Origin of the sequence: Vreelandella aquamarina (assembly GCF_044805175.1) — a bacterium.
In the GTDB taxonomy this organism is placed as follows: Bacteria; Pseudomonadota; Gammaproteobacteria; order Pseudomonadales; family Halomonadaceae; genus Vreelandella; species Vreelandella aquamarina_B.
This window is the reverse complement of sequence record NZ_CP085232.1, coordinates 862,961-1,324,333: the sequence shown is the minus strand read 5'-3', so window position 1 is coordinate 1,324,333 and position 461,373 is coordinate 862,961. Positions and strand designations below refer to the sequence as shown.

Sequence of the window (461,373 nt, the reverse complement as noted above, 5' to 3'; positions counted from 1 at the left end):
AAGCCCCAGAATCTTGTTGGTCTCGACGCTACCCTTCCACTCTTCGCGGCTCTGGCCGCTATCGAGTTTGGTGTCGATCCACGGCAGCAGGCTGCCCGCCAGCGGTGCGGCGAAGTTATCGGTGGGGAAGTCGCTACCGCGCATGGCAGCGGTCACTTTGCGGTCGATCTCCAGAATCGCGCTAGCCGGATCGGCTAGTTCGCTGGAAACGCTGTCGCGCAGTTGGCCCATCTGGTTCAGCAGCTCGCGCATATGCTTAGCACCGGAGCCGGACGCTGCCTGGTAGGTCATGGAGGTCATCCACTCAACCATATCGGCTTCAAACAGGCCACCTAAGCCCATCAGCATCAAGCTAACGGTGCAGTTGCCGCCCACGAAGGTTTTAGCCCCTTTGGCGAGCTGGGCATCGATTACCTTGCGGTTAACTGGGTCTAGAACGATGGTTGCTTCATCTTCCATACGCAGCGTGCTGGCGGCGTCAATCCAGTAGCCTTTCCAACCGTCGTTACGCAGGTCGCCGTAGACTTTCTTGGTGTAGTCACCACCCTGGCAGGTGATGATCACATCTAGGGCTTTGAGATCATCTAGTGCAAACGCATCTTTCAGCGGAGGCACGTCCACGCCGATGTCGGGACCAGGCTGGCCAACTTGAGAAGTGGTGAAAAAGATCGGCTCAATGCCGTTAAAATCACCATCTTCCTGCATGCGCTGCATCAGCACCGAGCCAACCATACCACGCCATCCCACGAAACCGACTTTCAACATGTGAAGTCCTCCAGCTAAGAATGAGATAAGTATTATACACAAATATTAGACGCGACGTCGGCCACCCCTTAGGGCAGCCGACAAGTGTTGCTTAACCAAGCGCTGAATCGAAACAACTAGTTAGCAATCTTTCTTTAAGATTGATAGTTATTAAACGCCGCCAGAACCGCATCGCCCATCTCAACCGTCGAGACACGGCGCGTGCCTTCAGAAGCGATATCCGCAGTACGCAGGCCGTCATCCAGCACGCGGCCCACAGCGGCTTCGATACGCTCGGCCATCGCCGTTTCATTAAGCGAATAGCGTAGCATCATGGCAACGGAGAGCATCATGGCCAGCGGGTTAGCGATGTTTTGGCCAGCGATATCCGGCGCGCTGCCGTGGCAAGGTTCATACATGCCCTGCCCGCTCTCGTTGAGCGATGCAGAAGGCAGCATACCGATAGAGCCAGTGAGCATGGCGGCGGCATCAGAGAGAATGTCGCCAAACATGTTGCCGGTCACCACCACATCGAACTGCTTCGGTGCACGCACTAACTGCATGGCGGCGTTATCCACGTACATGTGAGAAAGCTCAACGTCTGGATACTCCGGCGCTAGGCGCTCCATCACTTCACGCCACAGAATGGTGACTTCCAGCACGTTGGCTTTATCCACTGAGCAGAGCTTTTTGCCCCGCTTCTGGGCCATCTCAAAGGCGACGCGGCCGATGCGCTCGATTTCGCTCTCGGAGTAGACGTAGGTGTTAAAACCGACGCGCTCACCGTTGCGCTCTTCGATACCGCGCGGCTGACCGAAGTAAATGCCGCCGGTGAGTTCACGCACGATCATGATATCCAGGCCAGCCACTAGTTCAGGCTTCAGACTGGAAGCGCTAGCCAGCTGCGGGTAGAGCATGGCGGGGCGCAAGTTGCCGAACAGGCCGAGATTCTTACGCAGCCCCAGCAGGCCTTTTTCCGGGCGCTTGGAGAGGTCTTCGAGTTTATCCCACTTGGGGCCACCCACCGCGCCCAGCAGAATGGCGCTGGCGGCTTTGGCTTTTTCCAGGGTTTCAGCGGGCAGCGGCTCGCCGTGAACATCGTAGGCGGAGCCGCCCACCAAGCCCTCTTCTACTTCGATATCCAAGCCCGCCTCTTGGCAGGCTTTTAACAAACGCGCCGCCTGGGCCGCGATTTCCGGGCCAATACCATCGCCGGGCAGCAGTAACACTTTATGAGTCATGCTCAATCCTTAGCATTGATAACTGAATACTTACGCGGGCTGGCGGAACAGCCACGGGCGCTGCTGACGGTGCTTCTCTTCAAAGCTGCGAATGGCATCCTCGTCTTGCAGGGTGATGCCGATATCGTCCAGGCCGTTGAGCAGGCAGTGCTTGCGGAACTCGTCTACCTCAAACTCCAGGATCTCGCCGCTGGGAGTAATTACCCGCTGATGCTCAAGATCCACATCAAGCTGGTAGCCTTCGTTGGCGTCCACTTCCGCAAACAGGCGGTCTACTTCCTCTTCCGCCAAGGTGATCAGCAGAATGCCGTTTTTAAACGCGTTGTTGTAGAAAATATCGGCAAAGCTGGGGGCAATCACCACCTTAAAGCCGAAATCCTCCAGCGCCCAGGGGGCGTGCTCACGGGAACTACCGCAGCCGAAGTTACGGCGCGCCAGCAGCACCTCGGCACCCTGGTAGCGCGGTTGGTTCAACACGAAATCAGGGTTCAGCGGGCGCTGGGAGCAGTCCTGGCCCGGCTGGCCTTCATCCAAGTAGCGCAGCTCGTCAAACAGGTTGACGCCAAAGCCAGTGCGCTTGATGGACTTCAAAAACTGTTTCGGAATGATCAAGTCGGTGTCGACGTTAGCACGATCCAACGGCGCGACCACGCCTTCAAAACGTTCGAACTTTTTCATGGCTTAGGCCTCCTGCGCGTGGGTGGCGTCGTTAGCGGGTAAGGTGCGTACATCAACAAAGTGGCCGGCAATAGCTGCTGCTGCCGCCATAGCGGGGCTTACCAAGTGGGTACGACCGCCGTAGCCTTGGCGGCCCTCGAAGTTCCGGTTAGAGGTAGAGGCACAATGCTCGCCTGCGCCCAGCTTATCGGCGTTCATGGCCAAACACATGGAGCAGCCCGGCTCGCGCCACTCGAAGCCTGCTTCGATGAAAATTTTATCCAGGCCTTCCGCCTCGGCTTGACGTTTCACCAAGCCGGAGCCAGGCACCACCATGGCCAGCTTGATAGAATCGGCCACCTTGTTGCCCTTCGCTACTTTCGCCGCTTCACGCAGGTCTTCGATACGCGAGTTGGTGCAGGAGCCGATAAAGACTTTATCCAGTTTGATATCGGTGATCTTCTGATTCGCCTGCAGGCCCATGTACTCCAACGCGCGGGCGTGGCTACGCTGAACGGTTTCATCCAGGGCCGCTTTCGGGTCGGGCACTTGGCCTGAAATGCCGGTGACCATTTCAGGGCTGGTACCCCAGCTCACCTGTGGCTCGATCTCTTCCGCTTTTAGCGTGACCACTTTATCGAAGTGGGCATCCGCATCCGATACCAGGTTGCGCCAATCCGCCACCGCGGCTTCCCACTGCGCTTCTGTTGGCGCAAAGGGGCGCTTGGCGAGGTAATCGATAGTGGTGTCGTCCACCGCGATCAGGCCCACGCGAGCGCCCGCTTCAATGGCCATGTTGCACACCGTCATGCGGCCTTCCATAGAGAGCGACTCAATGGCGCTACCCGCGAATTCGATGGCGTAACCCGTGCCGCCTGCGGTGCCGATCTTACCGATGATCGCCAAGACTACGTCTTTTGCGGTGACGCCCAGGCCCAGCTCGCCTTCGACGCGCACCTGCATGTTCTTCATTTTCTGCGCCAGCAGGCACTGGGTGGCCAATACGTGTTCCACTTCGGAGGTGCCGATACCGTGAGCCAGCGCACCAAACGCGCCGTGGGTGGCGGTGTGGGAGTCGCCGCATACCACGGTCATGCCTGGCAGGGTAGCGCCTTGCTCAGGGCCCACCACGTGCACGATACCCTGGCGCGGGTCGTTGATCTTGAACTCTTCGATGCCGTACTCGACGCAGTTATCGTCAAGGGTTTGCACCTGGATGAGCGACACCGGATCTTTAATACCACTATTGCCCTCGGCACGTTCTTTCACCGTGGTGGGTACGTTGTGGTCAGGCGTGGCCAGGTTGGCATCTAAACGCCAGGGCTTACGGTTCGCCAAACGCAGGCCTTCAAACGCCTGGGGCGAGGTTACTTCGTGGAGCAGTTGGCGGTCGATGTAAATAAGCGCCGTGCCGTCATCGCGCTGCTTCACCAAGTGCTGGTTCCAGAGTTTGTCGTAAAGCGTTTGACCTGACATATGGCTCTCCCGGGCGGTGCCCTGCTAGTTCGTTATCGCAGCCTCTATGTGCTGCTTAAATTGCTATGCAAAAGAGTGTTACGCGACTCGCGCATAAAAGCAATTCATGTTATTCATACTTTAGATTCCAAATAGGAATAGCTACCCAGGGAGCCTCTGTGGATACCCAAAGCCTGCAAGCCTTTCTCGCCGTAGCGGAAACCAAAAGCTTCTCCCGCGCCGCCGAGCAGCTCCACCTTACCCAACCTGCCGTCAGTAAACGGATTGCCACGCTGGAGGATTTGCTTGGCACACGGCTGTTTGACCGTATTGGAAGGCGCATCGCGCTAACTGAGGCAGGCAACGTGCTGCTGCCCAAAGCTCAGCGCATTCTACTTACCGTGGAAGACAGCCGCCGGGCGCTGGCCAATCTCTCTGGCCAAGTGGGCGGCACACTAACCCTGGCCACCAGCCACCATATTGGTTTGCACCGGCTGCCGCCGCTATTGAAGCAGTACACCCAGCGCCATCCAGAAGTCGCGCTCGACCTGCACTTTTTAGATTCCGAATTGGCTTATCAGGGCGTAATGGATGGCACTCTGGAAATGGCCATCGTAACGCTCGCCCCCCACCCCGTTGAGCAGCTGCAGGTAGTGGAACTATGGCAGGACCGGCTCTGCTTTGTCTGCGCTACCGATCACCCGCTGGCCAAGCGCACCCGCCGCCACCGCGCACCGCTCAGCCTGGCCGAGCTGTGCGATTTCAACTGCGTCTTGCCGGGGGCGAAAACCTTTACCCGCACGCTGATTGGCCAGCGCTTTGAGGAAGCGGGCCTTACCTTGCCCGTGAGTATGTCAACTAACTACCTGGAAACGCTCAAGATGATGTGCAGCGTTGGGCTAGGCTGGAGCCTGCTACCCGAAAAAATGATAGATAGCGAACTTGTCGAGCTACCGGTGGACACCGCACCTATCCACCGGCCATTGGGCTATTTGGTACACCACAACCGCACCCTCTCTAATGCTGCCCGCAAAATGATTGAGCAATTAGAAGCAGACCGCGAAACATAAAGTTACAAAAACAGCTGATTTTAAATTTAATTACCTCATTATTTCTCATCAAAACGGCTGAAAAAAAGCCGCCCTCCCACGCAGATCTAGCAAAGCCCGTGGCTTTACTCGCTCAGACAAAAACCCATTTAACTTTTTTATTCAGAAACATAAGCACTTCCAGGGCAGCCGGCGGATGATCCCCCTAAGCCCTTTTGTTGAAGATATTCCTCTTCAAGATCATCTTTTATTCCAATTTTTACTTAAAGATACTTCTATACACTAGGAAGATACATTTTATTACAAATCTACTTTCATTAGCTTCCAGGGTAGGAGTATCACCATGCAGAGTCGCCCTAGCTCCTTACTGCCGATTTGCCTGCTCGCCTGCCTAACCACTAGCGCGGCCTACGGGCAAACTACCACCGATGCGCAGCGCGAAGCACTGGTTATCCAGGCACGCCAAGGAGCTTTGGAAACATCCATCAACGGCTTAAAGACACTGTACCACCAAACACGCGACAACCGCGTGCGTGAAGACTTAGTCGCCCTGCTCGTGCGTGCCTCCCGGAATCAGGAAGCGCTGGCCGTTTGCACCTGGTGCCAAATTGAGGATTACAGCGATTCTGAGCTTACCAACCTGGCCGGGGCCGCCCGTAGCGCGGGTGACTTTAATACATCGCTGGAGATGTTTCGGGCGCTTACCTACCGTGACCCCTCCAACGCACAAGGCTGGCTAGGCCAAGCACTGGTCCATACCGATATGGGCAGCTACACCCTAGCCCAGATTGCCTTGGAGCAGTATAACCAAGTAGCTGGCACCACAACCGCCGGCCTTGAAGCTAAAGGCTACCTTGCCGCACGCACCACTAACGCCATTCAAGAGCTAGATGCCCGACAATCCCTGGTTGCCCAGGACCCCAGCAATACAGGAGAACTTCAAGCACTGTATCGGCTGGCGGTAGGCCTTGGCGCCAGCACCGCGGCACGGCGCATTATGCAGTCCAACCCGGATGTGTTTAGCGAAAGCGACCGCCTCTGGCTCACTTATTATGAAGGGGTTACCGATATTCGCTTGGGCATTCATACAGATGAGCCCTCCAGAACGGCCAACGGTTTGGAGCAACTGAATGTCGTACTGCGTGACCCGCAAACCCCTCAAGAGCTGATGACCGTTGCCGAATATGACAAGGTAGTTGCCCTGGCTGAATTAAGACGCTTTTCCGAAGCGGAGGCCCTGGCAGTTCGGCTTGAAAACCAGCACGGCCAATTGCCAAGTTACGTCATCCGCGCACGCGCCCATGCGCTCAATGGCATGGGCCGCCCACATGAAGCCATCGCGCTCTATGAAAGCCTGATTCGACAGTACCCGGAACAGGCCACCAACCCAGATGACCCGCTTAATGAGGGCCTGTTCTATAGCTACGCCGATGCCCAGCGCTTCCGTGATGCCGACAAGCTATTGCAGGCATGGCGCGCCAAAGAGCCCGAACAGCGGTTGGATTTCACCCGCACCTTACGCATCGAAAACCCCAACTACCAAAAAGTACTGCTGCTGGAAGTATTGCTAGAGGCTTGGCGAGGTCGCCCGGAAGATGCCATTGAGCAGTTATCGACCTATCAGGCACAAGCGCCCGGCGAACCTTATTTGTGGATTGTACAAGGCGATATCGAACGCGATAGAGGCCTGCCAAGAAAGGCCGAGGAGTCATTCTTACAGGCCATTCCGCTGCTGCCCCCAGACCGTCAAGAAGTGGCTGAACACGGCATTCTGCTCTCCCGCTTACAGCGTGGCCAATGGCGCGGCACTACGAATGAAGTTGTTCGGGAATTAGTGGAAGCTCGGCCAAGTGCTTCGCGGGATGATATGGCAAGGGAGTGGCAGGAAATGCGTGCCCCCCAGCTAAGCAGCCGGTTCGAGCGTAGCAAGGGCCAGGGGAGTGGCACCCAAGCCTCGCGCGAGTGGCGCTATGAAGTGCTTCTGGAAGGGCCACGTAACAGCAGCGGCTCCCGCCCTTTCGCACAGCGTATCGGCCAGTTCGGAGAGTTTGAGGATGACAACCTCTATGCCTCGTACAACATAGCGGGCTACGAATGGAACCTGTATCCCGCCACGGTCACCCTGGCAGCGGGCCACGGCTCACAGCTGAACGAAGATTTTCTCGCGCTGGCCGAGCTCAAGTACGCCCACAACGACCACGCCACAACGACGCTGGGTGTCGAAATGAACACCACCGACACTCCTCTGCGCGCCTTGCAGGATGGCGTTAACGCCGACCGTTACCGGGCCGAGTTTGCTTATCGCCGCGATGAGCGCGGCGCGGGGGCTATCGGTCTCATGGCGACCGACTTCGACGACAGCAACCTGCGGCAATCCATTTACGGCTACTGGAACCAAAGTTTTTATCACTTCGACCGCTGGCAAGTTATCGGCGGACTTCAAGCATCCGCATCACGTAACGACGACGTAGAAGCCAGTTACTTCAACCCCAAGCAGGATGCCAGCCTTGCCGGTGTACTAAGCATCGATTATGAGATCCCGCTTGATTACCGCCAGTCTTTTATCCAGTCCTTCTCACTCGGATCAGGACGCTACTGGCAGGAAGATTTCGATAGTGAAAACACCTGGTCGATTGGTTACCAACATCGCTGGGAGTTAGCTCCCACTGTGAATTTCGAGTATGGCATCACCCGCGAGCGAGCCGTTTACGACGGCGTTCCTGAGTATGACAACGTAATTTCAGCTGGCTTTGTATGGAGATTCCTATGACACCCTGGCGCGTCATTGTAATAAGCGCGGTTTTGCTGATGACCTTTATCCAGCAGGCTCAAGCCGCCCGCGCACCGGATGACTACGTGGTGATCAGTTACCACGACGTTGTGGATTCCAGCATCACTCCCGAGTTGGATATCTATTCACAAACCATCACCCGCAGCCGCTTAATTGAGCACTTCAACCTGATTGCCACAAGCGGGTACCACCCCGTCAGCCTGCAGCAGATCATCGACGCCAAAGCAGGCAAAGCACCGCTGCCCGAAAAAGCGGTGCTGCTCACTTTCGATGATGGCTATCGCAGTTTTTACGATATCGTCTTTCCACTGCTCAAGCTTTACAACTTCCCTGCCTTACAAGCCGTGGTGGGTAGCTGGCTGGATACGCCTGCGGGTGGGCGGGTTCCTTACGGCAGTATCACACTCCCCCGGGAACGCTTTCTCAGCTGGGAGCAGGTCAAAGCCCTTGATGAGTCCCCGCTGGTGGAAATTGCCTCCCACTCCTACAACCTGCACTACGGGGTACTAGGCAACCCGATGGGGAACGAGCAAGCCGCTGCCGTTACTAGTATATGGAACCCTCGCAGCGGTTATGAAACCGAGGCAGGCTACCTAGAACGAATACGCAATGATATGGCGCTTACCCAGCAGCGCTTCCAAGAAGAAATTGGAAAAAGCCCGCGTGTCATCGTTTGGCCCTACGGTGCCTACAGTGAAGCAACGCTGAACATTGCCGCCGAATACGGCATGGAATACACCTTCAGCCTGCTCAGCGCCCCTAACCGTCTGGGCGATTCCATGCGTAGTATAAACCGCTACCTGATCGACCAGGAAACCACCCTGGAAACCATTGAAGAGATTCTCTCCAACCGGCTATGGGAGCGCGAAGAGCAACGCATTGTTCACGTTGACCTGGACTACGTGTATGACCCCGACCCCATTCAGCAAGAGCAAAACCTCGACAGGCTGATTGAGCGCATTTCCCGCTACGGCGTCAGTACGGTTTACCTTCAAGCCTATGCCGACCCGGACGGCGACGGCACGACCGATGCTCTCTACTTCCCCAACCGCTACTTGCCGGTTAGGGCAGACCTGTTCAATCGGGTTGCCTGGCAATTAAAGAAACGCGCCAATGTGAAGGTCTACGCCTGGATGCCGGTGCTGGCGTTTGATTTAGGGGATGGGTATCAATATGTCACCGATGTGAGAACCGGCCAAGAAGCGCCAAACCAGTATCGCCGGCTCTCCCCCTATGTTGAAGAGAATCGCCGCATCATTATTGAGATTTACCAGGACCTTGGCCGCCTAACCAAGTTCGATGGGCTGCTGTTCCATGACGACGCCTTCTACACCGACTTTGAGGATGCCAACCCCGCAGCATTAGACGCCTATGCCAGCGCCGACCTGCCTAGGGATATCAACGCTATCCGTAACGACGACAACTTGATGGCAGCCTGGACCCGTTTCAAAGGGGAACACCTAACCGACTTCACCCAAGAGCTGGCCCAAGCGGCTAACTACTACCGTCAGGCAGATAACAAGGTTTTCACCACCTCGCGCAACCTCTATGCCGTGACGGTGATGGAGCCACTCAGCCAGCGTTGGTTTGCTCAGGACATGCAAAACTTTGCCACGGGCTATGACTACGTAGCGGTAATGGCCATGCCCTACATGGAAGAAGCCGACAACCCTAATGAGTGGCTAAGAAGTCTCGCCCGCCGCTCGTTAGCCCAGGTAAGCGCCGACCAATTGGTATTCGAGCTGCAGGCGCAGAACTGGCACACCCAAACCCCCATCCCCAGCAAGGAAATGGCCCAGTGGGTTCGCATACTTCGCGAAGAAGGCATCAAACACATTGGCTACTACCCGGATGATTTCCACAACAACCATCCAGATATCAATGTGATGAGGCCGGTTTTTTCCATCGGACGTCGGTTTAGGGACATCCCATGAACATACTCGACCACCTTGCCATCTTCACGCTTGGCTACCCAAGCCTTATGGCAACGATCTGGATATGCGGCGGTATCTACTTCTACCTGCACTGGGAACGCAAGCAAGCCTGGCCCGCCACCTTCGTCTGGGACGAAAGCGCCCCCAAGGTAACGGTGCTGCTGCCCTGCTACAACGAAGAGGCCAACGTGAATGAAACGGTGCACCACCTCTTCAAGCAGAACTACCCCAACATGGAGGTGATCGCCATTAACGATGGCAGCAAAGATAACACCGCAGAGCGGCTGGCAGCCCTGGTGCAGCAGTACCCCACTCTCAAGGTGCTGAACCAAACCAACCAGGGCAAAGCCAGCGCGATGAACCATGGGCTGAGCCACGCCACCGGCGAGATCATCGTCGGGATTGATGGCGATGCCATCCTTGACTACGACGCCATTGGCTACATGGTTAACCACTTTCTGAGCAGCCCCAAGGTCAGCGGCGTTACCGGCAACCCACGGGTAAGAACCCGTTCGACTGCCATTGGCAAAATCCAGACCGGCGAGTTCTCCGCCATTATCGGCCTGATCAAGCGTGCCCAGCGCATTTACGGGATGGTATTTACCATCTCCGGCGTTATCTGCGCGTTTCGCCGCCATGCGCTGGAGGAGATTGGCGGTTGGAATACCGACATGATCACCGAAGATATTGATGTGAGCTGGCGTCTACAGCTCAAAGGCGGGCAAGTGCGCTACGAACCCAGGGCCATGTGCTGGGTGCTGATGCCGGAAACCCTACGCGGGCTGTTCAAGCAGCGGCTGCGTTGGGCGCAAGGGGGCGGCGAGGTCTTTCTGCGCTACTTCCCACAAACCATCCGCTGGAAAAACAGACGCTTTTGGCTGCTGATGCTGGAGTACATCGTTAGCGTGTTGTGGTGCTACTCAGTAGTCACTCTGCTCATTGCTTGGTTGATCTCGCAATTTACCATGCCAATGGCCTGGCCCATTACCGGCAAGCTGCTCTCCTATTTCGGCAGCATCCTCATCGCCATTAGCTTTATACAGTTTACTGTCAGTTTCTATATCGATAGCCGTTACGACAAAGAGATCTACCGCTGCGTTTATTGGAGCATCTGGTACCCATTCGCCTACTGGATTCTCAATATGGCCACGGTTGTTATCGCCTTCCCTAAAGCCATGCTACGGCAAAAAGGAAGGCACGCCACCTGGACTAGTCCTGACCGAGGGGAGCAATTTAATGAACAATAAACTGGTGTCTGTCATCATCGACAACCCTTACCAGAAAAGCTGGGGGTATCGATCAAGGGATATGCTTATTACCATGATCACGCTAATACTGTGGGGGCTGGTAATGGCAAAGGTATACATGTTCTTCATAGTAGAAGAAGCATTCCTGGAACAACTTTACGGCTCCGTGATGATCAAACTCTTATTGGTGGGTTTCGTCATCACCTTCCTAACCTTTCACTGCTGGGCGGTTTACAACCAATACCTCTATACCAGCTACTTAAAACGCCAGCTGCGCCACTTTCAACAACCAACGCTTGAGCTTGAAAGCGACGATTACACCCAACTCGACCGGGTACTGGCAACCGAGCACACAATCCGCGAACACGAACTCATCGGCACCCCCAGCCAAGCAACTAACTAACCTACCACTCCCCCTTCAAGCCACCACCGCTTGAAGGGGGAACATCCCATCAAGCACCTAACAGCTCCCGAGAAAGGCCGCGGAGAAAGGTCGTAGGAGGGCGCTTCAGCGCGCGATGATCCCGGCACAAAACCCACTACATATCAAACGGTAACAAGCAATCAGCAAAGCATCACCACCTGATCTAAAAGCCAGCCCTATCACTCCCCAAACCGATGCATCTCCGCATTCGACAACACAAAAGAAGAACCCCTTCCCACACCACCCAACGCTGCATCAATCATCGCCTCCGCCACACACCGCACCTCAATCGGCCGTACCGAGCGCGGTAACCAACGCACCGCCGGGGCCAACAGCAAGCTCGCACACTTCAACGATGGCGGTAGGCATGGGTTACCGTTTCCTCATACAATTAATGCCATGTTTCGATACCCACAAACCGCGATTTCACCTCTGCTGAAGGCACCATACAAACATCCCGCTTACCAAAAAGCTTATAACGATTCCGAGCAAATAACTTATAAGCCGCGTCTCTGATCGGCCTGGGCACAATCTTGAGTGCGTAACAGAGCCGCCATGGCCCTTTCAGGTCTTTCGCTATCTCAAGGGCCGCATCTGAGAGAACGTAACACTCATCATTTTTGATAAGCACCAAGGTGTCCATTCCCACATCGTGCACGTTAAAGCGCTGCGTAAGCTCACGCGCCAACTCGCTCTGCATCGGGGTAAATGCAAAGACGCCCTCAGGGTCTCGCTGGATGATGAAATTCACAGCGCCATTGCAGAAGTTGCAAACACCATCGAATATGACGATATGGGGGTTGTTCATAGGCTTCTGAGAGAACTTAGCGTGGAGTGTTGTAAGTTTTTGGAACCGCGAAACGATGAAAACATGGTCCGGCCACAGCGACTGGTGGTACGTTACTCGTAGTGACTCCAGAGCCTGAGAACTTTTACCACTCGCACGTCTTCAAGCACTTGGTAGACCAGACGATGCTGAATGTTGATGCGGCGTGAATAGGCTCCTGCAAGATCACCAACGAGCTTCTCAAACGGAGGCGGCTTGCGCAATGGATCTTCTGCTATCAGCGCTAATAGTTCCTGGGTGTTGGATTTGAGGCCGTTGGCGGCCAACTTCTTGGCATCTTTCTGGGCTTGCTGGGTGTCAACCAACTTCAATGCCTCAGTCAGCCGATTGACTGACTTGTTAAATTTGATTATTCAGCTTGGCCGCTCGCTTTGCTCGTTACGCAGCGCTACGGGGGAATATTATTGGTCGGGTGGCTTTATCATTGCGCGCTGAAGCGCCCTCCCACTCCTGCCATCTCTCACACCTGTCATCTCACTTACCCCGTCACTTCTTACTACTGGCCTTCTCTTGCAAACCCGATTAGCCTGCTAACTCAACCAGTAAGGGATTGAGATGCAAGAGACGACGACGCGGCAGCGCTTGGCGGGGGTGTTGGTGCTGCTGGGGCTTTTGACGCAGATGTTGAGCTTTACCGGGGCGGTGCCGACCGCGCAGGCGGTGAGCTATTTGCTGTGGGCGGCGGTGGCGCTGCTGTGGCGGGATATTCCCAAGCGTTCGCGCATTCAGGCGGGGGTGTTGATTGCCCTTGGCGTGGTGATGCTGGTGGTGGCGCAAACGGTGTATGGCGCGGCAGTAAACTGGCCTGCCATGCTGCAAGGCAACGTGTTTGTGGCGACGATGCTGGTGGGCGTGAGCTTTATTTCGCTGATTGGCACCCAGGGCAATAAGCGCCCGCCGGGTAAGCGGGTCACGGGGGCGGATGGCGTGCTGCGTACTTGGCTGGGAGTGCATTTTCTCGGCACGATTTTGAACCTTTCTACGGTGTTTATGGTGGGCGACCGTTTGGCTCGCCGTGCGCCGTTGACCACGCCGCAATTATTAGCGCTGAACCGTGGGCTGAGCAGCGCCGCCCTCTGGTCGCCTTTCTTTGCTTCCATGGCGGTGGTGATTGCCCTGGTACCGTCGGTGCAGTACGTCCAGATTGCCGTGGTGGGTTTTCCTATCGCCATGCTCTCAGGGCTTTTAACCACTCTAGAGTTGCGGCGGCGGTTTGATTTAAACGAGGTGGATGGCTTTTCGCTGTCGCCCCGCAGCCTGCTCATGCCTGCGGGCATGGCGACATTGGTGATGCTGTTTCACTTCTGGATCACGCCATCGCTTACCATTGTCAGCATTATTACCTTTTTACTGCCAGGGGTGGCGCTGTTAAGCAACCTGCGGGAAGGCCCACGCTTTACCCTGCGGCGCATTCGCCAGCACACCGTTACCCGCCTGCCCGCCATGCGTGGGGAAATTTCGCTGTTTTTAGCGGCGGGGTTATTAACATTAGGGCTTTCGACGCTGGTGGCCGCCGCCGCTGGCGATGAGTGGACGCTGTTTGCCCGCTTTGGCACGTGGCAGGCCATGGCCAGCTTTGCTGCCATTACGCTGAGCGCGCTGGTGGGGCTGCACCCAATTATTGGCGTTTCCGTGCTGGCGTCTATTTTGGATTTAAGCGGTGGCGAGCAAACGCTATTCGCCTTTGTGGCGTTAAGCGCCTGGGCGGTGGGCACCAGCGTTGGGCCGCTTTCCGGTATTAACCTTTCCTTGCAGGGGCGTTATGGGGTGAGCGGTTATCGCATGATGAAAGATAACCTGCCCTACGCGGCGATAATGAGCCTGCTCTCGCTGGGGGCGATCGCAGGCTTGAGCGCTTGGCTAGGTTAAAAATTAGGTTTCGACAATTTTATTGGGGAAGCGGTAGAAGTAGCGGTGGCCGCACTGGTGGCAGGGTTCCAACCGCGAGACTTCGTTCAGCATTACCTGGGCATCGCAGTGTGTGCAGGCCATTAACCCCGGGGCGGCGATTTCGCCTTCGCAGTAGTCGGCGCGGGCGGCTTCTAGGTCGTCCTCGAAGCGTTCGCGGTCTACCACGCTGCGGTCGGCAATGGAGAGCAGTGATTCCGCCACCCGGCGGGAGAGCTGGTCGATATCGACCCCCAGCCAGCTCGCCACCTGCTTGCCGGTATCCGCCATGTAGTAACGCATGTCTTTTAAGTCACGCTCTACCCAGGCGCGCAGCAGCGCCAGCTCGTCTTTGGTGTACTCCTCAAGCTCGGCCTCAAAGGCAACGGCGTCGTCCAAATCCTTTTGCAGATTGTCCCAGGTGAGCTCGTTGGCGCCGCCCTGCATGCGTTCCAACAGGCGCTCGTAGCCTTCGCGGAGGCGGTGATCGTTATGTTTTTCCATGGGTCCTCTCCTTTTATTGCCACAGGTGATGCCTATGATCGGCTAGCCGTTCAAGGATACACCCGCATAGGATACAATCGACGCTACTTATCTGACAGTCGTCATCTATTATTCACTTTGCGCCCTTTTTGGGCGAATGACCCCAAGGCATTGAAAACACCGATGGACGCACATTACAGCCCCCGCGATATTGAACGTGATGCTCAACAGTACTGGGAAAAGCACCAGTGCTTTAAAGCCGTAGAAGACGCCAACCGCGAAAAGTTCTACTGCCTATCCATGTTCCCCTACCCCAGCGGCAAGCTGCATATGGGTCATGTGCGTAATTACACTATCGGCGACGTTGTCTCACGTTTCCAGCGCATGCAGGGTAAAAACGTGATGCAGCCCATGGGCTGGGATGCGTTCGGCATGCCGGCGGAGAATGCCGCGATCCAAAACCAGGTGCCACCCGCCAAGTGGACCTACCAAAACATTGACTACATGCGTAACCAGTTGAAGGCATTGGGCTTTGCCTATGACTGGAGCCGCGAATTCGCCACCTGCGATACCAGCTACTACCGCTGGGAGCAGTGGTTCTTCACTAAGCTGGTTGAAAAGGGCTTGGTGTACAAGAAAATGTCCACGGTGAACTGGGACCCGGTCGACCAAACCGTTCTCGCCAACGAGCAGGTCATCGACGGCTGCGGCTGGCGTTCCGGCGCGCCGGTAGAGCGCAAAGAGATCCCGCTGTGGTTCTTGAAGATTACCGACTACGCCGATGAGCTGCTGGCGGATCTGGATAACGTTGAGTGGCCCGAGCAGGTCAAAACCATGCAGCGCAACTGGATTGGTAAATCCCGTGGCGTCGAGCTGAGCTTTGATATTAAAGCCGCCGACGGCAGCGCCTGCGAGCCGCTCTCGGTCTACACCACCCGCCCGGATACGCTGATGGGCGTGACCTACGTGGCCGTGGCCGCTGGCCACCCGCTGGCCAAACAAGCCGCCGAGCAGAGCAGCGAGCTAGCGGCGTTCTGTGAAGAGTGCGCCAAAGGCGGCACCTCTGAAGCGGAAATGGCCACCAAAGAGAAGCTGGGCATGGCCACGGGCCATAAAGCCATTCATCCGCTCACCGGCGATGAAGTACCGGTATATGTCGCCAACTTCGTACTGATGGAGTTCGGCACCGGGGCGGTGATGGCCGTACCCGCCCACGACCAGCGCGATTGGGAGTTTGCTACCAAGTACGGCATCGAACTGAAGCCTGTGGTGGCAGACGAAAACGGCAACACGCCGGATATCTCCGAAAGCGCTTATGTCGAGCACGGCACGCTGATTAATTCCGGCGAATTTGATGGCCTGGAATTCCAAGCGGCATTCGATGCCATTGCCGCCAAGCTGGCCGAACTTGGCCGTGGCGAAGTGAAAACCAACTACCGCCTGCGCGATTGGGGGATTGCCCGCCAACGCTACTGGGGCGCGCCGATTCCGGTGAAGTACGGCCCGGAAGGTCAAACCGTACCGCTTTCCGATGACGAGCTGCCCGTCGCGCTGCCCATGGAAGTCACCGTAGATGCTTCCGGCTCGCCGCTGAAGAAGATGCCGGAGTTCTCCGAACTGGGCGATGGCTGGGTGCGTGAAACCGATACCTTCGACACCTTTATGGAGTCCTCCTGGTACTTCGCCCGCTTCTGCTGTGCGGATAACCACGAAGCCATGCTGGATGAGCGCGCCAACTACTGGCTGCCGGTGGACCTCTACATTGGCGGTATTGAGCACGCCATTCTGCATCTGCTCTACGCCCGCTTCTTCCACAAGCTGCTACGCGATTTCGGCATGGTCGATTCCGACGAGCCGTTCCAGCAGCTGCTCACCCAAGGCATGGTGATCGCGGAAACTTTCTACCGCATTAAAGAGAACGGCGGTAAAGAGTGGTTTAACCCCGCCGATGTGGAAGTGAAGCGCGACGAGAAAGGCCGCCCGCTGAGCGCCGTACTGATGAGCGACGGCCAGCCCGTTGAGATGGGCGGCATCGAGAAGATGTCCAAGTCGAAGAACAACGGCGTGGACCCGCAGTCGATGATCGACAAGTTCGGTGCCGACACCGTGCGCCTATTCATGATGTTTGCAGCCCCCCCCGAGCAGTCGCTGGAGTGGTCCGATTCCGGCGTCGAGGGCGCGCACCGTTTCCTGAAGCGCATCTGGCGTCAGGTGAGCGAGCACCTGGAAGCGGGCACTCCTGGCACGCTGAACATCGATGCACTCAACGACGACCAGAAATCGCTGCGCCGCAAAACCCACGAAACCATCAAGAAAGCCAGCGACGACATTGGCCGCCGTACCACCTTCAACACCGCCATTGCCGCCGTGATGGAGCTTTCTAACGCGGTCGCCAAGTTCGACGATACCTCTGAACTGGGCCTGGCGGTCAGCCGTGAAGCGCTGGAAGCCTGCGTTCTGCTACTGGCCCCGATTACCCCGCACCTTTGCCACACCCTGTGGCAGCAGCTGGGCCATGAGCAGCCCGCCATTGAAGCCCAGTGGCCGACAGTAGACGAAGCCGCCCTGACCCGCGACAGCATCGAGCTGGTGGTGCAGGTGAACGGTAAACTGCGCGCCCGTCTGGAAGCCCCGGCCAGCGCCGACAAAGCCGCCATCGAGCAACTGGCGATGGAGAACGAAAACGTCCAGCGCCATTTGGAAGGCAAAACGGTCCGTAAAGTGATCGTGGTGCCCGGCAAGCTGGTGAACATTGTGGTGAGTGGATGAAGCCAGCCCAACCCATAACGCGCCGTCGTTTCCTCGCGCTTAGCACCGCCGCCTCAGCGGCGGTGCTGCTCAGCGGCTGTGGATTCCACCTGCGCGGCACGGAATCCATGCCGCGCCTGCCCGCCCTTGCCTTGGAGGGCGACGATAATAGCGCCCTTGCCCAGCAGCTTCGCACCCGCCTGCAGCAGTTAGGCACCGAGGTAGAAAGCGGCGCGCCCTGGCGCGTCACTCTGGGCACGCCTTCGCTACAAGAGCGGCGCATTGGCACCGATGGCCGCGCCAGCCGCGAACACGAGCTAACGCTGAGCACTACGCTCTCTGTTCAGCAACGGGAAACTAACGCTTACGCGCTGAATAACGCAACGCTGGCCACCAGCACGCGGATTCGGGTAAGCGATGATGACCTACTAAACCGCGAGACGCTGTTCCAAGAGGCCGAGCAGACGCTCACCCGTCAGCTTGCCCAGCGTATTGTAGAGCGCCTAGCCAATCTTGAGGCGCTGCGGTGAAGGTATTTGCCGACCAATTGCCTGCCGCCCTAGCCAAAAAGTTGCCCAAAGCGGTAATTGTGGCAGGCGATGAACCACTGCAGCACCGTGATGCTTGCGACGCGGTGCGCGCCGCCGCTCGCCAAGCGGGTATCGAAGAGCGAGAAGTGCTGGATGTGGAGCCTAACTTTGCCTGGGGGCGGCTCTTGGAAACCGCCAGCAACCTTTCGCTGTTTGCCTCCAACAAGCTATTGGAGCTGCGCTTGGGCAATCAGAAGCTGGGGCAGGAAGGCACCAAAGCGCTGGCCCAATATGCAGAAATGATGGATGGCAGCGACGACTTGCTGCTAATCAGCATGGGCAAGCTGGATGCCAAGCAACAAAAAAGCGCCTGGTTTAAAGCGCTGGATAAGCACGGGCTGTTTGTACCCGTGTGGCCCGTGGATGCCTCGCGCCTGGGTTACTGGCTTCGGGACAGGGCCTCCCTTCACGGCCTGCAGATTGACCTGGAAGCGGCACGGCTGCTGGGTGAGCGCACCGAGGGCAACCTGCTTGCCGCCGACCAGGAACTTCAAAAGCTGGCGCTGATCCACCCAGCCAATACCCGGCTCGGCGTGGAGAGCATTGCTCAGGGCGTTGAGGATAGCACCCGCTTCGACGTGTTCAACCTAGCGGATGCCTGCTTGAAAGGCGAACCTAGCCGCGCCTCGCGGATTGTGAATGGCCTGAAAAGCGAAGGCGTCGAAGCGCCGATTGTACTGTGGGCGCTTACCCGCGAGCTGCGCACCCTGCTCTCGCTGCATCAGCATTTGGACCAGGGCCAGAGCTTTGAGCACGCCTGTAAAACACAAAAGCCGATGATTTTTGATAAACGCCGTCCAGCCTATCAAAAAGCCATTAGTCGCCTCTCGATGAAACGGTTACACAAACTGCTGCTGATGGCGCAACGCCTGGACTTAGCGGTTAAAGGAGCATCCCCCGTGCCGCTGTGGCCAGGGCTACACGACCTCGCTATGACCATGGCCGGTGGCAAGGGCATTCTTGCAGAGACTCCCTGGACCTATCGCATTAGTGCAAATAATTAGCACTTTGCATTTTCATCTTAAAACCACTTCTGTTTGTTTCTATACTGAATCACTAGGCTATGATTGGCCTGCCACCCCACAAAAAGTCTAAGGATGAAGACGATGAAAACAACAGTGCGTGCTTACCTCTCGGCCCTTTTGATTGCTGTATTAGTGGTGTCCAGCCTGCCCGTTGTAGCAGCACCTACCGCCCCGCAAAACATGGACTTGGTATCGACGCAGTCTGTTTTAGCAGGCGACCGTGCCGGGGCCGACCGCGAGCGAATCTATGAAATTCTCGCCCGTGCCGATGTGCAGGATCAGTTGCTAAAGCAGGGTGTTAGCCCTGCTGATGTTGAAGCGCGTGTCGCAGCTCTTAGCGATGCCGAAGCGCGACAAATGGCCGAACAGCTTGAGCAGCTTCCCGCCGGTGCCGGTGTGGTAGGTGCGCTGTTCGCGGTCTTTGTGATTCTGCTGGTAACGGATATTCTCGGTCTGACCGATGTTTACCCGTTCACTCGCTAACTCGTCGGCAGTGATGAACCGCTCCGTCAACGCCAGCTCTGCGGGCGTTTTAGTGTTGAGCCTACTGCTCTTGCTACTCACCGGCTGCGCCCGCAGCCCGGTGCTGCTTGAGAGCACCAAAGCCAGCCTAACACCACAAATCGAGCTGACCGAGGTACCATTTTTCGCCCAAACTGAGTACCAGTGCGGCCCCGCTACTCTAGCGATGGTGCTGAACCACCAAGGCGTGGATGCCAGCCTGGACGAGCTGATTCCTCAGGTATTTTTACCAGGGCGTGACGGCAGCGTTCAGCCGGAAATGCTGGCCACCGTGCGCCGCTACGAGCAGTTGGCGATTCCTATTCGCGGCACTATGGATGCGCTGCTCACTCACCTGGAAGCTGGCGACCCGGTGGTGGTGATGCAAAACCTTGCCCTGCCCGCTTTCCCCATGTGGCACTACGCGGTGGCGATTGGCTTTGATCTGCCCAACGAGACACTGATACTGCGTAGCGGTGAAATCGAGCGGCATACTATGTCGTTTAGCCGATTCGATGCCACTTGGGCACGCACTGAGCGCTGGGGGTTTGTGGTCAGCGACCCAGGCAGCTTGCCGGAGGGCGTGACCGCTCGCAACGCCTTGGAAGCCATTAGCGCCTTTGAGGAGCAGTACGGACCCAGCGCAACCCTGAGTAGCTGGCAGGCATTTGCCGAGCACTTCCCGCAGAGCCCTTTGGGGCAGTTTGCACTGGGCAATGCGCTCTATGCTACGGAGCAGCCCCAAGCGGCTCTAGCTGCCTTCGAGTCCGCTACGCAGCTTAACCCGCAAATGGGCGCCGCGTGGCTTAACCTAGCCATTTTGCAGCTTCAGCAAGAGGATAGCGCTGCCGCCAGGGAGTCCCTCACCCAAGCCGCCTCACTGGAAGGTGAATGGCAGCCCCGCGCTCAGCAACTTTTGGAGTCGCTGTGAAGCAGGCCTAAAGAGCATTGCGGTAAAACAGCAACAGGGGCTGCTGAAAATACTATTCAAAATACTTATTCGGTGAAGCTTGGCAAGCGCTAGTGGAAGGGAGCTTCAGCTCGCGACGGGGCTTGGCCAGGGCGCCTGACGGCACCATTCGCCCGCTAAAGCGGCCTCCCACCGATACTTACCAAGCGGGCAGGCACATCCTTTAAATGACAAGCATTAGGACGGCCCGCCGTGGCCGCTTAAAAAACGCGGTTCAGACCATTTTGCGCCGCGACACGGTAGGCTTCGGCCATGGTCGGGTAGTTGAAGGTGGTGTTAACGAAGTACTTCAGCGTGTTCGCCTCCCCCTTCTGCTGCATAATCGCTTGACCGATATGCAAAATTTCGGAGGCCTGGTCACCAAAGCAGTGGATACCGAGAATCTCCAGGGTTTCCTGGTGGAACAGAATCTTGAGCATCCCGACCGTATCGCCGGTAATCTGCGCGCGGGCGGTATCCTTGAAAAACGCCTTCCCCACCTCGTAAGGCACTTTAGCCTCGGTAAGCTCGCGTTCGTTGGGGCCAAAGGAGCTGATCTCGGGAATGGTATAAATCCCGGTCGGGACATCGCTGACAAAGCGATACTCTTTTTCCAGCAGCTCGTTGCAGGAGTTTAGGCCCTGGTCATAGGCAGCGCTGGCAAGGCTGGGCCAGCCAATCACGTCGCCTGCGGCGTAGATATGCGGAATCGCCGTGCGGTAGTGCTCATCTACGCTTAGCTGGCCGCGGCCATTGGCTTCCAAACCGATGTTCTCCAACCCTAAGCTGTCGGTGTTGCCGGTACGGCCGTTGGCCCAGAGGAATGCATCGGCGCGGATCTTCTTACCGGATTTCAGGCGTACCACCACGCCAGATTCATCCCCTTCCACGCTTTCATACTCTTCATTATGGCGAATAAGCACACCATGCTTACGCAGGTGGTAAGAGAGCGCGTCGCTGATTTCATCGTCAAGAAACGACAGCAAACTATCACGATTGTTGATCAGGTCGACTTTTACGCCCAACCCCGAGAAGATAGAAGCGTATTCACAGCCAATAACACCGGCACCAAAGATAATTAATGTACGCGGCGTATGGGAAAGGCTCAGAATGGTGTCGGAGCAGTAGATACGCGGGTGGCGGAAGTTAATATCCGCCGGACGATAGGGGCGCGAGCCGGTGGCAATCACCACTTTCTTGGCGACCAGCTCCTCCATTCCTTCCTGGCGATCACGGACAACAACGGTATGCTCGTCCTTAAAGCGGGCTACGCCGTGGAACAAGTCAATACGGTTACGCGCATAGAAAGTAGTGCGCATTTCGACCTGTTTATCAATCGTGCCGCGGGAGCGCTCCATTACTTTCGGGAACGAGAACCAGCGCGGCTCACCGATATCGCGGAACATGCGGTTAGTATTGAACGCCATGATCTGCTTCACCTGATGGCGCAGCGCTTTTGAAGGAATGGTGCCCCAGTGGGTGCAATTACCGCCTACCTGGACCTGCTTCTCAATAATTGCCACCCGCATACCGTGCTTGGCAGCATTGATGGCAGCGCTTTCTCCGGCTGGGCCGGTACCGATAACCACGACATCATAATTGTGAACCGCCATACGGTTTGGATCTCCTTGTTCCCTTTACGTCATCAATTTAACAGCACATACGCAAACGCCCGCTGTGTAGAGCGAGCGTTTAAGGTGATTGAATACGAGTAAGCAACGCCCGTTAGCGGCGTGTCGCGTCGTAACCTAAGTCAGCACCGCGACTTTCATCACTACGGCGGCGTACACTGCCGCGCTTGCGGTTCTCTTCTTCACAGACTTCGTCTTTGCCGCCGCAGATATCGCAGCCATCTTTCATACCAATTTGATTCAGCCCGCCGCAAGAGCCTGCGATGGGTTTACGACCCATTAGCACGCCCACGGCCATAGCGCCCATAATCAGCGCCATAAACCCGAATACCAATAGCCAAATGCCCATGTTGTCCTCCCAGCATTGCGTTAAGTGCCACACCTGCCGACAAGGATCATGCCGATAAGTGCCTTAAAATTTATCGTCTATTGTACCTCAGCCGCTACAAAATGATCAGGCATAACCTACTTTTTAACGGCTGCCGGTTTTAAACATTAATAAATCGGCCTGATAGCCAGCGGAGCAAAAAACAAACGGGGCTAGCCCAAAGGCTAGCCCCGTCCGCATTGCGCGTTAGTACACGCTTAGCCGCCGAAGTCATCCAGCAGGATGTTTTCCGGCTCAACGCCCATATCAAGCAGCAGCTTGATAACAGAGGCGTTCATCATGGGCGGCCCACACATGTAGTATTCACAGTCTTCAGGAGCCGGATGGTCCTTCAGATAGTTTTCATACAGTACGTTGTGGATGAAGCCCGTTGGGCCTTCCCAGTTGTCTTCCGGCTGAGGGTCGGAAAGGGCCAGGTGCCACTCGAAGTTCGGGAACTCTTCCGCCAGCTGGTCGTACTCTTCGTTGTAGAAGGTTTCACGCCAAGAGCGCGCACCGTACCAGAACGAAATCTTACGCGTCGATTTCAGACGCTTGAGCTGGTCGAAGATATGGCTACGCATCGGCGCCATACCTGCACCACCACCGATGAAGACCATTTCGGCATCGGTATCTTTGGCGAAGAACTCACCGAACGGCCCCATTACGGTCACCTTGTCACCCGGCTTCAGGTTGAAGACGTAGGTGGACATCAGGCCCGGCGGATGGCTGGTGCCGGGAGGCGGCGTCGCGATACGGATGTTGAACTTGAGGAGGCCTTTCTCTTCCGGATAGTTCGCCATTGAGTAGGCGCGGATAACTTCCTCGTTGTTCTTATGGGAAATGTCGAACAGGCCAAACTTTTCCCAGTCGCCACGGTACTCTTCTTCGATATCGAAATCGGAGAACTTGATATCGTAGGGCGGTGCTACCAGCTGAACATAGCCACCGGCGCGGAAGGCAACTTCCTCGCCTTCAGGCAGTTTCAGGTTCAGCTCTTTGATGAAGGTAGCTACGTTGGGGTTGGCCGTTACTTCAGTTTCCCACTTCTTCACGCCGAAGACTTCTTCCGGCACTTCAATTTTCATGTCCTGCTTAACAGGAACCTGGCAAGAGAGGCGCCAGCCCTCTTTCTTCTCGCGCATGGTGAAGTGCGACTCTTCGGTCGGCAGGATAGAACCGCCGCCCTCTTCTACCCGGCATTTGCACTGGGCACAAGAACCACCGCCACCACAGGCGGAAGAGAGGAAAATACCGTTGGCCGCCAGGGTGTTCAAAAGCTTGCCGCCGGCCTGGGTCTTCAGGGTGTGCTCGGGGTCGCCGTTGACTTCAATCGTCACGTCCCCGCTACTCACTAGCTTGCTGCGCGCTGCCAGAATGATCGCCGTTAAGCTAATAACGATGACCGTGAACATGACAACACCGAGCAAGATGACAGTTGTATCAACCATGTCGGTTTCCTATTGCTGAAGGTTTTCTATACCTCGGCAGCCAAGGCTGCCGAGAAAACCGGCTCCGATTAAAGCTGAATGCCAGAGAAGGACATGAAGCCCAGTGACATTAAGCCAACGGTGATAAACGTGATGCCAAGGCCTTGTAGGCCGCTAGGCACGTCGCTGTACTTCAGCTTCTCGCGGATACCTGCCAGGGCGGCAATTGCCAGCGCCCAGCCGGTACCAGCACCAAAGCCGTAAACGACGGCTTCGCCAAAGTTGTAGCTACGCTCAACCATGAACAGTACGCCACCCAAGATGGCACAGTTTACGGTGATCAGCGGCAGGAAGACGCCCAGCGCGTTGTATAGCGACGGTACGTACTTATCAAGGAACATCTCCATGATTTGTACCAGCGCCGCAATAACACCGATGTACGAGAGCAGGCCAAGGAACGACAGATCGATGTTCTCGGCACCGCTGATGCCGGTCCAGGTCAACGCACCCTCTTGCAGCAAGTAGGTGTATACAAGGTTGTTAACCGGAACAGTGACGGTGAGCACCACGATAACGGCGATCCCGAGACCAATGGCAGAAGATACCTTCTTAGACACTGCCAGGAAGGTACACATCCCCAGGAAGAAGGCCAGTGCCATGTTCTCGACAAACACTGAAGCAACGAAAAGGCTTAGATAGTGTTCCATGTTACACGGCCTCCTTCGGCTTGGTGTTGTGCTTCATCTTGAACTCGTTCTCTTCTACCTGCTCGGGGTTGACAGAGCGCAGTACCCAGATCAACAAGCCGATGATAAAGAAGGCGGAAGGCGGCAGCAGCAGCAGGCCGTTCGGTACATACCAGCCACCGTTCTGGATAGTCGGCAGTACGGTGAAACCAAACACGCTACCAGCACCCAGTAGCTCGCGAACGAAGCCTACTACCATCAGTACAAAACCGTAGCCCAAGCCGTTACCAATACCGTCCAAGAACGACAAGCCCGGCGTATTGGACATCGCGAAACCTTCCGCGCGACCCATTACAATACAGTTAGTGATAATCAGACCCACGAAAACCGACAGCTGCTTAGACATTTCGTAAGCATAGGCTTTGAGGATCTGGTCAACCACGATAACCAGCGAAGCAATGATGGTCATCTGAACAATGATACGGATCGAGGACGGAATATGATTCCGAATCAGCGATACGAACAGGTTCGAGAAAGAGGTTACGAAGATAACCGCCAGAGCCATTACCAGCGACACGCTCATGCTGGTGGTTACCGCTAGCGCAGAACAAATCCCCAAAATCTGCAGTGCGATGGGGTTGTTCTTGAAAATCGGCGCCGTTAAAACGCCTTTTGCATTTACATCCGCCATGATCAGGCCCCCTCAACGTCGTCGAAGTCAGTCTCGGTGTCTTCGGCGTCTGATGGCTCGGTACCGCTGCGGAATTTAGCCAGGTAAGGAGCAAAGCCCTCTTCACTTAGCCAGAACTGCAGCATGTTGGTCACGCCGTTACTGGTCAGCGTTGCACCGGAGAGCGCATCGACTTCGTGCTCGTTACTCGCGCCGCCCTTGGTCAGGTGGATCTCCGGTGAGAGGTCGCCCTCTTCACTGTAAATCTCTTTACCTTCCCACTGGGCTTGCCAGCGCGGGTTGTTCACTTCAGCACCTAGACCGGGCGTTTCGCTATGGTCGTAGTAGGTGATACTGACAATGGTGTTGCCATCCCCTTCAACAGAGAGGAAGCCCATCATGCTGCCCCACAAACCCTGCCCACGAATCGGCAGCACGATCTGGTCGGGGTTTTCAGCATCGCCTACGAGATAAACAGTGGCGTAGTTCTCTACTTGAGACAAACCAGCGATATCACGGTCACCTGACAGCGTGCGGCCGGTAGCCGGGTCGCGAGCTGCCTCAAAGCCACTGAAGGTTTCTGGATCGAACTGATCAGTGTACTCACCGGTTTCCAGCTCTACCACACGAGCAGTGATCTGGTTGCTAAACGTCTCTTCTACATCCATGCCCGACTCATAAAGACGGGCCACGTTCAGGATGTTGGTTTTGCGGTCAAGCTCCTGATTGAGCTGCTGTGCGGGACGCAGTGCCACGGCCGCCGTCGAAACGATGACCGAGCACACGATGCACAGCGAGAACGCTACGATCAGGACTTTTTTGATGGAGTTGTTACCTTGTGCCATTAGGCAGTCTCCTCGGCCGGTACGCCAGTACGCTTGAGACGGCGCTTCACATTGGCCTGGACGAAGAAGTGGTCAATCAGCGGCGCAAACAGGTTGGCGAACAGAATGGCCAGCATGATGCCTTCCGGGAAGGCCGGGTTCACCACGCGGATCAGCACGGTCATCACACCGATCAGCGCACCGAATACTAAGCGGCCTTGGTTAGTCATTGCGGCTGACACAGGGTCGGTCGCCATGAATACCATACCGAAAGCAAAACCACCGATGACGAGGTGCCAGTACCACGGCATCGCAAACATGGGGTTGGAGTCGGAACCGATTAAATTGAACAGCGTGCTGGTAATCACCATGCCTAAGAAGACGCCCAGCATGATGCGCCAGTTGGCAATCTTGGTCCACAGCAGTACAGCAGCACCGATCAGGATGGCCAGCGTTGATACTTCACCCACGGAGCCAGGAATAAAGCCTAAGAAGGCATCCCACCAACTGTAGGTGCTCGTCAGCGCGCTCATGCCGTCTTGGAACGCCATTGAGAGTGCCGTGGCGCCAGTATAGCCATCAGCAGCAACCCACACAGCATCACCAGAAATTTGTGCCGGATACGCAAAGTAGAGGAATGCGCGGCCCGTCAATGCTGGGTTGAGGAAGTTCTTACCCGTGCCGCCGAAGATCTCTTTACCGATCACGACACCAAAGGTAATACCTAAAGCCACCTGCCATAGTGGAATAGTAGCCGGCAGGATCAGCGCAAACAGCACGGAGGTCACGAAGAAGCCTTCGTTGACTTCGTGGCCGCGTTTGATCGCGAACAACACTTCCCAGAAACCACCCACGATGAAGGTCACGAGGTAGATAGGCAGGAAGTAAGTGGCGCCTAGAACGAAGTTCGCCCAGAGGCTGCTCGGGTCATGACCGCCCGCTAAGGTCATCATGATCGCTTCGCGCCAGCCATTCATAGAAGCGTAACCCGCCTCAATAGCGGTGTTAGCCTGCCAGCCTGCGTTCCACATGCCGAAGAACATGGCTGGGAAAGTACAAAGCCATACCGTGATCATGATGCGTTTAAGGTCAACACCATCACGAACGTGGGCTGTCGTTTTCGCCACGCTGGGGGGCGAGTAGAAGATTGTATCTACCGCTTCATAGAGCGGATAGAACTTCTCGTACTTACCACCTTTATGGAAGTGCGGCTCGAGATTATCGAGTGTTTGTCGAATACCCATCATCAGGCCTCTTTCTCGATCATGGTGAGATTGTCACGCAGGATGGGGCCGTACTCATATTTGCCGGGGCAAACGTAGGTACATAGCGCCAGATCCTCTTCGTCCAGCTCAAGACACCCAAGCTGCATGGCAACCTCAATGTCGCCCACAATCAGCGAACGCAGCAGCTGCGTCGGCATGATATCCAACGGCATCACGCGCTCGTAGTTGCCCACCGGTACCATGGCCCGCTCGGAGCCGTTGGTTGAGGTGGTCGGCGCGTAATTGCTCAGGCCTTTGAATTTGGAGATATAGATACCCATTACCGAGTGACGATTGGCACCCAGCGAGAGCCACCCCATAAAGGTGCGCTTATTGCCTTCTTCCAGCAAGCTGACTTGGTTATGGAAGCGGCCCAAATAGGTCAGTTTGCCTTCAGCTGCAGCGCCAGAGAATACCGAGCCGGAAATAACGCGGGTGTCGTCCGGTTGGATGACTTCACCAGCCAAGAGTTCATCAGTGCTTGCGCCAATACGCGTACGTAGCAAGCGTGGCTTTTCAGCACGCGGACCACCGACGGCAATGATTCGGCTCATGTCCAGCTTGCCTTCAACAAACAGCTTACCGAAGGCAATCACATCCTGGTAACCGATGTGCCACACTTTTTTGTGTAACGCTACCGGCGACAAGTAGTGAATATGCGTGCCTACCAGGCCAGCCGGGTGTGGCCCGGCAAAGCTTTCGATTTTTACACCGCTGATATTGCCACCTGGAACGGAAGCATTCGCGCCTGTGCATAGAAAAACGTTGCCCTCGGTCAGGCGGGTTAGCACCTTGAGGCCGTCTTCAAATGCCTGGGCATTCTCATTAATAATGAAGGCAGGGTCAGCGCTGAGCGGATGGGTATCCACTGCAGTGACAAAGATATCAGCAGGAACGCTATCAATAGCCGGCGTGCGCGAGAAAGGACGGGTGCGCAGGGCAGTCCAGAGTCCTGACTCAACAAGTTGGTCGACAACTGTCTGGCGGTCTAATTGCTCTAAAGTGCCACGATCATGAGAGGCGAATGTCATCGCTTCTTCATTTTCATCGACTTTAATGACTACAGACAGCAAGCGACGCTTTTCGCCACGGTTAATAGCTACTACTTCACCACTGGCTGGCGCGGTAAAGCGCACACCCTCAATTTTCTTATCGGTAAAGAGCAGTTGGCCTAGTTTGACCTTGTCCCCTTCCTGAACTTCCATTGTTGGTTTCATACCAACATAGTCAGTGCCCAGGATTGCCACGTGGCGCACGGGCTGCGCATCTTCAATACGCTGCTCGGGCGCTCCCGTGATGGGGAGATCCAGGCCTTTTTTGACTTCGATCATAGTCTCGCCCAGTTGATGGATCGGATATACGAAGGTAAGGGGTTCGAATGCTTATTTTCTGTTCAGCGAATTCTTGTTTTCTGTTCAGATTGTTACCAATCAGGCCCAAGCAAGCTTGAACCACCCCGAAAAATCTATCGCATTATAAAGACAAGCGTGGCCAATGACCACATCCCTGACAGCCTCCAAAAGTGCTATATGCATTTGTAGGGCTTTTAATTCTGGTACAAAAAACGCCACCCGAAGGCGGCGTTAACACAACGTTTTATTGACAAATCCCTAAATCAACACATTACCGCCTGCGCTTTTAGCTAGCTTGACGCGGCAGCTTTAAAAACTGCACGTTCGACATATGCTGAAGGATGCGAATAACCTGGCAGCTGTAGCCAAACTCGTTATCGTACCAAACATACACAACCGCGTGATTGCCGTTAGCGATAGTGGCTTTGGCGTCTACAATCCCAGCATGACGGTTGCCAACAAAGTCTGAAGAGACTACCTCTGCAGAGTCAACAAAATCGATCTGCTTCTGATATGCCGAGTCAATGGACATACGGCGCAGGTAGTCATTCAGCGCTTCCGCATCGGTGCCCTTCTCCAGCGTTAGATTCAGAATCGCCATGGAAACATTCGGAGTCGGCACACGGATAGCGTTACCCGTCAGCTTACCCTCTAATTCTGGCAGCGCCTTGGCAACGGCCTTGGCCGCACCAGTTTCGGTCAATACCATGTTGAGCGCCGCGCTACGTCCACGACGGTCACCTTTATGATAGTTATCAATCAGGTTTTGGTCGTTGGTGTAGGCATGAACAGTTTCCACATGGCCCGTTACCACGCCATACTCATCGTTGAGCACTTTTAGCACCGGCACAATGGCGTTAGTGGTACAGGAAGCCGCTGAAACAATGCGATCACTGTCGCTAATTGTTTCATGGTTAATACCGAACACGATATTTTTGATATCGCCTTTACCCGGCGCGGTCAACAACGCTTTTGCTGCTCCTTTACACTCAAGGTGCTGCCCCAGGCCCGCCTCATCACGCCAGATACCGGTGTTATCCACGATCACTGCGTTATGAATATCGTAGGCAGTGTAATCAATCTCGCTGGGGGAATCGGCATAAATCACCTGCACCACGTTGCCGTTAATGGTCAGCGTGCGCGCTTCAGCATCGACAGTAATGGTGCCGTCAAACGGGCCGTGGACAGAATCACGACGCAGCAGGCTGGCACGCTTTTCCAAATCCTTCGCTACATCACCCCGGCCACGTACCACAATGGCACGCAAGCGCAGTAAATTACCGCCACCGGCTTTCTCAACCATCACCCGCGCCAGCAGGCGACCAATGCGGCCAAAACCATACAAAACCACGTCCTGGGGTTCGCCTTTACTGCCATTCGGCTGGTAGCCATCGACGATTTCGCTTAGTTCACCGCGCAAAAACGCATCCAGGTCACCACCACCCTGATGCTTGAAGCTGACCGCCAGCTTGCCGACATCAACATGGGCAGGACCCAGATTCATTTCGCTCATCGCTTTGATGATGGGGAACGTATCCGCTACTGATAGCTCCGTACCCTCAATTTTGCGCACAAAACGGTGATCTTTAAGAATACGAATGACCGACCGCTTGATCAGGGAACGTCCGAACATGGTGGCAACAACATTATTCTGGCGATAGAGCTGACCCACCAGCGGGATCATCTGCTCGGCCAGAGCTTCGTTGTTCTGCCATTCGTGAAAAACGTTTTCGAGAGCTTGCTGACTCACGTGCGGCCTCATTGAGTAGTGAACGGGGGTTTCAATAAGCATTATCCTGGGCTTATTAGAGAGCCGCAATGAATGGATGGTCGCACAAGATGTAGGGGTATTACAGAAAATGGGCATTGACTACAAGCGCTAGCGATGCATGGTTCAGTCCCGCTTCACCTCAAGGCCTCTGCGTAAAAGGGTGGATCGTGTATGATCCAGATTCCGTTTCAGCGCAAAACGATACCTTTATTATGCCTTCTTTCTCTCTGCTCGAACCGCCCCAGCCGCAAGGGATTCGCGACACGCTCTATTTGCAAGCGCCGCCGGGCAGTGCGACTGCTTTAGCGCTAGCCCAGGTCGCAACGAGCGGGCCGCTGCTGGTGATCACCCCCAACACGGCCAGCGCCCAGCGCCTGGAGCAGGACCTTGCCTTTTATAGCAGCGTGCCGGTTCTCCCCTTCCCCGACTGGGAAACCCTGCCCTACGATAGCTTCTCGCCCCATCAGGATATTATTTCTGCCCGACTGAGAACACTACGTCTGCTGCAGGATGGCGTGCGCGGCATTGTGCTCGTACCGGTTAACACGCTGATGCAGCGCCTGCCGCCAGTTTCCTACATCGCGGGCCGAGTGATGACGCTAAAGGCGGGTGCCACGCTGAACCGCGAAGCCTTCCGCGAATCGCTCTCCAGGGCAGGCTACCGCGCGGTCGAAACCGTTTACGAGCCCGGCGAGTACGCTATGCGCGGCGCGATTATCGACCTGTTCGCCATGGGCATGGACGAGCCGATCCGCATTGACCTATTCGATGACGAAATTGACACGCTGCGCCATTTCGACCCTGGCAGCCAGCGCTCCACGGATAAAGTCGATGCTATCGAGCTGCTGCCTGCCCACGAGTACTCGCTTAGCCGCAGCGCCATTGCCTGTTTCCGCGAGCAGTTTGAAACCCTATTTGACGTAGACCCACGCCAGTGCCCGCTCTATAACGATGCGCTGAAAGCGATCCCCTCGCCTGGGCTAGAGCAGTACTTACCGCTGTTTTTCGATGAAACCGCGTCTCTCTTTGAACACGTTACCGACGATACCCGTATCGCACTGCTGCCTGGGGTGTTTCAAGCCGCCGAACAGCATTGGCAGTCGATTGAGTCGCGCTACGTCAATCTCGGCGTTGACCCCACGCGCCCTTTGCTGCCGCCCCACCGGGCATTTTTCCCGGTCAACGAGGTATTTTCCGCCATCAAGGCGCGCCCCCGCCTGGAGTTCACCGACGATGACAGCCAGCGCCACGCCCAAACCCCGCTGGCACAAACACTACCGAGCCTAGCGATTAATGCCCGCGCCAAGCAGCCGCTAAGCGAGCTGGCAGGCTTTATGGATCATCACCCCCAAACCCGCGTGCTGTTTGTTGCCGAGTCCCGCGGGCGGCGGGAGGCGCTGGAGGAGGTACTCTCCCCGCTGAAGCTATCGCTGCCCCACAGCGATAGCTTCCAGGCCTTTTTAGCAGGCAACGAGCGTATCGCCATAACGGAAAGCCTAGTGGGTAGTGGTCTCTGGCTCACCGAGCCTGATATCGCAGTGATTAGCGAAACCGAGCTGTTTGGCGACGTCGTGCGGCAAAGCCGTCGGCGGGAAAAAGCCACCGACGATAACGAGCTAGCGGTTCGCCACCTTTCCGAGCTGCGCGAAGGGGCGCCGGTGGTTCACCAAGCCCACGGCGTAGGCCGCTACCTGGGCCTGGAAACCCTGGAAGCAGGCGGCCAGGCCAACGAGTTTCTCGCCCTCTCCTATGCCGACGGCGCCAAGCTGTATGTGCCAGTAGACAGCCTGCACCTTATCTCGCGCTATAGCGGTGCCGACGACGAACTTGCCCCGCTGCACAAACTCGGTTCTGACCAGTGGGAGAAAGCACGCCGCAAGGCCGCCGAGAAGATCCACGATACCGCTGCCGAATTGCTAGATATTTATGCCCGCCGAGAAGCCCAGCAAGGCACAGTGTACGACCCGCCCGGCGATGAGTATGTGCGTTTTGCGGCCAGCTTCCCGTTTGAGGAAACACCGGATCAGAAGGCGGCTATCGAAGCAGTGATCAGTGACATGGTCTCTCCTCAGCCAATGGATCGCGTGGTGTGTGGCGATGTGGGCTTTGGTAAAACCGAGGTAGCCATGCGCGCGGCTTTCTTAGCGGTGCAATCAGGCAGGCAGGTGGTGGTCTTGGTCCCCACAACGCTACTGGCGCGCCAGCACTTTGAGAACTTCCGCGACCGTTTTGCCGACACTGCCGTGAATATCAGCCTCATCTCGCGCTTTACCGGCGGCAAAGAGATGACCCAGACCCTTGAGAGCATCAAGAGCGGCCAAACCGATATTGTCATCGGCACCCATAAGCTGCTATCGAAGAGCGTCGAACTGCCCAAAATGGGCTTGCTGATTATCGACGAGGAGCACCGCTTCGGCGTCGCCCAGAAAGAGAAGCTGAAGACCTTGCGCGCGGAAATCGATATTCTCACGCTCACCGCCACGCCTATTCCACGCACGCTCAATATGGCCATGAGCGGCATCCGCGATCTTTCCATCATCGCCACTCCGCCAGCACGGCGGCTATCGGTAAAAACCTTTGTACAGCAGCGCGACAACAGCATTATTAAGGAAGCACTGCTGCGGGAGATCCTGCGTGGCGGCCAGGTTTACTTCCTGCATAATGAAGTTAAGACCATTGAAAACGCCGCCGAGCAGATCCGTGAGCTAGTACCGGAAGCCCGGGTGGCAGTGGCCCACGGCCAATTACCGGAACGCAGCCTTGAGCGGGTGATGTCTGACTTCTACCACCGCCGCTTTAACGTGCTGGTGTGTTCCACCATTATTGAAACCGGTATTGACGTGCCTAGCGCCAATACCATTTTGATCGAGCGCGCGGATAAATTCGGCCTAGCACAGCTACACCAGCTGCGCGGCCGCGTGGGGCGCAGCCACCACCAGGCGTATGCCTACCTACTGACACCGCCGCCTAAGGCGATGACACGGGACGCCGTGAAGCGCCTAGAAGCCATTAGCGCCTCGGACGACCTGGGAGCAGGCTTTACCCTGGCCAGCCACGATATGGAGATTCGCGGCGCCGGGGAGCTTTTGGGCGACGAGCAGAGCGGCCAGATGGAAACCATCGGTTATACGCTCTATATGGAGATGCTAGACCGGGCGGTAAAAGCGATCCGCGCAGGCAAAACCCCCAATATCGACGCGCCCTTCAACACTGGCGTCGAAATCAGCCTGAACCTGCCTGCCCTCATCCCCGATGATTATATCCACGATGTGCAGCAGCGCCTGGTAATGTATAAACGCATCGCCAACACGCAATCAGACGCTGAGCTCAAAGAGCTGCAGGTCGAGCTGATTGACCGCTTTGGCCTACTGCCCCAACCGCTTAAAAACTTGATTCGGCAGACGAAGCTGCGCCACCGGGCAGAGCTGCTGGGCGTTGCCCGCATCGAGGCCGGCGACCAACGGGGCCGCATTCTGTTTAACACCACAACGCAGGTAGACCCGCTCACGCTGGTCACGCTGATCCAGAAATCGCCTCAGCACTACCGTTTAGACGGTTCAGACACCTTACGATTTGAATTTCCAATGGAAAAAATCGAACAGCGTTTCGAAAAAATAGAAACCCTGTTAACAACCCTTAATCAAAAAGTAGCGGTGGAGTGAACCTTGGGGCAAACTTGCCGCTAAGCAGCGCATACCGGGGCAGCACACATCGGCAACGCATTGCTGCCCATTTCCATGAGTACCAGCAGTGCATACATTGATTAGGAAATACCATGAATACTCGTAATAACATCACCCGTTGGGGCCCCACCAGCCTAGCAATTCTGCTAGCAGCGGGCCTTGCGGGACCAGTCTATGCACAGCCATCGGCCGAGCAGGCTGAGAGCACCGTGGCGATTACTGGCGATGCCGCTGCCAGCGCAGAGCAGGTTGCCGAGGCGCGGGAGCTACCCCGCGGCCACTTTCGCCTGCCCGAACAGGGCGATATTATCGGTGAGTACTACACCGTTACCGTCGATGACCCTGAAGATACCCTGATTGATATCGCCCGCCGCCATAATATTGGCTACGAAGAGATCCGCATGGCTAACCCAGATGTTAGCCTTTGGGTACCGGGTGAAGGCACCGAGGTGGTGATTCCGGCGCGCTACATCCTGCCGCCAGCGCCCCGCGAAGGCGTGGTGGTTAACCTTTCCGAACTGCGCCTCTACTACTACCCCGCCGACAATCCAGGCATTGTAGAAACCTATCCAGTCAGTGTGGGGCGTGAAGAGTTTGCCACTCCAGTAGGCATCACTCGAACCACCGTTAAGGTAAAAGACCCTGCCTGGGCACCGCCTGCCTCTATGCGTCGTGAAGCTGCTGAGCGCGGCGAGCCAGCCCCCGCCATTGTACCGCCGGGGCCAGACAATCCCCTTGGCCGCCATGCCATCTTACTAGCAATGCCAAGCTACCTAATCCACGGCACCAACCGCCCTGATGGGGTGGGTATGCGCGTTAGCCGCGGCTGTATCCGCATGTATCCAGAAGACATTGAATCACTTTATGAGCGTCTACCCAGCGGCACTCAAGTAAACCTAATGGATGCCCCCTTTAAAGCCGGTTATGCGGCAGACGGTACGCTGTTTATGCAGTCTTACCCCCAGTTAGAGGAGAACGTCGGTAACTTTGAGCCGCTGCTAAACGCTATTGAGCGCGTTAGCGAGCTTGCAGAGAATCAGGCCGAGATCGACTACGAGCAGGTAAAACGCGCTGTTGAGTCGCCCGATGGCCGCTTCGTAGCACTTTACGGCCCACAGGCACCAGCAGCTCCAGAGCCCGAACCCGAGCCGCAACCTACCCAGCAGCTTGAGGGCATTCTCAAAGGTGTAGAGCTCTCTACCTCTGTCCGTATTGAAGGCGATGCTTAAAACGGGCATCAAGTAAACAGGTATCAGGCAACAAAAAACCCCGCCGAGGCGGGGTTTTTCACATCTACAGCAGCCACTAGGCACGTAGCCATCCCAGTGGCCCAAGCAGAATTACTTCTGCATGGAACGCTGGAACATGCGGTTCATTTCTTCACGGTTCTGCTCAGACATTTGCAGAGCAGCTTGCGCGTCGCGCTGAGCTTGGTTTGCAGTGTTCAGAGCTTGTGAAGCCATGCTGCGAGCTTCTGCGGCGTCAGCCTGTGCAGATTCAGCAGTCATGCGAACTTCTTCCAGAGCGCTAGTAGAAGCACAGCCAGCCAGGATTGCCAGAGAAGCGGCAGCGGCAGTCATCTTCAGAGCAGTCTTCAGAGTCATAGTGTTCTCCTTGAGTCTTCCTTGGGTACTACGTTAAGGGTATGACAAAAAGTAAGGCTAAGAGGTTAGCTTAAATTTGTCTACCTGCGGTGCAGGTTCTTCACAGCGACTTGTACCAGGGTTACGCACCAGGGCACGTAAGTCAAACGCTGTTTTATAATAGACCACAGCGGTTGTCTATAGCCACTTGTTTAAAACCTAGAACTTCCTTCAACAACACAAGCCTAGCGGATCACCACGCGAGTGCCAACCTCAACTAGCTCAGCTACTCGTTCGATTTCTTCATTGGTAACAGCCACACACCCTTGGGTCCAGTGGAAGCTACCGTGGATCTCTGGATCACCACCGCCAATTCCGTGAATCCCGATAGCTCCGCCCAGCGCAGTATTCTGCGGGGGCGAGCCGTAGCGCCGATAATGATCGAAGTAGGCTTCATAATCCGTTTGGGAGTATATGCCTTTTTCGAGCGCCATACGCGCGTGAGGTGGCGTAGGATAATCGATACCGATGAAGATATGCCACTGACTTTCGAAATTAAATCGATTAACCCTGAACTCTCCCAGCGGCGTCACGCTGTCACCGCTAACACGCTGGGTTTTGGCCCCGCCGCGACCCAGCGAGACAGGTGAAAAACGCTCGACTATCGCATTGCCGCGAAAGATGCTCAGTGTCGCCTCTTTATCGTCAATCAGCACCCACAGCTCGTTGCTGTGGCGTGGTGTGGCAGCACGGGAAAGCAGCGTCGCAACCAAGTCGGTTGGCTCATAATCGTTCACAGCGCTTGTGGCCGTTGCGCTGGCGACTGCTGGCCAGCTCAGTGCCAACGCTAGAAATCGGCGACGGTCTACAGACATCATTATTGCTCTCAAAAAACGGGCCAGCAGAGCTGGCCAACGACGCATTGATGACGGCTGTTATACCCTATTCAAGCGCCCCTTGTCAGTGCTCTAGCCGCCTAATTTATGCTCCGAGCGTGACTAGTGCTGAGCTAAACTGCTGATTCAATAATAATTAGATATCATCGAACTCTTGCATGCTCGCAACCAGCTTACGTGCTTCTGCATTATGCCCTTCCGCCAAAGCGTTAAAGAAGATCTCCTCCGGCTCCACCTTAGCCCGGGAAGCACGGTGCTCATAGAGGCTTTGCAGCTTGCGGTGGGATTCAACCGCCGTTTCAGTAAGCTCATCGATAGAGCCAACGACAGTCTGCTCAGCTAGCGCTTCAAGCTCAGGGGGTTGAGGGAAATCACTAGAGTCGTCGAACCATATCTCTAGCACTTCGCGGTGGTCCGAGCCGTCATGAAACAGGCCCTCCAGCCCTGTTTTCATTTTGAGCTCACTATTGGCCAAGTAGGTTAACGCCATGGCTAGCCGTTCATGTTCGGCGCCTTCGGCGGCTTCGCTGTATTGGCGGGCCATGCGGCCATGGTAACCCGCGGCCCACTCGACTAGATCCTTAACTTGGTTGTAGCGCATCCGTGTCTCCTATGTCGTTGCTTCCCTATACAGCATGGTGGCAAGCACGCACATTTCAACACCTAGTTTCTTAACATCTAGTTTCTTAGCATCTGGCTATACACGTTTCTCAGCACACGTTTCTCAGCAGAGTGCTGCTTCGTCACCACTCCTGGCTTGTTTCCCGCAGCGAAGCAATATCGCGCTTCGCGGCTTGAAGGTTCTCTAATAGCTGTTCAGCCAGCGTCAGTTGGCTCCCTACGGCAATCATGGCAGGGTTTTGCACAGCGCGGCGGGCGGCGCCATCGTCGCTATGCAGCTTATCCAATTGGCCCACCAGCCAGTAGAGCCAGCTTTCCGGCCGCTGCGCGGCATCGCGCAGGCGCTGTAGCTCCGCCACATCGGGGCCATTACTGGCGAGCAGCGCGCGCCAATCGTGGTTCTCCAGCCGCGCGTGCTCTGTGACCTCTTTCAACAGCGAGCCGAGCGCCAGCTCAAACAGTGCCAGCGCGCTCTCTTCAATGGCCATTTGCCGAGCTGGCGTATGCTCGTCATCGCCAACTGGCAGGCCGACCAGCAGCTCAGCCTGGTATAGCAGTTGATTGGTACGCGAACGGGGGCTCACTTGCGCTTATCCTCCACATGCCATTTGCCGCCTTCAAAGGTCGCCTTCCAGCCGGTCGCTTTGCCCTCTTCATCGGTCATTACGTATTGCTCTTTGTTTTTACGTGAGAAGCGGATCTGCGCGGGGCGGCCATCGGGGTCTTCGCTTGGCGCATCAAGAATAAAGTGATACTTCTCCGGCAACTCATCGGCGTGGGCTTTCAGCTCTTTGACCAGAGGCGGGCGGGTTTCACGGTTTTTAGGGAACTTGCTAGCCGCCAGGAACAGGCCACTCGCGCCATCCCGTAGAACATAGTGGTCATCTACCTTTTGGCAAGCCAGCTCTGGCATGGGGATCGGGTCCATCTTCGGCGGCGCGACTTCGCCACTGCGTAGCAGCTTGCGGGTGTTTTTACACTCGCTGTTGGTGCAGCCAAAGTACTTGCCAAAGCGGCCTGATTTAAGCTGCATCTCCGAGCCGCACTTATCACACTCAATCACCGGCCCATCATAGCCTTTGATCTTGAACTTGCCGCTTTCGATTTCGTAGCCGTCACAGTCAGGGCTATTACCGCAGATATGCAGCTTACGGGTTTCATCAATCAGGTAGTTATCCATGGCCGTGCCGCATTTCGGGCAGCGGCGCTTGGCGCGCAGCGCATCGGTTTCCGCCTCTTCGCCGGCGTCTTCTGCCACGGCCTCTTCACCGGGAATCAGATCGATGGTGGTTTTGCAGCGCTCTTTAGGCGGCAGGTTATAGCCACTACAGCCCAAAAACACCCCGGTGGAAGCGGTGCGAATCTGCATTTTGCGACCACAGCTCGGGCAATCGATATCGGTAGGCACCGGCTGGTTGGGGCGCATTCCCTCCTCGCTTTCGGCCTTCATCAGCTCCATGCGGAACTCTTCATAGAAAGCATCTAGCAACGCCTGCCAGTTGCGCTCTCCCTCGGCCACTTCATCCAGGCTGTCTTCCATACGCGCGGTGAAGGAGTAGTCCATCAAATCGGGGAAGGACTCCTTCAAACGCTCAGTGACAATATCGCCCAACTTTTCGGCATAGAAGCGGCGGTTTTCCAGCTTGACGTAACCTCGGTCCTGGATGGTCGAAATAATCGATGCGTAGGTGGAGGGGCGGCCAATACCCTGCTTCTCTAGTTCTTTGACCAAGCTGGCTTCAGTGTAGCGCGCAGGTGGCTTGGTAAAGTGCTGCTGCGGGTCGAGTTTTTCCAGCTGCATTGCCGTGCCGGTGGGCAGGTCAGGCAGGCTCTGATCTTCGTTTTTGCCCGTAGGCTTCATTACCCGGGTGTAACCGTCAAACTTCAGCACGCGCCCTTTGGCACGCAGGTCGTAGCCATCCACTTCCACGCTGAGCGTACTGGAAAGGTATTCGGCCGGGGTCATCTGACACGCCACGAATTGGCGCCAAATCAGTTCGTAGAGGCGTTCAGCGTCGCGCTCCATCCCTACCAGATCGGTGGCTTTACGCTCAACGCTGGAGGGCCGGATAGCTTCGTGGGCCTCCTGGGCGCTCTCTTTGCTGCTGTAGCGATTGGGTGATTCCGGCAAGTAGCGTGCGCCATACTCATCACCAATAAACGAACGGACACTCTCCACGGCGTCTTTCGACAGGTTGGTAGAGTCGGTACGCATATAGGTGATGTAGCCCGCTTCGTAGAGGCGCTGGGCCATGGTCATGGTCTTCTTCACCGAGAACCCTAACCGGCCACTGGCGGCCTGTTGAAGCGTCGAGGTGATAAACGGCGCAGTCGGCTTTGATCTGGTGGGTTTATCTTCCCGCGAGGTAATCGAGAGCTTGGCTTTGCGCAGCTGCTCAATACGCGCCAGGGTATCCTTTTCAGAGGTGGGGCGGAACGGCTTGCCATCCTGACGAACAAGGGCAAAACGCACCAGTTCTCCATCCGGAGAGACGAGATCCGCATGAACGTCCCAAAACTCTTCGGGAATAAAAGCGCGAATCTCCCGCTCACGCTCCACAATCAGACGCACCGCCACAGATTGTACGCGCCCGGCGGAAAGCCCGCGGGCAATCTTGGCCCACAATAGCGGCGAGAGCATAAAGCCCACTACGCGGTCCAAGAAGCGGCGTGCCTGCTGAGCTTCAACCCGGGGGATGTTCAAGACACCGGGGGCTTTAAACGCATCCTGAATGGCGTTTTTAGTAATTTCGTTGAACACCACGCGCTTGTAGCGGCTATCGTCGCCACCGATGGTTTCGCGAAGGTGCCAGGCAATCGCCTCCCCTTCACGGTCCAAATCCGTAGCGAGATAAACAGCGTCGGCCTTCTCAGCCAGTTTCTTTAGCTCAGCGACTACCTTCTCTTTCCCTGGAAGCACTTCGTAGTGCGCTTCCCAGCCGTTATCCGGGTCAATCCCCATGCGTCGAATGAGCTGGTCGTGAGCTTTACGCTTTTTATACTCCGCCTTCTCTTCCGCCGACATCTTACGCGTTGCCGCGGCCTGGCGTGCACGCTCCTTTGGGTCGGAGGCTGCCTTACCTGAGCCGCTGGTCGGCAGGTCACGGATATGACCTACGCTCGACTTTACGATGAAATCGTTGCCGAGATATTTATTAATCGTCTTCGCTTTCGCTGGCGATTCGACGATGACCAGTGACTTGCCCATAGTGCTCCACTTTTCTATTGCCCAGGCGCTATCGCCCATGCTTTGAATACGTTGCCGCCTTAATATGTATTTAGCGACCATGAGAAAAATGCGCCTACCCTACCCCAGCCCTTCATTAAGCGCTAGTAGCAACCGTTTCTTAGGGAGCAAAGCAAATCCTAGCAACAGCGCATTAGCAGTACTATGCGTTTAACGGTGCTTTTTTTGCCGTAGGGTAGCTAGACACTAGACTGCCGCTAGACACTCGGCAACCCAAATAACGGGATGACAATAAAATGCCCCCGCTCAAAAGCGGGGGCAAGACCAGATAGACAAGCAGTCTTAACGCTTGCGGGGAGGGCTACGCCGCTGGGCGTTTGAGTGCGAGGCCGACTGTTTCTTCGCAGGCGCTTCTAACGGAGTGTCCAATGTTTTTTCGTCAGGCACTTGGTTCGTCGCAGGAGACGGCAGTGCAGCCGGACGCGCTTTATCAAACAGTGCCTTTATCTGTTCAAACCGGTTAGCGGCATGTTCCGTTAACTCGCCGCTAGCGGCAAAGACGTGCTCTAAATGACGAATATAGTCATCTATCGCTTCGCTGCTTTGGCCTTTCAGCAATACCGGCAACGTATTAAGCGCCTGCTCTCGGTCAAGCTTCAGAATAAAGAACTGCTCACGCACTAAGCGCTTAAATTCACTTAACGAGGTGCCGGGTTCCAGCTCCGCTCGGGAAGCGCGCAGTCGCTTGAAGTTACGCTCATCGGTGGCCGGCGCACCGCCCAACACATAGATCACCGAGCGCATCACCGCTTCGTGGGGGCCGCCTTGGGCAATTTTATGACGCAGTTCATTTTGGCGACTTTCAATGAAGCGCCGGTGCTCAGGCTCTGCCCCTGGACGACGACGGTGCACGTGAGCATCGCCATATAGCCCAACGGCGGCTTGGAGCAGCGGTTGACCGTAAATATCCATAAACAGGCGCTCTGTTGAGCTATCCCGTAGGTCGCGCCATGCGTTTAGGATGGACACAATGTGGTCAGACGCCATGGTTTCTAACGCTTTGTACATATTGTCCTGTTCAACCGGCTGACGATGGCGGCGCACATAGTCAGCCATAACCGGCAATGGTACGGTAAGCGGGTTACGATCGGACAGCAGCTTATAGCCCAGGCGAATGGGATGCATGCGGCGAATCCAGCGCGCGGCTTCCGGTGTCATGACCGCTTGCACCCAGGGTTGAACATACAGGCGGTACAGACCCAGGTTGATTTCGGAGATGCGGGCAACGGTTGCAAACCGACGATCATCTTCCGGCTTATGCATCACATCCCGATCCAGCTCTTCAAAGTTCCGAGGTGTAAACTCCAGCAGGTAGTCGCGCTCCATCAACTCGGCATCCGAGCGCTCATCGGCGTGCGACACAGTCGTTTCGTACAGCCCCGGCGGCATAACATCAATGTAATCCATGTTCGCCGTAAATTCGGAGTGCTCTTTACGGGAAACACTGCCGGATACAAAAATTCCCAGATGGCCAGTGGTGTCGTGCAAGCAGTAGATAATCGTCTGCTCGTTGGCAATAATATCCTCTTCGCCCTCGTAGAGATCACGAATCCAGCCCAACGCCTGGGGCGGTGGCGTAATATCATCCCCCCGTGAGCAGAACACTACCACCGGAGAGCGCACATTGCGTAGATCAATCCGCCGTCCGTCACGGGTTATCAGTTGGGCAGTTGAGAGGCGATTGCCGACAAACAAGTTATCGACAATGTACTGAATCTCATTGCCGCCAAGCACTACATGGCCACCCCACCAGCGTTCAAACTCCAAGTAGCGTTTGGTCTCGGTATCAATATTGGCGTAGAGATGGTACTGCTTTTTCCAGTAAGTGTTGGCTGGGTTGAGGCGCTCAAAGTTCTGCACCAGCCATGCCCCATCAAATAGGCCGTTACCGATATCACTGGTCAGCGCGGTAATCCAGCTACCGCCTGTCATGCCACCGGTATATCGCATGGGTGCCTTGCCATGCTCACCCGCCCAATAGGAGAGCGGCGCTCCGGCTATCAGAATTGGCCCGAAAACCTCAGGCTCAAGCGCAGCGGCCATCATCAGCTGCCAACCCGCCTGGCAGTTGCCAACGACCATCGGTTTTTCGGTAGTTTCTGGATGAAGCTCAATGACATGGCGGAGAAAAGCAATTTCTGCTTCCACCACATCTTCCACCGTTTGGCCTGGCTCAGGAAAAGGTAAAAAGCCGATGAAGTAGCAAGGATGCCCTGCTTTGAGCGCCACGCCCAGCTCGCTATCCGGCTTGAAACCACCGATACCAGGGCCATGCCCAGCCCGCGGGTCGACCACCACAAACGGGCGCTTCTGCGGGTCAATTTGAATATGCTCGGGCGGCAATACCCGAAGCAGCTCATAGTTAGTCGGCCGAGGTAGCGTGCGGCCATCCAACAGCACTTCGGTTTCAAATCCGAGCACATTGGGCTTTGTCTGCTCCATATGTTCGAGATATTGGTTACCGCGCTCGCGCATAACATCCCAATACAAAATGTTGCGTTCTACGCTATCACGCCAGTAGCGCATAGCAGCACGCCCAAATCCAAAAGGATCGAGCATGCTTGCAACAGCTTCGCCGCCTGATAACGTCGCGGAATCATTCGATGAGCCAAACCAAGGAGCGGCAAGCGCATTGGTAAGCAAAGGATTAGCGAGAAAGTTCATAAATTCTCCCGTTGGGTTGATGCATAGCACCAATCCCGAAGCAATGATGCTGCAATGCAATATAGTTTAGGCCACTCCTTGCCTAACGTCGATGATTACCACACGCTCGCCTAGAGCGTTTTGCTCCTGTGCTGCTCTTTCATGCTTATACACCGCTCAGCTTTAAAAGCGATAGCCTTCAAACGGTGATAGCATCTCTGCCCTGACGCTGATACTGCTTTCTTGTTTAAGAGCGTCTTGTTACTGAGAAAGTTTACCCTGAGGTGGTTATGTCATCCCCCACGTTGCTCAACCGCTTAACGTTTCGACAGCTGCAGGTCTTTCAGGCAGTGCATCGACAACGCTCCTACTCGCGGGCCGCCGAACAGCTCGGGCTAACCCAGCCAGCTGTGAGCGCACAGATTCGCCAGCTTGAGCAAGCGCTGGGGCAACCGCTATTTAAGTACGCAGGCAAAACTCTTCATATCCTGCCAGCGGCTGACACATTGGCACTCTCAACTCGGGAAATCTTTGGCCAGCTCTCACGGCTGCAGATGAATCTTTCAGACATTAACGGCAAAATCAGCGGTAAGTTGAGCATCGCTGCGGTGTCGTCAGCTCAATACGTGGTGCCCTACCTGTTAGCAAAGTTTCGTGCGCGCTACCCGGATGTTCAGCTGCGCTTAAAAGTATGCAACCGCAGCCAAGCACTTGAGCGGCTTGCTGAGCAGCAGGACGACGTCGTCATCATGGCCATGGTGCCCGAGGACGATGGTTTAGTCGTCATGCCGATTCTCGAGAACGAACTGGTGGCGGTGGTATGGCCTGAGCATTCGCTCTTGCGCATGTCCAACCCAACACTTGCCGACTTTGCGCGTCATTATGTGCTGATGCGAGAACCCGGCTCTGGGGTGCGCAGCGCCTTTGAGCAGCTCGCTATCGACCAAGAGGTTGGCCTCCCCCACCGCATTGAGCTCGGCACAAACGAAGCGATTAAACAGGGGGTGATGGCCCATCTAGGCGTAGCAGTGCTACCACGGTTAGCAGTACAGCTTGAGTTAGAGCAGGGGTTACTGGCAACGCTGTCACTACCCAATTTCCCTATTCGGCGCGCTTGGTGCACGGTATACCGCCGCGACCACTTTCCAACCCCGGTTGCTGAGCTTTTCTTGCGCTTTATACGGGAGCACTTACCTGAGTTCCAGCGCCACTTTCAAGCACCCTCTAGCCCACTGCCAAGTCATGGGGTTTCTTGCTTGCCTGCGCTATCGCTAGAGTACGAGCACTAGCCGTTTACGGTGTCTTGTTGATTGCCAATTATGTTACATTATCTACAACCTACGTATCAGTCAGCGTTACTCAGGGCCTAGTCAGCAGCCGTATCGCAACCACACTTCCCACGTTTATGCTGTGTGATGTGTCGCTCGAATGGTCTAATGGCTAGCCGCAAAGTAGAGAGGCTCTCTCCTATGAGCAACACCCCTTCCCAGCGCGTGCCCAGCGGTGAAAAATTCCGTAACGAACATGGCATGACGGTGATAAAGGATGGCATGAAACAGCGCAAAGCGCAGACAGATGCCCCTTCACTTGAGCGCAAACCCAAATGGCTACGCGCGCAAATTCCTGGTGGCGAGCGTTTTGAGGCCGTTAAGAAAAACGTAGCTAAACATCGGCTAAGTACTGTTTGTGCTGAATCCCACTGCCCCAACATGGGCGAGTGCTGGAGCAACGGTACCGCCACTATCATGTTGATGGGGTCGGTATGTACCCGAGCCTGTCGTTTTTGCGCGGTGGATACGGGCAATCCTAAAGGCTGGCTGGACCACGAAGAACCTGAAAATACCGCCAAGTCTGTTGAGCTAATGGGTCTGCGCTATATCGTGTTGACCTCGGTAGACCGCGATGATCTGGATGATGGCGGTGCGACCCACTACGCCAACTGCATCCAAGCTATTAAAGCGCGCACGCCAGAGGTAGTGGTGGAAGCGCTAACGCCAGACTTTGATGGCGACAAAGCTGCCATTGAGCGCGTTGTTGATTCCGGACTTGAGGTGTTTGCCCAGAACGTCGAGACCGTTGAGCGGCTCACCAGCAAAGTACGTGACCCGCGCGCAGGCTATCGCAAAACGCTCGATGTACTCGCCCACGCCAAACAGCACCGCCCCAATGTGCTCACCAAAACCAGTTTAATGCTGGGGCTAGGCGAGACTGACGAAGAGATACTGCAAACGTTTGATGACCTGCGCGAGATTGGCGTAGATATCGTCACGCTGGGCCAATATTTGCGCCCTACCAAGAACCACTTGGCGGTTGAGCGTTGGGTAAGCCCGGAAGAGTTTGAGCGCTACCGTTTGCTGGGCCTTGAGAAAGGCTTTATGGAGGTAGCATCTGGCCCGCTCGTCCGTTCCAGCTACCGGGCAGACCGCGTTTTCGAGAAAAACAACCTTGGCCTCGCCGCGCCAGCGGCCATTCCAGGGCAGGAAGAGCAGGACAACAACCGTATTCCTGCCTTTAACGTCGGTTAGCGTATCTGCCTGCATGGTGTGGCTCTGGCCACCATGCAGGCGTTTTGCCCCGATTCTACCGTTCTCCGCCTTTCCTGATCAGCTACTTATTCAGGCCTGACCAAGCGACGATGTAACTGGGCAGCTAACGCCGCTGCAAGTTGCTCGCCCACATCGCACTCTGTTGACAGCTCTGCCACATCGGCAAGCCGTGTGACCTGCATACCCGCATAGCCGCAGGGGTTAATCCGCGCAAACGGTGTCAGATCCCCATCCACATTCAACGCCACACCATGGTAGCTCGCCCCGCGGCGAATGCGGAGTCCTAGTGAGGCTATCTTGGCCTCGCCCTGGGCGATCTCCACATAGACACCCGGCGCATCCGGCTTAGCCCAGGCGTCAACCCCGTACCCAGCCAGTACAGTAATCACGGCATTCTCAAGCGCGCTAACCAGGTCGCGCACGCCAACTTTACCGCGCCGCACATCCAACAGAGGATAGAGCACCACCTGCCCAGGGCCGTGGTAAGTAACCTGTCCGCCTCGGTCGGTATTAACCACTGGAATGTCCCCAGGCATCAGCAGGTGCTCGGGCTTGCCCGCCTGCCCCTGGGTAAATACCGGATCGTGCTCAACGAGCCAGAACTGGTCGGGCGTTGTCTCATCACGGGTGTCGGTTAGCTCCCGCATAGCTTCCCAAACAGGTAAGTAGGCGCGATGGCCTAGGCGGTGCAGCTCTATAGGGAGATCATGGGACATGGCTACACCACCATATGCACACGGCCCGTCGCTTTCAGCTCTTCAAACAGTCGGCTAAGCTGCTGCTCGCCGGTGGCGATAATCGTCACCCGCACCGATTGAAAGCGCCCGTTGCGGCTATCTACCACTTGCAGCGTGGTTTCGTCGAAGTCGGGGGCATGTTTAACGATTACCTGGCATACAGCCGCAGGAAAATCCTCGGCGGCATCTCCAACGACTTTTAAGGAGTAATCGCAGGGGAAAGTAATTTTGGGTGGCTCTTTCACTGTTGGCTGCCGCAAATCTCGCAACCCCTTATTAGCGCCTTTTTTCATATTTCGCCTTTGTAAATAGGTGAATCGCTCCGTTGCAAATAAGGCCGAACCCTCAGCAATACAAGACGCGGGGTCGGCCTGCCAAAATTAGCTGGTGAAGTTGCTAATCAGGTTGCTAAAGAAGCGGTGGACTTGATCGAACAGGCGCTTGAATAAACCGCCCTCTTCGATATTCTCCAGGGCTACCAGCTGGCGCTCGCCGACCACTTCTTCACCCAGATAGACTTCCAGCGTACCAACTTCATCGCCTACCGAAACGGGGGCCTGCAGGTCAGCGTCAAGGTTCAGGCGTGCGCGTAGCTCTTCATTACGGTTGCGGGGCAGCGTCATAAAGACTTCCTGATCAACACCCACGCGCAGTTCGTTGGTTTCACCTCCCCATACGCGCGGTGTCGCTAACACAGCGCCACGCTCATAAAGCTTCATGGTTTCATAGAAGCGGAAACCGTAGCTCAGCAGCTTTTGAGACTCCTGGGCACGCGCTTCATCCGATGCGGTACCCATAACAACCGAGATCAGGCGCATCCCATCGCGCTGGGCAGAGGAAACAAGGCAGTACCCCGCTTCCGTTGTCCAGCCGGTTTTCAAGCCATCCACTGTCGGGTCGCGCCACAGCAGGCGGTTACGGTTCGGCTGGTCGATACCGCCATAGGAGAAATTACGCTGGGAGTAAATGGCGTAATGCTCGGGGTAGTCGTTGATGATATGCCGCGATAGGCGCGCCATGTCATGGGCTGTCGAGTAGTGGTTCTCGTGGGGCAGGCCAGTGGCGTTCATAAAGTTGGTGTCGTTCATTCCCAGACGCGTCGCGTGCTGGTTCATTAGATCGGCAAACGGCGCTTCGCCACCTGCCAAGTGCTCGGCCATTGCTACACTGGCATCGTTACCCGATACGATGATAATGCCGTGCAGGAGGTTATCCACCGACACTTGGTCCCCGACTTCGATAAACATCTTGGAACCGCCAGTGCGCCAGGCGTTCTCGCTGATGTTGACCATATCGGTCAGGTTAATCGTGCCGCGGTCAAGCTCACGCTCTACCAGGTAGGCGGTCATCAACTTGGTCAAGCTCGCCGGGGGCAGGCGCTCATCAGAGTTATGCTCGGCAAGGATTCGCCCGCTGTTGGCGTCCATCAGAATCCACGAACTGGCTGCCAACTGCGGCGGCGCGGGGATAATCGTCTGGGGCTGAGGAATCACCTGCGCCATGGCAGGAGAAATTACAACGGTCATAGCCGCTAATAAGCAGAGCTTGGCGGTACGGCGAATCGACATCAATACGGTCATCACTAACTTCTCACTAACAAAGAAAATGGCGGCGTCGCAAAACGCCACTTAAGTGCACCTACAGAAAGGCATTATCTTACGACAAATACTTGGGGAAAGCCTGCACGGCGCAGTTCTTCACGGGCTTGTGTTTCTTGGCCAGGACTCACCGGCCCCACCTGGACACGGTGGATATCCGAGTCGCTCTTAATGCGTACCCCGTGCGGCAGCTCCCCTGCTAAACGCTGCTGAAGCTGCTGCGCCCCTTCAGCACTCCCCAGCGCGGCGATTTGCAGATAAATCGCATCGTTAGCACTGGGTTCGCGGGAAGCTGGCGCTTGTTCTGGAGACGCCGGAACGGCGGCAGTGGCGGCGGAAGGCGCAGCAGACACCGCTGGCGAAGACGCTGTACTGCCGCCCCTACCGCGCTCTGCCAGCCACTGACCCGGGTCGATAGCTTCTACCCGCACCGGCCCCGTGCCGTTATCCAAGATACCGAGACGAGCTGCAGCCGCATAGGAGAGATCAATTTCACGGTCGCTATGGAATGGGCCGCGGTCGTTTACGCGGACAATCACGGAGCGCCCGTTGCTCAAGCTAGTCACTCTTGCAAAGGTCGGCAGCGGGAGCGAGCGGTGAGCCGCCGACATTTTATACATGTCGTAGATTTCGCCGTTCGAGGTAGCGTAGCCGTGGAATTTTTCGCCATACCAGGAGGCGGTGCCCTGCTTGGCGTAACCCCGCGCATCGGGGAGGACATGGTAGGTCTCCCCCCAGACCTCGTAAGTAGGCCGGTTGCCCGCCCTGGAGGGCGGTTCAATACGCGGCTCCGCGTCAGGTACGGTAGTGACGTCCGGCGGCGCTACTGGGTAGGCATCACCGGTCATGGCATAGCGCTCACCGCTGGCGGCAGCCGTAGAGGACTGCGGAGTGCTTGGGGCCGTAGCCCCGGCCTCGCGTTGGGGCGTTTGGCTGGCACACCCACTGACCAAAGCCGCCAGTAGCAGCGAGCCGCTTACAGCACGTAGATTGATGCGCGATTTAGTCATGCGTAGCCCCAGCTTGCTGCTTAATAGCCTCTGCCAGCTCTGCGACAGCCATGGCATAGAGGTGGCTGTGGTTGTAACGGGTGATGACATAGAAGTTGTACTCACCCAGCCGGTAGCCTTGACGACCATCTTCATACTCTAAAACAAGCGGCACTACCGGCGTATCGGGCGCAAGCGAACCCTCCGTGACAACGCCTTGCTCGGCCGCCTCGGCCGCCGTGGTCGTTGGCTGTTTCGTTTGGTTAAACGTTAGCCCATCAGGAAGCGTCTCCGGCCCTTCCGCTTCATGGTAGATCGCTCCACCCCGTTGCCAGCCGTGTTCGGCAAAATAGTTGGCCACGCTGCCAATGGCATCCACCGGGTTATTCCATAGATCCCGCTTGCCGTCATTATCGAAGTCAACGGCATACGCCTGGTAGCTGGTGGGAATGAACTGCGGGTAGCCCATGGCCCCCGCATAGGAGCCATAAAGTGTATCCGCCGCGACTTCTTGCTGATAGGCAATGGTCAAAAATGCCGCCAACTCCCCTCGGAAGAAGGCGCCACGGGCGGGGTGGTGAAAGGCCAGCGTTGCTAGCGAATCCAGCACTTTATGGCGCCCCTTGCGGCGCCCATAGTAGGTTTCCACCCCAATAATGGCAGTCATCACTTCCGGAGGAACACCGTAAACCGATTGCGCCCGCGCCAGCGTATCCCCATGCTCTTGCATAAATGCAGCGCCCTCTTCAATGCGCTGCTCGGTCAGGAAGATTTCGCGGTACTCAAACCAGCTTAGCCGACGTTCTGCCGCACCTGCCATGGCATCCAGCACTTCCTGGCGATAATTTGCCTTGGCTAACGCTCGCTCCAGCCACTCAATAGGCACGCCCTGCTGGGCGACTTCATCGGCCAGTTGCTGCGTCTGGGCATTGCGCTGAGGATCAAAAGTTACCTCTTCCTCTGCCCATACGACAGAGGTCGAACACGCTACTAGCATGGCAATTGCGTAACCGCCCGCTCTACTTCGCGCCCTGTTCATTCGTTCACCACTCCTGTGAATACGCATTACCGCTGATTAAACGATCAACGTGGCAGTAATCGCCGATGGGCATGAATAGACATGAGAATACCGAACCCAGCCAACAACGTCACGCTAGAGGTTCCCCCGAAACTGACCAGCGGCAGGGGGACACCTACCACCGGCAAAATTCCGCTCACCATGCCCACGTTGACAAACACATAGATAAAAAATGTCAGAATGATACTGCCTGCAAACAGGCGGCCAAAAGTATCCTGCGAAGAGGCCGCAAGCCATAAGCCACGGCCAACGATCATGACATAGAGCGCCAAGAGCATCAGCATTCCCACCAAACCAAACTCTTCACCCAGTACGGCAATAATGAAATCGGTGTGCCGTTCAGGCAGAAACTCCAGCTGGGACTGGGTGCCTTCCAACCACCCTTTGCCCCATAGACCACCACTGCCAATGGCGGTCGTGGACTGGATGATGTTCCACCCCGAGCCAAGCGGGTCGCTATCGGGGTCTAGAAACGTCAGCACCCGCTGGCGCTGGTAGTTATGCATGTTCATCCATAGCAGGGGCAAACCCGCCGCACCTAGAGAGGCCACCAAACCAATTAAACGCCAAGAGAGCCCTGCCAATAGCACGACAATAATAGCCGCACTGGCTACCAGCAGCGATGTACCCAAATCTGGCTGAATCGCAGTCAGCACAACTGGCACGCCAATAATGACCGCACACACCACAATATCGCGTAGCCTGGGGGGCAGTTGGCAACGATTTAAGTAAGCCGCCACCATTAACGGCACCGCTAGCTTCATCATTTCAGAGGGCTGGAAACGGATCACCCCCGGAATTTCAAGCCAGCGCTTGGCCCCCATCCCTACATCACCCACAACCTCCACCGCCACAAGCATGGCTAAACCTGCACCATAGGCCAACGGTGCCCAGCGCAAAAACGTAGAGGGGGAAAATTGGGCAATAATCACCATGCCCGAGAGGGCAATGCCAAAACGAATGGCCTGGGCAATCACCGTATCAATACGCTGCCCGGAGGCGCTGTAAAGTACCAGCAAGCCGCCTCCCATCAGTAGCAACAGCATACCCAACAGCCAGGGGTCGAGGTGGATACGCTCCCAAATACTTTTACGGCGGGCAATGCCACTATCAGGTGGGCGCACGGGGTAACGGCGCAGCGAACGGGACAGTAGCCGCCAAGGCATGATCAGTTACCCTCCACGTTTGCGTTGTCTGCTTCTAATACTTCTTTGACATCGTCTACTGCGGGCGCATCGTCATCCAGTAGCCAGGCATCCGTCATTGCCCGCGCCAAGTGGGCAGCGTGGGTACTGCCTCCTCCAGCATTTTCAACAATCACCGATACCGCAATTTGCGGATCTTCAATCGGTGCGAACGCCATAAACAGCGCGTGGTCACGCAGCCGCTCTTCTAACTCTTCTGCGTTGTAGCGCTGGTCCTGACCGAGTGAAAACACCTGGGCCGTGCCCGACTTGCCCCCCATACGATACTCCAAGCCCACTCCGGTGCGCCGGGCGGTACCTTCGCTACCACTAATGACTTTCTCCATACCGCTATATACGCGGTCCCACCAGTTATCGTTGGCTAGCTGGATATCCGGGAGGGTATTGGGTAACTCTTGGGGAACAGGCTCTTCGCCTATACGCAGGGCAAGCCGCGGCTTCACCCAATCCCCCCGATTAGCAAGCGCCGCCGTGGCGCTTGCCAGCTGTAGCGGCGTTACCTGCCAATAGCCTTGGCCAATCCCGACCGATAGCGTTTCCCCCGGATACCAGGGCTGGTTGAAGCGAGCACGTTTCCAATCCCGGGAGGGCATTAGGCCGGAGCTCTCCCCCTGAACGTCATGCGCCACGCGCTGGCCGAAACCAAAATTAGTCATCCGCTCATGGAGCTTATCGATGCCAAGGTCGTGGGCGAGCGAGTAGTAGTAGGTGTTGTTGGAGACCGCTATGGAGCGCTCCATATCGACACGCCCATGCCCCCACCGTAGCCAGTTACGGTAGCGGCGGGAGTCGTTGGGCAGCTGGTAGTAGCCAGGGTCGTTAATTGTACTATCAGGGGTAATCACCCCCTCTACCAGCCCTGCAAGGGCCAAAAACGGTTTGATGGTTGACCCCGGTGGGTAATGGCCGCGAATAGCACGGTTGAACAGCGGCAGGTCGATATCTTCCTGCAACGCACGGTAGGAGGCGACATCAATACCGGTCACGAACTGGTTACTGTCAAAGCCTGGGGTTGAGACCATAGCTAGGATCTCACCCGTCTTCGGCACGATAGCCACAATCGAACCGCGCCGACCATCCAACAGCTCATAGGCCAGCATCTGCAGCGAGCGGTCAAGGGTCAATGTTAGGTTAGCACCAGGCACTGGGTCGGTGCGGCCCAGCTCTCTCAGCACACGGCCACGGGCATTGGTTTCCACCTTACGCAGCCCTGCTTCACCGTGCAGCTCAGTTTCGTAAAAACGCTCTACGCCGGTTTTGCCAATAAAGTGAGTGCCCGCATAGCGGCCTGCATCGAGGTCTTGTAGCTCGTCCGCATTGATACGCCCGACATATCCTAGCGCATGAGCCATTACCTCGGCGTCGGGATAGTAGCGCAACAGTTGGGCTTCCACTTCGACGCCAGGCAGCCGATGACGGTTGACGGCTAGCCTTGCAATCTGCTCCTCGCTGAGATCACTCATCAGCAACGCTGGCTGAAAAGGGCGCTGGCGCTGGCGCGAACGCACGTGAAACGCTTCGATCTCCTCTTCGGGGAGCTCTAACAGCTCCACCAATAAGGCTAGCGTCTCGTCAAGATTATCAACACGCTCGCGCACCAGGGTCAGGTTATAGGTAGGACGGTTTTCCGCCAGCAGTGCGCCGTTACGGTCATAGATTAACCCACGGTTAGGCGGTAGAGGCTCAACGCGAACGCGATTCTTCTCGGAGCGTGTGCTGTAAAGGTCGTGCTGAACGATCTGCAGGTAGCCAAGGCGGCTAACCAGCAAACTGGTCAAAATGATGACTACCAGTACGGCAAGCAGCGCCCTGACACGGAAAATACGCAGCTCTTGCTCGGGATTTTTTAGCGTGTCACGGCGCTGGGGCATGGCAACAGATGACTCTCAAATCAAACGATGAACGCGGCGGCCCCGTTGGGGTGGGTAGCGTAACACTCAGTAGCTTTAGCGGTAGTCGCGCGATACCTAGCGGTGATAAGGGTGGCCGACCAACAGTGTCCAGGCACGGTACAGCTGTTCCGCCAGCATAATCCTCACCAGCGGATGCGGCAGCGTTAGTGGCGAGAGCGACCATGCTTTATCGGCCGTCGCCGAGAGCGTGGGTTCTAGGCCGTCTGGCCCGCCTACCAATAACACAACGTCGCGCCCTTCCATACGCCAAGCATCCGCTTCTTGGGCCAACTGCTCGGTGGTCCAGGGCTTACCTTTCACTTCAAGCGCCACGACGATTTCATCCCCACGCAGCTTTTCGCGGATACGCTGCGCCTCTTGTGCGCGCGCCTTGGCTATATCCGCGTTTTTGCCGCGCTGGCCTAACGGAATCTCTTCAATTTCCAGCGTGAAGTCCCGAGGAAGCCGCTTGCGGTAGGTTTCAACACCTTGCTCTACCCACGCAGGCATTTTTGTACCCACCGCCAACAGCCGAATCCTCATGACATGGTGGCTCGCTCTTCAAACTGTTTCAGCGATTCACTCATCGCACCAGCGTCGCTAGGCAGATCCGCCCAGAGGCGCTCCAGATCGTACAGCGCACGGGCTTCGGGTAGCATGATGTGAATAACGATATCGCCTAGGTCCACCAACACCCAGTCGGCATTATCGCCACCCTCTACACCCCTAGGGTGCATACCGGCTGCCTTGGCTTTTTCGACAACGTTCTGGGCCAGTGCGGCCACATGGCGGGTAGAAGTACCGCTCGCAATGATCATGAGGTCGGTAACTTCGGTTAATTTCGCAACGTCGAGTTGCGTAATATCACGTGCTTTAAGCTCTTCTAGCGCGTCAATCGCTAGATTTTTCAATGTATCGATGTGCATGACTCCTGAAGGCAACCCCTTGTAGTAATAGATTGTGGCAATAAGTCGTGGTTATAACTGATGCCCCCGCTGATAGGCGGGCCATTGTAACGGCTTCTTTGGCGACTGCCAGCGCTATTCGCCGGATTGGTAAAGCCCTTGTTGAAAAATAGCCTGTTCGACCGCTTCCGGCAGCAAGTAGCGCACGCTTTTACCTGCTTGCAGCCGCTCCCGAATATAGGTGGCGGATATAGCCATTAAAGATGGCAGTTCCAGCATCAACATACCGCCGTAGGGGCGCTGCATTAATATATCCACACTATCGACTTCACGATCGCCCACCAGTTCCTTCAATGCTGAAGGCCAGGGGGAGTAATAGCCAGGCCGGGCAATCACAACGAGGTGTGAAAGCTCAAAAAGCTGTGCGGCTCGATCCCACTTGGCTAATCGTAAGAAAGCATCAAAACCGATAATCATCGCTAGCGGAACATCGTTGCCGTACTGCTGGCGCAGCTCCGCCAGCGTATCCACGCTATAGGAGGGGCCAGCGCGCTGCAGCTCGCGGTCATCCGCCAATAGCCCTAGCGTATCGCCAATACCTGCTTTTAACAGGGCCAAACGCTGGGTAGCCGACACCTGCGGGGTATCCCGCAGGGGTGGTTTGGGCGCAAGCACTAGATGCAACCGGTCTAGCCCTAGCGCCTCGCGCACTTCTACGGCACTGCGTAGATGGCCATTATGGACGGGGTCAAACGTCCCCCCGAGCATACCTATCCGCATTGGACGATCTATTTGTTTCGGCACATTTTGCTTCGGCACACTGCTCATTGCCTAACCTGACCATCACCGAATACGATATATTTTTGTGTCGTTAACCCTTCCAGCCCCACCGGGCCTCGGGCGTGTAGCTTGTCGGTGGAGATACCGATCTCTGCTCCCAAACCATATTCGAAACCGTCCGCAAAGCGAGTCGAGGCGTTTACCATCACCGAGCTTGAATCCACTTCGGCCATAAAGCGCCGCGCCAACGAGTAGTCTTGGGTCACAATCGCATCGGTATGGTGGGAGCCGTAGCGCTCAATATGTCCGATTGCTTCATCCATGCCATCGACCACTTTAATGGCAAGAATGGGCGCCAAGTATTCGGCGTGCCAATCCTCCTCGGTAGCCAAGGCTGCCTGGGGAAGTAACGCCCGAGTACGCTCGCAGCCACGCAGCTCAACTTGGTGTTCGGCATAGGCTCGTGCCAACTCCGGTAGCAAAATATCGGCAATCGGCGCATCGATGAGCAGTGTTTCCATGGTATTACAGGTGCCATAACGGTGGGTCTTGGCATTCACGGCAATGGCCAGCGCTTTGGCAGGGTCGGCGGTGGTGTCGATATAGACGTGGCATACACCGTCTAGGTGTTTGATCACCGGCACTTTAGCTTCACGAGAAATACGCTCGATGAGCGACTTGCCGCCACGGGGAATAATCACGTCAATATACGCGGGCATACTAATCATCTCGCCCACCGCCGCCCGGTCGGTGGTGGCAACCACCTGCACGCTGCCCGCTGGCAGACCCGCGTCGGCCAACCCCGCTTGAAGGCAGCGGCTAAGCGCAGCGTTAGAGGCACTGGCTTCGGAACCACCGCGCAACACGCAAGCGTTGCCGGATTTCAAACACAGGCTAGCCGCTTCAAGCGTTACGTTGGGGCGCGATTCGTAGATGATACCAATCACGCCTAGGGGAACGCGCATTTTGCCCACCTGAATCCCGCTAGGGCGGTAGGTCATGCCGTCAATTTCCCCCACTGGGTCGGGTAGCGCCGCCACTTGGCGGAGCCCCTCAATCATCGCATCAATACGTTGATCGTTCAGCGCCAGGCGGTCTAACAGCGCGCTATCCAGGCCATTATCACGCCCGCGCTGCATATCTTCAGCGTTGGCTTGTAAAATATCGCTGCGCGCCGCCGCAATCCGCTGAGCCATTGCCTCAAGCGCACGATTCTTCATTTGAGTATCGGCACGACGTAATGCACTTGCCGCAGCCCGGGCTGCTTGTCCTAGGGCTTGCATATACGCGGGCACATCCCCGGTAGCCAAATGGTGTTGGGCGTCTTCTTGGAATGCATCAGAACCGCGCATGCTATCTCCCTATGTGGTCAGCGTTGTTAAATGAGTGGGCTTATATTACGCCATTTGGGCATTATACTGAGTGATTCAAAGGACTGGTCCAAGCAATGCGTTATGCTACGGCTAAATAGGCCAATCGCTATCAGGTAAATAGTAAGCCACCATGCAAAGCAAATACAAAATCAGCCTGCTAAGAGCCAACCTACTCGCTGCTGCCGTAGCGTTGGCCTTATGGACGCCCACAGCCCCTCCTGCAGCGACCTTGTTGCTCTGGCTGTCGGTGGGCTGGCTATTTGTCACCGCTTTGGCCTTGGACTTTAGCCATCGCCGCTCTCCTGGACTGCCTTGGCAGATGCTTGCTGGCACCCTGCTACTCGGATTAATTGCTGCCGCGCCCGAACGCCATTCGCTGCTTGTTTGGGCTTGGGGGGCTGTATTTATGCTGCCCCAACACCGCTGGACAGCCATATTTAACATAGGAGCGGCCACGCTTAGCTGCCTATTCATCGCGTCGGTGATGAGCCTCCCAGAGTGGCTGCTGATGGCTTTATCACTGGCAACACTTAGCGTACTGGCCCTTTCCCGCACCCACCAGTTAATTAATATGAATGGCGATATCCGACAGCGTCTAAGATTGGTGCCAGGCGTCAATCTATGGGCAGGTGAACAGCTATTACGCGATTTAATGAGAGAGCAAACCCGCTCAGAGCGGGAAGCTATCCATGCGGAGGTGTTGGTTATTCAGGTCAAACGACACCAGCTATGGCCAGTCGCCCAGAAACTGTGTGAACTAACCTATGAGTTTGAAAATGTCTACCGACTAAATAACACAACCCTTGCCACACTCATGCTATCCAGGTCCCCCAAAGAGGCCGCTAAACGGCTCACAACCCTATGCGCTGCCCTACCCGACAGCGCTACCTTCTATCATCAACCGCTTATGGAAATCGAATTAGACGCTCTCTCTATCGACGCCCTAAGCCGCTATCCAAAACAACGGCTAAGCGAGGCCGCATGAGAGTACCACCGCCCCCAAAGCGCCTAATGACGGTGGTTTATAGCGCCAGTATGGTCATTATGGTGGGGTACACGCTGTGGTTGTACGCGATGGGCAGCTACCGTGATCTGCTCATACCGCTTTTTTTGTCCATGCTTCTATTAGTTAGCCTACTCATGCATTTAGGTCGGGGGATTCGTCCCTGTGTGCCGCGTATACTGCTATTGGTAAGTGTCTATATTGTGGTACTCACCTCGGCCTATACACAGCCAAACACATCCTCTATGTGGCTCGGCTTACCCATTGGAGCTACCTTTTTACTACTGCCGCTTTGGAGCGCACTGAGTCTCAACGTAGTTTTCCTTTCCGCCTGGTGGTGGCTATCCACTTTCGAAACAACCCCTTTTTCACTTAGCTATGTGGCCTTAGCACTCCTGCTCGCCCTCCCCCCCTGGGAACATGCACGCCGTCAGGCACTGCTGAGGGCAACGGACCCTAACGATAGCGATTGTGACGCCTACCATATTGATACGCTTAAAGAGCGACTTAATAATGAGTTTCAACGGGCAGCCATGCTTAATAAGCGGCTGGCAGTGCTCGTGATTCACCTGCCACAACTGGATATGGCGGAAGAGCAGTTTGGCCACCGCGCACAAACTGCCCTGTTGGGCGCGCTATGCAGCGAGGTGAATAGCCGCTGCCGTGATCACGATATACTGGGGCGCGCAGGTAATGCGACGTTCTGGCTGGTACTGCCCGACACCAGTGAGAGTGGCGCGTTGCTGGTCAGGGAGCGCCTACAGCGGGCGCTTTCCCGTCGAGTGCTAGTGGAAACCGGCCAGCTAGAGGCACGCATTGCCACCTGCCTGCCTCTCCGCAAAGAGAGTTTTGAACGATACGTGCAGCGCTTGGAAGCGCGCGCCAACGCCATTGCCAACGTGTAACCCACTTGCGGATTAAATCGCCCTTGTCTATTAACGATACGCTGCTATCCCTGTCGTTATCACCTGCACTGCTGCTTTTGCTGGTACTAGGCATTGCTCTGGTAGAGTCCCTGGCACTGGTGGGGTTACTCGTGCCAGGCGTCGTGCTTATTACTGCTGCCGCGTCTATCGCAGGGCACCAAGCAATTGCACTGCCCTGGATAATCAGCGCTGCCTTTATTGGCGCGGTACTCGGAGATAGTGCCAGTTACTTACTGGGTTACCGCCATAGCGATACCGTCACCACCCGCTGGCCACTATCGCTTCACCCTGAATGGCTAGGGCGTGGAGCACGCTTTTTTGAACGCTATGGGATCTACTCGGTATTTATCGGCCGGTTTATCGGGCCTGTGCGCCCTATTATTCCCTTAGTAGCAGGCATGATGCGAATGCCTGGACGTACTTTTGCCTGGGCTAATATTATATCTGCGGCTCTCTGGGCACCCGCTTATGTACTGCCTGGCTATCTACTCGGCCACACATGGCAACAGCGGCTCAACTTACCCGCTAATGTGGAAATGGCCATCATCATGCTGGCAGCCAGCGTTATTATATTAGCGGTCATGTTTTCCTGGGGGCGCGCCCAAGTAGGCCGCCACGGGCGGATATATTTCGCCATTGCCCATCTGGCCCGTCGCGTACCCGCCATGCGTCGCCCATGGCTTGCGATGAGCCGTAACGGCGAAGTGCCGCTAGCCTCGCTCTTTTTATGCCTCATAGCGCTCACTGCGGCATCCGCCTGGACGCTTCTTATTATGCAGCACGACGGCCCCTTGCTGATTGACCTGCAGGCGAAACAGCTGTTTGCCTGGCTGCGCTCCCCCTGGTTAGTGGACGCCAGCCTGCTACTCGCCAAAGTGGGTGACAAAGCCGGGATCATCATGCTCGCCGCTCCATGGGCACTTTGGCTGCTGCTCGTTAAGCGATTTGACCTACTCACCCACGGTGCCCTAGCCCTTGGCGGTATCGGCGTGCTGAATACGCTGGGTAAAGCCGTGTTTGGTAGGGCGAGGCCTGATACACCAGACTATTTGGTCGGTTCGTTTTCTTACCCTAGTGCCCACACTTCCACCTGGGTAGTGGTTACAGGCGTGATGGCAGTTTTGATCGCCTCAAGGCAGCCACGGCAGCGGCGCATGTGGGTATATTGGCTTGCTATCGGCATCACGCTTCCCATGGCGCTTTCACGTCTAGTGCTGGACGTTCATTGGCTGAGTGACCTAGTTGGCGGCGCGCTACTAGGGCTGGTGGTATGTGCACTGATTCAACTTAACTGGCAACGGCGCTATCGCAGGCCGCTGCCATCCATTCCCTGGGCAAGGCTCCTACTTGGGTCGCTACTCCTCGTTGGCGTGCGAGTGGCTTTTTTTCCGCCGGTGTGATCCCATCCGCCCACCGCTTCTCCACCTAGACCAGCAGGGCAGCCAAATTGCCCCGCTTAACCTAACGCTAGCCAAACACCCACGCCGATCATCAGTGTGCCCGCGATACGGTTAAGCAGCCGCACATTACCGCTTTTACCCAGCAGCTTACGCAGTGTTTTACCGCCCGTGGCGTATACCAACATGCTAGCAAACTCGATGGTTAAGATGACAGCAATCAACATACTCAGCTGTGGAGCAAGCGGTTTGCTGCCATCTAGAAAAGGGGGCAGCAGTACCATGAAGAACGCCCATCCTTTGGGGTTAGCCACGGCCGTCACCAAACCCTGCATCGCTAGCTGGAGGCGCCCAGCTGCCGGGCCGCTATCCAGCTCGCTAGGAATCGCCATTCTCCCCCGCGAGCGCCACATCATAATGCCCAGGTAGGCCAGATACGCACCACCCACCCATTTAAAGGCAATAAACAGCTCTGGCTGGCGAAGCATCAATGCCGCTACGCCCGCCCCAGCTGCGGCAGCTACAAAACCAACGCCAATTAGCTCGCCCACCATCATCCACAGCGTGCGTTTCACCCCTTGGGTCATGCCCAACACCATGGCAAGTGTCATACACATGCCGGGAGTTAATGAAACAAACAGAAACGTGGGTACAAACACCGAGAGCGTCGCCCATGACATCATGATTATTCTTCCCTGTTCTCCGCATCGCTGGATGCATGTGTTGAATTCTGCTCTTCCCCCCAGCGGGGCATTAGACAGTGGGCAATACCCAACTGATTGAGTATACGAGCAACAATAAAGTCGATCAGATCGTCCATGCTTTGAGGGCGGTGATAAAACCCCGGCGCGGCGGGCAGAATCACGACACCTAGACGGCTAAGTGCCAGCATGTGTTCTAAATGGATCGGCGAAAATGGGCTTTCGCGGGGCACCATCACCAGCGTGCGGCGCTCTTTAATCGCTACGTCTGCTGCGCGTTCAATCAGGTTATTGCTGGCACCGGTTGCTACTGCCGACAGCGTTCCTGTTGAGCAGGGGCAGATCACCATGGCCGAAGGCGCACCAGACCCCGATGCTACCGGTGCCATCCAGTCTTCTCGTCCAAAGCAGCGAATCTGCCCGGGCCGGGCGCCGCTTTTTTCGGTAAGCGCGCCCACCAGGCGCTGCGGTTGGGCAGGCAGCGAGACATCGGTTTCCGTGGCAATCACCATATGGGCCGCCTTGGAAATCATCACCCACACTTCATGTCCGGCTTCTACCAGCACGTCAATCAGCCGCAGGCCATACTGTGCGCCCGATGCGCCTGTCAGCGCCACGGTCACTGGGGGCTTAAAGTGAGTCACGCTGTTTCTCCCGCTCCGTTAGTGCGGCGAGTAACCGCTCATGCACGCCTTCAAAGGCGCCGTTAGACATCACCACGATGCGGTCTAGAGGTGCCGCTTGAGTGACCACCGCCTTTACCAGCGCGTCAATATCGCTGTATAGCGACGCCCGTTCGCCTTGCGCCGCCACTAGAGACTCCATCGACCAAGCCACGCCGCTTGGCTGAAACCAGAACACCGCATCCGCCTCGGCCACACTGTCATTCAACCGCTCACGCAATGCCCCTAGGCGCATGGTATTGGAACGTGGCTCGATCACCGCCAGCAGGCGGCCTTTAGTGGTCGCTGCGCGCAAGCCCTGAAGGGTGGCGGCGATGGCCGTTGGGTGATGGGCGAAGTCGTCGATGACCTGAATACCGTTCACTTCGCCCCTTACCTCCTGCCGCCGGCGAGGCGTTTGAAAGCGGGCCAGCGCCGCGCAAGACCGCGCCAAATTCACCCCGCATAGCCGCGCGGCGGCCAGCGCTGCCAGTGCATTACGGGCGTTATGCTCGCCGGTGAGCGTCCACTCTACGACGCTATCCTCTTCCCCTTCACCCTCTAGGTGAAGCACCTGAAAACGGCTACCGTCAGCTCGCTCCAGGCGCAGTTGCCACTGGCTCGCGGCGTCGGTGCCAAAGAAAGCCACCGGTGACCAAGCCCCCATGGCAAGGACACGCTCAAGCGCAGGCTGCCGGTCGGCTACCAGCAAGTGCCCCTGGCTGGGCACCGTGCGGACAAGATGATGGAATTGGCGCTCGATAGCGGCAAGGTCAGGGAAAATATCCGCATGATCAAACTCAAGATTGTTCATGACCACAATATCAGGCCGGTAGTGCACAAACTTGGAGCGCTTATCGAAAAAGGCCGTGTCATACTCATCGGCTTCTACTACAAAGGGAGCCTTTGGGTCGCCCAAGCGCGCGGACACACCGAAATTACGCGGCACGCCACCAATCAGAAAGCCAGGCTTCAGCCCTGCGCTCTCCAGTAGCCAAGCCAGTAAACTGGCTGTGGTCGTTTTTCCATGGGTGCCTGCCACGGCAATCACTTTGCGCTTGGGCAGCACATAATCGGCTAGCCACTGCGCCCCAGAGGTATAGCGCTTGCCGCTATTCAGCAGCGCCTCCACCTCGGGGTTGCCCCTTGAGAGTGCATTACCTACCACAACTAAATCGATGGCGTTGGACAGGTTTTCTTCCCGATACCCCTCCATCAAGGTGATCCCCGCTTCGGCTAGCTGCGTGCTCATCGGCGGATAAACATTGGCATCCGAGCCGCTCACCTCATGGCCAAGCTCCCGCGCAAGTAGTGCGAGGCTCCCCATAAAGGTGCCACAGATACCGATAATATGCAGACGCATGGGCTAAGCGCTCCTTCCCTAACCGTTTCAACAGGCTGTACTAAGTAAAGAATTCATCAATAACTGTTGAGATTATCACGCTAGGCAGTGTTGCTCATCTCGTTCTCTGTCAGCGTCACCATTGAGAGCAGTCTCAGAAGCCAGAAAGTGACAATGCCGGCAATTTGTTGCAGGATGCGCCCACCTTTTCTTTCTTAATTCCAATCCCGACCACCGCAGCCAATCCATCATTGGCATGGCGAGAGGAGCCAATTATGCGAATTCTAGTTCGTTACTTTTTCAGGGGCGTTCGCGTTCTGCTAGCCCCTGTCATGCTGATATCTGAAAAGCTTTCCACACCCAAAGCCGTTGAGCGCACGCCGGAAGAACAAGCCCAAGTCGATGCAGCCTGCCAGCATCTCGCGCTTTACCAGTTCAGAACCTGCCCGTTCTGTATCAAAGTGCGTAAAGAGATTGCCCGCCTTGGCCTGAATATTGAGCTGCGCGATGCCCAGTTAGATCCAGCGCATAAACAGGCGCTGCAGGAAGGGGGCGGCAAAGTGAAGGTGCCCTGCCTAAAAATCAAGCATGACGACGGCCAGGTAGAGTGGCTATATGAGTCTGACGACATTAACCGCTGGCTGCACCAGCGTTTTGGGGCGTAGTAACGGCCAATGCCAGCCTGCTAGAAGGCTACTTTCTGTGCAGTAATATCGAAGCGCACGCTAAGTGCCACCCCTTCATCGGCCACAGGTGGCGAGTCTAGCGTGTGCTGCAGCGCCAGCTGCCCCTCTACCTGCCCTGCCACATGAAGCAAACGCCCCTCTCGCTCTATGTAGCTAAGAACGACCGAGATATCGCCACCCTCGGACGTGTAGAGGGGCGGCATCGCTGTCTCTCCAATAAGCTGTAAAACGCTTGCCTCAACAAGCTCGCCCTGCTCCAGCGTTAAGCGCATCATCAACGCTTCCTGAGCATCCCACTCTACCGGGTCGGTAAAGCCAGTCACCTCAATGTGTACCTGGTCACCCACTTCCATAAACGATGCATTGGAATCATCGCCTTGGCGCAATACAAACCAGGCATACTCTTTATCACCCAGTGTACCCACCATATCGGCGGTTTCATCAGCGCTCACCAGTAGCGAGCTGCCCGCCATGATGCTGGCAACTAACCACATAATATTCTGTTTTAGCATGATCTGTTACGCTCTGTAGTGGGATAAGCACCACTCGCCTACGGGTGCCGACATATTCAACTTTTGTCTATTACTATGCCAAACAATCACCGCTTTTATCCCCATCATTCAGCAGATGAATGATGCCTGTCATTATTTCGATTGTATGACGTATACGCCTCTCTCTATGTTGTCAGCATAGCTTACGAGCTGGCCGCGTCTGTTTTACTGACCATCAACACCGCTTCAGTAAAGCGAACAACAAACAACACGAAAGGGATCCTTTATGACGCTTAAGAAAACACTACTGGCCTCAGTCATTGGTGCTGCCGTCTTTGGCACCGCGCTACTCCCCATGACGGCAAGTGCAGAAACTCTGCGCATTGGTTACTCTGCCGACCCGGAAACCCTGGACCTTCACGAGCAGCTGTCAGGCGGCGTACTGCGCTTTTCGCACCTCGCCTTTGACCCGCTGGTTCGCTGGACCAAGGATTTTCAGTTTGAGCCGCGTCTGGCCACTGAATGGGAGCAGGTAGACGAGACCACCATGCGGATGACGCTGCGTGAAGGCGTTACCTTCCACTCAGGCAACCCCTTCACCGCCAAAGATGTCGTGTGGACTATCGAGCGTTTGAAAGAGAGCCCGGACTACCGCGCTATTTTTGAGCCAGTAGCCAGCGCCGAAGCTATTGACGATTACACTGTTGAAATTACTACTGCTGAGCCCTACCCGCTGCTGCTCAACCTTGCTACCTATATCTTCCCGATGGATAGCGAGTTTTACACTGGCGAGACCGAAGACGGCAAAGACAAAGCAGAAATTGTCAAAGCAGGCAACTCCTTCGCCTCTCGCAACGTATCCGGCACCGGCCCGTTTATCGTCACCGACCGCCGCCAGGGCGTGCGCGTTGACTTCAAGCGCTTCGAAGATTACTGGGACACCGAAACCGAAGGCAACGTCTCTGAAATCGTGTTAACGCCAATTGCTGAAAACGCCTCACGCGTCGCGGCTCTGCTATCAGGCGGTGTCGATTTTATTGATGCCGTTCCACCTAACGACCTTGACCGTGTTCGCGAAGCCGATGGTGTCAACCTAGTTGAAGTGCCCGGCACCCGTATTATTGGCTTCCAGTTGAATGAAGAGCGCGTCGAAGCCTTCCAAGATGCCCGTGTTCGTCAGGCCGTTGACCTGGCCATTAACCAGGAAGGCATTGCCGACCGCCTAATGCGTGGTTTCGCAACGCCCGCTGGCCAGTTCTCACCGGAAGGCTACTCTGGCCACAACCCGGATCTCGTGCCTCGTTACGATCTTGAGCGTGCCCAAGCGCTGATGGCCGAAGCAGGCTACGAAGAGGGCTTCAGCGTTGACATGATTGCGCCGAACAACCGCTACGTGAACGATGCCCAAATCGCCCAGGCAGTTGCCAACATGCTGGCCCGTATCAACATTACGGTTAACCTGCGCACCATGCCGCTGGCTCAATACTGGCCCGAGTATGACACTCGCCAGTCTGATATCGCCATGATTGGTTGGCACGCGGATACCGAAGATACCGCCAACTTCTTCCAGTACCTCTCTTTCTGTATCGATGAAGAGACCGGCGCTGGCCAATACAACTACGGCAGCTACTGCAACGAAGAGATCGATGCTCTGGTCACTGAGGCAGATAGCGAAACCGATCTGGAAAAACGCAACGAGATGCTGCGTGAAGCCGAGGCGATGCTGTATGAAGACGTTGGCTTCATCACGCTGCACTGGCAAAACCTGGCCTATGCAGCTGCCGAAGGCGTTGACGTTGAGCCGGTGGTCAGCGCACTGGACTTCCCCTACCTAGGCGACTTGGTGATTAACCGCTAATCCCTACGCTTAACTGAAACTCCGCGCAAGGATGCTTCGCTCTCCAGCCCCGCTGGAGGGCGAAGCGTTTTATATGCCAATTGCCCTGTGCTTGGCAGTTTCTTGCAACCGTTCCTCCGTGAAACCTATAACATAGGTGGCGTACGCCATGATTGCTTTTTTAATCAAGCGGCTGATGCACGCAATATTGGTGATGTTTGTCATCAGTGTACTGGCCTTCGCCATCCAGGATAACCTGGGTGACCCTGTACAACAGATGGTCGGACAGTCGGTCCCCGAAAGTGAGCGCGAGGCAATCCGCGAACGGTTAGGTTTAAACGACCCGTTCCTGGTGCAGTATGTACGCTTTGCTAAAAACGCCGTGCAGGGTGACTTTGGCTACTCTTACTTCTACCGTGAACCCGCGCTGGAAGTGATTGCCCGGCACCTACCAGCCACCCTTGAGCTAGTGTTTGGCGCTACGCTCATTATTGTGCTGTTCTCAGTACCGATTGGTGTGTATAGCGCCATTAAGCCCCGCTCGCCCATATCGCGATTTTTTATGGGTGCCTCCATTATTGGTATCTCTATCCCGGTCTTTCTAACCGCGATTGTATTGATCCAGATTTTCTCGATCGGCGTGACAGTCTCCCTCTTCCCAGAAAGCACCGCCTGGGGCGCTTGGTTGAACGGGCTACTCTCGACCGAAGGCAACATGCCATCGTTTGGCCGTGGCTACGACTTGGTGCATGTCGTGGGCCATTGGGATACCAACCTGGTCACCTGGGATGGCTTAAAGCACCTCATCCTGCCTGCGGTGTCGTTGGCTTCTATTATGCTCCCCCTCTTCATCCGCTTAATCCGTGCAGAAATGATGGAAGTGCTGCAGTCCGAGTACGTCAAGTACGCCCGTGCTAAAGGTATCTCCATGCGCCGTGTCTATTTCGTTCACGCGCTGAAAAACACCATGCTGCCGGTGATTACCGTGGGCGGCGTACAGATCGGCACCATGGTGGCCTACACCATTTTGACCGAAACCGTTTTCCAATGGCCGGGCATGGGACTGATGTTCCTTGATGCCATTAACCGCGCCGATATTCCGCTGATTGTTACCTATTTGATGATTGTCGGCGTCATTTTCGTGGTCACGAACACCATCGTGGATTTGATCTACGGCTTCGTGAACCCCACTGTAAAACTGACTGGTAAGCCCGCATGACAACGTCCACTCCCTCTACTGCTCCAAGCCGCTGGGAGCGCCTGCGCGACTCCTACCTGTGGTACAGCTTCAAACGCGACCGCACAGCACAGCTATGCTTAGCGGTCTTTATCTGCCTGGTCATCGCAGCGTTCTCGGCACCGCTACTAGCGCCTACCGACCCTTATGACCTGGCCCAAATCGACATTCTCGCCTCCGAATTGCCGCCCTTCTGGATTGACGGCGCCGATGAGATGTACACCCTGGGCACCGACGCCCAAGGGCGCGACCTTTTGTCGATCATTCTCTACGGCACGCGGGTTTCACTACTGATTGGCTTTGGCGCGGTGGCGCTGCAAGCCCTGCTAGGGGTGACCTTCGGCCTGATGGCAGGCTATCTGGGCGGCCGTGTCGACGCGTTTCTGATGCGCTTGGCGGATATCCAGCTCTCGTTCTCTACGCTGATGGTGGCCATCGTCGTAGGTGCGGTGGTGAAAGCCACGCTGGGCAGCGCGTTTTACAGCCAATACGCCGTGCTAATGCTGATTTTGATTATCGGGCTTGCCGAGTGGCCGCAGTACGCCCGCACGGTGCGCGCCTCGGTGCTCGCCGAGAAAAACAAGGAGTATGTAGATGCCGCCCGTGTGATGGGTCTGCGGAGCAAACGCATTATGTTCCGCCATGTGCTGCCGAACACGCTGTCACCGATCTTCGTTATCTCAACGGTGCAAATTGCCAACGCGATTATCTCTGAAGCGGCGCTATCGTTTTTGGGGCTGGGTATGCCGGAAACCCACCCATCGCTGGGTTCGCTCATTAAAGCAGGCTTTGACTATATTCAGTCAGGCTCTTGGTGGATCACGCTAATCCCCGGTGCGGTACTGGTGGTGCTGGTGCTGTCAATCAATCTTCTGGGCGACTGGCTGCGCGATGTCATGAACCCACGACTCTACAAAGGCTGAGGACACCATGGCACTTCTTGAAGTCTCTCATCTCGATGTCCGCTTTGCCCTACGCCAGGGCGAAGTGCGCGCCCTGCGCGACGTCAACTTCACCCTGGAGCGCGGTGAGCGCCTGGGGATCGTGGGCGAATCCGGTGCGGGCAAATCCGTGGCGGCTTTCTCGCTGCTGAACCTGATTGCCAAACCCGGCTTTATTGCCGGTGGCAGCATCACATTTGATGGTCAAACGCTCAACACCATGTCGGAACGCGGCCTTCGCAAAGTACGCGGCAACCGCATTTCGATGATCTTTCAAGACCCGATGATGACCCTGAACCCAGTGCTCTCCATTGGAGAGCAGATGGTGGAGTGTTTAAAGGCGCATCGCCGTATTTCCACTAAAGAGGCACGGGCTATCGCCCTGGATAAGCTGCGCCAGGTGCAGATCCCCTCGCCGGAAAAGCGCTTGGATCAGTATCCCCACGAGCTCTCCGGCGGCATGCGCCAACGCATTATCATTGCCATCGCCCTGCTGCTCGACCCGGATATTATTATCGCCGACGAGCCTACCACAGCGCTGGACGTGACGATTCAAGCCGAGATCATGGCACTGCTGCTGGAGCTGTGCGAGCAGCACAACGTGGGCTTGATTCTGATCACCCACGACCTGGGCGTGGTGAGCCAAGTGACTCAGCGAATGCTGGTCATGTACGCAGGTCGAGTGATTGAGCAAGGCCCCACGCGGGAAATTATCAACGACCCGCAGCATCCCTACACCCAAGGCTTGATTAACGCGCTGCCGCAGATGGCAACGCCAGGTGAAAAGCTTAACCAGATTCGCGGCAGTATGCCGTCGCTCTCTAACCTACCCAGCGGCTGTGCGTTCCACCCCCGCTGCGATTTTATCAACCGTGCCGACGGCCAGCCCCGTCCCGCATGTACCCAGCAAGTACCCGACTTTGTTGAATCCGGTAACTGTCGCGTTGCCTGCCATATGGTGGCGGAAATGCTGGAAGACCGCCGCCAGAAGGAGGAGAGCCTATGAGCGCCCAGGCTGACATCATCCCCACTACCCCTACTCAAAATGAAGAGAGCAGCGAATCGCTGCTGCAAATTCGCGGCCTGAAAAAGCGCTTCTCCCTCTCTGGTGACTTTTTGGAGCAGCTACGTTTCAAGGGCGGAAAGCTGGTTCGCCACCAGGAGTATGTCCACGCCATCAACGGTGTAAACCTGGATATCAAACGCGGCGAAGCGCTCTGCGTAGTCGGTGAGTCCGGCTGCGGTAAATCTACCGTCGCACGTACCGTTATGGGGCTTATCACGCCATCAGAGGGTGAGATCCGCTACGACGGCCAGCGTATCGATAACCTAAGCACCAAACAGCTGCTGCCTTATCGCAAGCGCATGCAGATGATCTTCCAGAACCCCTACGCGTCGCTTAACCCGCGTATGACAATTCAGCAAACCCTGGAAGAGCCGCTGCGCCTGCACCACCCAGACTGGAACCGCCAGCAGATCCTCGACAAGGTTGAGGAAGTGATGCGCTCGGTGGGCATCGACCCGGATTGGGGCAAACGCTTTGGCCATGAATTCTCCGGCGGCCAGCGCCAACGGATCGCCATTGCCCGTGCCCTCGCCGTCGACCCTGAATTTATCGTCGCCGATGAGCCCATCTCGGCGTTAGATGTATCGATTCAGGCCCAGGTGCTTAACCTGCTGATGGATGCCCAACGGGACCGCCACCTCACCTATCTGTTTATCACCCACGACTTAGCGGTGGTGGAACACTTTGGAACGCGGGTAGCGGTGATGTATCTAGGCACAGTCTGTGAAGTCGCCACCACCGCCACGCTATTTGCCAAACCCCGGCACCCCTATACCCAAGCGCTGCTATCGGCCATTCCCCGTTTAGAGGATGACCGCCCCCAACATATTCGCCTCTCGGGTGAGGTGCCTACGCCGGTGAACCTACCCAGTGGCTGTGTGTTCCATGGCCGTTGCCCCCATGCCAACGCCCGCTGCAAACAGGAGATCCCTGCGCTACAAACCCAGGATGACGGCACTCGCGTTGCGTGTCACGCTGTTGAAGAAGGCCGCCTATGAGTGCGGCCCTACTCTCAGACACACGCTTAGCCGCTTTACGAGGTAAGGCATGGAAATTCGCTGGCTAGAAGACTTTATTGCCCTGGCCAGAACGCGACACTTCTCCCGCGCTGCCGACGAACAGCATGTGACACAGCCCACCTTCTCTCGACGTATTAAACTGCTGGAAGAGGAGATGGGCGTTACGCTGATTAATCGGCAAACGTTGCCGCTGTCGTTAACGCCCGCGGGGGAAGAGTTTCTCACCCTCTGCGAACAGGTCACCGAGCGGGTTCGCCTAACCCGCGATCGTGTCCGTGAAATCAGTGCCGGCCAACAGCGGCGCATTATGGTGGCGGCACCGCAGAGTTTACTGGGGCATTTTTTACCGGAGTGGCTTGCCCGCACCGGCTGGCAGGAGCGTGTGCAGCCTTATTTAAGGGCGACGGGCTGGGTGGCCAGCGACTACTTCCAGGCGCTTGCCCGTGCAGAGTGCGACTTGGCGATTTGCTACTGGCCGATTGGGCGCTGCGACCTGGATATTGATACCAGCGCCTGCACCTACCGAGTGATTGGCCATGAGCGGTTGATACCTGTGACAGGCTTAAAAGCCGACGGCACACCCTGCGCACTGCTACCTGGTTCTCGCCAGCAGCCAATCCCTTGGTTAGCCTACCCTAAGCGGGGGCTTCTAGGTTCTGCGGTAAAAGCGCACTTAGCGCGTCTACCGCAAAGTACGCACCTCACCGCGCAAAGCGAAAATCTCTATGCAGCGGGCATTAAAGAGCTGGTGCTACTGGGCTATGGTATGAGCTGGCTGCCTGAACGCAATGTGGCTGAAGAGCTGGCAAAAGGCACGCTTGTCAGGGCGGGCGATAGCCGTTGGGACGTTCCGATGGAACTGCGGCTTTATCGTCACCAAAGCCAGCACCATGCCGAGCTGGACAGTCTATGGAGCGAGCTTACCCCGCCCCGACTTTGAAAGGATATACGCATGTCAGCAACGCTTTACCAACACCAGCGTGAACATATCGCGTCACTTCAACGCGCCTATCATGAGTGCATGGCTGCCCACCAGCTGGATAGCCTGGCGATTTATAGCGGCCACGCGCGTAATCACTTCGCGGATGACCACGCCACCAGCTTCCAATCCTATGGTCACTTTATTCACTGGGTAGGCATGTCAGATATCCAGCATAGCTGGCTGGTGATCCAACCCAACCAACGGCCGCAGCTCTACCTCTATGCACCGGCGGATTTCTGGCATTTGCCTGTCCAGCTGCCGGAAGAGCCCTGGGTAGCTGAATTTGATATTCATCTCTGCAGCAATAAGATCACGCCACCGCTAACCGGCCACGCCGCGATTATTGGTGATGTGGCGGCGCTTGAGAGTGCCCCCCAGCTAGCCAAGAGTGCCACGCTACAGCCCGAGACGCTGATACGCGAGCTGGACGAGCTGCGGATGGTCAAAACCGCCTACGAAATCGCCTGCTTGCGGGAAGCCAACCGCCTGGCTATTGCGGGTCACCAAGCCGCCAATGCTGCTTTTATCGGTGCGTCCAGCGAGCTGGATATTCAGCTTGCTTATCTAGGTGCCAGCCGCCAGCGCGAATCTGAAGTGCCCTATCAAAATATCATCGGGTTAAATGAGCACGCGGGGGTTTTACACTACCAACGCTACGACCTGATGCCGCCCAAACACCGCTATAGCCTGCTGGTGGACGCAGGCAGGCGCTTTCGCGGCTACTGCGCCGATATTACCCGCACCTACGCAGGCCCGGACGCCCCAAGTGAGTTTGGCGACTTGGTGACCGCCATGCATGGCCTGAAAGATTCGCTGATCGCCCATATCGCCCCTGGCGTTGATTTCATTGCGCTTCACGAGCAGATGCATCAAGGCTTAGCGGAAATATTGATCTCACACGGGCTTTACGACGGCAGCGCAGAAAGCGCTGTGGAAACCGGAGTGACACGAGCCTTCTGCCCCCATGGTTTGGGCCACTCGCTAGGCATTCAGGTACACGATGTGGCGGGACTGAGACAGCCAGACGGAACGCTTTCGCCTGCCCCTAAGTCCCACCCTGCCCTACGCCTTACCCGCACGCTGCAACCCGGCATGGTAGTGACCATTGAGCCAGGACTCTACTTTATTCCTATGCTGCTGGCTCCATTACGCAACAAAGCGCTGCCGATTAACTGGTCGCTAATCGATGCCCTGACCGTGTGCGGCGGCATCCGTGTCGAAGATAATATTTTAGTCACCGACAGCGGTGCGCAGAATCTGACGCAATAGCCATAGCCGCTTGGTAAATAAAAACGCCCGGCTCACATGGTTGTGGCCGGGCGTTGGTCTATAGAGCCTTGATTAGAAACGGTAAGTGATACCACCACCAATAGTGACAGGCTCAATATCGACTTCGCCAATCGTTGCGCCAGCAGCGTTGATGTCCGCATTGACGTCAGCATAGCTAACGTAGCCATTCAGCATGATGTTGTCGGTCACTGCCAGATCAACACCTGCTTGGCCAATCGCGCCGTAGCTCTCATCAATACTCAAGCCACTCGGCTCACTGGAAAAGCTAGTGTAGTTTAAGCCAACCCCCACATAGGGCTGTACTCTGGACTCCAAACCACCCATCGGGTAGTAGTTCACCAGCAGGTTCACTGGCAAGCGATCAACACTGCCTGCACTTGCACCCGCTGCGCTTAAATCGTGTTCAAACTTCTCAGAGCTGTTTAATTCAACGCCGATCTTATCGCTGAACAGATAACCCGCACCATAGGTAAAACCACGCGCATTATCTACGTCTAGCTCTGCTGTACCCACATTTCCATTTTCAGAACCCGTGTCCGTTTGGGCAACACCACCGCGAACAAAGATATCACCAGCTTCATATGCCAGCGCCGCTTGGCTTACCAAAGCGCTAGCAGAAAAAATCGCCGCGGTGATCAATTTCATATTGCTCATCAGGGTCATCCTCTTGCTTGAGATTGATGCCAGTTACCACCAGCCTTCCTGTACAACATATACTATACGAACACTGTTTTAAAATTTCCTGTGAAATTTTAATATAGGTTTTATTAATCTGATAGCTTTCTTCAACTACCCTTGCACAGACAAATCCTAGAAACACAAACCCTAGAAACAAAAAAAGTCCCCCGAAGGGGACCCAGGTGGAGCACGCCAGCTCACTCGTTGTACCGCACGGCTAAACCGCAGCGATATAGCAAAGAAGGGAAAGCACCCGTTTACTCGTAGGTAGCTTTATTCATTTGCTGCTTACTTTTATATAGCGAGCAGCGTGCCACTATATTTTTTACCCATTAAAAATAATAGCTTATAAAATAAAGTAGCCAGGCCGTAGCTTCAGCAACACCATCACTCCCTTTAAAGTGCACCAAGGGTGCGCATGTTATTGGCCAATTGCCTCAAAAGTGGTCATTGGTTTAATGACAAACTTGGTTGCGCCCACGGCGCTTAGCGCGGTATAGCGCCTCGTCTGCTACCACCAGAAGCCTATCCTGATCATCATGTATCGCGTCAGCACTGCACACCATACCTGCAGACAAGGTACAGGCAAACTCCTGATCACCATGATTGAAACGCAGCCGAGAAAAGTATTCCCGGATATCTTCCAATCGTCTCCGGCCATCTTCTGCACAGCAGTGTGGCATAACTAATAAAAACTCTTCCCCGCCATAACGCCCAATCATATCGGTTTGGCGTAGCCGCTGGCGTAGCAGGGTCGCCACCGAAGCAATCACAACATCACCGACAGCATGGCCGTAGGTATCATTAATCGATTTAAAGTTATCGATATCGATCATAGCGACTACTACGGGATAGCCCTGACGAAAGCCACGGGTAACTTCATTCATCGCGGCACTTTTGATACTGGCATGCTTCAACAGCCCTGTTAGGCTATCCCTATTCAGTAGTGCCGATAGCGTGCGTGAGCGCGCTACCCGCACGCGGATAGACGCTATTAACTGTGCTGCAAGAATTGGCTTGGTCAAAAAGTCATCCGCTCCATGGCTTAGCGCATCCACCTGCTTACTTAAATCCATTTCTGCGGATAAAAACACAATCGGCAGGCTGCTCCACTCATCATACTGCCTGACAACTGAGGCCAAATCTGGGCCATCGTAGTCTGGCATGTGTACATCCATTAACAGCAAATCCGGCCTAAACGAATTAAGCTGCTCAATGATGTAGCGCGGCTTATCAAGAATACGTACTTCCATACCAGCCGACTCCAGCACCAGCTGATAATACGCAGCCAGCTGCTGGTCATCGTCCACCACTAAAATACGTGCCGGTGGTGATTTGTACTCTTGCAACAGCTGTTCTAGCCGGTTAACCAACTGCGGTATATTTAGCGGCTTTAAAAAATAGCCCTGGGCATTCAGCTGGGCTGCTTGCATACGTGCATCAAATGTATCGCTGTTGCTAATAAATAGCAGTGGACACGATAGCGCATGAAGTGGAGAACAGTGTTCAACGCTTGTCTTGACATCGACAATCACAATGTCAGGAGTCTCTTTATTAATTTCCTTACACGCAGCAGGAACAGAAGAAAAAAGGCGTACTGCATAGCTGAAGTTCGTTAACTGCTCCAGGATAAGCTGACCAAGCTCTGCATCTTCTTCAATCAACCATATATTTGCAGCCATGGAGCCTTTACCAGGTTTTGCTTTTACTGGTGAGACTTTCTTTAGGCTTGGCACCAACTCTACCTGCATGGATTGTAGCTGGCTGCTGACCACATCTATTAGCTGTAAATCAATGGCAGCCTTCCCCTCTTCTAGGCAGCGCTTTAACACTCCTTCTAATAGGCGTGCCTGATGGCCAATCGCATCAAAACCAAATGTGCCTGCAGATCCGGCTAGCTTATGCAAGCGCCGATAGACATCTTCAAGCATGGCACGCGGTGAGGTATCCACCACGGTATTAACAACACCTGCTGATGCCATCAGCTGAGATCGAATACATTTCTGCAGTTTGCTTAGCTCTTGGCATAAAGACGCAAGTTCTGTCTGCAAATTTTGCTGGTAAGTCTTTTTTAATAGCGCCAGCTTATGCTCAAGCGAGTTAGGTTCACCGTTTACCACACGCATGCTCCCAAAGAGTGCGGACTTGATGTGCTAGGGTCATCGGGTCAAACGGTTTGGCAATAACATTCTCAGCCCCCAGCGCAATAAGTTGATTGACCTCATGCGGCTGAACTTTTGCTGTCATAAATGCCACAGGCACTTTTTCTAAGTGTGGCAGCCGACGTAGCGCAGCCAACGTTGAAGGCCCATCCATTCCTGGCATCATGACGTCCAGCAAAATCATGTCGGGAGAAAACAGCTCGGCTTCTTCCAGCGCTTGCTCACCAGAGGAGCATACCTTTACTGTGAAACCACCCACGACCTCCAACGCGAGCGTTGCCACCGTTTGAATATCAGGGTCATCTTCCACGTATAAAACGCGTTCCAAACTATTCATCCACTCTTTACCATCTGCGCCAGTAGGGTTCGTTGTTGTATAGCCTCTAGCAGCTGCGCCGGGCTAATGCGCGATTTTAGGAAAACTTTTTCGACACGATGTTGATCTAGCTCATGAACTGATTGCCCAGAAAGGATGACAATCCGAGCTTGTGGCTGTATATCGCGAATTTCCTCCAGAAGCTCCCAGCCCTCTCCATCAGGTAACCCAATATCTAAAAGAACGGCATCGTAACGGCGCTTTAATAAAGCACGGCGGGCCATTGCCAAACTCGACGCATGGTCACAATGAGCATGCTCGCGAAGCATCGTACGAATGACGGCGCGCAGATCAGGATCATCTTCTATATGCAGGAGCGCTAGGCGCTCTTGGCTTGCCTGTATTTGCTCGCTTAACAAGCCCAGCAAGTGTTGGGGCTGGACCGGTTTTGCTAACCACGCCACATCCTCCAAATGGCCCTCTAATGCCACTTGGCCACGCTCTACGCTTCCAGTGACCACTAAGACAGGCGTATGCTTTGTTGCCCGCTGCTCGCGCAGGGAATGTATTACGTCAAAACCGCTCATATCAGGCAAGCCAATATCAACCGTCACCGCGTCATACTGGTGGCTAGCCAGCTTTTTGAGCGCCATGGCACCATTGTAAGCAATATCCACCTGATACCCCCCTGTCACGAGTATCTCTTGCAGCACGTGAAGTACAGAAGGGTCATCTTCAATGACTAACACATTACCCATGCTATCCTGGTCTTCTCCATGATCACTGCTCAATTCCGGCGGATGCATGGGTAGCGTAAACCAGAAACAGCTTCCTTGCCCCTCTGCGGAGGAAAAACCCATCTCTCCTTCCATATGTTCGACTAGCTCTTTGGTAATTGCCAAACCTAGCCCCGTACCGCCCTTGGCACGAGAGTCAGAAGCATCTACCTGGGCAAATTTATTAAAAATACGCGGCTTAAACGCCTCAGGGATACCTGCCCCCTCATCTTTAACATTAACGACAATACTATTTGATTGTCGCTGCACAAAGACGTGGACATCCCCGCCTTCCGGTGAGAACTTCACTGCATTGGAGAGCAAGTTAGCCATCACTTGCTGCAAACGCTGCCCATCCACTCTAACCAAACAGTCAGGATAAGGATTATCTAGCCTTAAAGTAACGTTACGCTCATGGTGGTAATGGTAATTTTCCTCAATAGCACTTTCTAATAAACGTTGCAGAGGCTGGCACTGCATATCGAACACTAGCTTACCAGCAGCGATTTTTTCAATATCTAATAAATCATTAATTAAGTGTGTTAAACGCTGACTGTTTTTATGGGCAATGGTGACCATTTGCATCACTGGAGCCGGCACGCTACCAAGCGCCCCCGCTGACACCATTCCTAGCGCTCCTGAAATAGAAGTAAGCGGAGTCCGTAGCTCATGACTGACCGTAGAGACAAACTCATTTTTCATCTGCTCTATACGCTTGGATTCTGAAATATCCTCCGCAATACCTAAATAGCCAGTAATACCACCTTGCTGATCCTTAATCGCTGTCACCACTAATTTAATGGGTAAGCGCTCGCCTAATCGGGTAATATATACCCACTCATTTGCTTCACGCTTATCTAACGCGGCTTGGTAAGTTAGCACTTCAAACGGAGTCAGCATGTTACTCGCGCTTTGATTCAGTTCAACAAGTCGTGCAGCGACCTCGTCAGCATCATGAAAAAGCATTGGTGTGTGTAAACCAATGATTTCACTAGCTTCGTAGCCAAGCATATTTTCAGCACCTTTATTAAAGAGCTTGACAACTCCTTGAGTATCAGTAGCAATAATCGCAAAGTCAGCTGCGGCATCCAATACTGAGCTAAGCAAATCATTACTACTTGCAAGCGCCTGTGTGCGCTGCTCTACTTGGTGCTCAAGATTACTTTGTGTGTACCTAAGGCGCTTAAAAGCACAACTAAGTTCTGCGGCCATTTCACCAAGCAAATTAGAAAGCTGCTGAAACTCAATAATACGGCTTTTAGGTAATGCAGGCGTTTCGCCGTTGGCAATGGCATGCGTTAAGGCCTGACCATTCCTCCCCAGCCGAATTAACGGCTGAGTAATCATTCGGCTCAACAGCCCCGCTACCACAATCCCAAACCCCAGCACCCCGGCTAACATAAAAAATAGCACCGTGCGATAAGATTCCATGGCACGCACAGTCGCTAATGCTGGGGTTTCCAATATAATTTGTTCGACTCCTGCAACGCCTTGGATAGGCATATGCAAGACATACCGCCCTTGAGAAAAACGAACGGCAGGGTTTTCAAGGCCGCCAGGGAGCCACATCAAGGTTTGTTCGCTTACTGAAATTAATTCATCTCCAGGCGCTAACGCCAATGAATTCAAGCTACCTACTTGGCTAACGGTATCGCCTTGGGCATCCAGCAAACCAATACTGATGTCATTGCTGCCGCGTACACGCCCAATGTGATACATATAGCGCTGCTCGGCTTCAGGTTCTGATAAACGCTCTGCTAACTCGTGACCAAGCGCCTCTAAGGATTGGCCAATAAAGTTCTCCTGACCCTGCCTCATAGCGTGCCCTTCATAGAGAATCAGAGGAATACCTGTCATCAGGGTGACAGAAAGCAGCGCACAGAAAAGCAAATGACGCAGCCTCATTAACGACACTGCGGCAGGCAGCCAAGCACGTTTAGTCAACCCACATAAAATAATAATAGCGGTAGCAATCACCGCATTTAGCACCCCGTTCACGGCTTGCTTTAAATACACCAGCAGCGTTAACTCCTGACTCCAATCAAGCACGTACGGAAAAAGAATAAAGTCCACTGGCGCTGCGATAGCTACCCAGTAGATAAGGCTTGCGATAATCAGATTTTTAATTTTATGGTGGTAGAGCCACGAAACCACAGCGGCTTCCAGCACAAATACCGTCACCGTGATGGGATTTTCCCAAAAAATATAGGTGTAAACCCCTGAAGTAAGACCAACGAGGATGGCTGGCAATGTACCTAACCAGACAACCGCTAACATGACAGCAACAGAGCCAAACACGAAATAGACGTTGAACAGCACCGACAGCTGCAGCATATTGCCGACGATGCCTAACCCTAGCAAAGCCGCTATCGACCATAGGCCAGAATTAAGAGAGGAGCCACCCAGCCAAGCTGGGTATTTAAGGTATCGCAAAATCTTTTTCCTCGACTCAAGGAAACTTAACAAAAACGTGCTGCCTTTACCTTTACAGTAAAGTCAATCGTACCGCCCACCCGTCCATTGATTACTTTACTGCTACACAGCCTCAAACTCGCTCCCTTGACGCCACGATCACCAACGTCCGCTTGCAAGATTTTTTGAACAATACTTAACCTAAATGGCTTGAGAACACCATCAACAAAACTGCACACATTGGTGCGGATACTTTTACCATACTCATCAAAAAAAATAACGACCTCACCTTTCAGTTGAGTAAATTTTGCAGTATTTGAAAGTGAGCGCTCCATGATTTGCTGAAAATTCGGCTAAACCAAGCCATCTACGATTATTAAACGGTTTAAATTAGCCACTCTTTAACCACTATGGAAAATGACGCATGAACCAACCTCAATCCTATTACATCACGGGTGGCGCTCAGGGCATTGGTCTCGGCATCGCCTACATGCTATTAGCCGAGGGGCATCACGTTGCCATCACCGATATCGATGAAGAAGCCCTTAACGCGGCCGAGAAAAGGCTGACAAACCGAGAGCGGCTGTTAACCTTAACCTCAGACGCCAGCGACGAGACACAGGTAGCAGCTAGCCTCGAAAAAACGGTTAGCCACTTTGGCCGCCTGGACGGCATTGTGCATAATGCAGGCATTGCCGACCCTTTTCATGGCCCTATAGAGCGGCTTTCACTGGATACGTGGCAAGCTTACTTAAACACCAACCTCACCGGCGCATTCTTATGCGCCAAACATGGGGCACCCTATTTACGCCCTCACGGCGGCAGCATCATGCTGATGGCGTCTTCTCGCGCCCTTCAATCCGAGCCGGATACCGAAGCCTACGCCGCCAGTAAAGGCGGCATTGTCGCCCTTACCCACGCGTTGGCGGTCAGCCTTGGCCCGGATATTCGCGTTAACGCCGTCAGCCCTGGCTGGATCGAAGTCGGTGACTGGCAAAAACCCAGCCGCCAGCAGACGGTTGAACACCGTGATATCGACCGCGAACAGCACCCGGTCGGGCGCGTTGGTACCCCTAAAGATATTGCCGCGCTGACACGCTTTCTGCTTTCCGAAGAGGCTGGCTTTATTACCGGGCAGAACTTTGTCGCCGACGGCGGTATGACGCGCAAAATGATTTACGCTGAGTAGCCGATAAATAACAGTGAACAAAGAACGCTTAACGACGTAGCCTTTCCTCTCCCTTGGCCTAGGCGGTCAGCCTCACGTACACTTGTTTGAATCTAACTTTTATCACGCTTTCGACAAGCCGAGGTCCACTATGGCGTTTGACTCCACCTCATCGTATATCGCAACCGATGCGCTTAAGCAGGCGGTGAATGCTGCCGTGGTGCTTGAGCGCCCGCTACTTATCAAAGGTGAGCCGGGTACCGGCAAGACGCTACTGGCGGAAGAGCTGGCCGACTCCCTCGGCACTCAGCTAATCACCTGGCACATCAAATCCAGCACCAAAGCGGCCCAGGGGCTGTATGAGTACGATGCGGTGAGTCGTCTGCGGGATTCCCAATTGGGCGTAGAAGGTGTCGAGAATGTCGCTAACTACATCAAGCCCGGCAAACTGTGGGAGGCGTTTACCGCCGATGAGCGAGTGGTGCTGCTGATTGATGAGATCGACAAGGCGGATATCGAATTCCCCAACGACCTGCTCCAAGAGCTGGACCGTATGGAGTTCCATGTCTACGAAACCGGCGAAACCATCCGCGCCGAGAAGCGCCCCATCATTGTTATTACCTCCAATAACGAAAAAGAGCTGCCGGATGCCTTTTTGCGCCGCTGCTTTTTCCACTACATCGAGTTCCCCGACCGCGAGACCATGCAGGCAATTGTTGATGTTCACTTCCCAAACATTGCCCCGAAACTGGTCAGCGAAGCATTGGAAGTCTTCTTTGACCTGCGCAGCGCCCCAGGGCTGAAGAAAAAACCCTCTACCTCCGAACTGGTCGATTGGCTTAAGCTGCTGATGGCCGACGAGCTGGCGCAAGAAGCGCTCTACCATCGCGACCCCGCCAAGGCGCTGCCACCCATGGCCGGTGCACTGGTCAAAAACGAGCAGGATACCCACCTGCTCGAACGTTTGGCCTTTATGATGCGTCGCCAGAAAAACAGCGGGCGCTAAGCCATGTTTATTGGCTTGTTTGAGACCCTAAAACGTGCGGGCGTGCCTGTCTCCCTGCGGGAGCTGTTGGACCTTCATGCCGTGGTCGAGCGGGGCGTGGTGTTTGCGGATATGGAGGCGTTTTACCAAGTCGCGCGCACCGTGCTGGTCAAAGATGAGCGCCACTTTGACCGCTTCGATCGCGCCTTTGCCGCTTGGTTTAAAGGCCTTGAGGACATGGACGCCGCGATTGAAGCGCTGATTCCCGATGAGTGGCTGCGCCGCGAGTTTGAAAAACAGCTCACCGATGAAGAGAAGGCCAAGATTGAGTCTTTGGGTGGTTTAGAGGAACTCATTGAGACGTTCAAAAAACGCCTGGAGGAGCAGAAAGAGCGCCACGCAGGCGGCAATAAGTGGATTGGTACCGGTGGCACCAGCCCCTTTGGGGCTTATGGCTATAACCCGGAAGGCATTCGTATTGGGCAGGATGGCTCCCGCCACCGCCGCGCCACCAAGGTGTGGGACGAGCGACGCTTTCGGGATTACGATGACTCGCTGGAGCTGGGTACCCGCAATATCAAAATGGCCCTGCGGCGGCTGCGTAAGTTCGCCCGCCAGGGGGCGCGGGAAGAGTTTGATGTGGACAGCACCATCCGCGAAACCGCCCGCGATGCCGGACTGCTCAATATCCAGATGCGCCCAGAACGCCACAATGCCGTCAAAGTGCTGCTCTTTCTGGACGTAGGCGGCTCCATGGATGACCACATCCGCGTATGTGAAGAGCTATTCTCGGCGGCCCGCTCTGAGTTTAAGCATCTGGAGCACTTCTACTTCCACAACTGCCTGTATGAAGGCGTTTGGAAGAACAACTTGCGCCGTGGCAACGAGCGCATTCCAACGATGGATGTGCTGCACACCTACGGCGCAGATTACCAGGTGGTGATAGTAGGCGACGCCGCGATGTCGCCTTACGAGGTAACGCACTGCGGCGGCAGTGTCGAGCACTTTAACGACGAAGCGGGCGGCGTGTGGCTCCAGCGCTTGGTCGAGAAATTTCCCCGTTTGGCTTGGCTCAACCCAATGCCGCCCCGCGCCTGGGAATACACCTATTCCACTCAACTGATCCGTGAGTTAATCGATGACCGTATGTACCCAATGACGCTAGAAGGGCTGGAAACTGCCATGCGCGAATTGGCCAAATAGCGTTGACCCACCCAACCCGTTGCTTGGGTGGGATATTCCGCACCTTGCGATAAACGATAGCGCTCTATTCTCTGGCCACACTCCCTAGCCACGCTGTTAAGAACATGACAACAGCGTGCAAGTTGGTTGCGGAAAATGAAACGCCACGTTTTCCTAAAGTGTCTCAGGGAAGTTATTTAGCCCGGATAAAAACGCCTCTTTGGCTTGCGTAAAAGCGGCAGCGTCATGCTTAAAGCGACGCAAAATCAGCGCCTCATCCAGCGCTAACGTGGGCGATAGTGCCTCGATACTTTTGGCAGGATGCCGGGCAGACAAACCAATATATGGGCCGTTATCTGTCTCTAACCAGCGCTTAAAACCGCACTGCTGATAGAACGTTTTCTCTTTCTCATCGTTAGCATCTACGCGTAGCGGTGCTTTCAGGCTTAGCTCGCTGAGCAAGCGCGCTTTTGCGCCTTGGGTAAACTCGCAGGCGTGGGTCACCGTCATCCCCTGCCCTGCTTCATCCAGCACTAACAGCGCCAGTGCCAACGGTTTGCCCGCGCCATCGACGCCTGCCAGCAAACGCGCTCCTTCCTGGGTAAACAACACATTTTGGGTACCGGCAAATATCACCAGCGGCATCAAGCCTGCCTGCTGACCATACACCTCGGCACATAGCCTAGCCAAACACGCATCACGCGGGGAGCTCTGACTTACATGGACTACCTTCATAACGCTCTCTCGTTGCGTTCATTCATCCCGCCATTTGCATACGCCGACAACGCTGGCGGGCTATAAAAGCCCGCCAGCGTAGAACAAAGTACAGGATGACACCAGCCGTTTATTAATTGAACCCTGCGGCACAGGCATAGTCGCACTAGGGGCAAGGCATTTACTTACTGCCAAGGAGAGCAAATGACACAGTTCATCAACGACCCTACCCTGCCCAAACCGGGTTTTCCGGGTAGCCATATGGTAGTTGACGACCACTATATGTTTATTTCCGGCCTAACGGTGGCTGACCTTTCCAATGGCAGCGCCTCCCGTGGGGATGTTAAAGAGGAGACTCGCCTAGTGATGCGCGAACTGGGGCGCATGCTGGAACAAGAAGGCGGCAGCCTGGCGGATGTTGTCCGGGTGGATGTGCACTTAGCTGATTTAAAACAGATCAATGCCCTGGACAGTATCTACGCCGAGTTTTTCGAGCCAGGCCGCTACCCAGCGCGCACCTGTACCGAATCCCCCCATATTTGCGGCGGCGGCTCGGTGGAGATCACCCTGATGGCGAAGCGCCCTCCGAAAGAGACCGCAGCGGAATAATCTCGGTTATACGTTGATCAGCGCCAACCCCGCCTGAATATCCAGGTGTGCTTCCAGCGTATCGGCCAAGCACTCCAGGGCTTGTTGCGGTGGGCGTTGTAATCAGCGGCCTCGGCTAATCTACGCTTTATGGGGAGCATCTGACAGGCTGTTAGGTGGTTGAATAGGCCATTTAGGCACCCATCGACCTGGCTATCCTCGTTCACCGTGCTATGCAGCGTTATATTCTTTGGCTTTAAAGCCCGAGGGTTTCTGCCCATAGGGCGATACGCTGGGCAACGGTGGTATTCATTACAATATCCAGATGCGACACACCGGCAATAAATTCAAACTCCGCCTGGGGCGCGTGGGGATGTATGGTGGGCTCAAACTGCTTGGCATAAAACGCCTCATCCCTATCCCCCACCAGCACCAGAATCGGCGCGCGGATGTTGGCAAGATCAGCTTTGTAATGTGCGGTGCCAAAGCTCTCCATCATTCGATAGGTGTAGCTCAGGGTGTCCGAGCCGGTGCGGTACGCCAGCGGCAGGTTAAACCGCAGTACTGGCCAGTGATTAAATCGGGTGACGTTCATCTGATTGAGCAGCGCCAGCGGCACGATGCGCCAAAGGTTCGGCGTGGCCCATCCCGCCTTTTTACGCACCGTGGCGGCGTTATAGGCTAGAAACGGTGCCAACAGCACCACACCAGCAAGCTTGCCCGCCTGACTACCCGCCGCAACACGCAGCGCCAGCCCACCGCCGGAGGAGTGCCCGCCAATAGCCACCCTATCGTGTGGGGCGTGCTCTTGTTTAGCGTGCTCAATCAGGTCGGCCAAGTCATCTTCTAACTGGCCGATATAATCCACATCGCCACGCTGCGCAGGGTTTGGCCCATGGCCGCGTAAATCGGGAGTAATCACGTCGAAACCGGCAAACTCCGCCAGATATTCCGCCATCGGGGCCAAATAGTGGCTGCTGGCCGATGAGCCGTGCAACAGCACTAACAGCGTGGGCGGTGCGGCCCGCCCGGCAACGTCGGCACTTGGGTAGTAGCGGTAACCCAAGGTGCTACCATCCCGCGCGGTGTAGGATTGCAGCGGCGGGATATCCTCTGCGGAGGGCAGAATATTCACCAGCACATCGACGTTTAAGCCGTTGGAAGCTTGCGCTTTTGGCATCGCGTTGTCTCCTTCTAAGCCGTGGTGGCACTGTTTGGCTGGAGGTGCTCCCGCCGAAACCGTAAGTGGAACGGACTAAGCAAGCTCGGCATGGGAACTTGGCCGTTGAGTTTCTCCGGTGGCTGCAGCGTCCAGCGGGCACGCCGTTGAAGTGCAGCAAGCAATCGGCTGGTGACGAGCAGCACAATATGCCTGCCGGGGCAGATCCCTGGCCCGCCGCTAAACGGCACCAGCGGCCATCGGCCTGGGCCATCGGGGGTTAGCCACCTCTCTGGCGTAAACTGGTGAGCGGCGTGTAAATAGCGCTCATCACGGTGAAAATAGGGCGTATGAATCAACAGCGATGTATGGGCTGGCAGGGTGCCCTGCTTCCACTGGGTAAGCCTGGTCGACTGCCTTAAAATCAGCGGGGTGGTGGGCCATAAACGCAGGGACTCTAAAACGCTGGCTGTTAACCGATCCACGGCGGGCGGCAGCGTGTCATCAGCCTCTGCCATCGCCCGTGCCGCGAACTCGGGGTGCGCGCACAGTAGCGCTAACGCACGAAACGCCGCCATGCCTGCGGGTTCAAACGCGAACAGCCACTGGGGCACCTGCTGCAGTGGCGCTTGTTCGCTTTCCGCGCCTTGCGCCGAGAGCATCACCATTAGGCTGTTCGGTTCCGCCCGCTGGTAGTAAAACGCCAGGTGCCGTTCAAAACGCTGCTGCAACCGCTTGCGTTTAGGGTGCATAAAGCCCCAGTTGGCGGCTTTACGTAGGGTAGCAAGCTCTTTGGTGAGCGTGCGGTCGTAGCGGGCGATATCCCCCAGCACGATGCGCCGCACAATACGGTCCCAGGTCACGTGAAAGGTTGCCCAATCCAGCTCGTTGAAGCGCGTCCCTACCCGCGCCACTAGCTGTTCGGCCTCCTCCTCCACAATCCTGGTAAACGCCTCGGCAAAGGTATGGCGGGGGCAGCTACTCTGTAGAACCCGCTCGTTCAGGGCGCGGCGTTTTTCACGGGCCTCGCCGCTGGAAACCAGCGCCATTTCCGGTTCAAAGTGGCCCAGGGCGCTGCGCTTTAACCGCTCATCGGTCGCAAACGGCTCGGGGGTGTGCTCCAACACGTCGTTGGCATCGGCGGGGTCCAGCACCACCGCCATCGGTTTGCCAGGCACTTTCAGCATCAGCGGCCCACGGCCATACTTTTTGCTTAACGCTTGAAGCTGCTGCACACCTTGGGCATCCAGGGCGAAGCGCTCTACTACCCCTACGATTTTCGGGCGGCGGCTTATCACCCCTTTCGCCACATTAGGCGCTATCACACGGCAAACAATGGCAATAGTTTCGCTCAGCGTGGCCGTCGGTAACGGCGCTGGGTTGGATCTCCTATCCATTCCTGCTCCTTGAAATACACGGCTAACGCTTCAGTCTAGAATTCGCCGCCCCATACGCAAGGGAATAGCCCGCAACCCGCGTCAACCAGCACTTAAATCAAGCGAAGGGTTAATGAAGGTGGGTTTCTCCACGGCAGACAGGCCCGTCAAATTCCGCTAGGGTAGCGGCTCCCGCTGCCAAACGACGACGCCCGAGATGCAAGAGTTACTCAACGATATTGCCGCCGAGTTGGCCCAGGAAACCGAGCGCGGCAAAGTGGCCGACTATATTCCGCAGCTTGCCCACGTAGACCCCAGCCAGTTTGCCATTAGCCTAGCCACGGTAGAGGGCGAGCGCTTTTCGGCGGGCTGCGCCACCACGCCTTTCTCGATTCAGAGTATTTCCAAGGTGTTTACCTTGACCATTGCGCTGGGCAAATGGGGCGATGGACTGTGGTCAAAAGTAGGTCGTGAGCCTTCCGGCGACCCATTTAACTCCATTGTTCAGCTAGAGCATGAGAGCGGTAAGCCACGTAACCCGTTCATCAATGCCGGGGCCATTGCGGTGGTGGATGCCATTATGATGGGCCACGAACCCAAAGAGACCCTGGCGGAAATTTTGAGCTTTGTGCGCTACATCGCCGACGACAACAGCATCTGCTTTGATCATCAGGTCGCCGCGTCGGAAATGGAGCACAAAGACCGCAACGCTTCGCTGGCCCACTTTATGAAAGCCTTTGGGCGGCTGCGCCACGATGTTGATAAAGTGCTCGGCACCTACTTTCACCAGTGCGCCATCGCCATGAGCAGCGAACAGTTGGCCCACGCCGGGCTGTTTCTGGCCTCCGATGGAGTCAACCGCCCTAGCAACCTACGGGTGGTATCGCCCCAGCGGGCACGGCGGATCAACTCGCTGATGATGCTGTGCGGCCACTACGACGCCTCGGGGGAGTTCGCCTTTCGCGTGGGCCTGCCAGGCAAAAGCGGCGTGGGCGGCGGCATTTTAGCCATCGCGCCGGGGCGCGGTTCGCTGGCGGTATGGTCGCCAGGGTTAGATCACTACGGCAACAGCCTGCTCGGCGCACGGGCGCTAGAGATGTTCGTGCAGCGCACCGGCTGGTCGGTGTTTGGGCACTAGCCGTGGGCGCTTTCCAACTGTTCAGCGTGCTGGGCAGCTTCCCAGGCCTGCACTTTGCGTTTCACATCTAGCCCCCAACGGTAGCCACCTAGCGCGCCGCTTTGCTGAATCACCCGGTGGCAGGGAATCCACAGCGCCACCGGGTTAGCCCCCACCGCGTTACCCACCGCCCGCGACGATTTCGGCGCCCCCAGCGCCTGGGCAATATGGGAGTAACTGGCAAGCTGCCCGTCCGGAATCATCAGCAGTGCTCGCCAAACGTTCATCTGGAAGTTGGAGCCGCTCACATGCAGCGGCAATTTCTTTGGCGTACCGTCATTTTGCTTGGCTTCAAACAGCGCCTCTACCGCGTAGCGGGTGGCATCTGGCTGGTGGCGCAATGTGCTGCGGGGCCAATCGGCGGCTAGCTGGGTGAGGATCTCCTCCTTCGGTGTAGCAGCGATAAATCCCATGCGGCAAATTCCTCTGGGGGTGGTAGCCACCAACACCTCGCCAAACGGCGTGGGGTGAATGCCGTAAGCAATCTCCACGCCCTCCCCTTGGCGCTTAAACTCGCCAGGCGTGACCGCCTCCAGTGTCACAAAATGATCGTAAAGCCGCGAGCCACCGCTTAGCCCCAGCGCCTGGGCGGTATCGGTCAGGCTTTGCGCCGAGGCAATCAGCTGCTTACCCCGCGCTAGTGTCAGCGCCTGTAAAAAGCGCTTCGGGCTAACGCCTGCGTAGCGGCAAAACAGCCGCTGGAAATGGAACGCGCTTAAATGCACCTGCGCCGCCACCGTTTCCAAACTCGGCTGATGGGCGGCATTCGCCACCATAAAGGCCATGGCTTTTTCGATACGGGCGTAGTCGTTCATTGCTTCCATCTCACGGGCAAGGTTAAGGAGTAACACTCACGTTAGTTCAAGCTTAACCAGCCAAGGCCCCAAGGCCCACCCGAATCTTGCTCAGTTTGCGCCCCTTTTATCGCCAAATGCCCAATAAGCGCTACGCTGGACATTATCCCCCGACACCCACAGTATGGGCCGCTGGAAGGATCGCCATTGCCATTTACGTCAGGAGGACATCATGGCCAGTAACCCCCCAAACCAAAGGGATGCGGTAAAATTGCTCGCCCGCTTAGGCTACGCATCGCGGGGCGTGGTGTATCTGCTAGTAGGCGGCTTAGCGGCGCTGGCCGCCGTGGGCCAAGGCGGCCAAACTGAAGGCAGCCGCGGCGCGCTTGAAAGCGTGTTAACCGCTCCTTTCGGCAAAGTGCTGCTGGGCGTTATCGCGCTGGGGTTAGTGGGCTATGCCGTATGGCGCACACTGCAAGCCCTGCAAGATACCGACCACCACGGCAACAGTGCCAAAGGACTCGCAATCCGTGGCGGCTTGCTGGTCAGTGCCGTTACGCACACATTTTTGGCCTTCTTTGCTGTCAGGCTTGTTATCCATATCGGCGGCTCTAGCGGTTCCGGCGGTGGCTCCGAAAACGCCGCTAGCTGGCTGATGCAGCAGCCCCTGGGGCGCTGGCTGGTGGCGGCGGTAGGCGCTGCGCTGATTGGCGCGGGCATCGCCCATGCCATTAAAGGCTGGAAAGCAAAATTCGACCGCCACTTCTCAATGCCCACCCAGTTGCAGCGCTGGGCTTATCCGGTCTGCCGTTTTGGGTTAGCGGTGCGCGGATTGGTCTTTGTGATGGTCGGCAGCTTCTTTGTGATGGCGGCGTATCAGTTCGACCCCAACCAAGCGGGGGGCACGGCCGAAGTGTTCAGCACATTAAGAGGTCAAGCCTTTGGCCAGTGGCTACTTGCGTTTGTGGCGGTTGGGCTATTTGCATTTGGTGTATATAGCCTCTTAACCGCTGTTTACCGCCGTATTAACCCTTCTCTATAGCGACCCTATGGTCTGTACGTCCGTCTGCCCTAAGCGGTGGTTCGAACGTATTAACGGCTCGAAAAATATGCTGGGGCTGATTGTTTAACAACCAAGCCGTCAGCGCCTTGGTGTAGCCGGCGGACGTGGCGCAACAGCGTGCTTACTGCACGCACTTATTACATGTACTTATTGCATGTACTTATTGCACGTAGTACCCACTGACCCGCCAGATGCCCTCTTCCAAATGCGGTGTTACCACCTCAACCACTCGCTGGTTATCCGAGAAACGGGTTTGAAAAGCGAACTCTTTGTAATCGTTACGGGGCGCGCCGGGCATAGAAGTGTACTGGGACATACGAATACGCCGCCGGGACGCTACGCTGCCCACATCGCCACGGGCCAGCGACACTACTCGCTGCAGCATACTTGGCGAAAGCGGCGTTTTCAGCAGTGGCGACGACTTTTCCCAAGCCTGCTCATACTCACCGTTATCAACCGCTTCCAACCATGCCAGCGCTGCCGCCTCTGCGGCCTCGGTAGTTGCGTACACATGCGGGGTTAACGCAAGCAGTATCACGGAGAGAAAAAGGGCCAGTGGTTTGGGCATAACAGTCTCTTGTTGCGAGAAGGAGTTTAGTTCGACTTAAGTAGTTATCGGATAGCCGCGCTATTTCTTTAGGAGCGATAGCCACAAAGTCGGCGCAGAAATGTTAAAGAATGCAAACTCGCCAGCTGGGCGCACTCCCATAAAGCAACTTCTCAAACCCCTGCTGCTCGTTTACCATGCGCCACCCCTTTCTTTCAGACCTCACCATTAGGCCGCTATGTCCGTCAACGCACTCTACACCGACCTTTCTGGCTATTACGATTTGATGTGCGTCGACATCGACTACCACGCCCAAAGTAATGCCATCCATCGCCTGCATCGGATATTTGGTAACGGAGGCAAGCAGCACCTGGATTTAGCCTGCGGCACCGGCCCCCACGTGCGCCACTTTCTTGATGTTGGCTACACCAGCAGCGGATTGGACATCAACCAGCCGATGCTGGATATCGCCGCCCAGCGCTGCCCAGAGGCACACTTCTCACTGCAAGATATGTGCAGCTTTGAAGCCAACGAACCGCTGGATCTCATCACCTGCTTTCTTTACTCCATCCACTATAACGATGGCCTGGAAAAGCTTAGCGCCTGCATCGCCAGCGCCCACCGCGCCTTAAGCGAAGGCGGCGTGTTCTACTTCAACGTAGTGGATAAACAGCGGATCGATAACGAGCTGTTCGTTAGGCACACGGCCAAGCAGGCGGAGGATTCATTCACCTTCCGCTCGGGGTGGCACTACAGCGGCCAAGGGGAGCGCCAGTCGTTACGGCTAAGCATCGAAAAAACCAGTGCCGGTGCCACCCAGGTATGGCACGACGAGCACCCCATGGTAGCGGTCAGCTTTAGCGAACTTATCGCCCTGCTAGAACCCACCTTCGAGGTGCACGTATTCGAGCATGATTACCAGACCATCACGCCCTGGGATACCGTCTCGGGCAATGCGATCTTCGTGTGCGTGAAGCGCGAGCGCCCTGCTTAGCCGTTATCGCCGGGGCGCAGCTGGCGCTGAACGCCCAGCAGGAAATTACGCAGCATTTGGTCTTTGCACTCGCGGTAGTTCTTGTGGCTGGGCTTGCGGAAAAATGCGCTGAGTTCGTGGGGGCTAAGCGGCAAGCCCACCTGCTCAAACACTTCTAAAATATCCTCTGCCTTCATGTTCAACGCGATGCGCAGTTTCTGGAACACCATATTGTTGTTCAACTGCGATTCTGGCGCAGGCTGGGGGCCTTCGCGCTTGCCCCGCTTGAAGCTGATAAACCCGTTCAAAAACGACGCCAACTCTTTATTCTTCATGGTCACGAAGGCGTCATCTTCGTCTTTTTTCAGCCACGCCGTGACCTGCTCCTGGGTCACGCTCACCTCCGCCAGGGCGAAGATCTTGACGATGGTGTTGTCTTTTAAATCGAAGGTGTAGCGAATACGGCGAAAAATATCGTTATTGGTCAAAATAGGGTCCTAGGCGTGGGTTAGCGTGACAAGCAGGTCATCGATTTCTGCTTTCAGCTCGTTATCTTCGATCGTTTGGGCGCTGGCCTGGGCCTGCTGCAAGCGCTCAATGGCCGCCTGGGTATCGCCCAGTTCCACTTGCAGCGACGCCATGGAAAACCCAATCGAGGCGATATGGTCGTTCGACTGCTTGGCCACCGCCTTATCCAGTGCTTTTTGGTAGATCGGCAGTGCGTCTTCTAGCTCTTCGGTGAAGTCGGCCAGGGTTTCCCACTGCTCCGGGTGGTCTTTCTCGGTGTTCTCGTGCTCGGTGCAGATCGCCTGCAGCTCAGCGTACAGCGCTTCAAAGGTGGCGCGGTCATCTTTGGCAGCGGCCTTCATCAGCTTTTCGGCGAGTTCGTACACCGCCTTGTAAATTTTGGTGTTAATCATGGACCACTACCCCTATTGCTCAGAAACAGATGACGCAAAACAGACTCATAACAAACCCGGCAAGCGTGAGCTTCTGGGTGAATGGGGGGATTATACCTTGTGGGGATGGGGGTACGGGGGAAAGGTTGGATGGAAATAAACGCGTATTCGAGCAACGAACGGTTGATTTTACGCTATGCTGCACCACTTTTTATTTTCGACACCCCTTACGACACTCTGTCAGAGCTTCTCATGCCCTTTTCAAAACTAGGCTTATCCAGCCCTCTCGTTCAGGCGATTACCGAACTCGGTTACCAAACGCCAACGCCCATCCAAGAACAAGCGATTCCTGCCATTCTGTCGGGCAAAGATTTAATCGCCACCGCACAAACCGGCACGGGCAAAACCGCTGCCTTTGTGCTGCCGCTGCTGGAACAGTTCAGTAAAGCCGCAGAACCGCTGCGCGGTAAACGCATCCGTGCGCTGATCCTTGTGCCCACCCGCGAGCTGGCGGTTCAGGTGGAAGCCAGTGTGGCGCAATACGCCAAGCATACCCAGCTCACCTCGATGGCCGCGTATGGGGGTGTGGATACCGCGCCGCAAAAAGAGCGCTTGATCGAAGGGGTGGATATTCTGGTCGCCACACCGGGCAGGCTGCTAGATTTGGCGCATCAGCGCGCGCTGCACTTTGATGAACTGCAAGCCATGGTGCTGGACGAAGCAGACAGAATGGTCGATATGGGCTTTGTCGATGATATCCACAAAATCATCGTGCGCCTGCCAGAGAACCGTCAGAACCTGCTGTTCACAGCCACCATGACCAACGACGTGCGCGCCATCGCCCACGCATTTTCAGACAGCAAAATGACCGACATGGCGGCGAACATCTCCATTACGCCCAACGTGCGCGCCGCCGCCACCATCAAACAGTGGCTAATCACGGTCGACAAAGACACCAAGTCCGCCCTGTTAAGCCACTTGATCACCGAGCAAGCGTGGGATCAGGCGCTGATTTTTGTCGAGAAAAAACACAGCGCAGCCAAGCTGGTGGCTCAGCTGGAAAAGCGCGGCATCCAGGCGGACTCCATCCATGGCGGCAGAAGCCAAGCCATGCGTGAAAAAGTGTTGGATCAGTTCAAATCGGGCGAGCTGAAGTACCTGGTAGCTACGGGCGTCGCCGCGCGGGGGTTGGATATTGGGGAACTCAGCCGCGTGGTGAATTACGATTTACCTTTCCAGCCAGAAGAGTACATCCACCGCATTGGCCGCACCGGCCGCGCGGGTGCCTCCGGTGAAGCTATCTCGCTGGTCGATATCAGCGACTTTAAAAACCTGTGTGCGATTGAAAGGCGCTTGAAAAACACGATTGAGCGCAAAGAAGTGGAAGGCTTCCCGGTCAAAAAAGCCGTGCCCGCGTCTAACTTGAATCACGTTAAAAAAAGCAGCCGTTAAGCGTTCACCAAGAAGCTCACCTTTAAGAATACAAGGGTGAGCTTCACCCCTGCTCAGCGGGCGAAAAAGCCTCCAACAGCTCGGCATTCGTGGGGTATTTCTCCAGCAGCGCAAGCAACTTCTGCGCACCTTCTATGGGCTTAAGCGGTGTTAACGCTCTGCGCAGCGTGCGTACTTTTTCAAACTCCTTCGCATCCATCAACAGCTCTTCTCGGCGGGTACTGCTTTTGGCAATATCAATCGCTGGAAAAATTCGTTGATTGGCCACGTCCCGTGATAGCACCAGCTCCATATTGCCCGTGCCCTTAAACTCCTCAAAAATCACCTGATCCATACGGCTTCCCGTATCCACCAACACGGTGGCCAGAATGGTGAGCGAGCCGCCGTTTTCGATCTTCCGCGCCGCGCCAAACAGCTTGCGGGGAATTTCCATCGCCCGGGCATCCAACCCACCCGACATCGTGCGCCCATTGCCCCGCTGCTCGGCATTGTGAACCCGCGAAAGCCGGGTAAGCGAGTCAATCACGATCATCACATCGTGCCCCTCGCCTGCCTGCTTACGCGCTTTATCCAGCAGCTGATCGGCCATCCGCACATGGTGCGCGTAGCTTTCATCGGACGACGAAGCATGCACTTCAGCCGACACGCTGCGCTTAAAATCGGTGACTTCTTCCGGGCGCTCATTGATCAGCAAAGCATACAGTTTTATATCCGGGTAAGCCTCCGCCACCGCTTGGCAGATATGCTTCAACAGCGTCGTTTTGCCAGAGCCGGGCGGTGCCACAATCAACCCCCGCTGCCCCATGCCAATGGGCGTGATCAAATCCATCGCCCGCACGGTGCACGGCTGATCACTGGGCGCTAAATACAGGCGTGGGGAAGGATGGATGGCGGTGCCGTTGAGGAAGCGTGTTATGGGGTCGTTGGTGGTTGGGTCTTCGGCTTCGGTGGTGGGTTTAGGCTGTGGTGGTCTTTTCGTTTTGAGGGTTAGGGTTTTGCGGGTCATGGTAGGGTGGATTGCCTTTGAAATTTGGGTGTTAACTATTAACCCACGTGCTAACCCATGTTGAGGCCTAGCGTGAAGTTACGAATAATTTTTTCATCTAAACAGCTTCGTAGGAATGTATTCATCGCTCGCATATCGTTCGATGAATAAAAATCGAGCATCAAGGTGTTAAATTCCTGCTGCCGCTTCGCTTGCACGTTGATCACCGGGAAGCCGTTGGCCAACAAAATCCCGTTCATCATGAAACGGCCAGTGCGCTTGTTGACATCCCAAAAAAACTGAGCGCGAGCCATTTGTAAAAATGCCGTGATGCCCTGATCGTAAACATCAGCCTCACTGTAGACTTGTTGCTCAACTTCTCGCCATGTTGCATCCAACTCATCGGGAGCAGGCGGCTCATACTCAGAGCCAGCGATAGTGACATAACCTGAACGGAACTTACCCCACTCTAACGCTTCTTCTTTTCCGGCGATCTCGTGAATACTCAGAGCCGTTTTTTTGTCGAATGTAAACTCACCCTGCTCGACCAAATCAAAAATGAACGCCCAAGCTTTGGCTTGGTTGATCGCCATGTTTTGATCGCTGATGCGATGCCCACCCACGGTAATGCCATCAAGAATGGTCTGCACCTCGGGGAGCGTCATGGCAACGCCTTCCAGATTCACCGCATCGTAAACCAGAGCAGGCACATCTCTTTTAGCCAGCTGTACGGCCAGAGGTAAATTGGGTTTCATGTCCCACATATTAGCTCCTGATGGGTGCATAGGGTGATAGGTTACGCTAACGGCCTGTGATTCTTTGGTCACCATAGACGAAAATTTCACTACTGCGCGTTTTGATAACGCCTCCACGCCTAGCTGACGTGCCGGTTTGGTGCAGCAACACGGATGAAAACGAGTCGCGGTGAAGCCAATGGTGAAACCTCTACACGCACGCTATTCTGATCGTGTCCAATATTCTGTACAGGATAAATTTTATGGATGCCATTAGCTATACCGCCGCTCGAACCAATCTAGCCAAAACCATGGAGCGGGTCTGTGAGGACCATTCCCCGGTGATTATCACCCGGAGCAAGTCGCCATCAGTGGTTATGATCTCCCTGGAGGACTACGAGGCACTGCAAGAAACGGCATACCTTCTTCGCGCACCCAAAAACACACGGCGCTTGCTGGAATCCGTTGCCGAGCTGGAGCAAGGCGGTGGTCAAGAAAAGGAACTTCTTGAATGAAACTCATCTTCTCTGAGAACGCCTGAGAAGACTATTTACACTGGCAGAAAACCGACAAAAAGGTGCTTCACCGCATCAACAAGCTTATCAAAGAAACTCAACGAGAACCGTTTGAAGGCGTCGGTACACCTGAGTCTCTCAAGCACAGTCTTGCCGGTTACTGGTCCAGGCGCATCAACGAAGAACATCGGATGGTTTATAAGGTCACGGATGATGCTTTGCTTATTGCTCAGCTTTGGTATTGTTATTCCGACTATTTTCCATTTAACTAACTCTCCGTTAAGCTTTTCAAGCTAACGTCGCGCTCTGCGTTAAATTTGGAGCGCCGCGTAAAATTTATCCAACAGCAGTGCCTTGTTAGGGGTAGCCTGCATCTTTTTCCAATGCCTGCGATACGTAATTAACTAGAGATATTGCTTTTAAGCTATTAACCTTGCTTCCGTAATCTAGTGACTCTCCATGCAATACCATATGCCTATTAAGCAGATTAAATCCTTCTTCTCGCTCATGCTCTGAGGCACCTATTGGAGCACTAGCTGCCAAAGGGCTTAATAGTGCGGCTTTGTATGTGTCCGCAGCTATTTGTTCAACATATATTGCTGTTCGAGGCTTTTTGTCTTTTTTCATAAACAAGTATTGATCAACCACTTCTTTACATATTCCATCTGTTTGAGCGAGCAAAACTGGGATTGATAAGAAGTACTCACCGTTGCGATGCGCCTTGAATGCCGAGGCTATGATATGTGACCTATGAGGGAACTGAGCACTAAAAGAATTTTCTATTTCGTCCAATTGGCTTTCAAAATACTCTACAAGGGCCTCTTCAACCTCATCGATTTCGCCACTTGACATTGCCTCTTTTATGTCCCATAGGCTCGGAAGCGGCATATTGAAATCTAAATACCAACCATGTTGAGCCAGCAATAGTAGCGCTTCTTGGATTTTTGGTGGAAGCTCTCGAAAAGAATGCTGCAATTCTTCAAAAGCGGGCGTGATAATACCACTGAGAGAATTCTGGTATTGTTGTATTTGCTTTGTAAAAGGACTTAAATCAGGTATTTGATAGCTGGGTATATTTATACCTTCTAATACTTTCTGTAATTTCCTTTGTTGCTCTAGGAAAGGTCGCAATTGGGTCTTAAGCACTTTCTGGAACTCAAGAGTTGGGCGCCAAGTCTCTTCTATTACTTTCTGAGCCTCCATAACTGGCCCTAACTGCACATGGAGCCGTTCTGATATTTTCTTCCATTGCTTGAAGTGCTTTTCTAGCCTATCCATATCGTTCCCATTCATTGCTACGAAACCTTTTAACCTCTAACGCCCGCAACACGCGCGAGCTTGCGAGTCGCTGTGCTTGCGATTATTATAAGCTAGCTTAACCAACCTCGGATCTCTGCTATCCATGAAGGCTCATCATAATCGCCACTTAGTGATTCAGCATATTTTTGAGAGAACAGAAACTTATTATTATCCATATCAAAAAACTGCTCAATCTTACTCCACTGACTAGCCTTTAAATCTAATGCAACTTTCGAGCTTTCTTGAGATACTTCACCATCTATTTCATGCAAGAAACCAAGCTGTTCGCGGTAATCTTCAATAAAGTGACATAGGGTTTCATAGAATAACTTACCATTCAAAGCATCTTCAATTTCTGTTGCTGGAGAAACCGGATTAGCTTGAATATTTACAAGTTTCGTAGAACGAGATTGTATGCAATTAACCATTCTCTTACAAAAAAGGTTTGGATAATTTTTTACATCATAATTCACTAGTTGTGCGTCAGTGTCAGAAATTAAAATGATTTTTCCTGAAATCTCTTCCTAAAAATCTTCATACGATGTCGATAAGTGATTATATAACCTCTTAATTTCCTTCGCCCCTCCAACTGGGACAATCCTCAACCTCTTTGAATCAATCAAATCTTTAAAGTAAGAACTTAAATAAACTTTTTCAGACGAACCTTCACAAATAATCCAGCTAAATGGAGTGTCGCCGATTGCACTGGTAATTACTGACTGCACAAAGTCATTTATGCTCTTTAACCTTATATCATAGGGTAGCCTGCCTCTAGACGAAGCAGCCAATTGCTTTATTTGCTCTCTATAATTAGCCAAGTTAATCATGTCGAAAACGTGCGTTGAATCATTCTTGGATATTACGGTTGCACTACCTGCCTCTATTGTTGGTAAGAAACCATACCAACGGTGATTTTCAACCCAGTTGTCCAAATGGCTGCGCTTAAGCAGCCTGTTGATTACGCTCGATTTCGTGCATTTTTCCCGGGTTAAGCGAGACTGGGCCGGTGACTTCCCAGTTTCGAGTGTGGCCCGACCAGCGTTGCGGATGTCGCTGCTTCGCACGTTGGTATACCGCGTTCCGGCGTTCCAGGCGCTCTTGGTCTACGCCGCGATGACGGTCCGCTGGCGTGACATACTGGATGCCACTGTGCAGGTGCTGTTCGTTGTAAGCCCGCTCGAACGCTAGCATCCATTCTCGTACCGCGCCCAGCGATGCGAAGCCCTTGGTGGGCCACGCTGGACAGTATTTGACGGTACGGAACAGCGCTTCCGAGTAAGGGTTATCATTGCTTACTCTCGGCCGACTGTAAGACATCAACATGCCCAGCTCTGTTAGCCTCGCTTTGAGCGTATAGGAGGTCATCGGTGCTCCGTTATCAGAGTGCAGTACTGGCGGCTGATGCCAGCAACCTTCTCGCAGCAAGGCACGTTCCAAAAGCTGTTTAGCCAACTCGCCCGATTCCGTGTCGTGGACTTCCCAAGCAATGATTTTGCGGCTGTAGATATCCATGATCAGGTAAAGATACCAGTGCTGACCTCGCACAACGGAGGCACAATAACTGATGTCCCAGCTCCAGACCTGGTTTGGCCCTGTAGCCGTAAAGCTAGTCGGCTCGGGGACTGAACGACGTGGTTTCATACGGCCACGATGGTGCTGCTGATGATGCTTTTTCAAGACCCGATAAAACGACGATTCGGAGGCCAGATAGACGCCTTCGTCGGCCAATAAAGGAACGATTTGAGACGGCGGCAAGCTCTGATACTCGGGGCGATGGCACGTGTTCAAAATGGCTTGCTCTTCCTCATGCGTCAGCTGATGCGGCTGCCTGTGTTGCCCTGCATGTGGACGCTGATCCTCGACAATAGCGCCGCGCTCAGATCGCCACCGCTTCAGTGTGCGTTCGCTTATGCCGATCACGGCAGCCGCTTGATAACGGGACGCGCCACCCATAACCGCTTCGTCAAATAGCGCGATGAGCCTTGCACGTTCCTTGAGAGGCGTTAGTCGTCCTCGCCGCTGTCCGGATCCTCGCCGTACAAGGCTTCGAGCTTTTTTGAAAGCACTAGCAACGACGTTGTTTCTGCCAGCACCTTGTCTTTGCGCCGTACTTCCGCTTTGAGCTGCTTGATGGTCTTTCGGTCTTCTTTGCGCTGTTTCTGCGCTGCTTTTGCCTGCTCTTCTTGCCGACCAGCTCCTTCGAGACAAGCGGCTTTCCATTGCTGGATTTGCTCGGGATAAAGGCCTTTTTCACGACAGTAAGCGCCAAGCTCTGTTTCTGACATCGTCGCGGTTTCGATGACAACGGCTAGCTTGGCGTCAGGTGACCATTCGTTGTCGCCTTGGGTGTAACCCGGCACAGGGACTCCTTTTTCTCGACACTGTTTTAACCAACTATACAGCGTCGCGTTGGAGATGCCTTCTTCCGTTGCTACCGACGCCACACTGCGATTGTGGGGCGGCAATAACTTTTTCAGGATGGCGGCTTTACGCTCTTCAGAATAACGTGGCACATGAATTCCATACCGCTCCCTCTGGACTGAGTTTAGGCGATATCGCCAACCGGACAACTAGGCTGACAGAGGGGGCCAATGTGATGAAAAGACAACTTGCATAGCGTCACGACTAATCTCATATAATGAATCAAATTGATCGAAGCATGCGGACATGTGCAAAGATGATTCTGGCTCGTCTATTCCTATTATTAAATTTGCACCAGTATCTCTATGCTTATTAAGCAAGCTATGTGCAACATCAATTATGGCTTTTTGCTTTTCACCTGAACTTAATGAACTAATCTCTAGCCAGTTTTCACCCTGTTTTTTGTGCAGTTTCCTGGTACTAAAGAATGATTGAATTATTAGATTATAAACGTCATTTTTTCTAAGATATTGCTGCCTGTCCGTTGGCGTCCTATAAGAGTATATTTCCAGTTCTTGCGTCAGTGTATCAATGAAGGAGTTGAGACTCTGGTTGATTTCAGCAATTTGTTTTTGCGGCACGCGCTCACTAAGTATTTGTATTAAAGTCTCACCCATAAGAACCTGAATCTCGTCAGTCTCGAGCTTTGTAAACAACTCTGGCTCTATTTCTCTAGGGATATAGATGTAATCAACAATCTCCTTTATTTTGTTCAGCAAAGGTAAAAAAGATTCAAGCTCATTGTCAGATAGCGAATTTTTCTCTGCTTCTACGTCATCACCTAGTAGTCTATCGACTGTTAATCGATTGTTAAATATAGATAGTGACGCGCCTCCCTTATAATCAAACCCTAATGGAATAATTAGCAGGCAAGATAAATCTACTCTTTCATTCAACCTATCTCTGTGTTCAATGAAAGCTTTAGCATGGCTTTTAAGCGAAGGAGGCACATCGGTTTCGCTAATATTAATAGCGACATCATTTAATAACTCTGCTTTTTCAAGTTCAACCCCATCAAAGTAACTCCGATCAAGGAGAAAGACCGGAACTATATGAGGTTTTGTCGATAATTTTCCACTCTTTTTAGTAACAGTGTTGAAATTCCATGGCTTGGCATTAAAAAATGTGTCAAGCGATTCCAAAACTGAGCTTTTCCCGATCCCATTATCGCCAACTAATCCACAAAACTTATCTTCATCAGTAATAGGTATATAGTTAATCCCTTGATAAGTTTTGTAATATCTTAAAAATGTTCCAATTATCATGGTTATCCTTGAAATTAACTGGAGAGCTGTTGAGTATTTAGCGTTTACACTCGAAATAGACAGGCTTATAACAGTGGTTATACAGCATTCCACATAACAAAATTGAACGCGCCAGCATGATTATTGATCTTCTATAGCCACCTCAACCCTCATAAACCACTGCTTCAATTAAACTATTTTTAATGCATCGAAGCATATCCAAAATTCGCGTGCCCGCTGATTTTTAAGATTCAATCATACTCTATTCATAAATTTTGCTTAGGTCACGCAGATTTTTTGGGGGAATTGTGTTGGGTTAAGGGACGGATGGTTTAGTGCGTGCGGCACTTGAGGTGGGTGGTTGCTTATGGCGTGGTGGATGGGCGGCTAGCGCCGCCTTCGCGCCGGGCCGCCGCTGCGGGTGCCTTCTTCGCTCGTTGCTCTCGCTTAGTCGTTACGCTGCGCTACAGGGGGGGTTGGGCTATGTGGCTTTGTCATTGCAAGCTAAAATTCCCTCCCACAGGTGGCGACATTTAGTTTTGAGGGAGTGTTGAGTGTTGTGGCTTGATCGTCGCGAGCTGAAGCTCCCTCCTACAACTTCAGGCCGCCAAAGCTCAGGGTAATGAGGGTTCGATTAGCGTCCCCTCATCATTCACCACCCTTCTCCCCCTTAAAGCTCAATCCCTTTCTGAGCTTTGATGCCTTGGTCTTTGAATGCGTGTTTGACGACTTTCATTTCGGTGACGGTGTCGGCGAGGTCGATGAGGGGTTGGGGGCGTAGCGGCCGGTGACGATGGCGTGTTGCATTTCGGGGCGAGCTTGTAGGTCGTCGAGGACTTGGTCTAGGTCGAGGTACTCGTAGCGTAGGGCGATGTTGAGTTCGTCGAGCAGTACCATGTGGTAGCGGTCGTCTTGGAGCATGCGCTTGGCTTGTTCCCAGGCGGCGTTGGCGGCGGCGAGGTCGCGTTCTCGGTTTGGGTGTCCCAGGTGTAGCCTTCGCCCATCACGTGGTAGTCCACGTTGGGCAGGTTGCGAAAGAAGGCTTCTTCGCCGGTGCTGAACGCGCCCTTGATGAACTGCACCACGCCGACCTTCATGCCGTGGCCAAGGGCGCGGGCGAGCATGCCAAAACCGGAACTGCTTTTGCCTTTGCCGGGGCCGGTAAGCACCAGCAAGATGACCTGCTCTTTATCGGCGCGGGCAATGCGCTCGTTCATGATTTTCTGCTTGGCCCGCCATGCGTTGGGCATGGCGGGCCGGAAGGGGTTGGCAGTGTCGTGTGGGGTTATGGAGAGTGCTTACGCTTTCAGCACGTAGCGCAGGGTTTCCACTACTTGATCAGTAGTGGTGCACCAGGCTTGCGCTTGGGCGTCGACTTCTTTCAGCGGGTGAACGATCTCTTCGCTGTGCAGCGTGATGTAGGGCTTGGCGAGTGCCGCGCAGTAGCCTGCGTCAAAGGCGGCGTTCCACTGCTTGTACTTGTCGCCAAAGCGCACCACCACTAAATCCGCCTGTTCGATCATGGTGCGGGTGCGGATGGCGTTTACTTTGGAAGATTGATGGTCGCGCCAGAAGCTGTTTTCCGGTTTGCCCAGGTGGTCGCCTGCAGCATCAGAGGCGTCATGGTCGGTCACGGGGGCGGTAAACACCACATCCAGGCCCGCCGCTTCTGCGCCGCGCTGGATCTCTTCACGCCAGTCGGTGTGAATCTCGCCGGAAAGGTATACATAAAAGCTCATGTTGGCTCCTTTAGAATTGGGGAGTATCTCGCCGCTCTATGATAGCTCACTGCCGCTTTTTGGAAAAACCTTCCATATTTTTATCTTGTGGCTGCGGCTGCAATCATTAACGCCTCGTGTGTGTCGCCTTGCAGCATGTTGGGGCCATGTGCTAATCGGGCTGTTCGCTGCACTGCGCTTGAACGGGCACGAACACCGCCGCGCCATCCACGACTACCGTGGCAAGCCGCTGTTGGTAGAGCCGCTCTAGGGCGCTGGGCACTAGCATGGTGTCCCGTGGGCCCCAGCAGGCTTCGCCGCTGGGGTAGAGCAGTAGAATGTGGTCGCACCAGCGGGCGGCTAAATTCAAATCGTGCAGGCACATCATCACCGCGCTGCCCTGGGCGGCCTGCTCGGCCATTAGCGCCATAACCGCGCTTTGGTGGTGTAAATCCAGGTGGTTGGTGGGTTCGTCCGCCAGCCAAATGTTAGGCGCTTGGGTAAGCACCGTCGCCATCGCCACCCGCTGGCGTTCACCGCCAGAAAGCGTGCTGACCAAGCGGTGGCGAAGATGCGCCACATCCAGCGCTTCCAGGGCAGCCTCGGCGCGGGCGTAGTCATCGGCGCCTTCCATCTGCCACAGGGAAAGATAGGGGTGGCGGCCAATCAGCGCAGTCTCCAGCACCGTGGCGGGGAAGCCGTCTAGCCGCTCTTGAAACACCAACCCCAGCCTCTGGGCCACTTGCCGTCTGCGTAGTTGACTAAGCGGTTTGTTGCCCAACAACACTTGCCCCGAACGGGGGGCGTTCAGCCCGGCGAGCGTATGCAGCAGCGTGGTTTTACCCGCGCCGTTGGGGCCAAGTACGCCCCACACCTGTCCTGGCTCGATGGTTAAGTTCAGCGCCGTGCCTGCACTGCGCCCCGGCACATTGATGATCAAGTCTTGGGTCTCCAAGCGGGTCATCAGCGGCTCCGGTAGAGCAAAAAGAGGAACGTGGGCACGCCCAGCAGCGCGGTAATCACCCCAACGGGGAGCTGCTCGGGGGCAATCATGGTGCGCGCCAGGGTATCCGCCAATACAAGCAGCGTGCCGCCTGCCAGGGCGCAGGCGGGCAAAATCAACCGCTGGTCGTTGCCCAGCAGCAGGCGCAGCATGTGGGGCACCACTAATCCAACAAACCCGATGCTGCCTGCGGTGGTCACGGCGGCGGCGGTTAATAGGCTGGCGGCAATGTAGATGCCCCACTCCAGCGGGCGGACATCCACACCAAGTGCAGCCGCCTGCTGGGGGCCACGGGCCAGCACGTTGAGGCTGCGCCCCAGCGGTATCAGCAGCACGCAGGTGGCGACCAAAAGCAGCAGCGGCGGCCATGGCGTGCGGGCGTAGGATAAGTCCCCCATCAGCCAGTACAGCATACCCGGCAGGCGCTCGGCAGGGCTAAGCGCTAGCATCAGGGTAATCACCGCGCCCCAGCCCGCCGCCACCACCACGCCGGTGAGCAACAGCCGGGACGGTGTCCAGCCGCCGCTGCCGTGGGCTAAGCCAAACACTAAAAACGTGGAAAGCAGCGCACCGAAAAACGCCGAGCCGGAAATCAGCACGCCGCCTACGCCTGCCAGCATAGCCGCCAGCGCACCAATGGCGGCCCCGCCGGAAAGCCCCAGCACGTAGGGGTCGGCCAGGGGGTTACGCAGCAGTATCTGCATCAGCGCTCCGGCGACCGCCAACAGCCCGCCCACCGCAAAGGCGGAAAGCGCCCGTGGCAGGCGCAGCTCTACCACCATAGTGTGCGCCAGCGCATCGCCTTGCCCCTGCACCACCGCCCAAAGCTGCGCCACCGAGAGCTGCGCGCTGCCCACCGCCAGGGAACACAGCATGGCGGCCAAGGCAGCCAGCGCTAGCAGGCCAAGAGGTTGCCACAGGCGCGCTACCATCAAGAGGCCCTGCGCTTTTGGCGGGTGTGTTCAAGCTTTTCGCAAAGAATTTGCGCGCCCTCCAACAGGCGCGGCGTGGGCCGCTGAATTAACGAAGGAGGCACAAAATAGAGGTTGCCTTCCGCCACGGCGGCGAGGTTGGGGTACTGCTCCCAATGGGTGAGCCAGCTGCGGTTCTCCTCCCCCATGCCTCCGGCAATAATGGCCTCGGGGTTGGCCGCCAGCACGGCTTCGACATCCAGCCGTGGCACTAACCGGTGCTGCTCGCCAAACACGTTCTCACCGCCGCAAAGCTCCATCACCTGGCCAATCAGGTGCTCGTTATTGACGCTCATTAGCGGCTCATCCCACACCTGATAAAAGGTCGGCACCGGGGCACGGTCGCTGTAGCGGGCGGTGAGCGCGGCCATGCCCTCCCGAAACTGCGCAGCGGCCTGCCGCCCAACGGCTTCGGTGCCGGCTAGGCGGGCCAGGCGCTCAATGGTATGGGATATATCCTCAATACTGCGCGGTTCGATGTAGAAAACTGGCATGCCCAACGCTTCAAGGGTTTCCATCTGCTCAGTAGGGTTACCCGTTACCCAGCCAATCACTAAATCCGGGGCAAGCCTGACCAGGGCTTCTAAATCAATTCGTGTATGGTTGCCCACCGAGGCCACTTCCTGGGCTTGTGGCGGATAGTCGCTGTAGCTGACCACAGCCACAACCTGATCACCCGCGCCTGCAGCGTAGGTAAGCTCAGTAGCGCCGGGTGAAAGCGCGGCAATACGATTGGCCGAAGCGTGCAGGCACACTTCTCGCCCACGGTCGTCTACCGCGCAGCGGCTTGGGCTGTCTGCGTGCAGCGGGTTGATAAGCCCGCTACCCAGCCATAACACAGCGGCGCCAAGGGCGCCGCCGAACTGCGTCAGCTTACTGGCCAAAGTGAACACTTAAAAATCCTGCCCGGCCTGCGTTGATATAGTCGGCACCATCAAACGAGCGCGTGGTGACATAATCTTGGTCCAGCACGTTCTCTAGCGTTACACGGGCGCTCCACAGCGGCGCAAACTGCCAGCCCGCACGCAGGTTCACCAAGCCGTAGCCGCTTAAGCGGTCTTCATTGGCGGCATCACGGTAGCGGTGATTCTGTGCTACCCAAGAACCACCCACCGACCAATCGCCCAGCTCGCGGTCGATGTCTAAACGCAGGCTTTGCGAAGCGCGGTTTTGCAGGCGCTTGCCGGTTAGGCGGTTTTCAGGGTCGGTGTAGGTCAGCGCAGCGGCCAACGTCCAAGCGTCTACTTCAACGCCTGCTGCTAGCTCGGCCCCACGGATACGGGTTTTCGGCACGTTAAACGGCAGCCCCTGGCCGGCAATCAGGTTATCAATATCGGTTTGATATAGCGCCGCGTCCCAGAACCAGCGGGCATACTGGCCGCGCGCCCCTACTTCCACCGTTTCGGAGGTTTCTGATTCTAAATCAGGATTGCTATAGCCTGGGTAGTAAAGCTGATTATAGTTAGGAGCGTTAAACGCCGTACCATAGTTGGCACGCAGCGTGTGGTGGCGGTCTAACTCATAACCCACGCCCAGGCTGCCGGTCACTTCTTCCCCGTAGGCTTCATTATCATCAAATCGTAAGCTGCCTTGCAGCGTAAAGGGCGAGAAATCCAGCAGTGCTTGAGTAAATACGGCTGCATTGCTGCGGCTGGTTTCATCATAGGCCGTGGTGCTATCCACGCGGTCTTCGCTGTATTCTGCTCCGGCGATCAGCTCATGGGCGCCCACGGCAAGCGTATTTTCCCAGCGAGCGGTGCGGATTTTCGTATTAAATGCTGATTCACCATACTCGTCGACGTTATCACTCTCATCACGAGATTCACTCAACGTTAAGCGGCTGCGCCAGTTATCTGTCAGTGGCAGTTCACCGTACACACCTGCCACTTGCTGTACAAAATCGTTTTCACCGCCGTCGTACTCATTATGCCCACGAGCTCGCAGGGCGAGTACGCCTGCTTCGGCACCATTATCGAAAGTATGCGATACCCGCGCCAGTGCTGATGTGTTGTCGTAGCCTTTGTCGTCGCCATCGCGGCGAATCGGCTGGCCATCAGTGGTGAAGTGGCTACCAGAGAAGCTGTAGCGTGTGCCACCCTCTTTCCCGCTCACCCCCGCGCTTAACCGCTGGGTATTGAACGAGCCGCCGCCTGCAGAGATACGTGGCTGGGGGCCGTTCTCTTCACTTTGGGGGGTGAATAACTGGATAACGCCACCCATAGCATCGGCACCATAGAGGCTGCCTCGGGGGCCACGGACAATTTCCGCACGCTCGAACATCCGCGGTTCTAAATAATTCCAAGCTGCGCTGCCGCTGGTGACAGAGTTCAGGCGTATGCCGTCAATCAGCAGGACGTTTTGGGTACTACCCGTGCCACGCACATACACACTGCTATTTTTGCCAAAGCTGCCATTGCTTGAAACATCCACCCCCGGCTGGCCACGCAACAAATCGGTCATAGAAACCGGGTCTTGGCGGCGCAGGGCGGCTTCGTCAATCACGGTGACCGATGAAAGACTTTCATTAGCGGTACGCGGTGCCAAAGCGGCCGTCACCACAACGGGGTTCAGTGAGCTGATTGTTTCAGCCGGTTGGGCCTGGGTTTGGGCTTGCGTCTGTGTTTGCGCTTGAACTGCCATCGGCAAAGCAGCTATGGCAAAGGTAGCCAGCGTCGCAGTAGTGTGAAAACGATTTAACATGGTGGGGTCCCTTGCTCGCTGTGCTCACCCGCACAGCGTGTTTTTAGTGACCGGGCAGGGGCACCTACAAGGGAAGAAAGCAGCTGAACGCCACCGATACTCGCCCTGCGCATGCCCTCCGCATGCCGGTAATCTGTGGCTCGATGCCGAGCCGATACTCTGAGGCCGGTCTCCGGGCTGACGAGCGAAAGGGGCGATTAACGTAAGCGCCGTGCCTTTCCGAACGACCACCTTCCCATGCGTAAGCACAGTGGCGTTTCTAGTCGCTCTTATCTCGATCACCGTTGCGGGGGCAGCGTTGGGTTCACACAACTTATGTACATAACTACTGTACACAGCTATGTTCACCAACTTCCCGTTTAACTGGTGGCATTGTTGGCCACCAGCACCTGAGAGTGCGCGTAAACTAGCAACTTGTGAGGGGTGGGTCAATTTCCCCCAATGGGATACCCCACCTGGCAGGGAGCATATCACCTGGCCAAGCATCTAGAAGATTGACCACCGTTAGCTTCCGGCCAGCTAGCGTTGCGGGCTTGAATGGCGCGGCGATTCCCGGCAAGTAGCAAAAACAGGGCTGCTATACTTGCGCTTTAGCCACCGAACATACGCTGGCGCACCGTTTTTTTCTTGCCTTCATTAAAGCATCACACTCTACGACGATAGTCGTTATCCATTAGGGTAATAAAACTACAAATTAAGCTACAAATAGCGTTTTTATTGCCGTAAAGTCTCTTATATCGACGCAAAAAAATGTAAAATAACTACAATACTATCTCACCGTCTCTACACATGCAGAGGTCTCTATGCCTGGTTCAACACCCGCTACACTCAATACTACGGTTGCCGAGGTTACCCAACGCATCCGTGAACGCTCTGCCGAACGACGCGCCCTTTACGAGCGCCGCATGGCGGACCAGCATAAGCGCGGCGTACATCGCTCCGAGCTCTCCTGCGGTAACCTGGCCCACGGCTTTGCCGCCTGTAGTGTGCAGGAGAAAGACTCCCTGAAGCTGATGAACAGCGCCAACCTGGGGATTATTTCCGCCTACAACGACATGCTCTCGGCCCACCAGCCGTTTGAAACCTTCCCGGAAACCATTAAAGCGGCCGCCCGCGCCATGGGCTCTACCGCGCAGTTTGCCGGTGGCGTGCCCGCCATGTGCGATGGCGTGACCCAAGGCCAACCGGGCATGGAACTCTCGCTGTTCTCCCGCGATGTGATTGCCATGGCCACCGCCGTGGGCCTATCGCACAACATGTTCGATGCTGCGCTTTACCTCGGCGTGTGTGACAAAATCGTGCCGGGCCTATTTATCGGCGCGGCGCGCTTTGGCCATCTGCCCGCCATGTTCGTACCCGCTGGCCCGATGCCCAGCGGCCTGCCGAACAAAGAGAAAGCGCGCATTCGCCAGCTCTACGCCGAAGGCAAAGTGGGCCGCGAGGAGCTGCTGCAGGCGGAGTCCGACTCCTACCACAGCCCCGGCACCTGCACCTTCTACGGCACCGCCAACTCCAACCAGCTAATGATGGAAGTAATGGGCCTGCACCTGCCGGGCACCTCGTTCGTTAACCCTGGCACCGAGATGCGCGAAGCGCTGACCCGCTACGCCACCGAGCAGGCGATCCGTAACACCGAGCCCGGCGGCGAGTATCGCCCGTTCTACAAACAGATCGACGAGCGCGCCATCGTCAACGCCGTGGTTGGCCTGCTGGCCTCCGGCGGTTCCACCAACCACACCATGCACCTGATTGCCATGGCGGCAGCAGCGGGCATTACCCTGAACTGGGACGACTTCACCGACCTGTCAGCGGTCACTCCCAGCCTGATGCAGGTGTATCCGAACGGCCAGGCGGACATCAACCACTTCCAAGCGGCGGGCGGCATGAGCTACCTGTTCCGCGAGCTGCTGGGCGCGGGCCTGCTCCACGGCGATATTCCCACGGTGTTTGGCACCGACCTGACCGCTTACACCCAAGAGCCCTTCCTGGAAGATGGCAAAGTGGTATGGCGCGAAGGCCCGGAAAAGAGCCTGGACGAAGCAGTGCTGCGCCCGGTGGCCACGCCCTTCGCTCCCACCGGCGGCCTGACCGTGATGAAAGGCAACCTGGGCCGCGGCGTGATCAAAGTCTCGGCGGTAGCCGAAGAGCACCGTGTAGTAGAAGCGCCGGTGAAGATCTTCGAGGATCAGAACGAAATGAAAGCGGCGTTTGAGTCTGGCGACCTGGACCGCGACGTGATCGTCGTGGTGCGCTTCCAAGGCCCCAAAGCCAACGGTATGCCCGAACTGCACAAACTCACCCCCTTCCTCGGCGTACTCCAGGACCGTGGCTTCAAGGTCGCTCTCGTTACCGATGGCCGCATGTCCGGCGCGTCGGGCAAAGTGCCCGCCTCCATCCACATGAGCCCGGAAGCACTCGACGGCGGCCCGCTGGCCAAACTGCGCGATGGCGACGTGGTGCGCCTGGATGCCAATGCCGGCACCCTGGAAGCCAAAGTAGACCCCGCCACCTGGGCCAAGCGTGAATTGGCCGTTGCCAACCTAGAGCACTACCACGTTGGCCTGGGCCGCGAGCTGTTCTCGGGCTTCCGCCACTTGGCCATGCGCGGCGAAGAGGGCGCAGGCTCGTTGGGTGGCTTCGAAGCCGACGATCTCGCTCGTCAAGAAGGTCAGATTTTTCAAGAGGACGCCTAATGCGACCGGCATTAATCGGGGACATTGGCGGCACGAATGCTCGCCTGGCGTTGGTAACGCCAGGTGAGGTCACGCCCCACGACATTCTTAACCTGCCCTGCGCCGACTACCCCGGCGTGATTGAAGCGATCCAGGACTACCTGGCCCGCGTAGGCGCCACCGGCGACAATGCGCCCAAGGAAGCCTGCTTGGCGTTCGCCTGTCCGGTGCACGCCGAGCGGGTGAAAATGACCAACAACCATTGGGACTTTATGAAAAGCGACGTTCAGCAGGCGCTGAATCTGTCTCTGTTTAAAGTCATCAATGACTTCACCGCCCAAGCGCTGGGCGTTCCCCACGTGGGGAAAGATAACTTGGTGGAAGTGCAGCCTGGCGTCGCCCAGTCGCACTCGACCCGCTTGGTCATCGGCCCCGGCACGGGGCTAGGCGTGGCCGGGGTGTTCCCCGGCCAGCACGCCTGGATTCCGCTGCCCACCGAGGGCGGCCACGTGACGTTTGCGCCTACCGACACCACCGAGCGCGCGCTGCTGGACGTATTCTTACAGCGCCACCAGCGGGTGAGCGTCGAGCGCATTCTTTGCGGCCAGGGGCTATTAGAGCTTTACCAAGCGCACTGCACACTGGAAGGCCAAGCGCCGCGCTGCGAGACCCCCGCTGACGTGACCCAAGCGGCCAACCAGGGCGATGCCCTGGCAACGGCTACCCTGCTGCGCTTTTTGAAAATTCTCGGCGACGTGTGCGGCGATGCCACCCTGACCATGGGCGCCCGCGGCGGCGTCTACCTCTGCGGCGGCATTCTGCCCCGCCTGTTGGAGTGGCTGCCCAAGTGCGAGCTACGCGCAAGCTTCGTCAACAAAGGGCGCATGGGCGCTTACAACGCCGATATTCCAGTGTGGATCGTGACGCACCCGTGGACCGGCCTGCTAGGGGCCGCCGAAGCGCTGCATAACGAAGAAGTCTTTTAATTGATGGGAAACGCCATGGCTGCTGTTACCTTCAACGTGCCGTTTGTACTCGGCATGATGCGCCTGCATGAAGCGCAAGAGATGCACCAAGCGAGCCATTTGGCCGACTGGATCGAAGCTCGCTTAGAGCAGGGTTTGCACTGGTTCGACCATGCCGACATTTATGGCAACGGAGCTTGCGAAACGCTCTTCGGCCAAGCGCTGCGCGCCCGCCCGGCGCTGGCCAAGCGGCTGAATGTGGTGACCAAAGCCAGCATCGCCAACGACAATCCGGCCCCTGGTTCCGGCAAGGTGAAGCACTACAATGCCAGCCCGGACTACCTAAGCCGCGCCATTGACGATGCCTTGGGCCGCCTGGGTGTTGAACGAATCGACCACTTCCTGATTCACCGCCCGGACCTGCTAATGGATGCCGCCGCCACCGGCCGCGCACTGGATGACGCCATCGAGGCAGGCAAAATTGGCGCGGCGGGTATCTCCAACCACCTGCCCAGCCAGTGGCGCAGGCTGCAACGCCAGATGCACCACCCGCTACGGGCCAACCAGATCGAACTCTCCATTGCCCATAGCGCGCCACTTTTCGACGGTAGCTTCGATGAGCTGGGTGCTGATGGTCATTCGCCCATTGCGTGGTCCCCGCTGGCGGGCGGCCAACTGATGCAGGGCGAGGTGAGCCGTGTGTTGAACCGTTTGGCAGGCGAGCTGAACAGCACGCCCGGCGCGCTGGCGCTGGCATGGCTGCGCACCCTGCCCAGCCGCCCCGCGCCGGTGGTGGGCAGCGTGAAGCCCAAGCGCATTGCCGAGATGCTGAACGGCCCGGAGACGCTGCCCAGAGAAGCCTGGTACGAGCTGTTGGAAGCCGCACGGGGCCACTGCGTCGCCTAGCGCTTTTCTCCAATTTTGATGCCAATAATGACAAGGAATGATCTATGACGCCGGTGATTGCTTTCGGTGAAGCCTTGATTGATATGCTCTCTAGCCGATTGGGCGATAGCACGGGGCCGGAAACCTTTACCCCCTACGCTGGCGGCGCGCCCGCCAATGTGGCGGTGGCCTGTGCACGGCTCAATGTGCCCAGCCAATTTTTGGGGATGGTAGGTGACGATACCTTTGGGCACTTTCTGATCCGTGAGCTGGCAAGCCACGGCGTGGACACCCAGGGCGTGGTGCTCACCAAAGAGGCGCGTACGGCACTGGCGTTTGTCTCCCGGGACAGCAGCGGCGAGCGCACCTTCGATTTCTATCGCCCACCGGCGGCAGACCTGCTCTACCGCCTGGAGCATCTGCCCCACGGCGTATTCGAGCTGCCCGCCATCGTTCACCTGTGTAGCAACAGCCTGACCGACCCCGAGATTGCCGAGACCACTCTCGCCATCGCTGCCATGGCCAAGCGTGCAGGCTGCCTTGTGAGCGTGGATGCCAACCTGCGCCACAATCTATGGGCAGAGGGCGCTGCGGATACCTGGCTGGTCACCGAGCTGATCGACAGCGCCGAGCTGGTCAAAGTCTCACTGGAAGAGCTGGACTACCTGCGCGGCGACCACCCCAAAGAGGCATGGCTAGCCGAGCGCATGGCTGCAGGCGTGAAGGTAATCGTGATTACCGACGGCCCCAATAACGTGGTGCTCAAAGGCATTGGCATTGACCAAACCGTGACGCCGCCCAGCGTGACCGCGGTGGACACTACAGCCGGTGGCGATGCCTTTATTGGCGGCCTGCTGGCGGAGCTCTCCCGCTACAGCATTAGCGAGAGCTGGCACCAGGACAGCGCGTTTCTCACCCGCGCGGTGGATATCGCCTGCCGCTGCGGCGCCCACGCGGTCACCCGCCCCGGCGCTTATGCCGCACTGCCCACCCACGCCGATATCGAAGCCCTGCGCAGTTCGGCAAGCTAACTCTCAGCGTCGTCGAGGTCGCTACTCGACGACGCTTTGGGTGACCCCTTCCGCCACATCCACCCGCCCGCTGACGACTTCCAACGTAAGCGGTTGACGGCGATGATCGACAAAGCTCACCTGGGTGATGCTGCGCTGCTCGGTGGCTCCTTCGATCAACATTTCCAGCGTACCGTGATCGCACCACCACCGCACCGTCACCGTTAACCCATCGACGCTGCCCGCCGCGTGATCACAGGCAAAGTGCTCATCGAACGCGGCCTGACCGTTACTCCCTTGACGCTCATAGTGTAGCGACGTTGTTGCTTCACCTGCGGCCAGCCATAGCCGCTGCTGATAGCCCTGCTGCAGCGATAGCGCCAGCTTCGTACCTGCCTTGAGCACCAGCGTCAGTTGACCGTGAATGACCTCCCCGTCGGGCAAGGCAATGCAGTGCTCCCCTGCCGTTTGCAGCGAGCGAGGCGATATGCGGCTAGAGGTGCTGAGCATTTGACCTGCTTCGCGAGTAAAGCGCTGTTGTAAATGCACCCCACGAGAAGTCGCGCGCAGCGTCAGTTCTCGAGGCAGGCTCATGATGCCCCGCCAGCCCGCTTCAGGGGCATGGTTGGCGTACTGCCAGTTGTTCAACCACGCCAGCGCCAGCTGACGCCCTGGGGTATGCGACCAGCTCTGCACCGCATAGAAATCCCGACCTTCATCCATCATCAGTACAGTGTCGGGTGTGTTCGCATTGCTAAAACGCTGGCCGTCAAAGTCGCCGATAAAATACTGGGTGAACGAGCCAAACGGGTTATCCGGCGTGGCGCCAATGCCTACCACCAGCACCCAGCGCGTGGCAGGCTCATCCGGGCCAGCGCCCTCCACCGGCAGCTCAAAGAGATCCGGGCACTCCCACGGGTGCTGGGTATGCGCGCCCTCGCCGTCGCCAAAGGCGCTGGCAAACTGCCACTCCAGCAGGTTGTGGGAGGTATAGAAGTGAATCTCTTGCCCACAGGCCAGCGCCATTACCCAGCGCTGGCTAGGGCCATGCCAAACGACTTTAGGGTCGCGGAAATCTTTAAACCCAGGCGGCGGCAGAATCGGGTTTTGCCCATAACGCTGCCAGGTGCGCCCCTTATCACGGCTATACGCCAAGCACTGGGACTGCTCGTAATCCTCCGGGTCATCGGAAAGCATCCGGTGGCAGGTATAAAACGCCAGCAGCCCCGGCTGGCCGTCAAACAGCCCCGTCACATCATGCTCATCCACGATGGCACTACCGGAAAAGCAGGCGCCCTCTTCGTTAGGCGCCAACGCGATGGGCAAGTGCCGCCAATGGCACAGGTCACGGCTAACCGCATGCCCCCAATGCATCGGCCCCCAAACGGTGCTGAACGGATGGAACTGATAAAACAGATGGTACTCGCCCTCAAAAAACACCAGCCCATTCGGGTCGTTCATCCACCCCATCGGCGGCGCAAAATGTAACGCGGGGCGTTTAGGCTCAAAATCCGCTAACGTCATGCTTAAACCCTATCTTAATCGTTTAAGTTAGCGTATCACGACTGCTCACGAGCCGAACCACCCCCTTTAGGCGTAGTTATAAAAGTAGTTATAAAAAAAGCCCGAGCATGTCGCCATGCTCGGGCAAACGTCTTGCTCACACGACCCAATATCAGTGAGGCAAGTAACGAGAGTGCTCAGTAAGGTGTTACCTATTAGTGGTGGAAACGCTTAGTGATGGAAACGCTCGGCGGCTTGGCGGGCGAGTTCGCGGATGCCGTCCCAATCTTCGGCATCGACCATTGCTTTCGGAGTCAGCCAGGAGCCGCCTACACACATCACGTTCGGCAGTGAGAGGTAGGTTTCGGCGTTATCCACGGTGATACCGCCAGTGGGGCAGAAGCGCGCTTCCGGGATCGGTGCGCCGAATGCTTTGATCGCTTTAGCACCGCCGCTGGATTCTGCGGGGAAGAACTTGAAGCGGCGGTAGCCGTACTGCCAGCCGGTCATTAGCTCGGAGATAGTGGAGACCCCCGGCAGCATTGGCACCGGGCTCTCTACGCCGTAGCGGTAAAGCGCTTCGGTAGCACCGGGCGTAACGACGAAATCAGCGCCGACCTGCTCTGCCTGGCGGTACTGGGCAGGCGTGAGTACGGTGCCGACCCCAATGCTGGCTCCCGGCAGTGCTTCTTTCATGCGCTTGATGGCTTCTAGGGCGCAGTCGGTACGCAGAGTAATTTCCAGCACGGTAAGGCCACCCTCGACCAGAGCGCGGCCCAGCGGTACGGCGTCTTCCAGGCGCTCGATGGTGATCACCGGGATCACTTCGGCTTTCAGGCAAATACTGTCCAGCTCGGCGGTGCGCGTTGAGGGTAACTGTTTATCGATGGTCATCAGTGAGTCTCCAAGCAATTTGTTATTGGCGAAGGCGTAGCGTTAGGGCGCCCAGTAAATCGCCAACGGGCAGGATAGGAACGCGCGGATTGGCAGCGTGCGAACGTCGTCGCCACCCATGGCGTTGGCCAATACGGCACGCTTATCATCGCCGGTGATATGCAGAATATGGCGTTTCGCCTGGTGTAGGCGGTCTGCCGAGAAGGTAATACGCGGCTGCGGCTGGCTGGGGGTGCGTACCGCCACCAGTGGCTCATCGGTAGAAAGCGCCAGGCCCAGCTCTTGGCTATCGGGGAACAGCGAGGCCGTGTGGCCATCGCCACCCATGCCCAAAATGACGACGCTGGCGGGCCAGGCAAGTCCTGCCGTCGCTTCTGCCACCGCTGCCACGCCTTCTTCCGGCGTGCCCGCCTCAGATGTCAGCGGCACAAAGTTAGCCGCCGCCGCCGGACCTTGCAGCAGGTGGTCGCGCACCAGCTTGGCGTTGCTGTCGCTGCTCTGCTCGTCGACCCAGCGCTCGTCGGCCAGGGTGATATCTACCCGCGCCCACTCTAGCGGCTTTTGCGCCAGCGCCTTGAAAAACGGCACGGGCGTGGAGCCACCGGAGACCACCAGCAGCGCACGCTCCTGGTGTAAAAGGTCATCGGCTAGCGCCTGATAGACGGCTTCCGCTAGCTGCTCGGCTAGCGCTTGACGTGCTTCGCTCATATTAATAATCCTCGTACCAGCTGCGGCCATCCTGGGTAATCATGGCAATAGAGGCGACCGGCCCCCAAGAGCCAGCCGGGTAGCGGCGCGGCGGGGTTTCGCGTGCTTTCCAGCCGTCAATTAACTGATCGCACCAGCGCCACGCGTGCTCCACTTCGTCCCGACGGACAAACAGGTACTGCTGGCCTTTCATAACTTCCAGCAGCAGACGCTCGTAGGCATCGGGGATACGCGATTTCGGGAAGGCGCTGTTGAAATCCAGGTGCAGCGGGCCAGGACGCAGGCGCATGCCTTTATCCAGGCCGCTATCCTTGGTGAGTACCTGAAGGGCAATGCCCTCTTCCGGCTGCAGGCGGATAATCAGCTTGTTGGAGGCGATGCCACGCTGGTCCGGGTCGAAGATGTAGTGCGGCTGCTGGCGGAAGTGAATGACGATTTGCGACAGTTTCTCCGGCATCCGTTTACCGGTACGCAGATAGAACGGCACGCCCGCCCAACGCCAGTTGGCCACTTCGGTTTTCATGGCCACAAAGGTTTCGGTCTGGCTCTGGGTGTTAGCGCCCTCTTCTTCCAGGTAGCCCGGCACGGTCTGGCCATCGCTGGTACCAGCAATGTACTGGCCGCGCACCACGTCGCGCCCAAGCGCTTCACCGGTAAACGGCTTCAGCGCCTTGAGCACTTTTACCTTCTCATCGCGGATGGCATCGGCATCCAGGTTGGAGGGCGGGTCCATGGCGATTAGGCACAACAGCTGCAGCAGGTGGTTCTGTACCATATCGCGCAGCTGGCCCGCATCATCGAAGTAGCCCCAGCGGCCTTCGATGCCGACTTTTTCGGCGACGGTAATCTCTACGTGGGAGATATGGTTCTGGTTCCACTGGGTGCCGAACAGCGGGTTGGCAAAGCGCAGGGCAATCAGGTTTTGAACCGTCTCTTTACCCAGGTAGTGGTCGATGCGGTAAATGCGTGATTCGGGGAACACGGCACCAATCGCGTCGTTGATCTCTTCGGAAGAGGCCAAATCGTAGCCAATCGGCTTTTCCACTACCACGCGGGTATCGTCATTCAGGCTGTTGCTGGCCTGGAGATTGCGGCAAATGTCGCCATAAATACGCGCGGCGACGGAGAGGTAGACCACCATTGGGCGCTTGCTGCCTTCGCGCCACTGGCGAATAGCGTCGTAGCCATCGGCGGTGGCGAAGTCGAGCTTGAGGTACTCCAAGCGGTTCAGGAAGCGCTCCAGGCTCGCCTTGTCCTGCTCCTCTTTCTTCAGGCGCTTCTGCAGCGCGCCGCTGACCAGCTGACGGAACGCGGCAGTGTCGTGCTCCTGACGCGCCAGCCCCATGATCCGCGTGCTTTCGGGCATTAAGCCTTCGCGGTCAAGATGATACAGCGCAGGAAACAGCTTGCGCATGGCAAGGTCGCCAAGCGCCCCAAAAAGCGCTAAATCAATAGCGTGATTCGGATCGCCCAGCGGGGCATGTGACTGGCTCATCTCAGCTCCTATTTATAATTAGGTCATCTAATGTAGTTAGATTACCTAAAATCTATCTTATATGAGGCATTATACGCAATAATTCGTGTAATTTTACTACAAAATATTGTTCATTGCTGCCCTTTCCAGCTGCACTTCACCGATACGCTCGGCAGGCGCTTCTACCTTTACTCTACGCCCCTCGGATACGCCACCCCTCCTTCCCCTGAGGAGGAGGTGGCCTTGCGCTGAATTAGCGACGCTGGCAGTGAACAAAGCACGTCTAACAACGAACGTGCCCGACAACAACAACGTCAAAACGAGGTATGCACATCATGGCAATGGTTCGTCCATTTTTCACGCCGCTGCTCGCCGCTACGTTAGCGGCCACCGCCACCCTTCCCGCGTTTGCTTTCGAAGATGACCGCTTGACCATCTGGATGGGTGACAATAAAGGCCAGGAAGGCATCCGTGCGGTGGCTGAACAGTTTCTCGAAGACACCGGCATTGAAGTAGAGGTTGTGTTCCCTGACAACCTGACCGACCGCTTCCAACAGGCAGCGGGCAGCGGCCAAGGGCCGGATATTGTCATCTGGGCCCACGACCGCATGGGTGAATGGGCGCAGAGCGGCCTGCTCAAGCCGCTCGCCCCCAGCGACAGCTTCCGCGAAGCGTTCTACGACTTCACCTGGGAGGCCGCGCTGTGGAATGGCGAGACCTACGGCTACCCGATTTCGGTGGAATCCCTTGGGCTGATTTACAACAAGGCGCTAGTGGAAACGCCGCCCGAGAGCTTTGCCGAACTGATGGAGCTGGACGCCACGCTGGCCCAAGAAGGCAAAAAAGCCATCCTGTTCGATTACAGCGAACCCTACTACGGCTGGACGCTGCTGGCGGCCAACGGCGGCTACCCGTTCAAACAGACCGACAACGGCTATGACGTCAGCGATATTGGCGTCAACAATGAGGGTGCCGTTCAAGGCGCGGAGCTGCTGGTCGAGCTGATCGAGAGCGGCGTGCTCCCCCGGGGTACCGACTACAATCTGATGGATACCCGCTTCAACCAGGGCGAAGTGGCCACCATGATCAGCGGCCCCTGGGCATGGCCCAACCTAGAGCGTAGCGGTATCGATTACGGCGTCGCCCTGCTGCCCAAAGTAGGCGATGAGCGGGCAAAGCCGATGTTTGGCGTGATGACCGCAATGATCAATTCCGCCACGCCCAATGACTTCCTGGCGGTGGAGTTTTTAGAGAACTACCTGCTCAGCGAAGAGGGTATGCGCACCTTCAACAGCGATGGTTCGCTGGGTGCGGTGGCCCATATTGATTACCAAGCAGAGCTGGCGGACAACCCCAACATTGCCGCTACGCTGGAAAACGCCGAAGTAGGCATGCCGATGCCCAACATTCCTGAAATGGGCGCGTTCTGGGCCGCCATGGAGCCTGCACTGCAGAACATCGGCAGTGGCCGTCAATCGCCCCAAGAAGCGCTGGATGCTGCTGCCCGCCGTATGCGCCAGTAGCCTCTGTTTTTTGCCCTTACTGCCCAGCGGCAAACGCCGCTGGGCAGCCTTCAGGAAGTCATCATGTATACCACTAACGCGTCTCGTGGCCTGCCCCGCCACCGCTCTCGCCATCTTACCGAACGCTACACACGCTGGGCCATGCGTGGCGTGATTGCTGTTTTGGTGATCGCACTGCTCTGGCTGGTGCTGGCGTTCCACCTTAACGGCCAGTGGATGTTTGCACTGCTGTTTTTGGTACTTGGCGGCTCGCTGGGCGTGGTGTTTACCAAGCGCACGCTGATGAGCCACCGCTATATTTTTCCTGCCATCGCCGGGCTTGGCGTGTTCGTTATTTTCCCGCTGCTGTACACCATCGGGATCAGCTTCAGCAACTACAGCTCCACCAACCTGCTCTCAGAAGAGCGGGTGCGCGACCAGCTGATGAGCCAAACCTATCAAGCCGAAGGTAACGCCTTTGACCTAGCGCTCTACCCCGAAGGCGAGCTGGTGCGGCTCTATTTGGAAAGCCCTCAGGGCCAGCGGTTCGTTTCGTCTCCGCTCAATGTTGCTAATCAGGAAAACCGCCAGATTGGCGTGCAGGCCACCGATGCCCCACCCGCCCAGGCAGCGCTGGGCATGCGGGCCGTTATTCAGGCGCGGGATGCCCTGCAAGGCTTGCGGCTGGTCACGCCAGACGGCAGCGAGCTGCGTATGGCGGGCTTGCGTCAGTTTGCGCCGATGGTGAACCGCTACGAGGCCCGCGAGGATGGCGCGCTGTATGACCGGCGTGATGAGCGGCTGCTCACCCCCGACCCTAGCATTGGTTTTTTCGTGGCGGATAACGGCGAACGCATCACCCCTGGCTGGCCGGTGAACGTAGGCTTAGCCAACTACACCCAGATTTTTACCGACCCGGACATTCGCGGCCCGTTCATGCAGATTTTTGTGTGGACCTTCGTGTTTGCCGCCCTCACCGTGGTGTTTACCCTGGCTGTCGGGTTCGTGCTGGCCTCGCTGCTGCAGTGGGATCAACTCAAAGGCAAGGCCGTTTACCGCACGCTACTGATTCTGCCCTACGCGGTACCGGCGTTTATTTCGATTCTGATTTTTAAAGGCATGTTCAACCAGCACTTTGGCGAGGTGAACATGATTCTGGACACCTTGTTTGGGGTGCGCCCCGAGTGGTTTACCGACCCGTGGATGGCACGCAGCATGCTGCTGATCGTCAATACCTGGTTAGGCTACCCCTATATGCTGCTGCTCTGCATGGGCTTGATTCAGGCCATTCCCCAGGATTTATACGAAGCTTCGGCGGTAGACGGCGGCGGCCCGCTCACCAACCTGTTCAAAATCACCCTACCGCTGATTATCAAGCCGCTCACGCCGCTGCTGATTGCCGCCTTTGCGTTCAACTTCAACAACTTCGTGCTGATCGCGCTGTTAACCGGCGGCAGCCCGGATATTTTGGGGGCCAGCACCCCGGCGGGCACCACCGACCTGCTGGTGAGCTACACCTACCGCATCGCCTTCCAGGATGCGGGGCAGAACTTCGGCCTCGCGGCGGCTATTGCCACGCTGATTTTCCTGCTGGTGGCGGGCATGTCGCTGCTCAATTTGCGCCTTTCCAAAGTGAAGGTTTAGGAGGTTACTCATGGCGATGGTTCAACCCCGCTCCGTTGGCGCGCGCCGCCTGGGGGCGCACTTAGCGCTGATCTGTTTTGTATCGCTGATTGTCTTTCCGCTACTGCTGGTCATCTCGATCTCGTTTCGGGAGGGCAACTTTGCCACCGGCAGCCTGATTCCTGAGAATTTCTCATTGGAGCACTGGTCGCTGGCGCTGGGCATCCCCTGGGAGCGGCCAGACGGTACCGTTGTGCAACCGCCCTTCCCGGTGCTGCTGTGGCTGTGGAACTCCATCAAGGTGGCCGTGGTGTCGTCGGTGCTGATTCTGATGCTCGCCACCACCAGCGCCTACGCCTTTGCCCGCATGCGCTTCAAAGGCAAAGAGCCGCTGCTTAAAGGTATGCTGATTTTTCAAATGTTCCCGGCGGTACTTTCGCTGGTGGCGCTCTATGCGCTATTTGACCGGCTGGGGCAGTTTGTTGGCTGGCTGGGCATCAATACCCACGGCGCGCTGATTGTGGCCTCACTGGGTGCGGTAGCGCTGCATATATGGACGATCAAGGGCTATTTCGAATCCATCGACGGCTCGCTGGAAGAAGCCGCCATGGTGGATGGCGCCAGCACTTGGCAGGCGTTTCGCTATATCTTGCTGCCGCTCTCTATCCCGATCTTGATGGTGGTGTTCATCCTGGCGTTTGTGATGAGCATTATGGAGTACCCCATGGCCTCGGTGCTGCTGGTGGATGAGCACAAACTGACGCTCGCCGTGGGCGCACAGCAGTACCTCGCCGACCATAACCAGCGCTGGGGTAACTTCGCCGCCGCCGCCGTGCTCTCCGGTCTGCCGATTACCGTGGCGTTTCTGATCTGCCAGCGCTGGATTATTGGCGGTTTAACCGCCGGGGGTGTGAAGGGCTAGAGGTACTTAGCTAACTGTTTCTTCGCTTGGGCGGTTTGCTCAAACCCGGTGCACGATGTTGCACCGGGTTTATTTTTTACGGACTTTTTATGCAAGTGCATGATGTTATACGCCATGCTTCAGGCAATTGAATAACGAGCATGGCCATGCACAGCTTTCATCGCAGCAAAGAACTCTACCGACACTGGGCACCCGTATTTAAAATATTAGCGGTGCTATGGTTGGTCTTAGCGCTATTTATGTTGGTCCCCTGGGCTGTTCTACTGGTAGAGCAAGACCCAGACGCCCACGCTTTCAGCTTATCAATCTTGATGGTGCTGGCGTCGGTGGCTACGACGCTGCTGCTAACATACCGTGCGCCCCTCGAGCTAAAACCCTGGCAGATGTTTATCCTAACGGCTGGAAGTTGGATCAGCATTAGCGGGTTTGCCAGCTTGCCGCTAATTTTAGGCGCCCCGCAGCTCAGTTTTACCAACGCCGTGTTTGAATCGGTTTCCGCCATTACCACCACCGGCTCTACCGTGCTGGTCGGGATTGAAAACCTATCGGACGGACTAAAGCTGTGGCGTGGACTCATGCAGTGGCTAGGCGGGATCGGCATTATTGTGATGGGCATCGCCATTTTGCCGTTTCTGAAAGTAGGCGGTATGCGTCTGTTCCATACCGAGTCTTCTGACTGGTCCGACAAAGTACTGCCCCGCACCGGTGGTATCGCTAAAGCCACGCTGATTATTTATGTGGTGCTAACCCTATCGGCGGTTGTGAGTTACTGGTTGGGCGGTATGCTGCCGCTAGATGCTATCGTGCACGGCATGACCTCCCTAGCGACCGGCGGATTTGCTAACTCCGATGCCTCTTTTGGAGCGTATACCGAACAGCCATGGTTGCTCTGGATTGCGAGCTTCTTCATGTTGACCGGCGCGCTGCCGTTTGTGCTGTATATCCGTTTTATCCGCTCATCTAAAAGCGCATTCTGGAGAGACCAGCAGGTACGCGGGCTGCTCAAACTGTTGCTGATCGCCATTGTGGCCTTAAGCGCCTGGCGGGTATTTCAAGGCGACAATTGGTTTGTATCGCTCACCCACGTGACCTTCAATGTTATCTCCGTGGTCACCACTACCGGCTACGCCTCCGATGACTATACGCTGTGGGGCTCCCTGCCGATTGCAGCGTTTTTCTACCTGACCTTTATGGGCGGCTGCAGCGGCTCCACCAGCGGCGGGATGAAGATTTTCCGTTTTCAGATCGCCATGCTGATGCTCCGCAACCAGCTACGCTATTTAATTCATGCGAATGGCGTGTTTACCACTCGCTACAACGAGCAGCCGGTCACCAGCGAGATTTCACGCAGCGTCGTGGCATTTTCGTTCTTCTTTTTTATCACCATTGCGGTGCTGGCGTTAGGGCTCGCCGCGCTGGGTTTGGATTTGGTGACGGCTCTCACCGGTGCCGCCACGGCAGTCGCTAACGTGGGTCCTGGCCTTGGCGACACCATTGGCCCGGCAGGCAACTTTGCCACCCTGCCAGACGCGGCAAAGTGGTTGTTATGCGTCGGTATGTTAATGGGCCGTTTAGAGATTTTAACCGTGGTGGTTTTGTTGACTACTATGTTTTGGCGGCGTTAAGGGGTAAGGGAATGAAGCACTCGCTACGCCTTCCTAACCGCAAAGAGTTAGCCCTGGTAATAGGCACTAGCCTCGCGGCACTGCTAGCCGCCTGGTGGCTATACACATGGCTCGCCTTGGCTAATCTGTCGTTGATCTTCTTAACAGCGGTGCTGGCTTGTGCCGTGCTAGCCAGTAGCTATGCCGCCTTTATGAGCGCCCTGGTCAACTTTGTTATCTTTAACGTTGGCTTTACCGAGCCCTACCTCTCTCTGGCGGTTTACGAGCGGGAGCAGTTAGTCACGCTGCTGTTCTTTTTATTAGTGGCACTCGTTGTTAGCAAAATTGCAGGTGACAGCCGCGAGCGTATGTTGGCACTCAATGCTTCCCGGCTAGCAGAAGAGCAGGAGCGCCTGCGCTCTGCCCTGCTGGCATCGGTTTCCCACGATTTACGTACACCGCTTGCGTCGATTATCGGCTCGGCAAGCTCGCTCCGCGCCCTGGATGCCCAACTCACTCCAAAAGATCGCTATGAACTCCTGGACGGTATATTGAATGAGAGCGAACGCTTAAATCGCTACATTCAAAACCTGTTAGATATGACGCGGTTGGGCCATGGCGAGCTGGCCATCGAAAGAGACTGGATCAGTGTTGATGATTTGGTGGCATCAGCCCGTAAGCGCTTAGCGGGTTCGCTGGCGGGTGTCACCGTGCATCAAGCGTGGGATAGTGAGCTACCGCTGCTGTATGTTCATCCGGCATTGATTGAGCAAGCGCTGGTCAATGTGCTCGAAAATGCCGCCCGCTTTTCCCCACCAGGTGGCCATATCACCATTGCAGCGGCCACCAATACCGATGCCACTTTGCTCACCCTTACTGTTACTGACCAAGGGCCGGGCATTGCTCCCGCCTTGCGCGAGCAGGTATTTGAGATGTTCTTCACCGGTAACGAAGGCGACCGAAGCCCGCACGGCACCGGGCTTGGCCTCGCCATTTGCCGAGGTATGCTGGGTGCCCACGGCGGTACTGTTCGCGCTATGGCGGGGCCAAGCGACACAGGTACTCAAATCATAATGACGCTGCCCTTAACCCCACCGCAGCGGGAGCCACGCCATGCCTCATGACTCCCCTCGGATACTGGTTGTCGATGATGAACCGGCCATTCGGCGCTTTTTGCGTATCAGCCTAAGCTCACAAGGATTTCAAATTATTGAAGCTAGCACAGGGCAAGCAGCCATTTGCGCCGTGAACGAAGCCATGGCAAGCCACCCCATCAGTTTAGTTTTACTCGATTTGGGCTTGCCCGACATGGACGGTCAACAGGTACTCAGCACACTGCGCCGTCAGGTCAACATACCGATCATCATTGTCTCGGTTCGCGGCCAGGAAGCCGAAAAAGTTCGGGCGCTGGATAATGGAGCCAATGACTATGTCACTAAGCCCTTTGGCATCCAGGAGCTGCTGGCACGTATTCGCGCGGTGCTGCGCCATTACCAGCCCACCAGTGAGCCGTTACGCTATCAATACGGTGCGCTAACGCTCGATGTTGCCGCGCACCTTGTGACATTGAACGGTGTGACGGTCCACTTAACACCCAAAGAGTTTGCCGTGCTGAAGCTACTGATCAGCCAAGCGGGCCGCATCGTGACACAAACCCACCTATTGAAAGCCATTTGGGGGCCTACGCATCAGGCAGATACCCACTATTTACGCATCGTGGTGAGCAAACTGCGCCAAAAACTAGGCGATGACCCACAGGCCCCCAGCTTGTTACAGACCGAGCCGGGGATTGGTTACAGGCTCTGCGTCGAGTTCGACCGCGAGGAAACCAACCAATGAAAATTATTATTCTAGGCGCAGGCCAAGTGGGTGCAACGCTTGCTGAGCACCTCGCCCGCGAAGAGAACGACATCACCGTCGTCGATACCGACGGCGCAAAACTACGCGAACTGCACACCAAGCTGGATATCCGCACGGTGACCGGCGCAGGCTCCTACCCCATCGTGCTGCGTCAGGCGGGCTGCGAAGACGCCGATATGCTGATCGCGGTGACCAACACCGACGAGATCAATATGATCGCCTGTCAGGTGGCCCATACGCTGTTTCGCACCCCCACCAAAATTGCTCGGGTGCGCTCCACCGCCTACCTCACCCGTAAGGGCCTATTCGCCCACGAAGCGATTCCCATCGACGTGCTGATCAGCCCTGAGCAGGTAGTCACTGACCACGTGCGCCGCTTGATCGAGCACCCCGGCGCGCTGCAGGTACTGGAGTTTGCCGGAGGCCTGGTGCAGCTGGTGGCAGTGAAGGCCTTCTACGGCGGCCCGCTGGTGGGCCAGGATTTGGCGTTTTTGGGCAAGCACATGCCCAACGTGGAAACCCGCGTGGCGGCGATTTACCGCCGCAATCGGCCGATCATTCCCCGGGGCGACACGGTGATCGAAGCCGACGACGAGGTGTTCTTCCTGGCGGCCCGCCGGGATATCCGCGCGGTGATGAGCGAGCTGCGCAAGGTGGAGCGCGACTTCCGCCGGGTGGTGATTGCCGGGGGCGGCAATATCGGCGAGCGGCTGGCGGAGCACCTAGAGCACAGCCATCAGGTGAAGATTATCGAGCACAGCCTGGAGCGCTGCACCACGCTCTCCGAGCGGCTGGATCGTACCGTGGTGCTCCACGGCAGCGCCACCAGCAAGCGGCTGCTGGAAGAGGAGAACATCGAAGACTGCGATATCTTCTGCGCGCTGACCAACGACGACGAGGTCAACATTATGTCGTCGCTACTCGCCAAGCGGCTGGGGGCAAAGAAGGTCCTCACGCTAATCAACAACGCCGCCTATGTGGATTTGGTCCAGGGCGGCGATATTGACATCGCCATCTCCCCCCAGCAGGCCACCATCGGCAGCCTGCTGACCCACGTGCGCCGGGGCGATATCGTCAACGTACACTCGCTGCGCCGCGGGGCGGCGGAGGCCATCGAAGCCATCGCCCACGGCGATAAGCAGTCGTCCAAGGTGGTGGGCCGTACCATCGCCGAGATCGACCTGCCGGAAGGCACCACCATCGGTGCCATTGTGCGGGGTAAGGAGGTCATCATCGCCCACGGCGACGTGCTGGTGGAGAGTGGCGACCACGTCATCCTGTTTGTGATCGACAAGCGGCGAATCCGCGACGTTGAACGCCTATTCCAGGTCGGATTAAGCTTCTTTTAACAAGCACTCTTTTTAATAAGGACTCGCCCCCCCTCGAGCCTCTCTACTGGCTCACCCCATCCACCGTGACTTGGCGCGGGCAGGCGTTGCCGTTGGCATCAAACAGATGGCAGCGCTGGCCAGCGATTCCCAAGCGCGAGACCTGGCCCTCCTCCAGCCGCGTCAGGCCATCCAGGCGCTGGGTTAAAGGGGTATCGATACCCGCCACCTGCCAGTGGGCCAGAGTTTCATAGCCCAGCTTTTCGGCCACCATCAGCGTGGCGCTCAGCGTTGCATCCGCTTGCTCAGCCGCCACGAAGTCTTCGGCCCGCAGCCCTAGCGTGGCGTGTTCACCGGCCTGAAGCTGCTGACCGTTTACCGCCACCGCCAGCGTTTCACCGCTATGCAGGCGCACCACCGTTTGGCGCTCGCCGGGGTCAACCACCGTCACCGGCAGCGTATTGATACGCGGCGAGCCGATGAACTCAGCGACTTCCAACGTGGTGGGAAAGTGATACAGCGACAGCGGCGCGCCCACCTGGGCAATACGCCCTTTCGAGAGCAGCACGATGCGGTCGGCCAAGGTCATCGCCTCCACCTGATCATGGGTGACGTAGATCATGGTGGCGTTCAGGCGTTTATGCAGCGCGGCGATCTGTACCCGCATATCCACGCGCAGCGCGGCATCCAAGTTGGAGAGCGGCTCGTCGAACAGAAACACTGCAGGCTCTTTGACCAGGGTGCGGCCAATAGCGACCCGCTGGCGCTGGCCGCCGGAGAGGTCTTTGGGCTTGCGCTCCAGAAGCTCGGTGAGGTGCAGCATCTCGGCAGCGTGCTCCACGCGGCGGCGAATTTCCGCTTTGTCGGTGCGCGCCAGCTTCAAGCCAAAGGCCATGTTCTCGGCCACGCTCATATGCGGGTAGAGGGCATAGGATTGGAACACCATGCCGATGTCCCGCTCCTGGGGCGGAATCTCGTTGATCCGCTGACCATCGAGCTGCATATCCCCAGTGGTGATGTCCTCCAAGCCCGCGATCATGCGTAGCAGCGTGGATTTTCCGCAGCCGGAGGGGCCCACGAAAACCACGAACTCGCCGTCTTCGATGGTGAGGTCGATATCCCGTGAGATTTCGACACCATCGAAGGATTTACCGATGCCGCTAAGGGTTAAACGTCCCATGGCGCATCCTCCTGAGTTTGCGGGCAGCGGGCAATTGCCACCCCAAACGGCGGCAGCGTCAGCGTACCTGCCTGCCACTCACCGTTTAGCCACTTAGGCGCATCCTCCAAGGCTTCAGCACTCTCGGGAACTGCGCGAGTAACGGTCTGATTGCTAAAGTTCAGCGCTACCAGCAGACGGGTTTGCTGATAGGTGCGCTCTAAGCAAAGCACCTCGTCGCGTACCGGGAGATAGCGCACCTCGCCTTTGACCAGCGCGGGCTGGGTACGGCGGAAGGCTAAAAACGCGCGGTAGGCATTGAGCAGAGAATCAGCATCCTGCTCTTGTTGATCCACTGCCAAGCTCGCGTGTGATTCGGGCACCGGCAGCCAAGGGGTGGCACTGCTAAAGCCCGCATAGCGGGCATCTGCCTGCCAGGGGTGCGGGGTGCGGCAGCCATCGCGACCTTTATAGGCAGGCCAAAAAGTAATGCCTGCCGGATCAACGAGCTGCTCAAAGGTCAGCTCCGCCTCGGGCAGACCCAGCTCTTCGCCCTGATAGAGGCATACGCTGCCCCGCTGGCTGAACAGGAACACCAAATAGAGGCGCAGCTTCTCCAGCTGCCCTTCCGCCTGCCAGCGGGTTGCCAGCCGCGTTACGTCGTGGTTTCCCAACGCCCAGCAGGGCCAGCCATCGCCAATGCGCGCTTCCATTTCGGTAAGCGTTTCGTGCAAATAGCCGGGGTCGGCTTTATCGGTCAGCAGGTTGAACGAGTAGCACATATGCAGGCGCTTGCCGCCCTGGGAGTACTCCGCCATCACGCCCAGGGCGTCGTCGTCGCCCACTTCGCCCACGCTGGTGGTGCCGGGGTACTCATCCAGCAGCGCCCGCAGTCGCTCCAGAAACACCAGGTTTTCCGGCTGGGTTTTGTCGTATTGGTGGAGCTGATAGCCGTAGGGGTTGTCGGGGCGAACGCCCAGGAAGCTTTCGGTGATCTCCTGGCGCGGCGGGTTATCTTTTAGCTCGCCGTGGGTGCAGAAGTTCACCGCATCCAGCCGGAAGCCATCCACGCCGCGCTCTAACCAGAAGCGCACTTCTTCCAGCATGGCGTCGACCACGGCGGGGGTGCGGAAGTTAAGGTCCGGCTGGCTGGCCAGGAAGTTATGCAGATAATACTGGCAGCGGCGGGTATCCCACTGCCAGGCGCTGCCGCCGAATACCGACTGCCAGTTGGTGGGCGGCGCGCCATCGGGCTTGGGGTCAGCCCAAACATACCAATCAGCTTTGGGATTGTCGCGGCTTTGGCGGCTCTCTTCAAACCACGCGTGCTGGTCGGAGGTGTGGGACATCACCTGATCGATCGTCACCTTCAGCCCCCGCGCGTGGGCCGCTTCGACCAGGCGGTCGAAGTCTTCCAGCGTGCCGAACATCGGGTCAACATCGCGGTAGTTGCTGATGTCGTAGCCGAAATCTTTCATCGGCGAAGTAAAAAACGGCGACAGCCAAATCGCATCGACGTTTAATGAAGCGATGTAGTCGAGCTTGTCGATCACCCCTTTCAAATCGCCAATGCCGTCGCCGTTACTATCCATAAAGCTGCGCGGGTAGATTTGGTAAATCACCGCGCCGCGCCACCAGTCGGGCCCCTGGCTGCCAACGTAGTGAGAAGTAGAAGGTGTCTGCATCATGGTGAGTCCTTATCCTTGTTATTGCCGACGGTTTTATTAACAACCGAGTAATTACCCATAGTCGGCATGATGCAGGCTACGCCACGGGATAAAATCCTCCCCCAGAGGGAGTGCCAGGCGTAGGCGCGGGGAGGAGTGGTAACGCGGCGCCTTACTCCCCCTGGATATGCGCCAAGAGCTGTCCGGCCAGGGCAATGGCCTCGTCCCGGCGGCGGATATTCTGCTTTTGGTAGAGGCTGCGGATATGGGTTTTGATGGTGGTCGGTGCTACCGAGAGCTGCTCGGCAATCTGTTCGTTGGAGAGCCCGGCGTGAATCAGCCCCAGGATTTGCCATTCGCGGCGGGTCAGCGGCGAGGTGCGGATCAGCTCTGGCACGTCGGGCCTCGCGACAATATCCGCGATGACCGTTTCATCTAGCATTAAGCGTCGGGCGCAGCCGAAATCCTTCTGTTGGCCCGCCAGCGCCAGCAGCCGCTCTGCCCTCGCCTGCTCTAAAGCCGCTAGCGTGCCGCCGGCGAGTAAGCCGTTGAGCAGCTCCCCAAGCGGTTTACCCAGGCGCAGAAAGCTGCCTACCAGCGCGGTGCGAGAAGCCAAGCTGAGCGCTTGATGCATGTGGTGGCGGGCTTGCTCCTCGCTGCCTGCATACCACGCCGCGGCCGCGAGGCAGAGCTGGTTGCGGTTGGCATCGGTGACTAGCCCTAACCTTTGGGTGTGCGCTTCTAGCGCCTCTAACAGCGTGCGGGCCTCATCAAAGCGGCCCAGCAGCGTAAGTGCCCGGGCGTGATTACGTACGTTGCATTGGGCAAAGTGGTTGGTGGCCCCTTCGGTAACGGGAGCGGGCGCTTCTTGGCGCCAGCGCTCCACCGCGTCGAGATCTTGCGTGGAGTGCCACCAGGCCAGCAGCGTGGCGTGGGCGTTAGCCACCCAATCGATATGGTAATCGCCTTCGGCCAGGATTTTACGCAGCCGCCGAATGTGGTCGGCGCACTGGGCCTGATCGCCACGGCTCTGGGCGATTTTGGCCAGTTGAATGTGGCACTGCAGCGTCCAGCGCTCGCCTTGGTTATCCAGCACGGCAATGCCTTTTAGCGCGGCCTGCTCGGCCTCGTCCAGACGGTGCCACTCCCAAAGCACCTGACTGCGAATGCGGTAGAGAAACTCCGCCACGGGCAGATGTTCGAGCTCTGCCCGCTCCAGGTGGGCAAAGGCGCGCTCTTGAATATCGTAAGCGGCCTGCAAGCGCCCCTGGGCCACCAGCGTTTCCGACTGATGGCAAAACGACCACAGCAGCAGCTGGTGATCCTCACGTTGACGTGCCAAGCGCTCTACCTCGCGCACCCGCTGCAGTGACTCATCCAGATAGCCCAGCACAAAGCGCGCCTCGCTCAAAATGGCGGTCGCGGTCAGCGGGGTGGAGGCTAAATAGCGGGCGGGCACGGCCAGCGCCTGTTCGGCCAGTGGGGCGGCACGCTCGGCGTTGCCTTGATTGATCGCCAGCTGGGCACGCAGGGTGGCGAACTCCGCGCTCAACACCTGCCAATCGGGCACCTCCAGCTGCGCTTCGATCCAGCTAATCACCCGTGCGGTGATATCAAACTGAAACTGGGCGTGGGATACCCAGCCGTAAAGCAGCGCCAGCTCTGGGCGTGTCGAGATTTGCGGCTCCCCCAGCAACCCAAGCCCTTGAGCCAGCAGCGCGTAGGCCCCGCTGGCAAGCAGTGCAGGCCCTTGAGAAACCAGTAGGCTGGCCACATCATCGGGCGCTTCCGCCAGAATGGCTTGGCGCAGCGCCATTATTGGGTCGTTGAGTGCCAACCAGGCCTGGCTGGCCCGCTGGTGCAGGGTGCGCTGGGTGGCAAGGCTTAACTCGTGGCGGCGGTGGCGCAGGTACTCACCAAACAGCCGTTGAAAGCGGTACCACTGGGCATGAGGGTCGGGACGCTCGATAAACAGCCCCGCCTGCTCGAAGGCATCTAGCCGCTGAGTGAGCCGCTCGCCCTCCAACAAACGCGCCATCAATTCGGGGGAGAAACGCTCCAGCACCCCAAGCTGCAGCAGGAGTTCACGCTCTTCAGGGGGCAGTGCCTCGGCCAGCAGCTCATCAAACCAAGCCACAAAATCAGGATGCCCGCCGTTTAAGCGCTCAACCAGCGCATCGAACCCGGCGCGGGTAGTGGTGCGCTCCACCAGCCAATTCAGTGCCATCACCCAACCGCCGCTTCTGCGTAGCGCTCGCTCAAGACTCACCCGCGTAGGGGGAAAGCTGAGCTGCTCCGCGCAGAGGGTTTGCGCCTCTTCGCTATCGAAGGCCAGGGCGCTAAGGTCGATCTCTTCGAGCTCGCCGCGTAACCGCAGGCTGGCAAGGCCCAACGCAGGGCGGGAGCGGCTGGCCAGCGTTAAGGTCAGCCAGGGTGGCTGGTGGCGTAGCCAGTGGGCCAGCCCGGCTAAAATATCGGGATGGGTAAGGTGTTCAAACTCATCCACCACCAACCGGCAGGCTGCGCGCTGTTCAGGCAGCTCGGCCAGCCAGCGCTCCAACTGCTCAACACACTCTTGCTCATCGCACTCTGCCCCTTCGGCCAAAGGCGACAGCGGCGTATGGTCGCCTAGCAGCGACTGGATGGCCGCATGCCAGTAGCTCAAAAAGCGCTCGGGCTGGTTATCGCGCTGATCCAAACGAAGCCAGGCCGCCTCTTGTTCCAGAGCCGGTAGCCGTTCCGCAAGCAGCGTGGTTTTGCCATACCCCGAAGGAGCCTGCACGACCAACAGACGCACCCGTTCGTGCAACGCGAAGAAGTCATTGAGTCGCGGCCTTGCCACCACGCCCAGCGGTAGCGACGGTGCTTTCAGCTTTTCCTGCAGCAGCGGCATGGCACTCTCCTTTCATTACCCAAAACCTAGCCTAGTAAGCCTCGGCTAATAAAAAGCCCGCGACAAGTCGCGGGCAAATCAGCATTGGTGAAACAGACGTATCAAAAACAGCCTTGCTAGTGAGCGGCTCGCCCTTAGAACCATACCTCGGTTTGTACGCCGAAGGTGAACTCACCGCCAGTAAAGCCATCGCTGCCCAGAGAGCTGGCACCGTAGCTGTTCAGGTTCTCATCCCAATCGCTGTAGGTAGTGAACAGACGGATTTCAGGACGTTTCCAGAAGCCACCCACTTCCGGCTTGAAGGTTGGCGCAATGGTGAACTTCATGTAGTCGCCATCCACCGCATTGCGGCCGCTGTAACCCTGTGGTTCGAAATCCATCCACTGGTAGCTGGCTTCGTACTGCATTTCAAAGTTCTGGTTGATCTCATTAGCCAGGCGAACGTTCAGGGTCGCCCAGTCGTAGCTGTCGCCGCTGGCAAAACGGTCGTCGCTAGTTTCCGCCAGAATGGCGGGGGCGATGCGCCACTTCGGAGCAACATAGGTTGTACCGTAAACGGCCAGACGCGTCGTGGAGGCATCGTCGGTTAGATCACCGTTGCTACCGAGCCCCTTCACTTCGGCACCCAAGCCTTGGCCGTGAAGCACAGCAGCTTTGAAGTTACCTTCACCCATGCCGAAGAAGCTGTCGCCGTGGTAGGCCACCATGGTGTGCCAGCCGGTATCAGCAGCGGTTTGGCCCACGCCAATATCGCGCTCGTCGTTATCCGCGGCAGACATGCCGTTGACCATGACCTGCCAGTTACCGAAGTAGTTGTTGGAGGTCAGGATCAAGTTATCAGTATCGCTACTTTCACCGTCTAGGCCGGGGTTTTCGCGATTGACGACCGGAAATTCGCTAAAGCTGCGGCCATACAGCGAGAAGTTGGTTTTCCAGTTCTCCGCCAGCTGTACATCGTATACACCGCCACCGGTACCGGCGAGGAAGACTACATCGCTATCGAGCCAGTGGATGTCGAAGTTATTGCGGTCAAAGCGCTTACCGGCCCAAATAGAGGCGTTCTCAAACGCGCCGGTGAAGCTAGGCAGGTCGCTAAATTCAGCATAAGCCTGACGCACGTTTAGGTTGGTATCATCCCCCACCCAATCGTTACTGGAGTTAGTGCCATGAGCCAGCATGGTGGTATAACGAGCTTTAGCGCCGTTATCGAACTGCATGCGGTAGTTCAGGATGGCTTCAGAGTAAGTGTCTGGCTCGTTACCCAAACGCCCCACCGCGCCGCCGTTGCCACCGGCTGGCGTCAGGTAGGGGCCGCCTGGGGCGCTTTTGCCATCTTCGCCAATCAGCAGGCCAGAGCGGGCATAAACGTTAAACGAGAACCCCTCTTCGCCGCTGGCTTGACGCTCAACGCGGGCCAGGCGCTCTTCAATGTCAACAGCCGCTGGAGCACTGGAGGAAGTCGCGCCACCCGCCTGCTCCGCCAACTCAGCACGGCGCTCGGCGGCCTCAGCCCGCTGCTCAGCAGCAGCGATACGCGCTTCAAGCTCAGCAAAGCGCTCTTCCAAGGTCATGTCAGCGCTGGCAGCACCGCACAGGCCGAGGCTGGCAGTAGCAACGGCAATGGCTAATGGTGTCTTGAATGTCATTTTGTGCATTGTTTTAAAACCCTAGTGTTAAGTCCTATTGTTTTTTATCCCGAACGTCTGAACCGTGTTCCTGCTTCCCGCCTTTAACCGCCTAACCATGTGGTTCCTAACTTGTTTCTAACTAGGTGCATCGCTGCCATGGCGTTAAAAGCTGGTGTTAAAAGCCGGCGTTTCAGAACTGCCACCCGTTTTAGTGCCCACCATTCGCTTGGCAACACTTCTACGAGATTACTAAACTCGCTTACTAAACCCGCAATGTTGCAAAGCAACCAGCATTTCGCTTTTAGGAAGAGTGACAGACAGAACTTAATCGATTAAGAGCTAGTAAACCAACAAGGTTTTGCTAATTATCGACCAATGTCTAAAGGTTTTTTTATCTTAGAAAAATTTAATTGAAACAGATTAGACAAAAGTCGCTATTGAACTTCATGCCAACAGACGGCTAACTGGCACCGTACTCGAACTTAATCGTTTAAGAAAGCACAGCAAGCGCTTTGCTACCACAACCCCCACAACAATAAACGCCGAGGAACGCCGTTATGAAAAAGACACTACTCACTTCTGCTATTGCTTTGGCCAGTATTGCCAGCGCCACTGGGTCTGCCCAGGCGGCTGAATTAACGATCTCCTGTGGCGCGGTTGGTGCAGAGCTAACCCTTTGCCAAGAGGGCGTGCGCGCCTGGGAAGAGAAAACCGGCCATAGCGTTGATGTGGTTTCAACGCCCAACTCATCCACTGAGCGCCTGTCACTCTACCAGCAGATTCTGTCTGCCAACTCCAGCGACATCGATGTGATGCAGATTGACGTGGTATGGCCAGGCCTGCTTGCCAACCACCTGCTTGACCTACGCGAAGTGCTGGGCGAAGACGCCGCTGCAGGCCACTTTGACACCATCGTGACCAACAACACCATCGACGACCGCTTAGTGGCGATGCCGTGGTTTACCGATGCGGGCGTGCTCTACTACCGCGAAGACCTGCTGGAGAAGCACGGCCACGAGGTGCCCACCACTTGGCAGGAGCTGACCGAGACTGCCCGCGATATTCAAAACGCCGAGCGCGAAGCGGGCAACGACCGCATGCAGGGTTTTGTGTTCCAGGGCCGCGCCTATGAAGGCTTGACGGTCAACGCCCTTGAGTGGGTTGCCAGCTTTGGCGGCGGCACCGTGGTGGATAACGAAGGCGAAGTAACCATCAACAACGAACGCGCCGCGCAAGCGCTGGATCTCGCCGCCTCCTGGATTGGCGATATTTCCCCTGAAGGCGTTCTGAACTACACCGAAGAGGAAGCGCGAGGCGTATTCCAGGGCGGTAACGCCGTATTTATGCGCAACTGGCCCTATGCTTGGTCGCTAGCGCAGAGCGACGACAGCGACGTGCGTGGCAAAGTCGGCGTCGTGCAGCTGCCCGCAGGTGGCGAGGAAGGCCAAAGCGCTGCTGGCCTGGGCGGCTGGAACTTAGCAGTGTCCCGCTATAGCGAGAATCCAGAGCTGGCCGCCGACCTGGTCGCCTTCCTGACCAGTGAAGAAGAGCAGAAGCGCCGCGCAATACAAGCCTCTTACAACCCGACTATTGCAGCACTGTACCAGGACCAGGAAGTGCTGGATGCCGTGCCCTTCTTCGGTACGCTTTACGACACCTTCACGAATGCGGTTGCCCGCCCCTCTGCCCCCACGGGCGATGCCTACGGCCGAGTTAGTAACGCCTTCTTCAGCACCTCCCATGACGTGCTGTCTGGCACCAAAGATGGCGCTCAAGCCGTCGCTGACCTTGAAGGCGAACTGCTACGCCTGAAGCGTCGTAACTGGTAATCGCGGAGACACCTATGTCGAGCTCTTCTCACCACTCTCACCAAGACGCGCCCCTCGGGGCGCGTTCTGCCACGCCCGCGCGTCGGCAGCGTGGCACCAAGGTACGCCGCCAGCGGGTAAAGGCGGCGTGGCTGTTTTTAGCACCGATGCTAATTGCCTTAACGCTGGTGGCGGGCTGGCCGTTACTGCGCACCTTCTTTCTCAGCTTTACCGATGCGTCGCTGTCCGATTTAGGCGCCGCAAACCTGATTGGCTTTGAAAACTACTTGGTTTACGACAATGGCCGCTGGTATGGCGTGCTAGCCGACCCGGTATGGTGGCAGTCCGTGTGGAACACGGTCTACTTCTCAGTCGTTTCCGTTTCGCTGGAAGTAGTGTTTGGCGTCATCGTGGCGCTGATTTTGAACGCAGAATTCAAAGGCCGCGTGATTGTTCGTGCGGCAGTCCTTATTCCTTGGGCCATTCCCACCATTGTCTCGGCCCAGATGTGGGCATGGATGCTGAATGACCAGTTCGGCATCATCAACCACCTGCTGATGATGATCGGCATTATTGATAATCCCATCGCTTGGACGGCCAGTGCCACCTACTCCATGTGGGCGGTCATTATGGTCGACGTTTGGAAGACCATTCCCTTCGTGGCCCTGCTGGTATTAGCCGCGCTGCAGATGCTGCCCAAAGATTGCTATGAAGCTGCCGAGGTGGATGGCATTCACCCCGTGCGCGTGTTCTTCAAGGTCACGCTACCGCTGATCACCCCGGCGCTGATGGTGGCGGTCATCTTCCGCCTGCTGGATGCCCTGCGAGTCTTCGACGTGATCTATGTATTGACCTCCAACTCCACCAGCACGATGTCGATGTCGGTGTATGCGCGCCAGCAGCTCGTCGAATTCCAGGATGTCGGCTATGGCAGTGCGGCCTCTACGCTGCTGTTCCTGATCATCGCGCTGGCCACCATTGCCTACCTCTATATCGGCCGCAAACAGATCCAATTGGGAGGTGACTGATGAACAGCCGCCAGTTCGCCAAAATTGCTAAACGCGTTGGTTTTTGGGCACTGATTGCCGTCATTATGGTGTATGCAGTGTTCCCGTTTTACTACGCGGTGATCACCTCAGTAAAACCCTCCAGCGACCTGTTCCGCGTGGAGCTATGGCCGTCGACCTGGAACCTGGATAACTACGCACAAATCTTTAGCCAATCGAGCTTTGTGCGAGCGATTTTCAACTCGATTATTGTGGCGTTTAGCGTGGTGTTTATCGCCCTGTTGCTGGGCATTACCGCCTCTTACGCCCTTGGGCGGGTACGCTTTCGCGGCCGTTCTACCGTGCTGCTGGTTATCCTGGGCGTTTCGATGTTCCCTCAGGTGGCGGTGCTGTCCGGGCTGTTCGAGGTGATTCGCGCGCTGAACCTTTACAACAACCCCGCAGGCCTGATTCTCAGCTACACCATCTTCACGCTGCCCTTCACGGTGTGGGTGCTGACCACCTTTATGAAGCAGCTGCCTATAGAGCTGGAAGAGGCCGCAATCATGGATGGCGCCACGCCCTGGGTCACCATTACCAAGGTGTTTCTGCCGCTGATGTGGCCGGCCATGGCCACCACCGGGCTGCTGGCGTTTATCGCCGCCTGGAACGAATTCCTGTTCGCCCTGACATTTACCCTCACCGATGACCAGCGCACGGTGCCGGTAGCTATCGCGCTACTGTCCGGCGGCAGCGCTTACGAACTGCCCTGGGGGCCGATTATGGCCGCCTCCGTTGTGGTAACCGTGCCGCTGGTGATTTTGGTCATTATTTTCCAGCGCCGCATTGTTTCCGGCCTAACGGCGGGTGCCGTGAAGGGCTAAGCCCCTGCGCAATAACGCCTCTATGAATTCGCTGATAAACCTCAGCAACCGTTTTTAAGGAACTAAGTAATGCAAGACAACATGATGTGGTGGCGCGGCGGTGTGATCTATCAAATTTACCCGCGCAGCTTTTTAGATAGCCGTGGCGACGGCGTGGGCGACCTAAACGGTATCACCGAAAAACTGGATTACGTGGCGTCGCTTAACGTCGATGGTATTTGGCTATCGCCCTTCTTTACCTCGCCGATGCTCGACTTTGGCTACGACGTGAGCGACTACCGCGACGTAGACCCGATGTTCGGCACGCTGGAGGATTTCAAGGCGCTGCTGGAAAAAGCCCATTCGCTGGGCTTGAAGGTAATGATTGACCAGGTGATTAGCCACACCTCCGATCAGCACCCGTGGTTCCAGGAGAGCCGCCAGGACCGCACCAACCCGAAAGCCGACTGGTTTGTGTGGGCCGACCCGAAACCCGACGGCACGCCGCCCAACAACTGGCTGTCGATTTTTGGCGGCTCGGCGTGGACCTTCGACTCCCGCCGCCAGCAGTACTATCTGCACAACTTCCTGACCAGCCAGCCGGACGTGAACTTCCATAACCCCGAAGCGCGCCAAGCGCAGCTCGACAACATGCGTTTCTGGCTGGATTTGGGCGTCGACGGCTTCCGTTTGGATACGGTCAACTTCTACTTCCACGATGCCGAGCTGCGGGACAACCCACCGGTACCGAAAGGCGAAGCCAAAACCCTGGGTGCACCGGAAGCGAACCCCTACACCTGGCAGCGTCACGTTTACGATCTTAGCCGCCCGGAAAACCTGGACTTCCTAAAAGACCTCCGCGCGCTGATGGATGAGTACCCCGGCACCACCACCGTGGGAGAAATTGGCGACGACAACCCGCTGGAGCGCATGGCTGAGTACACCGCCGGTGGCGATAAGCTGCACATGGCGTACACCTTCGACCTGCTCAACATGCCCCACTCCGCCAGCTACCTGCGGGAAGTGATCGAGCGTTTCCAGCGCTTGGCGGGCGACGCCTGGCCTTGCTGGGCAACCTCCAACCACGATGTGGTACGCAGTGCGACCCGCTGGGGCGCTGACGAAGACCCCAACGCCTACCCGAAAGTCATGCTGGCGATGCTGTTCTCGCTACGCGGCAGCGTGTGTCTGTACCAAGGTGAAGAGCTGGGCCTGCCGGAAGCGGACGTGCCCTTCGAGCGCATTCAAGACCCCTACGGCAAGGTGCTGTGGCCCGAATTCAAAGGCCGCGATGGCTGCCGCACGCCCATGCCGTGGACCGACGGCGAACAGGGCGGCTTCTCTCCAGTAGAGCCGTGGCTGCCGATGGAAGCCCGCCACCTGGATCTGGCGGTGAGCCGCCAGCAGGATGACCCCAACGCCACGCTCAACAGCGTGCGCGCCCTGCTAGCGTTCCGCCGCAGCCACCCAGCGCTGTTTGATGGCGACTTGGCACTGGTAGAAGTAGGCGAGGAGCTACTTGGCTTCACCCGTCAAAAAGGCGACGAGACCCTTCTGTGCGTCTTCAACCTAACCGGGCAAGAGCAGCAAACCACCCTGCCCGTGGACGTTGCCTGCGACCTGTCGGTCGCCAACTTCACCGCCACGCGAAACGGCAGCACGCTCACCCTGCCTGCGTATCAAGCCGCCTTTATGCAGGTCGCCTAAACGCCGCCTATAACAGTTAATAACGATAGCCGACCCGCCCTGGTCGAGGTCGGCAAGGAGTTACCATGGCAAGTGTTACGCTTGAAAAGGTCAATAAAGTATTTGGCCGCGATCACATCATCAAAGACGTTGATCTTTCCATTGGCGACGGTGAATTTGTCGTATTTGTTGGCCCCTCCGGCTGCGGTAAATCCACGCTGCTGCGCTTAATCGCCGGTCTTGAATCGATCACCGATGGCGACCTGAACATTGGCGGTACCGTGGTGAACGACCTGCCGCCTCGGGAGCGCGGCGTAGGCATGGTGTTTCAATCCTACGCGCTTTACCCGCACATGACCGTCTACGACAACATGGCGTTCGGCCTGAAACTGGCCAACACCGCCAAAGAGACCGTTCATGAGCGGGTGATGAGCACGGCCAAAATTCTGCAGCTGGAAGAGCTTCTACACCGCAAGCCCAAAGCACTTTCCGGCGGCCAGCGTCAGCGGGTGGCGATGGGCCGTGCCATGGCGCGGGAGCCGCGCATCCTGCTGTTTGACGAGCCGCTCTCCAACCTGGATGCCTCGCTGCGGGTGCAGATGCGTAACGAAATCGCCCGCCTGCACAACCGTCTAGGCTCTACCATGATCTACGTCACCCATGATCAGGTGGAAGCCATGACCCTGGCGGATAAAATCGTGGTGCTCAACCGCGGCCATGTGGAGCAAGTGGGCAGCCCCCACGAGCTTTACCAGCGCCCGGCCACCAAGTTCGTCGCCGGCTTTATTGGCTCGCCCACCATGAACTTTATGCCCGCCGAGCTACTGAGCGGCACCGCCGACGGCTGCCGAGTGAAAGCGGCGGGTGTGGGAGAAGTATCATTACCCCAAGCCGGCGACGCTTACTCGAAAGGCACCTCGCTCACACTCGGTGTGCGCCCCGAGCACCTGCGCCTGGAAGCGCCCCAAGGCGATAACTGCTTTGATATCGTCAACGTTGAGTACCTGGGTAACGAAGTCTACGTGTATCTGGAGCCGAAAGAGGGCACTACCCTGCTGATCCACCGCAGCGAAGCGCCCAGCCAGTGGCAAGAGGGCCAGCAGGTATCACTGGTACCGGATACCGAGCATGTACACCTGTTCGACGAAAGCGGTGCTGCGTTAACGCTCTCTGCTACACGCACAGCAGCTTAAATACTGCTAGACAGCCCCATCACGGCCTTGGCTGAGTGAAACGTCTTCCTAAAGAGGGTAGTCGTCACACCATCAAGGCCGTTATTCTGTGCGCGACAATCAAATAATTAGCCTGCGCTATAAATGTGTCAGGCATGCACCCTCTCCGCTAACGTTCTTCACCTGTTTAGGAAGCACCGTGACCGCCCCTCGCCGAATGACCTTAAAGGACCTTGCGCTCGAACTCGGCGTCTCAACCGCGACGATTTCCAACGCCTTTAACCGACCCGACCAGCTCTCCCCTTTGCTACGGGACCGTATTCTCAAGGAAGCCAAACGGCTGGGTTACAACGGGCCTGACGCTAAAGCCCGCAGCCTACGCACCGGGCGCTCCAGCATCGTGGCAGTGATACTGGCCGAAAGCCTCACCTACAGCTTGAACGATGCCGTTGCTAGCGAGTTTCTTTCCGGCGTGGCGGAAGTATTGGATGCCCACGGCCACACCATGCTGTTGCTACCGGGCCGGGGCCACGCTTCGCAGCCGCCTGGCTCGGCCAATATTGCCGATGGCTTTATTGTCTACGGGCTGATGCCCAACAATCAGCTGCTCAATGAGCTACCTCGCCAGCGCCCGCTGGTGTCGGTGGATTTCGATATCGACGGCTGCCCCACCGTCCATATCGACGACCGCGACGCCAGCTACAGCATGGCGATGCATGCCCTGAAGCAACGCCCCAAGCGCCCAGCCATTATCAACCTGCGCTTGACCAAAGAGCACTGCAATGGCCGGGTCACCAAGGCGCATACCCTGCTACCGGATAGCAGCACCATCAGCCGCGCCCGCTTGGCCGGTTTTCACGCAGCGCTGGCAGAGCATGGCTTCGACACTGAACAAGTGCCACTGTGGAATATTGAAGAGAATGTGTTTGAAGTGTGCTCGCCGGTGATCACCGACATCATCGACCTACCCGCCGAGCAGCGCCCTGACCTGCTGCTATGCATGTCGGACCGGATTGCGCTGACCGCGCTCACCCTGGCCGAACAGCGGGGCATCCATGTACCAGGAGAGTTAAGAATTACCGGCTTTGACGGCATTGCGGAAGGGCAGTATCGCGCGCCACGCCTAACCACCGTACGCCAGGACAGTACAGGCAAAGGGCGCATGGCAGCAAAAATGATTTTAGGGCGAATGCCAAAAACCCAGCAGCTGCTCAAAACCGAGCTGCTGCTGGGCGACACCTGCCCTTAACGATTACTTGGCGGCTTTCTGCATGGCGATGGCGGTATCCAACATGCGGTTGGAGAAGCCCCACTCGTTGTCGTACCACGCCATGATTTTCACCAGACGACCATTTACGCGGGTGTGGTTCGCGTCAAAAGTGGAGGAGTGCGCGTCGTGGTTGAAATCGATAGAGACCAACGGCTGGGCGTTAACGGCCAATACCGGAGAACTGGCGGCGGCTTTCTCAACAATCGCGTTGATCTCTTCTTTGGTGGTATCGCGGCCAGCGGTGAAGGTCAGGTCCACCAGCGACACGTTGATGACCGGCACGCGCACCGCCAAACCGTCGAACTTGCCCGCCAGTTCCGGCAATACCAGGCCTACCGCTGCAGCAGCGCCGGTTTTGGTCGGAATCATGGAGTGGGTGGCGCTACGCGCGCGGTACGGGTCGGAGTGGTAAACATCCGACAGGTTCTGGTCGTTGGTGTAGGCATGAACGGTGGTCATTAAACCGTTTTCAATCCCTACCGCATCGTTGAGCGCTTTAGCGACCGGGGCTAAACAGTTGGTGGTGCAAGAGGCGTTCGATACCACTTTATGCTCGGCGGTCAAGATATCGTCATTCACACCGTACACAATGGTAGCGTCCGCGTCCGGGCTGGGCGCAGAGATCAGCACGCGCTTAGCGCCCGCCGCAATATGCTTGGCCGCTGCCTCACGCTTGGTAAACAAGCCGGTACACTCCATGACCAAATCAATGTTCATAGAGGCCCAAGGCAGGTTGGCCGGATCGCGCTCGGACGAGATCGCAATACGATCCCCATCCACGCTGATGCTCTCGGCGTCATGCTCAACCGCAAACGGGAAGTGGCCGTGAACGGTATCGTGGCGCAGCAGATGGGAGTTTAGGGAAGGGTCGCCCAGATCGTTAATCGCAACTACCTGAACGCGATCACGGTAGCCGTTCTCGTACAGCGCACGCAGTACGTTACGGCCAATCCGTCCAAATCCGTTAATGGCAACTCTTATTGTCATGGTGGCACCTCAATCAAGCAGTGGTCGTAGATGGCGTATCCAGTAAAAAAATTACTAAAAATACGTATTTAGTCACCTATAGGCCGATTAAAACCTGCCATAACCGCCCCTAAAGGCTAATAACTATCCAATATGTAGTAAAATTACTATATAAAGGCTATCGTAGTCCAATACTTAATCAACGTTTCATCAGCCCTTTTTGCGGGCTATGTTCAGCCAACGCTGCTCATCAGGAGTATCACTATGACACGCGCAACATCCTCTACCCCCCTTCGCCGTACCAAAATCGTCGCCACGCTTGGCCCAGCCAGTGACCGCCCCGGGGTATTGGAAGCCATGCTAAAAGCGGGCGTTGATGTGGTGCGCCTGAACTTCTCCCACGGCTCTGCCGATGACCACCGCCGCCGCCTCACCGCTGTCCGCGAGATAGCCCAGCGTCTAGGCCGCAGCGTGGCTGCACTTGGTGATCTGCAAGGCCCGAAAATTCGCATTTCACGCTTTGCAGAAGGCGCCGTTCACCTAGAGGTTGGTCAACCCTTCGTGCTGGATATGGCGTTAGACGCTAACAGCGGCACCGTAGAGCGCGTAGGCTGCGACTACAAAGCGCTGATTGATGACGTCGCCCCTGGCGACCGTTTACTGCTGGATGATGGCCGCGTGGTGCTAGATGTCACCTCTATTGTTGGGCAGGAAGTCCACACTCAAGTTCACGTGGGCGGCAAGCTTTCCAACAATAAGGGTATCAACAAGCAAGGCGGCGGTCTTTCCGCCCCGGCGCTGACCGACAAGGATAAAGAAGATCTCAAAACCGCCATCGATATCGGCGTGGACTACCTCGCCGTCTCGTTCCCGCGCAGCGCCGCCGATATGCAGGAAGCCCGTGCTCTGCTGGGCGAAGAGGGTAAAGAGATCGGCCTGGTGGCTAAACTAGAGCGCGCTGAAGCCGTCGCCAACGATGAAACCCTGGACGCGATTATCGAGGCTTCAGAAGCGGTGATGGTTGCCCGTGGCGATTTGGGCGTAGAGATTGGCGATGAGGCGCTGATCGGCACGCAAAAGCGCATTATCAAACATGCCCGCACACTGAATCGCGCGGTAATTACCGCCACGCAGATGATGGAGTCGATGATCGAGTCGCCGCTGCCGACCCGCGCCGAAGTATTCGACGTGGCCAACGCCGTGCTCGACGCTACCGATGCGGTGATGCTCTCGGCGGAAACGGCGGCTGGCGATTATCCGGTGGAAACCGTTGAAGCCATGGACCGTGTTTGCCTGGGCGCCGAGCGCGAACGTGTTGCCCAGGCTTCCGGCCACCGCATCCATGAAGGATTCGAGCGGATTGACGAAACCATCGCGCTTTCTGCCATGTATGCCGCCAACCACCTGACCGGCGTGCGCGCCATTGCCTGCATGACCTCCACCGGCTACACGCCGCTGATTGCCTCGCGCATCCGCTCTGGCTTGCCGATTGTCGGCCTGGCCCACAGCCCAATTGCTCAGCGCCGTATGGCCCTCTATCGCGGCGTGGTTTCCATCCCGTTTGACACCACCCACATGGATGCCACCGAGGTGAATAAAGAGGCCATCAAATTGCTGAAGGAGCACGGATTGGCACGCCCAGGCGAGCATGTCATTCTTACCCGTGGCGACCATATGAACGCTCACGGCGGCACCAACACCATGAAAGTACTGGCCGTTGACGCCGAGTAAATAACCGCCTCTGCACTACCAATAACAAGCGTAATGACCAGGAGAGCCATGCCATGAACGATGCCCGCCCACCCCACCAAGCCGTGCGTACGTTGCAAGCCCGCAAGCGCATCGCGCTGATTGCCCACGATGGCAAAAAAGTTGAAATGCTGGAGTGGGCAACACGCTGGCAGGATACATTGAGCCAGCACACGCTGATTGGCACGGGAACCACCGCAGGGCGGCTGAAAACCGCCCTAGGGCTAGAGGTAGAAGTCTTAATGAGCGGGCCACTGGGCGGCGACCAACAAATTGGGGCGCGAATTGCCGAGCAGCAGCTCGACGTGCTGATCTTCTTCTGGGACCCCTTTGCCCCGCAGCCCCACGACCCGGATGTGAAAGCACTGCTGCGCCTTGCCGCGCTTTGGAACGTGCCGGTGGCGTGTAATGCGGCTAGCGCCGACTTTCTGCTCTCCTCGCCGTATCTTAGCGAACGCTACGATATGTCTATCCCAGACGCGAACGCCTGGGCACAGGCGCGCACGGTGTAGGCCGGGGCGCATTACGTTTAGCGGGTACGCAGGTGGCGAGCCACCACCTGCTGCCCACACTGGTAGCTGCCATTCATCGCGCCCAGCGCGCACTGCAGCGTCAGCTCCGCGATGCGATCGTAATCCTGCAGCGCAGAATTCACCGGCTGGGGAAGAAAATCCAGCAAGCGGTGGTCGCCAAAGGTAGCTAACCGCAGCGTCTCCGGCAGCCCACCCTGGGCAAGCAGCTCATCAAACACCCCTTCCATCAGCGCGTAGGAGGCCGTTACCAGCGCATCCACATTACCAGCGGCAAAAAGCTGCCGTGCAAGTTCAACGCCCACATCCCGCTCGTAGCGTTCGCCGCTGAACGTCACCGCCTCAATCCCCTTCCCTTCCAACGCGGCAAAAAATCCCCCACGGCGCTCTCGGCTAACCGAGAGTTCAGGCATGGCATCCAACCACGCGATGCGTCGCGTTGAGCTATCCATCACCGAGCACGTCAGCGCGTAGGCCGCCTCTCGATCATTGCTCACCACGCTAGCAAAGCGCTCCGGCGTCAGGCCGCGGTCCATACCCACGACGCTCCACCCTTCGTTTGCCAAATCAACGTAGAAAGTATCGTTTTCCGGCAGGCAGCTGGCGGTGATCAGCACCTCGCAGCGCTGGGCGCGCAGCGCTAAGGCCAGCGTGCGCTCACTATCTGCGCAGTCGTCCGAACTTGCCACTAACAGCTGATAGCCGCGCTCGCGGGCACCGCGCTCCAAACGCTTAGCTAAACGTGCATAGCTGATATTTTCTAAATCCGGCACGATCAAACCGATTAAACGGCTAGCGCCACGGCGCAGTGCAGCCGCTTGAGGGTCAATGTGATAACGGTGCTGACGCACCACGGCCATCACTTTATCGATGGTGGCCGGGCTAATGCGCCGCTGCTCGGCTTGGCCGTTAATTACATAGCTTGCCGTGGTGCGCGAAACCCCGGCGAGCCGGGCAATATCGGCAAGTGTCATGCTGGTTTCTCCCTAGATGAAGACGGCAGTTTAGCAGCCGTTTTACCCTTTTCAGACCAAAGTCTAAAAAGACAACCCTTGTGTCAAAAAGTGAATCGATTCAGCATAGCCAACTATACACAGGTGACACGATTCATCCAGCTAACCACAACGATCTACGACTAACGTTTTATGCGCGCACTTTCGCCGCCAATCGCAGACGTTGCCGTTGCCTGACCGCGTTTACAGGAGACCCCTATGTTGACACTCGGCCCCGATGACATCTTGCTCGACCGCCACGCGGACAACTGGCAAGCTGCGCTCGACAGCGCCGCCAACGCCCTGGCAGAGGCTGGCTTGGTTGCGGCCGAGTACCGCGATGGCCTCCACGCTCGCGAAGCACAGTCCTCGACGTACCTAGGCAACGCGATTGCGATTCCCCACGGCACCCCGGAAAGCCGCCATCACGTTAAGCGCACCGGCGTGCGGGTGCTGCAGTTCCCTGAGGGGGTTCAGTGGCACGACGGCAACACCGTTCATGTGCTGGTCACCATTGCGGCACAAAACGACGAACACTTGGATATTCTGCGCCAGCTTACCCACGTACTCGACCGCGACGGGGTGGCTAATGAACTGGCCCGCGCCAGCTCCGCCGCCGATGTCGCACGGCTACTGTCGAAGCCTTCACTAGCTCCGCGTCTGGATGCCGATACGCTATGTGTTAACTTCCCCGCCCGCGACCCGCAGGAGCTGGCTCTGGCCGCCGCAGCGCGGCTACGCCAAAGCGGCTGTGTGGATAACGGTTTTATTAGTGCCGTGGCGAGCGCCCAGCCCCAGTGGTTGGGCAAAGGCTTATGGCTTTCAAGCCACGCCCAAGGAGTGAGCCAGCCCGCACTAGGCGTGGCGACCCCCGCCGATAGCACCATCGAGCACGGCGGCCATCCGGTTCATGCACTGTTCTGCCTGGCCGCCAGCGGCGATGCCCACCGGCCGCTGCTTGAACAGCTCATAGCGGTACTGGAAAACGGCGAAAGCGACAGCTTCGTGGGCAAAAACAGCGCTCAGCTGCTGGCAGCGCTGGCAGGCGAAACCGCCAGCACCCAAACCCGCCGCGTGCGGGTTCTGAACCCCCACGGCCTGCACGCCCGCCCAGCCAAGCAGCTGGTACAGATCGCCCGCGCCCAGCCAATGCCCATCAACGTGCGCCTTGAAGAAGGCAGCGCCACCACGGTATCTGCGGCGAGCTTAACCAAAGTGATTGGCCTGGGTGCGCGCCGTGGCCAATGGCTGATTTTCTCTGCCGAGGGCGAACAGGCAAGCGCTGCGCTGGATGCGGTTGCCGCCGCCGTTGAGAATGGCCTGGGTGAAAAGGTGACCCCGTTTGACGGTGGCCGCGAACTCGGCCCAGCCACTAGCGCCAGCAAGCCCGCCGTTGAGCCGCTGGCCGCTGACACGCCACATACCGGCGTGGCCGCTTCGCCTGGTTTAGCGATTGCGCCGGTGTTCGTCATTCGTCCGATGCAGTTCGACTACCCAGAGTACGCCAGCCAGCCCGACGAAGAGATCGCTCGCTTGGAAGCGGCTCTGAAAGAGGGCGCCGCCCAGCTGCAGGCGCTGGTACATAAAGCGCCCGGCGGCGAAGTGGCCGACATTCTCTCCATGCACGAAGAGATGCTCGACGACCCCGAACTGCACCAAGCGGCGATTGACGCCATCCGCGAAGGCCGCTCGGCGGAAGCGGGCTGGTGGGAAGCTATCGACACCGCCGCCCACGCCCAAGAGATGCTGGCCGACCGGCTGCTGGCCGAACGCGCCGCCGACCTGCGCGATGTCGGCCGCCGCGTGCTCGGCGTGCTTTGCGACGTTACCCTGCCCGAGCCACCCGACCATCCCTATATTTTGGTGATGGACGATATCGGCCCCTCCGATGTGGCCCGCTTGGACACCTCCCGCGTGCGCGGCCTGCTGACCGTTCGCGGCGGTGCCACGGCGCACAGCGCTATTTTAGCCCGCGCGCTGGGCATTCCTGCCGTGGTCGGCGCCGGTGAAGCGGTCATGGCACTACATAACGGCAGCATGATGATTCTGGATGGCGAGCGCGGCCGCGTGACTTCGCAGCCTTCCGAGGAGCGCCTGCGCCGCGCCGAGCAGCAGCTACTTGACCAGCAGCAGCGTGAAGCGGACGCCTGGGAGTTGCGTTTCGAGCAGGCGCAAACCCGCGACGGCCACCGGGTTGAGGTTGCCGCCAACCTGGGCAATACCGCTCACGCCGCCGATGCGGTAGAGCGCGGCGCGGAAGGGGTCGGCCTGCTTCGCACCGAGTTCCTGTTCATGGCCTACTCCAGCGCTCCCGATCTCGCTACACAAATCGCTGAATACCGTGAAGCCACCGATGCGCTTAATGGCCGCCCGCTCGTTGCCCGCACCCTGGACGTCGGCGGCGACAAGCCGCTGCCCTACTGGCCAGTACCCCAGGAGGACAACCCCTTCCTCGGCCTGCGCGGTATTCGCTTAGCGCTGACCCAACCGGACGTGCTGGAAACCCAGATTCGCTCGCTGCTAATGGCCGCCGTTGGCAAACCGTTACGCATCATGCTGCCGATGGTCAAAGACGTGGCCGAGTTCCGCACCGCCAAAGCCATTTACGACCGCCTGCTCAACGAGATCTCCCCGCAGCAGCGCGCCACCGACGTACAGCTTGGCGTGATGATTGAGGTGCCTTCCAGCGCCTTGTTAGCACCCACGTTGGCCGCCGAGGTCGACTTCTTCTCAGTGGGCACCAACGATTTAACCCAGTACACCCTCGCGATTGATCGCGGCCACCCAGAGCTATCCGCTCAAGCCGATGGCCTGCACCCAGCGGTACTGCGGTTGATCCAAATGACCGTCGAAGCCGCCCACGCTCACGGCAAATGGGTCGGTGTTTGCGGCGAGCTGGCTTCTGATGCCATGGCCGTGCCGGTTCTGGTGGGCTTGGGTGTTGATGAACTATCGGTGAGCGCACGCCAAATCCCGCTGGTCAAAGCCCGCCTGCGCGAGTTTGATCTTGCCCAAGCCCAGGCCAGCGCCCAGTTAGCGCTGAGCAAAGCCACTAGCGATGAAGTCCGCGACGCCCTGGAGGCCAGCTAATGGCAAGAGTTGTCTGTATTACGCTCAACCCAGCGCTGGACCTTGCCTTCAACCTAGATGCGCTGATACTGGGGCACGTCAACCGCCCCACTAGCGCGCAGCTAGAAGCGGCAGGTAAAGGGGTGAACGTCGCGCGGGTATTGGCCAGCCTGGGTCACGAGGTCATCGTGAGCGGCTTTTTGGGCGAAGAGAACGACGCGCCCTTCAGCCTCGCTTTCCCCCGTTACGGCGTGAAAGATGCCTTCGTGCGGGTGCCGGGCAACACGCGCATCAACGCCAAACTGGCCGAGCAGAGCGGCCGCGTGACCGATATCAACGGCCCCGGCATGCCCATCGAAGCCGCCCATCTGGAGGCTTTACGCACCAAACTAAACGGCCTGTTTGAAAGTAGCGCGCCGCCTCAAGCCGTGGTGGTTGCGGGCAGCCTGCCTCCCGGCATCGACCAGCCCACGTTTGGCGAGCTGCTTGCCTTCCTGAAAGGTTTCGGGGTGCCGCTGTGGGTGGATACCAGCGGCCCGGCGCTGCTCACGGCCATTGCCGCGCAGCCTGCCGCCGTAAAACCCAACGAAACCGAGCTGGCCGACTGGGCGGGTAGCGCGCTTGATTCTGACCAACAGCGCCAATCTGCCGCCGAGCGGCTGCACGCCAGCGGCATCGAACACGCGCTGATTTCAGCAGGTGCCGAAGGCGTTCTATGGGTGAGCCAGCACGGCACTTGGCAATCCACGCCACCCACCGTCACCGCCACCAATACCGTTTGCGCAGGCGACACCTTTGTGGCCGGCATGCTCCACGGGCTGCTGAGCCAGCACTCGCCCGACGATACGCTTCGTTTCGCCACGGCGCTTTCTGCCGAAGCGGTACGCCACGTTGGTGTGGGCACTTCCCACGCCGATGATTTTGACTCACTCCAACAACAGACCCGGGTACGGCGTCTTGACGACACCCACACCGAGGGAGCCACGCGATGAACCTAATCCTGATTACCGCCTGCCCCAGCGGCATGGCGACCACTTTTCTGGCCGCCAAGCGCCTAGAGCAAGCCGCCACGCGGCTGGGCTGGAACGTTCATGTAGAGATGCACGGCGAGATTGCGCCACTGCAAGCCGCCAGCGCCGAGCAGATTGCTAACGCCGATTTGATCGTCGTGGCTGCCGACCACGTGCCCGCCCCGGAGCGGTTCGAAGGCAAGCGGCTATTCCAGGCTCCTATTGCCAGCGCCCTGCCCGACCCCAGCGCCTTTTTAAGCCAGGCCAAGCGGGAAGCACCGATTTACAGTGCCCCGGCAGCCACAGCGGCTGCCCCGGCCAGCAGCGCGAATGGCAAAAAAATCGTTGCCGTCACCGCCTGCCCCACCGGTGTTGCCCACACCTTTATGGCCGCCGAAGCGCTAGCCGAAGCGGGTAAGGCCATGGGTCACCAGATTCGTGTGGAAACCCAAGGCTCGGTGGGCGCGCAAAACAAACTCACGGAAGCGGAAATCGCCGACGCTGACGTGGTCGTATTGGCCTGCGATATCGAAGTGGACCCATCGCGCTTTGCGGGCAAGCGGATTTACCGCACCTCTACCGGCAACGCGCTGAAAAAGCCGCGCCCGACGCTGGAGGCTGCCTTTACCGATGCCGCTGTGGAAGACGGCTCCAGCGCCGCCAGCAGCAGCGCCACCGCCAAAAAGAGCATCAAAGAGAAAGGCGTCTACAAACACCTGCTGACCGGTGTTTCCTTTATGCTGCCCATGGTGGTGGCGGGTGGCTTGTTAATAGCCCTCTCGTTCGTGTTTGGTATCGAAGCGTTCAAGGAAGAGGGCACCCTGGCCGCTGCGCTAATGCAGATTGGTGGCGGTACGGCCTTCGCGCTGATGATTCCCGTTCTGGCGGGCTACATCGCCTACTCCATCGCCGACCGCCCCGGTATTGCCCCCGGCATGATTGGCGGTATGTTGGCCGCCGAGATTGGCTCCGGGTTTATCGGCGGTATTCTGGCCGGTTTCCTGGCGGGCTACGTGGCCCTCGCCGTCACGCGCTACGTAAAACTGCCCTCCAGCGTTGAATCGCTCAAACCGATTCTGATCATCCCGCTGATTGCCAGCTTGGTCACCGGCCTGACGATGATCTACGTGATTGGCGAGCCAGTGGCTGCCGTGCTGAGCGCGCTCACCAGCTTCTTGGAGTCCATGGGCTCGACCAATGCCGTGCTGCTGGGCATTCTGCTCGGAGCCATGATGTGCTTTGACCTGGGTGGCCCGGTCAACAAAGCGGCCTACACCTTTGGCGTCGGCTTGTTGGCCTCTGAAACCTACGGCCCAATGGCCGCGATCATGGCCGCCGGCATGGTGCCCGCGATTGGTATGGGTATTGCCAGCTTCGTGGCGCGTAACAAGTTCTCTGCCCCCGAGCGGGAAGCGGGTAAAGCCTCGTTCGTGCTGGGCCTGTGCTTTATCAGTGAAGGCGCGATTCCCTTTGCGGCGAAAGACCCGCTGCGTGTGATTCCCGCCTGTATCGCCGGTGGCGCGGTCACGGGTGCGCTTTCTATGCTGGTGGGTGCCAAGCTGATGGCCCCCCATGGCGGTATCTTCGTGCTGCTGATTCCTAACGCCATTACTCCCGCTCTGCTTTACCTGGGCGCGATTGTGGTGGGCTCATTGATCACCGGCCTGGGCTACGCGTTTATCAAACGCGGCGCTGCCCAAGTAGCCGTTGCCAGCTAAAAGCGGCACACTAAGGGCGAGGCAATCTCGCCCTTTTGCTGTTTAGTCAGCCGTTCAAGACGTCCACCACCCCGCTGTTTTATTAACCATTTTTCTTACCATTTATCGCTAACTGTTGTTCTCAAGCGCGCAATATGTAGTATTTTTACATAAATAACAGCGACGCCAGGGGTCGGACACGCCCCGTTAGCGATAACGATGTAAAACAGATGTAAAAACAACAGGACCGCCCGTTATGTTTCAACTCACTCGCAGCGTTACTTGGCAGGCCCTAGAGCGCCTGCGCGATAAAACCGCCAATGATCGCATTCGTGACTACTTTACGAATGACCCGCAGCGCTTCGAAAAAATGAGCCTGCGCGTCGGCGGCCTCTTTCTAGATTACTCCAAACATCAGGTGTCGGATGAAGTACTGGCCAAACTGATTGAGCTAGCCGACCACTCCGCCCTGGTACAGCGCCGCGCCCAAATGTTCTCTGGCGACATTATCAACGTGACCGAGAACCGTCCAGTACTCCACACCGCCCTACGCCATCTTGGCGATGAACCGGTGTATGTGGACGGCGAAGACGTGATGCCAGAAATCACCCGCACCCGCGAGCAGATCAAACTGTTCTCGGAAGCGGTGCGTAGCGGCGAGTGGAAGGGTTATAACGGCCAGCGCATTAAAGACGTGGTCAATATCGGCATTGGCGGCTCGGACCTCGGCCCCAATATGGCGGTGCGTGCGCTGTTGAAGTATCGCCACCCGGAGCTGCACTTCCACTTCGTTTCCAATGTGGACGGCACCCATATCCAGAAAGTGCTGTCGCGGCTAGACCCCGCCACCACGCTGTTTATCGTCTCTACCAAAACCTTCTCCACCCAGGAAACCCTGCTCAACGCCAAGACGGCGCGGCGCTGGTTCCTGGAAAACGCTGGCGAAGACGCGGATGTGGGCGCGCATTTCATTGCCGCCTCCACCAACCGTAAAGCGGCGATGGAGTTCGGTATTCGCGAAGAGAACGTGTTTGAGTTTTGGGCCTGGGTGGGCGGCCGCTACTCCATGTGGTCTTCCATCGGTTTGCCCATTGCGCTCTCGATTGGCTTTGAAGGTTTTATCGAGCTGCTGGAAGGCGCCCATGAGATGGACCGCCACTTTATCGAAGCGCCTTTCGCTCAAAACATGCCGGTACTGATGGCGCTGATCGGCATCTGGTACATCAACTTTATCGGCGCGGAAACCCAGGCCATCGTGCCCTACGACCAGGCGCTGAACCAGTTGCCCTCCTTCCTGCAGCAGTTGGATATGGAGTCTAACGGCAAGTCGGTGGATATTTTCGGCCACCCGGTGAACTACAAAACCGGCCCGATTGTGTGGGGCCAAACCGGCTCCAACGGCCAGCACGCCTTCTTCCAGCTGCTTCACCAGGGCACCCGCTATGTGCCCATCGATTTTATCGCCTCGCTCAAGCCGGAACCGGGCGTGGAAGACCACCACTTCGCGCTGCTCACCAACATGCTGGCCCAAGCCAACGCCTTTATGGAAGGCAGCCAAGGCGACAGCAAAGAGCTTAGCCAGCTAGACCCCTATAGCTGCCCCGGCAACCGCCCCTCCAGCACCCTACTGCTCGACGAGCTAACGCCGAAAAACCTGGGCGCGCTGATTGCGCTCTACGAGCACAAGGTGTTCGTGCAGGGCGTGATTTGGAACATCAACTCGTTCGACCAGTGGGGCGTGCAACTCGGTAAGCGCATCGCCGGTGAAATCAGCGAGCGCATCGACGCCAACGCCGCCGACTTCGACGCTTCTACGCAGGGCCTGCTGGAGCTGGTGCGCGCCCACTTTCCGAGCAGCGCACGCAAAGCCGATAGCGCCGAGCCCGTGAGCAGTGATAAAAAACCGGTGCGGAAGAAGCGATAAAGCAACTATGGCTCACCAGTGCCCCTACTGCTGTGGGGGCACTTTTTTGAGCCTTGGCTTACCTAGCTTCATTTCAAAACTCGGCGGATGAGTAGCAAACATCTGCCTGCTCTTTATTTCCCTATAGGGATAAAGGCCTCTCTTTTCGATCATCCTACGCATTATTTTCCCTATAGGGAAAGATCAGCTAGTATATCTGTTTTCATCCAGAAATTTTCCTTATCGGGAAAATGGAGCATGTATGCGTACCCTGCCAGCAACGACGGAAACGCCCCTTCACTCAATTGAATCCGCCAAGAGTCTCGGCCTGTTAATTCGACAAGCCCGCAAACGCCAACATCTGACACTAGAGACGGTGGCAGGACTATGCGGCGTCAGCATTCGTTTTTTAAGTGAACTCGAAAATGGCCGTGATACATGTGGCATAGGAAGAGTATTACGCGTGTTAGAAACACTTGGCATAGAGCTTCTCGCCCAGCCCATGGATAGTGATCTATGACCCCAGACCAGCTTATCGTTTGGCAAAACCATCAGCGAGTAGGTACCCTCTGGCGTGGTTTAGATGGCCGTCTCATGGGCTTTGAATATGACGAAGAGTGGCAAGCTAGCGGACAAGCAATTTCCAATAGCCTTCCTTTAAACCAACGAACATGGCCGCCCGAAACGCTGACCGCCCACCACTGGTTTGGCAACTTGCTGCCAGAAGAGCAGGCGCGCGCTGCTCTTATTCGCCAACTGGGCATTCCTGATGACGACTTCTCACTGCTTGCCGCTATTGGTGGGGATTGCGCCGGAGCACTATCGATTCTGCCGCCTCATCAAACACCAGAACCTTCTAATCGCCATGATTGCGATACGCCCCTTTCACAAGAAAGGCTTAATGAGTGGGCTGCTTTTAAGCAACGCTATGCGCTATTTGCAGAGTCACAACAAGCACCCAAGCCACGTCTTTCACTGGCGGGCGCACAGGACAAAATACCCGTCATCTGGCGTGATGAAACTTTTTATTTGCCTCAAGGCACTGCTCCTTCCTCACATATCGTTAAGTTTGCGGTAGATGGGCGCGACCACGTTATTTTTAACGAACTCTACCTCAATACGCTGGCAGCGCTTGTCGATATTGATTGCCCCTCCACCTCAGTACGTTATGCAGGGCGGTATCCCCTACTGGTTGTAGAGCGTTACGATAGAGCATGGGTAAACGGCTCACTACAGCGCATCCACCAGGAAGATTTATGCCAAGCAATGGGCATGTCACGTACGCAAAAGTATCAAGAGTACGGTGGACCGACACTGGCCGACTGTTTTCACCTTTTACGTGATGTATGTAAGCCTCCTGCACAATCATTACAACAGCTGCTCCGCTGGCAAATTTTTAACGTGCTGGTGGGTAATAGCGATGGCCACGCAAAAAATGTATCACTGCTACAAGATGCAAAAGGCAAATGGCGTATTGCTCCCGCTTACGATTTGGTAGGTACCGTTGTTTTAGGGTATGACTCGAGGCTGGCATTCTCTATTGGCAACCAAAACAACGCCATGCAGCTTTTATCTCGTGACTGGCAACTGCTAGCTGAGCAGAGCCAGCTTAGCTATCCGTTTATCAAGCGAGAGATTAAACGTCTACGAGAGTTACTGCTTCGATTTACCGACTCAAAAGAGATGCAGCAAGCACTGATAGAGGCAGGATTACCCGGTCATGCTTGGTTACGTTTACAACAACAGCGCCACCACATTGTAAAACAGTGCAAGAAAGCGGCGCTCTGGTAACGACACCCTTTTGCAAGACACTCGATCATCAAGATGAGCAACCCAATGAATTACCTTCACCAAGCCATCCAGCACTGCCCACGAGTAGCGGTATACGGCACGTTAAAGCACGGCCATCGCAATCATCATTGGTTAAACGGCGCTGACATGCTGGGCCAAGACCGTTTAACAGAGATTACGCTTTACGACCTTGGCCCCTACCCAGGCGCTAAGCTCACGCCATCCACAGGCGTTGCGGTGGAGGTGTATGCCATTAACGCTGAACAGCTAGCGCGGCTCGACCAGTTAGAGGGCTACTTTCACCACGCGCCAAGCCAAGGCCTCTATAACCGCACGACACTACCTACCCAGTACGGTGACGCATGGTGCTACATCTACAACCCAGCCGTTGAGCAAAGGTCGCTGATGGTCAGTGGCGAGTGGTAGTCATCACTACGTTATGGTGTCGGCAACGCCTAAAGCTAACGATTGCCCCCGAGCCGCTGCGCGAACTGCTGAAAGCCGTTCTACCCGAACGCGACCACCGCCGTTTAGCCACCATTCCCGCCAACCACCTAGCCCAGCGCCGCCTAACCCCCGGCAACGTGCGTACAGCGCTAGACCAACTGGACTTACGAGGGCTGCCCATCCGCTTGAATACGCTACTGGATGCGCTAACGCTGGAAGAGCGCGAACAGCAAGGGCAGCGCCAGCCGATGGGGTTTGTGTAGAGTAATGAACGCCAAGAAAAGCCGCCTACTGCTGGCTGATACGCAGTATAGGGCACTTGGTCATCAGGCGATTCCATTGATCAACGTTGAACGCCTGCACATCAAAGGATTTGCGCCAACCGCTATAACGCGGCCCAGACACCCATTCTGTTCGCCAGAGCCTGTCTCGTAAACCTGCTAACTGAGCAGGCTCTAAGTCACTCAAACCTATTAAGGTAATATAGCGCAGCGGCTTATTGACAACGCCATACTCCAGCCCCAAAAAGATAAGGCTGTCACGCAGTTTCGGGAATAAATGCCGCTCGATAAGCGATTGGCTGACGATATCCGCAAGAAAGCGTTGCCTCTGCTTTTCTCGATGCTGTTCAGGAATAGCACCGCTCTCTGGGTCTTTAATTTCCAGCAGCCATAATTGCGTGTCCCACTCCACAACAAAATCAACGCCACCCTTTAATAGATGCGTTAAACCAGCGGCTGCCACTTGGTCGTCTAGCTTAATTACTTGACGAGCTTGAGAAAAATCAAAGTATAAATCAGACTCGCACCACTCCGGCTTTGCCTCCCAGGGTTTCACGAAAAGTCCCCCAGCGAGTGACGAACTTCCAAGTCATAAAGACGCTGAAACTCGTCCGCAATTTTATTAGGCCGAATGTCCCGGTAGCGGCTGAAACTATGTGCAATAACGCCATCCTCCTGCGTCAGCTCAAGAGAGAAGTAGCGTGTAGGCGTCTCCTGACGCGCAAAATCCAATTCCCGCAGAAAGGCGTAATCGTGGGTTGCTACAAATACTTGCACACCACGCTCTGCAAGCATAAGCAGAATTTTAGCCACCTCTGGCATGAGCGCAGGGTTAAGGTTCGCTTCTGGCTCATCCCAAAATAGTGTGTTGTTGGCAAATAGCGAGCCATTATGGATCAACTGCCAAATCAGAGCCAATTTGCGGTACCCTTCTGCCACCAGCGACATTTCCAACTTCTTACTTCCTGCGCTAAGGTGAAATTCATCCCCCTCTAATGTCACCTTTCCACCTACCGTCTTGCGGATGAGCTCTAATAGTGGCTTTTCATCATTGAGTGGCATTCCCTTGCGGGCAGGCAAGTAAGCTTGTTTGATAATATCGTAATAGACTTCCTCGAACGCGAGCTCATATTTATCATAGAGCGAGATAAAGCCGGGAGCGAAAGAGAGCACCTCTTTAACGGGAATGAATACGGGGGAACGCTCGACAGCCCACTCACCCTGGAGTTCAAACGTGTGATGCCTAGTGGTATCAAAGGTAAGCGATAACGACTGGGCCGCACTGTTGGACAAGCTAATGCGCGCCGTATTGCTGCCTTTTTTGCGGTTAACCAAGCGTGATACTTTATCGCCGCTAGGGCGAAAAACCGCCGCCAGCTTCTTTTTCAGTTCAGCCGCATCGTGACCCTGCATCTGCAAGGCATACATTAATTTCATGATATGCGTTTTACCGGTGCCATTGGCACCGATAAGCACGTTCACGCCCGGCGACCACTCGAAAGAGGTTTCCTTAAAGGCGGTAAAATTCTCCAACGCCAGGGTTTGGAACATACGCTTTCCTTCAGTGGTTTACTGAGAGATCAGTGCATTAAATGTTGATATTCTATAAACGTCACGCCACCGGCCAGTGGAAAGTGCTTAGAGAGCTATCTCCATCCAAGAGTTATGCTGCCAAAAGCAAGCCTAGCCACCTGAGCGACACTTAATGTCGCACTGCTGTGGGAAGCTGATTACTTACCACGGTAGGAGACCGCGCATGGGTAGCATAACGCATTACGATATCATCGGGGATGTTCACGGTCAGCTCGACACATTGGTGGAGCTGCTAATGCGCTTAGGGTATCGCGAAGAGAGCCAGGGTTGGAGCCAGCCGGGGCACTTGGCGGTGTTTGTCGGCGATCTTATTGATAAGGGGCCGGCCCCAGGTGCGGTGCTTCGCTTAGTGCGCCGAATGGTCGATGCGGGGCAGGCACTAATGGTTGTAGGAAACCATGAGCTGAACTGGGTACGCGATGCCTACCAGCATCAAGACAACCCCCGCGCCTTTATTCAAGCGCGTTCTTTTGGCCCACTCTGATTCATTGGCTATACTTGGCCTTCATATCTAACGCTTACCAAGCTCCGTCCTGGCTAAGATAGAGTACCCATCACCGTGGCTTATTAAAGTGGCCCACTGGGTATCTACGCGTAGACCACCTACCACCCCACCATATTTTCCAGCTCAGTAGCACGCTGGGCGGTTTCCCGTAAAAAGCATTCATTACTCACTACTTGCGCCAGCGTACCGCCCGCCGTGGCGTAGAAATTGCAGTTGGCGTCTCGGTAGGAGATCCATAAGCGCTGGGCGGCGAGTAAAGCTTCGCGGCGCTCTTCGGAAAGCTCGCTACGGGCATCGCTATACGCTGTGTTCAACCGTGCATCCTGGGCGGCTATTTCATCGGCAATACAGTTCAGCATGTTCACCGTGACGCCACCGGAGGCATCCATGCACTTGTTATAACGGGCGCTATATTCATCATCGGTGCTGCTTTGTGCAGTAGCTGCTAGCGGTAAAAGCAAGCAAAATGCAAACGCTACTATTTGATAAACTTTTTGCATTACCATCTCTTATCAGATTTACGAAGCAGCCCAGCAGTGCTGGGCTGGTAGAGCGTGGTTTAATCTAAGTATCGTACTGCTTCTAGCTGAGCTTTGCCTTGGCACCATGTAAAAAGGGTAATATCCTTTTCTTCTTCAGACTTTACAATGATGGTATTACTCAACAAAGCTTAAAGCTATTTACTCTGCTCTTACAAAAATGGCACTTTCGATTCTCTCAAATGCATTTTGGTATACATCAGAATTTAAAATGGGTGTATCACTTCTATCGCTACGACCATAAACAGAAGAAGATTCACTCTTTTCGACAAAATTTAGTCTAACTGTTGAAGTGTCCCTAATCTCCTCAACAAAAGCCGTTGCCCTTGTTTGGTTAACTTGAGTCATACCAGTAAGAAAAGTCAGCATTGGACTATTCTCTGCAGAACTTTCAGCAGCAATTAAACCTGTCTGCATATCTGCTGAAACAATAGAATACCCAAGATCTTGAAATACTGACATTACACTTGGAAATACTACATCTTTCGAGTTTTCATAACTCCTAGTCTGCATAGACTGAATTTCAAGGGGTGTCATACTTGGCTTCTGTGCGGTTTGAGCACAACCACTGACAAAAATAGCAATTGCAAAAAAGATGGCATATTTCATAACGATCCTCATCATTAGTAATGGTTAAAAATTAGACGTTCGGCTACGAAAATCGTGAACAATATCATCGCTATCAAATTTGATAATCAGTGTTGTCATTCTCGATGAAGACTCAAAGCCAGAAGACCTTGATGAGCTACCTGCAAGCAAAATCGTCCAATAGCCACTTTGGCTGGAAGATTGAGCTACCTGTGCTTGGCGCTGATATGTCCATACCTCTCTACCGGCACCGTCTCTTGTAGTAATATTGGGTGAACCAAAGTTCTCCAATACGTCCGCTTTCGTCGTTTGTCCAACCCGCAAATTCATTTGCACGTTGCCTTGTGTCAAAACGCTGTTTCGGTTGTCAACTGGCTGGTAAGGGGTGGCACAGCCAGCTAAAACCACTATTGATAACAGCAAGACAGCTATTACTTTCAGCACTTTCATTTTGTAATCCATGTCTACCTGCATTCACTAGCGACTCTTCGCCGCCGACTCGTTACGCAGCCATCATGGCCACGCATTTGGCTTTACACCAAATTCCGTTGATACCCCAATGCTCCGACATATTATGTCGCACTATGTTTTGCATGTTATGCAATGGTGATTATTAATGATAGTGAGGTTACCATTATGGCTTTTGGCGGGCTAGTGTTTCAGATTACGACTTTCTCCTACTGTTTCTTTCCTAGAGCAAGGCCTAAGTGTAGATAACCAGCGATAACGCGACATTAGTTGTCGCATCACCACCATAACGTATGCCTCTAACATCAAAAAGAGTAAAAGCGATGGTGATGATGCCCGATTGTTTACTTACTGATGATTGCGCTCGGCAGGAGCTTGTGAAGTGGCAGGCAGATCGCGAGACATGGGCTGAAACGCTGCCTGTTATGGGCTTTTTAAGCCAATTTTTAACGCTCTTTCCCGTTACTGAACAGCACTTTGGCAGCGCTAGCACCGATGGCAAGTTTCTCTACTTTTGCCCACGCTATAGCGCCACGCTAACGGAGGAAGCGCGCCTCTATTTGCAGGCGCATCTGATTTGGCACTGTGTGGCAGGCCACCTTATCGCCCCTTTGGTGGCTAGCCGGCATCGTTGGCACCTGGCGTGCGACCATGAAGTGAACACGCTGCTGCTGGCGCTGGGTATTGCACTACCGGTTGATGCACCGCTGTTCCCGGTGTGCGTGGGCCGCAACGCAATGGAGGTGTATCGCTGGCTGGCGGGGCACCCTGGCACGTCACTCGAAGTCACGGCAGATATTCACCCTGCCGAGCTTTGGTGGCACTTGCCCAATGCGCAACCCGATGTGCGAGTTGCCATGCTCTGGCGTCATCGCGCTCACCTCATCGCCAAAGAGACCAATGGGTTACCTGAGAGAGTCGCTAAGTTTTGTGAGGCGCGGTAGACTGTTAACTTTTATCTCAGCGGCCAAGGTTGGCGTTATTATGTCTGATGCACGCGACACGCTCTTTCGTTATTTAACCATGCTGCAGCTGATTCCCCGCTTTCCTGGGCGTATCGCGACCCCTGTGCTAAAGGAGAAGCTTGCCGAGCGTGGTTTTAAGATCGACACTCGCTCCCTACAGCGTGACCTTAGTCAGAAGCTCTCCACTCAGTTTCCGATTGGCTGCGACGATAGCCAGAAGCCTTACCGCTGGTATTTTGATCGTGATTTTCAGTGCCAGCTACCGGCACTGGATGTACCCAGCGCCTTAACGCTGGTGCTAGCGGAAGAGTATTTAAAAGGGCTCTTGCCCCCGGTGGTGGTCGGGCAATTATCGCCCCACTTTACCGATGCTCGGCGGTTATTGGATGAAATGAACGCCAACGGGCTTAGCCAATGGGCGCGAAAAGTACGCGCCATTCCCAACGGTAAAGCGCTGATTCCGGCTGAAATAGATGAGTCCACTTGGCAAACTATTTCTGAAGCCTTGCTTGAGCAGAAGGCAGTTGATGTCGTCTACCTGTCGCGCTCTAGCGAAACAGAAAAGCCGTTCACGCTTCATCCGCAAGGCATCGTCAGCCGCCATAGCGCGACCTATTTACTGGCCCATGTAAACGGGTTTGAGGATTTGCGCCAGTTTGCCCTGCATCGCATTAAACAAGCCGCACTCAGCCAGCACCCCTGGCAGGCACAGCCTGATTTTGATATTGACCACTATATTCAGAGCGGCGCGTTTGGTTATCGGCAAGGGCCGAGCGATGTGACGCTGGAAGCGGAGATCGCGAAACCTGTGGCGTGGTTGCTGCAGGAAACACCGCTTTCTGAGACGCAAACCATTGAAGTCCTCCCCGGCAGTGACTGGTACCGGTTAACCGCCCAAGTACCGGATGACCAGCAAACCCTCTGGTGGCTGATGGGCATGGGCGCCAATGTGAAAGTCACCGCCCCTGCCGCGTGGCGTGAGGCATTAAAAAAGAGTGCTGAGCAGGTACTAGCGCATTACCAGGACACACCGCTTACCTGCGAGACACACTGAGGCTTTGTACGAAAACTGCCTGCGCTCGGATTGGCGCCGCATGGCCACGCTGAAACGTTAATGGGGAGACATAATGGAAAACGATACCCGCTTACTCGCGTTTTATCGCGGTGAATCCCCCGATCATAAAGGGCGTTTACTTGAAGATATCTGGGCGCTCTCGCCTTTTTGGCTAGAGCATACCCACGACTATATTCAGTGGCTGTTTCCTATTCCAGAAGCGAGCCGTTTTAATAGCTTTGCGCCGCTCTTAACGCCTGCGGTGCAAGCAGCTTTTGCGAATGACGAGCGCTTACGCCACCACCAGCAACGCTCACTGGATGTAATGTTAAATTTTTTGGGGCTAACACGGGATGGCAACGTCATCACCGCTCAGCCAACGCTATCGATACAAACCCATATCTGGTTGAAAGCCGGGGGCCATAACCACCTGCGTATTACGCGCATGATTCGGTCGTTAGCGTTATGCCACCAACCAACTTTGGCCCGCGCACTCCAGCAAGCGGTTATTGAGATTGGTAAGCAGCATGGCGTTGTGAGTGAAACATCCGTTCGGTATTGGCAAGAGGCGTTTTAATCGAAGTTAAACTATTTGTTACGCTGCCACATAATTAATATAGGAATAATTAACAATATGAAGAAAATTGCATATATCGAAGATAACATCGTTCCGCAGATGTTCACTACCGCTATTGAAGCATACAAATTTAGCCATAGAAGCACTCTGCGCTCAAAAGGGTTTGACCAACTGGAAACTTTTGGGCTGCTATGGGGCTACTCTATTCCGGCCAAGGGTACATTACCTGCCAAAGTTATCGCCACAATGGCCACCGTTGAAACTTCCGCAGTTCGCCATAACGAGTGGGTAGCCCCCAACTTTGACTCATTACGTAGCAAAAAAGAGTTTTTTGAACACTACTGGCCCAATATAGAGCTAGTTGGAACCTTTCATTCACATCCTTATAAAAACCTCTCAGAGGTTAACGACAATAAGGGATGGAAAGCCTCCGAAGGTGATCAAGAGTTCTGGCCCCATTTCCATGAAGAGGTAGCCCCAGAACAACCATTACTCGCGCATCTCATCGTGACGGTGGCTAATTTGGAAAAAACAGGCTGGGCACTACCAGACCGGCTGAAAGGAAGTGAAAGCTCAAAAGGCTATGTACTTTCAGCTAAAAGTATAAAATTGTGGCTTAGATCTTATGCATCCAGCATATTAGAGCAGGAAAATGGAATAACCTACGAGTACTCCGATGATATGGGGCTTGAAATTCCTTCCTTAGAGCGGCGCTTCTTGTGAGCCGACCGACACCCTAATGTATAATAGTGAAAATATCAAATAAAATCAGCAGCCTATAATACTTACCAGAGTATTCATGGCTGCCTTTGGTACAGCTCTATCAGCAATAAGGCTCTATTAGATAGGGCTAAGTATCTTATCGTTTTTCAGGCTCGTCTGGTATTAAGGCCAGCAGGTCTGTGACGCCAATATCGATACCTACCTGGAAGAGCAAGGTGCTCACTTGCCCGCGATGGTGGGTTTGGTGGTTGAAGAAGTGATAGATAAGCTGTGAGAAGCGTTTACTTGAGGCTACGCCTTTCGTGTTGTGGTAACTCAGAGCGGCGTTTAACTGAACCGTACCGGTTTTCTCGGAGACCCGTTAGTTTGAGTCAAGCAGCCTTATTTGCCTGACTCTGTTGCTCATAATACATGGCTTCTCGCTCTGCTGGTGGGATGTGGCCAATCGGCTCCAGTAACCGCCGGTGATTGAACCAGTCGACCCACTCCAACGTTGCAAACTCAACCGCTTCTAGTTGCCGCCATGGTCCGCGTCGGCGAATCACTTCGGTCTTGAAAAGCCCTATCACGGTTTCAGCCATTGCGTTGTCGTACGAATCGCCCACGCTTCCGACAGAGGGCTCAATGCCGGCATCTGCTAAACGTTCCGTGTAGCGAATTGAGACGTATTGAACGCCTCGGTCGCTGTGGTGAATAAGATCACCTTTAGGTCGCTGAGGGCGCTCATGAAGCGCCTGTTCAAGCGCATCCAACACCATATCGGTTCGAGGTGTACTGGAAACTCGCCAGCCGATGATTCGGCGAGCAAACGCATCAATGACGAAGGCGACATAAACAAAGCCCTTCCATGTGGCAACGTAGGTAAAATCTGATACCCACAGTGCGTTCGGCTGAGCTGGCTGAAACTGCCGCTTGACCAAATCCGCCGGACAGGCCTTGTTAGGGTCAGATACAGTCGTACGCACCGGCTTACCACGTATCACACCGCGCAGCCCCATTTGGCGCATCAGGCGAGCGACGGTGCAGCGAGCCACCGGAGTGCCTTCTCGGTGTAGTTGACGCCAGACTTTGCGGATGCCGTAGACACCGAAGTTCTCTTCCCAGACGCGCTGAATTTCGGCCCTCAGCCAGCGCTCACGTTTATTGCGGGGAGGCGCTCGGTTGGGCTCGCGTGCGCGGGCACGATGCTCATAGTACGTCGACGGGGCGATCGGCAGGACACGGCAGATCGGCTCGACCCCGTATAACGCTCGGTAATCTTCGATAAAGTTGATCATCACTTCCCGCGGCGGTCGAGCTCCGCCTGGGCAAAATACGCAGAGGCCTTTCGTAGGATCTCGTTGGCTTGCTTCAACTCTCGGTTTTCACGCTCTAGCGCTTTGATCCGTTCACGCTCGGAGGTCGTAGCGCCTTCCCGACGCCCTGTGTCACGCTCGGCCTGTCGGACCCAACTGCGCAGTGTTTCAGGCGTACAGCCGATTTTTGGGGCGATGGCACCGAGGGCTGCCCACTGGGAGGAATAATCGGCCTCGTGGTCGAAGACCATACGTACCGCCCGCTGGCGAACTTCAGGGGAATATCGATTTGATTTACTCATGGCTCCATCCTCTCAAGGTTTGGAGCCTCCGGGAATCCCGGTACGGTTCAAACTCATCATCTGTTAGCGCGACGATCCAGTTGATAATGACGTCATCTAGCCATTTACGATGTGCTGTTAAACCTTCCAAATCATCAAACATCGGCTGATCAAGCCGGCCTGGAATAGGCAGCGGCTCCATAACGGCCAAAGTGGTTGAGGAGGAATGGTGGGCCGCAAACCGCTTTAGCCAAAGCGTATCGGCAACGACTAAATGGTTCAGCGTACCTAGAATAGAGCCAAAAAAAGCCCCTCGCTCTTCGGCCAGTTCAGCTGCGCTCAACCTGCTGGCTGCGTCATATACCTTTGCATTCATCCACTGGTTATACCGTGCCATCAGTACAAAATGCGCTTGCAGGCTCATAAGGCAAATTCCCTCTTTCCATGCAAACCATCACGCACTCATCAGTATGGGCTAGCAGTGTCTTTTATTCCTGCTTGAGTGAAGCCAATCGCTTGGTACTTGCACCTTCTTTCATACGCCATATACTGTATTTTTGAACATATATAGCGACATATCTTACGAGGTGGCAGATGGCGGCGTTTGACCCTTCCCGCGCTACCGTGCATAAAGGGCGCGGTGCAACCTACGACCCACATAACCGCTTTGCCCCTACCCGCAGCGTGGCAGAGGATGACGGCTGGTGGCAGGAAGAAGCCTCTATCTCACTGGCAACAGAAGTGCGCGAGGAAGCCAGTAAAAGCGCACTCTCTTGGAACAAATCGCCAGATTTACCTTTTGATCGTTCGCTTAACCCGTATCGCGGCTGTGAGCATGGCTGTGTCTACTGCTATGCGCGCCCCTCCCACGCCTATTGGGATTTATCGCCGGGGCTGGATTTTGAAACCAAACTGATCGCCCGCCGCGGGCTGGTGGAGCATTTAAAAGAGGAGCTTTGCCACCCCCAATACGTTTGTCGCCCCATTAACCTCTCTGGCAATACCGACTGTTACCAGCCGCTAGAAGCCACCTACCAAACCACCCGCCGCTTGCTGGAATTACTGCTGGCTTGCCGCCACCCGGTGACGCTAGTAACTAAAAGCACGCTGATTTTGCGGGATATCGATCTACTAGCAGAAATGGCGGAGCATCGCTTGGTGCGGGTGTTCGTGAGCTTGACCAGCCTGGACGCTAACCTAAAGCGCACGCTAGAACCCCGCGCGGCATCGCCCCAGGCACGCCTGAAAGTGATTCGTGAGCTAAACACGGCGGGAATACCGGTGGGCACGCTGGTATCGCCGATTATTCCCGGCCTGACCGACCATGAAATTGAACGTATTCTGGAAGCCGCCAGCCGCGCTGGGGCGCGTACCGCCACCTGGATGCTGCTAAGGCTACCCCACGAGGTCGCGCCGCTGTTTGAAGCGTGGCTAGAAGCCCACTACCCCGAGCGCGCCGCTAAGGTAATGAGCTTGATGCGCCAGTGTCGGGGCGGTAAAACCTACGATGCGGCCTTTGGTAAGCGCTTTCGCGGCGAAGGGGTATTTGCCGACTTAATCGCCCAGCGGTTTCAGCGTGCTAGCCGCCAGTGGAACATGCAGCCACGCACCGAGCAGGGGCTGAATACCCGTGATTTTCGCCCGCCCCGGGCACAGGGGGATTTATTTGATTAGACTGCTGGAATACCCATCACTAAGAAGATGCCCTCTCCATGTCGCTCAGCAAAACAAAATCCAGCTTTTACCGCCGCCTTTACGTGGCCCACTTGATTGAGCAAGGCGTTGCCAGCGTGCCCGCGTTGATGGAAGCCACCGGCATGCCGAGGCGCACCGCCCAGGACACCATCGCGTCGCTCGGCGAGCTAGATATTGAGTGTGTGTTTAAAAAAGGCGACGGCGAGCGCCACAACATTGGCCACTACACCATTAAGCAGTGGGGCGCGATTGACCCGCAGTGGGTGGCATCGAACGCTGAGCGGCTGGGGCAGGCATTGGGCTATCGCTAGCCTCGTTAGGCTCTGCCCACGCAAGGCGCGCTGAATTTAAAGTCACGCTGATCGAGCTTGCTGCCATCGCCAGCACGGCGGCCAAGGGCGGCACCGCCATCATGGTCACCAGCCCAAGCGCCAGCGTGTTGTAAAGCGCCGAAAACACCAAGTTTTGCACCATCACTCGGCGGGTGCGCTTAGCCAATGCCAATAGCCTCACCACACCGCTCACCCCAGGCCGAAGCAGCTGTGCGGCGGCTCCTTCGCGGGCGGCTTCGCTGGCTTGCATGGGGGCGACGCCTACCCCGGCTTCGGCAAGGCTCAAGGTATCGTTCACCCCGTCGCCCACATAGAGCGTGGGCGACGGCAAGGCTTTGAGCAGTGCCGCTTTGGCTTCCGGCGAACGCTGGGCGTAGCACGCGCTTTTTACTAACCCCACCTGCTGGCCAAGCCAGCTCACCGGCCCTTGGCGGTCGCCGCTGATCAGCGCCACGATGTACCCTAAGCGCTGTAGTTCGGCAAGGCTCGCTTTCGCATCGCTCACCGGCTGGTCGGCACAGTAGAGCGTGGCGAGCCAACCGCGGCTGTTGGCCACTACCACCTGTGAAGCAAAGGCGTAGTCAGGGTGTTGGGCGTTATCTGGCAAGGGTGTGCCAAGCTGCTGCTCTATCCATACGGCGCTACCTAACCACCACTGCTCTCCGTTTTGAAACGTTACTTGCTGGCCTTTGCCGGGATGATCTTCAATATGAAGTACGTTATGAAGTGCTTTATGAAGTGCTTTGGGCGGCGCCGCTGTTTCAGCCTTGTTCGCCCAATCCAACAAACCGCTGGCTAGCGGGTGCTCGCTTTGGCTAACGGCGCTGTGCAGCATCGCCTGAAACATCGCGAGGTCGTCACCTTGGCGCAGCGCGGCGTGCACTACCTGATGCTGCCCCCGGGTGAGCGTACCGGTTTTATCGAAAGCAATGCCGCGTACGTTCGCCAGGGTTTCAAAAGCGGCTGGGTCGCGCAGGGCAATGCCCTGCTGTAACGCTTGGTTGCTACCGGCAAGGCTTGCCAGCGGGATTGCCAGCCCCACCGCGCAGGGGCAGGCCACGACGAGTACAGAGAGCGCCCGCACGGCGGCTTCTTCCCACCCGATGCCCAGCAATAGCCCAATGGGTAGCGTGGCTAGCGCAAGCAGCAGCGCCACGGGGCTTAGCCATGAGGCAAAGCGGTCGGCCAGCTTGTGCAATTCGCCCTTTTTTGCCTGGGCGCGGCGCATTTGCTCGCACAGTTTATCCACCCGCCGCTGGCCGGCGGTGGCCGTCACAGTCACCTTCAAGGGCGCAGCGTTTAACCCCGCCGCATAGCGGCAGCCCGCGTATACACGCTGCCCAGCATGCAGGTAGCGCGGCACGCTCTCCCCGGTTAGCGTGGCGGTATCCAGCCAGCCGGGCGTGTCCAGCAGGCCATCTAAGGGCACCTGCTCACCGGGAGGCACTTCAATCAAGGTGCCCGTAGCGACTTCCCCAACGGGCTGCGTGTCGCGCTGCTCCTTTTGGCAAACCGTCACGTCTGCGTCCGGCAGCCGGAGTGAATCGAAGGCTTTAAGCCCACGCTGCCTGCACAGAGTTTCGACCAATCGGCCCACTAGAAGCAGCACAATCAGCATCACCGCAGTATCGAAATACACCTCAGAAGAGCCGCGCAGCAGCAGCCCTACTGATACCCCCACGGCGCCTATCACCCCCAGGCTTACCAGCACATCCATACCAGGGCGCTTGGCCAAGAGCGTGCGCCACCCCGCTCGGTAAAACGGCAGGCCGGAATAGAGCACGACGGGCACTGCAAAGGCGCCAGCCACCCAAGCAACGACCAGCTCTATGGTGGCATTGGGCAGCGCGCCCGCGTAAATCAGCAGCGATGCCAGCATGGTCCACATGCCCAACACCGCACCTACAATCAGGCGCAGCGTGAGGTAGCGGCTCTCTTGGGCGAGGCGCTGCTGGGCATCTTGCACTGGCTCTAGCTCGCTAAGCCGATAGCCCAGCCGTTTCACCACAGGCGCTAGCCTCGTTAGCTGCGTTGCCTGCTCGGTGCCTTTTACCCACACGGTGGCCGTGGGGTAGTGAACGCTTGCCTGCGCGACGCCTGGCAAACGGGCAAGCGCGCCCTCCACCGCCAGGGCACAGCTGGTACACCACATGCCATGTAGGGTATAGAGCGGCGCTTCGTCATTCGTCGGTGTGCCGCTAGAGACGTTTACAGACACGGCGGTACGCCAACAATCGGCAGCCCCGCAAATACCACCCCAAAGGCGGAAAACAGGTAAAGCCCACCGGATACCACCGCATGAAAGCGCTGCCGCCCCTGGTACTGCTTCGCCGTATGGCAACTCCCCCACGCCAGCATCGCCAGCCCCACCGCGCTGATGAAGGTAAAGCCGCCCAGGACGGCGTTGAGTAGCGTGAGTGATCCCGCCTCTGGCGGCGGCGGAGCCACCGCACAGGCCACCGAGAGGCCGCTATACATGGCCACAAACCAAACGCTCCAAAGCGTTAGACCCACTACCAAATGGATAGGATGGGTAAAGTTAAATCGTTCCATCGCCCTACCCTCCTAACACGCGGGGCAACACCGCTAGCGCCCCAATCAGCAGCCCAAAGGTGACCACGTTATAGCGCCATAGCAGGGCCACCACACCCGGTTCAAAGGGGGCGTGGGCGCCCACAAAACCGTAGCCCACCCGTAGCCCTTGTAGCACGGTCAAGATAACCGCTAAACCGCCGTGGAACAGGGCGTAGACAAGGCCGACCAGCATCACCGCATCGTGGGAGGTTTGCGTGGGGGCAAGTTTGGCCTGCCACAGCTCCCAGCCCGTTAGCCCCACCTGAAGTGCGCCTAACGCAGCGGCTAAATAGAAGCCTGCGCCTAACCCGGCATCACGCTGCTGGCGAAGCCCGCGCACCAGCCGCTCCATCACCACACATCCGGCCAACACCGCCACGCCCGCTGCCAACATAAGCATGAGCGATAGCGGCGGCGTCTCCGGCATCTGCCATTCCGGTGAAACGGTCCAGAGATAGAACCAGCCAAACAGGTAAGAGAGATAAAACGACCCATTAGCGATCAGAAAAACACCCATCGCCCAAAGGCCCGGACCATCCATGGTGCGCGAATGGAGCGGTGGGTCGCCCGGTTTTACGCCCGCATCCGGTGCCGCTTTAGGATGCGCCCCGTTCTCCCAAGACCAGCGCAGCAGAAAGATACCGGCAATCATCACGAACACGCCTGCCAACGCGTACACCTTGGTCAGCAGGCTCAGGCACACCACCGCCAGCGCGGCAGCGGCAAACAGCGGCCACCAGGAGTTACCGGGCAGGTGGATAATCTCGCGCACCTTGCCGGTAATCGGGTCGGTGCCCCACATTTCTCGCCTGCCGTGGGAGGCCACCGCCAGCGAGTGCTTACCCTCGGCCATGGTATGCGGTAGGTTCGGGTCATCCCACAGCGGGTGCCGGGTTTCGACATTGGGAAGGCTGACAAAGTTATAGGCGCTGGGCGGCATGGTGTTGGCCCACTCCAGCGTATCGGCATTCCAGGGGTTATGCTTGGCGGGCTTGCCAAACCGGAAGTGCAGCGCGATATCCAGCAGCACCATGGCAATTCCTGCCGAGAGCACAAAGCTACTGATCGACGAGAGCAGGTTGAAAATCTCCCAGCCCGACCCCGCTTCATAGGTGTAAATTCGCCGGGGCATACCGAGTAGCCCGGTCCAGTGCATGATCAAGAAGGTGCCGTTAAAGCCGAGGAAGGTCAGCCAGAAGCCCCAGCGCCCCAGGTTCTCGGAGGGCATCCGCCCGGAGAAGAGCGGCAGCCAGTAGTAAAGCCCAGCGATCAGCGGAAAGAACATGCCGCCCACCAGCACATAGTGCATGTGCGCCACCACGAAGTGGGTGTCGTGCACCTGCCAATTAAAAGGCACCAGCGCCAGCATGACGCCGGTTAACCCGCCGCACACAAAGATGATCAAAAAGCCCATCACCCACAGCATGGGCAGCTTCATTTTGGGTTTGCCTAGCCAGAGCGTGGCGAGCCAGACAAACACCTGAATCGCCGTGGGCACGGCCACCAGCATACTGGCTGCCGAGAAAAACGCCTGGGCCAGCTGCGGAATGCCAATGGTGAACATGTGGTGAACCCACAGCCCAAAGCTGATAAAACCCATAATGGTGATCGCTGCCACTACCCAGCCGTACCCCACAATGGGCCGCCCGGCAAACACCGGAATCAAAGTGGAGACAATACCAGCGGCGGGCAGGAAGATGATGTACACCTCGGGGTGCCCAAACAGCCAGAACAGGTGCTGCCATAGCACCGGGTCGCCGCCGCCCGCAATTTGGAAAAACGGCATGCCTACCGCCCGCTCAAGCTCCAGCAGCACGCTGCCGAGTATCAGCGGCGGGAAGCCCACCACGATCATTAGCGCCATAGCAAGGATATACCAGGCAAACAGCGGCATTTTGTGCAGCGCCATCCCTTGGGTGCGGGTGCGTAAGATAGACACCACCAGCTCTACCCCCGCCGAGAGCGCGGAGATCTCCACAAAGGTAATGCCCAGCAGCCAGAAATCGGAGCCCAAGTCCGGGGCAAACTCCTTGCTGCTCAGTGGCGTGTACATAAACCAGCCGCTGGAAGGGGCCATTTCAATGACCAGGCTGGAGGTGAGGATGATCCCGCCAAACAGGTAGCAGAAATAGCCCAATGAGGTTAGCCGCGGGCACACCAGGTCGCGGGCGCCGAGCATTTTCGGGATTAGATAAATCGCCAGTCCCTCCAGCATGGGAATAGCGAACAGGAACATCATCACCGTGCCGTGCATGGTGGTGACTTGGTTATAGATCTCCGGCGACATAAAGTCCTGGCCGGGCATCGCCAGTTGGGTACGCACCAGCATGGCGAGAATGCCGCCAATCAGGAAAAACGCCATTCCGGTGATCATAAAACGCAGGCCAAGCGTTGTATGGTTCACGATGGTGAGGGCTTTTAGCCCTTTCGGGTTGCCCCAAATGGTGTGCAGGTCTTCGTGTAGTTGCTGCGGGTCCTGCTCTACCGCCTCTTGATTCACGCTCTTCATGGGGTCAAGGTCTCCAGCCAAGCACCCAGGGCATCCAAGGTGTCCGTATCAATATCGTCGTGGGCAGGCATTTTGTTGCCCGGCTTCAGCGTTTGGTGCTGCTGCAGCCACTGGCTCACCGCGCCCTCTTCCATGGCGATGACACCCGCGCCCAGCATCGTGCGGCTCCCCACATCCGAGAGGTTCGGCCCTACGCCGCCTTGGCTAACGCCAGCCACTTGATGGCAGCTCGCGCAGTGGGTCGCAAAGGCCTCTCTTGCGCTATCGTGGGCTGAATCTTGGGTCGCTAATTCGCTTAGCTCTGCGTCCTGCCGGGCCGCTAGCCACGCATCGAATGCTTCACGGGGCATGGCTTCGACGTATAACTGCATATGCGCGTGGCCCACCCCGCACAGCTCGGCACACTGGGCACCAAACACAGCGGGTGCATCAGCTTCCAGGCGGATTTTATTCACCCTTCCTGGCAGCATGTCGATTTTGCCGCCCAGGCGCGGCACCCAAAACGCGTGAATGACATCTGCGCCGCTCACATGGAAATCCACCGGCTCCCCTGCGGGCATGACAAGCTGGTTAGCGGTGACGACTTCGCCGCCCTCAGCGCCGGGGTAGCGCACTTCCCACCACCATTGATGGCCAATCACCTCGATCACTTCGGGTGGCTCGCTTAGCGGCAGCGGTAGCATGCGCTGCCCGGCGGGCACGCCAAACATCAGCAGTGCGGTAATGCTGGCGATGGGCAGCACAAGGCCGCCGCCAATGATCCAGCGACGGGCAATGCGGCGCTCTTGGGCGGCGGTGCGATTCACGCTGCGCGGTTTGAAGGCGTACAGCCAAACCACCGTGACACCGATCAGCACGATGGTGGCAAAGCCCAGCATTACCCACCAAATTAACCGAACGTCTCGCGCGGCGGGCCCTGCAGGGTCTAAGATAGATCTATCGCCAGTACAGCCCGCGACACTGAGCAGCAGGCTAAGCCCTAGCCAGCAGGCGGCTTGACGGGCTCGTCGCGATGCTAAACACGACATGATGGTGGACGTAGCGCTATTGCGTTCCCTCATTAGCGTTTTCCCTAAAGTGCAGTGGTTCCAACCAGCTGTTTCGCTTTGTCTAACCACAGGAAGTGACCATGACACCTACCCCCCAACGCTCGATAAGAAGCCGCGCGTCGCTGGCTGGCCACCCACTCCACCCGGTGATGATCCACTTCCCGGTGGCGGCGCTGATGGCGCTGGTCGCTTGCGATATTGCCTACTGGTATACCCAGGATGCATTCTGGCTGCGCGGCGGGCTGTGGCTGGCGGGGGTCGGCGCGTTTGGCGGTTGGGTGGCCTCGGTGGCAGGCATCATTGATTTGGTCACGGTCGCGCGCATTCGCCGCCTGATTACTGGCTGGAGCCACGCGATGGTGGCCGTGGTGATGCTTTCCTTGGCGTCGCTGAACTGGCTTTTGCGCTTCACCGAGCCCAGCGCCGTGCTGCCCTGGGGGTTGGCGATTTCGCTGGTAACGGCCGGTTTGATTGCCCTGGCCGGGTGGTTGGGTGGCCAACTGGTGTATGAACACGCTGTTGGCGTGGAAGTCGAGTCGTAACCCGAATGGCTTAGTGGCAGCCTGTAATGGGGTATTGGCCATCGGGCTAGCTCCACTCCAACGGCTTAGAAAGTACAAGCCCCAGCACGCCGAAGATACCCACCAGCGCCAACAGCAGCGCGCATAGGCTGGCGGTTTTCACCCCGTTAAAAATCCCCATCTCAAGGCGCAGAATCAGCCAGCCAAAGCAGCCGTGGGCGGCAACCATCAACACTACCGCCCCAAGTTTTAGGATCAGCCAGCCGCCTAATAGGCCATGGAATAGAAACAGCAGCGTACCGGAAGCAATCGCCGCCAGCGCCGCGGGCGTGGCAATGGAGTTATAGAAAAACCGCGGCATAGGCGGCGTGCCTTGTGCAAAGCCAGCATCTTTACGAAGCTGGAGCGTTTGCAAAAGCAGCGCGGGCAGGTAGAGAAGTGCGCCGCACCAGATGACCAGTGCGGCAATGTGCAGCAGTTTTAGCCATGGCATCGAAGCTTCCTTGCGTTGCATAAGGCAGAGTCTGTAATGACCCTAATAACCTTAGTCAACGGGTGCCACTCTGGCTAGGCGAGCTACCGGGGTTAGGCAAATTGCCGAGGTTTAATCTACCGAAATTTCGTAACCCGTGAATTTACGTAGATTAATCACCCCTGTATCGAACATGAGGTACTGCCCTTTAATGCCCTGCAGAGTGCCTTCGACCAGCGGCTGCTTATCAAAGTTATGCGACACCACTTTGCGGGGAAATGCAGCCACCGGATAATCGAACTGCTGGGGCGCCTCGTCCAGCGTGCGAATGGCATCCTCGCCATGAACGCTGCGTAGCTGGCTCAAGCCGTCTGCCAGCGTGCTCAACAAGCGGTCTCGCTCAGCGCGCAGGTCCAGTGGTGCTACTTCACCTTTTAGCATGGCGCGCCAGTTGGTGCGGTCGGCCACCTGCTCTTTGAACAGCATCTCTACAAATCCAGACTGCTGGCGGGTATTCACTTCCAGAATCGGCAGGGCCTGAATAGCGCCTTGATCCAGCCAACGGGTGGGCATTTGGGTTTTGCGGGTAATGCCTACCTTCAAACCAGAAGAGTTGGCGAGATACACGATGTGGGGCTGAAAGCAGTGGGCCTCGCCCCACTCCGGCTCGCGGCAGGTGCCCTGGTGGTAGTGACAGGTTTCCGGTTTCATAATGCAGGTATCGCACTGCGCCAACCGCTTAAAGCAGGGGTAGCAGTAGCCCTGGGCAAAACTCTTTTTGGTCGCTCTGCCGCAGTGGGTGCAGGCGATGGCACCGCTCCATGCAAGGCGCATTGGTGAACCGATACGCTCGTTCAGGGCCACCCGATGCTCACCGGCGCGCAGGTGGTAAACCACTTGTTCGCCTTGGCGGCCGGGCAGCGCCGCCGCCATTTTTTGCAAGCATCCTTTAACCGGAGACACCTCTGGAATTAACAGATCAGCCACGCGTGGCATCCCGGGCAAGGCCCGCCATTTCTGGGCTAACGCCTGCGCCCGTTGCCCCTGCCCCACAGGTACGCCGCTCTAGGTAACCTACGCGGCTCTCTTCCGGCACGTTATTTTCAACTTCATAACGCATGACGGCTTCCAAACACAGTTCGGTCTGCTCCGGCGTTAAGCGGCGGCCATCGGGCCATTTGCGTAGCGAGACCGCCTGTTTCAGACTTTCATAAATCGCAGGCGTCATCTGGTTGATCATTTTATCGAAGGTCATATCGCTCATGGTCAGCACCTCTCATAGTGACTGCTTTCATAGTGACTGCTTTCATAGTGACTGCTTTTGCATTGGCGGCGTTAGGCGTTGCGGCGTTTAGCGGAATAATACCAGCCCGTGGCTAGCCCCACGAGCAGCCCGCCCAGGTGGGCTTCATTGGCCACGTTGCCAAAGCCAACGGTGCCAGCAATATCGGTCATGGTGAACACCATCCAGCCGAGCATAAAGACCACCAGCATTTGTGGCACAAAGAAGCCGCTTTGCGGGGCGCGGCGGGACATTAGCCACACATGGGCGAGCAGCGCGTAAACCACGCCGGACATGCCGCCGAACAGTACCGTTCCGGTAACATACTGAGCGACGTTGGCGCCAATGCCCGCCACTAAAAGCAGGAGCAGCATCATTTTACTGCCTTGGCGCAGCTCGATTTGCCGCCCGAAGTACCACACCCACATCAGGTTGAAGATCAGATGCATCCAGCCAAAATGCAGAAATGCGGGAGACAGCAGCCGCCATACCTGCCCGCCCATCACGGTATCCGCCAGCGAGCCATACACCAGCTGCCCACCGGCGACCCCCACCGGCACAATGGTCAAGGCCACAATCAATAGGTCGCCAAAAACACCCGTCAAGGCAAAAATAAGCAGGCTCAAGCCAATCATCAGGCCGGTCACCGGCACTTGGCGTAGCGTGGCAGCAAGGCTGTGGGCCGCAGGCGGGCGTTTGGGCCGGGTAGCTTCAAGAATCAGCGGTTCGCCTCGCTCCCAGCGGCTAACCAGGGTACGTAACTCTTCATGTTGGCGGGGGTCGGCCACCCAGAGCAGCTGGCCGTCCGCTTCGTCGGTGATCCGGTGGCCAATATGGTAGTGCCATAACGCTTTACGCAGTGCCTGTGTATCTGCGCCCGTGGGTAAGAGCATGACTGGATGCATGGCATCTCCCTTCTATCCAAGTGGTAGCGCGCTTATGCGCCGTTTTGCCAGCGGATAAACAAAAAAATCCGGCGGAGGGGGCCGCCGGATAAAAGCAAGGGATCATTCAAGGGAACACCTACTCTGATAACCGGCAACGGGGTTAGTTCAGCAGTTTTGCAAAAATTATGTAACCATATGTAAATCATCCGCAGCGCGCTTAATCAAAATCGATTTCCCACGGCTTGGGCAGCGCACGCTCCTCTTTAGGTACTTGAATCCACACGAAATGATCCGCGTTAAGCTGGGTTTCACCACTCCAGCGATAAGCTACCAAGCGGCCGAACTTGACGGCGCTGTAGTCCAAACAGGCGATATTGGGCGCAGGCAGTGCAGGAATGCCTTCACACCAGTAGTGGCCTATAAAGAGGGGCGGCTGTTCCGGGCCGTAGTAGCTTAGCCGCTGCCGCTCGTTGGTGGAGAGCGCCCGCGCCTCTAAATCATCAGGCAGGTTGTCGGGTTGAAAGACAACATCGCCCCACTGCTGGGGGTTGGCTGCCCAGAAGTGGGCGCGAAAACTTTGCCGGGTAAAACCGTCCCCCGAATGAATCGCTACCCCTTTGGGTAACGGTATATGGGGGCCACGGGTTAAACGATCAAGGATGCGATACGCCTGGGAGCTGGGCTCAGTGGACTCTACCAAAAACTGGTCATCCATGCGGGCGGTCGGTAAGCGCTGTTTGAGCTCGTCGATCAGCGCGTCATCCCAGCAGGCGTGTACCACGCGAATGCCGTCCAGCTCTAGAAACAGCGGAATGGTTTTAAACCAGGCCAGCGTGTCTTCCCACTCGTTGGTATGGTGGCGGTATTGGTCTAGGGTATCTTGAATAATCCGGTTATGGCGCGGGGTATGCTCGCGCAGCCAGCGCTTGTTGCTGCCAGGGGGCGCAGGATGGGTATAGGCCAACGCATTATACTCGTGGTTACCCATCACTATGTACGCTTCGCCCGCTTCTACCATGCGCCGTGCAATGGTCACCGCTAGGCGAATGCGTGGCCCGCGGTCAATCAGGTCACCTAAGAAAACCACTTTGCGCCGTGGGTGACGATAAACACCGCCCCGCTGGTGATAACCAAGCTTTTCCAGCAGTGCCGCTAGCGTGGCACCGCAGCCGTGAATATCACCAATTAAATCGTAACCCTCCATATCAATCCCCTAGCCGGTGGCTCCAGCCGAGTTTACTACGCAGTACGTCGTAGAAGTTGTGCCCAATGGGGTGCACCAGCTGAACGCGCTCGGGCTTACGGGTAATCACCAGTACGTCGTCCGGCTTGGCCACCGCGCGGGTTTGCCCATCGCAGCTAATATGGGGGTAGGATTGGTTGGTTTCACCAATATGAATGCGTATTTCGCTGCCCGCATCAATCACAATGGGTCGGCTGGAGAGCGTGTGCGGAAACATCGGCACCAGGGTAACTACATCCAGCTTCGGGTGCATAATCGGCCCGCCGCCGGAGAGTGCGTAGGCGGTAGAACCTGTCGGGGTAGCCACAATCAGCCCATCGCTGCGCTGGCTGTAAACAAATTGCCCGTCAATAAACAGCTCGAACTCAATCATGCGCACCGCTTTGCCGGGATGCACCACGACCTCATTGAGCGCATCGCCATTTCCTACGGCGACTCCGTTGCGGTAGAGCACGGCATCCAGCAAGAAGCGCTCTTCAATCTCGAACTCACCCGCCAGCACTTCACCCACCCGGGTCTCTAGCTCGTCGGGGGAAATATCGGTTAAGAAGCCCAGCCGCCCGCGATTGACGCCTAGAATCAGCGTACCGCTGCGGCATAGGGTGCGCGCAGCACCTAACAGGCTGCCATCGCCGCCTACCACAATCACTAAATCGCACAGCTCGCCTAGCATACGGCGGCTGGCTTCAGGCTGGCCATGCTCAGGCAGCACGGTAGCTGTTCGGTCTTCAATCAGGACTTTATAGTCGTGCCCAACGAGATAGTTGACCAACCGCTGGAGGGAATCGACGACTTTGTCACTGCCTAAACGGCCAATTAAGCCAATCGTTTTGAAGGGCTTCACGGGGTTACTTAGGCTGCCGGAGGCTGAACCTGACGATGGGGTGTTAGACATGGGCCACTCTCGCTAGCATCAGCCCACATTATGGAGAGGAAGGCGGTGTCGGGCAAATCACCCGACGCAGCGGCGGCAAGCCTGCCACGCCGGGCAAAATCAGCGGGTTAACTTAGGCAACCGCTACCTTGCGGCGCTGTAACCACCAGTGGTTGAGCCACAGCGAAGCGCCCATGATAGCCGCCCCCAGCAGCAGCTTGCCCAAATCGGCATCGCGGTTCCAGATCACGAGGTTCACTACTAAGCCTGCCGGTACCAACGCGTTGTTCATAATCGCCAGAGTGCCAGCGTCTACCTTGGTCGCCCCTTGGTTCCAGGCGAAGTAGCCCACGCCCGACGCCACTAACCCCAGCCACGCCAACACGCCCCACTGCAGAGATGTGGACGGCAGCGCACTACTGTTGCCGAACAGCAAGAAGGCAGGCAGTGCCACCAGCATAGCCCCGATAAAGAACCAGCCAAACACGCTGTGCCATGCCAGGGTGGGCGGTAGGTCTGCCGCTAGGCGGCGGTAGCCGACCTGGCCAATGGCAAAGCACAAGTTAGCGCCCTGCACCACTAAAAAGCCGAGCCAGAAGCCGCTATCAATACCGTCGTAACGGATCACCCCGGCACCTAGCACCGCCAAAATGGCTGTTACCAAGTAAATCGGCGTGAAGCGTTTGAACATCAGATCGTCCAGCAGCGCGATATATACCGGCGTAAAGATGGTGAATAACAGCACTTCAGGCACGGAGAGCAGTAGGAAAGAGTGGTAGAAGAAGGCGTACATCACCCCTAGCTGGATCGCCCCCAACGCCATCAGTGCCAAGCGCTGCTTACCGCGCAGCAGGCTTGGGCGCAAAAAAGGCAGAAATACCAGCATCGCTAAGGACACCCGTACCAGCACGGCAAAGTAGCTGTCCACCTGCCCTGCTAGGTACACCCCAATTAAAGAGAACGAAAACGCCCAAAGCGCCGTTACGCCAACCAAATAGCCCATCGGTAAACCTCAACACAGAAGATAGTTGACGGGGATTATACGCCATTCGCGCCCCCTGCCAATGGGCCAAAAGCGTAAGGTAGCTTTTAGCGTTTATTCAGCCAAACGAGCGCGTAAATAACCCCTGGCAACCAGCCTAGCAGCGTGAGCACGGCACTGATTAGCACGCGCAAGGCTCCTCCTTCCGTTAAGCCAACCGCCAGGGGCGGAAAGAGCACGGCCAGGGCACGGTAAGCCCACTGCAGGCTAGCAGGCTCTGCCACGGGAGCTGCTGCGGGAGCAGGCACGACCTTTGGTGCCTGTGCCTCAGGTACGGCAGGCTTCGCGGGAGGGGTAAAGTGGCCAACGGCTTCCCGCGCTTTTGCGGCCTGCTCCTTTTCGTGGGCAAGCGCTTTACGGTGTGCTTCTTTATCTATTTTTTGCTCCAGGGTTTCCGCGCCCTCTGCTAGGTCGTCGTGGTAGCGCTCCCAATCTTCCCAGTCGTAGGGTGTCCCCGACTTGGGCCGGTGGCTACCTGCGCCACGGGCACGCTCCCAGGCTTTCTCTTCTAGGGTGTTGGGCTTGTCTGGATCTCGATCTAGGCCAACGCCTTTACGGTTCAGATATTCACGAGCATCCATAACGACTCCTCACCGCGTTTGAAGCGGGCTTGAAAAATTGGCAAAGCGTTGAATAGTGACAGTATGGGGGCAGCGCAGGGTGAGTTAAATCACCTACAGTAAGAGAATCGGCCATGGCCTGTCGATGACGTTAACGACGTTAAAGGAGTGCCCCAATGAACAAGAACATTCCAGATACCGTGCGCGATATCATGTCCCGCGACTGCTACCGTGTGACGGGAGAGACATCGATCACAACGTTAGCCCAGGGGCTGGCCCTACACCGCTTGCCGGGTGCTCCCGTGGTGGATATGGCAGATCGTTTGATCGGCTTTATCTCTGAGCAGGATGTCTTGGGCCGCGTACTGGATAGCATCTATCACGACGATGAAGCGCCCCTGGTGCGCGAACTCATGCGCCAGGACGTACTTAGCACAACCCCTAACAAGAGCATTACCGACTTGGCACAAGAGATGTTAGGGGCAAAGCCTAAAATCTATCCGGTAGTGGAACAGCACCGCTTGGTGGGCATTGTGACACGGCGTGATATCCTGATGGCACTACTGACCATTCGCCGCCACTAGCCATGGCGTTTACACCACTCATTAGCTCGCAGACAAAAAAACCGCTGCTTGAAAAAGCAGCGGAAGCAAGGGATCGAAAACAATAGCCAGAACAACACTATTAGCGACTGCCATCGCGGTGCTGCCTGTACACTCTCAGACACTCTGCAGAGAAAAAGTTCGCAAAAGGTTAAAATTTTCGTCTCAGCGGGCGCGGGCGTATACTAGCCAACTACCCTTTGATTGGCGCACAAGCTGGCGATCATCCTGACATGGCTGGGAGCTATACATGGCACTTTATTTACTGGTATTTGGCGTTTGTTTGCTGGTAATGGGTGCTGTGCTCTTGGTATTGATGAATGCAGGGACACCGCGCTACCGCACAGAGCCCAAGGATCTGATTGCGCTGTTTGATAAAGCGTTGGAGAGCCAAGTGAGCGAAACAGAGTGGAACGCCCTGATTGGCTACCCCATTCGCCACGATGAGTATTTAGACAGCGTTCGCCGCCGCGCCTCTCACCTGATGGATACCCACGGTCGGCGTTGGCAGATTGCTCAAGGCAAGCCGCTACTTAACCAGGAGGGCTACGCAGAGCTAAAAGCACTGCGTGACCATTTAGCGGCACACACAGCGCTTCGTGAGCGCTAGTAGAGCAACAGCGCCGAGGAGAACCGTATGCCGAGCACCATTCGTCAAATCCCACTGGAAACCGCAACCAAGCATCACTCCCACGATTTTCATCAAATCGTGATTACGCTATGCGGCTCTTCAGAGTTTGAAATTGAGGGGCTGGGTGGCCGGGTGAATGCGTTTTCTGGCTGCATCGTGCCAGCCAACCACGAGCACTACTACTCGGGCAATGGCCATAACCGACAGCTGATTCTGGATTTGCCAGAAGATGCGCCAGCACTCACCGGTGAACACCGGGAATTGGTCGCGCTATTTGATGCGCCGCGCTTTTTTGCCTTAGACAGCCCGCTACGCCACTACCTCACCTTTGTGGAAAGCGAGCTGGCCCGAGGATTAGACAACTCAGCCACCTCGTTCCAGCAAGATCGCCTGGCAGCCACGCTATTAGGCTCGCTAAAAGCTCGTCTAGGCACTGCAGGTAGCGCTGCCCAGCGGCGTATTGATCTTAACCAAATTGACCGGTTTATCCGCCGTCACTTGGCCGATGAGCTACGGGTGGCCGACTTGGCTAAACTGGCCTGCCTGAGTGAGGCGCACTTTTCTGAACGTTTTCGCGCCCAAACCGGTCTTTCCCCCTGGCAGTATGTACGCAGGCAACGGCTTCACGCGGCGCGCCAGCTGGTCATGCAAAGCCGTTTGCCGCTTACCGATATCGCCATCCAAACCGGTTTTGCTAACCAGAGCGCGCTGTCCCATGCTTTTCGCCGCAGTTACGGTGCCTCGCCGCGTCAGTTACGCCAAGGCTTTTCCAGCTCCTCTTTAGAGGCCAACGGCCGTTCAACGGCTCATTCAACGGCGTTATCACCCTCAGCCTCCCCCGCAGGGGCCGGTGTGCTCTCGTCTCGCTGATAGTATGTTGGTGGATATAGCAGTTGGGTATAGCAAAAAAGTGGCGATGTTTGCCGCTAGCGAGCCGCACCCAACTCTACTAAAGTCGTAAATAGGCGCAGCTTGCCGTGAAATTGACACGTTTTGCCATGAAAACGACATACACCTAACGTCAGCGCGCTCTACATTCGAACGTCAGCCTGGGCACCTGCCCTGCCACCACTTTTTAAACGTTAGCTGACATAGCTATTCGTTCACGCTGTTCGTTTCAGACCTGTCTTACGGGGGCCTCAATGCTCAATGCTAAAAAAATGCGTGACCCTGCCACCTGGCAAACCGACCTTGACACGCTAATGCAGCGTATCAGCGAACACTACATTGTCGATGAAGATGCCTACGTTAGCGAACTGATCAAACTGCTGAATGCCGACCAGGACGATTTCGCGCGCATTGAGGCCAACACGGCAGCGCTGGTGCGCGACGTACGCAACATGGATACCGCCGTTGATACCATCGACGAGCTGCTGCAGCAGTACAGCCTGGATACCCATGAGGGCCTGATGCTGATGTGTTTGGCAGAGGCGATGCTGCGTATCCCGGACAAAGCCACCGCAGACGCGCTGATCGAAGACAAACTGGGGCCGGCGGATTGGCAGTCCCACGTGGGCAAAAGCGAGTCGTGGATGGTCAACGCCTCGACCTGGGGCCTGTTGATGACCGGCCGCGTGCTGAAGCTGGACCACCCCAAAGAGGGCCAGCCCGCCCACTTTATTAACCGTATGGTTAATCGCATGGGTGAGCCGGTGATTCGCCGGGCGATGACTGAAGCGATGAAAATCATGGGCAAGCAGTTCGTGCTTGGCCGTGATATTAACGAAGCGCTAAAACGCTCTAAGCCGCTATTCAATAAAGGCTATACCTACTCCTACGACATGCTGGGTGAGGCCGCGCGCACTCGCGCCGATGCCAAGCGCTACTTCGACGACTACGCCCGCGCCATCGAGCAGGTAGGTAAAGCGTGCCAGACCCTGGGCGACAAAACCCCGGCACCGTCGGTCTCCATCAAGCTCTCCGCCCTGCACCCCCGCTACGAGTTTGGCCGCCGCGAGCAGGTGCTGACCGAGCTGGTGGATACCGTCATTCAGCTGGTCACCAAAGCGCGCGAGCTGGATGTGGCGGTGACCATTGACGCTGAAGAAGTCGACCGCCTAGAGCTTTCCCTGGAAGTCTTCCGCGCGATTTATCAGAGCGATGCGGTGAAAGGCTGGGGCCACTTTGGCCTAGTGGTTCAGGCATACTCCAAGCGCGCACTGCCGGTACTGCACTACATCAACCGTTTGGCCGATGAGCAGGGCGATGAAATTCCGCTGCGCTTGGTGAAAGGTGCGTATTGGGACAGCGAAATCAAAGAGTCCCAGCAGCTTGGTATCGATGGTTATCCGGTGTATACCCGCAAGGCGTGTACCGATGTGGCCTACCTGGCCTGCGCGCAGTTCCTGCTATCGGACGACACCCGTGGCCGGATTTTCCCCCAGTTCGCGACGCATAACGCTCACACCGTGACCACTATTCTGGAGCTGGCGCATCACGATAGCCGCCCGTTTGAATTCCAGCGCCTGCACGGTATGGGCGAAGCCCTTTACGATGCAGCCCTTGAGCGCGCGCCTAAAGGCACCTATTGCCGCATTTACGCGCCGGTCGGTGCCCATAAAGACCTGCTGCCCTACCTGGTACGCCGCCTATTGGAGAACGGTGCCAACTCGTCGTTCGTTCACCAAATTGTTGACCCAGACGTGCCGGTGGAGTCGCTGTGCCAGCACCCTATCGAAACACTGCGCCAGCAAAAAACCTTCTACAACAAGCGCATCCCGCTGCCGAAAGATATCTACGGGCCGAAGCGTCGCAACTCCCGTGGGGTCAACTTAAACATCCGTAGCCACTACTACCCGCTGATGGAGAAAATGGCCACGTTTATGGATAAGCAGTACCCCACCAAGCCGCTGCTGGCATTTGATGTAGCCGACGACAGCGCCAACACCCATAGCGTCACTTCGCCTTTCGACCGTCGCCAAACCGTCGGCAGCGTGCAGTGGACCAGCAAAGAGCAGGCGGCTAAAGCCCTTGATGCCGCCTGGGAAGCCTTCCCCCGCTGGGACGCCACCCCGGTTGCCGAACGCGCAGCGATTCTGCGCCGGTTAGGCGACCTAATGGAAGAGCACATGGCGGAGCTGATGACACTCTGCTCCCGTGAAGGCGGTAAGCTGCTGACCGATGGTGTAGACGAAATCAAAGAAGCGGTCGATTTCTGCCGCTACTACGCCATGCGTGCCGAGGAGTCGTTTGGCGAGCCCATCGAACTGCCTGGCCCCACCGGTGAATCCAACCGGTTGATGATGGGTGGTAAAGGCGTGTTTGCCGCCATCAGCCCCTGGAATTTCCCGGTTGCTATCTTCTGCGGGCAAATCGTCGCTGCCGCCGTGGCAGGCAACACCGTGCTGGCGAAGCCCGCTGAGCAAACCTCGATTGTCGCTCACCGCGTCATCGAGCTGCTGTACGAAGCCGGCATGCCCCGCGATGTGGTACAGCTTTTGCCGGGTGACGGCCCCACCGTGGGCAGCGTATTGACCTCTGACCCGCGCATTACCGGTGTAGTTTTCACCGGCGGCACCGACACAGCACAGATTATCAACCGCGCGTTGGCTGCTCGTGAAAATGCACCGCTGCCCACGCTGATCGCTGAAACCGGCGGCATGAACGCGATGATCGTGGACTCCACTGCCCTGCCTGAGCAGGTCGTGGTGGATGTGATTCAGTCTGCCTTCCAGAGTGCTGGCCAGCGCTGCTCGGCGCTGCGGGTGCTGTACCTACAGGAAGATGTTGCCGACCGTGTTATCGAGATTCTCAAGGGCGCAATGAGCGAATTGCGCATTGGCGACCCCCGCGACCTGGGTACTGATGTAGGCCCCGTCATCGATGAGGATGCTCGTAAAGGCTTGATGGAGCATATCGAGAAACTCAAGGGTGAGAACCGCTTAGTCGCTGAAACGCCGATGGAAGATGAGCATACCCAGCACGGCACCTTTGTACCGCCGGTAGCCTTTACGATTGATAGTATTGACGCCCTCACCCGCGAGCAGTTTGGCCCGGTGCTGCACATTGTGCGCTATAAAGCCCGCGAGCTAGACAAGGTGATTAACGATATTAACGGCCGGGGTTATGGCCTGACGTTTGGGGTACATAGCCGCAACGAATCCTTTGCCGCTGAAATAGCGCAGAAAATTCGGGTAGGCAATGTGTATATCAACCGTAATATCATCGGTGCTGTTGTTGGCGTTCAGCCGTTCGGCGGCCAAGGGCTTTCAGGCACCGGCCCCAAAGCGGGCGGGCCGCACTATTTGCAGCGCTTTGTGACCGAAAAAACGATTACTAACAACACCGCCGCCCTGGGTGGCAACGCGTCGCTTCTGGCGCTAGGCGATGAGTAAATGGCTCATCAACATTACTAACCTGAACTCCTGAAAAGGAACCGTCTCATGGTTGACAATAATAGAGCGATAGCCCTCACCTTCGCGGCCCCTCCAGGCCGCGTGTTGGGGAGCATAGGGAACATTGCACATAAATGTAGCCATCACCTCTCTAACGCCGCCCCTAGCAGTGACTCGCTAGTGTCAGCGACTTGAAAGAGAAAAGGGGTTAACAACAACAAGACTGCGCAATGGCCGACGTTATTCGGTCGGCGCAGGCACCTGTCGGAGCTAGCTCCGTCCTGATGAATTGGAGATATTTTATGGATATTGGCGTTTGGATCAGCCTTTTTGCCTACTTTGCACTTATGATTGCCATCGGCGTTTACGCTATGCGCAAATCAACCTCTACGTCTGAGGATTACATGCTGGGTGGCCGTACCCTCAGCCCGAAAGTGGCGGCCCTTTCGGCTGGCGCGTCGGACATGAGCGGTTGGTTGCTGTTAGGTTTGCCTGGGGCGATGTTCGTATCGGGCTTGGGTTCAGCCTGGATCGGGATTGGCCTATTTGTGGGCGCTCTCTTTAACTGGATTCTGGTCGCACCGCGCCTTCGTGAGCAGACAGTTCACTATGGCAACGCGATCACTATCCCAGCCTTCCTAGCTAACCGCTTCCCCACTCGGGCGCTGTCGCTGAGAACGGTATCTGCTATCGTCATCGTGATTTTCTTCGCTGTTTACACCGCATCAGGCTTGGTAGCAGGCGGCAAGCTGTTTGAAAGCGCCTTTGCCGGTGTTATCAATATCGGCGGCATGAGCGACTACTCGGTGGGTGTGGTGATCACGCTGGGCGTGGTACTAGCCTACACCGTAGTTGGCGGCTTTTTGGCCGTGAGCATGACGGACTTTGTTCAAGGCTGCATCATGATGCTGGCTCTGGTCATCATGCCAGCTGTGGTACTGTTTGGTGAAGGTGGTGGTGGCTTCACACAAGCCTCACAGACCCTTAATGAAGTCGATCCCACGCTGCTATCGTGGACCGAAGGGTTAACGTTCATTGGCTGGCTTTCTGCGGTTACCTGGGGCCTGGGCTATTTCGGTCAGCCACACATCATCGTGCGCTTTATGGCTATCCGAACGCTGAAAGATGTTCCGATTGCCCGCAACATCGGCATGAGCTGGATGGCCATTTCCCTCATCGGTGCGGTTTCTCTCGGTATCTTTGGTCGCGCCTATGCGATCCGTAACGGAATGGATGTGCAAGACCCGGAAACGATCTTTATCATCCTTGCTGAGCTGCTGTTCCACCCGCTGATCACCGGCTTCCTCTATGCAGCCCTGCTTGCTGCCGTCATGAGTACTATTTCTAGCCAGCTGCTGGTGTCTTCGTCATCACTAACCGAGGACTTCTATCGCCTGTTCCTGCGTAAAGAAGCCACTGACAAAGAGTGTGTTGCCGTTGGCCGTTTCAGCGTTGTACTGGTGGGCCTGATCGCAGCTGTTATTGCCTCTGACCCGAACTCGCAGGTACTGGGCCTGGTAAGTAACGCTTGGGCAGGCTTTGGTGCCGCCTTCGGCCCGCTGATTATCCTGTCGCTGATGTGGTCGCGCACAAACGGTGCAGGTGCTATCGCCGGTATGGTGGTGGGTGCTGCCACGGTCATGATCTGGATTGCGCTGGGCTGGAACGGCTCTTTCATGGGCGGTCCTGGCGTTTACGAGATCATTCCTGGCTTTATCGCCTCCTTCATTGCCATCCTGGTAGTCAGCAACATGACCGCCGATGCTGGCGAGTATCAGCATATCGAGCGCTAAACGAGCGTAACGTCGCTTAATTAGCCTAAGGCTTAACGGGTTGAAGCTAACCCGTTAAGCCTTCTCTTTTTTAGCCTCTTCTGTTTAGCCCCTTCTGTTTTTAGCCCCCTTCTGCTATTCATTTTGATAAGCCTCAGCGTGTCAGCTTACTGCTCTTTGCCCTAGGTCAATAACGCTCTCTCTTTGACTCGATATAGTGATTGCATGGTTTGCAACCACTTAACCCCCCCACCAGAATCACGTTATCGGTCAGGAGCGACGCTATGCGCTATCTATCTCTGCCTACCCTACTAGCTACCGGGCTTGCCGCTGCCACTTTGGCAGTTAGCAGCCAAGCCGTTGCCTACGGCGCTGGCGACTTTTTCACCCGCGTTGGCGTCGCCAAGGTTGCACCGAAAAGCGACAACGGCTCGCTAGCAGGCGGTGCCTTCGCGGTCGACGTACAGGATAAAACTGACTTCGCTTTTACCCTGGGCTACCGTTTCCACGACAAAATGGGCGTTGAGCTGCTAGCCGCTCTGCCCTTCGAGCACGACATTGAATTAAATGATCAAAATCTGGCGTCAACAAAGCACCTGCCGCCTACCCTAACGCTGCAGTACTACCCGCTGGGTGGCACCGACTCTCGGGTACAGCCCTACGTGGGCGCGGGCATTAACTACACGCGTTTCTCCGATGAGAGCCTAGCCATTGGGGAGCTTGAGCTAGACGATTCCTGGGGCGCTGCTGCCCAAGTGGGTATTGATCTGCTGATTGATGAAAACTGGGCACTCAACGCTGCTGCTTGGTATTTAGATATCGACACTGATGCCTCCATTGATGGCACAGCTGCCGGTACCGTCGAGATTGACCCGATGGTGGTCATGGCAGGTTTAAGCTACCGCTTCTAGCCTCTAGCTTCGCCAATATGTACAACAATGCCCAGGGCTTACGCTCTGGGCATTGCTATTCTAAGTACTAATAACTTTGACACTACTATGTGGCTTGCCTTGCAGCGATTAGTTAATTCTCCGTGACGATCTGGTCAACGCGTTCGACCGCCTTAACCACCAGCAGTTGATCGCTGGCGCGGGCTTTCTCCTGCATTAGGTAGGCCGCAACGGCGGGCGCGACGTCACATTTGGCAGGCATAGCCGCTTTGGCATCGATCAACGCCTTCAAGCGGGCGATAAACACATAGCGCACCCACTGGGGCAGCGACATGGTATCGATACAAAAGGGCTGCTGGCTGGCAAACGCCGCCGCATCCGGTGTGGGGGTTCGCCAAAGGTTGGCGGCCTTCATGGCGGCTTCAAGCTCAAGAAGCGCGGTTTGAAGCTGTTGATGGACGCTCATAAACACCTTGTTGGTTGGTTATGGTTAGCGTTCATTATCCCAACTCTGTGAGTAAGTTGCCACTCACAGGCCAGTTTGATTAGTTTATTCACAGATTCACAGAAAACCTGCAAGAGACTGTGGATAAACTATGGAAAGGTGTCGCTACCGCTACTCTCATGCGGGTTACGCAAAGTTGTTCAATTTTTAACCACTTAGCCGATAAAGCGCGGATTAATCAACGGTTGCGGCTGACAGTGGCAGAACAGCAAGGTAGAGTGCAGGCTTGAAATGCGGAAGGATGTCATGCAGCCAATTAACACCCTTGATGAGTTTTTTACGCGTAGCGGCGCAGAAGTATCGCTTTACCACATGGGACGCCGGGTAACGGCGTGCCCCAGGGAAACGTTACGCGCCTTTGAAAACGCCGAGCAGGCTTGGCCAGAGCCGTGGCAGGGCCAAGCACGCCTAGGCATCGTCTTTCGCCTTGGGGCGATGGAGGAGCCTGCCATCTGGTTTTTAGCGCTGCCGCTGGATGAGCAGGGCATGCTCTCGCCAGCTCAGCGCGATGGTTTTATTAACCGCCTGCTGGAAACCCTGGGTCGCAACGCCGCTGCTTCCGATGCGGATGCACTTAATCCGCAAGAAACAGCGGACGTAGACCATCTAATGAAGGATAATCCGCTGGCCTTTACGCCCGATATTACCTTTCAGGCCATGCTCAATGCCCGGGCCACCCATGCCAGGGGGCTACCGGCGAGCCAGCATCTAGAGCCTGTAGAGGCGTATCTCAGCGGCCAGCAAGCTATCGACTGGCAAGCATTGGGGCTACAGGGTATCGCTGATTATGTGGTGCGCCTAGACACGCCAACTGCCGATGCGTTAGCGCTGCGTATTCCCCACCTGCCGGTGAGCGTTATTCACTCGCTCTGCTATTGCCTTGAACACCAGCCGCTTCCTGAAGCGCTGGTGGAGGCGTTGTGGGCACGCGGCGAACAAGCTGCTAGCAGCGGCGATTTAGAGACGCTCTGCGCTTGCGTACGCGGCGTGGGCAGCTCGTTATCCACCTCCGCCGGCCACTGGTATACCAGTTTGCTGAACGACAGCGCAGCCTGCGGCCCTGACCTTATTGCGGCCATCGCCGGTCGTGGCTGGCCGCTACTGGAAGATGCCGAGCGCTTACCGCTTTTCCTGCAGCGCCTGGCTGAAGATGAGCGTAGCCACTTTGCCGCCGTTGTGCGGGATATAGCGTTGATCCCTCGGCTGCGCCTGCCTGTTATGCTGACCCTGCGCGATGCACCGGAAGGCTCTGCTATCCAGGCTCGTTTAGCCGCCATGGCGCCGCGCTAACAAGGTTAGCACCACCCGTTTTGGAGCCGTCATCAACATGTCTTGTTTCTCTGATATTGTCAGGAGTGCGCTGTGAAGGAATTACCCTATCAGGCCAAAGCGGTCATCGGCCGCCGTGAAATGGTGACGTTACCTGAGCTAGGGCTTCACCTTTGCTGCAAAGCCGACACCGGTGCGCGCACATCATCACTGCATGCCGAAGAGATCGAAACCCATGAGGATGCGGATGGGCAGCTGTGGGTAAGTTTTATTACTCATAGCGGTGGCCCTGAAACACCCGCCCACCGCTACCGGCTGCATCTGCATGATCGTCGCCGTGTGACTAGCTCAAATGGCCACAGTGAGTGGCGCTACGTGATTCGCACCCTAATGCAACTGGGCGAACTGAATTTCCCGGTTGAACTCACCCTGACTGACCGTAGCAATATGCGCCACCCTATGCTCCTAGGCAGGCGCGCCATGCGCCGCTTACTGGTAGCCCCCGGGGCTGCATTTTTACACGGCGAGCCTTAAACTATATTTAGACGCTTACACTTTTGGCCCGGAGCCTTGAATGCACATTGCCCTGCTTTCCCGTAACCGTAACCTCTACTCAACGCGCCGACTGGTGGAAGCCGCCGAGCAGCGCGGCCATACGGCCCGGGTGGTAGATACCTTGCGTTGCTACATGAGCATCGCTTCGCACCACCCATCAATCCACTATAAAGGCGCAGAGATTGAGCCTTTCGATGCGGTGATTCCGCGTATCGGCGCGTCGGTGACCTTCTATGGCTGCGCGGTACTGCGCCAGTTTGAGATGATGGGCACCTACGTGATCAACGACTCGGTCGCGATTACCCGCTCCCGGGACAAGCTGCGCTCGCTGCAGTTACTATCGCGCAAAGGACTCGGCCTGCCGATTACCGGCTTTGCTCACTCCCCGGATGATATTCCAGACCTGATCACCATGGTGAAAGGCGCACCGCTGGTCATCAAGCTTCTGGAAGGTACCCAGGGTATCGGCGTGGTATTGGCAGAAACCAACCAAGCCGCCGAGTCGGTTATCCAAGCCTTTATGGGCATGAAAGCCAACATTATGGTGCAGGAGTACATCAAGGAAGCCCGCGGCGCCGATATCCGCTGTTTCGTGATTGGCGATAAAGTCGTGGCCTCCATGAAACGTCAGGCTGCTGATGGCGAATTCCGCTCGAACCTTCACCGTGGCGGCACCGCCAGCGTGATCCGAATTACCCCGGAAGAGCGCTCAACGGCTATCCGTGCAGCCAAAGCCATGGGGTTACGGGTAGCTGGGGTCGACTTGCTGCGCTCTAACCACGGCCCGGTGATTATGGAGGTCAACTCTTCACCCGGTTTGCAGGGCATTGAGAGCGCTACGGGTAAGGATATTGCCGGTATGATCATTGAGCATATTGAAAAGAACGCCGTGCCTGCACGCAAAGCGCCGCCCAAGCCTAAAGGCTAACGTACAAAGGCAAAATAATCCGCATTAGGGGTGGCAAATCAACGCTGCCACCCCCACAATTTGCGTCACCGAAGGAGGTAGACGCTCATGTTTCTCGACAATCGCCAAGTGGCGATGGACAGCGTGCTGGAAGCGCTGGCCGATAGCATTGATTATTTCCAGGACAATATCGAACGCCTGCGCCCTTCCCTGCGCGACGCTTTAAAGCCGCACTATACTGAGCGACTCAAACAGATGCGTAAGCTGCAAGAGCTTGCCCGCACGCATTTAAAAATGCTGCCCCGGGACGCTGACGTTGAGCGTGACGACTTTTTATGGCTGTGGAGCCGGTTAAAGAGTTTCGTTGGCAACGATAGTCAGGTGTTGATCAATGAACTGTTGGAACAAGAGCGCGTACTGATGCAGGCCCTCTCAACCCTGTTCACCCACCCACTGCCCGACCCTATCGAGCCGGTAGTGGATGAGTGCATGAAAGGGTGCCGCAAGTTGATCCGCGAACTGTATGGCCTGCAAAAGCGTAAGGCTCGGCGCTAGCTACTCGTTTGCGCTACCGTTAAAGCGTCTATTTAACGTTCAAGCGACTTCTCAGGCTGCGTGTCAGCCTGCTGCGTCTGCAAGAAGAGTAAGGCAGCGTCACTATCCACACTCTCCACGGTCGAATCTACGGTCGTGGCCGACACTCCCTCGCTGCGCGACCCTTCACTCTCATCGCCCTCTTCTTGGCGATGGAGTTCGATGGGTTCGGCGGGGCCAAGAAAATATGGTTCCCTTCGCCATAGGTAAAGGTCTCCTAGCGTGGCAATTCGCGCGACCCATTCACGCATTTTTAACCGCCATACATCTGCGGCTGGCTGCTCTTCGGCAATGCAGCCCGTAACATCCATCCCCAGGGCTCGCCCGATAAAAATCGCCCGTGGCAAGTGCCAGCTTTGGGTAACCAGCAGTGCCTCTTCAAGCTGAAAAACATCCCGCGCCCGCACCATAGTGTCGTAGGTGCTAAAGCCTGCGAAATCCATCGTAAGCTGTTCAGCAGGCACGCCCCGACGATACAAGTCGCGCCACATGGCACGCGGCTCGTTATAGGCCTGGGTGCGGTTATCACCCGAAAGCAACAAATGCTGCACACGCTGGTCAGCGATGAGGCGCGCGGAAGTGCGCATACGAGCATGGAAATGTGGGTTGCGTAGGCCACCGCGGGTCCAGTGGGAAGTACCGAAGACAATCGCCACGTCGGTAACGCGACACTGCTCAAAAGGGCCGTTGATATAGCGCGCTGTGCTTGCAAGCACCCAAAAATTACCGGCTATAAACAGCAATGTCGCCAGCAGCAACAAGGCTCCTAGCGACATTAGAAAACGCTTCATCCAACGTAATAGCAGGCTGTACATCCAGCTCCCCAGCAGGGGTTAGAACATGCCGAGCTCTAGCTTGGCTTCGTCGCTCATCATGTCACGGCTCCAGGGCGGGCTAAAGACAATTTCAGTATGCACCTTGTTGATTTGCGGTGCGCCCAAAATTTTATTGCGCGCATCGGCCGCAATCACATCGCCCATGCCACAGCCTGGCGCGGTCAGCGTCATGCGGATAGTGACCATACGCTCGCCGCTAATCAAGCGCTCGATACGACAGCCGTAAACCAGCCCTAAATCAACGATATTGACCGGGATTTCCGGGTCAAAGCAGGTGCGCAGCTGATCCCAGACAAACTGCTCGATCTCTTCATCACTGGCGCTCTCGGGGAGCGTTGGACGCGGCAAGGGTGCCAGCCCCAGCGCGTCCAGGTTACTCCCTTCGATCAAGTACAGCCGCCCTTCAAACCCGACACTTACCGAGCTACCTTTGGCTTGCATCACGCTTACCACGCTATCCTCCGCCAAGGTTTCCGTTTTACCGAACGGAATGGCGATGGCGTCTACATCGCGCTGTAGCGGGAGTTGTTGGCCTCGTTCGAGGCTGGCCACTTGCTCGATATCCATAGCTATCCTTAACGTACCATCCCAATCACACGGTTGAGCGCCGCCACGAAAGTATCCACCTCATCGAGGGTATTATACGCGGCGAACGATGCGCGGCAGGTCGCCTCGACACCAAAATGGTGAAGCAGCGGCTGGGCGCAGTGGTGCCCTGTACGAATGGCAACGCCAAGCTGGTCAATCAGCAAGCCGATATCCTGGGCGTGTGCGCCATCCACCACAAAGGAGAGTACACCGGCTTTATGGGGAGCCGTACCCAGGATACGCAGCCCGTCAATCTGGCTGACGGCCTGGGTCGCATGATGGAGCAGTACCGCTTCCCAAGCACCAATCGCTTCAACGCCGACCCCTTCTATCCACTCAAGTGCGCGGCCAAGCGCAATCACTTCTGCAATAGCCGGCGTACCCGCTTCGAACTTATGCGGAATAGCAGCAAAGGTGGTGCCTGCATCGAAGGAGACGGTCTTGATCATCTCGCCACCACCCTGCCAGGGCGGCATGGCTTCTAACAGCGCCTGCTTGCCGTATAGCACGCCCACGCCGGTTGGGCCGTATACTTTATGGCCTGAAAATGCATAGAAGTCGGCATCAATCGCTTGAACATCAACCTGCTGGTGCGGCGTCGCCTGGGCACCATCGACTAATATCAGCGCGCCATGCTGGTGGGCCAGCTCCGCCATCTCTTTGACCGGATTCACCGTACCCAGCGCGTTAGAGACGTGGTTGACGGCTACCAGCTTAGTGCGTTCGCTTAGCAGCTCACGATAAGCGGCCATATCGAGGGCGCCATGCGCATCCACCGGAATTACTTTGATGGCCACATCACGCTCGGCCGCCAGCAGTTGCCAAGGCACGATGTTGGAGTGGTGCTCCAGCATCGAAATCAGCACCTCATCGCCTGCTTTTAGCTCGCTGCGCCCCCAGCTTTGGGCCACGAGATTGATCGCCTCAGTGGTGCCCCGCGTGAAGATGATTTGGCGGGCATCTTCGGCATTGAGAAACGCTTTGACACGATGACGCGTGGCCTCAAAGGCGGCCGTCGCTTCATCTGCCAGCGTATGCAGCCCCCGATGAATGTTGGCGTTATAGCGCGCGTAGTAATCGCTAAATACGTCAATGACCTGCTGCGGCGTTTGGCTGGTCGCCGCGTTGTCGAGGTATACTAGCGGCTTACCGTGGACCTGCCGATTTAAAATCGGGAAGTCGCCGCGCAGCGCTTCAACATCATAAGCCGCGACGCTACGCTCGGTGGGCTTCTCAATCACGCTATGGGGCATCGATGACTCCTTGATTAGTCGTTGAGCGCAACCGCCGCTTCTACCAGCCCGGCTAGGTTAAACCGCTCAGGCAGCTTGCCGGCAACCGCCAATTCGACGCGCTCGGCAATGGCATCCAGCGCCACTTGCTCAAGCACTTCACCGGCGAAGGCCAGCGTCAACAGACCGCGGGCCGTTGCTTCGTCGATGCCGCGCGTACGCAGGGCGTAAACGGCTTCTTCGTCCAACTGCCCGGTGGTGGTGCCGTGGGAGCACTTGACGTCGTCGGCATAGATTTCCAGCTCCGGCTTCGCATTGATCTGGGCACGATCCGAGAGCAGCAGGTTCTGGTTGCTCTGGTAGCCTTCGATCTTTTGGCTGTCGCGCTTCACGTAGACCTTGCCGTTGAATACGCCGTGGGCGCGATCATCCAGAATGCCTTTGTAGTTCTCGTTGGAGAACGTCAGCGGCGCATTGTGGTTCACCTTGGTGTGGTTATCCACGTGCTGGCGACCCTGGCCAAAGAACAGGCCGTAGAAATTCGCTTCGGCGCCCTGGCCATTCAGATCACTGATCAGGTCGTTGCGCACCAGGGCTCCGCCCAGATTCAGGTTGTACGAGGTGTAGCGGCTGTCGCGGTTCTGCTCGACGTGGATGCTCGCCACGTGCAGGTCGCCAAGCGGCGCTTCCTGAAGCTTGTAGTGGTTCAGAATGGCGCCACGGTCCAGCATTAACTCTGCCACCACGTTGGTGAAGTTGGCGGCGTCCGCCTCACCCACGTAATGCTCGATCAGGGTCGCTTCGCTACGTCCGGCAGCTTCCACCAGAATGCGCGGATGGCTCATCACCGGCGTGCCCGCACGGGAAAGGAATTGCAGCAGGATGGGCTTTTCGACCACCGTGCCCGGCGCAATGCGCACCACCGCTCCCTCTTCCATAAAGGCAGTGTTTAGCGCAGCAAAGGGGGAGAAATCAACGCCGGTCAAACGGCCCAGCGGGCCGCCCACGGCTTCATGGTTCTCCGCCAGCGCTTTGGAGAGCGGCATGACCTGGACGCTGCCTGGTAGCGCGTCGAGATCTGACAGCGCTGCCGAGAACACACCATCCACGAACGTTAGCCGGTAGGCATCCAACGGAAGTGTGATGGCAGCTGCCTGGGCCTGGGAGAATTCTGCGTTATCGGCCAAGGCAAAGTTGCCCTGAGCAATGGTACGCACGTCGGTGTATTTCCACTCTTCATCGCGACGGGTCGGGAACCCCATCGCTTCAAAGCGGGCTGCCCCCGCCTGGCGGCGCGCGGCAATCCAGGTGGGCTCTTCGCCGCGCTGTTGGCTACGCGCGGCTAGCGTGTCCAAAAACGTTTGCGTATCGCTCATGCCACGGACTCCTCAATGCCTTCGTAACCGTTGGCCTCAAGCTCTTTGGCAAGCTCGGCATCGCCGGTTTTCACAATGCGACCATCAACCAATACGTGGACTTTGTCCGGCACGATGTAGTCCAGCAGGCGCTGGTAGTGGGTAACCAGCAGAATGGCGCGCTCTTCAGCACGCAGGCTGTTCACACCGTCGGCAACGACTTTCATGGCGTCGATATCGAGACCGGAGTCGATTTCATCAAGCATGGCCAGCTTCGGCTGAAGCACCAGCATCTGGAGAATTTCGTTACGCTTTTTCTCACCGCCGGAGAAGCCTTCGTTCACCGCGCGCTGCAGGAAGCTGGCGTCCATTTTCATAAAGCCGAGCTTCTCTTTCACCAGCTTCATAAACTCCGGCGCCGGCATTTCGCCTTCTCCGCGAGCGGCACGCTGGGCGTTAAGCGCAGACTTCAGCAGGTAGATGTTCTTCACCCCCGGGATTTCCACCGGGTACTGGAAGCCAAGCAGCAGGCCCGCCTGCGCACGCTCTTCGATTTCCATCTCGAGTACGTCCTGGCCTTCAAAGGTGATGCTGCCCTGGGTCACTTCGTAACCATCTTTACCGGCAATAACCGCCGACAAAGTGGATTTACCCGCGCCGTTGGGGCCCATGATGGCGTGAACTTCACCGGCGTTGATGGTGAGCGTCAGGCCTTTCAGAATCTCTTTGCCTTCGACGGTGACGTGTAAATCGTTAACTTGCAACATAGTGATCGCCTTTTAAATGCTTGCGGGTCGCGAGCGCGACGCCCTAAAAATAAAGTTGGGTGCCAGAGAGGTTAGCCCACCGCGCCTTCCAGAGTGACATTGAGCAGCGCTTCCGCTTCTACCGCGAACTCCATCGGCAGCTCTTGGAAAACGTCTTTACAGAAGCCGTTTACGATCATGCTGACCGCGTCCTCCTCCGAGATACCACGGCTCTGGCAGTAGAAGAGCTGGTCTTCACCGATTTTAGAGGTCGTTGCTTCGTGCTCGATGGTCGCGGTGCTGTTACCGATCTCCTGATACGGGAAGGTGTGCGCCCCGCACTTATCGCCAATCAGCAGTGAGTCGCACTGGGTAAAGTTACGCGCACCCTTGGCACGGGGGCCGATCTTCACGAGTCCACGATAGGACTGGTCACTCTGACCGGCCGAAATACCCTTGGCCACAATATAAGAGCGCGTGCCCTCACCAATGTGGATCATCTTGGTGCCGGTATCCGCCTGCTGGCGACCGTTGGTAACGGCGACGGAGTAGAACTCACCGATGCTGTCTTTACCGCGCAGTACGCAGGAGGGGTACTTCCAGGTGATCGCAGAGCCGGTTTCTACCTGTGTCCAGCTAATGCGAGAACGCTCGCCACGGCAGTCGCCGCGCTTGGTCACGAAGTTGTAGATGCCGCCCTTACCCTCTTCATCACCGGGGTACCAGTTCTGAACAGTGGAGTATTTGATGTAGGCATCATCCAGCGCCACCAGCTCAACCACCGCCGCGTGCAGCTGATTTTCATCGCGCATGGGAGCCGTACAGCCTTCCAGGTAAGAGACCTGGGCGCGGTCTTCGCAGATAATCAGCGTGCGCTCGAACTGGCCAGTGTTAGCCGCATTAATACGGAAATAGGTGGACAGCTCCATTGGGCACTTCACGCCCTCCGGCACAAACACGAACGAGCCATCGGTAAATACGGCGGAGTTCAGTGCGGCGAAGTAGTTATCGGCGACGGGTACCACGGTGCCTAGGTACTGTTTGATCAGGTCGGGATAGTCATGGATCGCTTCGGAAATCGAGCAGAAAATCACACCTGCTTCCGCCAGCTCTTTTTTGAAGGTGGTGGCGACAGAAACAGAGTCGAATACCGCATCAACCGCAACCCCCGCCAAGGCAGCACGCTCATGCAGCGGAATACCCAGCTTTTCGTAGGTTTCCAGCAGCTTGGGGTCGACTTCATCCAGGCTTTGGGGACGATCTTCCGGGCGCTTGGGCGCACTGAAGTAGGAAATCGCTTGGTAGTCGATGGGCGGATAGTTTAAGTGTGCCCAGGACGGCTCTTCCATCTGCAACCACTGACGGTAAGCGTCCAGACGCCACTCCAGCATCCACTCCGGTTCGCCTTTCTTTTTAGAGATAAAGGCAATGGTGTTTTCATCCAGGCCAGGTGGCAGTGTGTCGCTTTCAATATCGGTTACAAAGCCATCTTTGTACTCGCGACGAACCAACTGTTCCATTTCTTCGCTTGCCATGGTGATACCCTCCGGGCAGTTGGGTGGCGAGGTTAGCTCGCCGTGAATAGGGTTACATTGCCTAGCGGTTAAGCTGATGCCGCCGATAGGCTGATACTTTGAATCGGTAACTGTACGGGTAGCTTGATAGGCGTCGTATCCGCTAAGTGGGCGAGCGTGACGCTCTCAAGCAGCGTGCGAATGGCCAACGATACCCGCTGCCAGTTATCCGCTACGCCGCAGGTGGCCACCAGCTCGCACTCACCTTCCGCTTGGCTGCACTCGGTCATCGCTACCGGCCCTTCTATGGCGCTAATAATGTCGGCAGCGGTGATCTGAGAAGCTGGCCGCGCTAGGCGATAACCACCCTGTGCACCGCGCTGCGACTCCAAAAGCCCCGCCTTCACCAGCATTTTCAGCGTTTTACTCACCGTGGGGTGGGGCAATTGAACCGCCTCCGCTAAGTCAGCCGCCGCATGCGACGCCTGGGGATGGCGGGCAATTTGCGCCATCACCACAGCGGCATAATCTGTCAGCCGAGAAAGCTTGAGCATAGTCACTCCGTTTACCATCGCATTGGGCTGAGCCGTTGGGCCTACCCGTTAATTGGGTACCATTTTAGTCCTGTATAAATTTGATGTGAAGCCCTTCCGCAAAATCCTTATCAAATAGCGCGATTTCTTAGCACGTTCGCCGCCGTTAACATCAAAAAAGCCAATCATTATCATTTAGGTTAACTATTAAACACGATAATAACTAGGTAAAAGAAAAGCCTGCATGCGAGCTGCAGGCTTTAACTTTAAAGAGGTGACGCCTTGGGTAGGCGAGGCGCTACGCTTTTTTAACGAAGATGGACTTCAGCTTCATCGGGCCAATGCCATCGACTTTGCAGTCGATATCGTGATCGCCGTCCACTAAGCGGATATTTTTCACTTTGGTGCCCACCTTGACAACCGAGGAGCTGCCTTTGACCTTGAGGTCTTTGATCACGGTGACGGTGTCACCATCGGCCAGCATGTTGCCGTTTGCATCGCGAATACCTGATTCCGACGTCGCATCGCTGGTATCTACCTCCTTGGACCACTCGTTTCCACATTCAGGGCAGACGTATTGAAGGCCATCGTCGTAAGTAAACTCAGAGGTACAGGCAGGACAATTAGGCAGGTCGCTCATCAAAGGCTCCATCGCAGCAGACTAATATACAGGGCGTAGAAAGCGATGGAGCCTACACGGCTTGAGCGGAATGCTCTAGCCTAAAGCGTGAATCAGGAGCGTTGGTAAGTGCCCACTAAGCGATTCATGCCCAGAAGGTGCGGCTCCACGGCTTTAAGTAACTCCGGCAGTGATAGTCCTTCAGGAAGCGATGTCTGCTCATCCAGCGCCAGCACCCAGAAGTAGTAAAGGTGGCTACCGTGACCTTCAGGCGGCATAGGGCCTCCATAGCCTAGCGTGCCGAAATCGTTGTAGCCTTGGGTACACAGCGCTGTCCCCTCTTCCAATGCAGTCAGGTCGCCCGGTAGGTTATATAGCACCCAGTGAACAAACCCATAGCTGCCCTCTTTGACCAGCGGTGCATCGGGGTCGTGGCATATCACCGCGTACCCTTTGGTGCCTTCTGGCGCGCCTTGCCATGCCAGGGCCGGGGAGACATCCTCCCCCTCACCTGTGTGCTTGGCAGGGATCGATTGATGATTGCCAAAGGCTGTGCTGGTGACTTGCATCGAAGATAGTGCAAAGGCCATAAAGCTCTCCTAACGACTTGGTGGATTGCAAAGAGTTACTGTAGCGAACGGGCTAGCGAATCTCCAACTGGGCAGAATAGCGTTCCCACCACTGCTGAGCGATGCGTCGATTCTCTGCATTAGCGCTAGGCTCTAGAACTGTTGGCAGCTGTACGGCTTCCCCTCCCGTTTGGAAGGTGACTAGCGGGTCTTGCGTGGCCAAGTGCAGTGCATACAGCACTAACATCAGCTCGTATTGGTCATCGGTATTGAGCCGGGCAAACAGCAGTGGTACTGCGGGAAGACCCAATTCACCCAAGCGTTCAGCGGCGATATACCAAGGGCGCGGGTTGTCGGGGCCGCCATACTCGCCGACAAACCGGCGGTCGGCTAGGCGGCTCACATAGTAAGCGGCTTCCTCTTCAGGGCTTGCCAGCAGGGGCGGCACCCAATCCTTTGCCTGGCTCATTTCAGCGGGCAGATACGCCGTAGAAGGAGCTGACCCTGCGTTGCTCGCCTCAGGGGTCGAACGGCTGCCATTTTCGGAAGGTGTGCTTGATGGGCCGGCACACCCGGCCAACAGCAGTGTTAATGTGCAAAGCGTGGCGATCCCTATCGTTTTGGCCTGCTGACGCATGACGCGCTTCCCTTTTTGATCATTGAACGCCCCCCTCTACCCAATACGCTTTTAAAAGCGTTTGATTGGTTAGGCACAGGGCCGCTAGGCTGTGTCAGTAAGTGCTTACAGTGTGGCACCTCTTAACGCCACCGCCAATTGCCTGAAGATTTCCTTATGAAACGCCTATTAATCGTCGCGCACTCTCCATCCGTCAATACCCGTGCACTGTGCCATGCCGTGCAGCATGGCGCCGAGCACGAGGACATCGAGGCGGTGGAGTGCATCGTCAAAACACCTTTCGAGGCGGGGCCAGCGGATATTCTCGCCTGCGACGGCATCGTGCTGGGCACCACCGAAAACCTGGGGTACATGAGCGGCGCTCTTAAGGACTTTTTCGACCGGAGCTATTACAGCGTACTGGAAGAGAAGCAGGGCTTGCCCTGCGCACTCTATATTCGCGCGGGCCACGACGGCACGGGCACCCGGCGGGCAGTGGAGAGCATTATCACAGGGCTACGCTGGCGCTGGGTACAGGACCCGCTTATTTTTCGCGGCGAGTGGCAAGAGGCGTTTACCCGCCAAGCGGAAGAGCTAGGCATGATCATGGCCGCTGGACTGGATAACGGGTTGTTTTAAAGCCCTTCAAAACGAAAAACGGCACCGCGAAGGTGCCGTTTTGAAGGGTGAGTGATCGCTTACTTTAAGCGCTCAAACACGGTGGCAACGCCCTGCCCCATACCGATACACATGGTGGCTAAACCTAGCGTGGTATCACGCTGCTGCATCACGTTCAGCAGCGTGGTGCAAATACGCGAACCGGAGCAGCCCAACGGATGCCCCAGGGCAATCGCGCCGCCGTTCAGGTTCACTTTTTCATCCATGGCGTCCAGGAAGCCGAGGTCTTTAAGCACCGGCAGGCCTTGAGCAGCAAACGCCTCGTTCAGTTCGACGGTTTGAATATCCGCCGCAGAGAGGCCAGCCGCTTTCAGCGCTTTCTTCGACGCAGGCACCGGACCATAGCCCATAATAGAAGCATCACAACCCGCCACACCGGTAGAGAGCACTTTAGCAATCGGCTCTAGCCCCAGTGCTTGGGCACGCTCGTAGCTCATGACGGCCATGGCGGACGCACCCACGGAGAGCGCTGACGAGGTGCCTGCCGTCACGGTACCATTACGGGGGTCAAAGACCGGCTTTAGGTTCGCCATAGATTCCAGGCTGGCATCGGCGCGAATCACTTCGTCGTTTTTCACCAGCACTTTGAAGCCGCGCTGGTCATGGCCTTCAACGCCGATAATTTCGTTATCGAAGTAGCCTTTCTCCATCGCCGCCTGAGCACGCTGATGCGAACGCACGCCAAACTTATCCTGGTCTTCACGGGAGATGCCGTGCATTTTGCCCAACAGCTCCGCCGTCAGGCCCATCATCATGGCAGCCTTAGCCGCATATTTGCTTGCGGCCGGGTTCACATCGACCCCGTGCGCCATGGGAACGTGCTCCATGTGCTCAACACCACCGATCACGTAGAAGTCACCCATACCGGCTTTGATGTTCGCGGCGGCAATATGCAGCGCGGTCATCGAAGAGCCGCACAGGCGGTTCACCGTTTGCGCGGGCACCGAACGTGGAATGCCGGTCATGATCGCCGCGTTGCGGGCGATGTTCATGGACTGTTCTAGCGTCTGGTTAACGCAGCCCCAGATCACATCGTCTACTTCTGACGGGTCCAGGTTGGGATTACGGGTAAACAGCGCCTGCATCACGGCGGCGGAGAGGTTTTCGGCGCGCACGTTGCGGAAGGCGCCATTTTTCGCTTTCGCCATGGCGGTACGAACACCGTCAACCACCACGATATCTCTCGGATTCAAACTCATCTTATTTCTCCTGTGGGTGGTGACTTAGGCCTGGGCGCTTGCCGTGGTGCCAGCGTAGAACTGCTCGTTATTCTGTGCCATGGCACGCAGCTTCTCGGTGGGTGCATAAAGCGGCCCCAGCTCTTCTGCCAAACGATCCGCCAGCGCAACAAACTCGGCCACGCCCAGCGCGTCGATGTAGCGCAGCGCACCGCCACGGAAGGGAGGGAAGCCAATGCCGTAAATCAGCGCCATGTCAGCTTCTGCTGGCGTATCGACAATGCCATCTTCCAGGCAGCGCACCGTTTCCAGGCACAGCGGCACCATCATGCGAGCAATGATGTCTTCATCCGAAAACTCTTTTTGCTCTTTCACCACTTCTTTTACTAGCGCGTAAGCCTGCTCGTCGCTGACTTTCTTCGGCTTACCCTTCTTATCTTCTTCGTAGGCGTAGAAGCCTTTGTCGTTCTTCTGCCCCAAACGCTTGTTGTCGTACATCACTTGAATGGCGGTTTTGCCTTCACGTGCCATACGATCTGGGAAGCCTTCGGCCATTACTTCGTTGGCGTGAACAGCGGTATCCATGCCGACGACATCCAGCAGGTACGCCGGGCCCATGGGCCAGCCAAACTTCTCCATGACTTTATCAACGCGCTGGAAATCAGCGCCCTGCTCGACCAGGAAGCTAAAGCCACCGAAATAAGGGAAAAGCACGCGGTTGACCAAAAATCCTGGGCAATCATTCACCACGATGGGGGTTTTACCCATAGCGCGAGCGTAGGCCACCGTGGCCGCTACGGCAGCATCGGAGGTCTTCTCGCCACGAATGACTTCCACCAGCGGCATGCGGTGAACCGGGTTGAAGAAGTGCATACCGCAAAAGTTTTCAGGGCGTTTTAAGTTCTTAGCCAGACGGTTGATCGAAATGGTCGAGGTGTTGGAGGTCAGAATCGTGTTCTCACCCACCATGCCTTCCACTTCGGTCAACACGGCGTCTTTGACGTTGGGGTTCTCGACCACCGCTTCCACGACCAAATCGACGTTACCGAAATCGCCGTAGGAGAGTGTCGGGCGGATGTTGGAGAGTTTCTCGGCCATCTGCTCGGTGGTGAGCTTTTTACGCTCTACCTGCTTGGCAAACAGCTTGCGCGCCTCTTTCAGGCCAAGCTCAATGGCGTCATCCTTGATGTCTTTCATCAGAATGGGCGTGCCTTTGCTGGCACTTTGGTAAGCGATACCGCCACCCATGATGCCCGCGCCCAACACAGCGGTCTGTTTGACCGGCTGGGCCTGCTTTTCGTACTTGCTGCCTTTCTTTTTAACGACTTGGTCGTTCAGGAACAGCCCCACCAAGTTGAAGGCAACGCTGCTCAGCGCCAGCTTGGCAAAGGATTTAGCTTCAATCGCCTGGGCGCGGGCGCGGGTTTCACCGGCACCTTTTTGAATCACTTTGATCGCTTCAACGGGCGCTGGGTAGTGCGGACCCGCTTTACCGGCCACATAGCCTTTGGCTGTTTCAAACGCCATCATCTGCTCAATAGCGTTGAGCTTCAGCGGCGATGTTTTTTCTTCCCGACGGGCTTGATAATCCAGCTCGCCTGCGTTGGCACGGTCGAGGATATCCAGTGCGGCCTCTTCCAGCAGCTCATGGGCGACGACAGCATCCACAGCGCCCACTTTTAGCGCGGCATCCGCACGGTTTTCAGTGCCACCAGCAATCCACTCCACGGCGTTATCCGCACCAATCAGGCGCGGCAAACGCACGCAACCACCCCAGCCCGGCAGAATGCCCAGTTTGGTTTCCGGTAGGCCAATCTTGGCCTTTTCGCTCATCACGCGGAAATCGGTAGTCAGCAGCACTTCGCAACCGCCGCCCAGCGCCAGGCCGTTGATCGCCGTGACGGTAGGGAAAGGCAGGTCTTCAATGGCGTTGAAAATATCGTGAACCTTCAGGTTCATCTCTACCAAATATTCTTCGCCCTTATCAAACAGGCTGTGAAACTCGGTGATATCGGCACCGACAATAAAAGCGTCTTTTCCACTGCGAATCATCAGCCCTTTCAAACCGCTTTCGGCCTGAAGGGTTTTGACAGCGTCGCCGAGTTCTGCCACGACGGCGCTGGATAGCTTGTTGACGGACTCATCTTTCAAATTGAAAGTGAGTATTGCGATGTCATTGCCACCCTGGGTGTCACGACGTTCCACCGTGATGGCATTGCCTTGATAGATCATCCGCGCTCTCTCCACAAGTTCGGGCCGGCACGGTAATGGTGTGCCCGCCGCGCTTTCATACGGTCGTTTGATTGCCTTAGCTTGGTTGAGTTACTCGAGTACGTCAAGCCCTGACTTTTGGCTAACTCGGCCAAGTATTATAGAACCCACCATACACCCACATTTCTTGCGCTTTTTTCAGGCATGTTGGCTATTCACATCGACTTTATTGCTTAATCCACTGATCATATGTCTTTCAATAATGAGTCTTAACCCTATGGGCACACTATTCACTGCTGCGCGTATTACGGCACTACAGGCGCGTATCGAGCAGCTTGTGGAACGCCTTAAACCCTGGAGCTGGCTATGGCCTCCTATTGCATTCACGGCAGGTTTGGGGAGTTTTTTCCTTGTTGATCGCCAGCAGTGGCTAGGGGCCGCTTTAGCGCTGGGGTTGCTATTAGCCTGGCTGCTACTGCTTTCCGAGAGTTTGATAGGCCGTTGGCTGGCCCGCCGAGGCCACCCCACCCTGCCTAAAGGCATCACCGCATTTATCGCCCAGATGATTCACCAGGAGACACTGTTTTTTACCCTGCCGTTTATCTTGGCCACCACCGTGTGGAACAGCGGCCAGGCACTGTTCGCGCTCTTAGTGATCGGCATGGCCATGTGGTCGATTATCGACCCGCTCTATTACAAGCTCGCCGGACATTGGCGTAGCCTCTACTTTATTTTCCACGCACAGTGCGTCTTTTTAGTCTTGCTGGTGATTCTGCCGATTATGCTGCACCTCACCACCGGACAAAGCTTGCTGCTGGCGCTGGCGTTAACTGTTGTGGTGGCTCTGCCCAGCTTTAGTCATTTCTTGAAAAAGCGTTCGCTGTCTCGTTGGCTAGGATTCTTCGCGCTCACATTGGCATTGGCGTATACCGCTTGGCTAGGCCGAGTGTGGGTGCCCCCTGCCAACCTATGGATGACGAGCAGCGCTCTATCTCCAGCATTTGATACGCAACAGCGAGTGCCTCAGGGTTCTATGGCTCTAACACCTGAGGCGCTACGCACGAATGGTGTGTATGTCTATACCGCTATTCGTGCGCCCCGTGGGTTAAGTGAAACTATTTATCATGCTTGGCATCACAATGGGGAGCCGCTAGATAATGTCGAGCTCGCCATCAACGGAGGACGCGAGCAGGGCTATCGGGCCTGGAGCCATAAACAGAACTTCCCCCAAGACCCTTCAGGCGAATGGCGAGTTGATATTATGACCGCTAGCGGCCAGCGGCTCGGGCTTATCCGCTTTACCGTTTCAGACCACTCTGGCCAAGCCACTATCGCTGACAGCACGATTAAGCCTAGCGGGTTGAGTGCTCTCAACTTGCGCCGCTTTATTCCTGGCAAAAGCGGAACCCACAGCGAATCGTCCGAAGCAGGGTAACAGAACGTCTTGCATTCAGCGGCACAGCTTATGACAATTCGCCCACTTACATTTTTTGGTAGTTAGTTAGCTATGGCTTCAACAACAATTGGTTTTCGTATTGCCCGCCTGCCTCACCTGTGGCGCTCGATTCTAGACCGCAGGTTAGCACCTTTGGGCTTAACCCAAACCCGTTGGGTAACGCTGTACCACCTTTGGAAACTAGGTGAAGGCAACCCTCAATGCGATTTAGCGCGGGCTATCGGCGTCGAAGCGCCCTCACTGGTACGCACGTTGGGCCAGCTAGAGCAGCAGGGGCTGGTGGAGCGGCGCGCCTGTGATAACGACCGCCGCAGCAAGCGTATTTATCTTACGCCAGCGGCTATGCCGCTACTTGAGAAAATCGACAGCGTGGTACTCGCTGCGCGCCAGGAGATGCTGGCAGGCCTTAGCGATAGCGACCTGGACCAGCTAGATAAGTGGTTAGCACTTATCGAATCAAATGGCTTGGCTATTCAAGCCAGAGACCAAGAAGGCCCTTCGGCGTAAGCCGCTACTTCTCTTCTACCACCTTACTATCAGTCTCAAACGGCTTGCCGGGTGGACGATCCGATAAACCGCTGAGCGCTTCTTTTACCTTTTGCATATCAGTTAGATAGGTAGTGAACCGCTCGGCGGTTTGGGATTCCCACCACCAAAGCGTCAAGGCGTGCGGGTCAGATTCAATAACCAGCGCATCCTGGGGCAGACGCTCCAGCAGCGATTGCAGCGGCACACGGGCGGCTTCAGGCAGTGGCCGTAGCGGCGCAATGCGCCAGCGCCAGCCTGCATGGAAGGGCTCCAAAGCATCGCTAGCATTAGAGTCACGCACCAGCACAAAGTCAGGCCCAGGTGCCTGCTGGGGATAGGGCCAGCGATACGCGGGCATCGTGCCTCTAAAATGGTGCAGGGGCGGCTTGGCTACTTTAACAACCACGCCATGCTTAGCCGCACTGGCACGTAGCGCCATTTGACGCTTCTGACGCGGGCTAGGCTTCAGCCACATAACCGGTGCGATCACAAACATCAGTATTGAGACGATAATTAACCATTCCATTGCACTATCCACCCTATTTCGCCAAACTGAATTTTTGCCAAACTGAATCGGCGATGTAAAAAACCATGATCCAGGTCGTTGTTAAGATAAAGCACCCAGCCTAAAGTAAAGGGTATCTAACAAAGCCTTTCTTTGTTACACACCATCAAGGAGATACGCCATGAGCTATCGCCACATCCTGGTTGCCGTTGACTTAACCAAAGACTCTCACAAGATTCTTGAACGTGCCGTTGCCATTGCCGAGCGCAACAACGACGCCAAGATCTCTATTATGCACACGCTTGAGCCACTGGGCTTCGCTTACGGTGGCGATATCCCCATGGATCTTACCAGCATCCAGGATCAGCTGGACGAACATGCCAAGAAACGCTTGGCAGAGATTGCCTCCCCCCACGTTGAGGCCGCTGATCAGCATGTGGTAGTCGGTATGCCGGACACCGAAATCCACCGCTTCGCCGAGGAGCATGACGTTGACCTCATTGTGGTCGGTTCCCATGGTCGTCACGGTTTTGCTCTGCTGCTTGGTTCCACCTCTACTGGCGTACTACATGGCGCTCAGTGCGACGTCTTGGCCGTTCGCGTGGGTAAGAAAGGTGAAAAAAGCGACGAATAATACGTAACGCCAAAGGCCCCTCTCGGGGCCTTTGGCGTATTCAGCAAGAACACTACTCGCCGTTAGCCATTGCCTCTAGCTCCATCCAACGCTCCATAGCAGCTTCCAGCGTTTGCTGAACCTTCTCTAACGCCTGCAGTTTCGCCGTCACGGCGGTGGCTTCCTGCTGATAAAACGCGGGGTCACCAACCTCCTGTTCAAGCGACGCTACCTCGTTCTCTAAGCGTTCAATCTCGGCGGGCAAAGCATCCAGCTCACGCTGCAGCTTGTAGGAGAGCTTAACGGCTTTTTTGGCCGGCTCCACTGCCGGAGCGGGTGGGGCCTTTTCAACAGCCGCGCTGGTGGGTTCTGTTTGCTGGCGTGCAGCACCTTCCCACGGTGCGGGGGGCAGTTTACCACCCTGACGAATCCAGTCGGTGTAGCCACCCACGTATTCACGCACGCGTCCCTCACCTTCAAACGCCAACATGCTAGTCACCACATTATCCATAAAGGTTCGGTCGTGGGAGACTAGCAGCAGCGTGCCGTCGAAATCGAGCAGCAGCTCTTCCAACAGTTCCAGGGTTTCCATATCCAGGTCGTTGGTGGGCTCATCCAGCACCAGTACGTTGGCGGGTTGGGTAAACAACTTGGCCAGCAAGAGGCGATTCGACTCGCCCCCGGAGAGCGCTTTTACTGGCTGGCGTACCCGGTCTGGGGTAAACAAGAAATCTTGCAGGTAGCTCATCACATGGCGATCTTTACCGCCCACGCTAACCCGGTCGCTACCTTGGGCCACGTTGTCATAAACCGTTTTTTCCAGCTCTAGCCCGGCACGCAGCTGGTCAAAGTAAGCAACCTTTAGGTTCGTGCCTAGCTGCACGCTGCCTTCGGTGGGTGCCAACTCTCCGAGCAGGATTTTTAGCAGCGTGGTTTTTCCGGCACCGTTGCGCCCCAGGAAACCGATCCTGTCGCCACGCATCACCTCCAAATTAACGTTGCGTAGTATGACATCGTCGCCAAAACGCTGGGTAACGCCTTTCAGCTCTACCACGCGCTTACCGGTTCGCTCCCCGCTATCCACGGTAAGGTTGGCCGTCCCCTGCCGCTCGCGGCGCTGACTACGCTCATTACGCATGGCCTCTAGCGCGCGGACCCGGCCTTCATTACGGGTGCGGCGCGCTTTAATACCTTGGCGTATCCAAGCTTCTTCTTGGGCGAGTTTTTTATCGAACTCGGCGTTCTCACGAGCTTCCACTTCCAGCTCATGCTGTTTGCGCGCCTGATATTCAGCGTAGTTTCCGGGGTAGCGCCCGAGTTTGCCGCGATCCAGCTCAAGGATGTTCGTAGCGAGTTTCGACAAAAACGCCCGATCGTGGGTAATGAGCAGTACAGCACCGTTAAAGGCAAGTAGCTGTTCTTCCAACCACGCAATGGTATCAAGATCCAGGTGGTTGGTGGGCTCATCAAGAAGTAACAGGTCAGGCTCTGACACTAGCGCGCGGGCCAGCGCTACACGACGACGCCAGCCACCGGACAGCGCGCTCATCTCGGCCTCTGGCGGTAGTCCCAAGCGGGTGAGCACCACATCGATACGCTGATGGAACGACCAGCCGTCAATGGCCTCAAGGCGCGTTTGCAGCGTTGCCATGCGGTTCATGTCTGGGTCTGGGTCGTTGATTAAGTGGTGATATTCAGAGAGTAGCTCACCCGCTTCCGGCAGGCCTTGGGCGACCATATCAAAAATGGTCATACCCGACGATTCAGGGAGCTCCTGAGCCAGCACACCGATTTTCAAGCCCGGTGCACGCCAGATAGAGCCGTCATCCGCCTGAATGTCGCCCGCCACTAGCTTCAGCAGCGTGGATTTACCGGTGCCGTTGCGCCCGACCAGCGCTAGCCGCTCGCCTCTTTCAACCGTTAGGTCGGCGCGGTTAAGCAGTACTTGGGTGCCGTAAGCGAGTTGCAGCTGTTCGAGTCGTAACAGGGTCACGCAGTGTCCTCCTTCGTCGTGAGGCGCACAGTGTAACGCATGCACCCACATTGCGAAGCACCCTTATAGAGCTAGGCGCTACAACGTGCTAACGTCATAAGCCTCTTGACGACAAGCAAACAGTGTTTAAAGACGCTGATAAGGTGGTTCCAGCGTGACAGTGACCGTCTCTATGCATTTTGTGAACGAGCTGTTTCGTGGCATAACCGCTGCGGGACAGCCCCCAACACGCTATTTAGAACTAGCGGGCATTTCGCCTTTTCTATTGAGCGCGCCTAACGGGAGAGTCACTGTAGAGCAATTTGCAGAGCTGTACCGACTGATTGCCGTTGAGTTGGATGATGAAACACCACGCTTTTTCTCACGGCCGTTACGCTGTGGGACACTCAAGCTACTTTGCTTAAGTATGTTGGAGGCACCTACCTTACATATAGCACTTCACCGCTATACCCAGTTTTTTCGCATCCTTCTCGATGATTTTAGCTATACCTTTACGATTGAAAATCACCTAGCGCGGATGGCGCTTGAGGAGCATGCCCCGCTTCAGGGCAGCCGCATTTTAATCCATGAGTTGATGCTGAAACTTTTTCACGGAATTGCCTCCTGGATGATTGCACGAAAAATTCCGCCAGTATTGATGGAGTGCGGCTACCCACAGCCTGCTCACAGTGCAGATTATCTCTACTTTTATCCTGGCAAAGTGAAATTTGATCAGCCACAAACCGCTGTGTACTTCGACAAATCGCTTCTAGCGCATCCTATTCGGCAAACAAAGCAGCACCTTGGCGCTTTTTTACAACGCGCACCCGCTGATTGGTTTTATGTATCTTTTGAAGACCGATTAGCTACTCATCGGGTGAGGGAGCATTTAAGCCGTTATTTACCTGAATCTTGCACCGTACAAGAGGTAGCCGAGGCACTGCACGTCTCCGTACGTACCCTATCTCGACACTTGCAGTTAGAAGGTACGCATTTTCAGGCGGTAAAAGATGAGTATCGCCGCGACTATGCTATTCAGGCATTAACCCGAAGTCAGCAAACGCTATCATGCATAGCAGAAAAACTTGGCTTTGAGAACTTAGCCTGCTTTAGCCGTGCTTTCAAACAGTGGACAGGCAACTCACCCGCCGCCTATCGTAAAGCAAAGGCGGCGGGGATAAAGCGCTAGCGTTTATATCTCGGTACGAATGCGCTTTTTATCCAGCTTGCCCACGCTGGTTTTGGGGATTTCGTCGACGATATGAATGAGTGAGGGCACCCCCCAGCGGTTGAGCTTGCCTTGCGCGACGAACTGCTCCATAAAGCCTTGGATTGCCTCTACGGTAGGCGGTTGATTGAGATCACTCGGCACCACCAGCGCCGCTGGCCGCTCCCCCCATTTATCATCAGCGACACCGATGACCGCTACCTCAGCGACACCAGGGCACTGGCTGATATAGCTCTCAAGTTCCAGCGATGAGAGCCATTCGCCGCCGGTCTTAATCACATCCTTGATACGGTCGCTGATCGCTAAGAAGCCATGCTCATCCAGTGAGCCAACGTCCCCTGTATGTAGCCAGCCATCCCGCCATAACTCTTCGCTACGCTTGTCCTCCTTATAGTAAGCCTGGGTGAGCCACGGCGCCTGGACACGCACTTCACCGACACTTTTGCCGTCGTTGGGAAGCGGCTGACCGTCAGTATCTACCACCTGCAGTTTCACTAATGGCACCGGAAGCCCTGCCTTACAGCGCCATGGTAGCTGGCTCTCAAACTCGGCGTCGGCTACCTCTTTAGGTAAAATATCTGCGGTGAGCAACGGGCATGTTTCCGACATACCGTAAGCACTGCGCGTATCAATCCCCAAAGCCCATGCACGACTTGCTAATGCCTGGGTGAGCGCACTGCCACCCACCAACACCTTCCAGCCGCTTAAGTCGACTTTCTTCGATGCAATGGCTTCCGCACTTACTACCATATTCAGCAACGTAGGAACGCAGTGAGAGAAGTCGACCTTTTCACTGACCAACAGTTTCACCAGCATCTCTGGCTCATACTTACCTGGATATACTTGCGTTGCTCCCAGCAGCGTTGCCGTATAGGGCACACCCCAGGCATGCACATGGAACATCGGCGTAATGGGCATATACACCTTATCCCGATTCAGCAACTCAAACCCTGGCACCTGAAAGGTACTGGCCTCGCCTAGCGTGTGTAGAACAAGCTGACGGTGGGTAAAAAACACCCCTTTAGGGTTACCCGTGGTGCCCGTGGTGTAAAATAGCGTTGCCACGGCGTTTTCATCAAAGGTAGGAAAGTCGTAATGGCCAGGCTGCTCACGGAGCAGCGCTTCAAATTCACCCACCAGAGGTAACGTTGTTTGGACGCTATGTTCAGCCTCTTGGCAGAGCAGGTAGCCACGAATATTTGGTAGCTGTTTTGCGAGCGGCTCCATCAGCGGAACGAAGTCCTCATGCACGAGCACAAAAACGTCTTCAGCGTGCTCCATGGTGTAGAGAATCTGTTCCGGTGCCAAGCGTACATTGACCGTGTGGAGCACCGCGCCAATCATGGGTATGGCAAAAAAGCACTCCAAATAGCGATGACTATCCCAGTCGAGCACGGCCACGACATCTCCTGCCTGTACGCCTTGCGCGGTCAGCGCATGGGCCAGCTGATGCACCCGCTCTTGAAATCTACGATACCCGTGACGGCTTTGATCGCGATAAACGATCTGATTATTGCCCGCCATGCGAACGCCGGACTCCAACAGATCCTTGATCAACATGGGCGGGTTGGTGGCAGAAGAGGTCGAAGGGAGTAGTTTTGGCGTTATCGTCGACATAAAACATACCTTTGATTGTTATTAGACACGCAGCTTGGCTAGCAGCGCTCTATGATCAGCGCGATACCCTGCCCGCCGCCAATACAGAGTGTAATCAAGCCGTAACGCCCTTGAATACGCTCCAATTCATGCAGCGCTTTCAATATCAGGATAGCTCCCGTCGCCCCCACAGGGTGGCCAAGGGCAACCGCTCCGCCATTGGGGTTTAGCTTGTCCACGGGGAAGCCCAGGGTCTCTGCTACAGCCATTGCCTGAGCAGCGAAGGCTTCATTAGACTCAATCACATCCATATCGTTAATCGACAACCCTGCCTGTTGAAGGCAGCGCTTGACCGCAGGAATGGGACCTAGCCCCATCAGCGATGGTTCAACGCCTGCCGTAGTGGCCACCCGCAGTCGGGCGCGCACCGTGAGGCCGCGGGTCTGTGCTTCTTCGGCGTGGGCCAACACAAGGGTTGCCGCACCATCATTAATGCCGGACGCATTTCCTGCGGTCACCACTCCTTCTCGTTTAAACGCAGGCTTTAGACGCGCTAAATCACTGAGCTCAACACTGCTACGCACGTGCTCATCGCGAGTGAAGGTCGTTGTTTGCTTACCTTTAGCCACCTCTACCGGCACGATTTGCTCGTCAAAACGCCCTTCTGCTATGGCCTGCGCCGCTTTTTGATGGCTATCAAGCGCGAACTGATCTAGCTGCTCGCGACTTAAGCCGTACTGTTGGGCGATGTTCTCAGCCGTGATACCCATATGGCCGCTGCCAAAGGGGTCGCTGAGTACACCGAGGGTTAGATCCTGAATATCCACATTTCCCATGCGGATACCATTACGTGCTTGGGGCGGTAGCAGATAGGCTCCTCGCGACATGGACTCAGCGCCGCCCGCTAACGCTAAGCGACTATCCCCCAAAGCAATTTGCTGGGCGGCGGATAACACCGCTTGAACACCGGAGCCACACAGCCGATTGACATTGAAGGCACCTGCTTCTTTCGGCGCCCCCGCACCTAGTGCAATATGCCGTGCAAGATAAGCATCTTCCGGGCCTGTGGTAATAATATGCCCGTATACTGCGTGGTCGATATCCGCGCCAGCCACCCCTGCACGGCGCAGTGCTTCTACAGCTGTAATGGTGCCTAACTCATGCGGAGCAAAGGATGAAAGCGTCCCGCCAAATCCGCCTATTGCCGTGCGCGCACCGCCCACAATGACTACGCTATCCAGCTGCATACATTCTCCTTGTTAAGAATACTCACAACACGGTGTCATGAGGTTTTGCCTAGCAATGAACGAGCGATCACCTCTTTCATGATCTCGGAACTGCCGGCGTAAATAGTTTGTACCCGCGCATCTAAATAAAAACGTGAAATGGGGTACTCGTGGGTGTAGCCGTATCCGCCAAACAACTGCAAACAACGGTCAACGGCACGACATTGCAACTCGCTTAATTGCAACTTGAGTATAGCGGCCTCTGTGCTGGACATTTCCCCCTGGCGGTATTGCTCAACACAGTGGTTAAAGTAAGCCCGCGCCACCTCTAATTGCGCTTTAACCTCAGCCAATGTAAAGCGCGTATTTTGAAAGTCGGCAACCCGCTGGCCAAAGGCGTGCCGCTGAGTGACATAATCCAACGTGAGCGCTAATGCACCCTCAATGGCACCCAGGGCTTGTGCGCCAACGCCCAAACGCTCGCGGGGTAGCTCTTGCATTAAGTATCGGAACCCTGCGCCTTCTTCCCCGAGCAACGCATGATCAGGGAGCAGTAGCTGGTCAAAGGCCAGCTCTGCGGTATCGCTGGCATGCTGACCTATCTTTTTAATCGGTTTGCCTCGGGAAAAGCCTGGCAAAGACGTATCTACCAAAAATAGCGAAACCCCTTTTGCTCCTGCGCTGGGGTCTGTTTTAGCACACACAATAACGAGATCAGCCACTTGTCCATTGGTAATAAACAGCTTGCTGCCGTTGAGCAACCAACCATTATCTGTTTTGGTGGCACGCGTTCTCATTGCTGCTAAATCACTTCCGGCGTGGGGCTCACTCATAGCAATCGCCCCTAAGCACTCCCCTCGCGCCATGCTGGGTAGCCAACTTTCTCGCTGTGCTTCACTCCCTAGGTTTTGTATGTAGGGCATCACAATGTTGGCGTGAATATTGTAAGCGCTAGCGAGACCTCCAAACCCCTGGCGTGACATCTCTTCTAGCGCCAACTGGGTAATTGCAATATCCGCCCCAGCGCCGCCATGCGTCTCATCAAGATCAATCCCTAATAGTCCGGCGTCACCCAGCGCCGTCCACAACGACCGAGGAATCTCACCAGCCTCTTCCCACTGCTGGTAATACGGTGCCACTTCTTGTGCTAAGCAGCGGGTGATCATGGCATGAAAAAGCGCCTCTGTTTGCTCGTCCATCATGACTCCTTGAGGTCTTGGCGCAGGTGACGCTTCAAAATTTTCCCCGCAGTGCTTTTGGGCAGCGCGTCGGTAAATACAACGCGTTTAGGCACTTTATAGGGTGCGATAACGCTTTTAGCGTGCAGAATCAGCTCCTCCTCACTCACTGCCTGCCCCTCTTTCAGCACCACCACGGCCGTAATCGCCTCAATCCACTTCTCATCGGGTAGCCCAACAACCGCCACCTCAGAAATGGCTGGGTGCTTAAAAACCGCTTCTTCTACTTCACGGCTGGCAACCAACACGCCGCCGGTATTAATCACATCCTTGATACGATCTACGATATATAGATAACCCGCCTCATCGACATAACCTACATCTCCCGAGTGAAACCAGTCGCCTTGGAAAGCCTCTGCCGTCATATCGGGCTTATCCCAATAGCCCACCATGAGCTGCGGCGAGCGGTGAACAATCTCACCGTGCTCGCCTGGCGCAACATCGTTCCCCTCTAAATCGACGATACGCGTTTCTACGGTAAGGATTGGCCTACCCGCTGAGGCGGGCCGCTCAGCATGCTCTTCCGGCCGTAAAACGGTCGCTAACGGGGCAATTTCGCTCTGCCCATAGCAGTTGTACAAACCCACGCCAGTAAATCGCTGTTGCATCTCTTCTAGAACCGGCACCGGCATAATTGAAGCGCCGTAATAGGCTTTTTTAAGTGAGGTTAGATCGAATTTTTCAAAATCTGCATGCCGTAACAGGCTTATCCATACGGTGGGTGGGGCAAAGAAAGATGTAATGCGATGTTCGGCGATGGCAGATAGACAGCTTTCTGGCAACGGTGCTTCGAGTAGAATAACGGGCGCGCCGAGTAGTAGCGCGGGCATCAAAAAAACATGCATTTGCGCTGAGTGGTAAAGTGGCAACGCTGCCAACATCGCCTCACTGCCTTTAATATCTAGCTCTACCATGCACGCCATGTATTCTGCCATTAACGCCTGATGGCTCATCATTGCGGCCTTGGGCGCTGCCGTCGTGCCGGAGGTGTACAGCAGCTGCGCAAGGCTGCTGCCTTCTAGTGCTACGTCGGGTTCTTCGGTTGGGCAAGACGACCGGACGCAATCCAGCACATCGAATCCGTTGGCCTCAGTGGACTGCTTAGTGGCATGCAACGTGCCATTCACGGTAAGTGTTATCGCTTGAGTCGCCTCACGCACTTTATCGGCGAGAGAAACGTCGCTCAGTACTCCCTTAGCGCCCGACTGCTCCAGAATATAGCGTAGCTCATCGCTACTCAGGGCGAAGTTGACAGGCACATGCACCAGACCTGCCTTCAATGCTGCAAGCCAAGCAATAACATAGGCGTCTGAGTTTTTACCGTATACAGCCAGGCGGTCTCCTGGGGTAAGCCCAGCCTTCAAAAGAGCGTTAGCCACTTGGTTAGCAGCAGTGTTGAGGGCTTGATAGCTCCATGAACGATCACCAAAACGAAGTGCAAGCTGCTGAGAATATTTACGGGCGCTGCGGTTAAGCGCAGCACCAATCGTATTACGATGGATAATGCCTACGGAAGTCATGCCAAGTCCTTATTGTTGTATTTAAAAGGCCTCAAGCCGTTGATTAACCGGTTACAAGCGGGCAAACACTCTCTGAGAGGGGGCGAAAAGCCTCTTCTGCGGGGATGGTGCGAACAACACGAAACAGATCATCTTCATCGGCAGATTCTTCCGGTGTTTTCACTTCCACAAGATACATATCATGCACCATGCGGCCGTCTTCACGGATATAGCCGTTCTTGGCGAAAATATCGTTGATCGGTGTATCTGCCATCTGCTGACGAACTGTGTGGGTATCGTCTGTTCCTACCGCCTCAATGGCTTCTAAGTAGTGGCGAGTACTGGAGTAAAGCCCAGCATGAACCATGGTGGGCATACTGCCTGTGCGTTCACGAAAGCGCTCCGCCCACGCACGCGTCTCTTCATTTAGGTCGTAATACCATGCTTTGGTAAACTGCAAGCCTTGGGCATTTTCAAGCCCAATACTGCGTATATCGGTACTGAATAGCACCATGCCGGCCAACACCTGCCCTGCTTGCGTAATGCCAAACTCTCCCGCTGTTTGCACTGCATTAATGGTGTCTCCCCCTGCATTGTTTAATGCAATGACATCAGCGCCCGAGGCTTGGGCTTGCAGCATAAAAGAGGAGAAATCGTTATTTGGGAATGGGTGGCGTGCGCGCCCCACAATGGTACCGCCATTTTCAGTGACCACGCGCTCTACGTCTGCTTCCAGTGCGTGCCCAAATGAGTAGTCAGCGCTTAACAGGTACCAATTTTTATAGCCCTCTTCGGTGATAGCTTTAGCTGTGCCATTTGACATTGCCCAGGTATCGTAGACCCAGTGAATATGATTAGGTGAACAATGCTCATTTGTGACACCCGATGAAACGGCGCCATTCACCAACCCCAGTTTATCCGCCTCTTGTAATAGGCTGACTGCCGCCAATGTAACTGATGACGCCACTAAGCCGGTGACCATATCGACATTGCGTTCATCAATCCATTCACGAACCACACTCGATCCCACATCAGGGCTATTTCGATCATCCGCACTGAAAACAACAATGTTGGCACCTTGTACGCTACCGCCAACATCTTCTACTGCCATGTTGATGGCTTCTTCACCAAGCGGCCCAATCGGATCACGGTAAACACCTAACATATCAGCAAGATAGCCGATACGAATCTCGTTATCTGAAATTCCTTCATTAGCAGCTAACTGAGGCGTATAGATAACTGTCATAACCGCTGCAGATAGAACAGTCATAGCAAAGCGACGTGATAATTGCATGTTGTATACCTACCTATTGTTGTTATTCGGTCAGTATTTACTGTGCATTTTTTGTTGAAGCACTTGCATAGTAAAAGTAAAAACCTATTTTCTGTTCACCTAATGAGCCAGTTTTTTTGCAATTCGTGCCATTCGTACCGCGCTCTTGTGGAGAGAGCATTAGTGGTTACAGGCGGCTAACGTTACAATAGCGTTCATCGTAGGTAGCGGAGGTGGATGCTTTGACAAGCAGAGAAGACGATAGCTTTTTGCCCGAGGCGCTGCGGTTTCGCCCCACAACGCCGCTTGTGGATATTGGCGCGAACTTGACCCATGAGAGCTTTCAGCGCGACCTTGGCGAAGTAATTACCAGGGCCAAATCCGCAAATGTGACGACTCTTATCGTCACTGGCACGGACGTCTCCCATGCTAAGCAGGCGGTGCGGATGGCCCAGGAGTTCGAGGGGCTTTATGCAACGGCGGGGGTTCATCCTCATGATGCCAGCGGGTGGGATGAAACGATTGCTCAGGAGATGCGCGCACTCTACCATTTGCCTGAAGTAGTCGCCGTTGGTGAGTGTGGACTCGATTTTAATCGCAACTTTTCGACGCCCCGTGAGCAAGAGCACGCCTTTGAAGCGCAGCTAGCGCTGGCAGCCGAAAGCGGCTTGCCGCTGTTTCTACATGAGCGGGACGCGGGCTCGCGGATGCGCGATATACTGCGTCGCTGGCGAGATGATATTAGCGATGCGGTGATACATTGCTTTACCGCAGACCAAGAGACGCTGCATGGCTATCTGGATTTAGACCTGCATATCGGCTTAACCGGCTGGATTTGCGATGAGCGCCGGGGCCACCATTTGCGCGACATGGTGCGCGATATTCCGCTGGAGCGATTAATGGTAGAAACCGATTGCCCTTACCTGCTGCCACGCAATTTGCCTGCCAAGTTGAAAGGCCGCCGCCATGAGCCAGCGCTGCTTCCCTGGATTGTAAAAGAAATAGCCCGCTGGCATAGCGTAAGTGAGACTGAACTGGGTGCGACAACAACGCGTACCGCCCAACGTTTTTTCCGTATTGAAGCGGACACTTAAAAGGAGCAATTACGTGGCTGACTATCCTGGATTTATTGCTATTGAGACAGGCGAAGATAATGGTTTGCCGCTCTCTATTGCATGGTCGCTACCCGACGGGCGCATTAAACAAACGCTGATCCAACCCGATGACAGCTGGATCAGCGAAGATAGTAATGTGATGGGTGCCTACAGCATTGAGGAGTTGGAGAGCCTAGGCGTTAGCCCTCTGGACGTGATCCGTGAGCTAGAGAATGATCACTTCTCTGCCACGCTATATACCAGCGATAACAGTAGCGATGAAGAGGCACTCACTCGCCTATTTGATACCTACGGCTTGGACCCATTTGTGGAACTGGCCCCCGCACAGGTGCTGTATGAGCACTTAAGCCCAGGCGAGTGGCACCGCCTGCGTAGCGATGCGTTTAATGACCTAGGACTAGAGCCTATGCGCCCCGAGCATGAAATTGAGGTCATGCTCGTCCTGCATCGGCAGCTTAGTGAAAAGGATTAAGCGCTGATAGCGGCGGCTTCAAGTAACGCCCTTCCCCTTGCGGTAGCCTGTTCAAGCGTATCGTTATGTTGATAGTAACGCGTCAATGCCACATAAAAGGCATGGGCGCGCTGCGGTAGCCCTTCCTCTAAGTAGCGCTGCGCCCTGTCGGCCACTTTCTTCGCAAAGGCACCGCGATCTACCTCCGCCTCGCCACCTAAATTATCAACGCTAACGTGAAACGTGCGCCCGCAGGCCTGTGTGAATAGCTGCTCTAGCGCCTGGGGGGCAATTTCGGCTTTTTCAAACGCTTGCTGCTGTTCAGCGTTGCGACCATCGGGTAGATACCAATAGCCGTAATCCTCCAACTGCCTGCGTTTTTCACCTGCAATACACCAATGGCTAATTTCGTGCAGCGCGCTCGCAAAAAAACCGCGCGCAAAAATCACTTGGTGGTAAGGCGTTTGGGCAGTTGCCGGACGATATAGCGGCTCATCTCCCCCTTTCACCAAGCGGGTCTGAAAGCGCTCTGAAAAAACGCCATCAAACAGCGCCATAATATCATCAAGCGTCCAACGCTCTTGCTCTTGCGTTATCATATTGCCACTTTTTCCATTCATTTTGCGCAGTATACCTGCCGTGCTTCAGTAAGCTAAAGAGGGGACAGCAAAGCACAGAGACTCCTGCTACTCTAACGGCTTTTCTTAAGTCTTTTGGCTAGCGAGGAGCCATACTTTGGGCGGCTTTACCAGCGATATTAAAACGATCTATTGGCCGGAAACACGCACTCTCGTCGCATTAGCGCTGCCTATTTGCGGTGCACAGCTAGCACAGGCAGGCATGAGCGTGGTCGATGTCATGATGACAGGTCGACACAATGCTACCGACCTGGCAGCTGTATCGGTAGGCTCCAGCTTATGGATGCCACTCATGCTATTTATGACTGGCACGCTTATGGGGTTAACACCGATTGTGGCTCACCTGTTGGGAGGCCAGCGTAATGACGACATTCGCCCTGCGGTGCATCAAGCCCTTTGGGTCGCCTTGGCGTTAGGAGTGGTTGCTGCCGTTCTATTGTGGAAAACAGTAGCACCTATTTTTGAACTCATGAACGTGCCGCCCAGCGTTGCCCAAGAGTCTGCTGCCTATCTCAGCGCGGTTGCCTTTGGCATGCCAGGCGTCGCCCTCTTTCAAGCATTGCGGGCCTTTTCGGATGGCATGAACCACACGCGCCCCGCTCTCTGGATTAGCCTTGTAGGGCTTGCCGTTAATATTCCCTGTAACTATTTGCTTATTTACGGCGGCGAGGGGCTAGTAGCCCTGTTTGGCACAGGCACTCCCGAGCGTTTGCAACAGCTACCGGCCTTGGGTGCCTTTGGCTGCGGCATCGCTACTGCTATTTCCATGTGGACGATGGCCATTACCATGGCACTCTATACTCGTCGGGGGGATGTTTATCGTAGCGTTTCGCTTTGGCAACGGTTTACACCTCCGCAACTGGCAGGCATTCGTGAATTAGCAGTGGTGGGCGTGCCCATTGGAGTCGCCATTTTTGTCGAAGTGACGCTATTTACACTCATCGCGCTATTTATTGCCAGTTTCGGAGAAGTCACCGTGGGCGCCCACCAAATCGCCCTTAGTTACACCACCATTCTATTTATGCTGCCAATGTCGTTAAGCATGGCACTGACAGTTAGGGTGGGTAATACCTTGGGCCAAAAACGGTTAGCCATGGCGCGTAAAGTGGCCTGGAATGGCATTACCATTAGCGTCATTGTGGCGGCTATCAACAGCACGCTTTTATGGTTTACTGCAGCACCCGTGATCTCGCTTTATACATCGAATGCGGATATCCAGGCATTAGCGCTGACGATTATTGCCTTAGCCGTTATTTTCCAGCTGTCTGACTCACTGCAGGTCAATTTAGCCGGCGCGTTACGGGGCTATAAAGATACGCGTATTGTGATGGTCATTACCGTGCTCTCATATTGGGTTGTCGGCTTGGGGGGCGGACATTGGCTAGGCACCTACGGCATTAGCGGCATGGCTGAGCCGCTAGGTGTACACGGTTACTGGATTGGGCTCATTGCGGGCCTTAGCACTGCCGCTGTTTTACTAGCTTGGCGATTGAAAAAGATCAGTCAACAGGAGTAATCCATGCCTTCCCAACGATTTTTCCGTATCGGGTTAGCCGCAGCGGCTAGCCTAATGCTGGTCGGATGCGGTGATAACAGCGCTGACCAGGCTTGGGCAAACTATCACAGGCAGCTCGCTGATGCGCTCAATACCACTCCCCCTGAACGCCTGGAGCCACGTAATATTGGCGATTTTCCTGAACGCCAGCAGCGTTTGATCGACATCCCAGACACCCGGGATGGCATTCTCAATATCTATGCCCTACGTGAGTGTCAAATTACCTCTCTTATTGCGGCGCGCAATAACCAGCTTGGCCGCGTCGCGCCACCTAGCCAGCACTGGCTGTATGAACGTACACTTTGGCAGCGGCTAGATGCATGTTGGAATAGTGAAGTACCGGATAGCCTCAATGAAGATGACAGGGCGCGCTTGGCATATTTGACCCAGCTAAAAACGGAACAACTTCCTGCCGTCAGTTGGAATGCAATCTTCGACTCTGAAGAGTGGGAAAAGAGCTTCTCCAGAGCCAGCAGCCCGCTCCCTCTCCAGCAAGAGATTGATTTTCGCGATCAGCTTGAAGCAATTAACTACCTTGAGCAGATGGTAGCCCAGCAGTTTAGCAGCACCTGGGAGCAAGACTCCTCAACGCTTGAAGGCCACCTCAAAGCGCTACAAGAGCGCCCCTTAACCGCCGAGGTGCTACGCGCCCTACTGCTCGCCGAGCAGCGGCTCAGCGAAGCTAACCAACTGTTGGCACACCCAGCTAGCTCCCATCACTGCTTATCCGTAGATGAGCCGACATGGCTCGCCGCCTTGGTTCAACGCTCACAGCAGTGGCTCACTAGTGTGAACCGGCTAATTGATGCCCACCCTATCGACCCGCCCAAAGCGGTTAACGAATATCAAAAGGCTTGGCTCTCTATGGATAACCCCGATGCGCCTTGGCAACAATTTCAGGACACTTGGGAAGAGCATCAAGAGCTAAAGGCCTCGTTTCATCACTGCGCTTCTGATTAAAAATCATGTTTGCGCTTAACCTTGCGGTCAAGCTGTGCTATTGGTGAAGGTAGCGGCAGGCGGTAACCGCTGTCTGCCAATGTCGTGACCACGCAGTACAAGGAGGGACACTATGGGCGCATCCCTGTCAACTCGCTCTGCCCAGGTCATCGACCTGGAAACCGTGCGTCAGCGTCAGCAGGCGCGAAAGTGTTTAGTCCGTTTAGCACCGGAGCTAGATGGACTAGAGATGGTCTACCAGCTCGCTGCGAGTCCCGACACCTACTACGGCCTTCCTATTCTTGCCTGGGGGTTGCGAGAGGACGGCAATGTTGTGGGCTTGGTCCCCTGGATGGAGACATTAGCAGCTTGCCATGAGTTGGATAGCCCCGAAAGCGGCTTCTTCGTCGGTTACCGCGACCCGGAAACAGACGAGATCTTCGATACTCCTCCCGAGCATAAGTACGACGAACTCACTGCCGCAGCGAGCTATTTTGAGTATGAAGCGTCTCATGATGTAACGCTGATTCAGCAGCTACCCGATACCCTGGGCACCCACGCACTCTGCATGAACCACCCCGGTGCTCCCTGGCACATGAAGCCGGTGTATGGCTGGCGTCTGTATAGCGATGGTGGTGTAGAAGCGCTGCTGGCAGATGAGCAAAAAGCTACGATGACGCCCATTCTACTTGGCGATAAATGCCTCTACGACGCCCACTCCCAGCATCAAACCGTTTACTTTTTCCAGCGGCATATTGCCAACCGCATTCTGGAAGAGGACCCTGCAACGTTAGAAGCGCTAGCCATGATGGTGGTGCCAAGCGCTGAGAGCGTATAGTTCCCTGCTAGGCAAGGCTCTCCACCATTAGTCGGTGAGCGCCTTGCCCAGACTCCACAGAATCACGCTAAGCGGATAAAGTAGGTGTACTGATCATCCGCACTATGCTGATTGAGCAGCTCGTGCCCTAAAAATTGACAAAACTTTGGCACATCACGCGTGGTAGCGGGGTCAGTCGCCACTACTTTCAGCACTTGGCCTGATGCCATATCACGCACTTTGTTATGCATCAGCATAATGGGCTCGGGGCAGTAGAGCCCAGTGGTATCTAACGCCGCATCAAAAGCGTTGGGGTCATCCGTATTATCAGTCATCGACTCTCTCGGTTAGGAAAAGACACTATGATAAAAGTCATCATTGAACGACGCATTATGCCTGGTTTAGAAGACGAATATGAGCAAGCAGCGCGCGAGGCTATGCGTGTCTCACTAGGCGTCAGAGGCTTCGTTGGTGGTGAAACTCTGGTTGAACTTGGCCACACCGACCGCCGTTTAATGATCACCAAATGGCGCGATTTGCGCGCCTGGAAAGAGTGGCACGCCAGTGAAGAGCGTGCCATGGCGATGCAGCGTATTTTACCGCTATTGACAGAAGATGAAACAATTCGCGTTTATGAGCCGGGCTACTAACTTAGTGGATCGCAAATGCTGCTCCAAGCATTAGTGGGCCAGCCTAACATGCACCGTCACCTCTTCCCTGTCATGATAGAGGTGGCGGCAGCTAATCGTAGCCCTTACGCCCGCCGCTGCTAATGCTTCCTCTAACGTTACCAAACAACGCGTCACCTCGTCCCAGCGTTTTTTCATGGGTAGCTTAAGGTTAAAAATAGCCTCCCGACACCACTTGCGCGTTAGCCAACGTTCGATCATCGCCAAGACACGAACCGGCTTATCGACAATATCGCATACCAGCCAATCCAGACGCTGGGGCGGCTCCCAGGTAAATCCATCTTCCCGAAGATGGTCAATCTGCCCCGTCGCCATTAACTGCTTGTCCATCGGGCCATTATCAATGGCGTAAACATACATACCACGCTGTACAAGCTGCCACGTCCAACCGCCAGGCGCTGCGCCTAAGTCTGCCGCCTGCATATGCGCTGATAGGCGGTCATCCCACTCATCCCGGGGTATGAACTCATGCCAGGCTTCTTCAAGCTTCAATGTCGAACGGCTAGGCGCTCGAGAAGGAAAGCGCAGCCGACGGATACCGTTGATTAACTCGCTGCGATTATCCGGAAAGCTCATCCCTAGCTGCACACGGTCGCCATCGGTCCAAAAGATATGCAAACGCCGCCCGCCTGCTTTACCCCTTAACGCGCCACGCTTTTTCAGCATGCTCTGAAGCGGTTTTGTTAGCGCTTTAATCAAACCGGCTAACGCTTTGCCATCATTGGTATCGGGCGTTTCGTGCCAGATCTCTTCAAAGCTCCACCGGCTCGTTTTGATTTGCTCCAACATAGCCGTGAGGCGGTCATCGCGTGACAGTGTCAACGCAGGCAGTGCCGCTAGGCTTTGCCTTGCAAATATAAGTTGTTTAAAAGCCGCTTGGCGGTGCAGGTCATTAATTGGTTCGCCATCCTGGCGCTTCAGACTTACCCAGCCTTCTCCTAGCGTAGGCTCACAGGGAATCTCCTGTCGCTTCGCATGGTGCTGCATCTCTGCCAACGCGTCGCTCTCAAAGCCTGGTCGGCAGTAAACCAGCCATGACGTGGGTACCGTGTCGCTCACCTTTCACCTCGAACATAATATGCAACCAATAAACGCGACACGAGAAGCCCTGGTCGCGTGGTGGCGTGCATCATAGCACTTTCTATATGGCTGGCTCTAAGCGCGTCGTCTTTTAACAGACCTGGTGGATTGGTAAACCCCGAAGAGATACCGGATAAACAACAAAAAGCCCCGAGCACGCTATGCTCGGGGCTTTTTGGGTATCAACAAACCACCCAGCCGGTTGGCTGGGTGGTTTGTGGAATAGGTGCCTGACGATGACCTACTCTCGCATGGGGAGACCCCACACTACCATCGGCGCTAAGCGGTTTCACTGCTGAGTTCGGCATGGGATCAGGTGGTTCACGCGTGCTATGGTCGTCAGGCGTAACAGGTAATGCATATCATGCTGTGTTAAGTGACGTCTCTTTGGCAAGCCTTGGCTTGCGCGTGCGTATCCGGTGTTCTGAGTGGCTGTCCACTCGTCGTTATCATCGCGACCAGACCCCTTGGGTGTTATAGGGTCAAGCCTCACGGGCCATTAGTACACGTTAGCTCAACGCCTTGCAGCGCTTCCACACCGTGCCTATCAACCAGCTGGTCTCGCTGGGCCCTTTAGGAGGCTCAAGGCCTCGGGGATGTCTCATCTTGAAGGGGGCTTCCCGCTTAGATGCCTTCAGCGGTTATCCCGTCCGACCATAGCTACCCGGCAATGCCACTGGCGTGACAACCGGAACACCAGAGGGTCGTCCACTCCGGTCCTCTCGTACTAGGAGCAGCTCTTCTCAAACATCCAACGCCCACGGCAGATAGGGACCGAACTGTCTCACGACGTTCTAAACCCAGCTCGCGTACCACTTTAAATGGCGAACAGCCATACCCTTGGGACCGACTTCAGCCCCAGGATGTGATGAGCCGACATCGAGGTGCCAAACACCGCCGTCGATGTGAACTCTTGGGCGGTATCAGCCTGTTATCCCCGGAGTACCTTTTATCCGTTGAGCGATGGCCCTTCCATACAGAACCACCGGATCACTAGAACCTGCTTTCGCACCTGCTCGACGTGTCTGTCTCGCAGTCAAGCACCCTTATGCTCTTGCACTCATTGCACGATGTCCGACCGTGCTGAGGGTACCTTCGTGCTCCTCCGTTACGCTTTGGGAGGAGACCGCCCCAGTCAAACTACCCACCACACACTGTCCTCGATCCGGATCACGGACCTGAGTGAGAACGCCAATGATGCCAGGCTGGTATTTCAAGGTTGGCTCCACCCGAACTGGCGTCCGGGTTTCCAAGCCTCCCAGCTATCCTACACAGGCAACATCAGCGTCCAGTGTGAAGCTATAGTAAAGGTTCACGGGGTCTTTCCGTCTAGCCGCGGGTACACCGCATCTTCACGGCGATTTCAATTTCACTGAGTCTCGGGTGGAGACAGCGTGGCCATCATTACGCCATTCGTGCAGGTCGGAACTTACCCGACAAGGAATTTCGCTACCTTAGGACCGTTATAGTTACGGCCGCCGTTTACCGGGGCTTCGATCAAGAGCTTCGGCCGAGGCCTAACACCATCACTTAACCTTCCGGCACCGGGCAGGCGTCACACCCTATACGTCCGCTTGCGCGTTAGCAGAGTGCTGTGTTTTTACTAAACAGTTGCAGCCACCTGGTATCTTCGACCGGTTCGGGCTGAGGAAGCAAGTTCCCTTACCCTACGCCGGCGTGCCTTCTCCCGAAGTTACGGCACCATTTTGCCTAGTTCCTTCACCCGAGTTCTCTCAAGCGCCTTGGGATTCTCACCCTGACCACCTGTGTCGGTTTGGGGTACGGTCGCACATGATCTGAAGCTTAGAGGCTTTTCCTGGAAGCGTGGCATCAATGACTTCGACACCGGGGTGTCTTCGTCTCGTCTCTCGGCCTTGGCGTCCCGGATTTACCTAAGACACCAGCCTACTGACTTTCACCAGGACAACCAACGCCTGGCTCACCTAGCCTTCTCCGTCCCCCCATCGCAATCATGTCCGGTACGGGAATATTGACCCGTTTCCCATCGACTACGCCTTTCGGCCTCGCCTTAGGGGCCGACTCACTCTGCTCCGATTAGCGTCGAACAGAAACCCTTGGTCTTCCGGCGAGGGAGTTTTTCACTCCCTTTATCGTTACTCATGTCAGCATTCGCACTCGTGATACCTCCAGCATGCTTCTCAACACACCTTCATTGGCTTACACGACGCTCCTCTACCGCTCATCCAGAGGATGAACCCGTAGCTTCGGTACCTGGTTTAGCCCCGTTACATCTTCCGCGCAGGCCGACTCGACTAGTGAGCTATTACGCTTTCTTTAAAGGATGGCTGCTTCTAAGCCAACCTCCTAGCTGTCTGAGCCTTCCCACATCGTTTCCCACTTAACCAGGATTTGGGGACCTTAGCTGACGGTCTGGGTTGTTTCCCTTTTCACGACGGACGTTAGCACCCGCCGTGTGTCTCCCACGCTGGCACTCACCGGTATTCGGAGTTTGCCTCGGGTTGGTAAGTCGGGATGACCCCCTAGCCGAAACAGTGCTCTACCCCCGGTGGTGATACGTGAGGCGCTACCTAAATAGCTTTCGAGGAGAACCAGCTATCTCCGAGCTTGATTAGCCTTTCACTCCGATCCACAAGTCATCCAAATCTTTTTCAACAGATCCTGGTTCGGGCCTCCAGTTGATGTTACTCAACCTTCACCCTGCTCATGGATAGATCGCTCGGTTTCGGGTCTATATCCAGCGACTGTGTCGCCCAGTTAAGACTCGGTTTCCCTACGGCTCCCCTATACGGTTAACCTCGCCACTGAATATAAGTCGCTGACCCATTATACAAAAGGTACGCAGTCACGGAACAAAGTCCGCTCCTACTGCTTGTACGCACACGGTTTCAGGATCTATTTCACTCCCCTCTCCGGGGTTCTTTTCGCCTTTCCCTCACGGTACTGGTTCACTATCGGTCAGCCAGGAGTATTTAGCCTTGGAGGATGGTCCCCCCGTCTTCAGTCAAGGTTTCTCGTGCCCCGACCTACTCGATTTCACGTGATCAGATTTTCGGCTACGGGGCTATCACCCGCTATGGCCGTGCTTCCCAGCACGTTCGCCTAATCCGTCACACGCTTAAGGGCTGGTCCCCGTTCGCTCGCCGCTACTAGGGGAATCTCGGTTGATTTCTTTTCCTCAGGGTACTTAGATGTTTCAGTTCCCCTGGTTCGCCTCCTACGCCTATATATTCAGCGTAGGATACTCAGCTGGTGCTGAGTGGGTTTCCCCATTCAGAGATGTCCGGGTCACAGGTTGTTTGCCACCTCACCGAACCTTATCGCAGGCTACCACGTCTTTCATCGCCTCTGGCTGCCTAGGCATCCACCGTGTGCGCTTCATTGCTTGACCCTATAACCCGAAGGGGTCTGGATTTCGCAATGATAACGATTGCCGGATACGCTTGAGACGTATCACTTAACAATTTACGTAAGAACGTTCGAAAACGTTCTTGTCAGCATGATATACATTGTTAAAGAGCGACTGCTATAAGCAGTGATAAACGAATCGTATTGTCAACATCAAAAGAAAAAGAAAGGGCTTTAAAAAGTCTTTTCTCTTTTTTTAATATGAAGAAAACGCTTATCACTGCGTACCAACAGCATTCTGATCAGGTAATTCATTGTGAGCGCTTACCGCGAGGATGAGTCATCGATTAAGGAGGTGATCCAGCCGCAGGTTCCCCTACGGCTACCTTGTTACGACTTCACCCCAGTCATGAACCACACCGTGGTGATCGCCCTCTTGCGTTAGGCTAACCACTTCTGGTGCAGTCCACTCCCATGGTGTGACGGGCGGTGTGTACAAGGCCCGGGAACGTATTCACCGTAGCATTCTGATCTACGATTACTAGCGATTCCGACTTCACGGAGTCGAGTTGCAGACTCCGATCCGGACTGAGATCGGCTTTTCGGGATTGGCTGACTCTCGCGAGCTCGCAACCCTTTGTACCGACCATTGTAGCACGTGTGTAGCCCTACTCGTAAGGGCCATGATGACTTGACGTCGTCCCCACCTTCCTCCGGTTTGTCACCGGCAGTCTCCTTAGAGTTCCCGCCATTACGCGCTGGCAAATAAGGACAAGGGTTGCGCTCGTTACGGGACTTAACCCAACATTTCACAACACGAGCTGACGACAGCCATGCAGCACCTGTCTCTGCGTTCCCGAAGGCACTAAGGTATCTCTACCGAATTCGCAGGATGTCAAGAGTAGGTAAGGTTCTTCGCGTTGCATCGAATTAAACCACATGCTCCACCGCTTGTGCGGGCCCCCGTCAATTCATTTGAGTTTTAACCTTGCGGCCGTACTCCCCAGGCGGTCGACTTATCGCGTTAACTTCGCCACAAAGTGCGCTAGGCACCCAACGGCTGGTCGACATCGTTTACGGCGTGGACTACCAGGGTATCTAATCCTGTTTGCTACCCACGCTTTCGCACCTCAGTGTCAGTGTCAGTCCAGAAGGCCGCCTTCGCCACTGGTATTCCTCCCGATCTCTACGCATTTCACCGCTACACCGGGAATTCTACCTTCCTCTCCTGCACTCTAGCTTGACAGTTCCGGATGCCGTTCCCAGGTTGAGCCCGGGGCTTTCACAACCGGCTTATCAAGCCACCTACGCGCGCTTTACGCCCAGTAATTCCGATTAACGCTCGCACCCTCCGTATTACCGCGGCTGCTGGCACGGAGTTAGCCGGTGCTTCTTCTGCGAGTGATGTCTTTCCTAGCGGGTATTAACCGCTAGGCGTTCTTCCTCGCTGAAAGTGCTTTACAACCCGAGGGCCTTCTTCACACACGCGGCATGGCTGGATCAGGCTTGCGCCCATTGTCCAATATTCCCCACTGCTGCCTCCCGTAGGAGTTCGGGCCGTGTCTCAGTCCCGATGTGGCTGATCATCCTCTCAGACCAGCTACGGATCGTCGCCTTGGTGAGCCGTTACCTCACCAACTAGCTAATCCGACATAGGCTCATCCGATAGCGGGAGCCAAAGCCCCCTTTCTCCCGTAGGACGTATGCGGTATTAGCCTGGGTTTCCCCAGGTTATCCCCCACTATCGGGCAGATTCCTATGCATTACTCACCCGTCCGCCGCTCGTCAGCATCCAGCAAGCTGGATCTGTTACCGCTCGACTTGCATGTGTTAGGCCTGCCGCCAGCGTTCAATCTGAGCCATGATCAAACTCTTCAGTTTAAGATCTATGCGGTTCTTGCCTGTCGCCAAAGCGACAGAAGCGAACCAAACTTGGCTCAAGGGTCAAACGAATTCCTTCATTAGGCCGAAGCCTGTTTGACGAGTCGCTTGCCTTGATGTTTTGGTGATTTATCACCCTCATCGGCAAGCGCCCACATGAATTACCTGATCAAATTGTTAAAGAGCTGTGTCGCGAGGTGGGCTCGATGACCTGAACCGTGTTGCCTCAGCGAGGAAGGCGTATTCTACGCATTCCGTGGTGTTTGTCAACCGCTGTTTTTAGCGAGGGAAGCGAGCAATCTCATCTCTAACAAGACGGCGCTAACTTCCTGAAAAACCAGAGGTTTTTCACCTCTTTCACCGCTGGTGACGCTAGGCGTCCCCGGCAGCGGATGCGTACTTTACGGATTCGCGACCGGGTTGGCAAGAGGTTTTTGCAAAAAAAAGCGGCAGACAATGCCGAAGGCAAGTCTGCCGCAAACCACCGATCAGTACCCTGACCAGAGAGTGCTAGGTTAGCGCCTAGGTTTAAATCTCAAAACCTAGACCAAAATCTTCACTTGAAATGGCCATTAGGCTACCAGCGCCGGCTTGCATCATTGCCGCGTGCGCCTTGGTGCGTGGCAGCAAACGCTGGTAATAGAAGCGCGCAGTATTCAATTTTGCTTTATAAAAAGCGGTATCTTCACTATCTAGCGAGGCAGCGGCCTGCTTAGCAGCCCGAGCGAATAGGTAAGCGACGGCGACGTAACCCGAGTACATCAGGTAATCGACGCTGGCTGCACCCACCTCTTCACGATCCTGCATCGCTTTCATTCCAATGCCCATAGTGAGCTCGCCCCACTCGGCATTCAGCTTCGCCAGTGGCTCGATAAACTCTTTGAGTGCTGGGTTATCTGCTTCTGCTTTGCAGAACTTGTGAATCTCTTTGGTGAATGCTTTGAGCGATTCACCCTGACTCATCAGCACCTTGCGCCCCAACAGGTCAAGCGCTTGAATACCGGTCGTACCCTCATAGAGGCGCGTGATGCGCGAATCGCGCACCAGCTGCTCCATGCCCCACTCTTTAATGAAGCCGTGGCCGCCAAAAATCTGCACGCCTTCGTTGGTTGCTTCAAAACCCACCTCCGTCAGGAAAGCTTTCACAATGGGCGTTAGCAAACCTAGCAGAGTTTCTGCACGCTCCTTCTCTTCACCAGGCGCGCCATGCTCAACAATATCGAGCATCTGGGCGGTATACAGCACTAGCATACGACCGCCTTCGGCGAAGGCTTTTTGAGTAAGCAGCATACGACGCACATCAGGGTGTACGATGATAGGGTCAGCGACTTGATCAGGTGCCTGGGTACCGGATAGTGCTCGCATTTGTAAACGGTCACGCGCATAGCTCAAGGAGTTTTGGAAGCTGGCTTCCATTAAGCCTAGCCCCTGGATACCCACACCCAGGCGAGCAGCGTTCATCATGGTAAACATGCACGCCAGACCTCTATTCGGCGCGCCGACCAAGTAGCCGGTCGCCCCGTCGAAGTTCATGACGCAGGTCGCGTTACCATGAATGCCCATTTTGTGCTCAAGGGAGCCACAGCTGACACCGTTACGCTCACCGGGGTTGCCCTCGGCGTCTGGCAAAAACTTGGGCACGACAAACAGCGAAATACCTTTAGAGCCTTCGGGAGCATCCGGCAGTTTCGCCAGAACGAGATGCACAATGTTTTCTGCCAAATTGTGCTCGCCCGCAGAAATAAAGATTTTGGTGCCCGTGATGTGGTAAACATCACCTTCAGCGGGTACTGCACGGGTTTTGATCAGCCCAAGGTCGGTACCACAGTGCGGCTCAGTCAGACACATAGTGCCTGTCCATACGCCCTCTACCAGCTTGGTGAGGTAAGTAGCCTTCTGCTCCTCGGTGCCGTGGTGGCGAAGCGCATCCGCTGCCCCATGTGACAATCCAGGGTACATGCCCCATGCCAGGTTAGTAGAGCAAATCATCTCAGAGAGTAGCATTGCTAGCGAGTGCGGAAGCCCTTGACCACCCTGCTCGGGGTCGGCCGCCAAACTCGGCCAGCCACCTTCAACATACTGCTGATAGGCTTCTTTAAATCCTTTCGGCGCTTTTACCTCGCCACCCTCTAGCAAGCACCCCTCTTCGTCACCGCTTTGATTAAGTGGCAACAGTACCTCACGGGCAAAGCGAGCCCCCTCCTCCAAAATCGCGCTGACCACATCGGGAGATGCTTCCTCACCATTGGGCAAAGCTGCGTAGTGGCTTGGATAGTCAAACATTTCCTCCATCACGAAACGCATGTCACGCAGAGGGGCTTGATAGCTGGGCATGTCACTTCTCCTAAATAGGGGGCTGAAAGCCATTTGGAATCCAATACGACTTTCAAACACATGTTTGAAAACTAGCGCGCCCACCCAACTCAGTCAAGCAGTCGTTTGAATTAAACCACAAAAACGGCTACAACTTTGGTCGTGATCGCTATACTCCCTTGTTTTTTCATAATAAAAAAGCCTGCCTGAGAAACTCAGACAGGCTTTAAGCCGCTCTGTTTTTCAGCGTGGCTTATTGCATACGAATACCGCCATCCAAACGGATAACCTCACCATTGAGCATGGGGTTAGTAATAATTTGCTCAGCCAATAAGGCAAACTCTTCGGGTTTACCCAAGCGCTTCGGGAACGGTACCGCTGCCGCTAACGCCTGAGCTGCCTCATCGGGGATTTCGCTCATCATCGGTGTTTCAAAAACGCCTGGAGCAATCGCCATCACTCGGATGGCATGACGGGACAGCTCTCTGGCCGCAGGGAGGCTCATCCCCACCACCCCTGCTTTAGAGGCGCTATAAGCACACTGGCCAACTTGCCCATCAAATGCAGCAATAGAGGCTGTATTAATGATCACGCCTCGCTCGCCACTGTCGCTGGGCTGATTTTTGGCCATCGCAGCAGCAGCTAGCCGCATCACATTAAAAGTGCCTACCAGGTTGATATTAATAGTACGCGCATAGCTATCAAGATCAGCTGGCGCACCTTCCCGATCCACCAGCTTGGCAACACTCACTACCCCCGCACAGTGAACCACGCCCGAAAGCCCATGCTTGCCACCCATCGCGACCGCAGTATCAACCGCCTGCTGCATGTCGTCGGCAGAGGTGATATCAGCAATACAGGCTTTGGCCTGCTCGCCAAGTCGCTCTGCTAAACTCGCTACTCGGTCACTCATGTCGCATAGCACCACGTTGGCGCCAGCCGCAACCAGGCGCTCTGCTGTGGCAGCACCGAGTCCTGAAGCGGCACCGGTAATCAAAAACGTATGATCCTTCACCTGCATGGCACTGTTCCTATGAATTATGGGTTGTCGCGCACTTGCTCAGCAGCCTGGGCGCGTAGTTTGAAGCGCTGGATTTTGCCGCTAGGTGTTTTGGGTAGCTCATCAACAAACTCAATCACCCGAGGGAACGCATGGGTTGAGAGCCGCTCACGCACCTGTTGCCGAATCTCCTCCGCCAGCGCATCGCTCGGCTCGTAGCCGTCGCGCAGAACGATATAGGATTTAATGATCTCACCGCGTATTTCATCCGGCTGCCCTACCGCTGCAGATTCAGCAACCGCTGGGTGTGTCATCACACTATTTTCAACATCTGTAGGCCCAACGCGATAACCGGCAGTGGTAATAATGTCATCATCGCGACCCGCAAACTGAAACGAACCATCTTCATTACGAATGACCACATCGCCGGTCAGATAATAACCATTAACGAAGGGATCTTTCTCCTGCCAGGTATAACCCTGGAAAAAGTGTGCTGGCGAGTTTTTAATATCTACCGCTAACACGCCTGGCTCCCCAGGTGGGAGTTCATTGTACTCAGTATCTAAAATTGCTAGTCGGTAGCCTGGCATCGGCACTCCCATAGCACCAACGTGCTTAGGGTGCTCAAGAGAGTGGTGGTTATTACAGGTCATACCTGTCTCAGTTTGTCCGTAATGATCCATCACCGGACAACCCAGTGATTTTTCAACCCAAGTAACGACCTCCGTATTCAGCGGCTCGCCGGCAGAACTGGCTGCTCGCAGTGTTAACGTTTGGTAAGCGTCGTCAAATAAGCCGGAGGCTTTCATAAGCCGGTAGGCAGTAGGTGCCGCTGCAAAATTGGTAATACGATGACGCTTCATGAACGCCAGTGCACCTTCAGCACTGAAGCCCGCTTCACAAAAATGAGTTGTTACGCCCAAAAGCAGCGGTCCAGCAATGGCGTAATAGAGACCGTAGGCCCAGCCTGGATCAGCCATATTCCAGAAGCGATCGTCCTCCCGGAGGTCAACCGCCAGTTCCATATAGAGCGCAAATGCGGTCATACCCGATAGCGGAACCGCTACCCCTTTGGGCTTACCAACAGTCCCTGAGGTAAACATCTGTAGAAACGGCTTTTCTGGAGAAAGCCTAGGAGGCTTTTCGCTCATTGACGTATACGTCAACGCTGCCTGCCAGTCATAGTCATTAGCATGTTCACTCGTAGCGCCACCCACGGTTAACACTGGTGGGCACTGGCTTAAACCGTCAAACTTATAGCGGTTAGCATGATCTGTGATCACTAGCTTGGTATCTGCACGTCCCAACCGGTAATCCACCGCATCAGGGCCAAAAGCAGTAAATAGCGGTTGATATACGGCACCAATTCGCCACGTTGCTAACACGGCTACCAGCAGAGACGTAGAGCGCGGCAGCATACAAGCAATACGATCGCCTTCTCCCAACCCCTGGCTCTTAAACCAGCCCGCCAATTTCCCACTCTGGTCGTCAAGCTCAGCATACGTTAGGGTATGCGTTTGCCCCTGAGTGTCTTCATGCACGAGTGCCAGCACATCGCCACGCCCCTGGCGTACATGCCGGCCGCAGCAAGCTTCAAAAGCATTGAGAAAACCATCCTGATGGTCATCCAACTTTGCGACTACGCTATCAACGGAAAAACTTTCTAGGAAGGTTGAATACTGAGGTAATGAGGCTGATGTTGCTGTCATGACGGCTCTCTTATGTTGTTGGTCGTGAGCACTCGGACAAGCAGGATTCCACGTATTGTTGGCGCTATTCTCCGTTTACGTTAACGGAAGCCTGCCGATAGACCAACGCTAAAAGCATTTACTCAAGAGCGCAAGCCACAAGCGTAGTAAAGGGGTTAGACGTTGGTCGATTAAAGAGAGTTACCGCCAGCAGCTTAGCGCGACATAATCATCGCCACTAGCTCATCAGCGAGGTCATCTGGAGTACGTGGGCCATTGGGATCATACCAACGTACAGTCCAGTTCAACGCACCTAAAATAAAGCGGGATACCAAAAAACGATCTCCATGGATCAATCCTTCCGCCAAGGCATCATCAATCACCTCTACCCACATGGCTTCATAGGCATCGCGTAGATGACTCAGATGAGCGCTGGCCGCAGGATCGAGTCGGCGCCACTCAAAGAGCGCCACAACGTGAGCATTGCGGTCCGCAAACAGCGTTTCCAGATGAGCTCTTGCCATTGCATGCAAACGCGCTTCTGCATTATCTGGGCACGTTTGTAGTGCTGCTTTGGCGATATTTAGTGCATTTTGCGTACCCTCTTCAATCACGGCTGCCAAGATTTCCTGTTTATCTTTGAAGTGATGAAACAGGCTCCCAGACTTGATACCCATTTCCTGGGCCAACATACGTACCGTGGTGCGGTCAAAGCCCTCTTGGACGAATAGCTGAGCTGCTAAGCGCGTCAATTCCTTGCGGCGAGGAGATGCATTCATTACATTCATATTATTTACACTAGCGCTTGCTTGGTTAACTAGGAGAAAACCACAGCACCGCTAGCGGGTCAACGCATCGCGAATGCCTCAGCAAGATAATCACAATAAACCTATCAGGAGATAAGCAATGAGCAGCGCTACCGAGATCGTCTTTTTATCCGCCACCCGCACGCCTATGGGCGGCATGATGGGCAGCCTTTCCAGCATGAGCGCCCCTGAGCTGGCCGCCGTTGCCATTCGCGCGGCTATTGAGCGCGCGGGCATCGAAGCCGCGGCCATCGAAGAGGGCATTATGGGTTGTGTATTGCCCGCCGGAGTCAAGCAAGGCCCAGCTCGCCAGGCCATGCGTCAGGCTGGCATTCCCGATGCCAACGGGGCCACCACCATTAACAAGCTTTGCGGCTCTGGCATGAAAGCAACCATGCTGGCTCATGACTTGATCAAAGCTGGTACGGGAGAAGTTTTATTGGCGGGCGGTATGGAGTCTATGTCCAATGCGCCTCATGTACTCACCAAGGCACGTGGTGGCTATAGACTGGGGCATGGCGAGCTAAAAGACCACATGTTCCTAGATGGTCTTGAAGACGCCGAAACCGGAAAATTGATGGGCGTCTTTGCTCAAGATGTGGCTACTGAGCGCGGCTATACCCGTGAGCGGCTGGACGATTTCGCTATTGCCTCTCTAGAGCGCGCAATGGCGGCGACGAATAACGGCCATTTAGATGCTGAAATGGCCCCTGTAACGGTGACTACACGCCAAGGTGAAACCGTTGTCTCCCACGATGAACAGCCTTTCCAGGCAAAGCTGGATAAGATACGTCAGCTGCGTCCTGCATTTGCTAAAGATGGCACCATTACAGCCGCTAACTCTAGCTCCATCTCCGATGGTGCATCAGCGCTCATCTTAGCAAGCCACGAAGCCGCGCAGCGCCATGGTGTTAAACCACTGGCAAAAATGTTGGGCCACGCTACCCACTCACGCCACCCCAGCGAATTTACGATTGCCCCGGTCGGAGCGATTGAAAAGCTGATGAAAAAAATTGGCTGGGGGGTGAACGATGTGGATCTATTTGAGATTAATGAGGCCTTCGCCGTCGTCACGCTCATGGCCATGGATGACCTTGGTTTACCCCATGAAAAGGTAAATGTGTTTGGTGGCGCTTGCGCTCAAGGGCACCCCATTGGTTCCACTGGCTCGCGCATTATCGCTACGCTGATTCATGCGTTGCGTACTAAAGGCGGCAAACGTGGTATTGCAAGCCTGTGCATTGGCGGTGGCGAGGCCACCGCCGTAGCAGTTGAGCTAATCGATTAATCCACCAAACGACTTATCCTGTGTCGCGCTTTAGCGTTTAAGCTAGGGCGCGCATATCGCTCTGGTGGCCACTAATCTCAACGTTTGCCATAGCTTCCCAATCCAACTGCTTTAACGACTGGTTAGCCCACTCGGGTTCCTCAGTTTGAGTCGCCGAGGAGGTTTCAGCGATACGGAATTGGCCAGCGTACTCACGCATCTGCAGCGCTTCCTGGGTCAAGCCTTCTGCACTGTGCGCGGTTTGGTTAACAAGCTGCATTGCATCTTGAGTGGTGGCGTCAATTTGGGTCACAGCAATGTTGACCTCTTCAATACCGCGACGCTGCTCTTCCGATGCCTTGGCCATTTGCGCCATCAGGTGCTCCACCTGGGTCGCGGCCTGCATAATGGCGCGAGTATGCTCCCCTGCCTGCTGGGAGAGTTCACTTCCTCGCTCAACACTTTTCCGTGACGCCTCAATGCGTGCACGAATATCATGAGCAGCCTCGGCGCTACGTGTTGCTAGTGCACGCACCTCACTAGCCACCACCGCAAATCCGCGCCCATGTTCACCGGCACGGGCAGCCTCAACCGATGCATTCAGAGCCAGAATATTCGTTTGGAATGCAATGCTCTCGATCACGTTGATAATAGTTTGAATCTCTTCAGAGTGTTCATTGATCGACTGCATCGTAGCAATAAACTGAGCAATCACTTGATCACCCTGCTGCGCTTTATAGGCGACATCAGTAGTAGAACGGTTAACATGCGCTGCGCTTTCAGCATTCTGATTCACCGTGGCAGTCAACTGCTCAAGGCTCGCAGCCATTTGCTGAAGCGCCGACACTTGAGAGTCGGTTTGCCCCGCTAGCTGCTGGCTCTGTGTCGCCATGGCTTGGCTATCGCTATACACCTGTTGGCTACTGTTATTGAGGCGATTCACAGTCGTCGTCAACGAGCGCTGCATATGAGCCAACTCGCTAAACAGCATACCAATTTCATTGTTGGCATGCGCTTCTATTGGGGATGATAAATCGCCATTGGCGATACGCTTAAAGTGTTGAGTAATAACCCGTAGTGGCTGAAGCACATTACGGCGCACGCCCCAAACAACAAACGCAACAACCAATAGTGCTATTACAACAACGCTAAGCACCCCCAAAAAAAGCCATGACGAGACTCGCTGAAAGCGTTCAAGCAAGCCAGCACCACGAGCTAATGAGTAGCCGTAGAATGCCTCTGCGGTGTTAACAAATTGCTGACTACTACTATCTACACGGGATTCACCGGAGAGGAAGCCGCGCACATCTCGCTCCTCTAGCAACATCATTTGCAGGCTAAGGTTGTTACTGACTAACGATTGAAAATCACTGGCTAACTGGTCGACTAACTCAGGCCGCTCACCTTCAGGAAAACTCGCCTGAAAAGCATCAAACTGAGCCGTTGATGATTGCAATAACCGCTCGGCCTCTTCTAAGAGCGGTTCAGGGCGGTCAAAAGAGGGCGTGCGTATCAGCTCAGCAGCACGATTCATCTGCACTCTGGCACGCAGTAGCTGCGTATAAGCACCGTTCAACTCTCGTACTTGGGCCATATCCCTCTGCTGTAATGAGGTAAAGGCATCACGTCCAAAGTGATTTGCAAAAAGACCTAAGCCGCCAATCGTCAACACAAGGCAGGTGAAGGTCACTAATACCAGCGTCCAGCTTGCCTTAACACTCAGGTTATTGATCAATTTCATAGTGCGTCCCGTCAAAATGTGAATGATCAGTTTTTTTGCAGCGGCAGCCATAGCTGTAAGCGGTGGCGGATTTCGAATAGTGCTTGTTCATAGGCGTCTAACTTGCTCATCAGACGAGGGTCGCGAATGTCCCAGAAGAGAATCTCCACAGCGCTGCCCTTCCATTCACGACACGCCTGCTGGGCTTTGTCACATAGCACAATCACCACATCAAACTCTTCATTCTCAAACTGCTCTAACGACTTGCTATGCAACCCTTCTGTCGGCAGCTTTTGTTTGCGCAAGGCTTCCAAAGTCAACGCATGAGGTTCGTCGGGCTCCGCCCCCGCACTGAAAGATTCAAAGCGGTCACCCGCCATATGGCGAAGCAGCACTTCCCCCATGAGAGAACGTGCAGAGTTGGCATTGCAGAGAAATAGCACGCGACGCTTCGACATAAATAAACAACCTCTTATGTAATTTCATAGCGTCAAGATACACTTGGATAATGACGGCAATATTGCAGGTTGCGTGACTCGCTAGAAATATATGAAAAAACATATATCATAAGCATTATCGATTGCTGTGATTCTCCAAAGGGAACTATCGCACTGAAGCTAACGCGACTGATCCGCGAGCGCAGCGACCTGCAGTCGTACTCAGAACGCAAAGAGAGTACTGAAGAACTCTCCCAGCGTGTTAACCAGCGCGCCATCTAGCCAAGGAGTGACCATGCCCACCCAGGAAAACACCACGCCCAGTAGCGCCGACATGGGGCTCTTTGAGCGCTACCTCTCTATATGGGTCGCCGCTGCGATTATGGCAGGTATTACCCTCGGACAAGTGGCCCCGGCAGTGCCCGAAACGCTTTCACGCTTTGAGTACGCCCAAGTCTCGATCCCTATTGCCGTGCTCATTTGGGCAATGATCTTTCCTATGATGGCGCAAATTGATTTCAGCGCCATTGCCGGCGTCCGCCGCCAACCCAAAGGGCTAACCATCACCACCACGGTCAATTGGCTTATCAAGCCGTTCACTATGTTTGCCCTGGCGTGGCTATTTTTCATGGTTATTTTTAAGCCCTGGATGCCTACCGAGCTTGCCCATCAATACCTAGCGGGGGCAATTTTATTAGGCGCCGCACCCTGTACCGCCATGGTATTCGTATGGAGCTACCTCACCCGAGGCGATGCGGCCTACACCCTGGTACAAGTCGCGCTCAATGACTTAATTATGCTGTTTGCCTTTGCGCCAATTGTCGTTCTGCTACTGGGTATTTCCAATATTCAGGTTCCCTGGGATACGGTGCTGCTCTCGGTAGTGCTCTATATTGTCATTCCACTGCTGGCTGGCTATTTCACCCGCCGCGTGTTGATCACCAAACATGGTGCCGAGTGGTACGACAACGTGTTTATGAAGCGTATTGGCCCCGTCACGCCTATAGGCCTGATTATTACGTTAGTGCTGCTTTTCGCTTTTCAGGGTGATGTCATTCTGAATAACCCGCTGCATATCGTGCTTATTGCCGTACCGCTGATTCTGCAGACCTGTTTGATTTTCTTTATTGCCTACGGCTGGGCTAAAGCGTGGCACGTGCCTCACAACATTGCCGCGCCAGGTGCGATGATCGGTGCCAGTAACTTTTTTGAACTTGCCGTTGCCGCCGCCATTGCGCTGTTTGGTTTACAGTCGGGTGCCGCCCTGGCCACTGTTGTGGGCGTGCTGGTGGAAGTACCGCTGATGCTGGCGCTAGTGCGTATTGCGAACAGTACACGCCAGCACTTCCCTGCTACGTAACGCCACCCTATGACAACTATCATAATAACTATCTATGACAACTATCATTGAGATAGATCGTGCCGCCATAGCTTTTATAAAGCAGCATGGCGGCCACGTTACTGTTAGACGATCACCTCGCCACGGCTGTTGCGGAGGCGCCGCTTATATTGCCGTTGCCGAGGCGCAGACGCCTAACGATACAGCAGCCTTTCAGCGCCATGAGTATCAAAGCATTATCTTATGGATCGACCCTTTGCTCGCCTACCAAGGGCTACGCATTGGCATCGAGGGGTGGTGGAAGCTGCGCCATCTTTATATAGATGGCGCAGCATTATCGGGAGGAGCGGCAACGGGAGAAAAAGTGCCAGTATCAAGCCGTTTGTCGTGGTAGTGCCAGCGCCATCAAGGAGCTTGCCGCCACCAAGGCTGCAGCGACCCAAAGGCAGGCGCTCAAGCCATATGCCATATAGAGCCATCCGGAGAGCAACGTTCCCACCAAACGCCCCATGGCATTGGCCATATAGTAAAACCCAACGTCCATAGAGACGCCATCGGCCCGCGCATAGTGAACAATCAGATAACTGTGCCAGCTAGAGTTCACGGCAAACAGTACGCCAAACGCCAGCAGCCCCACCACCAGCCACCCCACCTGGGCAAGGGGGAGGAGCGCCAGCAGAATGGCCAGAATGACAAGCACTGCTGCCCAACCCGCGGTAAGCGCCCGAGCATCCCCCTTCACTAGCGCGGTGAGCTTTGGCGCTTGGGTTTGTACGCCGCCGTAGCCGATAATCCAGGCCGCCAATAGCCCGCCGACGGTCCAGTGACTCCAGCCGTGCTGGTCATACAGAAAGACCGGCAGCGCCACGACAAACCACACATCCCGCGAGGCAAACAGGCAAAAGCGCGCGGCAGAGAGCACGTTGATCGCGCGAGACTTGGAAAAAATCTCGGAGAACTTGGGTTTTACTTTCTGTTTGCCTAAATCCGCTTTTAAACGCCATAGCGATAACAGCAACACCGCGCACAGCATCACCGCCATGACGATGACCGCTCCGCGAAAGCCAATCAGCGTGAGCAGTACACCACCCACAAAAAAACCCAGCCCCTTCAGCGCATTTTTAGAGCCAGTCAGCATCGCCACCCAGCGGTACAGGGCACTATTGGCATTGGCGCTATCGGCAGGCACCAGCACCTTCACCGCGCTTTTAGCGCTCATTTTATTCAGGTCTTTGGCAATGCCCGACAGCGCCTGGGCGGCCATCACCCAAACAACGGTCAGCATGCCAGCCGGCACCATCAGCATGGCGAGCGCCACAATTTGCAGCCCAAGCCCCACGTTCATGGTGCGGTTCAAGCCCAGTCGCGCCCCTAGCCAGCCGCCCACCAAGTTCGTCACTACGCCAAACGCTTCGTAAAAGAGAAACAGCATGGCGATTTCCAGCGGCGAGTAGCCGAGCTGGTGGAAGTACATCACCACCAGCATTCGCAGCGCGCCATCGGTAATAGTAAACGCCCAGTAGTTACCGGTAATCAGCATGTACTGACGCACTTCAAATGGCAGTGCCCTTAACTTACCCAGCAGTGACTCAGCCACGGCTAACCGGCTCCCCTCCAACCATGCGGGCCAACTCGGCGGTACGGTTTGCATAGCCCCACTCATTGTCATACCAAGCGTAGAGCTTTAACTGGGTGCCGTTGACCACCATGGTGGAGAGCGCATCAATAATCGAACTGCGTGGATCGGTACGGTAATCAATCGATACCAGCGGGCGCTCTTCATAGCCAAGAATGCCTTTCAAGGGGCCACCGGCAGCGGCTTTAAGCGCTTGATTCACTTCTTCAACCGTCACTTCCCGCTCAAGCTCGAACACCATATCGGTGAGCGAAGCGTTGGCCAGCGGCACGCGAATCGCATGGCCGTTCAGCTTGCCTTCCAACTCAGGGAAAATAGCGGTAATGGCTTTCGCGGAGCCTGTAGTAGTGGGGATCAGGCTCATGCCACAGGCCCGCGCACGACGTAGGTCTTTATGCGGCGCATCGAGAATGGTTTGGGTGTTGGTAATATCATGCACGGTGGTCATGGAGCCGTGCCGTATACCGAAGTTTTCCAGAATAACCTTCACTACTGGGGCTAGGCAGTTAGTTGTACAGCTAGCCGCCGTCACAATGCGGTGCTTGGTTGGCTCATAGAGATGGTCATTCACCCCAACGACCACATTCAGCACGCCCTCCTCTTTCACCGGCGCACTCACCACTACGCGCCCGACGCCTTGATCCAGATAGGCCCGCAGCTTATCAGTACTTTTCATTTTGCCAGAGCACTCGATAACCACATCGCAGCCGGACCAGTCACTCTCTGCAATGGTTTTATGGGCGCTAAAGGCCACCTCATGACCATCAATGACAATAGCATCCTGACGAGCCGTCATACCCTGCCCTGGCGCCCATTGGCCGTGAACGGAATCAAACTCCAATAAATGGGCAAAGGTGGCTGCATCACCACCGGGGTCATTGATGCGCACCAGCGTCACCTCGCCTGCCGCTACCTGTGGCCAAAGGCTGCGCAGCGCTAAACGTCCAATACGGCCAAATCCGTTAATACCGATGCGAAGTGACATAGGTCGACCCTCTAAATGTGCAATAAAGCCAAAGCCTACCGCTTATATACGAAAAATCATATATTGGTAGATAAAAAAACGCTGCTTGAAGGCCCGCTACGGTAGCGGGCCCAAAAGCAGCGATCTATTTAGCCGTAACGGCCAGAAATATAGTCTTCGGTTTTCTTCTGTGCCGGGGTCGAGAACATCACTTTCGTGTCGTTGTACTCGATGATTTCCCCCAGGTGGAAGAACGCCGTGTAATCCGCCACGCGCGCCGCTTGCTGCATGTTGTGCGTTACGGTCACGATGGTGAACTTCTCTTTCAGCTTATCCATCAAGTCTTCGATAGTGGCCGTGGAGATGGGGTCAAGAGCTGAGGTGGGCTCGTCCATCAAGATCACATCGGGCTGCACTGCGATCGCCCGAGCGATACACAAACGCTGCTGCTGACCACCGGAGAGCGATGTACCTGGCTCCTGCAGCTTGTCTTTTACCTCGTTCCACAAGCCCGCATCACGCAGCGCCTTCTCAACTAGCTCGTCCTGATCGGCTTTACGGCTTACCAAGTCGTGCATACGCGGCGCGTAGGCGATATTTTCATAAATAGACTTGGGGAACGGGTTAGGCTTCTGGAACACCATCCCCACTCGACGACGAAGGGCTACTTCGTCCATTTTCGCCGCGTTCACATCCTGACCGTCCATTTCCACCAGGCCTTCGATATGCACACTGGGGATGAGGTCATTCATACGATTCAAGCAGCGTAGAAAGGTCGACTTACCGCACCCCGAAGGGCCAATCAGTGCGGTCACGTTCTTTTGGAATAGGTCGATATTTAAACCTTTCAGCGCCTGGGTTTTGCCATACCACAGGTTTAGGTCACGAACGCGGATGCTGAGATCGTGGCACGCCTGCTCGTTACGCGTATAAGGCTGACCCACATCCGGTGCATTCTGCTGATTCATTACGGGTGCTTGGCTATTCATAACATGTCCTCTTGGGCGCCGGCTTACCAGCGACGCTCGAATTTCTTACGCAGCACAACGGCAAAGGCGTTGAGCGAAATCAGCACAGTCAGCAGCACAAGAATGCCACCAGCGGTTTTTTCTACGAAAGCTTGTTCAGGCTCTCCTGCCCAGGTAAAGATCTGTGCGGGCATCACGGTTGCTGCCTGAGTGAAAGAGGCGCCTACATCAGGGATAAAGGCCACCATGCCCACTATAATCAACGGCGCGGTTTCGCCCATTGCCTGGGCCAGGCCAATGATAGAGCCTGTCATAATGCCGGGCATCGCAAGCGGCAATACATGGTCACGCACCACTTGCCAACGTGAGCAACCCACACCAAACGCCGCATGACGAATAGAGTCTGGCACGCTACGAAGTGCGGTACGGGTGGCAATGATAATCACGGGTAGCGTCATTAGTGCTAACGTCATACCACCTGCCAACGGTGACGAACGCGGCACGCCGAAGAAGTTGATGAAGATCGCCAGACCCAGCAAACCAAACAGAATCGATGGAATCGCTGCCAGGTTGTTGATGTTAATCTCAATGATCTGAGTAAAGCGATTATCCGGCGCAAACTCTTCCAAATAGATGGCCGTCATCACGCCAATGGGGAAAGAGATCAGCAGCGTCACGATCATGGTCATGACCGTGCCGACCACCGCCGACAAGATACCGGCATTCTCGGCGATTTTCGAATCTCCCGACCCGAAGAACGTTTTGTTAAAACGCAGATCTACTTGCCCTGCTGCAACGCGCTCATCAATTTCGGCCTTTTCTTCATCGCTCAGGCGGTTACGGTGCCCTTTCAGGTACTGGTCCACCTCACTGGTAGCCAGCATCCAACGCTGCTCAGAGGTACCTATCATTTCTGGGTTATTACGCAGCTGCAACGGAATAACGCGCACAACGGTGCGGCTAATCAGTGGCAGTAGCTCCTCATCAAAGGCCTTGCGGCCATCGCGGCTAGCTTCTTCAGTGTAGCGAACTTCGGTATTGATATAGGCCTGCTGAAAAGCGGGCAATCCTTTACTTAACATATCAGCAAAGAACAGCACTAAGAACAGGCCTGCTAAGCCCAGCGCGCCCATGGAAACCCATTTCAGGCGTGCCGACTTACGGTGACGCCGCTTTAGCTGCTGGCTGATCTCGTCAAAAGAGTGGCTCATCGAATCAGTTCCTCGGCGTTACAGGTTATTCACGCGGTATTTTTCACGGAAGCGGCGAATCATTAAGACAGACACAAGGTTGAGGGTTAACGTAACCACAAACAGCACGAGGCCTAGCGCAAACGCTGAAAGCGTTTCAGCGCTTTCAAACTCTTGGTCACCCGTCAGCGCTGCAACAATGCGTACTGTTACCGTGGTCATATCTTCAAGTGGATTAGCCGTTAAGTTGGGGCGCATACCCGCCGCCATCACCACGATCATGGTTTCACCCAGCGCTCGGGACATACCCAACAGAGCCGCAGAGATAATGCCGGGGAGCGCTGCAGGTACTACCACATCACGAATGGTCTCGCCTTTGGTCATACCTAGCGCTAATGACCCCTGACGCATACTGTCAGGCACGGAATTAATCACGTCATCAGAGAGCGAGGAGATAAACGGGATGATCATGATGCCCATCACAATACCTGGGGCAACAGCGTTGTTATAAGACGCATCCAGACCAAAAAAGCCTGCGATATTAACGATAATGGGAGCAACGGTAATGGCAGCAAAGAAGCCATATACCACGGTAGGAATCCCTGCCAGTACCTCAAGCACCGGTTTAGCGATGGTACGCACCCGCTGGGGGGCATATTCCGACATATAGATGGCCGAAAGCAGGCCAACAGGTACCGCCACTAACAGCGCAATAGCGGTAATCATGAAGGTACCAGCAAATAGCGGCACCGAACCAAACTGTGCACTGCTACCATCGCCTCGACCGGCAGCAGCTAGAAAGCTAGCACCAGGGTTCCAGGTCGTTCCGGTAATAAACTCCCAAAAGCTGTGCATTTGGAAGAAGCGCAGCGCTTCAGAGACTATCGAGAACAGGATACCGAACGTGGTAAAAATCGAGATCAGCGCAGCACCGGACAACACCCAGCGGATAACACGCTCAATGGCCTGGCGCGCGTGGAAGTGTGGTTTAACCTGGGATACTCCCACTGCCAAGCCGGCAGCGGCCACCACTAGGCTGGCCGCCAGCAAGTACATGGGCGGTATCTCAGCACCTAATAGCAACAGCAGCAAAGAGCCTAATGCCCCGACCAGTACCGCAGGCCCAGCCGTTGAGAGAACAGCAAACCACGCATACTGGTCAGGCTGAGCGAACATTGCCGCGCCAGAAGCACGCACCCGTGCTGCCTTCGCTCGCCCCATAAAGAAGGCCACTAGCCCGAGCAGCAAGAGCACTGTGCAAAAGAGTAAAAGTAGCTGGTTAGTTTGCATCGAATTTCTCTCGCATCACCTAATGAAATCGTGTTGGCTGCTACTTTGGAGTAAAAACATGACAGCAATATGACAAAGACAGCGCCACCCAAAAACAAGTAGCCGGCAGCAGAAGCTACCGGCTACTTAGTAACTATATTGTTACTAGGCGCTATTGATTATTTCAGATCAGAAGCAACCAGCTTAACGCGGTCAGCTACTTTCTGGCGCGCCTGCTCACGCTCACCTTCCGGCAAAGGAATCAGGCCGATATCAACCAGGTAACCATCTTCACCGATCATCTGATCTTCCATGAACATGTTGGCGTATTCATACATCGGCGGCACTTCTTCGGCGTGTTGGTTCTTCAGATAGAACCACAGTGAACGCGCTACCGGGTACTCGCCAGAGCTGATGGCTTCAACTTCAGGCTCAACACCATTGATGCTGGCGCCCATGATGGTGTCTGGGTTCTCGACCAAGAAGGAGTAGCCGAAGATACCGAACGCACCCGTGTCTTCTGCCAGACGCTGAACGATTAGGTTATCGTTCTCGCCAGCGTCGATGTAAACACCGTCAGTACGGATATCGGTATAGCCTTCTTCACCGTAGATCTCCATCTCGGCAGAGGCGGCTTCCATGACCAGCTCTTCGAACGCATCACGGGTACCAGAGGTGCTGGGCGGCCCATAGATAGAGATCTCGCGATCCGGCAGAGAAGCGTCGATGTCGCTCCAGTTGGTGTAGGGGTTGTCAACCAGCTCGCCATCCACCGGCACCTGGGCGGCAACCGCTAGGAAAATCTGCTCAAGGGTCAGGTCGATCGGCTCGTTGGTAGCCGCCAGGCCCAAAACGATACCGTCAGAACCGATTTTCGCTTCGGTAATATCGGTTACGCCGTTCTCTTCACAACGCTCAAGCTCGGAGGGCTTCATACGACGAGAAGCGTTGGTGATATCTGGCGTACCTTCGCCCACACCGTTACAGAACAGACGAATACCACCGCCAGAACCCGTAGACTCGATAACCGGCGTCGGGTAGTTAGTCAGCGCACCGAACTCTTCAGTGACGTAGCTGGCGAACGGGTAAACAGTACTGGAGCCGACGATACGAATCTGGTCACGTGCTTGTGCAACACCGGCAACGCTCATTACAGCCGCCGCGATGACGGTGGTTTTTAGAATACGGTTCATGCGAAATACTCCTGTCGATGTAGGGTTCTGGCCTTCGCACGACGTACTTTGCACTGCTTCGATGACATCTTTATGACATCAAAAAAAACAGCCAAATTTTTTGTTCGGCTACTTCGCCTATAACAACAACCCAAGCGCCGCGAGAGTACATAACCCTAGCGACAGCCGCTGCAGCAGCGGTTTATCCAACCGATGAGCAATCGCATCAGCCAGCGTATTATGTTCGGCTACTTCGCCTATAACAACAACCCAAGCGCCGCGAGAGTACATAACCCTAGCGACAGCCGCTGCAGCAGCGGTTTATCCAACCGATGAGCAATCGCATCAGCCAGCGTATTACCCATTAAGACAGCGGGCAGGAAAGTGATCGCTAGCTTGAAGTGCCAAACGCTGATTTGCCCTGCAAGTGCCAACGTCAGTAAGGTCAACAACGAAGTCAGTACAAAAAAAGCAGCCAAATTACCGCGCATACGGTCTGGAGAGAAACCATGCATTAGCAGCACAATGGGCGGCCCTCCTATCGCGGCCACCGTGCCAAAAATGCCAGAGAGAATACCTGCTACAAAGAGCGTCAAGCGATTAACCGGAAGCTCAAAACGACACAGCGTTACCAGCACAGCAAACAACACAATGGCAGCAATTAACTTTTCCAACACTACCATCGGCGCTGCCAGCAGTAGCCAAATACCTAGCCCGTTACCCGGTAAGCGGCCAAGCAAAGCAACGCCTATTTCCCTTAACCTCACCTCATGCCAATAACGACGTACCATCATTAAAGAGACGGTGAAGCCAAACAGCACCAGAATGACCGGGACCAGCCGTGGCTCTATCATCAATAGCAGCGGCGCCCCAACCACCGCCAAGCCAAAGCCCGTGGCCCGCTGCACAAAGGCACCTAGCAGCAGCACTGCCGCACAGGCTAGCCAGCTATCCAAGGGCATCTCTAACCACTGCAGCAGGCTATCCATCACAGTGTTCCATCAACCACCGGGGCCTGGGTAAGCTTTCTCACGCCGATATTGCCCAGCAGCGCTGCGCCTAGCATGGTCAGCACCATAGGCCATAAGTGCTCTACCTGGAATAGCCCCACCAGCACACCTGCCAAGGCCCCACAGCTAAACTGGATTCCCCCCAGTAGCGCCGTAGCAGTGGCACTGATATGACCAAAATGGTCCAATAAGGAAGAGATCGCGTTCGGTGTAATCAAACCAATCATACCGGTGAACATCATCACCAACGGTACTACGACATAAAGCGATGCCACGTTAAGCGCCGTAGCCAATACAAGCCCCAGCGCGGCAATGAGTTGAACGGCCAACCCTAGGCGCAGGTTTTGCTGCGGAGTGCGTTTGCGCAATAGGTGGATATTGACGCGGTTGGAGAGTGCAATCACCACTACATTCACCCCGAATACCATGGGGTAAATGCTGGGCGAGAGCGAGAAATAGTCCAAATATAAAAATGGCGATGCCGTTACAAAGGCAAACAGCCCAGCAAATGAAGCCGCCACCGCGCAGATATAGCCCATGCCCTCTTTATGGCAGAGCACGCTAGCGTAGTTACGTACTACTTGGCGGGGTGACGCAGCGGGTAAGCTGGTATCTCGGGTTTCCGGCAAGCGGGTGCTTAACAGCCAGATCAAAAACCCTGCATAGGCTGCAAGAAACACGAAAATCAGCCACCAGCCAGCCACATACAGCAGCAAGCTGCCCACCGCAGGCGCTACCAATGGAGCTAGCATCATAATCATTGCCATGGTAGACATCACTTTCGCTGCCTCACGGCCGCTAAAGCAGTCACGCACAATAGCCGCTGAGTTAACCACGCAAGCCCCGCCACCCAATGCTTGAATAAAGCGCCAAATTAATAACGTTGTTAGGCTGTCGGCGGTAGTAATCATCAAGCTAGCCAGCATAAATACCACTAGCCCGCTTAGCAGAACCGGCTTGCGCCCTACACGATCGGACAGCGGCCCAAAACAGAGCTGGCCCAGCGCAAACCCAAACAAAAACATACTAATCGAAAGTTCCGTATGGTGAATGCTGGCGTTAATACTCTCTGCCAGTATGCCGATGGCGGGCAGATAGGCATCAATCGCGAAAGGTGCAAGCGCCGTGTTGGCGGCTACCAACCACGCCACCCGACGAGGATTAAGTTCCATAAGCATCCTTGAAATGGGCTGAAAACGGCAGGAGGCCCCACCGAATAGATAGGCCGCTAATCATAATCGATTTCAATTCATTTGTCGGTCTCTGTTCGTCACGCGGCACCCTTGCTAAAGTAACCCAAGGACAACCAAGGAGCACTGCATGGCCACTAGCCTATTAAGCCAATTAAAAGAGATGACCACCGTGGTTGCTGATACGGGCGACCTTGAGGCTATCCGCCGTTTTCAGCCCCAGGATGCAACGACCAACCCATCATTGATTCTGCAGGCCGCCCAGCAGGAAGAGCGTCGCGCTCGCATAGCGAGTATTGCCAAAGAGAGCACCGATTTAGACGACGCCGTTGATCGTATTGCGGTCGATATCGGTAGCGAGATCAGCAAGCTGGTACCGGGTTATGTATCCACCGAAGTGAGTGCTCGCCTGTCGTTTGACCGTGATGCCACAATTGCCAAAGCGCACTCGCTGATTGAGCGTTATGCCGAATATGGTGTTGGCCCGGAGCGCATTTTGATCAAAATGGCCTCTACCTGGGAAGGCATTCAGGCAGCCCGGCAGCTTGAACGGGACGGTATTCGTACCAATCTCACACTGCTGTTCGGATTTGCCCAGGCTCAAGCCTGTGCCGACGCTGGTGCCACACTGATTTCACCGTTTGTAGGGCGCATCCTCGATTGGCATAAAGCACGCTCACCAGAAGCCGATTTCAGTGGCACTAACGACCCAGGCGTACAGTCAGTTAAACGCATTTATGACTACTACAAAGGGCACGGCTACCCCACAATTGTCATGGGAGCTAGCTTCCGCAACGTAGGCGAAATTCAGGCCCTGGCAGGCTGTGACCGGCTGACCATCTCCCCTGCGCTGCTTAATGAACTAGATGAATTACAAGGGAAACTACCGCGCCAGCTAACGCCTATGGGGGCGAGCAGCTCAGCCGAGCAGCCGATAGACCAAGCAGATTTCCGCTGGGCAATGAATGAAGATGAGATGGCCACTGATAAGTTGGCAGAGGGAATTCGCAAATTTATGGCCGACCAGCGCAAGCTTGAAGAGCTACTCAGCACATTGCGCAAAGGCTAATCACATCGCCGCACTTAAGTCACATTAAGTGACCGTCAAACACGTTTGCCCCCTAGCGATGCAGTACGCCCAGGGGGCTCCTTATTTTTGGGCAACGTTATTTTGTGCTTCAAGCATCTCAACCAGTGGCTGAAATTGCTCCCGATTATGCTCGTTCATATGCATTAAAATACGGTGCGCTTCTAAAATACGGCTGCGCAACCCCTCTTCATCAGCGGGGACTTCTGGCAACTCTTCTAGCGCAGAATTGAATGCCTCTTCCTGCTGCAACGGTGCTTCCATTAACGTAAAGAAGCGTGCAAAACCCATTACATCCAGCATCTGCCGTACATCGGGGTTATCCGCGATAATTGTCGGGGGATGCTCTAACCGCCCTTTTACCGCCATTGCCACTTTGGCAAGAAAACCCAGTGCCGTAGAGTCGACATTGGTTGCTTCACGCAGGTCAATCATCACCGCCTGCAGCCCAGGGGTTTCAGCAAGGCGCTGCGCCTGGGTATCAAGGGTGGCACAAAGCGTTAACCGCACATCGCCACACAGTTTTAGGATAAAAACACCAGAATCGAACGCCGCCTTAATGCGGCCCTCTTCAATCAGCATGACCAAATCCGCTCACCATCATGATTGTCAGGTCATCGGGTAAAGCATCGCGGTCTTGGTTCGCCTCATCCTCAACGTCGCCCTCTATCAACAGCGAGTTAGTTTTGGCTAGCCGGTCGCGCAGCTGCTCAAGCGTGACACTTTCGCTAACGAGTTGCTCAAGTTCCGTGAGCCGCATGTCGAGCGTTTTACCCGGCAAGCATTCCAATACACCGTCTGAACACAGCCATAGTCGAAAGTTGGCCGGTAAAGCACAGCTAAGCGAAGGATACTCCACATCTGGGAAAAGACCTACAGGCATTCCTTCCCCGGATAAGCGCTCCAGCTTTCCATCAGCCGCCAACAAGGGCATGGGAAGCTGTGCACCGAGCGAATAGTGCAGAGTCTGTGCCTCATGGTCAATAACGCCAACAAATAATGTGGCGTGTTTACCAATATCGGTATCTTGAAGCTCGCGATTCATCGCCGCCAGCCAATTGGGGGGCAGCTTTTCAGGCGCCTGGCCATCCCACTCACTTAACCATCGGTTACACAGGTACTTCAACAGCACCGTCACAAACGCCGAAGATGCCCCGTGGCCCGATACATCGGCAAAATAGAACGCACTAAAACGGTCGTTGTAGCGCTGGTAGTCGAGGAAGTCACCCGACAAATAGAGCGATGGTGCAAACCAGTAGTCGTAGTAAACACCATTGATCACTTTAGGGTGTACTGGCAACAAGCGGCGTTGAATAAGTCCACCACTTTGCTGATCCATGCGCAGTAGCGCTAAGTGGGTTTCTAGACTTTCATTGAGTTCCGCTAGCCGCTCACGATCACGATCACGCTCTAGGGCTAAGAGATGCAGTTCAATGGCTTTACGAATCATACGGCGCAATAGCTCCGCATGGCGCAGGGGATGCACAATGTAATCGACTAAACCAATATCGATTGCTTTGATTAAATCTGCATCCTGGCGCGAATCACTCACCACCAGCGTGGGTAAACGGCGGGTGAGTTGTGTCCACTGCTGGCGTGGCACTGCCCGGGCGTGGGCAACAATAAGCGCCGTGCCTTCCGGCAAGTGTTCGATATCATCTGTCGCAAACACCGACATGCCATCGCATGTGATTGCCTCAGCGAGCGCATCACGCTCGGGGCCGGGTTCGTCGATGACCGCGATCAACTGCTTAGCGTGATCCATGTTAGGCCTCAATCGGCGAAATCGTCGTCACCGAAGTCGGTATCGTCGAAGTCAAAATCATCCGTGGCAAACGGGTCTTCACCAAGCACGCCGTCATTGACCTCAAACTGGCGGCGCTGCAAATAAGCATCTCGAACAAACCGGTAGCGATCACCAGAAATCAACGACTCCTGGTCTAACAACCCTGCCCGAAGATGAATAATATCAAGTGCCGTCAGACCCGCACGTAGCTGATGATCATCCATGTACGTGATGGGGTGCGCTGCAATATCAACCGGCAGACCCGAGGCATCCCTGAGCGTGCGGGGGCCAAGCAGGGGCAATACTAAATAACGCGAGTCGTCCCAGCCCCAGACGGCCAAGGTCTGGCCAAAATCTTCTTTATCTGCGGTAATTTCCATCAATGTGGCGTAGTCCAGCAAGCCACCAATCCCCACCGTGGAGTTGATCAAAAATCGTGAGGTTGCAAGCCCCGCATTGGCCGGCTTGCCCTGTAACAGGCTATTTAGCGCTGTACGCACTTCGCTTAGGTTAGAGAAGAAGTTACTTACCCCAGTTTGTACCGGCTCAGGGGTGACAGTTTTATACCCTTGTGCCACTGGCTTGAGCGCATAGCGGTCTAGCACATCGTTAAAGGCAAACACGCGGCGATTAAAACTCTCCCAAGGGTCTTCGGGGTGCGCCGAGACTACCTCCTGAGGAACGGTATTGTCTTGCGAAACCGTACTGGCACACCCACTCATGCCTAGCGAGGCTAGCAGCAATACGGGCAGCAGCTTCTGCCGTGCACGTTGGGTATTTGCCTGCTTGGCTAACAACTTCAGCATGCGCTTTCCTCTTTCAGCATAAAACGCTATTCCTAACAACCGACGGCAAGATCAGCTAACTATTGGCGTTGTAATACCACACTGCCCGCGCTGTAACCTGCACCAAACGAGCAGATAACGCCAATATCTCCTTCCGCCAACGCTTCTCGATGAAGATGGAAAGCGATAATTGATCCCGCTGAGCTAGTATTGGCGTAGCGGTCTAGAATAATCGGTGCCTGGGCTTCGCTGGGTTCTTCCCCCAGGACTTTACGTGCGATCAGGTCATTCATATGGCGGTTAGCCTGGTGCAACCACATCCGTTTCAGGTCAGCCCCCGTTAGCTCTAGCGAGGCGAGATGGTCGGTAATGAGCTTGGCGACCATCGGGCACACTTCTTTAAACACACGGCGCCCTTCCTGCACAAACAGCTTGTCTACTGCTAACGGGTCGCTATCGGTCACGCGGTTTAAAAAGCCCGCATTATTGCGAATCGCATTGGAAAATTTAGTGACAAGCCGCGTTCCCAGCATTTCATAACGCTCATTGGCCACGGCAACATCGCTATTTTCCAGTACCATAGCCGTACAAGCATCGCCGAAAATAAAGTGGCTGTCACGGTCTCTAAAGTTCAAATGCGCCGAACAAATTTCAGGATTCACAATCAGTGCACGCTTAACGCTGCCTGACGCAATCGCATTCGCCGCCGTTTCCAGGGCAAAGGTGGCAGAGCTGCATGCCACGTTCATATCAAAGCCATAGCCGGAGGTTCCCAGCGCGTGCTGCACCTCTACCGCAACGGCTGGGTAGGCGCGTTCCAAGTTTGAACAAGCCACAATCACTAGCTCAATATCGGCTGCGTCCACCTGAGCCGTTTCAAGCGCCTGGCGCGCTGCCTGTGTCGCCATGTCGCACTGAATAGAGGGCTCATCATTCTGGCGTTGGTGCAGTTTAGGCCGCATACGCTCGGGGTCAAGAATCCCCTGGGCATCCAGCACATAGCGGCTCTTAATCCCCGAAGCTTTCTCAATAAACTCACTGCTAGAGTAAGCAAGCGCTTCTTGCTCTCCACGCGCGATGGCATCCGCATGCTGGGCATTATGTTGATCAACCCACGCGTTAAAAGCAGCGACCAACGCCGCGTTATCAATGGCGTTTTCCGGTGTATAAAGTCCTGTACCGGTGATCACTACATTGGTCATGCCTGTCTCCTTATCGCGGCCTCAGGGCATTTAGCCGAAACCGTTGGTAAAATGGCGTGTTGCAAGGAGGTCCACCCCACCATTGCCTTAGTGTCAGTGCTGTTGGCTAGGCGCCGGTAATCTCTTCCCAACGCTTTTCCAAACGTTTCACGGATACCGGCATCTGCGTGCCAAGCTGCTGGGCGAACAGCGATACCCGCAGCTCCTGTATCCACCAGCCGAACGCGACGAGTTCGGGGTCTTCGGCATCTCCCCTGCGCTCACTTTTACGCCGCGCATCGAAACGCGCTTCTAAGGCTTGGACCTCTTGCATCATCATTTGGTCACGGCCGCGCTCGCGGGCCGCCTTTTCAAGTCGAATCAGTGCCGCTTCTGTATAGCGTGGATATTCACTAAGCCACTCCCCAGCGTCACGAATAAAGCCAGGATAAACCAAGCGCTGCATCTGTGCGCTAACATCGCTGTAGACCAGTGCCAAAGCAAAATTGAGCTTACCTTTCAGCACTTTGGTTACTGCCAGATGCCCTTTCAGTGCTTCTTCGATGCGAGCCAGCAGCGACGTTGCATAGGGAACCAGCTCACTTTCGGTTGCCTTCAACCGCTCGGCGAGTTCATTGGCAGAGCGTGGCAGTGGCTGTGTTGCCACTACCTGGGTAAAGACCGCCAGCAGTAAATCATCCACTAGCGCCTGCTTACTACCCACTTTAGCAAAGAGTAACGCGCACTTTTCTACGCCCGGTAAGCGCTTAATCGCTTTTACTTGTTCAGGCTGCTTGGCAATAGCTAAACGAGCGACCCCATCTTGGTGGGCAGCGGCTGCTTTCGCCGGATGGTCGAAAAGCGCTACCTTGAAGCTGTTGGCTTCGGCCACCAGCGCTGGATAGGCTTCCACCCGAATACCTGCCTGGGTGGTGACACGGGACTCCGGCAGCGGGGACTCTGGCAGCTCATCCAGTATTGGGGCTTGGCTTGCCTGGTCGGCCAACGCCTGGGCACCTGCGCTGGCCGCCTCTTCAAAGCGCCGCTCCAATGCACGCACATCGCGTCCTTGCCCTAACGGCTTGCCTGCGTGGTCCACCACCTTCACATTCATGGTTAAGTGCGGCGGTAACAGGTCAAAACGCCAGTCATCAGGGTGAACACGGGTGCCAGTACGACGGCGGATAAACTCTCCCAGCGCCTCGGTGAGCGGGCGATCATCGGGCACGAGGGTTTCCAGCGCAGCATCGACCCAGTCAGGAATAGGCACCACCTGGCGGCGGATACTTTTGGGCAACGATTTCAGCAGCGCAATGCACTTTTCACGCAGTAGCCCAGGCACCAACCACTCCAAGGCATGGACAGGCAACTGCGGCAGCATGGCGGCAGGCACCGTGAGCGTCACGCCGTCGTCGTCAGCATCCGGGTCGAAATGGTAGCTTACCGGATAAGCGACACCAGCGAGCGTAAGGTGATCAGGATACTGCGCCTGAGTAACGTCGCGGGCATCCCGGGCTTTCAGCGCGTCAATATCAAACTTTAGCAGCGCAGGGTCTCGACGCTCTGCCTGTTTCCGCCAGTGCTCAAAGCCTTTACCATTGACGATATCAGTGGGGATTCGCTCATCGTAAAAGGCAAACAGCGTCTCTTCATCCACCAGAATATCCCGCCGACGGGCGCGATCCTCTAGCGCCTCCACCTCTTCGATCAGCGCACGGTTATGGGCGAAGAACTCCCCTTTTGTCTGAAACTCACCCTCCACCAGCGCCCGTCGAATAAACAGCTCCCGCGACTCCTGGGGGGCAATCGGCCCGTAATGAACGCGGCGGCGCGCGACAATCGGTAGGCCAAACAGGGTCACCTGCTCGAACGCCACCACCTGGGCACGCTTCATTTCCCAGTGGGGTTCGCTATAGCTACGTTTCACCAAATGCTGCGCTTGGGGCTCAATCCACTGCGGGTCGATTTTGGCCACGGTGCGCGCAAATAGTTTAGTGGTTTCAATTAGCTCAAACGCCATCACCCATTTAGGCGTTTTCTTAGCCAGCCCCGAGCCTGGGTGAATCATAAATTTGCGGTTACGCGCGCCAAGATACTCTCGGTTCTCCAGCAGCGTACCCAAATTGGAGAGCAGGCCTGATAACAGCGCCTGATGCAGCTTGCCCGACGTTTTTCGCCTTGCTTGCTTGGCCTGCTCTTCGCTCTCACTCTCATCACGGGGCGGCGGCGCAGGCACGTCAATATCCATATCTCGCAGCAGCTGGCGCAGTTGACGGAACGTATCGTGCCATTCACGCATACGCAGGTAGTTAATATAGTGCTCACGACACCAGCGGCGCAGCTGGTTACCCGACAGCGTCTCGCGGGCATTCTCGATGCCGTGCCACAGGTTGAGCAGGGCGACAAAGTCGGAATCTGGATCGTGCCAGCGCTGGTGCGCTTGGTCAGCGGCCTGGCGCTTATCGGCGGGCCGGTCACGCGGGTCTTGGATCGCCAGTGCAGAGACGACAATCAGCACGTCTCGGAGGCTGCCCCGCTCTGCACCTGCCAATACCATGCGTGCCAAACGGGGGTCGATGGGCAGTTTCGCCAACTTGCGACCCAGCGGGGTGAGCTGGTGCTTCTCATTGACTGCACCGAGTTCGAACAGCAGTCGGAAGCCATCTTTGACAAAGCGACTGTCGGGCGGGTCGACGAAGGGAAACTCTTCGATACTGCCGAGCCTGAGCGCCAGCATCGACAAAATGACCGATGCTAAGTTGGTGCGCTGGATTTCCGGATCGGTGAACGCGGGGCGTGACAGGAAATCCTCTTCATCGTAAAGACGAATACACACGCCTTCCGCAATACGACCGCAACGGCCCTTACGCTGGTTGGCGCTTGCCTGGCTGACCGGCTCAATGGGCAGCCGCTGGATCTTCGCCCGGTAGCTGTAGCGGCTGATGCGCACTAGGCCAGGGTCAATGACGTAGCGAATCCCCGGCACGGTGAGCGAGGTCTCGGCCACGTTGGTAGCTAACACAATGCGCCGCCCGCGGTGGGGGGCAAACACACGGTTTTGCTCCTCATTGGAGAGCCGTGCATAGAGCGGTAGAATCTCGGTGCCTTTTAAATCAGCGCGGCGCAGGGTATCGGCAGTTTCGCGAATTTCCCGTTCACCGGGTAGAAACACCAGCACATCACGAGGCCCATGCAGCCAGCCTTTTTCCCGCTCAATTGTTTCGACCTCACGCACGGCATGCAAAATCCCCTCTTGCAGCGTGCGGTCCTCCTCATCCTCTTCACTGCGCACCAGCGGGCGGTAGTGAACCTCCACCGGGAACGTGCGGCCAGAGACTTCGACCACGGGCGCTGGGGCTTTAGGCGTGCCGAAATGGGCTGCAAAGCGCTCGACATCGATCGTCGCGGAGGTAATGATGACTTTTAAATCAGGGCGCTTGGGTAACAAGCGCTTTAGATAGCCCAGCAAAAAATCAATGTTAAGACTGCGCTCGTGGGCTTCGTCGATAATCAGCGTGTCGTAACGCAGCAGCAGCGGGTCGTGCTGAGTCTCAGCCAGCAGGATACCGTCGGTCATCAGTTTGACCAGCGTGCTGGGCGAGCTTTGGTCATTAAAGCGCACCTGATAGCCCACCTGTTCGCCAAGCGGCACGCTCAACTCTTCCGCCAGCCGCCCGGCGACGCTACGCGCCGCCAGCCGCCGTGGCTGCGTATGACCAATCACCCCTTTCCGGCCACGGCCAAGCTCTAGGCATATTTTAGGTAGCTGGGTGGTTTTACCCGAACCGGTTTCCCCCGCCACCACCACCACTTGATGGTCACGAATCGCGGCGAGAATATCCTCACGGCGCTCTACCACCGGCAGCTCTGCCGGGTAATCCAACATCACGCGCAGCGCTTCCCGCTGGGCCAGCAGCTGCTTGGCTTTATCAACTTCCCGCTGCACCTCGCTCAAGCCACGGTCGATCGGCTTATTTTCTCGCTGCCGACGCCGCAGGCCCGCCACTCGACGCGAGAGACGCTCCTGATCACGCAGCATGACGTGGCTCAGCGACTCGGTGAGCGCTGTCAGTGAAAGGGCGTTGTCTTGTGGGGTATCGATGCGGGATGAGTGCGTGTCGGTGGTCACGTTAGGCTCGGTTTCCATCTCAGAATAAACGTCGGCCCACTTTAGCAGTGGGCCGACCATTGTAACGCTTTCGCGAACGAGACGCCTAACGCCAGGTTGACCGAGTGTTTAAGCCTTATTGGGCCTTATCCACTTCTTGGTCACGCAGTTGGCGTCTTAGCACTTTGCCTACATTAGTCTTGGGTAGCTCGTCACGAAATTCAATGTATTTAGGCACTTTATAGCCCGTCAGCTCTTTTTTACACCATGCCCGCAGAGTTTCCGCTTCTAACTGGCTGTTTTTAGAAACAACGAATAGCTTGATTGCTTCACCGGCATTCTCATCGGCCACCCCCACGGCGGCGGCTTCCAGCACGTCGGGATGGGCAGCTACCACGTCTTCGACCTCATTGGGGTAGACGTTAAAACCCGACACTAGAATCATGTCTTTCTTACGGTCGACGATTCTGATGTAGCCGTCATCCTGCAGTACGGCAATGTCACCGGTATGGAACCAGCCGTCTTCATCGATAGCATTGCGTGTTTCCTCATCACGCTGCCAGTACCCTTTCATCACCTGCGGGCCCTGCACACACAGCTCACCCGCCTCGCCAAACGGCACGTCGTTACCATCAGCATCGACTACTTTTACCGCAGTACCCGCGACCGGCTTGCCAATCGTACCTAGCTGAATGGCGTCGTTGGGGTTAAAGCTGACAATGGGCGACGTTTCGGTGAGACCGTAACCTTCGGCAACCGGGCAGCCGGTGGTTTCCTCCCAACGCTGGGCAGCCGCTTTGGTCAACGCCATGCCGCCTGAGATAGTCAACTTCAGCTTAGAGAAATCGAGCTGCTTGAAATCGTCCCGGTTACACAGTGCGTTAAACAGCGTGTTGAGGCCGATAAAGCCAGTGAACGGCAGCCCTTTGAGCTCTTTCACAAAATTGGGCAGGTCACGGGGGTTGGTGATTAGCAGTGAGTGGTTGCCGGTCTCCATCAGGAATAGGCAGTTAACGGTAAAGGTGTAGATGTGATACACGGGCAGCGGTGCAATCACCAGCTCTTCGCCATCCGTGAGATGCTCGCCAATCGCCGAGCGCGCCTGAAGCATATTGGCCACCAGGTTGCGATGGGTCAGCATCGCCCCCTTGGGCATACCGGTAGTGCCGCCGGTGTACTGCAGCGCTGCCAAGTCGTCCATGTTGCGTTCGGCAGGCGTGTGTGTCAGAGCGGCGCCTTTGTTCAGCGCATCCCGAAAGCCTACTGCGCCGGGTAGTGAGTAGGCGGGCACCATTTTTTTGACGTGTTTGACCACGGCATTGATTAGCCACCGCTTGGGCACATCGTGCAGGTCGCCTAGCTGGGTCACCAGTACGTGTTTGATATCCGTTTTATCGAGCACTTTTTCCAGTTTGTCGGCCATATTGGCCAGAATCACGATGGCCTTGGCATTGGCGTCCTTAAACTGATGGGCCATCTCCCGCTCGGTATAAAGTGGGTTGGTATTCACGACGACCAACCCCGCACGCAGCGCACCAAACACCGCCACGGGGAACTGCAGCACGTTAGGTAGTTGAATCGCAATACGGTCGCCGGGCACTAGGTCGGTTTCATGCTGTAGCCAAGCAGCAAAGTCAGCAGACAAGCGGTCAAGATCGGCAAAGGTGAGCGTTTTGCCCATGCAGGTAAACGCAGGCTTATTAGTGAAGCGCGTAACCGCGGAATGAAAAACATCCGTAATAGAGTTGTACTGATCCAACCCTTCAAGCGCTGGGCCGCGTAAAATTGAGGTGCTGGCATTGTCGCTCATGGGCAATCTCCGCTATCCGTGTCGATGTTAGACCGACCTTGTTATTGTGGCGAGGCTAAAGAAAGAGACTAAAACGTCAACGATATACGACGATTAGCGGGCTGTAAAACGGTCGATTGAAACCTACGTTTCAACTTTAGCTTATATCAGCCCTTTACATCATGGCATTTTGCGGTGGACCCCACGTAAAAGCATAGCTGACGTTACGGGCAGTAACGGGCCTTAATTTCACCCTCCCGCCACACCAGTAGCTCACCGGGTACCATACGCTGCCACGCCTCATTATGGGTTAGCGGCTCGGTGGCAATTACAGAGACAATATCGTTGGGAGTGGTGTGCTCAACAAAATTAACGGTCATTTCCGCATCGGATAGCTCTGCTTCTCCAAAAGGTGCGCGCCGGGTAATGTGCGCCAGCTTGGTCGAGCAGTAGCTGTAAAGGTAAATACCATCCGACAGCAATAAATTAAAAACGCCTAGCCCCCTTAGCTGCTCACAAAGGCCATGCAGCTTTTGCCATAGCGGCTCTGGGGCAGCAGGAGGAGTAGGAAAGGCCCGCCTCAGTTCGCCCATTAACCAGCAAAAAGCGTGTTCACTGTCGGTGCTGCCAACCGGGGTGTAAACTCCCAAGGGCAGCTCCTGCCAGTTACTCAGCTGGCCATTATGGGCATAGCACCAGGGCCGCCCCCACATTTCACGGGTAAACGGGTGGGTATTGGCCAGCCGCACGCCGCCTACGTTGGCTTGGCGAATATGGCTAATCACCACGTTGGATTTAATGGGGTAATCACATATTAAGCGGGCAATCGGCGAATCCACTGAGGGGTGTGGGTCTCGAAATTCGCGATAGCCGCCCTCTTCATAAAAGGCAATGCCCCAGCCATCGCGGTGAGGGCCGGTGCCCCCACCGCGATGTAAAAAGCCTGAAAAGCTAAAACAGATATCAGTGGGTACATTGGCACTCATACCCAGTAACTCACACATTGGCCCACTCCCTAACAGCCTGCCACATTATTAACGGATTACCGGCTCGCGGCGGCGAGTGGGCTGCGGGTCATCCTCCACTTGACGGCGGGAAGGTGCTTCCTCAATAGGCGCAGGGCGACGCCACCACCACAGTGCAACACTAACTCCCGCACCTAGTACTACCCCTAAGACTACCCAAAGCAGACCATTGCGCAGAGCGCTGGCACTATGCTCAAGAACCCCCACTGCCGCTACCATGGCAGATGGGGCCCAGCCGCTGTAGAACTCCCCCTCTTCTACTAGCGGCAGCCGATAGCTAGCGGGCATCCACATCGCGCCAGCCACACACCATGTGATGACCAAGCGCGGCAGGCGTGGCAATAACGCCAGTGCAAAATAAACAGCTAGCAGTACCAGCAGTGAAAGGCCGTAATAACTTAACCACAGCAGTGACATTGAGTCTGCAAACAGCATAATACCCCTCATGTGGGTGGAAGCACCCAACGTTGATTTCCCGTTATGGTACCTATCAATTTATGAAAGCACAGCCTGGTATGCACGAAGGCTCGCCCGTGGCGCGCTATTATCGCGCCGATGATCCTGAATGGCACTGGTTAGAAGCCCGTGATAGCGCTGACGTCGGCAATTTTCTTTCAGCAGCCAACCAGCAGCATGCCGACTGGTTTGCACCGCTCTCACCGCTGGCAGAGTCGCTCTACCGCTCGCACTTAGCGCGCCGTGAGCTTGCCGTGAAAAGCCTAGAGACAACATTGGACCACTTCACGTTCTGGAGCGAGACCGGTGCCGAGGATGACTACCCCTGCTGGTGGCGCTATCCCAACGGCCAACCTGAGCAAAAAACCTGCTTTTTAGACGTTCGCGAGCGCGCTGCCGGGCAGCCGTTCTACGACATGGGAGATATGGCGCTCTCGCCGGATGAGCAGTGGCTCGCCTGGACCGAGGATACCCAAGGCGACGAGCGCTTCACGCTCTGGCTAAAAGCACTACCCAACGGCACGCCACGCCAACTGCTTAGCGATATCGGCCCTGGCGTTTGCTGGGCGGAAGACCAAAACGCGGACGGCGCCACCCTGCTCTTTACCCGCTTTGACGATACCCAGCGCCCTGATAGCTTATGGCGGCTATGGGTGGCATTTGCTGAGAATGCGGCCCAGCCAGCTCCCGAACTGATCTATCGTGAAGCCGACCCTGAATTTTGGGTCGGCGTGGGCAAAGCGCGCTCGAAAGCATGGTTAATGATCGAGACCGGCTCGAAAGAGACCACGGAAGTGCTCGTCCTGCCCGCCGACCAACCTGCCGCCCACCCCACGTGCCTGCATGCTCGCCAACCGGGTATCGAGGTGAGTATCGACCATCGCCCCGGCACCTTCTACCGCCTGCATAACCAAGCGGGGCCACACTTTCAGCTAGACATCCGCAGCGATTCACTGAGCGAGCCACACGGGGAGTGGCAGCCGCTGATCGCTCACCGTGATGATGCCACGCTAGAAGGCGTTGATGCCTTTACATGGGGGCTGATACTGGCCGAGCGCAGCCACCGAGACGCGCAGGTAGTGCTTCGACGCTTGGAACTGGATGATCACCATCATGTGCTCTTCGATGGCTACATAGATCTACCGGAAACGCCCTGCTCACAGCTATTGGAAGATTCGCCCCACTTCGATGCGCGCACGCTGCATTTACGCGAAGAGTCCTTTACCCGCCCACCAAGCTGGTATGCCCTAGATCTGGATAGCGGTGAGCGCAGGCTGCTCAAGGAAGTGCCCGTTCACGGCAGCCTCGCGCCCGACCAGTTAATCAGCCGCCGAGTGTGGGCCACCAGCCACGATGGCGAACAGGTGCCAGTATCTGTGGTGATGCGGGCAGACCTGGCAGGCCAGCCGCTGCCAACAGTGCTTTATGGCTATGGCGCTTACGGCGAAGCGCTAGACCCCTGGTTTTCCATTGCCCGCCTGGAGCTTTTGGAGCGCGGCGTAGCCTTTGCCGTGGCCCATGTGCGCGGAGGCGGCGAGCGCGGCGAACCGTGGTACTTAGATGGCAAGATGGCCAATAAAGAGAACAGCTTTCACGACTTTTTAGCTGCCCGTGACGCCCTAGTGGCCGCCAACATCAGCCAGCCGGAGCGAATGGTTGCCTGTGGCGCCAGCGCGGGTGGGCTACTGGTCGGTACCTGCCTTAACCGAGCACCGGAGGCTTTCTGTGCGGCGGTGCTGGATGTGCCATTCTTGGATGTGCTGCGCACTATGCAGAATCCTGACCTACCGTTAACCACTGCCGAGTATACCGAGTGGGGCAATCCTGAATCACCTGAGGTGGCCAAGCGTATTGCCGGCTACTCCCCCATCGACAACATTCGCCCGCAGCGTTACCCCGCCCTTTGGATTGAGGGTAGCTGGTTCGATACCCGGGTCAGCTACTGGGAACCAGCCAAATTTTATGCCCGGGTAAGCCAGGCACAGCAGGGGGAGGCCCCCATTCTGCTACATACCGATATGAGTAGCGGCCATGGCGGTGCGTCAGGGAGGTTTAAAGCGTGGCGCGATACCGCTCGTCAAGATGCCTTTATTCTGTGGGCGCTGGGGCTAGCAGCGCCAGAGCGCTGTACTCACTAACGTGATTCGCCCACCTCTCCATACGGTTTTAGCCAGAAACCACTGACGCATTCTACTATTTATGGCGGCCACAAAGCCGTAAATAGTAGAAAAAGCAAACGATAACTGTAAGTAGTACAGCTTAGAAAGGTATCTCAACATTTCGTACTACTCACTTACAGCAAAAAAGCATTATATGCGCATGCTTACTAACCTTTATTTATAACTTGCCACTGCTCACATTCGCTGAGACTATTGCCTATGGGCATTACAGCGCTTCTCCCTCCCACCTCGCCTTAGATGACTCTCCTACAATGGATGCACATAACCGTGAGTTAGCACTTCAGACAGGTTCACTGATGCTGCTGACAACCACTGTGATTATCGGTGGGGCTAGCCTTATCTTTGGCGTTACACCCAGCCTGCCGCAACCTCAAGCATTGGCTGTATTGCCCGATAGCTCACTGGTTATCCTTTTATGTGGCTTAGGCCTCAGTGCGGTAATGGCAAATTTGCCTAAGTGGCGCCGAGTGTCCGGCGTTTGCTTAGCCATCCTGGCGTTTTACACCTTAGCGCACAATATAGCGGACGCAGGTACCGGCAGCTCCTGGCTAACCGCTCAGCCTCGGCTACCTTCCCAGGCAGTACCCACACTCATTCTTGCTGCATTTTGTTTATGGGTTGGCCCCCAAGGCACGTGGCAACGGCGTGTATGGCAGCTCGGAGGGGGCGTTTTATGGCTAATTGGCAGTATTACACTGGCCTATCAAGCAGGATTGCCATTACCACCCTGGCTACCTAGGGCAAGCGCACTCATCCCGGGATTACTCTGTTTCTCGTTTGGATTAGCAATGGGAATGGTTAGCCGTCAAGTGCCACATCTTGCCACCTCACTTAGCAAATCGGCCGTAGCGACAGGCATAGCCGGCGTTAGTTTAAGTATGGGTGCTTGGTTTTTAATTAGCTGGAACCAGTATGAAACCACACGCCTAGAGGCTCAAAATACACTGGATAGCGTTACAACCAGTATTGAGCGCACACTCAGCTCACGGGCAGTTGTGCTTGAACGCTTAGCAGTGCGCTGGCAAGAAGTGTTTGAAGATGACGCGTCACGCCAACGTGAAATAGCACGTTACTGGAGTGATTATCCCAGCATCTTGGCACTCGCCTACTTAAACCCCAACACCAGGGATACTTGGCGTCGTGCCCAGCAAGGGCGAGATCTATTATGGCTGGATGATCAGTTAATTAGCTTACCCGTACTACGCTGGCTTAACCACCAACAACAGCCTATTCAGTGGCTGCTACCTGACTCATCACGTCCTGAATTAGCCCTACTCGCTATCAAGCCCACAAATGCAGAGCGTTATCAACTCATTGCCGTCATTGATATTGCTAGCCTAGTTACGCGTGAAGCCAACATGGCAGAACAGGCGTTTAATTTATACATCCGTCATCATGGCGGCTACTTAGCCTCTACGGACGGCCAGCTAACCCCACTTAGCACACAGCCAGAAGTTCTCCCGTTAATTGAACAGCAGCTTGCGCTTCCTGGAGAGGCCACCCTGCACGTGAGCCTTATGCCTCGTGCGGATTCAACGTTTGATCTCGCCAACTTTATTGCGGCAGGAGTAGGGCTTTCTGGCCTACTACTGACCTACCAGCTCGTACTTAGCCTCGCCCTGATGGCCGCACGCACACAGCGCACGCTGGAGCTTGCGAAAGCAAAGGAGGCGCTCGAAGACCAGCACCGCATTCAAGCGATGATCGCTCGGAACGAACCCTGCAGCGCCACCCTACTCCAGATTTGTCGACTACTTGAACAGCAAGGCAAACATCTACATGTCGCTATTTGGCGCTTGGACAGTACAGCCACCTATCGGGTCGAACTACTCTCCTGCACCCTTCCTTTTGCCCTACAGGAGTCGGTGTCGTTTAACGAAAGCGCTATCTCTCTAGCAACCGAACTGCATCAGCAAGGTTTACTGAAAACAACACTGCCACTAACGGACAGCTGCGACGCGACTGCCTTTGAACAGCTCGCCTACCAACATGGTTATACCCAAGCGACTCTCCATGTACTCAATAGCAGCGAAACGCTACCGCTTGGCACCTTAGCACTACTAACTAAAGAAGCCCCTAGCCAACTACATACCGCCGACAATATTGAACCCACGCTATTACCAAGCGCGCTAAGATTGATGCGCCTTGCTATAGAGCGCCATAACCACCAGCAGACACTACAAGATAGCGAACAGCGCTTCAGGTCTTTATTCACACAAAACCCTGACGGCGTGTTCTCGTTGGATGTGGATGGTTATTTTCAAAGCGTCAACCAATCTTTGCTGACGCTACTAGCCATTAACGAAGCCGATATCATTGGCAGTCACCTCTACGCGATGGTGTCGATCGAGCAGCATGAAACGGTCAATCATGCCTTTAACCAAGCACTAACCGGCATTGCCCAACGCTTTGAAATTGAAATAACTAGTCGTTCAGACGTCGTTCATTATGTCAATATTTCATTTTTACCCACTGTGGTGATGGAGAGTGTTGTAGGGGTATATGGCGTAGTGAAGGAGATGACAGCGCTGCGCCATCATGAGGAACAGCTGCGTATTTTTCAGCGCAGCCTAGAAGCGAGCAGCAACGGCGTACTGATTTGTGAAGCGCGTGCAGATGATTTTCCCATTATCTACGTTAACCCTGCCTTTGTAGAGATTACGGGCTATGAACTAGAAGAAGTACAAAATCGTAACTGTCGATTTTTACAAGGGCCAGATACCGACCCCAATCAAATTCATGAGATAACCCAAGCCCTGATTCAGCAGCGAGATATCAGCTTAACGATTCGCAACTATCATAAAGATGGCCGCGCATTCTGGAACAATATATTTATTTCACCCGTGCGAGACAGCAACGGCCAAGCTACCCACTTTGTCGGCATTATTAATGATATTTCCGAGCGCAAAGACCATGAAAATGCACTGGCGTTCCACGCTACCCACGATGCCCTAACCGGACTTGGCAACCGCGCACTTTTTGAAGACCGCCTCCAACATGATGTTGATTTAGCAAGACGTCATCATCAGAAATTAGCAGTGCTTTTTATTGACCTTGACGAATTCAAACCAATCAACGACACCCTTGGCCATACCGTCGGCGATCAAGTATTGATCCATGTCGCTAGGCGCTTAGAAGAAGTTATCCGCCCTACCGATACACTGTGCCGCTTTGGAGGCGATGAGTTTGTTCTTTTATTACCCGACTTAAATGACTCGAACCACGCGCAAGAAATTGCCGAACGCCTACTCCTTGAACTAGCCAAGCCGTACCGAATTGACCGGCATGAACTCTATCTCTCTGCCAGTATTGGGATCGCGCTCAGCGATGAAACACTGGATAACCCTGCGACTCTGCTACAACAGGCCGATATGGCCATGTATAAAGCTAAGCAGCAAGGCCGCAACACCCTGCAAACGTTTACCTACGATATTAACCACAAACTTACCCAACGGGTAACACTGCGTAACGACTTGCAAGAAGCCATCGCCCAGGAGCAGTTTGAGCTGCACTATCAGCCACTATTCACCCGTGATGGCAATGTGCATGGCTTTGAAGCATTAGTCCGCTGGAATCACCCTATCAAGGGCCCCATCCCACCAGGGCTATTCATTCCTATTGCCGAAGAGACAGGGCAGATCATCGGGTTAAGCCAGTGGGTAATGGAGTGCGCCGCTAAGGATTTCTTGAAGCTTCAGCCTCTATTACCTAGCCATTGCCGAATCGCAGTGAACCTATCTCCCCTGCAGTTCCATCGCCCTAGCTTTTTAAGCTCACTGCGCAAAACCCTAGAAACCACTGGCCTGCCAGCTACCGCGCTAGAGCTTGAGCTGACAGAAGGCATTTTGATGAATGATACCGAGGCAGCGATTGATACGCTCCATGCGCTGCGAGGTATGGGGATTAGCATCGCCATTGATGACTTTGGCACCGGCTTTTCCAGCCTGAGCTATCTGCGCCACTTGCCTATCGACAAGATAAAAATTGACCGCAGTTTTATCATAGACATTGTGGATAGCACTAAAGATGCCGCTGTTGTCCAGGGAATTATCGCCCTTGCCCATCACTTAGACTTGAATGTAGTGGCTGAGGGGGTAGAGAGCAGCGCGCAGCAGCAGCACCTTCTGACACTGAATTGCGATGTACTGCAAGGCTATTTATTTGCCAAGCCGATGCCATTTGAGGCACTGACCCGCTGGCTAGCAGTACAGCATCAAACTGCTCTTTAATCCCACCATCAATACGGCTACCTGCAGCGCCGAGGCGCTGCTTTTTTTACGCCATCTATTTTATGAAAATACTTTCCATAAAATATTTTTTGCGGCATACTAGCCATAAGTTTCTTATACCAATGTCTATATAGCCTACGGCTAGGAGTGATACGATGAAAAATCAGGAACAGTTTCCAACCATCTGGGATACCCCTCTGAAGGCTGCCAAAGTACATGCAACCAGGGAAAAGGCCATCAAGCCACAAGCCTCAGCATTTAAAGAGATGTTTCTAACGATTTGGGATAGCAGCAAAATAAAAACCGCCAGCTAAAGCGTGTTAGCCAGCGGTTGAAGCGCACGCCATGGAAGGCTGCGATAGAATTGATAGAATTGGACGCCAACGTTACGACATCGGCAGCACCGCAATAATATGCTCTTCAAGATGGCGTTCTGGCACTTCATCTTGTGATACAGCAAATCCTCTAACGCTTACACCTTTACGGTGAACACGCTCAGCATCGTTACTCAGCAATGGGTGCCAGCCGGCTAATTTACGCCCTTCCGCTACCCGTCGATAGCCGCAGGTTTGCGGTAGCCAAGTAAACTCTTTTACTAATGCCGGGGTCAGCTGGGTGCAGTCGGGCACGCTATCAAAGCGGTGTTCATAGTCGCTACACTGGCAGCTATGAATATCCAGAAGGCGGCACGCCACATTAAGAATAGCCAGCTCCTGCGTCTCATCATCGTGCAGTTTTAGCAAACAGCACTGGCCGCAGCCGTCACACAGCGCTTCCCACTCCAAGGGCGTTAGCTCTTCAAGCGTATAACGTTCCCAGAAACGCTCGCGCAACGCGGTTTCCATCGTTAATTGCCTCGGTTAAACATTTCGATACAGGCTAAGCCTGGCGGTTCAGCCCACCGCACCATCGCTGGTCAGCGCCTCACGGCACTCGCTCCATAACACGCTAAAATCCGCTTCTAACGCAGTGTAGTCTTCGTGCAGCCAGGGCACTAATTCCGCCAGTCGATTGGGGCCGGAAAGGCGTTGCCCGATACCTGATATCGCACGGCAAGTAAAATCAAAATCGGCGTAACGGCGTAACCAGTCCTGCTTCACCAGCACGGGCATCATCGTCGCCAGACGTTGCGGTGCGGGCCATGCATCAAGCAACCGGTAGCAGCGCTCTATCAGTTGGTGCTGGGCCGCCCCCTCCTGCTGCCGAGAAATAAAATGATCCCACACAATATCCAACGCAATGCCTGCATAACGCCTTTGTGCCTGAGGGGCGCGCTGCTTGGCCATTACGACGTTGGGGTGCTGATCCACCCACGCATCGACCCGTCGGTGGTGGCGAATGCCTCGGGCAACGTTTGACGACCAAGCGGAAAGATCGCTGCCTTTCACTCCATCGGCAATTAAATTACCGTACAGAAAGCCGTCGTCACCTGGCTGGGCCAACCATGCATGGGCTAGAAAGTTCATTGGGCACTCACCGCCAACGCGTCTGCACGCCTCACGAACGCTCCGCCGCCTGTGCACGATGAATATCTAATAGGTAGGCCTCTTTGGCCGGAGGCATCTGCAGGTAGAACCCTTGCTCCTCAATAGCAGCCATGACATCGGCGGCCTTAACACGAGCAAGCGGCTTATCTTCGGTTAGGATCATGGTAAGCACGGGGATAGGTTTGCCGAATGTTTCCATCAGCACCTCGGGAACCGGCTCCACACCTCGACGCTTATCCACGTAGAGGTACATTTCGTCTTTGCGCGAGCTTTTAAAAATCTCGCATAGCAATTTTTCGCTCATTCAGATAACTCCTCAAGCGCTTGGTGAATAGCGTGCGTTAAGCAGCTATCGCGCCAGCCACTCAACTCCGCTAACGGCTTACCGGCAAGCTGCTGCATCACCAACGCCTCAATATCTCGTCGACGCAGCAGCATCTCAGGGGCAATATGTAGCTCGGCAGCTTTGTCGGTTACTACCTTTTTTACGGCTTTGAAGCGCCGCTTAAACGCTGGATGCATCGGGTCCGGCCAACGCGCTGGCAAGTCGCTTTCAGGGCAGTGCAAGGCTTGCTTCACCCACGCTAACAGGGTGTCACCCTCTTTTTTAACCAGCGTTGGCTTCACGCCTTCAACCTCTGCTAGCTCGTAGCGGTTTTTAGGCATTTTTTCAGCAATTGCAAACAGTAGCTTATCGCTTACCAGCCAATTACGCGGCAGATCACGGCGGCGGGTTTCCCCTTCACGCCACTTAGTCAGTAAGCGGTAGGCTTCCAACTGGCGAGGGGCCAGGCGCCATAGCTGACGCTGGCGGGTATACCACTGTCCGTCGTTTTCGACGCTGCGCCCTGCCTGCTCAATTAAACCAGCGCACTCGCTGTCTACCCACTCTCGCCGTCCTAACGCTTCTAGCTTTTCCGCTTGAAGCGCCCACACTTTTAACAAATAAATAACGTCTAGCGCGGCATACTCACACTGCGACGGCGTTAGTGGGCGTTCCAGCCAGTTGGAGCGCGTTTCCTCTTTCGGTAGCGTTTCACCTACCCACTGCTCTACCAGCTTTTGATATCCCATGCCCGGATTTTCACCCAAAAAAGCCTGGGCAACCTGGGTATCCACCAAAGGCGTGGGCAGCACACCTGCCCAATGCTGGAAAACCTCAAGGTCTTCACTACAGGCGTGCAGCAGCTTCACCGCACTATTTTGTAGCAGCGCCTTGAAAGACTCAGTGCAGGGTGTGGTTAGCGGGTCAATTAAGTACGCTACCTCATCACTGGCGAACTGAATCAGCGCCGGTACGGGGAAAAACGTATTCTCGCGGAAAAATTCCGTATCCAGGGCGATAACGTCGGCATCGGCAACCTGCTGACAGGCGGCGTCTAATGCCTCGGCACTATCAATCCATTGATACAAAGAAGAGGATGAAGAGGACAAAGCAGTCTTCCGGGTTGGCACAACCGCATCAGCGCTTGCGTTTATTATCAGTGTCAGTCGCTAGTAAAGGGCTGGCGACCGTTAAAAGCGCGGCTTAGGGTGCCGCCATCCACGTACTCCAGCTCACCGCCCATCGGTACGCCATAAGCAAGACGTGAGAAGGCAACACCGTAATGCGCCAGTTGGGCAGCGATGTAGTGAGCAGTCGCCTCGCCTTCTACCGTGGGGTTGGTAGCGAGCACGACTTCACGGATGGCACCTTCCGCCACACGGCTTTCGAGCAAGTCCAGTCCAATGGCTTCCGGGCCAATACCGTCTAACGGCGAAAGATGACCATGCAGCACAAAGTAGCGCCCTTGAAAGCCACCGGCTTCTTCAATGGCTAGCTGATCCGCAGGCGACTCAACCACGCATAACAGCGCATCATCACGGCGCGGGCTTTCGCAGAGCGCACAGATGTTGGCTTCGGTAAGCGTCCGGCAGCGCTGGCAATAACCGACTTCCTCTATCGCCTGCTGGATAACCGCGGCTAACCGCTGGCCTCCTGGGCGTTCTCGCTCAAGCAAATGCATAGCCATGCGCTGGGCCGTTTTTGGCCCAACGCCTGGCAGCACGCGAAACGCCTCCATCAACTGCTCAACAAGCGGGGAAAAACGCATGGTTTAGAACGGCATCTTAAAGCCGGGCGGCAGATTCAACCCAGCCGTCGCTTCTTCCATTTTCGCTTTGGAGTTCGCTTCTACTTTACGCACCGCATCGTTGACCGCGGCTGCCAGTAAATCTTCCAGCAGCTCTTTATCCTCTTCCAAAACGCTTGGGTCGATCGTGACATTGCTAACATCATGGCGGCCGTTCATGGTGACTTTTACCATGCCAGCACCCGCTTCGCCGTGCACTTCGGCTTTGGCCACTTCTTCTTGCACGCGCTGCATTTTTTCCTGCATTTCTTGGGCTTGCTTCATGATGTTGCCCATTCCGCCTTTAAACATGCGGTGTTCTCCTAAAGTATTCAAACGAGTAGAGGGGCCATCGGCCGCTAGGAACGTGGCTCTGGCGTTGGTTTTACGGTTGACTCAATTAGCGTAGCCCCAAACGCCTGCTGTAACTTCTGAATATTGGGGTCGTGATGCAATAGATCAACAGCCTGGGCATGACGCTCCTGCTGTAAGCGCTCTTCCTGCTGGCGAGGGGTTTCCAGCGTAGCATCCAGCGCCGCCACGCTGAACCGCACTCGTCTTGGCCAGCCCATCTCTTTAAGCGCCCGTTCAATGCGGCCATTATGTACATCCGCCTGCATAGCAGATTGGCTAGGATCTAGCCGCAGCACCACGACATCACCATTATCGCTTTCCAACTGGCAGTGCGCTGCCAGATTGCGTGTCAGGCCACCCAAACCCAAGGCGTCGAAACAGGCTAACCATGCAGCGTGGGTTAGGCGATCATCGGCAGCCAATGATTCAGGCTGCCTAATTGCAGCGGCTGCAGGAGAAGCTGGCTCTGGCTCTGGCGAGAGCGTAGCGGCACTCTCCACTTCTTCAAGCGACCAGGGGGGCGGCGCTTCCTGTTGCGGCGCTGGCACATCCGCCTGCCTAGGTATCTCGGTAGATGCATCCGTTGGTGCTGCCGCCTGCACCGCTGTGGGCGCAGGCTCAGGCTTTTTTTCAGCTGGCCCGCTTGGAGGGGCAGAAGGTGCCGGCACGTCCTCACTCGCAGCAGGCGCTGGCTCACGGCGGAGCGGCAAAGGCGTTGCTGGCGGCTTGGGCACCCCCTGGGGGCGGAAAGCCAGCATTCGCAGCAGCGTCATTTCCAAGGCGCTGCGTAGGTCGGGGGCGTGCACCATATCGCCACGCCCCTGAATGCCAATCTGATAGTAGAGCTGGATATCTTCAGCGGTAAACCGGCTGGCCAACTGTTGGATCTCTGCCCGGTCACCATGGCTATTATCCACCGCGTCGGGCACCATTTGCGCCACTGCCAGGCGGTGGAGAATAGCCGTTAGCTCATCCAACACGGCGGCAAAATCAGGCCCCTGCTCGGCCAGCTGGGCGACTTCCGCCAACAGCCTTTGAACATCCACCTCCGCTAGCGCCTCAACCAACGCAAGCACATGACGATGATCCAGCGTACCCAACATTGCTGCCACATCGGCATGTCGAACAGCACCTTGGCCAAAGGCAATGGCCTGGTCTGTCAAGCTCATCGCATCGCGCATGGAGCCTTCGGCAGCCTTGCCTAACAGCCACAGCGCGCTTTCATCATACTCAACCCCCTCCTCGCCCAACACGTAGGTTAAGTGCTCGACCACCCGCTCGGGAGGCATATGCTTCAGGGTAAACTGCAGGCAGCGGGAGAGTACCGTGGCGGGGAGTTTTTGGGGATCGGTGGTCGCCAACAGGAATTTTACGTGCGGGGGCGGCTCTTCCAGGGTTTTCAGCAGCGCGTTAAAACTGCTGGTGGAGAGCATATGCACCTCATCGATGAGGTAGACCTTGTAGCGCCCCTGAGTTGGCGCGTACTGAACGTTATCGAGCAGCTCGCGGGTATCTTCCACCTTGGTGCGGGACGCAGCGTCCACTTCGATTAAATCGACAAACCGGCCTTCATCGATAGCTTGGCAGCTGTCGCACTGGCCGCAGGGTGTTGAGGTAATTCCCTCATCCCCACGCCCATTGGCGGTGCAGTTAAGACATTTTGCCAAAATGCGTGCCAGCGTGGTTTTGCCGACACCTCGGGTACCGGTAAACAGGTAGGCGTGATGCAGACGGCCCTGGTCAAGGGCATTGACCAGGGCGCGCTGAACATGGGCCTGGCCCACGAGCTCGTGGAATGTACGTGGCCGCCATTTGCGGGCCAGAACCTGATAGCTCATTGAGCAAAACTTCCTTAGGCGGGCTAACTATCGATGCTAAGCGGGCATATCACCGTAGATGCCGAGTATTGGTGCTAAATTAAGCACCATTCTAGCGGCTGCACCGCAGCCCGCCAACCGCCCGGCACCAACCGGACGGTTTAAGGCGTCACGCTTAGGCGTTGTCACTGCCTTCAGCGGCACTGGCACGCTGGGCGGCTTCTTTAATCAGCTTTTCCAGTTCGCCGTTTTGATGCATCTCCATCACGATATCGCAACCGCCTACTAGCTCGCCCTCTACCCAAAGCTGGGGAAAGGTCGGCCAGTTGGCAATTTTTGGCAGCTCGGCGCGAATATCCGGGTTATCCAGCACGTTAACAAAGGCAAAACGCTCGCCGCAGCTCATCAGCGCCTGCACGGTTTGCGCAGAGAAACCGCACTGGGGCAGCTGAGGAGTACCTTTCATATAGATCAAAATCGGGTTTTCGCTGATTTGACGCTGAATATTTTCGGCAGTGGTGCTCATGATGTGCTCCTAAACAAGTGATGTGATCCAAGCTAGTTTACGCAATTCGCTAACCGGCTTTAACCCCACGACCCAGCAATGCCTTGGTTTGGCGGTGTGCACCAATACCTGAGCAAACTACTCGGCCTTACCGCGTGTCGCCATTCTACGCATGCTATCCGCGTTGCGCATCCCCCGCCGCATCGCTAGGATGGTGTTTTTGCGCGGAGAGAGTCATCATGGCGACACGCCATTTCCTTACCCTATTGGATTTGACCCCGGATGAGCTGGCGTATTTGATTCAGCGTGCCATCAAGATTAAAACCGACCTGAAAGCCAACGGGCCCGTGTACACACCGCTGCCCAACCGCACGCTGGCGATGATTTTCGAGAAATCCTCCACCCGCACCCGTGTCTCCTTTGAAACCGGCATGGCCCAATTTGGCGGCCATGCGCTATTCCTCTCTCCCCGCGACACCCAGCTTGGACGCGGCGAGCCGATTGAGGACACCGCACGCGTACTGTCCGAAATGGTCGATGCGGTCATGATTCGCACCTTCTCCCATCAGGGCCTGGAAGCCTATGCCAGCGCCAGCAGCGTGCCGGTTATTAATGCATTAAGCGACGACTATCACCCCTGCCAGCTCTTGGCAGACGTGATGACATGGACGGAGCTGCGCGGCAGCGTTAAAGGCCGCACCGCCGTATGGATTGGCGATGGCAACAATATGTGCCACTCCTGGATTAACGCCGCCCGCCAATTCGGCTTCCACCTGCGGGTCTGCTGCCCGAAAGGTTATGAACCCCGCGAAGACATCATGGCGGCTGCGGGAGAGTGCGTCACTCTACTCCACGACCCGCAGGAAGCGGCCAAGGGCGCTGACTTAATCACTACCGACGTATGGGCCTCCATGGGGCAGGAGGAGGAGCAAGCGAAGCGGGAAGCCGACTTTGCGGGCTTCCAGGTGACCGAAGCCCTGCTCGACACCGCTCAACCCGATGCCCTGTTCCTGCACTGCCTACCCGCCCACCGGGGAGAAGAGATCAGCCACACGCTGCTGGATGACCCGCGGGCAGTGGTATGGCAGGAAGCAGGTAACCGCCTACACGCCCAAAAGGCGCTTATTGAGTTTCTGCTGCTCGGCAAGATTGAAGAATAGCCATTCTGCCAGCCCTGCCCGTATGACGGGGCTGGCTTTATACTTTCTCTTGCTCGCTTTATACGCTCTTTACTCGCCTATACACCGAGCACCGAAGGCGCTCACAGACAAGGGTGATATAAGTAGAGACGCTAACAAGTAGGGACACTGACAAATAGCAAAACGCCACGTTATAAATAACGTGGCGTTTATAGAATAATGGTGGAGCCTAGCGGGATCGAACCGCTGACCTCAACACTGCCAGTGTTGCGCTCTCCCAGCTGAGCTAAGGCCCCACAAGCTGCCTGTCGTGTGCAGCGGGGCGAATACTAAGCCACAGCCTTTCAGGAGTCAAGCACTAAAGCAAACCAATATCGACTAATTCTCCTTTGCTAAAAGCTGTGGCACTCTATAGGTTCGCAGCGTGTGTATCGCCCGAGTCCACGATGATTACCTGCAGGAGCCAGACCTTTGATCAACGTTTTAATTGCCGATGATCACCACCTGGTGAGAACCAGCATCGCCCACCTGCTAAACGAAGAGTCCGATATTAAAATTGTGGGCGAAGTAGATGACGGCGAGAGCGCCGTCGCTCAGTGCCGACAGCTAAAGCCCGATATTGTCCTTATGGATATTCGTATGCCTGGCATTGGAGGATTAGAGGCCACACGCCGTATTCATCGCACGCTAGCAGATATCAAAGTCATTATTCTTACCGCTCACCTAGAAGACAGCGTGCTGCGGCGCATGCTTGAAGCAGGGGCATCGGGTTTTTTAAGCAAAGGGGCTGATGCTGCAGAGATGACTGACGCTATCCGCCAGGTCTTCCGCAACGGGCGTTACATCAGCCAAGAAATTGCGCAACGCCTCGCCCTTGCCCACTTTACCGACGAAGATAGCCCGTTTAACCAACTATCAGATCGTGAGTTACAGATTGCGCTGATGATTGTTAATTGTCAGCGAGTACAAGATATCTCTGACCGGCTACACCTTAGCCCTAAAACCGTCAACACTTACCGTTATCGCCTGTTTGATAAGCTGCGCGTCACTAGCGATGTCGAACTCACCCACCTTGCCTTGCGTCACGGACTAGTCGAAGGTTTTGACGCCACTATAGGATAGACCTACCATCGCTGCTTCTGTCGTTTAAGAGCTCCGTTGCCCAGCCATGACTTTTGATGCCAAGCAGTTTTTAAGCTCTGTCAGCACCTCTCCCGGGGTTTATCGTATGCTGGATGAGGAGCAAAATACGCTCTACGTTGGTAAAGCGAAGCGTTTGAAAGCACGGCTGGCAAGCTACTTCCGCGGCCAGCTCAATGCCAAAACCCAGGCGATGGTGGCACGCATTGCGGATGTCCAAATCACCGTCACCCGTAGCGAAACCGAAGCACTGCTGCTTGAACAAACATTAATCAAGGAGCTTCGTCCACCTTACAATATTCTGCTACGGGATGATAAATCCTACCCGTTTGTGTTTGTCACCGATCGCCACCCTTACCCGGCACTTGAGTATAAACGGGCACGCCAGCGCCGTGGCGACGGCCGCTACCTTGGCCCCTACCCCAGTAGCGGCGCAGTAAAAGAGAGCCTGACGCTGATGCAGAAAATATTCCGCATCCGCAACTGCGAAGACAGCGTTTTCGCCCACCGCTCCCGCCCCTGCTTGCAGTATCAGATAGAGCGCTGCAGCGCCCCTTGTGTCGGCTATATTTCCGAAGAGGAGTATCGCCGGGATGTCGAGCATGCGGTGATGTGCCTTGAAGGCAAAAGCGAGCACGTGACCCAGCTCTTAACCCAAGAGATGGAAGCCGCCAGCCAAGCGCTTAATTTCGAGGAAGCCGCCCGCCTACGCGACCAAATCCAGCAGCTACGCCAGCTACAGCAGCGCCAATTTGTGGATAATGAGAGCGGTGATGCCGACGTTTTCGCCTTGGCTCAGCGCCCTGGTGCAATAGGCATTTCAATTCTAAGCGTGCGCGATGGCCGCCTACTAGGCGCTCGACACCATACCCCCAAAAACGACCTAGACTTATCGCCGGAAATGCTGTTGACCGAAGTGGTCAGCCAGTACTACTTCGGCCAGCCGCACAACGTGCCTGGGGAAGTCATCACCAGCCACCCGTTGGAAGATAGCTCCCTGATTGCCGATGCCCTTTCACAACAAGCGGGCAAAAAAGTCAGAGTGGCAAGCCAAGTGCGTGGGCACCGCGCCCAATGGCAGCACCTCGCCATGACCAATGCTGAGCAGCAACTTGCCTCCCAACTGGCGAACAAAACCCAGCTCACCGCACGCTTTGAGGCGCTACAGCAAGCGCTAGGGCTGGACAAACTGCCTGAACGCCTTGAGTGCTTTGATATTAGCCATAGTCAAGGTGAGGCAACCGTGGCTTCCTGCGTGGTCTTCGACCACCAAGGCCCACGCAAAAGCGACTACCGCCACTTTCGCATTGAAGGCGTTGCAGCAGGTGATGACTACGCCGCCATGCAGCAAGCCCTGACCCGTCGCCTCAAGCGGGTTAAAAGCGGTGAGGCGGTGGCTCCCGATATCCTAATCGTGGATGGCGGTAAGGGTCAGCTCAACATGGCACGGAGCGTATTAAACGACCTAGCGGTCACCGGTATTCTGCTGCTGGGCGTTGCCAAAGGCACCACCCGCAAAGCAGGGCTGGAAACGCTCTTCCTGGAGAGCAGCGACAACCCACTACCACTGGACCCCGCCTCTCCGGCACTGCACCTAATCCAGCATATCCGCGACGAGTCCCACCGATTTGCTATTGCCGGCCATCGGGCCGCACGGGACAAGGCAAGGCGCACCTCCACCCTACAGGATATTCCCGGCATCGGCCCAAAGCGCCGCCGCGAACTGCTGCGTTTCTTTGGTGGCCTACAGGGTGTACAAAAGGCCAGCCGTGAAGAGCTTGTTAGGGTGCCAGGCATTAATGCCGCCCTGGCAGAAGCCATTTATACGGCGCTCAATGGATAAACCTGTTCTTAACATGGATGCAATGCGCTAAGGGGGATAGAATGACCTGGCACATTACACTCCGTCTTTCAGATTCTCCGGCAAGGATCGCGCCCTGCGATGAACATACCTAACATACTCACACTGGCAAGAATTGTCTTTATCCCGCTACTGGTAGTGCTTTTTTACTTACCATTTAGCTGGAGTATGCCGGTTGCCGCCGGTCTATTTGCCCTGGCATCGGTCACCGACTGGCTTGACGGCTATCTTGCCCGCCGCTGGAACCAATCGACGCCCTTTGGTGCTTTTTTGGACCCTGTGGCCGACAAACTCATGGTCGCCGTCGCACTGGCGCTATTGATTGAGCGTTTCGATACGCTGGTGCTTACCCTTCCCGCACTGGTGATTATTGGCCGCGAGATCGTCATTTCAGCCCTACGGGAGTGGATGGCGGAGATGGGTAAACGCGGTATGGTGGCGGTCTCCTGGATCGGCAAACTAAAAACCACGCTGCAGATGATCGCCATCCTCGTGCTGCTGGCTTTTCCGCCCGCGCATGAAATTGCATTTGTGGGGGTCGTTATCCTCTATGCCGCCGCTGCCCTAACGCTGTGGTCAATGGCACAGTATCTAAAAGCCGCCTGGCCGCACCTCAGCCGCTCCATGTAAGCAGTACTTACGTAAACAGCACAGTAGCTCTTTGAACCCGTTAGAAAATTGATTATTTGACAAGTGCGCAGCGATGCGTATAATTCGCCCTCGAGTCGAGCGGGAATAGCTCAGTGGTAGAGCATCGCCTTGCCAAGGCGAGGGTCGGGAGTTCGAATCTCCTTTCCCGCTCCAATTTGGTTAACGCCAATGACTTGTTAGGCTGGATGGCAGAGTGGTTATGCAGCGGACTGCAACTCCGTGTACGCCGGTTCGATTCCGACTCCAGCCTCCATTTCCAGTGTAGCGATGGCCCTTAAAGCCGCGATACACTGCCCGGATGGCGAAATTGGTAGACGCAAGAGACTTAAAATCTCTCGGAGGTAACTCCGTGCCGGTTCAAGTCCGGCTCCGGGCACCATTAATTGCAAGTTAGAATATAACGCTGCGAGATCTCTGATCTACGCGGCTTTTTTGTGTGCTTAACTTACTCTTAACGGGTACCTTTCGATTTTTTGCTGGCACACATCGCTAAGCGCCAGTGGTCACGCTATGATGCCAGCCTTACTGTGACAGCGTGTAGCGCGTACAGCTTTCCATAGCAAAAAGAAGGAGCGGCCCCCTTATGAGCGCGCCAACATCCGACATACTTATCATTGGTGGCGGCGTCGCCGGCCTTACCCTTGCATTGGAAGTTGCCGACCACTTGTCTGTCACCCTGGTACGCCCAGCAATGGATGATCAAGGGGCCAGCCGCTGGGCGCAGGGGGGCATTGCGGCCGTGCTCTCTCCAGATGATAATCTCGACGACCATATACGCGACACCCTCATTGCTGGTGACGGCCTGTGCGATGAAGAAGCTGTTCGCTTTACCGTGACTCACGGCCCCGACGCTATTCAGTGGCTCATTGATAACGGCGTGCCGTTTACTCCCGACCCAGACCCAAGCGCCCGCTACCCCTACCATCTCACCCGGGAAGGTGGACACAATGCACGGCGCATTATTCATGCCGACGATGCAACCGGCCGCGCAGTGGTTGAAACACTGGTCAGCAAAGTCGCCGCTCACCCACGCATCACCCAGCGTAGCGACCTGACTATCTCGACCCTGTTAAGCGACGCCGAGGGCCGCTGCATTGGCGCCCAGGGCATAGATAGCGAGCAGCGCCCGCAAGCGCTTTATGCCCATCACACCGTTCTCGCCACCGGCGGCGCCAGCGGGCTATACCGGCATACCACTACCCCTTCACCCAGCAGCGGTGAAGGCATGATGATGGCGGCTAAGCTTGGGGCCACACTCGCCAACCTGGAATTTCAGCAGTTTCACCCCACCTGCTTATTCGACCCGGATGGCCCAGCTTTTCTAATTAGCGAGGCGGTGCGCGGCGAAGGTGGCTACCTACTCAACGAGGCAGGTCACCGTTTTATGCCCGACCTGGACCCACGTGCCGAGCTTGCACCAAGAGATGTGGTTGCCAGGGCCATTGATGCGCAAATCCAACAAGGCACCCAGGGGCACGTATGGCTGGATATACGCCATTTGGGTGAAGCATCTATCCATCATCACTTCCCGACCATTCTGGCTCACTGCGCCTCACGGGGCATTGATATCACGCGCCATCCTATCCCCGTTGTGCCTGCCGCCCATTACAGCTGCGGCGGCGTTGCCACCAACCACGTCGGCGCTACCGGCGTTGCCAACCTCTACGCTATTGGCGAAGTAGCCTATACAGGGCTTCACGGTGCCAACCGGATGGCTAGCAATTCGCTGCTGGAGTGTTTGGTATACGCACGAAGCTGCGCGCAACACCTGCTCTCCCAGCCGCAACTCCCTACTGAGATACTGGAATCGACAAGCTACCCAACACCCACGATTCAGCCTAACTTTAAGGCCGATAAGAAAGCACTCAACGTGCTGCGTCGCGATATGCGCAGCGTAATGAGCCAATATGTCTCTATTGTGCGCAGCAACCAAGGACTCGCCAAAGCTGGCGATGCGCTCGCAGACATCAAGGCCGAGCTAGAGAGAATTGATAAAGAGATGTCGCACCCTGACAGCGTGCAACTACAGCAGGCCATTACTCTTGCTCAACTTACCGTCATGGCCGCTGTGCAACGCCACGAGTCTCGTGGCTTACACTACTCAATTGACTGGCCAGGTCACCAGGCCAACTCTCGCCCATCAAAACTCACGCTAAACAGTTTACGCACGACAAAACTGTCCCACTAACACCTTGTGCTCCTACTAACGCCCTGGCCGATGGAAACATCGGCGTAGGGCACGCTGGCTAGCGCGGGGCAGGCTATCCGGCCAGAGCCACAAACGCTGCGGCCCTAAACGCAACCCCGCTAACCAGGGGCCAAGGTAGTCACAGCTAACACTTTGCTCAGCGCCAACCTCTCCCGTTGCCAACAGCCAGCGGCCGACTAGCTGGTTGCCGCGTTCAGCAAGCTGCAACATGCCGCATGGCTGGGCACGATAAGAGCGATACACTAACCCCAAACCAGTTCCTAACGCTATTAGCCCTACCCAGCTACCTGTTGTCCAACTTGCCAAGAAGGCCAACCCAAGCACCAGCAGGGTTTGCAAACAGGCCGCTAATTTAGAGCGTGCGATAGGCAGAATTATCGGTGGTTTCGGCATGTTCAACGATCATTTGAACGATATGCCGCAAGGCAGGGTCTTCGGGCCACTCACGGTGCATGAGCCAAACGAACAAATCTTGATCTTCTTCTTCGATCAAACGCTGATACGTTAGCTGCTCCTCTTCAGTCAACGAGTCAAAGCGTTGTTCCAAAAAAGGAATTAATAGCAAATCCAGCTCCCACATACCGCGCCGGGAATGCCAATAAAGCCGCTTACGTAGCACAGCGGCGGGGGAAGTATCGTCGCTCAACGTCAGCCTCTCCGAGTCGATGAAATGAAAAGCTAGTATACCGAAGCTGCGGGGTCGCGCCAGGGCCTAGCATCGCCTATGCTGTTAATCAGCTTCGAACCAACTTGCCTAGTACCTTGTTTTATCTGAATTGTTTTATACCTGTATGCGCAGTATGCTGATTTTGATGTTATCAAGGTCGCGTGCGCGTTACGGCCTTTAAGCTTGCAGGGAGCCAACCGATGACCAAATCTGAACTAATCGAACAAATTGCGATGCGTCAACCGGAGCTATCCGCCAAAGAAGTCGAAACGGCGGTGCGTATTATCTTAGATGATATGACTGACGCTCTGGCCAATGGCGGGCGGGTAGAGATCCGCGGCTTTGGCAGTTTCTCGCTCCATTACCGTGAGCCACGCACCGGACGCAACCCTAAAACTGGCGAGCCGGTAGATTTAGACGGTAAATACGTACCGCACTTCAAACCGGGCAAAGAACTGCGGGAGCAGGTCGACGCTAGCCGAGCGTTAGGATATTAAAGCGAGTTAATCGCGCCATCCGACCTTCTGCGGGATGACGCCGCGCCCAGACTCAGACACAATAGCGTTACCGTGAACGTCACTGACTAGGAAACTCTCATGCGTTGGATCAAAGGGCTGATTCTGGCCGTTATTTTATTAGTTGTATTGCTAGTGGGCATTCTGTTTGCTGTCAATAATCAGCAGGCCATTGGCTTAAATCTGATTTGGGCCGAACTGCCTGCTGTATCGCTCTCCGTATGGCTTCTAGCCACACTCGCGGTAGGTGTTATCGTCGGTATGCTAGCCATGCTCGGCGTTTATATTCGCCTGAAAGCAAGGCTCGCTCGCAGTGAGCGCCATAATAAACAGCAGCGTAAAGAGCTGGATCGCTTACGCACCCAGGGGTTTAAGGAACTGGCGTAAATGCATGATGCAGTGCTGCTAGGCATACTCTTGGCAGCCATTGCCATCGGCTTTGGCCTGGGCATTCGCTATGCCTATCGCCGCCAGCAGCACACTCACACCTCGCGTACTCCCGGCCTATCCCGGGAGTACTTCGTCGGGCTGAACTACCTGTTAAACGAGCAGCCCAATGAAGCTATCAATACCTTTATCCACGCGCTCGATGTTAACAGCGATACTGTTGATACGCATATCGCGCTAGGCAAGCTGTTCCGAACACGCGGAGAAGCGGACAAAGCCGTGAGCATTCACCAAAACCTGCTCGCCCGTCCGGCCCTTTCCACCGCCACCAATGAAGCCATCCAGCTTGAGCTAGCCCGTGATTTTATCGCCCTGGGTGTACACGACCGCGCTCAAAGGTTGCTACGTAGCCTGCTTGAGCACTCAGCGAATATGCCGCTACGCTTAGAAGTGAAACGGCTATTAATTGACTTACTTGAGCGAGAAAAAGAGTGGCAAGATGCGCTAGAGATCGTTCAGCCGCTATTGAAACAGCAGCCCGCCATGTGCCGCCCCGCCTCACACTGGCACTGCGAGCTTGCACAGCAGGAGATTGATCAATCCAGCCGTGCGCTGGCACGCAAACATCTCAAAAAAGCGCTTCAATTGGATGAGCGCTGCATACGCGCCACCCTCATGCTGGCCGAACTGGAGATGGAGAAGGGCCACTACGCGAAAGCAATCGAGCGGCTTGACCATATCCCCCAGCAGGATATCGCTCATGTGCCCACCATGCTTCCAGCGCTGCACCGTGCCTACACCCGCAACGACGACTTACCCGGCCTGGAAAGCCATCTCTACAAACTGCTGGGGCAAGCCCCCTACACGAGCGTTATTGTCGCGCTTGGCACGCTGGTGCATCAGAGAGACGGCGTAGATAGCGCGATTGAACGTACCGGTGAATGGCTACGTGAAGCCCCTAGCCTGGGAGGGCTTGATTACTTAGTCGATCTTTACCTAGAAAGCGAACGGCTAAGCGGCAAAACGACACCGGATACCCGTTTGCTACTACTCAAACACCATACAGATGCTCTGCTAAAAGGGCGCCACCGCCATCGCTGCCGTCGCTGCGGCTTCAGCAGCGACAGCCTAGCTTGGCAGTGCCCCAGCTGCCGCCGCTGGGGCACGATTAAACCGATCACAGGTATCGAGGGGGAATAACGATTACCCCCCTATCAGCTCAGCCTCAATAGCTGCCAATGCGGCCATAGGGTCCTCTGCTTGAGTAACCGGCCGCCCCACCACTAGATGAGTACTGCCTGCCTGCATTGCGTCAGCAGGCGTCATGATGCGCTGCTGATCGTTCGCCGCCGCAAAGCTAGGACGAATACCGGGCGTTACTTTCAAGAATGTGCCTCCGCACTGCGCTTTAATCTGTGCAGCTTCTTGTGCCGAACACACTACGCCGTCCAATCCACTCTGCTGGGTCAACGCCGCTAAACGCATTACCTGCTCAGCGGGACTTGCGGTAATGCCTACTTCTTGCAGGTCTTGTGCTTGCATACTGGTCAGCACTGTCACCGCGATTAAATGTGTTTTTAGGTGATGGTCCGAAAGGCGCTTAGCCGCTGCCTCCATCATGTTGCGCCCGCCTGATGCGTGCACATTTACCATCCAAACACCCTGCTCCGCCGCAGCCTGCACGGCACTGGCCACCGTATTGGGGATATCGTGAAATTTGAGATCAAGAAACACGTCGAAACCACGGCCATGAAGCGCTTCCAAGACAGCCGGGCCGCTACGGGTAAATAGCTCTTTACCTACTTTGACGCGACAACGTGCCGGGTCGAGCTGGTCAGCCATGCATAAGGCCGCATCCAGGGAGGGATAGTCCAGAGCAATAATCAGTGGGGAATCGGTGGACACGCGCTTACTCCGTGTTCGTGAACGCATAGAGAGGGTCGTTTAGAGAGGGTCATGCAGGCTAATAGACAAGGCACAAGGTTAAACCGCTGATACTGAGCCGGGCCGATGACACCGTACTCATAGTGTAACAGCCCCACCACACTTACTGTGTAGGAGATTCACTACTGCTTTATAGCAAAATACTTACAAAAAACATCGTTAATGGCTTACAGCATACACTGACCGAAAAGGCTAATTTCACTAAGGCGGCGAGTAACTTTCACCCGCTGCGCTCACCACCCATTTCGCTGGGTAAACGATTGGGTCAATAGAAAAATTAGAAAGGAAGTTAACGATGCAGACAACGCTAAAACGTTTCGCCACCGCACTGCTTATTAGCCTGAGTTTAGGCCTCTCTGGAACAGCGCTAGCCCAGGCCATTGAACCCATTAATGTGAACAGCGCCGATGAGGAGCTGCTTGCTGAGCTACCAGGCATCGGCCCAAGCCGTGCAGCCGCCATTATTGAAGAGCGCGAAGCTAATGGCGCCTTTGAGAACGCCGACGACCTCACCCGTGTGAACGGTATTGGGCCGGCTACCGTTGACCGTATGCGTGATCAGATCACCTTTGACGAGTAAGTTTGAACAGCAACCTATATATGCCACCGCACGAGCATGCACCGGCGGTGGCAGGTTGCTGGCAAGCCGCTTAGATTGTATCGCCAGGCACTCGCACATGCCCTTCCATTAAGACTCGTGCGCTGCGGCTCATCACTGCCTGATCAATCTGCCAACGCCCCTCTATCAAGCTGGCTTTGGCTCCCACCCGTAGCGACCCAGACGGATGGCCAAACGTGACCGCCTCACGCTCAACGCCCCCCGCCGCTAAGTTCACTAACGTACCTTGAATCGCCGCCGCTGCGCCAATGGCAACGGCCGCCGTGCCCATCATTGCGTGGTGCAGCTTGCCCATTGAGAGCGCCCGCACCACTAGGTCAATATCTTCCGCATGGACGGCTTTACCACTCGACGCCGTATAGCTGGCCGCCGGGCCTACAAATGCTACCTTGGGGGTGTGCTGACGGCTGGCGGCCTCCTCCACATGGTTAATCAATCCCATGCGGACAGCACCGTGGGCGCGAATCGTTTCGAACATCTCCAGCGCCTTGGCATCCCCATTAATCGCTTCTTGCAGCTCACACCCGGTGTAGCCCAGCGCCTCAGCATTGACGAACACCGTTGGAATGCCTGCATTAATCAGCGTTGCTTTCAGCACACCAACCCCCGGCACCTCTAGGTCATCAACCACGTTGCCGGTTGGAAAAATAGCGCCCTCGCCATCGGCAGGGTCCATAAACGCGACGGGGATCTCCGCTGCCGGAAAGGTCACGCCATCCAGCTCAAAATCACCGGTTTCTTGCACCTGGCCATCAGTAATGGGCACTTGGGCAACAATGGTTTTCTGAATATTGACCTGCCAAATACGCACTTCCGCGACACCGTTTTGCGGCACCTTGGCAGGGTCAACTAAACCGTTGGCAATGGCATACGGCCCCACCGCCGCGGATAGGTTGCCGCAGTTACCGCTCCAATCCACAAAGGGCTTATCAATTGAGACTTGGCCGAACAGATAGTCAACATCGTGGTCGGGAGAGTCACTCTTCGAGAGAATCACCGTTTTGCTGGTGCTGGAGGTTGCACCGCCCATTCCATCAATCTGCTTTTCATAAGGGTCGGGGCTACCAATCACCCGCATGAGCAGCTTATCGCGCGCCTCACCTGGCACCTGAGCGGCGGGGGGTAGATTGCTCAGGGTAAAAAACACGCCCTTACTGGTACCGCCCCGCATATACGTGGCGGGAATACTGATTTGTGCCCTATGAGCCATGATTCACCTCCTAAAAAATAGCCTGGCAACCGCCAGGCTATTCGCTATCAATCACACCCTTACCATTGCGCCAGTACCACTAGGCAACGGAGGATTCCAAAAAGTCTTGGGCAAACCGCTGCAGTACGCCACCGGCTGAATAGATGGTGACCTCTTCGGCGGTATCCAATCGACAAACCACCGGCACGCGCTCGGTGCTGCCACTCTTACGATGAATGACTAGCGTGAGCATGGCGCGCGGCTCGGGGGTGCCCTCCACATCGAAGATTTCCGTGCCGTCCAGCTCAAGGGTTTTACGGGTAGTGCCCTCTTCAAACTGCAGGGGCATGACGCCCATACCGATCAAGTTCGTGCGGTGAATGCGCTCAAAGCCTTCGGCAACGATCGCCTCTACCCCCGCTAGCGCGACACCTTTGGCGGCCCAGTCACGGGACGAGCCTTGGCCATAATCCGCACCGGCGATAATAATCAGCGGCTGCTTGCGGGCCATGTAGGTTTCGATGGCTTCCCACATACGGGTCACCTTACCCTCCGGCTCAATACGCGCCAGCGACCCCTGCAGCACCTTGCCCTGCTCATCGTGAACCATTTCGTTGAACAGTTTCGGATTCGCCAGGGTGGCCCGCTGGGCGGTTAGGTGATCCCCGCGGTGGGTGGCGTAAGAGTTAAAATCCTCCTCCGGCAGGCCCATTTTGTGCAGGTACTCCCCCGCCGCGCTATCGAGCATGATGGCATTAGAGGGCGAAAGGTGGTCGGTGGTAATGTTGTCCGGCAGAATCGCCAGCGGGCGCATACCCTTCAGCCCACGCTCTTTCGCCATGTTGCCTTCCCAGTAGGGCGGGCGGCGAATATAGGTGCTCTGGGGCCGCCATTCGTAGAGCGGGCTTACCTGCGTGCGCGCACTCTTATCCAGATCGAACATTGGGATATAGGTTTGGCGGAACTGCTCAGGTTTCACCGCCGACTTCACGATGGCATCGATTTCGCTATCGTCGGGCCAGATATCCTTGAGGGTGACCGGATTGCCCTGCTGGTCATACCCCAGCACGTCTTTTTCGATATCAAAGCGGATGGTGCCCGCAATGGCATAAGCCACCACCAACGGCGGTGAAGCCAAAAACGCCTGTTTGGCGTAGGGGTGGATACGCCCATCAAAGTTACGGTTACCGGAAAGCACCGCCGTGGCGTACAGGTCACGGTCGATGATTTCCTGCTGAATTTTTGGTTCCAGCGCGCCGGACATCCCGTTACACGTGGTACAGGCGTAGGCCACCACACCGAAGCCAAGGTTCTCAAGCTCGTCCATCAAGTGGGCTTCTTCCAGGTACATCTTGACGGTTTTCGAGCCAGGGGCCAGCGACGACTTCACCCAGGGCTTGCGAGTCAGCCCTAAGCGGTTGGCGTTGCGGGCAATCAGCCCCGCCGCCACCATATTGCGCGGGTTAGACGTGTTGGTACAGCTGGTAATAGCGGCAATAATCACCGCGCCATCCGGCATTCTGCCCGCCTGCTCATCGGCCCGGGCTTTATCCAGGTCAATGGCAATACCACGCTTTGCCAGCTCGGAAGTAGGTAGGTGGGCATGGGGGTTAGAAGGGCCAGCCAGGGTGCGCGCCACGCTTGAGAGATCAAAGGTCAGCACCCGCTCATACTCGGCGGTTTTCAAGCTCTCCGCCCACAGGCCGGTATGCTTGGCGTAAGCTTCCACCAGCGCGACCTGCTCATCTTCCCGCCCGGTAAGCTTGAGATACTCAATGGTTTGATCATCGATGTAGAACATCGCTGCCGTGGCGCCATACTCCGGCGTCATGTTGGAAATCGTGGCACGGTCGCCCACGGTCAGCGCATCAGCCCCTTCACCGTAGAACTCTAAGTAAGCGCCCACTACCCGCTCTTTACGCAGAAACTCGGTAATCGCCAGCACCATGTCGGTGCCGGTAATACCCGGCTGCAGCTTGCCAGTGAGCTCGACACCGACGATATCCGGCAGGCGCATCATCGAGGCGCGGCCCAGCATCACACTTTCCGCCTCCAGGCCACCAACACCTACGGAGATCACCCCTAGCGCATCCACCATGGGCGTATGGCTATCAGTACCCACACAGGTATCTGGGTAGGCGATACGCACGCCGTGCTCGTCGGGGCGACACTGCACTACCGGCGACATCTTCTCCAGGTTGATCTGGTGCATGATGCCGTTGCCGGGAGGAATCACGTCGACGTTCTCAAACGCCAGCTTGGTCCAGTTGATAAAGTGGAAACGGTCGTCATTACGACGATCCTCCACTTGGCGGTTTTTCTCGAAGGCATCCTTCTCAAAGCCCGCATGTTCCACCGCCAGAGAGTGATCCACGATGAGCTGTGTGGGCACTACCGGATTCACCTTCGCCGGGTCACCGCCTTTCTCGGCAATGGCGTCACGCAGGCCGGCCAAATCCACCAGTGCGGTCTGGCCAAGGATGTCGTGACATACCACCCGTGCCGGATACCAGGGAAAATCCAGCTCCTGTTTACGTTCAATCAGCTGGTTGAGGGCATCGGTCAGTAGCTCAGGGTCACAGCGACGCACCAGCTGTTCAGCCAACACCCGCGAGGTATAGGGCAGTTTGGCATAGGCACCGGGCTTGATATCCTCGACCGCCTGGCGCGCATCGAAGAACTCTACCGGCTCGCCCTCTACCAAAACGCCCGGTAGCGGCTTGCGATAATTTGTGTTCATAACGCCTCTCTCTTAGTCACCGCGCAACCGGTTAGTCACGCGCTTCGATGGGCACCCATTCACTCTTCTCAGGACCGATGTAATCAGCGCTGGGGCGAATAATGCGGTTGTTGGCACGCTGCTCGAACACATGCGCTGCCCAGCCAGTCACCCGGGACATCACGAAAATCGGTGTAAACAGCTTGGTCGGGATATCCATGAAGTGGTAAGCGCTGGCATGGAAGAAGTCCGCATTACAGAACAGCTTCTTCTCCCGCCACATTACCTCTTCACAGCGTACCGACACCGGATAGAGCACCGTGTCGCCCACGTCTTCGGCTAACTTTTTGGACCACTCTTTGATAATCGCGTTGCGCGGGTCCGACTCACGGTAGATGGCGTGGCCAAAGCCCATAATCTTCTCTTTACGCTCCAGCATACCGAGCATTTCCCGCTCGGCCTCTTCCGGCGAGCTCCAGTTCTCGATCATTGCCATGGCCGCTTCGTTAGCACCGCCGTGCAGCGGGCCACGCAGCGAGCCAATAGCGCCGGTGATACAGGAGTGCATATCAGAGAGCGTGGACGCGCACACCCGAGCGGTAAAGGTAGAGGCGTTGAATTCGTGCTCGGCATAGAGAATCAGCGAGACGTTCATTACGCGAGCATGCAGCTCAGACGCTGGCTCACCGCGCAACATGTGCAAGAAGTGGCCGCCCACCGAAGCATCATCGGTTTCGGTATCAATACGCACACCGTCATGGCTGAAGCGGTACCAGTAGCAAATAATCGAGGGCAGTACTGCCAGCAGACGATCTGCTACATCCTGCTGCTCGTCAAAACTCTCCTCGGTTTCCAGGTTACCCAGCATAGAGGCACCCGTCCGCATAACATCCATAGGGTGCGCGTCTTTAGGAATCTGCTCCAGCACGGTTTTCAGCGCATCGGGCAAGCCACGCAGGCCTTTCAGCTTCTCAATGTAGCGGTCAAGCTCCGCTTGGTTGGGCAGTTTGCCTTTCAACAGCAGATAGGCGACTTCTTCAAATTTGGCTTTTTCAGCCAGCTCCTTAATATCAAAGCCGCGATAGGTGAGGCCGGAACCGGTTTTACCCACGGTACATAGGGCCGTCGCACCTGCGCTCTGCCCCCGAAGTCCTGCTCCTGCTAGCGGTTTATCAGCCATGTGGTGTCTCCTGACGTACTTATTTATAAGATTTGTTTAATTGAGTCTGGTTTAAGTGCTGCTAGTAAAATTAAGTGCCGCGAGTGAAATAAGCGTTGTTAATACGACGTGTGCGCGGCATTACGCGTCTTTTTGCTCAGCAAACAGCGCGTCGAGCTTTTGCTCAAAATCGTGGTAGTTCAAGAAGTCGTACAGCTCATCGCGGGTCTGCATGGTGTCGACCACCTCACGCTGATGGCCATTTTCTAGAATGCTCTGGTACACCTTCAGCGCGGCGGCGTTCATGGCGCGGAAAGCCGAGAGCGGATAGAGCACCATACGACAGCCAACCTCGCCCAGCTCCTGCTGGCTAAACAGCGGCGTCGCGCCGAACTCGGTAATGTTGGCCAGAATGGGGGCATTCACCCGTTGGCAGAACGCTTTATAGTCATCCAGCGTATGCACCGCCTCGGCGAAGATAGCGTCGGCGCCTGCTTCCACGCAGGCGTTTGCCCGCTCGATGGCCGCGTCCAGCCCCTCTTTCTGGAACGCATCGGTGCGGGCGATGAGGTAGAAATCGGGGTCTAGCTTGGCATCGGCGGCGGCTTTGATGCGGTCTACCATTTCTTGCTGCGAGACAATCGCTTTGTTCGGGCGGTGGCCACAGCGCTTCTGCGCTACTTGGTCTTCCAGATGCACCGCAGCGACGCCTGCCCGCTGCATCTCTTTCACGGTACGGGCAATGTTAAACGCACCGCCCCAGCCGGTATCGATATCCACGAGCAGCGGCAGCTCGGTGGCACCACAAATGCGGTGAGCATCTTCCACCACATCGTTCATGGTCGTCATGCCTAAATCCGGCAGGCCAAATGAGGCGTTCGCCACGCCACCACCCGAAAGATAGATTGCCTGATGCCCGACCCGCTCAGCCATCATAGCCGTGTAGGCATTGATGGTGCCTAAAATTGGCAGCGGGCGATTGGCTTCAAGAGCAGCACGAAAACGTGCTCCAGGGGTGAGCGCTGATGATGACGTGGTAGACATGGGCATTAGCTCCTTGAGTCGGTAGGTGTTGTTGATTGTTGTTCGAGAATCGTCGCATAGCGGTCTGCGACGTTGGCACGGGAGGCGCTGACGTGGCGGCGCATTAACAGCTCAGCAAGCTCAGCGTCACCGGCTTCAATGGCATCGACAATACGATGGTGCTCCACAAACGCCCGCTGAGGGCGTGTACCGCTGGCGCTAAACTGGGTGCGGTAGAGGCGCACCAGGTAGTACAGGTCATCGCAAAGCAAGTTCATCAACATTTTATTGTGGCTGCCTTGAACGATGCGATAATGAAAATCTAAGTCGCCTTCCCGCTGGTAGTAGGCTTCACCGCGCTTTAAGTCGCCCTGGCTTTCATGGAGCGCTAACACATCGCGCAGACCTTGTATCTCTTCAGGCGACATATGCTCAGCGGCCAAGCGGGCAGCCATACTCTCCAAGGCCTCACGCACGTCGAATAGCTCTAACAGCTCTTTCATAGAGAGCTTTACAACCCGTGCGCCCACATGAGGTACGCGCTCAATAAGACGATGAGCCTCAAGGCGGCGCATGGCTTCACGCAGCGGCCCTCGGGAGATACCGTAGGTTTTGGATAGCCCTGGCTCGGTAATTTTGCTGCCTGGTGCCAATTCACCGCGCACAATCGCGCTCTGCAGTTGATGAAACACTCGCTCAGCGAGCGTGCGTACCTCGGGCGACACCGGCTCGGCGGCGCTTTCATCGGTCTGCGAAGTGCTGGATACGAGTAAAGTCATGGCTAATTGTCGACAATTAAAGAATAGAGGAACTTTAGCCCGCCATATTTATGCCGTCAACCATCCATAATAAGCGTTTTTATTCGTCTTTCGTTGCACTCCCCACCATCCGAATAAAAGCAGTGTCAACAATCAAGCAGATAACGGGTAGTAGCGGCCACCTAACGTGAGAAAGCCGTCAATGGCTTCTGCTGGTGTGATGGATGCACGACCTCTAAAATATGTTGCCCTCATTGGCCTGGCGTTTGCTTCATGACAACGGCGTTGACGATTATAGCCCTGCCCTACTCCCCCGACCCGCTGGCAACCTTTGCCATACTTCGGCAACGTCCCGGCGCGGTGCTGCTGGATAGTGGCCGCCCCAAGGCCACCACCGGACGTTACGATATTCTCAGCAGCGACCCTATCGCCACGCTAGAAATCTTGCCAAATGGCCAAACGGTGTTTGAGTCCAATACATTAATATTACCTGCGCACTTTAGTAGTTATAGCGCTCAGCAACAGTGGCTACTAGAGCAGCTGCCTAGGGTTGGCGAACAGAGCGATCTACCGTTTTTAGGTGGATTAATTGGCTACTGGAGCTACGACCTTGGCAGACAACAGGCTGCTATACCCAGCCAGCACCCAGTGGCCACTCAACTACCCTTAGCACGGTTAGGATTGTTTGACTGGTGCATTACTTTCGACCACGCCACCGAACAAGCGTGGCTAATAGGCAGCGAACATCGCTGCCAGCAGGTAATAAAGTGGTTAAACGAACCCGAAGCGCCTGCCATCCCTTTTCAGCTTACCCAACCCTTTCAAGCCGAGCTTAGCCAAGCGGCGTATACCGAACGCTTTGCAGCGGTGCAGCGCTATATCCGCTCGGGAGACTGCTACCAAATCAATTTGGCCCAGCGCTTTTCTGCCCGCTACCAGGGGGATGCGTGGCAAGCGTATCTCAAACTGCGTCAGGCCACTCCCACGCCCTTTTCAGGCTTTATGGCCTGGAAAGAGGGCCAGGCGGTACTCTCACTTTCGCCTGAGCGCTTTATCCAGTGCCGCGATGGTCAGGTGGAAACCCGTCCGATAAAGGGCACCCGGCCCCGAGGAAGAACCCCAGAAGAGGATCGTGCCCTGGCGGACGACTTGCTCAGCAGCACCAAGGATCGCGCTGAAAACGTGATGATTGTGGATCTGCTGCGTAATGACCTAGGGCGCGTGTGTCAGCCCGGCTCGATTCGCGTGCCACAGCTATGCCAACTAGAGAGCTACCCTAACGTTCACCACTTGGTCAGCGTGGTACAAGGCCAGCTAGCCCCGCAACACTCCCCCCTGTCATTGCTCACCGCGGCGTTTCCCGGTGGCTCCATTACCGGTGCGCCCAAAATACGCGCGATGCAGATTATTGATGAACTGGAACCCTGCCAACGCAGCGTTTACTGCGGCAGCCTAGGCTATATCGACGTTCGCGGTAGTATGGATACCTCTATTGCCATTCGCACTATGGTGGCAGATGCAGGCACACTGCATGTTTGGGGCGGCGGTGGGCTAGTGGCAGACTCTAAGGCAGAGGAGGAGTACACCGAAACGCTGGATAAAATCCGCCATCTGATAGGCGCTTTGGAATAAGTAGCCAACTCTTTTACATCAAAAAGAAATATAAAAGCCTAACCAAACGGTATTGGGGGGAAGCCCCCTGCCTTTGATAGCCTAGGGGCATAGCACGCTTTTTTTACTTCAGGAGGCAGCATGTCCTCAACGCTTGAGCAGATTAACCGCGATTTTGCCAACAACCCCCAGGGGTTGATTGAGTGGGCATTCAGCCAGGGCGAGCGCCCTATCTGCACCACCAACTTCCGCCCGTTTGAAGCGGTTATCCTGCATATGGTGACCCAGGTTCGCCCTGATATTCCAATTGTGTGGATGGATAGCGGTTACAACACCGAAGCCACGTACCAGTTCGCTGACGAGCTAATTCAGCGCTTAAACCTGAACCTGGTGAGCTTCCTACCGAAACGCACCCGCGCCCATCGCGAAGCGCTGGAAGGCCCCATGCCCGGCATTGACGACCCGCGCCATGCCGCGTTTACCCAGGAAGTAAAGATTGAGCCCTTCGAGCGGGCCCTGCGCGAGATGCAGCCCGACGTCTGGTTCACCGCGCTACGCGCTGAAGATACGCCCGAGCGGGCCAAAATGCAGGTGGTGAGCCGCAATAGCGACGGCTTATTGAAAGTCGCCCCGCTACTACAGTGGAGCGCCAAGGATATGTATCACTACCTGCAGGAGCATAACCTGCCCAACAACTTCGACTACTTCGACCCCACCAAGGTGGAAGAGAAGCGGGAGTGCGGCCTGCACCTCCAGCACTAACCGCCTCCTCTCTATTGCGCCTAGGCCTGCCGCCTAGGCGCAACTGTTTTAGGACCGAATACTGTTTTCGGACTAATACTCGGGCAGCTCGATATCCTCAAACAGCCCCTGCTCATAGCGCGGGCCAGCGATAAGCGCTTCGTCTACCCGGTCGCGGGTAAGATGCGGGGCAAAGCGCGTTAGGAAGTCGTACATATAACCGCGCATAAAGGTACCGCGACGGATACCAATCTTCGTCGTAGAGCTGGCAAATAAGTGGCTAGCCTCCAGCGCCACTAGGTCACTATCCAACGCGGGGTCAACCGCCATATGCGCGACAATGCCCACCCCCATGCCCAGGCGCACATAGGTTTTAATCACGTCTGCATCGGCTGCGGTGAGCACCACATTAGGCGTTAAACCCTTGGCTTTGAACGCATCGTCTAGCTGAGAGCGCCCGGTAAAACCGAACACATAGGTCACCAACGGATGCTCGGCTAGCGCCTCTAGGGTTAGTGGGCCGTCCAGCGATGCCAGCGGGTGCTCCCTGGGTACTAGTACGCAGCGGTTCCAGCGGTAGCAGGGCAGCAGCACCAAATCGGTAAATAGTTCTAACGACTCTGTCGCAATGGCAAAATCCGCCTGCCCTTCGCTCACCATCTGGGCAATTTGCTTAGGTGTGCCTTGCTGCATGTGCAGCGCTACTTCGGGATACTTCTGGGTAAACTCGCTAATAATAGGCGGTAGTGCATAGCGAGCCTGGGTGTGGGTCGTGGCAATGGCCAAGCTGCCCCGGCGCTCATCGCTATACTCCTGGGCAACCTGCTTGATATTTTCGGTCAGCTTCAGCACCTGCCCCGCCAAGTCAATAATCGACTGCCCTGCCGGGGTAACGCGGGTTAAATGCTTGCCGCTACGGGCAAAAATCTCAACGCCTAGCTCATCTTCAAGCAGGCGGATCTGCTTTGAGATACCCGGCTGGGAGGTAAACAAGCTCTGCGCGGTTGCCGAAACGTTCAGATTGTGTCGATTGACTTCCCAGATATAGCGAAGTTGCTGCAGCTTCATATCCTCACCCTATAATCAATGCAGGATGCACATAAAAGCGCATCCTCGCGCTACCGCCACGGTGTGTCTAACTAAGCACCTTGACCGGGTCGCTCAATAAGCACATTTTTGAATAAAAAAATATCCTATAATTCACTTATAGTATAAAAAATAGAGTCTATAGACATCTATTAAATTTTGCTATTTAAAGGCAAATCGCATCAGGAATTTGCCAGCACCCTTCGCGCCCGCTAACATCTGGCAACTTGGCGCGGTGAAAGAGCGCTAGTAAATCGCGTAATGACCGTTGCTCCATTTGAGGCAACGAACCAGTAAGAGCAACGCAAACGGGAGAAGTAAATGGCTAACAATGTTGATGTCACCAACGCCAATTTTGAGCAAGAAGTCCTCAACGCCGAACAGCCTGTCCTACTGAAGTTTTGGGCCCCCTGGTGCGGCCCATGTAAAGTCATGGCACCTGTTGTTGATGAAGTCGCAGCCGAGCGCGGCGACAAGCTGAAAGTTGTCAGCGTAAACGTTGACGACGCACCGGAAATTGCCGCTGAACAAGGCGTGCGCGGTGTGCCCACCGTTATGCTGTTCAAGTCCGGCACCAAAGTCGCTTCACTGGTTGGCGCGCAGTCTAAATCACAGCTAACCCAGTTTATCGACCAAAACGCCTGATTACCTCCGGTTACCGCTGGCTGCCAGCGGTAACCGCTTCCTTATCCAGCCATTTCTCTCTATCGCGCTGTTTTACTCGTTATTTGACCAACCTCCTCGTTTCCAAGGCGGTCGACGCGCATCGCCAGGACGCCTAATAGATGAACTGCGTTGATTACCTGGCCCCAATAAATGAGCAATCCAACGGGTTTGCGGGTGACTATCCAGGGCAATTTTCAGCGTCATGGTTAACACCACTGACAGCAGCATCCCCGCTGCGCCAAAAATCCACCCCCAGACCACTAACGAGAGAAACGCCACAAAGGTGGATAACCCCAGCGCTTGCCCCATCACTCTTGGTTCAATCAGATTACCTAAAATAAAGTTGATTACCAAATAAGCAGATGCCAGTAAAAATGCCTGCAGCAAACCGCCATCCTGAGAGACCAACAGCAGTAGCACCGGCGGGATAGCCGCCAGCGCCGAGCCAATATTCGGAATAAAGTTAAGCGCAAATGCCAACACGCCCCATAACAGCGGAAACTCCACGCCAACCATCAAGCATGATAGCCATACCAGTACGCCAGTCGCTAAACTAATCACGGTTTTAACCGCCAAGTAGCGCTTGAGCGTCATGCTAAACTCACTAAACCGTTTCAGGCTCGGCGCTGGATTTTCAAGCGCGCGGGATACCTTATCGCGAAAATTCAGCGTCTCGAACAGCATAAAAATTACTAACAGCGCCACCATACTGCCTTGCATGAAAAGCGAGCCAATTTCGCCCAGCAGCATAGCCACCCAAGAACCACCCTCTTCTGCGGCGAACATTGAACTAAGCTGGTCTGGATCAATGGCCAGCCCATGGGATGAAAGCACGTTTAATAAATCCCAATAGTGCTCGTAAAGCCTAGACTCAATATCAGGCAGCGCTTCCACAAAGGTGCTGAAGCTATTCACCACCAGCAGCCCAATCAGCGATAAAAATCCCACCAGCACTAACAGCGTGAGAAGCGCCGCCGCTCGGCGGCTTAAACCAAAGTGATGCAACCACTGCACCGGCGATGTACACACCACCGCGATAAACACCGATAACAGCAGCGGTACCAACAAATCCGACCCGGCCTTCATACCTGCAATAATCACTACCAGCGCTGCAAGCGCCAGCGTGGCATTGAGCGGGATACTTCGATAACCCTCATCCGACAACTTGGACATAGCCCTTTCCTTAGCGTGTTCTCCCTACATAATGGTTGCTTGCTCGTTATTGCACAAACCATGCAAATATTAAGCAACTGTTTTTCGTCGTCTCTTTGCCCGTGAACTTTATCGCACCTTCTCCTTCCAAACAGCGTTACACATAATTAGTTAGCTTACTTTACCCATTGGTTCTCTCGGCAAGGAAGTGACCATGAATACAGTAACGCATCCCGTCAAACGGCTCCGCTACGGCATTCTAGGCAGCGCCCTGTTGGCCCTGCTAGCAGCCCCTATGGTGTACGCCGCACCTCACTCGCCGCCTAGCCTGCATGTACAAGCGCAGTCGTGGGTGGAAGTCGCTCCCGATAAAGCCACGCTCTCTGCCCGCCTATGGGAAAACACCCCAGCGGTCTCTACTCTGGAAGAGACCGATAGCGAAGCCCTGGGCAGCGCCCGAGAGCGCTTGGAGCAGCGTGCCAGCGAGCTGATTGCCGCCATGGAGGAGATTGGCATCGAGGAGCGGGCGATCAATGCAGGTTCACTCAACGTCTACCCTGAGCATGTGGCAGGCCCACGCAACGACAACGGCGAACAGGATACGCTGATGCGTACCCGCCTAGAGCGCCCCTTCAGCGTTGAGCTAACCAATATAGACCAATTAGGCGATGTGCTAGATGCATTGATTGGCGCGGGCGTCAATGCGCTGGATGGCGTGCAGTTTGACCTGCAAAACCGTGACGCCGCTACCGACGAAGCGCTCACTAAGGCGCTAGAAAAAGCGCGCCACAAGGCCGACCTAATGGCCAGTACCCTGGGTGTCACGCTTGGTCCGGTGCAACGTATCGAAGAGACCCAGGCGCCGGTTTTTCAACCCCGCATGATGGCCATGCGGGCTGAAAGCGATACCATAAACAGCGGCTCAGCCAGCGATTACCGCCCCGGCACCATCCGTATCGATGCCGGGGTCAGCGTTGAGTGGGCGCTTAGAGGGCAAGACGCTCGAGGCCGCCCAGGTAGGGTTGCAGGGGAGCCGGCACAGTAATTGACCCATCTGCCTGTTGGTGGTTTTCAAGCACCGCCAGCAGGCAGCGCCCCACCGCGAGGCCCGAACCGTTCAACGTATGCAGCAGCTGAGGCTTTTTGGAGTCTGGATGGCGGTAACGGGCCTGCATACGGCGCGCCTGGAAATCTTCACAGTTAGAGACAGAGGAAATTTCCCGATAGGTGTTCTGGCTAGGCAGCCATACTTCCAGATCGTAGGTTTTCGCAGCCCCAAAGCCCATATCGCCCGTGCACAGTGTGACCACACGATACGGTAGCTCCAGCGCCTGCAAAATGGCTTCCGCATGGCCGCGCATCTCTTCCAGCGCTTCGTAGCTCTTCTCCGGCTCCACAATTTGCACCATCTCGACTTTATCGAACTGGTGTTGACGAATCATGCCGCGGGTATCGCGCCCGTGGGAGCCTGCCTCAGAGCGGAAGCACGGCGTATGCGCCGTTAACTTCATCGGCAGAGCCGCCAAATCAACAATTTCATCACGCACAAAGTTAGTCAGCGGCACTTCCGAAGTGGGAATGAGATAGTACTCCCGCTCGTCTTTTAGCTTGAAGAGGTCCTCGCCAAACTTGGGCAGCTGGCCGGTGCCCATCAGCGAATCACGATTCACCATGTAAGGCACGTAGCACTCTTCATAGCCGTGCTGCTGGGTTTGCATATCCAGCATAAACTGCGCCAGGGCACGATGCAGGCGAGCGATGGGCCCGCGCATCACTGCAAAGCGCGCGCCGGTCAGCTTGGCCGCCAGTTCAAAATCGAGATAACCAGACTTCTTGCCAAGATCAACGTGATCCAACACCTCGAAATCAAACTCACGGGGCGCTCCCCAGCGGTGCAGCTCAACATTATCGTCTTCGCTCTTGCCTTCCGGCACGCTCTCGTGGGGCAGGTTTGGAATACCGCTCACCGCATCATCCCACTCAGCCTGGACCTCAGCTAACTCGCGCTTGGCGTTATCCAAACGGTCGCCTAGATCGCTCACCTCGTCCAGCAACGGCTGAATGTCTTCACCGTTTGCCTTCGCCTTACCAATCGCTTTGGAGCGCATATTACGCTCGTTTTGTAGCTGCTCGGTTTGGGTTTGCAACTCACGACGGCGCGACTCTAGCGCCTGCAATGCCGCCTTATCGAGTTCGAAGCCCCGCCGGGCCAGTTGTTGCGCAGTCGCATCAAGATCACCGCGCAGCAGTTTCGGATCGAGCATGAGTTATCCCTTGGCCAGAATTCAGTAAAACACGGCACTCAAAAGCCGTGGTAAGGGGAGCTATTGTAGGCAAAAGCGCGAGTTGGGGCTATGGGCACACTGCGCATGGTTTAGCCAGCCATCTCCTATATGAAAATATCTCTCATATAGTGCTCGAAAAGAGTTATTGAGATGGTTCAATCTTTCATCGAACACTCTAATCATAATGTGGGTTTGCTCACTACCCTCTCGAAGCGCACAAACTGCTAGGATGTACCCCTACCACTGAAACCGAGCGAGTCGTTATGCCCTCTGCCTTTGAACACACCCTTGCTGCTATTGATGCGCTTCATGCGCAGGACCCACGCTCAACCACCCTGGCGGATGGCACTTCCCAGCCCCAAGAGCTGGTGTATGCCCAGCGTATGAGCCGTTGGCTAGAGCAATTGCAGGATGCCCCCAGCGAGCTATTGTGTATTGCCGTGCGCGCCCAGCATCTGCAGCGCTGGCAACTAGCGCGAAGCGATTACCCAGAAGGCCGTATTGGCTACTTAACTTGGCGGCGGGACCAAAGTGCCCAGGCAGGTGATACCACCGCTAAGCTCATGGAGGAGGCGGGCTACTCCCATGAAGAGGCCCAGCGCGTGGCCAGCATGATTCGCAAGCAGGGCCTGGGCCGAGATAGCGATGTTCAAGCCCTGGAAGACTGCGCTTGCCTGGTGTTTTTGGAAAACTACTTTGCCGATTTTTCGCGCAAGGTGGAGCACGACCATATGGTGCGCATTGTGCAAAAGACCTGGGGCAAGATGTCGCCACAGGGGCACGCACTGGCTCTGGCGCTACCGATGGATGACGCCTGTGCGGCGCTAGTGAAAGAGGCGTTAGGTAATCGCTAAGAGCCGCCTCAAGATGCACCGCCGCAGTAGCTGCGGTAAAGTAGCGCTATCCTCTATCCGCTTCCAGCAGTGACGGCTTAACCCCCTATGATTGCATCCCTGGATTCTCGCACGGCCCCTTTTGAACGCCTTAACAGCCGCTATGTACGCTTTCTCGACGCCCTGCGCGCCCGTGGGTTTGAAGGTGAAATAGCGCCTGATTATGCCAACCGTACCGTGCTGGCAACGGATAACTCGATTTACCAACGCTTGCCCCAGGCGGCCGTGTTCCCCAAACATGCGGAAGACCTGGAGCGCCTTGCCAAGCTAGCCTCCGAGCTGCCCCACCGCGATATCGTGCTAACACCGCGGGGCGGCGGCACCGGTACCAACGGCCAGTCGCTGACCGATGGCATCGTGGTGGATGTCTCCCGCCACATGAATCAAATCCTCGAGATTGACGTGGCAGCTAGGCGGGTGCGGGTACAGGCGGGCGTGGTGAAAGACCAGCTAAACGCCGCGCTGAAGCCCTACGGGCTGTTTTTCGCCCCCGAACTCTCCACCTCTAACCGCGCCACCATTGGCGGTATGATCTCTACCGATGCCAGCGGCCAGGGGAGCTGCCAGTACGGCAAAACTCGCAACCACGTGTTGGAGCTGGATACCGTCCTGCTCGGCGGCCAGCATTTGCATAGCCGCCCACTGAGCGCGGAAGAGGAGCAGCAGGCGCTGGCCCAGGAAGGCGTGTTGGGCAAGGTACACCGCACTGCCGCGACGATTATCGACCAACAGCGCGAACTGATTGAGGCAAAATTCCCGCCGCTCAACCGCTGTTTGACCGGCTACGACCTGGCCCACCTACGGGATGATGGCCAGCTTAACCTGAATAGCCTGCTGTGCGGCTCAGAAGGCTCGCTGGGCTTTTTAAACGAAGCCGTGCTCAACGTGCTGCCGATTCCTAAACACTCCACCCTGGTCAACGTGCGCTACCCAAGCTTTATGGACGCCCTGCGGGATGCCAAGGCGCTCATGGCCAGCAGCGCCCAGCCCACCTCTATTGAAACCGTGGACGACACGGTGCTACAGCTAGCGATGGAAGACTTCGTTTGGGACAGCGTGGCGGAGTTTTTCCCGGCGGGCAGCACGCCTATTCAGGGCATCAACCTGATCGAGTTCAACGACGATGACCCCGAACAGCTAGCAGCGCGTGTTGAGGCGTTTACCCAGCACCTTAGCCAGGATGCCACCGTGGAGCGGCTAGGCTATACCCTGGCCGAAGGCCGCCCGCAGATTCAAAAAGTCTATGCCATGCGCAAACGCTCGGTGGGCCTGTTGGGCAACGTGCAGGGGGAGAAGCGCCCGCTGCCGTTCGTGGAAGACACCGCCGTGCCGCCGGAGCACCTGGCCGACTTTATTAGCGAGTTCCGCGCCGCGTTGGATGCGCGCCAGCTCTCCTACGGCATGTTCGGCCATGTGGATGCAGGGGTGCTGCACGTGCGCCCGGCGCTGGATATGAAAGACCCCGCCCAGGAAGCGCTGATTCGCGAGATTTCTGATGAAGTCGTCGCCCTCACCCAGAAGTACGGTGGGCTGTTGTGGGGCGAGCATGGCAAAGGCGTGCGCTCCGAGTACGGGCCCAAGTTCTTCGGAGAGCTCTACCCCTGCCTGCAGCAGGTCAAGGCAGCCTTCGATCCGCATAACCAGCTTAACCCCGGCAAGATCGCCTCGCCTTCTGACAACACCACGCTGATCGCGAAAGAGAGCGACCCGGAACTGCTCACTGTCGATGGCGTGCCCATGCGCGGCCAGCTAGACCGCACGATTGATGAGCGGGCCTGGCAGGCCTATGACGCAGCGGTGTACTGCAACGGCAACGGCGCTTGCTACAACTACGATGTGGACGACCCCATGTGCCCATCGTGGAAGGCCACCCGCGACCGCCGCCACTCCCCTAAAGGCCGCGCCAGCCTGATTCGTGAGTGGCTGCGCTTGCAGTCTCAAGCGGGCATCGATGTAGTGGAAGAGGCGCGCAAAAAGAAAGCCGAGCGCACCTGGGGCTTTATCAAAAGCTTCCCCAAGCGGGTGATGAACACCCTGAGCCGCCAGCAGCACCACGACTACTCCCATGAAGTGTACGACGCCATGGCGGGCTGCTTGGCGTGTAAATCCTGCGCGGGCCAGTGCCCCATCAAAGTCAACGTGCCCCAGTTCCGTTCGCAGTTTTTGGAGGTGTACCACGGCCGCTACCTGCGCCCGCTGCGCGACTACGTGATCGGCGGCACCGAGTTCATGCTGCCGGCGTTAACCAAAGTTGCCCCGCTGTATAACGCCGCCCTTGGCCAGCGCTGGGTAGAGCAGCTGATGCAGAAAGGGCTAGGTATTAGCGACTCCCCCGCACTCTCCCGCGCCAGCGTGAAAAAACAGCTGCGCGCTTGGGGCGTTGCGGAAGCCACGCCCACATCGCTTGCGCTACTCACCGAGCAGCAGCGGGCCAACAGCGTCGTGATTGTGCAAGACGCCTTCACCACCCATTTTGAAGCCAAGCTGGTGATGGATGTGGTGGAGCTGCTGTCGCGGCTGAACCTGCGCGTGTTTGTCATGCCATTTTCCGCTAACGGCAAGCCGCTGCACGTACAGGGCTTTTTAGGCGCCTTTGAGCGCACGGCGGAAAAACAGGCCAAACGCCTTCGCGCGCTCAGTGAGTTCGAGGTGCCTATGGTGGGTATCGACCCTGCCATGACGCTGACCTACCGCCAGGAGTACGTTAAAGCGCTGGGCCATGAGCAAGTGCCGAATGTACTGATGCTGCAAGAGTGGCTAGCAACCCGCGTGAACACCCTCGCTCCCGGCCAGCTCACACTCAAAGATCCTGGATTTAAGCTGCTTTCCCACTGCACCGAAAAAACCAACGCGCCGGGCAGCCCGAAAGCGTGGCAACAGGTGTTTGCGGCGTTTGGTTTACAGCTGGAGCTAGCGGCCACGGGCTGCTGCGGGATGTCCGGCACCTACGGCCATGAGACCCGTAACGTTGCCACCTCCAAAACGATTTACGCTCAGTCGTGGCAACCCCAGGTAGAAGCAGAGGAGAATGCGGGCAAGCTGCTGGCCACCGGCTACTCCTGCCGCAGCCAAGTAAAGCGCTACTCAGCGCAAACCCTGCCCCACCCGCTGCAAGCACTGCTCACCTGCATCAAACAGGCCAGCCGCTAACGCGGCTGGCCTGCTGGGCTTTCAGCAACTGTTTGCTTAAAACAGCTTATTTAAAACAAAGGTATCACGCTTAGAAGAACAGCCGCTTGAGGGCCTGCCCCGGGTCCTCTTCGCGCATAAACGCTTCACCGACCAAGAAGCCATTAACCTCGTGGTCACGCATCAGCTCTACATCATCGCGGGTGTGGATACCGGATTCGGTAATCACGGTCACGTCTGCTGGAATACGCGGCAGCAAATCCAGCGTGGTATTCAGGCTGGTCTCGAAGGTATGCAGATTGCGGTTGTTAATACCCACCAGCTTCAAATCCAGCGCCAGGGCACGTTCTAGTTCGTCCGCATCGTGAACTTCCACCAGCACATCCATTCCCAGCGCATTGGCCTGCTGGTGCAGGTCGCGCAGTTGGGCGTCATTGAGCGCCGCCACAATCAGCAGAATGCAGTCCGCGCCAATGGCTCGCGCTTCGGTCACTTGATAGCTGTGGGTGATAAAGTCTTTGCGGATCACCGGCAGGTCGCAGGCATCGCGGGCGGCCATCAGATAATCCTCATGGCCCTGGAAGAAGTCGGCATCCGTGAGCACAGAAAGGCACGCCGCGCCGCCCTGAGCGTAACTTTTGGCGATATCCGCCGGATGAAACGCTTCACGTATGACGCCCTTGGAGGGGGAGGCTTTTTTCACCTCAGCGATCACCGCCGCGTCGCCTTCCGCAATACGCTGGTTGAGTGCGTTAATAAAGCCACGGGGGGCGCTCTGCTTCTCCGCTAGCGCTAGCAGATCCGCTTCAGATACTGCTTGCTGACGCTCAGCGACTTCCTGGTCTTTACGGGCCAAAATGCGCGTTAAAATCGTTGGCGTTGCCTGATCACTCATTGGAATGTTTACCCTTTAAAGACGCTAGTAAAGTGCGAAAGCTCTCTGAGCTTCTCAAGCGGTAGTTTGGAGGCCTGGGCATCCTGGGCCACCATCACGCCCTCTTTTAAGCTATCGGCTACGCCCGCACAGTAGAGCGCCGCGCCAGCGTTAAGCGCCACCATATCCGCCGCGGCCCCCTCTCCACTGAGCGCGGCTTTCACCAAGCGCAGGCTATCTTCCGCGCTGGCCGCTTTCAGGGTGGCGAGGCTTTGGCGCTCGATGCCTAGTGATTCTGGCGTAATGGTGTACTGGGTAATCTCGCCCTCTTTTAGCTCCGCCACTAGGGTGGGTGCTGCCAGGGAGATTTCATCCAAGCCATCTTCGGAGTGCACCACCAGCACGTGGCGGCTGCCCAGCTTACGCAAAACCTCGGCCATCAGCGGCACCAGCTCAGCCGAGTAGACCCCCAGCACTTGATTGGGCGCCCCCGCCGGGTTGGTGAGCGGGCCAAGAATATTGAACAGTGTACGCACACCCATTTCTCGCCGCGGCCCGATAGCATAACGCATGGCCGGGTGATGGTTGGGGGCAAACATAAAGCCCACGCCCACCTGCTCAATACAGCGGGCCACCTGCTCGGGTTTGAGGTCGAGATAAATCCCTGCGATATCGAACAGGTCAGCGCTACCGGAGGAGGAGGAAACGCTGCGGTTGCCATGCTTGGCGACGTGGGCACCGGCGGCGGCGGCCACAAAGCTGGAAGCGGTAGACACATTAAACAAATTGGCACCATCACCGCCGGTGCCCACAATGTCCACCACGTTTTCGGTGTGCAGCTCGACGCGTTTCATGAGTTCGCGCATTACCTGGGCGGCGGCGCTAATTTCCTCGGCGCTTTCGCCTTTCATGGCCAGCCCCACTAGCAGGCCGCCAATTTGCGCATCGGAGGCTTCGCCGGTCATGATCTGGCGCATCAGCGCGTGCATCGCATCGAAAGAGAGGTCTTCGCGGCGCATCACCGCGTTTATTGCGTCTCGCATTTGCATGAGCAGGAAAGCCCCTAAAGCGTATGAATTTGGCGATCAGCCGCGTTGTAAAAAGTTGGCCAATAACGCATGGCCCTGGCGCGTGAGTATCGACTCAGGGTGAAACTGTACCCCTTCTATATCCAGGGTACGATGACGAAAGCCCATAATCAGCCCAGGCGTTACGTCATCCTCGGTGGTCCAGGCGGTCACTTCCAGGCAGTCGGGTAGACTCTCCCGTTCGACTACGAGTGAGTGATAACGGGTCACCTCCAGCGGGTTTTCCAAACCGCTGAACACCCCTTGCCCACAGTGCACCACCGCCGAGGTTTTACCATGCATTACCTGGGGTGCCCGTACCACCTTACCGCCGTACACCTGGCCGATAGCCTGATGCCCCAGGCAAACACCCAAAATAGGCAGCTTACCTGCAAAGTACTGAATGGCGGCCAGGGAAATACCTGCCTCATTGGGACTACACGGGCCGGGTGAAATCACCAGATGGGTAGGTGCCAGGGCGTGCATCTGCTCTAGGGTAATCTCATCGTTGCGGTAGGTCACCACCTCGGCATTCAGTTCACTAAGGTACTGGACGATGTTAAACGTGAAGCTGTCGTAATTATCGATCATCAACACCCGTTGCACTGCCTGCGCTTGCGCCATCGCCCCGCTTACTCCATCACATGAATAAAACCGCACTGGCAGGATGATACCCCAACCCAGATACTCCTTGCAGGGGCAGCAAGCGCTTAGTGCGGCTGCGGCACCGCTGCCCGCTCCAGTCGGCAGGCGGCGTACTTGAACTCGGGTATTTTGCCGTAAGGGTCCAGGGCCGGGTTGGTGAGCAAATTAGCGGCGGCCTCAGCGTAGGCAAACGGTACGAAAACCATCCCATCGGGTATTTTGTCGTCCACTCTGGCGGTCAGTGTGATCGCTCCTCGCCGCGTGGTAATGGTGAGCTTTTCGCCCGGTGCTACCCCTAGCCGATGAAGCTCGCCTAGTGAGAGGCTAGCGACTGCCTCTGGCTCTAACGCGTCGAGCACCTGGGCACGCCGCGTCATAGATCCTGTATGCCAATGCTCCAGCTGACGGCCCGTAGTGAGTACCGTGGGGTACTCGTCATCCACTGGTTCATCCGGCGGCAGCGGGCGCGTGGGAGCGAATTTTGCCAGCCCGCCAGCCCGCGGAAAGGCGTCGCTAAATACCACATCTTGGCCAGGCGCATCTTCGGCTGGGCAGGGATAGGTGACAGAACTCTCCCGGGCCAGCCGCTCCCAACTAATATGGTTGAACGAGCGCATGCCCTGCTGCATTTCGGCAAACACTTCTTGCGGGTGCTGATAGCGCCAGCCTAGCCCGAAGCGGTTGGCGATCTCTTGGATAATCCACCAGTCCGGCTTGGCTTCACCTGGCAGCGGTAACGCCGCCCTGCCCAGCTGTACTTGGCGGTTGGTATTGGTCACGGTGCCGTCTTTTTCGGGCCACGCGGAGGCCGGCAAAATAACGTCGGCGAATTGGGCGGTTTCGGTGATGAACAGATCCTGCACCACCAAATGTTCAAGCTTACCCAGCGCGGCGCGGGCGTGGGTGAGATCCGGGTCGGACATCGCTGGGTTTTCACCCACAATGTACATACCGCGCACCTCACCTGCGTGAATCGCATTCATCACTTCTACCACCGTCAGCCCAGGCTCATCGCTTAACGGCGTGTTCCATAGCTCTTCAAACGCGGCGCGTAGCTGGCTATCGCCTACTGGCTGGTAATCCGGCAGCACCATGGGAATCAACCCGGCATCCGAGGCGCCCTGCACGTTATTCTGGCCGCGCAGCGGGTGCAGGCCGGTGCCAGGACGGCCAGTATGACCACAGGCCAGTGCCAACGAGATCAGGCAGCGGGCATTGTCGGTACCGTGGGTGTGCTGAGAAATACCCATGCCCCAGAAAATCATCGCTTTTTCGGCGTTAGCGTAGCGGCGCGCTACCTCACGAATCGTGTCAGGGGCAACGCCGCACAGCGCGCTCATCGCTTCCGGTGTGCTGTGGGCCACGCTCTGCTTGAGCGCTTCAAAGCCTTCTGTGTGGGCATCAATGTAGGCTTGGTTATACAGGCCTTCCGCAATGATTACGTGGAGCAGCGCGTTGAACAGCGATACATCCGCCCCCGGTGTAAAGCGCACGCTCATGCTGGCGTAAGCGTCCAACGCCTGCCCACGAGGGTCGAGAATAATGATCTCGGTGCCCTGCTTGGCCGCCTGCTTGAAGAACGTCGCTGCCACGGGATGATTCACCGCCGGGTTGCAGCCGGTGAGGATCACCACATCGGCCTCCAGCACCTGCATAAACGAAGCGGTCACCGCGCCAGAGCCTAAGCACTCCATCAGCGCCGCGACGGAACTGGCATGGCAAAGCCGCGTGCAGTGGTCCACGTTATTGCTGCCAAAACCGGTACGCACTAACTTCTGGAACAACCACGCCTCTTCATTGGAGCACTTGGCGCTGCCAAAGCCCGCCAGCGCTTTGGGCCCTTGCGCTTGTTTAATCGCCATTAGGCCACCTGCCGCCATTTCCAGCGCCTCGTCCCAGCTTGCCTCGCGGAAGTGGCTGAACGGGTTGGCTGGGTCAAAACTAGGATCGAGCGTTTTGGGAACCCCGGGCAAGCGTATCAGCGGCTTGGTCAGCCGTGCCGGGTGGCTCACGTAATCAAACCCAAACCGGCCTTTCACGCACAGGCGGTTCTGGTTAGCCGGGCCGTTGCGCCCTTCCACGTAGGCCAGGGCATCGTCGTTAATATGGTACGTCAGCTGGCAGCCCACCCCGCAGTAGGGGCACACGGAATCCACCTGCCGCTGGCTTTGAGAATCGCCCTGACCTTGGGCATTGACCACGGTGGCAGGCATTAGCGCGCCAGTGGGGCACGCCTGCACGCACTCGCCGCAGCCCACGCAGGTGCTCTGGCCCATCGGGTCGGCAAAATCGAATACCACGGTGGCGGCGGCGCCCCGCTGCGCCATGCCGATGACATCGTTACTCTGCACGTCGCGGCAGGCGCGCACGCACAGGATGCAGGTAATGCAGGCGTCCAAGTTGACGTGCATCGCCGGGTGGCTGGTGTCTGGCTGTTGCACCTGTGGCGACGCCGCCGCATGGCTGACCGGTGCTGTGCGGCGTGGTGGTAGCCACGTTTTGACAGCAGCCTCATCCACCACCAACTGCTCGGCTACTTCCCAGAAGTGGCTGGATCGGTCAGGGCTTTGGCCACGGCTGGGCTGGTCGGCCATCAGCAGTTCCAATACCGTTTCACGCGCTTGTGTGGCACGGGGCGAGTTGGCGCTGCGTACCACCATGCCGGGTTTGGCCTCGCGGATACAGCTTGCCGCCAGCACTCGCTCGCCTTCCACTTCCACCATACAGGCACGGCAGTTGCCATCGGCGCGGTAGCCGGGGGCGTCTTTAAAGCAGAGGTGGGGAATGGTCTCTCCAGCGCGCTTCGCCACCTGCCAAAGGGTTTCTCCGGGGTAGGCGGAGACCTCATGATCATCCAGCCAAAGGGTGAACGAACCGGTCATAACGCACTCCCTTCAGCGGCATCGCTGACGATAATCTGCTGCTGGGCGAGCGCAGGGCGGAAATCCTTGAGTAGCCCTAACACAGGGTTCGGTGCCGCTTGGCCCAGGCCGCAAATCGAGGCGTCCTGCATCACTTGCGCCAGCCGAGTGAGCGCTTGCACATCCCATGTGGGTTGCTCTAGCAAGCTGAGCATTTTCTCGGTGCCTACCCGGCAAGGCGTGCACTGCCCACAGGATTCATCGGCAAAAAAAGCCAGCAGGTTGGTGGCCACCGCCTGAAGACTGTCTTGCTCAGAGAGCACGATAATCGCCGCCGAACCAATAAAGCAGCCGTGCGCCTGAAGCGTATCAAAATCCAGCGGCACATCGGCTTTGCTGGCGGGGAGAATGCCACCCGAGGCTCCGCCGGGCAGGTAAGCGGCAAGCTTATGCCCTTCCGCCATGCCGCCCGCATACTCCTCTATCAACTCGCGCAGTGTGATGCCTGCTGGCGCCAGGTACACGCCGGGCTTGTTGACCCGCCCGGAAATGGAAAAGCTGCGCAGGCCATGCCTGCCATTGCGCCCCTGTTCGGCAAACCATGCACTGCCTTTTTGCCAAATCGCAGGAATCCAATAAACGGTTTCGACGTTATTCACCAGCGTCGGGTGGCCAAACAGCCCCTGCTGAGCCACATAGGGCGGGCGGTGTCGCGGTTTACCGGGCTTGCCTTCCAGGGATTCAATGAGCGCCGACTCCTCGCCACAGATATAAGCCCCCGCGCCCCGGCGCATGATGATAAATCCAGGCGCCACTAATCCAGCCTGCTCAAGCTCTGCAATCGCTTCATGAAGCACGCGGTGTAGGCCGGGGTACTCATCGCGCAAATAGATATAAAGCGCCTCGGCCTCTATCGCCCAGGCGCTGACCAGCGCGCCTTCAAGAAACTGATGCGGTGCATGCTCTAAATAGTAACGATCTTTAAACGTGCCTGGCTCGCCTTCGTCAGCATTGATCACACAGTAACGTGGCCCTATCTCCTGGCGCACCGCCTGCCACTTTTTAAAGGTGGGAAAGCCTGCCCCACCCAGTCCTCTTAGCTCTGCCGCTTCTAGCGCTTGCAATAACGCTTCAACACTTACCTCACCAGTACGCACACTGGTCAATAGTTGATAGCCACCCGCCTGTTCATAAGCTTCCAGACGCTGCCAAACAATTGCTTCAGGATGAAAGTGGCCCGTATCCACCACTGCCTCGACGCCTTCCGCAGTGGCATACAGCACATGATGATGGCCTACCTCGGCCACTGGCGCGGTATCGCAGCGGCCCATGCAGGGCGCGCGGATCACCCGTACACAGTCAGGGTCAACACGCGCTTTCAATGCCTTATGAAGCGCACTAGCACCCGCAAGTTGACAGGAGAGCGAGTCGCACACTCGGATGGTGGTATCCGGCGGCGGCGCTTGGTGATCATGCACCACATCAAAATGGGCATAGAACGTAGCGGTCTCGTACACTGCCGCCATGGGCAGGTTCATATACGCAGCCAGAGCACGCAGCTCCACGAGCGATAAGTGGCCACGGGCATCCTGAATGGCGTGTAGATGTTCTATCAACAGGTCGCGACGTGTCAGGCTTGGCGTCTGGCGCTCATCACCTAGCAGCTCACGCAGCGCTGCCAGTGCGACAGGCGCCACATCACGCCCTTTGGGGTATCCGCGGCGGCGAGAGGACATACCATTTTGAGAGGTCATGACACGCAATCCAGAAAGCTGTTCAAAAGAGTAATATGAAAAAAGCTACGCTTGTCAAAAGAGGACTAGGCTTAGGACTAGGAGAACATAGCCATTAGACATTTTGTCCGCCATGTCGTTATTTAACGGCACCTTTTTACAGCATAGAGGGTAACGAACGTAGGCGAAACTACTTCATTAGCCGTTGTGGCACTACGCTTTATCCTATAGCAAAACGTGGCGATGACACTGGCAACGGAGCAGGACACTCTTTACTATCTGCCGTTTTTTCATTAATTAGGAGCGTGAGTATGGACAAGCGGACACCCTGGATAATCACGCTCTTATTCACAGCGGCTTTAACCTCCTCCCCGGTTTTCGCGGCCACCCATCTGAAAGTGGTTGCCTCGTTCTCGGTTATTGAAGATTTAGTCAAACGCGTCGCAGGCGAGGATATCAGCATCTCGACGCTGGTGCCGGCGGGCAGCGACGTTCACCGTTGGGAGCTAACCCCGCCCAACGTACTCGCGGTAGAAGAGGCCGATATTGTGTTCTATAACGGCCACGGCCTAGAGCCATGGTTCCGCCATGTGGAGGCCATGGCTAACGACACTCTAACGTTGGTGGCACTGGCCGAAAGCGCCAACTATCCGCCGCTGACGATTCCGGTGGGTCAGCATAAAGGCAATCCAGACCCCCATATGTGGATGGACCCCAACGGGGCTGCTGCGTATATTGAAGTGATTACCCATACCCTAAGCGCACGTTATCCGGAGAAAGCAGCCGCTTTCCGCACTCGGGCAGCGCAAGCCAGGGAGGCGCTTACCCTACTCGACCAGCAGCTAAAAGAGCGCTTGGAGGGTATTCCGCAAACCAACCGCCTACTCACCACTAGCGAAGCGTCTTTTGGCTACTTTGCCCACGCTTATGGTTTTGAGTATGCCGCCATTTGGGGGCTTAGCAGCGAAACCCTGGGCAGCGCACGGGCCATGGAAACCATGAGTAAGCATTTAGCCGCCAAGCGGCCGCCCGCGCTGTTTTATGAAAGCACAACGCCCTATATCCATATGGATGCCCTAGCGCGGGAAACGGGCCTCACACTAGCAGGCCCGCTCTATGTCGATACGCTGAGCGACTCCGACAGCCCCGCCTATAACTACCCTGCCATGCTGCGCCACAATGCCGAGTTGTTGCATGAAGCGCTGGGGGGCGCCAGGGCCGAGGAGTAGCCGCTAGCTAACCAGCTCGCGTAGCGATGACACCAACAGGTCAGGCTGGCTCTGCTCAATGGGGTCGCCATGATTATAGCCATAAGGCAGCGCCACCGTCGTAAAGCCCGCCGCTTTACCCGCCGCTATATCGTGGCGGGAATCCCCCACCATCACACTCACCGACGGTGCAATATCCAGCGTTTGGGCAATATGCAAAAGCGGCAGCGGACTGGGTTTCTTCTCTGGCAGCGAATCTCCACCCACGGTACGGGTAAACAGTGGTAGCAACCCGAAGTGGCTTAGGATGGGGGCAATAAACCGCTCTGGCTTATTGGTGATTAAGGCCAGCACATAGCCCGCTTGATGCAGGGCGTGCAGCGCTTCGGACACATCGGGGTAGAGCCGGGTAAGCGCGTTGGGTGCCGCACCATAGTGGCGCATGAAGGCATCATAGGCTTGCTGCTGAAGGGCTGTACTTGGCGCTGCGGCAAGTGCCCAGGACAGTGCTCGCTCGACCAGAACCTGCGCGCCGTTACCCACCCAATCACGCACCTGGTCTTCGCTTGGTTGAGCGAGATCAACGTCCTCCAGCGCCCGCTGCACGCCAACGGCTAAATCGGGCACTGAGTCGATTAACGTGCCGTCTAAATCAAAGGCGATTAATCGCTTTCCTTGCAATATGGTATGCACGCTTGGCCTCACTTATGTGTTTAGGCTGCTAGTTAGCAATAATGTCGATTAATTTGATCATCTTACCTGCTTAGCCCTTCGTCATGCACCGCAGAAGGTTCTATGCTGTGGCTATATTCGCCAAGGAGAGAGTAATGGCCATTCCCCGAATTGTGATTGTGGGCGGCGGTGCAGGCGGGCTAGCCCTTGCCACGCGCCTTGGGCATACGCTGGGTAAAAAAAAGCGCGCGGAAATTGTGCTACTCGACCGCAACGCCACCCATGTTTGGAAGCCGCTGCTGCATGAGCTTGCCACTGGGGTACTCAACTCCAGCATGGACGAAGTAGATTATCGTGGGCACTCCTCCGCCCACTACTACCGCTATCAGCGCGGCTCGCTGAACGGTCTGGATCGGGAACAGAAGGTCATTCACCTAGCGCCTATAGAGGATGAAGATGGCGTCGAAGTGCTGCCCGCCCGCCAGCTCACCTATGACTATTTAGTGCTGGCGCTCGGCAGTATCTCCAATGATTTTGGTACCAAGGGGGTCGCGGAGCACTGTCACTTTATTGATTCCCCCCAGCAGGCCAAAGCCTTCCAGCGGGATATGATCAACACCTTCCTGCGTTATACCGACCCCAAGCTACGCCAACACACCCAGCTCACCATTGGTATTGTCGGTGGCGGTGCCACGGGAGTGGAGCTATCAGCCGAGTTGCTCGACGCCTCGCGCCTGCTCAATGCCTATGGTGTGACAGCCGTTGACCATCAAACGATCAGCGTGCATTTAATTGAAGCGGCGCCGCGCCTACTCCCCGGCTTATCCGAACGCATCAGCCAAACCGTTCAGCAGGAACTGGAGAGCATGGGGGTCACCGTGCATGTGGGCACGGCGATTCAAGAAGCCCAGGAGTATCAACTGGTCACAGGCGACGGAGAGGTGATCGAAACCGACCTCAACGTGTGGGCGGCAGGCATTAAAGCGCCCCCGTTTCTTACCGAGCTGGGCCTTAGCACCAATAAACGCAACCAAATTAACGTCAAGCAGACCCTGCAGAGCGTAGACGACCCCTATATTTTTGCGATGGGCGACTGCGCTTGCTGCCCCCAGGGCAGTAATGCCACAGTGCCGCCCCGCGCTCAGGCCGCCCACCAGCAAGCGAAGTTACTGGCCAAGAACCTAGCACACTGCCTGGAAAAAAAGCCGCTGCGCGACTTCCACTACCGCGACCACGGCTCGCTGGTGTCGCTGGCTCGCTACGATGCGGTCGGCAACCTCATGCGCAGCTCCGCATCCCGCGGCCTGTTTTTGGAAGGCTGGCTGGCACGCCAAGCCTATGCATCGCTCTACCGCATGCATCAGCTTTCTATTCACGGCGTGCTAAAAACCAGCCTTGCGTGGCTGGTGGATAAATTGAACCGTTACCTCAAGCCACGTATGAAGCTGCACTAAAGACATACAAAGGGCGGGAGATCTACCCTAATACCATTCAGTTAAGCATGATAAGCGGCTGTGGGAGGGAGCTTCAGCTCGCGATAGAGGCTCGGTTAGGCGCCTAGCGGCGCCATTCGCCCGCTGAAGCGGCCTCCCACTCAGGCTTACTCAGCATAATGGATAGGTAAACCCGATAACTATCAGCGAACCTTAGCCAACTCAGCGCGCATCTGCTGAATCACGCTGTCGTAGCCGTGGGGGTCGCTTGCTTGATGAGCGTTAAAAATCGCCGAGCCTGCTACAAAAGTATCGGCACCGGCGGCGGCGATATCAGCGATGTTGTCGACTTTGACACCGCCATCGATTTCTAAGCGAATCGGACGGCCAGAAGCATCAATACGCGCCCGTGCCTCACGCAGCTTGTCCAGCGTGCCAGGGATAAACGACTGGCCGCCAAAGCCGGGATTGACGCTCATCAGCAGCACCATATCGACCTTATCCATCACGTAATCCAGATAAGAGAGCGGTGTGGCAGGGTTAAAGACCAAGCCCGCCTTACAGCCTCCATCCCGAATCAGTTGCAGCGAACGGTCAATATGCTCGGAGGCTTCAGGGTGGAAGGTAATGTAGCTAGCCCCGGCATCGATAAAATCGCTAATCATGCGATCCACCGGCTTCACCATCAGATGCACATCAATAGGCGCGCTTACGCCATGATCGCGCAGCGCCTTGCACACCATCGGCCCGATGGTCAGGTTCGGCACGTAATGGTTATCCATCACGTCGAAGTGGACCACATCGGCGCCAGCCGCCAGCACGTTATCCACTTCTTCGCCCAACCGCGCGAAATTAGCGGAAAGTATCGAAGGGGCAATCAAAAAATCCTGTGCAGCGCTCATGGACGGGTCCTCAGGTAGGCAGAACTGGTAGACATAAATAGGGGCGCTATCTTACCAGAGCTGCCCACGAAGCCCTATGCCCGTGATGGTCGTGCAGCATGTCCGTCGTCATACCTATCCTTTAACAGATATTTCCAAATAGAATATAAAACACAATTGTAATTCCACAATCCTAGGTTTAACCTTAGCGGCATCGCGACTAAATCGCCCCCAACGTTAAGGAGTCTGTAATGACGCTATCCACCGCATTCCGTACCGGCCTTCGCCGTAGCCTGTTGGCCGTTGCCGTTGGTACCGCCGTTTCTGGCATGACCTTTTCCAGCGCTGCCGTTGCTCAAGAGCGCGAACTGCTGAACTCCTCCTACGATATCGCCCGCGAACTGTTCGCCGCGATTAACCCGGAGTTCCAAGCATGGTGGCAGGAAGAGCATGGCGAAGAGATCGCCATTAGCCAGTCTCACGGCGGCTCCTCCGCCCAGGCGCGCGCCATTATGCAGGGCCTGCGTGCTGATGTGGTGACGTTTAACCAAGTTACCGACGTTCAAGTACTGGCCGATGCAGGTCTGGTGGCAGAAGATTGGCAAGATGCGTTTGAAAACAACGCTTCACCCTACTATTCCACTACCGCCTTCCTGGTGCGCAAAGGCAATCCAAAAGGTATCGAAAGCTGGGATGACCTCGTTAAAGAAGATGTGCAGATGGTCTTCCCTAATCCGAAAACCTCCGGTAACGGCCGCTACACTTACTTGGCCGCCTGGGGCTTTGCCGAGAATGAGTTCGATGGTGACGAAGAGAAGATCCAAGAGTTTATGCGGACCTTCCTGCGTAACGTTGCCGTATTCGATACCGGCGGTCGCGGTGCGACCACCAGCTTTATCGAGCGCGGCATTGGCGACGTGCTGATCAGCTTTGAGTCCGAAGTGAACAACATCCGCAGCGAATACGGCAGCGATGACTATGAAGTGATCGTACCGCCGGTGAGCATTCTGGCCGAATTCCCAGTGGCGGTGGTCGGTGAAAACGCTGAGCGTAACGGTAACAGCGACCTAGCCCAAAGCTACTTGGAGTACCTCTACAGCGAAGAGGCCCAACGGATGCTGGCAGGCTTCAACTACCGTGTTCATAACGAGACGGTGGTAGAAGAGTTCGCCGACCAGTTCCCCGACACCGAGCTGTTTGAAGTGGAAAACGTATTCGGCAGCTGGGAAGAAGCGATGGAGACCCACTTCGAAGGCGGTGCTCTACTTGATCAACTGCAACGTCGTTAACGGAACCCCATGAGCCAATTAGCATTTTGGCGATCCGGCAGCGCACGCGTGCTGCCGGGTTTTGGCCTATCTATGGGTATCAGCGTGCTATTTATTTCGCTGGTACTGCTATTGCCGATCACCGGCCTATTTGGCCAGCTCTCCGAGCTGAGCCTGGCCGAGTACTTTGCGATCATCACCGAAGGCCGCGTGGTCGCCAGCTATATGGTCACCATTGGCGCCGCGGCGGTGGCTGCACTGGTGAATGCCGCCTTTGGCCTGCTACTGGCCTGGGTATTGGTGCGCTATGAGTTCCCCGGCAAACGCCTGCTCGATGCATTGATGGATCTGCCTTTCGCCCTGCCCACTGCAGTGGCCGGTATTACCCTGGCCACGCTCTACGCGAGCAACGGCTGGGTAGGCAGCCTACTTGAGTCGCTCGGCCTTCAGGTTGCCTATACCTGGGTTGGTATCGCCCTGGCGATGGCGTTCACCAGCATTCCCTTTGTGGTACGCACGGTGCAGCCGGTATTGGAAGACCTACCAACAGAAGTGGATGAAGCTGCGATGTCCCTCGGGGCAACCGATGGCGTGGCGTTTCGCCGGGTGATCATGCCGCACCTGTGGCCAGCGCTCGTCACCGGCACGGGGCTTGCCTTTGTGCGCTCGCTGGGTGAGTTCGGGGCGATTATCTTTATCGCGGGCAATATGCCCTACGAAACCGAAATTACCGCGCTGATGATCTTCGTCAAGTTGCAGGAGTACGACTACGCTGGCGCTTCTGCCATCGCCTCCGTGGTGCTGTTTGTCTCCCTGGCGTTGTTGCTGGCGATCAATATTTGGCAGGGCCGCTTTGTGCGCCGCCTGCATGGAGGTAAAGGATAATGCGCCGGATTGGTGATGCGCCCATCGTGCGGCGCTTATTAATTGGCGCAGCGCTAGTGCTGTCTGCGCTCTTTTTGCTACTGCCGCTGGTGGCGATTTTCGCGCAAGCGTTCTCTCAGGGGGTGGCGGTGTTTTGGGAGAACGTGAGCAATACGTTCACCCTTCACGCCATTGGACTCACGCTGGTCATTGCGTTAATGACTATTCCCATCTGCTTGGTATTTGGCGTAGCGCTGGCATGGCTGGTCACGCGCTTTAGCTTTCCTGGGCGGCGTATTCTGCAAACGCTGATTGATATTCCGTTTGCCGTCTCCCCCGTGGTGGCTGGCTTAATTTACCTACTGCTGTATGGCCGCAACGGCTGGATTGGCAGCTGGCTGGATAGCCACGATATTCAGCTGATGTTTGCCTGGCCAGGCATTTTGATGGTCACCATCTTCGTGACCTGCCCGTTTGTAGCACGGGAGTTAATCCCGCTGATGCAGGCGCAAGGCTCGCGGGAAGAAGAAGCGGCAGTGACGCTAGGTGCTTCCGGCTGGACAACATTTTGGCGGGTCACGCTGCCCAACATTCGCTGGGCGCTGCTCTACGGCATCATCCTGACCAACGCCCGCGCGGTGGGTGAATTTGGCGCGGTCTCGGTTGTCTCAGGGGCCATTCGCGGGCAAACCAATACGTTACCGCTGCACCTAGAGCAGCTCTATCAGGACTACAACGCTGTGGGCGCGTTCGCTAGCGCCGCCCTGCTGGCCCTAATTGCCCTGTTAACTCTTGCGGCCAAGGCTGGCCTGGAATGGCGCGCAACGCGCCGGGAGGCATTCTCATGAGTATTCGCTTACAGAATATTGCCAAGCACTTTGCCAACACCCAGGCGCTTGAACCGATCAACCTGGATATTCACGAAGGCGAACTAGTGGGCCTGTTAGGCCCTTCCGGCTCGGGTAAAACCACCCTACTGCGGATTATTGCAGGCCTGGAGAGCGCCGACCGCTCCCCTCAGCCGGGCAAAATCCTGTTTGGCGACCGTGACGTGACCAACGTACACGTTCGTGATCGGCGTATCGGCTTTGTGTTCCAGCACTATGCGCTGTTTCGCCATATGAGCGTTTACGACAACGTGGCGTTTGGCCTCACCGTGATGCCGAAGAAGCGCCGCCCCTCCAGCGGCGAGATTCGTGCGCGGGTATTTAGGCTGCTGGAAATGGTCCAACTCCAGCACTTAGCTAACCGCCTACCCGCCCAGCTTTCCGGCGGGCAACAACAGCGCGTATCACTGGCCCGCGCGCTTGCCGTGGAGCCTGATGTCCTTTTGCTGGATGAGCCGTTTGGCGCGCTGGATGCCAAGGTTCGCCAAGACCTGCGGCGCTGGCTGCGTCGCCTGCACGATGAGCTGAACTTCACCAGCGTGTTTGTCACCCACGACCAGGAAGAAGCACTGGAGCTTTCTGACCGGGTGGTGGTAATGAGCAATGGCCGCATCGAGCAAATCGACACGCCGGATACGCTCTACCGCTCACCAAAGAACCGCTTTGTATTTGAGTTTTTAGGCGACGTAAACCACCTAGAGGGGCGCGTGCGTAACGGCGTGCTAACTTGCGGCGATGCACGTCTCAATGTAGCCCTGCCTGATGGCGAGGAAGAGCTGCTGCTGCGCCCCCATGAGGTACGGCTGGCGGAAGAACCCAGCGCCGAGAGCCACCTGCCGGTCACCATTACCGCTATCTCGCCCGTAGGCGCCGAGGTACGTGTGGAATTAGAGGCTGACTGGTTGGCAAAACCGTGGCTAGCTACCGTGCGCCATGCCGATTTTGAGCGCTTGGATATGCGCCGGGGGCAGCGCTTATTCGCCCACCCGCGCCAGTGGCACCGCTTTAAAGAGGACGCTAAAGCGCCCGCGCAGCAGGCACGTGTAGCTTAAGGATTGCTAGCGCGGCAGGCCAGCGCAGCGCTATACTGCCGCGATCACTGCAATGCCTTGCTTTTCAACGTCTTGCTTTTCAAGGTCTAGCTTTTCAATACCGTGTTGCGGCAGGTATGTTTACCGTCTCAACCCTATGATTGCGGAGAGTGTTATGCGTCGGCGTTATTTTTTACGCGCATCGGGTGCCCTACTCGCCAGCGTGTTATTAGTAGGCTGTGCCAGCCCCCAATATTTACAGCTTAATCCCAGCCGCAGCGCCAGCGTGCCGCAAACCGGCTCCGGCCAGCAGGTCACCGTGGTCGCCGTGGATGCGCGGCCGAGCGAAGTGATTGGTACGCGCTCTGGTAGCAGGATGTCTACCGCGCAAATTACCGTCAGCAGCCATGAATTGGTTCCGAAACTACAGGCGGAAGCCGAGCGGGCTGCGCGAGATATGGGGTTTACACCCACCCGCGAAGCCGCCCAGGGCCGCCCTAGCCTTACACTGGAGCTAGCCAGCTTGCACTATGGCCGTGGTGACAGCGGGCAACCTCTGATTGATGAAGCGCGAATCGAGGGAGTCTTCCGTGCTATTGCCCAAAACCAGGGCACTACTTATACCGGCACCTACACCTCACGGCGCACCCAAAGCTACGCGATTAAGCCAGGTGAGGATGCTAACACGCGGATGCTAAACGACCTGCTCAGCGACGGCTTGAACCGGGCGTTCAGCGATCCAGAACTGGGCCGATTGCTCGCCCGCTAAGAAGGGCTTATTGCACACGTGGGCCGCGCCGCTCAAGCGCCCAAATGCTTTCGCTGCGGCCACGGGAATCGGCAGGTAAGTGCGCTAAACACTCTACTCGGAAATTGGGCGTCAACAGACGTTCGATTTCGTCATCCGGCACGCTAAAGGGCGGCCCCGCTGCACCATCTTTATGGGTTAGGCCCACCAATAGCCCTTTAGCCCCCGGCGGTACCAACTGCGCCAAATGGAAAGCGTAACGCTCGCGGGTAGCGGGCGGCAGCGCAATCAACGATGCGCGGTCATAAAAAGCCCCCACTTCCGCCGCCTGCTGAATATGCAGATGAAAGAAGTCGCCGCACCACAGCTCAATATTGCCCTGGCGGGAAACATCAAAGCCCGCCTGGGTATAGCGGGATACGCCGCCGCTGCGCTGGGCTAGGAACTGCTCAATGGCCTCGGGTGCCAATTCAATGCCCAACACCGGATGCCCGCGGTCAGCCAGCCAGCGCATATCCAGGCTTTTGCCGCATAGCGGCACCAGCACCTTGGCACCTTGAGGCACGCCTAGCACTGGCCAGTATTTCACCAATGCTGGATGGGCCTCATCCAAGTGGAAGCCGATACGGCCCTCCTGCCAACGCTGCCGCCAGGAATTCTCCATGGCTACTCCTCTCTAACTAACCTAAAAGCCTGGCCTAACACCCTAGCTTAACAACCTCATCTGGCATCATCGCCGCCTAGAACCAGCGGTCGCGCTTTTTACGCCGACGCGGCAGGTGCGGCACAATCAATCCCACCAGCAGGCCAGCGCCCGCTACGCCGCCGCCGTACATAAAGTAGCGCATCAGCAAGTCTTCCTCTTGGGTATCAAGCCTTGCCTGCAGCGCTCGCACCTGTTGGCGTGACTGCTCTGCTTCGTTATCCAGCTCGCGGTTACGCGCCTCAAGCTCGGCAATACGCTGCTCGCGGATATCAAGGGTCTCTGTCATGGAGGAGACCCGTTGTTCCCAAGTGTCGTTAATACCATCCAGCTCCTGGGTGAGCTCTTCCACCTGGGCCTGCAGCTCGGGTAATTGCTGGCGAGCACTTGGCGTTTGCTGAAGCTCGCTGCTCAGCACCCACACCGTATCGCCACTGTTACTACGCACGCGGGTGTAATCACCGCTGGTTTCCAGCACTTCTACCTGCTCGCCCGCATTGAGCGTTCCCACAATGCGATAACCATCTGTCGGCCCGCTGCGTACATAGGTGCTTAGCTCATCGCTGACCCAGGCTTGGTTATCGGATTGAGCGAAGGCCGCTTGGCTGCTCACGCTTAACAGCACGCCAACGGCGGCGGCATAACAACTACTGCGAAATTTTTCTGCTTGCATGACGTCATGTCCTGATCATAAAACGCGCGAGGCCGACGAAGCCGCGCGCGTGTCGCTAAGCGTTGCGCATGTCTTAAGCGCTTACCCTTCCCCGCGGGGCGGTAACGGGAAGGGACGAGGGAACTCTGCGACGCGAGCATCACTTTTAACGGCCTTCAGGGGGCCTTCGCGCTCTACCTCATCAATCCGCACAATGGCGTTAAGAGGCAGGTAGCTGCGCTTTACCCCCTCGAAGGTTCGCTGTAGTTTTTCCGCTCCTGGATCCACCACCACCCGCGACGCATCGTCAAAGACAAACTCCTCGACTTCAATAAAGCCCCAGAGTTCGCTCTGAAAGATCTCTCTGACGTATAAATCCCAAATTTCACCCTGTTGGTGAACCACCACCCGGTAGATCGGCTTGGCCGCCATCTTGGCCTATTCCTCTTGCCGCTTGAACGTAACGTTAGGCTATTAAGACTACCATACTCGGAAGGTGCCCTTTAGCAGACATCGTCAAAGAGAGCTAATTCCCTGTCATTTTCGCTTCAGTGAGTGCTAATTAGCCGATAACAGGCCCAGTCGTGTATGGTGAAAGGAGTAGTTGGCATGTCTATATCACCCCATAGGAGTCACCATCATGCAAAAGGATCCCAATAAGGGCTATATCGCCCTATTAGGCTGGAGCCTCAATGCGATTGAAGCAGCGGAGAATTTTGACCGTCGCTACATCGTGGTTGCACCCGACTGGGCGGAAGAATACTGCCAAAAACACGATATCCCATATGTACCGTGGAATTTTGAACGCCTCAACGACCGCTCCATGGAAATCGCTGAAACGCTGAAAGAGAAAGGCGTTGATGTAGCGATCCCCCTGTTTGAAGAAACCGTTGAGTGGGCAGGTGCCATTAACTCGGTGCTGTTGGACAACCCGCGCCTTTACGGCCAGTCGCTGCTACTGCGCGATAAAGCGCTGATGAAACGCCGCGCCCAGCTTGGCGGCATTCGAGTGGGCATTTTCGAAGAAGCCCACGATAAAGAGGACGTCATTCGCTTCCTCAAACGGGTCAATCAAACGCTGCTCAAGCTCGATGGTGACCCCAACGACCCCATCCACCTAAAAGCGTTTGATAAAGCGGGCTGCTTGGGGCACCGGGTTATCCGCACCCCCGATGAGGTCGATACCATTCCAGATGAAGAGTTTCCGGTTCTCATGGAGTCGCACCTGGATGGCTGGGAATTCGCGGTAGAAGCGTGGATTCACGATGGCAAAATTGCCTTCCTGAACATTTCAGAGTACGTCACGCTAGGTTACTCGGTGTTTGTACCAGCCTCGCCGGAGCTTGAAAAATACCGCGAGCAAATTACCGCGCAGATCGAAAAACTGATTAAAGCGTTCGATATCGAGTTTGGCCTGATCCACCCCGAGTACTTTGTCACCAGCGACGGTGAGATGTACTTTGGCGAAGTGGCCTATCGTCCGCCGGGCTTCAAGGTGTTTGAGCTGCTGGAGCGGGTCTATGGCTTTAACGCCTACCAAGCCTCCATGCTGGTCTTTGACCCGAAAAGCACCAAGGAGGAAGTGGCCGCGTTCTTCCCGAAAGAAGTTGTCGATGCTGACGGCTTCGCGGGCTGCTTTGGCGTTTACCCTCGCCGCCGGGTGGTTAGCCGCCTGGAGATTCCCGAAGAGACCGAGGATCACCCGTATTTCGAGTCCCACGAACTGACACCGCCGGTTGAAGAAACGGTGACCAAACGGACCGCCTTTGGCACTCACTGGGGGTTGATCTACTTTAAAGGCGACGATGCGCATACATTGCGTGACTTACTAAAACGCCAAGAAGATCTCGACTTCTATGTATAATCCTCGCCACGGCTGGGATAAGGAGTCACCGTGACGACCAAACAAGAGGCCGCTTCCACCGAAGATGGCAAGCTCAATGGGTTACTGAGCAAATTTGATGACGCGCTGCGCCTGCTTTCGCAGGCGCCTGCCTTTTCTAAACCGGCAAAATTGCCTCGCGTGCTGGATACCGCTCGGCGGGTGCTTCTGCAAGCGGGCGGCTGCGCCGCTCTTGAGCAGCGCGCAGCGGATTTTGAATCCGCTGGCGTCTTTGCCGGGTCGGATTGGGAGACCCCCCAATACCTAGTCCCAACACTAACCACTTTCTCGCTCAAAAGCGCCGATGCCAATGTGGTAGTGATTGAAGCGTTGAGTGAACTGAGGCTGCTAGCCGTGGCAAAAGGCGATTACGCCCATGCCCTTATTTCCCAAGAACACGCCCACCACTACCTCACCCAGGTAATGGCGATCAATCTGTGGCTGCTCTTTAATGCGCCCAGCGAAGCCGAGCGGGAAACCCAGGGGCGTTTGGCGAATATCTCCCGCCAGCTGTTCCAGCACCTGGCCGAGCGTATTGGCTACGAGCACGTAATCGACCAGTTGATTGATGAGATTTGGCGCATTCTGAAGCAGCGTCCTATTCAGGTCGACGCCATTAAGCAGATGATCACCCAGATCGCGCTGTGCCAAGCCAACCCCAATATTGACTTGGGAGCCAGCGGCCAAGGTGCCGACAGGCTTGTTAGCTCGCTGTATGGCCCCACCCAGGCCTGCCGAGAAGACCCCGGTATCGACGTGTATCGCGCCCGCTTAGAGCGCATGGATAGCGCCACGCTCCAGGCGGAATCCACGGGCTTTGCCCGAGCCATGCACGACACCGGATTAGTCTCCCCCTACCATGCCGTGCTGTTGCGCTACCTGTTGGAAGAGGGCGACCACTTGCTCTCGGAAGCACTCGGGCTGTCCGCCACTGGCCGCGACTGTCTATTATGCTACCGAGAACTGGTACAAGCCCTGATTCGCAGCGGCGTTTACCCGGCAACCGCCCAGGCGGTATATGGGCTGGCGCTAATGTTAGAACGCGGGATTCTCTATCAACCACCGGTGGCGCCCGCCATGTGGCGGCAGCTCAATCTCCAACTCTCCGAGTGGTCTGAGGCACGCCTTGCGTTAGCTTATGGCGACATTGCCTCTCCTCGTGCGCGGCTCATCGAGGGCGTACTCTGTATGCTGGGGCTACCGCTGGGTGTGGGCCAAGGCAATAACCCCACCTGCCAATCGGCCCGGGCGCTCTCCATGTGGGCCTATAACGACCCGGATTATCTGCTACAAATGGTGACCTGGGCCGCCCGGGATGATGAGATCATTATGCATTTCGAGGGGCAGCCCATCTCCTCCAATGAAAGTGTCTCTGGTGTGGCCGCCGAGCTGCCGATGGACCTTGATCCGGTGTCGCTCATCGTCGTCCCCCACCTGGACCGCATTTATGCGGAAATGGGCAGGCGCTGTATCGGCCGTGAAGGCGACCCCCACCGTTGGGTAAACCCTGAGTTTCATGGCTGGTGGTCAGGCCGCGGGTTTAGTATTAACGTGGATGTCGCTACCGGCCAGCTTAGCGGCGTGGATACCTTTATTCGCCGCTTCTACGCCAGCTACCACCCTTACTACAATGGTAACCAGCCGTTGATCCACCCACAGCCCGCCGGTATTGCAGTGACCGACAGCGCCGCACGGTTTATCGGCTGGCACGCCATTACCATTTTGCGGGCCTCCCTCGACCCCAACGACGTAATGCGGATCTACTTCTATAACCCCAATAACGACAGCGGCCAGGACTGGGGCGATGGCGTTAAGGTCAGCACCTCCGGCAACGGCGAGCGCTTTGGCGAGGGCTCCCTGCCCTTTGAGCAGTTCACCTCGCGGCTCTATATCTACCACTACGATCCGCTGGAAAAAGGCGAACTGGCCACGGTCACAGAGGAAGAGTTAGAACGCGTGAAGGGCTTTCTGCATCGCAGCTGGGGAGCAACCCGCCTACCGCCCACCGACTTGCAGGCCGACCAAGGGCCTCAGTAACACGGGGCGCTTCAACCACTACAGACACGACCACGATGATACGACTCGATCAACTCCTGGTCAGCCAAGGGCTGGCCAGTTCTCGTACCCGTGCCCAGCGGCTTATCAAAAACGGGCGCGTTTTTCTAAGCAGCGGCACCCAGCTTAGCAAGCCAGCGGAAAAGTGGCCCCCTGACACCGCCTTACAGATTGAAGAGGACCCAGAAGAGCGCTACGCCTCCCGCGCCGGGCTTAAACTGGAAGGCGTGCTGCAAGCGCTTAACATGCGCCTAGATAACCTAGGCGTGCTGGATATCGGCCAATCCACCGGCGGATTTACCGACTGCGCCCTACAGTTTGGCGCGCGCCACGTCGTCGGCGTCGAGGTTGGGCACGACCAGCTCGCCAGCCATCTACGCAGCGACCCGAGAGTGATCTGCCTGGAGGGGCTAAACGCCCGCCAGATGAGCACTTCGGCAGCGCTGTTGAGTACGCTGGCCGAACGGCCGATTGACCTGGCGGTGATGGATGTCTCGTTTATTTCCCAGACGCTGATTTTGCCCGAAATAGCGGCGCTACTGCCCCCGCAGGGGCAGCTGCTTTCGCTGGTCAAGCCGCAGTTTGAACTGGCCCCTGGCGCTCTGGATAAGCGCGGCGTGGTGCGCGACCCCCGCCGCTATGTGGAAGTCGAGCAGAAAATCCGCACCGCCTGCGAGCAGTGCGGGCTTGCCATCAGCCACTGGCAGGAGAGCCCGATTACCGGCGGTGACGGCAATCGAGAGTTTCTGCTAATGGCAAGCAAACGCTAACGGCTAGCTCAAGGTAGCAGGCGGGAGGGTCGGCTGGGACTGCACCTTCACCGCCGCCTCCCCCTGCTCGCGGTGTAACCACACATCCAGCTGCTCGAAAGCAATACGCACGCCTGCCTCCCTAAACAGCTCATCTACCCGGCAGTTCACCTCATCGGCGGCGAACAGGCGGTCCAGCAAGTCGTTGACGAAAATCCGCAGCTCGAAATTGAGGCTATGGGGGCCGTAGCTCAAGCAGAACACCTGCGGCTCGGGGTCATCCAACACGCGGGGGTTTTCATCCGCCGCCTGGCGTAGCAGCCTGTGTACCAATGGCAGGTCGGAGCCGTGGGCGACCCCGTAGGTAAGCACTACACGAGTGACGTTGTCGGATAGCGACCAGTTAATCAGTTGATCGGTCACAAAGGTTTTATTGGGAATAATGATCTCTTTGCGATCGAAATCGGTCACCGTGGTCGCCCGAATGCGAATCCGGCTGACGGTGCCGTGAAGGTTGCCCAGCGTGATGGTGTCGCCAATGCGAATGGGGCGCTCAAACAGAATAATCAGGCCGGAAATGAAGTTGGCGAAAATCTCCTGCAAGCCAAAGCCCAGCCCCACGCTTAACGCCGCTACCAGCCACTGCAGCTTATCCCAGGAGACGCCCAGCGTGGCCAGCGACATCACAATGCCCGTGCCGACAATGGTGTAAGAGAGCAGCGAGCTAATCGCATAAGCGCTACCTTGCTTAAGCGCCAGGCGCGACAGCACCATGACCTCCAGTAGACCAGGCAGGTTGCGGGCCATAATGAAGGTGACCGCGACGACCAGCAGGGCGGTGAACACGTCCGAGATGGAGAGCGTGTTACCGACAAGATCTCCCTCTTGTGCATCCCATAGCGATACATTGTCCAGGTAGCCCAGCACGCTGAGCAAATCGGCCCACACCAAATAGAGTAGCGCGCTGAAGCCAATCAGCAGAATAAGCTTGGAGAGCCTTAAAGACTGAGTGTTAATCTTCTCCATATCCAACGGCGGCTCTTCGACAACCTCAAGGCCGCCCTCTGCCCCCTCTTGCACCTGGGCGCGGCGCCTCGCCAGCGCTCGGCGGTAGGCTAAACGCCGGGCGGCCACCGCTAAGCTACGCACCACCGTTGCCTCTACCACCACCCAAAGCCCCAGCAAATAGAGCGTAATGGCAAAGCGTGCCACTAACCTGAGCGCCGTATACTCATATCCCCACGCCACTAACCCTAGCAGCACCAGCGGCACCGCAGCCATGGCCAATCCCAGCACCAGCCTAAATAGCCGCACGCCGAAAATCGGCACATGGGCCAGAATGAGCTGGGCTAGCCACCAGGCCATAGCCAGCAACCCGCCCATAAATAGCGCCATTGCCACAGGGCGCAGCGCCAGCGGCGTTTCCATCTGTTCAGACATCGCCGCAATGGCGACCACCGGCACCAAGGAGAGACCTAAACCAATCAGCAGCCGACGCAACCGGGCATTATAGGCAGGCGCCCAGGTAAAATGACGCTCGGCGACCCCATCAGGCACCAGCAAACGCCGCCCCCAGGCCACGACTCCCCAGCTCAGGCTAAGCTGCAGCAGGGCGGGCGCCAGCCCTTGCGCTAGGGTACCCTCTGCGGTATGCAAAGCGATGCCACTACCTGCTAGCGCTAGCGGCCCCGGCAGCGCTAGCAAGGCGTTTAGCAGCACCGCTTTGGGAGTGTGCAGCTGAGTATCGCTTTTTAAGCGGCCAATCTGCGAGTGAATCAATGCCAAACGGGCTTTAATCTGCCCGCGTAACGCGATCAACACTACGCTCATCAGCAGCACGGGCACGCCCACTAACATGTCCCAAGAGAGCCCTTGCCAGCGGGTGGGCAGTACGCCGCGCCACTCCCCTTCATGCCACTCTTGCTTTAGGTTGTGAGGCAGCTGACGCAACCAGTTCACGTCCAAGGGGCGACTATTGGCAACCCAGAACAGCTGCTCATCAATCGTGGTGCGCAAATCATGGGTAGTCGCCAGCAGCTGCTGCTGGTTTAGCTGAAGCTCAATGGCGGCGCTAAGCAGGCTGCCGTAAGCCTGCTCTAGTTGCTCGACCAGCTCACGGCGCGACTGGTATAGCCGGGCGAGGGAGTCCACCAACCCTGGCGTTACCTCCACCCCTGCCTCTTCAAGCCGCTGGGCGGCTAGCCGCTCCCCCTGGCGCAGCTGATCACGCTGGCGGATCAGGTCAAACTGCTTTAAACGCAAATCAGCAATTTCATCCTGCAAATCCCGCCGAGGAGCCACCGCGGGCAGCGACTGGCGCTGCTCGCGCAGAATACGCGACAGTAGCTGGCTGCCACGAATGGCCTCCATCTGCTCATTGAGGCTGCGCTGCAGTTGCCGCACATGCTCAAGCTGGCGCTGTGCCTCGATGTTCTCACGCACAATGCCGTTGGCGCGGTCCGTCGCCCGCAGCAACTCCAGGCTAAGCGTTTGGTTGATCTGCTGGGCATTGAGCACCACCGGATGCCCTTCTGCGATCAGCGGATCGTTTTTTGCCGCATCGGCAATTGCCTGCTCGGACTGCAGGCGGCGCTGGCGGTCAATGACACCCTGCAGCAGGCTCAGTTGCTGCTCCTGGTGATCTATCTGCAGCGCCAGCAGGTCGCGGCGCTGCTGAGCCAGCTCGCGCAGGCGGCTATTGGCACTCAGTTCGCGTTGATTGAGGCTTACTTCTTGTTCGGCAAGCGCGCGTTCCAGTCGCCACTGAATCAGCTGTGCATCTTCACGGGCGGAAAGCTGGCGGTCCGCCAATAGTGCTTCGCGGGTATCGTGCTCCCGGCGCAGTGTTTCTACACGTTGCAGGGCATCGGAAATCGCTTGCTGCGCCCGCTCGGGCAGGGTTTGGGCAGCCAGCAGCTGGGAGTTCACTTCCGCCATTTGGCTCTGCAACTGTTGTAGCTCAATCACAGCGTCAGCCTGTTCGGCCTCTAGGGCCTCTAACGGCATATCGCTTAAATCATCTACCGAGAGCTGCTGGCTCTCCTCTTCAGCGTCGCTTAGCTCACGCTCTAAACGCAGCAGCAGCTCAGGCGCCTGGGCAACCCGCTGCTCTAGCGCTAGCTGGCGCTCTTCAATAGCGTTGAGGCGCTCATAAGCCTGTAATGCTGCAGTGAGAGCAGCCTGATCACGCTGCTGATCAGCGGTTAATTCAGTATCCAACGACTCAATGGCGGCTAAGCGTTCATTCAGCTCGGCTTCTGGAGGGACACGCTCAATTTCAAGCGCTTGAGCAGGTACGGTGTTGACCAGCATCGCTACCATAAGCAGGCAGCACATGACGAATTTCATGGCATGACTTACCACGTTACGTATGCCTCATTGACCTGTAAGCCCGCCGATTCGGGCAAGGGTGCTATTGTCGGGCGTTAACCATAGTTACGCAATCTAGGGAGTTAGCTAGATAGCGATAGTTGACTTGCATAGGCGTCATGTATAGAAACGACGATGGCACTTTCTTTCTTAATTTGCGAGCCACGTTGATGGTTATCCGAAAACTGCTGTTAACCGGCCTAGCGGTGGTAGTCAGCGCTGATGTATTCAGCCAAAGCGCCCTAGCCGACTCCCGAGAAGAAATTGAAGCGCGTATTCGTGCGCTCAATACCGAGCTTTATCAACTGCGCCAGCAACTGCAGCAAATTGACTCACCCGAGGAGGCAGCCCAAGGCGTTCCTCCCGAGCAGTTGCCCGAGGAAGTTGCTCTGGAAGATTTGAGTGATCGTCGCCAGTTAGAACAGGAGTCATCCCGTAACCCCTTTTCGATCACGACACACCGAACCAACTACCTTTTTCCTATTAGCTACAACGCCAACCAAAATGCCGAGGATTTTCGCAGCATCTCGGATGAAGTGGGACCCGATAGTGGCGAAGTAAAGTTTCAGTTTAGCGCCAAATTCAACATGATTGAGAATGTGTTTGGCGATATCGGCGATGTCTACTTTGCCTACACCCAGCGCAGCTGGTGGCAAGCGTATAATACCGACGCCTCCTCCCCCTTCCGGGAGACCAACTACGAACCCGAGATATTTATCGACTTCGATAACGCCTGGAGTGCGTTGGGCTGGGTGAACACCCGTAATCGAATCTCTTTTATTCACCAGTCGAATGGTCGCTCCGACCCACTCTCGCGGAGCTGGAACCGTGTCTATCTGGAAAGCACCTTCCAAAGCGGCGATTGGGCGCTAACATTGGCACCTCACTGGCGTGTACCGGAGTCTGAAGGCGACGATGACAACCCGGATATTGAGCGCTACGTGGGCTACGGCGATATTCGCCTCGCCAAACGTTTACAAAATAATCACGAGTTTGCCGGGCAACTGCGTGGTAACCCTAGCACGGGTAACTACGGCACCCAGGTTGACTACAGCTGGCCCGCCTTTAATGGTGTACGCGCCCACGTGCAGTACTACTACGGCTACGGTGAAAGCATGATCGACTATGATAACCGCGTGCATCGCCTCAGCCTTGGTTTTAGTTTAAACCCACTATTTAGTGCCACCGGGCTGAACCGTTAATTAACTTGGGTTGTCTATCCAGTGGCGGCTGCTATGCTGAAGTCGTCACTCATCTACTCGTCAAAGGAAGACATCATGGCAAAACGTAATACAGACACCTCCGCCCGTGCTGAGCAGCTAAAAGAAGACCTGCGCCACTTAAGCGAAACGGTCGAAGAACTGATGAACGCCACATCAAAAGACGCTAGCAGCGAGATGCGCGACCTGCGCGAACGTGCGGAGCGTCGTCTAAAAGATACCCGTGCTCGCCTGGAAGCACGCGGCGAACGTTTCTATGAAGACACCCGCGAAACGCTCTCCGAGCAGGCTGAATGTTGTGACCGTTATGTCCGTGAGAACCCCTGGACCAGCATCGGCATTGGCGCTGCCGCTGGCCTTGTTGTTGGTATGTTGCTCGGACGTCGCTAATGGCTTTGGGGCCAACCCAACGCGTCTTTTCTGCCGCCAAACGCCTGCTCAAAACACTGGTAGCTAACGGTGAAACCCGCCTGCGTTTGGCGGTTTTAGAGTTAGAGGAAGAGCGCGCACGTTTACTTGTTCTACTACTACTGGCAGGCGCCAGCCTCTTGCTGCTACTGCTGGGTGTTGCCACCCTGACAGCGCTGGTCGTCGTGCTATTCTGGGACTCCTACCGGCTTACGGCTATTGGCGTTAGCGCGGGCGTACTTATCGCATTCAGTTTTCTACTTGCGGTGATTGCCATTCGGCAAGCAAAACGCCACACCCTGTTAAAAGAGACGTTAAAGCAGCTAGCCGCAGACCGCGCACTGCTGGAGGCGAACGAGGATGACACAACACACCCCCGCCGCTAAGCCGCCTAGCCGCGCAGAGCGCAAAGCCGCTCTGCTAGCAGAACTGGAGCAGCAGCGTATTGATATGCTGGTTGACAGCGACACGCTGATGCGCGCCTCGGCACCTTTAGACAACCACTGGCGTAGCTTAAAGCTACCTTTTTATGTGATTGGTGGGGTTGCCGCATGGCGTATTTTGCGCCACCCCAGTGGCGCTATGGCCGTGGGCCGGAAAGCGCTGGCGGGCTATATGCTATTGCGTAAGTTCAAGCTACTGGCGAAGGTCGCTAGCTAACAGACTGTTTAATAAGCCGTTCTGGTTTTAGTACGTTGGCTTGACGTCTTACACACATTTTGGCTTTAGGCGCTTCAAAAAGCCGTTACGTTATTAGCGTCGCGGCTTTTTTTGGGCGCCCCGCTACAGCGGGTTAGCACGCTTGGCCGCAGGCTACCCCGCTTGCCCAGGCCCATTGGAAGTTATACCCGCCAAGCTGCCCCGTCACATCCAGCACTTCACCGATAAAGCGCAGTTGCGGCAGGTCTTTCACCTCAAAGGTTTTCGAGGAGATTGCCTCGGTACTCACACCACCCATCGTCACCTCGGCCGTGCGCCACCCTTCGGTACCGGCGGGCTTTAACTGCCACTGGTTCAGCCGCTGCGCCCAGGTATCCAGCGCCTCGTTGCTATACTGCGCCAGCGGGCTGGTTAATTGCTGATCGGGATACCACTCTAAGAGCGCCTGGGCAAACCGCTTGGGAAAGCGCTCCCCTAGCCAGGTAGATAGCAGCCGCTTGGGAGTCTCCCGCCGAGCATGGCGCAACGCATCGGCGGCACTCTCTCCAGGCAGTAAATCAACGCAAATAGCGCTGCCTGGTTGCCATACGCTGGAAATCTGCAGCATGGAAGGCCCCGAAAGGCCACGGTGGGTAAACAGCATCGGTTCTACAAACCGCGCTTCTCCGCAGTGGACAGCAATCGGCAAACTGACACCGGACAGCTCTGCGGCGCGCGCTTTCCAACTATCGCTTAGGGTAAACGGCACCAAGCCGGGGCGGGTAGGCAATACCTCTAGGCCGAACTGGCGCGCAATATCGTACCCAAAGCCCGTCGCTCCCATGGTAGGAATAGATAGCCCTCCAGTTGCAACCACTACCACCCCTGCGTCCATCGTTCCCATCGAGGTGGTTAGCCGCATTCCCTCGCCTTGGCGCTCCAGACGGGAAATAGAGGTGTTAAGCGCAATCTCGGCACCGGCCCACTCGCACTCTGTTAGCAGTACCCGCACAATCTCCTTGGCGGAGTCTGCACAAAAGAGCTGTCCTGGCGCTTTTTCGACGTACTCAACGCCGTGGGTTTCTACCAGCGATACAAAGTGTTCAGGGCGATATCGCTTCAGTGCAGAGATGCAAAAATAGGGGTTAGCAGAGTAAAAGTGCCCAGGGGCCGTATCAAGATTGGTAAAGTTACAGCGCCCTCCTCCAGACATCAGAATCTTTTTGCCTGCTTTATTGGCATGGTCGATCACCAGCACACGCCGCCCAGCATAGCCAGCCTGTGCCGCGCACATTAACCCAGCGGCACCCGCACCAATGACCACGACATCGTAGACCATAACCGAGGCTCCAAAGAATAAAAGGCGGGCATTTTAACAGGTAAAAACCGCCACATTCCTGTACATTAAAAACTTTATGTATAGGAATTAACTAACAAAACAAATTAACCCGAATGCAGGCGCTGTTTGCGCCTTAGCAGGGCGTCCATTTGCTAGATACTACTGCCATTCTAAATAGCGATGAGATATCCATGCTGGTTTTTAAACACCTCGTTTACTGCCTACTGATGCTTGGCTGGGCAACTTTCGCCGCAGCGCAATCGCTGCCACCGGTCATTGGTTATTACGCAGCCACAGAGACTTGGTCGGACCCACTGGAAGCGCTTGGTACGCTCAGCGCCGATGAGAGCGTCACTTTATCAGCCACCGTGACCGACACCATTGCAGAGATTAAATTCGATGATGGCGAACAGGTAGAGCGCGGACGCTTACTGGTGCGCTTGGAAGATGCGGAGGAGCAGGCACTGCTGCGCGCCGCGCAAGCAATCACCACCGAGCGCCGTAATGCTTCAGAACGCGCCTCACAGCTACAGCAGCGTAACCTAGCCCCCCGGGCCGATGTCGAAGATACCCAGTCGCGGCTACGCCAAGCAGAAGCCGATGCCCAGGCCTTGGAGGCCAGGCTGGAAAATTACCGGATACACGCCCCATTCAGTGGGCGGGTGGGGTTCCGCGATGTAAGCGTGGGTGCCCTGGTTACGCCCGGCATGGCGCTAGTGACACTGGATAAGCTTGACGTAATGAAGCTCGACTTTACCGTGCCGGAAGTGTTGTTGGGGCGGTTATCCGCAGGGTTAAGCTTGAGTGCCACCACAGCGGCATACCCAGACGAGGTGTTTCGCGGTGAGATTGCCAGTATTGGCACGCGCATTGACCCTGTCTCCCGCAGCGTTAGCGTACGCGCTGAACTAGCCAACCCGGATTTGAAGCTGCGCCCCGGTATGCTGATGGAGGTGATTGTCCAGCAGCGGGTGCGCGATACGCTGGTGCTGCCCGAAGCCGCCATCCAGCCTAGCGGCAACCGCCACTTTGTCATGCTGATTCAACAACAGGAGGAGGCGCCACGCTTAGAGCGCCGAGAAGTGGCCATTGGCGAGCGGCGCAGCGGTGAAGTGGAGATTCTGGAAGGGATTAGCGAAGGCGATTTGGTGGTAATCCACGGCCTACAGCTCGCCCGCGAAGGGCAGGAAGTACGTTTGTTAGGCGTTGCCGACGACAACACGGATATCCGCGCGCTGCTGGAGGCTGACCGCTAATGCGTTTATCCGATATTTCCGTACAGCGGCCCGTGCTCGCTATGGTGATTGCCGCGCTGATTATCGCCTTTGGGCTGCTCGCGCTTAACCGCTTGCCGCTGCAAGAGTATCCCACGGTTGACCCGCCCATCGTCAGTATCGATACCCGCTACCCCGGTGCCTCGGCCAGCGTAGTAGAAACACGCATTACCCAAGTGCTGGAAGATCGCATCGCCGGTGTGGAAGGTATCGAACTGATTACCTCGCAAAGCGAGGATGGCCGCTCGCGCATCGAGATTGAGTTCGCCATCACCATGGATATCAACGCCGCCGCTAACGATATCCGCGACCGCATTTCAGGCGCGCTACGCAACCTGCCGGACGACGCCGATAACCCTGAAGTCACCAAAGCCGATTCCAGCGAAGAGATCGTGGTGTGGTTGAGCCTCTCAGGGGCAGACTACTCCATTGCTGAGCTGACCGATTACGCCAACCGCTTTTTGGTGGATAGCCTCTCCGTGCAGCCTGGCGTCGCCCGGGTACGGGTGAGCGGCGGCCAGGATTACGCCATGCGTATTTGGCTGGACCGCAACGCTCTGGCGGCCCGTGGCCTTACCGTCGGCGATGTAGAAGATGCCCTGCGTGCTGAAAACGTCGAGCTGCCCGCAGGCTCTATTGAATCCGATGACCGCCAGTTTATCGTCCGCCTGCCGCGCAGCTTTGCCACTGCTGACGACTTTCAGCGCCTAGCGCTTACCCAAAGCAGCAACGGCTACCTAGTGCGCTTATCGGATGTAGCACGGGTGGAAGTTGGTTCAGTGGAGGATCGCTCCGTTTTCCGTGCCAACGGCGTGCCCATGGTGGGGTTGGGGATGATCATGCAGTCCACCGCCAACGTTGTGGAGCTATCCAAAGCGGTCCAGCAGGAACTTGGGCGGCTGCAGGAAACGCTGCCCGACGGGATGTCGCTCACGCTGAACTATGACGCCTCGGTATTTGTTTCCGGGGCCATTGAGCAGGTGGTGATGACGCTGTTTATCGCCATGGGGCTCGTCGTGGTGGTGATCTTTCTATTTCTTGGCAATTTCCGCACTACCCTTGTCCCCGCCGTGACGGTGCCGATTGCCGTCATTGGTGCGTTTATCGCCCTGGCGGCGATGGATTTCTCGATCAACCTGCTCACCCTGCTGGCGCTGGTACTGGCGATAGGGCTGATTGTGGATGACGCCATCGTAGTGCTCGAAAACATCAACCGGCGGATGCACGACTACGGCGAAACACCGTTGGTGGCCGCCTTCCGTGGCACGCGGCAAATCGCTTTCGCGGTGATTGCCACCACGCTGGTGCTGGTCGCGGTGTTCGTACCACTGAGCATGCTGCAAGGCGATATCGGCCGACTGTTCTCTGAATTCGCCCTCACCATGGCCGCTGCGGTCATTGTCTCTACCCTACTGGCACTGACCCTAACGCCGATGATGGCCTCTAAAATTCTCAAACCCGGCATGCACGATAGCCGCATTGGGCAAGGCGTCCAGTGGCTGCTGGACGGCACCAAGCGCCGCTACCAGCGGGCCCTGGAGGTTGTGCTGGCCGCCAAGTGGCTGGTAGTGGCGCTGTTTGCCCTGCTAATTGCCGGTACGGCGTGGCTCGCCTCGGTGCTGCCCAATGAGTACACCCCCCAGGAGGATCGCGGCAACTTTATTGTGCTGGTCAACGGCCCGGAAGGTGCCACCTTCGACTACATGATGGATTACATGGATGAGATCGAAGCCCGGCTCACCCCCTTTGTAGAGAGCGGCGAGCTGGAGCGCGTGGTGGTGCGCGCCCCGCGCGGCTTCGGCAATATCGAAAACTTCAACAGCGGCTTTATCATCGTCAATATGGCGGACTGGGGCAGCCGCCGCAGTGCCTGGGAGATCATGGCCGACGTTCGCCAGCAGCTGCGCTCGCTGCCGGGAGTACAAGCCTTTCCCGTCATGCGCCAAGGCTTCGGCCAGCGCACCCAAAAACCGGTGCAGTTTGTGCTGGGCGGCGGTACCTACGAGGAGCTTGCCCGCTGGCGCGACCGGCTGATTAACCACGTGCGCGCAGACAACCCCCGCCTCACCGCCATCGAAAGCAACTACGACGAAACCCAGCCGCAGCTGCGGGTCGATATTAACTACGAGCGTGCCGCTGCGTTAGGCGTCACCGTGACTGAGATTGGCCGCACCCTGGAAGTATTGCTGGGTGGCCGCAACGTTACCCGCTATGTGGATAATGGCGAAGAGTACGATGTGATTGTGGAGGGTGACCGCAGCCGCCAAAACAGCCCGCGCACACTGGATAATATCCAGGTGCGCTCGGCGCGTTCTGGCGAACTCATCCCGCTGGCCAGCCTGGTAACTCTGTCAGATTTTGCCGGTGCCAGTACGCTGAACCGCTTTGACCGCGTGCGCGCGATTACTATTGAAGCCAACCTTGCCGATGGCTACCCGCTAGGCGAAGCGCTGGCGTATCTTCAAGAAACCGCCGAGACCATCCTACCCGAAGAGGTACAAACCAACGTGGCGGGGCCATCGCGGGATTTCCAGCAGGCAAGCGGTGCGACCACTTTCCTATTGGTTCTTGGCGCGGTGGTGGTGTTCCTGGTGCTGGCCGCCCAGTTTGAAAGCTTGGTTCACCCGTTTGTGATTATGCTGACCGTTCCGTTGGCCATGAGTGGCGCCCTGCTCGCCCTTCTACTCAGCGGTCAGTCGCTGAATATTTACAGTCAGGTAGGCTTGGTGCTGCTGATTGGCTTGGCGGCTAAAAACGGCATTCTCATTGTCGAGTTTGCTAACCAACTGCGTGATGAAGGCCAGGCGTTTCGCTCGGCGCTGATCGAAGCCTCGGTCACCCGCCTACGGCCGATTTTGATGACCGCCGTGACCACCATGGCCGGTGCCATTCCGCTGATCATCTCCAGCGGACCGGGTGCGGAATCACGCTTGGTGATCGGCACGGTCATCATGGCCGGTGTGGGTGCCGCCACTCTTTTCACGCTGTTCGTGGTGCCGGTGGCTTACGACCTGCTTGCCCGCTACTCCGGCTCACCAGGAGCAGTGAAGCGCCAGCTAGAGGAAGAGATCGCCAACGCCCCCACGGCCCAGCACACGCCTTTGGATACGCCAGAACGATAATACCCACCGTCAGTTACACTAATCGTAGATACACCACCCGTAGATACACCACCCGTAGATACACCAAGGGCGCCCGCTAGGCGCCCTTGGCAGTTCGGCATGGCACAGTGGAAACGCTTATTCGCAATCACCGATACGCTCGCCTTCAATCTCGGTATTCATCGCCAGCTCACCCATGGGTGACTGGGTCAGGATATCCACGGTGCCTTCGATCCGCTCGCCCATAAAACGCATCTCGCCATCGATGGTTGCTTCGCCACCTTCGGCACGGCACACCATGCTGTAGGAGAGGCCATCGGCATTCATATCCTGGTTCAGCAGTTCGCAGCCCTCTTCCTCTTCGATAAAACCAAAATCAGCGCCCTCCAGCTCTTCCTGGGTAATGCACTGGCGCTCGGTTTCCGTTTGATCAGGAATCTGCATATCGCCGCTGACGCTGGTCACGCTGACGAACTCCCATTCGCCGGGCGCGACATTAGGTGTTTCCGCCTGGGCGACCATCGGGAAGGCCGCTAAGGCCGCAACTGCCATGTATCGTTTCATCATCGCTTTTATCTCGCTAGGTGATTCGGGAAAACCCGCCATTATCCTACCTGATTCGCGCATCAGGTGCCTGCTTGCAAACCGCACTGCTACACTAAGGAACCATCATGTTGATATCACACCGAGTGTAACGCTAAAAAGGGCAAACACCATGCAAGACGACGCTTTAGTCAACCACGATTTTCACTGCCCTTACTGTGACACGCCACTCACCTTCGTGATCGACACTTCCCAGGGTAGCCACGATACCTGGGAAGATTGTCACCAGTGCTGTGCGCCTATTCAGCTTCAGGTCATCGTATCGCCTATCACCGGCGAGCTGGACGCCGTCATCACCGGTCGTGATGACGACGTGCTATAGCCCCGCTCAAGCCCCTTCGACTTGCTGCATGGCCGCCTGGCGCTTCGACTCGCTGCGGCGCATGAAGTACCACGCCAGCAGCGTCGCCAGCGAAACGGTCAGGATAATCAGCGTCGCCAGCGCGTTGATCTTGGGTGAAACCCCCATCCGCACCGAGGAGAACACCACCATCGGCAGCGTGTTGGCCCCCGGCCCCGACACGAAGCTGGCGATCACCAAATCATCCAGCGATAGGGTAAAGGCCAGCAGCCAACCGGCGGCAAGGGCCGGGGCAATGACCGGTAGCGTGACGAAAAAGAAGGTCTTGACCGGCGGGGAGCCTAAATCCATCGCCGCTTCCTCAATGGAGCGGTCCACTTCCCGCAGCCTGGCGGCCACTACCACCGCCACGTAGGCGCTACAGAACGTGGTGTGGGCAATCCAGATGGTGGCCATGCCACGGTCGGCGGGCCAACCAATCAGTTGGGCCATTTGCACAAACAGCAGCAAGAGCGAGAGGCCGGTAATCACTTCCGGCATCACCAACGGCGCGGTTACCATGCTCGATAGCGCTGTTTTACCCCGAAAATGGCCGTAGCGGGTCATTACGAAAGCGGCGACCGTGCCCAGGCACACCGCCATGCTAGCCGCAAAAAAGGCAATTTTCAGGCTCGTCCATACGGCGGAGAGTATTTGCTGGTCACGGAACAGCTCGCCATACCACTGGGTAGAGAAGCCGGCCCATACGGTTACCAGGCGCGACTCGTTAAACGAATACACCACCAGCACCATCATGGGGAGGTACAGAAACAGCAGGCCCAGCACCAGCATGACGGTGGTAAAACTCGGGCGCCGACGTGTTCTCATCATTCTTCAAGCTCCCGTGACTGGTAGCGGTGGAACCACACAATAGGTATAAGCAATAGCAGCAGCATCACCATGGCGAGTGCTGAGGCTACGGGCCAGTCGCGGTTAAGGAAGAACTCTTCCCACAGCACCTTGCCGATCATCAACGTATCGGGGCCGCCCAGCAGCTCGGGAATCACAAACTCCCCCACGGCGGGAATGAACACCAGCATTGAACCGGCGATAATGCCCCCCATCGAGAGCGGCAGCGTTACCTTCAGGAACGTATTGAGCTTACGCGACCCTAGATCTGAGGCCGCTTCCAACAGCGAGTTATCCAAACGCGTCAGGTGGGCATACAGCGGCAGTACCATAAACGGCAGATAGGCATACACAATGCCCACAATCACCGAAAACTGGGTATTCATCATCCGCAGCGGTGAATCAATCACTCCCAACCCCATCAATAGGTTATTGATGAGGCCGCTATTGCTGAGAATACCCATCCAGGCGTACACACGAATGAGAAACGACGTCCAGGATGGCAGCATCACCAACAGCAGCAAAATCAGCTGCCAGCGCCCCGGGGCACGGGCCATGGCGTAGGCCATTGGATAGCCAATCAGCAAACACACGACCGTGGCTACAAACGCGGTTTTGATCGACCCCCAGTATGCGGCGACATAGAGCGAATCCGACAACAAAAACAGGTAGTTGCCTAGATTCAAAAAGATATTCAGCGTTTGGTCGGCATACTCCACCAGTGGCCCGTAGGGGGGAATGGCAATGGCCGACTCCGACAGGCTGATTTTCAGCACCAGCGCAAACGGGAGCAGGAAAAACAGCGTGAGCCACACCAGCGGGAACGCAATCACGGCACGTCGACCTAAATGCATACGCTTGATCACGCCTGCAATGCGAGATGGCATCATAATAGGCAATCTCCTCTCAGCCACCCGGGCATTAGCGGTTCAGCACGATAGCGCTGTGATCTTCCCAATAAACGTACACGCTATCCTCCCAGGTTGGGCGGTCGCCGCGACGCTCGGTGTTGGCCATGCTCACTTTAATCATTTGCCCAGAGGCGGTACGTATGTAGTAGAGCGAATAACCGCCGAGATAGGCAATATCGTCGACCTTACCCGCTTCCCAGTTGTACTCTGACGAAGGCTGCTCACGGGTTAGCCAGATTTTTTCAGGGCGCAGCGCCGCCCATACCCGGCGGTCTACCGCCTGGGTGGTAATACCGTGGTCGATATAGATCGGCCGTGACAGCGCCGGTGATTCGATGCGGCAGTGGTCGGCGGCGTCCTCGATAATTTCGCCTTCAAACAGATTCACCGTGCCAACAAACTCGGCCACCATGCGGCTGGCGGGGCTTTCGTAGATATCCACCGGCGAGCCCACCTGCTCGATCCAGCCATCGGCCATAATCGCTACACGGTCAGCCATGGTCATGGCCTCTTCCTGGTCGTGGGTCACCATAATGCAGGTCACCCCTACCTGCTCAATGATCTCGACCACTTCTAGCTGCATTTCGGTGCGCAGCTTTTTATCCAGCGCGCCCATGGGCTCATCCAGCAGCAGCAGCTTGGGTCGCTTGGCGAGAGAGCGTGCTAACGCCACCCGCTGGCGCTGACCACCGGAGAGCTGATGAGGCTTACGCTTGGCGAAGCGCTCCATGTGCACCAGCTTGAGCATCTGGGCAACCCGCGCTTCAATTTCTGCCTTAGGCAGCTTGTCCTGCTTTAACCCAAAGGCGATATTCTGCGCCACGGTCATGTGCGGAAACAGCGCATAGGACTGGAACATCATATTAATGGGGCGCTTGTGCGGCGGCATCTCGGTAATGTCTTCGCCACTGAGCAGAATGCGCCCTTCGCTAGGGGTCTCAAATCCGGCCAGCATGCGCAGCAAGGTCGACTTACCCGAGCCCGAACCGCCTAGCAGGGCAAAAATCTCGCCGCGCTTTACCTGCAAGTTCACATCATCGACGGCAAGCGCATCATCAAACCGCTTGCTCAAACGCTTAACCTCTAACACGATATCCTCGGCAAAGCGTGGCGCCTTCCCCTGGGCGCGCACCGGCGGAGGAATAGCGGACGAAGAGGATTCGTTCGATAGGGGCGTAGTGACCATTCGCCACTCCCATCAAAAGGCCCGGTTAACCGGGCGATAAAAGACAAACAGCGAGCCGAGCTACTGCCCGGCTCGCTGTCAGGCGATGATTAGTATTAACGGCCGGACTTGACGCGGTTCCAGGTACGCGTACGGGCACGCAGGATGTCCTGGGGTTTTTCTACCTGGACATACAGGTTCTGCATGACCTCGGTTTCCGGGTAGATGGCCGGGTCATTGATCAGCTCATCCGAGAGGTATTCGTTTGCAGCCAGGTTGGGGTTGGCGTAGCGCACGTACTCACTGATCTCCGCAGCGATTTCAGGATCGAGGATAAAGTTGATGAACGCGTGGGCGTTTTCGGGATTCGGGGCATCCGCCGGAATCGCCATCATATCAAACCACAGCGCAGCGCCCTCTTTCGGAATGCTGTAGCTAATGGTGAAATCACGGCCCGCCTCTTCGGCACGCGCGGCGGCCTGGAAGATATCACCGGAGTAACCCGCCGCTACGCAGATATCGCCGTTGGCGAGGTCCGACACATAGCGTGAAGAGTGGAAGTAGGTAATGTTATCGCGCACGTTGGCGATAAGTTCACCGGCAGCTTCAATGTCCTCAACGCTTTCATTGAGCGGGTCAAGGCCAAGATAGACCATCGCCGGAGACAGCATCTCATCGCCTGAATCCAGCATGGCAATGCCGCAACCACCCTCGTTTAGCTTGGTGGTAATTTCCGGGTCGAACAACAGCGCCCAGCTATCTAACGGTGCGTCTTCACCTAAAATTTCAGTCACGCGCTCGACATTGTAGCCGATGCCGTTGGTGCCCCACATATAGGGAACAGAGTACTCGCTACCTGGATCGATGGTTTCGAGATTGGCCATCAACTCAGGGTCGAGGTTATCTAAATTGGGCAGCAGTTCATGGTTAAGCGGCTGATAGACGCCTGCTTTCAACTGGCGGGTAAAATAGTAGGTCGATGGCACGACCACATCGTAGCCTGAACGGCCGGACAACAGTGCCGCATCAAGAATTTCGTTACTGTCGTAAACGTCATAGGTGACTTCGATACCGGTGCGCTCGGTAAACTTTTCCAGCGTTTCCGGGGCGATATAGTCAGACCAGTTATATACCCGCACTTCGTCGGCATGGGCAGCAGTGGCCGCTACGGCGAGAGAGATGGCCGTAACGGCCATTGAGAGTTTTTTGATGTTCCCCATTTACCTGCTCCTTATCTTGAAAGTCCACATCACCAAAAGCCAACATAAAGCCAACATAGTGCTACTGGTTGGCACTAGCAGGTTAGCCTTGGCGGCCCCCTTAGCCTAGTTGAAACAGCTTAGGCAATTATCGCAACCGTGCGAATTTTGCGGTGCAGTGCTATCTATCGCAAGAGTATGTGAAAAATTCTTGTATTCAGCTGCTGATGCCCCCACCTCTTTGCTGAGCTGAAGGTGGCAAAGCAAGATGATAATCAGCAACTATTGAAAAGATTCATTTTTTCAATTTTAGCTATTAGTCGTAACCCGCTACCATTGGCAACAACTTTTCCTACTGTCATTCACCTATTACGGAGATGTTCTGAATGTCTTTGATCAACACTGAAGTAAAACCGTTTAAAGCCACTGCTTACCTGAACGGCGAATTTATCGACGTTACCGAAGCTGACCTGAAAGGCCAGTGGTCTATCTTCTTCTTCTATCCGGCTGACTTCACCTTCGTTTGCCCGACTGAGCTGGGCGACTTGGCCGACAACTATGAAGAATTCAAAAAGCTGGGCGTTGAAATCTACAGCGTTTCTACCGACACCCACTTCACCCACAAAGCATGGCACGACAGCTCTGAAACCATCGGCAAGCTGCAGTACCCGATGATTGCTGACCCGACTCTGCAAATTTCCCGCAACTTCGAAGTGCTGATCGAAGAAGCTGGCCTGGCAGAGCGCGGCACCTTCGTTGTCGACCCTGACGGCAAAATCCAGATCGTTGAAATCAACGCTGGCAACATCGGCCGTAACGCTGAAGAGCTGCTGCGTAAAGTGAAGGCTGCTCAATACGTTCGTGAAAACCCGAACGAAGTATGCCCGGCGAAATGGAAAGAAGGCGAAGAGACACTTGCCCCGTCTCTGGACCTCGTAGGCAAAATCTAAATCGCCTACTGCTGCCGACACGGGATTGAATCGCTTTAAGCTGAACCCCTACAGGCAGCACAACACCCGGGCACGCGGCCCGGGTGTTTCGTTTAAGCACCTGTGTAACCACACCCTGTTTTCCCTAGCGCTTTTACCGGCTGCCTTTATGACCGGCAACAGGCGTTTTAGGTTGAGAACAACTGACTGCTGACTACGAGGAAGCCACTGTCATGCTGGACGCCAATTTAAAAAATCAGTTGAAAGCTTACCTGGAAAAAGTGACTCAACCGTTCGAGATCGTTGCGTCCCTCGATGACGGTGCCAAGTCACGTGAATTGCTGGGCCTGCTGGAAGATATCAGCAGCCTCACCGATAAAATTACCCTGCACACTGACGGGCAAGATAGCCGCACCCCGTCGTTTGCGATTAACCGCCCCGGCGAAGAGACCGGCGTGGTGTTTGCAGGCATCCCCATGGGCCACGAGTTCACCTCGCTGGTACTGGCGCTGCTGCAAGTGGGTGGCCACCCACCGAAAACCTCCCAGGAGCTGCTGGATCAAATCAAGGATCTCGACGGCGAGATGCTGTTTGAGACCTACTACTCGCTCTCCTGCCAGAACTGCCCGGATGTCGTTCAAGCGCTCAACCTGATGGCGATCTTCAACCCGAACGTGCGCCACGTGGCTATTGACGGCGCGCTGTTCCAGGATGAAGTGGAAGCCCGCGAAATCATGTCGGTGCCCAGCATCTACCTCAACGGCAAGCCGTTTGACCAGGGCCGTATGACCCTTGAGCAGATTCTGGCGAAAGTCGATACCGGCGCTGCCGAGCGCGAAGCGAAAAAGCTGAGCGAAAAAGCCGCCTTCGATACATTAGTCATCGGCGGTGGCCCGGCGGGCGCATCGGCAGCGATCTACTCAGCTCGTAAAGGCATTAACACCGGTGTTGCCGCCGAGCGTTTTGGCGGCCAAGTAGCCGACACCATGGGCATTGAGAACTTTATCTCTGTCACCCATACCGAAGGCCCCAAGCTGGTCAGCGCCCTTGAAGAGCACGTCAAAGAGTACGAAGTCGACGTAATGAACCTACAGCGCGCGACTTCATTCAAGGCAGCCGAAACCGAAGGCGGCCTGCACGAAGTTACCTTTGAATCCGGCGCGAAGCTGAAGAGCAAAACCCTGGTACTGGCCACCGGTGCCCGCTGGCGTGAGATGAACGTGCCCGGCGAGCAGGAGTACCGTAACAAAGGCGTTGCCTACTGCCCCCACTGCGACGGCCCGCTGTTTAAAGGCAAGCGCGTGGCGGTCATCGGTGGCGGCAACTCCGGCGTGGAAGCGGCTATCGACCTGGCCGGTATCGTCGGTCATGTCACCCTAGTGGAGTTTATGGGTGAAATGCGCGCCGATGCGGTACTGCAGAAGAAGCTGAAGAGCCTGCCCAACGTCGATATCATCCTGAACGCCCAAACCACCGAAGTAACCGGCGACGGCAGCCGCGTCAACGGCCTGACCTACAAAGACCGCAACACCGATGAGATCAAAAACATCGCGCTGGAAGGGATCTTTGTACAGATTGGCCTGGTGCCTAATACCGAGTGGTTGCAAGGCTCGCCAATCGAGATGTCGCCCCGTGGCGAGATCATTGTCGATGCCCACGGCATGACATCGGTACCTGGCGTATTCGCCGCCGGCGATGTTACCACCGTGCCCTACAAGCAGATCATCATCGCTATGGGTGAAGGCGCGAAAGCCTCACTCGGGGCATTCGACTATCTGATTCGTAACTAATTGCCCGGATGACTGGCCAATGGGGCGGCCCCGCCGCCCTGCTGAGTTCGTTCCCTTTGACGTGAAGACCGTGACGTCACGCCCGTTTCCCCGCGGGCGTTTTTTTATGCGCGCACGCTACAGACAGGACACGCTGGGTCCCTCGGCACCTGGAAGCTCCGCCATTGCCCGCTAAGCCCATCGAAAGTCGCCAACCCCTGGTGCGGCTTACCTGCCCCACTTAGCAACTTAAACGCCTCAACCGCCTGAAAACAGCCAATTAACCCCACTAGCGGCGCCATCACGCCACTCTCCGCACAGCTTAGCGCCTCGTCATCGCTATCCCCCGGCGGATATAAGCAAGCATAGCAAGGGCACGCGGCATCACGCGGGTCGAATACCGCCAACTGGCCGGAAAAGCGGATCGCCGCTCCAGAAACCAGCGGTACACCCGCCTGCTGCGAGGCGGCATTAATGGCATAGCGGCTAGAGAAGCGGTCGGTACAGTCCAGCACCACATCGGCCGTAGCCATTAGTGTTTCCAGCGCGCTTCCCTCTGCGTGTTGCTCAAGGGCAACCACGTGGCAGTCAGGGTTGAGCGCCTGCATCCGTTCTTTAGCCGAACGGGCTTTATTCACCCCGATACTGGCCTGTTGATGGGCAATTTGACGCTGCAAATTGGAGAGCTCTACGCTGTCCGCATCGGCAATGGTGATTTTCCCCACACCGGCGGCCGCTAGATAAAGGGCCACCGGCGAGCCTAGCCCGCCCGCGCCGATAATCAGCGCATGGGCACTACGTAAGCGCTCCTGGCCTTCAATATCGACCTCGGGCAGCATGATTTGGCGGCTATAGCGCAGCAGCGCCTGATCGTCCATCATCGGTTTACTTATCCTCAAATTCCTCGAAATCGGGGATGTGCAGGCTAAAGCTCTCCTTTACCTCCTCCATCACCACGTAGCTTTTCGACTCTTTCACGCCGGGTAAGGTCAGCACCACATCGCCTAATAGCTGACGATAGGCGGCCATTTCAGGAATACGGCACTTCAAGATGTAGTCGAATTGACCAGAGACCAGGTGGCACTCCTGAATCTGCGGCAGCTTCTCCACCGCGCGGCGGAACTCGTCAAAGACGGCGGGCGACTGGGTCTCCAGGCTGATTTCCACAAATACCAGCAAGTTAGCTTTTAGCGCGCGAGGGTCCAGCACCGCCTGGTAGCCACGGATAATGCCCGCCCGCTCCAGGCGCTTCACCCGCTCAAGGCAAGGGGTTGTGGATAAACCAACCTCGGAGGCGAGATCAACATAGGAAATCCGCGCATTTTCCTGCAAACAGCGCAGAATTTTCAGATCGATACGGTCCAGCGTTCTATTTTTTGGTTTCATGGCAGGATCCAATACTGATGAATCAGGCAGTTATTTGATGCGCCCCAGGGTAACCCGTTCATGGCCGCCGAGGTCTTGGACGCTTTCAACGTTTAGATAGCCCGCTTGGCTTAACGCTTGGCGCACCCTGGGGGCCTGCCGGTAGCCGTGCTCCAGTGCCAGCCAGCCACCAGGTAGCAGGTAGGCTTGCGCTGTGGTAATCAAATGCAGTAGGTCGGCCATGCCATCCGCTTCAGCGACCAGCGCCGAACGCGGCTCAAAGCGCACATCGCCCTGGGCCAAGTGCGGGTCATCAGCAGCAATATAGGGTGGGTTGCTAACGATTATCTCAAACCGCGAGCCAGACGAAGGCGGTGCCAAGGCGCTAAACCAGTCGCTGACCAAAAAGGTGGCGTTCGTGATATTAAGCGACTGGGCATTGCGGGTCGCTAGCGCCACCGCTTCGGGTCGAATATCCGCACCAACCACCTGCCAGCCCGGCTTTTCGCTGGCAAACGCCAGGGCAATTGCTCCCGTGCCCGTTCCTAGATCAAGCAGCCTACCCGCTGGGGCCGCAGCCCGCGCCAGCGCGGCTTCCACCAGCGTTTCGGTATCGGGCCGGGGAATCAACGTGTTTGGCGAGGTGGCCAGGGGCAACCCCCAAAACTCCCGCTCTCCGGTTAAATAGGCCACCGGCTGGCCCTGGGCCCGGGCGGCCACCAGCGCGTCAAAGCGGGCATGCTCCCAAGGAGGGCATTCGCGGTCTCCCCAGGTGTAAAGCCAAGTGCGGCTGCGGCCAGCGACGAACGCCATCAGCACCTCGGCATCTATGCGAGGCGATGGCGAACCCGCATCCTGCAGCCGCTGGGCCGCACTGTTCAGCAAGGCATCGAACGTCATTAAGCGTCCTGTAGCGCCGAGAGCTGCTCCGCCTGGTACTCGTGGATCAGCGGCTCAATCACGTCGTCCAGCTGCTCGCCGCTCACCACTTCGGTCAGCTTATACAGCGTCAGGTTGATGCGGTGGTCGGTAATCCGCCCCTGGGGGAAATTGTAGGTGCGGATACGCTCGCTGCGATCCCCGGAACCCACCAGGGAGCGACGGGCATCGGCCTGCTCCTGGCGCTGGGAGTCCACGGCGTTGCGCTTGAGCTTAGCGGCCAGCAGCGACATCGCTTTGGCGCGGTTTTTGTGCTGACTGCGCTCCTCCTGGCACTCCACCACCACGCCGGTGGGCAGGTGGGTAATACGAATCGCCGAGTCAGTGGTGTTGACGTGCTGACCGCCCGCACCGCTTGAACGGTAAGTATCAACCCGTAAATCCGCCGGGTTGATATCGATATCCCCGACTTCGTCCACCTCCGGCATCACCGCCACGGTGCAGGCGGAGGTGTGAATCCGCCCTTGCGATTCGGTCGCCGGTACGCGCTGTACCCGATGGGCACCTGACTCGAACTTCAGCCGCGCATAAACGCCATCGCCCTTCACCCGGGAGATCACCTCTTTATAGCCGCCCTGCTCGCCGTGGCTGGCACTGACCACCTCGACCCGCCAGCCACGCTTCTCCGCATAGCGGGAGTACATGCGAAACAGATCACCAGCGAAAATAGCCGCCTCATCGCCGCCAGTGCCCGCCCGCACCTCCAAAAAGACACCGCGGCCGTCGTCGGGGTCTTTCGGAATCAACAGGCGTTTCAGCTCAACGTCGAGGGTTTCCAACTGCTCGCGGCCGTCGTTGATCTCCATCTCCGCCAGTTCGCGCATCTCCGGGTCACTGTCGCGGCTGAGCTGTTCGGCTTCGGCAATGCTGTTTTCCACCTCAAGGTAGCGCTTCCAAGCGGCGACCAGCTCTTCCAGCTCCGAGTACTCCCGGGAGTAATCGCGAAAGCGCTGCTGGTCGTTGATCACCTCAGGATCTGACAGCAGCATGGCCAGCTCTTCAAACCGGTCGGAGAAGCTGTCTAAACGTTGGCGCAAAGTCTCTTTCATGCGGGCGTATCATCCTTTTGGCGTTTTGCCGAGGGCGCGGGCTGCTCAAAGGCGGGCTTCGGCGGCAGCAGCAGGCGCGTCGCGGCGCTTAGCAAATCATGGTTTTCCTGGGAGGCAGCTTCGCGAATCGAGAGCGTCGGCTGGTGCATAAAGCGGTTGGCTAACTGGTGCGCTAAACGCTCGACCACTTTGGCCGGATCTTCTCCTTTCGCCAAACGCTCAAGGGCCTGATCACGAGCCTGGTCACGTAGCGACTCGCCGTGGTGCCGGTAGTCACGGATCACCTCGCCGCCATTACGGATACGCCGCTCGTGCTGCCAGCTACCCACACCATGCTCGATCAGCGACTCGGCCTGGTCGGCTGCCACCTGACGGTGGCGGCGGTTCTCTTCGATCACCTCTTCCAGGTCATCGACGGTATAGAGGAACACATCCGCCAGCTCGCCCACTTCCGGCTCGATATCCCGGGGTACGGCAATATCCACCATAAAGACCGGCCGGTGGCGGCGCTTTTTCAGCGCCCGCTCGACCATGCCTTTCCCCAGAATAGGCAGCGGCGATGCGGTGGAGGAAATGACGATATCGGCATGTTCCAACGCATCGGGAATTTCAGGCAGCGTAATGGCCGTACCGCCCAGCGACGATGAAACCTGCTCGGCCCGCTCGCGGGTACGGTTCGCCACGGTGAGTTGGCGCACTCCGGCTTCGTGGAGATGGCGCGCCACCAGCTCAATGGTTTCACCTGCGCCAATCAGCAGCGCTCTGGCACGGCCGAAGTCGTCAAAAATCCGGCTGGCCATGCTCACCGCCGCATAAGCCACCGACACCGGGTTTTTACCAATGCCGGTTTCGGTGCGGACCTGTTTCGCTACGGCAAAGGTGTGCTGGAACAGGCGCTCCAGTTCGCCCCCCAGCCCGTTGGCCTGACGCGCCTGCTGGTAAGCCTCTTTCAACTGGCCAAGTATTTGCGGCTCGCCCAGCACCATGGAGTCCAAACCGACGGCCACGCGCATCAAATGGCGGGCGGCGTCGTTGTCGTGGTAGTGGTAGGCGCAGCGGGAGAGTTCTTCCACGCGTAAATTGTGAAAACGACCCAGCCAGTCCAGCACGGTCTGCTCACCGGCGGTATCCGTCACACAGTAGAGTTCCGTGCGGTTACACGTCGAAAGCACCGCCGCTTCGCTAATGTGTGGCAGGCTACGCAGCTCAGCCAGCGCGCTTTCCAGCTGCGTTGGCGTAAAGGCTACCTGCTCACGCACAGCCACGCTGGCAGTACGATGATTTATTCCCAGGGCAAGAAGCGTCATGCGTTATGCGTCTTCGCTAGTGGATCGGTCGTCACGTCACTGTTGGTCATTATTTAGTAGGCTTGCTAAAACACGTCTAAAGAAGCAGCCAACCAGTGAATTGCGCTGACTCGGCTCTTTTTCAAGGAGAAGCATTCTATCACAGCACAGCATGTTCTGGCGCACACCACTTTGCCGCAGGCAGCCAAGCCGCTATGCTGAACACTCGGCCACTTGATCGAGACACGCATGCCCCATCGCGCGACACTATTGGGTATTCCCCTTTCGTTTTCGGGTTTTCCCCTTCTCCCCCTGGCCGCTACGCTAGTGCTGAGCGGCTGCCAGCTTGCCCCCTCTTTTTCTGACGGAGAGCGGCACGGGAGTCTTGAAGATCCCATGGCATCAGCGCCACCGGTCACCCGCGGCCTGGATGCCGCCGGCCTAAGCACCCTGCTGGCGGCAGAACTCGCCGGGCAGCGCGGCGACTACCGCTATGCAGGCCAGGGCTATCTTGAAGCCGCCCAGCGCTATAACGCCCCCGGCCTAGCTGAACGAGCCACCTTTGCCGCTCGTTTTGGCAATGACGCCGCGTTAATGGAAGCCGCCGCACTGCGCTGGCGCGAGCTGGCTCCCCAGGCAGAGACGCCTAACCGCCTGCTTGCCTCGCTATCGCTTCAGCGGGGCGACTGGCTGGACAGCCTGGAGCAGCGGCTAGCCATTGCCAGCGCAGGCGGCAACGGTGAAATTGCCCCCTTCGCTGAAATCGCGGTTGCCGAAGGAGCGCCGCTGAACCTGCTGGCGCAGCAGCTACGTAGCTATCTTGCCCAGCCGGAGGCTGCCCAGCGCGAATTCCATAGCGATGTGCTGCTTGGCACTGCGCTTATCGAAGCCGCTCTGGGCGAAACGCAAACCGCCCGGCGCTATCTTGACCAAGTGGCCCAGCAGGAGCCGGAGTCCGCCGCCCTGTGGCTGGCCAAGGCGCGCCTTGCGCTGGAAACCGGCGACCACCGCGCCGCCCGCCAAGCGGCCCAGCAGGGGCTCAGCCTAGCCCCTGACGATGTCCGCTTTATCTTGATGCTGGCCCAGGCAGAAATACGCCTCAACAACATTAACGCGGCCGAAGTGCAAACCAATGCCCTATTGGAGAGCCACGGCGGCAATCAGGATTTACGCATCGCCCTGGCGCAGCTTTATTTAGAGGAAGGCCATAGCGAGCCTGCCTATCGGCTGCTGCAGCCGCTGATTGGCCAAGAGAGCATTCCCAATATCGCCTACTTCCTACTGGGGGCGATTGCTCAATCCCAGGGGGAGGTTGATAACGCCCTGCTCTACTATCGCCAAGTGTATGAGGGCGATGAGTTCCTACCCGCCAGGGCAGCGGCGGCCCGAATGCTCATTGAGGATGACCGCCTGCTTGATGCCCGCGCCTTTCTACGCATTGAGCGTATGCGCCACGACGCCTATTTCGGTGATTTAGTGAGGTTGGAGGTGCAACTGCTGGATGAGCTGTCACGCCAGGAGGATGCCACCGCCCTACTGGATCGGGAACTCGCCCGCACCCCGGACGATACCGGCTTGCTCTACCTACGGGCCATGCGCGCCTGGGAGATGGGCGATTTAGCGGGCATGGAGCGGGATTTACGGCAAATCCTACGCACCGAGCCTAATAATGCCGATGCGCTGAATGCACTGGGCTACACACTCGCGGATCTTAATATCGCGGGCAGGCTGGAAGAGGCCCGCGACCTCATCGAACGCGCCTACGAAGCCGACCCGGACAATCCGGCGGTATTGGATAGCATGGGCTGGGTGTACTTCCGTTTAGGCAAGCCCGACGATGCGCTGGCATGGCTAGAGAGCGCCTATGCCCAGATGCCCGATCAGGAAATAGCCGCCCACCTAGCTGAAGTGCTGCACTCGCTAGGCCGCAGCGACGAGGCACGCCAGTTAATTGCCCGTATTCTGCAGCGAGCGACCTACCACCCTCAAATCGATGATTTGCTTGAGCGCTACCCTGAACTTACGCCACCCAGCGCACCCTAAGGCTTACTTTTTTTAACGTTACGAGTGTTTACCCTTAGACAGCCTGACAATAGACAGCACGGACATGGAGCCAGTTATGTTGACCTCTTTTTTGCACAGCGCGCCTGCCAGCACGCCTTTTGCATCAATCTATCGTTCTGCCCGCCTATGGATGGTTGCCCTGGCAGTGGCTACCCTTGCCGGTTGCGCCAGCCAGGCACCAGTGGATGAAAGCGGCCGCCAAGCGGGCCAGTGGGAGCGCCAACAAGCGGATGTGGAAGCGTTCGATAGCTGGACGCTGGTTGGCAAAGCGGGCCTGCGCACGCCCCAAGAGAACACCAGCGCCAATCTGGATTGGAACCAGACCCCCTACTACTTCCGTATGTTGATTAGCGGCCCCTTCGGTGGCGGTCGTAGCGTGCTGGAAGGCCGCGAGGGGCGTTTCTCACTCACCACCAGCGAAGGCCGCTTTGAGGCCGAAACCCCGGAAGCCTTAATGGAAGAGCAGCTTGGTTGGTCGCTGCCGGTGCGCGCCATGCCCGACTGGGTACGCGGCCTGCCCGGGGAGCACGCCAGCTACCAGCTCGAAACCGACGAACTCGGCTTCCCTAGCCATCTACAGCAAGACGGCTGGGAAATCGATTACCGTGACTGGGAACAGGCCGAAGGCATGTGGCTGCCGCGCCGCCTGGTGATGAACTACGGCGACGTGCGCATTACCCTGGTCGTTAACCAGTGGCAGGCATCAGAATAGACACCTCGGGCTGGCACAGCGCCAGCCCTTTTTCATACGTTTAGCAGTAGAGAGACGGCATGTCCGCAACACCCCACACACTCACCCTACCCGCTCCCGCCAAGCTGAACCGTATGCTGCATATCGTAGGGCGTCGCCCAGATGGCTACCATGAACTGCAGACGCTGTTTCAGATCATCGACCTGTGCGACTACCTGAGCTTCACCCTGCGCCAAGACGGCGTCATCGAACTCATCACACCGATGGACGGCGTGATGCACGATGACAACCTAATCGTGCGAGCGGCCAAGCGATTACAGCAGGCCAGCGGCACCCGCCTCGGCGCCTCTATCACCATCGAGAAGCACCTGCCCATGGGCGGTGGCCTGGGCGGCGGTAGCTCCAATGCAGCCACGGTACTCAAAGGGCTTAACCAGCTCTGGCAGCTTGGGCTCAGCGATGCCACGCTAGCAGAACTAGGGCTAACACTAGGTGCCGATGTACCCGTCTTTGTTCTAGGCACAAGCGCCTGGGCAGAAGGCATCGGCGAGAAATTAACCCCCGTGACCCTCGACACCCCCTGGTTCGTGGTCATCCACCCCGGCATCAGCGTCTCAACCCCCGCCATCTTCCAAGACTCGGAATTGACACGCGACAGCCTCCCCATTACTATGGCGCGCGCACTGCAGGGGGGAGTGGCCGAGTGGCGTAATGACTGCGAAGCTACCGTCAAAAAACGCTACCCGCATATCGCGGAGGCGCTTGACTGGCTCGCGCAGCACGCACCTAGTCGGCTGACCGGTACCGGCGCCTGTTTATTTGCAGCTTTCGACTCGCAAGAGGCTGCACAGGCGGTGGCTAAACGGGCTAATCAGCACTGGCAAGCATGGGTCGCGCGCGGACTTAACACCTCTCCCCTACAAGATGCTCTGGGCTGCTGAAAGCGCCCGGTCATCGCATTAGGTTATTGCTGGGGTATCGCCAAGTGGTAAGGCACCGGTTTTTGGTATCGGCATTCCCAGGTTCGAATCCTGGTACCCCAGCCAATCCTGATGTTGATCTGCGTTTTCTCCCCTGATCCCCAACACTGCAAAGGTGGCTGCGCGTGTCAAAATTGATGGTTTTCACCGGGAATGCCAATCCCGAACTCGCTCAAAAGATTGCCGAGAGCTTAGACAGCCGTATGGGTAACGCTACGGTCGGTCAATTTAGCGACGGCGAAATCGCGGTCGAGATCAATGAGAACGTGCGTGGTAAGGATGTCTTTATCCTGCAATCCACCTGTGCACCGACGAACGATAACCTGATGGAACTGATCCTGATGGTCGACGCCCTGCGTCGCGCCTCGGCTGCCCGTATTACGGCAGTGGTTCCCTACTTTGGCTATGCTCGCCAGGACCGTCGTGTACGCTCCGCCCGCGTTCCCATTTCAGCAAAAGTCGTGGCTGATATGATGGTGAAAGCAGGCGTTGACCGCGTCATGACCATGGACCTGCATGCCGACCAAATTCAAGGTTTCTTCGACGTACCGGTTGATAACGTGTACGGCTCCCCGATCCTGCTGGACGACATCGAGCGTCAAAACTACGATGACCTCGTGGTAGTTTCCCCCGATGTAGGCGGCGTTGTGCGTGCCCGCGCTATTGCCAAACAGCTGAACGCTGACTTGGCGATTATCGATAAGCGTCGCCCCCAGGCCAACCAAGCCCAGGTGATGCACATCATCGGTGAGATCGAAGGCCGCACCTGCGTGGTCGTTGACGACATGATTGATACCGCCGGCACGCTCTGCAAAGCCGGTGAAGCATTGAAAGACCACGGCGCTGCGCGCGTTGTTGCGTATGCCACGCATCCGATTTTGTCCGGCCCCGCGGTGGACAACATCACCAACTCCGTACTGGACGAGGTTGTCGTGACCGACACCATTCCGCTCGCCGACCATGCGCGTCGTAGCGGAAAGATTCGCCAGTTGAGCGTTGCTGGCCTGATTGCGGAAGCCATTCGCCGCGTCAGCAACGAAGAATCCGTCAGCGCGATGTTCCACTAACGCCTGACGTTATAAGCCCCCACCTGGGGCCCTGGAAACGTCGTCGTCTGGTCGCGGGCGGCGGCGTTTCCTTACTTAAACTAAGAGGCAAATTCCATGTCTGATTTTATCCTGAAAGCCAGCGTTCGTAACGACCTGGGGAAAGGTGCGAGCCGCCGCCTGCGTCGTGCGAACCAACAAGTACCGGCCGTCGTTTACGGCGGCGAGAAAGGCGCTCAGTCTATCTCTGTAGAAAAAACCGCTTTCTACAAGGCGATCGAAGATGAGTCCTTCTTCTCCTCTGTCATCAAACTGGTGATTGACGGTACTGAAGAGCAAGTGGTTGTACGTGACCTGCAGCGTCACCCCTACAAGCCGCTGCTGACCCACGCTGACTTCCTGCGTGTTGACGCCACTCACGAAATTACCATGAACGTGCCGCTGCACGTGGTGAACGAAGAGAAGTGTGTAGGCATCAAAGACCAAGGCGGCGAACTGCACGTCCTGGCTAACGAAGTCGCCATCAGCTGCTTGCCGAAAGATCTTCCGGACTTCCTGGAAGTAGACATCAGCAAGGTTGAGCTGGGCACTACCCTGCACCTGTCTGACCTGACCCTACCGGCTGGCGTTACCTCTGTTGATCTGGCCCACGGCGAAGAGCACGACAACGCCATTCTGAGCATCACCAAAGTGAAAGTACGTGGCGGTGACGAAGAAGAAGGCGAAGGTGAAGGCGACGCAGAAGCCAGCGCCGAGTAAGTCTTGCTAAAGGTGCTGCCAGTAATGGCTGTTTAGCGCCACCTGGGCCATGCCCGCATGGCCCAAGGATGTTAAAATCAAGCGCTTCGGCGCTTGATTTTTTTTTGCGGCTTGGCGCTACCCTGCTTATCTGCAAAGCAGCTGCCAGCGAGTCAACGACATATCTTCCAGAACCGTTGGAGGTGGGAAAATGAGCCAGGTAACGGCCATTATAGGACTGGGCAACCCAGGCGCTGAATACGACGCCACCCGCCATAATGCGGGCTTTTGGCTAGTGGACGCCATTGCACGCAGCGCCCACACCGAACTGCGTCCTGAGAAAAAATTTTTAGGGTTATACGCCAAAGTGCGTTTTGGCGACCATGAGCTGCATCTGCTTAACCCCACCACCTTTATGAATCGCAGTGGTGCCTCCGTGGCTGCGCTCACCCAGTTTTTCAAGCTTACCCCGGACAATTTACTGGTCGCTCACGATGAGCTAGATCTTCCTCCTGGGCAGGCGCGCTATAAAACCGGCGGCGGGCACGGCGGCCACAATGGGCTGCGGGATATTATCAGCGCCCTGGGCAACCAGAAGCAGTTCCACCGCGTGCGGATTGGCATTGGCCACCCCGGCGAGGCGAAACAAGTGGTCAATTACGTCTTGGGCCGCCCTGGCAAAGCCGAGCAAGAAGCCATCGAACGTTCGCTAGACGGGTGTCTTGCCACGCTCCCCCTGGCGCTTTCTGGCGACTGGGCTAAAGCCATGAACCGTCTACATAGCGTAAAATAGCAGCACGTTTTCGGCATACAATCACCACGCGTTACGTACGCACTCTTTTCACACTGGGCAGGTGCTCTCTTGGTAGCACCGCCCTAGCGGTCAGGAAGTTATTTTATGGGCTTTAACTGCGGTATTGTCGGCCTACCCAACGTAGGCAAATCCACGCTGTTCAATGCGTTGACGAAATCAGGTATTGATGCGGAGAACTTTCCGTTCTGTACTATCGAACCCAACGTCGGCATTGTCCCGATGCCCGACCCACGCCTGGATGCGCTGGCAGCCATTGTAAAGCCTGAAAAAGTGCTGCCCACCACCATGGAGTTTGTGGATATTGCCGGCCTCGTGGCGGGCGCCTCCAAGGGTGAAGGCTTGGGTAACAAGTTCCTGGCCAACATTCGTGAAACCCAGGCCATTGCCCATGTGGTTCGCTGCTTCGATAACGACAACGTTATCCACGTCGCCAACCAGGTCGACCCCCGCGCCGATATCGAGACCATCAACCTGGAACTCGCCCTGGCCGACCTGGACACCGTCGAGAAAGCCAGCCAGCGCCTGGTACGCGTGGTAAAAGGCGGCGATAAAGACGCCATTGCCACCAAAGCCGTGCTGGACAAAATCCAGCCGCACCTGGCCGAAGGCCAGCCACTGCGTAGCTTTGGCCTGGATGAAGACGAAAAGCGCCAGGTCAAAAGCTTCGGCTTTTTGACCCTCAAGCCCACCATGTACATTGCCAACGTCAATGAAGATGGCTTTGAGAACAACCCCTACCTGGACATCGTCAAAGAGATTGCCGCCGAAGAAGGCGCGGTCGTGGTGCCGGTGTGCAACCAGCTAGAGGCGGAAATCGCCGAGCTAGATGACGAAGAGCGCAGCATGTTCCTAGCCGAAATGGGCATGGAAGAGCCGGGGCTAGACCGCGTGATTCGTGCGGGCTACGCACTGCTCGGCCTGCAAACCTACTTTACCGCCGGTGTTAAGGAAGTACGCGCCTGGACCGTGAAACAAGGCGCCAGCGCGCCGGAAGCGGCAGGTGTCATCCACACCGATTTTCAGAAAGGCTTTATCCGTGCCGAAGTCATCGCCTATGACGACTATGTAACGCTGGGCGGCGAGCAAGGCGCCAAGGATAACGGTAAGTGGCGCCTGGAAGGTAAAGACTACATTGTTAAAGATGGCGATGTGATCCACTTCCGCTTCAATGTCTAACGCGCAAATGAAATAAATACTTGACGGGCGGCGCATCCCTGATTAATATTCGCCCCCGTTGAACGGCTACGTAGCTCAGCTGGTTAGAGCACATCACTCATAATGATGGGGTCCCCTGTTCAAATCAGGGCGTAGCCACCAACACCGAATACCGCTAGCAATAGCAGAAGCCCGCTGACTCAGTCAGCGGGCTTTTTCGTTTCTAGATTCGTGGTTAGCTCAGGAGAGCATCGGACGGTTCAGGAACACCGTCAGCGCTCGCGTCAGGTAATCCACATCCCGCGTGCCGGACGTTTCACGAATCGAGTGCATCGCCCACTGGGGCAGTCCCACGTCAATGGTCGGCACGCCCACCTCGGTGGCGGTAATGGGGCCGATGGTACTCCCACAGCCCATATCTGCCCGGGTCACGAACGACTGCACCGGCACATCCGCTTCGCGGCACACATCTCGGAACAGCGCGCCGGTCACGCTGTTGGTCGCGTAGCGCTGGCTGGCGTTCACCTTGATCACCGGGCCGCCGTTAATCGCCGGGCCGTGGCGCTCATCGTGCTTGTCGCGGAAGTTCGGGTGCAGCGCGTGGGCGTTATCGCAGGAGATCATCAGCGACGACTGAATCAGCTGAATCAGCGACTCTTCGCTGCCGCCGCCCACCTGAACATTCAACCGCTTCAGCACATCGCCCAAAAACGGCCCCTGAGCGCCACAGGCGCTGGCGCTACCCACCTCTTCGTGGTCGTTCGCCACCAGCAGCGCCCCCTGGCTGCCATCGCACGCCAGCAACGCTTCTAGGCCCACAAAGCACGACAGCAGATTATCCAGCCGTGCGCTGGCCACCAGCTCTTTACCCAGCCCGATCAGTGAAGGCGGCTGAACGTCGTAGAAGCCCAGCTCGAAATCCACCACCTCGACCGCGCGCAGGCCGTGCTGCTCCTCCAGCCACTGGGCCAGTAGGTCGTGCAGCTTGGCGGTATCGCTCTGCATCAGTACCGGCGCCATCTGCGTTTGCGGATTGATGGGGCGCCCTGCATTCACGTCGCGGTCCATATGGATCGCGAGGCTAGGAATCATCGCCACCGGACGGTCAACGTTCAGCAGCACGCTCTCCAGGTGGCCATCGGCGTGGCGCACATGCACCCGGCCCGCCAGGCCCAGGTCACGGTCAAACCAGGGGGCCAGCAGCACGCCGCCGTACACCTGCACGCCCAGCTGCAGCCAACCGGCCGAATATTGGGTGGCGTTGGGCTTTAAACGCAGCCCAGGGCTGTCGGTATGGGCACCCAGCATACGCAGGCTGGTTAATTTGCCTGCTGGCAACTGAAACGCGATCACCGACGAATCGTTACGCGTTACGTAGTAGCGCTTTCCTGGCACCAACTGCCAGTTCGCGGTCTCTTCCAGGCGCGTAAAGCCCGCCTGCTCCAAACGCTGGGCCATGCTGCGGGTGGCATGCCACGGCGTAGGCGACTGCTGCAAAAATTCGCACAGCCGCGTTAAACGTTCCGCGTTGAAAGCCTCGGACATGGAATTCCTCATAACAGTAATGATTGAGTCTCACAGGGGAAATGACCTGCTACAATGCTCCCTCGGCCTACGCAACTCATAGGCTAACTGCGGGTCTAGGGAAGAATGAGTGTACATAAATCCGGGAGAGCTTGACTGATGAGCTTGTTTGCAACGCTTTCGCGCTCGGTCGCCCTTGCCGTGATGCTGGTGATCACCAGCCCGGCAGCGCTGGCGCAACTCGCGCCGACCGACGAACAACGCCAAGCGGCAGTGGAAATTGCGGATTCGCTCCGCTACGGCCACTATGCTGATATTAATTTTAACGAGCAGTGGTCACAGGAAGCTTTCCAGCGCTACCTGGATATTCTGGACGGTCAGCGCGCCTACCTGCTAAGACGTGATATTGAGCCCTATCGCCATCTCGAAAACAAGATGGCCGAAGCGCTTTTCAATGGCGAGCTGGATGACGCCTTTGCACTCTACAACCGCCTGAGCGAACGGCACACCGCGCGCCTCGAGTGGCTGCTGGCCCGCCTGGATGAAGGGCTATCGTTTGAGTTTAATAGCGACGAACGCCTGGAAGTTGACCGCGAAGACGCCCCCTGGGCCACTCGCGAAAGCGAGCTAGACGAGCTGTGGCAAAAGCGGCTGAAGAACGATGCCCTGACTCTCGCCCTCACCGACCAGGATAACGAGCAAATCGAGGACAACCTGCGCCAGCGCTACGAGGGCCAGCTCTCGCGCTTACGCCAGGCAGAGTCAGAAGATGTCTTCGGCCTGCTGATGGCGGCCGTCTCAGGCACCATCGACCCCCACACCGGCTACCTCTCCCCCCGCCAAGGCGAGTCCTTCGATATCCAGATGAGCCTCTCGCTGGAAGGCATCGGTGCACTGCTGCAAGCGGATGGTGAGTACGTCAAGGTTTCCAGCTTGGTTCCCGGCGGTCCCGCTGAGCGCGCAGGCGTGCTTGAGCCCGCCGATCGCATTATCGCCGTTGGCCAGGAAGAGGGTGAAATGGTCAACGTGGTGGGTATGCGCCTGGATAACGTGGTTGACCTGATTCGCGGCCCGAAAGGCTCCGTGGTGCGTCTGGATGTGGTGCCAGCCCAGGCCGTCGACATGACCCGCTCGCAAATCGTCGAAATTACCCGCGACACGGTGAGCCTGGAAGATCAGGCGGCTGATAGCGAAGTGATCGAAGTAATGCGTGACGGCGAGCCTCACCGCATTGGCGTGATCAACGTGCCGACGTTCTACGTTGACTTCGATGCGTGGCAGGCCGGTGAAGAGGAGTATCGCAGCACCACCCGCGATGTAGCCCGCGAAATCGAAAAACTGAAAAAAGAGGGCGTTGAAGGTATCGTACTAGATCTGCGTAATAACGGCGGCGGTGCGCTCCAGGAAGCTAACTCGCTGATCGGCCTGTTTATCGACCGTGGCCCTACCGTGCAAGTACGCGACGCCCAAGGCCGCATTCAGCTCTACGGCGACAGCGAAGCAGGCACTGTATACGACGGCCCACTGACCGTGCTGGTGAACCGCCTCTCGGCCTCGGCGTCGGAAATCTTCGCCGGTGCCATTCAGGATTATGGCCGTGGCATTGTGGTCGGCGCTTCCACCTTTGGCAAAGGCACCGTTCAAACCCTGAACGAGCTTAGTCACGGCCAAATCAAGCTGACCCGCGCCAAGTTCTACCGCATCTCCGGCGACAGCACTCAGAATCGCGGCGTCGAGCCGGATATCGCCTTCCCCAGCCTGATCGACCCCGAACGCATTGGGGAAAGCAGCCTGGATAACGCGCTGGCATGGGACACCGTGCAAAACGTGCAGTACCGCCGCTACGGCGAGCCGGAGCGCGTGCTGCCCGCCCTGCTTACCCGCCATGAAGAGCGGGCCAAAGAGAACCCCAACTTCCGCTATCTGGAGCGCCAGTCTACCCTGGCCCGCCAACTGCGCGAGCAGCACACCAGCGTCAGCCTGAATCGTGAGCAGCGCCAACGCGAGCTAGAGGCCCAAGAAGCTGAACAGCTCTCGCTGGAAAACCAGCGCCGCCGCGCTCTGGGCCTGCCGGAGTTGGAAGAGTGGATGGATGCGCGTAGCGACGGTACAGCCGCTACCGAAGAGGCAGAAGCAGAGAACGAAAGCGACGACGAAGAGATGCCCGTGGACCGCGCCCACGTGCTGGAAGCCGCCGAAATCCTGCTCGACTATGTTCACCTTCAAGATACCCAGCGGATGGCCAAGCGCTAAGTCATGGCTTGACCAGCACTAGGTACGAAGAACTAGGTACGAAGACGCCAGCCCCCGGGCTGGCGTTTTTGTGAACGCTTACTTACCAATAGCCACTAGCAGAGGGCAGCGCGCCGCGCCGGGCGGTCGCCCATATGTGCTAAACGCTGGGTCAGCGCCTCCAACTGCAGCGCACTCCCCTCCGCGCCAGACTCGATAATCGACTGCGCCCAAGCAGGCAGCTGCGGCGCTAAACGGTAGTAAACCCACTGCCCTTCCCGCTGATCCATCAGCAGCCCGCACTGGCGCAGCTGCGCTAAATGGCGAGACACCTTGGGCTGAGACTCCTCCAGCGCATAGGTCATCTCACACACGCACAGCGACTGTTCCTTAGCAATCAGCAGCACCAGCATCAGCCGCGTCTCGTCGCTTAAACACTTAAAGACCTGCAGCGCCTGCAGGCTAGCAGTTTTCCCCACGACATCTTCCCAAGCTATGAATGGCAACAGACTAGTTTACGTCAAGCAAAGGGCCAACGCGAAAGCAGAGCGCAAGCGCCAACAGACAAACAGCCATACACAAAAAAACACCCAAGATGCCAAATGGCAGCGGGTGATAGGATCATTCAGATGGGAAAGATGGTACGCTAGATGGCTCCCCGAGCAGGACTCGAACCTGCGACCCAATGATTAACAGTCATTTGCTCTACCAACTGAGCTATCGGGGAACGTTTACCTTACCGGTAAAAAATAGCAGAACAGCGATGTGGCTCCTCGAGCAGGACTCGAACCTGCGACCCAATGATTAACAGTCATTTGCTCTACCAACTGAGCTATCGAGGAACATCGTTTGCTGTTGCGTTTGAAGCCGAGCCATTCATCTATCAACGTAGCAAAAGGCCATAAGGCTAACACTTTGTGCTGACAGTGTTTTGGCTCCTCGAGCAGGACTCGAACCTGCGACCCAATGATTAACAGTCATTTGCTCTACCAACTGAGCTATCGAGGAACTGCTCAAACACGGTGCGTAGTATACTGATAGAAACGCGCAGGTCAAGTATCGATTATGGGGGAATGCTAGCCCCTGGTTTGCTGTGTCCGTATAATGCAGCCATTCAACGGCAGCGCTGCACGCTGTCTAACCGACATTCCATTCATCCCTCGTCCCCTTTGACGACCTATAGATGACAGGTACCGATGGCGAAGAAGCTCTTCATCAAAACGCACGGCTGCCAAATGAACGAGTACGACTCCTCGCGTATGGCGGATCTACTCGGCGAATCCCACCAGCTGGAACTCACCGATAACGAGAAGGAAGCGGATGTCATCCTTCTCAACACCTGCTCGATTCGTGAAAAGGCGCAGGATAAGGTGTACCACCAGCTAGGCCGCTGGAAAAAGCTCAAAGACGCTAATCCGGACTTGGTAATTGGCGTGGGCGGTTGCGTTGCCAGCCAAGAGGGTGAGGCACTACGCAAGCGCGCGCCCTACGTAGATATGATCTTTGGCCCGCAAACCCTGCACCGCGTGCCGAAAATGCTCGATGCCCGCAACAATAATCAAATTGCGGCTGTCGATGTCACCTTCCCTGAAATCGAAAAGTTCGACCACCTGCCGCAGCCTAAGTCCGACGGCGCGACAGCGTTTGTATCGGTCATGGAAGGCTGCTCGAAGTACTGTACCTTCTGCGTGGTGCCCTACACCCGTGGCGAAGAGGTCTCCCGCCCCTTTGAAGCGGTGATGGATGAAGTCATTCACCTAGCCGACCAGGGCGTGCGGGAGATCAACCTGCTAGGCCAAAACGTCAACGCCTATCGCGGCGAGAACGAAGATGGCGACGAAATTGATCTGGCCGAACTGATTGCTTGCGTAGCAGCGGTAGACGGCATCGATCGTATCCGCTTCACTACCTCGCACCCGGTGGAGTTCACCGACAGCTTAGTGGATGCCTTTGCCGAGATTCCAGAGCTGGTCAGCCACCTGCACCTGCCGGTACAGTCCGGTTCCGACCGCATTCTGAATGCCATGAAGCGCGGTCACACCGCCGAAGAGTACATCGAGAAGATGGAGCGTATCCGCGCCAACCGTCCGGATATCAGCTTCTCGTCTGACTTTATTATCGGCTTCCCTGGCGAAACCGAAGAGGATTTCGAGGCAACGATGGATCTGATCCACCGTATCGGCTTCGATCACTCGTTCAGCTTTGTGTACTCGGCGCGCCCAGGCACGCCCGCTTCTGGCTTGCCGGATGACACCCCAGAAAGCGTGAAGAAGCAGCGCTTGGCTATCCTGCAAGAGCGCATCCTTCAGCAGGCCGCGCAAATCAGCCGCCGCATGGTGGGCACCACCCAGCGCATCCTGGTGACCGGTTTCTCCCCCAAAGACCCGGGCCAGCTCTCTGGGCGTACCGAGAACAACCGCGTGGTGAACTTCCGCGCCGCTAATCCCACCGAGCTAATCGGCTACTTTGTCGATGTCGAGATCACCGAAGCGCTGCCCAATTCGCTGCGCGGTGAACTCGCCTCTGCCGAGCGTTATTGATCGCTCGCTTATCGTAGGTAATTGCCCCGGCCCCGCCGGGGCAGTAAGCTGAGACTCACACACATCAACCAACGGGTTTCTTACTCTTGAGCCAGCCATCACCTCAGGCCAATCGCATTATCACCCTAAGCCTTGAACCCAATGACCCGCAGCGTCTCGCTAGCCTCTGCGGCCAACAGGACGAGCATCTAAAGCTGATTGAGAGTCGCCTGGATGTGACGTTACGCAACCGTGGCAACGTTTTTCAGCTGGCCGGTGCCGCTAACCGCATTAAAGCGGCTGCCAACGTGCTGGAGCATCTCTACCGTGAAACCGCTGCCGATGAGCTATCGGCGGATACCGTGCACCTATTCCTACAGGAATCCGGACTGGAAGCCCTGGAAGAGGAGGAGGATGGCGAAGGCGGTAGCGATGAAGTGATCATGCGTACCCCGCGCACTATGATCAAACCGCGCGGCCTGAACCAACAGCGCTACGTGCAGAGCATCCGCGAGCACGACATTAACTTCGGCATTGGGCCAGCGGGCACCGGCAAAACGTACCTTGCCGTGGCTGCCGCCGTGGAAGCGCTCAACCAGCAAGAGGTGCGTCGCATCCTGCTGGTGCGCCCAGCGGTGGAAGCGGGAGAAAAGCTGGGGTTTCTACCGGGCGACCTTGCCCAGAAAATCGACCCCTACCTGCGCCCGCTTTACGACGCCCTATATGAAATGATCGGCTTCGAGCAGGTCGCCAAGCTGATCGAGCGTCAGGTGATCGAGATTGCGCCGCTGGCCTATATGCGCGGGCGCACGCTGAACAACTCCTACATTATTCTTGATGAGAGCCAGAACACCACGCCAGAGCAGATGAAAATGTTCCTGACGCGGATTGGCTTTGGTTCAACCGCTGTCATTACCGGGGATATTACCCAGGTGGATCTGCCACGCGGGCAGCGCTCCGGCCTTTCGCAGGTGCTGGATGTGCTGAAAGACACCCCAGGGATCGGCGTTACCCACTTTGCCGCGAAGGATGTGGTGCGCCACCCGCTGGTACAGCGCATCATCGAGGCTTACGACGAGTTTGAGTCCCAGCAGGAAGTGGCCGAGCGTGCCCGCCGCGAAGCGCGCCAGCAGGAGCGCGAAGCGCGTATGCAGGCGCTGGAGCGCAATAGCGAACGTGCGGGAGAAGCCCAGCGATGAGCGATATCGTGATTGACCGGCAGGCGGCGATTGACGAGCCACTGCTGCCCTCGCTCGAACAGCTCACCCATTGGGTGGGCTGTGTCTTTTCCCGCCACCCAGATGATGAGCGCCAAGAGCTGACCGTCCGCTTTGTGGATGAGGAGGAGAGCCAGGCGCTTAACCGCGACTACCGGGGGAAGGATAAGCCCACTAACGTGCTGTCGTTTCCGTTCGAGAACCCGCCGGGCATTACCCTGCCGCTGCTGGGCGATCTGATTATTTGCCATGCCGTGGTCGCCCGTGAAGCCGACGAGCAGCAGAAACCTCTGGCCCACCACTATGCCCACATGGTTGTACACGGCACCCTGCACCTAATGGGTTACGACCATATCGAAGAGCAGGAAGCCGAAGAGATGGAGCAGCTAGAGCGCGAGCTGCTGGCTACCCTCGATATTCCTGATCCCTATCATGAGTAAGCTGATACCCTGAACCAGCCGAATGTTTAGGGTGGTGTCTGCTGCCACTCAATGATAAAACGATGACTTGTTTACTTGTTACTACCTGTTCGTAACCATCTGTCCGTAACTGAGAGATTTGACGCAATGAGCGAAGACCGATCGAGCAACCCCAATCAAAAATCATGGCTCGAGAAACTCTTTGGCGCCCTTTCCGGAGACAACGACGAACCTAGCTCGCGGGACGAGCTGATGACGTTTTTACGCCATACCGCAGGGAAACTGAAACTGGATCAAGACGCCATCATGATTATTGAAGGCGCGCTTGAGATCAGCGACCAGCAAGTGCGTGAAATTCTGATCCCACGCTCTCAGGTATCGGCTATTACCCTTGACCAAACGCGGGATGACTACCTGCCGCTGATCCAGGAAACCGGCCACTCCCGCTATCCGGTGGTGGGCGAAAACCTGGACGATGTCAAAGGCATCCTGCTAGTCAAAGACCTGCTGCCGCTGCTGTCGCAATCGCAAGAGAGCCGCGATGCATTCAAGCTGGAAGACGTGCTGCGCCCTGCCATGTTTATTCCAGAGTCCAAACGCTTAAACACGCTGCTGAAAGAGTTCCGCGAAACCCATAACCACATGGCGATTGTAGTGGATGAGTACGGCGGCACGGCGGGTATCATCACCATCGAGGATATTCTTGAGCAGATTGTCGGGGATATCGAAGATGAGCATGACACGGATGAAGAGGACGATATCCGCACGCTGGAGAACGGCCACTTCGCGATTCGCGCCCTCACCCCGATTGAAGATTTCAACGAGCGCTTTGGCACCGAATTCTCCGACGATGAGTTTGATACGGTAGGCGGCCTTGTGATGCAGCAGTTTGGCCACCTGCCAGGTCGCGGCGAGCACACCAGCCTAGGCGGCTGGCGTTTTGTGATTCTCAATGCGGATAACCGCCGGATTCGTCTGCTAGAGGCCTATCGCGACAGCGACGCCGCTGACGACGAACACCAGGACGACTAGCCTGTCGCTCCCCACTTGCCTGTACCACCCTGCTGATAGGATATCGCCATGGGGTTCACGCCCACGTTGACGCTACAGCTGCTCGCCGCCCTGGTGGCGGGCGGCTTTACCACGCTGACCGCCTCCCCGTTTGAACTTTGGTGGCTTGGCCCCGTGGCCATCGGCCTGCTGTATGCGGGCCTGCATACCCTAAGCCCTACCCAGGCGGCCTTAAAAGGCTGGCTGTATGGCGTAGCGCTGTTTGCCAGCGGTACCTCATGGGTTTACGTCTCGATACACGACTACGGCTACACCGGGGTACCGCTCGCGGTCTTTTTAACGGCGCTGTTTGTCAGCGTTCTCGCGCTCTTCTTCGCGGGTACGTTCTGGCTCTATCGGCGCTTTATCGGCCCCCGCTGGGCTCTGCTGACCTTTGCAGGCGCCTGGGTGCTGGGCGAAGTGCTGCGAACCTACCTATTCACCGGCTTTCCGTGGCTGCTGGTGGGTTCCAGCTATGTGGATTCCCCGCTGGCCAGTTGGGCACCGGTGGGCGGCGTCTACCTACTCTCACTGCTGGTAGTGCTCACAGGCACGCTGGGGGTTGAGCTATTGCGCCGCCGGTGGTGGGCCGCGCTGCCGTTGGCCGCTATCTGGCTCGCCCCCCTGGCGCTACCCAGCCAGTGGACAACGCCGGCCAGTGAGCCTACCCGCGTCGCACTACTGCAGGGTAACCTGCCACAACTGCTAAAGTGGACCCCGGAAGGACAGCGCACGGCGGCCAATACCTATAGCGCATTAACCCGCCAAGTAGCCGACGACGCGGATCTTATTTTATGGCCCGAAACCGCGCTGCCCATGATCGATAGCCAAGCGCGCCCGGTGCTTGAGCGCGTGCAGGCGAACCTCCCCCCAGAGGCGGCCCTGCTGACCGGTATTGTTCAAGTGGATGAAAACAACCGCTACTTCAACAGCGTGATTGGCGTGGGCAACGTGGAAGGCAGCTACCAAAAAGAGCACCTGGTGCCGTTTGGGGAGTACCTGCCGCTGGAGAGCGTGCTGCGTGGCGCGATCGATTTCTTCGACCTGCCGATGTCCAGCTTTAGCAAAGGCGCGGCAGAACAGATGCCCATGCAGGCGGCAGGTATCGCCATTGGTAACGCCATTTGCTACGAAATCATCTACCCTCAGCTTGTCGCCCAGCGGGCGGCCGATAGCGGCGTGATCGTGACGGTTTCCAACGATACTTGGTTTGGTGCCTCCATTGGCCCGCACCAGCACCTGCAAATGGCCCGCCTACGTGCGTTGGAGAATGGCCGCTACGTGATCCGCGCCACCAGCAACGGTATCACCGCGATCATCAACCCCCGTGGCGAGCTGGTGGACCGCGCACCGCAGTTTGAAACTACCTATCTCACCGGCGAGTTCTACGCCATGGAAGGGCTAACCCCCTTCAACCGCATGGGCAGCCTGCCCATCTGGCTGCTTGCCGCGCTGCTCCTGCTACTCGGGTTTGTGCGTCGGCGTTAAGGCGGATCGCAAGCGGGACTGCAACGGGATTGAATCACAAAGCCCCTGTCACCTTTTGGTGGCAGGGGCTTTGCTTAAGGACGAATCCGCCGCTGGGCTACTCTTGTTCGCTTCCAGGGACCTCGCCTAACACTTCTGGAATCGTCATTTTGACATAGCGTCCCGGGGCGGGCTCGATAATGCTTAGCTCCCCCTCCCCTGGCTGGCGGGCGGGCACCATTTTCTTCGGGTCCGCATCCGCGTAGCCATTATCGGTGACCCAAGCCTGCCAGTGGGGCCACCAGGAGCCTTCGTTAAACGTGGAGCCTTCCAGCCACGCCTCATGGGTATCGGGCAGGTTGTCGTTGGTCCAGTAGCCGTACTTATTTTTATGGGGCGGGTTAACGACCCCCGCAATATGCCCGGAACCACCCAGCACAAAGGTCACGGGGCCTTTGGGCAGCAGCGCACCGTAGTAGGTGCTGTTCCACTTAGCGATATGATCCTCTTTGGTGGAGACAAAATAGCTGGGCGTGGAGACTTTGCGTAGGTCGATTTTAACGCCGTCGAGTTCGATACCACCTGGCTCTACCAAACGGTTTTCCAGATACATATGGCGCAGGTACCAAGCGTGGGTGCCTGCCGGCAGGTTGGTGCCATCGGTATTCCAGTAGAGCAGGTCGAAAGCAGCGGGAATCTCGCCCTTCAAGTAGTTGTTGATGTAGAACGACCAAAACAGGTCGTTTTCCCGCAGCAGGTTGAAGGTGTAGGCCATAGAACGACCATCCAGATAGCCCTTCATCTGCATGCTTTGCTCGATGCCCTGCACCACGCGCTCGTTTAGGAACACGCCAATATCACCCGGATCGCGGAAATCCTGCAGCGTGGCCATGTAGGTGACCGACTTTACTTTGCGACCACGGCGGGTGCTGGTGAGGTATGCCACGGTGGAGGCCGTTAGCGTGCCACCCACACAGTAGCTCAGTAGGTTGACCGACTTCTCGCCGCAGGCCTGTTCAATCGCTTCCATGGCGCTGATCGGCCCCATCTGCATATAGTCGGCCCAGGTAATGTCGCGCTGCTCGGGGCCGGGGTTACGCCAGGAGATCAGAAACACCGTATGCCCTTGGTCCACCAACCACTTCACTAGCGAGTTATCTTGCCGCAGGTCCAGAATGTAGTACTTGTTGATCCAGGGCGGCACGATCAGCAGCGGGGTTTTAAAGGTGCGCTCGGTGCTTGGCGTGTACTGAATCAGCTGAATCAACTCGTTTTCATACACTACGGCGCCGGGCGTCACAGCAATGTTTTCGCCCACACCAAAGGCGCTGCGGTCGGTCATACGAATGTTAATGCCTTCCGCCGAATTCGCTAAGTCTTCCCGCAGCCGGGCAAGGCCATCGACAAGATTTTGCCCTTTGGTTTCCAAGGTGCAGCGCATTACTTCCGGGTTGGTGGAGACGAAGTTGGTCGGCGACATCGCGTTCACCAACTGGCGCGCATAGAACGCCAAGTTGCGTTTGAGAGTAGGGTCTACATCCAGGTCGTTAATCAGCTCCTCGACCATCTGCGAAAATAGTAAATACTGCTGCATAATCGCCATGTAGTACGGATCTGTAGTCCACGCTTCATCCTTGAAACGGCGGTCATGCTTAGGTGGCGTAATCAGCGGAGCCACCTGTTCACCGGCCATGGCACGCACCCCCTGCTGCCACAGCAACCACTGATCCTGCATCAGACGCGACTGGGTTTGCCACAGCAAATTTGGGTTACTCATTAGCGAACGGGCGGCGGCTTCAAAGCTTTCGCGCATATCGCTGTAAACGGAGTCAGCGGCTTCGCTGGGCACCATCCGTGACAGCAGGTCCTCTAGCAGACCTTTGTACTGTTCACCAATGTCGTCAAGCTGCGCCTTCCATGCCTCCAGCTCTTCTTGAGATAACTGTTGAGACGGCATTTTCCACCCTGACTGCATACAACTTCCCCCTCACTTGCTGGACAGTATTCGCCCTGGCAACTCTCTCATGAACGCGGCGCATGAGCGCAGCGAATATACACGGCAAAAGAACGCGGCGCCTTAAAGGCGCCGCGAAACACTCGCTACCCTTAGCTCTTACTACGGGAAGAGTGGCTTGAAGCTTTCGCGGGCTGTTCGCCTTTAGCGGTAGTAGCGCTCGCCTGTTCGCTCATTTGTTGCGCGGCTTCGCTAAACAGCTTTTCCATATCGGACTTGAACTGCAAGCTCATTTCACTCATTGCCCGTGCGTCTTCCTGCATCTGCTGGGAGAGCTCGTTCATCATTTCCGCTTGTTTAGTACCAAAATCGCGTAGGCTCTCGGCATCGCTAATTTCAGTGGCGCTGCGGATCCGTTCTGTTCCCATCTGGCTATAGCGTTTCATCGCTTCTAGCTGATACTGGGTCATTTTTTCCATATTGTTGAGCATCAGCGAATTCATTTTACGCATCGGCTCGAACATCTGGCGGGTTTGGGCGTTAAAGGCGTCCATCATCTTGTCTTGCATTGTGGTTGCTCCTCTCTGGTTCCTTGGCATGAGCCTGGAGTGGCTCATCACACCGCAAATTGCTGCACTGCAAAAAGAGTACTGCCTGGCATGCTGCTTTGCAACAAGGAGCGTCACCATCGCTCCGATGCTATGTATTCAACACTTTTCAACACGCTCTTCAAAACGTTTTTCAACGCGTACTCCCAAACATACCCCGTATTCGCTTTTCCAGCGCGAATTCTTTCAATAGCGCTTTTACCATCGACTATTTGGCACGCGAGCGCGAAGAGGCCGTCGCTTTCGCCTTGGTGCTTTTCTCGCTTGCCGCTGACGATGGTTCGCTATCCTCCCGGGCAGTAGTGCTACTTGAGCCACCTGTTTGGGCACTGCCTGCCTGACGCAGCATATCCAGCATCATCTGCTGGTAGGTGCCAAAATTAGCCAACCCCTGTGAAAGCCCTTGCTGCATCATAGGCTGCTGCAAAAAAGGGCGCATTAAGCTCATGGGGTCATAGCCTTCTACCCCAGATTCCATTTGTCGTTGGATGTTGTCCAACAGGCTCTGCTGGAATGCTTCAACATCCGGTAACCCCAACGACTGCCGAAACTCATCCGGTGTTAGGTCAAACTCAACGTTAATTTTCATAGGGGTCTCCTTAACCATCTTCCTTGAGTGTAGCAGCGAACCACTCAGCACACCTTGGCGTTATCGCTGGCCTAATCGCGGTGTATCAACGCTGACATCAGCGTTTTGGGCCCGATGGCGCAGCCAATGGTCGAGCAGCGTGATGGCCATCATGGCTTCAGCAATCGGCGTTGCCCGAATACCCACGCAGGGGTCGTGGCGCCCTTTGGTGATCACCTCGACCGGCTCGCCATGTACGTCGATAGAGCGCCCTGGCGTAGTAATGCTGGAGGTGGGTTTCAGCGCTAGGCGGGCAACAATAGGCTGCCCGCTGGAGATACCGCCCAGCACGCCGCCAGCATGGTTGGAGAGAAAGCCTTCCGGGGTCATCTCGTCGCGGTGTTCGCTGCCGCGCTGGGCAATACAACCAAAGCCCGCGCCAATCTCGATCCCTTTTACCGCGTTAATGCTCATCAAACCGTGCGCCAAGTCAGCATCCAAGCGGTCAAATACCGGCTCGCCTAGGCCTACGGGCACGCCATCGGCAATCACGGTAATTTCCGCGCCCACGGAGTCTTGATCCCGGCGCAGCTGGTCCATGTAGCTTTCCAGCTCGGGGACCTTGTCGGGGTCAGGGCAGAAGAAGGCGTTCTGATCGACGGCATCCCAGGTTTTGAAGTCGATCTTGATCGGGCCAAGCTGGCTCATATAGCCGCGGATTTGAATGCCCTGTGCCGCCAGCACCTTTTTAGCAATCGCACCGGCGGCAACCCGCATCGCAGTTTCCCGCGCGCTAGAGCGGCCGCCGCCCCGGTAGTCCCGGTGGCCGTATTTGTGGTGGTAGGTGTAGTCCGCGTGGGCGGGGCGGAACTGGTCTTTAATCTTGGAGTAGTCCTTGGAGCGCTGGTCGGTGTTCTCGATCAGCAGGCCAATGGAGGTGCCGGTGGTTTTGCCCTCAAACACGCCGGAAAGAATCCGCACCTGGTCGGGCTCTTTGCGCTGGGTGGTATGGCGCGAGCTGCCAGGGCGGCGGCGGTCCAAATCGCCCTGCAAGTCCTCTTCGCTAATCGCAATGCCGGGGGGGCAGCCATCCACAATGGCCCCTAGTGCAGGGCCGTGGCTTTCGCCGAAGGTGGTGACGGTAAACAGTTTGCCAAACGTATTGCCAGACATGGGCGTTAATTCCTCACGCAAAAGACGCCGCATGGGCGTCGAGTTCAGCGGCGCTCAGGGCAAATACGCCCTGGCCGCCACGCTCGAATTCAAGCCAGATAAAGGGCACCTCGGGGAAGGCGGCCTCTACATGGCGGTCGGAGTTGCCGACTTCGACAATCAGCCAGCCTTCCGCCGTTAGATGCTGACGGGCCTCGCGCAGAATACGCCGCACGATATCCAGGCCGTCGCTGCCCGCCCCCAGCGCCAGCGAGGGTTCGTGGCGGAACTCTGCGGGCATGGTCGCTAGGTCGCGCTCATCTACATAGGGCGGGTTAGAAACGATCAGGTCAAAGCGCTGCCCTTCCAAGCCGTTAAACACATCCGACTCCACGGCGCGCACGCGGTCGCCTACATCGTGGCGCGTGATATTCTGTCGCGCTACGGCCAGGGCATCCTGACTGATATCCGCCAGGGTCACTTCGCAGGTAGGTAGTACCAACGCCGTGGCAATGCCAATGCAGCCAGAGCCGGTGCATAAGTCCAGCACGCGGGCGGGAGGCTCCTCCGGGAACCAGGCCGCAAAGCCATCTTCAATCTGCTCGGCAATCGGTGAGCGGGGAATCAGCACCCGCTCGTCCACATTGAAGGGGTAGCCGGCAAAGAAGGCTTCACCCAGCAGATACGGCAGCGGGCGGCGCGTGGTGACTCGCTCACGGGCCAAGCGAATGATCCGTTCACGCTCGACGGGCAGCAGCCGCGCATCCAGCACGGCAGGGTCGACATTCCAGGGCAGATGCAGCGCGCCTAAGCAAAGCGCGACCGCTTCATCCCAGGGTGACTGCGTGCCATGCCCATAGTGCAACCCCGCCAAGTAGAACTCGCTGGAGACCCAGCGTAAATAGTCGCGCAGTGTTAAAAGATCGCACACTAACGCCGAATCGGGCAGTGACAGCGTTGAGGGAGAAGACTCATCAAAGTGATGCGTGGTCACAAGGGCTCCTGGAGTTAATAAGGCTATCAGGGGATTGTACCTTTGACGCTGCCTGGTTCACAGCAGCGCTAGGCTCGCTATACTGTCTTGTTCAAAGTACTGTGCGCTTCTCGCTAATGCTGTTTTCTTATTCACCGCTACTTTTTGATTTGAGCCAACCATGACGCGACACCTGCCCACCGACGACGATATTAATGCCTTTCGCCAAGCGTTGGAGGCGGCAGGGGTACGCCGTATTACCACCAACCAAGCCGACCCCGGCAAACCCAAGCGCCTGTCAGATGCCAACGAAGCACGGCGGCGGGCAGCGGTCGAGAGCAGCACGCTACAAACCAGCGGGCGCACCTCCGATGGCCGGGTAGAAGCGGTACGCCCATCAGAATACCTGGAGTTCAGCGTTCCCGACCTGCCCTGGCGCACGTTCAGCCAGCTCAAGCGTGGCCAAACGGCTTGGCAGGCGGGGCTGGATTTGCACGGCTATACCCTGGAGGAAGCACGGTTGGAGCTGGAGAGTTTCCTGCGCGATGCCGCCGCCCAGGGGCTGCGCTGCGTGCTGGTGGTGCATGGCAAGGCGTGGGGCACGACCGCCGATTTTCCGGTGCTAAAAAGCCACACCAATGCGTGGCTACGGGAGTGGCCCGGCGTGCTGGCGTTCTGCTCCGCCACCGATATCGATGGCGGCACCGGGGCGGTATATATCCTGCTACGCAAACGCGGGCAGTAGCCCCCGCTTTACTCGCTAGCATCGGAGGCGGTGCTGGGCATTCGCCGTTCCAGGGCTTCGTCGGCCAGGTGGCGACCCAGGCGGATCAGCTCATTGGCCCGGTGGAATTCGTAGGTACTGCAGACCGTTTTAGGAATTTCGATCAGTACGTCCGGCGGGTAGCCGGCCACCTTATATTTCGCCAGCGCTGCCTGGGTAATATCAAACGACTCCAGAATCATATCCAGCTTGCCCCACTCGCGCTTACCGCGTAGGTCCACCGTTTCATCGTCGTCGCTCTCGTCACCGTTGCCACCCAGCCCGCCCCATAGCCGCCGCGTGGTGGCCCGCACTTCATCCATCCAGCTACCAATATTGGCGTCGCGGTCCCGCTCTAAGGCGGTGCGGTTGTCGCCACTCTCCTCCTGGGGCAACAGCTCCTCTAACGTAACCGGCTGCGGGCTGTGGGCGGTGACGTTCACCGCTACCACAAAGTCGGCCTCATGGGCCGCTAATACGGGCATCATTGGCAGCGGGTTGAGTAGACCGCCATCCACTAGCACCTGCTCGCCGACATGTACCGGTGTAATCACGCCCGGCACTGCAATAGAGGCGCGAATGGCACGTAGCAACGGGCCGTTTTGGAACCACACTTCCCGTTGGCGTACTAAATCCGTCGCCACAGTAGTGACCGGAATCGGCAGGTCTTCAATAAGTGTATCGCCCACCAGCGCTTCCAGCTTGCTCATGACTTTGTTGGCACGCATCGCCCCCATCGGACTCCAGGTGACATCCACTAACTTGAGTACATCCAAGTAGTCGAGGTTGCACACCCACTCTCGGTACTCCGGCAGCTTGCCGGAGGCGTAAATACCCCCAATCAGCGCTCCCATGGAACACCCGGCAATGGAAATAATCTCGAACCCACGGGCCTCCAATGCCTCAATCACACCAATGTGGGCATACCCCCTGGCACCGCCGCTGCCAAGCACCAGCGCTACTTTATTGCCATCGCCCAGTGCTTGGCCGCTTAATTGGTTAATCACTTTCTGCCCCTCCCTTTTGGCATGAAGACTTGTCTGCGTGAGTGCTGATGAGCATGGGCTGCTATCTTGCCGTGTTCGCTTGGCAAATCACTGTCGCTACCCGCTCAACGGATTGCGGCTCCAAGTGCAGATGGTGGCCACCCGCCAGTACGTGCCTTGTCAGCACGGGTACTGCCTGGCGTGCCTGGGATGCCCAGGCACGCTCGCCCAAAATCCCACCCTCTCCTTCTATCAACAGTACGGGGGCTTGTATTCCTGCCAGTACCGCTAGCACCTGCTGCGGCGTAAAGCGCACCAGCGAAGGCTTGAGCAGGCGACTATCGGTACGCATTTGCACTTTACCATCGGCAGTGGCCTGGGTATTGCGCTCAACCAGCGGTGTTGCGGTAATGCTATCCAGCGGCGTGACCCCGCCCGCCACACGGGCCGCCACGGCGCTTTCAAGATCCGGGTAGCGGGGCGCACGGGAAATGGGCCGCCGGTGGGCGATAATGCCCTTGCGTAGCTGGCCTGCCGTCTCTTCAGCCGCTGTATTCAGCGCACCCAAACCATCCAACAGGATTAAGCGGGCGACTTTTTCAGGCAGCGCCGCCGCTAGCAGGCAGGCGACCGCCGCTCCCATCGAGTGCGCTAGCAGCGTGGTCCGCTCGAGGCCTAGCGCTTCCATGGCATCCAACACATCATGGGTGTAGTCCCATAGCGCGTAGTCGCCGCCAGCGGGGGCATGGGCCGAGTGCCCGTGGCCCCGAAAGTCGATCGCCACGATGCGAATGTCCAGCGCGTTAACTAAGCGTGGGGCCAAGCGTGTGAAGCTGGCCGCGTTATCCAGCCAGCCATGCAGTGCCAGCCATGTGGGCGCATCACAACGCCCCCAGCTCAGCGCCGCTAGCCGCCCATTCGCCAAGGAAAGCGGCTGTGGAGCCGTGCCTGCTCGGGTGGAGTCATTCATACAGGTGTCTCTTTGCGAAAAACCGGCGCGTCAGGTGACGCTCTTAGGCGCAAACGTTACCATGCTCAGCGCAGCGCTTCCGCTGCTTTTACGCGGCCTTGGGCCACGACGCTTTTCGTATTCTGATTGGAGAGATTGCCATGAAACCCCGCCGCGATACCCGCGCCCGCAACCTTGTGTTCTTTATTACTGTCGTGAGCGCCCTAGTCGTGGGGCTATGGTTAGCCCGCTGAGGGCAGCGCTTGCAATTTTTCCCCCATGAATAAATACTGTTTAAATATACTGTATATAAACACACTATTTATTCATGAGGATACCGACGATGCCGTCTCAACCCGTCCATCTTGCAACAACCGTGGTTGCGACAGCCTTGCCGCTAACATCTCAGCCGCTGCCTTTTCCTCTACTCACAGGCCGCGCAGGCTTTAGCGGCTTCCCCTCGCCCGCTCAAGATTACGAGCCGCGTACTCTCGACCTCAATGCGCGGCTGATCAAGCACCCTACCCAAACGTTTTACCTCACCGCGACAGGGGACAGCATGGAAAGCTGGGGCATTTTTGACGGTGATTTACTGGTTGTCGACCGCAGCGTGACGCCGCGCCTAGGGCATATTTTGGTCGCCATGCTGGATGACGAAGTGCTGATCAAGCGTTACGCCCTGTATCGCGGCACGCCGCACCTCTGCTCGGCCCACCCCCACTACCCGCCGCTGCCCCTGGAGGGCTCCAACTGCCAGCTGTGGGGCGTGGTGCGCGCCGTCATTCACGAGTACTTGCCATGATCGGGTTGGTGGATGCCAATAATTTTTACGTCTCCTGTGAACGGGTGTTCAATCCTGCCCTAGAGGGCAAGCCGGTTGGCGTGATGTCGAATAACGACGGCTGTGTGATTGCCCGTTCGGCCGAGATGAAAGCCATGGAGATCGCCATGGGAACGCCTGCCTTCCGCTTAGAAGGGTTGCGCCGTCGTGGTGTCATTCACCTGCTCTCCTCCAACTACGAGCTGTACGGCGATATGTCGGCACGGCTTGCCCAGCTGCTGCGCGACGCGTGCCCCGACGTGGCCCCCTACTCCATCGATGAGATGTTTATTTACCTGGATGGCTTTAGCGATGCCCAGTGCCAAGCCCTCGCCGCAACGCTGCGCCGCCACATTCGCCGCTATCTGGGGCTTCCGGTGTGTATCGGCTTGGCCCCCACGCATACGCTGGCGAAGCTTGCAAACCAGGTGGCGAAGCAGCAGCCCTGCTACGCAGGGGTATGTTTACTCCACGGTGAAAGCGCTACCACCCAGGCAGTGCTGAAACAGCTGCCAGTAAGCGACGTGTGGGGAGTGGGCAGGCGCCTTGCCGAACGGCTGGCGGTTAGCGGCATTCGCACCGCCTGGGATTTGCGGGAGCACGACCCCAAACGGCTACGCAAACGCTTCTCGGTGGTTCTAGCCCGCACCGCCTTAGAGCTGCGCGGAACGCCCTGCCTGGAGATGAATGCCGTTGAGCAACCCCGCCAGCGCATTATGACCTCGCGTTCATTTGGTCAAACCACCGGCGTGAAAGAGGAGCTGCACGCGGCGCTGCGCCGCCACGCCCAGCGCAGTGCTGAAAAATTGCGCCAGCAAGGCAGCCTTGCCCGCGCCGTCCTGCTGTTTTTAAACACCAACCGCCACCGCAAGGAGCAGCCGCAGTTGTCGCCCAGCGCGATGATTCCACTCGACTCCCCCACTGATGACACCCGAGTCATTCTGGAAGCCGTACGCGAAGGGCTGGACCAGATGTATCGCCCTGGCTTTCAGTTTATGAAAGCAGGTGTGATGCTCCTGGACTTGGTGGATGCACAGCAGTATCAGCTCTCCCTGCTACAGCCTGCCACCAAGGCGCACCCTCACTTGATGAAGACGGTAGACGAAATTAATCAAAAGATGGGCCAAGGCACGCTGCGCTTTGGCATGACCGGCGCCGACGCGCCTTGGCAACTGCGCTGCGCGCACCGTTCAAGACGCTACACCACCTGTTGGGATGAGTTAATGGAAGCAGGCACTCACCCTGGCGCGATTGCCGCCGCCAGGGTGAAGCGTGAACAGCAGCGCTTAGCGGGCGGAAAGCGCTTGGCGAAGGCGCGGGTTAATGGCTTCGCCCACCACCGCTACCAAGACCAGCAGCGCTAGCAGCACCGGCCAGTGGGCAGCAAAAGAGACCTGATACAAGCCAAGGGCATCGACAAAAATCACCAAAATACCCAGCGGGCTAACGTAGCGCACCATGGCTAGCCACAGCGTATAAGGCAGCGGCGCCAGCCCCAGCTCATCGCGGAAGGTTTCGCTTTTCAGCACAAAACCAGCCAGTAGCACCATGCCCAGGCCACCCAACGGCATCATCCAGCGGGAGGTGAGGTAATCCAGCCAATCGAAAAAGTTCTTGCCCGCGAAGGTCCAATCCGCCCCGACGTTAAACGACAGCATCGCCAGCGTGCTGATCAGCCACAGCACGATGCCGGTGGCCCACGCGGCTGATTTACGGCTCATGCCTTTGTTATCGCACAGCCAGGACACGGTGGCCTCCACCATGGAGATCGAAGAGGTCAGCGCCGCCATAGAGAGCATCAAGAAGAACAGCACACCGAACAGCGTGCCCAGGGGCATCGCTTGGAACGCCAGCGGTAGGCTCATAAAGATCAGCCCTGGGCCTTCGCCAGGGTTCATGCCGTTAGCAAAAATCACCGGGAAGATCGCCAACCCCGCCATCAGCGCCACTACGGTATCCGCCACGGCCACGCTCAGCGTCGTTCGGCCAATGGAAGCGCCTTTGGGTAGGTAGCTGCCGTAGGTAAGGATGGCGCCGGAGGCTAGCGAAAGCGTAAAGAAAGCATGGCCCAGCGCTGCTAGCATCCCTTCGCTAGACAGGCTGCCCGCCTTGAAGGAAAACAGGAAATTCACCGCATCGCCAAAACCGCCGGAAAATACCCCGAACACGATCAGCAGCAGGAGCATCAGCACAAGGCCTGGCATCATCCAGCTGACATTTTTCTCGATGCCCTCCTGAACGCCTTTGCCGACAATGATCATCGTCAGCAGCGTGACCAGGGTGCTCCAGCCGCCCAGCGTTAACGGATTCGCGTTATTGGCTCCGAACACGGCGGCCATGTCGTCTACGCTGGTGCCCGCCAAACCGCCGGAGAGCATTTTCCATAAATAAGAGAACGACCAGCCTGCCACCACGACGTAAAACGACAGGATCATAAAGCCGCACAGCATCGCCATCCAGCCAATCAACGACCAGGCCGAGGAGCGGCCAGACTCGTTCACCACGCGGCGAATGGCGTCGATGGGGCTACCACGGCCACGACGGCCAAACGCGATTTCGGTCATCATCACCGGCACGCCCACCGCCAGAATACACGCCAGGTAGACCAGCACGAAGGCCCCGCCACCATACTCCCCAGTGATGTAGGGAAATTTCCAAATATTGCCTAGCCCCACCGCTGAGCCGGTGGCTGCCAACATAAAGCCCCAGCGGCCTAGCCACTGAATGCGAGGTTGTTCAGAAGACGCCATGACCTTCCATCCTGTCAGAAAAAAGCGCCTATCCTAGTGGATTTTGTCGCGAAAGCCCACGCATCACGGCGTGGTGTAGCTCGCTTTTGCTTCGGCGTCCAGCCGCTGAGCGGTTTGGTCGACGCTACGCAGCCACGCCAACAACAGCGCTCCGGCCCCCACAAATCCACCGGCCAGCCACAGGCCTACATAGTAATGACCAGAGGCCTCTGCCAGCATACCGGTGAGCGCCGGTGCCACAATTTGCGCCGCGCCATAGGCCAGCGTCATCTGCCCCATCAAGCGCGCGGGGCTAGCGGGGTAGAGCCTGCCCGCCATGGTCAGCACTAGGCTCACACAGCCGAGGAACGTGCCGCCATATAGCACCGCGCTGATCAATACGCCCGGTAGTGTTGGGCTTATGGCAGGCAGCACAATGCCTACTACCTGCACCAGCATGGCAACAATCAATGCGCCTAAATAACCAATGCGCCGAGCGATTAAATCCCACAGCATGACCGCAGGCGCGGCGGCTAGCCCTACCAGTGCGAAGGCCCAGTTCCCCGCCCCAGCCAGCAGCGGCTCGCGTTCCACAATGGTGACCAAAAAAGTCGCGCTAATCACATAGCCATAACCCGCACAAAAGTAAGCGGGCAGCATTAGCCGCATAAAGGTGCGGCTAGGCGGCTGGGCAGGCGCTTGATGGCTGGCAGGGCTGCCCACCACCGGTTTCACCGGGCGCGGCAGCCAACACCAAGCGGGTACTAACAGCACTGCTCCCAGGGCGCTAAAGCCCCACCACTGGGCTTGCCAATTCATTGCCAGCGCCAGCATCAACTCCACCGCCAGGGCGGCGACCACAATGCCAATACCCACTCCGGCAAAGTGAATGCCCAGCTCGCCTCGCTGGCGGTGCTGAATCAGCCAGTGCAAAATCAACCCTGATGCCAGCAGCATCGAGCCACTGCTAGAAAGGCCCGCCAAAAAGCGCAGCCCTGCCCACATCCAAAAGTGCTCCGTCAGCGCCATTCCAGCGGTGGTCAGTACTGCCAGCACTAAGCCAATGCGAAACAGCGTGTCTTTGAGGTAAATGGTACGAATGGAGGCCGCCAGCACGGCCCCTAGCATATAGCCCGCATAGTTAAGCGCCGCCAGCCAGCCGCCGTCGGCGTCGCTAATCCAGCTTTGTTGCTGCATCACCGGTAATAGCGGCGTATAGGCAAATCGCGCGATGCCAATACATAAGATTTGGCTAAACACCCCCGCCAACAGCACTTTAAAGCGCTGAGTTTGAACGCTTGCAGTGGGCATGAACACTCCCTCGTCGTGAATTTTTTTGTTGTGATAGTGTGGCGTAAATGGATAGCCAGCTATCTTCCATCATACGCGGAAACAGGCGCCGTACTATCGGCTAAACGTGGCATGTGGAAGCAGCGCATTAGTGCTCGGAATCTGGCAGACTAACTCTCACGTTTCACCACCGTCATAAGCGAGTAAGCACGATGAGCGATACTGCAAAACCCTGGACGCAACCGATGCCCGACGCGCAGTTCAAACTGATGCGCGATATTTTGGCGGCCCCCAGCCCTGTTGGCCTGGAAGGTGCGATGACCTACGGCGTGCTGAAGCCTTACTTCGAGAGCTTCGCCCCCAGCGGCTGGCATTTGCACCAGTTCAAAGGCAATGCGGGCGTGGTGCTGGATACCCACCCAGGCCGCGATGATATGTTCAAGCTGATGATCATCGGCCATGCGGACAAAATCCGCATGCAGGTTCGCTCGATTGGCGAAGACGGTAAAATTTGGATCAACACCGACTCTTTCCTGCCCGGAGTATTGATCGGCCATGAAGTCACGCTGTTCAGCGAAGACCCGGAAGCCCCCGGCAGCTACCGCAGCATCGAAGGCGGCACCGTGGAAGCGCTGGGCGCGATCCACTTCTCTGACCCTGCCCAGCGCGATGGCAGCAAAGGCATCAAGAAAGAGCAAATCTATCTCGACCTACAGATCCACGGCGAAAACAAGAAGCAGCAGGTGCTGAACCTGGGCGTGCGCCCGGGCGACTCGATTATCTTCAACCGCCCCATTCGCCAAGGCTTTAGCCCAAACACATTTTATGGAGCCTATCTAGATAACGGCCTGGGCTGCTTTGTGACCGCCGAAGTGGCACGCCTGGTTGCCGAAGCGGGCGGCACCGAGAATGTGCGGGTGATGTTTGCCATCGCCAGCTACGAGGAGATTGGCCGCTTCGGCAGCCGGGTACTAGCCGGCGAGCTCAAGCCCGATGCGCTGATTGGCGTCGACGTGAACCACGACTACGTGGCCGCCCCCGGCATTGGCGATAAGCGCATGCAGCCGCTGGAGATGGGCAAAGGCTTTACATTATCGGTGGGTTCTATCGCCAGTGAGCAACTTAACCGCATCATTGCCAGTGCTGCAAAAGAGCAGGATATTCCCATGCAACGGGATATCGTGGGTGTGGATACCGGCACCGACGGCATGGCGGGCGTACTGGCCTCCATTGATAGCGCTGCCACTTCTATGGGCTTTCCGATCCGCAACATGCATACCATTTCGGAAACTGGCAACACCCAAGACGTGCTAGCCGCCATTCATGCGCTGCACCACACCATTCAAGCGCTGGATGCTGTGTCTGATCTCAAACGGGAGTTCTTGGATAACCACCCCCGCCTAGACCAAGCCAGCCCGCTGACCCACCAAGGCAGCGCCAAACCTGATAGCGACGACGAAAAATCCGCTTAATAGGTATAAAAAAACCCCGGCCATCACTGGCCGGGGTCGCAGTAACTCCTCCGTAATCCTTCTTCACGCACCTCCTATGCGTGCATCCTTGGTCTTGCAAGCGCTCCGTGCTTGCTCCTGCTCCTTAACACCGCTCCCTGTGTTACTGCTCACCTTGCACCTTAAATGTGTCAACTACATTAATCTGAGATAGAAAAAGCAGCACTTTTATTAATTTTTTTGGTTGTGCATTTTTATGCCGAAAATAAGCCAAGAATGCTTTTCGTAGCGCTTTGCTAGGGGGCTGCCTATACTTTTTGAGCATCCATCGTGATGCATTTCTACACGGACGTTACCACGCCTGTACCCATTCACCACCCTACGGTAGGAGGTCAGCGTGCGACATATTATGATTAGCTCAAAAGTCCACGGTGTGGATATTATATGCCGTCACTGTGGCAATGCAGAAACCGCGACAACACCCTATCTTAATCGGTTTCGGTTAGAAGGCACCGGTAAAGACAGCGTGCTATTGCGCTGTTTAAACTGCCAAACGTCGGTTTCGGCCCCCATGAGCCAGCTAAGCACCCTGTTCTATCACCACGCCTGTTAATGGCACTTGTTAACGCAACAGTTTGTGCTCTGCTTGCCCATAAAAAAAACCCCGGCCGCCGCTGGCCGGGGTTTCATTAGCTCTTCCATAATCTTTTCTTCATGAACTTCCTGTTCATGCATCCTTGTGCACCGCAAGCCTTCCCTGCTTGCACTTCCTGGTAACGCCGTCCCTGCGTTATGTGCACACAGTGCGCCCTATAACGATTGAGTTATCTAACCTGGGATATGAAACGCGAAAAGTTTTTTGTTTTATCGGCGACCCTGTCACCAGCGCTTGCGCAGACTGGCGTCAAAAACATACCATCACGTACGTTTGTAACTTACAAGGACATCCCCGTGACCATGAATCTCTCCACTTCCCCCACTGCTTCGTCAAAGCGTCTTAGCTCCTACCTAGCGGCTGCCCTAGGGGTCATGATCGCTTTCCCAACGCTGGCCAATAGTTGGGAAGGCACGGTGGGGGCTGGCGCTGCCTACGCACCGGATTACCTGGGCAGCGACGATTACGATGTGCAGCCACTGCCAGTATTGAACCTCACTTACGGAGACGACCTGTCTATCAACCTACGCGATGGCATTGCCTGGCACGCCTTTCGCCAAGGCGACTGGTCCGTTTCGCCGTATATCGGCTATACCTTCGGGCGCGATAACAAAGGCAACATTAGCCGCTTTGATAAAGTCGATGGCGGTGCCACCCTTGGCTTACGGGTGAGCTACCAGCAAGACCTTTGGCGTTACAGCGTTGCAGGGAGCACGGCAATTACCGGAGATGTCGAAGGCGCTAACTTCACGGGTGAGGCGGCCCTGCGGCTGCCCATGAGCGAGCGCACGCTCTTCACACTGACGCCAAGCGTGAGCTACTCCAATGAGAAATGGACCGAATCGTTTTTTGGCGTCTCTGCACAAGATAGTGCCCGCAGTGGCATTGCAGCTTATACGCCTGATGGCGGCTACTGGCGCGTAGGCGTGAGTGCCACGCTGAGTTACGCGCTCACGCAAAAGTGGACCGCCACAGGCTTCGTCGCCGCGACGTACCTCACCGGTAACGCCTCGAATAGCCCGATCGTGGATGACCTGGGCAGCGATTGGCAGGGGCTAAGCGGCATCTCGTTGACCTACCGCTTCTAAATTGCAATGTCAAGTGACCAAACAGCGGGCTTACCACCCGCCATTTTTGCAATCAAACCGCTCGTTTAGCGTGCCAGCCACGCCATCAGCGCTTCAGCGGTCGGCGCTGATGAAGGCGGGTTCTGGCCGGTAATTAGCTGGCCATCTTCACGCACATAGGGCGTAAAAATGTCGGCTTTGCTGTAGATAGCACCGCATTTCTGCAGCGCGTCCTCTACCAGGTGCGGCACCACATCGGTGAGGCCAACCGCATCTTCTTCACCATTGGTAAAGCCTGTGACCTGGCGCCCTTTCACTAGCGGCTCGCCGTTGCTGTCTTTGGTATTCACCAGCACGATAGGCGCGTGGCAAACAGATGCCACCGGCTTGCCCTGGGCAATAAAGGTTTCAATCAATTTGATGGAGTCTTTGTCATCCACCAAGTCCCACAGCGGTCCGTGACCACCGGGATAGAATACCGCATCGAAATCGTCTGCATTCATCTCGCTGAGGCGGTAGGTATTGGCAAGCTCTGCTTGCGCGGCATCGTCTTGCTGGAAGCGACGGGTTTCATCGGTCTGGCTATCTTCTGCATCGCTTTTGGGGTCTAGCGGCGGCTGGCCGCCTTTCGGGGAGGCAAGCGTCACCTCAGCTCCCGCATCTTTAAACACATAGTAAGGCGCTGCCAGCTCTTCCAGCCAAAAACCGGTTTTCTCGCCTGTATCGCCTAGCTGATCATGCGAGGTTAGTACCACTAGAATACGCTTGCTCATCTCGATGCTCCTTAGTAGAGGGTAGATAGCGTTGTGCGTTACCCTGCTTACCTTGGGGCATTCATCTACGGTTACAAGTCCTAGTAACTAACTGTGTATAAAAAACGGCACCCCTCAACATCAACGCTAAGCTACTGTTTTAATATAGTTAGTTAACACTCAGCATCATATTCATACTAATCAAGCACAACAAAATCACCATTTAATCTTATACATCACTTAACCCTAACCTAGGGTAGAAAATCTCCACGAACAGGAATACCGCATTACAAAGGAATGCACGCTAAGGATAAGCTACCTAACCTCATGAAAGGATAAGTGTTTTAAGCCCTGGTGCTTAAAGAGCATGCTGATTTACGAGTGCGCTTTTTTTATTAGCGCAAAGATAGAAATGTGCGAAATCGCTGGCAAGCGGCTAGGCTTAATCCACACTTATTTCTCAAAGGAAGAGAACATGCCCTCTACTACCACCATTGTTGTTATCGTTGTTGTGATTGCTGTAGCGATTTTTGGCTTTAGCGGCGGTCTACCGTTTTAAAAGCAGCCACGTTACTAACGCGCACGTCGCCTTTTCATTCGGTACATTTTTACATCGGCATAGTTAAGTAGCGTATCGGCATCTTTGCCGTCTTCTGGGTAGATGGCCACACCCACACTGCAAGACGGCATACCGATATCCCGCATATCCGCCCCTACTATCTCTGCCGCGAGCGGTTCAGAAAGTACCTCCAGTATTTGCGCAGCCTTTTCGATAGCGGCCTCTTTAGAGTGAACGTCGGTTAATATCACCGTAAATTCATCTCCCCCCATACGTGCCACCGTGTCGGTTTCGCGCACGCAGCCACTCAAACGGCGAGCCACCTCGCAAAGCACCGCATCCCCCACTGCGTGGCCATGCACATCGTTAACTCGTTTGAAGTCGTTCACATCTAAAAACAGCAGCGCAAAACGGTTTTGATAGCGTCTTGCGGTACTTAACGATGATTCCAAGCGGTCGTAAAACAGCGAACGATTGGTTAGCTTGGTGAGCGGGTCGTGATGCGCCAGAAAGCGCAGGTCGTCTTCCGCCTGCACCTGGGCCGTTACATCCCGCGCCACACCAATTCTCACCTGCTCTTCATCCAACCAGCGAGCCGACCACAGCACATGCACCACGCTGCCGTTCTTATGCAGGTAGCGGTTCCGAAAATCGAGATGGGGCTGCCCATTCATCACACGCTTAATGGAGGCTTTGGTCTCGGCCAAATCTTCTGGGTGCATATAGCGGGTAATCAGCGACCCCACTAGCTCATCAGCACGATAGCCCAGCAGCGATTCGCAGGCATCGCTGACGAACAGGATCTGATGATCCGCATCCACCACGAACACAGTGTCGAGCATCAGGTGAACTAGCTTAGGAGAAAGCGCCTGTAAATCAACGGACATGGGCAGCCTAGCCGGGTGACTTTTCTCGAGTATAGACGGATCGTGGGCCGTCAGGGCAACTCTTGTATTGGTGGGGGAGGCATTCTGCACGCTGAGGCATGAGCGCTGTTTGTTTATTCGCGAAAATCTCAGACACAAAAAAGCCCACTGATTGCTCAGCGGGCTTTTTTAAATTCTGTGGCGGAGAGGGAGGGATTCGAACCCTCGAAGCCTTTCGACTTACACACTTTCCAGGCGTGCTCCTTCGACCACTCGGACACCTCTCCACATTGTTGCTCTGCCGTCAGGCGCTGCCTTTCTCAACAGAACGGCGCATATTCTATGGTCTAAACCATGAAATAGCAAGCCTTTTTCCTAGTTAGGTATTTGGCAGCACAGCGTAGCGGCCAGTAGCTTCCAGGCAGAGCGAATCGCCGCAGTAAAGCCGGTGGGTCAATTCGATGCTGCCTTTGCCCCGTTCGCTGAGTTTAGCGGCCAGTTGGCTGGCGCCATCCGGGTGGCTGGGGGTACAGATAATGCGGTAGTCGCTGGTCACCGGTGCCAAAAAGCGTTGGTTGGCTTCGGCCACTACGACATCCTGCGCCCTGCCCTGCTGACGAAGCCATAGGGTGACCCAGCACCAGCCTTGTAGCGTGGTTTGCGCAGCAAGCGCGCCGCCAAAGCCGGTGCCTTTATCGTTGAGGCTGGGCGTGAGTGCCAGCTGCCATGTAAGTGCGCCGTTGGCTTGGCCCATGTGGGTAATACCCAACGCGCCGACCGTGGGAATGGCCTCTTCCAGCCAGTTCTGGAAAGCGGCAAGGTCCTCCTCGCCTTCCGGTAGCGGTAGGCGTGGGTGGGGTATGCCCGGTTGGCGCTGCTGGCTCATGGTAACCTCCTTTGGCGGCACAGGTGGCAGGTGTTTAATCCCAACGCTCTACGAAATCAGCGGGGTTGTGCTGGGGAATGGGTTTGTGGCGACCGCCCAAGCTACCCAGGTAGATGAACGCCACTACTTCATCTTCTTCATCAAGCCCCAGGCCTTTGCGTACCACAGGGTCGAAGGCGTATTTGCCGCTGCGCCACATCGCCCCCAACCCAAGGGCGTGGGCGGCAAGCAGAATGCCGTGGGCGGCACAGCCTGCAGAGATCACCTGCTCCATTTTGGGTACTTTGGGCACCTCCGGCGTTACCTTGGCGATCACCGCAATAATCATTGGTGCACGTAGGGGCTTTTTACGCGCGGCGTTTAGCGTGTCGTCGCTGGCATGGGGGTCTTCCTGAAACTCAGCTTCGGCAAACAGCTCGCCCAAGCGCTCCCGACCTTCGCCGGTAAACTCGATAAAGCGCCACGGGCGCAGCTCTTTGTGGTCTGGGGCGCGCAGGGCTGCTTGGTAAATGGCGCTAAGCTGGTCAGCGCTGGGGGCAGGCTCGGTGAGCTTGCCCATGGAGCTACGTTCGTGAAGCAGCGTTAATGCATCCATGGTGACTCCTTAATCCATTGAAGTGAACGTTACTGGCGAGCCAGGCGCAGCGGGCTAGGAGGCGTTAACCCAGGCGTGGCACGCCACGGGCTGATGTCCAGGCCGCCACGACGCACATAGCGGGCCACTACCAACAACGCTTCTGGCTTGGCTTGGTGCATCAAGTCGGTGAAGATGTGCTCTACGCAGTGCTCGTGAAAATCCTGGTGCTGGCGATAGCCAATCAGGTAGCGCAGCAGCCCTTCGCGGTCGAGCCTAGGGCCTTTATAGCGAATCACTACGCTACCCCAATCGGGCTGACCGGTCACCGGGCAGTTGGATTTGAGGAGGTGCGAATGTAGCGTCTCTTCGACGACTTCATCGCTGGTCGCTAGATGCTTAGCGCTGGGGGTGTAGTCGCTCACCTCAATATCCAAGTCATCCAGGCACTCCCCCGGCAGGCGTTTAGGGGCCAGCTCGTCATCGTCAACGCCAAGCAGCTCGACGCTGACGTTAGCACCGGCAGCGCGGCTTAGGTCGCGTACTAGCGTCTCCTCTACCTCGGCTTGGCTGGCAAAGCGGGTTTGGTTGAGGCTGTTGAGATAGAGCTTCCAGGATTTGGACTCAATCAGATGGGGCGAGCTTGCTGGCAGACGGAAGCGTGCCACGGCGACGATCGGCTTGCCGCGGCCATTGAGCCAGGAGACTTCAAACGCGTGCCACTCGTCTTCGCCAACAAACGGCAGTGCGCCCTCTTCAATGCCTAACGGCGCTCGGTTGGCAGCACGGGGAATCGGGTACAGCAGCCCCGCATCGTACTGCTCTGGATAAGCGGAATCGCGCCCCAGGGGCGCGTGTTCTAAAGTGTCGGGACGATGTGCCATGGAAACTCTCGCAGTCGTGCTATTTCAATAAGGGCTATCTTGGTAGCGGCTGGGTAATACCGCCATTAGTTACGAATGCCTTTGCCGCGCTCCAGCATGTTAAGCGCAACGATAAACAGCACCACAATAAAGGCAAAAATAGCGGCGAGCGCCCAGCCTACCGGAATATCGGAAACGCCTAAAAAGCCGTAGCGGAAGACGTTGACCATATACAGGATCGGGTTGAGCATCGAAACGCCCTGCCAGAAATCCGGCAGCATCGAAATTGAGTAGAACACGCCGCCGAGGTAGGTGAGCGGCGTCAGAATAAACGTTGGTACGATGGAGATATCGTCGAACTTGTTTGCCAGCAGCGCGTTAATAAAGCCGCCAATGGAGAACAGCGCCGAGGTCAGCACCACCACCAACACCGTGAGCAGCGGATGCTCCACCGTTAAGCGGGTGAAGAACAGCGATACCAGCGTCACAATTAGCCCAACGCCTAAGCCCCGCGCCATACCGCCTAAAATAAAGCCGGAAAGAATCACGCCATTCGGCATGGGCGACACCATCATCTCTTCGATGGAGCGCTGGAATTTGTTGGAGAAGAAGCTGGATGCCACGTTGGAGTAGCTGTTGGTGATCACCGACATCATGATCAGCCCTGGCACGATAAAGTCCATGTAGCTGAAGCCGTCCATATCACCAATGCGCGACCCGATCAGGTTGCCAAAAATGATGAAGTACATGGCCATGGTGATCGACGGCGGCAGCAGGGTTTGCGGCCAGATACGCGTAAAGCGCTTGATCTCTTTGAGCACTAGCGTCCACAGGGCCACCAGGGTTTGCATTGCATTCATGCGCGGGCCTCCTGCTGTTTACGCTGGTCGATGGCCTGCTGGCTGCTCTCTACCATGGAAACAAACATCTCCTCTAAGCGGTTGGCGCGGTTACGCATAGACACCACCTGGATACCCTGCGCGCTTAACGCACTGAACACATCGTTCAACTGCTGGCCACGATGAATCACCAGAGCAAGCTGGGAAGGCTCAATTTGCTGGAGTTCGAAACCTTCGATGGTGGGCACTTGCTCCACCGGCTCGGCTAAATCCAGCAGGAAGGTTTCGGTATCCAGCTCTGCCAGCAGCTCGCGCACGCTGGTGTTTCGCACGATTTCACCGTGATTGATAATGGCGATATTGCGGCACAGGCTCTCGGCTTCTTCGAGGTAGTGCGTGGTGAGGATGATCGTGGTGCCTTCATCGCGGTTAATACGCCGCATGTACTCCCACATGCTGCGGCGAAGCTCGATATCAACCCCGGCGGTGGGCTCGTCGAGAATCAGCAGCTTGGGGCGGTGCATCAGCGCCCGGGCAATCATCAGGCGGCGCTTCATGCCCCCTGAGAGCATTCGCGCACTGCCATTGCGCTTTTCCCATAACCCTAAGTCGGTCAGCAGCTGCTTGGCGCGAGGCAATGCTTCGCTGCGCTTCATGCCGTAGTAACCCGCCTGGGCCAGCACGATATCCAGCACTTTCTCGAACTGGTTGAAGTTAAACTCCTGCGGCACCACGCCAAGCTGATATTTCGCTTTAGCGAAGTCTTTATCAATGTCGATTCCAAAAATCGACACTTTGCCCGCCGTTTTCTGCACCAGCGAGCAGACCACGCCCAGGGTGGTGGACTTTCCTGCGCCGTTGGGGCCCAACAGCGCAAAAAAATCGCCCTGCTGGACGTCTAAATCAATACCTTTTAACGCTTGAAAGCCGTTGCCATACACCTTGGTAAGGCCACGGATCGACAATGCCGGTTCGGCCATGAACATGTCCTGTCAGCAAATGGGAGCACAAAAGAGCTAGAAAGGGAGATATCGGGGCATCCGTATATTTTTTCAAGTTAGCGGCTTATAACACGCGGCTAGGCTGCAGTGTTTAGTAAGTACCAATACTTACCAATATGCTAACAATTGATATCACGCGATCCCGGGGTTGTAAGCCCCAGCTGGAAACATACGCAGAAAAAAGCGCTGCTAATTGAGCGGTGGGAAGGAAGTTTCAAAAAGATATGGATGATCTGAAAGGAAGGATTTGCATGGAGCGGGAAAGGAGATTCGAACTCCCGACCCTCGCCTTGGCAAGGCGATGCTCTACCACTGAGCTATTCCCGCAATGCAAACAGTACCGCAAAAACTGTGAGAGCGAGTGGCGTCCCATAGGGGGTTCGAACCCCTGTTCCCGCCGTGAAAGGGCGGTGTCCTAGACCACTAGACGAATGGGACGTACTGGAGCGGGAAAAGAGATTCGAACTCTCGACCCTCGCCTTGGCAAGGCGATGCTCTACCACTGAGCTATTCCCGCTTAACAAGCTGTCTCACTATACAAGCACTTCTGCCATCGGATTGGCGTCCCATAGGGGGTTCGAACCCCTGTTCCCGCCGTGAAAGGGCGGTGTCCTAGACCACTAGACGAATGGGACGTATTGGAGCGGGAAAAGAGATTCGAACTCTCGACCCTCGCCTTGGCAAGGCGATGCTCTACCACTGAGCTATTCCCGCAACTCCGATACCTGAACGATTTAAGTGGCGTCCCATAGGGGGTTCGAACCCCTGTTCCCGCCGTGAAAGGGCGGTGTCCTAGACCACTAGACGAATGGGACGTTTCATTGCCTCGTCGAGGTGGCGCGTATATTACTCAGACCAGTGGGTGAGTGTCAAGCACTCTGATATCGAAACGTTTTATCAGCACTACCTCGGTACCCAAACCGTTAGGCCTTCACGCTTTCACGCCTTCCTGCAAGCTGAACTTGGATAGGCGGCTTACTGTCATTAGCGGAAAGCGGCACTCAACGGTGTTAGGCTAATCTACTACTGTAAGCCTCTGCTTAACGGTAACCAGAGGGAGAGGAGAACCCCATGGCGAAAATAGAAAAATCCCCCGACGAATGGCGCAAGCAACTCACCCCAGAGCAGTACCGGGTTACCCGAGAGAAAGGTACCGAGCGGCCGTTTACCGGTGACTACCAAGTCAGCGACGCCCAAGGTATTTATCACTGTGTCTGCTGCCATGCGCCACTGTTCGAGAACGAGCACAAGTTCGATGCGGGCTGCGGCTGGCCAAGCTTCGACCGCCCGCTGGGTGCCCGCAGCGTAGAAGAGCACCACGATACCTCCCACGGCATGATTCGCACCGAAGTGGTGTGCTCCCACTGCGATGCCCACCTAGGTCATGTCTTTCCTGATGGGCCGCCGGATACCACTGGTTTGCGCTACTGTATCAACTCGGTCTCGTTAGAGTTTCACCCCGACGAGTAACCTCATAGCAAGTAACACCCCCACGAAAGGAAGCACGGCAAGGCGGGCACCATCTGCTAGAATGGTCGCCCGCTTTTTTATGCTTGTATTTTTGTGCTTGTAGGAGAAACCCATGCTCGGCTGGTTCCCCGGACATATGAACAAGGCCCGCCGCCAGATCAAGGACGCGCTGCCGGAAATTGATGTGGTGATTGAGGTGCTCGATGCGCGCCTGCCCTACTCCAGCGCCAACCCAATGCTGGCCGAGCTGACCCGCCATAAGCCGGTGCTGAAAATTCTTTCCCGCGCCGACTTGGCAGACCCCGCCCGTACCGACGAGTGGGTGGCCTTTTTTGACGCCCAGGAAGACACTCGCGCCCTGGCGATCACCACCACCAATACCCGCGAGCTAAAAAAAATCCCCAAGCTCTGCCACGAGCTGGCGGGTGCGGTGCGCGCCGACCGCGACGTGCGGGTGATGGTAATGGGCATTCCCAACGTAGGGAAGTCGACGCTGATTAACGGCCTGGCCGGGCGCAAAATTGCCAAAACCGGTAACGAGCCTGCGGTCACCAAGCGCCAGCAAAAAGTGCGTATTGATGGCCGTGTGGCGCTCATCGACACCCCCGGGGTGCTATGGCCTAAAATCGAAGACCAGGCCAGCGCCTACCGGCTGGCAGCCAGCGGCGCGATTCGCGATACCGCCATCGAGTATAGCGATGTGGCGATTGTTGCCTGCGCCGAACTTGCCAAGCGCTACCCTACCCAGCTAACTGCCCGCTATAAGCTCAAAGCGCTGCCTACTTATGAAGCGCCAGAGGCCCAAGAGGTCGATGCAGACGGTCCGAAAAAGCCTGACTTCCTAGCAATTGCCGGGTTTGACGGCCACGCCATTCTCAAAGAGATTGCCGGAAAGCGCGGCGGCCTGCGCCCTGGCGGAGCAGTGGATCTGCACCGCGGCGCAGAAGTGCTGCTCCATGAGTTACGCGATGGCAAGCTTGGCCGCTTAACGCTGGAAACCCCGGCGGATATTCCACCGCCACCTGAGCAAAACGACCAAGACAGCTTGACCCCATCCGACGCATAATGAGCCACACGTCAAACACTTCCACGGCACTGGACACATTTGGATAACGCACCCCATGGACACCCCGCAGCCTAGAGAATCACACACGCTGAAAAAATCACACAAACTGCACAATGTTTGCTATGACATTCGCGGCCCGGTACTCGACCACGCCAAGCGCCTGGAAGAGGAAGGCCAGCGAATCTTGAAGCTCAACATTGGCAACCCGGCACCGTTTGGCTTCGAAGCGCCGGAAGAGATTCTGCAAGATGTGATGCGTAACCTGCCCACTGCCCAGGGCTACTGTGATTCCAAAGGCCTCTACTCTGCCCGTAAAGCGATTATGCAGGAGTGCCAGCGTAAGCAGATTCCTGGGGTGGGTATCGAAGATATCTATATTGGTAACGGCGTTTCCGAGCTGATCGTCATGGCCATGCAGGCGCTGTTGAACGACGGCGACGAAGTGCTGATCCCCGCGCCGGATTACCCGCTATGGACCGCAGCCGCTCACCTTTCCGGCGGCCACAGCGTGCACTACCTGTGCGACGAGCAGGCCGACTGGGCACCGGATATGGCCGATATTCGTGCCAAAGTCACCAGCCGCACCCGCGCTATCGTGATTATTAATCCCAACAACCCCACCGGTGCGGTCTACCCGCCGGAAGTGGTGCGGGAAGTGCTGGATATCGCCCAAGAGCACAACCTGGTGGTGTTCTCCGATGAGATCTACGACAAGATTCTCTACGACGGTGTTGAACACACCTCTACTGGCGCGCTGGCCGACGATGACCAGCTGGTGATCACCATGAACGGGCTGTCGAAAAGCTACCGCTGCGCGGGCTTTCGCTCTGGCTGGATGACCATCTCCGGCACTCTAGCAAAACAGCGGGCGAAGGACTTTATTCAGGGCCTGACCATGCTGGCCTCGATGCGGCTATGCGCCAACGTTCCTGCCCAGCACGCCATTCAAACGGCGCTGGGGGGCTATCAGTCGATCAACGACCTGATTCTGCCGGGCGGGCGTTTGCTGGCCCAGCGCGATATTACCGTTGAGAAGCTCAACGCGATTCCTGGGGTCTCCTGCGTGACGCCTAAAGGCGCACTCTACGCATTCCCGCGCTTAGACCCCAAGGTGTTCAATATTAAAGATGACCAGCAGTTGGTGCTGGATTTGCTCTTGCAGGAAAAAATTCTGCTAGTACAAGGCACCGCCTTTAACTGGCCAGAACCCGACCACGTGCGCATTGTCACGCTGCCCTGGGCCGACCAGCTTGGTGACGCGCTTGACCGCTTTGCCAACTTCTTGTCCCGTTATCGACAATAAAACAGCGACTTGAAACTGTCATGCAATGCACGTATCTAAGCCATCATTCCATTAACACTTGTTATGACCTTTGAGGGAGACCCTAACCCATGATGCGAATCGTGCTGTTTTTAGCCACTAACTTGGCAGTATTGCTGGTCGCCAGTATTACGCTGCGACTGTTCGGCGTTGAGAGCTATCTCAACAGCCAGGGTATTAATTTCACCAGCCTACTGATCTTCTGCTTTGTATTCGGTATGGCGGGCTCGCTGGTTTCGCTGTTTATCTCTAAATGGATGGCAAAGCGCTCGACCGGCACGGTAATTATCGAAACGCCTTCGAACTCCACCGAACAGTGGCTGGTAGACACCGTGGCCGAGCTTTCTCGAGAAGCGGGCATTAAAACCCCGGAAGTGGGCATCTTCCCCGCCCAGCAATCCAACGCTTTTGCCACCGGTTGGAATAAAGACGATGCGCTAGTCGCAGTATCAGCAGGACTGCTCAACCGTATGCGCCCTGAAGAGGTACGCGCGGTTCTGGCCCATGAAATTGGTCACGTCGCTAACGGCGACATGGTGACCCTAGCGCTGATTCAGGGCGTGGTGAACACCTTTGTGATGTTCTTCGCGCGGATTGTCGCCCACTTGGTCGATAGCTTCCTGAAAAGCCGCAGCGACGGCGAAGGCGGTCTGGGTTTTATGGGCTACTTTGCAGTGGTAATGGTCGCAGAAATCGTATTTGGCATCGTTGCTTCGGCGATTGTGGCTTGGTTCTCCCGCTACCGCGAGTACCGTGCCGATGAGGCAGGTGCCCGCCTGGCAGGCACAGGGGCAATGGTGAACGCTCTGGCACGCCTGAAAGCCGAAACCGAGATGCCCGACCAAATGCCGGACACCCTGCGCGCGATGGCGATCACTAAAGGCCAGACCCGCTCGCTGGTCGAGCAGCTGTTCGCCAGCCACCCGCCGCTGGATGACCGTATCCGCGCCCTAAAAGAAGCCGCTTACCGTCAGTAAGCCGTGAACGCTCAATAATAGACGCCAAGGCCCGCCAATGCGGGCCTTGTGCGTTTAAACAACTCCATGATGTATGTCAGCCGCAGCGCACCTGAAAACCTGCCGCCTGTAGCGGTGGCTGCAACGTCACTGCGTCGTTCTCTAGGCAAATGGTGAGCGTAGCGAACTCGCGGCGCAGCGGGTAATTAGCGCGGCAGCTATCAAAGCCCTTGGCAATCCCCTGGTGCATCACCTGACGCTGCAGCGCATCGTGGTCGCGGCGCACGTCATACACTGCCCGCACACACAGCCGAAGTGCCTCTTCCACCGGCAGTGCGCTCTGCAACGTTAGCGTGGCCAGTGCTGGCGGCGGGCAGAGCTCGCTAAACGGCATGCCGCTGGGCTGGCTTAACTGCTCGGCCAACGCTTGCTGAATCATCCAGGTGCCGCGCAGCTTGCCATCCAGGCTGTGCCCGGCAATGTGCGGCGTTGCCAGTGCAACCAAGTCGCGCAGCCCCGCATCAATGCCTGGCTCGTCCTCCCAGACATCCAACACGGCAGTAAGGTCACCCTTCCCCGCCAAACGGCTACGCAGCGCCAGGCCATCAATGCAGTCGCCTCGCCCGGCGTTTAGCAGCACCGTGCCCGGGGCCAGCTCGTTGATACGCTGAGCGTTAAGCAGTTGATAGGTGGCGTGAGGGCCATCTTTCACTAGTGGGGTGTGCAGGCAAATCACGTCGCACTCATCAATCAGCGTATCGAGTGATGCAAAGCCACTGGCGCCCTCTTGTTCCGCCCTGGGTGGGTCGCACACCCGCACCGCCACCCCGAGCGCCTGTAGGCGGCGCTGCAGGCGGCTACCCACGTTGCCCGCCCCGACGATACCCACGGTTCGCTCCAGCAGCGGCCAACCTTCTCGCTCGCTCACCGTCAGCAGGCTGCTAAGCACATAGTCCACCACCGCTTCCGCATTACAGCCCGGCGCACTGGCAAAGCCAATATCGCGCTCTTTGAGATAATCGAGATCAATGTGGTCGGTGCCAATGGTGCAGGTACCCACAAAACGTACCGCGCTGTTCGCCAGCAGAGCGCGGTTTACCTGGGTGATCGAGCGTACCATCAGCGCATCGGCATCTTGGAGGTCAGCCGCGCTGATCTCGCGGCCCGGCAGGCGGTGCAACGTGCCCATGCCCCCAAAACAGGCGTCGGCGGCGGGGATATGAGCGTCGATAACAAGTTTCATAGGCGTTTTGGTATCCGGGCTTTACAATACGCCCGCAATGGCTTTCTATGCAGGCGTGATCAAGCAGTGGTTAAGGAGATGGGTGTGATCGTACGCTGGGAAACCGACCATGACTATGTGTTGGTGCATATTCACCAGGATATGTTCGGCGACTGGATTTTTAGCCGCGCCTGGGGGCAAATCGGCACCCAGTTTGGCGGGCTAAAACACCAGTTGGCGGATACCCTGGAGCAAGCGCAGATGTGGCTGGAGGATGAAGCGACGATTCAATCCTCCCGCGGGTTCCGTAAGGTGCTGGAAGCCGCCGACCACACGCCGGAAGGCCAGGAGGCCATGCGCCAGCTGTCGCTGCTAGACGCGCTCTGAGCATCCTGAACATCGCTAGGCTAGCCCAAAAAGCGCCGCCCGTTGCGCTGGTGCGCACCCACCGGCGGCGCTTGTTCCGGCGGCGTGGTAAGCGCGGCCAGCGCCGCCTCGTCCAGCCATCCCCGCTCGCTTAGCCATCCGCTTAATCGCGCCATATCAAAGCCGCGATCCAATTCTACCCCTTCGCCATCCACCAGCACCGGAATCCGTGTGCCGTAGCGCTCCACCAGGGCGTCGTCATCGCTAATCTCGATGTGGTGCAGCCTCACCTCTTGGTTGGCAAGCGTCGCCACCAGCGCCTCTAGCTGGGCGCACAGATGGCACCCTAGTGTCGTGTAAATCGATAGTTCAATCATCGCCTTGCTCTCTATCGGCTCAAGAGGAGCGGTTCAGGAAGAGTGACGCAGCAAAAATACGTGATGCAGATTGGTGCGCCGCTGGAAGTCCGGGTCGAAGGTGCGCGTGGTGATTTCCTCTACCGCGTAGCGCTCGCTCAGTGCTTCGTCCAGCTTAAAGCGCCGCTGGTTGTTGGAGAACACCAGCGTACCGCCGGGGGCAAGGCGCGCCATGGCTAGCTCCACTAAGCGAGGGTGGTCGCGCTGCACATCCAGGGTGTCGCGCATCTTCTTCGAGTTCGAGAAGGTTGGCGGGTCCATAAAAATCAGGTCGAACTGCGCGTTGGCGGTTTCCAACCAGCGGAAGCAGTCATCCCGCACCACCCGATGCAGCCTGGGGTCGAGTTTATTCAACGCAAAGTTGTCCCGCGCCCACTCCAGGTAGGTGTTGGACATATCCACGCTAACGCTATCGCTAGCCCCGCCTAGTGCCGCCTGCACGGTGGCGGTGGCGGTGTAGCAGAACAAGTTGAGAAAGCGCTTGCCGCTCGCCATCTCGCCCAGCATCCGGCGTACCGGACGGTGATCCAGAAACAGGCCGGTATCCAGGTAATCCCGCAGGTTCACCCATAGCCGTGCGCTGCCCTCCTGCACTTCAAAGCGCTCGCCGCTGGCATCACGCTTTTGGTATTGGGCCGCGCCGGTTTGCCGCTCGCGGCGCTTGACGTAAATCTTGCTGGGATCGACACCCAGCGCCTCGGGCAGCACTTCCAGGGCATCGAACAGCCGTTTTTGCGCCTGGGCCGGATTCACGGAGCTGGGCGCGGCGTACTCCTGCACATGCACGCGGTCGCCGTAACGATCCACCGCTAGGGCGTATTCGGGCATATCGGCATCGTAAATGCGATAGCAGGTTTCGCCGCTCTGCTTCAGCCACTTTTTCAAACGTTTCTGGTTTTTCGCCAATCGGTTGGCAAACATCTGTGCATTTTCCGACACCGCCGGTTTTGCAATGATGCTTTCCTGGGGCGCTACACCTGCTTCTAACGGCTCACCGCTCTCCTGGGGCGCAGGGCGGGCGCTGCCGATCTCCATGAGCAGTAGCTTGGCATCCAGCGCTCCGTTTTTTAGCGCGTACTGCTTGTGGGCGCGCAGCCCAAGGCGGTGGCCGAGATCCGGGTTGCCGGTAAACAGCGCCAGCGTCCAGCCTGGGAACAGCGCTTTGGCTTTTTCACCTAGCTGGGCGTAGAGCCGCACCAGTTCGGGCAGCTCGCCCAAGCGCTCGCCGTAGGGCGGGTTGGTGATCAATAGCCCCTGCTCGGCGGTCAAGGACTCTGGCCGTGTGAGTTGGGCAAGGCTCTGACCATGGAGCGTTATCAGCGCAGGAATGCCCGCCCGCATGGCGTTGGATTTCGCAGCAGTAAGCGCTGCCGGGCTTTGGTCGAAGCCCATAAGCACCGTTTTGCAGCGTTTGCGACCAATGGAGGCGCGTGCTTCGGCTTCCCGCTTTAATTCGCGCCACAGGGCTTCGTTATGGCCTGCCCAGCCGTGAAAGCCAAACCGCTCGCGGTTCAGGTTAGGCGCTTGGTCGGCCGCCATCAACGCCGCTTCAATCAGCAGCGTACCCGCCCCGCACAGCGGGTCGAGCAGCGGCTCGCCCGCCTTGGCTCGCTCCGGCCAGCCTGCACGCACCAGCAGCGCTGCCGCCAGGTTCTCTTTAAGCGGCGCGTGCCCCACATCGCGACGGTAGCCACGGCGGTGCAGGCTTTCGCCGGAAAGGTCGATCCCTAGGCTCAGGTTGGCCCGATGCAGGTGGGCGTAAATCCGCAGATCAGGGGTTTTGGTGTCCACATTGGGGCGCGCCTGACCGGCAAGCTGTAGCGCATCCACTACGCCATCTTTCACCGTTTGAGCGCCAAACCGCGTGTGGCGAATGTGGTCGCTGCGGCCATGAAAATCCACAGCCAAAGTCTTACCGGTGGCAAGGTTCTGGCTCCAGGCGATCCGCGCGACCACATCGCGCACCTGCTCGGCGGTCTCTACCATCGCTTCCCGCGCTAACAGCAGAATCACGCGGTTGGCTAGGCGCGACCACAAGCACACCCGGTAGGCGGTGGCTTGGTCAGCGGAAAAGTACACCCCCGCCACGGTGGTTTTACCCGGTTCGGCGCCCAGGGCTGTCAGTTCGTCCGCTAGCAGGCCTTCGATGCCTTTAGGGCAGGTCGCCAGGAGGTTTAGGGGGGCAGTTTGGCTCAGCTCGGTCATGGTGATCGCCGCGCGTAACCGCGCGATATTCCTATATATGGCAAATGAATTTACGTATTATGACAATTTGATGGTCGACAAGTGACCCCATCATGGTCTAACAATAAGAGGGTAGCTACTAAAAACGCATGCGTTGCTTGTCTGGGTCTTTATTGTGCATGTTTCATAACACCGATAATGACCTATGGCTTGTTTGGATTCGCCGCTTCGCCCGTTCAGCACGTGAGTGCTAGGCATTAGCGCAGAAGTTGCAATCCACTCTTGAACTTGAAGTCACCTCTCGAAGCAGAGTTGGCAACCGATGGTAAGGCACGCCTTTACAGGCATGTTTGATACCACGCTGCCCTACGCCCTGCTTCTTATCAAAAGGCTTTCATGAAAAGAGGTTAGCCAATGAAACGACAAAAACGTGATCGCTTCCAACGGGCTTATGTTCACGGCTACAAAGCGGGCATTACGGGTCGCTCCCGTGATGATTGCCCCAGTCAAGATGTCAATTTACGCGAGTATTGGATGAGCGGTTGGCGTGAAGGTCGCGGCGACCAGTGGGATGGGATGACCGGCGTTTCCGGTATCCATAAAAACCCCATGGTCATGACCTAGTTTATTTACCTTTTTTACCCAAACATTTGGAGAACGGAGCCCGCTGCCAGGCGGGCTTTTTATTGCCACACCGCCAGCCGCTTCAAGCGCTCTGCTTAAGCGCCTGTGCACACTGTTTCGCCAGCGCAGGCCCTTGGTAAATCAAGCCCGAATAGAGCTGCACCAAGTCCGCACCGGCGGCCATTTTCGCCTTGGCCGCTTCACCGCTATCAATACCGCCTACCCCAATAATCGGCAGCGTGGGAAGGTGAGCGCGCAATAGACGAATCACTGTATTGGAGGCCTCAAATACCGGCTTACCGGAAAGCCCGCCCGCCTCTTGGGCCTGCGGATCATCTTTTACCGCTTCCCGAGAAACGGTGGTATTGGTGGCGATTACGCCATCCAGCTCATTACGGGCAATACTGCCTGCCACAAGCGCCACCTCTTCTTCGCTCATATCCGGCGCGATTTTCACCAGTAGCGGCACCTTACGACCGGTCTGGGTATCCAGCTCACGGCTTTTTTGCCGAATAGGCCCTAACAGCGCATCAAGCTGCTCGCCGAACTGCAGCGTGCGTAGCCCTGGCGTGTTAGGCGAGGAGATATTCACCGCGATGTAGTCTGCGGCACCGTGTACCGCGTTAAGGCACAGCAGGTAGTCATCCAGGGCGTGTTCTACAGCGGTGGTCAGGTTTTTGCCGATATTGATGCCGACAATGCCGTTGTAGTGGCGCTTTTTCACCTGGGCGACCAGGTGCTCCACCCCTTTGTTGTTGAACCCAAAGCGGTTGATGATCGCTTCGTGGCCGGCTAACCGGAATAGGCGCGGCTTGGGGTTACCTGGCTGGGCCTTCGGCGTCACAGTGCCGACTTCCACAAAACCGAACCCCAGTTCGCCCAGGGCATCGAGGTGGTCGGCGTTTTTGTCCAGCCCGGCGGCCAGCCCCACCCGGTTAGGGAAACGCAGCCCCATGAGGTCGACCGGATCGCTCACCGGCTCGCCATACACGCGCCGAATGCCGCCCACCTTATGCAGCGCGTCAAGCGCGTTTAGCGCCATGCCGTGGGTGGTTTCGGGGTCCAGGCGGAACAGCAGCGAGCGGGCAATTGGGTACATCGGCAAGACTCTCCTGAGCGGTGGGCGAAGTGCGGGGCGGGCGAAGTATAGCGCACATCGGCCAGGGTTCGCAGGATGAAAACAGCCGCGCCCTGGCAAACCAGGGCGCGGCTGTTGGCAGAGCGCGCAGCGTTTCGCTTAGACCACGTACCGGCTTACGCTTCGCTATCGCTCTCGGCCAGGTCTACCAGCTCACGTACCGCGACGGCGAACAGCGCGAAACCGCCTTCGCTACCGCTGCGTACCTCGTCGATTAGGCGGCACCAGCGGCGGTGCAGCTCGGCGTGCTGCTCCAGCCACTGCGCCACTCGCTCCTGAGTATCGCGGCTGCCCGCTTCCAGCTTCAGCACGCTGGTGGTCAGCGCCAGCTGCTGGCGGTCGATATCGTCGCGGAAGGTTTCCCGTGCCTGAGCCTGCCAGGAGTCGCGTACTTCCAGGTGCGTGACCTGCTGGATCATCCAGGGTAGCTCTAGGCGGCTGCCGATTTCGTAGAATACCTCGGCCACCCGCTGGGGCTTCTCGTTGGTGATCCGTGCCGCTTGAATGATCCCCAGGCCAGCGTAAAGGCTGGGTGCGGCCGCCACGGTGGCGGCCAGGGCTTCGGGCACGCCAGCGGCTTGCAGCTCGTCACAGCGCTTGCGCCACGCGGCCTGCTCTTCACCGCTGAGCAGCTCGCCAATACTCTCCTGCAGCTGCGCCAAACGCGGGCCAAAGTACTCGATGGTGTCCTGGGTCGAGAGACCCAAATGCTGGCGCAGGAACCAGCGCGTGGCGCGGCGGACCATACGCATCAGGTCCAGCATCATGGAGTACTGCACGCGGCTGGGCACCTGATTATCCAACGCTTCGATCTGCGCCCACAGCGCAGGCAGATTGAAGGCGTCGCGGGCGACGACGTAGGCGCGGGCGATATCCGCACGGCCAGCACCGGTGGAGTCCATCAAGCGGCGTACAAACACGATCCCCATATGATCGACAAGGTCGTTGGCCACCTGGGTGGCAACAATCTCACGCTTCAGGCGGTGGTCGTACATCTCGCTCTGGTAACGCTCAGTAAGCACCGCTGGGAACAGGCGCTCCAAGTGACGGTGAATATACAGATCGTCCGGCACGTCGGAGTTGATCAAGTCGCCTTTCAGGGTGCTCTTAGCGTAGGAGATCAGTACCGACAGCTCTGGCAGATGCATTCCCTGATTGCTGCTGGCGCGCTCTTTGAGCACGTCATCGGCGGGCAGGAACTCCAGCTCGCGGTCGATTTGACCGACGGACTCCAGCTCGCTGATAAAGCGGCGGTACGGCCCCATGCCCTGGTGGGAAAGAATTTCCGATAGATCCAGCGCCTGGGTCTGGCGGTAGTTATCCAGGATGACCAGGTCGGCGACCTCTTCGGTCATGTCTGCCAGCAGCTGGTTACGCTGCTTGTCGGTCATATCACCACGCTTGACCACTTCATCGATCAAGATCTTGATATTGACCTCGTGGTCGGAGCAGTTCACACCGCCTGCGTTGTCGATAAAGTCGGTGTAAACGCGCACGCCGTTGGCGGCGGCTTCCATCCGGCCACGCTGGGTCAAGCCTAGGTTGCCGCCCTCGCCAACCACACGGCAGTTCAGCTCTTTACCGTTGATGCGTAGTGCGTCGTTGGCTTTATCGCCCACATCCGCATCGGTCTCCTCGGAGCTTTTTACATAGGTACCGATACCGCCGTTCCAGATCAGATCCACTTTCGCCTTGAGCATGGCGCGAATCAAGTCATTGGGCGACAGGCGCGCCTCTTCGATGCCAAACACCTGCTGCATTTCAGGGGTGATGGTGATCGATTTGGCGCTGCGGCTGAAAACGCCGCCCCCCTGGGAAATCAGCTCGCTGCTGTAGTCTTCCCAGCTAGAGCGGGGTAGATCAAACAGGCGCTTACGCTCGGCAAAGGCCGCCGCGGCATCCGGGTTCGGGTCGACGAAGATGTGCAGGTGGTTGAAGGCACCCACCAGCTGAATCTTGTCGGAGAGCAGCATACCGTTACCAAACACGTCCCCCGCCATATCGCCAATGCCCACCACGGTGAACAGGTCTTCCTGGGTGTTCACGCCCAAATTGCGGAAGTGGCGCTTCACAGACTCCCAGGCACCGCGGGCGGTAATCGCCATCTTCTTGTGGTCGTAGCCGTTCGCCCCGCCAGAGGCAAAGGCATCCCCCAGCCAGTGGCCATACTCAATAGAAATCGCGTTGGCGATATCCGAGAACGTCGCGGTGCCTTTATCGGCGGCAACGACTAGGTAGGTGTCGTCATCGTCATGGCGCACAACGTTTTGCGGCGGTACCACGTCGCCACCTACCAGGTTGTCGGTGACATCCAGCAGCGCGCGAATAAAGATTTGATAACAGGCAATGCCCTCTTTCTGCTGGGTTTCGCGGTCGGCGTTTTCCGGCATACGCTTGCACACAAAACCGCCCTTCGCCCCCACCGGCACGATCACCGCGTTTTTCACCTGCTGCGCTTTCACGAGGCCCAGCACTTCGGTACGGAAGTCTTCAAGGCGGTCCGACCAGCGCAGGCCGCCCCGCGCCACTTTACCGCCGCGCAGGTGAACACCTTCCATTCGCGGCGAGCAGACAAAGATCTCGAATGCCGGTCGCGGTTTGGGCATACCCGTTACTTTCGACGGCTCTAGCTTGTAGGCGATGTAATCTTTGAAGCGCCCATCGTCGGTTGTCTGGTAGTAGTTGGTGCGAAGGGTCGCCTGGATCAACTCCATAAAGCGACGCAGCAGCTGGTCGTCGTTCAGGCTGGCAACGCCTTCCAGATGCTCGTTCAAGCGCGCCAGGCAGTCATCTAGGCTGCCGGGCTGCTGCTCCGGGTCGAAGCGTAGGCGGAACAGCTCCACCAGGGCTTGGGTGATGGCCGGGTAGTTGGCCAGGGTCGCGGCGATGTAGTCCTGGGACATGCCGAAGCGGATCTGCTTCAAATAGCGGGCATAGCCGCGCAGCATGGCCACTTCGCGCCAATCCAGGCCCGCGCCGATAATCAGGCGGTTAAAGGCGTCGTTATCGGCCTCGCCTGCCCAAATACGCTTGAATGCCTCGCTGAAGGTATCGCGCATTTCGCTAAGGTTAACGCCTTCGCGGCTGTGCTCCAGCTCAAAGTCGTGAATCCAGTAGCGCTGCTGCGGCGCGTTGATATCGTAAGGGCGCTCACCAATCACGCGCAGGCCGAGGTTCTCCATCATCGGCAGCACGTCGGAGAGTGGGATTTGCGACTCACGATGGTATAGCTTCAGGTTCATGCCGCCCGCCTGTTCTTCCAGCGGGCGGTAGAGCGATAGCGACAGGTCATCGCCACTATCCAGGGTTAGCAGATGCTGAACGTCGAATACCGCCGTGCGGGCATTGAAGTCCTCCCGATAGCTAGCGGAGAACGCATCGTGGAACTGGTCGATCAGGTGGTTGGCGCGCTCTTCGCCAAAGCCTTCGATCATCGCTGCCTGCAGCTCGTCGCGCCAGCTGCGCGCCAAGCGGGCGACTTTGCTCTCCAGACGCTTCAGGTCGTACTGGCTGGGAGCATCGCCGTTGAAACGTAGAATGAGCTGGATACGCGCCAGCACCGACTCGGATAAGTAGGTATTGAAGTCGCCAAAGTGGGCATCCAACTCATCGCACAGCATCGTCTGGATACGCTGGCGCAGATCGGTGGAGAATACATCCCGCGGCACAAACACCAGGCAGGAGTAGAACTTACCGCTGACATCGGCGCGGATAAACAGGCGCACCTGGCGGCGTTCACGAATATTGAGAATACCCAACGCGGTGCTGGCCAGGGATTCCGTGCTGATCTGGAACAGGTCATCGCGGGGGTAGACTTCCAACACCTGCAGCAGCTGCTTGCCGTTGTGGCCCTGGGGGTTGAAGCCAGCAATATCCATCACAGCCTTGAGCTTGCGGCGCAGCAGCGGAATGTTGCGCGGCGACTCGTTGTACACCGTGGCAGTAAACAGACCAAAGAAGCGGCGCTCACCGATCACGTTGCCGTCATCGTCGTAGCGGTCGACGGTGATGTAGTCTGGATAGGTGGGGCGATGCACGCGGGAGTGGTGGGCGCTTTTGGCAAACGAGAGCAGTTGCGGCACCAGCACGTAGTCGTCGTGCTCGTCGATGCCCTCTTCGGTGCGGATACGCTCGCGGTAGCGCGGTTGGTCTAGGCGGAACACACCCAGCACGCTATTGGGGTCGCGCTGTAGTTCATTGCCTTCCAGCAGGTACTCGTCGTAGCCCAGGAAGGTGAAGTTATCCTTCAACAGCCACTCTAGGAAGGCAATGGCCTCTTCGTGGTCGTCAGGGTCGATTTGCGGCGGGCAGTTTTTCTCCAGCTCTTGAATAGCGGAGGTGATTTGCCCGCACATGGCGTCAAAATCATTCACCGCAGTGCGTACATCCCGCAGCACTTCATGCAGGTTGCGCTCGATTTTCGCCAGCGACTCCGGGTCGGTATGGCGGTCAACTTCAATGACGATTAGCGATTCACGGGCATCAGGCGCGTTCTCATCCTTGGGAGAGGTCAGCGCCTTCAGCTGATGCTGGCTATCACGCGCCACGGCAAACACGGCATTTTGTATGGCGTGAACCGTTAGGCCGCGGCGGTTAAGCTCAATACGCACCGAGTCGACCAGAAACGGCATATCCTCATGCAGCACCGCCACGAAGGTATGGGTGGACTGCCAACCGTGCTCTTCGAAATCCGGGTTGAAGATACGCACCTTGGGGCTTTGGGGGTCGTGGTGCTGTAAAAACTGCCAGATGGAGAGCGTGGCGCCGTACAGGTCGTCCAAGCGACGGTCGATCAGGTCTTCTACCGGTACGGTGGCATAAAAGTGGCGCGCAAAGGCTTCAATCGTGGCCGCTCGCGATGGCTCCAGTCGCGCTTCCAATCGCTCTTGCAGCTGCTTTAAAAGATCCCGCCGACTCTCTTCAATCGCAACGTAATGCATCCATCACCTCGACTGCCTGGGGCCACTACTTAGGCCAAAAAAACGAAGGACAATAGGCCTTTAGGCCAACTACCCGTTAGCTTACGCTACCCATGACCGCCACCCTAACCATCTGACAGGTTATTCATGGTGTATGCCGCTTGTGCATCGTAAGCACTATTGACATGGCCTGAGTGCCAGCCGCTTATATGCTGTTACGGCTGGCGCCGGGTTAGCAACACACCACATTCACAGTGGTCAGTAAACGGGAACTGGTCAAATAGCGCAAACCGTTCAATGACATGAGTGTTGGTTAATAGCGTTAAGTTTTCGGCAAGCGTGGCCGGGTTGCATGAAATATAGACGATTTGAGCGTATTCGCTGATTTGATGGCAGCTTTGCTCATCCAGCCCTGCCCGGGGTGGGTCTACCAGCACGGTGGAGAAGTCGTACTCCTCCAGCGCCATCTCGGCTACTCGACGGCCCGCCTTTTCGCCTTTCAGCGCCTGGGCAAACTCTTCCGCCGACATGCGCGCCACGTGGGCATTGGTGACGCCGTTGGCTTCGAGATTGACGTTAGCGCTAGCCACCGAAGTGCGCGAAATCTCGGTGGCCAGCACACGGCGAAAGTTCTCGGCCAGGGCAATCGTAAAGTTGCCGTTACCGCAATACAGCTCTACGAGATCCTCTGCCTGGCGGCCTTGTGTGGCCTCTTTGGCCCACCCCAGCATGGTTTGGCAAATGTGGGCGTTGGGTTGGGTAAAGCTGTTTTCTACCTGCTGGTAGTGCAGCGTGCGGCCATCCACCGTTAAACGCTCCCACACGTGATCGCGGGTAAGCACCAGGCGCTGCTTGCGGGAGCGGCCGATAATCATAATGCCCAGGGCACTTTCCAAAGCGCGGGCTTCGGCTTCCCAGGCATCGCCCAGCGGGCGGTGATAAATCAGCGTGACCAGCGCTTCCCCGGAGAGCGTGGTTAAAAACTCCACCTGGAAAAGGCGGCGGCGCAGCTCATCGCTGGCGAGAAAGGCCTCCCGCAGCTTGGGCATCAGCTCGTTGATCTGAGCGCTGGCGACAGGAAACTGGTCCAGACGCACCACTCGCTTGTTCTTGGGGTTCTCTGGGTCGACCTCGAACATGGCATAGAACAGGTCATCCTCTTCGTGCCAAATACGAAACTCGCAGCGCTGGCGATAGTGGCTAGGCGGTGAGGGATACACCTCCAGCGTCGGCGTATCGAACGCTGCAAAGGTACGTTCTACATAAGCTTTTTTATCAGCTAGCTGCTCGTCGTAGCGTGCTGGATCTACCGTAGGGATCGCCAAGGTGGCTCCTCATCACTCAGTATTAACATTGGAAAAAACGTTTTATGCACCGGCTGCCTAGCAGGCATCGGGCAGTGCGAGCGGCTGTGGTGCGTGAAAGCCGTAGCGGGCGAAACCATCGGCCAGCGCTTGGGCGGGCGCGGTAGTAAAGCAGCGGCCATCGTGGGTGCTGCTGACTAGCGTGACCGCCACTTGCCCAACCCGGCGGGCAATGGCATCGCCGGAATCCACCCAGGCGATGGGAGTTGGGGCGAGCGTGACCAGCAGCGGCTGCAGCAGCGGAAAGTGGGTGCAGCCAAGTACGACGGTATCCAGCGCGGGGCTCTTCTGGGTGGCTTGCCATAGCGGCGCCAGCGCCTGCTGAATGCGCGGTGCGTTCAGCGGTGCCCCAGCCAGCCACGCTTCGGCTTCAGTGACCAGGGCATCGGCCGCTATTTTGGTCACCACGCAGTCGCTGGCAAAACTGTCGATTAACCCTTGGGTATAGGGGCGGTTCACCGTGGCGGTGGTGGCTAACAGGCCAATATGGCGCGATGTGCTCATCAGCGCTGCCGGTTTAATCGCGGGTACGGTGCCAATCACGGGAATCGCCAGCGCTTGGCGCAGCCCTTCCAGGGCCAGCGTACTGGCGGTATTACAGGCCACTACCAGTGCGCTGGCTTGGCAGGCTTCAACCGCTGCCCGGCACACCTTCACAATGCGCTTGGCGAGGGTTGCATCATCGCGCAGGCCATAGGGTAGCCAAGCATTGTCACAGGCGTAACACAGGGCGGCGGCTGGATAGTGCTGGCGCAGCGCATGGGCCACGGATAGCCCGCCCACGCCGGAATCAAAAATCAGTATAGGCCCTGACATTACCCCCACCTACCCAGTCCGTTATATTGAAACCCACGCTATTAAAACCAGCGTTCTTGAAACCAGAGCTCTTGAAACCAAGGCGTTAATACCCGCACTGCTTAGGCTGGCCCTGTGCTTCACTCCCCGCCAGCCGCCCATAAAAACGGGGCGTTAGTTTAACACGCCCCGTTAGGCTCAAAAGGGTTCACGTTTGAAAGAGTGGCAGGAAAGCGCTATAGCACTGGAACCTCGGCACCGCACAGTTCAGCGTATAGCTCTGGATAGGCCATTTGCAGGCGCTCCAGCTCTTTTTCAGCGCCTTCGGGCAGCGCTTGGCGCAGCTCCTCCATATCCTCTTCGTTGAAGTGCTTGTCAATCAGCGGGAAAAGCCCCTCCCGCTCGTGGCGCAGATAGCCCCGGTGGGCTTCCAGGTATGCTTTTAAATCATCCGCGAAACGATCCATGGGCAGGATGTTATCCATCAGGATCATGTCGATATCCTGGGACAGACGCATTAAGCGCGGCTTTAGCTCGCGATAGTCGCTCGCCATTTGCTCCATCAGCGGAAGATGCTCCGGCGCCTGAGTTTTGAGCCGTTCAACACAGATTCGCTCAAGAGGAGTAGCAAAACCATCCATGTAGGACAAAATGTAATCGACTACCTCACGCATCAGCTGAAAGTCAGGCCGCTCACCTTTGGCCAAGGTTTTATGCTTTAACTGCAGCACATGGAGCATTCGCGCCATGTTGGCATGATCTAGACGCAATTGGTTTAACATCGTGCCGTCTCCTTCGTAAGTGTCATGCCTGCCGCTCTCCCTACAGAGCATTAGGCACGCGATCATGAGCTGGGTTCTACTACACTAGCGTTAATCCTTGCCTTGCGCCTCTATGATGACTAACGCTGGTGGGCGCTTCTTATCGTTATGCCACAAGGTAGTCTGACGTTACCCTATTTACCACAGACACTTATTAAGCGTTAGTTGTTCAACGCCCCGATTTACAACGGAAGTTTATATGGATCTTTTTGAAGCCACTCCAGGTGAAGACGCCCCGCTGGCCTTTCGTATGCGCCCGTTAACGCTGGATGAGTATATTGGCCAACAGGCACTGGTAGGGCCGGATAAGCCGCTGCGCCGCATGGCGGAGTCGGGCGTGGTGCGCTCAATGATTCTGTGGGGGCCGCCAGGGGTAGGCAAAACCACCTTGGCGGAGCTACTGGCTCGCGCATCGGATACCCATCTTGAGCAGCTAAGCGCAGTGATGGCTGGCGTAAAAGAGATTCGTTCGGTAGTGGAGCGCGCCCGACAGCGCACTTCTCCCACGCTTCTCTTTTTAGATGAGATTCACCGTTTGAACAAGAGCCAGCAGGATGCACTGCTGCCCCATGTGGAGTCCGGCCTGTTAACGCTGATTGGTGCCACCACTGAAAACCCCTCGTTCGAGGTGAATTCGGCGTTGCTCTCCCGCGCACGGGTCTATGTGCTAAAACCACTGACCCGGCAAGAGCTTATCCAGGTAATGGAGCAAGCGCTGACTAATATCCAACGCGGGCTAGGCAAACGGGCTATCGATGTGGAGCCTGGGGTGCTGGAGGCCCTTGCCCACGCCAGCGCGGGGGATGCACGACGGGCCTTGGGGCTACTGGAAACCGCCTGTGACTTTACCGAACAGCACAATGGCCGCGAAGTGCTGTGCGAAGCGGTACTGGCGGATGTTATCGGTCATCAGACCAGCGCGTTTGATAAGCAGGGCGATGCTTACTATGACCTGCTATCCGCCATTCATAAATCGATTCGCTCCTCTCGCCCAGACGCTGCGCTACTGTACATGGCGCGCTTTATCCAGGGCGGCGGCGACCCGTTGGATATCGTGCGACGCTTAACCGCCATTGCCTCGGAAGACGTGGGCAATGCCGACCCGCGCGCCCTGCCGCTCGTCATCGCCGCTTGGGATGCCTATTTGCGCCTGGGCGATTATGAGGGCCAGCGGGCGATTGCCCATGCGGCGATCCACTTGGCAGTGGCACCTAAAAGTAACCGCATTGACCGCGCCTGGAAAAGCGCCCAGCAGTTTGTCCAGCAGCAGCCCCAGGTGGAGGTACCCACCTACCTGCGTAATGCCCCTACCAAGCTAATGGAGCAGTTAGGCCACGGCGAAGGCTACCGCTATGCCCACAACGAGCCGGAAGGCTACCCAGCGGGCAGCGCTCACGACTGCTGGCCTGAGGAAGTGCCTAAAACACGATTTTACGAGCCCAGCCCGTTTGGCCAGGAGAAGCGGTTTGGGGAAATCATGGCCTGGCGGGAAAACCGCGACCAGGAAGCAGATCAGGCACCCTAAGGCGCCTGATAAACTGCATTAACACGGTGAAGTAACCATAGGAGAGTTAAAGCTCTTCGCGGATAACATCGGTGCCTTCAGGAATCTGGAAATCAAATAGGCCACGATCAATGCTGCCATTGCGAGTAATGTCGCTGAAGGTGATGGCGGTGCGCTGGCCGGTGCTGTCCATCATCCACAGCTCGGTCAGGGTCTGGCCTTCAAAGACCATGCTCAGCTCTTCAAACAGCGTATCCGCCAGCGTAGGAATCAGCGTAAAGACATCATCGCCGTCCTGCTGCTCGTAAAACACATCGTAACTGGCGGTTAGCTCATCGGCGCTCCCCGAGAGCAGCAGCGCGGGCGTGTGGGTAACACGGTCATCCATCGCTTGCACGGTGACTTGCTCAAGGTCTGGATCGTAAAGGTAGACATCCTCGCCATCAGAGACCACGGTTTGCGAATAGGGCGCTTCGACTTCCCAACGCAGCATACCAGGGCGCGATAGCCACATTTCCCCACGGGCGCTTTGCAGGCGTTCACCGCCACCGTCCAGAATTTGCTGCTCAAAGGTCGCGTGGTAGTTTTCCAGAGGGTCCAGGCGCTCGGTGAGCTGTTCTGCGGCCTCGTTGGCCCACGCTGTCATCGGTGCAGCAAAGGTTAACCCGAGCGCACTGGCGGCAAGTACCAACGCAGGTGAGCGACGGTTAGAGGGTTCGCGCATGTTCTTTCTCCCTAGGCATTCATTGCCGAATAGCGGACGAGGCAAGGAGCGTAAAGACGTTCCGTGTGCCTCTCAGACGCAAAAAGCGCCGCAGGGTTTCGCCTGCGGCGCGACTTTCACGCTTATTGCATGATTGGTAGAGGCACGTTTAGTGGCCCACCGGCGGCGGTGCCAGCACTTCGCGGGCACCGTTGGTGCCCATGGAGGAGACAACGCCTGCACCCTCCATAGCTTCAACCAACCTTGCCGCGCGGTTGTAGCCAATTTTGAAGCGCCGCTGTACGGCAGAGATCGAAGCCTTACGGGTTTCGGTGACAAACTGCACCGCTTCATCGTAGAGCGCATCCTGCTCAGCATCGTCGCCATCGACGCCTTCCGCTTCAAGCCCGGTCAGTGCATCCGCCGAGACACCGCCGGACAGAATCTCTTCGATGTACTCAGGCTCGCCGCGACGTTTCCAGTCATCGACGACGCGGTGGACTTCATCATCGTCCACAAAAGCACCGTGCACCCGGTTGGGCGGCCCGGAACCGGCGGGCAGGTAGAGCATATCCCCGTGGCCCAGCAGGCTCTCGGCACCCCCTTGGTCTAGAATGGTGCGCGAATCGATCCGCGAGGAGACCTGGAAGGCCATCCGCGAAGGGATGTTCGCCTTGATCAAGCCAGTCACCACATCCACCGACGGGCGCTGGGTGGCAAGAATCAGGTGAATACCGGCAGCCCGCGCTTTTTGTGCCAGACGTGCAATCAGCTCTTCGACCTTTTTGCCGACGATCATAAACATATCGGCAAACTCATCGATGACCACCACGATATAGGGCAGCTTCTCCAACACCGGTGGCGTTTGGTGCATCTCCCAGGGCTGCGGCTCCCATAATGGGTCGGCCACCTGGGCACCAGCGCGTTCGGCTTCATCGAGGCGAGCGTTAAAACCGGCAATATTACGCACCCCCATCGCCGCCATCAGTTTATAGCGGCGCTCCATTTCCGCCACGCACCAACGCAGGCTGTTGGCCGCCTCTTTCATATCGGTGACCACCGGCGCCAGCAGGTGCGGTATGCCGTCATACACCGATAGCTCCAGCATCTTGGGGTCGACCATGATCAGCTTGAGCTCATCGGGCTTGGCCTTCAGCAGCATGGAGATCAGCATCGCGTTAACCCCCACCGACTTACCCGAACCGGTAGTACCTGCCACTAGCAGGTGGGGCATTTTGCCCAGGTTCGCGACCACCGGGCCGCCGCCAATGTCCTGGCCCAGCGCCATCGTCAGCGGCGAGCTCTCCTGCTGGTAGCGGTCGGAGTCGATCACTTCTCGCAGGCGAATCATCGCGCGGTGGGGGTTAGGAATTTCAATACCCACCGTGGGCCGCCCAGGGATGACCTCGACTACGCGAACGCTTTTCACCATCAGCGAGCGGGCAAGGTCTTTTGCCAAATTGCTGATCTTAGAAACTTTCACCCCGGCGGCGGGCTTGATCTCGAAGCGTGTAATTACCGGACCAGGCCAGGTATCCACCACCTCGGCTTTAACACCGTACTCCCGCAGCCGCACTTCCAGTAGTTCTGCCATATCGGCGAGCTGCTCATCGGTATAGTTCGGCTGATGCGGCTCCGGCGGCGTGAGTAGCTGCAAGCTGGGCACTTCGCCTTCCGGCTCCGGCAGTGTTTCAAACGCCGGGCGCTGGCTCTGCAGGTGCTCCACCGTCCAGAGCGTAGGGCCGCTCTCTGCCTCTTCTTCTACTGGCTCGGTCGAGAACGTTGGCTCATGGCGAGAGCTGGCAGACACAGGCGCAATGGGCCTGACGGGCAACTCGTCGTCATCCTCGTCCCACACCGGTTCAGGCACCACTTCCGGCACACGTTCCCGGCGCGGCTCGGCCGTTATGGGGGGCGCTTGGTAGGTCGGTTGGCGCTCGTCGCTGCGTGGCGGCAGCGGCTCAGCAGGTTCCGGTTCCGGCTCTGGGCGGCTGGTAAACGCGGCGGAGGCCGATGGCTCAGTAGTTTCCTGTTCCCGCTCATCGCGCGTTGCACGCAGCGGCACAGAAGCTGCATAGGGCTCACGCTCCTGCTCATCTTCAACCCGCTGCGGCTTATCGCTACTCAATTCCTTGGTAGGCTCATTGGTAGGCACCGGCTCGGGGGTTTCAGCTGGCACTGGTGTTGCAGGCTTAGGCGCTGGCACTTCCTCGGCTGCCGACTCTGGCTCTTGCGCTGGCTCAGGCTCTTTAGCGGATAGTGGCATTAGCGGTTCGCTGGGTGCTTCCGGCGCCTGCGTCTTGGCAGGCGCTGACGGAGTCGCTTCTGGCTCGGCCACCCCCGCCTCCGTCGCGCTACGGGGCTGCGTCTCATGACGCTCGCCCAATATGGCGGCAGCCTCCCAGGGAATGGAGGTATCCGTCTCCGACGACTCCAGCCCCCCTTCACGCACTTCTTCCGGCGCCGAGAAGCTGGGTTCACGCCGCTCACGACGCCCTGACGGTGCGCGCTCACCTTCCGCCTCGTGATCCTGCTGTGCCACTGTTTCGTTGGCACGGGCGGCTTTGCTAACGGCTGGCGTATCCTCTTCGCTCTCTACCGGGTCGGTGCTGATATCGCTAGGCTCGGCCCAGGAGCGCTGCTTCACTTTCTTGGAGGCCGCTTTGGCGGCTGCCCTGACGGCGGCACGTTCGGCACGTTTTTCGCGTTTTTTAGCGCGGCGAGCGCTGAACCACCCACCGATGCGGCATAGCCTTCTGCCAATTTCGTCGGCCACCTGCAGCCACGACATACCGCTGAACAGAGGGAAGCCAATCAGTAGCAGTGCGGCGGCAATAAGGCCTACGCCGCCACTGCTTACTAGCGGCTTCAACGTTCCGACAAGCCCTTCGCCTAAAATGCCTCCCGAGGCATAAGGCAAAATGCTGTCGGGGTGATAAAAGTGCAGTGCGCCTAGCATGGTCGTGCCGAACATTAGCAGCACTAACCCGCCTGCCCGCACGGCAATGGCAATGGGGTCTAACTCAAAGCGTACCTGGCGTGAACGCATCAACCACCAGGCTGCGTAACCGAACATGCCTGGCCACCATAGGGCGCTTGCCCCGAGTAGCGAATAGAGCACATCGGCAAGCCAGGCGCCGACCGGCCCCATCCAGTTGCGTACGTCGGTTTCAGGCCCTTGATATGACCACCCCGGGTCGGCTGGGTGATAGCTAAATAGCGCCAATAATAAAAACACACAGAGCGCTAGCATCACCACCACCACCCCTTCGCGGGCGGCCCCTTGCAGGCGCAGGCCAAACCGGCGCGCCTTATCCTTTGCGGCGTTAACCCGCTTCGATGAATTAGAGCTAGATGGTGACTGGCGCGACTGTCGCTGCGTTCGCTTGTCTACCGCCTTATTTACTTTCAAGCGATTCTCCCTTTACACCGCACGGTGTCTTTAATCCACTTGCGAGTTTGCATCATACCGAGCATCCTTCTGCCGTCACAGCGCTTCCATGGAAGCCATCAGCAACAGGAGCAAGCGATGCTACCTTGGCTCTCATCGCCACACCCTTACTTTCCTTCTACCGAGCAGGCCCTGGAGACGCCTAACGGCCTCCTGGCCGCCGGTGGAGAGCTTACACCAGCCTGGCTGGTAGACGCTTACCGGAAAGGGATATTTCCTTGGTATAGCGACGATGACCCCATTTTATGGTGGAGCCCCGACCCACGGATGATACTGCTGCCGGAATATTTTAAACGACGCCGCAGCCTGGCTAAACGGCTGCGACACGGTGGCTTTAGCGTGACCCTGGACCAACGGTTCGCCCAGGTAGTCGAGGCGTGCGCCGCCCCGCGTAAACACGAGCCGGGCACCTGGATCAATGCCGACATGCGCCATGCCTACCAGCGCCTGCATGAGCTTGGTATTGCCCATAGCGTAGAAGTTCACCATAGCGGCGAACTGGTTGGCGGGCTCTACGGGCTGGCTATGGGCCCCGTGTTTTTTGGCGAGTCCATGTTTTCACGCCAACCCGATGCTTCCAAGGTAGCCCTTGCCCACTTGGCGGGAGCGATGCAGGCACATGGCGGTAAGCTTATTGATTGCCAAATGCATACCCCGCACTTGGCCAGCCTAGGTGCGACAACAGTCGCCCGCCGCACGTTCATCAACTATCTTGAACAGTGGTTGCCAGAAAAGGCTTTTAGCTTACCATTATCCGCACATCAGACGCCTTCCGTACCTGCTTCACCGTGGCTTGCGGCGATACCTTCAGGCGTTGATGCGGAATAACCGCGTCGTTTGTTCAACCAAGGAGGCAAGCCGTGAGTAGTAACGCTCCTCGCCGCCCTGTGCGGGATTTGCGCTTCTTCCTAACTGTCCCCCACGCCTGCAGCTACCTGCCGGGCAAAGAGGCGACAACGCTATTTCTCGACCCCCAGGAGTCGCCGGTGCCTGGGGTGTATGACTCTCTTTCACTGCTTGGGTTTCGGCGTAGCGGACGCCACTTATACCGCCCCCACTGCGAGGGTTGCAATGCCTGCCGGTCAGTGCGTATTCCAGTGGGCGAGTTTAAGGCCAACCGCACCCAGCGGAAAATTTGGCACCGTAATGCCGATATCGACACCCGGGTTATCGCCGCACGTTTCGATGCCTCCCACTACGCGCTGTATGCCAACTATATTCGCCAGCGTCATGCGGACGGAGATATGTATCCGCCTAGTCGCGACCAGTACCGCACCTTCTTAACGCTAGAAGAGCCCTACGCACACCTGTTGGAAATGTATTTGGAAGGCGAGCTGGTAGCCGTGGCAGCGTTTGACCAGCTAGAGCATGGCCTGTCCGCGATTTATACGTTTTTCAGCGTCGATGACACGCTGGAGAGGCGCTCGCTGGGCACCTTTGCTATTTTAAAGTTGATTGCGTTATGCCAGGAAAAAGCGCTACCGCACCTGTATCTCGGGTACTGGATCGAGGAGTGCCGTAAGATGCGTTACAAGCAGGCGTTTTCGCCTATTGAACTGCTGGATGGGCGGCATTGGCGCCTTTTAATTCGCTAAACCGGCCAGCTTTTTTGCCTTGATGGCGGGCTTACGGCACAATATAGCGCTGTTTCTTAGGCGAGCAGGTTTGTGCCAACGCTTATTGAAGCAATCATTCGACTAACCACGATGTAAAATAAGTGAGGATCTGCCTATATGGCACGCGAAGATCATATTGAAATGGAAGGCGTTATTGTTGATACCCTTCCCAACACCATGTTCCGGGTTGAGCTGGAAAACGGCCACGTTGTGACCGCCCACATCTCTGGCAAAATGCGTAAAAACTACATCCGCATTCTGACCGGCGATAAGGTTAAGGTAGAGCTGACGCCCTACGATCTCTCCAAAGGCCGTATTGTTTACCGCTCGCGCTAAGCCTTGATACTGCCCTCAAGCTACATCTATCAGCTATGTCTATAAGCTACGTCTGTTCGCAGAAACGCCCTATGGCTGTAGTACCGCGTCACGGTTAGTGCCATGTAGCTGTTAGTACCAGCTGTTAGTACCGCGTAACGGCGCCGCTCCCTGGAAACGACAACGCCCCGTCGAAGACAGGGCGCTGTGCGTTAGTAGGTAGTTAAGCCAGACACTTGTGGGTACTTAGCGCCCTTTTCAGGGCGCGTCTGCCATCTCCGACTCGGTGGTCAGGTGCAGCTCACCCTCCTCCAAGCTGACGTGCACGATACCACCGTGCTCTGCCAGCTCACCGAACAGAATCATCTCTGCTAGCGGTTTCTTGAGCTTCTCCTGGATTAAGCGAGCCATCGGCCTTGCCCCCATATCCGGGTCGTAGCCTTTCTCAGCCAGCCAATCCCGCGCCATGTCGTCCACATCCAGCTGTACGCGCTTCTCGTCTAGCTGCGCTTGCAGTTCGATCAGGAACTTATCGACCACATTACGCACCACCGAGGTGGGCAGCGCATGGAACTGAATAATGCCGTCCAAGCGGTTGCGGAACTCTGGAGAGAAGGTCCGGCGAATCACTTCCATCGCATCGGTAGAGTGATCCTGGTTCTGGAAGCCGATGGAGCGACGCGACGCCTGCTCGGCCCCTGCGTTAGAAGTCATAATCAGGATTACATGGCGGAAGTCCGCTTCGCGGCCGTTGTTATCCGTCAGGCGACCATGATCCATGACCTGCAGCAGCAGGTTAAACACTTCAGGGTGTGCTTTCTCAATCTCATCCAGCAGCAGTACGCAGTGCGGCTGCTTGGTAACGGCCTCGGTTAACAGGCCGCCCTGGTCGTAGCCCACATAGCCAGGAGGCGCACCGATCAGGCGCGATACGGTGTGGCGCTCCATGTACTCGGACATATCGAAGCGCACCAGCTCAATGCCCATGATATGCGCCAGCTGCTTGGCCACTTCCGTTTTACCCACGCCCGTCGGGCCTGCAAACAGGAAGCTACCCACCGGCTTATCGGGGGATTTCAGCCCCGCACGGGACAGCTTAATTGCCGCCGACAGCGTATCGATGGCCTCATCCTGCCCGAAGACCAGCATCTTCAGATCGCGATCCAGCTTCTCAAGCAGCTTACGATCCGAGCTGGATACGCTCTTCGGCGGAATCCGGGCAATCGAGGCAACCACCGCTTCCACTTGCTCTACATCGATAGTGGTAGCGCGCACTTCTGGAGGCAGCATGCGCTGGTGCGCGCCCGCCTCGTCAATAACATCAATCGCTTTATCCGGCAGGTGGCGGTCGTTAATGTAGCGATCCGCCAAGCGAGCGGCACTCTCTAGGGCACCATCGGTGTACTTCAGCTCGTGGTGCTCTTCAAAGCGCGAACGCAGCCCTTTGAGGATCTTGATGGTGTCTTCCACCGAGGGTGCTAGCACATCGACCTTCTGGAAGCGACGCGCCAGGGCACGATCTTTCTCGAAGATACCGCGAAACTCCTGGAACGTGGTCGAACCGATACAGCGCAGCTCGCCCGAGGAGAGCAGCGGCTTGAGCAGATTGGACGCATCCATTACGCCACCCGATGCGGCACCCGCGCCGATGACCGTGTGAATCTCATCAATAAACAGCACAGCATTGGGCTGTTTACGCAGCTCGCTTAGCAGGCTTTTGAGGCGTTTTTCAAAATCGCCCCGGTACTTGGTACCCGCCAGCAGCGCGCCCATATCCAGTGAATAAACCACCGCGTCGGCAATGACCTCTGGCACATCCTCTTCGACGATTCGTTTAGCCAAGCCTTCGGCAATGGCGGTTTTACCCACCCCTGCCTCACCCACCAGTAGCGGGTTGTTTTTACGCCGGCGTGCCAGAATCTGCACCACCCGCTCAAGCTCATGGTCACGGCCAATCAGGGGGTCGATTTTACCCTGGCGTGCCTGCTCGTTGAGGTTGGTAGCGTAGCCGGTCAGCGGATGCGCGGCCCCTTCGGCACTGCCCTCTTCCGCATCCTCGCTCTCCTGTGAAGAGGGCGAAGGCGAGGGACCATGCCCGGAGACTTTGGAAATACCGTGGGCGATGTAATTCACCGCATCGACCCGCGCCACGCTCTGCTGTTTGAGGAAGTAGACTGCTTGGCTCTCCTGCTCGGAAAAGATCGCCACCAGCACGTTAGCGCCGGTGACTTCGCTTTTACCGGAGGATTGAACATGGAATACCGCACGCTGCAGCACGCGCTGGAAGCCCAGCGTAGGCTGCGTTTCACGGTCACCCTGACCTTCTGGGATCAGCGGTGTGGTCGAGTTAATGAAATCCTGCAGATCGGACCGCAGCTTATCGAGGTTTGCCCCACACGCCTTCAGCACATCAACCGCAGAGGCGTTGTCTAGCAGCGCCAGAAGCAGATGCTCAACGGTCATGAATTCGTGGCGCTTAGAGCGAGCCACGGTGAAGGCCGTGTTCAGGGTCAGTTCAAGTTCTTTGCTCAGCATGGCAGTCCCCTTTTCGCTACTACCTAGGGCTTATCGCCACCTAGGGCTTGCGTCGGATCAGTTTAATCGACCGGCACTTTCAACATCGGGTACAAATGGCGTGGTTGCAAGCCCCTGCGCTACTTTTTTTCAACGCTGCTCATTTTCAATACGCTTAATCAGCAGCTTCGATATCACTCATTAGCGGGTGCTCGCATTCACGGGCATACTCATTGACTTGATAGCTCTTGGTTTCAGCTATATCCCGGGTAAAAATGCCGCAGGTTGCTTTCCCCTGGGTGTGTACCGCCAACATCACCTGCACGGCTTTTTCGCTATCCATATTAAAAAAGCCTTGCAACACTTCGACGACAAACTCCATGGGAGTGTAGTCATCGTTATGCAGCACTACTTTATAAAGCGGTGGCTGTGCCAGCGCCGGCTCAGCCGGTTGCACTGCTAAATCATCGTCATGCTCAGGCATGCCAGGGCGTGTCATGCCTGCATGTAAAGTGACCGCCAAGTATGGGCTTTCTGTATTAGGCATAAGCAGCAAGGATCATCTTTTCTCGGCTAATGGGCGATGTCTTACACGTGGGTGCCATCATACGGTGCTTAGCGAATACTTAATCGACCAATATTACACCCAGTCGCTACTAGACTCCGCTCACACCAGGCTCTTTTCACACCAGACTCTGTTCACACCTGATTCGGTTGTACACACATAATCTGCTGTATAAGACGCGCGCCATCAACAAGGGTTCATGAAAAACTCAAAATTATCACACTGGGCAAAACAAAAAACCCCTGCCTGCAAAGCAGGCAGGGGGTTGAGCCGCACGCGGTGCGTGGCTAAACGCGGGGCACTTTAGCCTTTGGCAACCATAGCCAGCGCGTCGTTCAGCGTTTTGCTCGGGCGCATGGCCTGGCTGGCCAGCTCACCGTTCGGGTGGAAGTAGCCTTGGATATCCACCGGCTGCCCCTGAACGCTGTTGAGTTCGTCCACGATAGCCGCTTCGTTGGCTTTCAGAGTTTCAGCCAGACGAGCAAACAGCGTCTTCATTTCGACATCCTGATCCTGGGCGGCCAGCGCTTCGGCCCAGTAGAGTGCCAGGTAGAAGTGGCTGCCGCGGTTGTCCAGCTCGCCCACTTTACGCGACGGTGACTTGTTGCTGTCGAGGAATTGGCCGTTGGCTTCATCCAGCGCTTTGGCTAGCAGCGTAGCGCGGGCGTTACCGAAGGTGCTGCCCAGGTGCTCAAGCGACGCCGCCAGAGCCAGGAACTCGCCCAGAGAATCCCAGCGCAGGTGGTTCTCTTCCAGGAACTGTTGAACGTGCTTCGGTGCAGAGCCACCGGCACCCGTTTCAAACAGGCCACCACCGTTCATCAGCGGTACGATAGAGAGCATCTTGGCGCTGGTGCCCAGCTCCATGATCGGGAACAGGTCGGTCAGGTAGTCGCGCAGTACGTTACCGGTGACGGAGATGGTGTCTTCGCCTTTGCGGATACGCTCCAGGGAAACCTTCATGGCGTCAACCGGGGCGAGAATACGGATATCCAGGCCAGCGGTATCGTGATCCTTCAGGTAAGTTTCGACTTTCTTAATTAGCTGTGCGTCGTGGGCGCGGTTGGCGTCGAGCCAGAACAGCGCCGGGGCACCGCTATCGCGAGCACGGGTAACAGCCAGCTTCACCCAGTCTTGAATCGGCGCGTCTTTGGTCTGGCACATACGCCAGATATCGCCTGCTTCTACCGTGTGGCTAAACAGCGTTTGGCCTGAATCGTCAGTGACCACAACAGTCCCGTCGGCAGGCATTTGGAAGGTTTTATCGTGAGAGCCGTACTCTTCGGCTTTCTGTGCCATCAGGCCAACGTTAGGTACGCTGCCCATGGTGGTCGGGTCGAAGGCACCGTGCTGTTTGCAGTCTTCGATTACCGCCTGGTAAATGGTGGCATAGCAGCGGTCAGGGATAACAGCCTTGGCATCCTGCAGCTCGTCATTCGCGTTCCACATCTTGCCAGAATCACGAATCATCGCCGGCATAGAGGCATCGATGATCACGTCGCTGGGCACATGCAGGTTGGTGATGCCTTTATGGGAGTTCACCATCGCCATGGCCGGACGCGTTTGGTAGAGGGCTTCTACATCGCTTTTAATCGCGTCTTGCTGGTCGCTGGGCAGCTTCTCAATGGCGCTGTACAGGTCGCCAATGCCGCTATTGGGGTTGAAACCGGCACTCTTCAGCGCGTCGGCGTGCTTCTCCAGCACCTCTTTATAGAACTCTTCAACCACGATACCAAACATGATCGGGTCGGAGACCTTCATCATGGTAGCTTTCAGGTGCAGCGAGAACAGCACGCCGCTCTCTTTGGCGTCGTTGATCTGGCTATCGATGAAACTACGCAGACGGCGGCTGCTCATGCAGGCAGCATCAACCACTTCGCCAGCCTGTACTGCAAGTCCTTCTTTCAGCACCACGTTGGTGCCATCTTTTTGCTGCAGCTCAATCTTCAGCGTGCCGGCTTTTTCCATCACCGCCGACTGTTCGCTGCCGTAGAAGTCGCCTTCGCTCATATGAGCCACGTGGGACTTAGAGTCAGCGCTCCACTCACCCATGCGGTGCGGGTATTTGCGAGCGTAGTTCTTGACCGATTTCGGCGCGCGGCGGTCGGAGTTACCTTCGCGCAGTACCGGGTTAACCGCGCTGCCCTTGGCTTTGTCGTAACGCGCTTTGATGGAAGCTTCTTCGTCGTTTTTCGGCTCTTCCGGGTAGTCCGGCAGCGGGTAACCCTGGCTTTGCAGTTCTTTAATGGTCGCTTTCAGCTGCGGGCCGGAAGCACTGATGTTGGGCAGCTTGATAATGTTCGCTTCAGGGGTTGTCGCCAGTTGACCAAGTTCCGCCAGGTCATCGCTCACGCGCTGCTCATCGCTCAGAATATCCGGGAACTGGGCCAGTACACGGGCAGCGAGGGAAATATCGCGGGTTTCTACTTCAACACCGGCAGAGTCGGTAAAAGCGTCAATAATGGGTAACAAAGAATAGGTAGCGAGCGCAGGAGCTTCATCGGTGAGCGTATAAATGATCTTCGGCGTTTTAGACATTTTTGCGTTAACCTCTTTTCGGTCGCTGTGATTATCAAAAATCCTGGTCTACGCGGCTCATACAACGACTAGCCTTGCCGCGAAGCGGTTGGAGCATTCTCTATGCGCTGCCCCTATGGTCATTCGGTGGTTGCTGCGTTAACGATTACTACGCTGATGCCGACGGTGGACATAACGATGTCGCCAGTACACCTCAAACAGCTGCGCCGGATTATACCAGCGCTGCACTTTAATCGCATGAGCGATTGTCGACAAATCCTCTGCCCCTAGTTCTTGAGACAGTTTGCGAGACGATGAGCACCTTATATTTACTGTATAAACCCTACCGTATGCTCTCCCAGTTTACCGACAGCCAGGGCAGAGCCACCTTGGCGGATGTAATTAGCACCCCTGGGGTTTACGCTGCCGGGCGCCTCGATTTTGATTCAGAAGGCTTGCTACTGCTCAGCGATGACGGCAGCCTCATCCACCGTATCGCCCACCCACGCCACAAACAGCCGAAAACCTACTGGGTACAGCTTGAGGGGCAGATTACCGATGAGGCGATCCGCGCACTCAGAACGGGCATTACCCTAAAAGATGGCCCCACCCTGCCCGCCAAGGCACGGCGCATACCGCCCCCCGGCATTGCCGAGCGGAACCCAGCCATTGACCCAAAGCGCCACCCGTCCACCAGCTGGCTGGAACTCACCATTACCGAAGGCCGCAACCGCCAGGTACGCCGCATGACGGCCCATGTGGGTTTCCCAACGCTGCGCTTGGTTCGTGCGGCCATCGGCCCCTGGCAGCTTGACGACTTAGCCCCTGGCGAGTGGCGCAAGGAGACCCTGCACGCACCGCGCCCCACCAACGCTAAAAAACCCCGCACCGGACAAAAAAGCCAAGCGTTCAAAAACAGAGGAGCAAGTAACAACGCTAAGGGACGCACGAAGCCGGGAGGCCCCAGAAAATGAGTCACCCCACCCAAGTATTGGTCACCCGGCCCATCATCCACAGCACGGTAGCCTGCGTTATTCAGCAGGATGGGCGCTTTTTAATGGTGGAAGAGGATAAAGGCGGCGCGCTCACGCTCTTTAACCAGCCAGCCGGGCACGTAGAACTCGGTGAAGGCCCCGTGGCCGCAATTCAGCGCGAAGTGTTGGAAGAGACCGCCTGGCGAGTCACCATCACCGGCTACCTAGGGCTGTACGTTTTTCACACGTCTGAAGGAAAAACGTTTCATAGCCACGGGTTTATTGCCACCCCGGAACAGCCGCTCACCACGGCCATTGACCCCGCTATCGTGGCAACACACTGGCTCACCCGCGACGAGATCGCCGCACTAGACGCCGCACAGCGGCTAAGAAGCCCGCTGGTACTGAAACGCATTGACGATGCGCTAAGCGGCCGCCACTACCCGCTTGGGGTGACCCAAGAGTGAACCACTCGAAGCATCAAGCCCCCATCGTGTATAATCGCCGCCCAATTGCATACCACTTCAACCGAGGATGCCAATGACATCCACCCATGGCACAGCCACCCAGGACGCGTCAGACACCCCCACCGCGGCCACCGGCAAGGTGATTATCGGCATGTCCGGCGGCGTCGACTCATCAGTTTCCGCCCTGCTTCTGCTCCAACAGGGGTACGAGGTCGAGGGCCTGTTTATGAAAAACTGGGATGAAGACGACGGCACCGAGTACTGCACAGCCAAAGAGGATCTTGCCGATGCCGAAGCGGTTTGCGCCAAGCTAGGGATCAAGCTGCACACGGCTAACTTCGCCGCCGAGTATTGGGACAACGTGTTCGAGCACTTTCTGGCGGAGTATAAAGCGGGCCGCACGCCAAACCCCGACATCCTGTGCAACCGGGAGATCAAGTTCAAGGTATTCCTGGAGTATGCCGAGATGCTGGGTGCCGACAAAATCGCCACCGGCCACTACGTGCGCCAAGGCATCCGTGACGGTCACCCGCGCCTGCTGAAAGGCCTGGATGGCAATAAGGACCAAAGCTACTTCCTACACGCCGTACCGGAAGCCGCCATTGCCCGCACGCTGTTCCCCGTGGGCGAGTTGGAAAAGCCGGAGGTGCGCGCGCTGGCCGAGCAGCACGACCTCGTCACCGCGAAGAAAAAAGACTCCACCGGCATCTGCTTTATTGGCGAGCGCCGTTTCCGCGACTTCCTGCAGCAGTACTTACCTGCCCAGCCCGGCACCATTGAAACCCCGGAAGGCGATGAGATTGGCAAGCACATGGGCTTGATGTACTACACACTGGGGCAACGCCAAGGATTAGGTATTGGCGGCTTAGCCAACTACTCCGAAGAGCCGTGGTACGTGGCGGCGAAAGATCTCGAACGCAACGTGCTGATCGTGGTGCAAGGCAAGCACCATCCGCTGCTCTACACCAACGCCCTGGCCACCGAGCCAATGGACTGGGTAGCCGGAAAGCCGCCGGTACAGCACGGCCGCTTTACCGCAAAAACCCGCTACCGTCAGAGCGACTGCCCCTGCGACGTTACCGCCCAGGCCGATGGCAGCGTCGAGGTGGTGTTCGACGACCCACAGTGGGCGGTCACGCCCGGCCAGTCGCTGGTGCTTTACGATAATGATATCTGCCTGGGCGGCGGCGTTATCCGCGCCACCTGGAATGCCTCGGAGGCCGCTGCATGAGCGCAACCCCTATCCATCGTGCGCCCGACACCCCCGCCGCCCGCCAAGCCCTGGCGCTGGCAGGGGTATTCCAAGCCGCCAGCCTAGTCGATGAGCTGGCCCGCACCGGGCAGGTAGATACCCGCGCCTGGGAAACGCTAATCAACGCCACGGTAGACACCAATCCCGAGAGTTTTGAAGCGATCTATGGCGGCCACCCGAATAACCTGCGCCGCGGGCTGGAAACGCTTGAAGCCCTGGTAGGCCGCAAGCAGGCCAACCCGGTGGTTCTACGCTACGGCTTCTCGCTGCTGCTGTTAATGAACAAGCTGCGTACCGACCGCCAGATGATGGACCTGCTAGGCCAGAAGCTCGCCCATGTACAGGGGCAGGCGGAACACTTTGGCACCACCCACGAAAACGTCATTGCCAGCCTCGGTGAAGCCTACCAAGAGACCATCTCAACATTTAAAACGCGCATTGTGGTGCAGGGCGACCCTTCGCTGCTGCAAACCCGCATGATGCCCGAGCGGGTGCGCGCCTGCTTGATGGCCGGCATTCGCTTCGCGCTGCTGTGGCATCAACAGGGCGGGCGCCGCTGGAAACTGGTTTTCCAACGCAAGGCGCTACGCAGAGCGCTGGATAGCCTCGGCTAACTCCTGGCACCTCTATTTTCGATACCCTAATCCCCGATCTTGACCACTCTGGAAACCAAGCCATGCAACTCTCTGCTTTGACCGCTCTCTCCCCTGTTGACGGCCGCTACGGCGCCAAAGCCGCCGCGCTACGTGAACATTTCAGCGAATTCGGCCTGATCCGTGCGCGCGTGATTGTGGAAGTGCGCTGGCTGCAGCGCCTTGCCGAACACGGCCAGATTACCGAAGTTCCGCCGCTATCGGCAGAAGCGACTGCGTTTCTAGAGCAGCTCATCCGTGATTTTTCGGTGAACGACGCCGAGCGCATCAAAGAGATCGAGCGCACCACCAATCACGATGTCAAAGCGGTGGAGTACTTCCTAAAAGAGAAGATTGCGGGTCAGACAGAGCTAAACGCCGTTACCGAATTTATCCACTTCGCCTGCACCAGTGAAGACATCAACAATCTCTCCTACGGTGTGATGCTGGCGGATGGCCTTAAAGCCATGCTGCCCACCATGCACGAAGTGGCCGATGAGATTGCCAAACTAGCGATCGCCCACGCTGGCCAGCCGATGCTATCGCGCACCCACGGCCAAACCGCCAGCCCCACCACCCTGGGCAAAGAGATGGCTAACGTGGCCTACCGCCTCAAGCGCCAGCTCAAGCAGATCGAAAGCGTAGAAATTCTGGGTAAAATCAATGGCGCGGTAGGCAACTACAACGCCCACCTGACCACCTACCCGGACATCGACTGGGAAGCCAACGCGCGCACCTTCGTTGAAGGTCTGGGCCTGAGCTTCAACCCCTACACCACGCAAATCGAACCCCACGACTACATTGCCGAACTGTTCGATGCGATCTGCCGCTACAACACTATCCTGATCGATTTTGACCGCGATGTATGGGGTTACATTTCCCTGGGCTACTTCAAACAACGCACCGTGGAAGGCGAAATTGGCTCCTCCACCATGCCCCACAAGGTCAACCCAATCGACTTTGAAAACTCCGAGGGCAACCTGGGCCTCGCCAACGCGGTGATGGGCCACCTAGCGCAAAAGCTGCCGATCTCTCGCTGGCAGCGCGACCTAACCGACTCCACCGTACTGCGCAACCTAGGCGTTGGCCTGGCTTACGGCCTGATTGGCTACCACGCCAGCTTGAAGGGCATCAGCAAATTAGAAGCCAACCCGGAGCGCTTGGCAGAAGACTTGGACAATAGCTGGGAAGTGCTTGCCGAGCCGATCCAAACCGTTATGCGTCGCTACGGCATTGAAAAGCCCTACGAAAAACTTAAAGAGCTGACCCGTGGCAAGCGCATTGATCAAGCGGGCTTTGCAGCCTTTATTGATACCCTTGAGCTGCCTGATACGGTGAAAAATGAGCTGAAGGCTCTCTCACCCGCCAGCTATATTGGTAATGCGAAGGCCCAGGCCGAAGCATTGAACCAGCGGCTTGCTGCACTCTAAATAACGCCCTACGGCACCGACGTAGCGCCCACTTGAACTAGGATAACGCCATGAGTCATCACGATAAGCCACTCACCCTGCTTGGCGACTTAACGCCTGCAGACTTTCTGGCCAACTATTGGCAGCAGAAGCCACTGCTGATTCGTGGCGCTATTCCTGATTTTGTCAGTCCGATCGATCCAGACGAGTTGGCAGGGCTTGCCTGCGAACCGGGTGTGGAAGCGCGCCTTGTGGAAGAGAACGGCCCTGACGGCCCCTGGCAGGTGTCTCATGGGCCGTTTGATAACGCCACCTTTGAGCGCCTTCCAGAAGGCCACTGGAGCCTGCTAGTTCAAGCGGTCGACCACTACGTCCCCTCTATCGCCGCGTTACTGGATGAGTTCGATTTTCTGCCCCGCTGGCGGTTGGACGACATCATGGTGAGCTATGCACCGCCCGGCGGCAGCGTTGGCCCGCACATTGACCAGTACGATGTCTTTTTACTGCAGGCCAGCGGCCACCGCCGTTGGCAGTTAGGCGGCAAGCAGCCGGATAATGCGCCAATTATCCAGGGCATAGACCTGCGCATTTTGGAAAATTTCGAGATTGAACCAGACTCTGACTGGACTCTGGAGCCGGGCGATATGCTCTACTTGCCACCCGGTTGGGCGCATCACGGCGTTAGCCAAACCGACGACTGCATGACGATTTCAGTGGGATTCCGAGCGCCCTCAGCGGATGAGGCAATCACCTCCTACGCCGACTACGTAGGCGAGCAGATGTCAGACTCCCACCGCTATAGCGATGCGGGCATGAAGCCGACAGAAGAGATAGGTGAACTAGACGACGCTGCCGTTGAGCGTATGCGTCAGCTTATCCTCTCCGCCCTTGATAACCCCGAGCAAATCGCCCAGTGGTTTGGTCGAGTGATGACCCAGCCAAAATATATCGACCAAATCGTTCCCCTTGAGGAACCCATGAGCGAAACCGATCTTGTTGCTCAACTACAAGATGGTGATCCGCTGTTTCACATGCCCGGCTCTCGCTTTGCTTGGCGCAGCGATGCGTCGGGCACCACGCTGTTCGTTGATGGTGAAGGGTATGCCTGCTCGGAAACGCTGGCAAAACGCCTCTCTGACCCAACGCCCATGTATGAAGAGGTGCTGGAAATCGACGGTGCTGCCACGTTGATCACACAGCTCATCAATAGCGGCAGCCTAGGCTTTATGAGTGAAGAGGACGACGAGGAGTAAGCCGTGGAGGCGGTAACCACAGTGACATCCGGCAGCTGGGAGACGTTGGGCGAAGCGGCCTCATTAGTTCGCCGAATCGTCTTTATTGACGAACAGCGCGTTCCCCAGGAAGAGGAGTGGGACGGCCGCGACGCGGAGTGCCTGCACTTTCTGGCCACGTTGAACGGCGAGCCGGTCGGCACTGCGCGCCTGCTACCCGATGGGCATATTGGCCGCGTAGCGGTGCTCAGCAGTGCCCGAGGTACGGGTATTGGCTACCGGCTGATGGAAGCGGCCATTCAGGCTGCCCGCGAGACTGGCCACCCCCATGCCGCGCTTAGCGCCCAGCTACATGCCCTCGCCTTCTATGAACGCCTGGGATTTGTTGCCCACGGTGAGGTATTTATGGATGCGGGGATTCCCCATCGTGAGATGGTGCTCGCCCTATAGCCTGCTGACGCTTCTCCTTCCCAAGCGCCACCTCAGTGTGGCGCTTTTTTATGCCGACTTTCCTGGCAATGACGAAAAACGACTACACAAACAGGGCGTTTGGCGTAGCTGTTGTCGTCGGACTACAACGCCGTGTGCCCCCAAGTGACAATTGTTGGATACCCCCGCCTGGTAGATAGTTATTGCACTGCAGCGTTAGCGAGCAACTCATCGGTAGCGCTGTGTAAAACGAAGCGCCCAGCCGCGACGTTTTACTAAGAGACGATTGGCGTAGAGACAGCGCCGCGAAATTGAATAATGCTGGAATCTATCTCGCAGGTGCAGCATAAAAATAAGCTAGCGTGCGAATAACGATCACGACCCGGAGGAATCAGCTCATGTCAGGACTGCTCGACGATATCAAAGCCATGGCTCAACTGCGCGAAGCCCAAGGCGGTAAATGGGAAGCGATCAAACCTGAATACGCCGCCCGGATGCGCGCTCAGAACCGCTTCCATACCGGTTTAGACATTGCCCGCTACACCGCCAAGATCATGCGTGACGACATGGCAGCCTACGACGCCGACTCTTCCCAGTACACCCAGTCGCTGGGCTGCTGGCACGGCTTCATTGGTCAACAGAAGCTGATCTCCATTAAAAAGCACTTCGGCACCACCAAGCGCCGTTACCTCTACCTTTCCGGCTGGATGGTGGCTGCACTGCGCTCTGAGTTCGGCCCGCTGCCCGACCAATCCATGCACGAGAAAACCTCGGTCGCACATCTGATTGAAGAACTCTACACCTTCTTGAAGCAGGCAGATGCTTGGGAACTTAACCACCTGTTCCGTGCACTGGATGACGCTAAAGCCGCTGGCGATAGTGCCAAAGAGCAGGAGTTGATCAGCAAAATCGACAACTACGAAACCCATATCGTGCCGATCATTGCCGATATCGACGCTGGCTTTGGTAATGCAGAAGCCACCTACCTGCTCGCCAAGAAGTTTATCCAGGCAGGTGCTTGCTGTATCCAGCTTGAAAACCAAGTATCGGATGAGAAGCAGTGTGGCCACCAGGACGGTAAAGTCACCGTTCCCCATGAAGACTTCCTGGCGAAGATCAACGCTGTGCGTTACGCCTTCCTAGAGCTAGGCGTAGAAGATGGCGTGATTGTAGCCCGTACCGACTCACTGGGTGCCGGCCTGACCCAGAAGATCGCCGTTACCAACGAGCCGGGCGACCTGGGCGACCAGTACAACAGCTTCCTGGATGGTGATGTCATCGAGAACGCCGACGATATTAACAACGGCGACGTGGTGATCAAGCAGAACGGTAAGCTGGTGAAGCCCAAGCGCCTTGCCTCTGGCCTCTACCAGTTCAAACCCGGCACCGGTGAAGACCGCGTGGTGCTGGACTGTATCACCAGCCTGCAGCACGGCGCTGACCTGCTGTGGATCGAAACCGAAAAACCCCACGTTGGTCAAATCGCCAGCATGGTGAACCGCATCCGCGAAGTAGTGCCGGACGCCAAGCTGGTATACAACAACTCCCCCTCCTTCAACTGGACACTCAACTTCCGCCAGCAGGTGTTTGATGCTTGGGAGAAAGAGGGCAAGGACGTGTCGGCTTACCAGCGCGATAATCTGATGAGCGTAGAGTATGACAACACTGAGCTTGGCCAACTGGCCGACGAGTGGACGCGTAACTTCCAGCGTGATAGCTCCCGCGAAGCGGGCATCTTCCACCACCTGATTACGCTGCCCACTTACCACACAGCAGCGCTTTCTACCGACAATCTGGCCAAGGGCTACTTCGGTGATGAAGGCATGCTGGCTTACGTGGCAGGCGTACAGCGCCAGGAAATCCGCCAGGGTATCGCCACCGTGAAGCACCAGGACATGGCTGGCTCCAACATCGGTGACGACCATAAAGAGTTCTTCCATGGCGATGCCGCCCTGAAGGCAGGCGGTAAAGACAACACCATGAACCAGTTCGGTTAATCAACCTTAACCGCAATACCCACAGGAGGCTCCGGCCTCCTGTTTTTTTTGCCTGCCCTATACCGGAGCCACCAGCCTAAGCACGGTGCAAGTTTTTTGCACACTGCTTTCTTAATGCCTGACTACACTCTACTTTGTGACCTTTTTTAAGGGTGGCTGGTCAAAGAGGTGCGCTTCCGTTATCTTTTAACGAACGCCGTTCTAAAACACAGCAATTTGCAATGACACATACGCAACGTCTTGCGCCTGATTGACAGCCATCGCTGCTGATACCTACTGGAGGTTTTAATGAAACGTTTACTACCCGTTGCTGCGTTAAGTATTCTGACGCTGGCTGGCTGCGCCAATACCGCTCCCTACTCGGGTGATGTTTACCGCGGTAATCAAGCAAAAACGGGCCAAAGCGTTAGCTATGGCACCATCGTGGCCGTTCGTCCGGTACAAATTCAGGCCGATAGCCGCACCGGTAACCTACTCGGCGGCGGCGGCGGTGCCGTGATCGGCGGTTTGTTAGGTAGCCAAATCGGCGGTGGCTCAGGCCGTCAGCTTGCCACCGTTGCAGGTGCGCTGGGTGGCGCTGTGGCGGGTACCGCTGCAGAAGATCGCGCCAACCGTATCAACGCGTTGGAAATGGAAATCCGCCGTGATGACGGCACCGATGTCGTCGTGGTGCAAAGCGCGGACCGCCAATTCCAGGCGGGGCAGCGGGTTCGCTTGATTGGTAGCGGCGCCAACCTAAGCGTCGCGCCTTATTAAAACCTGGTAAGCGGAACCTATCCGCTAGATGCTGACACCGCCAGAACTAACGCCAGAACTAACGCCAAAAACACAGCAGCCCGGCCAACTTGGCCGGGCTGCTGTGTTTTAAAGCGATCGCACTTGACTAGTGAGCGATTTTGCTGCTCGCACAGCTAGCTACTTTCACCACCACTAGCGCAATCACCGCGAGTAGAATAGTCACCAGCAGTACATCAACTGGGCGAATCAGAGTGGTTGCCCCTAACACGGCCAATGCGACTACCCAAAGGTAACGGTTTTCACCATGGGTTTTCATTACGCTTGGCAGCACTTTATCCAAACCTTGGCTAAAGCCGTGCTCCCAACGCTTATTAGCAAAATAAGCGATAAGGACAAAAGCGATAACCCAAATGAAGAAGATCGTCATAACAAGCTCCAGTGAGTGTTATTTTAAGGAAAAAATGAATTGCTGTAGGGTATCCCTGGACTCCCCTTGGCGCAATAGCGCTAAAGGCGTGGGAACGTAAAAAGCCCACTTACCCCCTGACAAGCCGGTCCACACGCGTTACCATGTTGGGACATGCACTCACCGAAAGGTTATTCAATGCAAATTGCGCAAAACTCGGTTGTCGCGTTCCACTACACCCTGACCAACGATGCAGGTGAGGTGCTAGACAGTTCCGAAGGCCGCGAGCCGCTAACGTATCTCCACGGCGCCGGTAACATCATTCCGGGTCTGGAAAAAGAGCTGGAAGGCCGCGCCGCTGGCGACAAACTGAACGTTAAAGTAGCCCCAGAAGAGGGTTATGGCGAAGTTCAAGAGCAGCTGCTGCAAGAAGTACCACGCGATGCATTCCAAGGCGTTGAAAGCATTGAGCCGGGTATGCAGTTCCAAGCGCAAACCCAGGGCGGCCCGTTGATGGTTACCGTCAAGAAGGTTGAAGGCGACACCGTTGTGGTTGATGGCAACCACCCGCTGGCGGGCCAGCACCTCAACTTCGACGTTGAGATTGCTACCGTTCGCGAAGCAAGCCAAGAAGAAGTCGAGCACGGTCACGTGCACGGCGAAGGCGGCGTCGAGCACTAAGCTCTCGCTTGCTACAAGGGGCGGCCAACGGGCCGCCCTTTTTATTGGGCGCTATTTGCATTTTCCTCGTCGGGAATCAACACAAGCTGGCCGTAGCGTACGCTGCGCGACGATGTTACCTCATCGGAAAACTGCTTTAGCGCGCTCCCCTGACCCTTCAATAGTGCCACTTCCAGGCAGCTATCGTGGTTGATGTGCACGTGCAGCGTCGAGAGCGTTAAGTCGTGATGATCGTGGGAGTGACGAGTCAGGCGCTTAGAGAGATCCCGTGCCGCATGGTCATACACATACACCAACGCCCCCATGCACGGTGCATCGGGTGCCACCTCCTCCTTCGCCTGCTTTAACCCATTGCGGGTTAGATCACGAATAGCCTCCGAGCGGTTTTGATAGCCGCGTAGCGCCATCAAGGCATCTACCTCGCTTAGCAACTCCTCGTCCAGCGTTACCGTTACCCGCTGCATACTCTCTCCTTCGCCGATCCGGTGTGTTGCCCTGCCGCAACTTTCAGCGCTGATAGTATGATGTTATTGTAAAAACATCATACCAACAGCCGTGAGTAGGTGTCCTATGCGTCGCACTATCATACTGGCTCTTGCAGCCACATGCGTAGCGCTCAGCGCCCCCGCGTTGGCCAAAAAGCAGTTGGTATTGGCGATTGGCGGCGAACCCGAGCAAGGGTTTGACCCGCTGTTGGGTTGGGGCCAGTACGGTAATCCGCTGTTTCAATCCACGCTACTCACCCGTGGGCAGGATTTAACCCCGCAACCAGGGCTAGCCACCAATTGGTCGCTTTCCGATGACCGGCTTACCTGGACGCTCACCTTACGCACCGATGTGCGCTTTGCCGATAACACGCCGCTCACCGCTGACGACGTCGCCTACACCTTCAATGCTGCCGCCGAGGCAGGGGGGCGTGCCGATCTCAGCGCCCTAGAGAGTGCCCGCGCCGTAGACGGCAATACCGTCGAACTCACCCTTAAAGCACCGCGCATCACCTTTCTGGATCAGCTAATGACGCTCGGTATCGTACCTAACGCCGAGCGGGAAAACGGCTATAACGAGGGGTATGGCAGGCAACCACTCGGGTCAGGCCCCTACCGGTTAATCGAGTGGCAAGAGGGTGAGCAGCTGATTGTTGAGCGTAACCCCTACTTTTACGGTCCTGCTCCAGCCTTCGAGCGGCTGGTATTTCTGTTTACCGATGAAGCTGCCACCCTAAGCGCAGCCCATGCAGGCCAGGTGGATCTTGCTGCGGTGCCATCTGCGCTGGCAAAGAATATCCCCAGCCACATGCAGCGGGTGATCATGGAAAGCGTCGATAACCGCGGCATTCTGTTCCCTATGCAGCCCGACACGGGTGAAAAAGCCGACAACGGCGCGCCGATGGGTAATAACGTCACCGCCGATCCCGCTATTCGCCAAGCCGTTAATCTGGCGCTTGACCGCACAACGCTAGTGGAAGTGGTATTAAACGGCTTTGGCCGCCCAGCATTTGGCCCCGCCGATGGCCTGCCTTGGAGCCACGAAGGCGAGAAGGTCGCGGCCCCTAACCTTTCCCGCGCAAACGCCCTGCTAGACGAGGCAGGCTGGGTTCGCCAAGAAGAGGGCGGGCTGCGCTATAAAAACGGCCAGCCCGCACGCTTTCGCCTTACCTATCCGGCCAGCGACACCACCCGCCAACAGCTTGCCCAGGTAAGCGCCGAAATGGTGCACCCGCTGGGTATCGACATGCAGACCACCGGCCGCCACTGGGATGAGATCCAGCGGGAAGCGCTCCACCAGGACGCCATTGTTTTCGGCTTCGGCAGCCACAGTCCGCAGGAAGTGTACTACCTCTTCCACAGCGACCATGCTGGATTCGGCTTTTACAACAGCGGCTACTATGCCAACGAGACGGTCGATAAGCACTTGGACGCCGCCCAGGCAGCCGCCAACGCTGCAGAGGCCAACCAACACTGGCAGGCCGCCCAATGGGACGGCAACACCGGCTATGGCCTGCAGGGGGATAATAGCTGGGCATGGATGGTCAACCTCGCCCACGTGTATGCCACCAACCGCTGCCTTGACCTGGGCGAGTTGGGTGTGGCCCCCCACGGCCACGGCTGGCCGGTCACCGCCAACCTGCTTGAGTGGCGCTGGACGTGCGACTGATCGCGTGGCTAGCGAGCCGACTGCTGCGCCTGCTACTGGTGCTACTGTGCGTAGCAGCGGTCTCGTTTGGGCTGGTGATGCTCTCCCCTATCGACCCGGTCGATGCTTACCTCGGCCCGCAAATGGCCCAGGTAAGCCCGGAACAGCGCGCCCTAATTGCTACGCAGTGGGGGTTTGACGACCCGGCTGGCGTCCAGTTTAGCCGCTGGCTACTCCAGCTCCTCAGCGGAGAACTTGGTTGGAGCCACATCTACAACCAGCCGGTGGGCGACGTCATTAGCCAACGCTTTCAGCGCTCGTTTTTCCTACTGGCCAGCGCTTGGCTGCTGTCGCTGGTGATAGGGGTGGTACTCGGCATCGCTGCGGGCAGCCAAGAGGGCTCACTGCTGGACCGTCTGATTAGCGGCTATGCCTACACCACCGCCTCTACTCCCACGTTTTGGCTCGCCATGCTGGCGCTGCTGCTCTTCTCCGTTACCCTTGGCTGGACACCCACCTGCTGTGCAGGCCCAACGGGGGTACCTAGCCAGGATGTCACCCTGCTTACGCGGCTGCACCATCTCATCTTACCGACGATGACCCTGGCACTACTGGGCGTTGCCACGATCACGCTGCACACCCGTGCCAAGATGGCGGCCTTTATGCGCTCGGATACCGCGCTGCACGCCTTTGCCCAGGGCGCCAGCCGTTTCGATATCGCTTGCCGCCACGGTATCCGGCACGCCAGCCTGCCAGCGATCACCTTGGCGTTTGCCTCTCTGGGCGAGCTGTTTGGCGGCTCCATTTTGGTTGAGCAAGTCTTTGCCTACCCTGGGCTTGGGCAGGCGACCGTCGCTGCCGGTTTGAGAAGCGATGTGCCGCTACTGCTTGCCATCGCGCTCTTTACCGCGCTGTTTGTGAGTGTTGGCAACCTCATTGCCGATGGCCTTTACCAACTGTCCGACCCGCGCATCACACGGGAGCAGCGCCCATGAGCCACCAGCCGCGTTTAGCCGCCGCGAGCTATGCAGTCGCTCTTGGCCTGCTGATGGTACTGCTGCTTAGCAGCCGCTTCTGGCTAGGCGATGCCCCCCTGCAAATGCAGTTCGAGGCGCGTCTACTCCCCCCTAGCCCCACCCACTGGCTAGGCACCGACGCACTCGGCCGTGAGCTATGGGCCCGCACGCTGGCGGGTCTGGCCGTGAGTTTTCAGGTGGGGCTGAGCGCAGCCCTGCTAGGCACACTAGTTGCCCTCAGCCTGGCCAGCCTTGCGATGCTTTCACCCCCACTGGACGCCCTGGTGGGCCTCTTGATCGATACGCTCCTTAGCGTGCCGCACCTGATTTTGCTGTTGCTGGTCGCCTTTGCCCTGGGTGGCGGCACTCAGGCGGTCATTATCGCCGTTGCGTTGACCCACTGGCCAAGCCTTGCCCGCGTGCTCAGGGCAGAGCTGCTCAGCGTGCGCCATGCTCCCTATGTGGCTATCTCGAGGGGGCTTGGTAAAAGCCAAGGGTTTATTGTGCGGCATCACCTGTTGCCCCATGTGCTGCCCCACTGCATCGTGGGCGCCCTGCTGCTGTTTCCCCACGCCATTCTGCATGAAGCCGCCCTCACCTTTTTAGGCGTGGGCCTAGACCCTACCCAACCCGCCATTGGCGTTCTGCTGGCCGATGCCATGCGCTACCTTACCGGCGGCTACTGGTGGCTCGGGGTGTTTCCTGGGCTTGGCTTACTGCTCATGGTGCTGGCGATTGGGCGCCTTGCCTCGCAACTGCGCCAGGCGATGTAAAACCCGCTGCGGTTTACCATGTTTAACCCAAGGAGCCTGCCATGCTGAACATTGACCGGCTGACGCTACAACTTCCCCACTATCCCCGCTGGTGGCGGCGGGAGTGGGCCACCTGTATCGAGTCGCTCTCGCTGCACTTGCAGCCAGGCGAAGTACATGCCGTAGTCGGTGCATCAGGCGCGGGAAAAAGCCTGCTGGCTTACGCCATTATGGGGCTGCTGCCCCAGGCAGCCCGCGTTGAAGGGGCACTGCAATTCCAGGGGGAGGACTTAACCCCTGACCGCCAGCGCCAGCTGCGTGGGCACCAACTGGCGCTCATCCCGCAATCGTTAAGCGCCCTTGACCCCCTGGCCCGCAGCCATCATCAGGTATGCTGGGCAGCCCAACGGGCCGGATTCAACCGTCCAGCGGCCCGGCAGCGTGCTACCGAGCTGCTCAGCGGATACCGGCTCAGCCATGCGGCGTCTCACTACCCCCATGAGCTCTCTGGAGGCATGGCGCGGCGCGTGCTCATCGCCATGGCCCAAGCAGGCAACGCCCATCTGATCATTGCCGATGAACCCAGCGTAGGTTTAGACCCCAAACAGCGGGATCGTGTGCTGGCAGCACTAAAAGCCATCGCCCTGGAGGGCAAAGCGGTGATGCTGATTACCCACGACCTGCGCCATGCCCTCTCCATTGCCGATAAGGTTACTGTGATGCATCAGGGCCAAGCACTGGAAACCGCCCCGGCCCATGCCTTTCAAGGCCAGGGAGCCCAGTTAGCAAGTGGCTATGCGCGGGCACTCTGGCAGGCGCTACCGGATAATGGGTTCACTACACTCCCCCTCAACACCCCGCACCAGGAGCCAGCGCTTGCTTGAAGCACACGGGTTATCGTTTTACGCGCCTTCGGGCGCTCCGCTATTGGAGGATATTTCCCTGCGTCTTGCCCCTGGCGAGTGGCTAGGGCTAAGTGGCGACTCTGGTGCAGGAAAATCCACCCTTGGCAAGCTGCTGGCGGGCCAACTCACCCCCTGCCAGGGGAGCGTGCGGGTAGACGGCCTACCGCTACCCCCACGCGGGCTGCGGCCGGTGCAGTGGCTGCCGCAGTCGCCGGAGCTGGCAGTAAACCCGCGCTGGCGGGTGGGAAAGATATTGAAAGAGGCATGGACACCTCCCGATGCGCTGATGAAGGCGTTTGGCATAGAGCCTGGGTGGCTTAAGCGCTTTCCCAGCGCGCTCTCCGGTGGGGAGCTGCAGCGGGTGTGCGTACTACGCGCCCTCGCTCCCAGCGTGCGCTATGTGGTGGCTGATGAAATCTCCACCATGCTGGACCCTATTACCCAACTGAGGCTATGGCAGGCACTCAAGGCTCACGCTGAGCGCCACCACCTAGGCGTGATCGTGATTAGCCACGACTTGGCGCTACTCAACCGTTTATGCCACCAACAGCGTTACTTGGAAGATGGCAGATTAAGCGCGGCTAGCGCGCCGCTCGAAGCGCCATAGGCCAACGCCAATGGCCAGGGTAACGCACAGCAGCAGCCACGAGCCGATGGCCACGCCCTGCCACTGCGACCAGCGCCAGAATGGCTCCAACCAGAAACCGCCGATACTGGCGCCTAGATAGTAAAACACCAAGTAGAGCGCCGAGGCGCTGCCCCGTGCCCCTTGGGCATAGCGCCCCACCCAGCTAGACGCCAATGAGTGCGCCATAAAGAAGCCGAAGGCGTTAATGGTCAGCCCAAGAATAATCAAGGGCAACGCGCTAGCTAACGTCACCGCCGTGCCCAGCATCAAAATCGCAATACCCGCACAGATGCAGCTAGCCGGCGAAAAGCGCCCCGCTAATTTGCCCGATACCGTCGAGCCGAAGGTGCCGCCCAGGTAGGTTAAGAAAATCAGCCCTAAGCCGCTGGCCGCCAGTTGATACGGCGCATCCGCCAGCCGGAAGGTGATATAGCTGTACTGGTTAATAAAAATCAAAAAGTTAATGCCGCCCAGGCAGTAGGCGGCGAGCAGCACCGGCGAGCGCAAATGGCCCAGCAGGTCGCCCATCGCCTGGCGCAACTGAAAGCGTTTAGGCATGAAGGCCTGGCTATTGGGCAGCAGCCGCCAAAAGATAATGCAGCCCACCACGGTCATGGCACCTACCGCGATAAACGCGGCGCTTGGGCCGCCGATGGCCGCCGCGCCACCCCCGACGATGCGCCCGCTAATACCGCCTAGCGAGTTGGCCCCGATATAGAGCCCCACCGCACTTACCAGGGCGGTTTTATCGAATTCATCGCCCATCCAGGCAATGGCGACGGCGGGCAAACCGCCGAGCACAAAGCCTTGAAGCAGGCGCAACAGTAACAAGCTCTCAAAGGTAGGCGCCAAGGCTAGCGCCAGCGAGAGGCCGCCCGCCAGCAGCAGCGTAATACGCATAATGCCTTCCCGGCCGATCGCATCGGAGAGCGGCCCGAATACCAACAGCGCCAAGGCTAACGAGAGGGTTGAAACCGACATCAACAGGCTGACGCCCAGGGTGGACACCCCGTAAGCCTCTTTAAGCCCCGGCAGCAGCGGTTGCGGTACATAGAGATTGATGAAAACTAGAAACGACCCTAAGCATAGGGCCGCCGTCGCGCGCCACCAGGCGCGCGTTTTTGCTTCAATCATGTCACTTCCAACGTTAACCAACGCTGCTACCGGCGCCGCCCTTCCGGCCGTCCTTACGGCGTTAAGCGGCTGCTCAACTGCGCCAGGTTGGTCGGCTCCAGGGCACGTCGCGACTGCCAGTAGTAGCGCTGCCAATAGCTATTATCCAGGCGTGAAATCGTCACGCCTTTGGAGGTGGAGGCATGGAGGAAGTAGCCATTCCCCACATAAATGCCCACATGGTTATAGCGCCCGGGTGGGCGGAAGAAGACCAGATCGCCCGCCTGCAGCTCTTGGCGGTCGATCGGGCGTCCCTCATTCACTTGACCGTAGGTAGTACGGGGTAACTCAACATCAAAGGTATCGCGGAAAACGTTTCTCACCAGGGCGGAGCAGTCGATACCCCGCTCCGTGGTGCCCCCAATGCGATAAGGCGTTCCAGCCCAGCGCTGGTGCTGCTCTAACAGCGCTTGGCGAACGACCGTTGGTGGGGGCGTCTGCAGGCTGCGCAGGTGGGCATTAATAGGGTCAACAGATGACATTTGGGAAGATGCGCCCTCCATACCCGGCAGCGCCATCGAGAAATAATCCCCTGGGGCATCCACGCCCTGGCGCGAGGCGGAGCCTGCACAGCCAGCTAATAAAGCAACGACGACACAAACACTTACAACACGGACAGCGGTCACAGCGGGGTGTGGCGACGCAACCATGCGATTAACCTCGTGACGTATTAAAAAAGAAAGGGACCCAAGCATGGGAAAACCCATTTTTACAAACCCTGGACTATAAGCCAGTTATCCTATGCTTGGCGAGTCTAATGTAGGATCCGTTGATCACCGGGCAGCGTATCAATATGCAGCGGTGCAAAATGGCGCGGCTTATTGCCCGGAAAATCGAGGCTCGCCCAGGGGCCAGCCAATACCGGCGCACCGCATATCCAGGCCACTAAGGCCTGCCGGAAACCGGCTAAAAAGCTCTCACGTTCGGGAGTGTCGCCCATAAAAAACGAGAAACCGGCGTACATGCCCGCCGCATACTCCTGCCAGCCGGCGTAATGATCCGCCGCTAACTGGTAGGCGCGATCCAACACCTCTGCAAACGCTTGCTTGTCGAGCCAGCCTAGCTGCCGTGCAGCAATGGCTAAATCCACTAGCTGGGCAATATCCCAGGCGGCCATATCCACATCGTTACAGCCATCCTCGTTGGTGCTAACGCGGCGCAGGCGCAGCAGATGGTGGCGCTCCTCTTCACCACAGTCGCCGGACTCCAAAATGGCGATTTCAGCCGCTAGGCGCTCCGGGTTCAGCGTGTAAGGCGCGTAGTTGATCTGGTACTCCTGCCGATCCCCGGCTTCCAGCATGAAGGTTAAAAACTCCTGCATATCGTCGGCGCTGGTGAGGTGGTAGTGGCTCTCTACCCACTCACGGATATCGGCGCACTCCCGGGGGCTTTCCAGCTGTGGTTCGCTCCACACTGCACTGTTCAGCGGCCCCACCAGCGACATCGCCGTAAAGTGGCTCAACGTGGGGCGCTCTCCCGGCTCGCACCAGGCATCCGGCCGCCAATCCAGCCAGTGGAACAGGCTACCGGGGTCTTCCAGATGCCAGGCAATCTCGTTAATCAGCGAATCGTGCTCCGGCTCCGGCAGGCAGCTCTCCCAGGCAAACCACGCCTCCAGCAGGCGCTTGGGCGTGGCATAAAAGCGGCACAAGCAGCTTCGTAGGGCACTGGCGTGCTGCATGAGCGGTTCACGCTCGAATAGGCCGCTATCAAGGGCCATGTGCAGGTAGAAGGCAAACTTCTCGGCCATGTGAATCGTCGCAGCGTGACGGCTCACGCCTTTTACCGCGTTGCGCTGTTTTAGCTCATCAGGGGTCGGCTGGCCAAAGCGCGTTTGCGATGGGGGCAGAACGCCGTGAACGGCATCCGCCGCTAACTGGTTGAGATGATGCGCCTGGGCAGGTAGCCAGTAGCGGGCCAGTACTTGATGCCCCTCATCCGCATGTAAGCCCAGCGAATCCTGCAAGTAGACGGCGGCATCCGCACGGCGCTGCTCGGGGAGCGGCGCCGACGGGTTGAGCTGACGCAGCATCACATCGGGTTCACGCACCCCGGCCAGGGCGAGAAGCCAATGATGGGGCGTATTACGCCACGCCTTGAGGCGCGCTTGGGAAGCTTGTCGGGTGGCTTCATCTAATAGCGCGCCAAGCGGATGCCTCCATGGGCTATAGGGGGCGTGCATTAGCAGCTTGTGACGGGCGCTCGGCGTCATTCCACGACGGTCAACGCCTTCAAACAGGCTCTGCCCGCGCAGGTACGCTTTCAGTACTGCGTGCCAATCATGGTAGCGGCGGCTAACCAGGTCTGCAGCATGAGCCGCTAGATCGTCGGCTTCTGCTTGACTTAGCCAGCCGCAGCAGGCACCGGCCCAAGCCAACTCCACTAACCTTAACCAGTCCCAGGCGGCCCACTCCAACGGCTCGCCTTGGTTGACGAAAGTAGTGAGCACCGGTGCGTAAGGCGCATCGTTCGCCGCGCCCCGCTGCCACTCTTGGCGTTGGGCATGATCCATTGCCAGCAGCTCGCGGGCTTCGATATCCCAACGCTGGCGCTCGCCTTGGGCACTCAGCCACAGTATCACTTCTAGCAATTGCTCGCGGTCATGCACTTGCCAGATCTGCGTTAACCACTGGCTAGCATCGGGCCAGTCGGCAGCGCTGGCCGGATAGCCCACCACCGGACGAAACAGCGCATTAAGCCGCCAGGATTGAGCTTCGGGTGCTTGCGGCCATAGCGACGCCGGTGGCGGCAGTTGCGCTAACGCGGCATCCAGCACTTGCCATGTGACGCCTACCCCTTCGCTCTCCAGATCAGCGAGTGCCTGGCAGGCGTCGATAAAGCGGTCATCCGCGCCGGTCTCCCACCCCTTGGCCCCCAGCGCACGGCGTAGGTCCGATAGCCATGCACGCTGGTCGCTATAATCGGAGGTGATACGCCGCGTTAGATGATGCGCCCAGGTGGTCGCCTGAGCCTGGCTTAACCAACCTGCTGCCCCGGCCAGCGCAGCCCACTCCAGCGCGCCTAGTAGCTTATCCGCACTGCCTGCCGGTGCGCCGAGGGCAAAAAACAGCTGGTCTGCCAACACGCCACGGTCGGTAATACCCAGCTGCAGCAAGCGTTGTTCAGCTGCCACCGCATCCACCGCCATAGGGTGCGGTGTAAAAGCCCAATCACACAGCACCAGCTGTTGAGCCCACCAGGCATTTAGCGCGTCGACCAAAAGACACCTCGAAGAAACAGAAAGCGATCAATGAAAGCCATATAAAACAAAGCAGCCTGTTGGGCTGCCAAAGGCGGCATAGTGTAACGGAATCTTTGGCTAAGACCGATAGCAGCCACACAAAACAGCGCTGCCCGGCTCAGAGGCCGGGCAGCGGACACTGCAAAGAGTGGCTTGCGCTAAGCACTTTTGACTTTGCTAATTACCCATAGCAGAACCACAGCCCCCACAGTTGCCGTGACCAGCGAACCGATGAAGCCGCCCGCTTGCAAACCCAACAAACTAAATAGAAAGCCCCCAACGAGCGCGCCGACCACGCCCACGCCGATGTTGCCTAAAATACCAAAGCCACCGCCGCGCATGATATTGCCGGCAATCCAGCCAGCCAGACCACCAATAATTAACCATGCAATAAAGCCCATACTACCTCCTTGGTTTCACTCAGCTTGGGGTTTTACCTTCAACCTATCCTTCCACCTATGCTTGTCCTACCATAGCACACGGCACTACCGTTCTGCCCATTTGTTGCTTTTTCCCACAAGGACTTCCCTTATGATCCCCAATTCTCTCAAACAGCTGCTTAGCAATGTAGATGGCCACCAACGGGCCACTTGGCAAGGGCGTGAGATAGCGCTATTCAACATGGCCTGGGGGGAAATGGCGATCAGCCTGCAGGGCGCGCAGGTGCTGCACTTCCAGCCCGCCGACGACACCGGCTGGCTATGGGTGACCCCAACCCCACAGGCGCTGCCCGGCGCGATTCGTGGCGGTATTCCGCTCTGCTGGCCCTGGTTTGCCGACGAGCGCTACGCCGATGAGAGCCCTGAGCGTACCGGCCCCTTCCACGGGCTTGCCCGTCACGCCATGTGGCGCCTGGACGCCGTTGACGACCACGCCGAAGGTATCGAAGTGCACCTTTCACCGGAAGAGCGCCTGCATAGCCAGCTCACCGCCCGCGTGGTCATTCAAGCCAACGCCCAGCGGCTAAGCGTTGAGCTTATCAGCGAAAACATCGGTGACGCGCCGATGAAAACCAGCGGCGCACTGCACACCTATCTAGCGGTGAATGATGTCCACCAGTGCCGCCTGGAGGGCCTAGCAGGGGCACGCTATTTAGATAAGCTACGCGATTTTGCCGAAGCGGAGCAGCAGGGAACGTTGGCGATACGCGGAGCAGTTGACCGCATCTACCACACCAACGAAGCGGTGCTGCTTAACGACGGCCAGCGCACGCTGCGTATTGGCAAGCAGTCCAGCGACTCAACGGTGGTATGGCACCCGGATAGCGCCCTGCCCAACGACACCCCCACCGATGCTGCACGGCACTTCGTGTGTGTGGAAGCGGCGAACACCCGCCTTGATCCCGTTTGGCTAGTACCTGGGGCGCAACACCTGCTGGGTACGACAATAAGCCGCGGTTAATGATCGGTTCATTCAGGCTTTGCTAAGATCAAGGCATGAATACACACGAAGGAGAGACGATGGACCCTCAGCAATGGCTGGAAGCAGCCACGCTTGCCTTTAACCTGCTTGGTATGGTGGTGTGCTTGGTGGGCTTAACGCTCGCCCAAAAAATGCAGCGCCGCTGGCCTGGCTATAGCCTTGCGGCTGTTGGTTTTATCATTGCAACCCTACCCATGCTGTCTCAGCTTGTCTTGATGTGGCAGCGCTAACGCCCAACCATCTAACCAAGACGCCCCACCCGACGAAGGAATCGACAGGATGCGCCAGCCGTTAAGCCGCGAATTGAGCAATATGTTAGAGCGAGGCCGAGACCGGCAACTGCGGCTGGCGGTGACGGGATTATCGCAAGCGGGTAAAACGGCGTTTTTAACCTCGCTGGTAAACCAGCTGCGCCATGCAGGCGTAGAAGCACAATTAGACCTGCTGCCGGTTGCCCGTGAAGGCCGGCTGCTAGGCGCACAGCGTTTAAACCAGCCGGATTTGGGCGTGCCGCGCTTTCCCTATGACCCCGGCATGGCATCGCTGAGAGACACACCGCCGCGCTGGCCTGAACCCACCCGCGGCATTAGCGAGCTGCGTTTACAGCTGCGCTACCGCCCTGCCCAACAGGGCTGGTTCACGCCGGATATCGCTCACCTGACGCTGGATCTGTTCGACTACCCCGGCGAATGGCTGCTGGATTTGCCGCTGCTGCAGCACGACTTCTATAGCTGGAGCCAGAGCCAAGCCCAGCACGAAGGCCCCCACCGTCGGGCGCTGTTTAGCGAATGGCTAGCCGAGGCAGAGCAGCTAGACCCCGCCGCGGAAGCGGATGAAGCACAGCTCGCTACCCTGGCCGAGGCGTATGCCCAGGGCCTACGGCGCGCCAAGCAGGCGGGCTTTTCTGACCTGCAGCCGGGGCGTTTTTTGCTGCCCGGCGAGCTGGATGGCGCACCGGTGCTGCAGTTCTTCCCGCTGCCCGGATTAGATATTCCCAAAGAAACCCTCGACGCCCTGCCCGAATCGAGCCTCTACGCCACCCTGGCAGCGCGTTTTCGCTACTACCAGCAGCAGGTGGTGCGGCCCTTCTACCGCGACCACTTCCGCCGCTTTGATCGTCAGATTGTGCTGGTGGACGTGCTGGGTGCACTTAACGCCGGGCCAGAGCGTTTCGAGGATCTTTCCCGTGCGCTGCGCCAACTGATGCAAAGCTTTGATTACGGCAAGCGCAGCCTGCTGACCCGACTGTTCGCGCCGAAAATTGACCGCCTCGCCATTGCTGCCACCAAAGCGGACCACGTGACGCCCGACCAGCACACCCACGTGGTGCAGCTGTTAGAAGCGCTGCTGGCGGAGCCATTGAAAGACTTACGCTTTGCCGATATCCCGGTAAAAGCGCTGTCGCTGGCAGCCATTCGCGCCACCGAGGCCCGCGAAGTGCTTCATGATGGCAAACGAACGCCAGCGCTGAAAGGCACCACGTTAGAAGGCGAAGACGTGCTGGTGTACCCCGGCGATGTGCCCAGCCGCCTGCCCAAAGCCGATTTTTGGCAGCAGCAGGGGTTTGATTTCCCAAGCTTCCGCCCGATGCCCGTTGACGACGAGGCGCTGCCCCACATTCGTATGGACGCCGCGATTGACTGGCTGATGGGAGACAAATTGACATGAGCAACCCACAACCCCGCCGCGACTTCCACACCGAAGCGCCCCCCGAACCCACCCAGGAAAGCCTACGCCAGCACGAACGCTTTACCGCTACCGAATCAAACCAGCCTTTGGCGACTCAAGCCGAACTGAAAGCGCTGCCGGAAGAGACCCTAGGCGCGCCCCGCAAGCGCCGCTGGGGGCTGATGTTTGCCTTAGCAGGCGGTGCCGCGCTGGGTACGGTGGAGCTGGCGACTGGCATCCCTGATGCGCTGTCGCAGTCTGAGTGGATGACGATGGCGTGGCAGCTGTTTGGCATTAGCCTGATTGGCTTGGGCGGCGTGTCGCTCCTCAAGGAGCTGGGCCGTTTGCGGCGCTTAAAGCGTCACGACCAGCTACGGGCCAACCTAGCCGAGCTTCCCCAGCGCTCTAACCGGCAGGCCCAGGCGATGGCCGTTCAGTTAAAACAGCAGCTCGCGCTGAGCAATGACGACCCGCACTGGCTGGCCTTTCAGCGGGCGTGCCAGCCGCACCATAGCGGTGAAGATATTCAAACCCTGCTGCGCTACCACCTGCTGGCCCCCCGCGATCGGGAAGCTCAGCGGTTGATCTCGCGGATGTCCGGGGAGACCGCCATTATGGTGGCGGTTAGCCCGCTGACCCTAGTGGATATGGCGCTGGTGGCGTGGCGCAGCCTTGCCATGGTGGATAGACTAAGCCGCCTGTACGGCCTGGAACTTGGCTACGCCAGCCGCCTGCGGCTCTTTCGCCATGTGCTGCACAACATGGCCTTTGCAGGCGCCAGCGAACTGGCTACCGATGCCAGCATGGACATGCTCTCGCTAGATTTGGCAGGCCGCCTTTCGGCAAGAGCCGGCCAAGGCTTAGCGACGGGGCTGCTGAGCGCTCGCCTCGGTATGCGCGCTCAGCGGCTATGCCGCCCGGTGGCGTTTACACCAGAAGAGCAGCCCAAACTAGCCGACCTTCGCCAGGACCTGTGGCGACAGATCAAACGGCTGGATAAAGACCCCGCCCCCACCGCCACACGGCACAACGACTAATACCGCTCACGCAGCGGCTTAAGCCAGCCGCTGCTCGGTTTCAGCATCGAATAGCACCGCCCGGGACATATCGACCCTTAGCGCTAGGCGCTCGCCGGGTGAAACTTCACACTTTGGCCCCACCCGCGCGGTAATCTCCTGCTCACCCAGAGGCAAGCGCAGCAGAATATCAGCTCCGGTCGGCTCCACTACGCTCACCTTGGCTTCCAACAACGTGCCTTCGGCCTGCTCGCTGAGCCGCACATCCTCTTCGCTGAAATGTTCAGGCCGCAGGCCGAGAATCACCGGCTTGTTAAGCTGTTCCACCAGCCCTGCCGTATGGCGGGCCGCTGGCCACGGCAGCAGCAGGTCGGCTTCGTCGGGGGTGGCAATGCGCAGTGCATAGCTATCGCCGTCGGCTTCCAGCGTAGCGCGGATGAAGTTCATCGACGGTGAGCCCATAAAACCTGCCACGAACATATCCACCGGGTTGTTATAGACCTCATCGGGGCTGCCTAACTGTAGAATATGCCCATCGCGCATTACTGCGATGCAGTCCGCCAGGGTCATGGCTTCTACTTGGTCGTGGGTAACGTAGACGATGGTGGTGCCTAAACGCTGGTGGAGCTTTTTGATCTCGGTGCGCATATCCACGCGCAGCTTGGCGTCCAGGTTCGAGAGCGGCTCGTCGAACAGATAGACCTTGGGTTCTCGCGCTAAGGCGCGGCCCATGGCGACCCGCTGGCGCTGGCCGCCGGAGAGCTGGGCGGGCTTGCGCTCCAACAGGTGGGATATTTGCAGCAGATCGGCCACCCGCTCTACGGCGGCTTCCCGCTCGGCCTTGGGCACCTTACGCATCTCTAGGCCGAAGCTGATGTTTTGACGCACGGTCATGCTGGGGTACAGGGCATAGGACTGGAACACCATGGCAATATCGCGCTCGGCGGGGGTGCGCCAGGTGACGTCTTCGCCGTCGATATAGATATTGCCGCTGGTGACCGGCTCAAGGCCTGCGATGGCGTTCATCAGCGTGGATTTACCACAGCCGGATGGCCCCACCAGAATCAAAAACTCGCCGGAATCGATGGAGATGCTGACATCTTTCAGCACCCGCTCGCTGCCAAACTCTTTGCGTACGTTGTGAATCTCTAACGCTGCCATTATCAAAATCCTGTTCTAAGGGGGCTGGCAAGACGCGCATTGGCACCGGTCAGATCACCCCTTGGCGGGGGCGCTGTAAACCCTTCCCTGGGCGCTACTTTCGCCGTCCTGGCGAAAGACCCCCGCTACGGGGTGATCTGACCTCTACCTGCGACTGCCATGCACCTAGTTGTTATTAGCCCTTTACGGAGCCTGCCGTCAGCCCACGTACGAAGTATTTACCCGCCAGCACGTACACCACCAGGGTGGGCAGCGCGGCAATCATGGCGGCGGCCATATCGACGTTGTATTCGCGCACGCCGGTGGAGGTGTTCACCAAATTGTTGAGCGCCACGGTAACCGGCTGGGTGTCGTGGGCGGAGAACGCCACGCCGAATAGGAAGTCGTTCCAGATTTGGGTGAACTGCCAGATCACCGAGACCACGATGATGGGGGCGGACACCGGCAGCAGGATGCGCCAGAAAATACGGAAGAACCCGGCACCGTCTAGCTTGGCCGCCGAGACTAGCTCGTTGGGAATCCCTACGTAGAAGTTGCGGAAAAATAGCGTGGTAAAGGCGATACCAAACACCACGTGCACCAGGATCAGCCCCGCCCGCGAGCTGGAAAGCCCCAGCCAGCCCAGAGTTTGCGCCATGGGCAGCAGCACCACCTGAAACGGAATAAAGCAGCCAAACAGCATCAGCGCGAACACCAGCTCGGAGCCTTTAAAGCGCCACTTGGTCAGAGCGTAGCCATTGAGCGCCCCCACGGCGGTGGAGATCAATACTGCGGGAATGACGATAGCAAAGGAGTTCCAGAAATAACCGCCGACACCTTCGCAGCGCATGCCGGTACAGGCTTCGCCCCAGGCTTTTTTCCAAGGGGCCAGCGTTGGGTCTTGTGGTAATGACAGCAGCGTACCGGCGCTGATTTCGCTCAGCGGTTTGATAGAAGTCATCAGCATGACCACCAGCGGCAGCACGTAGAACAGCGCGGCGATGACCAGCACCGCGTACAGCACGCCCCGCCACAACTTGGCCGCAGGCGTTTGGCGACGAATCACATTAGCCATGTTTGCGGCTCCTTAGTTCGGAGTAGAGATAAGGAATCAGGATGGCCAGCACGCCGCCGAGCATTAGCATGGCGCTGGCAGACCCCAGGCCGATTTGCGCGCGGTTAAAGGCGTGGGTGTACATAAAGGTAGCGGGTAAGTCCGTTGCGTAGCCCGGCCCGCCGCCGGTGAGTGCCACCACCAGGTCAAAACTTTTGATGGCAATGTGGGCCAAAATCATCACCGCGCTGAACACCACCGGACGCAGGCAGGGCATCACCACCCGCCAGTAGATGCGCGGTAGGCTTGCGCCATCGAGCTGTGCAGCTTTGACGATGCTGTCGTCAATACCGCGCAGCCCGGCTAAAAACAGCGCCATCACGAAGCCAGAGGCCTGCCAGACGGCGGCAATTACCAGGGTGTAAATCGCCATATCCGGGTCGACAATCCAATCGAATTCAAACGACTCGAAGCCCCAGCTTTGCACCATGGCCTGGATGCCTAACTGCGGGTTTAGCAGCCACTTCCACACCACACCAGTGACGATGAATGACAGCGCCATGGGGTAGAGATAGACGGTGCGCAGTGCGCCCTCCTGGCGGATCTTCTGATCTAGCAAAATCGCCAGCAGCGCCCCCAGCACGAGGCAGATAATGATAAACAGCGCGCCAAAGATCATCAGGTTGGTGGAGGCAACCCACCAACGCTCGTTGGCCATCAGCCGCGCATACTGGCCAAACCCGACGAAGTCGTAGCTTGGCAACATGCGTGAGCTGGTGAGAGATAAAACAAAGGTCCACAGCATAAAGCCGTAAACGAAAAACAGAGACACCGCCACCGAGGGTGCCAGTACTAGCCGTGGCAACCAGGCTTGCAGCCGACCGGATACCGTTGGCCGCAACGCGGTGCGCGTTGTGGTTTCGCTCATGGGAAATTCCTCGCCAATCAACCGCTAGCGCCGCCGTTGCGGCGGCGCTGGTTACGTACGTTCAGCGCTTATTCCGCGCTGTTGCCGGAATGGCGCCGCGTTTAAAACGAAGCGGCTTCAGCGGCACTAACCATACGTTGGGCGGCTTCTTCGGCGGGCATATCGGCGTCGTTGAAGTAGTTAGTGACGACGTCAAAAATAGCCCCCTGAACGTCGGCGCGAACGGCCATACCGTGGGCCATGCTGGGCACTAAGCCACCTTCATCGGCGGTGCGTTGGAAGTCCGCCAGCGACTGCTGGGCACAGCTGTCGAACTCGCTCATATCCAGGTCAGGACGCGCGGGAATAGAGCCTTTGGCAAGGTTGAAGGCTTCCTGGAAGGTGGGTTCTAGCACCAAGCGCGCCAGCGTGTGCTGGGCTTCACGCTCGGCATCATCGGTGACGCGGAACATCGCTAGGCTGTCGATGTTGAAGGTAAAGGCGTCTTCAGTGCCCGGAGCGGCGGCGCACAGATAATCTTCACCGGCGGTCAGACCTGCGGCGGTGAACTCACCCTTCGCCCAGTCACCCATCAACTGGAAGCCCGCTACGCCTTCAATCACCATCGCGGTGGCAATGTTCCAATCACGGCCCGGCATGCCTTCGTCCATCAGCTCGCGCAGGCGTTTGAAGTCTTCCAGCGCGGCGACCATCTGCTCGCCGCCCAGGGCTTCCGGGTCTAGCTCCACCAGCGCCTGCTGATAGAACTCGGTGCCTTGGCTACCCAGCACCACGCTTTCAAACACGGTGGCGTCCTGCCACGCTTGGCCACCGTGGGCTAGCGGCACAAACCCGGCTTCACGAATCGCTTCCCCGGCGGTAAACAGCTCATCTAGGGTAGTGGGCATCTCAACGCCCGCAGCTTCCAGCACGTCCGGGTTGGCCCATAGCCAGTTGACCCGGTGTACGTTCGCGGGCACGGCCACGTACTGGCCGTCGTAACGCATAATGTTGGCCACAATCTCGGGCAGCAGGTCGTTCCAGCCTTCGGCCTCAGCCACCTCATTTAAATCACCCAGCAGGCCCAGCTCGCCCCACTCCTGGATTTCCGGGCCTTTAATTTGGGCGGCGGAAGGCGGGTTGCCAGACATGGCGCGGGATTTGAGAACCGTCATCGCGGTTTCACCGCCACCGCCAGCCACAGCAAAGTCTTGCCAGCCGTAACCTTCGGCTTCCATTAGCTCTTTTAGCACATTAGCCGCCCGGGCTTCGCCTCCAGAGGTCCACCAGTGCAGCACTTCAACCTCGTTGGCCTGGGCTGCGCCTGCCATCGCCGTGCCTGCCGCTAAGGCCAGTGCGAGGGCGGATTTTTTAAATGCGGGTAACGGAATACGCATGAGTAGCTCCTGCTGTTGTTTTTATGGATAGAACGGTGGGGGTGCCGTTTTTATCGCTGATATGGCGCCGCTTTTTAGGGAGTGAAACGGCTTATTGCAGAGTACGCCAGCTGGGGCAACAACGGGAGTTACCGAGTCCTGCATAGTGTTAGCGATGTATTACAAGTCTGTAACACTGGTTTGGCGAGGTAGCGCCAGCGTGGCCAGCAACCCGCCTGCGGGGTGATTGGTGAGGGTAATATCACCCCCATGTGCACGAGCAATGTGTCGGGCTATGCCCAGCCCCAGGCCACTGCCACCGGTGTGGCGGCTGCGGGAAGCCTCCAAGCGCACAAAGGGGGAGAACACGCGGCCAAGCTGCTCCTGGGGAATACCGGGGCCACTGTCGTGGATATGTAGGCGTACCATGCCCGCCTGCTCTTCCAGGGTTACTCTGGCGCACTGACCGTAAAATACCGCGTTCTCCAGCAGGTTCGCCAGGCAGCGCTTCATTGCCAGCGGTTTGACCGTTAGCAGGGCCACCTGCCCTTCCACCTGCACATCGCCACCCTGCAAGCGCAGCGCCTCGGCCAACTCGGTCGCCAACGCGTTGAGATCGGTCGGCTGCGGCTCTTCATGTAAATCGAGGCCTTTGACGGAGGCCAGCGCGCCCTTGACCAGCTCTGACAGCTCATCCAGCGAGGCGCAGAAGCGTTCGCGCTGAAGCGGGTCATCGAGCATTTCAGCCCGTAAGCGCATGCGGGTAATCGGCGTTTTTAAGTCGTGGGAGATCGCGGAGAAGAGCCGCTCCCGCTCCTCCACCTGCTCGCGAATACGCCGCTGCATGCGATTAAACGCCACGGCGGTGGCCGCTACCTCCTTGGGGCCACTCTCTTTTAAAGGCGGGCTGTCCAGATCATCGCCGAGCTGGCGCGCCGCCCGGGAGAGCCTTGCCAGCGGTCGCGTCACGCTACTGATGCCCAATAGCGACAGCGCCAGCACGGTGAGCAGCACGACGATGCCTGCCAGCAGCCGCTCTTCCGAGAGCCAGCGGTAGCCGCTGAAAATATCTGGCACGCCCAGCAGCGTGGCCACATAGAGCCAAGTATCTGGGGCAAGCTCTAACTGCACCACCAGAATGGGCGGCGAAAGGGGTTCCATCAGCAGGCTGTGCTGCCCCCAGCGGGGCGGCAGGTCGTAGAGCAGTATTTCGTTATTAAACACCCGCAGGGTTTCCGGGCGGGAGAACTCCACCACTACATCGTCAATCGAGAGCTGCTGGGTAAGAATGGTGCGTACATTGTTCACCACTACCGCTTTTTCCGGGCCGCTACCAATGTCTTCCACAGGAATACGCCGCTCGTTCACGCTGACAAAAAAGCGTGTGCCCCCCATATTACGCAGCTGGTCGAGTACGATATGCCGGTAGTCCACCGGCAGCGAGCGGAAAAACTTCATGGTAGAAGCGATGCTAAACGCCATATTGCTGGAAAGCTCATCGAGCTGTTCGAGCTGGCTGGCGCGCACCTGGGAGGTCCAAATGGCGTAGCTAGCCACCTGGGCGGCCAGCACACCAGCAATCATGATAATGACAAAGCGGCCGCGCAGGCTGCTGGGTAGCCAGCGCGAATACCGTTTCAACCAGCGCCGCCACGCCTTCACGACGCTGATTCTACCCTGGCCGTAAGCACATAACCTGCCCCACGCACGGTGCGAATAAGCTGAGAGTGCTGGGCATCTTCACCTAACCGCTGGCGCAGCCGACACACGTGTACGTCAATCGAACGGTCCAGCGGCGGCGCATCGCGGCCGCGGGTCAGGGTATATAGGTCATCGCGAGTGATCACCTGCGCGGGGCGTTCTAAAAACACTTGTAGCAGCTGAAAATCTGCCCCTGAAAGCGCGGTGCGCTCGCCTGCCTGGTCAATCAGTTCCCGGGTCATACGGTCGAGCTGCCACTCGCCAAAGCGTACCCAGCGTGCCTCATGGGGAGCCGTCGCCGAGCGGGAGCGGCGTAGCACTGCTTTAATGCGTGCCAGCAGCTCGCGGGGATTGAAGGGTTTGCCGATGTAATCGTCGGCCCCCAGCTCCAGCCCCAGGATACGGTCGGTATCATCAGCGCTGGCGGTGAGCATGATGATGGGTGTGTCGTTGGTTTTGCGCAGCTCCCGACAGATCGTAAAACCGTCATCGCCGGGCATCATCACATCGACAATCAGTAAATCCGGCGTGTGCTCGGCAAGCTGCGGGTAGAGAGCGTCAGCCCCATCGGCGGTCAGCACCTGGTAACCGTGCCGACCCAGGTAATCCGCCAGCAGCTCACGGATTTCTGGGTCATCGTCGACGACCATTAAGGTAGCAGGCGTGGTTGTCATTGTGGAAAGCGCCCCTGGTGATTGTCGTTTTAGGGGCTAGATGATGGTGGAGCACATCGCCTACCGCAAGCGGCTATCGACTAAGGTGGCAGAGCGCTAGCACAGGACAACATAACTCGCACTACGCTACAGCCCAAAGCGCTGTTTTAACCACGTTGCCACTGCCGCTTCACCGTGGTGGCCGATACGCTGGGCGGCGGGTACGCGGTCAAAAAGTGCCGGATGGGCATTGGCCATCACATGGGCTTCACCGGCTAGGGTGAGCATTTCGGTGTCGTTGAGGTTATCGCCAAAGGCGAGGCAGTCGGCGGCGGTGAGCCCAAGCGACTCCAACAGTGCCGCTAGCGCCACGCCTTTGTTGACCCCGCCCGCCATGATCTCTAGCGAGTCCACCGTGGAGTAAGTAATGTGCAGCCCATCGCCGTGGGCCGCTTGCGCCTGGGTTTCCAGTTCCGCTAGTGCCTCCGGGTCGCCCAAATAGAGCACTTTGCCCACGCCGTTGGCGTCCATCTGCTCGGGTGGCACGACGTCATAGCGAAAGCCCGTCGAGGCGTGCAGCGAGAGCAGGTGTGGCGCTTCGGCATCCACATGCCAACCCGCCTCACGGTAAAGGCTAAGTCGCACTTGGGGCGGCCGGGGTAAATGAATCAGCGTGTGGGCATGTTCCGGGTTGAGGTGCGACGCGCTGACCAAATCATCGTTCGGGTCGTGGGTGTAGGCCCCATTGGTGCTGATCAGATGGGCAGGCACGCCTAGCTCGTCGCGGAACACTCGCATATCGTGATAGTGGCGGCCCGAGGCCAGCGCGAGATGGTGCCCCTGCTGAACCAGCGCGCGTAGCACCTCCACAGTGCTGTCATGTAACCGATGGTCGCTGCCCAGCAGCGTGCCATCCAGGTCGGAAACAATCAGGCGAGGGGTCATAAGGCGCTCCTTGTGCGTTGGCTCAGTTTGCGTGGCAGTATTTCAGCTTAACCGATTCAGCCAGGGGTAGGTAAGCCATTGACCTGCCGTATAGGCAGCCACTTCCCACCGGGGAACGATTGGCGCGGCCAGTGGGAATCCGTATAGTGGCAGCCTACTCTCGCCAACTGATCGAACACATGCTTCAAAACAACTCCCTGCTTGCCCAGCTCAAGCAACAGATCCGTGAAACCACCCCGCGCGCTGAAGGGGTGATCAAAGCGACCGAAAAAGGCTTCGGGTTTCTTGAAACCGATAGCGGCGAATCCTATTTCGTGCCGCCCCCCGCCATGAAGCAGGTGCTGCACGGAGACCGCGTGGAAGCCGTGATTCACGAGAACGGCGATAAGAAGTCGGTCGAACCGGAAAAGCTCATCGAAGCCGGTTTGGATCGCTTCGTTGCCCGCGTGCAAAAGCGCGAAGGCCGCCTCGCAGTCGTGCCGGACCACCCCTCAATTCGCAATGTCCTAAAGGCACGCATCAAAAACAGCCTGGATGAAAACACCATTGCCGATGGCGATTGGGTCGTGGCACGCCTGGTGCGCCACCCACTGAAAGAGAACGACCGCGGCTTCTTCACCCAGATTGATGAGCTGGTGGCCAAAGCCGACGACCCCGCCGTGCCGTGGCGCGTCACGCTGGCCCGCCACGCGCTGGAGCAGGAGTGCCCGGATGCCGGCAGCGACTGGCCGCTGCGCGACGAGGGCCTAACGCGGGAAGACCTGACCGAGCAGCCCTTCTTCACTATCGACAGTGAAAAGACCCGCGATATGGATGACGCGCTGCACATCGTTGCCCGCCCGGAAGGTGGCTGGCAGCTGAGCGTAGCGATTGCCGACCCTACCGCTTATGTGGAAGAGGGCCACGCCGCCGACCTGGAAGCACGCACCCGTGCGTTTACCGTCTACCTGCCGGGCCAGAACGTGACCATGCTGCCCGAGCAGCTGGCGGACGACCTCTGCTCACTGTGGGAAGGCCAAGAGCGCCCAGCACTCGCCTGTACGCTGAACATTAACGCCGACGGCAGCCTGGGCGACTATCGCTTCTTCGCGGCCAACGTAAAATCCCACGCCAAGCTGGTGTATGAGCGCGTCTCCGATTGGACTGAAGGCCAAGGCGAATGGACTCCGGCAGACAACATTGCCGAACAGCTGAACGCGCTACGTGAGCTGACCGAAGCGCGTACCGCGTGGCGTAACGAGCACGCCTTGGTATTTAAAGATCGTCCTGACTACGTGTTTGACCTGGATGAAGCGGGCAACGTGCTGGGCATTCGTACCGAAGACCGCCGCATTGCCAACCGCATGATCGAAGAGTCGATGATTGCCGCCAACGCCTGCTGCGCGGACTTCCTGGCCAGCCATATCGGCCACGGCATCTTCAACGTGCACCGCGCTTTCGAGCCGGAAAAAGCCGAAGCGGCACAAGAGTTCCTGGCTACCCAGGAAATCGAAGTCGCCCAGGAAGCGCTCACCGAGCTTGCCCACTATAAAGAGCTGAAGCGCGCGCTTGAGAGCCGCGATGACGCCTGGCTGGATGCGCGCCTGCGCCGTTTCCAAGGCTTCACCAGCATGTCGGCCCAGCCTGGCCCGCACTTCGGCCTGGGCCTGCCCGCTTACGCCACCTGGACCTCGCCGATTCGTAAGTACGGCGATATGGTCAACCACCGCTTGATCAAGCGCGTGCTGAAGGGCGAGCAGGCACCGGCAGAAGCCAGCCAGCAGCTCACCGAGCAGCTCACCGAGCGCCGCCGCCTGAACCGCATGGCCGAGCGCGACGTGAAAGATTGGCTCTACGTGCGCTACCTGACCCCAGCCGCGCAGAATCAGGACACCTTCGAAGCTGAGATCATGGCGATCAACCGTGGCGGCATGCGGGTTCGCCTGATCGAGAACGGCGCGACGGCGTTCGTGCCTGCCCCCTTGATGCACAGTGACCGCGATAAGGTCGTCATCGATGATAAAGAGGGCCGTATCCAAATCGAAGGCGAAGAGCGCTTCAAGCTGGGCGATAGCCTGCGCGTATCACTCACGGAAGCCCGTGAAGAGACACGCTCGCTGGTCGCCAAGCCTGCCGCTTAGCAATCTCTACTAAGCCTCACCACACAACAACGGCGCCTTAAGGCGCCGTTGTTGTGTCTGTGGCAGTGATAGGTGAGTGCATTTATCCAGCGTGCTGGTGCTGCAAGAAGAACCGCAGCATTTCCTGAGTAGCATCGGGGCCTTTGGGGTCGGTATAGCTGCCCTTAGCGCTGCCCCCTGACCAGGCATGGCCCGCCCCGTGAATGCGCCACTGCTCTATGTGAGGTTTGCCCTTCCCGTTGTGGTGTGTGGTACGCGTATAGGAGTGGCCATTCGCCACTTTCCCCTGCTCCACCGCTGCTCCTGCTTGGCGCGATTGACGGTACTGAGCGGCCACGCGTTCCGCATTGCTGGGGTGCACGGTGGTGTCACGATCTCCATGAAAGATAATCACGGGCACATCCGATGACCAACGAGTATCTTTCGCTTTACCAACGCCCAGAGGCCCGGAGCCTCCTTGCATAACGCTTAACGCATCGGGAAGGCTTTGGGCGACGCCGTAGGGTAGCCCGGAGTGCACTCCTACCGCCGCAAACAGATCTGGGTAGGTCATCGCCAGGGTGGTTGCCATGGCCGCGCCTGCAGAAAGCCCGGCCACATAGACGCGCGTTTCATCTAGCCCGTGGGTATCGATGATCTGGCGGGCCATGGCCGCGATGATGGCGGGTTCTCCCCCTTCGCGCTGCTGGTCTTCAGCCTTGAACCAGTTCCAGCATTTCGAGCTGTTCGCGGTCATCGGCTGAGCCGGATAGAGCACACAGCACAGCTGCTCTTCGGCTAGCCGGTTCATCTCGGTTCCGGCAGCGAAATCATCAGGGTTCTGCGTGCAGCCATGCAGCATCACTACCAGCGGCAGCGCCTGCCCATGATAGCCGCTAGGGATATACAGTTTGTAATTACGCGCCCCCACAGGGTGAGTAAACCGACCGGCAGTGAACGCGCCTGGCTGCGGTTTCTCGCTGGAGTTCGGCGCTTGCTCGGGTTGCGCCACTCCATCGCGAAACTTCATCCACTTATCGCGCCATGCTGCAGGCATCTGAATATCACTGGGCGAGAAAGCTCCAGTTGGCGCCTCAGAAGGCTCTGGCTTCGATACGGTGGCTTCTTCATCAATGACCTCGCAGGTCCCGTCAAAAGTATCGCCTTGCTGATAAGAATTATCCGGCGTTTCTGCGCTTCTAACGTCGGGACTGCCGCCCTGGAGAATCGCCATGGCCTCTTGTAGTTTTCCCGCGCGGGTGAGCCGCTTCGCTTCTTCCATTCGCTTCGTCATCGTGGCATCGATCATTTTCAATATCCTTATTCAATGATTGCGCGGTCAGCGCTTATTGAGTGAGTCGTTCAGTGGATTCGATCCGCCAGAGCGGTTTTCACCGCTTTGCTGGCATGAAGTGCGCCCAAAACCACCACGGACTCGATGGTGGCGAGGGCAAGCTCAGGCGTCACGTCGTCGGCAATGCTGGCCATGCCCAGCACCTGAATTTGCAACGTCTCCCCGGCTGACTGCAGAGCCTCTAGATCTGCCCGGCTGTAATGCTCAAGGCCCAACACAAATGCCTTACGGCTTACGGTGTCTTTGACGACCTCAGCATGGGTCGCTAACTGATTACGAATAGCGGTGCGAATCAGATCGGTCCGGTTGGAGTAAAAACCTTCTTGGACCAGCAGGTCGATCTGCCCCAGGTCAACCACCCCTAGGTTAATGGTGATCTTTTCACTGGAATCACCGCCCTTACGGCGCAGCTCATGCACGCTCATGTGTCCTTCCTCGTTGCGCTAAATAGTCGAACGGCTGTTGGATGTTGCTTGATGTGAGGTTTCTTAAACCGTGCCGCCCATATAAGCACGTCACTAACTTAAAAACCATCTAATTGGAATCCATATACCATCCATATAGATGTCATATTAGCCTAGCTCGGCAAACAGTCAACTAATGCGCACAAGAGAACGACCATCGGCAACCAAGCCGATAGATGGGAATGGGGATAAAGAGTGAAATGGGATGAAATAGAAAGCTGGAAGCGGTTCGTAGGAAATAAACAGCGGCGGCTCAATTGTCGCCGAATTGACTTATTTCTATCCTAAGGTGATTCGATGATACTCATGTGGCTCGGAGGTTACCTTGCACATCGCCGATGTGACCATGTTCCACGCCCCAGCAAGCGGCGGCGTTCGCACCTATCTACAGGCTAAGCATCGCGTGCTCTCGCGCACGCCTAACCTGCGCACCAGCCTGCTGGTGCCGGGGGCTGAGCGTGATAGTTTAGGCGACCACCACACGCTACCCGCGCTGCGCTTGCCCCTTGGGCAGGGCTATCGATTCCCGCTGCGCCGCCGTCCATGGCGTGATGCGCTGGTAGACCTCTCCCCCACGTTAATCGAAGCCGGCGACCCTTACGTCACCGCTTGGGCAGCGCTGGAGGCTGGCCAGCGCTTGGGCGTGCCGGTGGTGGGTTTCTACCACTCCGATTTACCCCACTTGATGGGCGACCGCTTTGGCCGCCATGTTTGTCAGCGGCTGATTCGCTATGTAGTCGATCTTTATCAGCGCTTTGATAGCGTGCTGGCACCTTGCCATGCGATGGCCAACCGCCTCATCGAATGGGGCGTACCCAACGTGCGCGTGCAGTCGCTGGGGGTCGATTTGGAACAGTTCCACCCTTCCCAGCGTGATCCCGGCTTCCGTACGGCCATGGGCATTCCTGAGGATAAAAAGCTGCTGATTTTCGTCGGCCGCTTCTCCCGAGAAAAAAATATCGACGTGCTGCTAGCCACCATGCGAGCGCTTGGCAGCGACTATCACCTGCTGCTGATGGGGCCGGGAATGCCGACTCAAGTGCCCAGCAATGTTACGGTAGTAAACCGCTGTTGCGGTAGCCATGAAGTGGCCCGAGCGCTTGCCAGTAGCGATGCGTTGCTGCATGCGGGCACCCGCGAAACCTTTGGGCTGGTGGCCCAGGAAGCGATGGCCAGCGGCCTGCCGGTGATTGGCGCACGCGCGGGAGCGCTGATCGAGAACGTACCGCTGGGTGCAGGCGTGCTCTGTCAGCCGCTGGACCCGGAGGCCATGGCGGACGCCTGCGCCGCGCTGTTTAGCAACGACATCGGCGCCTGCGGGCGCTACGCGCGCCACTATGTGGAGCGCCAGTTTAGCTGGGATGGCGTGATTGGCTCACTGCTCACGCACTATGTCGATCTCTGTGGACTCGAACAGCCCGATGCCCTCGCCCTCCGTCGCTAACCCTCAACGGCTGCTGCGCTTTCGTCCGCTACACGGCGTTCTACTGCTGGCTGCCCTGGTGGCGCCGCTGGTGCTCACATCGCTTGCGGGTGGTAGCCAAGCCTTTGAGCATGTGGCGCAGTTTCCTATTGGCCTGCTGATTCTGATGATTGTCATGACGGCACTGTGCTGGAATTTAAACGCCGCTCGACTGCGGTTGATGCTGAACGGTCGCGCGGGGCAGCTTGGGCAGCGTGGTGCGCTGGGCATTGAATTGGCGGCGAAGTGTGCGCTCTGCGCAACGCCAGGCGGCAGCGGCGGCCCAGCCACTTTGCTGTTACTACTTGCCCAGCGGGGCTTCTCTCCGGCGAAGGGCACGGCGGTGTTTCTTATCGACCAAGGGTGCGACCTGCTGTTCTTTTTGTTGATGCTCAGTGGACTGGTGGCAATGTCAATATTCGGCGATGCCCAGTGGCCGCACCAGGGGCTGGTTCAGCTCTCGTTACTAGGATTGGCGCTGTTAGCGGTGGGCGTCTCGCTGATGATGGGGTACTTACCCAGGCTGCTGCGTACTCGACGCCAGTGGCTGGCTTGGATACGCCCTAGCCGCAGGCGCTGGCTGGTCAGGCGGCTGTTACGCTGTCGCCATTCGCTGCGTATGACACTGGCGCTACCCAAAGCCACGTTGGCAGCGATGCTGGCACTCACAACCCTACACTGGCTGCTGCGCTACAGCTTGCTTTACCTAGCGGTGATTGGCATCGGTGGACATGCCGATTGGCTCTGGACGTTTTTAACCCAGATGCTGGCCATGGCCGCCAGCCAATTCAGCTTTCTCCCTGGCGGCGCGGGGGCTGCTGAAGTGGGGGTGGGAAGCCTGCTGCTGCCTTTAATGGGGAGGGAACAGGCCGCTGCCGCCGTGCTGGTTTGGCGGCTGATTAGCTACCACTTGTATCTTGCCGCCGGCGCGCCGCTGCTACTGCTCTACAGCGCGCGCATGCTGCGTCAGCGCTAGCCGCCTCACCGCTTTACTTACCCCCCTCAAACGCAAAAAGGACACCCGAAGGTGCCCTTTTCAGCGTCACGAAAAAAGTGCGCGGCTTACCAGCCGGTTACTTCTTTCAGCGCGTCGCCAATTTGCGCCAAAGAACGAACGGTTTTCACACCGGCGTCTTCAAGAGCAGCAAATTTCTCATCGGCAGTACCTTTACCGCCAGAGATGATGGCGCCCGCGTGGCCCATACGCTTGCCAGGAGGTGCAGTGACACCGGCAATGTAGGAAACCACCGGCTTAGAAACGTTGGCTTTGATGTAAGCCGCGGCTTCTTCTTCAGCGGTGCCGCCGATTTCGCCGATCATCACGATCGCTTCGGTTTTCGGGTCCTTCTCGAACATCTCCAGGATGTCGATGAAGTTGGAGCCCGGAATCGGGTCGCCGCCGATACCAACACAGGTAGACTGACCGAAACCGTGGTCAGTGGTCTGTTTAACGGCTTCGTAGGTCAGAGTACCAGAGCGGGAAACGATACCGACGCGGCCCGGCTGGTGGATGTGACCCGGCATGATACCGATTTTGCACTCGCCGGGAGTGATCACACCCGGGCAGTTCGGGCCGATAAGACGCACGCCCAGCTCGTCGCATTTTACTTTTGCGTCGAGCATATCGAGGGTTGCGATGCCTTCGGTGATGCACACGATCAGCTTGATGCCAGCGTTAGCAGCTTCAAGGATCGAGTCTTTGCAGAACGGTGCCGGTACGTAGATCACGCTGGCTTCTGCGCCGGTTTTCTCGACCGCTTCTTTCACGGTGTTGAAAACAGGCAGGCCCAGGTGCGTCTGGCCGCCTTTGCCCGGCGTCACACCACCGACCATTTGCGTGCCATAGGCAATCGCCTGCTCGGAGTGGAACGTGCCCTGGCCACCGGTGAAACCTTGGCAGATGACCTTGGTGTTCTTATCGATCAGGATGCTCATTACTTGCCCTCCGCTGCTTTGACAACCTGCTGAGCCGCGTCGGTCAGACTGGTAGCAGCGATGATGTTCAGACCGCTGGACGCCAGTTTTTCAGCGCCCAATTCAGCGTTGTTACCTTCCAGGCGTACGACCACCGGGACGTTGACGCCAACCTGCTCAACGGCACCGATGATGCCTTCAGCGATCATGTCGCAACGAACGATACCGCCGAAGATGTTCACCAGAACGGCTTTAACGTTATCGTCAGACAGAATGATCTTGAACGCTTCTGCTACGCGCTCTTTGGTCGCGCCGCCGCCAACGTCCAGGAAGTTAGCGGGCTTGCCGCCACTCAGGTTGACGATGTCCATGGTACCCATGGCCAGGCCTGCGCCGTTAACCATGCAGCCGATGTTACCGTCGAGGGCTACATAGTTCAGTTCCCACTTCGCCGCGTCGGCTTCACGCTGATCTTCCTGGGAAGGATCGCGCATGGCCTGCAGGTCCGGGTGACGGTACAGGGCGTTGCTGTCCAGGTTGATCTTGGCGTCGAGGCAGTGGAGGTTGCCTTCTTCGGTGATCACCAGCGGGTTGATCTCTAACAGCGCCAGATCCTTGTCATGGAACAGCTTAGAGAGGCCCAGGAAAATCTTGGTGAACTGCTTCACCTGGTCGCCTTCCAGACCCAGCGCAAAAGCCAACTCACGGGCTTGGTAGGGCTGTGCACCCACCAGCGGATCGATTTCAGCCTTGAGGATCTTCTCCGGTGTCTCTTCAGCCACCTTCTCGATCTCTACGCCGCCTTCGGTAGAGGCCATGAAGACCACGCGACGGGTAGTACGGTCAACAACAGCACCCAGGTATAGCTCTGAAGCGATATCGGTGCAGTTTTCAACCAGAATTTTCGCAACCGGCTGACCTTTTTCATCAGTCTGGTAAGTGACCAGATTTTTACCCAGCCACTGCTCAGCGAAGGCTTTCGCTTCCGCCGGATCTTTGATCAACTTAACGCCGCCTGCTTTACCGCGGCCGCCAGCGTGAACCTGGGCTTTCACCACCCACATGTCACCGCCGATCTTTTTGCACGCTTCTACTGCTTCTTCGGGAGTGTCCACGGCGAAGCCTTTGGACACTGGCAGACCATAATCAGCAAACAGCTGTTTGCCTTGATACTCGTGAAGGTTCATCGATTCATGCCATTGGTTGCATGTGACTCGAACGATGACCAGTTGGCTCGACAGACTAC

At 56.7% G+C, this 461,373-nt stretch carries 407 protein-coding genes, 16 tRNA genes, 3 rRNA genes, 3 pseudogenes, 1 riboswitch and 1 other annotated feature (1 of these 431 running past the window's edge); of the genes and pseudogenes, 189 read left to right on the top strand and 240 right to left on the bottom strand.

Translation table 11 applies throughout. The annotated features are described in order from the left end of the window. From asd to leuC, 4 genes are all read right to left on the bottom strand, one after another. Window positions 1-765: the 5' portion of an aspartate-semialdehyde dehydrogenase gene (asd, locus tag LG300_RS06180; RefSeq protein WP_404377524.1), read on the bottom strand. It extends 348 nt beyond the left edge of the window; only the first 765 of its 1,113 coding nucleotides appear in the window; it begins with the start codon at window positions 763-765; the stop codon falls past the left edge of the window. A gap of 134 nt (window positions 766-899) precedes the next feature. Beyond that, complete coding sequence (leuB, locus tag LG300_RS06175) at window positions 900-1,985, bottom strand: 3-isopropylmalate dehydrogenase (protein ID WP_404377523.1); 1,086 nt, start codon at window positions 1,983-1,985, stop codon at window positions 900-902. A 30-nt stretch (window positions 1,986-2,015) separates the two neighbouring features. Next, a complete protein-coding gene (leuD, locus tag LG300_RS06170; protein ID WP_404377522.1) occupies window positions 2,016-2,663 on the bottom strand; it encodes a 3-isopropylmalate dehydratase small subunit in 648 nt (215 codons plus the stop codon). A 3-nt stretch (window positions 2,664-2,666) separates the two neighbouring features. Beyond that, complete coding sequence (leuC, locus tag LG300_RS06165; RefSeq protein WP_404377521.1) at window positions 2,667-4,118, bottom strand: 3-isopropylmalate dehydratase large subunit; 1,452 nt, start codon at window positions 4,116-4,118, stop codon at window positions 2,667-2,669. A 158-nt stretch (window positions 4,119-4,276) separates the two neighbouring features. Here leuC and LG300_RS06160 point away from each other — a divergent pair, with 158 nt between their 5' ends. From LG300_RS06160 to LG300_RS06140, 5 genes are all read left to right on the top strand, one after another. After that, entirely contained in the window at window positions 4,277-5,167 is an 891-nt protein-coding gene (locus tag LG300_RS06160) for a LysR family transcriptional regulator (RefSeq protein WP_404377520.1), read from the top strand. 322 nt (window positions 5,168-5,489) lie between these two features. Further along, the gene (pgaA, locus tag LG300_RS06155) at window positions 5,490-7,916 is read left to right on the top strand and encodes a poly-beta-1,6 N-acetyl-D-glucosamine export porin PgaA (RefSeq protein ID WP_404377519.1); all 2,427 of its coding nucleotides are present in this window, start codon (window positions 5,490-5,492) and stop codon (window positions 7,914-7,916) included. After that, window positions 7,913-9,871 carry a poly-beta-1,6-N-acetyl-D-glucosamine N-deacetylase PgaB gene (gene pgaB / locus LG300_RS06150; protein WP_404377518.1) on the top strand — a complete coding sequence of 653 codons (1,959 nt, stop codon included), beginning with the start codon at window positions 7,913-7,915 and terminating at the stop codon, window positions 9,869-9,871. The genes pgaA and pgaB overlap by 4 nt, the downstream gene beginning before the upstream one ends. After that, window positions 9,868-11,118, top strand: a complete 1,251-nt coding sequence (gene pgaC, locus LG300_RS06145; RefSeq protein WP_404377517.1) for a poly-beta-1,6-N-acetyl-D-glucosamine synthase — start codon at window positions 9,868-9,870, stop codon at window positions 11,116-11,118. The genes pgaB and pgaC overlap by 4 nt, the downstream gene beginning before the upstream one ends. Next, window positions 11,108-11,521 carry a hypothetical protein gene (locus LG300_RS06140; protein WP_404377516.1) on the top strand — a complete coding sequence of 138 codons (414 nt, stop codon included), beginning with the start codon at window positions 11,108-11,110 and terminating at the stop codon, window positions 11,519-11,521. The genes pgaC and LG300_RS06140 overlap by 11 nt, the downstream gene beginning before the upstream one ends. A 412-nt stretch (window positions 11,522-11,933) precedes the next feature. On the opposite strand, the gene LG300_RS06135 is transcribed toward LG300_RS06140, so the two are convergent. Further along, entirely contained in the window at window positions 11,934-12,350 is a 417-nt protein-coding gene (locus LG300_RS06135) for a thiol-disulfide oxidoreductase DCC family protein (protein ID WP_404377515.1), read from the bottom strand. A gap of 92 nt (window positions 12,351-12,442) precedes the next feature. Continuing rightward, window positions 12,443-12,700 (bottom strand): Txe/YoeB family addiction module toxin, encoded by a 258-nt coding sequence (locus LG300_RS06130; protein WP_404377514.1) that lies wholly within the window; start codon window positions 12,698-12,700, stop codon window positions 12,443-12,445. A gap of 244 nt (window positions 12,701-12,944) precedes the next feature. Between LG300_RS06130 and LG300_RS06125 the strand changes: the two genes are divergently transcribed. Further along, window positions 12,945-14,258: a hypothetical protein gene (locus LG300_RS06125; RefSeq protein ID WP_404377512.1), complete on the top strand. Its 1,314-nt coding sequence runs from the start codon at window positions 12,945-12,947 to the stop codon at window positions 14,256-14,258. A gap of 3 nt (window positions 14,259-14,261) precedes the next feature. On the opposite strand, the gene LG300_RS06120 is transcribed toward LG300_RS06125, so the two are convergent. After that, window positions 14,262-14,780 carry a zinc ribbon-containing protein gene (locus LG300_RS06120; protein WP_083026401.1) on the bottom strand — a complete coding sequence of 173 codons (519 nt, stop codon included), beginning with the start codon at window positions 14,778-14,780 and terminating at the stop codon, window positions 14,262-14,264. Window positions 14,781-14,942: 162 nt separating this feature from the next. Between LG300_RS06120 and leuS the strand changes: the two genes are divergently transcribed. The 5 genes from leuS to LG300_RS06095 all read left to right on the top strand — a co-directional run bounded on the left by leuS (window position 14,943) and on the right by LG300_RS06095 (window position 20,554). Beyond that, window positions 14,943-17,528: a leucine--tRNA ligase gene (gene leuS, locus LG300_RS06115; RefSeq protein ID WP_404377511.1), complete on the top strand. Its 2,586-nt coding sequence runs from the start codon at window positions 14,943-14,945 to the stop codon at window positions 17,526-17,528. Between the two features lie 14 nt (window positions 17,529-17,542). Further along, window positions 17,543-18,037 (top strand): LPS assembly lipoprotein LptE, encoded by a 495-nt coding sequence (gene lptE / locus LG300_RS06110; protein WP_404377999.1) that lies wholly within the window; start codon window positions 17,543-17,545, stop codon window positions 18,035-18,037. Beyond that, window positions 18,034-19,101, top strand: a complete 1,068-nt coding sequence (gene holA / locus LG300_RS06105) for a DNA polymerase III subunit delta (protein ID WP_404377509.1) — start codon at window positions 18,034-18,036, stop codon at window positions 19,099-19,101. Before lptE ends, holA begins: the two co-directional genes overlap by 4 nt. A gap of 102 nt (window positions 19,102-19,203) precedes the next feature. Then, window positions 19,204-19,605 (top strand): PA2779 family protein, encoded by a 402-nt coding sequence (locus LG300_RS06100; protein ID WP_404377508.1) that lies wholly within the window; start codon window positions 19,204-19,206, stop codon window positions 19,603-19,605. Further along, entirely contained in the window at window positions 19,583-20,554 is a 972-nt protein-coding gene (locus tag LG300_RS06095) for a PA2778 family cysteine peptidase (RefSeq protein WP_404377507.1), read from the top strand. The genes LG300_RS06100 and LG300_RS06095 overlap by 23 nt, the downstream gene beginning before the upstream one ends. 239 nt (window positions 20,555-20,793) lie before the next feature. Here the strand turns inward: LG300_RS06095 and sthA are convergent, their stop codons facing one another. From sthA to LG300_RS06050, 9 genes are all read right to left on the bottom strand, one after another. Then, a complete protein-coding gene (sthA, locus tag LG300_RS06090) occupies window positions 20,794-22,185 on the bottom strand; it encodes a Si-specific NAD(P)(+) transhydrogenase (protein ID WP_404377506.1) in 1,392 nt (463 codons plus the stop codon). Between the two features lie 112 nt (window positions 22,186-22,297). After that, window positions 22,298-22,552 carry a (Na+)-NQR maturation NqrM gene (gene nqrM / locus LG300_RS06085; RefSeq protein WP_404377505.1) on the bottom strand — a complete coding sequence of 85 codons (255 nt, stop codon included), beginning with the start codon at window positions 22,550-22,552 and terminating at the stop codon, window positions 22,298-22,300. Window positions 22,553-22,788: 236 nt separating this feature from the next. Continuing rightward, window positions 22,789-24,021, bottom strand: a complete 1,233-nt coding sequence (nqrF, locus tag LG300_RS06080) for an NADH:ubiquinone reductase (Na(+)-transporting) subunit F (protein ID WP_404377504.1) — start codon at window positions 24,019-24,021, stop codon at window positions 22,789-22,791. Between the two features lie 68 nt (window positions 24,022-24,089). Continuing rightward, the gene (gene nqrE, locus LG300_RS06075; protein WP_404377503.1) at window positions 24,090-24,707 is read right to left on the bottom strand and encodes an NADH:ubiquinone reductase (Na(+)-transporting) subunit E; all 618 of its coding nucleotides are present in this window, start codon (window positions 24,705-24,707) and stop codon (window positions 24,090-24,092) included. A 1-nt stretch (window position 24,708) separates the two neighbouring features. Next, on the bottom strand, window positions 24,709-25,377 hold the full coding sequence (locus tag LG300_RS06070) for an NADH:ubiquinone reductase (Na(+)-transporting) subunit D (protein ID WP_404377501.1): 669 nt from the start codon (window positions 25,375-25,377) through the stop codon (window positions 24,709-24,711). A gap of 2 nt (window positions 25,378-25,379) precedes the next feature. Then, window positions 25,380-26,201 (bottom strand): Na(+)-translocating NADH-quinone reductase subunit C, encoded by an 822-nt coding sequence (locus LG300_RS06065; RefSeq protein WP_404377500.1) that lies wholly within the window; start codon window positions 26,199-26,201, stop codon window positions 25,380-25,382. Then, the gene (locus tag LG300_RS06060; protein WP_404377499.1) at window positions 26,201-27,427 is read right to left on the bottom strand and encodes an NADH:ubiquinone reductase (Na(+)-transporting) subunit B; all 1,227 of its coding nucleotides are present in this window, start codon (window positions 27,425-27,427) and stop codon (window positions 26,201-26,203) included. The genes LG300_RS06065 and LG300_RS06060 overlap by 1 nt, the downstream gene beginning before the upstream one ends. After that, window positions 27,427-28,776, bottom strand: coding sequence for a Na(+)-translocating NADH-quinone reductase subunit A (locus LG300_RS06055; RefSeq protein WP_404377498.1), 1,350 nt, complete (start codon window positions 28,774-28,776; stop codon window positions 27,427-27,429). Before LG300_RS06055 ends, LG300_RS06060 begins: the two co-directional genes overlap by 1 nt. A 307-nt stretch (window positions 28,777-29,083) precedes the next feature. Beyond that, entirely contained in the window at window positions 29,084-30,547 is a 1,464-nt protein-coding gene (locus LG300_RS06050) for a glyceraldehyde-3-phosphate dehydrogenase (RefSeq protein ID WP_404377497.1), read from the bottom strand. A gap of 233 nt (window positions 30,548-30,780) precedes the next feature. Here LG300_RS06050 and mfd point away from each other — a divergent pair, with 233 nt between their 5' ends. Together mfd and LG300_RS06040 are read left to right on the top strand one after the other, a co-directional pair. Then, on the top strand, window positions 30,781-34,230 hold the full coding sequence (mfd, locus tag LG300_RS06045) for a transcription-repair coupling factor (RefSeq protein ID WP_404377998.1): 3,450 nt from the start codon (window positions 30,781-30,783) through the stop codon (window positions 34,228-34,230). Between the two features lie 113 nt (window positions 34,231-34,343). Continuing rightward, complete coding sequence (locus LG300_RS06040) at window positions 34,344-35,480, top strand: L,D-transpeptidase family protein (protein ID WP_404377496.1); 1,137 nt, start codon at window positions 34,344-34,346, stop codon at window positions 35,478-35,480. 111 nt (window positions 35,481-35,591) lie between these two features. On the opposite strand, the gene LG300_RS06035 is transcribed toward LG300_RS06040, so the two are convergent. From LG300_RS06035 to LG300_RS06010, 6 genes are all read right to left on the bottom strand, one after another. Further along, the gene (locus LG300_RS06035; RefSeq protein WP_016914087.1) at window positions 35,592-35,855 is read right to left on the bottom strand and encodes an Lpp/OprI family alanine-zipper lipoprotein; all 264 of its coding nucleotides are present in this window, start codon (window positions 35,853-35,855) and stop codon (window positions 35,592-35,594) included. 224 nt (window positions 35,856-36,079) lie between these two features. Beyond that, entirely contained in the window at window positions 36,080-36,712 is a 633-nt protein-coding gene (locus LG300_RS06030) for a murein L,D-transpeptidase family protein (RefSeq protein WP_404377494.1), read from the bottom strand. 154 nt (window positions 36,713-36,866) lie between these two features. Continuing rightward, on the bottom strand, window positions 36,867-37,331 hold the full coding sequence (locus tag LG300_RS06025; protein WP_404377493.1) for a 2-hydroxyacyl-CoA dehydratase: 465 nt from the start codon (window positions 37,329-37,331) through the stop codon (window positions 36,867-36,869). Between the two features lie 142 nt (window positions 37,332-37,473). Further along, window positions 37,474-37,935 (bottom strand): DUF6586 family protein, encoded by a 462-nt coding sequence (locus LG300_RS06020; RefSeq protein ID WP_404377492.1) that lies wholly within the window; start codon window positions 37,933-37,935, stop codon window positions 37,474-37,476. Beyond that, entirely contained in the window at window positions 37,932-40,559 is a 2,628-nt protein-coding gene (topA, locus tag LG300_RS06015) for a type I DNA topoisomerase (RefSeq protein ID WP_404377491.1), read from the bottom strand. The genes LG300_RS06020 and topA overlap by 4 nt, the downstream gene beginning before the upstream one ends. A gap of 321 nt (window positions 40,560-40,880) precedes the next feature. Further along, a complete protein-coding gene (locus tag LG300_RS06010; RefSeq protein WP_404377490.1) occupies window positions 40,881-43,262 on the bottom strand; it encodes a DUF3141 domain-containing protein in 2,382 nt (793 codons plus the stop codon). A 269-nt stretch (window positions 43,263-43,531) separates the two neighbouring features. Between LG300_RS06010 and LG300_RS06005 the strand changes: the two genes are divergently transcribed. Next, window positions 43,532-44,530 (top strand): LysR family transcriptional regulator, encoded by a 999-nt coding sequence (locus LG300_RS06005; protein WP_404377489.1) that lies wholly within the window; start codon window positions 43,532-43,534, stop codon window positions 44,528-44,530. Window positions 44,531-44,710: 180 nt separating this feature from the next. Beyond that, complete coding sequence (gene lipA / locus LG300_RS06000; protein ID WP_404377488.1) at window positions 44,711-45,766, top strand: lipoyl synthase; 1,056 nt, start codon at window positions 44,711-44,713, stop codon at window positions 45,764-45,766. 86 nt (window positions 45,767-45,852) lie between these two features. Here the strand turns inward: lipA and lipB are convergent, their stop codons facing one another. From lipB to LG300_RS05945, 11 genes are all read right to left on the bottom strand, one after another. Then, window positions 45,853-46,503: a lipoyl(octanoyl) transferase LipB gene (lipB, locus tag LG300_RS05995; protein WP_404377487.1), complete on the bottom strand. Its 651-nt coding sequence runs from the start codon at window positions 46,501-46,503 to the stop codon at window positions 45,853-45,855. Window positions 46,504-46,505: 2 nt separating this feature from the next. Beyond that, on the bottom strand, window positions 46,506-46,817 hold the full coding sequence (locus LG300_RS05990) for a YbeD family protein (RefSeq protein WP_404377486.1): 312 nt from the start codon (window positions 46,815-46,817) through the stop codon (window positions 46,506-46,508). An 87-nt stretch (window positions 46,818-46,904) separates the two neighbouring features. Continuing rightward, complete coding sequence (locus tag LG300_RS05985; RefSeq protein ID WP_404377997.1) at window positions 46,905-48,104, bottom strand: D-alanyl-D-alanine carboxypeptidase family protein; 1,200 nt, start codon at window positions 48,102-48,104, stop codon at window positions 46,905-46,907. A 71-nt stretch (window positions 48,105-48,175) separates the two neighbouring features. Continuing rightward, entirely contained in the window at window positions 48,176-49,132 is a 957-nt protein-coding gene (locus tag LG300_RS05980; RefSeq protein ID WP_404377485.1) for a septal ring lytic transglycosylase RlpA family protein, read from the bottom strand. Further along, window positions 49,125-50,150: a lytic murein transglycosylase B gene (mltB, locus tag LG300_RS05975; protein WP_404377484.1), complete on the bottom strand. Its 1,026-nt coding sequence runs from the start codon at window positions 50,148-50,150 to the stop codon at window positions 49,125-49,127. Before mltB ends, LG300_RS05980 begins: the two co-directional genes overlap by 8 nt. A gap of 44 nt (window positions 50,151-50,194) precedes the next feature. Continuing rightward, the gene (rodA, locus tag LG300_RS05970) at window positions 50,195-51,355 is read right to left on the bottom strand and encodes a rod shape-determining protein RodA (protein ID WP_404377483.1); all 1,161 of its coding nucleotides are present in this window, start codon (window positions 51,353-51,355) and stop codon (window positions 50,195-50,197) included. 2 nt (window positions 51,356-51,357) lie between these two features. Then, a complete protein-coding gene (gene mrdA, locus LG300_RS05965; protein ID WP_404377482.1) occupies window positions 51,358-53,265 on the bottom strand; it encodes a penicillin-binding protein 2 in 1,908 nt (635 codons plus the stop codon). 96 nt (window positions 53,266-53,361) lie between these two features. Further along, window positions 53,362-53,829: a 23S rRNA (pseudouridine(1915)-N(3))-methyltransferase RlmH gene (rlmH, locus tag LG300_RS05960; protein WP_404377481.1), complete on the bottom strand. Its 468-nt coding sequence runs from the start codon at window positions 53,827-53,829 to the stop codon at window positions 53,362-53,364. Beyond that, the gene (gene rsfS, locus LG300_RS05955; protein WP_404377480.1) at window positions 53,826-54,212 is read right to left on the bottom strand and encodes a ribosome silencing factor; all 387 of its coding nucleotides are present in this window, start codon (window positions 54,210-54,212) and stop codon (window positions 53,826-53,828) included. The genes rlmH and rsfS overlap by 4 nt, the downstream gene beginning before the upstream one ends. Window positions 54,213-54,326: 114 nt before the next feature. Beyond that, entirely contained in the window at window positions 54,327-54,971 is a 645-nt protein-coding gene (gene nadD, locus LG300_RS05950) for a nicotinate-nucleotide adenylyltransferase (protein WP_404377996.1), read from the bottom strand. Window positions 54,972-55,015: 44 nt separating this feature from the next. Next, a complete protein-coding gene (locus LG300_RS05945; RefSeq protein ID WP_404377479.1) occupies window positions 55,016-56,323 on the bottom strand; it encodes a glutamate-5-semialdehyde dehydrogenase in 1,308 nt (435 codons plus the stop codon). Between the two features lie 151 nt (window positions 56,324-56,474). Between LG300_RS05945 and LG300_RS05940 the strand changes: the two genes are divergently transcribed. The 3 genes from LG300_RS05940 to LG300_RS05930 are packed head-to-tail and all read left to right on the top strand — an operon-like array spanning window position 56,475 to window position 59,673. Then, the gene (locus LG300_RS05940) at window positions 56,475-57,329 is read left to right on the top strand and encodes a hypothetical protein (RefSeq protein WP_404377478.1); all 855 of its coding nucleotides are present in this window, start codon (window positions 56,475-56,477) and stop codon (window positions 57,327-57,329) included. Beyond that, the gene (locus tag LG300_RS05935) at window positions 57,326-58,252 is read left to right on the top strand and encodes a diguanylate cyclase domain-containing protein (RefSeq protein WP_404377477.1); all 927 of its coding nucleotides are present in this window, start codon (window positions 57,326-57,328) and stop codon (window positions 58,250-58,252) included. The genes LG300_RS05940 and LG300_RS05935 overlap by 4 nt, the downstream gene beginning before the upstream one ends. Before the next feature lie 23 nt (window positions 58,253-58,275). After that, window positions 58,276-59,673 carry a bifunctional DedA family/phosphatase PAP2 family protein gene (locus tag LG300_RS05930; RefSeq protein ID WP_404377476.1) on the top strand — a complete coding sequence of 466 codons (1,398 nt, stop codon included), beginning with the start codon at window positions 58,276-58,278 and terminating at the stop codon, window positions 59,671-59,673. Between the two features lie 56 nt (window positions 59,674-59,729). On the opposite strand, the gene LG300_RS05925 is transcribed toward LG300_RS05930, so the two are convergent. From LG300_RS05925 to mpl, 3 genes are read right to left on the bottom strand one after another with little or no spacing between them, the layout of a single operon-like run. Continuing rightward, the gene (locus LG300_RS05925) at window positions 59,730-60,353 is read right to left on the bottom strand and encodes a LysE family translocator (protein ID WP_404377475.1); all 624 of its coding nucleotides are present in this window, start codon (window positions 60,351-60,353) and stop codon (window positions 59,730-59,732) included. A 2-nt stretch (window positions 60,354-60,355) separates the two neighbouring features. Further along, window positions 60,356-61,015 carry a flavin prenyltransferase UbiX gene (locus LG300_RS05920; protein ID WP_404377474.1) on the bottom strand — a complete coding sequence of 220 codons (660 nt, stop codon included), beginning with the start codon at window positions 61,013-61,015 and terminating at the stop codon, window positions 60,356-60,358. Further along, window positions 61,002-62,396: a UDP-N-acetylmuramate:L-alanyl-gamma-D-glutamyl-meso-diaminopimelate ligase gene (gene mpl / locus LG300_RS05915; RefSeq protein WP_404377473.1), complete on the bottom strand. Its 1,395-nt coding sequence runs from the start codon at window positions 62,394-62,396 to the stop codon at window positions 61,002-61,004. Before mpl ends, LG300_RS05920 begins: the two co-directional genes overlap by 14 nt. A 254-nt stretch (window positions 62,397-62,650) precedes the next feature. On the opposite strand from mpl, the gene LG300_RS05910 reads away from it, so the two are divergent. Continuing rightward, entirely contained in the window at window positions 62,651-63,040 is a 390-nt protein-coding gene (locus tag LG300_RS05910; RefSeq protein WP_404377472.1) for a glutaredoxin family protein, read from the top strand. A 20-nt stretch (window positions 63,041-63,060) separates the two neighbouring features. Here the strand turns inward: LG300_RS05910 and LG300_RS05905 are convergent, their stop codons facing one another. Continuing rightward, entirely contained in the window at window positions 63,061-63,573 is a 513-nt protein-coding gene (locus LG300_RS05905; RefSeq protein ID WP_404377471.1) for a hypothetical protein, read from the bottom strand. Window positions 63,574-63,838: 265 nt separating this feature from the next. Here LG300_RS05905 and LG300_RS05900 point away from each other — a divergent pair, with 265 nt between their 5' ends. From LG300_RS05900 to pepQ, 7 genes are all read left to right on the top strand, one after another. Beyond that, window positions 63,839-65,410: an ABC transporter substrate-binding protein gene (locus LG300_RS05900; protein ID WP_404377470.1), complete on the top strand. Its 1,572-nt coding sequence runs from the start codon at window positions 63,839-63,841 to the stop codon at window positions 65,408-65,410. 148 nt (window positions 65,411-65,558) lie between these two features. Further along, window positions 65,559-66,608: an ABC transporter permease gene (locus tag LG300_RS05895; RefSeq protein ID WP_404377469.1), complete on the top strand. Its 1,050-nt coding sequence runs from the start codon at window positions 65,559-65,561 to the stop codon at window positions 66,606-66,608. Then, complete coding sequence (locus LG300_RS05890) at window positions 66,605-67,549, top strand: ABC transporter permease (protein ID WP_404377468.1); 945 nt, start codon at window positions 66,605-66,607, stop codon at window positions 67,547-67,549. Before LG300_RS05895 ends, LG300_RS05890 begins: the two co-directional genes overlap by 4 nt. A gap of 7 nt (window positions 67,550-67,556) precedes the next feature. Beyond that, window positions 67,557-68,573: an ABC transporter ATP-binding protein gene (locus tag LG300_RS05885; RefSeq protein WP_404377467.1), complete on the top strand. Its 1,017-nt coding sequence runs from the start codon at window positions 67,557-67,559 to the stop codon at window positions 68,571-68,573. Further along, window positions 68,570-69,631 carry an ABC transporter ATP-binding protein gene (locus LG300_RS05880; RefSeq protein ID WP_404377465.1) on the top strand — a complete coding sequence of 354 codons (1,062 nt, stop codon included), beginning with the start codon at window positions 68,570-68,572 and terminating at the stop codon, window positions 69,629-69,631. The genes LG300_RS05885 and LG300_RS05880 overlap by 4 nt, the downstream gene beginning before the upstream one ends. 49 nt (window positions 69,632-69,680) lie before the next feature. Continuing rightward, window positions 69,681-70,592: a LysR family transcriptional regulator gene (locus LG300_RS05875; RefSeq protein ID WP_404377464.1), complete on the top strand. Its 912-nt coding sequence runs from the start codon at window positions 69,681-69,683 to the stop codon at window positions 70,590-70,592. A 12-nt stretch (window positions 70,593-70,604) separates the two neighbouring features. Beyond that, the gene (gene pepQ / locus LG300_RS05870) at window positions 70,605-71,903 is read left to right on the top strand and encodes a Xaa-Pro dipeptidase (RefSeq protein WP_404377463.1); all 1,299 of its coding nucleotides are present in this window, start codon (window positions 70,605-70,607) and stop codon (window positions 71,901-71,903) included. 72 nt (window positions 71,904-71,975) lie between these two features. On the opposite strand, the gene LG300_RS05865 is transcribed toward pepQ, so the two are convergent. From LG300_RS05865 to LG300_RS05845, 5 genes are all read right to left on the bottom strand, one after another. Continuing rightward, a complete protein-coding gene (locus LG300_RS05865) occupies window positions 71,976-72,578 on the bottom strand; it encodes an OmpW family protein (RefSeq protein WP_404377462.1) in 603 nt (200 codons plus the stop codon). Window positions 72,579-73,057: 479 nt separating this feature from the next. After that, window positions 73,058-74,728 carry a diguanylate cyclase gene (locus tag LG300_RS05860; RefSeq protein ID WP_404377461.1) on the bottom strand — a complete coding sequence of 557 codons (1,671 nt, stop codon included), beginning with the start codon at window positions 74,726-74,728 and terminating at the stop codon, window positions 73,058-73,060. Continuing rightward, entirely contained in the window at window positions 74,709-75,101 is a 393-nt protein-coding gene (locus tag LG300_RS05855) for a response regulator (protein ID WP_404377460.1), read from the bottom strand. Before LG300_RS05855 ends, LG300_RS05860 begins: the two co-directional genes overlap by 20 nt. Then, window positions 75,098-78,190: a response regulator gene (locus tag LG300_RS05850; protein ID WP_404377459.1), complete on the bottom strand. Its 3,093-nt coding sequence runs from the start codon at window positions 78,188-78,190 to the stop codon at window positions 75,098-75,100. The genes LG300_RS05855 and LG300_RS05850 overlap by 4 nt, the downstream gene beginning before the upstream one ends. A gap of 125 nt (window positions 78,191-78,315) precedes the next feature. Next, window positions 78,316-78,603, bottom strand: coding sequence for a hypothetical protein (locus LG300_RS05845; RefSeq protein WP_404377458.1), 288 nt, complete (start codon window positions 78,601-78,603; stop codon window positions 78,316-78,318). 89 nt (window positions 78,604-78,692) lie between these two features. Between LG300_RS05845 and LG300_RS05840 the strand changes: the two genes are divergently transcribed. The 3 genes from LG300_RS05840 to LG300_RS05830 all read left to right on the top strand — a co-directional run bounded on the left by LG300_RS05840 (window position 78,693) and on the right by LG300_RS05830 (window position 81,624). Next, complete coding sequence (locus LG300_RS05840) at window positions 78,693-79,457, top strand: SDR family oxidoreductase (protein ID WP_404377457.1); 765 nt, start codon at window positions 78,693-78,695, stop codon at window positions 79,455-79,457. Window positions 79,458-79,587: 130 nt separating this feature from the next. Further along, window positions 79,588-80,442 (top strand): AAA family ATPase, encoded by an 855-nt coding sequence (locus LG300_RS05835; protein ID WP_404377456.1) that lies wholly within the window; start codon window positions 79,588-79,590, stop codon window positions 80,440-80,442. Window positions 80,443-80,445: 3 nt separating this feature from the next. Beyond that, window positions 80,446-81,624 (top strand): VWA domain-containing protein, encoded by a 1,179-nt coding sequence (locus LG300_RS05830; protein ID WP_404377455.1) that lies wholly within the window; start codon window positions 80,446-80,448, stop codon window positions 81,622-81,624. Window positions 81,625-81,777: 153 nt separating this feature from the next. Here LG300_RS05830 and LG300_RS05825 read toward each other — a convergent pair whose 3' ends face one another. Continuing rightward, complete coding sequence (locus LG300_RS05825) at window positions 81,778-82,338, bottom strand: hypothetical protein (protein WP_404377454.1); 561 nt, start codon at window positions 82,336-82,338, stop codon at window positions 81,778-81,780. Window positions 82,339-82,521: 183 nt separating this feature from the next. Between LG300_RS05825 and LG300_RS05820 the strand changes: the two genes are divergently transcribed. Next, the gene (locus LG300_RS05820; protein ID WP_404377453.1) at window positions 82,522-82,926 is read left to right on the top strand and encodes a RidA family protein; all 405 of its coding nucleotides are present in this window, start codon (window positions 82,522-82,524) and stop codon (window positions 82,924-82,926) included. A 235-nt stretch (window positions 82,927-83,161) separates the two neighbouring features. Here the strand turns inward: LG300_RS05820 and LG300_RS05815 are convergent, their stop codons facing one another. After that, window positions 83,162-84,085, bottom strand: a complete 924-nt coding sequence (locus tag LG300_RS05815) for an alpha/beta hydrolase (protein WP_404377452.1) — start codon at window positions 84,083-84,085, stop codon at window positions 83,162-83,164. A gap of 14 nt (window positions 84,086-84,099) precedes the next feature. Then, window positions 84,100-85,461: a cytochrome P450 gene (locus tag LG300_RS05810; RefSeq protein ID WP_404377451.1), complete on the bottom strand. Its 1,362-nt coding sequence runs from the start codon at window positions 85,459-85,461 to the stop codon at window positions 84,100-84,102. A 196-nt stretch (window positions 85,462-85,657) separates the two neighbouring features. Here LG300_RS05810 and LG300_RS05805 point away from each other — a divergent pair, with 196 nt between their 5' ends. Beyond that, on the top strand, window positions 85,658-86,578 hold the full coding sequence (locus tag LG300_RS05805) for a glutaminase (RefSeq protein WP_404377450.1): 921 nt from the start codon (window positions 85,658-85,660) through the stop codon (window positions 86,576-86,578). On the opposite strand, the gene LG300_RS05800 is transcribed toward LG300_RS05805, so the two are convergent. Beyond that, window positions 86,575-87,432: a methylated-DNA--[protein]-cysteine S-methyltransferase gene (locus LG300_RS05800; protein WP_404377449.1), complete on the bottom strand. Its 858-nt coding sequence runs from the start codon at window positions 87,430-87,432 to the stop codon at window positions 86,575-86,577. The two genes, LG300_RS05805 and LG300_RS05800, sit on opposite strands and share 4 nt — an antisense overlap. Before the next feature lie 211 nt (window positions 87,433-87,643). Here LG300_RS05800 and LG300_RS05795 point away from each other — a divergent pair, with 211 nt between their 5' ends. Then, window positions 87,644-88,453 (top strand): DUF1206 domain-containing protein, encoded by an 810-nt coding sequence (locus LG300_RS05795; RefSeq protein ID WP_404377448.1) that lies wholly within the window; start codon window positions 87,644-87,646, stop codon window positions 88,451-88,453. A 181-nt stretch (window positions 88,454-88,634) separates the two neighbouring features. Here the strand turns inward: LG300_RS05795 and LG300_RS05790 are convergent, their stop codons facing one another. Then, window positions 88,635-89,042: a DUF4019 domain-containing protein gene (locus LG300_RS05790; RefSeq protein WP_404377447.1), complete on the bottom strand. Its 408-nt coding sequence runs from the start codon at window positions 89,040-89,042 to the stop codon at window positions 88,635-88,637. A 217-nt stretch (window positions 89,043-89,259) separates the two neighbouring features. Between LG300_RS05790 and LG300_RS05785 the strand changes: the two genes are divergently transcribed. Then, entirely contained in the window at window positions 89,260-90,015 is a 756-nt protein-coding gene (locus tag LG300_RS05785; protein ID WP_404377446.1) for a class I SAM-dependent DNA methyltransferase, read from the top strand. Here LG300_RS05785 and LG300_RS05780 read toward each other — a convergent pair. After that, window positions 90,012-90,482, bottom strand: coding sequence for a DUF1456 family protein (locus tag LG300_RS05780; RefSeq protein WP_404377445.1), 471 nt, complete (start codon window positions 90,480-90,482; stop codon window positions 90,012-90,014). The two genes, LG300_RS05785 and LG300_RS05780, sit on opposite strands and share 4 nt — an antisense overlap. Window positions 90,483-90,491: 9 nt before the next feature. Beyond that, a complete protein-coding gene (locus tag LG300_RS05775) occupies window positions 90,492-90,914 on the bottom strand; it encodes a tetratricopeptide repeat protein (RefSeq protein ID WP_404377444.1) in 423 nt (140 codons plus the stop codon). 231 nt (window positions 90,915-91,145) lie between these two features. Here LG300_RS05775 and LG300_RS05770 point away from each other — a divergent pair, with 231 nt between their 5' ends. Continuing rightward, window positions 91,146-92,345 (top strand): DEAD/DEAH box helicase, encoded by a 1,200-nt coding sequence (locus tag LG300_RS05770; protein ID WP_404377443.1) that lies wholly within the window; start codon window positions 91,146-91,148, stop codon window positions 92,343-92,345. A gap of 43 nt (window positions 92,346-92,388) precedes the next feature. On the opposite strand, the gene rho is transcribed toward LG300_RS05770, so the two are convergent. Both rho and LG300_RS05760 read right to left on the bottom strand, forming a co-directional pair. After that, window positions 92,389-93,351: a transcription termination factor Rho gene (gene rho / locus LG300_RS05765; protein WP_404377441.1), complete on the bottom strand. Its 963-nt coding sequence runs from the start codon at window positions 93,349-93,351 to the stop codon at window positions 92,389-92,391. Window positions 93,352-93,401: 50 nt separating this feature from the next. Further along, window positions 93,402-94,094 carry a Fic family protein gene (locus tag LG300_RS05760; protein WP_404377440.1) on the bottom strand — a complete coding sequence of 231 codons (693 nt, stop codon included), beginning with the start codon at window positions 94,092-94,094 and terminating at the stop codon, window positions 93,402-93,404. 233 nt (window positions 94,095-94,327) lie between these two features. Here LG300_RS05760 and LG300_RS05755 point away from each other — a divergent pair, with 233 nt between their 5' ends. Next, window positions 94,328-94,579 carry a type II toxin-antitoxin system Phd/YefM family antitoxin gene (locus LG300_RS05755; protein WP_404377438.1) on the top strand — a complete coding sequence of 84 codons (252 nt, stop codon included), beginning with the start codon at window positions 94,328-94,330 and terminating at the stop codon, window positions 94,577-94,579. Beyond that, a pseudogene (locus LG300_RS05750) lies at window positions 94,576-94,851 on the top strand (Txe/YoeB family addiction module toxin). The gene LG300_RS05755 and the pseudogene LG300_RS05750 overlap by 4 nt, the downstream one beginning before the upstream one ends. 85 nt (window positions 94,852-94,936) lie before the next feature. On the opposite strand, the gene LG300_RS05745 reads toward LG300_RS05750, so the two are convergent. The 12 genes and pseudogenes from LG300_RS05745 to LG300_RS05690 form a co-directional block, all read right to left on the bottom strand. Then, on the bottom strand, window positions 94,937-95,872 hold the full coding sequence (locus tag LG300_RS05745) for a hypothetical protein (protein WP_404377437.1): 936 nt from the start codon (window positions 95,870-95,872) through the stop codon (window positions 94,937-94,939). A 77-nt stretch (window positions 95,873-95,949) separates the two neighbouring features. Beyond that, entirely contained in the window at window positions 95,950-96,351 is a 402-nt protein-coding gene (locus LG300_RS05740) for a hypothetical protein (protein ID WP_404377436.1), read from the bottom strand. A 51-nt stretch (window positions 96,352-96,402) separates the two neighbouring features. Continuing rightward, entirely contained in the window at window positions 96,403-96,705 is a 303-nt protein-coding gene (locus LG300_RS05735) for a TOPRIM nucleotidyl transferase/hydrolase domain-containing protein (RefSeq protein ID WP_404377995.1), read from the bottom strand. A 115-nt stretch (window positions 96,706-96,820) separates the two neighbouring features. After that, a complete protein-coding gene (locus tag LG300_RS05730; RefSeq protein WP_404375620.1) occupies window positions 96,821-98,098 on the bottom strand; it encodes an IS3 family transposase in 1,278 nt (425 codons plus the stop codon). A gap of 209 nt (window positions 98,099-98,307) precedes the next feature. Next, a pseudogene (locus LG300_RS05725) lies at window positions 98,308-98,391 on the bottom strand (hypothetical protein); the annotation flags it as partial. Between the two features lie 57 nt (window positions 98,392-98,448). Continuing rightward, window positions 98,449-99,564, bottom strand: a complete 1,116-nt coding sequence (locus LG300_RS05720) for an AAA family ATPase (RefSeq protein WP_404377435.1) — start codon at window positions 99,562-99,564, stop codon at window positions 98,449-98,451. Between the two features lie 649 nt (window positions 99,565-100,213). Further along, window positions 100,214-100,782 (bottom strand): annotated as a pseudogene (gene cobO / locus LG300_RS05715) (cob(I)yrinic acid a,c-diamide adenosyltransferase). Between the two features lie 59 nt (window positions 100,783-100,841). Beyond that, window positions 100,842-101,282 carry a YtoQ family protein gene (locus LG300_RS05710; RefSeq protein WP_404377434.1) on the bottom strand — a complete coding sequence of 147 codons (441 nt, stop codon included), beginning with the start codon at window positions 101,280-101,282 and terminating at the stop codon, window positions 100,842-100,844. A gap of 151 nt (window positions 101,283-101,433) precedes the next feature. Continuing rightward, on the bottom strand, window positions 101,434-102,225 hold the full coding sequence (locus LG300_RS05705) for an ABC transporter ATP-binding protein (RefSeq protein WP_404377433.1): 792 nt from the start codon (window positions 102,223-102,225) through the stop codon (window positions 101,434-101,436). After that, a complete protein-coding gene (locus LG300_RS05700) occupies window positions 102,225-103,196 on the bottom strand; it encodes a FecCD family ABC transporter permease (protein WP_404377431.1) in 972 nt (323 codons plus the stop codon). Before LG300_RS05700 ends, LG300_RS05705 begins: the two co-directional genes overlap by 1 nt. Continuing rightward, entirely contained in the window at window positions 103,196-104,128 is a 933-nt protein-coding gene (locus LG300_RS05695; RefSeq protein WP_404377430.1) for a cobalamin-binding protein, read from the bottom strand. The genes LG300_RS05700 and LG300_RS05695 overlap by 1 nt, the downstream gene beginning before the upstream one ends. Beyond that, on the bottom strand, window positions 104,109-105,935 hold the full coding sequence (locus LG300_RS05690; RefSeq protein ID WP_404377429.1) for a TonB-dependent receptor domain-containing protein: 1,827 nt from the start codon (window positions 105,933-105,935) through the stop codon (window positions 104,109-104,111). Before LG300_RS05690 ends, LG300_RS05695 begins: the two co-directional genes overlap by 20 nt. A 145-nt stretch (window positions 105,936-106,080) precedes the next feature. Continuing rightward, a riboswitch (cobalamin riboswitch) is annotated at window positions 106,081-106,343 on the bottom strand. Window positions 106,344-106,738: 395 nt separating this feature from the next. On the opposite strand from LG300_RS05690, the gene edd reads away from it, so the two are divergent. Genes edd through LG300_RS05670 form a run of 4 tightly spaced genes read left to right on the top strand, consistent with a single transcriptional unit; the run spans window position 106,739 to window position 111,488 of the window. Then, the gene (gene edd, locus LG300_RS05685; protein WP_404377428.1) at window positions 106,739-108,628 is read left to right on the top strand and encodes a phosphogluconate dehydratase; all 1,890 of its coding nucleotides are present in this window, start codon (window positions 106,739-106,741) and stop codon (window positions 108,626-108,628) included. Continuing rightward, complete coding sequence (gene glk, locus LG300_RS05680) at window positions 108,628-109,593, top strand: glucokinase (protein WP_404377427.1); 966 nt, start codon at window positions 108,628-108,630, stop codon at window positions 109,591-109,593. Before edd ends, glk begins: the two co-directional genes overlap by 1 nt. Before the next feature lie 15 nt (window positions 109,594-109,608). Beyond that, window positions 109,609-110,478: an aldo/keto reductase family oxidoreductase gene (locus LG300_RS05675; protein WP_404377426.1), complete on the top strand. Its 870-nt coding sequence runs from the start codon at window positions 109,609-109,611 to the stop codon at window positions 110,476-110,478. A gap of 44 nt (window positions 110,479-110,522) precedes the next feature. Further along, entirely contained in the window at window positions 110,523-111,488 is a 966-nt protein-coding gene (locus LG300_RS05670; protein WP_404377425.1) for a carbohydrate kinase, read from the top strand. Between the two features lie 21 nt (window positions 111,489-111,509). On the opposite strand, the gene LG300_RS05665 is transcribed toward LG300_RS05670, so the two are convergent. The 4 genes from LG300_RS05665 to zwf all read right to left on the bottom strand — a co-directional run bounded on the left by LG300_RS05665 (window position 111,510) and on the right by zwf (window position 116,067). Further along, window positions 111,510-112,991, bottom strand: a complete 1,482-nt coding sequence (locus LG300_RS05665) for a glycoside hydrolase family 32 protein (protein ID WP_404377424.1) — start codon at window positions 112,989-112,991, stop codon at window positions 111,510-111,512. 210 nt (window positions 112,992-113,201) lie between these two features. Next, entirely contained in the window at window positions 113,202-113,864 is a 663-nt protein-coding gene (locus LG300_RS05660) for a bifunctional 4-hydroxy-2-oxoglutarate aldolase/2-dehydro-3-deoxy-phosphogluconate aldolase (protein ID WP_404377423.1), read from the bottom strand. A 42-nt stretch (window positions 113,865-113,906) separates the two neighbouring features. Then, on the bottom strand, window positions 113,907-114,572 hold the full coding sequence (gene pgl / locus LG300_RS05655; RefSeq protein WP_404377422.1) for a 6-phosphogluconolactonase: 666 nt from the start codon (window positions 114,570-114,572) through the stop codon (window positions 113,907-113,909). Window position 114,573: 1 nt separating this feature from the next. Then, the gene (gene zwf, locus LG300_RS05650; protein WP_404377421.1) at window positions 114,574-116,067 is read right to left on the bottom strand and encodes a glucose-6-phosphate dehydrogenase; all 1,494 of its coding nucleotides are present in this window, start codon (window positions 116,065-116,067) and stop codon (window positions 114,574-114,576) included. A gap of 314 nt (window positions 116,068-116,381) precedes the next feature. Between zwf and malE the strand changes: the two genes are divergently transcribed. From malE to trkA, 7 genes are all read left to right on the top strand, one after another. Then, on the top strand, window positions 116,382-117,569 hold the full coding sequence (gene malE / locus LG300_RS05645; protein ID WP_404377420.1) for a maltose/maltodextrin ABC transporter substrate-binding protein MalE: 1,188 nt from the start codon (window positions 116,382-116,384) through the stop codon (window positions 117,567-117,569). A gap of 63 nt (window positions 117,570-117,632) precedes the next feature. Next, on the top strand, window positions 117,633-119,192 hold the full coding sequence (gene malF, locus LG300_RS05640) for a maltose ABC transporter permease MalF (RefSeq protein WP_404377419.1): 1,560 nt from the start codon (window positions 117,633-117,635) through the stop codon (window positions 119,190-119,192). Window positions 119,193-119,202: 10 nt separating this feature from the next. Continuing rightward, window positions 119,203-120,093, top strand: coding sequence for a maltose ABC transporter permease MalG (malG, locus tag LG300_RS05635; protein ID WP_404377418.1), 891 nt, complete (start codon window positions 119,203-119,205; stop codon window positions 120,091-120,093). 146 nt (window positions 120,094-120,239) lie between these two features. After that, window positions 120,240-121,718: a TrkH family potassium uptake protein gene (locus tag LG300_RS05630; protein ID WP_404377417.1), complete on the top strand. Its 1,479-nt coding sequence runs from the start codon at window positions 120,240-120,242 to the stop codon at window positions 121,716-121,718. A gap of 11 nt (window positions 121,719-121,729) precedes the next feature. Next, a complete protein-coding gene (locus tag LG300_RS05625; protein ID WP_404377416.1) occupies window positions 121,730-122,821 on the top strand; it encodes an ATP-binding protein in 1,092 nt (363 codons plus the stop codon). Then, complete coding sequence (locus LG300_RS05620; RefSeq protein WP_404377415.1) at window positions 122,811-123,536, top strand: response regulator transcription factor; 726 nt, start codon at window positions 122,811-122,813, stop codon at window positions 123,534-123,536. Before LG300_RS05625 ends, LG300_RS05620 begins: the two co-directional genes overlap by 11 nt. Then, entirely contained in the window at window positions 123,533-124,906 is a 1,374-nt protein-coding gene (gene trkA, locus LG300_RS05615; RefSeq protein WP_404377414.1) for a Trk system potassium transporter TrkA, read from the top strand. Before LG300_RS05620 ends, trkA begins: the two co-directional genes overlap by 4 nt. 43 nt (window positions 124,907-124,949) lie before the next feature. On the opposite strand, the gene ugpC is transcribed toward trkA, so the two are convergent. The 4 genes from ugpC to LG300_RS05595 all read right to left on the bottom strand — a co-directional run bounded on the left by ugpC (window position 124,950) and on the right by LG300_RS05595 (window position 132,259). Then, entirely contained in the window at window positions 124,950-126,065 is a 1,116-nt protein-coding gene (ugpC, locus tag LG300_RS05610) for a sn-glycerol-3-phosphate ABC transporter ATP-binding protein UgpC (protein ID WP_404377413.1), read from the bottom strand. Further along, entirely contained in the window at window positions 126,053-127,732 is a 1,680-nt protein-coding gene (locus tag LG300_RS05605) for an alpha-amylase family glycosyl hydrolase (RefSeq protein WP_404377412.1), read from the bottom strand. Before LG300_RS05605 ends, ugpC begins: the two co-directional genes overlap by 13 nt. A 151-nt stretch (window positions 127,733-127,883) precedes the next feature. Beyond that, window positions 127,884-130,604, bottom strand: coding sequence for an HTH-type transcriptional regulator MalT (gene malT / locus LG300_RS05600; protein ID WP_404377411.1), 2,721 nt, complete (start codon window positions 130,602-130,604; stop codon window positions 127,884-127,886). Between the two features lie 134 nt (window positions 130,605-130,738). Then, complete coding sequence (locus LG300_RS05595; protein WP_404377410.1) at window positions 130,739-132,259, bottom strand: carbohydrate porin; 1,521 nt, start codon at window positions 132,257-132,259, stop codon at window positions 130,739-130,741. Window positions 132,260-132,789: 530 nt separating this feature from the next. Between LG300_RS05595 and LG300_RS05590 the strand changes: the two genes are divergently transcribed. From LG300_RS05590 to LG300_RS05565, 6 genes are all read left to right on the top strand, one after another. Further along, window positions 132,790-134,061 (top strand): ABC transporter substrate-binding protein, encoded by a 1,272-nt coding sequence (locus LG300_RS05590; RefSeq protein WP_404377409.1) that lies wholly within the window; start codon window positions 132,790-132,792, stop codon window positions 134,059-134,061. 14 nt (window positions 134,062-134,075) lie between these two features. Continuing rightward, window positions 134,076-135,068 (top strand): carbohydrate ABC transporter permease, encoded by a 993-nt coding sequence (locus LG300_RS05585; protein ID WP_404377408.1) that lies wholly within the window; start codon window positions 134,076-134,078, stop codon window positions 135,066-135,068. Beyond that, the gene (locus tag LG300_RS05580) at window positions 135,068-135,910 is read left to right on the top strand and encodes a carbohydrate ABC transporter permease (RefSeq protein WP_404377407.1); all 843 of its coding nucleotides are present in this window, start codon (window positions 135,068-135,070) and stop codon (window positions 135,908-135,910) included. Before LG300_RS05585 ends, LG300_RS05580 begins: the two co-directional genes overlap by 1 nt. 69 nt (window positions 135,911-135,979) lie before the next feature. Continuing rightward, window positions 135,980-137,596, top strand: coding sequence for an alpha-glucosidase family protein (locus LG300_RS05575; protein ID WP_404377406.1), 1,617 nt, complete (start codon window positions 135,980-135,982; stop codon window positions 137,594-137,596). 65 nt (window positions 137,597-137,661) lie between these two features. Continuing rightward, window positions 137,662-138,768: an ABC transporter ATP-binding protein gene (locus LG300_RS05570; RefSeq protein ID WP_404377405.1), complete on the top strand. Its 1,107-nt coding sequence runs from the start codon at window positions 137,662-137,664 to the stop codon at window positions 138,766-138,768. A 196-nt stretch (window positions 138,769-138,964) separates the two neighbouring features. Beyond that, window positions 138,965-139,996: a LacI family DNA-binding transcriptional regulator gene (locus tag LG300_RS05565; RefSeq protein WP_404377993.1), complete on the top strand. Its 1,032-nt coding sequence runs from the start codon at window positions 138,965-138,967 to the stop codon at window positions 139,994-139,996. A 3-nt stretch (window positions 139,997-139,999) separates the two neighbouring features. Here the strand turns inward: LG300_RS05565 and gap are convergent, their stop codons facing one another. Continuing rightward, complete coding sequence (gene gap, locus LG300_RS05560; protein WP_404377403.1) at window positions 140,000-141,004, bottom strand: type I glyceraldehyde-3-phosphate dehydrogenase; 1,005 nt, start codon at window positions 141,002-141,004, stop codon at window positions 140,000-140,002. A 243-nt stretch (window positions 141,005-141,247) separates the two neighbouring features. Here gap and pyk point away from each other — a divergent pair, with 243 nt between their 5' ends. Beyond that, window positions 141,248-142,714, top strand: coding sequence for a pyruvate kinase (pyk, locus tag LG300_RS05555; RefSeq protein ID WP_404377402.1), 1,467 nt, complete (start codon window positions 141,248-141,250; stop codon window positions 142,712-142,714). A 53-nt stretch (window positions 142,715-142,767) separates the two neighbouring features. Next, window positions 142,768-143,244, top strand: coding sequence for a methylglyoxal synthase (locus LG300_RS05550; RefSeq protein ID WP_404377401.1), 477 nt, complete (start codon window positions 142,768-142,770; stop codon window positions 143,242-143,244). 17 nt (window positions 143,245-143,261) lie between these two features. Here the strand turns inward: LG300_RS05550 and cra are convergent, their stop codons facing one another. Next, entirely contained in the window at window positions 143,262-144,236 is a 975-nt protein-coding gene (cra, locus tag LG300_RS05545) for a catabolite repressor/activator (RefSeq protein ID WP_404377400.1), read from the bottom strand. A 237-nt stretch (window positions 144,237-144,473) separates the two neighbouring features. Between cra and ptsP the strand changes: the two genes are divergently transcribed. The 8 genes from ptsP (at window position 144,474) to LG300_RS05505 (ending at window position 154,434) form a co-directional block, all read left to right on the top strand. Continuing rightward, the gene (gene ptsP, locus LG300_RS05540; RefSeq protein ID WP_404377399.1) at window positions 144,474-147,344 is read left to right on the top strand and encodes a phosphoenolpyruvate--protein phosphotransferase; all 2,871 of its coding nucleotides are present in this window, start codon (window positions 144,474-144,476) and stop codon (window positions 147,342-147,344) included. Further along, window positions 147,344-148,315 carry a 1-phosphofructokinase gene (gene pfkB, locus LG300_RS05535; RefSeq protein WP_404377398.1) on the top strand — a complete coding sequence of 324 codons (972 nt, stop codon included), beginning with the start codon at window positions 147,344-147,346 and terminating at the stop codon, window positions 148,313-148,315. Before ptsP ends, pfkB begins: the two co-directional genes overlap by 1 nt. Continuing rightward, complete coding sequence (locus LG300_RS05530; protein WP_404377397.1) at window positions 148,312-150,051, top strand: PTS fructose-like transporter subunit IIB; 1,740 nt, start codon at window positions 148,312-148,314, stop codon at window positions 150,049-150,051. Before pfkB ends, LG300_RS05530 begins: the two co-directional genes overlap by 4 nt. Window positions 150,052-150,286: 235 nt before the next feature. Further along, window positions 150,287-151,954 (top strand): glucose-6-phosphate isomerase, encoded by a 1,668-nt coding sequence (gene pgi / locus LG300_RS05525; protein ID WP_404377395.1) that lies wholly within the window; start codon window positions 150,287-150,289, stop codon window positions 151,952-151,954. Window positions 151,955-152,195: 241 nt separating this feature from the next. Next, complete coding sequence (locus LG300_RS05520) at window positions 152,196-152,453, top strand: helix-turn-helix domain-containing protein (RefSeq protein WP_074210730.1); 258 nt, start codon at window positions 152,196-152,198, stop codon at window positions 152,451-152,453. Next, complete coding sequence (locus tag LG300_RS05515) at window positions 152,450-153,724, top strand: type II toxin-antitoxin system HipA family toxin (RefSeq protein WP_404377394.1); 1,275 nt, start codon at window positions 152,450-152,452, stop codon at window positions 153,722-153,724. Before LG300_RS05520 ends, LG300_RS05515 begins: the two co-directional genes overlap by 4 nt. A gap of 45 nt (window positions 153,725-153,769) precedes the next feature. Next, on the top strand, window positions 153,770-154,150 hold the full coding sequence (locus LG300_RS05510; RefSeq protein ID WP_404377393.1) for a gamma-glutamylcyclotransferase: 381 nt from the start codon (window positions 153,770-153,772) through the stop codon (window positions 154,148-154,150). Then, a complete protein-coding gene (locus LG300_RS05505) occupies window positions 154,144-154,434 on the top strand; it encodes a hypothetical protein (protein WP_404377392.1) in 291 nt (96 codons plus the stop codon). Before LG300_RS05510 ends, LG300_RS05505 begins: the two co-directional genes overlap by 7 nt. A gap of 25 nt (window positions 154,435-154,459) precedes the next feature. On the opposite strand, the gene LG300_RS05500 is transcribed toward LG300_RS05505, so the two are convergent. Both LG300_RS05500 and LG300_RS05495 read right to left on the bottom strand, forming a co-directional pair. Next, window positions 154,460-155,008, bottom strand: a complete 549-nt coding sequence (locus LG300_RS05500) for a hypothetical protein (RefSeq protein ID WP_054645381.1) — start codon at window positions 155,006-155,008, stop codon at window positions 154,460-154,462. Next, a complete protein-coding gene (locus LG300_RS05495; protein WP_404377391.1) occupies window positions 155,005-156,003 on the bottom strand; it encodes an ATP/GTP-binding protein in 999 nt (332 codons plus the stop codon). Before LG300_RS05495 ends, LG300_RS05500 begins: the two co-directional genes overlap by 4 nt. 205 nt (window positions 156,004-156,208) lie before the next feature. On the opposite strand from LG300_RS05495, the gene LG300_RS05490 reads away from it, so the two are divergent. Further along, on the top strand, window positions 156,209-156,529 hold the full coding sequence (locus tag LG300_RS05490) for a metallophosphoesterase (protein WP_404377390.1): 321 nt from the start codon (window positions 156,209-156,211) through the stop codon (window positions 156,527-156,529). 119 nt (window positions 156,530-156,648) lie between these two features. Here LG300_RS05490 and LG300_RS05485 read toward each other — a convergent pair whose 3' ends face one another. The 3 genes from LG300_RS05485 to LG300_RS05475 form a co-directional block, all read right to left on the bottom strand. Beyond that, window positions 156,649-157,050, bottom strand: a complete 402-nt coding sequence (locus LG300_RS05485; protein ID WP_404377389.1) for a lysozyme inhibitor LprI family protein — start codon at window positions 157,048-157,050, stop codon at window positions 156,649-156,651. 180 nt (window positions 157,051-157,230) lie between these two features. Then, window positions 157,231-157,698: a hypothetical protein gene (locus LG300_RS05480; protein WP_404377388.1), complete on the bottom strand. Its 468-nt coding sequence runs from the start codon at window positions 157,696-157,698 to the stop codon at window positions 157,231-157,233. 24 nt (window positions 157,699-157,722) lie between these two features. Further along, entirely contained in the window at window positions 157,723-158,127 is a 405-nt protein-coding gene (locus LG300_RS05475; RefSeq protein ID WP_404377387.1) for a hypothetical protein, read from the bottom strand. Window positions 158,128-158,522: 395 nt separating this feature from the next. Here LG300_RS05475 and LG300_RS05470 point away from each other — a divergent pair, with 395 nt between their 5' ends. The 4 genes from LG300_RS05470 (at window position 158,523) to LG300_RS05455 (ending at window position 161,464) form a co-directional block, all read left to right on the top strand. Then, complete coding sequence (locus tag LG300_RS05470) at window positions 158,523-159,089, top strand: hypothetical protein (protein ID WP_404377386.1); 567 nt, start codon at window positions 158,523-158,525, stop codon at window positions 159,087-159,089. A 40-nt stretch (window positions 159,090-159,129) separates the two neighbouring features. After that, window positions 159,130-160,164 carry a helix-turn-helix transcriptional regulator gene (locus tag LG300_RS05465; protein ID WP_404377385.1) on the top strand — a complete coding sequence of 345 codons (1,035 nt, stop codon included), beginning with the start codon at window positions 159,130-159,132 and terminating at the stop codon, window positions 160,162-160,164. A gap of 73 nt (window positions 160,165-160,237) precedes the next feature. After that, entirely contained in the window at window positions 160,238-160,741 is a 504-nt protein-coding gene (locus LG300_RS05460; protein ID WP_404377384.1) for an opioid growth factor receptor-related protein, read from the top strand. A 57-nt stretch (window positions 160,742-160,798) separates the two neighbouring features. Beyond that, window positions 160,799-161,464, top strand: a complete 666-nt coding sequence (locus tag LG300_RS05455; RefSeq protein ID WP_404377383.1) for a hypothetical protein — start codon at window positions 160,799-160,801, stop codon at window positions 161,462-161,464. A gap of 136 nt (window positions 161,465-161,600) precedes the next feature. Here LG300_RS05455 and LG300_RS05450 read toward each other — a convergent pair whose 3' ends face one another. From LG300_RS05450 to LG300_RS05440, 3 genes are all read right to left on the bottom strand, one after another. Further along, complete coding sequence (locus LG300_RS05450; RefSeq protein ID WP_404377992.1) at window positions 161,601-161,783, bottom strand: DinB family protein; 183 nt, start codon at window positions 161,781-161,783, stop codon at window positions 161,601-161,603. A 52-nt stretch (window positions 161,784-161,835) separates the two neighbouring features. Beyond that, a protein-coding gene (locus LG300_RS05445) for an IS3 family transposase (RefSeq protein ID WP_336275339.1) occupies window positions 161,836-163,061 on the bottom strand; the annotation gives its coding sequence in 2 pieces (ribosomal slippage) (window positions 161,836-162,776 and window positions 162,776-163,061; 1,227 coding nt in all). After that, window positions 162,667-162,783 (bottom strand) — a sequence feature (AL1L pseudoknot). It overlaps the preceding gene by 117 nt. Next, window positions 163,054-163,464 (bottom strand): DinB family protein, encoded by a 411-nt coding sequence (locus LG300_RS05440; RefSeq protein WP_404377382.1) that lies wholly within the window; start codon window positions 163,462-163,464, stop codon window positions 163,054-163,056. The genes LG300_RS05445 and LG300_RS05440 overlap by 8 nt, the downstream gene beginning before the upstream one ends. A 170-nt stretch (window positions 163,465-163,634) precedes the next feature. On the opposite strand from LG300_RS05440, the gene LG300_RS05435 reads away from it, so the two are divergent. Both LG300_RS05435 and LG300_RS05430 read left to right on the top strand, forming a co-directional pair. Further along, window positions 163,635-164,714, top strand: coding sequence for a PA0069 family radical SAM protein (locus LG300_RS05435; protein ID WP_404377380.1), 1,080 nt, complete (start codon window positions 163,635-163,637; stop codon window positions 164,712-164,714). Between the two features lie 38 nt (window positions 164,715-164,752). Continuing rightward, the gene (locus tag LG300_RS05430) at window positions 164,753-165,046 is read left to right on the top strand and encodes a helix-turn-helix domain-containing protein (RefSeq protein WP_404377379.1); all 294 of its coding nucleotides are present in this window, start codon (window positions 164,753-164,755) and stop codon (window positions 165,044-165,046) included. On the opposite strand, the gene LG300_RS05425 is transcribed toward LG300_RS05430, so the two are convergent. Genes LG300_RS05425 through coxB form a run of 4 tightly spaced genes read right to left on the bottom strand, consistent with a single transcriptional unit; the run spans window position 164,967 to window position 171,211 of the window. Further along, window positions 164,967-167,219: a heavy metal translocating P-type ATPase gene (locus LG300_RS05425; RefSeq protein ID WP_404377991.1), complete on the bottom strand. Its 2,253-nt coding sequence runs from the start codon at window positions 167,217-167,219 to the stop codon at window positions 164,967-164,969. The genes LG300_RS05430 and LG300_RS05425 overlap by 80 nt on opposite strands. A 56-nt stretch (window positions 167,220-167,275) precedes the next feature. Then, a complete protein-coding gene (locus LG300_RS05420; protein WP_404377378.1) occupies window positions 167,276-167,620 on the bottom strand; it encodes a hypothetical protein in 345 nt (114 codons plus the stop codon). Window positions 167,621-167,624: 4 nt separating this feature from the next. Further along, window positions 167,625-170,150, bottom strand: coding sequence for a cytochrome c oxidase subunit I (gene ctaD / locus LG300_RS05415; RefSeq protein WP_404377377.1), 2,526 nt, complete (start codon window positions 170,148-170,150; stop codon window positions 167,625-167,627). Further along, entirely contained in the window at window positions 170,147-171,211 is a 1,065-nt protein-coding gene (gene coxB / locus LG300_RS05410; protein WP_404377376.1) for a cytochrome c oxidase subunit II, read from the bottom strand. Before coxB ends, ctaD begins: the two co-directional genes overlap by 4 nt. Before the next feature lie 68 nt (window positions 171,212-171,279). Here coxB and LG300_RS05405 point away from each other — a divergent pair, with 68 nt between their 5' ends. Then, complete coding sequence (locus LG300_RS05405) at window positions 171,280-171,741, top strand: DUF2231 domain-containing protein (protein ID WP_404377375.1); 462 nt, start codon at window positions 171,280-171,282, stop codon at window positions 171,739-171,741. A gap of 46 nt (window positions 171,742-171,787) precedes the next feature. Here the strand turns inward: LG300_RS05405 and LG300_RS05400 are convergent, their stop codons facing one another. The 8 genes from LG300_RS05400 to LG300_RS05365 form a co-directional block, all read right to left on the bottom strand. Beyond that, window positions 171,788-172,213, bottom strand: a complete 426-nt coding sequence (locus LG300_RS05400) for a CopD family protein (RefSeq protein ID WP_404377374.1) — start codon at window positions 172,211-172,213, stop codon at window positions 171,788-171,790. A gap of 111 nt (window positions 172,214-172,324) precedes the next feature. After that, window positions 172,325-173,188 carry a DUF2797 domain-containing protein gene (locus LG300_RS05395; RefSeq protein WP_404377372.1) on the bottom strand — a complete coding sequence of 288 codons (864 nt, stop codon included), beginning with the start codon at window positions 173,186-173,188 and terminating at the stop codon, window positions 172,325-172,327. Further along, a complete protein-coding gene (locus LG300_RS05390; protein WP_404377370.1) occupies window positions 173,172-173,456 on the bottom strand; it encodes a YeaC family protein in 285 nt (94 codons plus the stop codon). The genes LG300_RS05395 and LG300_RS05390 overlap by 17 nt, the downstream gene beginning before the upstream one ends. Window positions 173,457-173,527: 71 nt before the next feature. Next, window positions 173,528-174,379, bottom strand: coding sequence for a rhomboid family intramembrane serine protease (locus tag LG300_RS05385; protein ID WP_404377369.1), 852 nt, complete (start codon window positions 174,377-174,379; stop codon window positions 173,528-173,530). Window positions 174,380-174,578: 199 nt separating this feature from the next. After that, a complete protein-coding gene (locus LG300_RS05380) occupies window positions 174,579-175,565 on the bottom strand; it encodes a metallophosphoesterase (protein ID WP_404377367.1) in 987 nt (328 codons plus the stop codon). 1 nt (window position 175,566) lies between these two features. Further along, window positions 175,567-176,499: an NAD(+) kinase gene (locus LG300_RS05375; protein ID WP_404377366.1), complete on the bottom strand. Its 933-nt coding sequence runs from the start codon at window positions 176,497-176,499 to the stop codon at window positions 175,567-175,569. Between the two features lie 112 nt (window positions 176,500-176,611). After that, window positions 176,612-177,481 carry a carboxylate/amino acid/amine transporter gene (locus LG300_RS05370; RefSeq protein ID WP_404377365.1) on the bottom strand — a complete coding sequence of 290 codons (870 nt, stop codon included), beginning with the start codon at window positions 177,479-177,481 and terminating at the stop codon, window positions 176,612-176,614. A gap of 86 nt (window positions 177,482-177,567) precedes the next feature. After that, the gene (locus LG300_RS05365; RefSeq protein ID WP_404377364.1) at window positions 177,568-178,101 is read right to left on the bottom strand and encodes a YqaE/Pmp3 family membrane protein; all 534 of its coding nucleotides are present in this window, start codon (window positions 178,099-178,101) and stop codon (window positions 177,568-177,570) included. Between the two features lie 155 nt (window positions 178,102-178,256). On the opposite strand from LG300_RS05365, the gene LG300_RS05360 reads away from it, so the two are divergent. The 6 genes from LG300_RS05360 (at window position 178,257) to LG300_RS05335 (ending at window position 186,330) form a co-directional block, all read left to right on the top strand. Continuing rightward, window positions 178,257-178,664, top strand: a complete 408-nt coding sequence (locus LG300_RS05360; RefSeq protein ID WP_404377363.1) for a CBS domain-containing protein — start codon at window positions 178,257-178,259, stop codon at window positions 178,662-178,664. A gap of 268 nt (window positions 178,665-178,932) precedes the next feature. Further along, window positions 178,933-179,292 (top strand): hypothetical protein, encoded by a 360-nt coding sequence (locus LG300_RS05355; RefSeq protein WP_404377362.1) that lies wholly within the window; start codon window positions 178,933-178,935, stop codon window positions 179,290-179,292. A gap of 27 nt (window positions 179,293-179,319) precedes the next feature. Then, complete coding sequence (locus LG300_RS05350) at window positions 179,320-180,183, top strand: helix-turn-helix domain-containing protein (RefSeq protein ID WP_404377361.1); 864 nt, start codon at window positions 179,320-179,322, stop codon at window positions 180,181-180,183. Between the two features lie 272 nt (window positions 180,184-180,455). Continuing rightward, on the top strand, window positions 180,456-183,647 hold the full coding sequence (putA, locus tag LG300_RS05345) for a bifunctional proline dehydrogenase/L-glutamate gamma-semialdehyde dehydrogenase PutA (protein ID WP_404377359.1): 3,192 nt from the start codon (window positions 180,456-180,458) through the stop codon (window positions 183,645-183,647). 302 nt (window positions 183,648-183,949) lie between these two features. Next, on the top strand, window positions 183,950-185,440 hold the full coding sequence (putP, locus tag LG300_RS05340) for a sodium/proline symporter PutP (protein ID WP_404377358.1): 1,491 nt from the start codon (window positions 183,950-183,952) through the stop codon (window positions 185,438-185,440). Window positions 185,441-185,703: 263 nt separating this feature from the next. Next, on the top strand, window positions 185,704-186,330 hold the full coding sequence (locus LG300_RS05335; RefSeq protein ID WP_404377357.1) for an OmpW family protein: 627 nt from the start codon (window positions 185,704-185,706) through the stop codon (window positions 186,328-186,330). 112 nt (window positions 186,331-186,442) lie between these two features. Here LG300_RS05335 and LG300_RS05330 read toward each other — a convergent pair whose 3' ends face one another. Next, a complete protein-coding gene (locus tag LG300_RS05330; protein WP_404377356.1) occupies window positions 186,443-186,775 on the bottom strand; it encodes a YqcC family protein in 333 nt (110 codons plus the stop codon). Between the two features lie 285 nt (window positions 186,776-187,060). On the opposite strand from LG300_RS05330, the gene LG300_RS05325 reads away from it, so the two are divergent. The 4 genes from LG300_RS05325 to LG300_RS05310 all read left to right on the top strand — a co-directional run bounded on the left by LG300_RS05325 (window position 187,061) and on the right by LG300_RS05310 (window position 190,100). Continuing rightward, window positions 187,061-188,104, top strand: coding sequence for a DUF3549 family protein (locus LG300_RS05325; protein ID WP_404377355.1), 1,044 nt, complete (start codon window positions 187,061-187,063; stop codon window positions 188,102-188,104). A gap of 72 nt (window positions 188,105-188,176) precedes the next feature. After that, window positions 188,177-188,617 (top strand): ATP-dependent zinc protease, encoded by a 441-nt coding sequence (locus tag LG300_RS05320; RefSeq protein WP_404377354.1) that lies wholly within the window; start codon window positions 188,177-188,179, stop codon window positions 188,615-188,617. 40 nt (window positions 188,618-188,657) lie between these two features. Then, complete coding sequence (gene rimK / locus LG300_RS05315) at window positions 188,658-189,566, top strand: 30S ribosomal protein S6--L-glutamate ligase (RefSeq protein WP_044629759.1); 909 nt, start codon at window positions 188,658-188,660, stop codon at window positions 189,564-189,566. Between the two features lie 87 nt (window positions 189,567-189,653). After that, complete coding sequence (locus LG300_RS05310; protein WP_404377353.1) at window positions 189,654-190,100, top strand: hypothetical protein; 447 nt, start codon at window positions 189,654-189,656, stop codon at window positions 190,098-190,100. A gap of 32 nt (window positions 190,101-190,132) precedes the next feature. Here the strand turns inward: LG300_RS05310 and LG300_RS05305 are convergent, their stop codons facing one another. The 10 genes from LG300_RS05305 to LG300_RS05260 form a co-directional block, all read right to left on the bottom strand. Next, a complete protein-coding gene (locus LG300_RS05305; protein WP_404377352.1) occupies window positions 190,133-190,954 on the bottom strand; it encodes a vancomycin high temperature exclusion protein in 822 nt (273 codons plus the stop codon). Between the two features lie 18 nt (window positions 190,955-190,972). Continuing rightward, the gene (gene sufT / locus LG300_RS05300) at window positions 190,973-191,542 is read right to left on the bottom strand and encodes a putative Fe-S cluster assembly protein SufT (RefSeq protein WP_404377351.1); all 570 of its coding nucleotides are present in this window, start codon (window positions 191,540-191,542) and stop codon (window positions 190,973-190,975) included. 8 nt (window positions 191,543-191,550) lie between these two features. Continuing rightward, the gene (locus tag LG300_RS05295; RefSeq protein ID WP_404377350.1) at window positions 191,551-192,816 is read right to left on the bottom strand and encodes an aminotransferase class V-fold PLP-dependent enzyme; all 1,266 of its coding nucleotides are present in this window, start codon (window positions 192,814-192,816) and stop codon (window positions 191,551-191,553) included. Window positions 192,817-192,830: 14 nt separating this feature from the next. Further along, window positions 192,831-194,171 carry a Fe-S cluster assembly protein SufD gene (gene sufD / locus LG300_RS05290; protein WP_404377348.1) on the bottom strand — a complete coding sequence of 447 codons (1,341 nt, stop codon included), beginning with the start codon at window positions 194,169-194,171 and terminating at the stop codon, window positions 192,831-192,833. Next, window positions 194,168-194,917: a Fe-S cluster assembly ATPase SufC gene (gene sufC / locus LG300_RS05285; protein ID WP_139528441.1), complete on the bottom strand. Its 750-nt coding sequence runs from the start codon at window positions 194,915-194,917 to the stop codon at window positions 194,168-194,170. Before sufC ends, sufD begins: the two co-directional genes overlap by 4 nt. A gap of 71 nt (window positions 194,918-194,988) precedes the next feature. Further along, on the bottom strand, window positions 194,989-196,431 hold the full coding sequence (gene sufB / locus LG300_RS05280) for a Fe-S cluster assembly protein SufB (protein ID WP_404377347.1): 1,443 nt from the start codon (window positions 196,429-196,431) through the stop codon (window positions 194,989-194,991). A gap of 68 nt (window positions 196,432-196,499) precedes the next feature. Further along, entirely contained in the window at window positions 196,500-196,964 is a 465-nt protein-coding gene (locus LG300_RS05275) for an SUF system Fe-S cluster assembly regulator (RefSeq protein WP_404377346.1), read from the bottom strand. 277 nt (window positions 196,965-197,241) lie between these two features. Further along, window positions 197,242-197,583, bottom strand: a complete 342-nt coding sequence (locus LG300_RS05270; RefSeq protein WP_404377345.1) for a zinc ribbon domain-containing protein YjdM — start codon at window positions 197,581-197,583, stop codon at window positions 197,242-197,244. Window positions 197,584-197,675: 92 nt separating this feature from the next. Next, window positions 197,676-198,152: a YbhB/YbcL family Raf kinase inhibitor-like protein gene (locus LG300_RS05265; protein WP_404377343.1), complete on the bottom strand. Its 477-nt coding sequence runs from the start codon at window positions 198,150-198,152 to the stop codon at window positions 197,676-197,678. A gap of 52 nt (window positions 198,153-198,204) precedes the next feature. Then, a complete protein-coding gene (locus tag LG300_RS05260) occupies window positions 198,205-198,768 on the bottom strand; it encodes a hypothetical protein (RefSeq protein ID WP_404377341.1) in 564 nt (187 codons plus the stop codon). A gap of 156 nt (window positions 198,769-198,924) precedes the next feature. Between LG300_RS05260 and LG300_RS05255 the strand changes: the two genes are divergently transcribed. Further along, on the top strand, window positions 198,925-199,386 hold the full coding sequence (locus LG300_RS05255) for a flavodoxin family protein (protein WP_404377340.1): 462 nt from the start codon (window positions 198,925-198,927) through the stop codon (window positions 199,384-199,386). A 59-nt stretch (window positions 199,387-199,445) separates the two neighbouring features. Here LG300_RS05255 and fadA read toward each other — a convergent pair whose 3' ends face one another. Together fadA and fadB are read right to left on the bottom strand one after the other, a co-directional pair. Beyond that, the gene (gene fadA, locus LG300_RS05250; protein WP_404377339.1) at window positions 199,446-200,624 is read right to left on the bottom strand and encodes an acetyl-CoA C-acyltransferase FadA; all 1,179 of its coding nucleotides are present in this window, start codon (window positions 200,622-200,624) and stop codon (window positions 199,446-199,448) included. Window positions 200,625-200,648: 24 nt separating this feature from the next. Continuing rightward, entirely contained in the window at window positions 200,649-202,835 is a 2,187-nt protein-coding gene (gene fadB, locus LG300_RS05245) for a fatty acid oxidation complex subunit alpha FadB (RefSeq protein ID WP_404377338.1), read from the bottom strand. 256 nt (window positions 202,836-203,091) lie between these two features. On the opposite strand from fadB, the gene LG300_RS05240 reads away from it, so the two are divergent. Both LG300_RS05240 and slyA read left to right on the top strand, forming a co-directional pair. After that, a complete protein-coding gene (locus LG300_RS05240) occupies window positions 203,092-204,249 on the top strand; it encodes a DUF5924 family protein (RefSeq protein WP_404377337.1) in 1,158 nt (385 codons plus the stop codon). A gap of 72 nt (window positions 204,250-204,321) precedes the next feature. Then, window positions 204,322-204,777 carry a transcriptional regulator SlyA gene (slyA, locus tag LG300_RS05235; RefSeq protein ID WP_404377336.1) on the top strand — a complete coding sequence of 152 codons (456 nt, stop codon included), beginning with the start codon at window positions 204,322-204,324 and terminating at the stop codon, window positions 204,775-204,777. A gap of 4 nt (window positions 204,778-204,781) precedes the next feature. Here slyA and LG300_RS05230 read toward each other — a convergent pair whose 3' ends face one another. Continuing rightward, entirely contained in the window at window positions 204,782-205,324 is a 543-nt protein-coding gene (locus tag LG300_RS05230; protein ID WP_404377335.1) for a preprotein translocase subunit YajC, read from the bottom strand. A 160-nt stretch (window positions 205,325-205,484) separates the two neighbouring features. On the opposite strand from LG300_RS05230, the gene LG300_RS05225 reads away from it, so the two are divergent. Beyond that, entirely contained in the window at window positions 205,485-205,937 is a 453-nt protein-coding gene (locus LG300_RS05225) for a universal stress protein (protein WP_404377334.1), read from the top strand. A 52-nt stretch (window positions 205,938-205,989) separates the two neighbouring features. Here the strand turns inward: LG300_RS05225 and LG300_RS05220 are convergent, their stop codons facing one another. Then, the gene (locus LG300_RS05220; RefSeq protein WP_404377333.1) at window positions 205,990-207,909 is read right to left on the bottom strand and encodes an ATP-binding cassette domain-containing protein; all 1,920 of its coding nucleotides are present in this window, start codon (window positions 207,907-207,909) and stop codon (window positions 205,990-205,992) included. A gap of 154 nt (window positions 207,910-208,063) precedes the next feature. Here LG300_RS05220 and LG300_RS05215 point away from each other — a divergent pair, with 154 nt between their 5' ends. Continuing rightward, on the top strand, window positions 208,064-209,077 hold the full coding sequence (locus tag LG300_RS05215) for an AraC family transcriptional regulator (RefSeq protein ID WP_404377332.1): 1,014 nt from the start codon (window positions 208,064-208,066) through the stop codon (window positions 209,075-209,077). A 3-nt stretch (window positions 209,078-209,080) separates the two neighbouring features. On the opposite strand, the gene LG300_RS05210 is transcribed toward LG300_RS05215, so the two are convergent. The 5 genes from LG300_RS05210 to LG300_RS05190 are packed head-to-tail and all read right to left on the bottom strand — an operon-like array spanning window position 209,081 to window position 215,969. Beyond that, complete coding sequence (locus LG300_RS05210; RefSeq protein ID WP_404377331.1) at window positions 209,081-210,733, bottom strand: fatty acid--CoA ligase; 1,653 nt, start codon at window positions 210,731-210,733, stop codon at window positions 209,081-209,083. A gap of 38 nt (window positions 210,734-210,771) precedes the next feature. Next, a complete protein-coding gene (gene bktB / locus LG300_RS05205) occupies window positions 210,772-211,959 on the bottom strand; it encodes a beta-ketothiolase BktB (protein ID WP_404377330.1) in 1,188 nt (395 codons plus the stop codon). Between the two features lie 35 nt (window positions 211,960-211,994). After that, window positions 211,995-213,137 (bottom strand): acyl-CoA dehydrogenase family protein, encoded by a 1,143-nt coding sequence (locus LG300_RS05200; protein ID WP_404377329.1) that lies wholly within the window; start codon window positions 213,135-213,137, stop codon window positions 211,995-211,997. After that, window positions 213,137-214,696, bottom strand: a complete 1,560-nt coding sequence (locus LG300_RS05195) for a fatty acyl-CoA synthetase (protein ID WP_404377328.1) — start codon at window positions 214,694-214,696, stop codon at window positions 213,137-213,139. The genes LG300_RS05200 and LG300_RS05195 overlap by 1 nt, the downstream gene beginning before the upstream one ends. A gap of 43 nt (window positions 214,697-214,739) precedes the next feature. Further along, entirely contained in the window at window positions 214,740-215,969 is a 1,230-nt protein-coding gene (locus LG300_RS05190; RefSeq protein WP_404377327.1) for an ABC transporter substrate-binding protein, read from the bottom strand. Between the two features lie 221 nt (window positions 215,970-216,190). Between LG300_RS05190 and LG300_RS05185 the strand changes: the two genes are divergently transcribed. Beyond that, window positions 216,191-217,042, top strand: a complete 852-nt coding sequence (locus LG300_RS05185) for a TatD family hydrolase (RefSeq protein WP_404377326.1) — start codon at window positions 216,191-216,193, stop codon at window positions 217,040-217,042. Window positions 217,043-217,055: 13 nt separating this feature from the next. Then, window positions 217,056-217,535 carry a hypothetical protein gene (locus LG300_RS05180; protein ID WP_404377325.1) on the top strand — a complete coding sequence of 160 codons (480 nt, stop codon included), beginning with the start codon at window positions 217,056-217,058 and terminating at the stop codon, window positions 217,533-217,535. Here the strand turns inward: LG300_RS05180 and LG300_RS05175 are convergent. After that, window positions 217,532-218,113, bottom strand: a complete 582-nt coding sequence (locus LG300_RS05175) for an elongation factor P hydroxylase (RefSeq protein WP_404377324.1) — start codon at window positions 218,111-218,113, stop codon at window positions 217,532-217,534. The genes LG300_RS05180 and LG300_RS05175 overlap by 4 nt on opposite strands. Before the next feature lie 136 nt (window positions 218,114-218,249). On the opposite strand from LG300_RS05175, the gene LG300_RS05170 reads away from it, so the two are divergent. From LG300_RS05170 to LG300_RS05160, 3 genes are all read left to right on the top strand, one after another. After that, window positions 218,250-219,668, top strand: a complete 1,419-nt coding sequence (locus LG300_RS05170) for an MATE family efflux transporter (protein ID WP_404377323.1) — start codon at window positions 218,250-218,252, stop codon at window positions 219,666-219,668. Window positions 219,669-219,671: 3 nt separating this feature from the next. Next, the gene (locus LG300_RS05165) at window positions 219,672-220,667 is read left to right on the top strand and encodes a DUF3080 family protein (RefSeq protein ID WP_404377322.1); all 996 of its coding nucleotides are present in this window, start codon (window positions 219,672-219,674) and stop codon (window positions 220,665-220,667) included. A gap of 112 nt (window positions 220,668-220,779) precedes the next feature. Then, window positions 220,780-221,484, top strand: a complete 705-nt coding sequence (locus LG300_RS05160; RefSeq protein WP_404377321.1) for a hypothetical protein — start codon at window positions 220,780-220,782, stop codon at window positions 221,482-221,484. Window positions 221,485-221,546: 62 nt separating this feature from the next. Here LG300_RS05160 and tusA read toward each other — a convergent pair whose 3' ends face one another. Further along, complete coding sequence (tusA, locus tag LG300_RS05155) at window positions 221,547-221,798, bottom strand: sulfurtransferase TusA (protein WP_404377320.1); 252 nt, start codon at window positions 221,796-221,798, stop codon at window positions 221,547-221,549. Between the two features lie 27 nt (window positions 221,799-221,825). Between tusA and LG300_RS05150 the strand changes: the two genes are divergently transcribed. Then, on the top strand, window positions 221,826-222,113 hold the full coding sequence (locus LG300_RS05150) for an antibiotic biosynthesis monooxygenase family protein (protein WP_404377319.1): 288 nt from the start codon (window positions 221,826-221,828) through the stop codon (window positions 222,111-222,113). Between the two features lie 30 nt (window positions 222,114-222,143). Here the strand turns inward: LG300_RS05150 and rlmM are convergent, their stop codons facing one another. The 8 genes from rlmM to LG300_RS05110 all read right to left on the bottom strand — a co-directional run bounded on the left by rlmM (window position 222,144) and on the right by LG300_RS05110 (window position 234,220). Next, entirely contained in the window at window positions 222,144-223,211 is a 1,068-nt protein-coding gene (gene rlmM / locus LG300_RS05145; RefSeq protein ID WP_404377318.1) for a 23S rRNA (cytidine(2498)-2'-O)-methyltransferase RlmM, read from the bottom strand. Between the two features lie 249 nt (window positions 223,212-223,460). After that, a 5S ribosomal RNA gene (rrf, locus tag LG300_RS05140) occupies window positions 223,461-223,576 on the bottom strand. Between the two features lie 134 nt (window positions 223,577-223,710). Then, a 23S ribosomal RNA gene (locus LG300_RS05135) occupies window positions 223,711-226,602 on the bottom strand. A 305-nt stretch (window positions 226,603-226,907) separates the two neighbouring features. Beyond that, a 16S ribosomal RNA gene (locus LG300_RS05130) occupies window positions 226,908-228,440 on the bottom strand. Together the 16S, 23S and 5S rRNA genes form the textbook arrangement of a ribosomal RNA operon. A 528-nt stretch (window positions 228,441-228,968) precedes the next feature. Beyond that, window positions 228,969-230,774 (bottom strand): acyl-CoA dehydrogenase C-terminal domain-containing protein, encoded by a 1,806-nt coding sequence (locus tag LG300_RS05125; RefSeq protein ID WP_404377317.1) that lies wholly within the window; start codon window positions 230,772-230,774, stop codon window positions 228,969-228,971. Window positions 230,775-231,006: 232 nt separating this feature from the next. Beyond that, window positions 231,007-231,774, bottom strand: coding sequence for an SDR family NAD(P)-dependent oxidoreductase (locus tag LG300_RS05120; RefSeq protein WP_404377316.1), 768 nt, complete (start codon window positions 231,772-231,774; stop codon window positions 231,007-231,009). Window positions 231,775-231,791: 17 nt separating this feature from the next. After that, window positions 231,792-233,462, bottom strand: a complete 1,671-nt coding sequence (locus LG300_RS05115; RefSeq protein ID WP_404377314.1) for an AMP-binding protein — start codon at window positions 233,460-233,462, stop codon at window positions 231,792-231,794. Between the two features lie 194 nt (window positions 233,463-233,656). Then, entirely contained in the window at window positions 233,657-234,220 is a 564-nt protein-coding gene (locus LG300_RS05110; protein ID WP_404377313.1) for a TetR/AcrR family transcriptional regulator, read from the bottom strand. A gap of 127 nt (window positions 234,221-234,347) precedes the next feature. Here LG300_RS05110 and LG300_RS05105 point away from each other — a divergent pair, with 127 nt between their 5' ends. Further along, complete coding sequence (locus tag LG300_RS05105; RefSeq protein WP_404377312.1) at window positions 234,348-235,535, top strand: acetyl-CoA C-acyltransferase; 1,188 nt, start codon at window positions 234,348-234,350, stop codon at window positions 235,533-235,535. 37 nt (window positions 235,536-235,572) lie between these two features. Here the strand turns inward: LG300_RS05105 and LG300_RS05100 are convergent, their stop codons facing one another. Continuing rightward, window positions 235,573-237,255, bottom strand: a complete 1,683-nt coding sequence (locus LG300_RS05100; protein WP_404377311.1) for a methyl-accepting chemotaxis protein — start codon at window positions 237,253-237,255, stop codon at window positions 235,573-235,575. Between the two features lie 26 nt (window positions 237,256-237,281). Continuing rightward, on the bottom strand, window positions 237,282-237,692 hold the full coding sequence (locus LG300_RS05095) for an arsenate reductase ArsC (protein ID WP_404377310.1): 411 nt from the start codon (window positions 237,690-237,692) through the stop codon (window positions 237,282-237,284). Window positions 237,693-237,966: 274 nt separating this feature from the next. On the opposite strand from LG300_RS05095, the gene arsB reads away from it, so the two are divergent. Both arsB and LG300_RS05085 read left to right on the top strand, forming a co-directional pair. Beyond that, window positions 237,967-239,031: an ACR3 family arsenite efflux transporter gene (gene arsB / locus LG300_RS05090; RefSeq protein ID WP_404377308.1), complete on the top strand. Its 1,065-nt coding sequence runs from the start codon at window positions 237,967-237,969 to the stop codon at window positions 239,029-239,031. 34 nt (window positions 239,032-239,065) lie between these two features. After that, complete coding sequence (locus LG300_RS05085) at window positions 239,066-239,404, top strand: CC/Se motif family (seleno)protein (RefSeq protein WP_404377306.1); 339 nt, start codon at window positions 239,066-239,068, stop codon at window positions 239,402-239,404. Here the strand turns inward: LG300_RS05085 and arsJ are convergent. From arsJ to LG300_RS05045, 8 genes are all read right to left on the bottom strand, one after another. Next, a complete protein-coding gene (gene arsJ / locus LG300_RS05080) occupies window positions 239,384-240,550 on the bottom strand; it encodes an organoarsenical effux MFS transporter ArsJ (RefSeq protein WP_404377990.1) in 1,167 nt (388 codons plus the stop codon). The two genes, LG300_RS05085 and arsJ, sit on opposite strands and share 21 nt — an antisense overlap. A 49-nt stretch (window positions 240,551-240,599) precedes the next feature. Beyond that, entirely contained in the window at window positions 240,600-241,631 is a 1,032-nt protein-coding gene (locus tag LG300_RS05075; protein ID WP_404377305.1) for an ArsJ-associated glyceraldehyde-3-phosphate dehydrogenase, read from the bottom strand. Between the two features lie 128 nt (window positions 241,632-241,759). After that, window positions 241,760-242,599, bottom strand: a complete 840-nt coding sequence (pstB, locus tag LG300_RS05070; RefSeq protein ID WP_404377304.1) for a phosphate ABC transporter ATP-binding protein PstB — start codon at window positions 242,597-242,599, stop codon at window positions 241,760-241,762. Between the two features lie 23 nt (window positions 242,600-242,622). Continuing rightward, window positions 242,623-243,789, bottom strand: a complete 1,167-nt coding sequence (gene pstA, locus LG300_RS05065) for a phosphate ABC transporter permease PstA (protein ID WP_404377303.1) — start codon at window positions 243,787-243,789, stop codon at window positions 242,623-242,625. Between the two features lie 18 nt (window positions 243,790-243,807). Continuing rightward, window positions 243,808-245,058 (bottom strand): phosphate ABC transporter permease subunit PstC, encoded by a 1,251-nt coding sequence (gene pstC / locus LG300_RS05060; protein ID WP_404377302.1) that lies wholly within the window; start codon window positions 245,056-245,058, stop codon window positions 243,808-243,810. 158 nt (window positions 245,059-245,216) lie between these two features. Then, entirely contained in the window at window positions 245,217-246,230 is a 1,014-nt protein-coding gene (locus tag LG300_RS05055) for a substrate-binding domain-containing protein (RefSeq protein ID WP_404377301.1), read from the bottom strand. Window positions 246,231-246,466: 236 nt separating this feature from the next. Further along, window positions 246,467-247,198, bottom strand: a complete 732-nt coding sequence (locus LG300_RS05050) for a sulfite exporter TauE/SafE family protein (RefSeq protein WP_404377300.1) — start codon at window positions 247,196-247,198, stop codon at window positions 246,467-246,469. Then, window positions 247,198-248,391, bottom strand: coding sequence for a multidrug effflux MFS transporter (locus LG300_RS05045; RefSeq protein WP_404377299.1), 1,194 nt, complete (start codon window positions 248,389-248,391; stop codon window positions 247,198-247,200). Before LG300_RS05045 ends, LG300_RS05050 begins: the two co-directional genes overlap by 1 nt. A gap of 148 nt (window positions 248,392-248,539) precedes the next feature. On the opposite strand from LG300_RS05045, the gene tal reads away from it, so the two are divergent. Continuing rightward, complete coding sequence (gene tal, locus LG300_RS05040; protein ID WP_404377298.1) at window positions 248,540-249,478, top strand: transaldolase; 939 nt, start codon at window positions 248,540-248,542, stop codon at window positions 249,476-249,478. An 81-nt stretch (window positions 249,479-249,559) separates the two neighbouring features. Here the strand turns inward: tal and LG300_RS05035 are convergent, their stop codons facing one another. From LG300_RS05035 to LG300_RS05000, 8 genes are all read right to left on the bottom strand, one after another. After that, complete coding sequence (locus LG300_RS05035) at window positions 249,560-250,078, bottom strand: STAS domain-containing protein (RefSeq protein ID WP_404377297.1); 519 nt, start codon at window positions 250,076-250,078, stop codon at window positions 249,560-249,562. Next, window positions 250,068-251,261, bottom strand: a complete 1,194-nt coding sequence (locus LG300_RS05030) for a PP2C family protein-serine/threonine phosphatase (RefSeq protein WP_404377296.1) — start codon at window positions 251,259-251,261, stop codon at window positions 250,068-250,070. The genes LG300_RS05035 and LG300_RS05030 overlap by 11 nt, the downstream gene beginning before the upstream one ends. Window positions 251,262-251,269: 8 nt before the next feature. Further along, window positions 251,270-252,088: a VacJ family lipoprotein gene (locus LG300_RS05025; protein ID WP_404377295.1), complete on the bottom strand. Its 819-nt coding sequence runs from the start codon at window positions 252,086-252,088 to the stop codon at window positions 251,270-251,272. 59 nt (window positions 252,089-252,147) lie between these two features. Continuing rightward, window positions 252,148-253,269: a beta-ketoacyl-ACP synthase III gene (locus LG300_RS05020; protein ID WP_404377294.1), complete on the bottom strand. Its 1,122-nt coding sequence runs from the start codon at window positions 253,267-253,269 to the stop codon at window positions 252,148-252,150. A gap of 106 nt (window positions 253,270-253,375) precedes the next feature. Beyond that, the gene (hrpA, locus tag LG300_RS05015; protein ID WP_404377989.1) at window positions 253,376-257,395 is read right to left on the bottom strand and encodes an ATP-dependent RNA helicase HrpA; all 4,020 of its coding nucleotides are present in this window, start codon (window positions 257,393-257,395) and stop codon (window positions 253,376-253,378) included. Between the two features lie 97 nt (window positions 257,396-257,492). Next, complete coding sequence (locus LG300_RS05010) at window positions 257,493-259,166, bottom strand: AMP-binding protein (protein ID WP_404377293.1); 1,674 nt, start codon at window positions 259,164-259,166, stop codon at window positions 257,493-257,495. 203 nt (window positions 259,167-259,369) lie between these two features. Continuing rightward, window positions 259,370-260,149, bottom strand: coding sequence for a class II glutamine amidotransferase (locus tag LG300_RS05005; RefSeq protein WP_404377292.1), 780 nt, complete (start codon window positions 260,147-260,149; stop codon window positions 259,370-259,372). Between the two features lie 30 nt (window positions 260,150-260,179). After that, window positions 260,180-260,605 carry a hypothetical protein gene (locus tag LG300_RS05000; RefSeq protein WP_404377291.1) on the bottom strand — a complete coding sequence of 142 codons (426 nt, stop codon included), beginning with the start codon at window positions 260,603-260,605 and terminating at the stop codon, window positions 260,180-260,182. A gap of 62 nt (window positions 260,606-260,667) precedes the next feature. Between LG300_RS05000 and LG300_RS04995 the strand changes: the two genes are divergently transcribed. The 3 genes from LG300_RS04995 to LG300_RS04985 all read left to right on the top strand — a co-directional run bounded on the left by LG300_RS04995 (window position 260,668) and on the right by LG300_RS04985 (window position 267,349). Then, window positions 260,668-262,764 carry a S9 family peptidase gene (locus LG300_RS04995; RefSeq protein WP_404377290.1) on the top strand — a complete coding sequence of 699 codons (2,097 nt, stop codon included), beginning with the start codon at window positions 260,668-260,670 and terminating at the stop codon, window positions 262,762-262,764. 920 nt (window positions 262,765-263,684) lie between these two features. Continuing rightward, on the top strand, window positions 263,685-267,035 hold the full coding sequence (locus LG300_RS04990) for a putative bifunctional diguanylate cyclase/phosphodiesterase (RefSeq protein WP_404377289.1): 3,351 nt from the start codon (window positions 263,685-263,687) through the stop codon (window positions 267,033-267,035). Between the two features lie 155 nt (window positions 267,036-267,190). After that, entirely contained in the window at window positions 267,191-267,349 is a 159-nt protein-coding gene (locus LG300_RS04985; RefSeq protein WP_404377288.1) for a hypothetical protein, read from the top strand. Between the two features lie 72 nt (window positions 267,350-267,421). On the opposite strand, the gene LG300_RS04980 is transcribed toward LG300_RS04985, so the two are convergent. The 8 genes from LG300_RS04980 to grxD form a co-directional block, all read right to left on the bottom strand. Then, on the bottom strand, window positions 267,422-267,880 hold the full coding sequence (locus tag LG300_RS04980; RefSeq protein ID WP_404377287.1) for a YcgN family cysteine cluster protein: 459 nt from the start codon (window positions 267,878-267,880) through the stop codon (window positions 267,422-267,424). 48 nt (window positions 267,881-267,928) lie between these two features. Continuing rightward, window positions 267,929-268,501, bottom strand: a complete 573-nt coding sequence (locus LG300_RS04975) for an ACP phosphodiesterase (protein ID WP_404377286.1) — start codon at window positions 268,499-268,501, stop codon at window positions 267,929-267,931. 31 nt (window positions 268,502-268,532) lie between these two features. Continuing rightward, window positions 268,533-268,826 carry a YcgL domain-containing protein gene (locus LG300_RS04970; RefSeq protein WP_404377285.1) on the bottom strand — a complete coding sequence of 98 codons (294 nt, stop codon included), beginning with the start codon at window positions 268,824-268,826 and terminating at the stop codon, window positions 268,533-268,535. Then, window positions 268,823-269,956, bottom strand: a complete 1,134-nt coding sequence (gene rnd, locus LG300_RS04965) for a ribonuclease D (protein WP_404377284.1) — start codon at window positions 269,954-269,956, stop codon at window positions 268,823-268,825. The genes LG300_RS04970 and rnd overlap by 4 nt, the downstream gene beginning before the upstream one ends. A 53-nt stretch (window positions 269,957-270,009) precedes the next feature. After that, window positions 270,010-270,615, bottom strand: coding sequence for a recombination mediator RecR (gene recR / locus LG300_RS04960; protein WP_404377283.1), 606 nt, complete (start codon window positions 270,613-270,615; stop codon window positions 270,010-270,012). Window positions 270,616-270,618: 3 nt separating this feature from the next. Further along, on the bottom strand, window positions 270,619-270,945 hold the full coding sequence (locus LG300_RS04955; protein ID WP_404377282.1) for a YbaB/EbfC family nucleoid-associated protein: 327 nt from the start codon (window positions 270,943-270,945) through the stop codon (window positions 270,619-270,621). 47 nt (window positions 270,946-270,992) lie between these two features. After that, a complete protein-coding gene (dnaX, locus tag LG300_RS04950; protein WP_404377281.1) occupies window positions 270,993-272,825 on the bottom strand; it encodes a DNA polymerase III subunit gamma/tau in 1,833 nt (610 codons plus the stop codon). Between the two features lie 154 nt (window positions 272,826-272,979). Continuing rightward, window positions 272,980-273,330: a Grx4 family monothiol glutaredoxin gene (grxD, locus tag LG300_RS04945; RefSeq protein ID WP_404377280.1), complete on the bottom strand. Its 351-nt coding sequence runs from the start codon at window positions 273,328-273,330 to the stop codon at window positions 272,980-272,982. 218 nt (window positions 273,331-273,548) lie between these two features. Here grxD and argF point away from each other — a divergent pair, with 218 nt between their 5' ends. Beyond that, on the top strand, window positions 273,549-274,469 hold the full coding sequence (gene argF / locus LG300_RS04940; protein WP_404377279.1) for an ornithine carbamoyltransferase: 921 nt from the start codon (window positions 273,549-273,551) through the stop codon (window positions 274,467-274,469). 199 nt (window positions 274,470-274,668) lie between these two features. Here argF and LG300_RS04935 read toward each other — a convergent pair. Next, window positions 274,669-274,744 (bottom strand) — tRNA-Ala (locus tag LG300_RS04935). A gap of 175 nt (window positions 274,745-274,919) precedes the next feature. Here LG300_RS04935 and uvrY point away from each other — a divergent pair. The 7 genes from uvrY (at window position 274,920) to nadB (ending at window position 280,288) form a co-directional block, all read left to right on the top strand. Continuing rightward, window positions 274,920-275,570 carry a UvrY/SirA/GacA family response regulator transcription factor gene (uvrY, locus tag LG300_RS04930; protein WP_404377278.1) on the top strand — a complete coding sequence of 217 codons (651 nt, stop codon included), beginning with the start codon at window positions 274,920-274,922 and terminating at the stop codon, window positions 275,568-275,570. Window positions 275,571-275,616: 46 nt separating this feature from the next. Then, window positions 275,617-277,431 (top strand): excinuclease ABC subunit UvrC, encoded by a 1,815-nt coding sequence (uvrC, locus tag LG300_RS04925; protein ID WP_404377277.1) that lies wholly within the window; start codon window positions 275,617-275,619, stop codon window positions 277,429-277,431. 99 nt (window positions 277,432-277,530) lie between these two features. Then, the gene (gene pgsA, locus LG300_RS04920; protein ID WP_404377275.1) at window positions 277,531-278,079 is read left to right on the top strand and encodes a CDP-diacylglycerol--glycerol-3-phosphate 3-phosphatidyltransferase; all 549 of its coding nucleotides are present in this window, start codon (window positions 277,531-277,533) and stop codon (window positions 278,077-278,079) included. A gap of 99 nt (window positions 278,080-278,178) precedes the next feature. Then, window positions 278,179-278,253 (top strand) — tRNA-Gly (locus LG300_RS04915). 26 nt (window positions 278,254-278,279) lie between these two features. After that, a tRNA-Cys gene (locus LG300_RS04910) sits at window positions 278,280-278,353 on the top strand. 39 nt (window positions 278,354-278,392) lie between these two features. Continuing rightward, window positions 278,393-278,479 (top strand) — tRNA-Leu (locus tag LG300_RS04905). A gap of 204 nt (window positions 278,480-278,683) precedes the next feature. After that, the gene (nadB, locus tag LG300_RS04900; RefSeq protein ID WP_404377273.1) at window positions 278,684-280,288 is read left to right on the top strand and encodes an L-aspartate oxidase; all 1,605 of its coding nucleotides are present in this window, start codon (window positions 278,684-278,686) and stop codon (window positions 280,286-280,288) included. A 373-nt stretch (window positions 280,289-280,661) separates the two neighbouring features. Here nadB and LG300_RS04895 read toward each other — a convergent pair whose 3' ends face one another. Continuing rightward, window positions 280,662-280,955, bottom strand: a complete 294-nt coding sequence (locus tag LG300_RS04895; protein WP_404377272.1) for a succinate dehydrogenase assembly factor 2 — start codon at window positions 280,953-280,955, stop codon at window positions 280,662-280,664. Window positions 280,956-281,176: 221 nt separating this feature from the next. Here LG300_RS04895 and LG300_RS04890 point away from each other — a divergent pair, with 221 nt between their 5' ends. The 3 genes from LG300_RS04890 (at window position 281,177) to lapB (ending at window position 283,078) form a co-directional block, all read left to right on the top strand. Continuing rightward, window positions 281,177-281,473 carry an integration host factor subunit beta gene (locus LG300_RS04890; RefSeq protein ID WP_404377271.1) on the top strand — a complete coding sequence of 99 codons (297 nt, stop codon included), beginning with the start codon at window positions 281,177-281,179 and terminating at the stop codon, window positions 281,471-281,473. Window positions 281,474-281,572: 99 nt separating this feature from the next. Further along, window positions 281,573-281,878 carry a lipopolysaccharide assembly protein LapA domain-containing protein gene (locus LG300_RS04885; RefSeq protein ID WP_404377270.1) on the top strand — a complete coding sequence of 102 codons (306 nt, stop codon included), beginning with the start codon at window positions 281,573-281,575 and terminating at the stop codon, window positions 281,876-281,878. Then, entirely contained in the window at window positions 281,879-283,078 is a 1,200-nt protein-coding gene (lapB, locus tag LG300_RS04880; RefSeq protein WP_404377269.1) for a lipopolysaccharide assembly protein LapB, read from the top strand. It abuts the gene before it with no gap. A gap of 3 nt (window positions 283,079-283,081) precedes the next feature. Here lapB and pyrF read toward each other — a convergent pair whose 3' ends face one another. Beyond that, complete coding sequence (gene pyrF / locus LG300_RS04875) at window positions 283,082-283,783, bottom strand: orotidine-5'-phosphate decarboxylase (protein ID WP_404377267.1); 702 nt, start codon at window positions 283,781-283,783, stop codon at window positions 283,082-283,084. Between the two features lie 334 nt (window positions 283,784-284,117). On the opposite strand from pyrF, the gene LG300_RS04870 reads away from it, so the two are divergent. Continuing rightward, a complete protein-coding gene (locus LG300_RS04870; protein WP_404377266.1) occupies window positions 284,118-284,402 on the top strand; it encodes a ComEA family DNA-binding protein in 285 nt (94 codons plus the stop codon). Between the two features lie 70 nt (window positions 284,403-284,472). Here LG300_RS04870 and prpF read toward each other — a convergent pair whose 3' ends face one another. From prpF to LG300_RS04845, 5 genes are all read right to left on the bottom strand, one after another. Beyond that, window positions 284,473-285,651 (bottom strand): 2-methylaconitate cis-trans isomerase PrpF, encoded by a 1,179-nt coding sequence (prpF, locus tag LG300_RS04865; protein ID WP_404377265.1) that lies wholly within the window; start codon window positions 285,649-285,651, stop codon window positions 284,473-284,475. A 79-nt stretch (window positions 285,652-285,730) separates the two neighbouring features. Continuing rightward, window positions 285,731-288,370, bottom strand: coding sequence for a Fe/S-dependent 2-methylisocitrate dehydratase AcnD (gene acnD / locus LG300_RS04860; protein WP_404377264.1), 2,640 nt, complete (start codon window positions 288,368-288,370; stop codon window positions 285,731-285,733). Between the two features lie 31 nt (window positions 288,371-288,401). After that, window positions 288,402-289,529, bottom strand: coding sequence for a 2-methylcitrate synthase (prpC, locus tag LG300_RS04855; RefSeq protein ID WP_404377263.1), 1,128 nt, complete (start codon window positions 289,527-289,529; stop codon window positions 288,402-288,404). Window positions 289,530-289,649: 120 nt separating this feature from the next. Beyond that, entirely contained in the window at window positions 289,650-290,552 is a 903-nt protein-coding gene (prpB, locus tag LG300_RS04850) for a methylisocitrate lyase (RefSeq protein WP_404377262.1), read from the bottom strand. A 5-nt stretch (window positions 290,553-290,557) separates the two neighbouring features. Continuing rightward, window positions 290,558-291,310, bottom strand: a complete 753-nt coding sequence (locus LG300_RS04845) for a GntR family transcriptional regulator (protein ID WP_404377260.1) — start codon at window positions 291,308-291,310, stop codon at window positions 290,558-290,560. Window positions 291,311-291,562: 252 nt separating this feature from the next. Between LG300_RS04845 and pabB the strand changes: the two genes are divergently transcribed. Further along, window positions 291,563-292,921 carry an aminodeoxychorismate synthase component I gene (gene pabB / locus LG300_RS04840; RefSeq protein ID WP_404377259.1) on the top strand — a complete coding sequence of 453 codons (1,359 nt, stop codon included), beginning with the start codon at window positions 291,563-291,565 and terminating at the stop codon, window positions 292,919-292,921. Between the two features lie 120 nt (window positions 292,922-293,041). Then, window positions 293,042-293,662, top strand: a complete 621-nt coding sequence (locus LG300_RS04835) for a phosphoadenosine phosphosulfate reductase family protein (protein ID WP_404377257.1) — start codon at window positions 293,042-293,044, stop codon at window positions 293,660-293,662. Window positions 293,663-293,734: 72 nt separating this feature from the next. On the opposite strand, the gene cysB is transcribed toward LG300_RS04835, so the two are convergent. Continuing rightward, complete coding sequence (cysB, locus tag LG300_RS04830) at window positions 293,735-294,709, bottom strand: HTH-type transcriptional regulator CysB (RefSeq protein WP_404377256.1); 975 nt, start codon at window positions 294,707-294,709, stop codon at window positions 293,735-293,737. Between the two features lie 339 nt (window positions 294,710-295,048). On the opposite strand from cysB, the gene trxA reads away from it, so the two are divergent. Then, complete coding sequence (gene trxA, locus LG300_RS04825; protein WP_253501242.1) at window positions 295,049-295,372, top strand: thioredoxin; 324 nt, start codon at window positions 295,049-295,051, stop codon at window positions 295,370-295,372. Window positions 295,373-295,444: 72 nt separating this feature from the next. Here trxA and LG300_RS04820 read toward each other — a convergent pair whose 3' ends face one another. Continuing rightward, window positions 295,445-296,566 (bottom strand): AI-2E family transporter, encoded by a 1,122-nt coding sequence (locus LG300_RS04820; RefSeq protein ID WP_404377255.1) that lies wholly within the window; start codon window positions 296,564-296,566, stop codon window positions 295,445-295,447. A 193-nt stretch (window positions 296,567-296,759) separates the two neighbouring features. Here LG300_RS04820 and LG300_RS04815 point away from each other — a divergent pair, with 193 nt between their 5' ends. Beyond that, window positions 296,760-297,590 (top strand): SIMPL domain-containing protein, encoded by an 831-nt coding sequence (locus tag LG300_RS04815; RefSeq protein WP_404377254.1) that lies wholly within the window; start codon window positions 296,760-296,762, stop codon window positions 297,588-297,590. Here LG300_RS04815 and serS read toward each other — a convergent pair. Continuing rightward, window positions 297,532-298,809 carry a serine--tRNA ligase gene (serS, locus tag LG300_RS04810; protein ID WP_404377253.1) on the bottom strand — a complete coding sequence of 426 codons (1,278 nt, stop codon included), beginning with the start codon at window positions 298,807-298,809 and terminating at the stop codon, window positions 297,532-297,534. The genes LG300_RS04815 and serS overlap by 59 nt on opposite strands. Window positions 298,810-299,093: 284 nt before the next feature. On the opposite strand from serS, the gene LG300_RS04805 reads away from it, so the two are divergent. Then, window positions 299,094-299,684 carry a DUF4202 domain-containing protein gene (locus tag LG300_RS04805; protein ID WP_404377252.1) on the top strand — a complete coding sequence of 197 codons (591 nt, stop codon included), beginning with the start codon at window positions 299,094-299,096 and terminating at the stop codon, window positions 299,682-299,684. Between the two features lie 87 nt (window positions 299,685-299,771). After that, entirely contained in the window at window positions 299,772-302,873 is a 3,102-nt protein-coding gene (locus tag LG300_RS04800) for an FAD-binding and (Fe-S)-binding domain-containing protein (RefSeq protein WP_404377251.1), read from the top strand. A gap of 70 nt (window positions 302,874-302,943) precedes the next feature. Here LG300_RS04800 and trpC read toward each other — a convergent pair whose 3' ends face one another. From trpC to LG300_RS04775, 5 genes are all read right to left on the bottom strand, one after another. Then, on the bottom strand, window positions 302,944-303,747 hold the full coding sequence (gene trpC / locus LG300_RS04795) for an indole-3-glycerol phosphate synthase TrpC (protein WP_404377250.1): 804 nt from the start codon (window positions 303,745-303,747) through the stop codon (window positions 302,944-302,946). A gap of 8 nt (window positions 303,748-303,755) precedes the next feature. Continuing rightward, a complete protein-coding gene (trpD, locus tag LG300_RS04790; protein WP_404377249.1) occupies window positions 303,756-304,775 on the bottom strand; it encodes an anthranilate phosphoribosyltransferase in 1,020 nt (339 codons plus the stop codon). A 36-nt stretch (window positions 304,776-304,811) separates the two neighbouring features. Further along, window positions 304,812-305,417 (bottom strand): anthranilate synthase component II, encoded by a 606-nt coding sequence (locus LG300_RS04785; protein ID WP_404377248.1) that lies wholly within the window; start codon window positions 305,415-305,417, stop codon window positions 304,812-304,814. A gap of 86 nt (window positions 305,418-305,503) precedes the next feature. Continuing rightward, window positions 305,504-308,320 carry a formate dehydrogenase subunit alpha gene (fdhF, locus tag LG300_RS04780; protein WP_404377247.1) on the bottom strand — a complete coding sequence of 939 codons (2,817 nt, stop codon included), beginning with the start codon at window positions 308,318-308,320 and terminating at the stop codon, window positions 305,504-305,506. Continuing rightward, on the bottom strand, window positions 308,317-310,053 hold the full coding sequence (locus tag LG300_RS04775; protein WP_404377246.1) for an NADH-ubiquinone oxidoreductase-F iron-sulfur binding region domain-containing protein: 1,737 nt from the start codon (window positions 310,051-310,053) through the stop codon (window positions 308,317-308,319). The genes fdhF and LG300_RS04775 overlap by 4 nt, the downstream gene beginning before the upstream one ends. A gap of 290 nt (window positions 310,054-310,343) precedes the next feature. Between LG300_RS04775 and LG300_RS04770 the strand changes: the two genes are divergently transcribed. Then, window positions 310,344-311,261 carry a metal ABC transporter solute-binding protein, Zn/Mn family gene (locus tag LG300_RS04770; protein WP_404377244.1) on the top strand — a complete coding sequence of 306 codons (918 nt, stop codon included), beginning with the start codon at window positions 310,344-310,346 and terminating at the stop codon, window positions 311,259-311,261. Between the two features lie 3 nt (window positions 311,262-311,264). Here LG300_RS04770 and LG300_RS04765 read toward each other — a convergent pair whose 3' ends face one another. Continuing rightward, complete coding sequence (locus LG300_RS04765; protein WP_404377243.1) at window positions 311,265-311,933, bottom strand: phosphoglycolate phosphatase; 669 nt, start codon at window positions 311,931-311,933, stop codon at window positions 311,265-311,267. A 134-nt stretch (window positions 311,934-312,067) separates the two neighbouring features. Between LG300_RS04765 and LG300_RS04760 the strand changes: the two genes are divergently transcribed. Then, entirely contained in the window at window positions 312,068-313,366 is a 1,299-nt protein-coding gene (locus LG300_RS04760; protein WP_404377242.1) for an NAD(P)/FAD-dependent oxidoreductase, read from the top strand. A 182-nt stretch (window positions 313,367-313,548) separates the two neighbouring features. On the opposite strand, the gene rpe is transcribed toward LG300_RS04760, so the two are convergent. After that, entirely contained in the window at window positions 313,549-314,247 is a 699-nt protein-coding gene (rpe, locus tag LG300_RS04755) for a ribulose-phosphate 3-epimerase (protein ID WP_404377241.1), read from the bottom strand. 230 nt (window positions 314,248-314,477) lie between these two features. Here rpe and cysP point away from each other — a divergent pair, with 230 nt between their 5' ends. From cysP to LG300_RS04730, 5 genes are all read left to right on the top strand, one after another. Then, entirely contained in the window at window positions 314,478-315,515 is a 1,038-nt protein-coding gene (gene cysP / locus LG300_RS04750; RefSeq protein WP_404377240.1) for a thiosulfate ABC transporter substrate-binding protein CysP, read from the top strand. Between the two features lie 9 nt (window positions 315,516-315,524). Continuing rightward, on the top strand, window positions 315,525-316,379 hold the full coding sequence (gene cysT / locus LG300_RS04745; RefSeq protein WP_404377239.1) for a sulfate ABC transporter permease subunit CysT: 855 nt from the start codon (window positions 315,525-315,527) through the stop codon (window positions 316,377-316,379). Then, window positions 316,379-317,206, top strand: coding sequence for a sulfate ABC transporter permease subunit CysW (gene cysW, locus LG300_RS04740; RefSeq protein WP_404377238.1), 828 nt, complete (start codon window positions 316,379-316,381; stop codon window positions 317,204-317,206). The genes cysT and cysW overlap by 1 nt, the downstream gene beginning before the upstream one ends. Further along, window positions 317,203-318,297 carry a sulfate/molybdate ABC transporter ATP-binding protein gene (locus tag LG300_RS04735; RefSeq protein WP_404377236.1) on the top strand — a complete coding sequence of 365 codons (1,095 nt, stop codon included), beginning with the start codon at window positions 317,203-317,205 and terminating at the stop codon, window positions 318,295-318,297. Before cysW ends, LG300_RS04735 begins: the two co-directional genes overlap by 4 nt. 154 nt (window positions 318,298-318,451) lie before the next feature. Next, the gene (locus LG300_RS04730) at window positions 318,452-319,045 is read left to right on the top strand and encodes a YajG family lipoprotein (protein ID WP_404377235.1); all 594 of its coding nucleotides are present in this window, start codon (window positions 318,452-318,454) and stop codon (window positions 319,043-319,045) included. 7 nt (window positions 319,046-319,052) lie between these two features. Here LG300_RS04730 and LG300_RS04725 read toward each other — a convergent pair whose 3' ends face one another. The 3 genes from LG300_RS04725 to LG300_RS04715 form a co-directional block, all read right to left on the bottom strand. After that, window positions 319,053-319,688 carry a thiopurine S-methyltransferase gene (locus LG300_RS04725; RefSeq protein WP_404377234.1) on the bottom strand — a complete coding sequence of 212 codons (636 nt, stop codon included), beginning with the start codon at window positions 319,686-319,688 and terminating at the stop codon, window positions 319,053-319,055. A 76-nt stretch (window positions 319,689-319,764) separates the two neighbouring features. Further along, complete coding sequence (locus LG300_RS04720; RefSeq protein ID WP_404377233.1) at window positions 319,765-320,400, bottom strand: TIGR04211 family SH3 domain-containing protein; 636 nt, start codon at window positions 320,398-320,400, stop codon at window positions 319,765-319,767. An 81-nt stretch (window positions 320,401-320,481) separates the two neighbouring features. Further along, window positions 320,482-320,811 (bottom strand): DUF1820 family protein, encoded by a 330-nt coding sequence (locus LG300_RS04715; RefSeq protein ID WP_009100748.1) that lies wholly within the window; start codon window positions 320,809-320,811, stop codon window positions 320,482-320,484. Between the two features lie 208 nt (window positions 320,812-321,019). Here LG300_RS04715 and LG300_RS04710 point away from each other — a divergent pair, with 208 nt between their 5' ends. From LG300_RS04710 to LG300_RS04700, 3 genes are read left to right on the top strand one after another with little or no spacing between them, the layout of a single operon-like run. After that, window positions 321,020-322,243 (top strand): acetyl-CoA carboxylase biotin carboxylase subunit family protein, encoded by a 1,224-nt coding sequence (locus LG300_RS04710; protein WP_404377232.1) that lies wholly within the window; start codon window positions 321,020-321,022, stop codon window positions 322,241-322,243. Between the two features lie 30 nt (window positions 322,244-322,273). After that, window positions 322,274-324,298, top strand: coding sequence for a hypothetical protein (locus tag LG300_RS04705; RefSeq protein ID WP_404377231.1), 2,025 nt, complete (start codon window positions 322,274-322,276; stop codon window positions 324,296-324,298). A gap of 35 nt (window positions 324,299-324,333) precedes the next feature. Next, the gene (locus LG300_RS04700; protein WP_404377230.1) at window positions 324,334-325,086 is read left to right on the top strand and encodes a TlyA family RNA methyltransferase; all 753 of its coding nucleotides are present in this window, start codon (window positions 324,334-324,336) and stop codon (window positions 325,084-325,086) included. A gap of 3 nt (window positions 325,087-325,089) precedes the next feature. On the opposite strand, the gene mscK is transcribed toward LG300_RS04700, so the two are convergent. Continuing rightward, the gene (mscK, locus tag LG300_RS04695) at window positions 325,090-328,413 is read right to left on the bottom strand and encodes a mechanosensitive channel MscK (RefSeq protein WP_404377229.1); all 3,324 of its coding nucleotides are present in this window, start codon (window positions 328,411-328,413) and stop codon (window positions 325,090-325,092) included. Window positions 328,414-328,604: 191 nt separating this feature from the next. On the opposite strand from mscK, the gene LG300_RS04690 reads away from it, so the two are divergent. The 4 genes from LG300_RS04690 to LG300_RS04675 all read left to right on the top strand — a co-directional run bounded on the left by LG300_RS04690 (window position 328,605) and on the right by LG300_RS04675 (window position 330,722). Beyond that, complete coding sequence (locus tag LG300_RS04690; RefSeq protein WP_404377228.1) at window positions 328,605-329,636, top strand: phospholipase A; 1,032 nt, start codon at window positions 328,605-328,607, stop codon at window positions 329,634-329,636. A gap of 75 nt (window positions 329,637-329,711) precedes the next feature. Then, window positions 329,712-330,044: a YqjD family protein gene (locus tag LG300_RS04685; RefSeq protein WP_404377227.1), complete on the top strand. Its 333-nt coding sequence runs from the start codon at window positions 329,712-329,714 to the stop codon at window positions 330,042-330,044. Then, entirely contained in the window at window positions 330,044-330,448 is a 405-nt protein-coding gene (locus tag LG300_RS04680; protein WP_404377226.1) for a phage holin family protein, read from the top strand. Before LG300_RS04685 ends, LG300_RS04680 begins: the two co-directional genes overlap by 1 nt. After that, window positions 330,423-330,722, top strand: coding sequence for a YqjK family protein (locus LG300_RS04675; protein WP_404377225.1), 300 nt, complete (start codon window positions 330,423-330,425; stop codon window positions 330,720-330,722). Before LG300_RS04680 ends, LG300_RS04675 begins: the two co-directional genes overlap by 26 nt. A 133-nt stretch (window positions 330,723-330,855) precedes the next feature. On the opposite strand, the gene LG300_RS04670 is transcribed toward LG300_RS04675, so the two are convergent. Beyond that, window positions 330,856-332,040, bottom strand: a complete 1,185-nt coding sequence (locus LG300_RS04670; protein WP_404377223.1) for an NAD(P)/FAD-dependent oxidoreductase — start codon at window positions 332,038-332,040, stop codon at window positions 330,856-330,858. Window positions 332,041-332,231: 191 nt separating this feature from the next. Between LG300_RS04670 and LG300_RS04665 the strand changes: the two genes are divergently transcribed. Together LG300_RS04665 and LG300_RS04660 are read left to right on the top strand one after the other, a co-directional pair. Further along, window positions 332,232-333,296, top strand: coding sequence for an efflux RND transporter periplasmic adaptor subunit (locus LG300_RS04665; protein ID WP_404377222.1), 1,065 nt, complete (start codon window positions 332,232-332,234; stop codon window positions 333,294-333,296). Beyond that, window positions 333,296-336,436, top strand: a complete 3,141-nt coding sequence (locus LG300_RS04660; RefSeq protein WP_404377221.1) for an efflux RND transporter permease subunit — start codon at window positions 333,296-333,298, stop codon at window positions 336,434-336,436. Before LG300_RS04665 ends, LG300_RS04660 begins: the two co-directional genes overlap by 1 nt. A gap of 117 nt (window positions 336,437-336,553) precedes the next feature. Here the strand turns inward: LG300_RS04660 and LG300_RS04655 are convergent, their stop codons facing one another. Continuing rightward, entirely contained in the window at window positions 336,554-336,967 is a 414-nt protein-coding gene (locus LG300_RS04655; RefSeq protein ID WP_404377220.1) for a DUF3617 domain-containing protein, read from the bottom strand. Window positions 336,968-337,130: 163 nt separating this feature from the next. Between LG300_RS04655 and LG300_RS04650 the strand changes: the two genes are divergently transcribed. Then, a complete protein-coding gene (locus LG300_RS04650) occupies window positions 337,131-337,340 on the top strand; it encodes a CPXCG motif-containing cysteine-rich protein (RefSeq protein ID WP_404377219.1) in 210 nt (69 codons plus the stop codon). A gap of 6 nt (window positions 337,341-337,346) precedes the next feature. Here LG300_RS04650 and LG300_RS04645 read toward each other — a convergent pair whose 3' ends face one another. From LG300_RS04645 to LG300_RS04630, 4 genes are all read right to left on the bottom strand, one after another. Beyond that, the gene (locus tag LG300_RS04645; protein WP_404377218.1) at window positions 337,347-338,189 is read right to left on the bottom strand and encodes an ABC transporter permease subunit; all 843 of its coding nucleotides are present in this window, start codon (window positions 338,187-338,189) and stop codon (window positions 337,347-337,349) included. Continuing rightward, on the bottom strand, window positions 338,186-339,097 hold the full coding sequence (locus tag LG300_RS04640; RefSeq protein WP_404377217.1) for an ABC transporter permease subunit: 912 nt from the start codon (window positions 339,095-339,097) through the stop codon (window positions 338,186-338,188). The genes LG300_RS04645 and LG300_RS04640 overlap by 4 nt, the downstream gene beginning before the upstream one ends. 31 nt (window positions 339,098-339,128) lie before the next feature. Next, window positions 339,129-340,304 carry an ABC transporter ATP-binding protein gene (locus LG300_RS04635; RefSeq protein ID WP_404377216.1) on the bottom strand — a complete coding sequence of 392 codons (1,176 nt, stop codon included), beginning with the start codon at window positions 340,302-340,304 and terminating at the stop codon, window positions 339,129-339,131. A 95-nt stretch (window positions 340,305-340,399) separates the two neighbouring features. Further along, the gene (locus LG300_RS04630; protein WP_404377215.1) at window positions 340,400-341,503 is read right to left on the bottom strand and encodes a polyamine ABC transporter substrate-binding protein; all 1,104 of its coding nucleotides are present in this window, start codon (window positions 341,501-341,503) and stop codon (window positions 340,400-340,402) included. Window positions 341,504-341,868: 365 nt separating this feature from the next. Here LG300_RS04630 and ahpC point away from each other — a divergent pair, with 365 nt between their 5' ends. Together ahpC and ahpF are read left to right on the top strand one after the other, a co-directional pair. After that, a complete protein-coding gene (gene ahpC, locus LG300_RS04625; RefSeq protein ID WP_404377214.1) occupies window positions 341,869-342,432 on the top strand; it encodes an alkyl hydroperoxide reductase subunit C in 564 nt (187 codons plus the stop codon). Between the two features lie 212 nt (window positions 342,433-342,644). Beyond that, window positions 342,645-344,201, top strand: coding sequence for an alkyl hydroperoxide reductase subunit F (gene ahpF, locus LG300_RS04620; protein WP_404377213.1), 1,557 nt, complete (start codon window positions 342,645-342,647; stop codon window positions 344,199-344,201). Window positions 344,202-344,305: 104 nt separating this feature from the next. Here the strand turns inward: ahpF and LG300_RS04615 are convergent, their stop codons facing one another. Genes LG300_RS04615 through hemA form a run of 5 tightly spaced genes read right to left on the bottom strand, consistent with a single transcriptional unit; the run spans window position 344,306 to window position 348,840 of the window. Further along, window positions 344,306-345,061, bottom strand: coding sequence for a HesA/MoeB/ThiF family protein (locus tag LG300_RS04615; protein WP_404377212.1), 756 nt, complete (start codon window positions 345,059-345,061; stop codon window positions 344,306-344,308). Window positions 345,062-345,065: 4 nt separating this feature from the next. Beyond that, a complete protein-coding gene (locus LG300_RS04610; protein ID WP_078086966.1) occupies window positions 345,066-345,566 on the bottom strand; it encodes an Lrp/AsnC ligand binding domain-containing protein in 501 nt (166 codons plus the stop codon). 30 nt (window positions 345,567-345,596) lie between these two features. Continuing rightward, a complete protein-coding gene (prmC, locus tag LG300_RS04605) occupies window positions 345,597-346,445 on the bottom strand; it encodes a peptide chain release factor N(5)-glutamine methyltransferase (RefSeq protein ID WP_404377211.1) in 849 nt (282 codons plus the stop codon). After that, a complete protein-coding gene (gene prfA / locus LG300_RS04600; protein ID WP_404377210.1) occupies window positions 346,445-347,533 on the bottom strand; it encodes a peptide chain release factor 1 in 1,089 nt (362 codons plus the stop codon). The genes prmC and prfA overlap by 1 nt, the downstream gene beginning before the upstream one ends. Next, window positions 347,530-348,840: a glutamyl-tRNA reductase gene (hemA, locus tag LG300_RS04595; protein ID WP_404377209.1), complete on the bottom strand. Its 1,311-nt coding sequence runs from the start codon at window positions 348,838-348,840 to the stop codon at window positions 347,530-347,532. Before hemA ends, prfA begins: the two co-directional genes overlap by 4 nt. Before the next feature lie 228 nt (window positions 348,841-349,068). Between hemA and LG300_RS04590 the strand changes: the two genes are divergently transcribed. The 9 genes from LG300_RS04590 (at window position 349,069) to LG300_RS04550 (ending at window position 356,469) form a co-directional block, all read left to right on the top strand. Further along, window positions 349,069-350,862: a tetratricopeptide repeat protein gene (locus tag LG300_RS04590; protein ID WP_404377208.1), complete on the top strand. Its 1,794-nt coding sequence runs from the start codon at window positions 349,069-349,071 to the stop codon at window positions 350,860-350,862. Window positions 350,863-350,938: 76 nt separating this feature from the next. Then, the gene (lolB, locus tag LG300_RS04585; protein ID WP_404377207.1) at window positions 350,939-351,595 is read left to right on the top strand and encodes a lipoprotein insertase outer membrane protein LolB; all 657 of its coding nucleotides are present in this window, start codon (window positions 350,939-350,941) and stop codon (window positions 351,593-351,595) included. A gap of 59 nt (window positions 351,596-351,654) precedes the next feature. After that, window positions 351,655-352,515 (top strand): 4-(cytidine 5'-diphospho)-2-C-methyl-D-erythritol kinase, encoded by an 861-nt coding sequence (gene ispE / locus LG300_RS04580; protein WP_404377206.1) that lies wholly within the window; start codon window positions 351,655-351,657, stop codon window positions 352,513-352,515. A gap of 30 nt (window positions 352,516-352,545) precedes the next feature. Beyond that, window positions 352,546-352,620 (top strand) — tRNA-Gln (locus tag LG300_RS04575). A 59-nt stretch (window positions 352,621-352,679) separates the two neighbouring features. Then, window positions 352,680-353,621: a ribose-phosphate pyrophosphokinase gene (locus LG300_RS04570; protein ID WP_172416021.1), complete on the top strand. Its 942-nt coding sequence runs from the start codon at window positions 352,680-352,682 to the stop codon at window positions 353,619-353,621. A gap of 96 nt (window positions 353,622-353,717) precedes the next feature. Then, window positions 353,718-354,359 carry a 50S ribosomal protein L25/general stress protein Ctc gene (locus LG300_RS04565; RefSeq protein ID WP_404377205.1) on the top strand — a complete coding sequence of 214 codons (642 nt, stop codon included), beginning with the start codon at window positions 353,718-353,720 and terminating at the stop codon, window positions 354,357-354,359. A 190-nt stretch (window positions 354,360-354,549) separates the two neighbouring features. Beyond that, the gene (gene pth, locus LG300_RS04560) at window positions 354,550-355,131 is read left to right on the top strand and encodes an aminoacyl-tRNA hydrolase (protein WP_404377204.1); all 582 of its coding nucleotides are present in this window, start codon (window positions 354,550-354,552) and stop codon (window positions 355,129-355,131) included. A 105-nt stretch (window positions 355,132-355,236) separates the two neighbouring features. Then, complete coding sequence (gene ychF / locus LG300_RS04555) at window positions 355,237-356,328, top strand: redox-regulated ATPase YchF (protein ID WP_404377203.1); 1,092 nt, start codon at window positions 355,237-355,239, stop codon at window positions 356,326-356,328. A gap of 64 nt (window positions 356,329-356,392) precedes the next feature. Continuing rightward, window positions 356,393-356,469, top strand: a tRNA-Met gene (locus tag LG300_RS04550). Window positions 356,470-356,547: 78 nt separating this feature from the next. On the opposite strand, the gene LG300_RS04545 is transcribed toward LG300_RS04550, so the two are convergent. Continuing rightward, complete coding sequence (locus LG300_RS04545) at window positions 356,548-357,852, bottom strand: M18 family aminopeptidase (protein ID WP_404377202.1); 1,305 nt, start codon at window positions 357,850-357,852, stop codon at window positions 356,548-356,550. Between the two features lie 138 nt (window positions 357,853-357,990). Between LG300_RS04545 and LG300_RS04540 the strand changes: the two genes are divergently transcribed. After that, on the top strand, window positions 357,991-360,084 hold the full coding sequence (locus LG300_RS04540) for a carboxy terminal-processing peptidase (RefSeq protein ID WP_404377201.1): 2,094 nt from the start codon (window positions 357,991-357,993) through the stop codon (window positions 360,082-360,084). Between the two features lie 95 nt (window positions 360,085-360,179). On the opposite strand, the gene LG300_RS04535 is transcribed toward LG300_RS04540, so the two are convergent. The 4 genes from LG300_RS04535 to LG300_RS04520 all read right to left on the bottom strand — a co-directional run bounded on the left by LG300_RS04535 (window position 360,180) and on the right by LG300_RS04520 (window position 361,071). Then, window positions 360,180-360,542, bottom strand: coding sequence for a metalloregulator ArsR/SmtB family transcription factor (locus LG300_RS04535; RefSeq protein WP_404377200.1), 363 nt, complete (start codon window positions 360,540-360,542; stop codon window positions 360,180-360,182). 172 nt (window positions 360,543-360,714) lie between these two features. Next, window positions 360,715-360,790: transfer RNA gene (locus LG300_RS04530), tRNA-Asn, on the bottom strand. 39 nt (window positions 360,791-360,829) lie between these two features. Further along, window positions 360,830-360,905, bottom strand: a tRNA-Asn gene (locus LG300_RS04525). Between the two features lie 90 nt (window positions 360,906-360,995). Next, window positions 360,996-361,071, bottom strand: a tRNA-Asn gene (locus tag LG300_RS04520). Between the two features lie 188 nt (window positions 361,072-361,259). Here LG300_RS04520 and miaB point away from each other — a divergent pair. The 5 genes from miaB to lnt all read left to right on the top strand — a co-directional run bounded on the left by miaB (window position 361,260) and on the right by lnt (window position 366,756). Further along, window positions 361,260-362,603 (top strand): tRNA (N6-isopentenyl adenosine(37)-C2)-methylthiotransferase MiaB, encoded by a 1,344-nt coding sequence (gene miaB / locus LG300_RS04515; RefSeq protein WP_404377199.1) that lies wholly within the window; start codon window positions 361,260-361,262, stop codon window positions 362,601-362,603. An 86-nt stretch (window positions 362,604-362,689) separates the two neighbouring features. Continuing rightward, on the top strand, window positions 362,690-363,781 hold the full coding sequence (locus tag LG300_RS04510; RefSeq protein WP_404377198.1) for a PhoH family protein: 1,092 nt from the start codon (window positions 362,690-362,692) through the stop codon (window positions 363,779-363,781). Then, window positions 363,778-364,239 carry an rRNA maturation RNase YbeY gene (gene ybeY, locus LG300_RS04505; protein WP_404377197.1) on the top strand — a complete coding sequence of 154 codons (462 nt, stop codon included), beginning with the start codon at window positions 363,778-363,780 and terminating at the stop codon, window positions 364,237-364,239. The genes LG300_RS04510 and ybeY overlap by 4 nt, the downstream gene beginning before the upstream one ends. A 126-nt stretch (window positions 364,240-364,365) precedes the next feature. Beyond that, window positions 364,366-365,250, top strand: coding sequence for an HlyC/CorC family transporter (locus tag LG300_RS04500; protein WP_404377196.1), 885 nt, complete (start codon window positions 364,366-364,368; stop codon window positions 365,248-365,250). Window positions 365,251-365,298: 48 nt separating this feature from the next. After that, window positions 365,299-366,756, top strand: a complete 1,458-nt coding sequence (gene lnt, locus LG300_RS04495) for an apolipoprotein N-acyltransferase (RefSeq protein ID WP_404377195.1) — start codon at window positions 365,299-365,301, stop codon at window positions 366,754-366,756. Window positions 366,757-366,853: 97 nt separating this feature from the next. On the opposite strand, the gene phaC is transcribed toward lnt, so the two are convergent. The 5 genes from phaC to prmB all read right to left on the bottom strand — a co-directional run bounded on the left by phaC (window position 366,854) and on the right by prmB (window position 372,011). Next, the gene (gene phaC / locus LG300_RS04490) at window positions 366,854-368,710 is read right to left on the bottom strand and encodes a class I poly(R)-hydroxyalkanoic acid synthase (protein WP_404377194.1); all 1,857 of its coding nucleotides are present in this window, start codon (window positions 368,708-368,710) and stop codon (window positions 366,854-366,856) included. A gap of 131 nt (window positions 368,711-368,841) precedes the next feature. Further along, window positions 368,842-369,258 (bottom strand): phasin family protein, encoded by a 417-nt coding sequence (locus LG300_RS04485; protein WP_404377193.1) that lies wholly within the window; start codon window positions 369,256-369,258, stop codon window positions 368,842-368,844. A 247-nt stretch (window positions 369,259-369,505) separates the two neighbouring features. Further along, window positions 369,506-369,886, bottom strand: coding sequence for a hypothetical protein (locus LG300_RS04480; RefSeq protein WP_404377192.1), 381 nt, complete (start codon window positions 369,884-369,886; stop codon window positions 369,506-369,508). A gap of 60 nt (window positions 369,887-369,946) precedes the next feature. After that, window positions 369,947-371,038 carry a chorismate synthase gene (gene aroC, locus LG300_RS04475; protein WP_404377191.1) on the bottom strand — a complete coding sequence of 364 codons (1,092 nt, stop codon included), beginning with the start codon at window positions 371,036-371,038 and terminating at the stop codon, window positions 369,947-369,949. A 13-nt stretch (window positions 371,039-371,051) separates the two neighbouring features. Beyond that, window positions 371,052-372,011 carry a 50S ribosomal protein L3 N(5)-glutamine methyltransferase gene (gene prmB, locus LG300_RS04470; protein ID WP_404377190.1) on the bottom strand — a complete coding sequence of 320 codons (960 nt, stop codon included), beginning with the start codon at window positions 372,009-372,011 and terminating at the stop codon, window positions 371,052-371,054. A gap of 160 nt (window positions 372,012-372,171) precedes the next feature. Between prmB and LG300_RS04465 the strand changes: the two genes are divergently transcribed. Beyond that, a complete protein-coding gene (locus LG300_RS04465) occupies window positions 372,172-372,735 on the top strand; it encodes a Smr/MutS family protein (protein WP_404377189.1) in 564 nt (187 codons plus the stop codon). A gap of 8 nt (window positions 372,736-372,743) precedes the next feature. Here the strand turns inward: LG300_RS04465 and LG300_RS04460 are convergent, their stop codons facing one another. After that, on the bottom strand, window positions 372,744-373,760 hold the full coding sequence (locus LG300_RS04460; RefSeq protein ID WP_404377188.1) for a patatin-like phospholipase family protein: 1,017 nt from the start codon (window positions 373,758-373,760) through the stop codon (window positions 372,744-372,746). A gap of 61 nt (window positions 373,761-373,821) precedes the next feature. Then, the gene (locus LG300_RS04455) at window positions 373,822-374,709 is read right to left on the bottom strand and encodes an alpha/beta fold hydrolase (RefSeq protein ID WP_404377187.1); all 888 of its coding nucleotides are present in this window, start codon (window positions 374,707-374,709) and stop codon (window positions 373,822-373,824) included. Between the two features lie 322 nt (window positions 374,710-375,031). On the opposite strand from LG300_RS04455, the gene LG300_RS04450 reads away from it, so the two are divergent. Further along, entirely contained in the window at window positions 375,032-375,490 is a 459-nt protein-coding gene (locus LG300_RS04450) for a LexA family protein (protein WP_404377186.1), read from the top strand. Then, window positions 375,487-376,872 carry a Y-family DNA polymerase gene (locus LG300_RS04445; RefSeq protein WP_404377185.1) on the top strand — a complete coding sequence of 462 codons (1,386 nt, stop codon included), beginning with the start codon at window positions 375,487-375,489 and terminating at the stop codon, window positions 376,870-376,872. Before LG300_RS04450 ends, LG300_RS04445 begins: the two co-directional genes overlap by 4 nt. Here LG300_RS04445 and LG300_RS04440 read toward each other — a convergent pair. Both LG300_RS04440 and LG300_RS04435 read right to left on the bottom strand, forming a co-directional pair. Beyond that, window positions 376,795-378,258, bottom strand: coding sequence for a sodium-dependent transporter (locus LG300_RS04440; RefSeq protein ID WP_404377184.1), 1,464 nt, complete (start codon window positions 378,256-378,258; stop codon window positions 376,795-376,797). The genes LG300_RS04445 and LG300_RS04440 overlap by 78 nt on opposite strands. A 63-nt stretch (window positions 378,259-378,321) precedes the next feature. After that, window positions 378,322-379,548 carry a YbfB/YjiJ family MFS transporter gene (locus LG300_RS04435; RefSeq protein ID WP_404377183.1) on the bottom strand — a complete coding sequence of 409 codons (1,227 nt, stop codon included), beginning with the start codon at window positions 379,546-379,548 and terminating at the stop codon, window positions 378,322-378,324. Between the two features lie 191 nt (window positions 379,549-379,739). On the opposite strand from LG300_RS04435, the gene LG300_RS04430 reads away from it, so the two are divergent. Then, the gene (locus LG300_RS04430; RefSeq protein ID WP_404377182.1) at window positions 379,740-380,999 is read left to right on the top strand and encodes a M20/M25/M40 family metallo-hydrolase; all 1,260 of its coding nucleotides are present in this window, start codon (window positions 379,740-379,742) and stop codon (window positions 380,997-380,999) included. Between the two features lie 936 nt (window positions 381,000-381,935). Next, the gene (locus LG300_RS04425; RefSeq protein ID WP_404377988.1) at window positions 381,936-382,721 is read left to right on the top strand and encodes a MipA/OmpV family protein; all 786 of its coding nucleotides are present in this window, start codon (window positions 381,936-381,938) and stop codon (window positions 382,719-382,721) included. Window positions 382,722-382,786: 65 nt separating this feature from the next. Here the strand turns inward: LG300_RS04425 and LG300_RS04420 are convergent, their stop codons facing one another. Next, window positions 382,787-383,473, bottom strand: a complete 687-nt coding sequence (locus tag LG300_RS04420) for a type 1 glutamine amidotransferase domain-containing protein (protein WP_404377181.1) — start codon at window positions 383,471-383,473, stop codon at window positions 382,787-382,789. A 346-nt stretch (window positions 383,474-383,819) separates the two neighbouring features. Here LG300_RS04420 and LG300_RS04415 point away from each other — a divergent pair, with 346 nt between their 5' ends. Further along, window positions 383,820-384,011 carry a hypothetical protein gene (locus LG300_RS04415; protein WP_404377180.1) on the top strand — a complete coding sequence of 64 codons (192 nt, stop codon included), beginning with the start codon at window positions 383,820-383,822 and terminating at the stop codon, window positions 384,009-384,011. Between the two features lie 14 nt (window positions 384,012-384,025). On the opposite strand, the gene LG300_RS04410 is transcribed toward LG300_RS04415, so the two are convergent. The 13 genes from LG300_RS04410 to LG300_RS04350 form a co-directional block, all read right to left on the bottom strand. Next, on the bottom strand, window positions 384,026-384,898 hold the full coding sequence (locus LG300_RS04410) for a diguanylate cyclase domain-containing protein (protein ID WP_404377178.1): 873 nt from the start codon (window positions 384,896-384,898) through the stop codon (window positions 384,026-384,028). Between the two features lie 178 nt (window positions 384,899-385,076). Then, window positions 385,077-385,164 (bottom strand) — tRNA-Ser (locus tag LG300_RS04405). Window positions 385,165-385,256: 92 nt separating this feature from the next. Then, window positions 385,257-385,763, bottom strand: coding sequence for a YiiD C-terminal domain-containing protein (locus tag LG300_RS04400; protein ID WP_404377177.1), 507 nt, complete (start codon window positions 385,761-385,763; stop codon window positions 385,257-385,259). A 34-nt stretch (window positions 385,764-385,797) separates the two neighbouring features. Beyond that, on the bottom strand, window positions 385,798-386,358 hold the full coding sequence (locus LG300_RS04395; protein WP_404377176.1) for a nitroreductase family protein: 561 nt from the start codon (window positions 386,356-386,358) through the stop codon (window positions 385,798-385,800). 29 nt (window positions 386,359-386,387) lie between these two features. Next, complete coding sequence (gene queF, locus LG300_RS04390) at window positions 386,388-387,221, bottom strand: NADPH-dependent 7-cyano-7-deazaguanine reductase QueF (protein ID WP_404377175.1); 834 nt, start codon at window positions 387,219-387,221, stop codon at window positions 386,388-386,390. 65 nt (window positions 387,222-387,286) lie between these two features. Then, complete coding sequence (locus tag LG300_RS04385; RefSeq protein WP_404377174.1) at window positions 387,287-388,060, bottom strand: ABC transporter permease; 774 nt, start codon at window positions 388,058-388,060, stop codon at window positions 387,287-387,289. Continuing rightward, window positions 388,057-389,019, bottom strand: a complete 963-nt coding sequence (locus LG300_RS04380; protein WP_404377173.1) for an ABC transporter ATP-binding protein — start codon at window positions 389,017-389,019, stop codon at window positions 388,057-388,059. The genes LG300_RS04385 and LG300_RS04380 overlap by 4 nt, the downstream gene beginning before the upstream one ends. A gap of 273 nt (window positions 389,020-389,292) precedes the next feature. After that, a tRNA-Gly gene (locus LG300_RS04375) sits at window positions 389,293-389,367 on the bottom strand. 35 nt (window positions 389,368-389,402) lie between these two features. Beyond that, window positions 389,403-389,478, bottom strand: a tRNA-Glu gene (locus tag LG300_RS04370). Between the two features lie 4 nt (window positions 389,479-389,482). Continuing rightward, window positions 389,483-389,557, bottom strand: a tRNA-Gly gene (locus LG300_RS04365). Window positions 389,558-389,599: 42 nt separating this feature from the next. Then, a tRNA-Glu gene (locus tag LG300_RS04360) sits at window positions 389,600-389,675 on the bottom strand. 4 nt (window positions 389,676-389,679) lie between these two features. After that, a tRNA-Gly gene (locus tag LG300_RS04355) sits at window positions 389,680-389,754 on the bottom strand. Between the two features lie 25 nt (window positions 389,755-389,779). After that, window positions 389,780-389,855: transfer RNA gene (locus tag LG300_RS04350), tRNA-Glu, on the bottom strand. Window positions 389,856-390,111: 256 nt separating this feature from the next. On the opposite strand from LG300_RS04350, the gene msrB reads away from it, so the two are divergent. From msrB to htpX, 4 genes are all read left to right on the top strand, one after another. Then, entirely contained in the window at window positions 390,112-390,510 is a 399-nt protein-coding gene (gene msrB / locus LG300_RS04345) for a peptide-methionine (R)-S-oxide reductase MsrB (RefSeq protein WP_404377172.1), read from the top strand. Window positions 390,511-390,622: 112 nt separating this feature from the next. After that, on the top strand, window positions 390,623-391,576 hold the full coding sequence (gene ylqF / locus LG300_RS04340; protein ID WP_404377170.1) for a ribosome biogenesis GTPase YlqF: 954 nt from the start codon (window positions 390,623-390,625) through the stop codon (window positions 391,574-391,576). 55 nt (window positions 391,577-391,631) lie between these two features. Beyond that, a complete protein-coding gene (locus tag LG300_RS04335) occupies window positions 391,632-392,879 on the top strand; it encodes a pyridoxal phosphate-dependent aminotransferase (protein WP_404377169.1) in 1,248 nt (415 codons plus the stop codon). 89 nt (window positions 392,880-392,968) lie between these two features. Then, window positions 392,969-393,874 (top strand): protease HtpX, encoded by a 906-nt coding sequence (gene htpX / locus LG300_RS04330; protein ID WP_404377168.1) that lies wholly within the window; start codon window positions 392,969-392,971, stop codon window positions 393,872-393,874. 76 nt (window positions 393,875-393,950) lie between these two features. On the opposite strand, the gene pdxB is transcribed toward htpX, so the two are convergent. Beyond that, window positions 393,951-395,096, bottom strand: a complete 1,146-nt coding sequence (gene pdxB / locus LG300_RS04325) for a 4-phosphoerythronate dehydrogenase PdxB (protein ID WP_404377166.1) — start codon at window positions 395,094-395,096, stop codon at window positions 393,951-393,953. An 84-nt stretch (window positions 395,097-395,180) separates the two neighbouring features. Between pdxB and LG300_RS04320 the strand changes: the two genes are divergently transcribed. Next, entirely contained in the window at window positions 395,181-395,462 is a 282-nt protein-coding gene (locus tag LG300_RS04320) for a hypothetical protein (protein WP_213262262.1), read from the top strand. 20 nt (window positions 395,463-395,482) lie between these two features. Here the strand turns inward: LG300_RS04320 and LG300_RS04315 are convergent, their stop codons facing one another. Together LG300_RS04315 and rlmKL are read right to left on the bottom strand one after the other, a co-directional pair. Then, window positions 395,483-395,818: a glutaredoxin family protein gene (locus LG300_RS04315; RefSeq protein ID WP_404377165.1), complete on the bottom strand. Its 336-nt coding sequence runs from the start codon at window positions 395,816-395,818 to the stop codon at window positions 395,483-395,485. A gap of 33 nt (window positions 395,819-395,851) precedes the next feature. Then, entirely contained in the window at window positions 395,852-398,062 is a 2,211-nt protein-coding gene (gene rlmKL, locus LG300_RS04310; protein WP_404377164.1) for a bifunctional 23S rRNA (guanine(2069)-N(7))-methyltransferase RlmK/23S rRNA (guanine(2445)-N(2))-methyltransferase RlmL, read from the bottom strand. A gap of 393 nt (window positions 398,063-398,455) precedes the next feature. Here rlmKL and rmf point away from each other — a divergent pair, with 393 nt between their 5' ends. Further along, window positions 398,456-398,665: a ribosome modulation factor gene (gene rmf, locus LG300_RS04305; protein WP_009722578.1), complete on the top strand. Its 210-nt coding sequence runs from the start codon at window positions 398,456-398,458 to the stop codon at window positions 398,663-398,665. An 82-nt stretch (window positions 398,666-398,747) separates the two neighbouring features. Here rmf and LG300_RS04300 read toward each other — a convergent pair whose 3' ends face one another. From LG300_RS04300 to LG300_RS04280, 5 genes are all read right to left on the bottom strand, one after another. Continuing rightward, a complete protein-coding gene (locus LG300_RS04300) occupies window positions 398,748-399,764 on the bottom strand; it encodes a quinone-dependent dihydroorotate dehydrogenase (RefSeq protein ID WP_404377163.1) in 1,017 nt (338 codons plus the stop codon). Window positions 399,765-399,919: 155 nt separating this feature from the next. Next, window positions 399,920-404,743, bottom strand: coding sequence for an NAD-glutamate dehydrogenase (locus LG300_RS04295; RefSeq protein ID WP_404377162.1), 4,824 nt, complete (start codon window positions 404,741-404,743; stop codon window positions 399,920-399,922). A 194-nt stretch (window positions 404,744-404,937) separates the two neighbouring features. Next, the gene (trmA, locus tag LG300_RS04290; protein WP_404377161.1) at window positions 404,938-406,047 is read right to left on the bottom strand and encodes a tRNA (uridine(54)-C5)-methyltransferase TrmA; all 1,110 of its coding nucleotides are present in this window, start codon (window positions 406,045-406,047) and stop codon (window positions 404,938-404,940) included. A gap of 57 nt (window positions 406,048-406,104) precedes the next feature. Continuing rightward, a complete protein-coding gene (gene murI / locus LG300_RS04285; protein WP_404377160.1) occupies window positions 406,105-406,902 on the bottom strand; it encodes a glutamate racemase in 798 nt (265 codons plus the stop codon). Between the two features lie 215 nt (window positions 406,903-407,117). Continuing rightward, complete coding sequence (locus LG300_RS04280) at window positions 407,118-407,663, bottom strand: hemerythrin domain-containing protein (protein WP_404377159.1); 546 nt, start codon at window positions 407,661-407,663, stop codon at window positions 407,118-407,120. 238 nt (window positions 407,664-407,901) lie between these two features. On the opposite strand from LG300_RS04280, the gene LG300_RS04275 reads away from it, so the two are divergent. Then, window positions 407,902-409,227, top strand: coding sequence for a replication-associated recombination protein A (locus LG300_RS04275; RefSeq protein WP_404377158.1), 1,326 nt, complete (start codon window positions 407,902-407,904; stop codon window positions 409,225-409,227). A 46-nt stretch (window positions 409,228-409,273) separates the two neighbouring features. Here LG300_RS04275 and lolA read toward each other — a convergent pair whose 3' ends face one another. Together lolA and LG300_RS04265 are read right to left on the bottom strand one after the other, a co-directional pair. Then, complete coding sequence (gene lolA / locus LG300_RS04270; protein ID WP_404377157.1) at window positions 409,274-409,930, bottom strand: outer membrane lipoprotein chaperone LolA; 657 nt, start codon at window positions 409,928-409,930, stop codon at window positions 409,274-409,276. A gap of 148 nt (window positions 409,931-410,078) precedes the next feature. Next, window positions 410,079-413,321 (bottom strand): DNA translocase FtsK 4TM domain-containing protein, encoded by a 3,243-nt coding sequence (locus tag LG300_RS04265; protein ID WP_404377156.1) that lies wholly within the window; start codon window positions 413,319-413,321, stop codon window positions 410,079-410,081. Window positions 413,322-413,438: 117 nt separating this feature from the next. On the opposite strand from LG300_RS04265, the gene aat reads away from it, so the two are divergent. From aat to infA, 3 genes are all read left to right on the top strand, one after another. After that, window positions 413,439-414,188 (top strand): leucyl/phenylalanyl-tRNA--protein transferase, encoded by a 750-nt coding sequence (gene aat / locus LG300_RS04260; protein ID WP_404377155.1) that lies wholly within the window; start codon window positions 413,439-413,441, stop codon window positions 414,186-414,188. Between the two features lie 32 nt (window positions 414,189-414,220). After that, window positions 414,221-414,955, top strand: coding sequence for an arginyltransferase (locus LG300_RS04255; RefSeq protein ID WP_404377154.1), 735 nt, complete (start codon window positions 414,221-414,223; stop codon window positions 414,953-414,955). 138 nt (window positions 414,956-415,093) lie between these two features. Next, window positions 415,094-415,312 (top strand): translation initiation factor IF-1, encoded by a 219-nt coding sequence (infA, locus tag LG300_RS04250; RefSeq protein ID WP_007111068.1) that lies wholly within the window; start codon window positions 415,094-415,096, stop codon window positions 415,310-415,312. Between the two features lie 237 nt (window positions 415,313-415,549). Here infA and clpA read toward each other — a convergent pair whose 3' ends face one another. The 3 genes from clpA to LG300_RS04235 all read right to left on the bottom strand — a co-directional run bounded on the left by clpA (window position 415,550) and on the right by LG300_RS04235 (window position 420,908). After that, the gene (gene clpA, locus LG300_RS04245; RefSeq protein ID WP_404377153.1) at window positions 415,550-417,826 is read right to left on the bottom strand and encodes an ATP-dependent Clp protease ATP-binding subunit ClpA; all 2,277 of its coding nucleotides are present in this window, start codon (window positions 417,824-417,826) and stop codon (window positions 415,550-415,552) included. Between the two features lie 154 nt (window positions 417,827-417,980). Next, a complete protein-coding gene (gene clpS / locus LG300_RS04240; RefSeq protein WP_404377987.1) occupies window positions 417,981-418,289 on the bottom strand; it encodes an ATP-dependent Clp protease adapter ClpS in 309 nt (102 codons plus the stop codon). A gap of 384 nt (window positions 418,290-418,673) precedes the next feature. Beyond that, window positions 418,674-420,908 (bottom strand): NADP-dependent isocitrate dehydrogenase, encoded by a 2,235-nt coding sequence (locus tag LG300_RS04235; RefSeq protein ID WP_404377152.1) that lies wholly within the window; start codon window positions 420,906-420,908, stop codon window positions 418,674-418,676. 293 nt (window positions 420,909-421,201) lie between these two features. Between LG300_RS04235 and LG300_RS04230 the strand changes: the two genes are divergently transcribed. The 9 genes from LG300_RS04230 (at window position 421,202) to LG300_RS04190 (ending at window position 430,035) form a co-directional block, all read left to right on the top strand. Then, window positions 421,202-421,861, top strand: coding sequence for a pseudouridine synthase (locus tag LG300_RS04230; protein ID WP_404377151.1), 660 nt, complete (start codon window positions 421,202-421,204; stop codon window positions 421,859-421,861). Continuing rightward, the gene (locus LG300_RS04225) at window positions 421,858-422,328 is read left to right on the top strand and encodes an NUDIX hydrolase (protein WP_404377150.1); all 471 of its coding nucleotides are present in this window, start codon (window positions 421,858-421,860) and stop codon (window positions 422,326-422,328) included. The genes LG300_RS04230 and LG300_RS04225 overlap by 4 nt, the downstream gene beginning before the upstream one ends. 73 nt (window positions 422,329-422,401) lie before the next feature. Continuing rightward, entirely contained in the window at window positions 422,402-423,559 is a 1,158-nt protein-coding gene (gene mnmA / locus LG300_RS04220; RefSeq protein WP_404377149.1) for a tRNA 2-thiouridine(34) synthase MnmA, read from the top strand. Next, the gene (hflD, locus tag LG300_RS04215; protein WP_404377148.1) at window positions 423,556-424,194 is read left to right on the top strand and encodes a high frequency lysogenization protein HflD; all 639 of its coding nucleotides are present in this window, start codon (window positions 423,556-423,558) and stop codon (window positions 424,192-424,194) included. The genes mnmA and hflD overlap by 4 nt, the downstream gene beginning before the upstream one ends. A gap of 62 nt (window positions 424,195-424,256) precedes the next feature. Then, the gene (purB, locus tag LG300_RS04210) at window positions 424,257-425,642 is read left to right on the top strand and encodes an adenylosuccinate lyase (protein WP_404377147.1); all 1,386 of its coding nucleotides are present in this window, start codon (window positions 424,257-424,259) and stop codon (window positions 425,640-425,642) included. A gap of 50 nt (window positions 425,643-425,692) precedes the next feature. Then, window positions 425,693-426,874: a JmjC domain-containing protein gene (locus LG300_RS04205; RefSeq protein ID WP_404377146.1), complete on the top strand. Its 1,182-nt coding sequence runs from the start codon at window positions 425,693-425,695 to the stop codon at window positions 426,872-426,874. Window positions 426,875-426,877: 3 nt separating this feature from the next. Next, a complete protein-coding gene (locus tag LG300_RS04200; RefSeq protein ID WP_404377145.1) occupies window positions 426,878-427,303 on the top strand; it encodes a GNAT family N-acetyltransferase in 426 nt (141 codons plus the stop codon). Between the two features lie 377 nt (window positions 427,304-427,680). Beyond that, window positions 427,681-429,279 carry an isocitrate lyase gene (locus LG300_RS04195; RefSeq protein ID WP_404377144.1) on the top strand — a complete coding sequence of 533 codons (1,599 nt, stop codon included), beginning with the start codon at window positions 427,681-427,683 and terminating at the stop codon, window positions 429,277-429,279. Between the two features lie 288 nt (window positions 429,280-429,567). Beyond that, the gene (locus tag LG300_RS04190) at window positions 429,568-430,035 is read left to right on the top strand and encodes a glycine zipper 2TM domain-containing protein (protein WP_404377143.1); all 468 of its coding nucleotides are present in this window, start codon (window positions 429,568-429,570) and stop codon (window positions 430,033-430,035) included. A gap of 127 nt (window positions 430,036-430,162) precedes the next feature. Here the strand turns inward: LG300_RS04190 and LG300_RS04185 are convergent, their stop codons facing one another. Beyond that, the gene (locus LG300_RS04185; RefSeq protein ID WP_404377142.1) at window positions 430,163-430,444 is read right to left on the bottom strand and encodes a hypothetical protein; all 282 of its coding nucleotides are present in this window, start codon (window positions 430,442-430,444) and stop codon (window positions 430,163-430,165) included. Window positions 430,445-430,621: 177 nt separating this feature from the next. On the opposite strand from LG300_RS04185, the gene LG300_RS04180 reads away from it, so the two are divergent. Further along, window positions 430,622-431,104, top strand: a complete 483-nt coding sequence (locus LG300_RS04180; RefSeq protein WP_404377141.1) for a peptidylprolyl isomerase — start codon at window positions 430,622-430,624, stop codon at window positions 431,102-431,104. 41 nt (window positions 431,105-431,145) lie between these two features. On the opposite strand, the gene nikR is transcribed toward LG300_RS04180, so the two are convergent. After that, on the bottom strand, window positions 431,146-431,568 hold the full coding sequence (gene nikR, locus LG300_RS04175; RefSeq protein WP_404377140.1) for a nickel-responsive transcriptional regulator NikR: 423 nt from the start codon (window positions 431,566-431,568) through the stop codon (window positions 431,146-431,148). A gap of 106 nt (window positions 431,569-431,674) precedes the next feature. Here nikR and LG300_RS04170 point away from each other — a divergent pair, with 106 nt between their 5' ends. Genes LG300_RS04170 through LG300_RS04150 form a run of 5 tightly spaced genes read left to right on the top strand, consistent with a single transcriptional unit; the run spans window position 431,675 to window position 436,517 of the window. Continuing rightward, on the top strand, window positions 431,675-433,258 hold the full coding sequence (locus LG300_RS04170) for an ABC transporter substrate-binding protein (protein WP_404377139.1): 1,584 nt from the start codon (window positions 431,675-431,677) through the stop codon (window positions 433,256-433,258). Further along, window positions 433,249-434,232, top strand: a complete 984-nt coding sequence (locus LG300_RS04165) for an ABC transporter permease (RefSeq protein WP_404377138.1) — start codon at window positions 433,249-433,251, stop codon at window positions 434,230-434,232. The genes LG300_RS04170 and LG300_RS04165 overlap by 10 nt, the downstream gene beginning before the upstream one ends. Next, window positions 434,229-435,026: an ABC transporter permease gene (locus LG300_RS04160; protein WP_404377137.1), complete on the top strand. Its 798-nt coding sequence runs from the start codon at window positions 434,229-434,231 to the stop codon at window positions 435,024-435,026. The genes LG300_RS04165 and LG300_RS04160 overlap by 4 nt, the downstream gene beginning before the upstream one ends. Window positions 435,027-435,067: 41 nt before the next feature. Beyond that, a complete protein-coding gene (locus LG300_RS04155) occupies window positions 435,068-435,889 on the top strand; it encodes an ATP-binding cassette domain-containing protein (RefSeq protein ID WP_404377136.1) in 822 nt (273 codons plus the stop codon). Further along, a complete protein-coding gene (locus LG300_RS04150; RefSeq protein WP_404377135.1) occupies window positions 435,882-436,517 on the top strand; it encodes an ABC transporter ATP-binding protein in 636 nt (211 codons plus the stop codon). The genes LG300_RS04155 and LG300_RS04150 overlap by 8 nt, the downstream gene beginning before the upstream one ends. On the opposite strand, the gene LG300_RS04145 is transcribed toward LG300_RS04150, so the two are convergent. The 4 genes from LG300_RS04145 to LG300_RS04130 form a co-directional block, all read right to left on the bottom strand. Beyond that, a complete protein-coding gene (locus LG300_RS04145) occupies window positions 436,482-437,672 on the bottom strand; it encodes an MFS transporter (RefSeq protein WP_404377134.1) in 1,191 nt (396 codons plus the stop codon). The two genes, LG300_RS04150 and LG300_RS04145, sit on opposite strands and share 36 nt — an antisense overlap. A 53-nt stretch (window positions 437,673-437,725) precedes the next feature. Then, window positions 437,726-438,361 (bottom strand): NlpC/P60 family protein, encoded by a 636-nt coding sequence (locus LG300_RS04140; RefSeq protein ID WP_404377133.1) that lies wholly within the window; start codon window positions 438,359-438,361, stop codon window positions 437,726-437,728. 104 nt (window positions 438,362-438,465) lie between these two features. Continuing rightward, window positions 438,466-440,931: a DUF1266 domain-containing protein gene (locus LG300_RS04135; protein WP_404377132.1), complete on the bottom strand. Its 2,466-nt coding sequence runs from the start codon at window positions 440,929-440,931 to the stop codon at window positions 438,466-438,468. Between the two features lie 179 nt (window positions 440,932-441,110). Then, window positions 441,111-441,353, bottom strand: coding sequence for a GlsB/YeaQ/YmgE family stress response membrane protein (locus LG300_RS04130; RefSeq protein ID WP_044627819.1), 243 nt, complete (start codon window positions 441,351-441,353; stop codon window positions 441,111-441,113). Window positions 441,354-441,483: 130 nt separating this feature from the next. Between LG300_RS04130 and LG300_RS04125 the strand changes: the two genes are divergently transcribed. The 4 genes from LG300_RS04125 to LG300_RS04110 are packed head-to-tail and all read left to right on the top strand — an operon-like array spanning window position 441,484 to window position 445,079. After that, on the top strand, window positions 441,484-442,353 hold the full coding sequence (locus tag LG300_RS04125; protein WP_404377131.1) for a D-hexose-6-phosphate mutarotase: 870 nt from the start codon (window positions 441,484-441,486) through the stop codon (window positions 442,351-442,353). 59 nt (window positions 442,354-442,412) lie between these two features. Further along, a complete protein-coding gene (locus LG300_RS04120; RefSeq protein WP_404377986.1) occupies window positions 442,413-442,604 on the top strand; it encodes a hypothetical protein in 192 nt (63 codons plus the stop codon). Window positions 442,605-442,653: 49 nt separating this feature from the next. Next, window positions 442,654-444,042 (top strand): YcjX family protein, encoded by a 1,389-nt coding sequence (locus LG300_RS04115; RefSeq protein WP_404377130.1) that lies wholly within the window; start codon window positions 442,654-442,656, stop codon window positions 444,040-444,042. Further along, window positions 444,039-445,079 carry a YcjF family protein gene (locus LG300_RS04110; protein ID WP_404377129.1) on the top strand — a complete coding sequence of 347 codons (1,041 nt, stop codon included), beginning with the start codon at window positions 444,039-444,041 and terminating at the stop codon, window positions 445,077-445,079. Before LG300_RS04115 ends, LG300_RS04110 begins: the two co-directional genes overlap by 4 nt. A gap of 18 nt (window positions 445,080-445,097) precedes the next feature. Here LG300_RS04110 and LG300_RS04105 read toward each other — a convergent pair whose 3' ends face one another. The 7 genes from LG300_RS04105 to LG300_RS04075 form a co-directional block, all read right to left on the bottom strand. Next, complete coding sequence (locus tag LG300_RS04105) at window positions 445,098-446,219, bottom strand: ABC transporter ATP-binding protein (RefSeq protein ID WP_404377128.1); 1,122 nt, start codon at window positions 446,217-446,219, stop codon at window positions 445,098-445,100. A 175-nt stretch (window positions 446,220-446,394) separates the two neighbouring features. Further along, entirely contained in the window at window positions 446,395-447,273 is an 879-nt protein-coding gene (locus LG300_RS04100) for a carbohydrate ABC transporter permease (RefSeq protein WP_404377127.1), read from the bottom strand. Continuing rightward, window positions 447,266-448,180 (bottom strand): carbohydrate ABC transporter permease, encoded by a 915-nt coding sequence (locus LG300_RS04095; protein WP_404377126.1) that lies wholly within the window; start codon window positions 448,178-448,180, stop codon window positions 447,266-447,268. Before LG300_RS04095 ends, LG300_RS04100 begins: the two co-directional genes overlap by 8 nt. Window positions 448,181-448,281: 101 nt before the next feature. Continuing rightward, on the bottom strand, window positions 448,282-449,556 hold the full coding sequence (locus tag LG300_RS04090) for an ABC transporter substrate-binding protein (RefSeq protein WP_404377125.1): 1,275 nt from the start codon (window positions 449,554-449,556) through the stop codon (window positions 448,282-448,284). A 159-nt stretch (window positions 449,557-449,715) separates the two neighbouring features. Beyond that, a complete protein-coding gene (locus LG300_RS04085) occupies window positions 449,716-451,119 on the bottom strand; it encodes an ATP-binding protein (RefSeq protein WP_404377985.1) in 1,404 nt (467 codons plus the stop codon). A 74-nt stretch (window positions 451,120-451,193) separates the two neighbouring features. After that, window positions 451,194-451,910: a response regulator gene (locus tag LG300_RS04080; RefSeq protein ID WP_404377124.1), complete on the bottom strand. Its 717-nt coding sequence runs from the start codon at window positions 451,908-451,910 to the stop codon at window positions 451,194-451,196. A 126-nt stretch (window positions 451,911-452,036) separates the two neighbouring features. Beyond that, complete coding sequence (locus tag LG300_RS04075; RefSeq protein ID WP_404377123.1) at window positions 452,037-452,834, bottom strand: Cof-type HAD-IIB family hydrolase; 798 nt, start codon at window positions 452,832-452,834, stop codon at window positions 452,037-452,039. A gap of 179 nt (window positions 452,835-453,013) precedes the next feature. Between LG300_RS04075 and LG300_RS04070 the strand changes: the two genes are divergently transcribed. Continuing rightward, the gene (locus tag LG300_RS04070) at window positions 453,014-454,954 is read left to right on the top strand and encodes an exoribonuclease II (protein WP_404377984.1); all 1,941 of its coding nucleotides are present in this window, start codon (window positions 453,014-453,016) and stop codon (window positions 454,952-454,954) included. Between the two features lie 82 nt (window positions 454,955-455,036). Here the strand turns inward: LG300_RS04070 and LG300_RS04065 are convergent, their stop codons facing one another. Then, window positions 455,037-456,242, bottom strand: coding sequence for an alpha/beta hydrolase family esterase (locus LG300_RS04065; RefSeq protein ID WP_404377122.1), 1,206 nt, complete (start codon window positions 456,240-456,242; stop codon window positions 455,037-455,039). Between the two features lie 53 nt (window positions 456,243-456,295). Continuing rightward, window positions 456,296-456,712, bottom strand: a complete 417-nt coding sequence (locus LG300_RS04060; protein WP_404377121.1) for a CopG family transcriptional regulator — start codon at window positions 456,710-456,712, stop codon at window positions 456,296-456,298. 364 nt (window positions 456,713-457,076) lie between these two features. Between LG300_RS04060 and LG300_RS04055 the strand changes: the two genes are divergently transcribed. Beyond that, window positions 457,077-458,195, top strand: coding sequence for a glycosyltransferase family 4 protein (locus tag LG300_RS04055; RefSeq protein WP_404377120.1), 1,119 nt, complete (start codon window positions 457,077-457,079; stop codon window positions 458,193-458,195). After that, on the top strand, window positions 458,173-459,189 hold the full coding sequence (locus LG300_RS04050; RefSeq protein ID WP_404377119.1) for a YbhN family protein: 1,017 nt from the start codon (window positions 458,173-458,175) through the stop codon (window positions 459,187-459,189). Before LG300_RS04055 ends, LG300_RS04050 begins: the two co-directional genes overlap by 23 nt. Window positions 459,190-459,275: 86 nt before the next feature. Here the strand turns inward: LG300_RS04050 and sucD are convergent, their stop codons facing one another. Further along, a complete protein-coding gene (gene sucD / locus LG300_RS04045; protein ID WP_044627828.1) occupies window positions 459,276-460,148 on the bottom strand; it encodes a succinate--CoA ligase subunit alpha in 873 nt (290 codons plus the stop codon). Beyond that, on the bottom strand, window positions 460,148-461,314 hold the full coding sequence (sucC, locus tag LG300_RS04040; protein WP_404377118.1) for an ADP-forming succinate--CoA ligase subunit beta: 1,167 nt from the start codon (window positions 461,312-461,314) through the stop codon (window positions 460,148-460,150). The genes sucD and sucC overlap by 1 nt, the downstream gene beginning before the upstream one ends. Between the last annotated feature and the right edge of the window lie 59 nt (window positions 461,315-461,373).

Excerpts from the sequence above, each read along its gene's own strand:
- LG300_RS06040 (WP_404377496.1), top strand. The coding sequence starts at position 34,344 with ATGAATACTCGTAATAACATCACCCGTTGGGGCCCCACCAGCCTAGCA.
- LG300_RS04680 (WP_404377226.1), top strand. The coding sequence starts at position 330,044 with ATGGCTTTGGGGCCAACCCAACGCGTCTTTTCTGCCGCCAAACGCCTG.
- LG300_RS06060 (WP_404377499.1), bottom strand. The coding sequence starts at position 27,427 with ATGATGGGTATTCGACAAACACTCGATAATCTCGAGCCGCACTTCCAT.
- LG300_RS04715 (WP_009100748.1), bottom strand. The coding sequence starts at position 320,811 with ATGGCGGCCAAGCCGATCTACCGGGTGGTGGTTCACCAACAGGGTGAA.
- LG300_RS05620 (WP_404377415.1), top strand. The coding sequence starts at position 122,811 with ATGCCTCATGACTCCCCTCGGATACTGGTTGTCGATGATGAACCGGCC.
- mltB (WP_404377484.1), bottom strand. The coding sequence starts at position 50,150 with ATGAACAGGGCGCGAAGTAGAGCGGGCGGTTACGCAATTGCCATGCTA.
- LG300_RS04785 (WP_404377248.1), bottom strand. The coding sequence starts at position 305,417 with ATGGCGCAAGCGCAGGCAGTGCAACGGGTGTTGATGATCGATAATTAC.
- LG300_RS05230 (WP_404377335.1), bottom strand. The coding sequence starts at position 205,324 with ATGGAATGGTTAATTATCGTCTCAATACTGATGTTTGTGATCGCACCG.
- LG300_RS05845 (WP_404377458.1), bottom strand. The coding sequence starts at position 78,603 with ATGGAGCGCTCACTTTCAAATACTGCAAAATTTACTCAACTGAAAGGT.
- arsJ (WP_404377990.1), bottom strand. The coding sequence starts at position 240,550 with ATGCTGATTACCGGTAACTACTGGGCGTTTACTATTACCGATGGCGCG.
- LG300_RS04870 (WP_404377266.1), top strand. The coding sequence starts at position 284,118 with ATGCAGACAACGCTAAAACGTTTCGCCACCGCACTGCTTATTAGCCTG.
- mscK (WP_404377229.1), bottom strand. The coding sequence starts at position 328,413 with ATGAAATTCGTCATGTGCTGCCTGCTTATGGTAGCGATGCTGGTCAAC.
- miaB (WP_404377199.1), top strand. The coding sequence starts at position 361,260 with ATGGCGAAGAAGCTCTTCATCAAAACGCACGGCTGCCAAATGAACGAG.
- pdxB (WP_404377166.1), bottom strand. The coding sequence starts at position 395,096 with ATGAAACTTGTTATCGACGCTCATATCCCCGCCGCCGACGCCTGTTTT.
- trkA (WP_404377414.1), top strand. The coding sequence starts at position 123,533 with ATGAAAATTATTATTCTAGGCGCAGGCCAAGTGGGTGCAACGCTTGCT.
- ispE (WP_404377206.1), top strand. The coding sequence starts at position 351,655 with ATGTCCGCAACACCCCACACACTCACCCTACCCGCTCCCGCCAAGCTG.
- LG300_RS04955 (WP_404377282.1), bottom strand. The coding sequence starts at position 270,945 with ATGTTTAAAGGCGGAATGGGCAACATCATGAAGCAAGCCCAAGAAATG.
- LG300_RS04590 (WP_404377208.1), top strand. The coding sequence starts at position 349,069 with ATGCCCCATCGCGCGACACTATTGGGTATTCCCCTTTCGTTTTCGGGT.
- LG300_RS05360 (WP_404377363.1), top strand. The coding sequence starts at position 178,257 with ATGAACAAGAACATTCCAGATACCGTGCGCGATATCATGTCCCGCGAC.
- LG300_RS04065 (WP_404377122.1), bottom strand. The coding sequence starts at position 456,242 with ATGATCGATGCCACGATGACGAAGCGAATGGAAGAAGCGAAGCGGCTC.
- LG300_RS04660 (WP_404377221.1), top strand. The coding sequence starts at position 333,296 with ATGCGTTTATCCGATATTTCCGTACAGCGGCCCGTGCTCGCTATGGTG.
- LG300_RS05485 (WP_404377389.1), bottom strand. The coding sequence starts at position 157,050 with ATGCAAAAAGTTTATCAAATAGTAGCGTTTGCATTTTGCTTGCTTTTA.
- LG300_RS05480 (WP_404377388.1), bottom strand. The coding sequence starts at position 157,698 with ATGAAATATGCCATCTTTTTTGCAATTGCTATTTTTGTCAGTGGTTGT.
- LG300_RS05775 (WP_404377444.1), bottom strand. The coding sequence starts at position 90,914 with ATGATTAACACCAAAATTTACAAGGCGGTGTACGAACTCGCCGAAAAG.
- LG300_RS05985 (WP_404377997.1), bottom strand. The coding sequence starts at position 48,104 with ATGACCGTATTGATGTCGATTCGCCGTACCGCCAAGCTCTGCTTATTA.
- LG300_RS05815 (WP_404377452.1), bottom strand. The coding sequence starts at position 84,085 with ATGCCAAAAGCGCAAGCTTCCAACGGCTTAAACGTCGATGTGCTGGTG.
- LG300_RS05605 (WP_404377412.1), bottom strand. The coding sequence starts at position 127,732 with ATGATGCAGACACCTTCTACTTCTCACTACGTTGGCAGCCAGGGGCCC.
- fdhF (WP_404377247.1), bottom strand. The coding sequence starts at position 308,320 with ATGACCGGTTCGTTCACCCTTTGGCTGGATGATCATGAGGTCTCCGCC.
- LG300_RS04645 (WP_404377218.1), bottom strand. The coding sequence starts at position 338,189 with ATGATGAGAACACGTCGGCGCCCGAGTTTTACCACCGTCATGCTGGTG.
- uvrC (WP_404377277.1), top strand. The coding sequence starts at position 275,617 with ATGACTTTTGATGCCAAGCAGTTTTTAAGCTCTGTCAGCACCTCTCCC.
- LG300_RS05880 (WP_404377465.1), top strand. The coding sequence starts at position 68,570 with ATGAGCGCCCAGGCTGACATCATCCCCACTACCCCTACTCAAAATGAA.
- LG300_RS04315 (WP_404377165.1), bottom strand. The coding sequence starts at position 395,818 with ATGATTGAACTATCGATTTACACGACACTAGGGTGCCATCTGTGCGCC.
- rodA (WP_404377483.1), bottom strand. The coding sequence starts at position 51,355 with ATGCCTTGGCGGCTACTGTCCCGTTCGCTGCGCCGTTACCCCGTGCGC.
- LG300_RS05385 (WP_404377369.1), bottom strand. The coding sequence starts at position 174,379 with ATGCATCCAGTCATGCTCTTACCCACGGGCGCAGATACACAGGCACTG.
- LG300_RS04690 (WP_404377228.1), top strand. The coding sequence starts at position 328,605 with ATGGTTATCCGAAAACTGCTGTTAACCGGCCTAGCGGTGGTAGTCAGC.
- LG300_RS04775 (WP_404377246.1), bottom strand. The coding sequence starts at position 310,053 with ATGACCTCTCAAAATGGTATGTCCTCTCGCCGCCGCGGATACCCCAAA.
- pgaA (WP_404377519.1), top strand. The coding sequence starts at position 5,490 with ATGCAGAGTCGCCCTAGCTCCTTACTGCCGATTTGCCTGCTCGCCTGC.
- LG300_RS05405 (WP_404377375.1), top strand. The coding sequence starts at position 171,280 with ATGACACCTACCCCCCAACGCTCGATAAGAAGCCGCGCGTCGCTGGCT.
- LG300_RS05475 (WP_404377387.1), bottom strand. The coding sequence starts at position 158,127 with ATGAAAGTGCTGAAAGTAATAGCTGTCTTGCTGTTATCAATAGTGGTT.
- LG300_RS05895 (WP_404377469.1), top strand. The coding sequence starts at position 65,559 with ATGATTGCTTTTTTAATCAAGCGGCTGATGCACGCAATATTGGTGATG.
- LG300_RS05530 (WP_404377397.1), top strand. The coding sequence starts at position 148,312 with ATGAACCTAATCCTGATTACCGCCTGCCCCAGCGGCATGGCGACCACT.
- mrdA (WP_404377482.1), bottom strand. The coding sequence starts at position 53,265 with ATGCCCCAGCGCCGTGACACGCTAAAAAATCCCGAGCAAGAGCTGCGT.
- LG300_RS05630 (WP_404377417.1), top strand. The coding sequence starts at position 120,240 with ATGCACAGCTTTCATCGCAGCAAAGAACTCTACCGACACTGGGCACCC.
- trpD (WP_404377249.1), bottom strand. The coding sequence starts at position 304,775 with ATGCAAATGCGAGACGCAATAAACGCGGTGATGCGCCGCGAAGACCTC.
- LG300_RS04280 (WP_404377159.1), bottom strand. The coding sequence starts at position 407,663 with ATGTTAAACCAATTGCGTCTAGATCATGCCAACATGGCGCGAATGCTC.
- rpe (WP_404377241.1), bottom strand. The coding sequence starts at position 314,247 with ATGAGCGCTGCACAGGATTTTTTGATTGCCCCTTCGATACTTTCCGCT.
- LG300_RS05585 (WP_404377408.1), top strand. The coding sequence starts at position 134,076 with ATGTCGAGCTCTTCTCACCACTCTCACCAAGACGCGCCCCTCGGGGCG.
- msrB (WP_404377172.1), top strand. The coding sequence starts at position 390,112 with ATGGCGAAAATAGAAAAATCCCCCGACGAATGGCGCAAGCAACTCACC.
- LG300_RS04485 (WP_404377193.1), bottom strand. The coding sequence starts at position 369,258 with ATGCAAGACAAGATGATGGACGCCTTTAACGCCCAAACCCGCCAGATG.
- grxD (WP_404377280.1), bottom strand. The coding sequence starts at position 273,330 with ATGAGCACCACTGCCGAAAATATTCAGCGTCAAATCAGCGAAAACCCG.
- LG300_RS05805 (WP_404377450.1), top strand. The coding sequence starts at position 85,658 with ATGCAAGAGTTACTCAACGATATTGCCGCCGAGTTGGCCCAGGAAACC.
- LG300_RS05735 (WP_404377995.1), bottom strand. The coding sequence starts at position 96,705 with ATGATTAACTTGGCTAATTATAGAGAGCAAATAAAGCAATTGGCTGCT.
- LG300_RS05350 (WP_404377361.1), top strand. The coding sequence starts at position 179,320 with ATGCCGAGCACCATTCGTCAAATCCCACTGGAAACCGCAACCAAGCAT.
- LG300_RS04450 (WP_404377186.1), top strand. The coding sequence starts at position 375,032 with ATGCCGTCTCAACCCGTCCATCTTGCAACAACCGTGGTTGCGACAGCC.
- trxA (WP_253501242.1), top strand. The coding sequence starts at position 295,049 with ATGGCTAACAATGTTGATGTCACCAACGCCAATTTTGAGCAAGAAGTC.
- cysB (WP_404377256.1), bottom strand. The coding sequence starts at position 294,709 with ATGAAGCTGCAGCAACTTCGCTATATCTGGGAAGTCAATCGACACAAT.
- LG300_RS05595 (WP_404377410.1), bottom strand. The coding sequence starts at position 132,259 with ATGCACAAAATGACATTCAAGACACCATTAGCCATTGCCGTTGCTACT.
- LG300_RS04835 (WP_404377257.1), top strand. The coding sequence starts at position 293,042 with ATGTCCTCAACGCTTGAGCAGATTAACCGCGATTTTGCCAACAACCCC.
- LG300_RS05835 (WP_404377456.1), top strand. The coding sequence starts at position 79,588 with ATGGCGTTTGACTCCACCTCATCGTATATCGCAACCGATGCGCTTAAG.
- pstA (WP_404377303.1), bottom strand. The coding sequence starts at position 243,789 with ATGAGCCACTCTTTTGACGAGATCAGCCAGCAGCTAAAGCGGCGTCAC.
- LG300_RS05240 (WP_404377337.1), top strand. The coding sequence starts at position 203,092 with ATGGGCACACTATTCACTGCTGCGCGTATTACGGCACTACAGGCGCGT.
- LG300_RS05020 (WP_404377294.1), bottom strand. The coding sequence starts at position 253,269 with ATGACCAATGTAGTGATCACCGGTACAGGACTTTATACACCGGAAAAC.
- LG300_RS05465 (WP_404377385.1), top strand. The coding sequence starts at position 159,130 with ATGTCTGATGCACGCGACACGCTCTTTCGTTATTTAACCATGCTGCAG.
- trpC (WP_404377250.1), bottom strand. The coding sequence starts at position 303,747 with ATGAGTGATCAGGCAACGCCAACGATTTTAACGCGCATTTTGGCCCGT.
- LG300_RS05980 (WP_404377485.1), bottom strand. The coding sequence starts at position 49,132 with ATGACTAAATCGCGCATCAATCTACGTGCTGTAAGCGGCTCGCTGCTA.
- LG300_RS05570 (WP_404377405.1), top strand. The coding sequence starts at position 137,662 with ATGGCAAGTGTTACGCTTGAAAAGGTCAATAAAGTATTTGGCCGCGAT.
- LG300_RS04970 (WP_404377285.1), bottom strand. The coding sequence starts at position 268,826 with ATGAGCGAAAAATTGCTATGCGAGATTTTTAAAAGCTCGCGCAAAGAC.
- rimK (WP_044629759.1), top strand. The coding sequence starts at position 188,658 with ATGCACATTGCCCTGCTTTCCCGTAACCGTAACCTCTACTCAACGCGC.
- LG300_RS05675 (WP_404377426.1), top strand. The coding sequence starts at position 109,609 with ATGGCTGCTGTTACCTTCAACGTGCCGTTTGTACTCGGCATGATGCGC.
- pgaB (WP_404377518.1), top strand. The coding sequence starts at position 7,913 with ATGACACCCTGGCGCGTCATTGTAATAAGCGCGGTTTTGCTGATGACC.
- pgaC (WP_404377517.1), top strand. The coding sequence starts at position 9,868 with ATGAACATACTCGACCACCTTGCCATCTTCACGCTTGGCTACCCAAGC.
- LG300_RS06005 (WP_404377489.1), top strand. The coding sequence starts at position 43,532 with ATGTCATCCCCCACGTTGCTCAACCGCTTAACGTTTCGACAGCTGCAG.
- LG300_RS04500 (WP_404377196.1), top strand. The coding sequence starts at position 364,366 with ATGAGCGAAGACCGATCGAGCAACCCCAATCAAAAATCATGGCTCGAG.
- LG300_RS04685 (WP_404377227.1), top strand. The coding sequence starts at position 329,712 with ATGGCAAAACGTAATACAGACACCTCCGCCCGTGCTGAGCAGCTAAAA.
- leuC (WP_404377521.1), bottom strand. The coding sequence starts at position 4,118 with ATGTCAGGTCAAACGCTTTACGACAAACTCTGGAACCAGCACTTGGTG.
- LG300_RS05375 (WP_404377366.1), bottom strand. The coding sequence starts at position 176,499 with ATGTCTAACACCCCATCGTCAGGTTCAGCCTCCGGCAGCCTAAGTAAC.
- LG300_RS06120 (WP_083026401.1), bottom strand. The coding sequence starts at position 14,780 with ATGGAAAAACATAACGATCACCGCCTCCGCGAAGGCTACGAGCGCCTG.
- recR (WP_404377283.1), bottom strand. The coding sequence starts at position 270,615 with ATGCGTTTTTCCCCGCTTGTTGAGCAGTTGATGGAGGCGTTTCGCGTG.
- lolB (WP_404377207.1), top strand. The coding sequence starts at position 350,939 with ATGTTGACCTCTTTTTTGCACAGCGCGCCTGCCAGCACGCCTTTTGCA.
- LG300_RS05310 (WP_404377353.1), top strand. The coding sequence starts at position 189,654 with ATGTTTCTCGACAATCGCCAAGTGGCGATGGACAGCGTGCTGGAAGCG.
- hrpA (WP_404377989.1), bottom strand. The coding sequence starts at position 257,395 with ATGGAAACCGAGCCTAACGTGACCACCGACACGCACTCATCCCGCATC.
- LG300_RS05770 (WP_404377443.1), top strand. The coding sequence starts at position 91,146 with ATGCCCTTTTCAAAACTAGGCTTATCCAGCCCTCTCGTTCAGGCGATT.
- malG (WP_404377418.1), top strand. The coding sequence starts at position 119,203 with ATGGCGATGGTTCAACCCCGCTCCGTTGGCGCGCGCCGCCTGGGGGCG.
- htpX (WP_404377168.1), top strand. The coding sequence starts at position 392,969 with ATGATGCGAATCGTGCTGTTTTTAGCCACTAACTTGGCAGTATTGCTG.
- LG300_RS04845 (WP_404377260.1), bottom strand. The coding sequence starts at position 291,310 with ATGACTTTACTCGTATCCAGCACTTCGCAGACCGATGAAAGCGCCGCC.
- sufB (WP_404377347.1), bottom strand. The coding sequence starts at position 196,431 with ATGGCAAGCGAAGAAATGGAACAGTTGGTTCGTCGCGAGTACAAAGAT.
- LG300_RS04985 (WP_404377288.1), top strand. The coding sequence starts at position 267,191 with ATGAAAAATCAGGAACAGTTTCCAACCATCTGGGATACCCCTCTGAAG.
- LG300_RS05295 (WP_404377350.1), bottom strand. The coding sequence starts at position 192,816 with ATGCCCCATAGCGTGATTGAGAAGCCCACCGAGCGTAGCGTCGCGGCT.
- LG300_RS05925 (WP_404377475.1), bottom strand. The coding sequence starts at position 60,353 with ATGATGTCATGGGCGACGCTCTCGGTGTTTGTACCCACGTTTCTGTTT.
- LG300_RS05075 (WP_404377305.1), bottom strand. The coding sequence starts at position 241,631 with ATGTCACTTCGCATCGGTATTAACGGATTTGGCCGTATTGGACGTTTA.
- LG300_RS05175 (WP_404377324.1), bottom strand. The coding sequence starts at position 218,113 with ATGATAACGCAAGAGCAAGAGCGTTGGACGCTTGATGATATTATGGCG.
- LG300_RS05690 (WP_404377429.1), bottom strand. The coding sequence starts at position 105,935 with ATGTTAAATCGTTTTCACACTACTGCGACGCTGGCTACCTTTGCCATA.
- LG300_RS04735 (WP_404377236.1), top strand. The coding sequence starts at position 317,203 with ATGAGTATTCGCTTACAGAATATTGCCAAGCACTTTGCCAACACCCAG.
- LG300_RS05945 (WP_404377479.1), bottom strand. The coding sequence starts at position 56,323 with ATGCGCGGTTCTGATGCATTCCAAGAAGACGCCCAACACCATTTGGCT.
- LG300_RS04075 (WP_404377123.1), bottom strand. The coding sequence starts at position 452,834 with ATGACCCCTCGCCTGATTGTTTCCGACCTGGATGGCACGCTGCTGGGC.
- LG300_RS06030 (WP_404377494.1), bottom strand. The coding sequence starts at position 36,712 with ATGATGTCTGTAGACCGTCGCCGATTTCTAGCGTTGGCACTGAGCTGG.
- LG300_RS05195 (WP_404377328.1), bottom strand. The coding sequence starts at position 214,696 with ATGACTTCCGTAGGCATTATCCATCGTAATACGATTGGTGCTGCGCTT.
- LG300_RS04800 (WP_404377251.1), top strand. The coding sequence starts at position 299,772 with ATGATTGCATCCCTGGATTCTCGCACGGCCCCTTTTGAACGCCTTAAC.
- LG300_RS05380 (WP_404377367.1), bottom strand. The coding sequence starts at position 175,565 with ATGGAGGGTTACGATTTAATTGGTGATATTCACGGCTGCGGTGCCACG.
- LG300_RS06100 (WP_404377508.1), top strand. The coding sequence starts at position 19,204 with ATGAAAACAACAGTGCGTGCTTACCTCTCGGCCCTTTTGATTGCTGTA.
- LG300_RS05165 (WP_404377322.1), top strand. The coding sequence starts at position 219,672 with ATGCCTTCCCAACGATTTTTCCGTATCGGGTTAGCCGCAGCGGCTAGC.
- pyk (WP_404377402.1), top strand. The coding sequence starts at position 141,248 with ATGACACGCGCAACATCCTCTACCCCCCTTCGCCGTACCAAAATCGTC.
- LG300_RS06055 (WP_404377498.1), bottom strand. The coding sequence starts at position 28,776 with ATGATCGAAGTCAAAAAAGGCCTGGATCTCCCCATCACGGGAGCGCCC.
- leuB (WP_404377523.1), bottom strand. The coding sequence starts at position 1,985 with ATGACTCATAAAGTGTTACTGCTGCCCGGCGATGGTATTGGCCCGGAA.
- LG300_RS05150 (WP_404377319.1), top strand. The coding sequence starts at position 221,826 with ATGATAAAAGTCATCATTGAACGACGCATTATGCCTGGTTTAGAAGAC.
- LG300_RS05840 (WP_404377457.1), top strand. The coding sequence starts at position 78,693 with ATGAACCAACCTCAATCCTATTACATCACGGGTGGCGCTCAGGGCATT.
- malT (WP_404377411.1), bottom strand. The coding sequence starts at position 130,604 with ATGCCGCTGCTGCAGGAAAAGCTGAAAGCACCGTCGCTACCGCTGGGC.
- rmf (WP_009722578.1), top strand. The coding sequence starts at position 398,456 with ATGAAACGACAAAAACGTGATCGCTTCCAACGGGCTTATGTTCACGGC.
- LG300_RS04975 (WP_404377286.1), bottom strand. The coding sequence starts at position 268,501 with ATGAACTTTCTAGCCCATGCATGGTTGGCCCAGCCAGGTGACGACGGC.
- LG300_RS04655 (WP_404377220.1), bottom strand. The coding sequence starts at position 336,967 with ATGGCAGTTGCGGCCTTAGCGGCCTTCCCGATGGTCGCCCAGGCGGAA.
- ptsP (WP_404377399.1), top strand. The coding sequence starts at position 144,474 with ATGTTGACACTCGGCCCCGATGACATCTTGCTCGACCGCCACGCGGAC.
- LG300_RS04300 (WP_404377163.1), bottom strand. The coding sequence starts at position 399,764 with ATGTACCCAATTGCCCGCTCGCTGCTGTTCCGCCTGGACCCCGAAACC.
- rlmKL (WP_404377164.1), bottom strand. The coding sequence starts at position 398,062 with ATGACCGAGCTGAGCCAAACTGCCCCCCTAAACCTCCTGGCGACCTGC.
- malE (WP_404377420.1), top strand. The coding sequence starts at position 116,382 with ATGGCAATGGTTCGTCCATTTTTCACGCCGCTGCTCGCCGCTACGTTA.
- LG300_RS05055 (WP_404377301.1), bottom strand. The coding sequence starts at position 246,230 with ATGAACCGTATTCTAAAAACCACCGTCATCGCGGCGGCTGTAATGAGC.
- pstB (WP_404377304.1), bottom strand. The coding sequence starts at position 242,599 with ATGAATAGCCAAGCACCCGTAATGAATCAGCAGAATGCACCGGATGTG.
- LG300_RS04565 (WP_404377205.1), top strand. The coding sequence starts at position 353,718 with ATGTCTGATTTTATCCTGAAAGCCAGCGTTCGTAACGACCTGGGGAAA.
- LG300_RS04235 (WP_404377152.1), bottom strand. The coding sequence starts at position 420,908 with ATGTCTAAAACGCCGAAGATCATTTATACGCTCACCGATGAAGCTCCT.
- LG300_RS05565 (WP_404377993.1), top strand. The coding sequence starts at position 138,965 with ATGACCTTAAAGGACCTTGCGCTCGAACTCGGCGTCTCAACCGCGACG.
- LG300_RS05210 (WP_404377331.1), bottom strand. The coding sequence starts at position 210,733 with ATGTCGACGATAACGCCAAAACTACTCCCTTCGACCTCTTCTGCCACC.
- LG300_RS04335 (WP_404377169.1), top strand. The coding sequence starts at position 391,632 with ATGGACACCCCGCAGCCTAGAGAATCACACACGCTGAAAAAATCACAC.
- LG300_RS04465 (WP_404377189.1), top strand. The coding sequence starts at position 372,172 with ATGACGCGACACCTGCCCACCGACGACGATATTAATGCCTTTCGCCAA.
- LG300_RS05670 (WP_404377425.1), top strand. The coding sequence starts at position 110,523 with ATGACGCCGGTGATTGCTTTCGGTGAAGCCTTGATTGATATGCTCTCT.
- LG300_RS04230 (WP_404377151.1), top strand. The coding sequence starts at position 421,202 with ATGAGCACCTTATATTTACTGTATAAACCCTACCGTATGCTCTCCCAG.
- tal (WP_404377298.1), top strand. The coding sequence starts at position 248,540 with ATGGCCACTAGCCTATTAAGCCAATTAAAAGAGATGACCACCGTGGTT.
- mpl (WP_404377473.1), bottom strand. The coding sequence starts at position 62,396 with ATGCGTCTGCATATTATCGGTATCTGTGGCACCTTTATGGGGAGCCTC.
- prfA (WP_404377210.1), bottom strand. The coding sequence starts at position 347,533 with ATGAAAGAGACTTTGCGCCAACGTTTAGACAGCTTCTCCGACCGGTTT.
- LG300_RS04180 (WP_404377141.1), top strand. The coding sequence starts at position 430,622 with ATGCAAATTGCGCAAAACTCGGTTGTCGCGTTCCACTACACCCTGACC.
- LG300_RS05900 (WP_404377470.1), top strand. The coding sequence starts at position 63,839 with ATGACGCTTAAGAAAACACTACTGGCCTCAGTCATTGGTGCTGCCGTC.
- LG300_RS05160 (WP_404377321.1), top strand. The coding sequence starts at position 220,780 with ATGGGCGCATCCCTGTCAACTCGCTCTGCCCAGGTCATCGACCTGGAA.
- LG300_RS05890 (WP_404377468.1), top strand. The coding sequence starts at position 66,605 with ATGACAACGTCCACTCCCTCTACTGCTCCAAGCCGCTGGGAGCGCCTG.
- edd (WP_404377428.1), top strand. The coding sequence starts at position 106,739 with ATGCCTGGTTCAACACCCGCTACACTCAATACTACGGTTGCCGAGGTT.
- purB (WP_404377147.1), top strand. The coding sequence starts at position 424,257 with ATGCAACTCTCTGCTTTGACCGCTCTCTCCCCTGTTGACGGCCGCTAC.
- rho (WP_404377441.1), bottom strand. The coding sequence starts at position 93,351 with ATGACCCGCAAAACCCTAACCCTCAAAACGAAAAGACCACCACAGCCT.
- LG300_RS05795 (WP_404377448.1), top strand. The coding sequence starts at position 87,644 with ATGGCCAGTAACCCCCCAAACCAAAGGGATGCGGTAAAATTGCTCGCC.
- LG300_RS05085 (WP_404377306.1), top strand. The coding sequence starts at position 239,066 with ATGACAACTATCATTGAGATAGATCGTGCCGCCATAGCTTTTATAAAG.
- LG300_RS05455 (WP_404377383.1), top strand. The coding sequence starts at position 160,799 with ATGAAGAAAATTGCATATATCGAAGATAACATCGTTCCGCAGATGTTC.
- LG300_RS05875 (WP_404377464.1), top strand. The coding sequence starts at position 69,681 with ATGGAAATTCGCTGGCTAGAAGACTTTATTGCCCTGGCCAGAACGCGA.
- mnmA (WP_404377149.1), top strand. The coding sequence starts at position 422,402 with ATGACATCCACCCATGGCACAGCCACCCAGGACGCGTCAGACACCCCC.
- LG300_RS04700 (WP_404377230.1), top strand. The coding sequence starts at position 324,334 with ATGATACGACTCGATCAACTCCTGGTCAGCCAAGGGCTGGCCAGTTCT.
- LG300_RS04675 (WP_404377225.1), top strand. The coding sequence starts at position 330,423 with ATGACACAACACACCCCCGCCGCTAAGCCGCCTAGCCGCGCAGAGCGC.
- LG300_RS04115 (WP_404377130.1), top strand. The coding sequence starts at position 442,654 with ATGCGCCAGCCGTTAAGCCGCGAATTGAGCAATATGTTAGAGCGAGGC.
- LG300_RS05730 (WP_404375620.1), bottom strand. The coding sequence starts at position 98,098 with ATGGAAAGCCGCTTGTCTCGAAGGAGCTGGTCGGCAAGAAGAGCAGGC.
- LG300_RS05550 (WP_404377401.1), top strand. The coding sequence starts at position 142,768 with ATGAACGATGCCCGCCCACCCCACCAAGCCGTGCGTACGTTGCAAGCC.
- LG300_RS05660 (WP_404377423.1), bottom strand. The coding sequence starts at position 113,864 with ATGACCATCGATAAACAGTTACCCTCAACGCGCACCGCCGAGCTGGAC.
- LG300_RS04725 (WP_404377234.1), bottom strand. The coding sequence starts at position 319,688 with ATGGAGAATTCCTGGCGGCAGCGTTGGCAGGAGGGCCGTATCGGCTTC.
- LG300_RS04445 (WP_404377185.1), top strand. The coding sequence starts at position 375,487 with ATGATCGGGTTGGTGGATGCCAATAATTTTTACGTCTCCTGTGAACGG.
- clpA (WP_404377153.1), bottom strand. The coding sequence starts at position 417,826 with ATGCTGAGCAAAGAACTTGAACTGACCCTGAACACGGCCTTCACCGTG.
- phaC (WP_404377194.1), bottom strand. The coding sequence starts at position 368,710 with ATGCAGTCAGGGTGGAAAATGCCGTCTCAACAGTTATCTCAAGAAGAG.
- LG300_RS05010 (WP_404377293.1), bottom strand. The coding sequence starts at position 259,166 with ATGAGCGACAATGCCAGCACCTCAATTTTACGCGGCCCAGCGCTTGAA.
- lolA (WP_404377157.1), bottom strand. The coding sequence starts at position 409,930 with ATGCGCGAACCCTCTAACCGTCGCTCACCTGCGTTGGTACTTGCCGCC.
- rlmH (WP_404377481.1), bottom strand. The coding sequence starts at position 53,829 with ATGAGGATTCGGCTGTTGGCGGTGGGTACAAAAATGCCTGCGTGGGTA.
- clpS (WP_404377987.1), bottom strand. The coding sequence starts at position 418,289 with ATGCCTGAGCATGACGATGATTTAGCAGTGCAACCGGCTGAGCCGGCG.
- slyA (WP_404377336.1), top strand. The coding sequence starts at position 204,322 with ATGGCTTCAACAACAATTGGTTTTCGTATTGCCCGCCTGCCTCACCTG.
- LG300_RS04630 (WP_404377215.1), bottom strand. The coding sequence starts at position 341,503 with ATGGGGAACATCAAAAAACTCTCAATGGCCGTTACGGCCATCTCTCTC.
- LG300_RS04805 (WP_404377252.1), top strand. The coding sequence starts at position 299,094 with ATGCCCTCTGCCTTTGAACACACCCTTGCTGCTATTGATGCGCTTCAT.
- LG300_RS04435 (WP_404377183.1), bottom strand. The coding sequence starts at position 379,548 with ATGCCCACTGCAAGCGTTCAAACTCAGCGCTTTAAAGTGCTGTTGGCG.
- LG300_RS04980 (WP_404377287.1), bottom strand. The coding sequence starts at position 267,880 with ATGGAAACCGCGTTGCGCGAGCGTTTCTGGGAACGTTATACGCTTGAA.
- LG300_RS05125 (WP_404377317.1), bottom strand. The coding sequence starts at position 230,774 with ATGCCCAGCTATCAAGCCCCTCTGCGTGACATGCGTTTCGTGATGGAG.
- LG300_RS05850 (WP_404377459.1), bottom strand. The coding sequence starts at position 78,190 with ATGCTGCAGCTGTCGGTGCTGTTCAACGTCTATTTCGTGTTTGGCTCT.
- LG300_RS05095 (WP_404377310.1), bottom strand. The coding sequence starts at position 237,692 with ATGTCGAAGCGTCGCGTGCTATTTCTCTGCAATGCCAACTCTGCACGT.
- LG300_RS05110 (WP_404377313.1), bottom strand. The coding sequence starts at position 234,220 with ATGAATGCATCTCCTCGCCGCAAGGAATTGACGCGCTTAGCAGCTCAG.
- LG300_RS04730 (WP_404377235.1), top strand. The coding sequence starts at position 318,452 with ATGCGTCGGCGTTATTTTTTACGCGCATCGGGTGCCCTACTCGCCAGC.
- ylqF (WP_404377170.1), top strand. The coding sequence starts at position 390,623 with ATGCTCGGCTGGTTCCCCGGACATATGAACAAGGCCCGCCGCCAGATC.
- LG300_RS04120 (WP_404377986.1), top strand. The coding sequence starts at position 442,413 with ATGGACCCTCAGCAATGGCTGGAAGCAGCCACGCTTGCCTTTAACCTG.
- nadD (WP_404377996.1), bottom strand. The coding sequence starts at position 54,971 with ATGCGGATAGGTATGCTCGGGGGGACGTTTGACCCCGTCCATAATGGC.
- gap (WP_404377403.1), bottom strand. The coding sequence starts at position 141,004 with ATGACAATAAGAGTTGCCATTAACGGATTTGGACGGATTGGCCGTAAC.
- LG300_RS04140 (WP_404377133.1), bottom strand. The coding sequence starts at position 438,361 with ATGGTTGCGTCGCCACACCCCGCTGTGACCGCTGTCCGTGTTGTAAGT.
- LG300_RS05820 (WP_404377453.1), top strand. The coding sequence starts at position 82,522 with ATGACACAGTTCATCAACGACCCTACCCTGCCCAAACCGGGTTTTCCG.
- lipB (WP_404377487.1), bottom strand. The coding sequence starts at position 46,503 with ATGTCCCATGATCTCCCTATAGAGCTGCACCGCCTAGGCCATCGCGCC.
- LG300_RS04635 (WP_404377216.1), bottom strand. The coding sequence starts at position 340,304 with ATGGTCACTACGCCCCTATCGAACGAATCCTCTTCGTCCGCTATTCCT.
- pgi (WP_404377395.1), top strand. The coding sequence starts at position 150,287 with ATGTTTCAACTCACTCGCAGCGTTACTTGGCAGGCCCTAGAGCGCCTG.
- LG300_RS06095 (WP_404377507.1), top strand. The coding sequence starts at position 19,583 with ATGTTTACCCGTTCACTCGCTAACTCGTCGGCAGTGATGAACCGCTCC.
- LG300_RS05990 (WP_404377486.1), bottom strand. The coding sequence starts at position 46,817 with ATGAAAAAAGGCGCTAATAAGGGGTTGCGAGATTTGCGGCAGCCAACA.
- LG300_RS04380 (WP_404377173.1), bottom strand. The coding sequence starts at position 389,019 with ATGGCCGAACCGGCATTGTCGATCCGTGGCCTTACCAAGGTGTATGGC.
- mfd (WP_404377998.1), top strand. The coding sequence starts at position 30,781 with ATGCCTTCTTTCTCTCTGCTCGAACCGCCCCAGCCGCAAGGGATTCGC.
- serS (WP_404377253.1), bottom strand. The coding sequence starts at position 298,809 with ATGCTCGATCCGAAACTGCTGCGCGGTGATCTTGATGCGACTGCGCAA.
- LG300_RS04610 (WP_078086966.1), bottom strand. The coding sequence starts at position 345,566 with ATGAAACCAAAAAATAGAACGCTGGACCGTATCGATCTGAAAATTCTG.
- zwf (WP_404377421.1), bottom strand. The coding sequence starts at position 116,067 with ATGAGCCAGTCACATGCCCCGCTGGGCGATCCGAATCACGCTATTGAT.
- LG300_RS04545 (WP_404377202.1), bottom strand. The coding sequence starts at position 357,852 with ATGTCCGAGGCTTTCAACGCGGAACGTTTAACGCGGCTGTGCGAATTT.
- ahpF (WP_404377213.1), top strand. The coding sequence starts at position 342,645 with ATGCTGGACGCCAATTTAAAAAATCAGTTGAAAGCTTACCTGGAAAAA.
- LG300_RS04145 (WP_404377134.1), bottom strand. The coding sequence starts at position 437,672 with ATGATTGAAGCAAAAACGCGCGCCTGGTGGCGCGCGACGGCGGCCCTA.
- lipA (WP_404377488.1), top strand. The coding sequence starts at position 44,711 with ATGAGCAACACCCCTTCCCAGCGCGTGCCCAGCGGTGAAAAATTCCGT.
- cra (WP_404377400.1), bottom strand. The coding sequence starts at position 144,236 with ATGACACTTGCCGATATTGCCCGGCTCGCCGGGGTTTCGCGCACCACG.
- hflD (WP_404377148.1), top strand. The coding sequence starts at position 423,556 with ATGAGCGCAACCCCTATCCATCGTGCGCCCGACACCCCCGCCGCCCGC.
- pgl (WP_404377422.1), bottom strand. The coding sequence starts at position 114,572 with ATGAGCGAAGCACGTCAAGCGCTAGCCGAGCAGCTAGCGGAAGCCGTC.
- LG300_RS05105 (WP_404377312.1), top strand. The coding sequence starts at position 234,348 with ATGAGCAGCGCTACCGAGATCGTCTTTTTATCCGCCACCCGCACGCCT.
- LG300_RS04080 (WP_404377124.1), bottom strand. The coding sequence starts at position 451,910 with ATGACAACCACGCCTGCTACCTTAATGGTCGTCGACGATGACCCAGAA.
- LG300_RS05440 (WP_404377382.1), bottom strand. The coding sequence starts at position 163,464 with ATGAGCCTGCAAGCGCATTTTGTACTGATGGCACGGTATAACCAGTGG.
- cysW (WP_404377238.1), top strand. The coding sequence starts at position 316,379 with ATGCGCCGGATTGGTGATGCGCCCATCGTGCGGCGCTTATTAATTGGC.
- LG300_RS04665 (WP_404377222.1), top strand. The coding sequence starts at position 332,232 with ATGCTGGTTTTTAAACACCTCGTTTACTGCCTACTGATGCTTGGCTGG.
- LG300_RS04480 (WP_404377192.1), bottom strand. The coding sequence starts at position 369,886 with ATGAAAATTAACGTTGAGTTTGACCTAACACCGGATGAGTTTCGGCAG.
- LG300_RS04410 (WP_404377178.1), bottom strand. The coding sequence starts at position 384,898 with ATGTCCGTTGATTTACAGGCGCTTTCTCCTAAGCTAGTTCACCTGATG.
- sucD (WP_044627828.1), bottom strand. The coding sequence starts at position 460,148 with ATGAGCATCCTGATCGATAAGAACACCAAGGTCATCTGCCAAGGTTTC.
- LG300_RS04670 (WP_404377223.1), bottom strand. The coding sequence starts at position 332,040 with ATGGTCTACGATGTCGTGGTCATTGGTGCGGGTGCCGCTGGGTTAATG.
- LG300_RS05430 (WP_404377379.1), top strand. The coding sequence starts at position 164,753 with ATGTCGCTCAGCAAAACAAAATCCAGCTTTTACCGCCGCCTTTACGTG.
- LG300_RS05720 (WP_404377435.1), bottom strand. The coding sequence starts at position 99,564 with ATGATAATTGGAACATTTTTAAGATATTACAAAACTTATCAAGGGATT.
- LG300_RS05395 (WP_404377372.1), bottom strand. The coding sequence starts at position 173,188 with ATGCCACGCGTGGCTGATCTGTTAATTCCAGAGGTGTCTCCGGTTAAA.
- LG300_RS05005 (WP_404377292.1), bottom strand. The coding sequence starts at position 260,149 with ATGTGTGAGTTACTGGGTATGAGTGCCAATGTACCCACTGATATCTGT.
- LG300_RS05940 (WP_404377478.1), top strand. The coding sequence starts at position 56,475 with ATGCAAAGCAAATACAAAATCAGCCTGCTAAGAGCCAACCTACTCGCT.
- LG300_RS05330 (WP_404377356.1), bottom strand. The coding sequence starts at position 186,775 with ATGAGCGTCCATCAACAGCTTCAAACCGCGCTTCTTGAGCTTGAAGCC.
- LG300_RS06070 (WP_404377501.1), bottom strand. The coding sequence starts at position 25,377 with ATGGCGGATGTAAATGCAAAAGGCGTTTTAACGGCGCCGATTTTCAAG.
- LG300_RS04295 (WP_404377162.1), bottom strand. The coding sequence starts at position 404,743 with ATGCATTACGTTGCGATTGAAGAGAGTCGGCGGGATCTTTTAAAGCAG.
- putP (WP_404377358.1), top strand. The coding sequence starts at position 183,950 with ATGGATATTGGCGTTTGGATCAGCCTTTTTGCCTACTTTGCACTTATG.
- LG300_RS05810 (WP_404377451.1), bottom strand. The coding sequence starts at position 85,461 with ATGGATAGGAGATCCAACCCAGCGCCGTTACCGACGGCCACGCTGAGC.
- prpC (WP_404377263.1), bottom strand. The coding sequence starts at position 289,529 with ATGGCTGATAAACCGCTAGCAGGAGCAGGACTTCGGGGGCAGAGCGCA.
- nqrE (WP_404377503.1), bottom strand. The coding sequence starts at position 24,707 with ATGGAACACTATCTAAGCCTTTTCGTTGCTTCAGTGTTTGTCGAGAAC.
- LG300_RS05275 (WP_404377346.1), bottom strand. The coding sequence starts at position 196,964 with ATGCTCAAGCTTTCTCGGCTGACAGATTATGCCGCTGTGGTGATGGCG.
- topA (WP_404377491.1), bottom strand. The coding sequence starts at position 40,559 with ATGGGCAAGTCACTGGTCATCGTCGAATCGCCAGCGAAAGCGAAGACG.
- LG300_RS04275 (WP_404377158.1), top strand. The coding sequence starts at position 407,902 with ATGGATCTTTTTGAAGCCACTCCAGGTGAAGACGCCCCGCTGGCCTTT.
- LG300_RS04070 (WP_404377984.1), top strand. The coding sequence starts at position 453,014 with ATGCTTCAAAACAACTCCCTGCTTGCCCAGCTCAAGCAACAGATCCGT.
- LG300_RS05190 (WP_404377327.1), bottom strand. The coding sequence starts at position 215,969 with ATGCAATTATCACGTCGCTTTGCTATGACTGTTCTATCTGCAGCGGTT.
- LG300_RS05260 (WP_404377341.1), bottom strand. The coding sequence starts at position 198,768 with ATGCGTCAGCAGGCCAAAACGATAGGGATCGCCACGCTTTGCACATTA.
- LG300_RS04440 (WP_404377184.1), bottom strand. The coding sequence starts at position 378,258 with ATGGCGTCTTCTGAACAACCTCGCATTCAGTGGCTAGGCCGCTGGGGC.
- LG300_RS04425 (WP_404377988.1), top strand. The coding sequence starts at position 381,936 with ATGAATCTCTCCACTTCCCCCACTGCTTCGTCAAAGCGTCTTAGCTCC.
- pstC (WP_404377302.1), bottom strand. The coding sequence starts at position 245,058 with ATGCAAACTAACCAGCTACTTTTACTCTTTTGCACAGTGCTCTTGCTG.
- nqrM (WP_404377505.1), bottom strand. The coding sequence starts at position 22,552 with ATGGGCATTTGGCTATTGGTATTCGGGTTTATGGCGCTGATTATGGGC.
- LG300_RS06140 (WP_404377516.1), top strand. The coding sequence starts at position 11,108 with ATGAACAATAAACTGGTGTCTGTCATCATCGACAACCCTTACCAGAAA.
- LG300_RS05100 (WP_404377311.1), bottom strand. The coding sequence starts at position 237,255 with ATGAAATTGATCAATAACCTGAGTGTTAAGGCAAGCTGGACGCTGGTA.
- lnt (WP_404377195.1), top strand. The coding sequence starts at position 365,299 with ATGGGGTTCACGCCCACGTTGACGCTACAGCTGCTCGCCGCCCTGGTG.
- LG300_RS05710 (WP_404377434.1), bottom strand. The coding sequence starts at position 101,282 with ATGAGCTTTTATGTATACCTTTCCGGCGAGATTCACACCGACTGGCGT.
- LG300_RS04060 (WP_404377121.1), bottom strand. The coding sequence starts at position 456,712 with ATGAGCGTGCATGAGCTGCGCCGTAAGGGCGGTGATTCCAGTGAAAAG.
- LG300_RS05910 (WP_404377472.1), top strand. The coding sequence starts at position 62,651 with ATGCGAATTCTAGTTCGTTACTTTTTCAGGGGCGTTCGCGTTCTGCTA.
- putA (WP_404377359.1), top strand. The coding sequence starts at position 180,456 with ATGCTCAATGCTAAAAAAATGCGTGACCCTGCCACCTGGCAAACCGAC.
- LG300_RS05460 (WP_404377384.1), top strand. The coding sequence starts at position 160,238 with ATGGAAAACGATACCCGCTTACTCGCGTTTTATCGCGGTGAATCCCCC.
- LG300_RS04155 (WP_404377136.1), top strand. The coding sequence starts at position 435,068 with ATGCTGAACATTGACCGGCTGACGCTACAACTTCCCCACTATCCCCGC.
- LG300_RS04095 (WP_404377126.1), bottom strand. The coding sequence starts at position 448,180 with ATGAGCGAAACCACAACGCGCACCGCGTTGCGGCCAACGGTATCCGGT.
- LG300_RS04395 (WP_404377176.1), bottom strand. The coding sequence starts at position 386,358 with ATGGATGCATTAACGCTGCTTCACGAACGTAGCTCCATGGGCAAGCTC.
- aat (WP_404377155.1), top strand. The coding sequence starts at position 413,439 with ATGCTACCTTGGCTCTCATCGCCACACCCTTACTTTCCTTCTACCGAG.
- LG300_RS06035 (WP_016914087.1), bottom strand. The coding sequence starts at position 35,855 with ATGACTCTGAAGACTGCTCTGAAGATGACTGCCGCTGCCGCTTCTCTG.
- LG300_RS04100 (WP_404377127.1), bottom strand. The coding sequence starts at position 447,273 with ATGGCTAATGTGATTCGTCGCCAAACGCCTGCGGCCAAGTTGTGGCGG.
- LG300_RS04110 (WP_404377129.1), top strand. The coding sequence starts at position 444,039 with ATGAGCAACCCACAACCCCGCCGCGACTTCCACACCGAAGCGCCCCCC.
- LG300_RS04890 (WP_404377271.1), top strand. The coding sequence starts at position 281,177 with ATGACCAAATCTGAACTAATCGAACAAATTGCGATGCGTCAACCGGAG.
- ugpC (WP_404377413.1), bottom strand. The coding sequence starts at position 126,065 with ATGGGACGTTTAACCCTTAGCGGCATCGGTAAATCCTTCGATGGTGTC.
- LG300_RS04420 (WP_404377181.1), bottom strand. The coding sequence starts at position 383,473 with ATGAGCAAGCGTATTCTAGTGGTACTAACCTCGCATGATCAGCTAGGC.
- LG300_RS06025 (WP_404377493.1), bottom strand. The coding sequence starts at position 37,331 with ATGCGCTACAACCAAGTTAAGGATCTAGTCGAGTGGGCCGCGGGTTAC.
- LG300_RS04885 (WP_404377270.1), top strand. The coding sequence starts at position 281,573 with ATGCGTTGGATCAAAGGGCTGATTCTGGCCGTTATTTTATTAGTTGTA.
- LG300_RS04185 (WP_404377142.1), bottom strand. The coding sequence starts at position 430,444 with ATGACGATCTTCTTCATTTGGGTTATCGCTTTTGTCCTTATCGCTTAT.
- LG300_RS04415 (WP_404377180.1), top strand. The coding sequence starts at position 383,820 with ATGCTGATTTACGAGTGCGCTTTTTTTATTAGCGCAAAGATAGAAATG.
- ahpC (WP_404377214.1), top strand. The coding sequence starts at position 341,869 with ATGTCTTTGATCAACACTGAAGTAAAACCGTTTAAAGCCACTGCTTAC.
- LG300_RS04990 (WP_404377289.1), top strand. The coding sequence starts at position 263,685 with ATGGGTGCTTGGTTTTTAATTAGCTGGAACCAGTATGAAACCACACGC.
- LG300_RS04160 (WP_404377137.1), top strand. The coding sequence starts at position 434,229 with ATGAGCCACCAGCCGCGTTTAGCCGCCGCGAGCTATGCAGTCGCTCTT.
- LG300_RS05490 (WP_404377390.1), top strand. The coding sequence starts at position 156,209 with ATGGGTAGCATAACGCATTACGATATCATCGGGGATGTTCACGGTCAG.
- arsB (WP_404377308.1), top strand. The coding sequence starts at position 237,967 with ATGCCCACCCAGGAAAACACCACGCCCAGTAGCGCCGACATGGGGCTC.
- LG300_RS05025 (WP_404377295.1), bottom strand. The coding sequence starts at position 252,088 with ATGCTGAAGTTGTTAGCCAAGCAGGCAAATACCCAACGTGCACGGCAG.
- bktB (WP_404377330.1), bottom strand. The coding sequence starts at position 211,959 with ATGCAGCTGGATAGCGTAGTCATTGTGGGCGGTGCGCGCACGGCAATA.
- LG300_RS05575 (WP_404377406.1), top strand. The coding sequence starts at position 135,980 with ATGCAAGACAACATGATGTGGTGGCGCGGCGGTGTGATCTATCAAATT.
- nikR (WP_404377140.1), bottom strand. The coding sequence starts at position 431,568 with ATGCAGCGGGTAACGGTAACGCTGGACGAGGAGTTGCTAAGCGAGGTA.
- LG300_RS04130 (WP_044627819.1), bottom strand. The coding sequence starts at position 441,353 with ATGGGCTTTATTGCATGGTTAATTATTGGTGGTCTGGCTGGCTGGATT.
- infA (WP_007111068.1), top strand. The coding sequence starts at position 415,094 with ATGGCACGCGAAGATCATATTGAAATGGAAGGCGTTATTGTTGATACC.
- prpF (WP_404377265.1), bottom strand. The coding sequence starts at position 285,651 with ATGGCTCATAGGGCACAAATCAGTATTCCCGCCACGTATATGCGGGGC.
- LG300_RS05115 (WP_404377314.1), bottom strand. The coding sequence starts at position 233,462 with ATGACAGCAACATCAGCCTCATTACCTCAGTATTCAACCTTCCTAGAA.
- LG300_RS05855 (WP_404377460.1), bottom strand. The coding sequence starts at position 75,101 with ATGAATAGTTTGGAACGCGTTTTATACGTGGAAGATGACCCTGATATT.
- LG300_RS04190 (WP_404377143.1), top strand. The coding sequence starts at position 429,568 with ATGAAACGTTTACTACCCGTTGCTGCGTTAAGTATTCTGACGCTGGCT.
- LG300_RS04760 (WP_404377242.1), top strand. The coding sequence starts at position 312,068 with ATGGCCATTCCCCGAATTGTGATTGTGGGCGGCGGTGCAGGCGGGCTA.
- leuS (WP_404377511.1), top strand. The coding sequence starts at position 14,943 with ATGGACGCACATTACAGCCCCCGCGATATTGAACGTGATGCTCAACAG.
- fadB (WP_404377338.1), bottom strand. The coding sequence starts at position 202,835 with ATGATCTATCAAGGCAATGCCATCACGGTGGAACGTCGTGACACCCAG.
- pabB (WP_404377259.1), top strand. The coding sequence starts at position 291,563 with ATGACAACGGCGTTGACGATTATAGCCCTGCCCTACTCCCCCGACCCG.
- ctaD (WP_404377377.1), bottom strand. The coding sequence starts at position 170,150 with ATGAAGAGCGTGAATCAAGAGGCGGTAGAGCAGGACCCGCAGCAACTA.
- LG300_RS05865 (WP_404377462.1), bottom strand. The coding sequence starts at position 72,578 with ATGAGCAATATGAAATTGATCACCGCGGCGATTTTTTCTGCTAGCGCT.
- LG300_RS04995 (WP_404377290.1), top strand. The coding sequence starts at position 260,668 with ATGAAAGCACAGCCTGGTATGCACGAAGGCTCGCCCGTGGCGCGCTAT.
- LG300_RS05030 (WP_404377296.1), bottom strand. The coding sequence starts at position 251,261 with ATGGATCACGCTAAGCAGTTGATCGCGGTCATCGACGAACCCGGCCCC.
- LG300_RS05830 (WP_404377455.1), top strand. The coding sequence starts at position 80,446 with ATGTTTATTGGCTTGTTTGAGACCCTAAAACGTGCGGGCGTGCCTGTC.
- LG300_RS05390 (WP_404377370.1), bottom strand. The coding sequence starts at position 173,456 with ATGAGCGATATGACCTTCGATAAAATGATCAACCAGATGACGCCTGCG.
- lapB (WP_404377269.1), top strand. The coding sequence starts at position 281,879 with ATGCATGATGCAGTGCTGCTAGGCATACTCTTGGCAGCCATTGCCATC.
- LG300_RS04170 (WP_404377139.1), top strand. The coding sequence starts at position 431,675 with ATGCGTCGCACTATCATACTGGCTCTTGCAGCCACATGCGTAGCGCTC.
- coxB (WP_404377376.1), bottom strand. The coding sequence starts at position 171,211 with ATGAGGGAACGCAATAGCGCTACGTCCACCATCATGTCGTGTTTAGCA.
- LG300_RS05370 (WP_404377365.1), bottom strand. The coding sequence starts at position 177,481 with ATGGGCTATTTGGTTGGCGTAACGGCGCTTTGGGCGTTTTCGTTCTCT.
- LG300_RS05495 (WP_404377391.1), bottom strand. The coding sequence starts at position 156,003 with ATGTTCCAAACCCTGGCGTTGGAGAATTTTACCGCCTTTAAGGAAACC.
- LG300_RS05435 (WP_404377380.1), top strand. The coding sequence starts at position 163,635 with ATGGCGGCGTTTGACCCTTCCCGCGCTACCGTGCATAAAGGGCGCGGT.
- LG300_RS05355 (WP_404377362.1), top strand. The coding sequence starts at position 178,933 with ATGGCACTTTATTTACTGGTATTTGGCGTTTGTTTGCTGGTAATGGGT.
- LG300_RS04650 (WP_404377219.1), top strand. The coding sequence starts at position 337,131 with ATGCAAGACGACGCTTTAGTCAACCACGATTTTCACTGCCCTTACTGT.
- LG300_RS05935 (WP_404377477.1), top strand. The coding sequence starts at position 57,326 with ATGAGAGTACCACCGCCCCCAAAGCGCCTAATGACGGTGGTTTATAGC.
- aroC (WP_404377191.1), bottom strand. The coding sequence starts at position 371,038 with ATGTCTGGCAATACGTTTGGCAAACTGTTTACCGTCACCACCTTCGGC.
- LG300_RS05745 (WP_404377437.1), bottom strand. The coding sequence starts at position 95,872 with ATGAATGGGAACGATATGGATAGGCTAGAAAAGCACTTCAAGCAATGG.
- LG300_RS04455 (WP_404377187.1), bottom strand. The coding sequence starts at position 374,709 with ATGAATGACTCCACCCGAGCAGGCACGGCTCCACAGCCGCTTTCCTTG.
- acnD (WP_404377264.1), bottom strand. The coding sequence starts at position 288,370 with ATGAACACAAATTATCGCAAGCCGCTACCGGGCGTTTTGGTAGAGGGC.
- LG300_RS06135 (WP_404377515.1), bottom strand. The coding sequence starts at position 12,350 with ATGAACAACCCCCATATCGTCATATTCGATGGTGTTTGCAACTTCTGC.
- LG300_RS04430 (WP_404377182.1), top strand. The coding sequence starts at position 379,740 with ATGAGCGATACTGCAAAACCCTGGACGCAACCGATGCCCGACGCGCAG.
- malF (WP_404377419.1), top strand. The coding sequence starts at position 117,633 with ATGTATACCACTAACGCGTCTCGTGGCCTGCCCCGCCACCGCTCTCGC.
- LG300_RS04105 (WP_404377128.1), bottom strand. The coding sequence starts at position 446,219 with ATGGCAGCGTTAGAGATTCACAACGTACGCAAAGAGTTTGGCAGCGAG.
- LG300_RS05700 (WP_404377431.1), bottom strand. The coding sequence starts at position 103,196 with ATGGTAGCGCGCCTGTGGCAACCTCTTGGCCTGCTAGCGCTGGCTGCC.
- sufD (WP_404377348.1), bottom strand. The coding sequence starts at position 194,171 with ATGAGCGATACGCAAACGTTTTTGGACACGCTAGCCGCGCGTAGCCAA.
- LG300_RS05800 (WP_404377449.1), bottom strand. The coding sequence starts at position 87,432 with ATGAACGACTACGCCCGTATCGAAAAAGCCATGGCCTTTATGGTGGCG.
- LG300_RS05825 (WP_404377454.1), bottom strand. The coding sequence starts at position 82,338 with ATGAAGGTAGTCCATGTAAGTCAGAGCTCCCCGCGTGATGCGTGTTTG.
- murI (WP_404377160.1), bottom strand. The coding sequence starts at position 406,902 with ATGTCAGGGCCTATACTGATTTTTGATTCCGGCGTGGGCGGGCTATCC.
- queF (WP_404377175.1), bottom strand. The coding sequence starts at position 387,221 with ATGGCACATCGTCCCGACACTTTAGAACACGCGCCCCTGGGGCGCGAT.
- LG300_RS04540 (WP_404377201.1), top strand. The coding sequence starts at position 357,991 with ATGAGCTTGTTTGCAACGCTTTCGCGCTCGGTCGCCCTTGCCGTGATG.
- LG300_RS04050 (WP_404377119.1), top strand. The coding sequence starts at position 458,173 with ATGCCCTCGCCCTCCGTCGCTAACCCTCAACGGCTGCTGCGCTTTCGT.
- nqrF (WP_404377504.1), bottom strand. The coding sequence starts at position 24,021 with ATGGTTGATACAACTGTCATCTTGCTCGGTGTTGTCATGTTCACGGTC.
- LG300_RS04085 (WP_404377985.1), bottom strand. The coding sequence starts at position 451,119 with ATGATTGCTGGTGTGCTGGCCGCCCAGGTGGCTAGCTACGCCATTTGG.
- LG300_RS04815 (WP_404377254.1), top strand. The coding sequence starts at position 296,760 with ATGAATACAGTAACGCATCCCGTCAAACGGCTCCGCTACGGCATTCTA.
- LG300_RS04205 (WP_404377146.1), top strand. The coding sequence starts at position 425,693 with ATGAGTCATCACGATAAGCCACTCACCCTGCTTGGCGACTTAACGCCT.
- hemA (WP_404377209.1), bottom strand. The coding sequence starts at position 348,840 with ATGACGCTTCTTGCCCTGGGAATAAATCATCGTACTGCCAGCGTGGCT.
- LG300_RS05305 (WP_404377352.1), bottom strand. The coding sequence starts at position 190,954 with ATGTACAGCCTGCTATTACGTTGGATGAAGCGTTTTCTAATGTCGCTA.
- sthA (WP_404377506.1), bottom strand. The coding sequence starts at position 22,185 with ATGGCGGTTCACAATTATGATGTCGTGGTTATCGGTACCGGCCCAGCC.
- LG300_RS04710 (WP_404377232.1), top strand. The coding sequence starts at position 321,020 with ATGCAAAAGGATCCCAATAAGGGCTATATCGCCCTATTAGGCTGGAGC.
- LG300_RS06010 (WP_404377490.1), bottom strand. The coding sequence starts at position 43,262 with ATGAACTTTCTCGCTAATCCTTTGCTTACCAATGCGCTTGCCGCTCCT.
- sufT (WP_404377351.1), bottom strand. The coding sequence starts at position 191,542 with ATGGATATCGAGCAAGTGGCCAGCCTCGAACGAGGCCAACAACTCCCG.
- pth (WP_404377204.1), top strand. The coding sequence starts at position 354,550 with ATGAGCCAGGTAACGGCCATTATAGGACTGGGCAACCCAGGCGCTGAA.
- LG300_RS05325 (WP_404377355.1), top strand. The coding sequence starts at position 187,061 with ATGCAGCCAATTAACACCCTTGATGAGTTTTTTACGCGTAGCGGCGCA.
- ybeY (WP_404377197.1), top strand. The coding sequence starts at position 363,778 with ATGAGCGATATCGTGATTGACCGGCAGGCGGCGATTGACGAGCCACTG.
- leuD (WP_404377522.1), bottom strand. The coding sequence starts at position 2,663 with ATGAAAAAGTTCGAACGTTTTGAAGGCGTGGTCGCGCCGTTGGATCGT.
- sufC (WP_139528441.1), bottom strand. The coding sequence starts at position 194,917 with ATGTTGCAAGTTAACGATTTACACGTCACCGTCGAAGGCAAAGAGATT.
- LG300_RS04090 (WP_404377125.1), bottom strand. The coding sequence starts at position 449,556 with ATGCGTATTCCGTTACCCGCATTTAAAAAATCCGCCCTCGCACTGGCC.
- LG300_RS04640 (WP_404377217.1), bottom strand. The coding sequence starts at position 339,097 with ATGATGCCATCTCGCATTGCAGGCGTGATCAAGCGTATGCATTTAGGT.
- LG300_RS05760 (WP_404377440.1), bottom strand. The coding sequence starts at position 94,094 with ATGTGGGACATGAAACCCAATTTACCTCTGGCCGTACAGCTGGCTAAA.
- prmC (WP_404377211.1), bottom strand. The coding sequence starts at position 346,445 with ATGACGTTCGATGCCTTGCTGAACAGTGCGGCCCAGCGGCTGCAGGAT.
- LG300_RS05905 (WP_404377471.1), bottom strand. The coding sequence starts at position 63,573 with ATGCTAAAACAGAATATTATGTGGTTAGTTGCCAGCATCATGGCGGGC.
- LG300_RS05255 (WP_404377340.1), top strand. The coding sequence starts at position 198,925 with ATGAAACGCCTATTAATCGTCGCGCACTCTCCATCCGTCAATACCCGT.
- LG300_RS05625 (WP_404377416.1), top strand. The coding sequence starts at position 121,730 with ATGAAGCACTCGCTACGCCTTCCTAACCGCAAAGAGTTAGCCCTGGTA.
- glk (WP_404377427.1), top strand. The coding sequence starts at position 108,628 with ATGCGACCGGCATTAATCGGGGACATTGGCGGCACGAATGCTCGCCTG.
- rsfS (WP_404377480.1), bottom strand. The coding sequence starts at position 54,212 with ATGCACATCGATACATTGAAAAATCTAGCGATTGACGCGCTAGAAGAG.
- LG300_RS04125 (WP_404377131.1), top strand. The coding sequence starts at position 441,484 with ATGATCCCCAATTCTCTCAAACAGCTGCTTAGCAATGTAGATGGCCAC.
- pepQ (WP_404377463.1), top strand. The coding sequence starts at position 70,605 with ATGTCAGCAACGCTTTACCAACACCAGCGTGAACATATCGCGTCACTT.
- tusA (WP_404377320.1), bottom strand. The coding sequence starts at position 221,798 with ATGACTGATAATACGGATGACCCCAACGCTTTTGATGCGGCGTTAGAT.
- LG300_RS05860 (WP_404377461.1), bottom strand. The coding sequence starts at position 74,728 with ATGCGTGTGGTAAACGGTGAACCTAACTCGCTTGAGCATAAGCTGGCG.
- LG300_RS05365 (WP_404377364.1), bottom strand. The coding sequence starts at position 178,101 with ATGGATGCTCGTGAATATCTGAACCGTAAAGGCGTTGGCCTAGATCGA.
- LG300_RS05050 (WP_404377300.1), bottom strand. The coding sequence starts at position 247,198 with ATGGATAGCCTGCTGCAGTGGTTAGAGATGCCCTTGGATAGCTGGCTA.
- LG300_RS04195 (WP_404377144.1), top strand. The coding sequence starts at position 427,681 with ATGTCAGGACTGCTCGACGATATCAAAGCCATGGCTCAACTGCGCGAA.
- LG300_RS05335 (WP_404377357.1), top strand. The coding sequence starts at position 185,704 with ATGCGCTATCTATCTCTGCCTACCCTACTAGCTACCGGGCTTGCCGCT.
- LG300_RS05790 (WP_404377447.1), bottom strand. The coding sequence starts at position 89,042 with ATGCCCAAACCACTGGCCCTTTTTCTCTCCGTGATACTGCTTGCGTTA.
- LG300_RS05420 (WP_404377378.1), bottom strand. The coding sequence starts at position 167,620 with ATGGAACGATTTAACTTTACCCATCCTATCCATTTGGTAGTGGGTCTA.
- ychF (WP_404377203.1), top strand. The coding sequence starts at position 355,237 with ATGGGCTTTAACTGCGGTATTGTCGGCCTACCCAACGTAGGCAAATCC.
- LG300_RS04225 (WP_404377150.1), top strand. The coding sequence starts at position 421,858 with ATGAGTCACCCCACCCAAGTATTGGTCACCCGGCCCATCATCCACAGC.
- LG300_RS05265 (WP_404377343.1), bottom strand. The coding sequence starts at position 198,152 with ATGGCCTTTGCACTATCTTCGATGCAAGTCACCAGCACAGCCTTTGGC.
- LG300_RS05885 (WP_404377467.1), top strand. The coding sequence starts at position 67,557 with ATGGCACTTCTTGAAGTCTCTCATCTCGATGTCCGCTTTGCCCTACGC.
- LG300_RS05400 (WP_404377374.1), bottom strand. The coding sequence starts at position 172,213 with ATGCCATGGCTAAAACTGCTGCACATTGCCGCACTGGTCATCTGGTGC.
- LG300_RS04770 (WP_404377244.1), top strand. The coding sequence starts at position 310,344 with ATGGACAAGCGGACACCCTGGATAATCACGCTCTTATTCACAGCGGCT.
- LG300_RS04400 (WP_404377177.1), bottom strand. The coding sequence starts at position 385,763 with ATGAGCCAGCAGCGCCAACCGGGCATACCCCACCCACGCCTACCGCTA.
- cysT (WP_404377239.1), top strand. The coding sequence starts at position 315,525 with ATGAGCCAATTAGCATTTTGGCGATCCGGCAGCGCACGCGTGCTGCCG.
- LG300_RS05785 (WP_404377446.1), top strand. The coding sequence starts at position 89,260 with ATGTCCGTCAACGCACTCTACACCGACCTTTCTGGCTATTACGATTTG.
- LG300_RS05580 (WP_404377407.1), top strand. The coding sequence starts at position 135,068 with ATGAACAGCCGCCAGTTCGCCAAAATTGCTAAACGCGTTGGTTTTTGG.
- cysP (WP_404377240.1), top strand. The coding sequence starts at position 314,478 with ATGACGCTATCCACCGCATTCCGTACCGGCCTTCGCCGTAGCCTGTTG.
- LG300_RS06065 (WP_404377500.1), bottom strand. The coding sequence starts at position 26,201 with ATGGCACAAGGTAACAACTCCATCAAAAAAGTCCTGATCGTAGCGTTC.
- sucC (WP_404377118.1), bottom strand. The coding sequence starts at position 461,314 with ATGAACCTTCACGAGTATCAAGGCAAACAGCTGTTTGCTGATTATGGT.
- dnaX (WP_404377281.1), bottom strand. The coding sequence starts at position 272,825 with ATGAGCTATCAGGTTCTGGCCCGCAAATGGCGGCCACGTACATTCCAC.
- argF (WP_404377279.1), top strand. The coding sequence starts at position 273,549 with ATGGCGACACGCCATTTCCTTACCCTATTGGATTTGACCCCGGATGAG.
- LG300_RS05270 (WP_404377345.1), bottom strand. The coding sequence starts at position 197,583 with ATGAGCGACCTGCCTAATTGTCCTGCCTGTACCTCTGAGTTTACTTAC.
- pgsA (WP_404377275.1), top strand. The coding sequence starts at position 277,531 with ATGAACATACCTAACATACTCACACTGGCAAGAATTGTCTTTATCCCG.
- LG300_RS05590 (WP_404377409.1), top strand. The coding sequence starts at position 132,790 with ATGAAAAAGACACTACTCACTTCTGCTATTGCTTTGGCCAGTATTGCC.
- LG300_RS05000 (WP_404377291.1), bottom strand. The coding sequence starts at position 260,605 with ATGCTGTTTGCAGACTCAATGTCACTGCTGTGGTTAAGTTATTACGGC.
- LG300_RS04720 (WP_404377233.1), bottom strand. The coding sequence starts at position 320,400 with ATGCAAGCAGAAAAATTTCGCAGTAGTTGTTATGCCGCCGCCGTTGGC.
- LG300_RS05520 (WP_074210730.1), top strand. The coding sequence starts at position 152,196 with ATGCGTACCCTGCCAGCAACGACGGAAACGCCCCTTCACTCAATTGAA.
- nadB (WP_404377273.1), top strand. The coding sequence starts at position 278,684 with ATGAGCGCGCCAACATCCGACATACTTATCATTGGTGGCGGCGTCGCC.
- LG300_RS05045 (WP_404377299.1), bottom strand. The coding sequence starts at position 248,391 with ATGGAACTTAATCCTCGTCGGGTGGCGTGGTTGGTAGCCGCCAACACG.
- LG300_RS04385 (WP_404377174.1), bottom strand. The coding sequence starts at position 388,060 with ATGAATGCAATGCAAACCCTGGTGGCCCTGTGGACGCTAGTGCTCAAA.
- LG300_RS05705 (WP_404377433.1), bottom strand. The coding sequence starts at position 102,225 with ATGACCCGCTTGGAGACCCAAGACTTGATCATCAATGTGCCGGGGCGC.
- LG300_RS05425 (WP_404377991.1), bottom strand. The coding sequence starts at position 167,219 with ATGTGGTGTACCAGCTGTGCCCTGGCGGTGGAGGGCGCGCTTGCCCGT.
- LG300_RS05200 (WP_404377329.1), bottom strand. The coding sequence starts at position 213,137 with ATGGACGAGCAAACAGAGGCGCTTTTTCATGCCATGATCACCCGCTGC.
- LG300_RS05515 (WP_404377394.1), top strand. The coding sequence starts at position 152,450 with ATGACCCCAGACCAGCTTATCGTTTGGCAAAACCATCAGCGAGTAGGT.
- fadA (WP_404377339.1), bottom strand. The coding sequence starts at position 200,624 with ATGAGTTTGAATCCGAGAGATATCGTGGTGGTTGACGGTGTTCGTACC.
- LG300_RS05225 (WP_404377334.1), top strand. The coding sequence starts at position 205,485 with ATGAGCTATCGCCACATCCTGGTTGCCGTTGACTTAACCAAAGACTCT.
- LG300_RS05120 (WP_404377316.1), bottom strand. The coding sequence starts at position 231,774 with ATGCAGGTGAAGGATCATACGTTTTTGATTACCGGTGCCGCTTCAGGA.
- pfkB (WP_404377398.1), top strand. The coding sequence starts at position 147,344 with ATGGCAAGAGTTGTCTGTATTACGCTCAACCCAGCGCTGGACCTTGCC.
- LG300_RS05510 (WP_404377393.1), top strand. The coding sequence starts at position 153,770 with ATGAATTACCTTCACCAAGCCATCCAGCACTGCCCACGAGTAGCGGTA.
- prpB (WP_404377262.1), bottom strand. The coding sequence starts at position 290,552 with ATGTCTACCACGTCATCATCAGCGCTCACCCCTGGAGCACGTTTTCGT.
- LG300_RS05665 (WP_404377424.1), bottom strand. The coding sequence starts at position 112,991 with ATGACGTTAGCGGATTTTGAGCCTAAACGCCCCGCGTTACATTTTGCG.
- LG300_RS05035 (WP_404377297.1), bottom strand. The coding sequence starts at position 250,078 with ATGCTGATTGAAGAGGGCCGCATTAAGGCGGCGTTCGATTCTGGTGTT.
- LG300_RS04615 (WP_404377212.1), bottom strand. The coding sequence starts at position 345,061 with ATGATGGACGATCAGGCGCTGCTGCGCTATAGCCGCCAAATCATGCTG.
- LG300_RS05755 (WP_404377438.1), top strand. The coding sequence starts at position 94,328 with ATGGATGCCATTAGCTATACCGCCGCTCGAACCAATCTAGCCAAAACC.
- LG300_RS04820 (WP_404377255.1), bottom strand. The coding sequence starts at position 296,566 with ATGTCCAAGTTGTCGGATGAGGGTTATCGAAGTATCCCGCTCAATGCC.
- LG300_RS06125 (WP_404377512.1), top strand. The coding sequence starts at position 12,945 with ATGCAAGAGACGACGACGCGGCAGCGCTTGGCGGGGGTGTTGGTGCTG.